This window comes from Bradyrhizobium sp. URHC0002, assembly GCF_054059515.1.
The window spans coordinates 4034659-4486848 of record NZ_JBSSCF010000001.1 but is presented as its reverse complement, the minus strand read 5'-3'; the positions used below and the strand labels follow the sequence as shown (position 1 = coordinate 4486848).

General features: G+C 62.4%; 435 protein-coding genes, 5 pseudogenes and 2 riboswitches (2 of these 442 cut by a window edge). Of the genes and pseudogenes, 197 read left to right on the top strand and 243 right to left on the bottom strand.

What is annotated here, in order from left to right:
• The 5 genes and pseudogenes from ACVWVY_RS21750 to ACVWVY_RS21730 all read right to left on the bottom strand — a co-directional run.
• Positions 1–287: the start of an AAA family ATPase gene (locus ACVWVY_RS21750; protein ID WP_456628310.1), read on the bottom strand. It extends 907 nt beyond the left edge of the window; only the first 287 of its 1194 coding nucleotides appear in the window; the start codon lies at positions 285–287; its stop codon lies beyond the left edge, outside the window.
• Positions 287–1243 (bottom strand): Flp pilus assembly protein CpaB, encoded by a 957-nt coding sequence (gene cpaB / locus ACVWVY_RS21745; protein ID WP_456628309.1) that lies wholly within the window; start codon positions 1241–1243, stop codon positions 287–289. Before cpaB ends, ACVWVY_RS21750 begins: the two co-directional genes overlap by 1 nt.
• Before the next feature lies 1 nt (position 1244).
• On the bottom strand, positions 1245–1751 hold the full coding sequence (locus tag ACVWVY_RS21740) for an A24 family peptidase (RefSeq protein WP_456628308.1): 507 nt from the start codon (positions 1749–1751) through the stop codon (positions 1245–1247).
• Between the two features lie 104 nt (positions 1752–1855).
• Positions 1856–2065, bottom strand: coding sequence for a Flp family type IVb pilin (locus tag ACVWVY_RS21735; RefSeq protein ID WP_456628307.1), 210 nt, complete (start codon positions 2063–2065; stop codon positions 1856–1858).
• A gap of 835 nt (positions 2066–2900) precedes the next feature.
• Positions 2901–3605 (bottom strand): annotated as a pseudogene (locus tag ACVWVY_RS21730) (glycosyltransferase family 4 protein); the annotation flags it as partial.
• A gap of 86 nt (positions 3606–3691) precedes the next feature.
• Between ACVWVY_RS21730 and ACVWVY_RS21725 the strand changes: the two are divergent.
• The 4 genes from ACVWVY_RS21725 to ACVWVY_RS21710 all read left to right on the top strand — a co-directional run bounded on the left by ACVWVY_RS21725 (position 3692) and on the right by ACVWVY_RS21710 (position 6638).
• Positions 3692–4048: a hypothetical protein gene (locus ACVWVY_RS21725; protein ID WP_456628306.1), complete on the top strand. Its 357-nt coding sequence runs from the start codon at positions 3692–3694 to the stop codon at positions 4046–4048.
• A 422-nt stretch (positions 4049–4470) separates the two neighbouring features.
• Positions 4471–5265, top strand: coding sequence for an enoyl-CoA hydratase/isomerase family protein (locus tag ACVWVY_RS21720; RefSeq protein ID WP_456628305.1), 795 nt, complete (start codon positions 4471–4473; stop codon positions 5263–5265).
• 603 nt (positions 5266–5868) lie between these two features.
• On the top strand, positions 5869–6009 hold the full coding sequence (locus tag ACVWVY_RS21715) for a hypothetical protein (RefSeq protein WP_456628304.1): 141 nt from the start codon (positions 5869–5871) through the stop codon (positions 6007–6009).
• Positions 6010–6089: 80 nt separating this feature from the next.
• On the top strand, positions 6090–6638 hold the full coding sequence (locus ACVWVY_RS21710; RefSeq protein ID WP_456628303.1) for a recombinase family protein: 549 nt from the start codon (positions 6090–6092) through the stop codon (positions 6636–6638).
• A 228-nt stretch (positions 6639–6866) separates the two neighbouring features.
• Here ACVWVY_RS21710 and ACVWVY_RS21705 read toward each other — a convergent pair whose 3' ends face one another.
• The 4 genes from ACVWVY_RS21705 to ACVWVY_RS21690 form a co-directional block, all read right to left on the bottom strand.
• A complete protein-coding gene (locus tag ACVWVY_RS21705; protein WP_456628302.1) occupies positions 6867–8288 on the bottom strand; it encodes an FGGY family carbohydrate kinase in 1422 nt (473 codons plus the stop codon).
• A complete protein-coding gene (locus ACVWVY_RS21700) occupies positions 8285–9484 on the bottom strand; it encodes an NAD(P)/FAD-dependent oxidoreductase (RefSeq protein ID WP_456628301.1) in 1200 nt (399 codons plus the stop codon). The genes ACVWVY_RS21705 and ACVWVY_RS21700 overlap by 4 nt, the downstream gene beginning before the upstream one ends.
• Positions 9481–10872, bottom strand: a complete 1392-nt coding sequence (locus tag ACVWVY_RS21695; RefSeq protein ID WP_456628300.1) for an FAD-dependent oxidoreductase — start codon at positions 10870–10872, stop codon at positions 9481–9483. The genes ACVWVY_RS21700 and ACVWVY_RS21695 overlap by 4 nt, the downstream gene beginning before the upstream one ends.
• 308 nt (positions 10873–11180) lie before the next feature.
• Positions 11181–11474 carry a hypothetical protein gene (locus ACVWVY_RS21690; RefSeq protein WP_456628299.1) on the bottom strand — a complete coding sequence of 98 codons (294 nt, stop codon included), beginning with the start codon at positions 11472–11474 and terminating at the stop codon, positions 11181–11183.
• A 562-nt stretch (positions 11475–12036) separates the two neighbouring features.
• Here ACVWVY_RS21690 and ACVWVY_RS21685 point away from each other — a divergent pair.
• Together ACVWVY_RS21685 and ACVWVY_RS21680 are read left to right on the top strand one after the other, a co-directional pair.
• Positions 12037–12672 (top strand): cupin domain-containing protein, encoded by a 636-nt coding sequence (locus ACVWVY_RS21685; RefSeq protein WP_456628298.1) that lies wholly within the window; start codon positions 12037–12039, stop codon positions 12670–12672.
• 98 nt (positions 12673–12770) lie between these two features.
• Positions 12771–13199 (top strand): hypothetical protein, encoded by a 429-nt coding sequence (locus ACVWVY_RS21680; protein ID WP_456628297.1) that lies wholly within the window; start codon positions 12771–12773, stop codon positions 13197–13199.
• 93 nt (positions 13200–13292) lie between these two features.
• Here the strand turns inward: ACVWVY_RS21680 and ACVWVY_RS21675 are convergent, their stop codons facing one another.
• A complete protein-coding gene (locus ACVWVY_RS21675) occupies positions 13293–14381 on the bottom strand; it encodes a TRAP transporter substrate-binding protein (RefSeq protein WP_456628296.1) in 1089 nt (362 codons plus the stop codon).
• A gap of 279 nt (positions 14382–14660) precedes the next feature.
• On the opposite strand from ACVWVY_RS21675, the gene ACVWVY_RS21670 reads away from it, so the two are divergent.
• The gene (locus ACVWVY_RS21670) at positions 14661–15614 is read left to right on the top strand and encodes a cyclase family protein (protein ID WP_456628295.1); all 954 of its coding nucleotides are present in this window, start codon (positions 14661–14663) and stop codon (positions 15612–15614) included.
• 118 nt (positions 15615–15732) lie between these two features.
• Here the strand turns inward: ACVWVY_RS21670 and ACVWVY_RS21665 are convergent, their stop codons facing one another.
• Entirely contained in the window at positions 15733–15996 is a 264-nt protein-coding gene (locus tag ACVWVY_RS21665) for a hypothetical protein (RefSeq protein ID WP_456628294.1), read from the bottom strand.
• An 819-nt stretch (positions 15997–16815) separates the two neighbouring features.
• Here ACVWVY_RS21665 and ACVWVY_RS21660 point away from each other — a divergent pair.
• Together ACVWVY_RS21660 and ACVWVY_RS21655 are read left to right on the top strand one after the other, a co-directional pair.
• Positions 16816–17484 carry a hypothetical protein gene (locus tag ACVWVY_RS21660; protein ID WP_456628293.1) on the top strand — a complete coding sequence of 223 codons (669 nt, stop codon included), beginning with the start codon at positions 16816–16818 and terminating at the stop codon, positions 17482–17484.
• Between the two features lie 234 nt (positions 17485–17718).
• Positions 17719–17946 carry a dodecin gene (locus tag ACVWVY_RS21655; RefSeq protein WP_456628292.1) on the top strand — a complete coding sequence of 76 codons (228 nt, stop codon included), beginning with the start codon at positions 17719–17721 and terminating at the stop codon, positions 17944–17946.
• Positions 17947–18044: 98 nt separating this feature from the next.
• Here ACVWVY_RS21655 and ACVWVY_RS21650 read toward each other — a convergent pair whose 3' ends face one another.
• The 4 genes from ACVWVY_RS21650 to ACVWVY_RS21635 all read right to left on the bottom strand — a co-directional run bounded on the left by ACVWVY_RS21650 (position 18045) and on the right by ACVWVY_RS21635 (position 20514).
• The gene (locus ACVWVY_RS21650; protein WP_456628291.1) at positions 18045–18266 is read right to left on the bottom strand and encodes a hypothetical protein; all 222 of its coding nucleotides are present in this window, start codon (positions 18264–18266) and stop codon (positions 18045–18047) included.
• Positions 18267–18341: 75 nt separating this feature from the next.
• A complete protein-coding gene (locus tag ACVWVY_RS21645; protein ID WP_456628290.1) occupies positions 18342–18689 on the bottom strand; it encodes a hypothetical protein in 348 nt (115 codons plus the stop codon).
• Positions 18689–19990 (bottom strand): sulfite oxidase, encoded by a 1302-nt coding sequence (locus ACVWVY_RS21640; RefSeq protein WP_456628289.1) that lies wholly within the window; start codon positions 19988–19990, stop codon positions 18689–18691. The genes ACVWVY_RS21645 and ACVWVY_RS21640 overlap by 1 nt, the downstream gene beginning before the upstream one ends.
• Positions 19991–20268: 278 nt before the next feature.
• Positions 20269–20514, bottom strand: coding sequence for a hypothetical protein (locus ACVWVY_RS21635; protein ID WP_456628288.1), 246 nt, complete (start codon positions 20512–20514; stop codon positions 20269–20271).
• 161 nt (positions 20515–20675) lie between these two features.
• Between ACVWVY_RS21635 and ACVWVY_RS21630 the strand changes: the two genes are divergently transcribed.
• The gene (locus tag ACVWVY_RS21630) at positions 20676–21587 is read left to right on the top strand and encodes an MBL fold metallo-hydrolase (RefSeq protein WP_456628287.1); all 912 of its coding nucleotides are present in this window, start codon (positions 20676–20678) and stop codon (positions 21585–21587) included.
• A gap of 27 nt (positions 21588–21614) precedes the next feature.
• On the opposite strand, the gene ACVWVY_RS21625 is transcribed toward ACVWVY_RS21630, so the two are convergent.
• The 3 genes from ACVWVY_RS21625 to ACVWVY_RS21615 form a co-directional block, all read right to left on the bottom strand.
• A complete protein-coding gene (locus ACVWVY_RS21625) occupies positions 21615–22586 on the bottom strand; it encodes an MBL fold metallo-hydrolase (protein ID WP_456628286.1) in 972 nt (323 codons plus the stop codon).
• A 23-nt stretch (positions 22587–22609) separates the two neighbouring features.
• Entirely contained in the window at positions 22610–23275 is a 666-nt protein-coding gene (locus tag ACVWVY_RS21620; protein WP_456628285.1) for a phytochelatin synthase family protein, read from the bottom strand.
• Between the two features lie 193 nt (positions 23276–23468).
• A complete protein-coding gene (locus tag ACVWVY_RS21615; RefSeq protein WP_456628284.1) occupies positions 23469–23879 on the bottom strand; it encodes a DUF2000 family protein in 411 nt (136 codons plus the stop codon).
• 243 nt (positions 23880–24122) lie between these two features.
• On the opposite strand from ACVWVY_RS21615, the gene ACVWVY_RS21610 reads away from it, so the two are divergent.
• The gene (locus ACVWVY_RS21610) at positions 24123–26318 is read left to right on the top strand and encodes a peroxidase family protein (protein WP_456628283.1); all 2196 of its coding nucleotides are present in this window, start codon (positions 24123–24125) and stop codon (positions 26316–26318) included.
• 140 nt (positions 26319–26458) lie between these two features.
• Here ACVWVY_RS21610 and ACVWVY_RS21605 read toward each other — a convergent pair whose 3' ends face one another.
• The 9 genes from ACVWVY_RS21605 to ACVWVY_RS21565 all read right to left on the bottom strand — a co-directional run bounded on the left by ACVWVY_RS21605 (position 26459) and on the right by ACVWVY_RS21565 (position 33793).
• Positions 26459–26848, bottom strand: coding sequence for a DUF4189 domain-containing protein (locus tag ACVWVY_RS21605; protein ID WP_456632272.1), 390 nt, complete (start codon positions 26846–26848; stop codon positions 26459–26461).
• Between the two features lie 162 nt (positions 26849–27010).
• On the bottom strand, positions 27011–28615 hold the full coding sequence (locus ACVWVY_RS21600) for an NTP transferase domain-containing protein (protein WP_456628282.1): 1605 nt from the start codon (positions 28613–28615) through the stop codon (positions 27011–27013).
• Entirely contained in the window at positions 28612–29316 is a 705-nt protein-coding gene (locus tag ACVWVY_RS21595) for an XdhC family protein (protein ID WP_456628281.1), read from the bottom strand. The genes ACVWVY_RS21600 and ACVWVY_RS21595 overlap by 4 nt, the downstream gene beginning before the upstream one ends.
• Positions 29313–29642 carry an XdhC family protein gene (locus ACVWVY_RS21590; protein ID WP_025589337.1) on the bottom strand — a complete coding sequence of 110 codons (330 nt, stop codon included), beginning with the start codon at positions 29640–29642 and terminating at the stop codon, positions 29313–29315. The genes ACVWVY_RS21595 and ACVWVY_RS21590 overlap by 4 nt, the downstream gene beginning before the upstream one ends.
• 11 nt (positions 29643–29653) lie before the next feature.
• Positions 29654–30859, bottom strand: a complete 1206-nt coding sequence (locus ACVWVY_RS21585; protein ID WP_456628280.1) for a vWA domain-containing protein — start codon at positions 30857–30859, stop codon at positions 29654–29656.
• Between the two features lie 37 nt (positions 30860–30896).
• Positions 30897–31805 carry an AAA family ATPase gene (locus tag ACVWVY_RS21580; RefSeq protein WP_456628279.1) on the bottom strand — a complete coding sequence of 303 codons (909 nt, stop codon included), beginning with the start codon at positions 31803–31805 and terminating at the stop codon, positions 30897–30899.
• Between the two features lie 37 nt (positions 31806–31842).
• Positions 31843–32646: an FAD binding domain-containing protein gene (locus ACVWVY_RS21575; protein WP_456628278.1), complete on the bottom strand. Its 804-nt coding sequence runs from the start codon at positions 32644–32646 to the stop codon at positions 31843–31845.
• 35 nt (positions 32647–32681) lie between these two features.
• Complete coding sequence (locus tag ACVWVY_RS21570; RefSeq protein WP_456628277.1) at positions 32682–33167, bottom strand: (2Fe-2S)-binding protein; 486 nt, start codon at positions 33165–33167, stop codon at positions 32682–32684.
• A 179-nt stretch (positions 33168–33346) separates the two neighbouring features.
• Positions 33347–33793, bottom strand: coding sequence for an SRPBCC family protein (locus ACVWVY_RS21565; RefSeq protein ID WP_456628276.1), 447 nt, complete (start codon positions 33791–33793; stop codon positions 33347–33349).
• A gap of 168 nt (positions 33794–33961) precedes the next feature.
• Here ACVWVY_RS21565 and ACVWVY_RS21560 point away from each other — a divergent pair, with 168 nt between their 5' ends.
• The 4 genes from ACVWVY_RS21560 to ACVWVY_RS21545 all read left to right on the top strand — a co-directional run bounded on the left by ACVWVY_RS21560 (position 33962) and on the right by ACVWVY_RS21545 (position 38584).
• Entirely contained in the window at positions 33962–35317 is a 1356-nt protein-coding gene (locus ACVWVY_RS21560; RefSeq protein ID WP_456628275.1) for a 3-carboxy-cis,cis-muconate cycloisomerase, read from the top strand.
• 345 nt (positions 35318–35662) lie between these two features.
• Complete coding sequence (locus ACVWVY_RS21555) at positions 35663–37018, top strand: DUF2235 domain-containing protein (protein WP_456628274.1); 1356 nt, start codon at positions 35663–35665, stop codon at positions 37016–37018.
• A gap of 277 nt (positions 37019–37295) precedes the next feature.
• On the top strand, positions 37296–38078 hold the full coding sequence (gene pcaD, locus ACVWVY_RS21550) for a 3-oxoadipate enol-lactonase (protein WP_456628273.1): 783 nt from the start codon (positions 37296–37298) through the stop codon (positions 38076–38078).
• 113 nt (positions 38079–38191) lie between these two features.
• A complete protein-coding gene (locus ACVWVY_RS21545) occupies positions 38192–38584 on the top strand; it encodes a carboxymuconolactone decarboxylase family protein (RefSeq protein ID WP_456628272.1) in 393 nt (130 codons plus the stop codon).
• On the opposite strand, the gene ACVWVY_RS21540 is transcribed toward ACVWVY_RS21545, so the two are convergent.
• On the bottom strand, positions 38564–39421 hold the full coding sequence (locus tag ACVWVY_RS21540) for a helix-turn-helix transcriptional regulator (RefSeq protein WP_456628271.1): 858 nt from the start codon (positions 39419–39421) through the stop codon (positions 38564–38566). The two genes, ACVWVY_RS21545 and ACVWVY_RS21540, sit on opposite strands and share 21 nt — an antisense overlap.
• 97 nt (positions 39422–39518) lie before the next feature.
• Between ACVWVY_RS21540 and ACVWVY_RS21535 the strand changes: the two genes are divergently transcribed.
• Entirely contained in the window at positions 39519–40400 is an 882-nt protein-coding gene (locus tag ACVWVY_RS21535; RefSeq protein ID WP_456628270.1) for an SDR family oxidoreductase, read from the top strand.
• A gap of 111 nt (positions 40401–40511) precedes the next feature.
• Positions 40512–41768 carry an MFS transporter gene (locus tag ACVWVY_RS21530; protein WP_456628269.1) on the top strand — a complete coding sequence of 419 codons (1257 nt, stop codon included), beginning with the start codon at positions 40512–40514 and terminating at the stop codon, positions 41766–41768.
• Here ACVWVY_RS21530 and ACVWVY_RS21525 read toward each other — a convergent pair.
• A complete protein-coding gene (locus ACVWVY_RS21525) occupies positions 41748–42251 on the bottom strand; it encodes a hypothetical protein (protein WP_456628268.1) in 504 nt (167 codons plus the stop codon). The two genes, ACVWVY_RS21530 and ACVWVY_RS21525, sit on opposite strands and share 21 nt — an antisense overlap.
• 183 nt (positions 42252–42434) lie before the next feature.
• Positions 42435–42599: a hypothetical protein gene (locus tag ACVWVY_RS21520; RefSeq protein ID WP_456628267.1), complete on the bottom strand. Its 165-nt coding sequence runs from the start codon at positions 42597–42599 to the stop codon at positions 42435–42437.
• A gap of 276 nt (positions 42600–42875) precedes the next feature.
• Between ACVWVY_RS21520 and ACVWVY_RS21515 the strand changes: the two genes are divergently transcribed.
• From ACVWVY_RS21515 to ACVWVY_RS21475, 9 genes are all read left to right on the top strand, one after another.
• Positions 42876–43793: an ABC transporter permease subunit gene (locus tag ACVWVY_RS21515; protein WP_456628266.1), complete on the top strand. Its 918-nt coding sequence runs from the start codon at positions 42876–42878 to the stop codon at positions 43791–43793.
• Between the two features lie 11 nt (positions 43794–43804).
• The gene (livM, locus tag ACVWVY_RS21510) at positions 43805–45124 is read left to right on the top strand and encodes a high-affinity branched-chain amino acid ABC transporter permease LivM (RefSeq protein WP_456628265.1); all 1320 of its coding nucleotides are present in this window, start codon (positions 43805–43807) and stop codon (positions 45122–45124) included.
• Positions 45121–45954, top strand: coding sequence for an ABC transporter ATP-binding protein (locus ACVWVY_RS21505; protein ID WP_456628264.1), 834 nt, complete (start codon positions 45121–45123; stop codon positions 45952–45954). Before livM ends, ACVWVY_RS21505 begins: the two co-directional genes overlap by 4 nt.
• Entirely contained in the window at positions 45951–46697 is a 747-nt protein-coding gene (locus ACVWVY_RS21500; protein ID WP_456628263.1) for an ABC transporter ATP-binding protein, read from the top strand. Before ACVWVY_RS21505 ends, ACVWVY_RS21500 begins: the two co-directional genes overlap by 4 nt.
• Before the next feature lie 193 nt (positions 46698–46890).
• Positions 46891–48009 carry a branched-chain amino acid ABC transporter substrate-binding protein gene (locus ACVWVY_RS21495; protein ID WP_456628262.1) on the top strand — a complete coding sequence of 373 codons (1119 nt, stop codon included), beginning with the start codon at positions 46891–46893 and terminating at the stop codon, positions 48007–48009.
• A 245-nt stretch (positions 48010–48254) separates the two neighbouring features.
• Complete coding sequence (locus tag ACVWVY_RS21490) at positions 48255–54545, top strand: HAMP domain-containing protein (RefSeq protein WP_456628261.1); 6291 nt, start codon at positions 48255–48257, stop codon at positions 54543–54545.
• A 14-nt stretch (positions 54546–54559) separates the two neighbouring features.
• The gene (locus ACVWVY_RS21485) at positions 54560–56053 is read left to right on the top strand and encodes an HWE histidine kinase domain-containing protein (RefSeq protein WP_456632271.1); all 1494 of its coding nucleotides are present in this window, start codon (positions 54560–54562) and stop codon (positions 56051–56053) included.
• A gap of 234 nt (positions 56054–56287) precedes the next feature.
• On the top strand, positions 56288–59062 hold the full coding sequence (locus ACVWVY_RS21480) for a PAS domain S-box protein (RefSeq protein WP_456628260.1): 2775 nt from the start codon (positions 56288–56290) through the stop codon (positions 59060–59062).
• Between the two features lie 70 nt (positions 59063–59132).
• Positions 59133–60128, top strand: a complete 996-nt coding sequence (locus ACVWVY_RS21475; RefSeq protein WP_456628259.1) for a P1 family peptidase — start codon at positions 59133–59135, stop codon at positions 60126–60128.
• Between the two features lie 35 nt (positions 60129–60163).
• On the opposite strand, the gene ACVWVY_RS21470 is transcribed toward ACVWVY_RS21475, so the two are convergent.
• Positions 60164–60907, bottom strand: a complete 744-nt coding sequence (locus tag ACVWVY_RS21470; RefSeq protein ID WP_456628258.1) for an EF-hand domain-containing protein — start codon at positions 60905–60907, stop codon at positions 60164–60166.
• A 256-nt stretch (positions 60908–61163) separates the two neighbouring features.
• On the opposite strand from ACVWVY_RS21470, the gene rpe reads away from it, so the two are divergent.
• The 4 genes from rpe (at position 61164) to ACVWVY_RS21450 (ending at position 63837) form a co-directional block, all read left to right on the top strand.
• On the top strand, positions 61164–61865 hold the full coding sequence (gene rpe / locus ACVWVY_RS21465; RefSeq protein ID WP_456628257.1) for a ribulose-phosphate 3-epimerase: 702 nt from the start codon (positions 61164–61166) through the stop codon (positions 61863–61865).
• A 39-nt stretch (positions 61866–61904) separates the two neighbouring features.
• Positions 61905–62384, top strand: coding sequence for a GNAT family N-acetyltransferase (locus ACVWVY_RS21460; RefSeq protein WP_456628256.1), 480 nt, complete (start codon positions 61905–61907; stop codon positions 62382–62384).
• 305 nt (positions 62385–62689) lie between these two features.
• The gene (locus tag ACVWVY_RS21455; protein ID WP_456628255.1) at positions 62690–63148 is read left to right on the top strand and encodes a hypothetical protein; all 459 of its coding nucleotides are present in this window, start codon (positions 62690–62692) and stop codon (positions 63146–63148) included.
• Positions 63149–63378: 230 nt separating this feature from the next.
• The gene (locus ACVWVY_RS21450) at positions 63379–63837 is read left to right on the top strand and encodes a MaoC/PaaZ C-terminal domain-containing protein (RefSeq protein ID WP_456628254.1); all 459 of its coding nucleotides are present in this window, start codon (positions 63379–63381) and stop codon (positions 63835–63837) included.
• Positions 63838–63961: 124 nt separating this feature from the next.
• Here ACVWVY_RS21450 and ACVWVY_RS21445 read toward each other — a convergent pair whose 3' ends face one another.
• The 3 genes from ACVWVY_RS21445 to ACVWVY_RS21435 form a co-directional block, all read right to left on the bottom strand.
• Positions 63962–65389 carry a protein kinase domain-containing protein gene (locus tag ACVWVY_RS21445; RefSeq protein ID WP_456628253.1) on the bottom strand — a complete coding sequence of 476 codons (1428 nt, stop codon included), beginning with the start codon at positions 65387–65389 and terminating at the stop codon, positions 63962–63964.
• A gap of 3 nt (positions 65390–65392) precedes the next feature.
• A complete protein-coding gene (locus ACVWVY_RS21440; RefSeq protein WP_456628252.1) occupies positions 65393–66133 on the bottom strand; it encodes a metallophosphoesterase family protein in 741 nt (246 codons plus the stop codon).
• 292 nt (positions 66134–66425) lie between these two features.
• Positions 66426–67160 (bottom strand): SDR family NAD(P)-dependent oxidoreductase, encoded by a 735-nt coding sequence (locus ACVWVY_RS21435; protein WP_456628251.1) that lies wholly within the window; start codon positions 67158–67160, stop codon positions 66426–66428.
• Between the two features lie 122 nt (positions 67161–67282).
• Between ACVWVY_RS21435 and ACVWVY_RS21430 the strand changes: the two genes are divergently transcribed.
• A complete protein-coding gene (locus ACVWVY_RS21430; protein ID WP_456628250.1) occupies positions 67283–68182 on the top strand; it encodes a LysR family transcriptional regulator in 900 nt (299 codons plus the stop codon).
• Between the two features lie 185 nt (positions 68183–68367).
• Here the strand turns inward: ACVWVY_RS21430 and ACVWVY_RS21425 are convergent, their stop codons facing one another.
• The 4 genes from ACVWVY_RS21425 to ACVWVY_RS21410 all read right to left on the bottom strand — a co-directional run bounded on the left by ACVWVY_RS21425 (position 68368) and on the right by ACVWVY_RS21410 (position 71400).
• On the bottom strand, positions 68368–68964 hold the full coding sequence (locus tag ACVWVY_RS21425) for a TetR family transcriptional regulator (RefSeq protein ID WP_456628249.1): 597 nt from the start codon (positions 68962–68964) through the stop codon (positions 68368–68370).
• A 412-nt stretch (positions 68965–69376) separates the two neighbouring features.
• A complete protein-coding gene (locus ACVWVY_RS21420) occupies positions 69377–69985 on the bottom strand; it encodes a hypothetical protein (protein WP_456628248.1) in 609 nt (202 codons plus the stop codon).
• Complete coding sequence (locus ACVWVY_RS21415; RefSeq protein ID WP_456628247.1) at positions 69978–70652, bottom strand: hypothetical protein; 675 nt, start codon at positions 70650–70652, stop codon at positions 69978–69980. Before ACVWVY_RS21415 ends, ACVWVY_RS21420 begins: the two co-directional genes overlap by 8 nt.
• Positions 70642–71400, bottom strand: coding sequence for a MotA/TolQ/ExbB proton channel family protein (locus ACVWVY_RS21410; RefSeq protein WP_456628246.1), 759 nt, complete (start codon positions 71398–71400; stop codon positions 70642–70644). The genes ACVWVY_RS21415 and ACVWVY_RS21410 overlap by 11 nt, the downstream gene beginning before the upstream one ends.
• A 209-nt stretch (positions 71401–71609) precedes the next feature.
• Here ACVWVY_RS21410 and ACVWVY_RS21405 point away from each other — a divergent pair, with 209 nt between their 5' ends.
• The 3 genes from ACVWVY_RS21405 to purB all read left to right on the top strand — a co-directional run bounded on the left by ACVWVY_RS21405 (position 71610) and on the right by purB (position 75116).
• Complete coding sequence (locus ACVWVY_RS21405; protein WP_456628245.1) at positions 71610–73016, top strand: ATP-binding protein; 1407 nt, start codon at positions 71610–71612, stop codon at positions 73014–73016.
• Positions 73017–73023: 7 nt separating this feature from the next.
• Positions 73024–73677 carry a response regulator gene (locus ACVWVY_RS21400; RefSeq protein WP_456628244.1) on the top strand — a complete coding sequence of 218 codons (654 nt, stop codon included), beginning with the start codon at positions 73024–73026 and terminating at the stop codon, positions 73675–73677.
• A 131-nt stretch (positions 73678–73808) separates the two neighbouring features.
• The gene (gene purB, locus ACVWVY_RS21395; RefSeq protein ID WP_456628243.1) at positions 73809–75116 is read left to right on the top strand and encodes an adenylosuccinate lyase; all 1308 of its coding nucleotides are present in this window, start codon (positions 73809–73811) and stop codon (positions 75114–75116) included.
• Here purB and ACVWVY_RS21390 read toward each other — a convergent pair whose 3' ends face one another.
• The 3 genes from ACVWVY_RS21390 to ACVWVY_RS21380 all read right to left on the bottom strand — a co-directional run bounded on the left by ACVWVY_RS21390 (position 75117) and on the right by ACVWVY_RS21380 (position 76921).
• Entirely contained in the window at positions 75117–75947 is an 831-nt protein-coding gene (locus ACVWVY_RS21390) for an FTR1 family iron permease (RefSeq protein ID WP_456628242.1), read from the bottom strand.
• A 9-nt stretch (positions 75948–75956) separates the two neighbouring features.
• A complete protein-coding gene (locus ACVWVY_RS21385) occupies positions 75957–76310 on the bottom strand; it encodes a cupredoxin domain-containing protein (RefSeq protein ID WP_456628241.1) in 354 nt (117 codons plus the stop codon).
• A gap of 104 nt (positions 76311–76414) precedes the next feature.
• The gene (locus tag ACVWVY_RS21380; protein ID WP_456632270.1) at positions 76415–76921 is read right to left on the bottom strand and encodes a cytochrome b; all 507 of its coding nucleotides are present in this window, start codon (positions 76919–76921) and stop codon (positions 76415–76417) included.
• 262 nt (positions 76922–77183) lie between these two features.
• Between ACVWVY_RS21380 and murI the strand changes: the two genes are divergently transcribed.
• The gene (murI, locus tag ACVWVY_RS21375) at positions 77184–77972 is read left to right on the top strand and encodes a glutamate racemase (RefSeq protein ID WP_456628240.1); all 789 of its coding nucleotides are present in this window, start codon (positions 77184–77186) and stop codon (positions 77970–77972) included.
• A gap of 44 nt (positions 77973–78016) precedes the next feature.
• On the opposite strand, the gene ACVWVY_RS21370 is transcribed toward murI, so the two are convergent.
• Together ACVWVY_RS21370 and bla are read right to left on the bottom strand one after the other, a co-directional pair.
• A complete protein-coding gene (locus ACVWVY_RS21370) occupies positions 78017–79264 on the bottom strand; it encodes a serine hydrolase domain-containing protein (protein WP_456628239.1) in 1248 nt (415 codons plus the stop codon).
• A 170-nt stretch (positions 79265–79434) separates the two neighbouring features.
• Positions 79435–80293, bottom strand: a pseudogene (bla, locus tag ACVWVY_RS21365) (class A beta-lactamase).
• A gap of 196 nt (positions 80294–80489) precedes the next feature.
• Between bla and ACVWVY_RS21360 the strand changes: the two are divergent.
• The 6 genes from ACVWVY_RS21360 to ACVWVY_RS21335 all read left to right on the top strand — a co-directional run bounded on the left by ACVWVY_RS21360 (position 80490) and on the right by ACVWVY_RS21335 (position 85870).
• The gene (locus ACVWVY_RS21360) at positions 80490–81269 is read left to right on the top strand and encodes an HpcH/HpaI aldolase family protein (protein ID WP_456628238.1); all 780 of its coding nucleotides are present in this window, start codon (positions 80490–80492) and stop codon (positions 81267–81269) included.
• A 71-nt stretch (positions 81270–81340) separates the two neighbouring features.
• A complete protein-coding gene (locus ACVWVY_RS21355) occupies positions 81341–81727 on the top strand; it encodes a cupin domain-containing protein (RefSeq protein WP_456628237.1) in 387 nt (128 codons plus the stop codon).
• 112 nt (positions 81728–81839) lie between these two features.
• Positions 81840–82619, top strand: coding sequence for an acyltransferase (locus ACVWVY_RS21350; RefSeq protein WP_456628236.1), 780 nt, complete (start codon positions 81840–81842; stop codon positions 82617–82619).
• A gap of 217 nt (positions 82620–82836) precedes the next feature.
• Positions 82837–83454, top strand: a complete 618-nt coding sequence (rpsD, locus tag ACVWVY_RS21345; RefSeq protein WP_108516453.1) for a 30S ribosomal protein S4 — start codon at positions 82837–82839, stop codon at positions 83452–83454.
• A gap of 160 nt (positions 83455–83614) precedes the next feature.
• Positions 83615–84760 (top strand): alpha-hydroxy acid oxidase, encoded by a 1146-nt coding sequence (locus ACVWVY_RS21340; RefSeq protein WP_456628235.1) that lies wholly within the window; start codon positions 83615–83617, stop codon positions 84758–84760.
• A gap of 42 nt (positions 84761–84802) precedes the next feature.
• Positions 84803–85870, top strand: a complete 1068-nt coding sequence (locus tag ACVWVY_RS21335) for a threonine aldolase family protein (protein ID WP_456628234.1) — start codon at positions 84803–84805, stop codon at positions 85868–85870.
• Between the two features lie 6 nt (positions 85871–85876).
• Here ACVWVY_RS21335 and ACVWVY_RS21330 read toward each other — a convergent pair whose 3' ends face one another.
• Entirely contained in the window at positions 85877–87505 is a 1629-nt protein-coding gene (locus ACVWVY_RS21330) for a glycoside hydrolase family 17 protein (RefSeq protein ID WP_456628233.1), read from the bottom strand.
• A 177-nt stretch (positions 87506–87682) separates the two neighbouring features.
• Between ACVWVY_RS21330 and ACVWVY_RS21325 the strand changes: the two genes are divergently transcribed.
• Complete coding sequence (locus ACVWVY_RS21325) at positions 87683–89161, top strand: GH1 family beta-glucosidase (protein ID WP_456628232.1); 1479 nt, start codon at positions 87683–87685, stop codon at positions 89159–89161.
• An 11-nt stretch (positions 89162–89172) separates the two neighbouring features.
• Here the strand turns inward: ACVWVY_RS21325 and ACVWVY_RS21320 are convergent, their stop codons facing one another.
• Genes ACVWVY_RS21320 through grxD form a run of 4 tightly spaced genes read right to left on the bottom strand, consistent with a single transcriptional unit; the run spans position 89173 to position 92676 of the window.
• Positions 89173–90480 (bottom strand): serine hydrolase domain-containing protein, encoded by a 1308-nt coding sequence (locus ACVWVY_RS21320; RefSeq protein ID WP_456628231.1) that lies wholly within the window; start codon positions 90478–90480, stop codon positions 89173–89175.
• A complete protein-coding gene (locus tag ACVWVY_RS21315) occupies positions 90461–91744 on the bottom strand; it encodes a serine hydrolase domain-containing protein (RefSeq protein ID WP_456628230.1) in 1284 nt (427 codons plus the stop codon). Before ACVWVY_RS21315 ends, ACVWVY_RS21320 begins: the two co-directional genes overlap by 20 nt.
• A 42-nt stretch (positions 91745–91786) precedes the next feature.
• Positions 91787–92341 carry an O-acetyl-ADP-ribose deacetylase gene (locus ACVWVY_RS21310; protein ID WP_456632269.1) on the bottom strand — a complete coding sequence of 185 codons (555 nt, stop codon included), beginning with the start codon at positions 92339–92341 and terminating at the stop codon, positions 91787–91789.
• Complete coding sequence (grxD, locus tag ACVWVY_RS21305; RefSeq protein WP_456628229.1) at positions 92338–92676, bottom strand: Grx4 family monothiol glutaredoxin; 339 nt, start codon at positions 92674–92676, stop codon at positions 92338–92340. Before grxD ends, ACVWVY_RS21310 begins: the two co-directional genes overlap by 4 nt.
• Positions 92677–93060: 384 nt before the next feature.
• Between grxD and egtB the strand changes: the two genes are divergently transcribed.
• Together egtB and egtD are read left to right on the top strand one after the other, a co-directional pair.
• A complete protein-coding gene (gene egtB, locus ACVWVY_RS21300; RefSeq protein WP_456632268.1) occupies positions 93061–94230 on the top strand; it encodes an ergothioneine biosynthesis protein EgtB in 1170 nt (389 codons plus the stop codon).
• Positions 94231–94278: 48 nt separating this feature from the next.
• A complete protein-coding gene (gene egtD / locus ACVWVY_RS21295) occupies positions 94279–95250 on the top strand; it encodes an L-histidine N(alpha)-methyltransferase (protein WP_456628228.1) in 972 nt (323 codons plus the stop codon).
• Positions 95251–95282: 32 nt separating this feature from the next.
• On the opposite strand, the gene ACVWVY_RS21290 is transcribed toward egtD, so the two are convergent.
• From ACVWVY_RS21290 to ACVWVY_RS21280, 3 genes are all read right to left on the bottom strand, one after another.
• Positions 95283–95579 carry a hypothetical protein gene (locus ACVWVY_RS21290; RefSeq protein WP_456628227.1) on the bottom strand — a complete coding sequence of 99 codons (297 nt, stop codon included), beginning with the start codon at positions 95577–95579 and terminating at the stop codon, positions 95283–95285.
• A 620-nt stretch (positions 95580–96199) separates the two neighbouring features.
• Positions 96200–97378: a low temperature requirement protein A gene (locus ACVWVY_RS21285; RefSeq protein ID WP_456628226.1), complete on the bottom strand. Its 1179-nt coding sequence runs from the start codon at positions 97376–97378 to the stop codon at positions 96200–96202.
• A gap of 33 nt (positions 97379–97411) precedes the next feature.
• Positions 97412–97648 carry a BolA family protein gene (locus ACVWVY_RS21280; protein WP_057848608.1) on the bottom strand — a complete coding sequence of 79 codons (237 nt, stop codon included), beginning with the start codon at positions 97646–97648 and terminating at the stop codon, positions 97412–97414.
• A gap of 183 nt (positions 97649–97831) precedes the next feature.
• Here ACVWVY_RS21280 and ACVWVY_RS21275 point away from each other — a divergent pair, with 183 nt between their 5' ends.
• Together ACVWVY_RS21275 and ACVWVY_RS21270 are read left to right on the top strand one after the other, a co-directional pair.
• Positions 97832–98191 (top strand): DUF427 domain-containing protein, encoded by a 360-nt coding sequence (locus tag ACVWVY_RS21275; protein ID WP_456628225.1) that lies wholly within the window; start codon positions 97832–97834, stop codon positions 98189–98191.
• A 173-nt stretch (positions 98192–98364) separates the two neighbouring features.
• Positions 98365–99549 carry an acyltransferase family protein gene (locus ACVWVY_RS21270; protein WP_456628224.1) on the top strand — a complete coding sequence of 395 codons (1185 nt, stop codon included), beginning with the start codon at positions 98365–98367 and terminating at the stop codon, positions 99547–99549.
• Positions 99550–99685: 136 nt separating this feature from the next.
• On the opposite strand, the gene purL is transcribed toward ACVWVY_RS21270, so the two are convergent.
• Positions 99686–101893 carry a phosphoribosylformylglycinamidine synthase subunit PurL gene (gene purL / locus ACVWVY_RS21265; RefSeq protein WP_456628223.1) on the bottom strand — a complete coding sequence of 736 codons (2208 nt, stop codon included), beginning with the start codon at positions 101891–101893 and terminating at the stop codon, positions 99686–99688.
• 163 nt (positions 101894–102056) lie between these two features.
• On the opposite strand from purL, the gene ACVWVY_RS21260 reads away from it, so the two are divergent.
• Positions 102057–102545: a PaaI family thioesterase gene (locus ACVWVY_RS21260; protein WP_456628222.1), complete on the top strand. Its 489-nt coding sequence runs from the start codon at positions 102057–102059 to the stop codon at positions 102543–102545.
• Positions 102535–103464 carry a DMT family transporter gene (locus ACVWVY_RS21255; protein WP_456628221.1) on the top strand — a complete coding sequence of 310 codons (930 nt, stop codon included), beginning with the start codon at positions 102535–102537 and terminating at the stop codon, positions 103462–103464. The genes ACVWVY_RS21260 and ACVWVY_RS21255 overlap by 11 nt, the downstream gene beginning before the upstream one ends.
• Positions 103465–103494: 30 nt before the next feature.
• On the opposite strand, the gene ACVWVY_RS21250 is transcribed toward ACVWVY_RS21255, so the two are convergent.
• A complete protein-coding gene (locus ACVWVY_RS21250) occupies positions 103495–104232 on the bottom strand; it encodes a tetratricopeptide repeat protein (protein ID WP_456628220.1) in 738 nt (245 codons plus the stop codon).
• Positions 104233–104454: 222 nt separating this feature from the next.
• Here ACVWVY_RS21250 and ACVWVY_RS21245 point away from each other — a divergent pair, with 222 nt between their 5' ends.
• Complete coding sequence (locus tag ACVWVY_RS21245; protein WP_456628219.1) at positions 104455–105189, top strand: nitroreductase family protein; 735 nt, start codon at positions 104455–104457, stop codon at positions 105187–105189.
• A 493-nt stretch (positions 105190–105682) separates the two neighbouring features.
• Here ACVWVY_RS21245 and ACVWVY_RS21240 read toward each other — a convergent pair whose 3' ends face one another.
• Genes ACVWVY_RS21240 through purC form a run of 4 tightly spaced genes read right to left on the bottom strand, consistent with a single transcriptional unit; the run spans position 105683 to position 108397 of the window.
• Positions 105683–106636 carry a tripartite tricarboxylate transporter substrate-binding protein gene (locus ACVWVY_RS21240; RefSeq protein ID WP_456632267.1) on the bottom strand — a complete coding sequence of 318 codons (954 nt, stop codon included), beginning with the start codon at positions 106634–106636 and terminating at the stop codon, positions 105683–105685.
• Positions 106637–106644: 8 nt separating this feature from the next.
• On the bottom strand, positions 106645–107346 hold the full coding sequence (purQ, locus tag ACVWVY_RS21235; protein WP_456628218.1) for a phosphoribosylformylglycinamidine synthase subunit PurQ: 702 nt from the start codon (positions 107344–107346) through the stop codon (positions 106645–106647).
• A gap of 11 nt (positions 107347–107357) precedes the next feature.
• Positions 107358–107597 carry a phosphoribosylformylglycinamidine synthase subunit PurS gene (gene purS, locus ACVWVY_RS21230; RefSeq protein ID WP_057838858.1) on the bottom strand — a complete coding sequence of 80 codons (240 nt, stop codon included), beginning with the start codon at positions 107595–107597 and terminating at the stop codon, positions 107358–107360.
• Positions 107598–107629: 32 nt separating this feature from the next.
• Positions 107630–108397 (bottom strand): phosphoribosylaminoimidazolesuccinocarboxamide synthase, encoded by a 768-nt coding sequence (gene purC / locus ACVWVY_RS21225; protein ID WP_171708996.1) that lies wholly within the window; start codon positions 108395–108397, stop codon positions 107630–107632.
• Between the two features lie 317 nt (positions 108398–108714).
• Between purC and ACVWVY_RS21220 the strand changes: the two genes are divergently transcribed.
• A complete protein-coding gene (locus tag ACVWVY_RS21220; RefSeq protein WP_456628217.1) occupies positions 108715–109038 on the top strand; it encodes a DUF1476 domain-containing protein in 324 nt (107 codons plus the stop codon).
• 26 nt (positions 109039–109064) lie between these two features.
• Here ACVWVY_RS21220 and ACVWVY_RS21215 read toward each other — a convergent pair whose 3' ends face one another.
• Positions 109065–109451, bottom strand: a complete 387-nt coding sequence (locus tag ACVWVY_RS21215; protein ID WP_456628216.1) for a hypothetical protein — start codon at positions 109449–109451, stop codon at positions 109065–109067.
• Positions 109452–109578: 127 nt separating this feature from the next.
• Positions 109579–110481, bottom strand: coding sequence for a LysR family transcriptional regulator (locus ACVWVY_RS21210; protein ID WP_456628215.1), 903 nt, complete (start codon positions 110479–110481; stop codon positions 109579–109581).
• A gap of 118 nt (positions 110482–110599) precedes the next feature.
• Here ACVWVY_RS21210 and ACVWVY_RS21205 point away from each other — a divergent pair, with 118 nt between their 5' ends.
• Positions 110600–111412 (top strand): isocitrate lyase/PEP mutase family protein, encoded by an 813-nt coding sequence (locus tag ACVWVY_RS21205; protein WP_456628214.1) that lies wholly within the window; start codon positions 110600–110602, stop codon positions 111410–111412.
• Between the two features lie 142 nt (positions 111413–111554).
• Here ACVWVY_RS21205 and cynS read toward each other — a convergent pair whose 3' ends face one another.
• The 4 genes from cynS to ACVWVY_RS21185 all read right to left on the bottom strand — a co-directional run bounded on the left by cynS (position 111555) and on the right by ACVWVY_RS21185 (position 115462).
• Positions 111555–112043, bottom strand: a complete 489-nt coding sequence (gene cynS / locus ACVWVY_RS21200) for a cyanase (RefSeq protein ID WP_213246005.1) — start codon at positions 112041–112043, stop codon at positions 111555–111557.
• Between the two features lie 99 nt (positions 112044–112142).
• Positions 112143–113069 (bottom strand): ABC transporter ATP-binding protein, encoded by a 927-nt coding sequence (locus tag ACVWVY_RS21195; RefSeq protein WP_456628213.1) that lies wholly within the window; start codon positions 113067–113069, stop codon positions 112143–112145.
• A 4-nt stretch (positions 113070–113073) separates the two neighbouring features.
• On the bottom strand, positions 113074–113913 hold the full coding sequence (gene ntrB / locus ACVWVY_RS21190; RefSeq protein ID WP_456628212.1) for a nitrate ABC transporter permease: 840 nt from the start codon (positions 113911–113913) through the stop codon (positions 113074–113076).
• 166 nt (positions 113914–114079) lie between these two features.
• Positions 114080–115462, bottom strand: a complete 1383-nt coding sequence (locus ACVWVY_RS21185; protein ID WP_456628211.1) for a CmpA/NrtA family ABC transporter substrate-binding protein — start codon at positions 115460–115462, stop codon at positions 114080–114082.
• Positions 115463–115631: 169 nt separating this feature from the next.
• Between ACVWVY_RS21185 and ACVWVY_RS21180 the strand changes: the two genes are divergently transcribed.
• Positions 115632–117554, top strand: a complete 1923-nt coding sequence (locus ACVWVY_RS21180) for a sigma 54-interacting transcriptional regulator (protein WP_456628210.1) — start codon at positions 115632–115634, stop codon at positions 117552–117554.
• A 557-nt stretch (positions 117555–118111) separates the two neighbouring features.
• Here the strand turns inward: ACVWVY_RS21180 and ACVWVY_RS21175 are convergent.
• The 3 genes from ACVWVY_RS21175 to ACVWVY_RS21165 all read right to left on the bottom strand — a co-directional run bounded on the left by ACVWVY_RS21175 (position 118112) and on the right by ACVWVY_RS21165 (position 121267).
• Positions 118112–119941, bottom strand: coding sequence for a tetratricopeptide repeat protein (locus ACVWVY_RS21175; RefSeq protein WP_456628209.1), 1830 nt, complete (start codon positions 119939–119941; stop codon positions 118112–118114).
• A gap of 183 nt (positions 119942–120124) precedes the next feature.
• On the bottom strand, positions 120125–120523 hold the full coding sequence (locus tag ACVWVY_RS21170) for a RidA family protein (protein ID WP_456628208.1): 399 nt from the start codon (positions 120521–120523) through the stop codon (positions 120125–120127).
• Positions 120524–120766: 243 nt separating this feature from the next.
• The gene (locus ACVWVY_RS21165; RefSeq protein ID WP_456628207.1) at positions 120767–121267 is read right to left on the bottom strand and encodes a hypothetical protein; all 501 of its coding nucleotides are present in this window, start codon (positions 121265–121267) and stop codon (positions 120767–120769) included.
• A gap of 294 nt (positions 121268–121561) precedes the next feature.
• Here ACVWVY_RS21165 and ACVWVY_RS21160 point away from each other — a divergent pair, with 294 nt between their 5' ends.
• Positions 121562–121975: a GFA family protein gene (locus tag ACVWVY_RS21160; protein WP_456632266.1), complete on the top strand. Its 414-nt coding sequence runs from the start codon at positions 121562–121564 to the stop codon at positions 121973–121975.
• A 108-nt stretch (positions 121976–122083) separates the two neighbouring features.
• Here the strand turns inward: ACVWVY_RS21160 and ACVWVY_RS21155 are convergent, their stop codons facing one another.
• Genes ACVWVY_RS21155 through ACVWVY_RS21145 form a run of 3 tightly spaced genes read right to left on the bottom strand, consistent with a single transcriptional unit; the run spans position 122084 to position 124760 of the window.
• Entirely contained in the window at positions 122084–122959 is an 876-nt protein-coding gene (locus ACVWVY_RS21155) for a sulfurtransferase (RefSeq protein WP_456628206.1), read from the bottom strand.
• A gap of 52 nt (positions 122960–123011) precedes the next feature.
• A complete protein-coding gene (locus ACVWVY_RS21150) occupies positions 123012–124178 on the bottom strand; it encodes an acyl-CoA dehydrogenase family protein (protein ID WP_456628205.1) in 1167 nt (388 codons plus the stop codon).
• 39 nt (positions 124179–124217) lie between these two features.
• Entirely contained in the window at positions 124218–124760 is a 543-nt protein-coding gene (locus ACVWVY_RS21145; protein ID WP_456628204.1) for an OsmC family protein, read from the bottom strand.
• A gap of 229 nt (positions 124761–124989) precedes the next feature.
• Between ACVWVY_RS21145 and ACVWVY_RS21140 the strand changes: the two genes are divergently transcribed.
• Positions 124990–125649, top strand: a complete 660-nt coding sequence (locus tag ACVWVY_RS21140; protein WP_456628203.1) for a TetR/AcrR family transcriptional regulator — start codon at positions 124990–124992, stop codon at positions 125647–125649.
• Positions 125650–125655: 6 nt separating this feature from the next.
• Here ACVWVY_RS21140 and ACVWVY_RS21135 read toward each other — a convergent pair whose 3' ends face one another.
• Entirely contained in the window at positions 125656–126459 is an 804-nt protein-coding gene (locus tag ACVWVY_RS21135) for a DUF2182 domain-containing protein (RefSeq protein ID WP_456628202.1), read from the bottom strand.
• A 253-nt stretch (positions 126460–126712) separates the two neighbouring features.
• On the bottom strand, positions 126713–127918 hold the full coding sequence (locus tag ACVWVY_RS21130; RefSeq protein ID WP_456628201.1) for a TrmJ/YjtD family RNA methyltransferase: 1206 nt from the start codon (positions 127916–127918) through the stop codon (positions 126713–126715).
• Between the two features lie 311 nt (positions 127919–128229).
• On the opposite strand from ACVWVY_RS21130, the gene ACVWVY_RS21125 reads away from it, so the two are divergent.
• The 4 genes from ACVWVY_RS21125 to ACVWVY_RS21110 all read left to right on the top strand — a co-directional run bounded on the left by ACVWVY_RS21125 (position 128230) and on the right by ACVWVY_RS21110 (position 132621).
• Positions 128230–129957 (top strand): alpha/beta hydrolase family protein, encoded by a 1728-nt coding sequence (locus ACVWVY_RS21125; RefSeq protein WP_456628200.1) that lies wholly within the window; start codon positions 128230–128232, stop codon positions 129955–129957.
• A 143-nt stretch (positions 129958–130100) separates the two neighbouring features.
• Positions 130101–131318, top strand: a complete 1218-nt coding sequence (locus ACVWVY_RS21120) for an NADP-dependent isocitrate dehydrogenase (protein WP_456628199.1) — start codon at positions 130101–130103, stop codon at positions 131316–131318.
• A 186-nt stretch (positions 131319–131504) separates the two neighbouring features.
• The gene (locus ACVWVY_RS21115; RefSeq protein ID WP_456628198.1) at positions 131505–132011 is read left to right on the top strand and encodes a DUF3455 domain-containing protein; all 507 of its coding nucleotides are present in this window, start codon (positions 131505–131507) and stop codon (positions 132009–132011) included.
• Between the two features lie 103 nt (positions 132012–132114).
• Positions 132115–132621, top strand: a complete 507-nt coding sequence (locus tag ACVWVY_RS21110) for a DUF3455 domain-containing protein (protein WP_456628197.1) — start codon at positions 132115–132117, stop codon at positions 132619–132621.
• Positions 132622–132693: 72 nt separating this feature from the next.
• Here the strand turns inward: ACVWVY_RS21110 and ACVWVY_RS21105 are convergent, their stop codons facing one another.
• Positions 132694–133017, bottom strand: coding sequence for a septal ring lytic transglycosylase RlpA family protein (locus tag ACVWVY_RS21105; RefSeq protein ID WP_456628196.1), 324 nt, complete (start codon positions 133015–133017; stop codon positions 132694–132696).
• 1068 nt (positions 133018–134085) lie between these two features.
• Between ACVWVY_RS21105 and ACVWVY_RS21100 the strand changes: the two genes are divergently transcribed.
• Both ACVWVY_RS21100 and ACVWVY_RS21095 read left to right on the top strand, forming a co-directional pair.
• Entirely contained in the window at positions 134086–134922 is an 837-nt protein-coding gene (locus ACVWVY_RS21100; RefSeq protein ID WP_456628195.1) for a hypothetical protein, read from the top strand.
• A gap of 59 nt (positions 134923–134981) precedes the next feature.
• Positions 134982–136094, top strand: a pseudogene (locus tag ACVWVY_RS21095) (TAXI family TRAP transporter solute-binding subunit); the annotation flags it as partial.
• A gap of 539 nt (positions 136095–136633) precedes the next feature.
• Here ACVWVY_RS21095 and ACVWVY_RS21090 read toward each other — a convergent pair.
• The 3 genes from ACVWVY_RS21090 to alaS all read right to left on the bottom strand — a co-directional run bounded on the left by ACVWVY_RS21090 (position 136634) and on the right by alaS (position 140367).
• Positions 136634–136768: a hypothetical protein gene (locus ACVWVY_RS21090; RefSeq protein WP_456628194.1), complete on the bottom strand. Its 135-nt coding sequence runs from the start codon at positions 136766–136768 to the stop codon at positions 136634–136636.
• A 73-nt stretch (positions 136769–136841) separates the two neighbouring features.
• Positions 136842–137525 carry a cysteine hydrolase family protein gene (locus ACVWVY_RS21085; protein ID WP_456628193.1) on the bottom strand — a complete coding sequence of 228 codons (684 nt, stop codon included), beginning with the start codon at positions 137523–137525 and terminating at the stop codon, positions 136842–136844.
• A 166-nt stretch (positions 137526–137691) separates the two neighbouring features.
• The gene (alaS, locus tag ACVWVY_RS21080) at positions 137692–140367 is read right to left on the bottom strand and encodes an alanine--tRNA ligase (RefSeq protein ID WP_456628192.1); all 2676 of its coding nucleotides are present in this window, start codon (positions 140365–140367) and stop codon (positions 137692–137694) included.
• Positions 140368–140582: 215 nt separating this feature from the next.
• A riboswitch (glycine riboswitch) is annotated at positions 140583–140673 on the top strand.
• Positions 140674–140676: 3 nt separating this feature from the next.
• A riboswitch (glycine riboswitch) is annotated at positions 140677–140755 on the top strand.
• A gap of 55 nt (positions 140756–140810) precedes the next feature.
• Here alaS and gcvT point away from each other — a divergent pair.
• The 3 genes from gcvT (at position 140811) to gcvP (ending at position 145372) form a co-directional block, all read left to right on the top strand.
• Positions 140811–141956 (top strand): glycine cleavage system aminomethyltransferase GcvT, encoded by a 1146-nt coding sequence (gcvT, locus tag ACVWVY_RS21075; RefSeq protein WP_456628191.1) that lies wholly within the window; start codon positions 140811–140813, stop codon positions 141954–141956.
• A gap of 18 nt (positions 141957–141974) precedes the next feature.
• Complete coding sequence (gene gcvH, locus ACVWVY_RS21070) at positions 141975–142340, top strand: glycine cleavage system protein GcvH (protein ID WP_456628190.1); 366 nt, start codon at positions 141975–141977, stop codon at positions 142338–142340.
• 164 nt (positions 142341–142504) lie between these two features.
• On the top strand, positions 142505–145372 hold the full coding sequence (gene gcvP / locus ACVWVY_RS21065; RefSeq protein ID WP_456628189.1) for an aminomethyl-transferring glycine dehydrogenase: 2868 nt from the start codon (positions 142505–142507) through the stop codon (positions 145370–145372).
• 110 nt (positions 145373–145482) lie between these two features.
• Here the strand turns inward: gcvP and ACVWVY_RS21060 are convergent, their stop codons facing one another.
• The 3 genes from ACVWVY_RS21060 to ACVWVY_RS21050 form a co-directional block, all read right to left on the bottom strand.
• Positions 145483–146466: a hypothetical protein gene (locus tag ACVWVY_RS21060; protein ID WP_456628188.1), complete on the bottom strand. Its 984-nt coding sequence runs from the start codon at positions 146464–146466 to the stop codon at positions 145483–145485.
• Positions 146467–146584: 118 nt separating this feature from the next.
• Complete coding sequence (gene recA / locus ACVWVY_RS21055; RefSeq protein WP_456628187.1) at positions 146585–147673, bottom strand: recombinase RecA; 1089 nt, start codon at positions 147671–147673, stop codon at positions 146585–146587.
• A gap of 190 nt (positions 147674–147863) precedes the next feature.
• Positions 147864–148049 carry a hypothetical protein gene (locus ACVWVY_RS21050; RefSeq protein ID WP_456628186.1) on the bottom strand — a complete coding sequence of 62 codons (186 nt, stop codon included), beginning with the start codon at positions 148047–148049 and terminating at the stop codon, positions 147864–147866.
• A gap of 335 nt (positions 148050–148384) precedes the next feature.
• On the opposite strand from ACVWVY_RS21050, the gene ACVWVY_RS21045 reads away from it, so the two are divergent.
• The 3 genes from ACVWVY_RS21045 to ACVWVY_RS21035 all read left to right on the top strand — a co-directional run bounded on the left by ACVWVY_RS21045 (position 148385) and on the right by ACVWVY_RS21035 (position 150331).
• Complete coding sequence (locus ACVWVY_RS21045; protein ID WP_456628185.1) at positions 148385–148564, top strand: hypothetical protein; 180 nt, start codon at positions 148385–148387, stop codon at positions 148562–148564.
• A 1125-nt stretch (positions 148565–149689) separates the two neighbouring features.
• Positions 149690–149869, top strand: a complete 180-nt coding sequence (locus ACVWVY_RS21040; RefSeq protein WP_456628184.1) for a hypothetical protein — start codon at positions 149690–149692, stop codon at positions 149867–149869.
• Positions 149870–150079: 210 nt separating this feature from the next.
• Positions 150080–150331 carry a DUF6894 family protein gene (locus ACVWVY_RS21035; RefSeq protein WP_456628183.1) on the top strand — a complete coding sequence of 84 codons (252 nt, stop codon included), beginning with the start codon at positions 150080–150082 and terminating at the stop codon, positions 150329–150331.
• Positions 150332–150430: 99 nt separating this feature from the next.
• On the opposite strand, the gene ACVWVY_RS21030 is transcribed toward ACVWVY_RS21035, so the two are convergent.
• From ACVWVY_RS21030 to ACVWVY_RS21020, 3 genes are all read right to left on the bottom strand, one after another.
• Entirely contained in the window at positions 150431–150766 is a 336-nt protein-coding gene (locus tag ACVWVY_RS21030) for a PilZ domain-containing protein (protein WP_456628182.1), read from the bottom strand.
• A gap of 107 nt (positions 150767–150873) precedes the next feature.
• On the bottom strand, positions 150874–151104 hold the full coding sequence (locus ACVWVY_RS21025; RefSeq protein ID WP_456628181.1) for a hypothetical protein: 231 nt from the start codon (positions 151102–151104) through the stop codon (positions 150874–150876).
• A gap of 202 nt (positions 151105–151306) precedes the next feature.
• A complete protein-coding gene (locus ACVWVY_RS21020; protein WP_456628180.1) occupies positions 151307–151594 on the bottom strand; it encodes a hypothetical protein in 288 nt (95 codons plus the stop codon).
• Between the two features lie 234 nt (positions 151595–151828).
• On the opposite strand from ACVWVY_RS21020, the gene ACVWVY_RS21015 reads away from it, so the two are divergent.
• Both ACVWVY_RS21015 and ACVWVY_RS21010 read left to right on the top strand, forming a co-directional pair.
• Complete coding sequence (locus tag ACVWVY_RS21015) at positions 151829–152290, top strand: PaaI family thioesterase (protein WP_456628179.1); 462 nt, start codon at positions 151829–151831, stop codon at positions 152288–152290.
• A gap of 194 nt (positions 152291–152484) precedes the next feature.
• Complete coding sequence (locus ACVWVY_RS21010; RefSeq protein ID WP_456628178.1) at positions 152485–152616, top strand: hypothetical protein; 132 nt, start codon at positions 152485–152487, stop codon at positions 152614–152616.
• Positions 152617–152941: 325 nt separating this feature from the next.
• Here the strand turns inward: ACVWVY_RS21010 and ACVWVY_RS21005 are convergent, their stop codons facing one another.
• The 5 genes from ACVWVY_RS21005 to ACVWVY_RS20985 form a co-directional block, all read right to left on the bottom strand.
• Positions 152942–153103, bottom strand: a complete 162-nt coding sequence (locus ACVWVY_RS21005; protein ID WP_456628177.1) for a DUF2934 domain-containing protein — start codon at positions 153101–153103, stop codon at positions 152942–152944.
• Positions 153104–153459: 356 nt separating this feature from the next.
• Complete coding sequence (locus ACVWVY_RS21000; RefSeq protein ID WP_456628176.1) at positions 153460–153753, bottom strand: HdeA/HdeB family chaperone; 294 nt, start codon at positions 153751–153753, stop codon at positions 153460–153462.
• Between the two features lie 340 nt (positions 153754–154093).
• A complete protein-coding gene (locus ACVWVY_RS20995) occupies positions 154094–154501 on the bottom strand; it encodes a hypothetical protein (protein ID WP_456628175.1) in 408 nt (135 codons plus the stop codon).
• 803 nt (positions 154502–155304) lie between these two features.
• A complete protein-coding gene (locus ACVWVY_RS20990; RefSeq protein WP_456628174.1) occupies positions 155305–157341 on the bottom strand; it encodes a pyrroloquinoline quinone-dependent dehydrogenase in 2037 nt (678 codons plus the stop codon).
• A 55-nt stretch (positions 157342–157396) separates the two neighbouring features.
• The gene (locus tag ACVWVY_RS20985; RefSeq protein ID WP_456628173.1) at positions 157397–158845 is read right to left on the bottom strand and encodes a caspase family protein; all 1449 of its coding nucleotides are present in this window, start codon (positions 158843–158845) and stop codon (positions 157397–157399) included.
• 218 nt (positions 158846–159063) lie between these two features.
• Between ACVWVY_RS20985 and ACVWVY_RS20980 the strand changes: the two genes are divergently transcribed.
• Positions 159064–159471 carry a hypothetical protein gene (locus tag ACVWVY_RS20980; protein ID WP_456628172.1) on the top strand — a complete coding sequence of 136 codons (408 nt, stop codon included), beginning with the start codon at positions 159064–159066 and terminating at the stop codon, positions 159469–159471.
• Here ACVWVY_RS20980 and ACVWVY_RS20975 read toward each other — a convergent pair whose 3' ends face one another.
• Entirely contained in the window at positions 159472–161265 is a 1794-nt protein-coding gene (locus ACVWVY_RS20975; protein WP_456628171.1) for a ShlB/FhaC/HecB family hemolysin secretion/activation protein, read from the bottom strand.
• Positions 161266–161395: 130 nt separating this feature from the next.
• On the opposite strand from ACVWVY_RS20975, the gene ACVWVY_RS20970 reads away from it, so the two are divergent.
• The 4 genes from ACVWVY_RS20970 (at position 161396) to ACVWVY_RS20955 (ending at position 167625) form a co-directional block, all read left to right on the top strand.
• Positions 161396–162505 (top strand): FecR domain-containing protein, encoded by a 1110-nt coding sequence (locus ACVWVY_RS20970; protein ID WP_456628170.1) that lies wholly within the window; start codon positions 161396–161398, stop codon positions 162503–162505.
• A gap of 76 nt (positions 162506–162581) precedes the next feature.
• Entirely contained in the window at positions 162582–165308 is a 2727-nt protein-coding gene (locus ACVWVY_RS20965; RefSeq protein WP_456628169.1) for an EAL domain-containing protein, read from the top strand.
• Between the two features lie 175 nt (positions 165309–165483).
• Positions 165484–166680 (top strand): GNAT family N-acetyltransferase, encoded by a 1197-nt coding sequence (locus ACVWVY_RS20960; protein ID WP_456628168.1) that lies wholly within the window; start codon positions 165484–165486, stop codon positions 166678–166680.
• Positions 166681–167625, top strand: a complete 945-nt coding sequence (locus tag ACVWVY_RS20955) for a cupin-like domain-containing protein (RefSeq protein WP_456628167.1) — start codon at positions 166681–166683, stop codon at positions 167623–167625. It abuts the gene before it with no gap.
• Between the two features lie 93 nt (positions 167626–167718).
• On the opposite strand, the gene ACVWVY_RS20950 is transcribed toward ACVWVY_RS20955, so the two are convergent.
• Entirely contained in the window at positions 167719–168357 is a 639-nt protein-coding gene (locus ACVWVY_RS20950; protein WP_456628166.1) for an NIPSNAP family protein, read from the bottom strand.
• A gap of 111 nt (positions 168358–168468) precedes the next feature.
• Positions 168469–169134, bottom strand: a complete 666-nt coding sequence (locus ACVWVY_RS20945) for a DsbA family oxidoreductase (protein WP_456628165.1) — start codon at positions 169132–169134, stop codon at positions 168469–168471.
• A 174-nt stretch (positions 169135–169308) separates the two neighbouring features.
• Here ACVWVY_RS20945 and ACVWVY_RS20940 point away from each other — a divergent pair, with 174 nt between their 5' ends.
• Together ACVWVY_RS20940 and ACVWVY_RS20935 are read left to right on the top strand one after the other, a co-directional pair.
• Positions 169309–170106, top strand: a complete 798-nt coding sequence (locus ACVWVY_RS20940) for a thioesterase family protein (RefSeq protein WP_456628164.1) — start codon at positions 169309–169311, stop codon at positions 170104–170106.
• A 232-nt stretch (positions 170107–170338) separates the two neighbouring features.
• Positions 170339–170905: a hypothetical protein gene (locus ACVWVY_RS20935; protein WP_456628163.1), complete on the top strand. Its 567-nt coding sequence runs from the start codon at positions 170339–170341 to the stop codon at positions 170903–170905.
• 40 nt (positions 170906–170945) lie between these two features.
• Here the strand turns inward: ACVWVY_RS20935 and ACVWVY_RS20930 are convergent, their stop codons facing one another.
• The 4 genes from ACVWVY_RS20930 to ACVWVY_RS20915 all read right to left on the bottom strand — a co-directional run bounded on the left by ACVWVY_RS20930 (position 170946) and on the right by ACVWVY_RS20915 (position 174672).
• Positions 170946–171758, bottom strand: coding sequence for a helix-turn-helix domain-containing protein (locus tag ACVWVY_RS20930; protein ID WP_456628162.1), 813 nt, complete (start codon positions 171756–171758; stop codon positions 170946–170948).
• A gap of 49 nt (positions 171759–171807) precedes the next feature.
• Positions 171808–172593, bottom strand: a complete 786-nt coding sequence (locus ACVWVY_RS20925) for a hypothetical protein (protein ID WP_456628161.1) — start codon at positions 172591–172593, stop codon at positions 171808–171810.
• A gap of 145 nt (positions 172594–172738) precedes the next feature.
• Positions 172739–173629 (bottom strand): NAD-dependent epimerase/dehydratase family protein, encoded by an 891-nt coding sequence (locus ACVWVY_RS20920; RefSeq protein ID WP_456628160.1) that lies wholly within the window; start codon positions 173627–173629, stop codon positions 172739–172741.
• A 221-nt stretch (positions 173630–173850) separates the two neighbouring features.
• Positions 173851–174672, bottom strand: coding sequence for a helix-turn-helix domain-containing protein (locus tag ACVWVY_RS20915; protein ID WP_456628159.1), 822 nt, complete (start codon positions 174670–174672; stop codon positions 173851–173853).
• A 261-nt stretch (positions 174673–174933) separates the two neighbouring features.
• Between ACVWVY_RS20915 and ACVWVY_RS20910 the strand changes: the two genes are divergently transcribed.
• The 3 genes from ACVWVY_RS20910 to ACVWVY_RS20900 all read left to right on the top strand — a co-directional run bounded on the left by ACVWVY_RS20910 (position 174934) and on the right by ACVWVY_RS20900 (position 175838).
• On the top strand, positions 174934–175179 hold the full coding sequence (locus ACVWVY_RS20910) for a hypothetical protein (protein ID WP_456628158.1): 246 nt from the start codon (positions 174934–174936) through the stop codon (positions 175177–175179).
• A gap of 80 nt (positions 175180–175259) precedes the next feature.
• Positions 175260–175511, top strand: a complete 252-nt coding sequence (locus ACVWVY_RS20905) for a hypothetical protein (protein WP_456628157.1) — start codon at positions 175260–175262, stop codon at positions 175509–175511.
• Between the two features lie 138 nt (positions 175512–175649).
• On the top strand, positions 175650–175838 hold the full coding sequence (locus tag ACVWVY_RS20900) for a hypothetical protein (protein ID WP_456628156.1): 189 nt from the start codon (positions 175650–175652) through the stop codon (positions 175836–175838).
• Positions 175839–176289: 451 nt separating this feature from the next.
• Here the strand turns inward: ACVWVY_RS20900 and ACVWVY_RS20895 are convergent, their stop codons facing one another.
• The 5 genes from ACVWVY_RS20895 to ACVWVY_RS20875 all read right to left on the bottom strand — a co-directional run bounded on the left by ACVWVY_RS20895 (position 176290) and on the right by ACVWVY_RS20875 (position 178302).
• Positions 176290–176517, bottom strand: a complete 228-nt coding sequence (locus ACVWVY_RS20895) for an ATP dependent DNA ligase (RefSeq protein WP_456628155.1) — start codon at positions 176515–176517, stop codon at positions 176290–176292.
• A complete protein-coding gene (locus ACVWVY_RS20890; RefSeq protein WP_456628154.1) occupies positions 176435–177058 on the bottom strand; it encodes an ATP-dependent DNA ligase in 624 nt (207 codons plus the stop codon). Before ACVWVY_RS20890 ends, ACVWVY_RS20895 begins: the two co-directional genes overlap by 83 nt.
• A gap of 162 nt (positions 177059–177220) precedes the next feature.
• The gene (locus tag ACVWVY_RS20885) at positions 177221–177586 is read right to left on the bottom strand and encodes a response regulator (RefSeq protein ID WP_456628153.1); all 366 of its coding nucleotides are present in this window, start codon (positions 177584–177586) and stop codon (positions 177221–177223) included.
• Between the two features lie 291 nt (positions 177587–177877).
• Entirely contained in the window at positions 177878–178075 is a 198-nt protein-coding gene (locus tag ACVWVY_RS20880; RefSeq protein ID WP_456628152.1) for a hypothetical protein, read from the bottom strand.
• Positions 178069–178302, bottom strand: a complete 234-nt coding sequence (locus tag ACVWVY_RS20875) for a hypothetical protein (protein WP_456628151.1) — start codon at positions 178300–178302, stop codon at positions 178069–178071. Before ACVWVY_RS20875 ends, ACVWVY_RS20880 begins: the two co-directional genes overlap by 7 nt.
• A 450-nt stretch (positions 178303–178752) precedes the next feature.
• Between ACVWVY_RS20875 and ACVWVY_RS20870 the strand changes: the two genes are divergently transcribed.
• The 6 genes from ACVWVY_RS20870 (at position 178753) to ACVWVY_RS20845 (ending at position 184020) form a co-directional block, all read left to right on the top strand.
• Positions 178753–179649 (top strand): DNA-methyltransferase, encoded by an 897-nt coding sequence (locus ACVWVY_RS20870; protein WP_456628150.1) that lies wholly within the window; start codon positions 178753–178755, stop codon positions 179647–179649.
• 4 nt (positions 179650–179653) lie between these two features.
• Positions 179654–181378: a DGQHR domain-containing protein gene (locus ACVWVY_RS20865; protein ID WP_456628149.1), complete on the top strand. Its 1725-nt coding sequence runs from the start codon at positions 179654–179656 to the stop codon at positions 181376–181378.
• Between the two features lie 43 nt (positions 181379–181421).
• On the top strand, positions 181422–181865 hold the full coding sequence (locus tag ACVWVY_RS20860; protein WP_456628148.1) for a hypothetical protein: 444 nt from the start codon (positions 181422–181424) through the stop codon (positions 181863–181865).
• A 77-nt stretch (positions 181866–181942) separates the two neighbouring features.
• Positions 181943–182644 carry a hypothetical protein gene (locus ACVWVY_RS20855; protein WP_456628147.1) on the top strand — a complete coding sequence of 234 codons (702 nt, stop codon included), beginning with the start codon at positions 181943–181945 and terminating at the stop codon, positions 182642–182644.
• Between the two features lie 360 nt (positions 182645–183004).
• Positions 183005–183409, top strand: a complete 405-nt coding sequence (locus ACVWVY_RS20850; protein ID WP_456628146.1) for a DUF4062 domain-containing protein — start codon at positions 183005–183007, stop codon at positions 183407–183409.
• The gene (locus tag ACVWVY_RS20845; protein WP_456628145.1) at positions 183364–184020 is read left to right on the top strand and encodes a hypothetical protein; all 657 of its coding nucleotides are present in this window, start codon (positions 183364–183366) and stop codon (positions 184018–184020) included. Before ACVWVY_RS20850 ends, ACVWVY_RS20845 begins: the two co-directional genes overlap by 46 nt.
• A 17-nt stretch (positions 184021–184037) precedes the next feature.
• Here ACVWVY_RS20845 and ACVWVY_RS20840 read toward each other — a convergent pair whose 3' ends face one another.
• The 12 genes from ACVWVY_RS20840 to ACVWVY_RS20785 form a co-directional block, all read right to left on the bottom strand.
• A complete protein-coding gene (locus ACVWVY_RS20840) occupies positions 184038–184379 on the bottom strand; it encodes a hypothetical protein (RefSeq protein WP_456628144.1) in 342 nt (113 codons plus the stop codon).
• Position 184380: 1 nt separating this feature from the next.
• Complete coding sequence (locus tag ACVWVY_RS20835) at positions 184381–184806, bottom strand: hypothetical protein (RefSeq protein ID WP_456628143.1); 426 nt, start codon at positions 184804–184806, stop codon at positions 184381–184383.
• A 293-nt stretch (positions 184807–185099) separates the two neighbouring features.
• Entirely contained in the window at positions 185100–185342 is a 243-nt protein-coding gene (locus ACVWVY_RS20830; protein ID WP_456628142.1) for a hypothetical protein, read from the bottom strand.
• Positions 185342–186001 (bottom strand): hypothetical protein, encoded by a 660-nt coding sequence (locus ACVWVY_RS20825; RefSeq protein WP_456628141.1) that lies wholly within the window; start codon positions 185999–186001, stop codon positions 185342–185344. The genes ACVWVY_RS20830 and ACVWVY_RS20825 overlap by 1 nt, the downstream gene beginning before the upstream one ends.
• Positions 186002–186006: 5 nt before the next feature.
• Positions 186007–186615, bottom strand: coding sequence for a hypothetical protein (locus ACVWVY_RS20820; protein ID WP_456628140.1), 609 nt, complete (start codon positions 186613–186615; stop codon positions 186007–186009).
• 11 nt (positions 186616–186626) lie between these two features.
• Positions 186627–187079, bottom strand: coding sequence for a hypothetical protein (locus ACVWVY_RS20815; protein WP_456628139.1), 453 nt, complete (start codon positions 187077–187079; stop codon positions 186627–186629).
• A gap of 87 nt (positions 187080–187166) precedes the next feature.
• On the bottom strand, positions 187167–187586 hold the full coding sequence (locus ACVWVY_RS20810) for a hypothetical protein (protein WP_456628138.1): 420 nt from the start codon (positions 187584–187586) through the stop codon (positions 187167–187169).
• A gap of 381 nt (positions 187587–187967) precedes the next feature.
• Complete coding sequence (locus ACVWVY_RS20805; RefSeq protein ID WP_456628137.1) at positions 187968–189092, bottom strand: AAA family ATPase; 1125 nt, start codon at positions 189090–189092, stop codon at positions 187968–187970.
• Positions 189089–190036 (bottom strand): DNA-primase RepB domain-containing protein, encoded by a 948-nt coding sequence (locus tag ACVWVY_RS20800; RefSeq protein WP_456628136.1) that lies wholly within the window; start codon positions 190034–190036, stop codon positions 189089–189091. Before ACVWVY_RS20800 ends, ACVWVY_RS20805 begins: the two co-directional genes overlap by 4 nt.
• Complete coding sequence (locus tag ACVWVY_RS20795; RefSeq protein WP_456628135.1) at positions 190026–190166, bottom strand: hypothetical protein; 141 nt, start codon at positions 190164–190166, stop codon at positions 190026–190028. Before ACVWVY_RS20795 ends, ACVWVY_RS20800 begins: the two co-directional genes overlap by 11 nt.
• A 42-nt stretch (positions 190167–190208) precedes the next feature.
• Entirely contained in the window at positions 190209–190523 is a 315-nt protein-coding gene (locus ACVWVY_RS20790) for a helix-turn-helix transcriptional regulator (protein WP_456628134.1), read from the bottom strand.
• Between the two features lie 254 nt (positions 190524–190777).
• Positions 190778–192037, bottom strand: coding sequence for a tyrosine-type recombinase/integrase (locus tag ACVWVY_RS20785; RefSeq protein WP_456628133.1), 1260 nt, complete (start codon positions 192035–192037; stop codon positions 190778–190780).
• A gap of 303 nt (positions 192038–192340) precedes the next feature.
• Between ACVWVY_RS20785 and ACVWVY_RS20780 the strand changes: the two genes are divergently transcribed.
• Entirely contained in the window at positions 192341–192562 is a 222-nt protein-coding gene (locus ACVWVY_RS20780) for a hypothetical protein (RefSeq protein ID WP_456628132.1), read from the top strand.
• 38 nt (positions 192563–192600) lie between these two features.
• Complete coding sequence (locus tag ACVWVY_RS20775) at positions 192601–192999, top strand: hypothetical protein (protein WP_456628131.1); 399 nt, start codon at positions 192601–192603, stop codon at positions 192997–192999.
• A 144-nt stretch (positions 193000–193143) separates the two neighbouring features.
• On the opposite strand, the gene ACVWVY_RS20770 is transcribed toward ACVWVY_RS20775, so the two are convergent.
• On the bottom strand, positions 193144–193278 hold the full coding sequence (locus tag ACVWVY_RS20770) for a hypothetical protein (RefSeq protein WP_456628130.1): 135 nt from the start codon (positions 193276–193278) through the stop codon (positions 193144–193146).
• Complete coding sequence (locus ACVWVY_RS20765; protein WP_456628129.1) at positions 193278–193748, bottom strand: group III truncated hemoglobin; 471 nt, start codon at positions 193746–193748, stop codon at positions 193278–193280. The genes ACVWVY_RS20770 and ACVWVY_RS20765 overlap by 1 nt, the downstream gene beginning before the upstream one ends.
• Positions 193749–193836: 88 nt before the next feature.
• Between ACVWVY_RS20765 and ACVWVY_RS20760 the strand changes: the two genes are divergently transcribed.
• A complete protein-coding gene (locus tag ACVWVY_RS20760; RefSeq protein WP_456628128.1) occupies positions 193837–194265 on the top strand; it encodes an RrF2 family transcriptional regulator in 429 nt (142 codons plus the stop codon).
• A 29-nt stretch (positions 194266–194294) separates the two neighbouring features.
• Entirely contained in the window at positions 194295–194585 is a 291-nt protein-coding gene (locus ACVWVY_RS20755) for a DUF6522 family protein (RefSeq protein ID WP_456628127.1), read from the top strand.
• 3 nt (positions 194586–194588) lie between these two features.
• Here ACVWVY_RS20755 and ACVWVY_RS20750 read toward each other — a convergent pair whose 3' ends face one another.
• Complete coding sequence (locus ACVWVY_RS20750; protein ID WP_456628126.1) at positions 194589–195317, bottom strand: SET domain-containing protein; 729 nt, start codon at positions 195315–195317, stop codon at positions 194589–194591.
• A gap of 154 nt (positions 195318–195471) precedes the next feature.
• Between ACVWVY_RS20750 and ACVWVY_RS20745 the strand changes: the two genes are divergently transcribed.
• Together ACVWVY_RS20745 and ACVWVY_RS20740 are read left to right on the top strand one after the other, a co-directional pair.
• Positions 195472–196089, top strand: coding sequence for a hypothetical protein (locus ACVWVY_RS20745; protein ID WP_456628125.1), 618 nt, complete (start codon positions 195472–195474; stop codon positions 196087–196089).
• Positions 196090–196197: 108 nt separating this feature from the next.
• On the top strand, positions 196198–196542 hold the full coding sequence (locus ACVWVY_RS20740) for a hypothetical protein (protein ID WP_456628124.1): 345 nt from the start codon (positions 196198–196200) through the stop codon (positions 196540–196542).
• Between the two features lie 73 nt (positions 196543–196615).
• Here the strand turns inward: ACVWVY_RS20740 and ACVWVY_RS20735 are convergent, their stop codons facing one another.
• Positions 196616–197350, bottom strand: coding sequence for a TetR/AcrR family transcriptional regulator (locus ACVWVY_RS20735; protein WP_456628123.1), 735 nt, complete (start codon positions 197348–197350; stop codon positions 196616–196618).
• Between the two features lie 113 nt (positions 197351–197463).
• On the opposite strand from ACVWVY_RS20735, the gene ACVWVY_RS20730 reads away from it, so the two are divergent.
• Together ACVWVY_RS20730 and ACVWVY_RS20725 are read left to right on the top strand one after the other, a co-directional pair.
• The gene (locus ACVWVY_RS20730; RefSeq protein WP_456628122.1) at positions 197464–198867 is read left to right on the top strand and encodes a carotenoid oxygenase family protein; all 1404 of its coding nucleotides are present in this window, start codon (positions 197464–197466) and stop codon (positions 198865–198867) included.
• A 157-nt stretch (positions 198868–199024) separates the two neighbouring features.
• A complete protein-coding gene (locus ACVWVY_RS20725) occupies positions 199025–199435 on the top strand; it encodes an MAPEG family protein (protein WP_456628121.1) in 411 nt (136 codons plus the stop codon).
• Here ACVWVY_RS20725 and ACVWVY_RS20720 read toward each other — a convergent pair.
• The 4 genes from ACVWVY_RS20720 to ACVWVY_RS20705 all read right to left on the bottom strand — a co-directional run bounded on the left by ACVWVY_RS20720 (position 199379) and on the right by ACVWVY_RS20705 (position 202807).
• The gene (locus ACVWVY_RS20720) at positions 199379–200014 is read right to left on the bottom strand and encodes a DedA family protein (RefSeq protein ID WP_456628120.1); all 636 of its coding nucleotides are present in this window, start codon (positions 200012–200014) and stop codon (positions 199379–199381) included. The genes ACVWVY_RS20725 and ACVWVY_RS20720 overlap by 57 nt on opposite strands.
• Before the next feature lies 1 nt (position 200015).
• Complete coding sequence (locus tag ACVWVY_RS20715) at positions 200016–200621, bottom strand: class I SAM-dependent methyltransferase (RefSeq protein WP_456628119.1); 606 nt, start codon at positions 200619–200621, stop codon at positions 200016–200018.
• 144 nt (positions 200622–200765) lie between these two features.
• Positions 200766–202136: a sensor histidine kinase gene (locus tag ACVWVY_RS20710; RefSeq protein ID WP_456628118.1), complete on the bottom strand. Its 1371-nt coding sequence runs from the start codon at positions 202134–202136 to the stop codon at positions 200766–200768.
• The gene (locus ACVWVY_RS20705) at positions 202133–202807 is read right to left on the bottom strand and encodes a response regulator transcription factor (protein ID WP_456628117.1); all 675 of its coding nucleotides are present in this window, start codon (positions 202805–202807) and stop codon (positions 202133–202135) included. The genes ACVWVY_RS20710 and ACVWVY_RS20705 overlap by 4 nt, the downstream gene beginning before the upstream one ends.
• Positions 202808–203061: 254 nt before the next feature.
• Here ACVWVY_RS20705 and ACVWVY_RS20700 point away from each other — a divergent pair, with 254 nt between their 5' ends.
• The 3 genes from ACVWVY_RS20700 (at position 203062) to ACVWVY_RS20690 (ending at position 204667) form a co-directional block, all read left to right on the top strand.
• Positions 203062–203640 (top strand): hypothetical protein, encoded by a 579-nt coding sequence (locus tag ACVWVY_RS20700; RefSeq protein ID WP_456628116.1) that lies wholly within the window; start codon positions 203062–203064, stop codon positions 203638–203640.
• A 44-nt stretch (positions 203641–203684) separates the two neighbouring features.
• Entirely contained in the window at positions 203685–204242 is a 558-nt protein-coding gene (locus tag ACVWVY_RS20695; RefSeq protein WP_456628115.1) for an inner membrane-spanning protein YciB, read from the top strand.
• 128 nt (positions 204243–204370) lie between these two features.
• The gene (locus ACVWVY_RS20690; RefSeq protein ID WP_456628114.1) at positions 204371–204667 is read left to right on the top strand and encodes a hypothetical protein; all 297 of its coding nucleotides are present in this window, start codon (positions 204371–204373) and stop codon (positions 204665–204667) included.
• 49 nt (positions 204668–204716) lie between these two features.
• Here the strand turns inward: ACVWVY_RS20690 and ACVWVY_RS20685 are convergent, their stop codons facing one another.
• The 4 genes from ACVWVY_RS20685 to ACVWVY_RS20670 form a co-directional block, all read right to left on the bottom strand.
• The gene (locus ACVWVY_RS20685) at positions 204717–205394 is read right to left on the bottom strand and encodes a DUF429 domain-containing protein (RefSeq protein ID WP_456628113.1); all 678 of its coding nucleotides are present in this window, start codon (positions 205392–205394) and stop codon (positions 204717–204719) included.
• On the bottom strand, positions 205391–205834 hold the full coding sequence (locus tag ACVWVY_RS20680) for a MaoC family dehydratase (protein ID WP_456628112.1): 444 nt from the start codon (positions 205832–205834) through the stop codon (positions 205391–205393). Before ACVWVY_RS20680 ends, ACVWVY_RS20685 begins: the two co-directional genes overlap by 4 nt.
• 1 nt (position 205835) lies before the next feature.
• Positions 205836–207488 (bottom strand): fumarate hydratase, encoded by a 1653-nt coding sequence (locus ACVWVY_RS20675; RefSeq protein WP_456628111.1) that lies wholly within the window; start codon positions 207486–207488, stop codon positions 205836–205838.
• 196 nt (positions 207489–207684) lie between these two features.
• The gene (locus ACVWVY_RS20670; protein ID WP_456628110.1) at positions 207685–209406 is read right to left on the bottom strand and encodes a hypothetical protein; all 1722 of its coding nucleotides are present in this window, start codon (positions 209404–209406) and stop codon (positions 207685–207687) included.
• Positions 209407–209740: 334 nt separating this feature from the next.
• Between ACVWVY_RS20670 and ACVWVY_RS20665 the strand changes: the two genes are divergently transcribed.
• The 4 genes from ACVWVY_RS20665 to ACVWVY_RS20650 all read left to right on the top strand — a co-directional run bounded on the left by ACVWVY_RS20665 (position 209741) and on the right by ACVWVY_RS20650 (position 211703).
• Positions 209741–210217: a hypothetical protein gene (locus ACVWVY_RS20665; RefSeq protein ID WP_456628109.1), complete on the top strand. Its 477-nt coding sequence runs from the start codon at positions 209741–209743 to the stop codon at positions 210215–210217.
• 155 nt (positions 210218–210372) lie between these two features.
• Positions 210373–210558, top strand: coding sequence for a hypothetical protein (locus tag ACVWVY_RS20660; protein ID WP_456628108.1), 186 nt, complete (start codon positions 210373–210375; stop codon positions 210556–210558).
• A gap of 92 nt (positions 210559–210650) precedes the next feature.
• Positions 210651–211325 carry a methyltransferase family protein gene (locus ACVWVY_RS20655; protein ID WP_456628107.1) on the top strand — a complete coding sequence of 225 codons (675 nt, stop codon included), beginning with the start codon at positions 210651–210653 and terminating at the stop codon, positions 211323–211325.
• 18 nt (positions 211326–211343) lie between these two features.
• Positions 211344–211703 carry a GFA family protein gene (locus ACVWVY_RS20650; protein ID WP_456628106.1) on the top strand — a complete coding sequence of 120 codons (360 nt, stop codon included), beginning with the start codon at positions 211344–211346 and terminating at the stop codon, positions 211701–211703.
• Between the two features lie 149 nt (positions 211704–211852).
• On the opposite strand, the gene ACVWVY_RS20645 is transcribed toward ACVWVY_RS20650, so the two are convergent.
• Positions 211853–212560: a glutathione S-transferase gene (locus ACVWVY_RS20645; RefSeq protein WP_456632265.1), complete on the bottom strand. Its 708-nt coding sequence runs from the start codon at positions 212558–212560 to the stop codon at positions 211853–211855.
• Between the two features lie 208 nt (positions 212561–212768).
• On the opposite strand from ACVWVY_RS20645, the gene ACVWVY_RS20640 reads away from it, so the two are divergent.
• Entirely contained in the window at positions 212769–213197 is a 429-nt protein-coding gene (locus ACVWVY_RS20640; protein WP_456628105.1) for a DUF3606 domain-containing protein, read from the top strand.
• Positions 213198–213333: 136 nt separating this feature from the next.
• On the opposite strand, the gene ACVWVY_RS20635 is transcribed toward ACVWVY_RS20640, so the two are convergent.
• The 9 genes from ACVWVY_RS20635 to flgB form a co-directional block, all read right to left on the bottom strand.
• Complete coding sequence (locus ACVWVY_RS20635) at positions 213334–214017, bottom strand: lectin (RefSeq protein ID WP_456628104.1); 684 nt, start codon at positions 214015–214017, stop codon at positions 213334–213336.
• A gap of 145 nt (positions 214018–214162) precedes the next feature.
• Positions 214163–215149, bottom strand: coding sequence for a Tim44 domain-containing protein (locus ACVWVY_RS20630; RefSeq protein ID WP_456628103.1), 987 nt, complete (start codon positions 215147–215149; stop codon positions 214163–214165).
• A 223-nt stretch (positions 215150–215372) separates the two neighbouring features.
• Entirely contained in the window at positions 215373–217934 is a 2562-nt protein-coding gene (gene cckA / locus ACVWVY_RS20625) for a cell cycle histidine kinase CckA (RefSeq protein WP_456628102.1), read from the bottom strand.
• Between the two features lie 183 nt (positions 217935–218117).
• Complete coding sequence (gene flhB / locus ACVWVY_RS20620; RefSeq protein WP_456628101.1) at positions 218118–219191, bottom strand: flagellar biosynthesis protein FlhB; 1074 nt, start codon at positions 219189–219191, stop codon at positions 218118–218120.
• Between the two features lie 98 nt (positions 219192–219289).
• Complete coding sequence (gene fliR, locus ACVWVY_RS20615; RefSeq protein WP_456628100.1) at positions 219290–220060, bottom strand: flagellar biosynthetic protein FliR; 771 nt, start codon at positions 220058–220060, stop codon at positions 219290–219292.
• A 14-nt stretch (positions 220061–220074) separates the two neighbouring features.
• On the bottom strand, positions 220075–220338 hold the full coding sequence (gene fliQ / locus ACVWVY_RS20610; protein WP_025588824.1) for a flagellar biosynthesis protein FliQ: 264 nt from the start codon (positions 220336–220338) through the stop codon (positions 220075–220077).
• 178 nt (positions 220339–220516) lie between these two features.
• Entirely contained in the window at positions 220517–220828 is a 312-nt protein-coding gene (gene fliE / locus ACVWVY_RS20605) for a flagellar hook-basal body complex protein FliE (RefSeq protein ID WP_247516301.1), read from the bottom strand.
• A 15-nt stretch (positions 220829–220843) separates the two neighbouring features.
• On the bottom strand, positions 220844–221269 hold the full coding sequence (flgC, locus tag ACVWVY_RS20600) for a flagellar basal body rod protein FlgC (protein WP_456628099.1): 426 nt from the start codon (positions 221267–221269) through the stop codon (positions 220844–220846).
• A gap of 19 nt (positions 221270–221288) precedes the next feature.
• Positions 221289–221699, bottom strand: a complete 411-nt coding sequence (gene flgB / locus ACVWVY_RS20595) for a flagellar basal body rod protein FlgB (protein ID WP_456628098.1) — start codon at positions 221697–221699, stop codon at positions 221289–221291.
• A 436-nt stretch (positions 221700–222135) separates the two neighbouring features.
• Here flgB and ACVWVY_RS20590 point away from each other — a divergent pair, with 436 nt between their 5' ends.
• The 4 genes from ACVWVY_RS20590 to ACVWVY_RS20575 all read left to right on the top strand — a co-directional run bounded on the left by ACVWVY_RS20590 (position 222136) and on the right by ACVWVY_RS20575 (position 225606).
• A complete protein-coding gene (locus ACVWVY_RS20590; protein WP_456628097.1) occupies positions 222136–223161 on the top strand; it encodes a flagellar biosynthetic protein FliO in 1026 nt (341 codons plus the stop codon).
• The gene (gene fliP / locus ACVWVY_RS20585) at positions 223158–223913 is read left to right on the top strand and encodes a flagellar type III secretion system pore protein FliP (protein ID WP_456628096.1); all 756 of its coding nucleotides are present in this window, start codon (positions 223158–223160) and stop codon (positions 223911–223913) included. Before ACVWVY_RS20590 ends, fliP begins: the two co-directional genes overlap by 4 nt.
• 230 nt (positions 223914–224143) lie before the next feature.
• On the top strand, positions 224144–225127 hold the full coding sequence (locus tag ACVWVY_RS20580) for a GGDEF domain-containing protein (RefSeq protein WP_456632264.1): 984 nt from the start codon (positions 224144–224146) through the stop codon (positions 225125–225127).
• A 155-nt stretch (positions 225128–225282) separates the two neighbouring features.
• Positions 225283–225606, top strand: a complete 324-nt coding sequence (locus ACVWVY_RS20575) for a copper-binding protein (protein WP_456628095.1) — start codon at positions 225283–225285, stop codon at positions 225604–225606.
• A gap of 251 nt (positions 225607–225857) precedes the next feature.
• Here ACVWVY_RS20575 and ACVWVY_RS20570 read toward each other — a convergent pair whose 3' ends face one another.
• A complete protein-coding gene (locus tag ACVWVY_RS20570) occupies positions 225858–226088 on the bottom strand; it encodes a hypothetical protein (RefSeq protein WP_456628094.1) in 231 nt (76 codons plus the stop codon).
• A gap of 270 nt (positions 226089–226358) precedes the next feature.
• Here ACVWVY_RS20570 and ACVWVY_RS20565 point away from each other — a divergent pair, with 270 nt between their 5' ends.
• Both ACVWVY_RS20565 and ACVWVY_RS20560 read left to right on the top strand, forming a co-directional pair.
• Positions 226359–226619, top strand: coding sequence for a hypothetical protein (locus ACVWVY_RS20565; protein ID WP_456628093.1), 261 nt, complete (start codon positions 226359–226361; stop codon positions 226617–226619).
• A 149-nt stretch (positions 226620–226768) separates the two neighbouring features.
• Complete coding sequence (locus tag ACVWVY_RS20560; protein ID WP_456628092.1) at positions 226769–228163, top strand: FAD-binding oxidoreductase; 1395 nt, start codon at positions 226769–226771, stop codon at positions 228161–228163.
• Between the two features lie 44 nt (positions 228164–228207).
• Here ACVWVY_RS20560 and ACVWVY_RS20555 read toward each other — a convergent pair whose 3' ends face one another.
• Entirely contained in the window at positions 228208–228444 is a 237-nt protein-coding gene (locus ACVWVY_RS20555) for a hypothetical protein (RefSeq protein ID WP_456628091.1), read from the bottom strand.
• Positions 228445–228747: 303 nt separating this feature from the next.
• Between ACVWVY_RS20555 and ACVWVY_RS20550 the strand changes: the two genes are divergently transcribed.
• Entirely contained in the window at positions 228748–229620 is an 873-nt protein-coding gene (locus ACVWVY_RS20550; RefSeq protein ID WP_456628090.1) for a glyoxalase superfamily protein, read from the top strand.
• Positions 229621–229672: 52 nt separating this feature from the next.
• Here the strand turns inward: ACVWVY_RS20550 and ACVWVY_RS20545 are convergent, their stop codons facing one another.
• Both ACVWVY_RS20545 and ACVWVY_RS20540 read right to left on the bottom strand, forming a co-directional pair.
• Positions 229673–230056 (bottom strand): DUF1488 family protein, encoded by a 384-nt coding sequence (locus ACVWVY_RS20545; protein ID WP_456628089.1) that lies wholly within the window; start codon positions 230054–230056, stop codon positions 229673–229675.
• Positions 230057–230160: 104 nt separating this feature from the next.
• Positions 230161–233986, bottom strand: a pseudogene (locus ACVWVY_RS20540) (tetratricopeptide repeat protein).
• Between the two features lie 397 nt (positions 233987–234383).
• Between ACVWVY_RS20540 and ACVWVY_RS20535 the strand changes: the two are divergent.
• Positions 234384–234605: a hypothetical protein gene (locus ACVWVY_RS20535; RefSeq protein WP_025588851.1), complete on the top strand. Its 222-nt coding sequence runs from the start codon at positions 234384–234386 to the stop codon at positions 234603–234605.
• 5 nt (positions 234606–234610) lie between these two features.
• Entirely contained in the window at positions 234611–235054 is a 444-nt protein-coding gene (locus ACVWVY_RS20530; protein WP_456628088.1) for a hypothetical protein, read from the top strand.
• Positions 235055–235119: 65 nt separating this feature from the next.
• On the opposite strand, the gene ACVWVY_RS20525 is transcribed toward ACVWVY_RS20530, so the two are convergent.
• Genes ACVWVY_RS20525 through fliL form a run of 4 tightly spaced genes read right to left on the bottom strand, consistent with a single transcriptional unit; the run spans position 235120 to position 238039 of the window.
• On the bottom strand, positions 235120–235890 hold the full coding sequence (locus ACVWVY_RS20525; RefSeq protein WP_456628087.1) for a MotE family protein: 771 nt from the start codon (positions 235888–235890) through the stop codon (positions 235120–235122).
• Positions 235887–236333, bottom strand: a complete 447-nt coding sequence (locus ACVWVY_RS20520; RefSeq protein ID WP_456628086.1) for a DUF6468 domain-containing protein — start codon at positions 236331–236333, stop codon at positions 235887–235889. The genes ACVWVY_RS20525 and ACVWVY_RS20520 overlap by 4 nt, the downstream gene beginning before the upstream one ends.
• Entirely contained in the window at positions 236330–237529 is a 1200-nt protein-coding gene (fliM, locus tag ACVWVY_RS20515) for a flagellar motor switch protein FliM (protein ID WP_456628085.1), read from the bottom strand. The genes ACVWVY_RS20520 and fliM overlap by 4 nt, the downstream gene beginning before the upstream one ends.
• An 18-nt stretch (positions 237530–237547) precedes the next feature.
• Positions 237548–238039: a flagellar basal body-associated protein FliL gene (fliL, locus tag ACVWVY_RS20510; RefSeq protein WP_456628084.1), complete on the bottom strand. Its 492-nt coding sequence runs from the start codon at positions 238037–238039 to the stop codon at positions 237548–237550.
• A 388-nt stretch (positions 238040–238427) separates the two neighbouring features.
• Between fliL and flgF the strand changes: the two genes are divergently transcribed.
• The 6 genes from flgF to ACVWVY_RS20480 all read left to right on the top strand — a co-directional run bounded on the left by flgF (position 238428) and on the right by ACVWVY_RS20480 (position 242837).
• Positions 238428–239192, top strand: coding sequence for a flagellar basal-body rod protein FlgF (gene flgF / locus ACVWVY_RS20505; protein WP_456628083.1), 765 nt, complete (start codon positions 238428–238430; stop codon positions 239190–239192).
• Positions 239193–239209: 17 nt separating this feature from the next.
• Complete coding sequence (gene flgG / locus ACVWVY_RS20500) at positions 239210–239998, top strand: flagellar basal-body rod protein FlgG (RefSeq protein WP_456628082.1); 789 nt, start codon at positions 239210–239212, stop codon at positions 239996–239998.
• Positions 239999–240007: 9 nt separating this feature from the next.
• Entirely contained in the window at positions 240008–241090 is a 1083-nt protein-coding gene (gene flgA, locus ACVWVY_RS20495) for a flagellar basal body P-ring formation chaperone FlgA (protein ID WP_456628081.1), read from the top strand.
• Positions 241091–241095: 5 nt separating this feature from the next.
• Positions 241096–241848 carry a flagellar basal body L-ring protein FlgH gene (gene flgH, locus ACVWVY_RS20490; protein WP_456628080.1) on the top strand — a complete coding sequence of 251 codons (753 nt, stop codon included), beginning with the start codon at positions 241096–241098 and terminating at the stop codon, positions 241846–241848.
• Positions 241849–242073: 225 nt separating this feature from the next.
• Complete coding sequence (locus tag ACVWVY_RS20485) at positions 242074–242529, top strand: YidB family protein (protein WP_456628079.1); 456 nt, start codon at positions 242074–242076, stop codon at positions 242527–242529.
• A gap of 44 nt (positions 242530–242573) precedes the next feature.
• A complete protein-coding gene (locus ACVWVY_RS20480; protein WP_456628078.1) occupies positions 242574–242837 on the top strand; it encodes a GlsB/YeaQ/YmgE family stress response membrane protein in 264 nt (87 codons plus the stop codon).
• A gap of 237 nt (positions 242838–243074) precedes the next feature.
• Here the strand turns inward: ACVWVY_RS20480 and ACVWVY_RS20475 are convergent, their stop codons facing one another.
• The gene (locus tag ACVWVY_RS20475; RefSeq protein WP_456628077.1) at positions 243075–243335 is read right to left on the bottom strand and encodes a DUF3551 domain-containing protein; all 261 of its coding nucleotides are present in this window, start codon (positions 243333–243335) and stop codon (positions 243075–243077) included.
• Positions 243336–243705: 370 nt separating this feature from the next.
• Between ACVWVY_RS20475 and ACVWVY_RS20470 the strand changes: the two genes are divergently transcribed.
• Together ACVWVY_RS20470 and ACVWVY_RS20465 are read left to right on the top strand one after the other, a co-directional pair.
• Complete coding sequence (locus ACVWVY_RS20470; protein WP_456628076.1) at positions 243706–244065, top strand: PRC-barrel domain-containing protein; 360 nt, start codon at positions 243706–243708, stop codon at positions 244063–244065.
• 1044 nt (positions 244066–245109) lie between these two features.
• On the top strand, positions 245110–245631 hold the full coding sequence (locus ACVWVY_RS20465; protein ID WP_456628075.1) for a ClpXP protease specificity-enhancing factor SspB: 522 nt from the start codon (positions 245110–245112) through the stop codon (positions 245629–245631).
• A gap of 4 nt (positions 245632–245635) precedes the next feature.
• On the opposite strand, the gene ACVWVY_RS20460 is transcribed toward ACVWVY_RS20465, so the two are convergent.
• The 4 genes from ACVWVY_RS20460 to ACVWVY_RS20445 all read right to left on the bottom strand — a co-directional run bounded on the left by ACVWVY_RS20460 (position 245636) and on the right by ACVWVY_RS20445 (position 248593).
• Positions 245636–246448: a hypothetical protein gene (locus tag ACVWVY_RS20460; protein WP_456628074.1), complete on the bottom strand. Its 813-nt coding sequence runs from the start codon at positions 246446–246448 to the stop codon at positions 245636–245638.
• Between the two features lie 114 nt (positions 246449–246562).
• Positions 246563–247348, bottom strand: coding sequence for a 2-keto-4-pentenoate hydratase (locus tag ACVWVY_RS20455; RefSeq protein WP_456628073.1), 786 nt, complete (start codon positions 247346–247348; stop codon positions 246563–246565).
• A 68-nt stretch (positions 247349–247416) separates the two neighbouring features.
• Positions 247417–247782, bottom strand: a complete 366-nt coding sequence (dksA, locus tag ACVWVY_RS20450; protein WP_092509290.1) for an RNA polymerase-binding protein DksA — start codon at positions 247780–247782, stop codon at positions 247417–247419.
• A 199-nt stretch (positions 247783–247981) separates the two neighbouring features.
• Entirely contained in the window at positions 247982–248593 is a 612-nt protein-coding gene (locus tag ACVWVY_RS20445; protein WP_456628072.1) for an NAD(P)-dependent oxidoreductase, read from the bottom strand.
• A gap of 114 nt (positions 248594–248707) precedes the next feature.
• Here ACVWVY_RS20445 and ACVWVY_RS20440 point away from each other — a divergent pair, with 114 nt between their 5' ends.
• The gene (locus ACVWVY_RS20440; protein ID WP_456628071.1) at positions 248708–249097 is read left to right on the top strand and encodes a winged helix-turn-helix transcriptional regulator; all 390 of its coding nucleotides are present in this window, start codon (positions 248708–248710) and stop codon (positions 249095–249097) included.
• A 124-nt stretch (positions 249098–249221) separates the two neighbouring features.
• Here the strand turns inward: ACVWVY_RS20440 and ACVWVY_RS20435 are convergent, their stop codons facing one another.
• The gene (locus ACVWVY_RS20435) at positions 249222–249635 is read right to left on the bottom strand and encodes a flagellar assembly protein FliX (protein ID WP_456628070.1); all 414 of its coding nucleotides are present in this window, start codon (positions 249633–249635) and stop codon (positions 249222–249224) included.
• Positions 249636–249900: 265 nt separating this feature from the next.
• On the opposite strand from ACVWVY_RS20435, the gene ACVWVY_RS20430 reads away from it, so the two are divergent.
• From ACVWVY_RS20430 to ACVWVY_RS20415, 4 genes are all read left to right on the top strand, one after another.
• Positions 249901–251019 (top strand): flagellar basal body P-ring protein FlgI, encoded by a 1119-nt coding sequence (locus ACVWVY_RS20430; RefSeq protein ID WP_456628069.1) that lies wholly within the window; start codon positions 249901–249903, stop codon positions 251017–251019.
• Positions 251019–251375 (top strand): flagellar assembly peptidoglycan hydrolase FlgJ, encoded by a 357-nt coding sequence (flgJ, locus tag ACVWVY_RS20425; RefSeq protein WP_456628068.1) that lies wholly within the window; start codon positions 251019–251021, stop codon positions 251373–251375. The genes ACVWVY_RS20430 and flgJ overlap by 1 nt, the downstream gene beginning before the upstream one ends.
• Before the next feature lie 17 nt (positions 251376–251392).
• Positions 251393–251896, top strand: coding sequence for a hypothetical protein (locus ACVWVY_RS20420; RefSeq protein WP_456628067.1), 504 nt, complete (start codon positions 251393–251395; stop codon positions 251894–251896).
• Positions 251897–252053: 157 nt separating this feature from the next.
• The gene (locus ACVWVY_RS20415) at positions 252054–252434 is read left to right on the top strand and encodes a hypothetical protein (RefSeq protein ID WP_456628066.1); all 381 of its coding nucleotides are present in this window, start codon (positions 252054–252056) and stop codon (positions 252432–252434) included.
• A gap of 18 nt (positions 252435–252452) precedes the next feature.
• Here ACVWVY_RS20415 and ACVWVY_RS20410 read toward each other — a convergent pair whose 3' ends face one another.
• The 3 genes from ACVWVY_RS20410 to ACVWVY_RS20400 all read right to left on the bottom strand — a co-directional run bounded on the left by ACVWVY_RS20410 (position 252453) and on the right by ACVWVY_RS20400 (position 255788).
• Complete coding sequence (locus tag ACVWVY_RS20410; RefSeq protein WP_456628065.1) at positions 252453–252818, bottom strand: hypothetical protein; 366 nt, start codon at positions 252816–252818, stop codon at positions 252453–252455.
• Positions 252819–252841: 23 nt separating this feature from the next.
• Complete coding sequence (gene flaF, locus ACVWVY_RS20405; protein WP_456628064.1) at positions 252842–253207, bottom strand: flagellar biosynthesis regulator FlaF; 366 nt, start codon at positions 253205–253207, stop codon at positions 252842–252844.
• A 316-nt stretch (positions 253208–253523) separates the two neighbouring features.
• Positions 253524–255788, bottom strand: a complete 2265-nt coding sequence (locus ACVWVY_RS20400; protein WP_456628063.1) for a DUF1522 domain-containing protein — start codon at positions 255786–255788, stop codon at positions 253524–253526.
• Between the two features lie 311 nt (positions 255789–256099).
• On the opposite strand from ACVWVY_RS20400, the gene flbT reads away from it, so the two are divergent.
• Positions 256100–256528: a flagellar biosynthesis repressor FlbT gene (gene flbT / locus ACVWVY_RS20395; RefSeq protein ID WP_456632263.1), complete on the top strand. Its 429-nt coding sequence runs from the start codon at positions 256100–256102 to the stop codon at positions 256526–256528.
• A 70-nt stretch (positions 256529–256598) separates the two neighbouring features.
• On the opposite strand, the gene ACVWVY_RS20390 is transcribed toward flbT, so the two are convergent.
• From ACVWVY_RS20390 to ACVWVY_RS20370, 5 genes are all read right to left on the bottom strand, one after another.
• The gene (locus ACVWVY_RS20390) at positions 256599–258476 is read right to left on the bottom strand and encodes a flagellar protein (protein ID WP_456628062.1); all 1878 of its coding nucleotides are present in this window, start codon (positions 258474–258476) and stop codon (positions 256599–256601) included.
• A 7-nt stretch (positions 258477–258483) separates the two neighbouring features.
• Positions 258484–260367, bottom strand: coding sequence for a flagellar hook-associated protein FlgK (flgK, locus tag ACVWVY_RS20385; protein WP_456628061.1), 1884 nt, complete (start codon positions 260365–260367; stop codon positions 258484–258486).
• A gap of 44 nt (positions 260368–260411) precedes the next feature.
• Complete coding sequence (locus tag ACVWVY_RS20380; RefSeq protein ID WP_456628060.1) at positions 260412–262226, bottom strand: flagellar hook protein FlgE; 1815 nt, start codon at positions 262224–262226, stop codon at positions 260412–260414.
• 187 nt (positions 262227–262413) lie between these two features.
• On the bottom strand, positions 262414–262914 hold the full coding sequence (msrB, locus tag ACVWVY_RS20375) for a peptide-methionine (R)-S-oxide reductase MsrB (RefSeq protein WP_456628059.1): 501 nt from the start codon (positions 262912–262914) through the stop codon (positions 262414–262416).
• A gap of 63 nt (positions 262915–262977) precedes the next feature.
• Positions 262978–264462 carry an NAD(P)/FAD-dependent oxidoreductase gene (locus ACVWVY_RS20370; protein ID WP_456628058.1) on the bottom strand — a complete coding sequence of 495 codons (1485 nt, stop codon included), beginning with the start codon at positions 264460–264462 and terminating at the stop codon, positions 262978–262980.
• A gap of 94 nt (positions 264463–264556) precedes the next feature.
• Here ACVWVY_RS20370 and ACVWVY_RS20365 point away from each other — a divergent pair, with 94 nt between their 5' ends.
• Both ACVWVY_RS20365 and ACVWVY_RS20360 read left to right on the top strand, forming a co-directional pair.
• Positions 264557–265111 carry a SixA phosphatase family protein gene (locus tag ACVWVY_RS20365; protein ID WP_456628057.1) on the top strand — a complete coding sequence of 185 codons (555 nt, stop codon included), beginning with the start codon at positions 264557–264559 and terminating at the stop codon, positions 265109–265111.
• A gap of 159 nt (positions 265112–265270) precedes the next feature.
• The gene (locus ACVWVY_RS20360; protein WP_456628056.1) at positions 265271–265696 is read left to right on the top strand and encodes a universal stress protein; all 426 of its coding nucleotides are present in this window, start codon (positions 265271–265273) and stop codon (positions 265694–265696) included.
• A 291-nt stretch (positions 265697–265987) separates the two neighbouring features.
• Here the strand turns inward: ACVWVY_RS20360 and ACVWVY_RS20355 are convergent, their stop codons facing one another.
• Entirely contained in the window at positions 265988–266224 is a 237-nt protein-coding gene (locus ACVWVY_RS20355) for a DUF1127 domain-containing protein (protein WP_456628055.1), read from the bottom strand.
• Between the two features lie 176 nt (positions 266225–266400).
• Here ACVWVY_RS20355 and ACVWVY_RS20350 point away from each other — a divergent pair, with 176 nt between their 5' ends.
• Complete coding sequence (locus ACVWVY_RS20350; RefSeq protein WP_456628054.1) at positions 266401–267741, top strand: aminotransferase-like domain-containing protein; 1341 nt, start codon at positions 266401–266403, stop codon at positions 267739–267741.
• Here the strand turns inward: ACVWVY_RS20350 and ACVWVY_RS20345 are convergent.
• Together ACVWVY_RS20345 and ACVWVY_RS20340 are read right to left on the bottom strand one after the other, a co-directional pair.
• Positions 267731–268336: a YdcF family protein gene (locus tag ACVWVY_RS20345; protein WP_456628053.1), complete on the bottom strand. Its 606-nt coding sequence runs from the start codon at positions 268334–268336 to the stop codon at positions 267731–267733. The genes ACVWVY_RS20350 and ACVWVY_RS20345 overlap by 11 nt on opposite strands.
• A 105-nt stretch (positions 268337–268441) precedes the next feature.
• On the bottom strand, positions 268442–269047 hold the full coding sequence (locus ACVWVY_RS20340; RefSeq protein WP_456628052.1) for a hypothetical protein: 606 nt from the start codon (positions 269045–269047) through the stop codon (positions 268442–268444).
• 69 nt (positions 269048–269116) lie between these two features.
• On the opposite strand from ACVWVY_RS20340, the gene ACVWVY_RS20335 reads away from it, so the two are divergent.
• A complete protein-coding gene (locus ACVWVY_RS20335; RefSeq protein WP_456632262.1) occupies positions 269117–269551 on the top strand; it encodes a hypothetical protein in 435 nt (144 codons plus the stop codon).
• Positions 269552–269578: 27 nt separating this feature from the next.
• On the opposite strand, the gene ACVWVY_RS20330 is transcribed toward ACVWVY_RS20335, so the two are convergent.
• The 3 genes and pseudogenes from ACVWVY_RS20330 to ACVWVY_RS20320 all read right to left on the bottom strand — a co-directional run bounded on the left by ACVWVY_RS20330 (position 269579) and on the right by ACVWVY_RS20320 (position 274249).
• Positions 269579–271981 carry an EAL domain-containing protein gene (locus ACVWVY_RS20330; RefSeq protein WP_456628051.1) on the bottom strand — a complete coding sequence of 801 codons (2403 nt, stop codon included), beginning with the start codon at positions 271979–271981 and terminating at the stop codon, positions 269579–269581.
• A gap of 162 nt (positions 271982–272143) precedes the next feature.
• Positions 272144–273583: pseudogene (locus ACVWVY_RS20325) on the bottom strand (MFS transporter).
• 159 nt (positions 273584–273742) lie between these two features.
• A complete protein-coding gene (locus tag ACVWVY_RS20320) occupies positions 273743–274249 on the bottom strand; it encodes a YciE/YciF ferroxidase family protein (protein ID WP_456628050.1) in 507 nt (168 codons plus the stop codon).
• 381 nt (positions 274250–274630) lie between these two features.
• Here ACVWVY_RS20320 and ACVWVY_RS20315 point away from each other — a divergent pair, with 381 nt between their 5' ends.
• Together ACVWVY_RS20315 and ACVWVY_RS20310 are read left to right on the top strand one after the other, a co-directional pair.
• Positions 274631–275686, top strand: coding sequence for a lysylphosphatidylglycerol synthase transmembrane domain-containing protein (locus ACVWVY_RS20315; protein ID WP_456628049.1), 1056 nt, complete (start codon positions 274631–274633; stop codon positions 275684–275686).
• Positions 275687–275783: 97 nt separating this feature from the next.
• Positions 275784–277772 carry a hypothetical protein gene (locus tag ACVWVY_RS20310; protein ID WP_456628048.1) on the top strand — a complete coding sequence of 663 codons (1989 nt, stop codon included), beginning with the start codon at positions 275784–275786 and terminating at the stop codon, positions 277770–277772.
• A gap of 58 nt (positions 277773–277830) precedes the next feature.
• On the opposite strand, the gene ACVWVY_RS20305 is transcribed toward ACVWVY_RS20310, so the two are convergent.
• The gene (locus ACVWVY_RS20305; protein ID WP_456628047.1) at positions 277831–278445 is read right to left on the bottom strand and encodes a DUF2147 domain-containing protein; all 615 of its coding nucleotides are present in this window, start codon (positions 278443–278445) and stop codon (positions 277831–277833) included.
• Between the two features lie 125 nt (positions 278446–278570).
• Positions 278571–279599: an NAD(P)/FAD-dependent oxidoreductase gene (locus ACVWVY_RS20300; protein ID WP_456628046.1), complete on the bottom strand. Its 1029-nt coding sequence runs from the start codon at positions 279597–279599 to the stop codon at positions 278571–278573.
• A gap of 159 nt (positions 279600–279758) precedes the next feature.
• On the opposite strand from ACVWVY_RS20300, the gene ACVWVY_RS20295 reads away from it, so the two are divergent.
• Together ACVWVY_RS20295 and ACVWVY_RS20290 are read left to right on the top strand one after the other, a co-directional pair.
• Complete coding sequence (locus ACVWVY_RS20295; RefSeq protein WP_456628045.1) at positions 279759–280214, top strand: acyl-CoA thioesterase; 456 nt, start codon at positions 279759–279761, stop codon at positions 280212–280214.
• Positions 280211–281320, top strand: a complete 1110-nt coding sequence (locus tag ACVWVY_RS20290; protein WP_456628044.1) for an alpha/beta hydrolase family protein — start codon at positions 280211–280213, stop codon at positions 281318–281320. Before ACVWVY_RS20295 ends, ACVWVY_RS20290 begins: the two co-directional genes overlap by 4 nt.
• 14 nt (positions 281321–281334) lie before the next feature.
• Here the strand turns inward: ACVWVY_RS20290 and ACVWVY_RS20285 are convergent, their stop codons facing one another.
• A complete protein-coding gene (locus ACVWVY_RS20285; protein ID WP_247516240.1) occupies positions 281335–281655 on the bottom strand; it encodes a 2Fe-2S iron-sulfur cluster-binding protein in 321 nt (106 codons plus the stop codon).
• A gap of 136 nt (positions 281656–281791) precedes the next feature.
• Positions 281792–282169, bottom strand: a complete 378-nt coding sequence (locus ACVWVY_RS20280) for an Hpt domain-containing protein (RefSeq protein ID WP_456628043.1) — start codon at positions 282167–282169, stop codon at positions 281792–281794.
• Positions 282170–282557: 388 nt separating this feature from the next.
• Here ACVWVY_RS20280 and ACVWVY_RS20275 point away from each other — a divergent pair, with 388 nt between their 5' ends.
• Positions 282558–287786, top strand: coding sequence for an apolipoprotein A-IV repeat region-like domain-containing protein (locus ACVWVY_RS20275; RefSeq protein WP_456628042.1), 5229 nt, complete (start codon positions 282558–282560; stop codon positions 287784–287786).
• A 599-nt stretch (positions 287787–288385) separates the two neighbouring features.
• On the opposite strand, the gene ACVWVY_RS20270 is transcribed toward ACVWVY_RS20275, so the two are convergent.
• The 3 genes from ACVWVY_RS20270 to ACVWVY_RS20260 form a co-directional block, all read right to left on the bottom strand.
• Positions 288386–289291: an MlaD family protein gene (locus ACVWVY_RS20270; protein ID WP_456628041.1), complete on the bottom strand. Its 906-nt coding sequence runs from the start codon at positions 289289–289291 to the stop codon at positions 288386–288388.
• A 110-nt stretch (positions 289292–289401) separates the two neighbouring features.
• The gene (locus tag ACVWVY_RS20265; RefSeq protein WP_456628040.1) at positions 289402–290172 is read right to left on the bottom strand and encodes an ABC transporter ATP-binding protein; all 771 of its coding nucleotides are present in this window, start codon (positions 290170–290172) and stop codon (positions 289402–289404) included.
• A 2-nt stretch (positions 290173–290174) separates the two neighbouring features.
• Positions 290175–291308 carry an MlaE family ABC transporter permease gene (locus ACVWVY_RS20260; protein ID WP_456628039.1) on the bottom strand — a complete coding sequence of 378 codons (1134 nt, stop codon included), beginning with the start codon at positions 291306–291308 and terminating at the stop codon, positions 290175–290177.
• Positions 291309–291444: 136 nt separating this feature from the next.
• Here ACVWVY_RS20260 and dgcA point away from each other — a divergent pair, with 136 nt between their 5' ends.
• A complete protein-coding gene (dgcA, locus tag ACVWVY_RS20255) occupies positions 291445–292440 on the top strand; it encodes an N-acetyl-D-Glu racemase DgcA (protein ID WP_456628038.1) in 996 nt (331 codons plus the stop codon).
• Here the strand turns inward: dgcA and ACVWVY_RS20250 are convergent.
• Positions 292410–293609 carry an MFS transporter gene (locus ACVWVY_RS20250; RefSeq protein ID WP_456628037.1) on the bottom strand — a complete coding sequence of 400 codons (1200 nt, stop codon included), beginning with the start codon at positions 293607–293609 and terminating at the stop codon, positions 292410–292412. The genes dgcA and ACVWVY_RS20250 overlap by 31 nt on opposite strands.
• A gap of 76 nt (positions 293610–293685) precedes the next feature.
• On the opposite strand from ACVWVY_RS20250, the gene ACVWVY_RS20245 reads away from it, so the two are divergent.
• The 5 genes from ACVWVY_RS20245 to ACVWVY_RS20225 all read left to right on the top strand — a co-directional run bounded on the left by ACVWVY_RS20245 (position 293686) and on the right by ACVWVY_RS20225 (position 299777).
• Positions 293686–294957, top strand: coding sequence for a hypothetical protein (locus tag ACVWVY_RS20245; protein WP_456628036.1), 1272 nt, complete (start codon positions 293686–293688; stop codon positions 294955–294957).
• Between the two features lie 146 nt (positions 294958–295103).
• Positions 295104–296039, top strand: a complete 936-nt coding sequence (locus ACVWVY_RS20240; protein WP_456628035.1) for a diacylglycerol/lipid kinase family protein — start codon at positions 295104–295106, stop codon at positions 296037–296039.
• 409 nt (positions 296040–296448) lie between these two features.
• Positions 296449–296970 (top strand): DUF1269 domain-containing protein, encoded by a 522-nt coding sequence (locus ACVWVY_RS20235; protein ID WP_456628034.1) that lies wholly within the window; start codon positions 296449–296451, stop codon positions 296968–296970.
• A 36-nt stretch (positions 296971–297006) separates the two neighbouring features.
• Complete coding sequence (locus ACVWVY_RS20230; RefSeq protein ID WP_456628033.1) at positions 297007–298752, top strand: metallophosphoesterase family protein; 1746 nt, start codon at positions 297007–297009, stop codon at positions 298750–298752.
• Positions 298753–298916: 164 nt separating this feature from the next.
• A complete protein-coding gene (locus ACVWVY_RS20225) occupies positions 298917–299777 on the top strand; it encodes an adenylate/guanylate cyclase domain-containing protein (RefSeq protein WP_456632261.1) in 861 nt (286 codons plus the stop codon).
• A 183-nt stretch (positions 299778–299960) separates the two neighbouring features.
• On the opposite strand, the gene ACVWVY_RS20220 is transcribed toward ACVWVY_RS20225, so the two are convergent.
• Both ACVWVY_RS20220 and ACVWVY_RS20215 read right to left on the bottom strand, forming a co-directional pair.
• The gene (locus ACVWVY_RS20220) at positions 299961–301217 is read right to left on the bottom strand and encodes a tetratricopeptide repeat protein (RefSeq protein ID WP_456628032.1); all 1257 of its coding nucleotides are present in this window, start codon (positions 301215–301217) and stop codon (positions 299961–299963) included.
• Positions 301218–301308: 91 nt separating this feature from the next.
• Positions 301309–302364 carry an AI-2E family transporter gene (locus ACVWVY_RS20215; protein ID WP_456632260.1) on the bottom strand — a complete coding sequence of 352 codons (1056 nt, stop codon included), beginning with the start codon at positions 302362–302364 and terminating at the stop codon, positions 301309–301311.
• A 143-nt stretch (positions 302365–302507) separates the two neighbouring features.
• Here ACVWVY_RS20215 and ACVWVY_RS20210 point away from each other — a divergent pair, with 143 nt between their 5' ends.
• The gene (locus ACVWVY_RS20210; protein ID WP_456628031.1) at positions 302508–304052 is read left to right on the top strand and encodes a caspase family protein; all 1545 of its coding nucleotides are present in this window, start codon (positions 302508–302510) and stop codon (positions 304050–304052) included.
• Positions 304053–304123: 71 nt separating this feature from the next.
• Here ACVWVY_RS20210 and ACVWVY_RS20205 read toward each other — a convergent pair whose 3' ends face one another.
• The 4 genes from ACVWVY_RS20205 to thiD form a co-directional block, all read right to left on the bottom strand.
• A complete protein-coding gene (locus tag ACVWVY_RS20205; protein WP_456628030.1) occupies positions 304124–305113 on the bottom strand; it encodes a threonine ammonia-lyase in 990 nt (329 codons plus the stop codon).
• Between the two features lie 182 nt (positions 305114–305295).
• On the bottom strand, positions 305296–306354 hold the full coding sequence (locus ACVWVY_RS20200) for a glycosyltransferase family 4 protein (RefSeq protein WP_456628029.1): 1059 nt from the start codon (positions 306352–306354) through the stop codon (positions 305296–305298).
• On the bottom strand, positions 306351–307163 hold the full coding sequence (locus ACVWVY_RS20195) for a UDP-2,3-diacylglucosamine diphosphatase (protein ID WP_456628028.1): 813 nt from the start codon (positions 307161–307163) through the stop codon (positions 306351–306353). The genes ACVWVY_RS20200 and ACVWVY_RS20195 overlap by 4 nt, the downstream gene beginning before the upstream one ends.
• Positions 307164–307427: 264 nt before the next feature.
• Positions 307428–308228: a bifunctional hydroxymethylpyrimidine kinase/phosphomethylpyrimidine kinase gene (gene thiD, locus ACVWVY_RS20190; RefSeq protein WP_456628027.1), complete on the bottom strand. Its 801-nt coding sequence runs from the start codon at positions 308226–308228 to the stop codon at positions 307428–307430.
• 131 nt (positions 308229–308359) lie between these two features.
• On the opposite strand from thiD, the gene ACVWVY_RS20185 reads away from it, so the two are divergent.
• Both ACVWVY_RS20185 and ACVWVY_RS20180 read left to right on the top strand, forming a co-directional pair.
• A complete protein-coding gene (locus tag ACVWVY_RS20185; RefSeq protein ID WP_029583462.1) occupies positions 308360–308605 on the top strand; it encodes an Lrp/AsnC ligand binding domain-containing protein in 246 nt (81 codons plus the stop codon).
• A 56-nt stretch (positions 308606–308661) separates the two neighbouring features.
• A complete protein-coding gene (locus ACVWVY_RS20180; RefSeq protein WP_456632259.1) occupies positions 308662–309753 on the top strand; it encodes an Ldh family oxidoreductase in 1092 nt (363 codons plus the stop codon).
• Between the two features lie 55 nt (positions 309754–309808).
• Here ACVWVY_RS20180 and ACVWVY_RS20175 read toward each other — a convergent pair whose 3' ends face one another.
• Positions 309809–310168: a DUF6665 family protein gene (locus ACVWVY_RS20175; protein ID WP_456628026.1), complete on the bottom strand. Its 360-nt coding sequence runs from the start codon at positions 310166–310168 to the stop codon at positions 309809–309811.
• 382 nt (positions 310169–310550) lie between these two features.
• Positions 310551–312935: a putative bifunctional diguanylate cyclase/phosphodiesterase gene (locus ACVWVY_RS20170; protein ID WP_456632258.1), complete on the bottom strand. Its 2385-nt coding sequence runs from the start codon at positions 312933–312935 to the stop codon at positions 310551–310553.
• A gap of 340 nt (positions 312936–313275) precedes the next feature.
• Between ACVWVY_RS20170 and ACVWVY_RS20165 the strand changes: the two genes are divergently transcribed.
• Complete coding sequence (locus ACVWVY_RS20165; protein WP_456628025.1) at positions 313276–314439, top strand: ABC transporter substrate-binding protein; 1164 nt, start codon at positions 313276–313278, stop codon at positions 314437–314439.
• Positions 314440–314646: 207 nt separating this feature from the next.
• Positions 314647–315468 (top strand): J domain-containing protein, encoded by an 822-nt coding sequence (locus ACVWVY_RS20160; protein WP_456628024.1) that lies wholly within the window; start codon positions 314647–314649, stop codon positions 315466–315468.
• 21 nt (positions 315469–315489) lie between these two features.
• Here the strand turns inward: ACVWVY_RS20160 and ACVWVY_RS20155 are convergent, their stop codons facing one another.
• Positions 315490–316425 (bottom strand): c-type cytochrome, encoded by a 936-nt coding sequence (locus ACVWVY_RS20155; RefSeq protein ID WP_456628023.1) that lies wholly within the window; start codon positions 316423–316425, stop codon positions 315490–315492.
• Between the two features lie 267 nt (positions 316426–316692).
• Here ACVWVY_RS20155 and ACVWVY_RS20150 point away from each other — a divergent pair, with 267 nt between their 5' ends.
• Positions 316693–317115 (top strand): CHRD domain-containing protein, encoded by a 423-nt coding sequence (locus ACVWVY_RS20150; protein ID WP_456628022.1) that lies wholly within the window; start codon positions 316693–316695, stop codon positions 317113–317115.
• A 70-nt stretch (positions 317116–317185) separates the two neighbouring features.
• Here the strand turns inward: ACVWVY_RS20150 and ACVWVY_RS20145 are convergent, their stop codons facing one another.
• From ACVWVY_RS20145 to ACVWVY_RS20110, 8 genes are all read right to left on the bottom strand, one after another.
• Positions 317186–317632: a c-type cytochrome gene (locus ACVWVY_RS20145; protein ID WP_456628021.1), complete on the bottom strand. Its 447-nt coding sequence runs from the start codon at positions 317630–317632 to the stop codon at positions 317186–317188.
• Positions 317633–317735: 103 nt separating this feature from the next.
• Positions 317736–320045 (bottom strand): xanthine dehydrogenase family protein molybdopterin-binding subunit, encoded by a 2310-nt coding sequence (locus ACVWVY_RS20140; RefSeq protein WP_456628020.1) that lies wholly within the window; start codon positions 320043–320045, stop codon positions 317736–317738.
• A 297-nt stretch (positions 320046–320342) separates the two neighbouring features.
• Complete coding sequence (locus ACVWVY_RS20135; RefSeq protein ID WP_456628019.1) at positions 320343–321176, bottom strand: outer membrane protein; 834 nt, start codon at positions 321174–321176, stop codon at positions 320343–320345.
• A 168-nt stretch (positions 321177–321344) separates the two neighbouring features.
• Entirely contained in the window at positions 321345–322889 is a 1545-nt protein-coding gene (gene murJ / locus ACVWVY_RS20130; RefSeq protein ID WP_456628018.1) for a murein biosynthesis integral membrane protein MurJ, read from the bottom strand.
• 117 nt (positions 322890–323006) lie between these two features.
• Positions 323007–324158, bottom strand: coding sequence for a DegT/DnrJ/EryC1/StrS family aminotransferase (locus tag ACVWVY_RS20125; RefSeq protein ID WP_456628017.1), 1152 nt, complete (start codon positions 324156–324158; stop codon positions 323007–323009).
• 31 nt (positions 324159–324189) lie between these two features.
• Positions 324190–325206 carry a Gfo/Idh/MocA family protein gene (locus tag ACVWVY_RS20120; RefSeq protein ID WP_456628016.1) on the bottom strand — a complete coding sequence of 339 codons (1017 nt, stop codon included), beginning with the start codon at positions 325204–325206 and terminating at the stop codon, positions 324190–324192.
• Positions 325207–325375: 169 nt separating this feature from the next.
• Positions 325376–326788, bottom strand: a complete 1413-nt coding sequence (locus ACVWVY_RS20115) for a mannose-1-phosphate guanylyltransferase/mannose-6-phosphate isomerase (RefSeq protein WP_456628015.1) — start codon at positions 326786–326788, stop codon at positions 325376–325378.
• A gap of 7 nt (positions 326789–326795) precedes the next feature.
• Positions 326796–327785 (bottom strand): NAD-dependent epimerase, encoded by a 990-nt coding sequence (locus tag ACVWVY_RS20110; protein ID WP_456628014.1) that lies wholly within the window; start codon positions 327783–327785, stop codon positions 326796–326798.
• A 175-nt stretch (positions 327786–327960) separates the two neighbouring features.
• Here ACVWVY_RS20110 and ACVWVY_RS20105 point away from each other — a divergent pair, with 175 nt between their 5' ends.
• Together ACVWVY_RS20105 and ACVWVY_RS20100 are read left to right on the top strand one after the other, a co-directional pair.
• Entirely contained in the window at positions 327961–328920 is a 960-nt protein-coding gene (locus tag ACVWVY_RS20105; RefSeq protein ID WP_456628013.1) for a lysylphosphatidylglycerol synthase transmembrane domain-containing protein, read from the top strand.
• A gap of 29 nt (positions 328921–328949) precedes the next feature.
• The gene (locus ACVWVY_RS20100) at positions 328950–329972 is read left to right on the top strand and encodes an MraY family glycosyltransferase (RefSeq protein ID WP_456628012.1); all 1023 of its coding nucleotides are present in this window, start codon (positions 328950–328952) and stop codon (positions 329970–329972) included.
• Here ACVWVY_RS20100 and ACVWVY_RS20095 read toward each other — a convergent pair.
• From ACVWVY_RS20095 to rfaD, 6 genes are all read right to left on the bottom strand, one after another.
• Positions 329969–331171 (bottom strand): glycosyltransferase family 4 protein, encoded by a 1203-nt coding sequence (locus ACVWVY_RS20095; RefSeq protein WP_456628011.1) that lies wholly within the window; start codon positions 331169–331171, stop codon positions 329969–329971. The two genes, ACVWVY_RS20100 and ACVWVY_RS20095, sit on opposite strands and share 4 nt — an antisense overlap.
• A 46-nt stretch (positions 331172–331217) precedes the next feature.
• The gene (locus ACVWVY_RS20090; RefSeq protein ID WP_456628010.1) at positions 331218–333134 is read right to left on the bottom strand and encodes an SDR family NAD(P)-dependent oxidoreductase; all 1917 of its coding nucleotides are present in this window, start codon (positions 333132–333134) and stop codon (positions 331218–331220) included.
• A gap of 88 nt (positions 333135–333222) precedes the next feature.
• Positions 333223–334479, bottom strand: coding sequence for an O-antigen ligase family protein (locus tag ACVWVY_RS20085; protein WP_456632257.1), 1257 nt, complete (start codon positions 334477–334479; stop codon positions 333223–333225).
• 56 nt (positions 334480–334535) lie between these two features.
• A complete protein-coding gene (locus ACVWVY_RS20080) occupies positions 334536–335825 on the bottom strand; it encodes an O-antigen ligase family protein (RefSeq protein ID WP_456628009.1) in 1290 nt (429 codons plus the stop codon).
• Positions 335822–337294 carry a D-glycero-beta-D-manno-heptose-7-phosphate kinase gene (gene rfaE1, locus ACVWVY_RS20075; protein WP_456628008.1) on the bottom strand — a complete coding sequence of 491 codons (1473 nt, stop codon included), beginning with the start codon at positions 337292–337294 and terminating at the stop codon, positions 335822–335824. Before rfaE1 ends, ACVWVY_RS20080 begins: the two co-directional genes overlap by 4 nt.
• Before the next feature lie 18 nt (positions 337295–337312).
• Positions 337313–338290 (bottom strand): ADP-glyceromanno-heptose 6-epimerase, encoded by a 978-nt coding sequence (rfaD, locus tag ACVWVY_RS20070; RefSeq protein WP_456628007.1) that lies wholly within the window; start codon positions 338288–338290, stop codon positions 337313–337315.
• Between the two features lie 162 nt (positions 338291–338452).
• Here rfaD and waaF point away from each other — a divergent pair, with 162 nt between their 5' ends.
• Together waaF and ACVWVY_RS20060 are read left to right on the top strand one after the other, a co-directional pair.
• Positions 338453–339526, top strand: a complete 1074-nt coding sequence (waaF, locus tag ACVWVY_RS20065) for a lipopolysaccharide heptosyltransferase II (protein WP_456628006.1) — start codon at positions 338453–338455, stop codon at positions 339524–339526.
• 71 nt (positions 339527–339597) lie between these two features.
• On the top strand, positions 339598–340197 hold the full coding sequence (locus ACVWVY_RS20060; RefSeq protein WP_456628005.1) for a D-sedoheptulose 7-phosphate isomerase: 600 nt from the start codon (positions 339598–339600) through the stop codon (positions 340195–340197).
• Between the two features lie 11 nt (positions 340198–340208).
• Here the strand turns inward: ACVWVY_RS20060 and ACVWVY_RS20055 are convergent, their stop codons facing one another.
• Positions 340209–341255 (bottom strand): glycosyltransferase family 4 protein, encoded by a 1047-nt coding sequence (locus ACVWVY_RS20055; RefSeq protein ID WP_456628004.1) that lies wholly within the window; start codon positions 341253–341255, stop codon positions 340209–340211.
• Between the two features lie 182 nt (positions 341256–341437).
• On the opposite strand from ACVWVY_RS20055, the gene galE reads away from it, so the two are divergent.
• From galE to ACVWVY_RS20040, 3 genes are all read left to right on the top strand, one after another.
• On the top strand, positions 341438–342451 hold the full coding sequence (gene galE / locus ACVWVY_RS20050) for a UDP-glucose 4-epimerase GalE (RefSeq protein ID WP_456628003.1): 1014 nt from the start codon (positions 341438–341440) through the stop codon (positions 342449–342451).
• A 104-nt stretch (positions 342452–342555) separates the two neighbouring features.
• A complete protein-coding gene (locus ACVWVY_RS20045; RefSeq protein ID WP_456628002.1) occupies positions 342556–344376 on the top strand; it encodes an ABC transporter ATP-binding protein in 1821 nt (606 codons plus the stop codon).
• A gap of 45 nt (positions 344377–344421) precedes the next feature.
• On the top strand, positions 344422–345123 hold the full coding sequence (locus ACVWVY_RS20040) for a fumarylacetoacetate hydrolase family protein (RefSeq protein ID WP_456628001.1): 702 nt from the start codon (positions 344422–344424) through the stop codon (positions 345121–345123).
• 141 nt (positions 345124–345264) lie between these two features.
• Here ACVWVY_RS20040 and ACVWVY_RS20035 read toward each other — a convergent pair whose 3' ends face one another.
• Positions 345265–346185, bottom strand: a complete 921-nt coding sequence (locus ACVWVY_RS20035; protein WP_456628000.1) for a LysR family transcriptional regulator — start codon at positions 346183–346185, stop codon at positions 345265–345267.
• A gap of 197 nt (positions 346186–346382) precedes the next feature.
• On the opposite strand from ACVWVY_RS20035, the gene ACVWVY_RS20030 reads away from it, so the two are divergent.
• The 3 genes from ACVWVY_RS20030 to ACVWVY_RS20020 all read left to right on the top strand — a co-directional run bounded on the left by ACVWVY_RS20030 (position 346383) and on the right by ACVWVY_RS20020 (position 348147).
• Positions 346383–347093 carry an SDR family NAD(P)-dependent oxidoreductase gene (locus ACVWVY_RS20030; protein WP_456627999.1) on the top strand — a complete coding sequence of 237 codons (711 nt, stop codon included), beginning with the start codon at positions 346383–346385 and terminating at the stop codon, positions 347091–347093.
• 130 nt (positions 347094–347223) lie between these two features.
• Positions 347224–347538, top strand: coding sequence for an EthD family reductase (locus ACVWVY_RS20025; protein WP_456627998.1), 315 nt, complete (start codon positions 347224–347226; stop codon positions 347536–347538).
• 207 nt (positions 347539–347745) lie between these two features.
• Positions 347746–348147, top strand: coding sequence for an ACT domain-containing protein (locus tag ACVWVY_RS20020; RefSeq protein WP_456627997.1), 402 nt, complete (start codon positions 347746–347748; stop codon positions 348145–348147).
• A gap of 165 nt (positions 348148–348312) precedes the next feature.
• On the opposite strand, the gene ACVWVY_RS20015 is transcribed toward ACVWVY_RS20020, so the two are convergent.
• The 5 genes from ACVWVY_RS20015 to ACVWVY_RS19995 form a co-directional block, all read right to left on the bottom strand.
• Positions 348313–348465, bottom strand: a complete 153-nt coding sequence (locus ACVWVY_RS20015; RefSeq protein WP_212421236.1) for a hypothetical protein — start codon at positions 348463–348465, stop codon at positions 348313–348315.
• 160 nt (positions 348466–348625) lie between these two features.
• The gene (locus ACVWVY_RS20010) at positions 348626–350092 is read right to left on the bottom strand and encodes a flavin-containing monooxygenase (protein WP_456627996.1); all 1467 of its coding nucleotides are present in this window, start codon (positions 350090–350092) and stop codon (positions 348626–348628) included.
• Positions 350093–350296: 204 nt separating this feature from the next.
• The gene (gene ahcY, locus ACVWVY_RS20005) at positions 350297–351727 is read right to left on the bottom strand and encodes an adenosylhomocysteinase (protein ID WP_456627995.1); all 1431 of its coding nucleotides are present in this window, start codon (positions 351725–351727) and stop codon (positions 350297–350299) included.
• Between the two features lie 75 nt (positions 351728–351802).
• Positions 351803–352999: a methionine adenosyltransferase gene (gene metK, locus ACVWVY_RS20000; protein ID WP_456627994.1), complete on the bottom strand. Its 1197-nt coding sequence runs from the start codon at positions 352997–352999 to the stop codon at positions 351803–351805.
• 57 nt (positions 353000–353056) lie between these two features.
• The gene (locus ACVWVY_RS19995) at positions 353057–354409 is read right to left on the bottom strand and encodes a hypothetical protein (RefSeq protein ID WP_456627993.1); all 1353 of its coding nucleotides are present in this window, start codon (positions 354407–354409) and stop codon (positions 353057–353059) included.
• 188 nt (positions 354410–354597) lie between these two features.
• On the opposite strand from ACVWVY_RS19995, the gene ACVWVY_RS19990 reads away from it, so the two are divergent.
• Positions 354598–356349 carry a caspase family protein gene (locus tag ACVWVY_RS19990; protein ID WP_456627992.1) on the top strand — a complete coding sequence of 584 codons (1752 nt, stop codon included), beginning with the start codon at positions 354598–354600 and terminating at the stop codon, positions 356347–356349.
• Here ACVWVY_RS19990 and ACVWVY_RS19985 read toward each other — a convergent pair whose 3' ends face one another.
• The 7 genes from ACVWVY_RS19985 to ACVWVY_RS19955 all read right to left on the bottom strand — a co-directional run bounded on the left by ACVWVY_RS19985 (position 356350) and on the right by ACVWVY_RS19955 (position 363335).
• Positions 356350–357486 carry a flavin-containing monooxygenase gene (locus tag ACVWVY_RS19985; RefSeq protein WP_456627991.1) on the bottom strand — a complete coding sequence of 379 codons (1137 nt, stop codon included), beginning with the start codon at positions 357484–357486 and terminating at the stop codon, positions 356350–356352. It lies immediately after the preceding gene.
• Between the two features lie 38 nt (positions 357487–357524).
• Entirely contained in the window at positions 357525–358643 is a 1119-nt protein-coding gene (locus ACVWVY_RS19980) for a cobalamin-independent methionine synthase II family protein (protein ID WP_456627990.1), read from the bottom strand.
• A 20-nt stretch (positions 358644–358663) separates the two neighbouring features.
• Positions 358664–359380 carry an ABC transporter ATP-binding protein gene (locus tag ACVWVY_RS19975; protein WP_456627989.1) on the bottom strand — a complete coding sequence of 239 codons (717 nt, stop codon included), beginning with the start codon at positions 359378–359380 and terminating at the stop codon, positions 358664–358666.
• Complete coding sequence (locus ACVWVY_RS19970; RefSeq protein ID WP_456627988.1) at positions 359373–360125, bottom strand: ABC transporter ATP-binding protein; 753 nt, start codon at positions 360123–360125, stop codon at positions 359373–359375. Before ACVWVY_RS19970 ends, ACVWVY_RS19975 begins: the two co-directional genes overlap by 8 nt.
• Entirely contained in the window at positions 360122–361153 is a 1032-nt protein-coding gene (locus tag ACVWVY_RS19965) for a branched-chain amino acid ABC transporter permease (RefSeq protein WP_456627987.1), read from the bottom strand. The genes ACVWVY_RS19970 and ACVWVY_RS19965 overlap by 4 nt, the downstream gene beginning before the upstream one ends.
• Before the next feature lie 7 nt (positions 361154–361160).
• A complete protein-coding gene (locus ACVWVY_RS19960; RefSeq protein WP_456627986.1) occupies positions 361161–362030 on the bottom strand; it encodes a branched-chain amino acid ABC transporter permease in 870 nt (289 codons plus the stop codon).
• A 180-nt stretch (positions 362031–362210) separates the two neighbouring features.
• Positions 362211–363335, bottom strand: a complete 1125-nt coding sequence (locus ACVWVY_RS19955) for an ABC transporter substrate-binding protein (protein WP_456632256.1) — start codon at positions 363333–363335, stop codon at positions 362211–362213.
• Between the two features lie 413 nt (positions 363336–363748).
• Here ACVWVY_RS19955 and ACVWVY_RS19950 point away from each other — a divergent pair, with 413 nt between their 5' ends.
• Positions 363749–364027, top strand: coding sequence for a hypothetical protein (locus ACVWVY_RS19950; protein ID WP_456627985.1), 279 nt, complete (start codon positions 363749–363751; stop codon positions 364025–364027).
• On the opposite strand, the gene purU is transcribed toward ACVWVY_RS19950, so the two are convergent.
• On the bottom strand, positions 364024–364887 hold the full coding sequence (gene purU / locus ACVWVY_RS19945; protein ID WP_456627984.1) for a formyltetrahydrofolate deformylase: 864 nt from the start codon (positions 364885–364887) through the stop codon (positions 364024–364026). The two genes, ACVWVY_RS19950 and purU, sit on opposite strands and share 4 nt — an antisense overlap.
• Before the next feature lie 140 nt (positions 364888–365027).
• On the opposite strand from purU, the gene ACVWVY_RS19940 reads away from it, so the two are divergent.
• Positions 365028–365873 carry a uroporphyrinogen-III synthase gene (locus ACVWVY_RS19940; RefSeq protein WP_456627983.1) on the top strand — a complete coding sequence of 282 codons (846 nt, stop codon included), beginning with the start codon at positions 365028–365030 and terminating at the stop codon, positions 365871–365873.
• Between the two features lie 237 nt (positions 365874–366110).
• Positions 366111–367463: an MFS transporter gene (locus tag ACVWVY_RS19935; RefSeq protein WP_456627982.1), complete on the top strand. Its 1353-nt coding sequence runs from the start codon at positions 366111–366113 to the stop codon at positions 367461–367463.
• 5 nt (positions 367464–367468) lie between these two features.
• On the opposite strand, the gene ACVWVY_RS19930 is transcribed toward ACVWVY_RS19935, so the two are convergent.
• From ACVWVY_RS19930 to ACVWVY_RS19910, 5 genes are all read right to left on the bottom strand, one after another.
• A complete protein-coding gene (locus tag ACVWVY_RS19930; protein ID WP_456627981.1) occupies positions 367469–368446 on the bottom strand; it encodes a Bug family tripartite tricarboxylate transporter substrate binding protein in 978 nt (325 codons plus the stop codon).
• Between the two features lie 109 nt (positions 368447–368555).
• Positions 368556–369500: a GDP-L-fucose synthase gene (fcl, locus tag ACVWVY_RS19925; protein WP_456627980.1), complete on the bottom strand. Its 945-nt coding sequence runs from the start codon at positions 369498–369500 to the stop codon at positions 368556–368558.
• The gene (gmd, locus tag ACVWVY_RS19920; RefSeq protein WP_456627979.1) at positions 369481–370563 is read right to left on the bottom strand and encodes a GDP-mannose 4,6-dehydratase; all 1083 of its coding nucleotides are present in this window, start codon (positions 370561–370563) and stop codon (positions 369481–369483) included. Before gmd ends, fcl begins: the two co-directional genes overlap by 20 nt.
• A gap of 149 nt (positions 370564–370712) precedes the next feature.
• A complete protein-coding gene (locus ACVWVY_RS19915) occupies positions 370713–371867 on the bottom strand; it encodes an aromatic ring-hydroxylating oxygenase subunit alpha (protein WP_456627978.1) in 1155 nt (384 codons plus the stop codon).
• 181 nt (positions 371868–372048) lie between these two features.
• Entirely contained in the window at positions 372049–372723 is a 675-nt protein-coding gene (locus tag ACVWVY_RS19910; RefSeq protein WP_456627977.1) for a Crp/Fnr family transcriptional regulator, read from the bottom strand.
• Between the two features lie 319 nt (positions 372724–373042).
• Between ACVWVY_RS19910 and ACVWVY_RS19905 the strand changes: the two genes are divergently transcribed.
• From ACVWVY_RS19905 to ACVWVY_RS19880, 6 genes are all read left to right on the top strand, one after another.
• On the top strand, positions 373043–373864 hold the full coding sequence (locus tag ACVWVY_RS19905; protein WP_456627976.1) for an ABC transporter ATP-binding protein: 822 nt from the start codon (positions 373043–373045) through the stop codon (positions 373862–373864).
• Positions 373861–375792, top strand: a complete 1932-nt coding sequence (locus ACVWVY_RS19900) for an AMP-binding protein (RefSeq protein WP_456627975.1) — start codon at positions 373861–373863, stop codon at positions 375790–375792. Before ACVWVY_RS19905 ends, ACVWVY_RS19900 begins: the two co-directional genes overlap by 4 nt.
• Positions 375793–375940: 148 nt before the next feature.
• The gene (locus tag ACVWVY_RS19895) at positions 375941–376834 is read left to right on the top strand and encodes a branched-chain amino acid ABC transporter permease (RefSeq protein WP_456627974.1); all 894 of its coding nucleotides are present in this window, start codon (positions 375941–375943) and stop codon (positions 376832–376834) included.
• A gap of 6 nt (positions 376835–376840) precedes the next feature.
• The gene (locus tag ACVWVY_RS19890; protein ID WP_456627973.1) at positions 376841–377914 is read left to right on the top strand and encodes a branched-chain amino acid ABC transporter permease; all 1074 of its coding nucleotides are present in this window, start codon (positions 376841–376843) and stop codon (positions 377912–377914) included.
• Between the two features lie 58 nt (positions 377915–377972).
• Positions 377973–379265 (top strand): ABC transporter substrate-binding protein, encoded by a 1293-nt coding sequence (locus ACVWVY_RS19885; protein ID WP_456627972.1) that lies wholly within the window; start codon positions 377973–377975, stop codon positions 379263–379265.
• Positions 379266–379398: 133 nt separating this feature from the next.
• The gene (locus ACVWVY_RS19880; protein ID WP_456627971.1) at positions 379399–380238 is read left to right on the top strand and encodes an ABC transporter ATP-binding protein; all 840 of its coding nucleotides are present in this window, start codon (positions 379399–379401) and stop codon (positions 380236–380238) included.
• 73 nt (positions 380239–380311) lie between these two features.
• Here ACVWVY_RS19880 and ACVWVY_RS19875 read toward each other — a convergent pair whose 3' ends face one another.
• On the bottom strand, positions 380312–381472 hold the full coding sequence (locus ACVWVY_RS19875; RefSeq protein WP_456627970.1) for an AGE family epimerase/isomerase: 1161 nt from the start codon (positions 381470–381472) through the stop codon (positions 380312–380314).
• 89 nt (positions 381473–381561) lie between these two features.
• Here ACVWVY_RS19875 and ACVWVY_RS19870 point away from each other — a divergent pair, with 89 nt between their 5' ends.
• A complete protein-coding gene (locus ACVWVY_RS19870; protein WP_456627969.1) occupies positions 381562–382785 on the top strand; it encodes a phenylacetate--CoA ligase family protein in 1224 nt (407 codons plus the stop codon).
• A 9-nt stretch (positions 382786–382794) separates the two neighbouring features.
• Here the strand turns inward: ACVWVY_RS19870 and ACVWVY_RS19865 are convergent, their stop codons facing one another.
• From ACVWVY_RS19865 to ACVWVY_RS19855, 3 genes are read right to left on the bottom strand one after another with little or no spacing between them, the layout of a single operon-like run.
• A complete protein-coding gene (locus tag ACVWVY_RS19865; RefSeq protein WP_456627968.1) occupies positions 382795–383892 on the bottom strand; it encodes a DegT/DnrJ/EryC1/StrS family aminotransferase in 1098 nt (365 codons plus the stop codon).
• Positions 383893–383905: 13 nt separating this feature from the next.
• Positions 383906–384373, bottom strand: coding sequence for an acyltransferase (locus ACVWVY_RS19860; protein WP_456627967.1), 468 nt, complete (start codon positions 384371–384373; stop codon positions 383906–383908).
• The gene (locus tag ACVWVY_RS19855; protein ID WP_456627966.1) at positions 384370–385431 is read right to left on the bottom strand and encodes a Gfo/Idh/MocA family protein; all 1062 of its coding nucleotides are present in this window, start codon (positions 385429–385431) and stop codon (positions 384370–384372) included. Before ACVWVY_RS19855 ends, ACVWVY_RS19860 begins: the two co-directional genes overlap by 4 nt.
• Before the next feature lie 431 nt (positions 385432–385862).
• Here ACVWVY_RS19855 and ACVWVY_RS19850 point away from each other — a divergent pair, with 431 nt between their 5' ends.
• Positions 385863–386819 (top strand): NAD-dependent epimerase/dehydratase family protein, encoded by a 957-nt coding sequence (locus tag ACVWVY_RS19850; protein WP_456627965.1) that lies wholly within the window; start codon positions 385863–385865, stop codon positions 386817–386819.
• A 39-nt stretch (positions 386820–386858) separates the two neighbouring features.
• Here ACVWVY_RS19850 and ACVWVY_RS19845 read toward each other — a convergent pair whose 3' ends face one another.
• On the bottom strand, positions 386859–388778 hold the full coding sequence (locus ACVWVY_RS19845; RefSeq protein WP_456627964.1) for a hypothetical protein: 1920 nt from the start codon (positions 388776–388778) through the stop codon (positions 386859–386861).
• 393 nt (positions 388779–389171) lie between these two features.
• Between ACVWVY_RS19845 and ACVWVY_RS19840 the strand changes: the two genes are divergently transcribed.
• From ACVWVY_RS19840 to pseF, 10 genes are read left to right on the top strand one after another with little or no spacing between them, the layout of a single operon-like run.
• Positions 389172–390563, top strand: coding sequence for a GHMP family kinase ATP-binding protein (locus tag ACVWVY_RS19840; protein ID WP_456627963.1), 1392 nt, complete (start codon positions 389172–389174; stop codon positions 390561–390563).
• 21 nt (positions 390564–390584) lie between these two features.
• Entirely contained in the window at positions 390585–392504 is a 1920-nt protein-coding gene (locus tag ACVWVY_RS19835) for an N-acetylneuraminate synthase family protein (RefSeq protein ID WP_456627962.1), read from the top strand.
• Positions 392501–393202: an acylneuraminate cytidylyltransferase family protein gene (locus ACVWVY_RS19830; RefSeq protein WP_456627961.1), complete on the top strand. Its 702-nt coding sequence runs from the start codon at positions 392501–392503 to the stop codon at positions 393200–393202. The genes ACVWVY_RS19835 and ACVWVY_RS19830 overlap by 4 nt, the downstream gene beginning before the upstream one ends.
• On the top strand, positions 393195–393959 hold the full coding sequence (locus ACVWVY_RS19825; RefSeq protein WP_456627960.1) for an SDR family oxidoreductase: 765 nt from the start codon (positions 393195–393197) through the stop codon (positions 393957–393959). The genes ACVWVY_RS19830 and ACVWVY_RS19825 overlap by 8 nt, the downstream gene beginning before the upstream one ends.
• Positions 393956–394801 (top strand): sugar phosphate isomerase/epimerase family protein, encoded by an 846-nt coding sequence (locus tag ACVWVY_RS19820; RefSeq protein WP_456627959.1) that lies wholly within the window; start codon positions 393956–393958, stop codon positions 394799–394801. The genes ACVWVY_RS19825 and ACVWVY_RS19820 overlap by 4 nt, the downstream gene beginning before the upstream one ends.
• Positions 394798–395559, top strand: coding sequence for an SDR family NAD(P)-dependent oxidoreductase (locus ACVWVY_RS19815; RefSeq protein WP_456627958.1), 762 nt, complete (start codon positions 394798–394800; stop codon positions 395557–395559). The genes ACVWVY_RS19820 and ACVWVY_RS19815 overlap by 4 nt, the downstream gene beginning before the upstream one ends.
• 13 nt (positions 395560–395572) lie before the next feature.
• Positions 395573–396412 (top strand): SDR family oxidoreductase, encoded by an 840-nt coding sequence (locus ACVWVY_RS19810; protein WP_456627957.1) that lies wholly within the window; start codon positions 395573–395575, stop codon positions 396410–396412.
• A gap of 53 nt (positions 396413–396465) precedes the next feature.
• Positions 396466–397467: a UDP-N-acetylglucosamine 4,6-dehydratase (inverting) gene (gene pseB / locus ACVWVY_RS19805; RefSeq protein ID WP_456627956.1), complete on the top strand. Its 1002-nt coding sequence runs from the start codon at positions 396466–396468 to the stop codon at positions 397465–397467.
• Entirely contained in the window at positions 397464–398663 is a 1200-nt protein-coding gene (pseC, locus tag ACVWVY_RS19800; protein WP_456627955.1) for a UDP-4-amino-4,6-dideoxy-N-acetyl-beta-L-altrosamine transaminase, read from the top strand. Before pseB ends, pseC begins: the two co-directional genes overlap by 4 nt.
• Positions 398660–399349 carry a pseudaminic acid cytidylyltransferase gene (gene pseF / locus ACVWVY_RS19795; protein ID WP_456627954.1) on the top strand — a complete coding sequence of 230 codons (690 nt, stop codon included), beginning with the start codon at positions 398660–398662 and terminating at the stop codon, positions 399347–399349. The genes pseC and pseF overlap by 4 nt, the downstream gene beginning before the upstream one ends.
• A 7-nt stretch (positions 399350–399356) precedes the next feature.
• Here pseF and ACVWVY_RS19790 read toward each other — a convergent pair whose 3' ends face one another.
• Positions 399357–400559, bottom strand: a complete 1203-nt coding sequence (locus ACVWVY_RS19790) for an HAD-IIIA family hydrolase (protein ID WP_456627953.1) — start codon at positions 400557–400559, stop codon at positions 399357–399359.
• A gap of 270 nt (positions 400560–400829) precedes the next feature.
• On the opposite strand from ACVWVY_RS19790, the gene ACVWVY_RS19785 reads away from it, so the two are divergent.
• Entirely contained in the window at positions 400830–401603 is a 774-nt protein-coding gene (locus ACVWVY_RS19785; RefSeq protein ID WP_456627952.1) for a class I SAM-dependent methyltransferase, read from the top strand.
• Between the two features lie 192 nt (positions 401604–401795).
• Here the strand turns inward: ACVWVY_RS19785 and ACVWVY_RS19780 are convergent, their stop codons facing one another.
• From ACVWVY_RS19780 to pseG, 9 genes are all read right to left on the bottom strand, one after another.
• Positions 401796–402650: a hypothetical protein gene (locus ACVWVY_RS19780; protein WP_456627951.1), complete on the bottom strand. Its 855-nt coding sequence runs from the start codon at positions 402648–402650 to the stop codon at positions 401796–401798.
• The gene (locus tag ACVWVY_RS19775; protein ID WP_456627950.1) at positions 402647–404068 is read right to left on the bottom strand and encodes a DUF6418 domain-containing protein; all 1422 of its coding nucleotides are present in this window, start codon (positions 404066–404068) and stop codon (positions 402647–402649) included. Before ACVWVY_RS19775 ends, ACVWVY_RS19780 begins: the two co-directional genes overlap by 4 nt.
• Before the next feature lie 90 nt (positions 404069–404158).
• Positions 404159–405073 (bottom strand): class I SAM-dependent methyltransferase, encoded by a 915-nt coding sequence (locus ACVWVY_RS19770; RefSeq protein ID WP_456627949.1) that lies wholly within the window; start codon positions 405071–405073, stop codon positions 404159–404161.
• Positions 405074–405097: 24 nt separating this feature from the next.
• Positions 405098–405982 (bottom strand): hypothetical protein, encoded by an 885-nt coding sequence (locus tag ACVWVY_RS19765; RefSeq protein ID WP_456627948.1) that lies wholly within the window; start codon positions 405980–405982, stop codon positions 405098–405100.
• Between the two features lie 167 nt (positions 405983–406149).
• Positions 406150–407661, bottom strand: a complete 1512-nt coding sequence (locus tag ACVWVY_RS19760; RefSeq protein WP_456632255.1) for a lipopolysaccharide biosynthesis protein — start codon at positions 407659–407661, stop codon at positions 406150–406152.
• 2 nt (positions 407662–407663) lie between these two features.
• Entirely contained in the window at positions 407664–409067 is a 1404-nt protein-coding gene (locus ACVWVY_RS19755; protein WP_456627947.1) for a surface carbohydrate biosynthesis protein, read from the bottom strand.
• Complete coding sequence (gene pseI / locus ACVWVY_RS19750) at positions 409060–410169, bottom strand: pseudaminic acid synthase (RefSeq protein ID WP_456627946.1); 1110 nt, start codon at positions 410167–410169, stop codon at positions 409060–409062. Before pseI ends, ACVWVY_RS19755 begins: the two co-directional genes overlap by 8 nt.
• Entirely contained in the window at positions 410162–410812 is a 651-nt protein-coding gene (locus tag ACVWVY_RS19745) for a formyltransferase family protein (protein WP_456627945.1), read from the bottom strand. Before ACVWVY_RS19745 ends, pseI begins: the two co-directional genes overlap by 8 nt.
• Before the next feature lie 188 nt (positions 410813–411000).
• Positions 411001–412113: a UDP-2,4-diacetamido-2,4,6-trideoxy-beta-L-altropyranose hydrolase gene (gene pseG / locus ACVWVY_RS19740; RefSeq protein WP_456627944.1), complete on the bottom strand. Its 1113-nt coding sequence runs from the start codon at positions 412111–412113 to the stop codon at positions 411001–411003.
• Positions 412114–412297: 184 nt separating this feature from the next.
• Here pseG and ACVWVY_RS19735 point away from each other — a divergent pair, with 184 nt between their 5' ends.
• The 7 genes from ACVWVY_RS19735 to ACVWVY_RS19705 all read left to right on the top strand — a co-directional run bounded on the left by ACVWVY_RS19735 (position 412298) and on the right by ACVWVY_RS19705 (position 420246).
• Positions 412298–413704: a capsular polysaccharide export protein, LipB/KpsS family gene (locus tag ACVWVY_RS19735; RefSeq protein WP_456627943.1), complete on the top strand. Its 1407-nt coding sequence runs from the start codon at positions 412298–412300 to the stop codon at positions 413702–413704.
• An 11-nt stretch (positions 413705–413715) separates the two neighbouring features.
• The gene (locus tag ACVWVY_RS19730) at positions 413716–414465 is read left to right on the top strand and encodes a glycosyltransferase family 2 protein (RefSeq protein ID WP_456627942.1); all 750 of its coding nucleotides are present in this window, start codon (positions 413716–413718) and stop codon (positions 414463–414465) included.
• A gap of 320 nt (positions 414466–414785) precedes the next feature.
• Positions 414786–415751: a UDP-glucuronic acid decarboxylase family protein gene (locus ACVWVY_RS19725; RefSeq protein WP_456627941.1), complete on the top strand. Its 966-nt coding sequence runs from the start codon at positions 414786–414788 to the stop codon at positions 415749–415751.
• 205 nt (positions 415752–415956) lie between these two features.
• A complete protein-coding gene (locus ACVWVY_RS19720; protein ID WP_456627940.1) occupies positions 415957–417132 on the top strand; it encodes a hypothetical protein in 1176 nt (391 codons plus the stop codon).
• 13 nt (positions 417133–417145) lie between these two features.
• The gene (rfbB, locus tag ACVWVY_RS19715) at positions 417146–418258 is read left to right on the top strand and encodes a dTDP-glucose 4,6-dehydratase (RefSeq protein ID WP_456627939.1); all 1113 of its coding nucleotides are present in this window, start codon (positions 417146–417148) and stop codon (positions 418256–418258) included.
• 6 nt (positions 418259–418264) lie between these two features.
• Entirely contained in the window at positions 418265–419458 is a 1194-nt protein-coding gene (locus tag ACVWVY_RS19710; RefSeq protein WP_456627938.1) for a CgeB family protein, read from the top strand.
• Positions 419455–420246: a class I SAM-dependent methyltransferase gene (locus ACVWVY_RS19705; RefSeq protein WP_456627937.1), complete on the top strand. Its 792-nt coding sequence runs from the start codon at positions 419455–419457 to the stop codon at positions 420244–420246. Before ACVWVY_RS19710 ends, ACVWVY_RS19705 begins: the two co-directional genes overlap by 4 nt.
• Positions 420247–420270: 24 nt before the next feature.
• Here ACVWVY_RS19705 and ACVWVY_RS19700 read toward each other — a convergent pair whose 3' ends face one another.
• The 4 genes from ACVWVY_RS19700 to ACVWVY_RS19685 are packed head-to-tail and all read right to left on the bottom strand — an operon-like array spanning position 420271 to position 424089.
• Complete coding sequence (locus tag ACVWVY_RS19700; protein ID WP_456627936.1) at positions 420271–420969, bottom strand: NDP-hexose 2,3-dehydratase family protein; 699 nt, start codon at positions 420967–420969, stop codon at positions 420271–420273.
• Positions 420969–422069: a DegT/DnrJ/EryC1/StrS family aminotransferase gene (locus ACVWVY_RS19695; protein ID WP_456627935.1), complete on the bottom strand. Its 1101-nt coding sequence runs from the start codon at positions 422067–422069 to the stop codon at positions 420969–420971. Before ACVWVY_RS19695 ends, ACVWVY_RS19700 begins: the two co-directional genes overlap by 1 nt.
• A 6-nt stretch (positions 422070–422075) precedes the next feature.
• Positions 422076–423047 (bottom strand): Gfo/Idh/MocA family protein, encoded by a 972-nt coding sequence (locus tag ACVWVY_RS19690; protein ID WP_456627934.1) that lies wholly within the window; start codon positions 423045–423047, stop codon positions 422076–422078.
• Positions 423048–423078: 31 nt separating this feature from the next.
• Positions 423079–424089, bottom strand: coding sequence for a hypothetical protein (locus tag ACVWVY_RS19685; RefSeq protein WP_456627933.1), 1011 nt, complete (start codon positions 424087–424089; stop codon positions 423079–423081).
• 227 nt (positions 424090–424316) lie between these two features.
• Here ACVWVY_RS19685 and rfbA point away from each other — a divergent pair, with 227 nt between their 5' ends.
• The gene (rfbA, locus tag ACVWVY_RS19680; RefSeq protein ID WP_456627932.1) at positions 424317–425195 is read left to right on the top strand and encodes a glucose-1-phosphate thymidylyltransferase RfbA; all 879 of its coding nucleotides are present in this window, start codon (positions 424317–424319) and stop codon (positions 425193–425195) included.
• 94 nt (positions 425196–425289) lie between these two features.
• Here the strand turns inward: rfbA and ACVWVY_RS19675 are convergent, their stop codons facing one another.
• Positions 425290–426810 carry a hypothetical protein gene (locus ACVWVY_RS19675; RefSeq protein WP_456627931.1) on the bottom strand — a complete coding sequence of 507 codons (1521 nt, stop codon included), beginning with the start codon at positions 426808–426810 and terminating at the stop codon, positions 425290–425292.
• A 56-nt stretch (positions 426811–426866) separates the two neighbouring features.
• Positions 426867–427574 (bottom strand): class I SAM-dependent methyltransferase, encoded by a 708-nt coding sequence (locus ACVWVY_RS19670; protein WP_456627930.1) that lies wholly within the window; start codon positions 427572–427574, stop codon positions 426867–426869.
• Between the two features lie 277 nt (positions 427575–427851).
• Between ACVWVY_RS19670 and rffA the strand changes: the two genes are divergently transcribed.
• The 5 genes from rffA (at position 427852) to ACVWVY_RS19645 (ending at position 433603) form a co-directional block, all read left to right on the top strand.
• On the top strand, positions 427852–428994 hold the full coding sequence (gene rffA / locus ACVWVY_RS19665) for a dTDP-4-amino-4,6-dideoxygalactose transaminase (RefSeq protein WP_456627929.1): 1143 nt from the start codon (positions 427852–427854) through the stop codon (positions 428992–428994).
• Between the two features lie 460 nt (positions 428995–429454).
• The gene (locus ACVWVY_RS19660) at positions 429455–430144 is read left to right on the top strand and encodes a WbqC family protein (RefSeq protein WP_456632254.1); all 690 of its coding nucleotides are present in this window, start codon (positions 429455–429457) and stop codon (positions 430142–430144) included.
• Positions 430145–430288: 144 nt separating this feature from the next.
• Entirely contained in the window at positions 430289–431956 is a 1668-nt protein-coding gene (locus tag ACVWVY_RS19655) for a hypothetical protein (RefSeq protein ID WP_456627928.1), read from the top strand.
• Positions 431957–432003: 47 nt separating this feature from the next.
• Entirely contained in the window at positions 432004–432666 is a 663-nt protein-coding gene (locus ACVWVY_RS19650; RefSeq protein ID WP_456627927.1) for an acetyltransferase, read from the top strand.
• A gap of 10 nt (positions 432667–432676) precedes the next feature.
• A complete protein-coding gene (locus ACVWVY_RS19645) occupies positions 432677–433603 on the top strand; it encodes a hypothetical protein (RefSeq protein WP_456627926.1) in 927 nt (308 codons plus the stop codon).
• A gap of 8 nt (positions 433604–433611) precedes the next feature.
• Here ACVWVY_RS19645 and ACVWVY_RS19640 read toward each other — a convergent pair whose 3' ends face one another.
• The 5 genes from ACVWVY_RS19640 to ACVWVY_RS19620 all read right to left on the bottom strand — a co-directional run bounded on the left by ACVWVY_RS19640 (position 433612) and on the right by ACVWVY_RS19620 (position 440212).
• Complete coding sequence (locus tag ACVWVY_RS19640) at positions 433612–434241, bottom strand: class I SAM-dependent methyltransferase (RefSeq protein ID WP_456627925.1); 630 nt, start codon at positions 434239–434241, stop codon at positions 433612–433614.
• Positions 434242–434264: 23 nt separating this feature from the next.
• Entirely contained in the window at positions 434265–434972 is a 708-nt protein-coding gene (locus tag ACVWVY_RS19635; protein WP_456627924.1) for an FkbM family methyltransferase, read from the bottom strand.
• The gene (locus ACVWVY_RS19630) at positions 434969–435739 is read right to left on the bottom strand and encodes a hypothetical protein (protein ID WP_456627923.1); all 771 of its coding nucleotides are present in this window, start codon (positions 435737–435739) and stop codon (positions 434969–434971) included. Before ACVWVY_RS19630 ends, ACVWVY_RS19635 begins: the two co-directional genes overlap by 4 nt.
• A 46-nt stretch (positions 435740–435785) precedes the next feature.
• Positions 435786–436787, bottom strand: coding sequence for a glycosyltransferase family 2 protein (locus tag ACVWVY_RS19625; protein ID WP_456627922.1), 1002 nt, complete (start codon positions 436785–436787; stop codon positions 435786–435788).
• 245 nt (positions 436788–437032) lie between these two features.
• Complete coding sequence (locus ACVWVY_RS19620) at positions 437033–440212, bottom strand: M10 family metallopeptidase C-terminal domain-containing protein (protein ID WP_456627921.1); 3180 nt, start codon at positions 440210–440212, stop codon at positions 437033–437035.
• A 342-nt stretch (positions 440213–440554) separates the two neighbouring features.
• On the opposite strand from ACVWVY_RS19620, the gene ACVWVY_RS19615 reads away from it, so the two are divergent.
• Positions 440555–441748 carry a CaiB/BaiF CoA transferase family protein gene (locus ACVWVY_RS19615; RefSeq protein ID WP_456627920.1) on the top strand — a complete coding sequence of 398 codons (1194 nt, stop codon included), beginning with the start codon at positions 440555–440557 and terminating at the stop codon, positions 441746–441748.
• Positions 441749–441880: 132 nt separating this feature from the next.
• Here ACVWVY_RS19615 and ACVWVY_RS19610 read toward each other — a convergent pair whose 3' ends face one another.
• Positions 441881–442555, bottom strand: a complete 675-nt coding sequence (locus ACVWVY_RS19610; protein ID WP_456627919.1) for a GntR family transcriptional regulator — start codon at positions 442553–442555, stop codon at positions 441881–441883.
• A gap of 190 nt (positions 442556–442745) precedes the next feature.
• On the opposite strand from ACVWVY_RS19610, the gene ACVWVY_RS19605 reads away from it, so the two are divergent.
• Genes ACVWVY_RS19605 through ACVWVY_RS19585 form a run of 5 tightly spaced genes read left to right on the top strand, consistent with a single transcriptional unit; the run spans position 442746 to position 446789 of the window.
• The gene (locus tag ACVWVY_RS19605) at positions 442746–443753 is read left to right on the top strand and encodes a TRAP transporter substrate-binding protein (RefSeq protein ID WP_456627918.1); all 1008 of its coding nucleotides are present in this window, start codon (positions 442746–442748) and stop codon (positions 443751–443753) included.
• 6 nt (positions 443754–443759) lie between these two features.
• Positions 443760–444284, top strand: a complete 525-nt coding sequence (locus tag ACVWVY_RS19600; RefSeq protein WP_456627917.1) for a TRAP transporter small permease — start codon at positions 443760–443762, stop codon at positions 444282–444284.
• Positions 444285–444302: 18 nt separating this feature from the next.
• Positions 444303–445583 (top strand): TRAP transporter large permease subunit, encoded by a 1281-nt coding sequence (locus ACVWVY_RS19595; RefSeq protein ID WP_456627916.1) that lies wholly within the window; start codon positions 444303–444305, stop codon positions 445581–445583.
• A 54-nt stretch (positions 445584–445637) separates the two neighbouring features.
• Complete coding sequence (locus ACVWVY_RS19590; protein WP_456627915.1) at positions 445638–446114, top strand: type II 3-dehydroquinate dehydratase; 477 nt, start codon at positions 445638–445640, stop codon at positions 446112–446114.
• 15 nt (positions 446115–446129) lie between these two features.
• Positions 446130–446789 carry a hypothetical protein gene (locus tag ACVWVY_RS19585; protein WP_456627914.1) on the top strand — a complete coding sequence of 220 codons (660 nt, stop codon included), beginning with the start codon at positions 446130–446132 and terminating at the stop codon, positions 446787–446789.
• A gap of 137 nt (positions 446790–446926) precedes the next feature.
• Here ACVWVY_RS19585 and ACVWVY_RS19580 read toward each other — a convergent pair whose 3' ends face one another.
• The 4 genes from ACVWVY_RS19580 to ACVWVY_RS19565 form a co-directional block, all read right to left on the bottom strand.
• Positions 446927–448438, bottom strand: coding sequence for a tripartite tricarboxylate transporter permease (locus ACVWVY_RS19580; RefSeq protein WP_456627913.1), 1512 nt, complete (start codon positions 448436–448438; stop codon positions 446927–446929).
• Between the two features lie 21 nt (positions 448439–448459).
• Positions 448460–449002, bottom strand: a complete 543-nt coding sequence (locus ACVWVY_RS19575; RefSeq protein WP_456627912.1) for a tripartite tricarboxylate transporter TctB family protein — start codon at positions 449000–449002, stop codon at positions 448460–448462.
• Between the two features lie 62 nt (positions 449003–449064).
• Positions 449065–450168, bottom strand: coding sequence for an S-methyl-5-thioribose-1-phosphate isomerase (gene mtnA, locus ACVWVY_RS19570; protein WP_456627911.1), 1104 nt, complete (start codon positions 450166–450168; stop codon positions 449065–449067).
• Entirely contained in the window at positions 450165–451040 is an 876-nt protein-coding gene (locus ACVWVY_RS19565; protein ID WP_456627910.1) for an S-methyl-5'-thioadenosine phosphorylase, read from the bottom strand. The genes mtnA and ACVWVY_RS19565 overlap by 4 nt, the downstream gene beginning before the upstream one ends.
• A 92-nt stretch (positions 451041–451132) precedes the next feature.
• Between ACVWVY_RS19565 and ACVWVY_RS19560 the strand changes: the two genes are divergently transcribed.
• The gene (locus ACVWVY_RS19560; RefSeq protein WP_456627909.1) at positions 451133–451783 is read left to right on the top strand and encodes a class II aldolase/adducin family protein; all 651 of its coding nucleotides are present in this window, start codon (positions 451133–451135) and stop codon (positions 451781–451783) included.
• Positions 451784–451791: 8 nt separating this feature from the next.
• Here ACVWVY_RS19560 and ACVWVY_RS19555 read toward each other — a convergent pair whose 3' ends face one another.
• On the bottom strand, positions 451792–452190 hold the final stretch of the coding sequence (locus tag ACVWVY_RS19555) for a tripartite tricarboxylate transporter substrate binding protein (protein WP_456632253.1). Its footprint extends 579 nt past the window's final position; only the last 399 of its 978 coding nucleotides appear in the window; its start codon lies beyond the right edge, outside the window; it ends in the stop codon at positions 451792–451794.

The following is a 452190-nucleotide window of genomic DNA, read 5'->3' as shown; positions in this document are numbered from 1 at the left end:
CCGATCAGAGCCACCCGGACATCGGGTGGGCAGACGCCGGCCAACCTCTCCAGTTCGGCAAATGGATCATCGATTCCGCTGATGTCCGCAACCAACGCCAATAATTCGGTGTCGGTTTCGAGCATCCGTATGGCATTACGGATCGTGCCACGCCTGATCGATATGTTGCTACCTTCCAAGCCCTTGCGAAGGGCTGCAGCACTAAGATCGTCATTTACGAAGCAGACGATTCGATTGCGCGCGACAACGGATGTCGTTTCGGGCGGACTGACTACGGCTATATTCATCAGCGTTTCTCCGGCAACTTGCCAGCGTAATCCATCGCCGTCGTGCTCCGGCGGGTCACTTCCGGCGTTCCATCGCAGCCGACAGTCGTGACGCTGTCGCCCGATTCCTGCTTCCTGACGGAGTACTGCTTGACTCCACCTCCAACATGAATCACGACCGCGGCACTCTGACCGGCAATTGCATTTTGGCGGGCAACTTCCGGAGACACATCGCAGCTCGACATGGCGCCCGTGTCCGCTATGTCCCACTGCTCGACTGCCGCCCGCACCACTACGGAGAGCGTTCCGAGCTGCCTGGCAACTGTGACCTTTTTTACCTGCTCTGGCGCAACCTCCAGTGACACAGTTTGCGTCTTACCTACGATCGTGCTGATAGCTCGCCCGCCTTGAACAATCTCCTGGTCAATCGCAATGGCTCGAACATTGCGCAGAATGGTTTCGCTCACGGCGCGACGCGCCGGATCTGCCTTGTCGAACACCTGAGTCAACACGACGTCCACATAATCTCCTGGCCTGATCAGCCCGGAGACGCCAGACTCCTCGTCCACCTTGATGCTGATGGCACGGCTGTCCGGTGCCAAGACGGTGGCAAGGAAACCCCGATCTCGCGGCCGCAAAACGTCCTGCAATGTGATCGGACTGCCGGCATCGACGAACTTGCGAACCAGAGATCCGGGAAGTCCGATCTTCGAGTCGGGCGTTTCAAGGATCGCCCCCGGCGGGACACGTTCCGGCAGCACCGAGCGTACCGTGAAGTCTTCATCGCGAGCCAACGTCCCTTTCGGGAGCGGACGTGCCGCGACAAAATATCCGACTGTCGAAGGCGGCACCGGCCCCTTCTCCGTGACCTCGACGGACATCTGCTTCGGCAGGTTCATGTTGTATGCGATCAGCCCGAACGCAGTGGTTGCGAGCAACAGCACCAGGATGATCGAGAGGCGCAAAGCGGATGACATGTCAAAATCCTTTGCTGAAAACGGCCCAAATGCCACCGCACGCGATGGCAACCCCGTAAGGGAGCGGTGCGTGTCGCAAATGGCGCCGACGCTCGATCGCGTAGACGCGGCGCACGAGCGACGATCCGGCGGGCGCCGGGTTGGGATATGGCAGGGCGCGCATCATCAGATGCACCAGGGCAAGAACGCCGCCGGCCAGCGAGGTTACGGTCAACAACTGAATCACGCCCGTCAGCGGCAAACCAATCGACAAAGCAACCAGCAATTTGACGTCGCCGCCGCCAATCGATCCTCGCTGGTAAATCATGAACAGCAGCAAGAACAGGATAGTCGCGGCGATCAGCGATTCGACAAGTTGCATCGGGCTTGCAAATTGACCGGCGATTCCGAGAAGCGCCAGCGCCAGACAGATGTCATTTCGGATTAAGCGAGTCGCGATATCGATCGTTGCGACATACAGCAACAGCAGGATTTCCAGACTCGAGGCTATGTAAGAAATCCAGCTCATGAAAATGCATGCTTCAAAGAATGGAAGGCACACCAAAAATAGGGAGGAGCACATTCAAGAGGGGGACACATTCCAATGCCCCCCTCTGGCGTCTGTTGGCCGTATCAAACTGCCGCAGTGAAAGCGTTGGTGATAGCGGTGATCCCGCCCCCCAGCGCCGTCCCGATCTGACCAGCAGCTCCACCACCGAACACAGCCGACACTGCGCCAATGATACAAACCGCGACAATGATGTACTCGAACGACACCACACCGTCCTGGTCCGTGCGAAGACGCTTCAGGGCTTCCGTGGTCTTTACGTAGTATTTCAACATTGGAGAAATCCCTTCCTTCGATCAATTTGGAGAACCACCACATATTTTCACAAGCATTGGCAGAAAAAATCCGTTGCCAACTTTTCCCACCATAGTGTCTGGCGAAAATGCTGTCATTGTTAACGGCAGGGATTGTCCGTAATTGTACGGTGCGATGCGCCGGAAATTCGGAGTTACCTCCGGAAGTCCGAGCGACCGGCGCAATCATGTTCGGCAATCGAAATTGAATCGAGTTCGTTTGTAACGGTTTGGTAGCCGTGGCGCCGGCGCTGGGCCTACTTTCCCGTATGCGGGCATGATCACCTGAGGAAATGCGCGGCTAATCGCTCCAGCTGATCATGATACGGCCGGCACCGACTTGTCGCCCGGCCGTATCGAGCTTTCTCCCTTTGCCAAAGTTCGAAACCGGATGGATGAATTGCCGTTTTTTCCCGCCGCAAGGAACAAATTATTCGCGCCCGTCGTTATCTCCACGACTGAGGAAGTGAGAAAATGGGTCAACGCCACCAATTAGTAAGCGCCGGCCTGGCGATTATTTTCTCGGCCGTGATGTTTGTTACGTCACACCTCTTCATAGAAGCCCCATCGGCGAAGCATCTCGTCACCGGCTCTGCCGCGCCAATAGCGCTTGAGATGAGCCGTCAAAGATTCTGACTCTGGATTGCCTTCCCGAACGATAACGTTAGCGGGCCAGAGAGACCGACGGCGCCGCGGCGCTCGGCTTGAAGTCTGTCCAAAATGCCAACGCCGTTGCCGGCCGCGTTCGCGTCGGATCGCAGGAGCCGCGCTCTCTTCACCCGCAGACTACCCTTGTCTTTTTCGGCGGGCCCGCCGTTCACACCGATTGGTAATGCGAGACGTAGTCTGCGGCCATCCGCCGTGCAGTGAAGCGCTTTTCGAACCCCTCGCGCACGCGCCCGCGATCAAGTTCGCCCAGCCGTTTCACGGCTTGCACCGCCTGCTCTTCGTCATCGACCACAAAACCGGTGACGCCTTCCTCGACCACTTCGGGGACCGAGCCGGAGCGAAACGCGATGACGGGTGTGCCACATGCCATCGCTTCGATCATGACCAGGCCAAACGGTTCGGGCCAATTGATGGGAAAGAGCAGTGCAGCAGCTCCCGCCAAAAATGGCTGCTTCGCCTCGTCATTCACTTCGCCGATGAGCCTGATCTGCGTGCCATCGATTTGTGGTTCGAGCCGCTCCTTGAAATAACGCCTTTCGCCGCGAGGCAGCTTGGCTGCGATGCGAAGCTGCATCCCGGCGGCGCGCGCGATGCGGATTGCGCTTTCCGGTCCTTTCTCGGCGGTAAGGCGCCCCAGGAAGGCAAGATAGGACCCTTCTCGGTAAGAAGGGCGGCACAGGTCGGCGGGAAGACCATGATAGACGGTAGCGCGCCAATTCGCGCTGGCCAGAGGCAGGCGTTGATTGTCGGATATCGAGACGAAATGGGCGTCGGAAAACTGACGGACCACATCCGCCAGCCCCGGCAGATCGAGCCGCCCGTGCATCGTGGTGAGGAAGGGCACGACGGCTCTTATCTCGATGGCGCATGTTTTCAAGTCAGCGATGGACAATTGTTTGGCAGTAGTCGTTCAAAGAAATTAGACGACGAGCCTGCGCTGTGGCCACTCTGGAGCAAACAACGTTAGGTCAGCAGAACTGCATTTTCCGAATCAGCGAAGTGCTGTTTCCTCCTGATGGGGGCTCGTGTGGGATTGTCATGCAATTCAACCGCGTCAGCGGTCCCGTCGAGGACCTGCATTTGTGGAGTGCGACAAGCAACGGCTTCTCCTTCGTGATCAGCTTTGAAACTCGCAGCGGTCCCGGCCTCCGCGGACGCTATGGTTATTTGGCATCTTGGCGCCCGATCCACCAAAGTCGATGCGCCATAAAGGTCGGCGGCTCCCCCTTTCCGACGCTTGTCGAGGCCGAGATCGCGTGCACCGCCATGCTCGCACACCTGATCCGCCCAGGCTGATCAAAAGCTCTATCGCTATTCAACGCATCATATCGCGCGTTCGCGGGTGACGTGGTAGCGCTTCGGCTCTGCATGGACCGCATCTATCCGCCGCGCAAAAATCGACCTAACCCCGTCGTTGCTCTGACGAGCGATCCGGCCTGCCACGGCACGACTGGGAGGATTGGTTCGACATCAAAGGTGGTCCGCTCGCAAGGGCGTATCCCCTGCTGGAAGAAATCTATCTCGGCCCTTCGCGCGACACAGGGCGCAGCAGCGCGTGCCTTATCGCGCCCCTGGCTTCGTCGGTTTGCGGCAGATCTCAGACTGCAATGACACGACCAGCAAGGGTGCAGAGGTATTGCCAAGCATTCAGGCTTGTACAAAGCTGAACACGATCAACTCATGCTTGTACGGCGGATAGCTGCTCAAAGGAGAGTGCCATGTCCCTTCTCAAAACTGCAGATCGCGGCGCGATTCGGGTGATCACCTATGCCAACCCCCCGTTCGGCACCATGACAGCCGCCGGCTCGACCGAAATGTTCAATGCAATCGTCGCCGCAGGCGAAGACCAGTCCGTACGGGTCGTGATTATCACTGGTGGCCTGCCGGGCATATTCATCCGCCATTACGACGTTGGAGAGCTCTCGGATAGGGCAGACACGGTTCACAGCGAAGCACCGGGCGACCCCTCACAGTCGGGTCCTCGACCGCCAGGTTTTCACGCGCTTACGGATATGATCGCAACAATCGAAAAGCCGGTCATCGCTGCGATCAATGGGTTATGCATGGGAGGAGGCTTCGAGCTTTCGCTGGCGTGCGACCTGCGCATCATCGGAAATGCCGTTACGGCAATCGGCTTGCCAGAGACCCGCATCGGCATCTTTCCTGGTGGTGGCGGCACCCAGCGCTTGCCCAGAATTATCGGTGAGGCCAAGGCGCTTGAGATGATCCTGCGGGGATTGACCGTAACGGGACCGCGCGCCCACGAAATCGGGATCGTGCATGAGGTCGTCGCGGACCCGCTTACTCGCGCGCTTGAGATTGGAGCCGAATTGTCGGGCCAAGGGGCCGAGGGCCTTGCGTTCGCCAAACGTCTTACTCGGACTGCCCTCGATCGTCCTCTGACCGATGGCTTGGCCGACGAACGTAAGAGCTTTGGGGCTGTCATGAGAACAGCATCGGCCCGGGAGCGTTTGCGGGCCGCCCGCCCGCCGGTCGAGATCCAGAAGGTTTAACGCGTTACAAAGCTGTGCCTCTGATCGCCCTGGGCCCTATCTCACGGTGCGATCACTTGCCACGAAGTCTCCAACATTGACATGGCTAGGTTGACACTTCGCCATCGCCGGCCCCCGCCGACGTCGCTTTCATCACGGAGAACGCGGCTAGGCCCGATTGAGAGGGGCGATCTGTAAAAAACGCAGGACGCGCATCTTTCGTCAGATTGGTCGAGTGACTGTCATGGCGCTCCGCCTTGTGGTGCCGCTCCGTTCCTCTGATCTGAGATCTTCTGCCACTGATGACCGCACCTCGCCGCCGCCCGGCGGGGCGACGCGATGGGCGTTTCGAATCGGGAGTTTTCCGAATAGCCGAAAATGGAATCGAAGATTCCCTTTTTTCGTAGGTCTATCTGCTGTTGCACGCATCAAGCCACACGGCTGGCAGAACCCGGCGAGATAGGTACGAGCGAAAAAACAAGTCTCAGTAACCGGTACCGGTACCTGACGCGATCCAATCCCGCATCACCGCCCCCGGGTCTCCGCCCCCACGCCCAGCCACAGGCACGCGTTGGATTGCGTCAGGTGCCCTGTGGTGTGTCATCGGCATTCTGCTGGCGTAACTTGCAACAGAACGAAATTAACGCACAGCTCGCGCTGAGTCAGCCGGACGGTTTTGATGAAAGCGGTGAGGCCATCGCAGAAACCGACGGCGTCACAGGCTACGAGCTTTGGTCTTCTCTCGCCAACTTTCAAAAAGTGTAGTTTGTGGAGGATTTCGATTGCCCTTGCAGCAATGCAGCTTTTAGATTCCGAAACTCACGCTTTCAAAAATGGGGCACTTCATGAAATTCGGTTACGCCAGAGTCAGTTCGAACACTCAGGACCACGCAGCTCAGGTCGAAGCGCTACAAGCCGCCGGCGGCGAACGGATCTTCAGTGAAAAGGCCTCAGGCAAGTCGACCAATGGGCGGCCCGAGTTCGCCAAGCTGATGAAGGCCCTCAAGCACGGTGACGTAGTAACCGTCGTCAAGTTAGACCGGCTCGCACGATCGAGCCGCGACTTGCAGAATATCCTGCACGAACTGCAGGAGCTGGGCTGCGGCTTTGTTTCGCTCGGTGAGAACTGGTGCGATACTACGACCGATGTTGGGCGGCTCGTCATGACGATCATGGGCGGCATTGCCGAGTTCGAGCGCAGCCGGATCCGCAAGCGCTGCGAAGACGGAATCCTGCGGGCAAAGTGGAAAGGCACCAAGTTCGGTCGGCCAACCGCGCTGGATCCCAGCCAGCGCAGGCGTATCGCCGAGCGCTACACCGCCGGCGAGACAATGGCGGAGCTGCCGCGCGAGTACGGGTGCGGGGAAGCGACGATTTGGCGGGCGCTGCAATAGCACCCGAGGCAATGTTGACTTTGCTTACGACCCCGTCGGCGAGTCCAAATCTTGGCTCTCGTCGGTTGTCCCCTCATCGTCGCAAAAATGCCAGATCACGACATCTGCATCCCGATCTTCGGGATGAGCCGCGAAGTGGCGATCTCGCGCTACATCTGGATCCTCTTTATAACCGCGAACGGCTGACAATCCGTAGCATAGATGTCCTGCCCGCGTGTACTGGCATCGTTATCGATCCGGGCGGCCAAAGCCCCGGACAAGAGAAACGGCGTTGGAGAAGCGCCTATGGTGCTCGGTTTGCAGAGGCGCCCCGGGGACGACGAGAGAGTGCCTTAGAAGCCTCTCCGGGGATGAGACGCTCAGAGCATCAATGCAAAATCGAAGCACACCGATTGCCGTGACTTCAGCGGTATCCGCGACGTCCAGAGGCCGACCGAATGCGTTGGCAAGAAACTGAACGAAGTACGGATTTTTTGTTAGGCCTCCATCCACGGCGATTCGGTTAACGCCGTCCAGCGCGACCGACATCGCGTCCACAATTTGAGAGGCTCGAAGGGCGATGCCTTCCAGCACGGCCTGATAGAGATCGGATCGTTGGGTTGCGAGATCCAAGCCGAACCACGCCCCGCGGGCGGACCTATCCCAAATCGGGCTTCCGAGCCCCGCCAGAGCAGGGACGAAGACGAGCCCCCTCTCAATCGCCGGGACGCTCGAACATTCAAATCCTTCGCCCGGGTTGGATAGCCCCACCTGGCCGAGCCATTCAACCGCCGCGCCCGCGGAGAGTACGCCGCCGTCCAGTGCGTAACGAGCCCTTTCGCCCTTTTTGGCCCAGGCGCAAGTTGGCAAGAGACCTTGAGAGGTTGCCTGGAGGACGGGCACTTCTGTTAAACCCAAAACGAAGGCGCCAGTCCCGAACGTCAGTTTAATGTCGCCGGGAGAATGGCAATCGTGCCCAAACAACGACGCTTGCTGGTCAACGACGCTGCAGACAACCGGCACCTCCTGATCGAGAACACCGAAATCCCCCGTGGTTGGCTGAATCTCGGGAAGACATTCGCGCGGCACTCCAAAGGCGTCGCACAACACCTCGTCCCACTCGAGCGATTGAATGTTCATGAGACTCGTGCGCGACGCCGTCGACGGGTCAGTGGCAAACACGCCGGTCAGTCGGTCGAGGAAGAATGCATCGGACGTTCCGAGCCTCAATCGGCCACTGCGCAGGAGATCGCGAGCCCCGTCTGCGTTGTCGAGCAGCCAGCGCAGTTTGGTTGCCGAAAAATACGCATCGAGAGGAAGGCCGGCGCGCTGGAGCGTCAATTCTTCGACGCCTGACCGCCGCAGCTCTTCTATCTGATTGGATGTCCTCTCGTCCTGCCAAACGAGCGCGTTGTAGAGGGGCCGCTTGGACAGCGCATCCCATGCGATGACGGTTTCCCCCTGGTTGGCCAGGCCTACGCCCTGGAGATTGTCTTCAGCGTCGATGAGCGCCCGAATGTTTTGCACGAGCTCTTCGGGATCATGTTCAACCCATCCTTGTTTCGGCCTGATCTGACGGTGATGCAGCCGGCGCCCTTCGCGCAGCCCCTCGCCGGTCCAGGCGAAGGACTTTGTCGAGGTCGTCCCTTGGTCAATGGCGACAATGGTCAAACTTCGATGCTCACATGCAGGTCTTCCGACGAATGGCGGACGGACGCGGGAAGATTCAGGGTCAGGCGGCGTTCGGGCAGCATGTTGATGTCCTGCCGCAGATAAACGTTGGCCCCCGATTTGACGACTAGTCGCCCTCGGCAGTTTTGGGAGACGCGACCGAAAAGAGTGACCGGACCGCCTTCGGGGGTGAGCCGTTGCGGATAGATATAGCGAAGGCCGTTCCCGGCCTTGACCGCGATCTCAGGTGCCGAGAGCTTCGCCCCGTCCAGCCCCTTCAGGATCGAGCGGGCGGCAAGAGCACCCTCTCCCGCTGCCTTGCCTGAATGTTCGACGGGACGGAGCACGTTTCCAGCGGCGTAGTAAGCTGGATCGGAGCATCGCCAATCCGAATTGACGCTTGGCCCTCCCGTCCCGGAATCGATTTCGATGTGCGACGCGCGCAGCATTCCCGTCTCCGGAACGAACATCCCACTGATAATCACACCATCGCACACGATGGATTCTTGCCGCCCGGCACGGTTTATGACCACGCCGGTGACGCGTTCTCTTCCTTCGATGCTCACGATTGAGGTACGGGTGAGAACGGGAACCCCGAGGACCAGCCGCGCGATCCAGTCGCCCGGACGGCGCGCAACGATACGTTCGCCGGCCTCTATCATGGCGGCGGGCCGGATCTTAGCGTGTCTCGCCGTGAGCAAGGCGGAAAAGGAAACCAGCTCCGTTCCAACCACGAGCGGACGTCGGAACGGCCTCATTCCTCCCTTATAGACCATCTCCTGGAACGCACCGGTCGTGACGACTCCCCACGGTCGTGGTCCGGATATCAGCCGTGCCGCGCGCGACGTCTCCCGAATGCCTGTCGCGATCAGGACCGCGCGACTTTCGATCGTTTCCGTTCCGCGCGGCCCGTTGACCTGAACGACCCCGCCCGGTTGAAGTCCGACGACCGAGTGATTGGTCAGGATCTCGGCATCCCCTGCGGCCTGCACCAGCTTGCGCGCATAAGTCGGCCCATCCCAAAGGCGATGAAAATCCAGGACGCCCCATCCGCTATGTCCACAAAAGCGAGGCAAGCCTCCCGGCTCTTCGTTGCGCTCAACGACCAGCACATCATTGACGCCCGCACCGCGCAGCACACGAGCTGCCGTTAAACCTGCAGGACCGGCCCCAATGATTGTGACCGTCCGCTTCACGTTCTGTCCTCCAACGGCTCGACCAGTCCGGGAATAGCCGATCCTATCAATTCGAGCGTTCGGCGCGTGCAATAGAAGCCCTGGCATCGTCCCATCATGACCCGCGTGCGCCGCTTGAGACCGCCGAGACTCCTGGCCGGGAATTCACCGTTCAGCGCCGCCTCGATCTCTGCCCTTGTGACCATCTCGCAATGGCAAATGATTTCGGATCGGCCGGGGCACATCCAGGAACGCTCGCGCCCTTCAGTCAGGTTCGGCATCGAAATCCATTGCGGTTCCGCTATTTTCTTGAGAGGCCCGAAATGCTGCGCGTAGAGCCCGGCGACGTACGCGCCGATGCCCAACGCGCTGGTCAAACCCGTCGATCGGATGCCGGCGACCGTGATCCAGCATTCCGTCGGCAATGCCTCGATCTGATAGTCTTTGAATTGCGTCGCCGGGCGTAATCCGGCGTAGGAGGCCGTGATCGGTTCGGACGCGAGGGCGGGGATCATCCGGCGACCTTGATGCAGCAGGTCGGCGATGATGCGTCCATCCGTGGTTGGGAAATCACGCTCGCGTTGTTCTTCCGCTGTTGGCCCGACCAGCAGATTGCCGAAGGCCGTCCGCGTCACGACAACGCCCTTGGTCCGTTCGTTCGGCACCGGGAGAAGGATCGAATTCAGCAGCCGGCTGGCGGATTTGTCGAGGACAACAAACTGCCCTTTGCGTGGACGCATCTCGAACGGCGATGGACGAGCGATCGCCTCGATCAGATCACCGAAATTGCCCGCACAGTTGACCACGATGCGCGCGCGTATTGGCTCGGCGTTCGTTTGCAGGGTCCAGACATCGTTCTCGAGCCTGCCGCCCAGGACGGTTGTCGATCGCCGCACCTGGCCCCCGTTCCGCAGCCCCTGGAGGGCGTAGGATAACGGTGCGGACCACGCATCAATGACGGATTCGCCCGGCACGATCACGCCCGCGACGAGATCTTTCGCGAGATGCGGTTCACGACGGAGTATCTCATCGCGCGACGCCAGCCGCACTTCCATGACGCCGTTGGCGTGCGCGCGATCGACAATGCCTGGCAACGCGGCGGCTTCGGTTTCGGACCAGGCGACCAGGGTTGCCTCCGTCTCGAGGAGCGGAAGCCCGAGTTGTTCACGAACGGTCCGGTAGTATGCGTATCCGCCCCGAATAAGTTTGGCTTCGAGACTTCCGGGCGAGGCATCAAAGCCGGTGTGCAGAAGCGCGCTGTTGGCCTTGCTCGCTCCGTTGATAACGTCCGCGTCCTTCTCAATCAGAACCGTTCGAAGACCGCTCAGAACGAGTTCGCGAAAGACAGCGCAACCGACAACCCCGGCGCCAATAATGGCCACATCGAAAGGCTCATTAGCTTCCGGCATGACTGTCGCCCGCCGGCTTCAAGTGCTGCAGGGACGAGCGTCCTTCAATGCCGGGCCAGTCGTAAAGCATGGGCGCCTTGGCTCGCGATCTTCAGGGTTTCACACACATCGGCCCAGCCGACGGGCCACCTTGGCGCTCGTCAGTTGTTTCCGTATCATCGTGAAAGTGCCAGATCAGGACATCCGCACCTCGATCTTCGGGATGGGCCGCGAAGTGGCGTTCTCGCGCTACATCTGGAGCCTCCTTATAACCGCGACGAACATGCACGACCTTCCACGAGCGTGGCTGGCTCTGGCTCTCGATCCGGTCAACTGCTTGGGACAGTCGGTTGATGAAGGATGCGGTGACCATTGTGGTTGTCCATGTTACGCGACAGCACGACAAGTCGCTGTTGAACGTCGGTCAGGATCTCCGCCTCGAGGCAGGCGCGGATTTCCTTCAATGCGTAGATAAACCGGGTCATTTCGTCGGACGCGATCCGCCCATTCAAGGCAAGCCGATACAGCCTCGCCATCTCGCCCCTGACCCCGACAAGCGTATCCAGCGCCATTTTGTTGCGGGGTGATAGCACCTCGGCTTTTGGTTTCTGGGTCAATGACATCCGATCGGCTCATTTGGGTGTGAAAGCAGTATAACTCAGTTCGCCCCATCGACGAACGCTAATGCTGCGTCACTTCTCGCCCATCTTCTGTTGGTGCAACGACCCGAACGCAAGCGACGGACGTAGTGCTCACGCCTCAGGCACTTCGGTCTCCCGGGGCGCGGCCCCCCTTTGCTCAACGACACCGTCCCCGGACAACGGACACCCCTATAGGGGTACGTCCGTGTCATGTGCCTTATCAGAGCCTGCCCGAACGGGCTGATTGAAGAAGAGGCAATGCCTCGTCGCGCCCATGACTTCCGGGTTCGACCTAGCCGGAAGTAGAGTGGCCATTGTTCCTGCCCTTGCTACAGTTGTGGGAAGCGCGCCGTTCATTTCTTGATTGAAGAAGTGCGCGCACTGCACGTTACGATGGAGGACGCAGATGGGCAGGCTCTCTCGGCGGTTTTCGCGGCAATTCTCTCGGCCGTTCTCTTGGCGCAGGTGGTCACGGGGCAAGAACAAATCCGCTGATGACGCAGAGCTTTCATCTGAACGATTTCAAGGCGGGGATCGGCGCCATTTGCTGCAGGCGCTCTCCGCCATGGTCGGCGGCAGCGCCCTCGCCGCGATGTCACACCCCGCCGAAGCCAAGGATGCCAGCGAGCTGCCACCGCCCAGGCGCGCGCTGACCGGCCGCGATGAAGCCGGCAAGTCGGTGTTCAAGTCCTTTGACGTCACGCCCATGGTAGCGGAGATCGATTCCAATCCGGGACTGACTTTCTATGAACTCTACATGACCGAGGGCGTGCCGCGGCTCACCGGCCTGGAGCCGGACCCGATGCTCAAGGGGACGAAAGACTTTCCCGGCCCGGGCGGCACGATGTTTCGCCTGATCTCGTATCCGCCCAAGCGCCCCGAAGGCTACAAGCCGCCGCCGGGCGTCACCTTCGAGAGCGCACTGAAAGAACTGTCGGACAAGGTCCCCGGCATGGGCGACCATTTCGACCGCAGCGCGCCGGGCATGCACACAACAGACACCATCGACTACGGGATCGTGGTTCGTGGCGAGATGACGCTGGAATTGGACGACGGAAAGCTGATCCATTTGCGCCAGGGCGATTGCATCGTGCAAAACGGCACACGACATCGCTGGCGCAATCCGTTGCCGGAGCCATGTCTGATGGCCTACGTCTCCGTTGGCGGGAAGCGCGGCTGATCCAACCAAAGCCCAATGGCGTGGAATACAGTCCGCGGTATTATCATAAGCTGCCGCCGCAAGGCCCTCGCCCGATGGGGAAAAGAAGGGGTTATCGCATGACGCCAGACGGAATAGCCTTAGCCGCCATTGTCATTCTGCTTTTTCCGATGGGTTATTTTTTTCTGGCCGCGCCCGCCTTTCTGCTGGTGAAGCTCGACATCCCACAAGTCACCCAGCTATTGCGCGGCATGTTCGCTGCCCATTTTCTCATGACGAGCATTGCCGGTGTGATCGGGACGGTGGTCTTTGCCGTGACTGGCCGGCCGGTTTTCGCCATTGGCATCGCCTTGATCGCGGCTTTCGCGATCTGGGAGCGCGGCTGGTTTCTGCGCCAGTGGGATGTCCAGCTCAGCGCCAGAGATGCCGGCGACGCCGAGGCGGTGCGCCGGCTACGCCGGCTGCATTGGGGCGGCATGCTGTTCAATGCGGTCCAGCTTGCCGCCATCGTGGGCAGCATTCCTTACGTCGCAGCCTCTCAGGCCTGATCAGAACGTCGCCCGCATGAGCGGAGCGATATGCGGGACTTGAACCCGGATGTCGCTGCGCTCATCCGGGCTACGCTTCGTGGTGACTTGCGCTCACCCCTTGCGCATTTTGCTGAGCAAATAGTTGTCGTAATAATTCTCCGCGATCTGCGTGTAGAACAGCACTTCCTTCATGTACGCGTCGTGGCTCTCTTTTGTCTTCTTGAAGAGCGGGCTCTTCTCGGCAATCTCGTTCAGATGGTCCTGGGTTGCCTTGTAACAGGCCTCCATGACCGGCTGCGGGAACGCGCGCAGCTCGGCGCCACCCGCGACAAGCCGCTTGAGGGCGGCGGGATTGACGCTGTCATATTTTTCGATCATCCACGCGCCCGCTGCCGCGCCGGCCTGGTTGAGGACCGCCTGATATTGTTTGGGAAGCGCATTCCACTTCTCTTCATTGACGATCATGTGCAGCATGGCGCCGCCTTCCCACCAGCCGGGGAAGTAGTAGTATTTTGCGACTTTGTAGAAGCCGAGCTTCTCGTCGTCATAGGGGCCGACGAACTCCGCGGCATCGATCGAGCCCTTCTCCAGCGCTGAATAGACCTCGCCGCCTGCGATCTGCTGCGGCACGATGCCGAGCTTGGCGAGCACATGGCCGCCCATGCCGGCGATGCGGAATTTGAGGCCGTTGAGATCATCCGGTGTCTTGATCTCCTTGCGGAACCAGCCGCCCATTTGCGTGCCGGAATTGCCGCACAAAATCGCATGCGCCTTGAAGGGCTTCAGCGCCTCGTTGCAGAGTTCGGCGCCGCCGCCGAATGTCCACCAGGAATGCTGATGGCGGTGGTTCATGCCGAACGGCGCGCCGGTCGCATAGGCCAGCGCCGGCTCCTTGCCGATGTAGAAATAGAGCGGCGTCTGCGCCATCTCGACGGTCGCGGAGCTCACGGCATCGAGCGCCTGCAGGCCGGGCACGATCTCGCCCGCCGCAAACGTCTGGATCTGAAACTTGTTGTCGGTGGCGTCAGCGACGTATTTCGCAAAGGTCTGCGCCGTACCGAAAATGGTGTCGAGCGATTTCGGAAAGCTCGAGGTCAGGCGCCACTTGATCTCGGGCGCACCTTGCGCGATCGCAGGCGCCGCAATCAGCGTCGTCGCGCCGGCCACGGCGCCGCCCTTGAGGAACGTACGGCGTTTCATGATGTGCTCACTCCCTTATGATGCAGGTCCACCGACACGGGGGCAAAGCGCCTTCCGGGACCATTTGGCCTCAGCATAACGAACTTCGGGGCCTGCGTGGAAGGCGAAACTGACCAATTGAGTGCGGTGTCACCTTGCACCAAAGCCATTGCCGCGGTGCCGCAACTCCCGGTGGCACATCGTCTCAGGCAAGCTGTCGGACTTGAAACCGGCCCGATGGTGTCAGCATTATTTGTCGCAGGGGTGCCGTCTCCAGAGCGCCCTTTTGGGAGGATACAGATGAAAGCATTCACATTGGGTGCGGCGATCACGCTGGTGTTTTCCGTCACAGCCTACGCGCAAGCACCGACCTGGACCGTTCCGGAGGAAAGCCAGCGCTGTCCGTCGAAATGGGGCGCGGCCGACGAGCGCGGCTCAGGCAATCATCAGAAGCCCGCGGCCGTGATGAACGCCGCGAAGCTGATCAAGACCGGCGAGGTGATCGAACTCGCGCATGTGCTCGGCCCCAACATGGCGTTCTTCGGAACGCGGCGCTTCGACGTGCACACCAAGCGCACGTTCATGAACCAGTTCTCCAACATGCGCGGCTCGAACGAAGAGGTCGTCATTACCGAGCTCGGCCAGGTCGGTACGCAGTTCGACGGCTTTGCGCACCAGACCCATCTCAATAGCTGGTACAATTGCCAGAAGGTCGACGAGAACACCGAGCGCAACGGCTTCAAGAAGTTCGGTATCCATAATGTCGGCGCGCTGTTCACGCGCGGCGTCCTGATCGACGTCGCGGCCTTCAAGGGCGTCGAGATGCTGGGTGACAATTACGAAATCACGGTGGACGATCTCGAGGGTGCCCTGAAGAAGCAGAACCTGACGCTGCAGCCCGGCGACGCCGTCATCATCCACACCGGCTGGGGCAAGCTCTACGGCAAGGACAATCCGCGCTACGTGAAATCCTGCCCGGGCATCGGCGTTGCGGCCGCGCTCTGGCTTGCCACCAAGGACCCGATGCTGCTCGGCGCCGACAATTGGCCCGTCGAGGTCGCGCCCAACCCCGACAAGCAATTGTCGCTCCCGGTGCACCAGATCGCGCTGGTGGTGAACGGCATCCATCTGCTGGAGAACCTCAAGCTCGATGAACTCGCGCAAAAGGGCGTCAGCGAATTCGCCTTCGTGATGCAGCCGCTCAAGATCCAGGGCGGCTCGGGCTCGACGGTGTCGCCGATCGCGGTGCGGTAGCGGCGGCGCTTCGATTAGACGTCCGCTCTGGGACTCCTGAGCAGTACGTCTTTCATTTCCGTTTTGTGCAGATCCGGTGCTTGCCGGCGGCCTCATCGAGGTGGTGTGGTCGCCGGCTTCATTTCGGAAGGCATTCCACATTGTAGGCAATAATGACCTGCGCTGGGTCAGCCTTACCTAAGCTCTTCAAGTCTTCCAATCCACTTCTTAACTTGGCTCCCGCCTCCTTCAAGCTGCCTTCCAGCGCCGCTTTGGCCGCCCTGCATCTCTCTTCATTCGAGAATTCCTGAAACACCACGGTCGGAAGAACCCTCCATTCCGCCCTGTCGTTCGTAGCGGCCGGACTGACTGAGTAGGAGAAGACGTACATCAGTATCCACATCGGTATGCTCGATTGTGATGCGACGGCGAATTGATGCTCGTGCGGAGCGTCGCGGATTTTCGAATGACCCCGGCCTCTTCCTGATTGGTGGGGATCGAGTGCCCGGGGTCGCTGGGGGCTGCGGTGCGCCAAGGGCCTGGTGACGGCGCGCCGCGCGTTAGTTGGCATTCGGCAGCCGCGGATAACGTTGATCTACGTCAACGTCACCTCGCCCTCGGCGTTCACGCTGCTCACGTAAACCCGATGCCTATTCTACCTTTCGGCGTGAGCTACTATTCCGCCGACTTGAGCGCAGACGAACACGCGGTCGACAATTCGGCCATTTTGTTCTTGAGGCAATTCACCATTCGCTGACCGCCAGGACGCACTCCCTTGCACAAGAGCTCCACCTCGGTTTTGCACTCCCGAGCTACCTTTATGGGGTCTGTGAGACGGTTCTTGGCGATGGCATTCTGGCCACACAGCATCACTGCCATACCCAATAGAAGACGAAGACCAAGTCGGTTCATTTCTAACCCTGCTCGAAAAGATCGATGACTACGTGCCCCGCCAAGAGGGGGTGACCTTTGACCTGGATCAAGCGGTTCGCGGGGCGGCGATAGCAACTACCGCGGGTTATCCCGGATCTCGCGGGCCACCCTCGGCTGGTTCCGCCGCGCCTACTGCACCCGATCAGTTTTCTGGCCGAGGTGGGCCGCGACGGGACCCAGATCGGCGACTTCTTCGCAGGCATTCCGGAAAAGCACCAGGCTGAAAACACCCAGCAAACCCGGCTGATCCTCAAGCCCTACGATGCTGACGCAACAAGGACCAATGGCGATGGCAGAGAACGGCGCTCTCACGCATGCGGGGCTAAAAACCCCGAAAGCCGCTGCAATCGCGGGAATTGTCTTTTCTCTCTTGCTGTTCGCGATCTTCTGGCTGCTGCGGCGCTCCATTCCCGCCGATCCGCTGGAGCCCGGCGCGTGGCTTGCTACCGACACGGGAGCGATTGCCGTTGCGTTGAATCTGGTCCCGTTCGCCGGCGTCGCCTTTCTCTGGTTCATCGGTGTGCTGCGCGACCGGCTCGGCCAGCTGGAGGACCGCTTTTTCGCCACCGTATTCTTCGGCAGCGCGTTGTTGTTCCTGGCGATGCTGTTCATCGCCGCCGCGTTAATCGGCTCGGTCATGCTGGTGGCTTCTGTTTCCGAGCCCAGTGAGCTGACCAGCACCGCCACCTTTCGCTTTGCGCGCGCCGCAGCCTTCATCATCGCGAATGTGTACGCGGCCAAGATGGCCGCCGTATTCATGTTTTCAACTTCAACCGTTGTAATCTATACCCGCATCGCTCCGCGCTGGATCGCCTACACAGGATTCCTGCTGGCACTAACTGTTCTGATCGGCGGCCACTATATCGGTTGGAGCCTCGCCGTATTGCCCATTTGGGTGCTTTTGATCAGCATCTACATCCTGATGGACAACCTCGCCAGCGTCAGGAGACCAACGTGAGAACGCTCGACATTATTTTCGGGTGTGAGTGCTGCCGGTCTTGGGGCTGCGGGTACGTGTCCGGATGTCCGCCACGGGACCCGAACCGGAATCAAACTGCCTGCGCCATTCCTGCCACCTGCCCCATCAGGCTCGCTGGAACTCGGATGAGAGCATGGCGTTGGCTCACGTCGGATCAAGACTCCGCCGAGATAAACCTGGATTGCCCCACGCACATCACAACGGAGGTTCGCCGTGCCCGCTCCCGCCGAAACGCATGACCATGTTTACAAGATCCTGGAACTCGTCGGGTCTTCCGAAAAGAGCATCGAGGATGCCGTTCAGAATGCGATCACCCGCGCATCAAAGACCATTCGCGGCATGAAATGGTTCGAAGTGGTGCAAACGCGAGGCCACATCGAGGATGGGTCGGTGCGCCACTACCAGGTCGCTTTGAGGGTTGGATTTACCCTGGAAGGGTAATTCCCGGCGAGCGAGGCTGCAGGACGAGCAAAGTGCATCAAGAAGCCGACGTGTCTGACGCGTACGGGCTTGCGACCGGCTGATCAGATGGTCGTCCTCTATTGCGCGGTCAGCGACCGATCGGGGCCCGCCGCGCCAACGCGCTCTCTCAATTGATCGAACTCGCCGGGCTGATAGGTGGCCCCATCGGGCGTTACGATCTCGACGTTCCAGCAGCCGTCCGATATCAATTCTCCGGCTTTCTTCAACGCAGCTGGAACTGACCCCCGGTTGAGGGTCACGTTTCCCGCCGTATCCTGCGCAGTAATCAGAAACCTCATAGGACCGCCTCCCGCCGCAAGCCGCCGGCCATTTTGGCCGGGAGCGCGGCTGCGTCAAGGCTGGAATCCAGGCACTCACTTCGCAAACGGGTTCACCCAGCCTCCCCGGCCCGCCGGCGCCCGCGGCGGATAGGCCGTCTCGAGGTAGTTCAGCACCCTTTCGCGGTCCTTGTCGTCGAGCGCCGGCATGTTGTGGCGGCGAATCATCAGGTTGATCGAATCCTCCCACTGCGCGCGCGTCATGCCCTGCTGTGCGACCAGTTTGAAACCGTGGCAGGCGGTGCAGGCGTAGAAGGTTTCGTCGCGGCCGGCGCCCGCGGCAAACTCCTCCGGGCTTTCGTCGCGCGGTGTGAAACCCGTTTGCGCCACGGCCGGCGCTATCACGAGCACGCCGGCCAAAGCGAGCCACGCAAGACGCTGCATCATCCCACCAGCACGGCGATGCGGTGCATGGCGTTGCCGCCATAGCCCTGCGGATTCCAGAAGCCGGCCTGATGCGGCTGCATCGCGCCCTTGGAATCGGTGGCGCGCGCCCAGATTTCGAAATAGCCGTCGGTGAGCAGTTTGACTGTCGCGGTCCAGCGCTGCCAATCATATTTGTTCTTCGGCTTTTCCAGCGTGGTGCGCTGCCAGCTCGCGCCGAAATCGGTCGAGATATCGACATCCTTGACGGTGAGATCGCCGGCCCAGGAGGCGCCGCGTAGTTTCAATTCCTTGGTGCCGGCGGCGAACTTGGCGCCGTTGGCGGGATTGGTGATGATGGAGCGCACCGGCATCGACTCCAGGATGCGGAAGTTGGCCGGATCGGCCTTGCCCCCGGGCACCATCGGCTTGATCGCCGTGCGATAGGAAAATTCCGTCATGCCGGGACCGTCATGCTCCCTGTCGCGGATGGTGATGCGCGTCAGCCATTTCTGCGACGCCGAGCCCGCCCAGCCCGGCACGATCAGGCGCACCGGCCCGCCATGGATGTTCGGCAGCGGTTTGCCGTTCATCGCCCACACGATCATCGTGTTCGGGTCCATTGCCTTTTCGATGCGCACGCCGCGCGAAATGCTCGGCTTGCCGGCGTCGCCCGACAGATGCAGATCGGCCGCGTAATGCGCGGTGTATTTCGCTGATGGCTTCAGGCCGGCCTTCTTGAGCAGGTCGGCCAGCGGCACGCCGGTCCATTCGGCGCAGCCCGCGCCACCATTGGTCCACTGGTTGCCGCGCGCCGGCGGCGAGAACGCCGCCCGGCCGTTGCCGCCGCACTCCAGCACCATGCGCCGCGTCACCGCCTTGTATTTCGATTTCAGCTCGCCGAGCGTGACCTCGATCTTGTTGTTCACTTCGCCGTCGATGGTGATCTTCCAGGCGTCGGGATTCTTCGCCTCCTCGGGGATCTGCCCGTTGTTGCGGATGTAGAACTTCTCGATCGGCGTGGTGTCGTCATCGAGCAGGCTTTCCGGTGTCTCGGCGACCAGCGGCTTTTCGCCGAGCACGACGAGGCCTTCGTTCTTGCCGGGGAATTTCAGGTATTGCGGTCCCTTGGCGGGCGCGGGCTGAGCTGCCGGAGCGGCTTGCGCATGGGCTGAGGGAATGCCGGCGCCATCGCGCGAGAGCGGCAGAACACCGCCGATGACGGCGCCGATCGCCGCCAGACCTGAACTGCCCAAAAATCTGCGTCGGCTGGTTTCGAAGCTGTTGCCGTCAGCCGTACTGCCCCCGGTTTCCCGCGCCATGACGTCTCTCCCTTGTTGCCCGCTCCCGGGCTTTCTTGGCCGGGCTTCCCACCGGAAGCCCAACTTAAGGGAGTATTTGCGTTTTGCGGCCGTACCGCAAGATGGCCCGAGGGCCGCCGACGAAGGCAAGCCGCAATCGGTTCCGCCTAGCCCGCGCCGTCGCAGATCAGTCAACGGGCTGCCGAAGGTTCGTTCTCATCCCATAGTTTTCAGTCTGGTTTTCCGATACCCAGATCGCCAGATCGGGCTCGACGCATCTCGCTCTTCAGACATCCTGATCACGCCTGCTCACATCCCTGCACGAGGCCTTCAAAGCGGACGTCGGCCGGCCGCTTTGAATTGATCGGCCCCACGCGCCCGCTGTGAAACTTGAGCCCCTCGACGATCCTGCCAATCACCTTGCGCTCGGCGCGGTCGGCAAAAGCCCTGGACGGCCGCGATGCTGAGCGAACGCACTTGGTAGACACCTTCGGAAACAGGGCGTAGTTTTTCAATGCGCTGATCAGCGGTAAAGGCGCGGGCATGGGGGTCTCGATGAGGAGGAACTTTCATGTACCTTCGCACAAATTTGTTTGTTGCGGCCGCACTTGCCGCTGCCGCCCTGGTTGCCCCGACGCCTATCGCGGCGGCTGAGCCCACAGGCCAGATCACGATCATCTACGACGCTTTCGGCACCGATACGGCGATGAAGAAGGATTGGGGCTACTCAGCGCTCGTGGAAATCTCGGGCAAACGAATCCTGTTCGACACCGGCAACGACCCGGACATCTTCGCAGCGAACATCAAGGCGAAGAACATTGACCTCACCAGCATCGACTTCGTGGTTCTGTCGCACCGCCACTCCGATCATATGGCGGGCCTGAACCATGTCCTGAGCGTGAATCCGACGGTGAAGATCTATGCACCCAGGGAAGGATTCGGAATCTATGGCTCGTCGCTGCCGTCGAGCTTCTACCGAAAGGACGAATCCTTGCCTTCAGAGATGCGCTACTACGATGGCAAGCCGCCGGAAGTCATGAAATTCGGCACCGCCTGGCAGCGCGCCAACATCGAGCCGATCGACAAGACAACGGAAATCGCCCCAGGCATCACATTGATAGCGCTTGTGTCCGACGCCCCCGGCACAAAGGAGCTCAAGGAGCTGTCGCTGGCTGTCAACACCGCTGATGGCGTCGTGCTTGTGGTCGGCTGCGCGCACCCGGGGATCGAAAAGATCGTCGAGGCCGCGACCGCCATCAATCCAAAAATTCGCCTGATCGCCGGCGGCTTCCACCTCGTCGTCGCACCGGACGAGGTCATTGCCAAAGCCGTGTCGACGCTCAAGGACACGTTCAAGGTAGAGAACATCGCTCCGGGCCACTGCACCGGTGAGCCGACCTTCGCAGCGTTGAAGCGGGCTTACGGCGATCGATACCTTTATGCGGGTGTTGGCACCTCGCTGCCATTGGGACCGGGCATAGGCTCTGTCGGGCGGCGTGGCGAGGGACCGGCAGTCCAGGAAGATGATCTGGCCACCTATCGGAAGCTGGCCCAGCGGGAAGACCCGTTCGGCATTCTTCGGGCGCAGCAACAACGAGCACGGCTTTCGCACCTGTGACGGCATTAGTCGCGTGAAAGAGCGGTCTCAATAAACATCGAGGTCACGCGCGACGACGACCTTGCCATCGTAGCGCGACCGTACTTCAGCGAGCAGCTCTTCGGGCGAGGAGTTCGCGGCGTCGGGTTGAAAATTCGCATTCACTCGCGGCCGCAACGAAATCGAGGCGTGATACAGAACCAGGAGTTTGGGTTTGGCCTGAGCGGCGAGTTCGGCAAGCTGGACCGTCGAGGTATGATACATCCCGGCAAAGGCCTGGAACATCGCTGGACGGGCGGCGAGCGCGGAGAGCGTATTGACCTCGTGGATGAGGACATCGCATCCGTTGCACGCGTCGATCGTTGCCTGGGTTGGCGCGGTGTCGCCGGTGATGACGATGCTGCGGTCGGACGTATCGAACCGATAGCCGTAGCTCTCCATCGCGTGTCTGGTGGTGAAGGCGGTTACGGCGACGTTTGCATCCTTGTAGACAGCGCCGGCTGCGATCTCATGCGCGTTGACCCACGCGCCTTCCGGAAACTCACGCTGGTTTCCATGTGGATTGGTGCGGGTCTTGATGTCCTCCCCGTAAGCAAGAAGGATGTGCTCGGTCATCGCCTTGATCCCCTTGGGGCCATGGACTTCCAGCGGAATTTTGCGTCCGATGACCCAAGGCGTCAGAATGAGATCGGGGTAACCCACCGTGTGATCCGAATGCAGGTGCGTCACGAAGACCACGCGCAGGCTGATCGGTTCAAGGGCGCGAATACCCTTGTCGAGAACCGCCGCCTTTGCTCGCCGCACGACGCCCGCGCCGACATCAACCAGGTAGGCCGTGCCGTTGACCACGACTGCGGTGGCCGGTCCGAAGCGATCCGGGTCGGGACCCGGCGTGCCGGTTCCAAGCATGACGACTTGTGTGGTGGACTGGGACTGAGCTTTGGCAGATTGGCCAGGCTGAAGAATGCCGATCAGTGCAGCGGCGCCAATCGCTGACAGCGAACGAACACGGTTTCGCATGATTGCACGCCTCCCTGAGGGGCTCATTCGATTAATAACAGACCGCGTTTCTTTTTCCCGTCCCAAGTGTCCATCGCTGCAAACAAGCGGGCGCGTTCGATAAGCCAGGGCTGATAATCGCGGTTCACGTCCAGGACGAAGACCAGGTCCTCAGCCTCCAGATATCCTCCGATCGGAGAGTGATGGCCCGTCCCGGCTCCGAAGATTTCCTTACGGCTGAAATTGATGATGTAGCGGCGGCCAGGCTCATTGGCCTGCCGCAGGTGCTGTTGGAATTGTTCAGGAGAGAGATCCCGCAGCACGCTGACGGTGCGATTTGTCTTCAAGCGTGTGACGTCGCCAAGTTCGTCAAGGGTCAACCCCATGAAACAAAAGCCGGTCCAGCAACGCCCTGTCCCCGCCAGAACCGCAGTCTCGGAGTTTGCCGTTTCGCCGAGGGACCTCAGCGCGTTCGCGATACTGGCGGGCCCGCACAACGAGGGATTTGACTGCCACGTCAGTTCCCTCTTGAAGGTTGATGCCGCCGGCAAGGCCCACGCTTTCGCAAACCCGGCTTCTGATCGCGTGACGGACGAACGAATGGCATCGGGGGGTACTTTGGTCTGGCTGACGATAAGGCTGGCACCGCCAGCCAAGGTGATCAGCGCCAACACGCCAGCAAACAGCGCAATCCTTGCCGCTCGGCTCATAAGTTTGAGGTCTCGCTAGGACAATCGCGCACCGATGGTTGGACCGGAAACCGTGTTGCCTTGGACGGATTAGAGAACTTCTTTTGCCAGCTGAGAAAGGATATTTTGGCCTACGCGTTGGCTCTATGAACGGTTTCACATTCGCAAGCGAAGGCAACGTCCGCCGGCAGTTCAGAATCTATCAGTCCCCGCCCTAGCTGTGAAACTTCAGCCCGTCGACGATCTTGTCGATCACCTTGCGTTCGGCGCGCATCGCAAGCCCAACCAGATTGAGCTCGGCGCGGATCACGGCGCGCACCACCTCGCGGTTGGCGGCGTCATGCGTGGTCTTGAACATGTCCTCGGTGTAGACCGCGGGCGTGACGTTGCGCGTAAGCGCCCGCTCCAGCGCGCGGGAAAGTGCGGCCCCGTCGGCGCCGTAGATCAGGATCGGCTGGCCGATCAGCGACAGATACTTCGTTCCCGATGCGTCGCCATAGGGCTCGCCGATGCATTCGGGAAACGCAGCGGCAATCCCGCCGGCGAGGAATGACGCGACGTTCAGCTTCTGCCACGGCTCGAGATCGGTCCGGATCACGACCGCGATCTTGGTGTCGAATTGCATTGAATTGCCCCAAAGGTGCCATTCGGCTTGCGTCGCCAGCAACGGATATGTCGAGCGCGGATATGTCGAGCGATGAAAGCTGACCGACTCGTCTCCCGCGACGTCTCCGAAAAGCCCGCATGCCGTCTCGCAACAGTCACGCAACAATCACATTGAATCATGAAAGCGCCATTTCAAGGGCCGCCAAGGGGCGGTCAATGCACGCAGGAGCTGGGGCCATACACTCTACAGGGAGGGTGAGCCATGGCACTGCATTTCCGTACCCTCGATTTCCGTACCATCGACGGCTCCAACAACAACCTTGCCGATCCCACCGTGAATCAGGCCGGCACCGACTTTGCTCGGGTCGGTCCGGCGAATTTCGCCGATGGGTTCAATGAAATGACAACGGGGCCAAACCCCCGCAAGATCAGCAACATCGTTGTGGCACAGGAGGACGCCGGCGAAGACGGCCCGCATTTGACGGATGACAACGGCGTCGCGCTATCAGGCATGATGTATGCGTGGGGCCAGTTCATCGATCACGATCTGGACCTGCAAAAGTCAGATACAACCAAGGACATCTCGATCCCGGTCCCGGAGGATGACCCGTTGCTGTCCGGCAAAATCCCCTTGATGCGGGTAGCGATCGATCCTGCGACCGGTGTTCCCGGGAAGCCCGCGACTGCCATCAATACGGTCACGGGTTGGCTGGATGGATCGCAGATATACGGATCCGACGCAGCCACCGCAGCGAGCCTGCGGACCGCCGACGGTCATATGAAAATGTCTGAAGGCGACAATCTGCCGATTGTCGATACCCCTCAAGGCAAGGCCTTTGCTGCCGGCGACGTGCGGGCGCAGGAGAACCCCGACCTGACCGCCTTGCAGGTGTTGTTCGTGCGCGAGCACAATTATCAGGTCGATCGACTGCATGAGGAACATCCGAACTGGAGCGGCGACAAATTGTACGAGACCGCCAAGGCCATCACTACGGCCGAGATGGTCAACATCACCTATAACGAGTGGCTGCCGCATTTGTTGGGCGAGGACGCGATCAAGCCGTATCACGGCTATGACCCCACGGTGGACCCGCGGATCACCGAAGAGTTTGCCGGCGCCGCCTTTCGGTTCGGTCACTCGATCGTCTCCGACGAGATCAGCGCAATCAGCAATCTGGGCGCCTTCACGTCGGAGCAGACGCTGGCGGAATCGTTCTTCGAAAAGCCGGAGACGTTCAACGCTACGGGCGCAGATGGCCTGCTTCGGCATCTGGCGGGAGACCTGGCCAACCTGCTGGACGCCCACATTGTCGACGGCTTGCGTAACTTCCTGTCCGATCCCCCTGACGGCATGGATCTGGCGGCGATCAACATCCAGCGCGGCCATGATATGGGATTGGGCACGCTGAACCAGACGCGGGAGGCGCTGGGGCTTGCGCCCTACACCAGCTTCGATCAGCTCAGCTCTGATCCGGAGACGGCAGCGGCGTTCGAGAAAGCCTATGGCGATATCGATGCCGTCGATTTGTGGGCCGGTGGACTGGCGGAGGATCATACCGAAGGCGCCGTCATCGGACCTACCTTCGGCAAGATCATCGGAGATCAGTTCGCTGCCCTGCGCGACGGCGATCGGTACTATTTCGAGAACCAGAACTTCGACAAGGCAACCCTGAAGGAGATCAAGAGCACCACCCTGTCGGACCTGATCCTGCGTGATACCGACACCACGGCAATGCAGAGTGATGCCTTCGTCGCCACCGAGCGGCACAGCGGTACCCTCGGACGCGTAGACCCGACCGGAGAAGACGCCGCCGAAGGCATGGCGCAACTCGTGGTCGGATCGGCCGGCAAGGATACCCTGACCGGCGGGGATCTCGCTGACACGTTGGTGGCGGCGCGCGGCCACATGACCATGACCGGCGGTGATGGGGCCGACACCTTCGTGATCAACCTTGACGACATCAAGGGGAGACACAACACCGTAACCATCACTGACTTCGACCCGAGTGAGGACAAGCTGCAACTCGGGAGCGATGCCTATGTCCGGAAATCATCTGACCATCACGGGGGAACATTGTTGCAGGTCGGCAACGAGACCATCGACTTGGTCGGCGTGAGGCCGAATGAGTTGCACCATTACGACTGGATTGCCAGCGGTGGGACGACCACGCCGCGGGAGGGTCAGGGCTTTGGATGGTGGGGCCAGCTTCGCGACTCCCTCACCAGCGATCAGACGCCTGCGACCGGCACGACCACCGGGGGGCCGGCAGGTCAGGGTTCTGCTACCCCGCATGCGAACGGCTCGACCGCGTCGTCCCTGGCAAACCAGAGCTTTGCGCTGCTGAACCAGTATCTGGCCGGCAGCTCTGGCCGGGGCGATCCCGGTCAGATCGTGGCGGCCGTGTCGGATGGCGCCATCCGGGGTCAGGATTCCTTCCTGACCAGACCGCAGCATTGATTTGCTCCCGCACCCGAGCGCCCGTCGCCCGGGTGCGGGCGCCATCAGTTTTGGCAATGGATGAGAAGGAACATTGAACGCGGACGGGTAGCCGCGAGAGGTTGGGCCAACTCTACGCGCTGACGCGCCCCCCGGAATGATCACCCCTTGGCGTCGCAGGCCCAGGCGCGGATCACGCATTGCTTGCCGCCGAATTCGTAACACTTCCTGGTCGCGGCGTTGAGCGAGCTCGAAATCTTCGGCTTCACGGCATAGCCGTGGGGACCGCAGGGGTTGGTCATGTCAACGGCGAACGCCGCGCAGGCGCGCTTCATGGTAACGGCAGTGCAGTTGCCCTTGCACTGCTTCAACGCCGCCGCGCGCGCGACGGCCTCGGCGGGATAGTCATAGGCCTGGCCATAGGCGCCGCACTTGCCGACCGCGAATGCGCCGGCCGCCCATGCCTTGCTGATGTAGCCCGAGACACCCAGTATCAAAGTCAGCGCAACGACAAAGAGTGCGCGGCGCTGCGCCGCCACGGTCGAAATAATCAAAATCCCCTCCCCCGAGGTAACCGAGAGATTCTAGCGGGAGCGGGTTTCCAGTTGGTGAATAGAGGATCGGTAGGGTGGGCAAAGCGAAGCGTGCCCACCATCTATCGTCGAGCATTGCCTTGAATGGTGGGCACGCTTCGCTTTGCCCAACGTACGAAGCTACGATCCTCGCGCCGCCTCGAGCGCCTGCGGGGTGTCGATGTCGAGGAAGGCGCTCTGGCCATCGACCGGGACTTCGGCGACCGCCTCGGCATGCTTGGCGATCAGGTGCCGCGCGCCGACATCGCCGTCGAGCGTCATCAGCTCCTTGAAGAAGCGCCGCGACCACAGCACGGGATTGCCGCGGCGGCCGTCGCTGACGGGGACGGCGATCAGATGGCCGCGGTCCGGCGCAAAGGTTTCGATCAACTGGTCGATCAGTTTGGCAGAGATCAGCGGCATGTCGCCGAGGCAGACGACGGCGCCGTCGGCATTGTCGGGCACCGCTGATATGCCGGCCTTGACCGAGGATGCGAGGCCGCCGGCGAAATCCGGGTTGCGGACGAATTTTACGTTCAGCCCCGCCAGCGCCTGTTCGACGAGATCGGCCTGATGGCCGGTGACGACGATGACGCCTGTCGCCCTGGAGGCCAGCGCCTGCTCCGCGGCGATCCGTACCAGCTTCTTGCCGTCGATTTCGGCCAAGAGCTTGTTGGGGCCGCCCATCCGCGTCGAGCGTCCGGCGGCGAGCACGATTGCCGCAACGTTGCGGTTGGCTTCGAGGTCGGCAACGGTGCGCGGCTGTGGCCGTGTGACGATTTCCATCAGGAGGCCGCCGACGCCCATGCCGGTCAGCTCGGCACGCGTGACCTTCAGGCCGGCGAGAAGGCGCATCAGCACCCAGTCAAAACCGTTTTCAACCGGCGAGCGTGCACAGCCCGGCGCGCCCAAGACCGGCACGCCACCGGCACTGCCGATCAGCAGCAAATTGCCGGGATCGACCGGCATGCCGAAATGCTCGATCCGGCCGCCGATTTCGGTGATCGCGGCCGGGATGACGTCGCGGCGGTCAGCGATCGCGGACGCACCGAACACGATCACCAGTTCGGCGCCGAGGCCGAGCAATTCCTTGATAGACGACGCCAGCGCCGCCTCGTCATGCGCCACGCGGCGTTCGGCGATGATGCTGGCCCCCGCTGGCGCCAGCCGTTCCGCCGTGACGCGCAGGGTCTTGTCGATTACCTTTGGCGCAAGCCCGGGCAGCAGCGTTGAGACCACGCCGACCTTCGTGATGGTGTAGGGCGCAATCCGCAGCGTGTCCTTGCCGGCGACCGCCACGGCCGCATCGCGCAGCCTCGCTTCGACGCCGAACGGAATAAGCTTTACTGTTGCGATCATCTCGCCTTCGACCACCGGCTTGAAGGCCGAGAGCGTCGCGAAGGTAATGGCTTCGTCGACGCCGTTGATGCGATCGACCGCGGCACGATCCACCACCAGCACGCCGGCCTGGGCCGCGAACAGATTGGAGCGGCCGGTAAAGGCGCGCTCGACATTGACGCCCTCACCTGCAACCGCCTGCGCGATGCTGGCGGCGGCGGCGTCTTCGGAGACGTCGCCTTTCTCCAGCCGGACCACGACGACTTCTTTCACGCCCGCCTTTTTGAGCGCCTCAACCTCGGCCGGGCCGACCGTGGTGCCTTTCTTGAGCACCAGCGAACCCTGCCGCAGCGTGTGCACGGTGACGCCGCCAATCGCGTCGGCCGGACTGGCGGGACCGAACTTCATGCCGCCTGCACCTTCACGGTTTCTTTCGGCAATCGAAGTTCGGCGGTGATCTCGGCCATGATCGAGACCGCGATCTCCGACGGCGACACCGCACCGATCGAAAGCCCGATCGGCGCATGAATGCGCGCGATGTCGGCGTCCGACGCGCCCTGCGCTTTCAGCCGCTCGGCGCGTTTGGCGTGGGTTTTTCGCGAGCCGAGTGCGCCGATATAGAAGCAGTCGCGCGCAAAGGCGTGCAGCAGCGCAGGATCGTCGATTTTCGGATCATGCGTGACGGCGACGAACGCGGTGTAGTGATCGACATTGAGCGGCGGCAACGCGACGTCTGGCCATTCCGCGACCAGCGGCACGTCGGGAAAGCGTTCGGGGCTTGCAAAGGCCGTGCGCGGGTCCACCACCGTCACGTCGTAATCGAGCGAACGCGCCAGCGGCGCCAGCGCCTGGCTGATATGGACCGCGCCGACGATCACGAGCCGCGCGGTCGGCGCGTAGACATTGAGGAACAGCTTTTTGCCACCGCTCTCGATCGTGCCGCTCTTGCCCATGCGGAGCTGCTTTGAAAGCTCAGTGCTCAATGGATCGGTCGCGATATCCTTCGCCTTCACCAGCCGCTGTTCGCCATTGGCGGTATCGGTGATCACGATCACCGGCCGGCGCGCGGCGCGCTCGACGTTGACCTGCGTCAGGGTTTCGAGTTTCACGACTGACCCACTTTCTCGACGAAGACGCGGATGGTGCCGCCGCAGGACAGGCCGACATTCCAGGCGGTCTCGTCGGCGACGCCGAATTCGAGCATCTTTGGCTTGCCGCTGGCGATCACGTCCAGCGCCTCGGTGACGACCGCGCCCTCGACGCAGCCGCCGGAGACGCTCCCCAAGAACGTCCCGTCATCGTTGATGACGAGGCTTGAGCCGGCCGGCCTCGGGGCCGAGCCCCAGGTTTCGACCACGGTCGCGAGCGCGACGCCGTGGCCGGCCTTCTGCCAGTTCTCGGCGGCCTGCAGAATGTCTTCGTCGCGGTTGAGCATGTGGGGCCCTTTCAAGCTGCGGAGCGGATGCGGCTCATGTGGTGCGGCGGGGGCGGCGCGGAAAGCGCCTCGATCAGCCCTTCCATCGATGTCAAGTTATGCACCGGGCGGAATTCGTCAACGTGCGGCAGCATCATTTTGATACCCTGCGCCTTGGCCTCGAAGGCGCTGTAGCGCAGCAGCGGGTTGAGCCAGATCAGGCGGCGGCAGGAGCGGTGCAGCCGGTCCATCTCGAAGGCGAGCTTGGCGTCGGCCTCGCGCTCCAGCCCGTCGGATATCAGCAGCACGATGGCGCCCTGTCCGAGCACGCGGCGGCCCCACAATTTGTTGAAAGAGTGCAGCGAGGTGGCGATGCGGGTGCCGCCGGCCCAGTCCTCCACCGAGGACGAACAGCTCGCCAGCGCTTCATCCGGATCGCGTGCCCGCAGCGCCCGCGTCACATTGGTGAGCCTTGTGCCGAACAGGAACACGGACACCCGCTTGCGGGCGTCGGTGATGGCATGCAGGAAATGCAGGAACAGGCGGGTATATTCGCTCATCGATCCCGAGATATCCAAGAGCGCCACGATCGGCGCCGGCTTGTCGATCCGGCCGAGCTTTCGGATGTCGATGATCTCACCACCGGTGCGCAGGGAACTGCGCAGGGTGCGGCGCATGTCGAGCCGCAGGCCCTTGGCGTCGGGCTGATAGCGGCGCGTGCGCAGCTCCGCCTGCGGCAGCTTCATATTGGCGATGGCGCGGGTGACCTCGGCGATCTCGGCCGCGCTCATTTGCGCAAAGTCCTTTTTCTGCAGGATCTCCTTGTCGGAGACCGACAGCCGCAGTTCCTGCTCCTGCACCTGCGGCGCCTCATCGCGCATCGACGGCTGCGCCAGCGCCTCCTGCACGCGGCGCGAGGCCGGCGGCGGCTTCTTTTTGGCATGGTCCGGCAGCGGCACCGAATCCAGCATGTGCTTCCAGTCTTCGGCGGCGCGGAAGAACAGGTCGAAGGCCTGGGCAAAGATCAGCATGTGCTCGTGGCGCTTGACGAAGATCGCCTCCAGCGTGGTGTAGACGTCGGCGCGCTTGCCGATCTCGATCGCCTGCAGGGCGTTGAGCGCGTCGATGACCGCGCCGGGACCGACGGGAATCCCGGCTGCGCGCAGCGCACGCGCAAAGCCGACGACATTGTCGGCCATATGCCCGGTGGGGGGATTGAGATGATCGATGTCAGTCATGGTGCAACCCGTCACTCCGGGGCGCGCGACGCGCGGCTCAATTTTCGCTCGTCGCTTCCTTCAAAACCTTCTGCAGCGTGTCGCCCTGCATCCGCGCGATGTCGTCCTGGTATTTCAACAGCGCTCCCAGCGTATCGCCGACCATTTGCGGCGTCAGCGAACGGGCGTCGAGTTCGGTCAGCGCGGTCGCCCAGTCGATGGTTTCGGCTACCCCCGGCGACTTGTAGAAATCCTGGTCGCGCAGCGCCTGCACGAAGCGCACGACCTGCTGCGACAGCTTTGCGGAAATATCAGGCACGCGCGACTTGACGATCGCGAGCTCACGCTCGGCGTTCGGATAGTCGACCCAGTGATAGAGACAGCGCCGCTTCAGCGCGTCGTGGATCTCGCGGGTGCGGTTCGAGGTGATGATGACGATCGGCGGCTGCGGCGCCTTGATGGTACCGAATTCGGGGATCGTGACCTGGAAGTCGCTGAGGATTTCCAGAAGATACGCTTCGAACGCCTCGTCGGCGCGGTCGAGTTCGTCGATCAAGAGCACCGGCGCGCCCGCGACATCCGGCTCCAGCGCCTGCAGCAGCGGGCGCTTGATCAGAAAGCGCTCGGCAAAAATATCCGACGACAATTGCTCGCGGTCGGTATCGCCGGCGGCTTCCGCCAGCCGGATCGCGATCATCTGCGCCGCGCTGCTCCACTCGTAGACGGCAGAGGCAACGTCGAGGCCTTCGTAGCATTGCAGGCGGATCAGCTTGCGCCCGAGCGCCGCCGAAAGAACCTTTGCAATTTCGGTCTTGCCGACGCCGGCCTCGCCTTCGAGGAACAGCGGCCGGCCCATGCGCAGCGACAGATAGGTCACCGTCGCCAGCGACCGCTCGGCCAGATAGCCGCGCGAGGTCAGGAGCTCCAACATCGCATCGACGGATTTGGGCAGCGCCGATGCACTCATGGAAAAGCCAATCTTGATAAGCCAGAAACCGGCAAACTTACTTCGCCGTCGCGGCTTCGACGGCGCGGCGCGTCAGGACGCCGATCAGATGCGCGCGGTATTCGGCGCTGCCGTGCAGATCGCTGTTCAGCCCGTCGGCCGATGCCGAGATGCCGTCGAGCACCTTGTGCGAAAAACGCTTCTTCAGCGCTTCCTCGAATGCGGTGGCGCGGAACACGCCGTCCGAGCCTGCGCCGGTGACCGCCACGCGCACGTCCGACGGACGCCTGGCAACGAACACGCCGACCAGCGCGTAACGCGAGGCCTGGTTGCGGAACTTGATGTAGGCGGCCTTCTTCGGCAGCGGGAACATCACCTTGGTGATGATCTCGTCGCTCTCCAGCGCAGTCGTGAACAGGCCCTGGAAGAATTCTTCCGCCTTGAGGCGGCGCTTGTTGGTGACGATGGTGGCGCCGAGCGCGAGCACGGCTGCCGGATAATCCGCGGTCGGGTCGTTGTTGGCGAGCGAGCCGCCGATGGTGCCCTTGTGGCGCACCGCGGGATCGCCGATTCCGCCGGCGAGTTCGGCGAGCGCCGGTATAGCTTCGCCGACGATCGGCGACGTCGCGACGTCGGCATGCCTGGCGGTCGCGCCGATCACCAGCGAACGGCCCTTCATCTCGATGGCGTCGAGCCCTTCGATATGGGAGAGGTCAACCAGATGCGGCGGGCTGGCAAGGCGCTGCTTCATGACCGGCACCAGCGTGTGGCCGCCGGCGATCACCTTGGCGTCTTCGTTCTTCACCAGGAGATTGGCGGCCTGCCGCACGGTCGCCGGACGATGATATTTGAATTCGTACATTGAGAATTTCCTGATCGCGGTCGCGATGAAATCAATTAAGCGAGGTCGGATTTGGCCATCGCCTTGGCGCCAGCGGCGATCGACTGGACGATGTTCTGATAACCGGTGCAGCGGCACAGATTGCCTTCGAGCTCCTCGCGGATGACCTGGTCCGAGAGGTCATGGCCCTTGCGATGGACCAGATCGACCGCGGTCATGATCATGCCGGGGGTGCAGAAGCCGCACTGCAGGCCGTGGTGTTCGCGAAAAGCTTCCTGCATCGGATGCAGCGGCGCGCCGTCGGCGGCCAGCCCCTCGATGGTGCGAACCTCATGGCCGTCGGCCATGACCGCGAGCGTGGTGCAGGATTTCACCGCCTTGCCGTCGAGATGCACGACGCAGGCGCCGCATTGCGAGGTGTCGCAGCCGACATGGGTGCCCGTCAGTCGCAGATTTTCCCGCAGCAACTGGACCAGCAGGGTACGGGAATCGACATTGGCGTTTACGGGGTTACCGTTCACGATCAGGGAAATCTTGGCCATCAGCACTCTCTTGAGCTGCACCGCCGCATATCGGCCGCACAGGCGTTTAAAGTCATTCCAAATGCCATAATATGGGCCAACCCGGTAATGAGCAACCTCAGGAGCCCCTCGCCTGGGGCATGGCCTGAGTGACTTGACGGGCCTGTTCGACCGGGCTGGGCCGCGCAGAATCAGCCCTATCAGCCTTGCACGGCCTTGGCGAAATTGGTGAAGAACTCGTCGGCCAGTTTCTTGGCCGCGCCGTTGATCAGGCGCTGGCCGAGCTGGGCGAGCTTGCCGCCGATCTGGGCCTCGACATTATAGCTCAGCAGGGTACCGCCATCCTTTTCGGCGAGCGCCACGGTGGCGCCACCCTTGGCAAAGCCGGCGACACCGCCCTCGCCTTCGCCCGAGATCCTGTAGCCGTTGGGCGGATCGAGATCGCTCAAATTGACCTTGCCCTTGAAGCGGGCGGAGACCGGCCCGACCTTCATTTTGGCGGTGGCGCGGAAGCCGTTGTCCTCGGTCTTTTCCAGTTCCTCGCAGCCGGGAATGCAGGCCTTCAGCACCTCCGGATCGTTCAGCTTGGCCCACACGGCCTCGCGCGACGCCGCAAGCTGGACTTCGCCGTTCATCGTCATGGCCATGGGGGTGCCTCCTGGATCGCACTTCAACCTGATATCCCCAAGTAAAGCACGGCCGGGCCAAAAGGAAGGCCGCCTGACGCGAGGAGCGGTGCATATTCGCAAGTGCAACAAGTGCAACGCGACAAGGGCATTGGCATGGACAGGCCGGGATGGTTAGGTCGCACGCAGATGAGCACATCCCTTTCCCCCCTGCTGGCTCCAATGCTGTCGAGCGCGGCGATGCGCGCGGTCTGCGACGATGTCGCGACCCTGCAAAACATGCTGGATTTCGAGGCGGCGCTGGCGCGCGCCGAGGCGACGCTCGGGGTGATTCCGGCAAGCGCGGCTGAGCCGATCACGAATGCGTGCCGGGCCGAATCATTCGACATCGCAGGCCTGGCCGACGCCGCGACCAGGTCCGGCAACCTCGCCATCCCGCTCGTCAAGGCGCTGACGGCCAACGTCGCCAAGGTGGATGCGGAAGCCGCGCGTTACGTCCATTGGGGCGCGACCAGCCAGGACGCGATCGATACCGGCGCCATGCTCGGGCTTCGCGCCGGCATCGATGCGCTGCTCGCCGACATCAACCGCGCGATCGCGGGCTTTGCCGGACTGGCGCGTCAGCACCGCAATACCCCTGTCGTCGCCCGCACCTGGCTGCAGCACGCGCTGCCGATGCCGTTCGGGCTGAAGCTCGCCGAATATGCCGCGGCGCTGCACCGCTCGAAACTGCGGCTGCAGCGCCTGCGCACCGAGACGCTGGCGCTGCAATTCGGCGGCGCGGCCGGCACGCTCGCCGCCCTCGGCGACAAGGGCTTGCTGGTCGCGGAAAAGCTGGCTGGCGAACTTAACCTGCCGCTATCAGATGCGCCCTGGCACACCCACCGCGACCGCATCGCGGAAGCAGCCTCCGTGCTCGCCATCATCGCCGGCACCTGCGGCAAGATCGCGCGCGATGTTTCGCTGATGATGCAGACTGACGTCGGCGAAGCTTTCGAGCCCTCCGGCGAAGGCCGCGGCGGCTCCTCCACCATGCCGCACAAGCGCAATCCCGTCGCGGCGGCCAGCGCGCTGGCGGCGGCCACCATGGCCCCCAATCTCGCGGCAACGATCCTTGCGGCGCAGGTGCAGGACCATGAGCGCAGCGCCGGCCCCTGGCACGCGGAATGGCCGACGCTGCCGACGCTGCTGCTGGTCACCTCGGGCGCGCTGGCGGCGATCGTCGATATCGCCGAGGGGCTGGAGATCGATACGGCGCGCATGCGCAGCAATCTCGATTCGACGCATGGGCTGATCATGGCGGAAGCCGTCACCTTTGCGCTCGCCGAGAAGATCGGCAAGAGCGACGCGCATCATCTGATCGAGGCGGCGAGCAAGAAGGCCGTCACCGACAAGAAACATTTGCGCGACGTGTTGGCCGCCGACCCAAAGGTCACCGCGCATCTCGGTGCGGAGCAACTGGCAAAACTTTTCGAGCCGATGGCCTATCAGGGCGCCTCGCAAGCCCTGATCGACCGCCTGCTCGCTTCACTCGATCAAGACTAGGTCCGGACGCATAAACAGTCGCTGGAGATCTGGCGCACCCCGGCAGCGACGACATCGAGGAGATTTGTCCCGATGCCCGAAAATATCCAAATGTAACCGAACTCACAGTCGGCGGCTCTCAAACCTGCTAGCCTGTTTCTTTACGTCAGATGCCGTCCATTCGATTGGGCAGCAGATGCCGGCTTACTCGTTGCGACACCTCGATTCCATCGCATGCGGTAGGACCTTGTCCTGATCTTCGAACAGCATTTGCGACGCTCCTCCACTGGAATCAGTGGCGGCGGCGACCGAATGACGACGCATCGAAATCTGGAGGATATCCATCGGCCAGCGCAGGAGCGTGCCATGGGCAAGAACATCGCGATCTTTGCTGACGGGACCGGCAACACGGTCGGAAATCACGATACCAATGTGCTCCGGCTCTGCAGGATGGCCGACATCCGGAATCCACACCGGCAGCGGGTCATTTACGATCCTGGAGTCGGCACGCTTAAGACGCAGGCCGAGCTGGAGGGCGCATTTCGGAGTCCGCGCGGCACCTGTAAGGGTAACGGTCCCTTTCCCATCAAGGATTCGCCCAGGGGACTCGCGGTATTGTTGCTCGGATCAGGCTTCGGGTATGGCACCAAGTGGAATATCAAGCGGCTCTACAGCGAGCTCGCAGAGCACTACGACCCAGGGGACCACGTATATCTCTTCGGTTTCAGCCGTGGGGCGTTCACCGCACGCGCCCTCGCCGGACTGATTTACAGGTGCGGCCTGGTCAAGCGGTGCCACCTGGACAAAGACAAAATCGAGGAGGCCTACCGGCTATATCGCAGACACTTTGAACAGGCAAAGAGCTCTGAGGAGCTCCGTTGGAACAAAGAAAAAGTTCAGGAATTTCGAGAAAAGTACTCGCATCCCTGCAGCATCAGATTTCTGGGGATTTTCGATACCGTGAAGTCGGTGGGGTACTTTTCTCCAAGGAATCTTCCCCACACCCGCCATAACCCAATCGTCAAAACGGTGCGTCATGCACTTTCACTGCATGAGCGGCGGTCGTTTTATGCTCCAACCACATGGGGCGGACTCGATGCCGATACGCGACCAGCGGCATACGTGCCGGCCTGTTGGGGTACAGGCGAGTGCAGCCGCCAAGAAATTCAATGGCAGGACGTGAAGGAGGTCTGGTTTGCCGGGTGTCATTCAGATGTGGGTGGCGGCTATCCGCGAGAGGCTTCCTCGCCGGCGGATGTATCGCTGCGCTGGATGCTCGAGGAAGCCCGAGGGCATGGTCTAAATATCTCCCATGAGGCGGAGACGAAGGTGAATGAACTTGCCACGACAATCACCAAATGGCACCTGCACGATGAACTGGCTCGGCGCGAAGCATGGAAAGACTGGGCGAGGTGGATTTTTTGGAAAGACTGCGCACGGTGGATTTTTTGGAAGGCTGTTGACATATGCCCGCGTCGAGACCTCGAAAATGAGCCCCCGCCGCCTCGAAAAATATGGCGATGTGGGCCGGCCGGGCCGCGAAATATCGGTGCCTCACTTCGGGGAGGCAGGATTGCCGTTCACTCCACCGCGCTGAGCTGCTATGAGCCAGAAGACTACCCTTGGAATGGCTTGAAAGAACACCGCATTCATACGAAAAAATGCGAAAACCCGGTAGCGGCCGAGTGCGGCTGTCGCGCGGTTTGGGCACCTGACATCTAAAGACCCGACGCACGACATCCGTTGTGACCGCAATGCACCCAACGTGGAGTAAGCCTCGGGTCACATGCAGACGTGTCGCGACCCGGTACGACAAACTCGCAGCCAACTATCTGGCATTCGTCAAACTCGCATCGTGAGGACGCGGCCTGGTCCAGATGTCGTTACCGGGCTTGACCCGGCAATCCATCTACTGGAATAGATTCTTCTGGATGGCTGCGCGGGCTCGCGTGCGAAGCCGTGCTTCGCGCGTCTGCCCGCACATGATGAGGAACACAAGATGCCGATGATCGACGCCGACGGGTGCCTGCTCAACGTATCCGTCGAAGGCCGCGACGGCGGACCGACGCTGATGCTGTCGAATTCGCTGGGCTCGACCATGCAGATGTGGGAGCCGCAGATGAAGGCGCTGACCCAGCTGTTCCGCGTCGTCCGCTACGACCGGCGCGGTCATGGCAAGTCGAACGTGCCGCCCGGCCCCTATTCGCTGGAGCGTTTCGGCCGCGACGTGCTGGCGATCCTCGACGACCTCAACATCGCAAAAGCCCATTGGTGCGGCCTGTCGATGGGCGGCATGGTCGGGCAATGGCTGGGCGCCAACGCGTCAGACAGATTCGGCAAGATCGTGCTTGCCAACACCACCTGCCATTACCCGGATCCGACACGCTGGAACGACCGCATCAAGGCGGTGAGAGAAGGCGGCATCGCCGCAGTCGCCGACGCCGTGATGGCGGGCTGGCTGACGGCGGATTTTCGCGAGCGCGAGCCGCAGATTGCAGCCAACATGAAGGCGATGATGCTGACCACGCCGGTCGAGGGCTACATCGCCTGCTGCGAGGCGCTGTCGACGCTCGACCAGCGCGAATTGCTGCCCAGGATCAAGAGCCCGACGCTCGTCATCGCCGGCCGCCACGACATGTCGACGACGGTCGCGGACGCCGAATTCATGCGCAGCCGGATTCCCGGCGCCAGCATGACCATCCTCGATGCGGCGCATATTTCGAACGTCGAGCAGCCGCACGCCTTCACCGACGCGCTGGTCGGCTTTTTGACGCAACGCTAGTTACCGCAACCAAGGACGTCATTGCGAGCGAAGCGAAGCAATCCATTTCACCGCTTGTGGAGGCATGGATTGCTTCGTCGCTTCGCTCCTCGCAATGACGGGGAGAATGTACAATGGACGACAACCAACGCCGCGACGACGGCATGGCCCAGCGCCGAAAAGTGCTCGGCAATGAATGGGTCGACAAGTCGATCAAGAACCGCAACGCTTTCAACACCGATTTCCAGGACCTCATCACCCGCTATGCCTGGGGCGATATCTGGACCCGGCCGCATTTCGACCATCGCACCCGCCGCGTGCTCGTGATCGGCACCATGGTGGCGCTGGGACAGTGGGATGAATTCCGCCTGCATGTGCGCGCAGCACTTTCCGAAGGCGGCTTCACGCCCGACGACATCAAGGAAATCCTGCTGCAGCAGGCGATCTATTGCGGCGTGCCGGCGGCCAACCACGCGGTGAAGGAAGCTGGCGCGATCATCGCGGAATTAGGTTTGCTGAAGGGTTAGCTGCGTCTGCACCGGCTGCGATGTCACAAGCGATCTGATGCGATCGGCATCTGAACGCGTGGCGGGATTGTAAACGATCATGCCGAGGTCGGGTCGGCCATCCACGCCGAACGCGGAATACTCCATCATGATCGGGCCGAGGATCGGATGCCGAAGGCGCTTGACCCCCTCGCCGTGAACATGAACGTTGTTGTCGCGCCATAGCGCTTCAAACTCCGGACTGCGCTTGCAAAGCTCGTCCACGAGTTCGCCGACTTCGGACACAGCGCCGGCGCGCGCCGCATCCGCCCTGAACGCGCCGACTACGAAGCGGGCCACGCTTTCCCAATCATATTGCGCGGCCCGCACGCGGGGGTCGCAGAAGATGAGGCGAAGGATGTTGCGCTGGCTAGGTGGAAGCGCGCCATAGTCGGTCAACACCGCCGCGGCAGCGCGATTCCATGCGACGACGTCCCAGGTGGCGGTCTTGATCAGCGCCGGACTGACCTCAAGCGCATCGAGCAGCCGTTGCAAACGGGGCGTGACGCCCTCAGCGGCCTTGTAGCGGACCTCGGGTGGACGGCCGAGCCCGAGCAGGAAGACATGTTCGCGCTCGATGTCGGTCAGCATCAGCGCCGCGGCGATCCGGTTCAACACGTCCGCCGAAGGGGCGCCGCCTCGCCCCTGCTCCAGCCATGTGTACCAGGTCGGGCTGATGTTGGCGCGCTGGGCGACTTCTTCCCGGCGCAGCCCCGGCGTGCGCCTGCGTCCCACCGCGAAACCGAAGGCGGCCGGATCAAGCCGGGCGCGGCGACCCTTCAGGTAGCTTCCGAGCAGATTGTTGGTTTCGGCCGTCACCTTGATCCTGTTAGCGATTATACCACGATAATATCACTACTTTAACATGATGATAGCGCGAGCGATATGGACTCCGAACACTGTTGGAGACCTTCGCATGCGCATCTTCGTGACCGGCGCGACCGGCTTTGTCGGCTCCGCCATCGTCGGCGACCTCATCACGTCAGGTCATCAGGTGCTCGGTCTCGCCCGCTCCGATGCCGGAGCTTTGTCGCTCGCAACCATGGGCGCCGCGGCCCATCGCGGCTCGCTTGAAGATCTGGAAAGCCTTCGCGACGGCACGCGCAAGGCAGACGCCGTCATCCACACGGCCTTCAATCATGACTTCTCGAAATTCCTGGAGAACTGCGCAGAAGACCGGCGTGCGATCGAAGCGATGGGCGCGGTGCTGGAGGGATCCGCGCGGCCGATGCTGGTGACCTCAGGATTTGGGTCGCTGGCGCCGGGCCGGATCGCGACCGAGGCCGACAGGCCCTCTCCCGATTCCCCACGCGCCTCCGAGGCGGCGGCCGCCGCCGTCGCTGCACGGGGCGTGCGCGTATCAGCGGTGCGGCTGGCGCCATCGACCCATGGCGACGGCGATCACGGTTTCGTCCCGCGCCTGATCGATATCGCGCGCGAGAAAGGCGTCGCGGCCTATGTCGGCGATGGAGCGAACCGCTGGCCCGGCGTGAACAGGCGCGATGCCGCCCGCCTCTACCGGCTTGCGCTCGAACAGGGCGTCGAGAGCGGCCCCTATCACGCGGTCGCCGACGAGGGCGTGCCGTTCAAGGCGATCGCCGAGGTGATCGGCCGCAGGCTCGGCGTGCCCGTCGTTTCCAAGACGCGTGAGGCGGCGGCTGAACACTTCGGCTGGATCGCGAGATTCGCCGCGATGGACATGCCGGCCTCGAGCGCCCGAACCCAATCGGCGCTGGGATGGCAGCCGGAGCAGCCGGGGCTCCTCGCCGATCTCGATCAGGGCGGCTATTTCGCCTGAGCACATGTAAGTGTCTTGAGCGCCGAACCGCGAGCGTGTATCGGCGCGAGCAAAGTGCCGGCTCGGCAGCATTGCAGCGCCGCGCCGGTGAAGTTCCTGCCAGGTGATATCTTGACCTCCCAACCATCGACGACACCCGCGGCGGCTTCCGGCTCGTTCGCGGCCATGAAGTCCGCGCCCTATCGGGCCCAGTTCGCGGCCTATGTGCTGGCTATGATGGCCGACAATATCGAGCACGTGATCAGCTATTGGGTGGTCTTTCAGAAATTCCATTCGCCCGCGCTGGCCGGCTTTGCGGTGCTGTCGCACTGGCTTCCGTTCCTGCTGTTTTCGGTCGCCGTAGGCTCGCTGGCCGACCGGTTCGATCCGCGCCGCATCATCCAGTGCGGGATGCTGCTCTTCATCGTGGCATCGGCGGGATGGGGCATCTTCTTCATCACCGACACGCTCCAGATGTGGCACGCGATGCTGCTGCTCGTCATCCATGGCTGCGCGGGCGTGCTCTGGCAGACGCCGAACCAGCTGCTGCTCTACGACATCGTCGGCCCGGCCAATCTGCCGAGCGCGGTGCGGCTGAACGCGACGGCGCGTTATCTGGGCATCCTGGTCGGTCCGGCCGTCGGCGGCGTCATCATGCTGGCGCTCGGCCCCTCCCACGGCATCATTTTCAACACGCTGTTCTATCTGCCGATGCTGCTCTGGCTGTTCTGGGCACCCACCCGCGCCAAGGACGCCGCGCCCCGGCGGATTCCGGTCCGCGGCCTTGCCGACATCGTGCAGACCGTCCGCGACATCGGCACGCAGCGAGTCCTGACCTCGATGACGCTGCTCGCCGGACTGACTTCTTTCATGATCGGCAACGCCTACCACGCCCAGATGCCGGGTTTTGCTGGCGATCTCGGGCACGGCGACCCCGGCGTGTCCTACAGCGTGCTGCTGGCCGCCGACGCCGCCGGCGCGCTGCTTGCGGGTATCGCGCTGGAAGCGTGGGGACGGCTCAAGCCCAATCCCCGGACAGCCATCGTGCTTGCTATTCTATGGAGCCTGTCCCTGCTCGCGTTCGCGTCCGTGGGAATCTACACGCTGGCGATCGCGTGGCTGTTTGCCGCAGGATTCTTCGAGCTGTCGTTCAACACAATGGCGCAGGCCCTGGTCCAGATAAATGCGCCCGCCGAGATCCGCGGCCGCGTTGTCGGCCTGTTCAACATGGCAGGCCTCGGCATGCGGGCCTTCAGCGGCATCACCGTGGGCCTCGCCGGTGCGGCGATCGGCATTCACTGGTCGCTCGGCCTGTCGGCCGCCGTGCTGTTGGCTTTTCTGTTCGTCCTCTATCGCCGCGCGACAAAATCAGGTTTGCCGAAGGGTTAACCCGGCAGGCGCCGCGCCGGTTATCGGCTGCGCGGGCTGCTCGATCAGCATGACAATAACCGTGCCGAGCATCATCAAGAGCTCGGCCGCATGCAGCCGGAGCGCGGCCGTCTCCCCCGCCTGCGAGGCCATCACCACGCCGGCAAAACTCATCACGCTGCCGATCGCGAGCGCTACGGCGAGCGCCTCGTTCGAGCCGCCGGCCTTTCGGATCGACGCGCGGGTGATGAAGACCAGAAACACCGCCAGGAATGCCACCACGGTCATGCGGCCGAGCGCCAGCAGCCAGGCGACGCGGACGGTGGCCAATCCGCTGAGCTGCAGGTGATCGCTGACGAACAGCGCCAGCGAAATGTTCGGCCGCTCATAGAGACCCTGGATTGGCGAAACGACGATCCTGAAGGCTGCGATGGTCCAGGCCGGAATGAAATAGGCCGCCAGCAGCGCGCCGTTGAATGTGCTGATCCGCCGGTTTCCGGACATGTCGCTTCCCGCCTGGTCAACGGCCCGGTCAGAGGCCGCGCTTTTGAGGGGTTGACGTAACTCCCCGCAGTTGCGACCGGCAATTTAAACCATTTGTTTACCTTAACGGGACCGGGGAGCGGCCGGCCGCGCCATAAAGAAAGCCCCGCCTTTCGGCGGGGCCTTATTCACGCACCAATCCAGCTAGCGGTCCTTATCAGGAATCTGCTGTCCCTGGCGGTTCGGGTTCGGCTTCTCTCGGCCGGGATCCTGCTGCTGCTGGCCCGGCTTCTGGCCGCCACCCTGCTGCTGACCGGGCTTCTGACCCGGGTTCTGGTTCTGCTGGCCCGGATTGTTCTGATTGGTCATTGAGTGTTCTCCGTTGCTTAGACGTAGACGGAATCAACGGTGGGCGGGCGCGTTCGTTGCTGGGGAACGCCGGTTCCGCTGCGATCATTCCGCGGCAGTGCCGTGTTCGGACTGTGGCGCCCGGAACCCCTGCCGCAAAACTAGCTCTGTACAAGCCAATTAAGCCGCAGCCGGCGCTGTTGCCGCCCCCGGTTCCCACTGTTAGAAAATGCCACGACGCGTCGTCCTGGGCTGCCGGAGCTCTCGCCGCGTCGCTAGCTCTAGACACGGCAGCGCATGGATTATTTCGCCCAGCAACTGATCAACGGCCTCGTGCTCGGCTCGATCTATGGCCTGATCGCGATCGGCTACACGATGGTCTACGGCATCGTCGGCATGATCAATTTCGCCCATGGCGATATTTTCATGATCGGCGGCTTCATCGCGCTGATCACCTTCCTGATCCTGGTCTCGTTCGGCCTGACCGCCATCCCCCTGATCCTGCTGATCGTGCTTCTGGTATCGATGGCGATCACGGCGCTCTATGGCTGGACGGTGGAGCGCATCGCCTACCGACCGCTGCGGCACTCGTTCCGCCTGGCGCCGATGCTCTCGGCGATCGGCATGTCATTCGTGCTGACGAATTTTTCGCAGGTAGCCCAAGGCGCGCGCGTCAAACCGGTGCCGCCGATCATCACCGGCGGCCACACCTTGCATGAGGGCGCGGGCGGCTTCGCGGTGCAGCTTTCCAACATCCAGATCATCGTCGTCATCACCACGATCGTGCTGCTGGCGTTGTTCACCTGGCTGGTATCGCGCACGCGGCTGGGGCGCGACATGCGCGCCTGCGAGCAGGACCAGACCATGGCCTCGCTGCTCGGCGTCGACGTCGACCGCACCATCTCGATGACCTTCGTAATCGGCGCGGCGCTCGCCGCGGTCGCCGGCATGATGTACCTGCTCTATTATGGGCTGGTTGATTTCTTCATGGGCTTTGTCGCCGGCATCAAGGCGTTCACCGCGGCGGTGCTCGGCGGCATCGGTTCGCTGCCCGGCGCGATGCTGGGCGGGCTTCTGATCGGCCTGATCGAGACGCTGTGGTCGGCCTACTTCTCGGTCGAGTACAAGGATGTCGCCGCGTTCTCGATCCTGATCGTGGTCCTGATCTTCCTTCCGACCGGCCTGCTCGGCCGGCCCGAAGTCGAAAAAGTCTGACGGGCCGCCGCGTGAACGCATCCCCCGCCGCCCAAACCTCGCGCGCTCCGGGCGTAGCCTTCATCCTCAAGAAAGCGCTGATCAGTGCGCTCGTGGCACTGGTGCTGTTCTCGCTGATGATCGGCGTGCGCACCGAAGCTGGATCGGACGGACAACTGACCTACTGGACGCGGTTCGGCGACCTCGCCGCGATGGTCGCGGCCGTGTTCGGCGGCAGCATCCTCATCGAGTTGCTGCGGCAATGGTGGGGACCGGTCGAAACCGTCAGGGTGGTCCCCGCTTCGGTACAGAGCACACTTTCCTTCGCCGGACGCCTGGTCGCACCGGTGCTGCTGGTGTTCACGTTTCTGGTGCCGGTCCTGTTCTACGACGAGCGCTACATCCTCGACCTCGGAATCCTCGTGCTCACCTATGTGATGCTCGGATGGGGGCTGAACGTGGTGGTCGGCCTCGCCGGCCTGCTCGACCTCGGCTATGTCGCGTTCTACGCCGTCGGCGCCTATTCCTACGCGCTGCTGGCGACCAATTTCGGATTGTCGTTCTGGGTCTGCCTGCCGCTCGCCGGCATCCTCGCCGCCTTCTGGGGCGTGCTGCTCGGTTTTCCCGTGCTGCGGCTGCGCGGCGATTATCTCGCCATCGTCACGCTGGCCTTCGGCGAGATCATCCGCCTCGTCATCATCAACTGGCAGAGCCTGACCGGCGGGCCGAACGGCGTCACCGGCATTCCCCGTCCGACCCTGTTCGGCATTCCGCTCACACCGGGCGATGACGGGCTTGCGGCGATGCTCGGCATCGAATTCTCGCCGACGCACCGCATCGTGTTTCTGTTCTATCTGATCCTGGCGCTGGCGCTGCTCACCAACTGGGTCACGATCCGGCTGCGGCGACTGCCGATCGGCCGCGCCTGGGAAGCGCTGCGCGAGGACGAGGTCGCCTGCCGCGCGCTCGGCATCAACACCACCACGACCAAGCTGACCGCGTTTGCGACCGGTGCGATGTTCGGCGGTTTTGCCGGCGCGTTCTTCGCGACCCGACAAGGCTTCATCAGCCCGGAATCCTTCACCTTCCATGAATCGGCGCTGGTGCTGGCGATCGTGGTGCTGGGCGGCATGGGCTCGCAACTCGGCGTGGCGCTCGCCGCACTCGCCATGATCGGCGGCTTCGAGCTGTTCCGTGGGCTCGAGCAGTACCGCATGCTGGTGTTCGGCATGGCGATGGTGCTGTTGATGATCTGGCGGCCGCGCGGCCTGATCGGCCACCGGGCGCCGACCGTATTCCTGAAACACAGTCAGGCGATCTCATCCGACCTCGTCAAGGAGGGACACGGATGAGCGGCGATCCCATCCTGTCGGTCGATCGGCTGTCGATGCGCTTCGGTGGCATCGTCGCCGTCAACGACCTCTCCTTCAACGCCGAGCGGCGCAAGATCACCGCGCTGATCGGGCCGAACGGCGCCGGCAAGACCACGGTGTTCAACTGCATCACCGGCTTTTACAAGCCCACTTCAGGCGCGATGCGGCTCACGCACGATGACGGCCGCACGATCCAACTCGAACGGCTGAACGATTTCCGGATCTCCAAGCTGGCCAAGGTCGCGCGCACATTTCAGAACATCCGATTGTTTCCCGGCATGACGGCGCTGGAGAACCTGATGGTGGCGCAGCACAACGCGCTGATGCGCGCCTCCGGGCTGACGTTCCTGGGCCTGATCGGCGCACCGTCCTGGCGCACGGCCGAGCAGGCCGCGATCGATCTGGCGCAGACCTGGCTCGACCGCATCGGGCTGCTGGACCGCGCCGACGATGCCGCCGGCAATTTGCCCTATGGCGACCAGCGGCGTCTGGAGATCGCGCGCGCGATGTGCACCCAGCCCGCGCTGCTTTGCCTCGACGAGCCGGCGGCTGGCCTCAACGCGCGTGAAAGCGCCGCTTTAAGCGAACTGCTGCTCTCGATCCGCGCGGATCAGGGCACCTCGATCCTCCTGATCGAGCACGACATGAGCGTGGTGATGGAAATCTCCGACCACGTCGTGGTGATGGATCACGGGGTGAAGATCGCCGAAGGCACGCCGCAACAGATCCGCGACGATCCCAAGGTGATCGCCGCCTATCTCGGCACCGACGAGGAAGAAGCCATCGCCGTGATGGAGAGCGGCACGTGAGCGCGTCACCCGCAACGCCCCTGCTCGCGATCCGCTCGCTGCGCGCGGCCTACGGCAAGATCGAGGCGCTGAAGGGCGTCGATATCGACATCAACGCCGGCGAAATCGTCGCCCTGATCGGCGCCAACGGCGCCGGCAAGTCGACCCTGATGATGACGATCTTCGGCCGGCCCCGCGCCCGCGCGGGCCGCATCGAATTCGACGGCCACGACATCACCGGCGTGCCGACGCATGAGATCGCGCGACTGCGCATCGCGCAGTCGCCCGAGGGTCGCCGCATCTTCCCGCGCATGAGCGTGGCGGAAAATTTGCAGATGGGGGCTGATGCGACCGATAGCAGCGAGGCCGATCGGGCGAGCGGCCTGGAGCGCGTCTTCGCGCTGTTCCCGCGGCTCAAGGAACGCATGACCCAGCGCGGCGGCACGCTATCCGGCGGCGAGCAGCAGATGCTGGCGATTGGCCGGGCCCTGATGAGCCGGCCGCGCCTGTTGATGCTGGACGAGCCGTCGCTCGGGCTGGCCCCCCTGATCGCGCGGCAGATTTTCGATGCGATCCGGACCCTGAACCGGCAGGACGGCCTGACCGTTCTGATCGTCGAACAGAACGCCAACCACGCGTTGAAACTGGCGCATCGTGGCTATGTCATGGTCAATGGCCTGATCACCCTGTCCGGAACCGGCAGCGAGTTGCTGCAGCGCCCGGAAATCCGCGCCGCCTATCTGGAAGGCGGCCGGCGGGAATAGCGCTCCCGCCTGCCTGCCACCTTGCCTTGGTACGAAATCCTGGCGCGTGCTGCGGCAAGATGCTGCGAACGGACCGTGGATTTGCCCGAAAATTGCCGATGACTTCGCCGTAAAATCAGCCGACAATAGGCGTGATTTTCGTGCCCGGCGTGCCGGGTGCTTCCTGAAATCGACTGACCTGCGAGGATACCTCATGAAATCACTGAAACTCATCGGCCTGGCTTTGGGCGCATCGTTGGCGCTTTCGACAACGGCGCTGGCGCAGGACATCTCCATCGCCGTGGCGGGCCCGATGACGGGCGGCGAATCCGCGTTCGGCCGGCAGATGAAGAACGGCGCCGAACAGGCGGTGGCCGACATCAATGCCGCCGGCGGCGTGCTCGGCAAGAAGCTGGCGCTGCAGGTCGGCGACGATGCCTGCGATCCCAAGCAGGCGCGTTCGGTGGCGGAAAAGTTCGCCAGCGCGAAGATCCCGTTCGTTGCCGGTCACTTCTGCTCCTCGTCGTCGATCCCGGCGTCGGAAGCCTACGCCGACGGCAACGTGCTGCAGATTACGCCGGCCTCGACCAACCCGCTGTTCACCGAGCGCAAGCTGTGGAACGTGGCCCGCGTCTGCGGCCGCGACGACCAGCAGGGCCTGGTTGCCGCCGAATACATCGCCAAGAACTACAAGGGCAAGAACGTCGCCATCCTCAACGACAAGTCCACCTACGGCAAAGGCCTCGCGGAGGAAACCAAGAAGGCGCTCAACAAGGCCGGCTTCACCGAGAAGATGTTCGAATCCTACAACAAGGGCGACAAGGACTTTAACGCGATCGTGTCGCGGCTGAAGCGCGACAATATCGATCTGGTCTTTGTCGGCGGCTACCATCAGGAAGCCGGCCTGATCCTGCGCCAGATGCGCGACCAGGGCCTCAAGACGGTGTTGATGGCGGGTGACGCCATGAACGACAAGGAATTCGCCTCGATCACCGGTCCGGCCGCCGAAGGCACGCTGTTCACCTTCGGTCCCGACCCGCGCAACAAGGCGACCGCGAAAGCGATCGTCGAGAAGTTCAAGGCCAAGAACATCGATCCCGAAGGCTACACCCTCTACACCTACGCCGCGATGCAGGTCTGGACCCAGGCGGTAACGAAGGCGAAGACCACCGATCCGAAGAAGGTGATGGAGACCATCAAGGCCGGCGAATGGGACACCGTGCTCGGCAAGCTTTCCTTCGACGCCAAGGGCGACATCAAGGTCATCGACTACGTCGTCTACAAGTGGGACGCCAAGGGCAACTACACCGAAATCAACCCGAAGGGCTCCTGACCCTTCGTGGATTGAACATCAAACGCCCCGGCTTGCCGGGGCGTTTTCATTTTGGGTTCCAGATAATTTTGGGGCCATTGGAACTATTGGGTTCCCGCCGAATTGAGCAAACGGGCTGAGTTCCATGTCATTGATTTCTCGACATTAACCGTTAGTCCGGCTTGATCTGCCGGTGGGGCAGCGGTTCTATCTGTGAAATCGCATTTCAGCCGAGATGATTTGCGCGAACTGGCCGAGGAAACACTATGAGTGACCTTTCCCCTGGAGCATCACCCTCGGCTCGCCGGGTCACCAAACCGACACCACCCACCGCCAACGGCACGTCCGATCCGATGCAGGATCTGCTGCACGCATTGCAGGCGATGCGGGCGGGCGATTTCTCGGTACGGATGACCGGCGATCACATCGGCATCGAGGGCAAGATCGCCGACACCTTCAACGAAATCGTCGCCGCCAACCAGCGAATGGCGCAGCAACTGGAGCACGTCGGCCAGGTCGTCGGCCGCGAAGGCAAGACGCGGCAGCGCGTCAAGTTCGACTTGTCGAGCGGATCGTGGGCGGACATGGAGGGTTCCGTCAATACGCTGATCGACGACCTGCTATGGCCGACCCGCGAAGTCACGCGCGCGGTCGCCGCCGTGGCCCAAGGTAATCTGCTGCAGACCGTGCAGCTCGATGTCGACGGCCGCCCACTTGGCGGCGAATTCTTGCAGTCGGCCACCATCGTCAACACGATGATCAAGCAGCTTTCCGTGTTCACCTCGGAAGTGACGCGCGTGGCGCGCGAGGTCGGCACCGAGGGCAAGCTCGGCGGCCAGGCCCAGGTGCCGGAAGTGACAGGCGTCTGGAAGGATTTGACCGAGAGCGTCAACTCGATGGCCAACAACCTGACCGGCCAGGTCCGCAACATCGCCGAGGTCACCATTGCGGTCGCCAACGGCGACCTGTCGAAGAAGATCACGGTCGACGTCCGCGGCGAGATCCTACAGCTCAAGGAAGCCATCAACACGATGGTGGACCAGCTCCGATCCTTCGCTTCCGAAGTGACGCGTGTGGCCCGCGAGGTCGGCACCGACGGCAAGCTCGGCGGCCAGGCCATCGTCCCCGGCGTCGCCGGCACCTGGAAGGATCTGACCGACTCCGTCAACGCGATGTGCGGCAACCTCACCGCCCAGGTCCGCAACATCGCCAACGTCACCACGGCGGTCGCCCGCGGCGATCTTTCGCGCAAGATCACGGTGGACGTCCGCGGCGAAATCCTGGAGCTGAAGGACACCATCAACACGATGGTCGACCAGCTCAACTCGTTCGCTTCAGAAGTGACCCGCGTCGCCCGCGAAGTCGGCACCGAAGGCAAGCTCGGCGGTCAGGCCCAGGTCCCCGGCGTCGCCGGCACCTGGAAGGATCTCACCGACAACGTCAACTTCATGGCCTCCAACCTGACGGCGCAGGTCCGCAACATCGCCGACGTCGCGACCGCGATTGCCGGCGGCGACCTCTCCAAGAAGATCACGGTGAACGTCTCGGGCGAAATCCTTCAGCTGAAGGAAACGCTCAACACGATGGTCGACCAGCTCAACGCCTTCGCCGGCGAAGTGACGCGCGTGGCGCGCGAAGTCGGCACCGAGGGACGGCTCGGCGGCCAGGCCAACGTGCTCGGTGTCGCCGGCACCTGGAAGGATCTCACCGAGAGCGTCAACTCGATGGCGAGCAATTTGACGGCGCAGGTCCGCAACATCGCCGAGGTGACGACCGCGGTCGCCAACGGCGACCTGTCGAAGAAGATCACGGTGGACGTGCGCGGCGAAATTCTCGAACTGAAAGACACCATTAATACGATGGTGGACCAGCTCAACGCCTTTGCCGGTGAAGTGACGCGCGTGGCGCGCGAGGTCGGTACCGAAGGCAAGCTCGGTGGCCAGGCCAACGTGCGCGGCGTCGCCGGCACCTGGAAGGACCTCACCGACAACGTCAATTCGATGGCCGGCAACCTCACCGGTCAGGTCCGCAACATCGCCGAGGTCGCGACCGCGGTGGCGAAGGGCGACCTGTCGAAGAAGATCACGGTCAACGTGTCCGGTGAAATCCTTCAATTAAAGGAAACGCTGAACACGATGGTCGACCAGCTCAACGCCTTCGCCGGCGAAGTGACGCGCGTGGCGCGCGAGGTCGGCACCGACGGCAAGCTCGGCGGCCAGGCCCAGGTGACCGGGGTCGCCGGCACCTGGAAGGATCTCACCGACAGCGTGAACTCGATGGCCGGCAATCTGACGGCGCAGGTCCGCAACATCGCCGAGGTCGCGACCGCAATCGCCGGCGGCGACCTGTCGCGCAAGATCACGGTCGACGTGCGCGGCGAAATCCTGCAGCTCAAGGAAACGCTCAACACGATGGTCGACCAGCTCAACCGCTTCGCCGGTGAAGTGACCCGCGTGGCGCGCGAGGTCGGCACCGAGGGGCGGCTCGGCGGCCAGGCCAACGTGCCCGGTGTCGCCGGCACCTGGAAAGACCTCACCGATAACGTCAACTCGATGGCCGGCAATTTGACCGGCCAGGTCCGCAACATCGCCGAAGTGACGACGGCGGTGGCGAAGGGCGACCTGTCGAAGAAGATCACCGTCGACGTCAAGGGCGAGATTCTGGAACTGAAGAATACCGTCAACACGATGGTGGACCAGCTCAACGCCTTCGCCTCGGAAGTCACCCGCGTCGCGCGCGAAGTCGGCACCGAAGGCAAGCTCGGCGGCCAGGCCCAGGTGCCTGAGGTGGCCGGCACCTGGAAGGACCTCACCGACAACGTCAACTTCATGGCCTCCAACCTGACCGCGCAGGTCCGCAACATCGCCGAAGTCGCCACCGCCATCGCCGGCGGTGACCTGTCGAAGAAGATCACGGTCGACGTCCGCGGCGAAATCCTGCTGCTCAAAGACACCCTCAATACGATGGTCGAGCAGCTTCGCTCGTTCGCCGCCGAAGTGACGCGCGTGGCGCGCGAGGTCGGCACCGAGGGACGATTGGGCGGCCAGGCCGTGGTGCCCGGCGTCGGCGGCACCTGGAAGGATTTGACAGATAACGTCAACCTTCTGGCGGCCAACCTCACCACGCAGGTCCGCAACATCGCCGAAGTCACCACCGCCGTGGCCCGCGGCGACCTGTCGCGCAAGATCACGGTCGACGTGAAGGGCGAAATCCTCGAACTGAAGAACACCATCAACACGATGGTCGACCAGCTCAACGCCTTTGCCGGCGAAGTGACGCGCGTGGCGCGCGAAGTGGGCACCGAGGGCAAGCTCGGCGGTCAGGCGCAGGTGCCCGGCGTCGCCGGTACCTGGAAGGACCTCACCGACACCGTGAACTTCATGGCCGCCAACCTGACCGAGCAGGTGCGCGGCATCGTCAAGGTCGTGACCGCGGTCGCCGACGGCGACCTGAAGCAGAACCTGACCGTGAAATCGAAGGGCGAAGTCGCAGCCCTTGCCGACACCATCAACAACATGACCGAGACGCTCGCTACCTTCGCCGACCAGGTCACCAGCGTGGCGCGCGAAGTCGGCGTCGAGGGACGGCTCGGCGGCCAGGCCAACGTGCCCGGCGCCGCCGGCACCTGGAAGGACCTCACCGGCAACGTCAACCTGCTTGCCGCCAACCTGACCTCGCAGGTGCGCGCGATCGCCGAAGTCGCGACCGCCGTGACCAAGGGCGACCTGACCCGCTCGATCCAGGTCGACGCCCGCGGCGAAGTGGCTGAACTCAAGGACAACATCAACACGATGATCGGCAACCTTCGTCTGACGACGCAGGTGAATACCGAACAGGACTGGCTGAAGACCAACCTCGCCAAATTCACGAACATGCTGCAGGGCCAGCGCGACCTCACGACCGTTGGACGGCTGCTGCTGACCGAACTGGCGCCGCTGATCAACGCCCATATGGGCGTGATCTACCAGGCCGAGAATGCCGATAGCCCGCAGTTGCGCCTGCTCTCGGCCTATGCCGGCGACGGGGCCAATCCGCATCCGCAAGTCGTGCAATTTGGCGAGGGGCTGATCGGCCAATGCGGGATCGACAAGCGTCAGCGGCTGGTGTCGGACATTCCGACCGACACGGCGCCGATCAATTCGGCGTTGCTGCGCGTCGTTCCGAAAAATCTCGTCGTGCTTCCGGTGTTGTTCGAAAACCAGGTCAAGGCGGTGATCGAGCTGTCTTCGATCTCTTCGTTCACGACCTCGCAGATGACCTTCCTCGAACAGCTCACCGACTCTATCGGCATCGTGCTCAACTCGATCGAGGCCACGATGCAGACCGAGGGCCTGCTCAAGCAATCCCAGCAGCTCGCCGGCGAATTGCAGACCCAGCAGAAGGAACTGCAGCAGACCAACGAACAGCTCGAACAGAAGGCCCAGCAGCTTGCCGAGCGCAACGTCGAGGTGGAAAGAAAGAACCAGGAAATCGAGCAGGCGCGGCGCGCGCTCGAAGAAAAGGCGACCGAGCTTTCGCTGACCTCGAAGTACAAGTCCGAATTCCTCGCCAACATGTCGCATGAGCTGCGCACGCCGCTCAATAGCATCCTGATCCTCGGCCAGCAGCTCACCGAAAATCCGGAGGGCAATCTGTCGGCAAAACAGGTCGAGTTCGCCCGCACCATCCACGGCGCCGGCACCGACCTGCTCAACCTGATCAGCGACATCCTCGACCTGTCGAAGATCGAATCCGGTACCGTGACCGTCGATGCCGAGGAGATCCTGACATCGAGCCTGCTGGAGACCGTCGGCCGGCCGTTCAGGCACGAAGCCGACAACCGCCAGCTCTCGTTCACCGTGGACGTCGACGCGAATCTCGCCCGCAGCATGGTGACCGACTCCAAGCGCCTGCAGCAGGTTCTGAAGAACCTGCTGTCGAACGCATTCAAGTTCACCGCGGAGGGCGGCGTGAGGCTGAACGTATCGGCCGCCGTCGGCGGCTGGAGCGTCGAGCACCCGATCCTCAATCACGCGCCCGCCGTCATCGCCTTCGAGGTGACCGACACCGGAATCGGCATTCCGCTGGAGAAACAGAAACTGATCTTCGAGGCATTCCAGCAGGCCGACGCCGGCACCAGCCGGAAATACGGCGGCACCGGTCTCGGCCTCGCCATCAGCCGCGAGCTCGCGGGCCTGCTCGGCGGTGAAATTCACCTGCGCAGCGCGCCCGGCAAGGGCTCTACCTTCGTGCTCTATCTGCCGCTGAAATATTCCGGTCCGACGGTTTCGCCACGGGTCCCTGGCCCGTCGCCGTTCGCGTCGACGCCGGCGCTGCAGGCCGCAGCGACGCAGGAGCGGGTCATCGAGCAATTGCCGGACGATCGCCTCAACCTCGAGCCGGGAGATACCATCCTCCTGATCGTCGAGGACGATCCGCATTATGCCCGGGTACTGATCGATCTGGCGCGCGACAAGGGCTTCAAGGTGCTTGTCGCCAGCCGTGGCGCCGAGGCGCTCGAACTCGCCAAGCAATTCCAGCCGGCCGCGGTCTCGCTCGACGTGTTCCTGCCGGACATGCTGGGCTGGACCGTGCTGAGCCAGCTCAAGCACAATCCGCTGACGCGGCACATTCCGGTGCAGATCATCACGCTCGACGAAGACCGCCAGCATGCGCTGGCGCGCGGCGCCTTCTCCTTCGTCAACAAGCCGACGACGACCGAGGGCGTCAGCGCGGCGCTGTCGCAGATCAAGGAATACGCAAAACCCCGACGCAAGCGCCTTCTGATCGTCGAGGACAATGCCGCCGAGCAGATGAGCATCACCGAATTGCTCGGCCACGACGACATCGAGATCCTCACTGCCGACACCGGCGCCGATGCGTTGTCGATGCTGCGCGACCAGCCATGGGACTGCGTCGTGCTGGATCTGCGGCTGCCAGATATGAGCGGCTTCGAGGTGCTCGACCGGCTTCGCAAAGACGAAACGCTATCGAACGTACCCGTCGTGGTGTTCACGGGACGGGAACTTTCGGCCGAGGAGGATGCGGAACTTCACACCATGGCGAGGAGCATCGTGGTGAAAGGCGTCGAGTCGCCGGAACGCCTGCTCGACGAAACGTCGCTGTTTTTGCACCGTGTGATCACGGAATTGCCGGTCGTGAAGCAGAGGATGCTCGAAAAGCTCAATAGTTCCGATGAGGATCTCGTTGGCAAAACCGCGCTCCTGGTGGACGATGACGCCCGGAACATCTTTGCGCTGTCGAGCGTATTAGAACGGCGCGGAATGAAGGTGCTGACCGCGACGACCGGCCATGAGGCCATCGCGCTGGTCGAGTCCAACCCCAATATCGCAATCGTGCTGATGGATATCATGATGCCGCAGATGGACGGATATCAGACCATCGGCGTCATCAGGCAAAACCCGTCCTTCGGCCGCCTTCCGATCATCGCGCTGACCGCCAAGGCGATGAAGGGCGACCGCGAGAAATGTCTCGAAGCCGGCGCTTCGGACTATCTCGCCAAACCCGTCAATACCGAGCAGTTGCTGCTCGCCATTCGAATGTGGCTCCACCGCTGATCGGCGTAAGCATGATGGATTACGACAAGGTAAACATCCTTCTGGTTGACGATCAGCCGGCGAAGCTGCTCGCCTATGAAGTCATCCTGAAGGAACTCGGCGAGAATTTGGTCAAGGCTTCGTCCGGGCGCGAAGCGCTTGAGTTCCTGCTCAAGAACGATGTCGCCATCATCCTGGTCGATGTCTGCATGCCGGAACTGGACGGGTTCGAACTCGCCGCCATGATCCGCGAACATCCCCGCTTCCAGAAGACGGCGATGATATTCATCTCCGCCATACAGGTCAGCGACATCGACCGGCTGCGCGGCTATGAGATGGGCGCGGTCGATTATGTTCCGGTGCCGGTCGTGCCGGAAGTGTTGCGCGCCAAGATCAAGGTGTTTGCCGAGCTCTATCGCAAGACGCGCCAACTCGAGCGCCTCAACGTCGAGCTCGAGGATCGCGTTCGCGCCCGCACCGCCGAACTGGAGGAATCGCACGCAAGACTGCTGGAAAGCGAACAGCGCCGCAGCCTCGCGATCGCCGCCGGCAAAATGGGATCCTGGGACTGGGACTGGGTCAACGGCGACTGGATGTGGGACGACGGCCAGTACCAGATCCTCGGCATCGATCCCGGCAAGTTCGACCTGACGCCGGCCAATATCCAGGCGCTGTTTCACCCCGACGACGTACGGGGATTGCACGAGGCGTGGGCGAGCTTTGCCCGAGGCGAGAAATCATACGAAGCGGAATTCCGCATCGTCCGGCCGACCGGCGAGGTGCGGTGGTGCGCGGGCACGGCGGCGGCGAGCACCGACAAGGGCGGCCGTGTCATCCGCGTCAGTGGCGTCACCGTCGATATCACCGAGCGCAAACAGGCCGAGGAGCGCCAGAACCTGCTGGCGCGAGAGGTCGATCACCGTGCCAAGAACGCGCTGGCGCTGGCGCAATCCATCGTTCGGCTGACGCGCGGCGAAAATGTGAAGACCTACGTCCGTTCGGTCGAAGGACGGATCAACGCGCTGGCGCGGGTGCATACCGTGCTTTCGCTGTCGGGCTGGCAGGGCGCGGAAATAAGAAAACTGATCGACGAGGAGCTGGCGCCCTATTCCACCGGCGACCAGATCGCGTTGCGTGGTCCGGAGATCCAACTCGAGCCGGCGACGGCCCAGACTGTCGCGCTGGCGCTGCACGAACTCGTCACCAACTCGGCGAAGTATGGCGCCCTGACGACGCAGTCGGGCCGGCTGTCGGTGCACTGGGAAGACCAGGCGGGCCTTCTCAAGATCATATGGATGGAGACCGGCGGTCCGCCGGTCGAGAAGCCGGTATCGCGAGGGTTCGGAACCAGAAGCGTGATCGCCAGCATCGAGTCGCAGCTCGGCGGCCAGGCGGAATTCGATTGGCGCCCGGAAGGCCTCGTTTGCTGCCTCTCGGTCCCCTTGTCGCAACGGCAGCTTGCCGCCGATCCGGTTGCGCTCCGCGAGACCGCCGTCGACGGCAACGGCTTGCGACGCGCCGAGCGGTAGCCCGGCGCTTGACCCTATCGTCGAGTTTTCCTCCCGGCATCGTCCGGTAATATGTACCCTTGAGCTGATTCCTGTCGAAGCGTCGTTAGCGTAACCTCGGAGGAGCGATTCCAGCGGCGTCGATACCAGTGGCGCCAGGTATCGGCTGGATGTCCGACCGCGCCGGATGGATTGTTTTCGCGCGTTTGACGCTTTTGACATGGCGCGTTCGCTGCCAGTTTGCCGGAGACGACAATGGGTGACGAGCGCAACATCTTTCTTTCGAACATGCCGGCGACCCGCCGCGATCGCATGCCCGCGCTCGCCGTCGTCATCGTCTTGGCCATGCTGTTCGTCGCCGCCGTGCCGTTTGCCGGCGTGCCGCTTGATCCGATCCCGGCATTCATTGCGAGCTATCAGTCCGCACTGGCCATCAACGACCTGATCACCGCCGTCCTGTTGTTTTCGCAGTTCGCGGTTTCCCGCTCGCGGGCGCTGCTGCTGCTCGCCAGCGGGTATTTGTTCACGGCGATGGCGGCTATCGTCCACGCCCTCACCTTTCCCGGCCTGTTCGCGCCCGGAGGGCTGCTCGGCGCGGGAACGCAGACCACCGTCTGGCTCTACATGATCTGGCACGGCGTATTTCCGCTGCTCGTCCTCGGCTATGCCTTGCTGAAGGCAAGGCACAACGAGCCGAAGGTACAGGGCGCGACCGGTGCGGCAATCATTACCAGCATCGTTGTGGTTGTTGTCGCGATGGCCGCGTTCACCTGGATCGTCACCGCGCAACACGACCGGCTGCCGATCCTGCTGAGCGACGGCCATTACACGCCCGTCATGCTCACCGTGGTCACGACCGTATGGTGCCTCAGCCTCGCTGCATTGGCGGTGCTGTGGCTGCGCAGGCCGCACTTCGTCCTCGACGTCTGGCTGATGGTGGTGATGTGCGCATGGCTGTTCGACATCGCCCTGTCGGCGATGCTGAACGTGGCACGTTTCGACGTCGGCTTCTATCTTGGCCGCATCTACGGCCTTTCCGCCGCGAGCTTCGTGCTCGCCGTCCTGCTCGTCGACAATGTCGGCCTGCAGGCCAAGCTGGCTCGCCTGCTGGGCGTGGTCCGCCGGGAAGCCGCCTCCGAGCGACGTCTGCGCACCGAACGCGAAAGCCTGTTCAGCGCAGTCGTGGAATCGTCCAACGACGCCATCATCACCAAGTTGCTGGACGGCACCATTACCGGCTGGAACGGAGCCGCCGAACGCCTGTTCGGCTTCACGGCAGCGGAGGCGATCGGCAAGAGCATCAACATCATCGTGCCGCCGGGCCGCCAGAGCGATGTACGCAGTATCATCGAACGGACCAGCCGGGGCGAACCGGTCGAACCTTTCGAAACGTCGCGCGTGCACAGGGATGGCCGCCCCCTCGACGTTTCGCTGAGCATCTCCCCGATCCGCTCGGCCACCGGCAAGCTCATCGGCATCTCCAAGACCGCGCGCGACGTCACCGAAAGCAAGCGGACGGAGGATGCGCTCAACCAGGAAATCGAGGAGCGACGGCGCATCTTCGATTCCTCGAACGACCTCATCCTCGTGACCGACACCGCGGGGAATTTCATCCAGGTCAGCCCGAGCGTCACCACGATACTCGGCTATCAGCCGTCCGACATGATCGGGCATAGCGCGGTGGAGTTCATCCACCCCGACGATCTCGAACACACCCGCAGGGAGATGCGGGCGGCGCGACGGGGACAAAGCAAGCGCAATTTCGAGACGCGCTATATCAACAAGGCGGGCAAGGCCGTCGCGCTGAACTGGACCGGGACGTGGTCGGAGCCGGTCCGCCGCCACTTCTTCATCGGCCGGGACCTGACCGAAAAGCAGGCTGCGGAAGCCCAATTGCGGCATGCGCAGAAAATGGATGCGGTCGGCCAGCTCACCGGTGGCGTCGCGCACGACTTCAACAATATCTTGACCGTGATTACCGGAACGATCGGCATTCTGGAAGAAGCCGTCGCCGGCGATCCTCAACTCGCCGCCGTCGCCAAGCTGATTGACGAAGCCGCCGAACGCGGCGCCAACCTGACCAGGCATCTCCTCGCCTTTGCCCGCAAGCAGCCGCTGCAGCCGATCGAGGTCGACGTCAATGCACTGGTGCTGGAGGCGGCGAAGCTGCTGCATCCGACCCTCGGCGAACACATCGAAATCACGCCGCTTCTGGCCGAGGATGCTTGGACGGCGCTGGCCGATCCGAACCAGCTCGCCACGGCCGTGCTCAATCTGGCAATCAACGCGCGCGACGCCATGCCCAATGGCGGCAAGCTCGCGCTCGAGACCAGCAACGTCTATCTCGACGAGAACTATGCCGACACGCAAAGCGAGGTCGCACCCGGCAACTACGTCATGATCGCCGTCAGCGATACCGGCACCGGCATTCCCGCCGCGCTGCTGGAACGGGTATTCGAACCCTTTTTTACCACCAAGGAGGTCGGCCGAGGCACCGGCCTTGGCCTCAGCATGGTGTTCGGCTTCGTCAAGCAGTCAGGCGGACATGTCAAGATCTACAGCGAGGAAGGCCACGGCACCTCCGTCAAGATCTACCTGCCGCGGGCCACGGGACTGCATCAGACCGCGGCGGAAGCGAAGGTCGCGGCTGACATCGAGGGCGGCAACGAAACAATCCTCGTCGTCGAGGACGATTCACTGGTGCGCCGCTACGTGATGACCCAGATCGAGAGCCTGGGCTACACCACGCTCGAGGCGGCCAACGCGTCCGACGCCCTGCAGATCGTCGACAATGTCGCCAACATCGATCTGCTTTTCACCGACGTGATCATGCCCGGCAACATGAACGGCCGCCAACTGGTCGACGAAGCCCTCAAGCGCCGGCCGGGCCTCAAGACGCTCTATACGTCCGGATATACGGAGAACGCCATCGTCCATCACGGCCGGCTGGATTCCGGCGTGCTGCTGCTGGCGAAACCCTACCGCAAATCAGAGCTCGCCAGGATGATCCGGCTGGCGCTTGCCAGTTGAAGCATTCTCGACGGCTGATATATCCGTGGAGCACACCCAGATCGATACAGCTCCCCAACGGACCGGCGCCTTGAAAAACCTCCTCACCGATATTGCCGGCGTTCGCGTCGGCCACGCCCACGACGCAACTGTAGCCTCCGGCGTTACCGCGATCCTTTTCGATACTCCCGCGGTCGCCTCGATCGACGTGCGCGGCGGCGGCCCCGGCACCCGTGAGGACGGGTTGCTCAAACCCGAGAGTACGGTCGAGGCGATTGACGGTATCGCGCTTTCCGGCGGCTCGGCGCTCGGACTGGATGCTGCGGGCGGCGTTCAGGCCTGGCTTGCCGAACAAGGCCGGGGTTTAAGAATCCGTGAGGCGGTCATTCCGATCGTTCCGGGCGCGATCTGCTTCGATCTGCTCAACGGCGGCAACAAGGCATGGGGACGCTTCCCGCCCTATCGCGATCTCGGCTACGCCGCGGCTTGCGCGGCAAGCGATGATTTCGCGCTCGGCAGCGTCGGCGCCGGCCTCGGCGCGACGACCGCCAATTTCAAGGGCGGGCTCGGTTCGGCGTCTGCGCAGACCGGCGACGGCGTATCCGTCGGGGCGCTCGCCGTCGTCAACGCCGTCGGCAGCGTGACCGTCGGCGACGGGCCATGGTTTTGGGCGGCGCCGTTCGAACTGAGCAACGAATTTGGCGGGCGCGGATTGCCCCCTGCGTTCACGCCCGACATGCTCAGCGCACGCCTCAAGGGCGGCCCGGCTGCGGCGTCTTCGGAAAATACCACGCTGGTGGTCGTGGTCACGGACGCCGTGCTGACCAAAGCGCAGGCCAAACGGCTGGCGATGATCGCGCACACCGGAATGGCGCGCGCGATCTATCCCGTCCATGCCACGACGGATGGCGACGTGGTGTATGCCGCCGCGACCGGCAAGAAGCCGATCGATCCCCGGTCCGGCCTCACCGAACTCGGCATGGTCGCCGCCAACACGGTCTCCCGCGCGATCGCGCGCGGCGTTCACAGTGCGGTCGCGCTGCCCTTTCTGGGCGCGCTACCGGCGTGGGGCGATCGCTTCGGCTAGGTCGCACTCCGAAACGATCTCGCCGGGTCTCGTGGTCAGACGCTCACCGAGAGCGATGAAGTGGTGCCTGATGAAATTGCCAGGGCCTGACGCTGGATCATCTGCTCAATGAAATTGTAGGACGATGTCGCTGATGCGGATGAGCTTTTGCCCGCCGCCGACGTCATCGATACCTTCGAGCCATCCGCATAGGTCAGCGAGGTCGTCACCGAACCGTCGCTGTTGGTGACCGATGTGCTGGAAGCGCCCTGCAGCGCCTGCGAGAATGGATCGGAGCCGGATCCGTCGCCATCGCCGACTTTATCACGATCGTGGTGATGCCCCTTGGGTTTCAGCGCCGATGCCAGCTCCTTGAGGCTGACCGAGCCGTCGCCGTCCTTGTCGAGCTTGCCGAACACGCTGTCGGCCTGCGTGAGGTTGGTGCCCCCTGCGCCGAGCGCCGTTTCGAATTCTTTCTTGCTGATCTTGCCGTTACCGTCGCCATCGATCTGCCCGAACAGGTCCTTCAAAGCGGCCGAGCGGCTCTTGGATGCCGTCGCCGACCCTGCTGAGATCTGGCTCTGTGCGTCGAGCAGCGCGCTCATGGTTTCCGTTGATATCGGCGTACCGCCGCCCGATCCGGATCCCGGTCCGATCGAAGCCGGCGCACTCGCGGACGACAGACCGAACGTGGTTGCAGCGTCCTGGCTGGCGCCGGTGGTTTGCGCAGACGACTTCGACGACGTCAGCGCCTTGAGGGCATTGAATGCCGATGACGCAGCGCCCAGAGCAAAGAACATGGCAGAACTCCCACAAGACCGCGCGGGGCGGCCGACAGCTCGTACGAGTTCCTTCTCAGCAAGCGCCGTGCCATTCGGAAAAACCCAATAAAACCGGGCTTTCCCGCATCCGATTCCGTCCGGCGAACCCGGCAATAGCTGCCCGCTCCGGCAGATTTTTCCGCCCACAGGAGACGTCGGCGGCCGCATTGCCCCCGGCCCGCCCCCATGTTACGCGGGGCCATTCCGCCCCTCGAAGAGATTTGGGAAAGCGCACATGTCCCAGCAGTTTGCGTCGCGTCCCCTCGTCATCGCGCCGTCGATCCTGGCGGCGGATTTCGCCAAACTGGGCGAGGAAGTCCGCGCCGTCGATGCGGCGGGCGCCGACTGGATCCATCTCGATGTGATGGACGGGCATTTCGTGCCGAACATTTCCTACGGACCTGATGTCATCAAGGCGATGCGCCCGCACACCAAGAAGATTTTTGACGCGCATCTGATGATCGCGCCCTGCGATTCCTATCTCGAGGCGTTCGCAAAAGCGGGCTGCGATCATATCACCGTCCATGCCGAGGCCGGCCCGCATCTGCATCGCTCGCTGCAGGCGATCCGTGCGCTCGGCAAGAAGGCCGGCGTCTCGCTCAACCCGGGTACCCCGGCGAGCGCGATCGAATATGTCATCGACCTGATCGATCTCGTGCTGGTCATGTCGGTCAATCCCGGTTTTGGCGGCCAGGCCTTCATCAAGTCGGCGCTCGGCAAGATCAGCGACATCAGGGCGATGACGGCGGGACGCCCGATCGACATCGAGGTCGACGGCGGCGTTGCGCCAGATGTTGCCGGACAGTTGGCCGCCGCCGGCGCCAACGCGCTGGTCGCGGGCTCGGCCGTGTTCAAGGGCGGCACGATGGAGGCCTACAAGGCCAATATTTCCGCGATCCGCAACGCGGCGGCGCTGTCGCGCGGCGAAGCGATCTGACGGATTTCCGGTCCCGCCCGCGCGCAGCGGAGGAGTTCTGTGCTCGCAATCAGAACGTTCAGATCTGCCGACCTTGAAGCGCTCTATGCGATCTCGCTTGCAACCGGCCACGAAGGTGGGGACGCTTCTCACCTGTACAAGGATCGTGAGCTGATCGGTCACATCTATTCCGCGCCTTATGCTCTTCTCGAGCCGCGGCTGGCGCTTGTCGTCGAAGACGACGAGGGCGTCGCCGGGTTCGCCGTCGGTACGCCGGACACCGCGAAATGGCAGGAGAGGCTTGAGGCTGAATGGTGGCCAAAACTTCGCCGACAATACGCCGATCCGGCTGCGAGGCCGGCGACCGAATGGTCTGCGGACCAGCGCCGCGCTAACACTGTCTATCGCCCGCAACCTACCCCTCAACAAATTGTCGAGCTCTATCCAGCGCATCTGCATCTGAACCTGTTGGAGAGAACTCAGGGACGTGGCGCTGGAACGATGCTGTTCTTGGAGTGGATGGCCCGCGCCTCGCAGTAGGGAGTCGGGGCCACGCATGTCGGCGTCAACAGCGCGAATGCACGAGCCCTCCGGTTCTGGTCCAGGCGAGGCTTCGATCGCCTGAAGCTCGAGGATGGTGGCCCGGGCAGAACCATCTGGATGGGGCGCTCGTGAGCTCTGGCATGCACGAACTCCGATCCACGATATTTTCCTTTAGCTTACGCCGGCTATTGACCGAAGCACTTCAACCCGGCGAGAGCGTGCTGTGACAGGACCAGCCCGACGCGAGTAGCGAGCAGGAAAGCCACAGCAGGCGTGCAGCGGGCCACGGAACCTGAAAGTCCATGCTGTGGCCACAAATCATCACGCATCTCGCCATAAAGGCAGACCAGCATCCCGTCTTCCACAGATGGGACAGAAATATGATCAAGGCCTACAGCATCGCCGCATTGCTCCTGGTACTCGTGCCCTCCTCCGTGCTCGCGCAGCGCGCAGGCGACGCCGCACTGGGCGCGGTAGCCGGCGCTGTCGTGCTTGGCCCGGTCGGGGCCGTCGCCGGAGCCTTCGTCGGCTATACGGCCGGGCCTTCGATCTCGCGGTCGTGGGGACTGGAAGGCTCGCGGTCGTCGCGGCACCGCAGGCAATCTTCAAGGGAGAGCGTACGCGGCGCTCGGGCGGAAGCCGTCGCCCCCGCAGCCAATTCCGCCGGTCAGGCCGAACGGGGCGGCCGCGCCGCCAGCTATCCTGCGCCGAACCCGCCGCGCTCCGGCAGCAAGCTACCGCCCGTCCAGACTCTCGACTGAGCGCATTCGAGCCTGATCTGTTGCCGGCCGTCAGCGCGCCAGCGTGGGCGCGTACTCATCAATCGAGATTGATTGGCGCTGCTTGACCGATGTCCGCTTTGCCCCGGTAGCACCAAACTCCGCACTGCGCCGAAAACGCTAGGTGCCAGAAGCCGACCTGCTGACATTCAGCGGCGCGAAGGCTACAGTTTCGTCACAGCCAGCCAGCTTAATTTGCTTGGGGGCGTTTGATGACCAGTCTTTATTTCGAAGAGGTTGAAGTTGGCAAATTGCGCGTGGCTGGTCCTTACCTCGTCTCGAGGGACGAGATCATTGAATTCGCTAAAAAGTTCGATCCGCAGCCCTTCCACACTAATGAAGAAGCTGCCGCGCGCTCAGTTTTTGCAGGACTAACAGCATCGGCTGCCCACACGTTCGCGATAGTAATTTCGCTGCTGAGCAGGACAGAGCCTTTTTCGCTTCGTATCCTTGCCGGGCTCGGCTGGGATGAACTCAGGCTGCCGATTCCGGTGCGTCCAGGCGACGAACTTGGTCTTGAAGTGGCCGTTTTAGAGAAGCGCGAGTCGAAGTCTAGTTCTGATAGGGGCATTATCCGCAACCAGATGCACCTCCACAATCAAAAACGCGAAATGGTGTTGCAATGCATCAACACCGTCCTCGTCGCGCGCCGACCAGTTGCGAAATCCTGAGACGTTTGAAAGGTGTGCGTTGGGCGCCCTTACGCTTGCTCTGGTTCAGACACCAGACGGGTTGTCCAATGTCTGTTGTGGGTCGTTCGCTCGCTGGTGGATCGACGATGAAAGTTCGCGCCGATTATTTGATTTCATCCCCCAGAGGCACCACCGCCAGCCGCGGCGGCCGGACCACCGTTACGCTGCATGCGGCCTCGGCCGCGACCTTGGCCGAGACGCTGCCCAGAAACGTACGCAGCATCGAATTCTGCCGCGCGCCGATCACGATGTGATCGACATGATTGATCCGGGTGAATTCCAGGATCGCGGCGGCGGGATCGACCGCCTCCAGCACATGCACCGTGAGCCGGCTTTCATCCAGCTCCAGCGGCTGCGCCCAGTGCCGCAGCGCGACCATGCGGTCGATATGCTTGTTGTTGCCCTGCTCGTCCAGCGTCCGGTCGATGGTGATGAGCCCGAGCTTGAGCACGTTCAGACAGGCGAGCCGCGCCGACGGCAATGTCGAGAGGAGCTGCGCGGCGGTCCGGCGCAGGCATTCGTTGAGCGCTCCCGAGCCTTCCTCGGTATCGATCGCAACGACCACGATCGGACCCGAGGCCAGTTGGGCCGCGACATCGGATTTCGGTTTCGGCTGGGTCAGCTCGCGATTGAAGCGGCGGCGCCACACCGTAGAGAGCGGATCGCGCTGCAACCGTTCTGAGCGCGCCGTCAGCTTGATCTGCTCAGGGTGCGCCAGTTCGAACGCCAGTTGGGAAGCCGTCGGATGGCGCCACACCGGCTCGATCTCGAGGCAGCGCAGCACGATTTCCTGCAGCCAGGGCGGATAGTCGGGCCGCAGCTTGCGCGGTGGATAAGGATCGCGCCACAGCCTTCGCCGCATGCCGCGCAGCGTTTCGCTCTCGCCGAACGGCCGCTCGCCGGTGGTGAAGAAATACAACAGCACGCCCAGCGAAAACAGGTCGCTGCGCGGATCGTCGCGGACGCCGAGCAGGCGCTCCGGCGCCATGTAGGGCGCGGTGCCGTAGGGCAGACGGAATTCTTCCTGCAGCAGATCCGGCAACTGGTTGTGATGCGACAGGCCGAAATCGATCAGCACGCATTCGCCGGAGGGGCGGAACATGATGCTGCTCGGCTTGATGTCGTGGTGAATGACGTTCTGCCGGTGCAGGTCCGCCAGCGCGGTGGCGATTTGTCCCCCGATTACCCTCGCCTCTTCGTAAGGAAGCGGCAATTGGCCGATCCGGCTGTACAGCGTCTTGCCGGGGATGCGCTCCATGACGACGTAAGGCTGCCGGTCGAAATCGCCGGTGCCGTAACAGCCCGGCACGTGCGCACCCGCCAGCCGCGGCACGATCATCTGCTCCATCTCGAAACTGACGATAGCCGCCGGGTCCTCGCCCTCGGCAACCCGCGGGACCTTCATCAACAGCGGCACGGTGATGCCGGGATGCGTCACCGTCCACAGCGCCGCCATGCCGCCCTGGTGGACGCGTTCCCCGATAGTGAAGCCATCAAGTTCCGTGCCCGGCTCGATCAAAGGTTTCACCATTGCTCATTTCCCCACGAGCAAACGATCGGCCAGCCAGTGCGGCAGGCCGTTGGCGCGGATCCGGTCCGCCGCCGCCTCGATATCGTAAGGCACGCGGCAATAGGTGAGCTCGCGCGATGTCGTATCGAGCATTGCGAACGAAGCCGCCGGGTCGCCGTCGCGCGGCTGCCCCACCGAGCCGAGCACGGCGAGCCAGCGGCGGCCGCCGAGCAATTGCACCGGCGCGTCTGACGTCGGAACGAAGCTCGTCATCTTCGCCGCCGATGACATCGAATAGAGCGCCGGCCGATGGATGTGTCCGCAGAAGGTGACATGGGCATCGGTGGCCGCGATGCTGCGCGCGGCGTCCGGCGTATCGCGCACATAGTGCCATCGCGCCGGGTGCGATGCTTCGGAGTGCACATAGAGGCGGTCGTCCTCCCGCCGCGTCAGCGGCAACTCCGCCAGAAAACGCCGCTGCGGCCGGCTTAGCCTGCCGCGCGTCCACTCGATCGCTGCCTGGGCCACGGCATTCATGCTTTCCGACGGGGTGCCGATGGCGTGATCGTGGTTACCCATGACGGCCATGGCGCCGTCATCGACCAGGCCCATCACCGTATCGACCGCCCATTCCGGATCGGCGCCGTAGCCGACGATGTCGCCGAGGCAGACGATCCGCTCCGCACCATGGGCGCGCGCGAAATCGAGACACGCGCTGAACGCCTGCCGGTTGGCATGGATATCGGCAAATATCGCCAGACGCACATTTCCTCCCCGTCGATCATCGCAGCCGTGCCTGCGCGTGTCTTGAGGGATATCAAACAACAGGCTCCTTGTGACGTGCAATCAAGGCTGAGGGGCGCCTGCAGGCTCGTCAGGCTGATCAGATCTGGCGCGATATAGGGAGATGCCCCCCTCGCTATCCCGAGCCGTGGTCTGGCCGCCGAGACATTATTACCCGGTTTATCCAAATAACGGATAACCGGGGATCACGGCAGACGTCACGGAAGTGCCGCCGGAAGCTGACGTCGTGTCCGAAAGAGAGGACGAACGAGACCTATACGGCGGTTCTACCGCCATCGACCGGCAGAATCGCACCATGAACGAAACTGGCGCTGTCAGTCGACAGGAACACTATGACCTCGGCAATCTCCTCGGGCGCGGCCGGGCGCCCGGCAGGCGCTTGCGCCGCGAGCTGTTGCAGAGCCTCGCCCATCGCAGCCGTGCCTTCGGTGCGAGTCGGTCCGGGACTGACTGCATTTATGCGGACGCCCTTGGGTCCATATTCGGCCGCCCATGCTTTGGTCAAAAGATTGATGGCGGATTTGCTCGATCCATAGAGACTCATCCCCGCTACGCCGTAGTCGGCCACCATCGTTGAAACGTTGACGATTGCTCCTTTGCCTCGCTGCGCCATCAACGGCGCCAGCTCGGCGACGAGAAAAAAGGGGGCCTTGACATTGAGCGCAAAGACAGCGTCGAACGTCTCCTCGCCCGTTTCGTGCGTCGGGCCGAATGGAAACACGCCAGCGTTATTGATCAGCACGTCGATATGACCGCTTCCCAGCTCGACGGCCTGTTTCGCGACCGCTCGGGCGCTCGCGGCATCGCGAAGGTCGGACGAGATGAAATCGGCTTTCCCGCCCGCCGCCCGGATTTCGGCAACCGTTCTTTCACCACGTTCCACATTGCGGCCCACGACCATGACATGAACGCCCACCTGCGCCAGTTTGTTGGCCACCGCGCGACCGATGCCGCTCGTCGCTCCGGTGATAAGGGCTGTCGTTGTCATTAGCGCCTCCTTGTCTCGTTCTCTTTGGCAGCCCGACCTACGGACCGGTTGCGCAAAATGATGACAGCGAACGGGGGTACCGAGTAGACGACCACTGCGCATCTGACTTATACGCTAGCCGTATGAGTGACCGGCTCCGGGAATTGACCGCCTTCGTCCGCGCCGGCGAGACCGGCAGCTTCTCTCGCGTCGCGCGCGAACTCGGGGTGTCGCAGCCTACGATATCGCGGATGGTGGCGGACCTCGAGGCGCGGCTGGGAGTGAAGCTTCTCTTGCGCTCCACCCGGCACGTCACGCCGACCGACGCCGGCCGGGTATTTCTCGAACGGGCGCGGCAAATCCTCGGTGATCTCGATGACGCCGAAAATGCGGCACGCGGCGCGGACAGCTTGCGCGGCACGTTGCGTGTGGCGTTGTCGGGGGCATTCGGAACTCGCGAAGTGATCCCCCGCCTGCCTGGCTTCTCAGCGCGGCATCCGAAACTAGGCATCGAGCTGCTGATGTCCGACCGGACCGAAGATCTGATCGCCGAAGGAGCCGATATGGCCTTGCGGTTAGGTCCTTTGCCCGATTCCGGATTCGGCGCGCGGTTACTGGGTAAGGCTCCACGCCTCGTTGTTGCCTCGCCTGATTACCTATCGTGCAGGGGAACGCCGCAAAAACCGGCCGATCTCGCCAGTCACGACTGCATTCTCGGCCCGGGTCTCTCGGGCCGGACGGGCTGGAATTTCGCGCGATCCGGAAAAGCAGCTTCCGTAACCGTCAAGGGATTGATCAAGGTCACCTCAGCCGACGGCGTCATTGCCTGCGCCAAGGCAGGTCTCGGAATAGCCGTCGCCTCGCGATGGATGTGCCGTGCCGAACTCGAGGCTGGCGAGGTCGTCACGATCCTTTCCGACTATCAACTTGATTGGGTCCAACTCCACGCTGTTTACCCCGGTGGCCGTCGACCGTCTCTCAAGGCGCGAACCTTTTCCAATTATCTTGCGGCTCAGCTCATGCACAAAAATGAAAACGGCTGAGGCGTCTACTAGCAGCCGAACGCTGTTTTGCCTTCCAACGTTGGTGGCACGGATGATGCCACCCCACTACGGGTCGACGTGAGATCTCGGGCGCTCGATCTTTTGCGTTGCCGCTCCGTCTCGAGACCGGACATCGCGGCCCCGGAGAAAGGGGCTTTGCCCCAGTTCGGATTACAGCAGGACCGTCACCGCTTGCGCGGCGCTTCCAGCCCCTTGAGCAGCAGCGCCAGCAGCGCGTCAATCCGCGCCGGGGCGCCCGGCTCGTTCCATTCTTCCGCATGCGCGGGATGATGGAAGCGGCTGGTAGCATCGAACATGGCGCGCGCCGTCACCTTGACGTCGGCGACCTCGAACGCGCCCTGCTTCACGCCGTCGGACAGGATCAGGGCAATCTGATCGACCAGGCAGTCCTTGTGGCAGCTCACCGACTTGCAGGCCTCACGGGCCAGCGCCAGGTAGGTCGCAAACATTTCGGGATCGTCGCCGAGCCGCTTGTGCTTGATCGAAAACATCGTGCGCAGCCACTTCTCCAGCCGGGCGGGTGCCGGGCCGGAAGCTTCTGCGATCTTCAACAGCGGCGCGCTGAGACGGTCGAGCCAGCGCTTGGCCACCGCCTCGCGCAACGAGGCCTTGCTGGGGAAATGGCGGTAGACGCTGCCGTGGCTGACATCGAGCGCACGGGCAACATCCACCACGGTTGCCTTGGCCAGCCCGTAGCGCCGCAAAACGTCCTCGGTAACCTCCAGAATCCGTTCGGGGGTCAGAACCACGACTTCGTTCATATGCGCACCTTTGATGCGATGGGACGGGTGGTCATCTTATCCCCCTTAGGCAATCACCTTGGCGGGTTAATGTTTCGTCGCCGGTTCCAGCCGCTCGGCCTGGGCGGCCAGGTGACGGGCAACGCTCTGGTTGAGCCAGCGCTGAATTTGGGCGGTCAGATGAATGAGATGGGTCGTCATAACGTAGTCCTTTGCAAGTACCCGAGCTCAAACCATCGAGCCGGGTGACGCCCAATACCGGCGTCGGCAACGGATATAGCATGTCTCGCTGACAGATTTCAATATCTGTCAGTCAATAATCCGTGAGATAGGAGCTTTTTCCGGGGCAGATTCCGGCGGCGTTATGGCCGGGCGACAGGCCCCTTCGCCGCCCCGGCCGGGGTCGTGAGGCCGTCCTGCCCCCGATTTCGGCCTATTCCACGTACTTGGGCGGCATTCGCGGCGGCAGCAGTGGCGTAAACGACACTTCGTCGCCGGGACGCGGTGCCGCCATCACGCCCCCGCCCGTCGAGGGATCGCCGCCCGAAGTCTCCATGATGGTGTTCGGCGTGATGTACTCCCGGATAGCCTCTATCAGACCGCCTTCGCCGCTGCCGAGGTCGGCGGCGCGGCCGCCCTGGGGGCGTCCGGCGGCGATTTCGCTGATCGCCCTGTCGGTCTTTTCAGCCAGCGCGTCCCGGTAAGGAATCCGGTAGGCCCTGGGAATGCCGCTTGGCCGGTTGCCGTCGTCGAGGGTCTCGACCCACAGATAGATCGAGCCCGGATCGCCCTCCAGCGAATGCGGCTCGACGATCCGGGCCTGCAGCAATTTGAAGGCGACAGGGAGCCTGTCGACGGTGGCCCAACCCAATAATCCGCGCACCCCGACAAAGCTCGCGATGTAGAACGCGCTGGTGACGATTACGGCGACCGCCTTGGCCGACCAGTGCAGCCGCGCATAGACCAGCACGATCAGCAGCAGCGCGCCGATCAGCGCGTAGCTGAGCGCGAGCGTGAGGATGACGGATTGAAGATTACTCACGGCTCGGCATCCTGACGCCGGTCTTGGAGTCGATATCCGCGCCGTTCCGCCACGCGTTGCGGAACGTCTCCATCAGCGACTTCTGCCGTTCCTGTACATCGATCACCTTGCCCGCGGCATCGAGCCAGAAGCGCACCGCGGTCTTCTCATGGCCGGTGTGATCGAGCGTCAGCTTGTTGTCGAAGATCACCTGCGCCGCCGGATTGAGTTTTTGCACTTTCACGCTGACCTGAACCGGCTGCCCGGTGGTGGCCTGGAAGTGCGAGACGTTGACGGTGTACTCGCCGGGGACGATGCCGCGCACCGTGACGATTTCCTCGCGGACCGGCGACAGGATCTTCTTGCCGTTGACGATGATGAAATCGTTGGCGCCGCCGCGATCGTCGCGGTCGAGGGTGAGGAAACCGGCCTCGCGCCGACGGTACCAGGCGATATTGCCGGCAGGGTCCTGCACGAACAGGTCGAAATCATCAGGGTGATTGTCCGGCCAGTCCATCGTGATGAGGAATTCGGCCTTGGAATCGATCTTGCCGTCCTTGGCGTCCGGCGAGATCGCGAGCAGCGCAAGGAAGAACAGGAACGCGATCACCTGCAGCGCCTTGAACAGCATCACGCCGAGCGGGTCGAACGGCTCCTCGCGCGGATAGAGACCGAAGTCATCCATCATGGTGGCGTTCCAATACCGGGGTGACGTGCGTCTCGGTCAGCATGACGGCATCGGAAAACACCCGCTGGGTCGCAGCGTCGAGCATGTAGTATTGAATGCGGACCAGGATGGAGCCGATCAGGCCGGCCAGCGTCGTGTACATGGCCACCGCCATGCCGTCGCTCATCAGGCCCATCGATGTCTTCATGGCGGCCTTGTCGGCCGCGTCCAGGGTGGCGATCGGCGCCAGCATGATGATGAAGCCGACGATCGTGCCGAGCAGCCCGAGCTTCATCAGCGTGTCGGACACGAATGCGCCAAAGCCGTTGGAACCGCGCAGCCGGTCGGCCAGCGTCCGTAGTAGCAGCGTCTGGTCGATGCGGCCGGTGGCTTGCGCCCTGGCCTTGGTCACCAGGCTGCGGATGTGATCGGTGACCAGCCCGCCCGGCAGACCGCGCACATCGGCGTCGAGCGCCCTCGCGCCATCAGGCGCCGACAGCACGGCGCGGCAGCCTCTGGCGACCTCGCCTTCCCGCGCGATCGCACGCGTCCGCCAGAAGCAGTGGCCGCAGGTGACGAGGTAGAGAACGGTGATCAGGCTCGAAATATAGGTGCGATCGGAGGCGACCATGAGATGGATGAGCCCGTACCGCCACAGCAGGAAGACGGCAAAGATCGAAAGCCCGGTAAAGATCATCCAGAGCAGCAGGACGCCGCGTTCCGGCGGGGCCGTGCCTGATAATGGGTTCTCGGCGCCAATGGCACTCATGCTGCGTTAGCTCCCTCAAGGGCCGCTGCGCCGAAGCCCGCCCGCCAAAAGGCCCCGCCCCTCGTTAGATCAGAGGCTCCAGGCGTGGTCCAAAGACATATGCCCGCGGTTCGCTGGGAAAATTTCCCAACCTGCACGTCCCCGCCGGCTTGCAATTGGAACGAAATAGCGGTGCTGTTAGCGTCATCGACAAGCCGTGGAGTGATCGCATGCGCCTCGTGCTTCAACTCGTCGCCCGCCTGCTCGTCGTCGTCGCCCTGTGTCTGGGAGCAGCGACCATCTGGGCAACCATCGACGCCTATCGCAGCGTCGATCGGGCCACGGCCGCATCCGCAGAACGGGTCTCCCAGGCGCTGGAAGCGCTCTACTGGCGCGAGTTGCTGTTGCGCGGCAACCGAACGCGCGAACATCTCGTGCCGGTGTCCGATTGGCGCACCATCGAAACGATGAAGCTCATTTCGCCGGGAATTTGCGTTCGCTTCGAGCCGGTGGGCGCGTTCGAGAAGCCGCTCTGCGGCCAGAGCAAGGGGATCGGCAAGCCGCCGCCACTCTGGTTCGCCGCGGCGGTGCAGACGTTGTTTGGCACCCATCCCGCGGTTGCCCAGTCGATCAGCACGCGTAGCGACACCGCAGGAACCGTCTCGGCCATCGCCGATCCGGACGCCGCGATATCGCTGGCCTGGCAGCACATCGTGGATAACATCCACGTCGCGCTGCTGATGGCGCTGGCGATCGCCTTCTTCGCATCGCTCGCGATCGCGCACACGCTCGCGCCGGCGCAGTTGATCGTGACCGCCCTGCAGCGCATGGCGCACGGCCAATACCGGACATCGCTGCCGCGCTTCCGATCGATGGAGCTTGCTATGATCGGGCAAGCCGTCGGCGATCTCGGAGAACGCCTCTCGCAAGCGACGGAAGAGCGGGCCGTCCTGACCCGGCGCCTGCTTGAAATCCGCAACGACGAGCGGCGCGCGCTTGCCCGCGAATTGCACGATGAGTTCGGGCAGAACCTTTCGGCCATTCTCGCCTTTGCCAGCATCATCGAAGCGACCGGCGGTCAGGAACAGGCCAAGAGCCATGTCGAGGGCCAGGTCAAGAGCCAGGTCAAGAACGATGTCGCGCAGGATGCGCGGATGATCTCGCAATCCACCCACCGCATCATGGCATGCTTGCGTGATACCCTGACCCGCTTGCGCCACCCGCCCGCCGAGGAACTCGGGCTGGAAGCCTGCCTCATCAGCCTGGTCGACAGCTGGCGATCGCAGAATGCGACGCAACCGATGATCCAGCTCGACCTGCAGGGCGATCTCGCCGATGTGCGCGGCATCGTTGCCGCGACAGCCTACCGCGTCGCGCAGGAATGCCTGACCAACTCGTTGCGCCACAGCGCCGCGCGCGAGATCGTGCTCCGGATCGAGCGGCGGACGGGAACGGAAAATGCGCTGCTGATCCGCGTGGAGGACGACGGCGGCGGGGATGCGGCCAAGTTAGAACAGTCCGCCGGCTTCGGCCTGACCGGGATCCGTGAGCGCGTGGCAGCACTTGGCGGCTCGCTTTCGATCGCCCGCGCAACGGGTGGCGTCAGCGTGGCGGCCACGATTCCGCTCGCCGCGTGATATCAGGATGACCAATTCCCAGACCAAGGGCATTTCGATCCTGCTGGTCGACGACCATCCCGTCGTGCGGCAGGGTTACCGGCGCGTCCTGGAAAACCAGGACGACTTCCGCGTGGTCGCCGAGGCCGACAACGCCGTCAGCGCGTACCGCGCGTTCAAGACGCATGCCCCCGACATCGTGGTCATGGACATATCGATGCCCGGAGCCAGCGGCCTCGAGGCCATCCGGAACATCAGGATGAGGCACTCCGGCTCACGCATCCTGGTCTTCAGCATGCACAGCGAAGCAGCACTGGTGAAGGCCGCCTTCAGCGCCGGGGCAAGCGGCTATGTGACCAAGAGCAGCGAGCCGGCCGCGCTCATCAAGGCGATCCGCGCCGTAGCGCGCGGCGAACATGCGATGAGCGACGACATTGCGCACGTCCTGGCGATGGAAAGCCTTTCCCCGCAGGGATCGGTGCTCGACCAGTTGGGGGAAAGGGAGATCGAGATCCTCAGGCAATTGGCGGCCGGCGCGACGGCGGAGCAGATCGCCTCCAACCTCAATCTGAGCATCAAGACCGTGCAGAACTACCATTATCTGATCAAGACCAAGACCGGCATGCGAACGGACGCGCAGCTTGTCCGCCTGGCCGTCGAGTGCGGGCTGGCCAGTCTTTAGGGGCGGCCCCAAGCGGCTTTTGGTCCGGCCAAGGCCCCTGTTTTCCCCCTCTCTGCGTCCCCGTATGGGTGGCCTCACCCAGTACGATTTGCTAAAGCACGGCGTAAAAAACAATTCGCCTGGAGTCCTCGATGATCCCCCGCTACACCCGCCCGGAAATGGCCTCCATCTGGGAGCCCCAGACCCGCTTCAAGATCTGGTTCGAGATCGAGGCACATGCGGCGGACGCGCAGGCGGAACTCGGCATCATCCCCAAGGAAGCCGCCAAGACGGTCTGGGCCAAGGCACGTAACGTCACCTTCGACGTGGCCCGGATCGACGAGATCGAGCGCGAGACCAAGCACGACGTCATCGCCTTCCTGACCCATCTGGCCGAAATCGTCGGTCCCGAAGCCCGCTTCGTCCACCAGGGCATGACCTCTTCCGACGTCCTCGACACCTGCCTCAATGTGCAGCTCACCCGCGCCGCGGACCTCCTGATATCAGACGTCGACAAGGTGCTGGCAGCGCTGAAGAAGCGCGCCTTCGAGCACAAGATGACCCCGACCATCGGCCGCTCCCACGGCATCCACGCCGAGCCGGTGACGTTCGGGCTCAAGCTCGCCTACGCCTATGCGGAATTTTCCCGCGCCCGCGAGCGCCTCGTTGCCGCCCGCAAGGAGGTCGCGACCTGCGCGATTTCGGGCGCCGTCGGCACTTTTGCGCAGATTGATCCGCGCGTCGAAGAGCACGTTGCCAGGGCGATGGGGCTCGTCCCCGAGCCGATCTCGACGCAGGTCATCCCGCGCGACCGTCACGCGATGTATTTTGCGACGCTTGGCGTGATCGCCTCTTCCGTCGAGCGGCTGTCGATCGAAATCCGCCATCTGCAGCGCACCGAGGTGCTGGAAGCCGAGGAATTCTTTTCCGAGGGCCAGAAGGGCTCGTCGGCGATGCCGCACAAGCGCAACCCGGTGCTGTCGGAAAATCTCACCGGGCTGTCGCGCATGGTGCGCGCCTATGCGATGCCGGCCATGGAAAACGTCGCCCTCTGGCATGAGCGCGACATCTCGCACTCCTCGGCCGAACGCATGATCGGGCCGGACGCCACCGTGACGCTCGATTTTGCGCTGATGCGCCTTGCCGGCCTGATCGAGAAATTGCTGGTCTATCCCGCCAACATGCAGAAGAACCTCGACCGCCTCGGGGGCCTCGTGCACTCGCAGCGGATTCTGATCGCGCTGACGCAGAAGGGCGCGAGCCGCGAGGACGCCTACAAATACGTCCAGCGCAACGCCATGCCGGTATGGCGCGGCGAAGGCGACTTCCTGACGCTGCTCAAGAAAGACCCCGACGTGAAGAAGCATCTGAGCGATGCCGAGATCGAAGAGCAGTTCGACCTCGGCTATCACTTCAAGCACGTCGACACGATCTTCAAGCGCGTGTTCGGCGAGAGCTGATTATTCCGCCGGCGCGGGCGTAGCCTTCGCCGGCGCCCCGTAAAGCCGCATCAGCACGAAGGTCACCGCCAGGATCGCCAGATAGACCATAAGCTGCATCGCGGTCGGCTGGTCGGTGTAGCCGATCAGCGTGTGCAGCGCCTTGCCGAGGATGCTGGAATCGGAAAGCAGCCAGCCGGAGTCCCAGACCACGTTATCCAGCGCGGTCAGCCAATTGGCCTTTTCCAGGAACGCCGCCGCCTGCGCCGCCATGCCGGCGGCCAACAGCGCGATCAGGATCGTGGTGGTCGTGAACAACGCGCGCGTCGGGATCTTCACCAGGCCGAAATAGGTCAGCATGCAGACCAGCGCGCCGAGCACGAGGCCGGCAAGGCCGCCGAGCGCCACACTCAATCCGCTGTCGTTGCCGCCGGCCAGGACGCCGTAGAGAAACAGCACAACCTCGCTGCCCTCGCGCAGCACGGCGACGCCGACCACGATTGCGAGCGCCAGCAGCGATTTGGAGCCTTCCACTACCGCCTTCCCGGCCGCCCACAATTCGCCGGCAAGCTCCCTGCCATGGCGCGCCATCCAGACATTGTGCCAGGTCAGCATCACGACGGCGACGATCAGGATCGCGGCGTTGAACAACTCCTGTCCCATGCCGGCGAACAGGTTCGACAAGGCGCCGGCAAAGGCCGCAACCACGCAGGCGGCAAGAACGCCCGCGAGCACGCCTCCGGCGATCCACCGGTTGCGGTGCGGCACCGTACGCGTGACCGCAAGCACGATGCCGACGATCAGGCCGGCCTCGAACACTTCACGGAATACGATGATCAGTGCGGCGATCACGATATCTTCTTATTTTACGACGAGCGCGCCACGCGCGACCTTCTCGTTATATTCGTCGAAGAACTCGTAACGGCCCGGCTTCTGGGCGCGGACATTGATGGTGGCGTCGCTGGTGCCGGCGACCACCTTCTCAACCTTCAGGGTCTTGCTTTCGAATTCCATCGCCTTGGCATCGAGGTTCTTCAGCTTGATCACGATCGGCGTGTTGGCGGGCGCGTTGATTTCGGCCGGGTCGAACTTCTTGTCCTTGTAGCTGAGCTGAATCTCGGTCGCGCTTTGCGCGCGGGCTGGCACGGCGGCGGTGATGGCGACGAGCACGACGGCGGCCAAAGTGGCCTTCGAAAGAATGCAAGGCAGGGACATGTGGTTGGGTTCTTTCAATGATGGCTGGCGATATCGAGCGATGGCATACGCCGCCGGAACCCATGCCGTGAAGTGGCAAAGGCCCGTTTCGATTTGGAGGAGTTCTAAATCGTACGTTCCGATCCGCCGTCGATCATGCGGGTGGCTACACGGTCACGCCGGACAAAGTGATGCCACAGCGCAGCCCCCAGGTGGATGGCGATCAGCGCCAGCAGCACATAGGCGAACAGAATGTGGCGGTCCTCCCAGGCCCGGGCCGCTTCCCTGTCGGGCGAGGTAAACTGCGGAACGTGGAACAGCCCGAACCAATCCGAATAGTTCGGCGTGTGGGCGCCCGAATGCGCCCAGCCAAGCACCGCCACCAAAATGGTCACGGCGTAGAGCGACCAATGGCTGAGGTTCGCCGCCATCCGTTGCCAGCGCGGCGTGTCCCCCGGCAAGGCCGGGGTCGGGTTGAGGCCGCGCCAGATCAGCCGCAACACCATCAGCAGCAGCACGAGATAGCCGATATCGGCATGAATCGAGCGATAGAAAAAACGGTCCGGACGCGCCGGGATGTGGTTCACCCACCAGCCGAAGGCGATCATACCGATGATCGCGGCGCCGAGAATCCAGTGTAACTAGCGCGCCAGGCTGCCCCAGGTGGACAGGGTATTTCGTATCATAATGGTTGCGCCTTCCGCCGCTCCTATCCACCGGGCCGACACGGGGGCTTGCGCGTCGGTTACGGGCCGGAAGTCGTAGCTTTCCGGTCTTGCCAAGGCGATTTGAATCATTCCAAACTACCGCTCCCGCTGGTGGTTGCCCGAAAGCCGGGGCGTCGGCGCCGTCAAATCAACTGAACGATAACCGCAGATCGGCTAAGGTCGCAGCGTGTCAGCCCCGCCCACAATTCTCGTCTTCGACTCCGGCCTTGGCGGCCTCACGGTCTTGCGCGAAATCGTCGGCGCCCGGCCCGATGCGCACTACGTCTATGTTGCCGACGATGCGTTCTTCCCCTATGGCCACCACAGCGAGGAAGAGATCATCGCCCGCGTGGTGCCGCTGGTCGGCGAGTTGATCGCGCGCCACGCCCCCGCCTTGGTCGTGATTGCCTGCAACACCGCTTCCACGCTGGTCATGTCGCACCTGCGCAACGCCTATAGCGTGCCGTTCGTCGGCACCGTGCCTGCGATCAAGCCGGCCTGCGCCAGTTCGAAGACCAAACGCGTGTCGGTGCTCGGCACCAAGGGCACCGTCAAGCGCGAATACACCAGGCGCCTGATCGATGATTTCGCGCAAGGCTGCGAAGTGACGCTGGTGGGATCGGCGGAACTCGCCTCGCTTGCCGAATCCGCCCTCAGCGGCAACGACGTGAGCGACCATGATATCGCAGCCGAGCTTGCCCCCTGCTTCGTCGGAGATGGCAAGGATCGCACCGATACCATCGTGCTGGCCTGCACCCACTATCCGCTGCTGCTCGATCGCCTGACCAGGCTCGCGCCGTGGCCGGTCGACTGGATCGATCCGGCGCCCGCCATCGCCCGGCGCGTGTCCGACCTGCTGGGATCTCCGGTGCGGGAAAGCGACAAGGCCGGGGCCGAGATGATATTCACCTCGCAGCGGCCGCACACGCTGAGCCGGTCGCTGATGCCGTTTTTCGGCGGACGCGTCCCGGCGTAGGGAAGCCGTGGCCGGCATGAAGCCGACCCGGCATTGCAAGTTTTCTATCGTTCGGCGTTGACGAGTTGATAGGCGCCGCGCTCGAACGCGTCGTAGACGGCCAGCGCCTTGGCGTCCGCGAATGGCAAATACTGCATCATGATCACGCCGGCGATGCCGCGCGCCGGATCGATCCAGAAGAACGTATTGTTGATGCCGCCCCAGCTCAGGCTGCCGGCAGAACGCTTGCCGGGCAGCTGATCGGCGGTGATGAGGAAGCCGAGCCCCCACTTGTCGCGGCCGTCAGCGATGAAGGTGAAATCGGCGCTCCGCGGCAGCGCGGTCTTGAGTGCGGGGACCGAGACCGCACCGATATGGTTCTGGCCCATCAGCGCCACCGTCTCGGCCTTGAGCACACGCGCTCCGTCCAGCGCGCCGCCGTTGAGCAGCATGCGCACGAAGCGCCCGTAGTCATCGGCAGTCGAGGCAAGGCCGCCGCCGCCGATCGGCGCCGCGATGGTGAGCCCGAGCTGCGGCTTTTGCAGTTCGACGGCACCGTCCATGCGCGCGCCGCCGCGCTGCTGCTGGGCGACGAGGCGCGGCCCCTTTGCCTCCGGCACGTTGTAGGAGGTGTCATCCATCTTGAGCGGGGCAAAGATGTGCTGGCGGAAATAATCCTCGAGCTTCTGGCCGGACACCACCTCGACCAGCTTGCCGACGACATCGGTGCTGGTGCTGTAGTGCCAGCGCTCGCCCGGATCGAACAGCAGCGGTCCGCCGAACGGATAGGTTTCGCCGGCGCGCGGCTTGAGATCGCGCCAGATCTCGCTGGTGAACGGATAGGCCAATCCGGAAGTGTGCGTCAGGAAGTGCTTGACGGTCGGCGGCCGCGATGCCGGACGAACCTGGTAGGCGCCGGTCGCCTTATCGAACGATTCAATGACCTTCAGTCCCACCAGTTCCGGCAGGTATTTTTCGGCCGGATCATCGAGACCAAGACGGCCCTGCTCGATCAGTTGCATCAACGCCACAGACGTGATCGCCTTGGTCATCGAGGCAATACGAAACAGCGCGTCTGTCGTCAGCGGGCGCCCGGTCGAGACATCGGCGACGCCGAATGCGCCCTGATAAAGCACGCGATCCCGATCGGTGATCAGCGCGACCACGCCCGGGACATCCTTGCGCTCGACCGCGCCGCGCAGGCTTGTGTCGAGGGCTGCACTCGCTGGTGAATTTTGCGCACTCGCGGTGCCTGCCAACGCAGCAATTCCAACGCCTATCATGAAAACAATTCCCGCAGCCTTTCGATTCATGGAAGCCTCCCTGTTGCGTCGAGCCCGGGTATCTCCCGCGCTCTTCTGCCGAGGCTATTCTTTGTTATGACGGCGATGGGCACGCCGCTGCCTCGACCTGTCGCACCGTGACCTTAGCACTCTCGATTACGGGTTGCGCAACAGCAGATTGCTCGCCCTGCCTGTGGGCACTAGCCCAATTGCCGGCCCACCATCCGTCCGATTTCCGCAAAGATGGCTTCGAACCGCGGCGGCGTGGGCGAGCCTCCCTGCGTATAGGCGCAAATCAGCACCGGTCCGCCCACCTTTGGCCAGGCGATCGCGACGTCGCCGGAGGCGTCCTTGCCGTTGTTGCCGGTCTTGTCGCCGATCTTCCAGTCCTTCGGCAGGCACACCGCGCAGGCGGTTGTTGCCGGTCTTGCAGCCCACCATCCATTCCGTGAGATGTTCGCGTGAGCCCTGCGACAGCGCATCGCCGAGCAGGAAGCGGCGCAGATTTCCGGCCATCGCGGCGGGCGTGGTGGTGTCGTTGGGATCCCCGGGCGGCGAGCGGTTCAGCTCCGGCTCGTTATGGTCGAGACGCGAGACCGTATCTCCGTTCGCACGCCAGAACGCCGTCAGCGCGGCCGGGCCGCCGATCCGCGCCAGCAGCAGGTTGGCGCAGGCGTTGTCGCTGAGCTCGACGATAGCCTTGCACATCTCGGACACCGGCATCGCGCCCGCGGCAAGGTTTTGCTTGGCGACCGGCGCGTAGTCGAGCAGATCCGCCGCGCCATACGCGATCATGGCATCGAGACGGTCCTCGCCGCGGTCGACGCGCGCCAGCACGCAGGCCGCGAGCGAGGCCTTGAACGTGCTGCACATGACGAAGCGCTCCTCGGCGCGCCAGACCAGCTTCGTGCCGCTTGCGAGATTCTCGGCATAAAGGCCGATCCGTCCACCGGTTTCGCGCTCATACGCCGCCAGCGCCGGCGGCGCCTCCTCCGCGAACGCGGGCGAGAGCACGAGGCTAGATGCCGCTGCCAGGAACGTACGTCGATTGATCGTCATGAAAGCATCCTTCGCGCTGAATTCTTAGGCGTTGCGTTGCTTGCCGCTTGCGCCGGAATCATGGCGAGCCAGGCGCGAAGCGTTAAAAACCAGGTGCGATTCGTTAAAAACAATGTGGCTCGATGGGCCACGGATTTATCCATATGATACTGATCACGCATTTTTTAATCGGCCGTTTGATTAGGGAGTTTCCGCCTTGACCTCCGCACAACCTGCGCCGCTCAACCGTCTGCGCCAGCTATGGCGGGAGGGACGCCCGACCTTCGGCGCGATCGCGACCATTCCCTCGATCCAGACCGTGCAAATCATGGCGCGTTCGGGGATGGACTGGATCATCGTCGATCTCGAGCATGGGCCGATCGATCTCGGCTCGGCGCACGCGATGATCACCGCAACGGCCGGTACACCCTGCGTGCCGATGGTGCGAATTGCCGCCAATGAGCCGTGGCTGGCGAAAGCCCCGATGGACATCGGCGCGCTCGGCATCAACTTTCCGATGATCTGCAGCCGAGCGGACGCCGAAAAGGCCGTGAGCAGCGTGGGCTATCCGCCAAAGGGCGACCGGCTGTGGGGCCCGTTCCACGCGCCGTTCCGCTGGGGCGTCTCGATGCCGGAATATATGACGACCGCCGACGATGACATGATCTGCATGATCACCATCGAACATGTCGAAGCGGTCGAACGCATCGACGAGATCATGGCGACACCAGGCATCGACCTCGCGGTGATCGGCCCCGGCGACCTCGCGACCTCCATCAACAAGCGCGGCCTGCCTGACGACCCGGAAGTCGTGACGCTGATGGCGCGCGCGGAAGAAGGGATCCTCAGGAGCGGCGTGCCGATCGGCGGCGTCGCCCGCACCGCCGAACAGGCCAACCGGATGATCGCGCGCGGCTATGTGGCGCTGGCGCTCGGCTTCGACTGGTCGCTGTTCCAGCGCGGCATCGCCGCGAGCCTTGACGGGATCAAGCGATAGGTGCCGAGACGACGCGGCCGCTTCCAGCACCGCACAACCGCTGCTAAACTTTCTCAACAGGGAGAAAACGCATGATCAAAAAGCTTCTGCTCGGACTGGCCGTCGTGGCTGTCGCGGGCGCCAGTGTCGCCATCGCCCAGCAAACCGGGATCAAACGCACGCCGCTGCAAAAGCTCGATTTCCCGGCCGGCTACAACACCGTCACCGCGATTGCGGAAGTTCCCGCCGGCGGGGCCGCGGGCCGCCATACCCATCCGGGGGCCGAAACCGGCTACGTGCTCGAAGGCGAACTCGAGCTTATCATCGACGGCCAGCCCCCGATGAAAATCAAGGCAGGGGAATCCTATCAAATCCCCGAAGGCGCAATTCACGACGCAAAAGCTGGCGACAAGCCCTTCAAAGTGCTCGGGGTTTACGTGGTAAAGGCTGGTGAGCCGCTGGCCAAGCCGGCGCCGTAAAGCGATCTCGCTGGCGTCAAATTGCCAGGTTCGTGCTAGATGAGATACTGGCAGGCCGCCGGAGCGGCGGGCCTTTTGTGATTTGCTTGTTGCGGAAACCCTGAGTGGAGCGATGCGCGGAACGGTTCGAAAAATCACACTACCGCGCCGCCTGGTCGCCGACCTCATGCACGCGTCGCTCCGCGTGCCCTTTGTTTCGCTCGCGCGCCCGCTTCATATCCGCGCCCTGCAGGAGGCCCGTGGACAGGCGGCCGAGCGACCGGGCTGGGCTGCGATCTTCGTCAAGGCGTTCGCGCTGGTGGCGAAGGAAGAGCCGGTGCTGCGCACCCTTTATGTCAAATGGCCGATCCCTGCCTTTTACGAACTGCCCCGCAGCGTCGCTATGGTGGCGATCGCCAGGGTCGAGGACGGCCAGGATTGCGTGCTGCCGCAAAAGGTCGCCGCACCCGATGAAATGCCGCTTGCCGAGGTCGAAACCCTGATCCGGCATGCCAAGGAGGCGCCGATCGACGAGGTGCCGGCGTTCCGGAAGATTTTGCGAACCACCCGGCTGCCGCTGCCGCTGCGCCGCCTGTTCTGGGCGGTCGGGCTGAATTTCGGCCGCCAGCGGGCCAATTATTTCGGCAGTTTTGGCGTGACCTCGGTGGCCGCCTATGGTGCCGGCCAGCTCCACGCCATCAGCCCCGGACCGTTTGTCCTGAGCTATGGGGTGGAAAAGCCCGACCAGACCATCGACGTCGTGCTGCGCTGGGATCACCGGATTACCGACGCCGCCCCGATGGCCAGGGCGCTGAACCGGCTGGAACAGGTGCTGAACGGTGAAATTGCCGCCGAATTGCGGGCAAATCGGCAGCAAAGCGAGCCCAAACCGGTCCGGGCGGTCGCGACCTGACGGCGGCGGATCCGGCCTCGAAAACCGGGCGTTTTCGTTGACAGAACGGCGTTTTCTCCCTAAGAACCCGCTTGCTCGCGGGCCGGTTTCGGCCCGCGTTGCGTTTCGCGACCCGTGGTCTTCCCCGAGCTTTCGAGGCGGACCTGTCGGCCCCGGCAAGTGCCGGTGCACAGGAGGGCGCGTTTCCTCAAAACTCAAACCTAATGCAGAGGACGCGATGACTAAGCGCAGTGAGGCGAAATACAAGATCGATCGCCGTATGGGCCAGAACATCTGGGGCCGCCCGAAGAGCCCCGTGAACCGCCGTGAATACGGCCCCGGCCAGCACGGCCAGCGCCGCAAGGGCAAGCTGTCCGACTTCGGCGTCCAGCTCCGCGCCAAGCAAAAGCTCAAGGGCTACTACGCCAACATTTCCGAGCGCCAGTTCCACGGCATCTATGTCGAAGCCGGCCGGATGAAGGGCGACACCGGTGAAAACCTGATCGGCCTGCTCGAGCGCCGCCTCGATACGGTGGTCTATCGCGCCAAGTTCGTCGCCACGATGTTCGCCGCGCGCCAGTTCATCAACCACGGCCACATCAAGGTGAACGGCCGCCGCGTCAACATTTCGAGCTACAAACTCAAGCCCGGCGACCTCGTCGAGATCAAGGAATCCTCCAAGCAGCTCACCCCGGTGCTGGAAGCAAGCCAGCTCGGCGAGCGCGACGTGCCCGACTTCATCGAAGCCGATCACGGCAAGATGACCGCGAAGTTCACCCGCATCCCCGCTTTGTCGGACGTGCCGTTCGCGGTGCAGATGGAGCCGCATCTGATCGTCGAATTCTATTCGCGCTGATCGGTCCTCGGTTCAGAGATATCAAAGGCCCCGGTTTTGCCGGGGCCTTTTTTCTACCCGCAGTTTGGAATGCGCATGGTTCAAGCGCCGACTTGCAAGTAGGATTCAGCCGAGGGTTCAGCCAAGGATGGTCATCGGTTGAACCGGTGCCGGGGACAACATGCGTTTGAGCGACTGCTACAACTTCCATGATTTCCGCAAGCTGGCTCAACGACGGTTGCCCGGCCCGATCTTCAACTACATCGACGGCGCCGCCGATGACGAGGCAACGTTTCGCCAGAATACCGCGAGCTTCGAGCGTTGCGATCTGGTGCCCAACGTCCTGCGCGGGGTCGAAGCCATCGACATGTCGGTGACCGTCATGGGCCAGAAACTGGCGATGCCGATCTATTGCTCCCCGACCGCACTGCAGCGACTGTTCCACCATGCCGGCGAACGGGCGGTGGCCGCCGCGGCCGCGAAGTATGGCACGATGTTCGGCGTATCCTCGCTCGGCACCGTAAGCCTCGAGGAATTGCGCAAGGCGCACGACACGCCGCAGGTCTATCAGTTCTATTTTCACCGGGATCGCGGGCTCAACCGCGCCATGATGCAGCGGGCGAAGGAAGCCGGCGTCAACGTCATGATGCTGACCGTGGACAGCATCACCGGCGGCAACCGCGAACGCGACCTGCGTACCGGATTCTCAATTCCCTTCAGGCTGACGCTTGCCGGCATGGCCCAGTTTGCGGTCAAGCCGATGTGGGGCATCAACTACCTCACCCATGAGGGTTTCAAACTGCCTCAGCTCGACGAGCACGTCGATATGAGCGGCGGCGCGATGTCGATCGGCCGCTACTTCACCGAAATGCTCGACCCCGCCATGACCTGGGACGACGTCGCTGAAATGGTGCAGCTATGGGGCGGGCAATTCTGCCTGAAGGGCATCATGTCGGTGGCCGACGCCAAACGCGCCGTTGAAATCGGCTGCACCGGTATCGTGCTTTCCAACCATGGCGGCCGGCAGCTCGACGGCTCGCGGGCGGCGTTCGATCAATTGGCTGAAATCGTGGATGCCGTCGGGGACCGGATCGACGTGATCATGGACGGCGGGGTCCAGCGCGGAACCCACGTCCTGAAAGCGCTGTCGCTGGGGGCCAAGGCTGTTGGCGTTGGACGCTTCTATCTTTATCCTCTCGCCGCGGCCGGTCAGGCCGGCGTTGAGCGCGCCCTCGGCCTGATGCGGGCCGAGATCGAGCGAGGAATGAAGTTGATGGGGTGCAGATCGATCGACCAGCTGTCACGCGAAAATCTGCGCTTCAGATAATTCCTTCTCCCCTCATCACGTTGCAAATATCGAGAACCCTCCATGCACTACACCCCTGCCCCGCGCGACCCCAAGGCCGACCCCATCCGCATCAACCTGCTGTCGGACACGCAGACGCGCCCCACACCAGCGATGCGCGAGGCGATGGCGCGCGCCGAGGTCGGCGACGAACAGATCGGTGACGATCCGACGGTGAATTTGCTGTGCGAACGCGTCGCCGACCTGCTCGGCAAGGAAGCCGCGGTGTTCATGCCATCGGGCACCATGTGCAACGTCGCGGCGACGCTGGCCCATTGCCGGCCGGGCGATGAAATTCTGGCCCATGTCAGCGCGCATATCATTGCCCGCGAAGGCGGCGCGCATGCTGCGTTAGGCGGATTCCAGATCACGCCGCTCCCGGGCGACGACGGGCAATTCGCACCCGAAACATTCCGCGCCGCGCTGCATCCGCGCTCGCGTTACCAGCCGCCGCAGACCGTCGTCAGCGTCGAGCAGACCGCCAACATCGGTGGCGGCACGATCTGGAAGAAAACGGCGCTGGATGAAGTGGTAGCGATCGCCAAGGCGAACGGGCTCATCACCCATATGGATGGCGCGCGGCTGTTGAACGCCTGCGTCGCGACAAAAATATCGGCGCGCGACATGGCCGCCGGCTGGGATTCGGCCTGGATCGATTTCTCAAAAGGCCTCGGCGCGCCGATCGGTGGCGTGATTGCGGGTTCGCGCGCCTTCATCGACGACGTCTGGCGCTGGAAGCAGCGGCTCGGCGGATCGATGCGGCAAGCCGGCATTGCTGCGGCTGCCTGCGTCTACGCGCTCGACCATCACGTCGATCGCCTCGCCGACGATCACGCCAATGCGCGGGCGCTGGCGCGCGGGCTGTCGCAGATCAACGGCATCGAGGTGCAGCAGCCCGAGACCAATCTGGTGTTCTTCAAGCCTGACGGCGCGGGCATAGCCGGCGACAAAATGGTCGTGGCCTTGCGCAAGCGCGGCGTCCTGCTCGCGATGATGGACGGCCGCATTCGCGCCTGCACCCATCTCGACGTCAGCGCTGACATGATCGAGGAGACGGTCGGCATCGTGCGCGAGATCGTACGCGGGGCGTGAGCGAACTCAGTCAACAGCAGCAGTGCGCGCCCGCCACAGCGCACTGCCGAGCAGGACATACGCCGCCCCGGTCCACATCGCCTGCCAGTTCTCGAACCCTTCGTTGAAGACGACATAGACCGCGGCAAGCGCGAACAGCCCGGCGAACACGGCTTCCGCGAGCGGTCGCTCGCCGGATTTCGAACCGTTGAGGAACGCCAATGTCCAGAACGGCACCGCGGCCATGGTCAAGGCGGCGAACGGGAAATCGCGCCAGCGCGCGTCGAAGATCAGGCTGAGCGCGGTTTGCGTTGATATGAGCGTCGTTACGATCAGCGTGATGCCCAGCATGTTGGCCATGAAAAACGGGGTCAGGCCCTTGGCCGGTCCCAACACTTCAAGAAACGACGGAAGCCCGCGCCCCGACATCAAGGCGTAGGTAGACAGCAGCGGCGCTGTCACTGCCGCCGCCAGCAAAAAACCCTGAACCAGCCAGCCACCGGCCCCATAGCTTTCGTGGAGCATCTTGTCGGCGCTCACGCCCAGTAGGATCCCGCTGACGGTCGCGGACATGGCGACCGCCAGCCACGATGCCAATGGCGTCGGCGACGGACGGCGCTTCAGCGTGATCAAGGCTGTTGCGAATATTCCGATGCAAAGAAACATCCCGCAGCCCATCTGCAGCTTCCAGAACGGATAGTTGCTGATGGCTACCCCTGCCGGATATTTCAGCTTGCGTTCGGTCCCGTCGAACAGCCCCCAGTAGCCACCCACGGTCCCTTCCCAGCGGCGCTTCCACGGTTCGTCATAGGCTTCAAAAAAATTGACGCGAAATTTGTCCTGTCTCGCCCGCTCGAGAATCTCGGAAATGAAACGCGCCTGGTTGACACGGGAAGCCAGCGCACCGTCGCGCATCCGCCCGTGGCTAGGCCAGCCGGTTTCGCCGATCAGGATCTCCTTGCCGGGAAAGGCTGCCACCACCTGCTTGCGAATCTCATCCACATGCGCGGCCGCCTCCTTGGCGCGCGGCGGAACGTCCTCCCAGTAGGGCAGGAAATGGGCGGTGATGAAATCGACGTCCTCACCTACTTCGCGGTAACGCAACCAGAATTCCCAAACATCTGCGTAGGTCACCGGCACATTCACGCGCGGCTTGACCGAGCGGATGATCTGCCGCAGGTCGGCGACGGTCATCTCTCCCCGCAGCAGCACTTCGCTGCCGACGATCACGGCCGTGACCGTGCCGGGATGATCCTTCACCAGAGAAACCGCGATGTCGGCGAGTTGGGCGTTCTTGGCGCGATCGCGTCCGATCCAGATGCCGAGCAGAACCTTCAATCCGACCTTCGACGCAAGATCGGGCACCTTGTCGAGCCCGTTGTCGATGGAATAGGTGCGGATGCATTTGGAGACCTTGGCCAGCTCAGCCAGATCCTCGGCGATCTGCTCCGGACGGACGATCAGCGTCGGATCATGCGGCGTCTGATCGTTGCGGAACGGCGCGTAGGAAATGCACTCCAGCTTCGACGCATCATCGATCGGCGCGCGCGTCAGCGCCACCGGCGTGGCCAGCCACCACCACACCGCGGCAACGATGCCCAGCGATACGAAGAAAAGCGCCAGCGGCGTGCGAAAGCCGATCGTCCTGCTCCCCAAATCGGTGAATATGTCCGCTTATTTAGCGGCGAGCGGCAGCCCTGTCGACCCGCGATGCAGCCTGTTGCACAATTGCACCGAGACACGGAAGCGGTGATATTAGGCCTGCTTCAAACACGAAGCATCAAGAGTGAGCCCGTTTTGCTCAAAATTGATCCCGGCGCGGCGAGAGAGAAGATGCCATTCAAGAGATTTTCAAGGCGCCAATTTGGCAGGATTGCAGGCTGGTCGGCACTTGGCATGTCGGCGCTGTCGGCCGGATCCGGACGGGCCCAATCGGACGCCGATACCACAACAAGACGAGCCACCTCTTCCGGCTTTCCGAACGGTTTTCTGTGGGGTACCGCGACCTCGGCCTATCAGATTGAGGGAGCCGTAAACGAAGACGGCCGTGGTCCTTCGATCTGGGACCGCTTCACCCACACGCCCGGGACCATCTCCGATAACAGCAACGGCGATACCGCGACCGACCACTATCGTCTTTACAAGGAAGACATCCAGTTGATGAAGGCGCTGGGTGCAAAGGCCTATCGGTTCTCGATTGCCTGGCCGCGCGTCTTCCCGGAAGGCGCCGGCGCGCCAAATCCAAAGGGTCTCGATTTCTACAACCGCCTTGTCGACGAATTGTTGGCGAACGGCATCGAGCCGTTCGCGACGCTGTATCATTGGGACCTGCCGCAGGCACTGCAGGACCGCTTCGGCGGCTGGACCTCGCGCGATACGTCAAAGGCATTTGCGGATTACGCAGCCCATGTCACGGGGCGCCTAAGCGACCGGGTGAAGCACTTCTTCACCATCAACGAATGCTCCAGGCTCGTTCATCTCGGCCATGAGTTTGGCGCTGATGCGCCGGGGCTCAAACTATCCCCACCTGATGTGAAGCAGGTCCGGCACAACGTCGCGCTGGGGCACGGTCTCGCGGTTCAGGCGATCCGGGCCAGTGGTCAGGCGGGAATCAGGATCGGTCCGGCGGAAAATGCCGTGAGCTGCATTCCGGCCATCGAAACGCCTGCCAACATCCGCGCAGCCGAGCTCGCGACGCGCGAGCTCAATGCCGGCTATCTGACCGTGATGCTCGAGGGAAAATACACCGATGCATATCTCGCGCAGGCCGGCAAAGATGCTCCGAAATACACCGCCGAAGATCTGCGCATCATCTCCTCCCCGATCGATTTTGTCGGGCTGAATGTCTACATGCCTGATCATTACGTCGTTGCTGCCGACAACGAGCGCGGCTTCACGCTGGCGCCATTTCCCAAATCGTTCCCGCACATGAAGGCGACCTGGCTCAGGCCTGCCCCCGAGGCGATGTACTGGGTGCCGCGCCACGTTGCAAAACTGTGGAACGTGAAGTCGATCTACATCACCGAGAACGGAACGTCGGGGAGCGACCAGCCGGCCGCGGACGGCACTATCTACGACGTCGATCGCATCATGTACTTACGCAACTATCTGACGCAGTTGCAGCGCGCGACATCAGAGGGCGTCCCCGTGCTCGGATATTTCCTGTGGAGCCTGATGGACAATTTCGAATGGTCGGATGGATATGAAGAGCGCTTCGGCCTCTATCACGTCGACTTCGAAACCAAGCGCCGGACGCCCAAGTTGAGCGCGGCTTTCTTCCGCGAGACGATCGCGCGCAACGCCGTGGCGTAATCCGGCGATTATCAATCCGTGGTGCGCAGGCCTTTGCCCAGCGCCTCGAACATCATCGTCTTCAGCGCCAGCTGGATCCGCCCGCCTTGCGTCGGGGCCTGCACCATGCAGACAACGAGCAGGTCGTCCTGCGGATCGACAAAATAGAAACTGCCGCCCGCACCGTCCCAGCGGTATTCGCCGAGCGGCCATGTCGTATTCGGCGGCGGTGACGTGCGCACGGCAAAGCCAAGACCAAAGCCGCTGCTCGGGCCCGGGAAATAGAAGGGATCGTGAAGGATCCCGGTCTCCGGCCCGATCTGATCCGACGTCATCAGCGCGACCGTCTCGGGCTTGAGGTACCGCTTGCCGTCCAGCTTGCCTCCGTTCAGCAGCATTTGCAGGAAGCGGGCGTAGTCCCCGATCGTCGATACCAGACCCGCTCCGCCGGATTCCCAGCGCCGCGGCAATGCCGGGTCCCTCATTCCGGCCACCCGAAATCGATCGACGGGAAATGCCTGGGCAATGCGCGACCACTTCGATTCATCTGCGACATAGTATGCGGTCTCGGACATGCCGAGAGGATCGAACAATCGTTGCTTCTCGAACTGAAACAGCGTCTGCCCCGAGGCCACCTCGACGACACGGCCCAGCACGTCGGTTGAATGGCTGTAATTCCAACGCACTGCGGGCTGATCGGCGAGCGGCAGTGTCGCGATCCGATCGGCGAATTCGGCGTTATCGAAATCGCCGGCGTACAGTTTGGAATTGGCGTAGAGTTTCTGCACTGCGGTTTCGCCGAAGAAGCCGTAAGTGATCCCCGACGTGTGCCGCAGCAGATCCCTGACCGTGATCGGGCGCTTCAACGGCTCGAGCTTGAGCGGATACTGTCCTGCTTCATCGGAAAGATCGACGCCGACTTTTGCATCCGCAAAGGCAGGAATGTATTTCGACACGGGATCGTCGAGGCCCAGCTTGCCGTCGTCGACCAACATCATCGCGGCGACCGAGGTAACGGCTTTCGACATCGAATAGATCTGGAAAATCGTGTCCGGCGTCATCGGCTGGCCGGTTGCCGCGTCCCGCACGCCGAAACTCTCGGAATAGACCGGCTTGCCGTGCTGCTGGATCAGCAGGATGGCGCCGGGAATCTTACCGGTGGTGACTTCGTTGCGGAGCTCATCCCCAATCCGGTCAAGGGCCGCGCGCGAGAAAGTTGGCGCGTCCGGCGCTTTCGGCTCGGCTCGCACCGCGTGCAGCCATCCGGCGCCGACGAGAATGGCCAGCGCCGCTACACCAAGGCAGCGCCCTGCGGCGCCGTCAGTTCTCCAAGGCTTCATAGACCATCTGCTTCAGCGTCCGCTGGATGCGCTGGCGTTCCGTCGGCGTCTGCTCCAGCACCACGAAGAACATGTCCTGCTTGCGGTCGATCACCATGTAACAGCCGGCGGCGCCGTCCCATTTGAGTTCACCCAATGATCCCGGCGGCGGCGGCTTGGCATTACCAGGATCGGTGCGCACGGCAAGCCCAAGGCCCATACCGAAACCGTCACCGGGGAAATAGTAATGATCCCGCGCAACGCCAGAGTCCTTGCCGGCGTGGTCCGATGCCATCAGTTCGAACGTCTTCGGGCTGAGATAGGTCTTGCCCTCGAACGTTCCGCCATTGGCCAGCATCTGCGCAAATTTCAAAAAATCCGACATGGTTGAAACCATGCCGCCGCTGGCGGATTCCCACTTCTGGCGAACCTCGGTCCTGTACAGGCGGCCGACCCGGAAATCACTGTCGTTCGGCACCGGCTGGGCGAGCCGCTGCAGCCGCTCCGGTTCGGTGACGAAGAAGCCGGTGTCGGTCATGCCGAGCGGATCGAGCAGCTTTTCCTTTTCGATCTCGAGCAATGATTTTCCGGACACGATCTCCATGATCCGCGCCAGGATGTCGGTGGAATGGCCGTATTGCCAGAGCGCACCCGGCTGGTTGTGCAGCGGCAGCTTGGCGATCCGCTCTGCGAATTCGGCGAGGTCGAATTCGCCCGCGTAGATATTGGCCTCCTTGTAGGCCTTGCGCACCAGGCTGTCGCCGTAGAAGCCATAGGTGATGCCGGAGGTATGACGCATCAGGTCGAGAATGGTGATGGGTTTGGTCATCGGCACCAGTTCGAGCGTCTTGGTACCGTCGTCGGCCTTTTTCTCCTCACCGACCTTCATGTTTGCGAAGGAAGGAATGTACTTCGAGACGGGATCGTCGAGCTTGATCTTGCCGTCCTGAACCAACTGCATCGCCACCACGGAGGTGATCGCCTTGGTCAGCGAAGACAGGCGGAAGATGGTCTTGTCATTGATCGGCGCCGTGGACGCCACGTCCTGCACGCCGAAGGTCTCGTGATAGACCGGCTTGCCGTGCTGCTGGATCAGAACGTTCGCGCCGGCGATCTTGCCGGTCGACACTTCGTTCTTGAAGAACTCGGTGATCTTCGCAAGCTTGTCCTTGTTGAAATGCGCGCCCGCTGGAATGTCGAACGTGCCTTCGGCGCGGGCGGACGACAGCGTGGCAAGCATCAGCGCGCCGAAGCCCAGCGCGCGCAAAAACGTTAATGAACTCATGGAACCCCTCCCGGAACTCGCGGGGAGTGTAGCGGCGGCCTGTCAGTCGGCACAAGGGCTGCCAAACGCTTCCAGAGCCTCCTGATGCAACTGCGCGCTGGCGTCGGAGAAGCAGCAGAAGATCACCTGCGCCAGTGTGGGGGCGGCCGGGAGCGTATCGACGACGGTCAGGAGCGCGATGCCGGCCGCGCGTTCAGCGGGGAAGCGATAGATGCCGGTGGAAATCGCCGGAAAGGCCACTGAGGCAAGCCCGTGCTTCTCGCACAGTTCGATCGAGCGGCGATAGCAGGAGGCGAGCAGATCGTCCTCGCCGAGGGTACCGCCGTTCCACACCGGCCCAACTGTGTGAATCACGTGTTTGGCCTTGAGCCGATAGCCCTTGGTGACCTTGGCGTTCCCGGTTTCGCAGCCGTGGAGCGTCCGGCATTCAGCCAAGAGTTCCGGCCCCGCAGCCCGATGGATCGCGCCATCGACGCCGCCCCCGCCAAGGAGCGACGAATTCGCGGCGTTGACGATGGCGTCAACGCGCAGCGTGGTGATGTCGGCAACAATGACTTCCAGCCGCGCCGTGCCGATCTGGCGCGCGAGACCGCTCAGGCCGAGGCCGCCGCGCTGACGGTGACGCCCTTGTCGGCGAACAGCTGCTGCAATTCACCAGCCTGGAACATCTCGCGAATAATGTCGCAGCCGCCGACGAACTCGCCCTTGACGTAGAGCTGCGGGATGGTCGGCCAGTTCGAATATTCCTTGATGCCGTTGCGAAGCTCGGCGGATTCCAGGACGTTCAGGCCCTTGTAGCCGACGCCGACGTGATCGAGGATCTGCACCACCTGGCCGGAGAAACCGCACTGCGGAAACTGCGGCGTGCCCTTCATGAACAGCACGACGTCGTTCGACTTCACTTCGTTGTCGATGAATTGTTCGATGCTCATATTCGCTTCCTTTTGGGGCACACAGCCCCCCCTGCGGCTTCGCCTGACGGGCCTGATCCATCTAACCCGGTCACTTGCCATATATGTAGCCCAAACCGTTGTGCATCCAAAGTAAAATGGCGAGGAGCTGGCATGCATAGGCCGGTTTGGGCCCCAGGAGAGACCGTGGCCCCATAGTCTGACGGCATCAATATCATACCGGGCGAAGGCTTTTTTCCCGGACAGGAACCCCTATCTAGGACGGACTGTCCGGCAGGAACCAGTTTGCCAGACTAACGTTCTCTCCCTCGACCGGAGACACCCGTGACGAAATCAGTAGCCGCCGCCGAGTTTGCGACATCAGCCCCGTCACTTTTCTCCGATTCCGGCACCCTCGCCCAGAATTTGACAGAAGCCTATCTGGCCGTCCGGGATGAGACCGAACGCCGGGCCGCTCCCTTGAGTCCCGAGGACCAGCTCATCCAGTCGATGCCGGACGCCAGCCCGGCCAAATGGCATCGCGCCCATACCACCTGGTTCTTCGAGCAATTCCTGCTCGGCGAGCACTGCGAGGGTTACCAGCCCTTCCACCCCGATTACGCGTTTCTGTTCAATTCCTATTACGTCACGGCGGGTCCCCGGCACGCCCGCCACCAGCGCGGCCACCTCACCCGCCCTAGCTCGGACGAGGTCACCGCCTATCGCCGGCATGTCGATGCCGCCGTGGTCAAGTTCTTCCAGACCGCCGGCGAGGAGGCCCTCGCCAAGCTCGGGCCGCTGGTCGAGGTCGGCCTCAACCACGAGCAGCAGCATCAGGAATTGATGCTGACCGACATCCTGCACGCCTTTGCGCAGAACCCGATCCCGCCGGCCTACGATCCGTCATGGCGCTTGCCGCCGTCGCATCGCGAGGGCGAGGAATGGGTCACCCTCAACGAGGGCATCCACACGGTCGGGCACAGCGACGACAGCTTCCATTTCGACAATGAAAAGCCGGCGCACCGCGCCCTGGTCGGCCCGGTCAGGCTCGCCCGCAACCTCGTCACCAATGCCGATTGGCTGGCCTTCATGAAGGACGGCGGCTACGGCACGGCCACGCTGTGGCTGATGGACGGCTTTGCCGCCGCAACCAACGAGGGTTGGCAGGCCCCCGGCCACTGGCGCCAGGTCGACGGCGAATGGCGGATCATGACGCTCGGCGGATTGCAGCCGGTCGACCCTTCAGCCCCGGTCAGCCATGTCAGCTACTACGAGGCGGACGCGTTCGCGCGCTGGGCCGGCCGCCATCTGCCGACCGAAATGGAATGGGAGGTCGCTGCCCGCGCCGGCCAGCTCAACGACGCTTTCGGCATCGTCTGGCAGTGGACCCGCAGCTCCTACTCCCCCTACCCCGGCTACCGCGCGATCGAGGGTGCGCTGGGCGAATATAACGGCAAGTTCATGGTCAACCAGCTGGTGCTGCGCGGCTCCTCGCTTGCAACTCCTCCCCTCCACAGCCGTATCACCTACCGCAACTTCTTCTATCCGCACCACCGCTGGCAATTCACGGGGTTACGCCTCGCCGATTACGCCTGACTTATCCCTTGATGAAGGCGCGCCGGTAAGCGCGTTCAGGAGAGTATCATGAATGTGCATGCCGCCGCTTTGGCCCAAACGCACCAGTTCGACGAGCAGACTTCGACCTTCGCCGGCGACGTGATCGGCGATCTCTCGCAATTTCCCAAGCGTCTGTCGCCGAAATATTTCTACGACGCCGCGGGTTCCGAGCTGTTCGAGCAGATCACGATTCTACCGGAATATTATCCGACCCGCACCGAACTCGGCATTCTGCGCAGCCGCGGCGACGAGATCGTTTCCGTCATTCCCAAGGGCGCCGCGCTGGTGGAATTTGGCGCCGGCGCGACCACCAAGGTCCGCCTGCTTTTGGAATGCTGCGATTTCGGCGCTTACGTCCCGGTCGACATTTCCGGCGACTTCCTTAACGCACAGGCGAGCGCCTTGCGGCAGGATTTTCCGGAGCTCGGCATCTATCCGGTTGCCGCCGATTTCACCGCGCCGTTTGCCCTGCCGGCCGAGATCGAAGGGATGCCCAAGGTCGGGTTCTTTCCGGGATCGACGCTCGGCAATTTCGAGCCGCACGAAGCACGCGCCTTCCTGCGCAGTGCGCGCGACATTCTGGGCGAAGGCGCGCAGATGATCATCGGCGTCGATCTCGAAAAGAACGAGCGGGTGCTTTATGACGCCTATAACGACGCCGCCGGCGTCACCGCGCGGTTCAATCTCAACGTCCTGGTCCGCATCAACCGCGAGCTCGGCGGCAATTTCGACGTTTCCGCCTTCATGCACCGCTCGGTCTATAATCGCGAGCGCCATCGCATCGAGATGCACCTGATCGCCAAGAAGGCGCAGACCGTACGCATCCTCGGGCGGAATTTCTCATTCCGCCCGGGTGAGAGCATCCACACCGAGTCGAGTTACAAATACAGCCTCGACCGCTTCACCGCACTGGCGCGCGACTCCGGCTGGTCGGTACGGGAATCCTGGACCGACCGCGATCGGATGTTTTCCGTTCACGCGCTGGCGGCAGCAGATTGAAGGGTGGTCCCGAGCTGGCAGCTCGGGGCCGTTTAAGTCTTGACCAATCTCCTGCGATCCGGCCGCATCCGTCGTGACGGGGCGATCCGGGGCGCGGCGGATATCCAGTCGTCGAACAACCGGTCTGCCCCCAGCAGCCACGCGTGGATGATCCGCCACTTGTCCTGCCCGCGAGACTGGAAATCCAATAGCTGCGATCCGGTGTCCTGCAGCTCATGGAAGAACTTCAAGGAGTCTTTTCCAGTGGGCCTGTCCTGCTCGATCGCCTTCGTTACGATCCAGCGATCCCACTCCTGAATGATGCGTACTCTTGCTTCACTTTGTTTCATAGGCGCGTATTCCCGCCCACGGCACGTCCGTGGGTACTGAGTGACTCGCGCTGGTCAAGGTCTGATGGAAAGATGCTACGCCGCCGCGCGTCCCCGCACCTTTGCCACGCTCACTATAGACAAACTTCTTAACAAATCTTCATCTTTATGGGCCCGCCCGCAAAACGCCGCATCAGCGCTGTCGTTTGCCCTTCGAACCGTCCGACTTTTGACGCGGACTCAGTCGAGTTTCTGCGGCAGGCTCGGCTAGGGGTGAGTTCGTGCCAGGGGATGTCAGTCATGGGAAATGCGTATCCAACGTCCGGCCACCGGAGGGGATTTTCCAGCTCGTCGTCCGTTCATGCGGACGAAGCTTGGGATCAAGAGGTGGACACCGAACGGACCTCCCTCATCGAGGAGAACGCCAGGCTGCGGGCGCTCGTCGTGCAATTGTCAACTCTCGTTCTTCGAAACGTCGTCGATCAGAACAGCACGTCGCCCCTGCTACCGGTCAGGCGCTCGCTGCCTGACTAGAGCGTTTTCAAGCGAAGTGGATACCGGTTCGCGTAAAGAAAACGCGTCAAAACAAAAGACTCGAGCCCGGTTCTGATTCCATCAGAACCGACAAGGCTCGAGAGGCGCTATTCCTCGGGGCCAGTTCGCAGCGAGATAGATTCCCATACCGCGACCACGATCATGATCGCGGTGGTCAGGATGGACAGCATCAGCGGCGACAGCTCGCTTGCGAACCAGGCGAGCACGCCGAGTGCGGCGATACCGGCCCCGTGGGAGAGCTGAAGGAAGCCGCGAAAGCTGTGCTTGAACAGGATGGTCCCGAACAGAAACAGCAAGGGACCGCCGATCGCGCTTATCACCGTCTTGAGATCGGAATGCCCGCCCGGATGCTTCAGCACGAGCTCGTCGGCCACCGCCGAGACGATGATCCCGGCCACGATCGGCATGTGTAGATAGGTATAGGCCAGACGCGCCAGCCTTCCCGGCTCGCTCGATTTTGAGATCTGCTCGGAGCCCGCTTCGGCGCCCTTATGGAAATAGATCCACCACATCGCGAGGCACCCGACGAAGGCTGATACGAACGCCAGGACGTTTTCGGTCGTCCACGTCAGTTCGGCGAAGGTCGCGCCGGTCACGACGATGGATTCGCCGAGTGCGATGATGATGAAGCCGGCACAGCGCTCGGCCATGTGGCCGCCTTCGACGACCCAATCGGCAACGGCAGACGCGCCGTAGCGGGGAATCCAGAACCGCACCGCCGGTGAAATATACTCGATCGCGAGCGCAATGGCCCAAAGCACCAGCCGCGACTGGCCTTCCGCCAACCCGCCCGCGATCCAGAAAATCGCCGATACCGACAGCCAGGTCGTGATACGGATCGCGTTCATGCGCGCCAGCGACCGGGATGGCGGCGTCGAGATCCACAGAAACACCGTCTTGCCGACCTGCATCGCGGCGTAAGCCGTCGCAAACCACAATCCGCGTCCGTCAAACGCCGCCGGGATCGATGTCGAGAGCACGAGGCCGCCGAGCGTCAGCGCAAACAGCAGCAGCCGGACCGGGGTCTTTTCGGGATTGAGCCAGTTGGTGATCCAGGAGGTGTAGACCCATACCCACCACACCGCGAGAAACAGCAGCGTAACCTGCAGCGCGCCTGGAGGCGTGAAATGCGCCAGCAGCGTGTGCGAGATCTGCGTGACCGCAAAGACGAAAACGAGATCGAAGAACAGCTCGGCGTAGGTCACGCGGCTGTGCTGGTTCGGCACGATCGGGCGATACATCGCGCCGCGTGGATTCTCCGCCATCGCTTCCCCGCCCCGCTGCCGCTCGTCGGGGCCTTAGCCCTCCGGCACTCCGGTCTGCAGCGCCAGCGCATGCAGCAAGCCGCCCATCTGCCCCTTGAGCGACTGGTAGACGATCTGGTGCTGCTGCACCCGCGACTTGCCGCGGAAGGATTCCGAGATCACGGTCGCGGCGTAATGGTCGCCGTCGCCTGCGAGATCGCGGATCGTCACCTCGGCATCGGGGATAGCTGCCTTGATCATCGATTCGATATCGTGGGCGTCCATCGGCATCCAGCATGTCTCCGTCAGGTGTTTCGAATCACGGCCGGCTCGCGCGACCGTGACGGCCGAACCTAGCGCGTACGCTCTTCTAGGTCACGCCTGGCGGCACTATATTCCCGACCGAAGCGTTTGACACCGCGAGATGAAGTCGCGCCCGATCCCGTCGGGCTGACGGAAAAAGAGGCCAAAACCATGAAATTGCCCGGTCCCGACCATCCGATCACGATTACGGCAAACCCCAGGCGCATCCGCGTCTCGGCGGGCGGCGTCGTCATTGCCGACACCACCCATGCGCTGACCCTGAAGGAGGCCAGCTACCCGGCGGTGCAATATGTGCCCCGCGGGGATGCCAATATGGCGCTCCTGGCCCGCACCGACCGGACCACGCACTGCCCCTACAAGGGGGATGCGAACTACTTCAGCATCAATGCCAACGGCAAGAGCATCGAAAATTCGATCTGGACGTATGAGACCCCCTTCCCGGCCATGGCCGAGATCGCCGGCCATCTGGCGTTCTACCCGGACAAGGTGACGATCGAGGAAGTGGCGTAGGCCGTCGCCCCAACTGTCATGGCCGGGCAAAGGAGTCTGCGCTGCGCAGAACACGTAAACTTGTCTGCACTCCTGTGCGTCTTCCGTCTCAAAGGGCAGCGAACATTGGGCCTTGCTGAATCGGGTTCCCGGCTGCAACATTTGGCACGAACAGCCTGGACGGGGAGGCGCGCATGACATCGATTTCCACCGTGGGGCATGCCGACGCGAGCGCAGTGCCCAAGGCCAAATCGCGAAACCTTTCGCTTGATCGCGCCCGCACTTTCCTGACGCTGGTGGTGCTGCTGCACCACGCCGTCATCCCCTATACCTATTTCGGTCATACCGATCCGAAGTACTTCTTCGGCTTCGACATGATCGTGCTCGCCACTGACAGTTTCTTCATGGCGATGTTCTTCTTCCTGTCGGGACTGTTCGCCTGGTCCGGTATCGCCCGGAAGGGCGCGGCGAACTATTTGCAGGATCGCCTGCTCCGGCTTGGCCTACCGTTCGTGATCTGCGCGTTCACGGTCATTCCGATCGCCTATTACGCGATCTCCCTGCGGCACCATCCCGAAATCGGTTTTTCGGAATACTGGTGGAACATGATCACGAAGGGGCCGTGGCCGAGCGGGCCGCTCTGGTTTCTCTGGGTCTTGTTCGCCTTCGACCTGGTTGCCTGCCTGCTGCACCGGCTGTCGCCCAATCTGCTCGATCCAATCAATCGCCTCTCGCTGTACGGCCGCCGCCGGCCCGCCGTGTTCTTCGCAGTCATGCTTGCCGTCACCGCCGCGTTCTATGTTCCCGGGCTGATGATTTACGGACCAGCCAGCTGGTTCGAGTTCGGACCGTTCTCGGTCCAGCACGGGCGCGTGATGCTCTATGCGAGCTACTTCTTTTTCGGGGCCGGCATCGGCGTCGCGCAAATGGATCGCGGATTGCTCGCGGCAGACGGCCGGATGGCGAAGGTCAGCTGGGACTGGATGGTGCTGACGATCGTTCCGTATTGCCTGTTGTGGGTGCTGATCTTCATCAAGCGCGAAATACTGGGAAATCCGTCGCCGTTGCCGAACTGGTATGAGGGGCTCTATGCCGTCTGCTTCGCGGTCTTCAGCGTGGCCATCATGTTTCTGATCCTGGCCTTTTTCCAGAGGTTCAGGCAATCAGGCTCAGCCAAGCTACTCGATCCGATGCAGCAGGACGCCTACGGCATGTTCCTGGTGCACTACCCGATCGCGCTTTGGCTGCAATACTGGCTGTTCGACTATGACCTGCCGGCGATCGTCAAGGCCACGGTCGTCTTCGTGCTGACCGTCGCGTTCAGCTGGGCGCTGACGCGGGCGTTGCGGCAGATTCCGGGCGCGACGAAGGTGCTTTGACCGCTCTCGCCGTCATTGCGGGCGCAGCGAAGCAATCCATTTCTCGGCTGGCGGCGAAGATGGATTGCTTCGTCGCTTCGCTCCCTTGCGCAAACGCTTCGCGTTTGTCGCAGGCAATGACGTGGAGAGAGCGTGCCTATGACGCCTTGCCGCTCATATATGCCGGCAGCCAGCGCTCGAATGCCGATTTGAGCGCCTCCACCGACACCGCCGTTTCACCGGCGACGGCAATCGCATCGCCGCCCGTGGTGCCGATCCGCGCGCAGGGCACGCCCGCGCCCTTCATTTTCGCAAGTACCAGGCCGGCATCCGCCGCAGGCACGGTCACGATGTAGCGCGCCTGATCCTCGCCGAACCAGTAGGCGTGCGGCACGATCGAGCTCGATGCAGCCAACAGCTGTGCGCCGATGCCGCTGGCGATCGCCATCTCGGCGAGCGCGACCAGCAAGCCGCCGTCGGAGACGTCGTGCACTGCGGTTGCGGTGCCGGCGTGGATCATGCCGCGAACGACGTCGCCATTGCGCTTTTCCGCTGCCAGATCGACCGGCGGCGGCGCGCCCTCTTCGCGGCCGCAGATATCGCGCAGGTACACCGACTGCCCGAGCCAGCCCTGGACGTCGCCGATCAACAGGATCGCTTCACCGGGAGCCTTGAATGCCAGCGTGGCGGATTTCGTGAAATCGTCGAGCAGGCCGACGCCGCCGATCGAGGGCGTCGGCAAAATGCCGCGCCCGTTGGTTTCGTTGTAGAGCGAGACGTTGCCCGACACGACCGGGAAGTCGAGCGCGGTGCAGGCCTCGGAAATGCCCTTCAGGCAGCCGACGAACTGGCCCATGATTTCGGGCCGTTCCGGATTGCCGAAATTCAGATTGTCGGTGATCGCGAGCGGACGGCCGCCGACTGCGGTGATGTTGCGCCAGGCCTCCGCCACCGCCTGCTTGCCGCCTTCAAACGGATCGGCCTCGCAATAGCGCGGCGTCACGTCGACGGTGAGCGCGAGCCCCTTCGGTCCGTCCTCGACGCGCACCACCGCGGCATCGCCGCCGGGACGCTGCACGGTATTGCCGAGAATGACGTGGTCGTATTGCTCCCAAACCCAGCGCTTCGAGCACAGCTCGGGGGTTGCGATCAGCTTTTCCAGCGCCCCCGAAATACCAAGCGGCGGCTCCACTTCACGCGCGTGCACCACCGGCAACGCCGCGGATGCGACATGCGGCCGGTCGTACAGCGGCGCTTCGTCGCCCAGTTCCTTGATCGGCAGATCGGCCATGACGTCGCCGCCATGCTTGACCACGAAGCGCTTGCTCGGCGTGGTGTAGCCGACCACGGCAAAATCGAGCCCCCACTTCCTGAAGATCGCCTCGGCCTCTTGCTCCTTCTCGGGCTTGAGCACCATGAGCATGCGCTCCTGGCTTTCCGAGAGCATCATCTCATAGGCGCTCATGCCGGTTTCGCGCGTCGGCACCGCGTCGAGATTGAGATCGACACCGAGGTCGCCCTTGGCGCCCATCTCGACCGCCGAGCACGTCAGGCCCGCCGCGCCCATGTCCTGGATCGCGATCACGCAATCGGCTTCCATGATTTCGAGGCAGGCTTCCAGCAAGAGCTTTTCAGCAAAGGGATCGCCGACCTGCACCGTCGGCCGCTTCTCGGCGGAATCGTCGTCGAACTCGGCCGACGCCATCGAGGCGCCGTGAATGCCGTCACGCCCGGTCTTGGAGCCGAGATAGACGATCGGCATGTTTACGCCTGACGCCGCGGCGTAGAAGATCTTGTCGGTGTCGGCCAGCCCAACCGCCATCGCGTTGACCAGGATGTTGCCGTCATAGCGGGTGTGGAAACGCACCTGCCCGCCAACCGTCGGCACGCCGAACGAATTGCCATAGCCGCCCACGCCGGCCACCACGCCCGACACCAGGTGCCGCGTCTTGGCGTGCTCCGGCGCGCCAAACGAGAGCGCATTGAGACAGGCAATCGGCCGCGCACCCATCGTGAACACGTCGCGCAAAATGCCGCCGACGCCTGTTGTCGCGCCCTGATAGGGCTCGATATAGCTCGGGTGGTTGTGGCTCTCCATCTTGAAGACGACCGCCTGGCCGTCGCCGATGTCGATGACGCCGGCGTTCTCGCCCGGGCCCTGGATCACCCACGGCGCCTTGGTCGGCAAGCCCCGCAGATGGATGCGCGAGGATTTGTACGAGCAGTGCTCGTTCCACATCGCCGAGAAAATCCCCAGTTCGGTGAAACTCGGCACCCGCCCGATCAGCTTGAGGATGCGCTCATACTCGTCGGGCTTCAGGCCATGGCTGGCGACGAGTTCGGGTGTGATCTGGGGCTCGTTCATGGGTGCCTTAATAGAAAGATCGAGGGGGTGCGAAAAGGCCTTTTATGGCGCATTTCCGCCCTGTCCAGAGCTTTACGGGGGGAGGCTTGCAGGATCGGCGTTTGCACATCGTTCCCGGATCGGATTTAAGGGCGGAAACACTTGAATTGAAGGGCCATTTTTAGTGAACGAACTCCCCAAAAATGCATTCGACCGGCGCCCCGACCTGCATGTCGAAACCGAGGGCGAATTTGCGGGCTGGCGGACCTGGACCCGCGACAGTTTTGAGACCCATAACGGCCCGTTCTGGCACCGGATGGACGAAAACGGCCGCGTGCAGTGCGCCTTCCGGGTCGAGAAGAAGCACCTCAACGGCCAGCGCAACGTCCATGGCGGCTGCTTCATGTCGTTCGCCGATTACTGCCTGTTTGCGATCGCCTCCTCCGTGCTGGAGGGACCGGGCGTCACGGTTTCGTTCGCCTGCGAGTTCCTCGATGCCGCGCGCGAGGGCGAACTGGTCGAATGCGAGGGTGAAATCACCCGCGCCGGCGGCTCGCTGATCTTCCTGCGCGGCGTGCTGAAATCCGGCGAGCGCTCGCTGTTCACCTTCTCAGGCACCATCAAGCGGGTGAAGTGGAAGAAGCCGGCAGGCACCGGCGCCGTTGCCACCTGACGCGCCACAGGCCCGTCGCGGCTGGCGCGACTATGCATTGCTGCTCGCGCTGGCGTGCTGCTGGAGTTCGACCTATCCGCTGACCAAGATCGGGCTCGGCTCGTTCCCGCCGATCACCTTCATCTCGGTGCGCTCGCTGATTGCGGCCGCCTTCCTGCTCGTGGTCCTGCGCATCCGCGGGATTCCGATGCCTGCGGAAGCCAGGGCCTGGAAGCTGTTCGCCCAGCAGCAGACCATCAATTCGACGTTTCCGTTCCTGCTGATCACCTGGGCGCAGCAATATGTGCCGGCGGCAAATACGGTGGTGCTGGCCTCGACGACGCCGATCTTCGCCTTTCTCATCACCTGGGCCATTACGCGGCACGAGCCGGCCACGCTGCTCAAGCTTGCCGGCGCCATTCTGGGGCTTGCCGGAACGGCCGTGATCATCGGCCTCGACGCGCTCGCGACGCTGGATGCCAATATCCTTGCCGAGATCGTCATCCTGATCGCCACCATCTCGTTCGCCTGCGCCACGATCTTCGGCCTGCGGCTGACCGACTACGATCCGATGGTGGTGGCCGCGGGCTCGCTGTTGTTCGGCGGGCTCATCCTGCTGCCGGTGTCGCTGATCGTCGATCATCCCTGGACGCTGCGGCCGACGGCCGAGGCGTTGGTTGCCACGGCCGCGATGAGCATATTCTCCAGCGCATTCGGCCTCATGCTGTTCTACATGTGCCTGACGCGGCTCGGCACGCTGACCACCAATGCGCAGGGTTATCTGCGCATCCCGATCGGCGTCGGCCTGTCGGTGGTCCTGCTCGGCGAATCCGTGCCAGCCAATCTCGCGCTCGGCCTCGTCCTTGTCACGGCCGGTGTCGCCGCCATGACGATCCCGAAAGACGCCTACCGGCGGTGGCTCAAGCGACCCAAACCATAGTCATTCGTCGACTGCGGAGCTTCCGCAAACTTAGGCCAGCAATTGCTTTTCGGCGATCGACAGCCATTCCGCCTGCGCCTCGCGCAGATATTTGGGCGCGCGTTTCATCTGCAGCAGCAGCTCGTTGAACACCACTCTGGCCTCGGCGTCGCGGCCAACGATGCGCAGCAGCATGCCGTAGCGAACCCGTGCCTCCGCACCGGGGGCATACGGCACCAGCGCGTAGTATTCTTCGAGCGCCTCGTCGATCCGCCCGACCTCCGCCAACGCACGCGCGTAGAGCAAATGCGCCTCGGCCGATTCAAAGTCCGGCCAGCGCTTTTGCAGGTCGTCCAACGTCGCGAGTGCCTCGGCCGGACGGCCACGACCGAATTCGGCCTGTGCCCTGCCCAGCGCATAGGCCGGCTCGCCACCGAGCGGCAGCATCAGGATGTGATCGTAGTGACGCACCGCTTCGTCGAATCTCGCGAGCCTGAGGCACTCCGCTGCCAGCGCGGCGCGATTGGCAACGGTGTCTGTGTTGGCGAGCCGATCGGTTAGCTCGCGATAAAACTTTTCCGGATCGAGCTTGCCGGCAATGCGCTTGCGTGCCTGTTGGGCGCCGGGACTGCCAAACCACTCGGGCACCAGTTCGACGACGATGTAGGCGAGCGCTCCGACCAGCGGGATCATCAGGATGATGAAGGCCCAGGGCTGCAGGCGTCCGGTCTTCGATGCGTGATAGATCAGCGTGATATCGAGCAGCAAAACAACGAGAGCAACAGGCATGGCGCATTCCAGGCGAACGGGATGGACGGTCCTTAGTGGCCTTGATAGCGCGGCAAGTTCAATCGAACAATCTTCAGTTGTGCCGAGACGTGTAATATCCGCTGGTGTTGCTTTTTTCTTCTCTTCCTTGCGGTGTTCGAGCGCGGCCGCCACCAGACCGCCGTCGCAGACACACGAAATGGCCTATATTGCTCGCAGATCAACAGGCGGCGGAGCTCGGCGATGGACGTTATCGCAGCAATCCACGGACGCCGGTCCGTGCGATCCTATGACACCAAGCCGGTCGCCCGCGACCTGATCGAAAGCATCATCCTGGACGCGGCGCAGGCGCCCCCGCCGTTTCGCGATCAAAATCCGCTGGCGTTCAATGTCGTGCAGGGCGTCGCGCGCATCGCCGCCTATGGCAAACGCGTCATGGATTACACGCGCGAACATCGTCCGGACGGGCCGGGTTGGGACTGGCTCGACAGGCCCGGCTTCAAGATCTTCTGGGATGCACCCGTGGTCGTCATCATTTCCGGACCGGTCGGAGACTGCAACCGCGCCGGACAGAATCTGATGCTGTCGGCACATGCACACGGATTGGGAACGTGTTGGGTTGGTTCGCCGATGCTTTGGCTCAGCGCGCCCGAAGTGCGCACGGAGTTGCGCATCCCGTCTGCTCTGATGCCGGTGGCCGTGCTGTGCCTCGGCTATCCCGCCGCCATCCCGGAAACGGTAGTCCGCGAACGGCCCCTCATCACCTGGGCTACGGAAACGGAAGTGCGGTCTAGATCTGAAAGCACAGCGACGCGAGGTCGCACTTCCCCAAGTCACGTTTTGATGCCGTACTCTGCCTCGGCCAAGCCTCAGCACGGCCCCACGGCTCTGGAGGCAAATCATGTCGGAAGCGCTCGAAGTCGAGATATCTGCCTTCTTCAACAAGTACATGGAAACGTTCGCCACCTGGGATGGTGATCAAATCGCCAAACTCTACTGCGCTCCCTGCATCACCATGCGGGGTGACGGGTCGATACATTGTTTTCAGTCACGTGACGAGATTGCGCGGTTTTTCCAAGGAGTGGCCGATACCTACCGACGCGAAGGGGCCGCAAGTGGCACTCTGCACGATGTAGTGGCCGTTCCTATAGGCGAACGCAGCGCTCTCGGAACTGTAACGTGGAAAAACCTCCGACCGGATGGAATCGTCACAAGGCAGTGGCGGCAGTCGTACAACCTTGTTCGCTTCCCCGACGGCTGGCGCATCCTTGCTACGACATTTCACCTAAGCGGAGTGCCGGGCTAGCGATTTCCGCTTTGGGCCAGAAGAGTCAGTTTGGCGGTTGCCAGCAACCGGCAAAGCGGACATCAAGCGTTTAGGAGTACACGTTCGCCGCTCGTCACAACGACAGCGAGCGAGGTCGTATTTGTTGCATAGCCTGACAGATCGAGACCAAACCCGATCACCGCGCTATTTCTTCTCTTCCAGCAACTTTTTGTATTTCGCGACATCGCGCGTCACCAACTGCCCGAGCACTTCCGGCGCGAGTTCGCTGGCGTCGGGCGCGACGGTGGAGAGATCTTGAAAACGCTTCTTCACCGCCTCGCTCTCGACGGCGGCCTTGGCCGCGGCGTTGAGTTTCGCGATGATCGCAGGCGGCGTGCCCTTTGGCGCGAACAGGCCGTTCCAGCCCTGCGCTTCGAAATCGGGAAGACCTGCTTCCGACGACATCGGCAAATCGGGCAAGGTCGCAAGCCGCACCGTCGAACCGACGACGAGGCCCCGCACCAGCTTGTCGTCGATGGCCTGCGATACCGAGGCGGCCGAGTCGCAGACGCCGTCGATCTGCCCGCCGATCGCGTCCGTCAACGCAGGGGCCGCGCCGCGATAACCGACCAGCGTGACCTCGATGCCGGCCGCGTGTTCAAAGCTCTTGCAGATCAGGAAATTCGATGAGCCGACGCCGGCATGGCCGAGATTGACCTTGCCGGGATTTTTCTTCGCATAGGCGATGAATTCCTGCAGGTTCTTCGCCGGAAAATCCTTGCGCAGCGCGACGATGCCGAAGGTTTTCGCAACGACCGCGATCGGCACAAACGATTCCGGCGTGAACGGCAGTTTCGGATAGATCGTATAGGCCGCGGCACTGGTGCCGGCATTGCCGATCGCGATGGTGTAGCCGTCGGCTTCCGCGCGCGCCGCGCGCGTCAGCGCGGTCGAACCGCCGGCGCCCGCGACATTCTCGATCACGATCGGCTGCCCGAGCGACTTGGCCATCTCCTCGGCGACCACGCGCGCGATCACGTCGGAGGTGCCGCCGGCCGCGAACGGCACGATCATGCTGATGGGACGCTTGGGATAGTCCTGGGCGTGGGCGACGGCAGCCAGCGAGAAGGCCGCCGCGGCAACGGCCAGGCGCACCATGAAATACTTCACGCCGCTTTTTCCAGGTGCGCGGCAAGGCCCGCGAACAGCCCGCGGCCGTCGGTGCAGCCCATGATGTCTTCGACGTGATTTTCCGGGTGCGGCATCATGCCGAGCACATTGCCGCGCTCATTGACGATGCCGGCGATCGATTGCGCGGCGCCGTTGATGTTGGACTCCTCGTCGACGACGCCCTCCGCCGAGCAATAGCGATAGAGCACCCGCCCCTCGCCTTCGAGCCGCTTCACCGTCTCTTCATCGGCTTCGTAATTGCCCTCGCCATGCGCGACCGGCACGCGAATGACTTGGCCGGCATTGTAGCCGCGCGTGAACGGCGTATCCGAGCGTTCGACCCGCAGATGCACGTCCTTGCAGATGAATTTCAGCCGCGCATTGCGCATCAGGACGCCGGGCAGCAGGCCCGCTTCGCACAGGATCTGAAACCCGTTGCAGACGCCGAGCACGAGCCCGCCATCGGATGCGAACTTGCGCACCGCATCCATGACCGGCGCGCGCGCGGCAATCGCGCCGCAGCGCAGGTAATCGCCGTAGGAAAACCCGCCGGGCACGACCACGAGATCGGTGCCTTTGGGCAGCGCGGTGTCGGCGTGCCAGACCATCGCCGCCTCCTGGCCGGAGGCGAGCTTGAGCGCGCGCGCCATGTCGCGCTCGCGATTGATTCCGGGAAAGACGAGAACGGCTGATTTCATGGAAGGCACGCCTAGAGCAGTTCGACCCGATAATTCTCGATCACGGTGTTCGCCAGGAGCTTGTCGGCGGCATCCTTCAATGCCGCTTCGGCCTTGGCCTTGTCGGCGCCCGACAGTTCGATGTCGAACACCTTGCCCTGACGCACGCTGGCGACGCCATCGACGCCGAGCGATTTCAGCGCGCCTTCGATGGCCTTGCCCTGTGGATCGAGAATGCCTGACTTCAACGTAACGGTAACACGTGCCTTCACGAGACTTGCCCCAAGCTAGTATTAATCTGCCTTTAGCTCTTCACCAGCACCGGACCGGTACCGGCCGGACGCTCGTTCTCCATCAGGATGCCCAGACGCTTGGCCACTTCGGTATAGGCTTCCAGCAGCCCACCGAGGTCGCGGCGGAAGCGGTCCTTGTCGAGCTTCTCGTTCGACTTGATGTCCCACAGCCGGCACGAGTCGGGCGAGATCTCGTCGGCGACGATGATCCGCATCATCTCGTTCTCGAACAGCCGGCCGCATTCCATCTTGAAATCGACCAGACGGATGCCGATGCCGAGAAACAGCCCGGTGAGGAAGTCGTTGACGCGGATGGCGAGCGCCATGATGTCGTCGATTTCCTGCGGCGTCGCCCAGCCGAACGCGGTGATGTGCTCTTCGGAGACCATGGGGTCGTTGAGCTGGTCGTTCTTGTAATAGAACTCGATGATCGAGCGCGGCAGCTGGGTGCCCTCCTCGATGCCGAGGCGCTGCGACAGCGATCCGGCCGCGACGTTCCGCACCACCACCTCCAGCGGCACGATCTCGACCTCGCGAATCAGCTGCTCGCGCATGTTGAGGCGGCGGATGAAATGGGTCGGCACCCCGATGTCGTTGAGGTGCTGAAACAGGTACTCCGAAATCCGGTTGTTGAGGACGCCCTTGCCCTCGATCACCTGGTGTTTCTTGGCATTGAACGCGGTCGCGTCATCCTTGAAGTGCTGGATCAGGGTTCCCGGCTCCGGGCCTTCATACAGGACCTTGGCCTTGCCTTCATAAATGCGGCGTCGACGGCTCATTGGGATGTACCGTGTTTTGTTGAAATCCATGAAATTGGTTGCTCCGGATGACAAGGGTTTGCGACCACGACGGAGCTGCCGTGAAGGCCAGGTCCAGTACAGAAACGACCGGAAACAGAACAAGAACCTCGCCTGATGGCAACCTATCCGATTGGCCCATCCAGCACAATCGACCCGGCCCAATTGGGCCCAACTTATAACGATTGCCTGCGGCCTAACGGCCCGTTGTTTTACCGATTCGCCCCCTCTATCTAGGTAGTCGATCGGGCCGCGACAACGCGACCCCGTTTACCACTTCCGGGGATTGGAACCGCAGAATGACCACTTTCGACAAGCGCGAGGAAGGTTTTGAGAAGAAATTCGCCCTCGACTCGGAGCAGAAGTTCAAGGCTGAGGCGCGCCGCAACAAGTTGCTCGGTCTTTGGGCAGCCGAAAAGCTCGGCCTGTCGGGCGATGCCGCCTCGGCCTATTCCAAGGAAGTCGTCGCGGCCGATTTCGAGGAAGCCGGAGACCAGGACGTCCAGAACAAGGTCGTAAAGGATTTTGCCGCCAAGGGCGTCGCCGTCACCTCTGCCGAAGTGCGCGTCAAGATGGATGAGCTGATGGCGGCAGCAGTGGCCCAGGTGAAGGCAGGGACCTGACGCTTCGACCTTGCTTTCAGATCACGCTATTTCAGCGTGATCTGAAAGCTCATCGATCCGGTGATGTTGAAGCCTTCCTGCTGTTGGTTGCCATATTGCCGGTTGATGTTGTTCGACACCGATTCCATCCGGCATTCCTTGGCAATGACGTCGCGGAGCAGATCGCATTCGCGCGATGCCATTTCATAGACGGCGCGGCGCGCGCGGTCGCGCAGCTTCTGCGCCTCTTCGGTTTCTCCCGTCGGTCCCGCCACGAAAAAGTTGATCGTACTTTGAATGCGTACCCAGCCATCCTGCCGCGACGCTCCCGTCTGCTCCATGATGATCCGCTGACCCGGCGATTGCGCAAGCGCAGGAGCGACCAGGAACAGCATGCCGAGGCCTGCGGGAATACAGCGTGTGCGCAACGTCATGACGGACCTTTTGGGTTGAAGTGACAAAGCAGTCCATAGCTACCTGAGATTGCGATTTGGAAAACGGTTGCCGGCAAAAGCCCGGTCGTTGTTTCATCAGGCGTTAACCGGAACGCCGGCCCCGCGATCACGTCTGTCGATATTCCCCACGCACGATCTCCAGCAACCGCCGCGCCGCCGCGCTCAGAAATCCGCCGCGCCGCGTTACCGTGACGACGTCGTGGCTGACCTTGAGGTCGCGCACGGCGATGGTCGAGAGCGCAGAGGATCCAAGTTCCTCGGCAGCATTGATTTGCGAAAGCAACGCGATGCCGAAGCCGGCCTCGACCAGACGTTTCTGCGCGGTCAGGCTGTCGACAGGAGTCCACGCGATTTCGCCCAATCCACGGGTCTGGAACAGCGCGAGGATATGCGACGCCGCGATCTCGCGCCGTCCTGGCACTTCAGGAAATCCGATCCATCGCTCGCGGCGCAGGTCGGCAAGCCTCGCGACCCGACCGCCGGCTAGCGGGTGGTCCGGCCCGCAAACGACCTGAAGCCGCTCGGCAAACAGCAATTCGCAGTCGAGATCGCGCGAGCCGTCGCGGTCAAAGCGCAGCCCGATCGTCGCCTCGCCACGGCGGATCAGGCCGCTGACCTCGGCGCTGGTCGCAGTCCGCAGGGACAAATCGACGCCGGGGTGCTCCGCCGCGAAGCGTTTCAAGATCGCGGACAGCCGCCCGCCGGCCAGCGTGCCGACCACCGCCAGCGCAATCGGCCCTGAATTCGGCCGCGCCAGCGCGCGAACCGCATTCTCCGCATCCTGCGCGGCGGCAACCGCGCGCTCGGCATACGGCACCATCACCCGCCCGGCATCGCTCAGCATCGTGCGCCCCGCGATCCGCTCGAACAGCGGCACACCGAGTTCCTGCTCCAGGAGCGCAATGCGCCGCGAGATCGCCGGCTGCGAGCGGTGCAGCGCCTTTGCCGCGCTCGAAATGCCGCCGCGGCGGTGAACGGTCAGGAAGGTGAGAAGCGCATCGCTGTCCATGTTTCGTCCATGCAAAAAACTGATGATGCATAGAGGAATAACAAATTTGGCTGATGGGAGATAGCCCGCTAGTTTCGCGGCCAACCGAACCGGCCAACCAACGAAGCGGAGATCGACGATGCGAACCCAGATGGAAAAAGCCGAAGCGTTCCGCGCGCTGCATGCGCGCCCCGGCGCCTTCATCATTCCCAATCCCTGGGACGCGGGCACGGCAAAACTGCTCGCCGCGATGGGCTTTGAGGCGCTTGCGACCACGAGCCTCGGCCTTGCCAATACGCTCGGCAGCTTAACCGTCAGCCTTGACGCCATCATCGAGAACTGCCGGATGATCGCGGAAGCAACTGATCTCCCCGTCAACGCCGATCTGGAGAATTGCGGGGCGGACGACCCGAAGGCGGCGGCGAAAGCGATCGCGCGCGCGGCCGAGGCGGGCTGCGTCGGCGGCTCGATCGAGGATTCGACCGGCAACCCGCAGAACCCGATCTACGACTTTTCGCTCGCGGTCGAGCGCGTGCAGGCGGCCGTCGAAGCGGCGCGCGCACTCCCCTTCCCGTTCACACTGACGGCGCGGGCGGAGAATTTCCTACACGGCCGCAAAGATCTCGAAGACACCATCAAGCGGCTGCAGGCGTTCGCGGCCGTTGGCGCGGACGTATTGTATTCCCCCGGCCTGTATGACATCGACACGATCCGCACCGTGGTGTCATCGGTAGGCAAGCCGTTCAACCTGGTGATGGGCTTTGCCGACCCGACGCTACGGGTCGATGAGCTCTCGAAAGCCGGCGTCAAGCGCATCAGCGTCGGCGGCGCGATGGAGCGCTATGCGCTTGCCGCGTTCCTGAAATGCGCCCGCGAGATGAAGGACCGCGGCGCGTTCACCTTTGTGCGCGAGATGGCGCCGATCGGCGAAATCAGGGCTGCGTTCAGGTGATCCCTACCCGCGAGCGAAGCGAAGCAATCCATGCCTCCGCACGGGATAGATGGATTGCTTCGTCGCTTCGCTCCCTTGCGCAAACGCTCCGCGTTTGTCGCAGGCAATGACGGCGGAGGAGCAATGACGGCGGAGGGATTGGTCACCCCTCCTTGAACCCATACTCCGGCACGTTGCCGCTGGCGCCGTAATATTTGTACGGCAGGAATTTTCCGGACATCGTGATCTTGACCCGGTCGCCCTTGGGATTGGCGACACGCTCCAATGCCATGTCGAAGTCGATTGCCGACATGATGCCGTCGCCGAATTCTTCTTCGATCAGCGCCTTCCACGCCGGCCCGTTCACCATCACCATCTCGTAGAAGCGATAGATCAAGGGGTCGGTCGGCGGCATCGGCGTGCCGGTGCCGCGCATCGGCACTTCGTTGAGCATGGCGGTTTCGGACTTCGAAAGCCCGAACAGCTCGCCGGCATTGGCGGCCTGCGGTTTGGTCAATTTCATCTGGCCCATGATGGCGCCGACGATCAGCACTTCCGAATAGCCGCCGATCTTTTCGCAGATGTGCTTCCAGCTCCAGCCCTTCTCGCGCTTGATGTCGAGCAGCTTTTCGGTGAGGTCTTCGCGTTTCATGTTGCGTCTCTCCTTTGGTTCAATCTCATCGGGCCTGGCCAAAAGCGCGAAGCGCGTCTTCACTCAATGTGCCGGGCATCCACGTCTTTGCTGGTCCGCCTAGGAAGACGTGGATGGCCGGGACAAGCCCGGCCATGACGCCTGTTCCGAATCGTCCGGCCCCGGAGCAACCACTAATTCCGGCTTCCCGATCCGCACCGTCGGCACGTTGCGAGGATCGTGGTCGGTCACATCGGACGCAAATGTCTTGCTGCGGCTGACCAGGAAATCGACGATGTGATTGCGCAGCGCGTAGTAATAGGGATGGCGGTGCAGATCGATGCGGCCGCGATCCTTCGGCAGCGGATTTTCCACGATCTCTGCCAGCACGGCGCCCGGGCCGTTGGTCATCAGGAAAATCTTGTCGGCGAGATAGATCGCTTCATCCACATCGTGGGTGATCATAAAGACGGTCTGTCCGGTCTCCAGACAGATGCGGCGCACCTCGTCCTGCAGCGTGCCGCGCGTCAGCGCATCCAGCGCCGAGAACGGCTCGTCCATCAGCATGATCTTTGGCGTGATCGAAAGCGCCCGCGCGATGCCGACGCGCTGCTTCATGCCGCCGGACAGTTCCGACGGACGTTTGTGCTCGGAGCCGGTCAGGCCGACGAGGTCGATGAACTTTTGCGCATGGGCCTTCACCTTGGCGCGGTCCCAGTTGCGCCATTTCGAGGTCACGGCATAGGCGACGTTGCCAAGCACGGTGCGCCACGGCAGCAGCGCGTGGCTCTGGAAGATCACGGCGCGGTCGAGGCTGGTGCCCTCGATCGCCTGCCCGTCGACGATGACGGCGCCCTCGCTCGGCTGATCGAGCCCGGCCAGGATGTTCAAGACAGTGGTCTTGCCGCAGCCGGAATGGCCGATCACGCAGCCGAATTCGCCGCGACCCATCGAGAGCCACAGGTTCTCGAACACCGCGACCTCGCCGCCGCTTGCGCCCGGATAGCGCTTGGCAATCGCTTCGATGGAAATGAATTTATCGGTCATGGCGCTATTCCGGGAACGTGACCATGCGCGTGAAGCGCGCAAGAATCTGGTCGAGCAGCATGCCGACGATCCCGATCAGCAGGATCGCAATGATGACGTTGGTGATCGAGAGGTTGTTCCACTCGTTCCAGACGAAGTAGCCGATGCCGGTGCCGCCAACGAGCATCTCGGCCGCGACGATCACGAGCCAGGCGATGCCGATCGAAATCCGCATGCCGGTCAGAATCGTCGGCGCCGCGGCCGGCAGGATCACCGTGAAGGCGCGCCTGACGGTGCCGACTTCCAGCGTGCGCGCGACGTTGATCCATTCCTTGCGCACCGCGGCGACCCCGAACGCCGTGTTGAGCAGCATCGGCCAGACCGAGCAGATGAAAATCACGAAGATCGCCGAGATGCTCGAGTCCTTGATGGTGTAGAGCGCCAGCGGCATCCAGGCGAGCGGCGAGATCGGCTTCAGCACCTGGATGAATGGATCAAGCGCCTTGCTGATCAACGGCGACATGCCGATCAGGAATCCGAGCGGTATGGCGACGATGACCGCGAGGAAATAGCCGAGGCCGACGCGCGCGATGGAATAGCCGAGCTGGATGCCGAGGCCCTTGTCGTTCGGGCCGTTATCGTAGAACGGCTGCCTGAGGTGCTCCCACAATTTCGCGCCGACATCGAGCGGGCCCGGCATCGCCGACTTGCCGGCGGTCGCGGTCAGTCCCATCAGCTTGGCGTATTCCGGCGTCATGTTTGCGACGGCGCCCGTTCCGCGCGTCGCGAGATGCCAAATGCCGAGGAAGGCCGCAAACAGCACGATCGAAACGACGGCGGCACGGAAGCGAAGGGAGAAGTTCATTGGGGATGCTCTCTCAACACGTCGTCCCCGCGAAAGCGGGGACCCATACGCCGCGGCGTTAGTAATGAAGGAAGGCCTCTAACATCGTGCCTAAAAGAACCGACACGGCGTATGGGTCCCCGCGTTCGCGGGGACAACAGCGGTAGACGTAGTTGCGTCCCCGCCCTCACGACGCCTTCCTGATCTTGAAGCTGTTCAGATATTCCTCGGGCTTCGCCGGATCGAAGGTCTTGCCCATCACCGAAAAACTCTTGGTCGTGGTGGTCGGCGGCGTCAGCCCGGCTTCCTGCATCAGCCGCGTGGCGTCGGTGGCGAGATAGACCTGCGAGGCAATCCCCGCATAGTCGATATCGCCCTTGATCTGCCCCCAGCGCTTCATCTGGGTCATGATCCAGATCGCAAAGGATTGCCACGGGAACGGATCGAAATCGACGCGGTTCGGCTGCGTGACGATATTGCCGAGACCGTCGGCGAAAGTGCCGGTCAAGATCTGCTCCAGCACGATCTGCGGTTGGTTGAGATAATTCGCGGGCGCGATCGCTTCGGCGATCTGCTTGCGGTTCTCCGCCTTGTGCGCGAACGCGGTGGCTTCGATGATCGATTTGAGCAGCGCGCCATAGGTGTTCGGCATCGCCGTGATGAACTCCTTGGAGGCCGCGAAGGCGCAGCACGGATGGCCTTCCCAGATATCCTTGGTCAGGATGTGGATGAAGCCGGCGCCGTCGAACACCGCGCGCTGGTTCATCGGATCGGGCCCGAGGAAGCCGTCGATGTTGTCGGCGCGCAGGTTGGCGACCATCTCTGGCGGCGGCACCGCGCGGATCTGCACGTCGGTATCGGGGTCGATGCCGTGCTCGGCGAGATAGTAGCGCAGCAGGTAATTGTGCATCGAGTAGTCGAACGGCACCGCGAACTTGAAACCCTTCCAGCTCTTCGGGTCGCGCTTGTCCTTGTGCTTGACCGAAAGCGTGATCGCCTGGCCGTTGATGTTCTCGACCGCCGGCATGGTGTAGGGAATAGGGTTCGAGCCCGCGCCCATCGTGATGGCGAGCGGCATCGGCGACAGCATGTGCGCCGCGTCGTATTCCTTGTTGATGGTCTTGTCGCGAATGACGGCCCAGCCGGCGGTCTTGATCACTTCGACGTTCAGGCCGTTCTTGGCATAGAACCCCATCGGCGCCGCCATGATGATCGGCGTGGCGCAGGTGATCGGGATGAAGCCGACCTTGAGGTCTTTCTTCTCGAGCGGCCCGCCTTGCGCGAACACTTCGGTCGCGGTCTTGAGCGGGAAGAACTGCGACACGGCAGCCACCGCCGTCGCAGCACCCACCGATTTCAGAAACGCGCGCCGCGCGACGTCCCTTGGGAATACCGCGCGCATCACGGCGGAAGCGACCACGCCTTCGTAACGCTTTTGCTCGCTCTCGATGGCGGACTGGATCTGCAGTTGGGCGGCCTGATGCTCGGCTTCACTGAGATGCCGGCCACAAGAACAGCCACCGGCATGAAGACGGCGGTTGGGATCGAACGGGTTGTCGAAGGTAGACATCAGCCCTCCTGCACAGGCGTTTGCACCCTAATTAAGCAAGGCACATGCCAGCCCGGTGTTTGGGCGATGGCGCTGATTTCGCAGGGATTCGGGGCGGATTGGCGACTACGAAAATTCGTGGTACACGAAAATTCGTAGTTCGATTACGATTTTTCGGAGTATCGATCGGATGGATCTTGCCCTCGGTTCAACCGCCCCGCCGCAGGATGTCGAGCTTCGCGCCGCCGCGTTCGAGTTCGGAATCGAGCCGGCGCTGCTGCTCGATCCCCATGCCGACCTGATCCTCGACGCCAATCCCGCCGCCTGCACCCTGCTCGGCTATGACCGCGCACTGCTGCGGCAGACCAAGGTCAGCACGCTGCATGCCGGCCAACTCCCCGCGCTGATCGTGTTCACGCAGGCCGTGCTCGACAAGGGCGCCTTCTGGACCAATGCATTGACGCCGCGTCACGCCACCGGGCAAACGCTCAGGCTCGAATATGCCGGCGCCCTCGTGCCGGGTGATGGCCGCGCGCTGGTGCTGCTCACCATGAGCGACCTCGATGCACGCCGCCGCCGTTATGTCGATGCGGCGGCCGAAGACCATATGCGCGGCGGGATCGCGACCTGGCAGCGGGTCGAGCGGGTGTTCCAGGATATCGAGCGCGAAAACCAGTTGATCCTGCGCGCCGCCGGCGAAGGCATTTACGGCGTCAACGCCGACGGCAAGACCACCTTCGTCAACCCGGCGGCCGAGCGCTTGCTGGGCTGGGCGGCGGAAGAACTGGTCGGCAAGGAGATCCATCCGATCGTTCATCACACCCATCATGACGGGCGGCACTATCCCGATCATGATTGCCCGATCTACGCGGCGTTTCGCGACGGCGCCGTGCACCAGGTCGAGGGCGAGGTGTTCTGGCGCAAGGACGGCACGCCGGTCTGGGTCGAATATACCTCGACGCCGATCCGCGACCGCGGCGTCGTCGTTGGCGCTGTCATCGTGTTCCGCGACGTCGGCCAGCGGCGCGAGGCCGACGAGAAGCTGCATGTGGCGCTCGCCGAGGTCGATCGCCTGCGCGAGCGGCTGGAGCTGGAAAACGCCTATTTGCAGGAAGAAATCCGCATCGAGACCAATCCTCGCGGCATCATCGGCCGGAGCGAGGCGATTCAGAAGACGCTGCGCCAGGTCAAGCTGGTGGCCCCGACGTCGGCAGCCGTCATGATCACGGGCGAATCCGGCACCGGCAAGGAACTGATCGCGCGCGCCATCCACGAGGCGAGCAGCCGCCGCGACCGGCCGCTGATCCGCGTCAACTGCGCGGCGATCCCGCGCGAACTGTTCGAGAGCGAGTTCTTCGGCCACGTCCGCGGCGCCTTCACCGGCGCGATGCGCGACCGCATCGGCCGCTTCGAACTCGCCGACGGCGGCACGCTGTTTCTCGACGAGGTCGGAGAAATTCCACTGGAGCTGCAAGGCAAGCTGTTGCGGGTGCTGCAGGAGGGCAATTTCGAACGCGTCGGCGAAGAGCGCACCCGCGCCGTCGACGTGCGCCTGATCGCCGCCACCAACCGCGATCTGAAGCAGGAGGTGCAGCGCGGCCGGTTTCGCGAGGATCTTTATTTCCGCCTCAACGTGTTTCCGGTGGAGTCGGTACCGCTGCGCGAGCGGCGCGAGGACATTCCGCTGCTGGCGCAGCATTTTCTGACGCGCGAGAGCGACGCGCTGAAATCCGAGCTGCGATTGTCGGAAGGCGATGCGCGCCGGCTTTCGCGCTACGACTGGCCCGGCAACGTCCGCGAACTGCAGAACGTGATCGAGCGCGCGGCGATCCTCGCGCAGAACGGCCGGCTGCGCATCGATCTGCCCGATGTATCAGGCGTTCAGCCCTCCCCCGGCTCGGCGCGGGTGAAGGCCGATGCCCGTCCCGCAGTCATGACATCAGCCGAAATGCGCGACCATGAGCGCGCCAATATTCTCGCCGCGCTTGCGGCCTGCTCCGGAAAGGTGTTCGGCCCCGGCGGCGCCGCCGAGATGCTCGACATCAAGCCGACCACGCTGGCCTCACGCATCAAGGCGCTGGGGATTTCCAATGCGCGTGGCCTGGCTGGCTAATGAGGGCGCGTACTCATAAACGTCGGCTTCCCAGAGGGATAAGCAGAAATTTTCTGCTCAATCGGTGCATTACCGGCGACCCCTACACGGCCAATCTCGACCATGCACACGCCCAAGACCCAAATCGTTCGCCAGCCACAACGGAACCGTTACCTCTTGAGGCCCATAGCGTATTACCGGCACTACGGGCCCGCCGCATGGATCGACCCGGTCGTCCTCAGGGCGATAACGATATCGTGGAACAATATTGTAATCCCAGTAAGGAGTTGGCGTTACGACGGGCACCCTGATGATGGGCCTTTGCCGTGGTTCACGAACGCCTCCGGCCGTCTGCGCCTGCGCTGCGGCACTAAACGTGCCCACGTTACACAGGACCAGGGCTGTTCCCAGAGCTACGATTACTATCCTCATGCCTTGGCCTCCTTGCCACACACAGCTAGGCCCAACTCGGACATCCGGCGACGTTCGACTTCGCGCCGCTGTTGAGGGCATATCGGACATCAAAGACACCTGATCCGCAACGTCTCATTTTATGAAGACTGGCGCACCGGCTGAAATCAGGGCTTTCCGGCTAGATATACTTCGCCAAGCAGCGACGAGTTCGACCAGGGCACCTGCTTGCCGTGGGTCGCCGAGACCACTTCGGCGCGCACGCGGGTCAACATCTGTTGAACCTCGAGGCCGGGTGTTCCAAGGTGGCGGGCGAGCCCAAGCGAAAACGGCGAGTTTGTGCCATCTCCATCAAGAGCGACCTGGCCCGGGGCCGTAGCGAAGGCGAGCAGAGTGCCCGCCCCCGTGGTTGCGCCTTTGCCCAGACTTGATGGCGAGGCAAGGCCGGTAGGCACGCTGACCGCGCGGCTCGCGTCTGTCGACCGAACGACCTTCTGGGCAATCGGATTGTCGCGGCAGGCATCGAGAAAGAGGATGTTGGCGCGGATGCCGTCGTCGAGGCCGGCGAGAATGGCGCTGACATTCGTCATTTCGCTCGTGAGATCGCCGACGCCATTGAACTTGACGTCGATCGGTAGCAGAAAGTTCTCACCGTCGATCTGGACGCCATGTCCGGCGTAGAACAGGACGGCGGTGTTCGCCGTTGCGGCTGCACGCAAGAAATCGGCGATCAGGCCCGTCATCGCCGCGCGATCGAGATCGATACCATCAGACACTTCGAAGCCCATGTCGCGAAGATTTCTTGCGATCACGCGGGCATCATTCGGCGGATTGAGCAACTGAGGGGTATGGGCGTAGGCACCGTTGCCGATCACGAGAGCAATGCGGCGGCCGAGCGTCGACGATGGAGGAGCAACGGTCGCACCCGGCGCAACCTTCGGATCAAGCGGCCCCGACGACACCGCCGCGGAATCGCCCAGTGCCGCAAGGCGCGTCCGCGCAGTGGACTGTTCGCGCCGAAACGACTCGGTAACCGGACCGTTAGCGCCGATCACGCTGATCGAGGCGGGCAACGCCACAGCCTGCTTGTAGGCGTTGCGGGCGCGGTCGACCTGGCCCTGCGCTTCGAACACCAGCCCCTCGGAAACGAATGAACGCGCGGCACGCGGACTGATCCGGATCGCCTGCTGGAAATCGGCAAGCGCCCGTTCGAGCTCGCCCTTCTTGCGCCAGACGTCACCGCGGCCGGTGAAGCCAGCCCAATAGGACGGATCGATCCGGATCGCCTTGTTGAAATCGCCGAGCGCGCTATCCAGCTCACCTTTTTGAAACCAGACGATCCCCCGATTGCTGTAAGCGACCGCAAAATTGGCGTCCAGTTCGAGCGCCCGGTTGCAATCAGCCAATGCGTTGTCCGCCTCGCCCTTGGCGGTCCAGACCCAGCAGCGATTGTTGTAGGGGACGGCCTGCGTGGGATCGAGCTTTATCGCCGTGTCGAGATCGGTGATGGCGCGGTCGGTTTCGCCGTTGGCGTTCCAGACCGTGGAGCGGCTGATGTAGAGCCACTGCTGCTTGGGATCCAGCGCGATACTCTTGTTCAACGCGGCGATGGCCTGATCGAACTGCCCCTTCTGACCGAGCGCGTTGCCACGCGCGGCGTGCCCAAGGACGTAGTTTGGATCGAGCCGTATCGCCTGGTCGGCGCTTTGCAACGCGCGATCCGGGTCGCCAATCTGGTTATAGACGACGGCCCGCTCAGCGTGGGCGATCGCAAAGTTGGGATTGCGCTTCAGTGACGCATCATAGTCCTGCAGTGCTCGATCGAATTGCTGAAGTCGAACGTAACCCTGCGCACGCTGCAAGTAGAGGATAGCTTGCGATTTGGCCGGCAAGTTTTTGCGGGCGAGGAGCCTCGTGCAACCAGCGACCCTGGCATCCAGATCCTTGACGTTGTCGCAAGCCGCAATATCAGGGTCCGGGTTCGCCCCGTTTGCCACCGGCGCGCCGACGAGAAGACACAAAGCAGCTAGCCAAATACGGTATGCGGCCTTTCTAATCATGGACATTGCCCTCGGCTAGGACAACAGGACACAGAATATCACTTCTCGATTGTGGCGGCACTCACTGCGGGCAAATGCTGCGCGGGCGCAAGACGGCTATCGGTCCCCCGAAGCGGATCTTTAACTCTTACCTAGATAGGCGACGGCTTCTATCTCGACCAACACTTCCGGCTTTGCAAGGGACCGCACTTCTACAAGCGTGGAAGCTGGAAAATCTCCGGTAAAGAACTCGCGGCGCGCTCGCCAGACCTCGGTGTTTTTCTTGATGTCGACCACGTAGATCGTCATCTTTACCAAATTATCCATCGTTCCGCCGGCCGCTTTGATGATCCGATCAATGCGCGAAAATATCTGCTTTGTCTGTTCGTACTCATTTTTGCCGACCATCCCTGTGCCGCCTTCAAATGGACGTGCTACCTGGCCTGATATGAACAGCGTGTCGCCTGCGCGTATGGCGTTTGACCACAGATCGGGGCCGGCCTCGGCTACATCGGGGACGGACACCTTTGTCCTGGGCATGGCATTCTCCTCATGAAGTTATCTCGGATGCGCTTCGCCATTGGTTTATCACAGATATCGGTAAGCCCGTCGCGCCGGCTTGACGCTACGCTGGGATCTGTCGAGACCGTGTCGCAAGGGCTGATGAAGCCATCGAATAGACGTCGAACGCCGCCGTTGGCCCAAAGGCGACATACATCAATGTTGGCGTGATAATCGCCTTTAGACAGTGAAGCCGAGCTGACTTAACTATGAGTACCTGCCCTAGTAGCGGCGGCCGCCCACCGAGAACGACGAAGCGCCGGGCAGCGAATTGATCTCGCTGTCGATCCGGCCCGTCTGCTGGACGACGCCGACGCCGAGCGACAGGCTGAGATTGGACGTTGGCTGGAATTCGACGCCGGCATACGCGCTGCTGACGGGCAGCGTGCCGGATTTGGAGTCGAACGGCGCGAATGCGTTGCTGCCGATGCCCGAATTGTATTTCAGCGTGTCGAAACCGGCAAAGAACGTGATCGGTGGCCCGCCGGCGTTCTTCAGGCTGTAGCCGAACTGCGTGCCTTCGCTGTAGATCGATCCGAAGCCGCCGAAGGCGCTCTGGCTGAGACCGCTGAAGCCCATGGTGTTGCGCTGGCTGCCGACAAAAAAGCCGTTCGAGAAATTGTAGCGCGCATAGGAAGAGCCATTTCCGACGTCGCGGAAATCGAAGCTCGGAAAGTTGCCGTAGGCGTTCGCGCCTTCGCCCGCCGCGCCGCTGAAACCCATCGGCCAGCCCGGAATCCAGTAATTTACGGGCGAGGCCTGAGCATGGGCCGTCCGTCCGCCTAAACAGATCATCGCCAACGCGAATGCGAGCCCTAGGCTGCTTGCAAAACGAGACATCTGAGCCACCACCAATTGCACCGGAATTATACCCTTCCGGCTCCGGGAACGCCAGAGCGGCGCTATTGGCGGTTGCAACTCGTCGCCGGTCTTGTCGCAGCTACGCTCCTGCCGCATAAAACGGTGGAACCACCGATCATCCCGACATTCAAACACGCGATTTCAGGGGCAACTCGCATGGCGAAGAAATACACGGCTCAATGTGCTTGCGGCGCGGTAAAATTCGAGTTCGACACCGACCCGGACTTCATCGCCAATTGCCATTGCCTGGACTGCAAGCGAGCGTCGGGCGGCGAGATGGCCACATTCTTCGGCGTGCCGCAGGATGATTTCACCGTGGTCAGCGGCCAAGCGAAGGCGCATCACTATGTCGCCGAGTCCGGCAAGGGACTGGATCGCAACTTCTGCCCCGATTGCGGCTCCCGATTGTTCAGTACCAATCTGGATAGTTTCCCCGGTCTCGTCTTCGTCATGCTCGGCAGCCTGGACCGGCCCGAATTGATTGCGCCGAAGCTCGAAATGTTCACCAAGCGCCGCCTGAAGTGGAACAAACCGCTCGACCTCCCGCAATTCGAAAGCATGCCCGGTTGAATCGCCGATGAGGCGGTCGTCGCCGACGACCGCCTCATCCCGTTCGTGGCCTGACACCATGATTCCCGTCCGATCCGGACGGATCGGACGGCAACCGCTGACGCGTCGTTACGCCGCCTTAGTGAGCGTGGCCTCCGTCGGCAGCCCTTCCTCGATCGGCAGAGACGGATCGCGCGACCATTCGTTCCAGGAACCGAAATACATCCGCACATCCTTCACGCCGGCGTTTTTCAACGCCAGGAACGTGTTCGAGGCACGCGCGCCCTTGAAGCAGTAGAGATAGACCGGCGTGCTTTGCGTGATGCCGACGGTCGCGCATTCCGCCAGGATTTCGTTCTTCGACTTGAAGCGCGGCCCCTCCGCGGTCGGCTTCATCATGCGATACCATTCCAGCCACACCGCCCCGGGGATGCGTCCCTTGCGCGGGCAGAAATCCTTCCCGTAGGGCGAAGAGCTTTCGCCGATCCACTCGTCGATGTCGCGGACGTCGAGCAGCGCGATGCCGGGCTTGCCGACGGCGGCGAGCATGGTCTTGGCGTCGATCAGGATGTCGCCGGCTTCAGGCAGAACCGCGAACGACGCCTTCGCCGGCGACGGCACATCCTTGGTCACCGGCAAGCCGGCAGCCGCCCAGGCGTCGTAGCCGCCATGCAGCACCTTGATCTTGGGATAGCCGAGCATGGTGAGGAGGTAATAGCCGCGGCAGGACTGGCCGAAGCCGGAATTCATCGACTGTTCGTAGATGACGGCGGTCTCTTTGCCCGAAAGCCCGGCAGCGCCGAACGCGTCGGCGAATTTTGTCTTCAGCTCGTGGATGCCTTCCGGCGTCGATGTCGCGAGATAGGTGAAGATTTCATGGACATTGACGGCGCCGGCGAGATGCCCCGCGCCGTAGGCCTCGGGATTGCGGGTGTCGATGACGACACACGGCTCTTTCGTGAGGAATTCCGCGAGTTCGCCGGCAGTAATCAGAACGTCCGTCATGGCAGGCCTCTCCTGTTTTATGGTTGCTGGTTGGGGTCGGTCGGAAATCCCTTTAGTGCTCGTCGCCGGCCAGCATCTTGCGAAGCTGCTTGGTGGCGGGGGTGACGATGGCGACGAAATAGGCTTCGCGGAGCCGGCGCTGGGCGCGATGGCTCTTCAGGTAGCCGCGCGCGCCGCAGTGGAGCATCGCCGCATGCGCGGCCGCGACGCTGGCGTCGCCGAGGCGCAGGCGAAGTGCCACGACGCGCCGCCAATAGCTGTCGTCGGAATTATAGGGATCGCACGCCAGCGCCATCGCCTCCTTCTCGAACTCGGCATGGAGCTCGCGGAACTGCGTCGGCTGCTGCGGCAGATAACGGTTGACGTGGCCGAGTGGCGGCCCGACCTCATCCATGATGCCGATGCAATCCTTGATGAGGCCCAGCCCCATGCCGGTCTGCAGCAGGATGAAGCCGGCTCGAATTTTCTTCACGAACTGCCCCGCTTGTTCGGCCAGGATCAATTCATCCGGCACAAACATGTCGCGGAACTGCACGCCATAGGTGCCGGTGCCATCCATCGCCAGGAACGGCTTGCACGGCTGCAGCGTGATCGCGGGATCGGAGCAATCGGCAAGGAACATGACGATGCCCGGCCCGCTTTTTGCGGTGCCGCCCGGCCCGCCCTTTGCGGTGCCGCCGCCCTCGTCCTCGCGCTCGAAGATGGTGCCGAAATAGTGGTCGGGCCCGAGGTTGGAGACCCAGGGCAGCGCCCCCTTGACGATGTAGCCACCCTCGACCCTGCGTCCCCTGAGTTTCAGCCGCTCAATGCCGAAGAAACTCTTCATCGGATTGGAAAGGCCGGTGCCACCGAGCACCCGTCCACTCGAAAAACTGTCACCGAAGCGCCTTGCAAGCTTCAGGTTGGTCGAATTCGCGGCGTACCAGACCAGCGTGTTCTGGCACCAGGCCATGAAAGCCGTGGCGCCGCAGGTCTCTCCGATCACGGCGATCGACTGGATGGCGCAGCGCAGATCCGCAGGTCCCTCCTGCGGGACATGGCTGCTCCACGCGCCGACTTTGCCAAGACTGCGCAGCAACTCACCCGGATAAACCGAGCCTGCATCGATTGCACCTGCAAGCGGTCCAAGCTCCTGACGCGCGATCCTGGCAACTTCGTCAGCAATCGTAGGTGCGGGCCGATCTGGAGCTTCGACCCGCGATAAGGCTAGTGAACTCATGACCGTCTCCCGCACCCGTTTTGCGCTCGTCGCGTTCCGTTAGATGCTGACTTCGAGATTGACGGGCCGCGTAAACGTGTTGGCGACCGGCGACCATTTCTTGACGTGGGTCACCAGCGCGTCGATCTCGCTCTTCGGAACGCCCTCGCATTCCATGTCGACCTTGACGCGCACATCGGTGAAGCCGACCGGCTTCTCGCTGACGTCGCCGGTGCCCCACACTGCCGTGATGTTGAGGTCGCCCTCGAGTTCGAGCTCGAGCTTGTTGACGATCCAGCCGCGGTGAACGGCGTTGGCGTGCAGGCCGACGGCCAGGCACGAGCCGAGCGCGGCGAGCGATGCCTCCGACGGGTTGGGCGCGGTGTCGTCGCCGAGCAGGCCCGGCGGCTCGTCGACGATGTAGGGCGCGAGATTGCGGATGTAGTTGGCGTGGCGAAACTTGCCTTCCGCCACCGTCTTGCACTTCAAGGTCTTGATGACCTTCGGATTGGCCTTGCCGTTGGCGATGAGCTGTTCCAGCCCGCCTCTGTCGATCGGGGCCAGGCAGCCGGTGAGCACCGTTTTTTGAGCGACCGCGGTCATCTTTTCTCTCCCTAGGGGTAGGATACCGAACGTTCTGTTTCTTGCATTAAGCGTGCCAGATCAGGCCAAAACCAAAAGACCAAGCTCTCTCGTCGCTTAGCGATAGCTGCCCGGAAATTGATCAGCGCCGCGCTGCACAGGCGCGAAGCAGTTGCCGCGTGGGTTGCGATTATTTTCAGCGCAAAGATGCGACTTGATGATTGCCCGGCGGTTCGATTAACTGCGGCGCATGGGCAAATCGGTTTCCAAGAGGAAAGCTGTCGCGGCACGCGCTGCAGGCGACGAAGAATCGGCGCGCGGCCGTCTGCTCAGCGCCGCGACGCATCTGTTCTGCAGATACGGCATCAACGCCACCGGCATCGACGCCATCATCGACGAGGCCGGCACGGCGAAGACCACGCTCTACAAATTGTTCGGATCGAAGACCAACCTCGTCAACGCCGTGCTGGAGAGCGAAGGCAGAGCGTGGCGCGAATGGTTCATCGGCGCGATGGAAGATGGCGGCGGTGACGCGCAGGCGAAACTGACGCGGATCTTTCCGGCGCTGAAGCGCTGGTTCGCCGAGGAGCGGTTCTACGGCTGTCCCTTCATCAACGCCGTCGCCGAGCACGACAAGGACGCCAAGCAGTTCCGCAACATCGCGCTACGCCACAAGAAGGTGGTGCTGGCGCATATCGAAAAGCTCGCCGGTGAAATGGGCGCAGCCGAGCCGCAAGTGCTGGCGCATCAACTCGCGCTGTTGATCGACGGCGCCATCGTCGCCGCGATGGTTTCGCGTGATCCCGGCGTCGCCGATACCGCAGGCCTTGCCGCGGGCAATCTGTTCGGACCGTCGAAGGTGAAGAAGCCGAAGCGGACCGGCAGCCCTGCGGAGCTTGTCGCCGTCTGAGGCGAGCTACAGTGACGGGGGCGCCGTGACGGTCAGGCCGTACGCGAGGACAACTGCGCCGGCCACGATCAGGCCCACGCCCGCGATGCGGCTGAGCCACGGGCTGCGCGGCAGCAGCCTCTCGAAGGCGACATAGATCGCGACCGCCGCGACCCAGGCGAGGTTCATGACGCCGGCAACGAAAAGCAGCGCCATCAGGAACCAGCAACAGCCGACGCAGTAGCCGCCGTGCCGAAAACCCATGCGCAGCGCGCCCATGGCGTCCGGTTGCCAATACGTTGAGAGGAATAGCACCGGGTTCTGACAATATCGAAGACAGGCGCGCTTGATCGAGGTGAGTTGGTAGAGCCCGGCGGCAAGCAGGATGATCCCGGCAAGCAAACTGCTGGTGCTCGCCATCATGCCGGACAGGAGCCCGGCGTGTTCAAGTCCCCACTGCACCGAGACCGCGACAAGACTAAAGCCTGCCCAGATCACGAGATAGCCGGCGAGAAAAAGCCAGCTTGAGATGACGGGGCTGTCTGTCGTCGCCTGCCTGCGCCTGAACGTCGCGAACAGCAGGATCGTGGGCGCGGCGCTCGGCACCATCATCGCGATCATCATCACCCACCACATCGCGAACATCAGCAATGCCTGGGCCGGTGACCACGGCTCAGGGTCCATCGGCATGTCGGCCATGCTCATGTCGATCCCGGCGCCGGCGCCGGCAAGCAGATAGCCCCAGGAGAACGCAACAACTGCGGCTATTCCGATGGCCACGATCAGGCGATCGTGCCGCAGGGTCTGTTCAAGCGCTGTGGTCCTCATCATGAACCCACCCGCTACTGGGCGCGCAGAGATTAGGACGCAGCGCTAGGCCGCAACGCCCTCCGGCGTCCCGGCGTCAAATGTGCTATCGATGCGAGCGGGTCGCGGTCAAAGCGTCGGCCCATGCCACGACAATTGGCACTCCCTGCGACTTGTCCGAGCAGGGCAAGCTTACCGCTTTTGGGAGCGTAAAGACAGAGACGCCGACTGTTCCGCGTCAGTAGCAACGCGACACCGGCCGGCCAAAAGTGTCACGTTAGCCGCGTTCGAGCAGGCTCGCCTCCAGCCGCCCCAGTTCCGTCGCCAGATCCCGCTCAACATCGCCGACCCGCATCTCGATCACGCGATAATCCCGCGCTTCCAGCCAGGTCTTGCGGCGTTCGCGGTCGGCGACGATCGCCTCCGACTCGTTGGCATTGACCAGTTCGATCGCCAGCCGGTGCACGAAGGAAACGAAATCCGGAATGTGCCGCCCCACCGGGGTCTGGCGCTTGAACTGGCCGGCGAACCGGCGGTCGCGGGTCAGCGCCTGCCACAGGATCCGTTCGGCGTCGGTCGGGTTCCGCCGCAGCAACCGGGCGAGCCCGCGCACGGTAGAGCTGTCGCCCGGCACCGCCGGCCCCTGCCCGTGTTCGGCCAATAGCGCCCGCAGCCTTGTGGCCTGTTCACCATCCAGCACGCCGCCCTTGGCCGGTCCCTTGCGGCCTTCGGCGATCGCCATCACCACCCCGTGCAGCGTATGCATGTCCTGCTTGGTCGGATCCATCCGGGTGAAGATGTTGCGCAGGTTCACCAGCATGGTCTCGCGCTTCTCCCGCGGGCGCAGGAATTCGACCTTGTCGAGCTCCCGGACCAGATTGTCGAAGAAGGCCTGCATCTGGTGCTGCGACGCTGGCTCGGAACGTTCGGGCATCGCGAACGGGAGGTCACCACCGGTCGACAGCTTGAACCACTCATAGCCGATCAGGAGCACCGCCTGCGCCAGGTTCAGCGAGGCAAAACCCGGATTGACAGGGAAGGTGATGATCCGGTTGGCGAGCGCCACCTCCTCGTTCTGGAGACCGTAGCGCTCGCGGCCGAACAGGATGCCGACCCCGCCGCCGGTTCCGACGTGGGCCACGATCTCGCTTGCGGCTTCCACCGGAGCGACCACCGGCTTGGCCTGGTCATGGGCGCGGGCGGTGGTGGCGAATAGCAGCGTCAGGTCGGCGACCGCCTGCTCGACGGTGTCGAACAACTGCGCCTGTTCCAGAATCTGGTCAGCGCCGGCCGCCGCCCGCTGCGCCGCGATGTTCGGCCAGCCGTCGCGCGGATTGACGATCCGCAAACGCGACAACGCAAAATTACCCATCGCGCGCGCCGCCATGCCGATATTCTCGCCGAGCTGCGGCTCGACGAGGATCACAACGGGTCCAGCTAAGTCCCAACCAGATTTGGTTTTATCGGTGCCCGAACCGGACATTCCTGGCTTCACTTTCTGATTCAACTTCTGAAGTTGATTCGGCCTCTGAAGATTTTGAACGGGTCGCGAAGCGCGCGGCTGTTCAAGATCGCAAGCATCGCGCGTTTTCGGATGGCGGGTGGAATTCACAAGCCTGCTGCGCGGCTTAGTAACCTCTCCGAACGCTCGCTTAAAGTCTCAAAGAGAGCGATCCCGCCCCGCCGCTTGCGCGCATTCGACTTTCGGATAGGCTAACAATCACAAACAAAGCGAAGCTGCAAACCAGCCCGAAAGCCGGTTCAACGGCGAGGGAATCTGAGAGGGAGGCGTCCATGCGCGGCAGGTGGTCGTTGGCGATTTTGGGCGTGGTCCTGATACTGGCGGGCGGCCTGCTCGCCCATTTCACCCAGACCGCAGGCGGCATCCGCATCCAGGACGTCCGCTTCACGGGCGCCAAGGGCAACACCATGAGCGGGTTGCTCTACATCCCTGCGAATGCCACGCCGCAGATCCCTGCCCCAGGCATCCTCGCGGTCCACGGCTACATCAATTCGCGCGAAACCCAGGACGGCTTTGCCATCGAGTTCGCCCGCCGCGGCTATGTGGTCCTTGCCCTCGACCAGACCGGCCATGGCTATAGCGACCCGCCCGCCTTCGCGAACGGGTTCGGCGGCCCGGACGGCCTCGCCTATCTGCGCAGCCTCGAATTCGTCGACAAGAACAATATCGGCCTCGAGGGCCATTCGATGGGCGGCTGGACCGTGTTGGCGGCCGCGACCGCTGCGCCCAACGACTACAAATCGATGGTGCTGGAGGGCTCGTCGACCGGCAAGCCGTTCGCGGCCGACGGCACCCCGACTTGGCCGCGAAACGTTGCGCTGGTGTTTGCCCAATATGAAGAGTTCTCGACCCTGATGTGGGGCGTTGACCTCGCCCGCGACGTCATCCAGAGCCCGAAACTGTGGGCCTTCTTCGGCACACAAGGCCCGGTGGAACCTGGCAAGGTTTATGGCGACATCGCGCAGGGAACGGCGCGCGTGCTCCATACCCCCGCCATCACCCATCCGGCCGAACACATCTCTCACGAGGCGATAGGCTATAGCCTCGACTGGTTCGCCAAAACCCTGCAGGGCGGCACGCCCCGCCCGGTCGATGACCAGATCTGGTTCCGCAAGGAGATCGGCACATTGATTGCGCTGATCGGTTTCGTGGCGCTGTTGATCGGGGCCTTCGATGGGCTGCTGGAGGCGCCGATGTATTCCCGCCTCCGGCTGCCCGAAATCGTCGACGGCACGATGCCGGAGCACACCGCTGCGAGCGGCCGGCGCTGGACCACGGCCTTCATCCTGTCGGCGTTCATTCCTGCGCTGACCTATTACCCGGCGTTTGCACTGGGCGGCACCTTCGTAACACCCTCCGCCTTCCTGCCGCAGGGCATCACCAACCAGATCCTGGTTTGGGCGATTATCAACGGCCTGATCACGCTCGCTTTGATGCGGTTCGCCCCCAAACGCGCCAGCCGGTCCGGCATCGTCGTGCAGTCGGTCGTGATCGCCGTCGCGTCGGTCGCGATCGGCTACGCCGCGTTATGGCTTGCCGACCTCGCCTTCAAGATCGACTTCCGGTTCTGGATCGTCGCCTTGAAGCTGATGAGCGCGAAGCAGTTTTTGATCTTCCTGATCTACCTCGTGCCGTTCACGGCGTTTTTCGTGATCGCGCTGCATGTCCTGCACCGCAATTTCTCGACCATGGCCGCGCCCCGGGCAGCGCTTTATTTGACCAATATCCTGGCCCTGACACTGGGCTTCATCGTGCTGGTGGGCGGGCAATACGCCATCCTCTGGCTCACCGGAAAGCTGTTCAACCCGCTGCCCGACCCCGGCTTCGTGCCGCTCTCGACCATCGTCGCCATCCAGTTCGTGCCGCTTCTGGCGATCTGCGCCGTGATTGCGACGTTTACCTGGCGGCGGACCGGCTCCAGCCTGCCTGGCGCGCTGATCTGCGGCCTGTTCGTGACCTGGTATGTGGTGGCGGGGACGGCGACCCAGGCGGCGTTCTGACCTTAAGGCGTTCTTACCTAAAAGATGGGCTGAAACTGCATAACGGCTTGGCTTCCGCCGGCCGGCCTGCAGTGCTATAGGCCGCGTATAATCACTCCACGCCGCCCAAACGTGCGGTTTTCCGAGAAAAGGCCCCCTCCGTCATGGCAAAAATCAAGGTGACCAACCCCGTCGTCGAACTCGATGGCGACGAGATGACCCGGATCATCTGGCAGTACATCAAGGACAAGCTGATCAACCCGTTCCTCGATATCAACCTGATGTATTTCGACCTCGGGATGGAATACCGCGACCAGACCAACGACCAGGTCACGATCGACGCCGCCAACGCCATCAAGAAGGTCGGCGTCGGCGTCAAATGCGCCACCATCACCCCCGACGAAGCGCGGGTGAAGGAGTTCGGGCTGAAGGAAATGTGGAAGTCGCCGAACGGCACCATCCGCAACATCCTCGGCGGCGTGATCTTCCGCGAGCCGATCATCTGCAAGAACGTGCCGCGGCTGGTGCCGGGCTGGACCAAGCCGATCATCATCGGCCGCCATGCCTATGGCGACCAGTATCGCGCCACCGACATCAAATTCCCCGGCAAGGGCACGCTGACGATGAAATTCGTCGGCGAGGACGGCACCGTGATCGAGCGCGAAGTGTTCAAGTCGCCCGGCTCAGGCGTCGCCATGAGCATGTACAATCTCGACGACTCGATCCGCGATTTCGCGCGGGCCTCGCTGACCTACGGACTGAGCCGCGGCTACCCGGTGTATCTGTCGACCAAGAACACCATCATGAAAGTCTATGACGGTCGCTTCAAGGACATCTTCGAGGAAGTCTACGAGAAGGACTTCAAGAAGGATTTCGAGGCCAAGCGACTGACCTACGAACATCGCCTGATCGACGACATGGTGGCCTCGGCCCTGAAGTGGTCCGGCGGTTACGTCTGGGCCTGCAAGAACTACGACGGCGACGTGCAGTCCGACACCGTGGCGCAGGGCTACGGTTCGCTCGGCCTGATGACCTCGGTGCTGCTGACGCCCGATGGCCAGGTGGTGGAAGCGGAAGCCGCCCACGGCACGGTGACGCGGCATTACCGCGAGCACCAGAAGGGCAAGGAAACCTCGACCAACTCGATCGCCTCGATCTTCGCCTGGACGCAAGGGCTCGCCCATCGCGCCAAGCTGGACAATAACGAGGAACTGGCGAAGTTTGCCAAGACGCTGGAGAAGGTCTGCGTCGATACCGTCGAGGCCGGCTTCATGACCAAGGACCTCGCGCTCCTGGTCGGCGCCGACCAGCGCTGGCTCTCCACCACCGGCTTCCTCGACAAGGTCGCGGAAAACCTGACCAAGGCGATGGCGCCGGCGTAAGCCGCCCCAACTCCTCAACATCATTGCCTGCGACAAACGCGAAGCGTTTGCGCAAGGGGGCAGAGCGACGAACAATCCATGTCTCAGCTTGGGGCACGATGGATTGTTCGGAGCCTGTCGTCGGGCGCGCATTCGCGCAACCCGTTGGGTCGCAGCGACAAAAAAAACCAACGACGGAGCATAACCGTGTCGTTCCCTAAGAACGCCGTACTCACTGCCATCATTCTCACCGGGTCGCTCGCCAGCGCGACTGCCCAGAAAGCACTTCCCGAGGCCATCGCAGCTCCGGGTGAAACCGCAATATTCACGCTGCATGCCGAAGGCGCGCAGGTCTACGAATGCAAGACCAGCGCCGACGGCGCACTCGCCTGGGCGTTTCGCGAGCCGATCGCAACGCTTTTTTCGGACGGCAAGACGGTTGGCCGGCATTATGCCGGACCGACCTGGGAGTACACCGACGGCAGCGCGGTGGTCGGCCAGGTCGCCGGTACGGCCCCAGGGCAGGTCGCAATGGACATTCCCTGGCTGAAGCTCACCGTAGCTTCCCGGCGCGGCAGCGGTGTTCTCGGTCCGGCGACGACAGTGCAACGGATCAACACGATGGGTGGAAAGCTCAATGGCGCTTGCTACAAGCCAGGCACCTATGAAAGCGTCCCCTACTCGGCCGATTACGTGTTCCTGCGCAAGGGCTGACACGACGCTGCCATCCCTGGGTTTCGGACAACCTCGTCAAGGCGATGGCATAATTGGCTGATAATGGTGTTGGTCTCTCGGGGCCAACACCATGGATTTTATGATGCCGATTGTCCGGAATGCCGCACTCGCTCTGCTTTTGTCGTCGGCGTCAGTTTTGAGCGCCTCCGCCCAGACGCCGCTTCCCGACGCCATCGCAGCGCCCGGCGAGACGATAGTGCTCACGCTGCACGCCGAAGGCGCACAAATTTACGAATGCAAGGCCGGCGCTGACGGCAAGCTGGCCTGGGCATTCCGCGAGCCGAGCGCGGCCTTGCTGCTCGATAGCAAGACCGTCGGCCGGCACTACACCGGACCGAACTGGGAACACATCGACTCCAGCGCGGTGGTCGGCAAGGCGGTCGGCAACGCGCCCGGCGCGACAGCAAACGATATTCCCTGGCTGAAGCTGACCGTGACGTCGGGGCGCGGCACCGGCATCCTCTCCGGCGTCACCACGGTGCAGCGGATCAACACGGCGGGTGGCAAACTCGAGGGCGACTGCGACAAGGCGGGCACCTATCGCAACGCGCCGTACTCCGCAGACTACGTGTTCCTGCGCAAGGGTTGAACGCTTTCTCCGTCACGGCCGGATGCCTGGCGCGAAGACACGCTTCGCGCCTTTGCGCGGGCATGTCGAGGTTCAGCGGAGGGAGACCGTTGTAATCCCGCCCATGCCAAGCACACGGGCGGCGCCAGTGGATAGGTCGATGCACCGTCCCTTCACGAACGGACCACGATCATTTATCCGCACGGTGACGCTTCGCCCCGTCGAATGCGAAGTGACTGTGACGTGAGAGCCGAATGGTCTGGCGCGATGTGCCGCGGTCATCGCGTTTGGATTCATCCGCTCGCCCGATGCGGTCCGGCCGCCACCATAGCCATAGTGAGAAGCGATACAGGTTTCGGCGAATGCCGGCGCAGACAAGCAGCTGATCGCCAACGCAACACAAATCGGGCGGATCATCGTCACCCTTTCAGGATCGAGGCCCCACTGCCAACTTTTCCTGTGCCGCTAAGTTCCTGCAAAAGAGTCAGAATAACGAAAGCGGCGCTGCATACCGCGCAACGGAATCATCTGAGCGCAGGAGAACAGTTCGTCTGACCGGGCGTGAGACCATCGTTCGATCGACCTCGAGAGAGCTCTGTCGGAAACCCGACAGCTCGCGGCGCTTCACGTTCTTCATTGAAAAATCAGGAAATTCGGTGGGCGGAGGTCGCGCTGAATAGTCCCCAGACGAAGCCGTGAGATATTTCCGACGCACCCGACCAGATGAGACGCCCGGACAATCGGCGTCCCTACCTCTTGGCCCCAAGATACGTCGTCCATACGGCGCTGGCTAAGGTCTGCGATGCTTTCCGAGCGCATGCCTTTTCCACTTCGGTCACGATCGACGACATACTGATTCTCGGCTGTGTTTGGCCACTCGCCGCGGCAACGTAATTAAGCCCCGTCCAGAAACCGTGAGTCCAGACAGTCCCCTCCAGGTGATGTTCTTCCGTAGACCGCCAGTGAGCGCAACTCATGCTCCCTATTCCGATCATCTCGACTGAAACCTTGGCGTCCTCCGCCGAAACCAGGCAGACCGAAGCGCCAAAGACGATCGACGCAAATAGAGATCGCTTCATCATCCAACGGGTCATCCTGTCACCTCTCGCCTGAATGCCAAAAGTCGGCTGTCGTGTAAGTCCAGCGATCGGGTTGTCTACGGGAATGCCGCTACCAGATGATGCGCAAGGTCCGCGGCACCATCGAGCGTTCGATCAGCGTGGATTTTCAATAGCATCACCACGAATTAGGCCGCAGCGTGACGAGTGAAAGTTGCGTCAGCCCATTCTGCTCCCACTTTCAGGCACGATGTGGAGCTTCGAAGGCACATGCCCGCGAGCGCGCCGCCGTCAGGCCGTTTGCTTAGGGAACGATGAACAGTCTGGAAGGTTATGTCCACGTGCCAGGTTTTCTGGCACCTCCGTGTGAAATGGACCGGCGCTTTAGCGCCGGGGGGCTCCCCTGCGTTGCGTGAGTGAGGGAAGCATGAGCGCCATGGAGCAGGCGACATATCAGCCGTCGCGGCGTTCGAATGCCCTGGCGTTCGACGAACCGCGAGGGGATTTGCAGCACGCGCCCTCCACGTCCGGGCCGTCAACGGATCCCCCTTCAGATGATCCCATTCCATTGTTTCTATCCGAACTCCGGCATGAGCATGCCCCGCAGGAACCTGCGCTGTTTGTGGCACGCCAACGGACAAGTATCCTGACGCGGGTTGTGGCTGGTGGACTGGCGGTTTTGGCGTTGGCGATCCTGGGCGCGGTACTTAATTCCGATGTCACGCGCGCCCTTTTCTATAACTCCGATGTCACGCGCTTCCTTATCGACAAAACAAAAACACCCATGGGTGGCGCGTCCAAGAATCAATCAGCGGATCAATCCGCGGATCGATCAGCGGATCAGCCAGCGACGCAGGCCGCCTCGAAAGAGCCGGCTGTGCGCCAGGTACTGCTGGAAGATCCGGCTCGCGCATCAGACCCAGTGCTGAAGCGTGAGGTCCCGGCCGCACGCGCAGGGAATGAAGCCGCCGCGCCGCCGAAGACGCTCGATGCCGAGACATTGGCAGCGCTGATGACACGCGCCAGGAGCATGCTGACGCGCGGCGACATCGCCGCGGCGCGACTGCTGCTCGAGCGCGCCGCCAGCGCACAGGACGCGACTGCGGCTTTCCTGCTGGCACAGACCTATGATCCGGCCGTGCTCGGCGTGCGCGATACGCGAAGCATCACACCCGACCCTGTGATGGCGCGCGACTGGTACCGCAAGGCCGCCAGCTTTGGCTCGGCACCCGCGCAACAGCGTCTCACTCAATTTCAGAACTGATCTCCACAAATTTGGAGGCTGCCGTGCGTCAGTACTTTGGAATATTTACAGCGATTTTCATGATGGCTAGCGGTGTTGCGGCCCATGCTGAACCGATCGACTATAACCCGGCCAAAGTCAGCGACAGCCTGAAGGCGATCTTCAAATTCGGCTCGGCCTCGACCAAGAAGGCGCTGAACGCCAACACGGTCACGCTGCTTACCGGTACGATCGGCGGCACCTATGTGCAGTTCGGTGCCGACCTTGCTTCCGTGCTCGACGACGACGGTAAGTTGCGCGTCCTGCCGATCGTCGGTCGAGGTTCGGTGCAGAGCGTCGCAGACATCCTTTTCCTGAAGGGCGTCGATCTCGGCATCGTGCGCGCCGACACGCTCGACTACCTCGAGAAGCAGGGCTTCGCCAACGGCATCAAGAAGCAGTTCACCTATGTGACCAAGCTCTACAATGAGGAGATGCAGGTCGTCGCACCAAAGACCATCAAGAGTCTGAACGATCTCGAAGGCAAGACGGTGAGCGTCGACCTGCCCAATGGCGGCACGTTTGTGACTGCGCTGACGGTTTTCGAGCGGCTCGGCATCAAGGCGAACTTCGTCTATATCGAGCAGCGGATCGCAATGGAAAAATTGAAGAAGGGCGACCTCGACGCCGTCATCGTGGTTGGCGGTAAGCCGTACCTGTCTGTCACCACCTTCAACAATGACGGACGCTTTCATCTCGCTGCGGTGGACTATTCGAAGGCCCTGCAAAGCGATTATTTGCCGGCGACGCTGACGTCAAAGGACTATCCGAACCTGATTCCCGAGGGGGAGACGGTGGACACGATCGCAGTGCCGTCGGTGCTTGCGGCGTTCAATTGGGCACCCAACACTGAACGCAGCCGCAAGCTTGCTCTATTTGTCGATGCCTTCTTCACGAAATTCGCCACTTTGCAGAACCCGCCCTTCCATCCCAAGTGGAAGGAGGTTTCCCTGGCGGCACCCCTCGCCGGCTGGGATCGCCTGCCGCTGGCGCAGCAATGGCTCGATAAAAATGGTGTCGAACCGGTAAAGCGACGCTTTGAGGTATTCCTGCAAGAGAACCCGGCCGCTGCCAACATCCAGTCAGAGGCCGACAAGGAAGCACTGTTCAAGCAATTTCATGCTTGGGAGGCAGCAAGGAACGCACAGGCAAAGGTTGACCCGCAGGCAGGATCCAGGAAGGTTCGAGACCGGGAAGAAGCCTCCGCAACGCAAGCTACCCCTCGTCGCCAGCCGCCTCGCCGATCGCAGTCTGCAAGGCGGACAATGGATACTTTGGCCAAGCAAGGCGCAGCGACCGAATGCGAGCACGGTGGCTACCGCGGCGACCCGGACGCCTGCAATCGAGCAAGCGAGGAAGGCTGGGGGAATTGGTTCTCCGGCCCTACTCCGTCCCCCGGCGTCACTCAAGGCATCTCAACTACCGATCGTCCGTCCAGCGGCTTTTCTGGGAGACAGTTTGACTTCAGATAATGGAAGCGCTCCGATCGCGAGCTGATGTCCGTCAGCGGGCGCCATGCGCAGGGCGGCCAAGTCCTTGGGGCGGCCGCCCAACTAGCATAATCAAAACGTCGTACGATGCGGCATTGCCCTCTGGGGCGACGCTCCCACTCATCAACCCATGGCGAAATCTGCCGCCGGGAAATCGCAACTCGCTACGCGCCTATGAATGCACGCGCCGGCCTGTCTGCCGTTCACGCGCCGCCCATCGCCTGCTCGATCGCCGACAGCGCCGCGTTGGCCTTGGCGCCGCCGGGCCCGCCCGCCTGCGCCATGTCGGACCGCCCGCCGCCGCCCTTGCCGCCGAGCGCTTCCGAGCCCTTGCGCACCAGTCCGCTATTGCTCCAACAGCGACCAAATTCCGCAACGCGCCGAAGCGACGCGATGTGCCGATAGCGGAAGTCAGGCTGCCGCGATCAGGTCCAGCACTGACTGCGTATCCCGCACGTCACAAAAAGTGTGCGCCATCGCGGACAGTGTCCCGGCATGTTCGGCATCGGTTAGGGCCGCACAGGCATCGGTGATGAAGAATACTTTGTAGTTCATCATCATCGCATCCCTGGCCGTGGAGTCGCAGCAGACCTGCGTCACGGTGCCGGAAATGATCAGCGTGTCGATGCCCCGTTCCTGCAGGCGTGCGTGCAAATCCGACGAGCCCGGCACGAAGGCACCGAAGCGACGCTTGTTGACGACCAAATCCTGCTTGCCCACATCCAGTTCCGGCCAGAGCGCGTGTCCGGGGTTGCCGGGCGTGAACGCCTCGATGAAGCGAGCACGACGTTCCGGCGTGAGGAAATGCTCAAAGTAAACCGACCATGTGCGGAGCGCCTCAGCATCTGCCGTGTGCCGCAAAAAGACTACAAGCCCACCTGCGGCCCGCAAGGCGGCACTAATCCGATTGACATTAGATACGATTGCACGGGCCACCGGCACTTCGGCCACTTGGCCGGCTGCCATGAAGCCGTTCTGCAGATCGACGACGATATGCGCCGTGCGGCGCGGGCTCAGACGGTCAAACACCGCGACTCCGCCACGGCGGAGGATAAGGCGCTCTTGCACTTCGTCCAGGATGCCCAACTGGTGCATGGTTCACCCCTCTGCTGATAATAGGGTCCGCTGCCCGAAGACTCTGGACAGAGCTTGTCAGGAGTCAACTTCCGCTTCGAGTCATTCGCGACCGACTCGAGCCAGCCGCTATTTCTGGCCATGTCCGCTATCCCCGAAAGCGGAAGTGACTTCAGGCTAGCGTTGCCTAAGCGCCGGCCATCGCCTGTTCGATCGCCGACAGCGCCGCGCTTGCCTTGGCACCATCGGGCCCGCCGGCCTGCGCCATGTCGGGCCGGCCGCCGCCGCCCTTGCCGCCGAGCGCTTCGGAGCCCTTGCGCACCAGTTCGACCGCGTTGAAGCGCGAGGTGAGATCGCTCGTTACGCCGACGACGATGCCGGCCTTGCCGTCCTCGGTAACGCCGACGATCGCGACGACCCCGGAGCCGATCTGTTTCTTGCCGTCGTCGACGAGACTCTTGAGATCCTTGGTCTCGACGCCCTCGACCGCCCGCGCCAGCAGCTTGACGCCGCCGGCTTCGCGGACGCCACCGGCCGCAGCCCCACCGTTGGTCGCGCCGCCGCCCATTGCGAGCTTCTTGCGCGCATCCGACAGATCGCGTTCGAGCTTCTTGTGCCCTTCCATCAGCGCTGCGATGCGCGCCGGCACGTCCTCGATCGACGTGCGCAACTCGGCTGCAGCCGTCCTGGCCAGCGCCATCGTATCATTGGCGTGCTTGCGCGCGTGACGGCCGGTCAGCGCCTCGATGCGCCGCACGCCGGAGGCCACCGCGCTTTCGCCGGTCACCGAAATCAGCCCGATATCGCCGGTGCGGCGCACGTGGGTACCGCCGCACAGTTCGACCGACCAGCCGAGGGCGTTGGTCCCTTGCGCGCGAGCCTGTTTGCCCATCGAGACCACGCGGACCTCGTCGCCGTATTTTTCGCCAAACAGCGCGCGCGCGCCGGCTTCGCGGGCGTCGTCGACCGCCATCAGCCGCGTCGTCACCTCGTCGTTTTCGAGCACCACTTCGTTGGCGATTTCCTCGACACGGGCGAGCTCTTCCGCCGTGATCGGCTTTGGGTGCACGAAGTCGAAGCGCAGCCGATCCGGCGCCACCAGCGAACCACGCTGGGCGATGTGGTCGCCGAGCACCTGGCGTAGCGCCTCATGCAACAGATGCGTCGCCGAGTGATGGGAGCGGATCGATGACCGGCGCGTGTGATCGACCTCGAGCTGCAGCGCGGTGCCGACTTTCAGCGTGCCCTGCTCCACCGTGCCAAGATGCACAAAGAGATCGCCCACCTTCTTCTGCGTGTCCGTGACGCGGAACTTGACGCCCTCGCCCGTCAGCAGGCCGGTGTCCCCGACCTGACCGCCGGACTCCGCATAGAACGGCGTCTGGTTCAGCACGATCGCACCGCTCTCACCGGTCTTCAGGCTATCGGCGTCCTTGCCGTCCTTCACCAGCGCGGTGACCACGCCTTCGGCGCTCTCGGTGTCGTAGCCAAGAAATTCGGTGGCGCCGAGCTTTTCGCGCAAGGGGAACCAGACGTTCTCGCCGGCCGTATCGCCGCTGCCCGACCACGACGCGCGCGCCTTGGCTTTCTGCTTTTCCATCGCATCGGTAAACGACGCCTGGTCGACGCTGATGCCGCGTGATTTGAGCGCGTCCTGCGTCAGATCGAGCGGGAAGCCATAGGTGTCGTACAACGTGAAGGCCGTGTCGCCGTCGAACATGTCGCCTTTTTTCAGGCCAGCGCTTTTTTCGTCGAGGATGGCAAGGCCGCGCGACAGTGTTTTCCGGAAGCGGGTTTCTTCCAGCCGCAGCGTTTCCTCGATCAGCTTCTCGGCGCGCACCAGATCCGGATAGGCCTGGCCCATCTCGCGCACCAGTGCCCAGACCAGGCGATGCATCAACGGCTCGCCGGCGCCGAGCAATTGCGCGTGACGCATCGCGCGGCGCATGATCCGGCGCAGCACATAGCCACGGCCTTCGTTCGACGGCAGCACGCCGTCAGCGACGAGGAAGGCCGAGGAACGCAGATGGTCCGCGATGACGCGGAACGATGCCACGGTCTGCTCCTGCGGTCCGTGCCCGAGCGCGGAAGCGGTGGCGTCGATCAGGTTACGGAAAAGATCGGTTTCGAATACGCTCTCAACGCCCTGCAGGATGCAGGCCATGCGCTCCAGCCCCAGGCCGGTGTCGATCGAGGGGCGCGGCAGCGGCTGGCGCTGCTCCTTCGTCACCTGCTCGAACTGCATGAAGACGAGGTTCCAGAATTCGAGGAAGCGATCGCCGTCCTCTTCCGGGCTGCCTGGAGGCCCACCCCAGATGTGCTCGCCGCGGTCGATGAAGATCTCCGAGCACGGGCCGCAGGGGCCTGTATCCCCCATCGCCCAGAAATTGTCCGAGGTCGCGATGCGGATGATGCGGTCGTCCGAAAAGCCGGCGATCTTCTTCCAGTGGCCCGCCGCCTCGTCGTCGTCGTGGTAGACGGTGACGAGCAGCTTGTCCTTCTTGAGCCCGAACTCCTTTGTGATCAGCTTCCAGGCAAGCTCGATCGCGCGCTCCTTGAAGTAATCGCCGAACGAGAAGTTGCCGAGCATCTCGAAGAAGGTGAGATGCCGCGCGGTGTAGCCGACATTGTCGAGGTCGTTATGCTTGCCGCCGGCGCGCACGCATTTCTGCGAGGTGGTGGCGCGCTGATAGGGCCGCTTTTCGACGCCGGTGAAGACGTTCTTGAACTGCACCATGCCGGCATTAGTAAACATCAGCGTCGGATCGTTGCGCGGCACGAGCGGCGACGACGGCACGATCTCGTGGCCGTTCTCCGCGAAGAAATCCAAGAATTTCGACCTGATCTCGTTGACGCCGCTCATGTTCATCCAATCGGAAGTGGGACCGGGTCAGGCTGCAGCCAGCCTTAATCTTCCGGCGGAACGCTTTTAGACAAGGCCGCCTGCGGTGTCCAGAAACTGTGCAGGCAGATCATAGGCTTGCCGCAGCACACAAGATGGGCGGCGCGCACATCCCGTTGATAATGCTGCGGCTGCGTTGACAGGCTTGGCAGGGCTGTGTTTCCCTCTTATCTGTAAGACGTCACGTCGGGAGAGATCGGCTTAAGCGCCGGCGCCGAAGGAGCAACCGCCCCGGAAACTCTCAGGCAAACGAACCGCGTGACGAAATAGCATCTGGAAAGTGACGCCGGGCAGCTTTGGCCCAGGGCGTCCGCCGACGGGATAATACTCTCAGGCACAGCGACAGATGGGGCTTTCTTTCGGGTTTTCGGGGGCTGGTCCCCGGAACCCCTGAGGGTCCCTGGATGCTGGCACGCGACGAATCTCCCTTAAAACGCACTCCGTTGCACGCGGTCCATGCGGCGCGCGGCGGCAAGATGGTTCCCTTCGCGGGCTATGAGATGCCGGTGCAATACCCGGCCGGCGTGCTCAAGGAACACCTGCACACACGAAGCGCCGCCGGCCTGTTCGACGTCTCCCACATGGGCCAGCTCGCGCTGCGTCCCAAATCCGGCCAGGTCGAGGATGCGGCGCTGGCGCTGGAGCGGCTGGTGCCGCAGGACATCGTGGCGGTTGCACCGGGACGGCAGCGCTACGCCCAGTTCACCAACGAAGACGGCGGCCTTCTCGACGATCTGATGGTGGCGAATTTCGGCGACCACTTGTTTCTGGTCGTCAACGCCGCCTGCAAGGCCGAGGACGAAGCGCATTTGCGCGCCCACCTCTCCGAGGCCTGCGTCATCGATTCGCTGGCCGACCGCGGCCTGATCGCGTTGCAGGGACCAAAAGCGGAAGCGGTGCTGGCGAAACTTTGTGCAGGCGCATCATCGATGCGGTTCATGGACACCGGGCCGCGCAAAGTGGCCGGCTTCGACTGCTTCGTCTCGCGCTCCGGTTATACCGGCGAGGACGGGTTTGAGATTTCGGTTCCGGCCGCACAGGCCGAGGCGTTGGTGACGGCGCTGCTGGATAATCCCGACGTGCTGCCGATCGGGTTGGGCGCACGCGACAGCCTGCGGCTGGAAGCCGGGCTCTGTCTCTATGGCCACGACATCGACACCGCGACGACGCCGGTCGAGGGTGCGCTGGAATGGTCGGTGCAGAAGAGCCGCCGCACCGGCGGCGCCCGCGCGGGCGGTTTCCCCGGCGCGGAGAAAATTCTCTCGCAGTTCGAGAAAGGCGTAGCGCGCCGCCGCGTTGGCTTGCGGCCCGAGGGCCGCGCGCCGGTCCGCGAAGGCGCGCTGCTGTTCGCAGACGCCACCTCAAGCGAGCCGATCGGCAAGGTCACCTCAGGCGGCTTCGGCCCGAGCCTCAATGCGCCGGTTGCGATGGGCTATTTGCCGACATCGCTGTCCGCCAACGGCACGCAGGTCTTTGCGGAAGTGCGCGGCCAGCGCTTAGCCGTGCAGGTCGCTGCCATGCCCTTCGTTCCCAACACCTATAAACGCTAAATCACCAGAGGACGTTTCATGACGACGCTGTTCACATCAGACCACGAATGGCTCCACATCGAAGGCGATGTCGCCACCATCGGGGTCACCGACTATGCGCAGTCGCAGCTCGGCGACGTCGTGTTCGTCGAACTGCCCAAGGTCGGCCGCGCCCTGAAAAAGGCCGAAGCCGCCGCCGTGGTCGAATCGGTCAAGGCCGCCTCCGACGTCTACGCGCCGATCTCCGGCGAGGTGGTCGAGGTCAACGAGGCGCTCGCCGCCGAGCCGGCGCTGGTGAATTCCGACGCCGGCGGCAAGGCCTGGTTCTTCAAGCTCAGAATCGCGGACAAAAGCGAACTCGGCGGCCTGATGGATGAGGCCGCCTACAAGGCACATACGGCGTGAGGCGATGAAGCGCTCTTTCACAACCCACTCCCTGTCATCGCCCGGCTTGACCGGGCGACCCAGTACGCCGCGGCCTGTCGGCTCTATCGCCGGCTTCCCGGCTTACTGGATCGTCCGCCTGCGCGGACGATGACACCGATTTTGCAAATTCTAGCGAGGCACCCATGAACGCGCCGCTGAAAACCGCCGCCGAAGCCGCCACCGATTTCGTGCGCCGGCATATCGGCCCCTCGCCCCGCGACATCCGTGCGATGCTGGAGCGCGTCGGCGCGAACAGCCTCGGCGAGTTGATGAGCCAGACGCTGCCGTCCTCGATCCGGCAAAAGACACCGCTCGATCTCGGCCGCGCGTTCAGCGAGACCGAGGCGCTGGCGCACATGCGCGAGCTCGCCGCGCAAAACGAAGTGTTCACCTCGCTGATCGGCCAAGGCTATTCCGGCACGATCCTGCCCGCGGTGATCCAGCGCAACATCCTGGAGAACCCGGCCTGGTACACGGCCTATACGCCGTATCAGCCGGAAATCAGCCAGGGCCGGCTGGAGGCGCTGTTCAATTTCCAGACCATGATCTGCGACCTCACCGGGCTCGACGTCGCCAACGCCTCGCTGCTCGATGAGGCGACGGCTGCCGCCGAGGCCATGGCGCTCGCCGAGCGCGCCGCGCAGGCGAAATCAAAATCATTCTTCGTCGACGCGGAAGTGCATCCGCAGACGCTCGCGGTGCTGCGCACCCGCGCCGAGCCGTTGGGTTGGCGCCTCGTCGTTGGCGATCCCCTCACCGATCTCGACAAGACCGAGGTGTTCGGCGGCCTCCTGCAATACCCGGGGACGTCAGGCGCCGTGCGCGATCTGCGGCCGGCAATCGCGGCGCTGCACGCCAAGGGGGCGCTGGCCGTCGTCGCCGCCGATCTCTTGGCGCTGACGCTGATCGCCTCGCCCGGCGAACTCGGCGCCGATATCGCCACCGGTTCGGCGCAGCGCTTTGGCGTGCCGATGGGCTATGGCGGTCCGCACGCGGCCTACATGTCGGTGCGCGATGCGCTGAAGCGCTCGCTGCCCGGCCGCATCGTCGGCCTGTCGGTGGATTCGCGAGGGCAGCCCGCCTATCGGCTGGCGCTGCAAACCCGCGAGCAGCACATCCGCCGCGAAAAGGCCACCTCCAACATCTGCACCGCGCAGGTGCTGCTGGCGGTGATCGCCTCGATGTACGCGGTCTATCACGGCCCGGAGGGGCTGACGCATATCGCGCGCTCGGTGCACCGGCGCGCCGTGGTGCTGGCGGCGGGGCTTGCAAAGCTCGGCTTTGCGCCGACGTCGCAGGCCTTCTTCGATACGATCACGGTTCAGGCCGGCGCGAAACAGAACGAAATCGTTGCCCGCGCGCTGGCCGAAAGGATCAATCTGCGGATCGATAACGGCACGTTGGGCATCGCCGTGGACGAGACCACGACGCCTGCCGTCGTCGAGGCGGTGTGGCGCGCGTTCGGCGGCAAGCTGTCCTATGCGGATGTCGAGGTCAGCGCGCGCGAAACGCTTCCCCTCGAACTAAAGCGCGACAGCGCCTTCCTCACCCATCCCGTCTTCCACGCGCACCGGTCCGAGACCGAGCTGTTGCGCTATATGCGCAAGCTTAGTGATCGCGATCTCGCGCTCGACCGCGCGATGATCCCGCTCGGCTCCTGCACCATGAAGCTGAACGCGACCACGGAAATGATCCCGCTGACCTGGCCCGAGTTCGGCAGCCTGCATCCGTTCGCCCCGCCCGAGCAGGTGCGCGGCTATCACGCGATGTTCAAGCGGCTGGAACAATGGCTGTGCGACATGACCGGCTATGACGCGGTCTCGCTGCAGCCGAATTCCGGCGCGCAGGGCGAATATGCCGGGCTGCTGGCGATCCGCGCCTATCATGCGGCGCGCGGCGAGCCGCATCGCAAGGTGTGCCTGATCCCCTCCTCCGCGCACGGCACCAACCCGGCCTCCGCACATATGGTCGGCATGGAGGTGGTGGTGACCGCCTGCGACATCAGGGGCGACGTCGACGTCGACGATCTCCGCGCCAAGGCCGAGAAGCATTCCAAAAACCTCGCCGCCGTGATGATCACCTATCCCTCGACGCATGGCGTGTTCGAGGAACACATCCGCGATATCTGCGACATCGTTCACAGCCATGGCGGACAGGTCTATCTCGACGGCGCCAACATGAACGCGCAGGTCGGCCTCTCGCGGCCCGGCGATTACGGCGCCGACGTCTCCCACCTCAACCTGCACAAGACGTTCTGCATCCCGCATGGCGGCGGCGGTCCCGGCATGGGCCCGATCGGCGTCAAGGCGCATCTCGAACCGTACTTGCCGGGCCATCCGGCAAGGGATGGCAGCGTGCCGGTCGGGCCGGTATCGGCGGCGCCGTTCGGCTCGGCCTCGATCCTGACCATCTCGTACATCTACATTTTGATGATGGGCGGCGAAGGGCTGACGCGCGCCACCGAAATCGCGATTCTGAACGCGAACTACATTGCGAACCGGCTCGATCCGCATTTCCCGGTGCTCTACCGAAATGCAAAAGGCCGCGTCGCCCATGAATGCATAGTCGATCCCCGTGCTTTAAAGGCGACCAGCGGCGTCACCGTCGACGATATTGCCAAGCGTCTGATCGACTACGGCTTCCATGCGCCGACCATGAGCTTCCCGGTGCCGGGCACGCTGATGATCGAGCCGACCGAATCCGAATCGAAGGCGGAACTCGATCGGTTTTGCGACGCCATGATCGCGATCCGCAACGAGATCGCCGAGATCGAGAAGGGCCGCTGGAAGGTTGAGGCCTCGCCGCTGCGCCATGCCCCGCACACCGTGCACGATATCGCCGACGATGCGTGGGCCCGCGCCTATAGCCGAGCCGAGGGTTGTTTCCCCGACGGCGTCTCGCGATCAGACAAATACTGGAGCCCGGTCGGCCGCGTCGACAACGTCTATGGCGACCGCAACTTGGTGTGCTCGTGCCCGCCGGTTACGGATTACGCGCAAGCGGCGGAGTGATGCTCTCGTAGGATGGTGGAGCGAAAGCGAAAGCGAAATCCATCGCAGTCGCCACCGCGGGCGCGGCACAATGATGGGTTTCGCTGCGCTCTACCCATCCTACGGTCGCGCTACGGCTTGACCAACGCCGGACTCCAGCGCCACAGATTATCGTTGGTCAGGTGCGTGCCACCCCACCAGCGGTCGATCGGGTTGTGCCGGCTGAAGTCTTCTTTGTGGGCGACAATGGCCTTGCCGAATTCGGTGAGCGACAGCCGGCTGCGCAGGTAGGCTGGGTGCCGGTCTCGCAAATTTTTGCGGTCGAGCGTACGCAGTTCCTCGTCGAGGCCCGCCACGGCCGGTTTGGGCCCGAACGCCAGCCCATCGAGCAGATAGCCATGTTGCCACTCGCCGAAGATGCGCGTTTGGCGCAGTTCGTAGAGATGGAAGAGCGCGCTTGTGGACGAATATCCCCGCGCGATCAGTTCCAGCATCCGCATTTCCGTGGCCCCAAGCCCTGTCGAAACTGACGGCAGTTCGTTGAGCAAAGCGATCAGCACGGGTTTCAGAAGCGGAAGGGCGCTCATGTCCCTGCCGAGCAGATCGAAGCAGGCCTCCGGCGTCGGCGCCCGATACGCCTGCCAGGCCGCGCTGGCCGTCTCAAATTCCTTTTCGGTGACATCGACGGCCGGCGGACGCCACCTGCCAAAGTTCTCAAGCGCGCTCATCTCCAGATCGACAAGACGCAACTTCAATTTCCCAGTAGTCTCAGGATAAGAGCGGAAATAATCGAGCAGCCAGATCAGTTTCAGCTGCGCGTCCGGCCGCACGTCGAACCATAGTTCGACGGTTTCGTATTGCTGGCAGAATTCGGCCAGGCTTCGATTGCGATGCTTTCTGCGTTTGCGTCGGTGGGGCTCCCAGTCCGACCAGTGTGAGGCTCCCCGCTCCCGCTTGTCATGGTCGGTGCGAGGGCCCAGGTGGTCTGCGAGTTGATCTGACGAAGGCTGCGGTCCCCACACAAATTCGAAAAGGGCCAAGTCTAGCACGAGGTCGGCGAGGCCATGCTCTATAAACTCCGGCGTCCACCGTCCAGTCAGGACCAGAGGCTTCACTGCACTCTCCGACGGTACCTACCCACAACAAAACGGGCGCTGAAGACGTCGGCAACTCAACGTCTACAACACCCGTCCGTCACGTTTCAGGCCTTAACCCCTGAAGCGTTTCTGAAACTTATTCCTCTGCCGGCTCCTCGCCGTCGGCGTCGCGCTCAGGGGAGCCTGCCAGAATCTGCTCGGCAATCAGGCCGGAGTTCTGGCGGATCGCCGTCTCGATCTTGGCGACCATGTCCGGATTGGCCTTGAGGAAGGCCTTTGAGTTCTCGCGTCCCTGTCCGAGCCGCTGGCTGTCATAGGAGAACCAGGCGCCGGATTTTTCGACGATGCCGGCCTTGACGCCGAGATCGAGAATTTCGCCCATCTTGGAGACGCCTTCGCCATACATGATGTCGAATTCGACCTGCTTGAACGGCGGCGCCAGCTTGTTCTTCACCACCTTGACGCGGGTCTGGTTGCCGACCACTTCGTCGCGTTCCTTGATCGCGCCGATGCGGCGGATGTCGAGGCGGACGGAGGCGTAAAATTTCAGCGCGTTGCCGCCGGTGGTGGTTTCCGGCGAGCCATACATCACCCCGATCTTCATGCGGATCTGGTTGATGAAGATCACCATGGTGTTGGACTTGTTGATCGAGGCGGTGAGCTTGCGCAGCGCCTGGCTCATCAGCCGCGCCTGCAGGCCGGGCAGCGCATCGCCCATCTCGCCCTCGAGTTCGGCCTTCGGCACCAACGCTGCAACGGAGTCGACCACCAGCACGTCGACCGCACCGGAGCGTACCAGCGTATCGCAGATTTCCAGCGCCTGCTCGCCGGTGTCGGGCTGCGAGATCAGGAGTTCATCGATATTGACGCCGAGCTTGCGCGCATAGACCGGATCGAGCGCGTGTTCGGCGTCGATGAAGGCGCAGATGCCGCCCTTCTTCTGTCCCTCCGCCACCGTGTGCAGCGCCAGCGTGGTTTTCCCTGAGGATTCCGGTCCATAGATTTCGACCACGCGTCCCTTCGGCAGGCCGCCGACGCCCAGCGCAATGTCGAGCCCGAGCGAGCCCGAAGAGATCGTCTCGACGTCCATCGAGCGGTCGTTCTTGCCCAGCTTCATCACGGAGCCCTTGCCGAACTGGCGCTCGATCTGGGAGAGCGCGGCGGACAGGGCCTTGGTCTTATCCATGGAGGATCCTTCGACGATACGCAGGGCAGTGGCGGACATAGTACGTGCTCCTTATGGCGGGGATTCGCGAGCGGGACAAACGGGCGGTGGCAGGTTCGAGATTCGACGGCGCATAGGAATTTCGTACCACGTTTGTTCTATGTTCGCAATATGTTCTTTTTCTGTGAGCGGCGCTGGCCTCTTTCAACCCCTGGTGGCCCGGTTTGATTTGGCGGTGGCCTGGTTTGCCCTAGCGATGTTCAAGTTGATCGCCATTGAAGATGTGCAACATGCCGGAGAAGGCAGGGTGGTCTGCCTCCACGACATACCGAACGGCCCCGGCCCCGTTTGAAAAAACCGACACGATGAAGCCCGGATATTCGTAACCTGAGCGCTTCTTTACCCGGTCGCCTACTTTGAACGGTACGTCTGTCATTTTATCCCCTGCAGGCCGCCTCAGTTGGCGGCCTCCGGCATATCCTTTTCAAATGCCCACGGCTGGCACGAAGGTACAGCGTTGTCTCCCGGAGATCCCACCAGAGGATGAGGCCGATTCTTATGTGTCCGTCGTCCCCGGCTTCATTTCATCCACAGGGAAACCGGAAAACGCCTCGGCGAGGACTGACACCGCAACCGGCAGGTGCCTGCCCGGACGCAGGGCAGCACTTTAAGTTCACTTTTGTACTTTTCCCCCGGAACGGATTGCGCCGCAGTGCGTAATCGCATCGGGCGCGGCGGGTAGTAACGGGTAGAGTAGCGGGGAACCAAATTGTGCCGGGCAAGAAATATCTATCGGAACAAGCAGCAACCTTTCTGAAGTTTGCAATGGCCACCGCCGATCCGGACGTCGCCGCGGGCTTTCTCGAAAAGGCCGCCGACCTTTCGGCCAGGAGTGCAGAGGCGCCGGATGCCAGCCCCCGGCCGCCTGATGTGGAGCAGCTGGAAAGCTAGCTCTCGCGATGAGGCCGCCGACCGGCGGCCTCATCGTTTCTCGGTCCACCGCAGATCGACACCGGGTGACATCGCCTACAATTTTAGGCGTGCTTGCTGTTTCGCCTGAACCGTCCGTCAAGACGCGCGCGCTATGCATTACGACATGCACACACAGGTTGCCTTCACTTCCGAACCGATCCTGCCGATGCTTCAGCAGCATGGCGCCGATCTCCTCACATGGCTGTTGAGTCTCAGCCGCGCGCCGGAGCCCTCGCGGGTGCCGCAGCCGGTCCGGCCCGATGCGCCGTCGAGGCCCCATATGCCGCCGCGGCAGCCTTATCCAACGCGCCAGGAATAGGCGGCGGCAATCGACCGGCTGCCTTTTCGGGCCATGGCGGCAATCGCAACCCGCTGCAACCGGCTGCGCGAGCCAAACGACCCCGCCGCATGGGGCTATGCAGCGAGGTCGCCGATGACGGGGAAAATCTGGAGGACCACCCCGCCCTCGCGACCAGATACGTCTGCCGCAAGTCCCCGTTTCAGCGTGCAAATTGCCCAAATTGGTCTCGGGCGGCGTTGAACCTTTTTCGTTCGGGCCAGACAAAATCTTGCCTGGGACATTGCATCACTCGGGGAATAGGCCTGCGCCGCCAAGCGACCATACTCCGCTTGCGCGGCGCAGTGCATTTCAGCATGGACGGAAGCGAGGCCGGCGCGGGAATTCGGCCGCGCCCGCGGGGTTGAAACACTCAGCACTCCCGTGCGTATGCGCGGCGAAGGTGTTTGTCAGGATGAATCATGGAACTTTGCGGTTCCACTCCCGTTCTTGCGGAGGAATGCGGGAGATTCCATGAAATCACAAAGGCGTAGAATATACGCTGACGAGGTCGGAAACCCCGGGATTCTGGCTGTCAGATCGGGAAAGTTCGAGGCACGACTTGCCCCGTTGGCCATGCGCAGCGCGCCAGCTGACGTCCTGATTGGGGTCCGCCTGATTGGGGTCCGCGCAGGTACTCCGGCCTCGCTCCCTCGCAGGCGTCCAGACGCTGATCAAATCTTATAGTAGTTGCATTTATTATTTGTTACAATTTTAGGTGTCAGGCCTGGATTTGAGGCGGTCGGGGCCGTGGCGGGATTTTTTATATGACCTACAAGGGCGTTGAATTCACCGTGACGGCGGTCGCTCCGGGCATTTGGAAATGGCAATTCCACATGGGCGACAGGGTCGTCGCGGGCAAGACCGAAGCCAAGCTCAATCTGCTTGCCATCCGGCGGGTCCAGCTTCGGATCGATCGGGAGCTAAAAAAAGCTGAACGGGAATAACGCGCTCGCCGGCCCCTCTTGCCGATCGCCCGCCAAATAAAATGTCACGCAATTACAACTAGTTAAGTCAGAATGATAATCTGAATCATATGACCGTCAACGTGCTTAGGCCCGTAAAAATACGGGGTTGATCTTTCCGCGCGCCAGGAATCCACTCCACCCGCTCTTGCGCCATAGGCCAACGGCGGCCCTTCCATTTGGTCAGTTGCCATGCCGATCTTCTTCTTCAGCGTTCGACATGGCGAGGACGCATGCGTCAACAACGACGGCGCGGAGTTTGCCGATCACAACGCCGCCTGGAAGGAAATGACCGGCGTCTGCGGGGACATGATCGCAGACATTTCCCGAAGACTTTCCGAAAACGCCGAGTGGCGGATGGAATTGCTGGATGAATCCAGGAAGCCGGTATTCCGGATTCGCCTGGTTGCGGAAACGCTGCAGGACACCGATCATGAGCGTTAGAGCACACTCTCCGCGCAAACGCGTCCGCGTTTGGGCAGAGATTATGCTCGAACAACAAGATGACCGCCGAGCGTGATTCAACTCAGTTGAAGGATGCTCCTAGGCGTGCGCCTTTTTGGAATCGGCATCGGGTGCACCGGCCGGGGCAGCGCCCTTCCGCAACTCCCGGGCGGAGATGAATCGGACGCCGACCATCTCACCCCTGCGCCAGATCAACGTGCATACCCGAAGCACCTCGCCACCCGCCGTCAGCGAAAGGCCGAACATTTTGGGAACAGCGAGGTCGCCCACGTCGAGGCAGGCGCCGTTCTCGGAAATGTCGAGGATGTAGCACTGAATCCACGGCGCATCCGGCGCCGGAATCAGGAATCCCGGCTTGCGCAAGTCGACCCGAACGAATTTGCGGGCACCTAGGTCTTTGCGGTCTCTCGCCATGATTTCTCCTGCGCGGGGAAACCCTAGGTGGAATACCTGAATACCCGGTTATCGGAATTCGGCAAAAATCGAGGTGTTGATACAATTCTGATGTTCAGGGATGTTGCCTAATCCGCGCTGGCAAGCCGGCGCATCGTGAATTCGATGTCGCCATCGGGAAGCTCGCGCCAGCTTTCGACCGAGCTCATATAGGCCGCCTTGGGATAGCGGTTGAGAAAGTCGCGCGCCCTCGCCCTGGCCTTGTCGCGCGACAGCGTGAAGGTCTCGCGCAGATAACCATCGTCCGGCTTGCGCCGGCCGGCCATCCGGCTCGCGAGATCACGCGGACGAAAGACCATGTCGTAACTCCAGACAGTATGACGACAGGTCAAATATAGGGGTGGCGGTGAACGAATCCTACCCGCGGCTTTCGCCAGAGCGTTCTCCAGCGAAAGCTGGCCCCGGACTTGATCCCCGTGAGGACCGGTTCGCGTCCCGAAAAACGCGTCAAATCAAAAATCGAGAGTTCCGTTCCGATTCCATCGGAACGGGGCTCTCGGATTACTGGCTGCTGCTGCCGGTCTTGCTCTTCTTGGCAGGCGCCGCTGCGGCCTTCGCTGAGTTCTTGGGCGCATCGGTGCTGCGCACGGTGCCCCAGGGATCGGAAGAGGTCTTGGCGTCGGGAATCTTCCTCAAGGAATCCTTATAGGCTCTATCCTTGATCGCATCCTGCTCCTTCTCCTCCGGCGATTTGGTCGGGAGCTCCGGCATCAGGTTGACGTTGGGGCTCTGCGCGTAGGCCGGCGCCATCAACAACAACACCACTGCGGCCGCACTCAGCATTCTCATAACGCTCTCCTTTGGGACGCCGACTTTGCGTTTCCGGGAAGGATACCACCGCCTCGACCGCCCCGCCAAGCATGCGGGCTGTAGCCTTTGGTCGGCGCGCCGGACGCGTCCGCAAAGCGCGGCCCGACTCGCGGGATTTCGTGCCCTATTTGTGGCCCACCGCTGCTGTTCCCTTCGCCGCAATGACCCTTACAATACGACCGGCAACACAATCAGGCGGAGAAATGGGCGTTCATGCAACAACAGCCACCAGAAACAGAATTCGGCATCGCGGAAGCCAGGCGCGTGCTTGGCGAGGTATTTGCGCCGTGGGTGATCGATCTCAATCTCTCGATCGAGCGCTTTGACGTTGCCCCATCAGGCGATGCCGCCGACTGGCAACCCGGCGCGATCCTGCGCCTGCCGTTTTCGGAGCGGTTGTGCCGCAAAGGCGGCACGGTCTCGGGCCAGGCGCTGCTGGCCTTTGCCGACACCGCGATGGTGATCGCCAACTTTGCCGCCAACCGCGGCTATCGCGCCATGACGACGGTCGACCAGACCATGCATTTCATGCGCGCGGTTTCGGCTTCCGACGTGCTGGCCGATGCCCGCGTGGTCCGCCTCGGACGCACCATGAGTTTCGGCCGCGTCACCCTTCTTTCCGCCACCGACAACAAGCCGGTGGCGATGGTCTCGAGCGCGTTCGCGATGTTGTAGTGGGATTGTAGGGTCGGCAAAGCAGCGTTAGCGACGTGCCCACCATCTATCACCGAACGCGCTTCGAAATGGTGGGCACGCTTCGCTTTGCCACCCTACAACCCGCGGCCAATAGCCCGCCCCCGTAGTTCTCTGGTCTTGCGGGAACATGATTCCTCTGGCGTCCTGACGTTGAAATCTGTCGGGAGCGAACCATGGTCCAAACTGTTCTCGTGATGGCGACCATCGCCGTCATCGCTTGCGCCGCGGTGATCGCGATCCACGAACTCCTCGTCCGTGCGCGCCACCCGCAGGCCGGTCGCCCGCCGCGACGTAGGGCGTTTTGAGAAGCGAGCGTACTTTGGGCTGGTGATTATCGCTGTTTCGGATCGCCCGGCGGATCACCGCCCCGATCTTTTCGGCTGACGTGTTGAGCCCGCGCCTTGTCCGCTGGCTGTTCCTGTCCCCTCTCGTCGCGAACGATGCCCTGCTGCGTTGAGCTTTGGTCCTCTGGCTTCGGCATGCCGGCCTGACCGCCATGCTTGCCCCCCATGTCCCGTTGACCTTCCAAATCGTTTGCTCTTGCCATTTGAGAACTCCGGTTGGCCGCAGATCTTGGAGTTGGTGAACGTCCGGCAATGTGCAGGGATCGCCGTTGATCGTTCGACTGCGCTACAGCGTATCAGGGGTGCGTGTCGGCGAGCCTTTGTCCTCGTAGCGCAGCTCCTGTTCAGCCAGATGCCAAAACTTGGCTTCTTGATCTGCGGGCCGACCCGCCTGCTCCCAAAGCTGATACGCTCGCGCGTCGATTTCCTGTTTGCTGGGTTCAGCCACCACGTTTTCTCCGAGTTGGAGCACGGCCCACCTTCGGGTGTGTTGGGGCTTACCCGGCGCGACGTGCCAGACCAGGTTGGAGACCGGCCTTTCGGATTCAAGTCCACATCAAGCCGTTGGTTCCTCGCCGAGACCCCACAAGACAACTGCCCGGCAAGACAAAGGCCAGGCGGGCGTTACACCGCATGGCCTTTGCCGGGACTGTCCCGCTCCTCGCTAGGATTCCGTCTCCGGTAACAGAACCGCGAACCGGCCGAAATGTTCCGGCCGACGCGGGAGCCGCACGGCGGGTTACGCGGGGTTTATCATCGGGCGCGCATATGTGCGACCCGTTGGCTAACCCGCCCTACCGAGCCTCACTTGCCGAGAACGGACTCCGCGGCGTTGACGATGCTCATGGTCGGATTCTTCCCGCAGTAGGTGCCGAACTTCTTGGCGTTTTCCACGAACACGTCGGTGTCGATGATCGCCTCGTCGGAATCGCCCTTGTACCAGCCGTCCATCCAGGTCAGCACCATCTTGATCGTGTCGTCGCCGCCCTCGACGAACTGCTTGCACGTCATGGTCGAGAGATCGAGAACGACGGCGTGCGCCGGCGCGGATGACAGTGCAAGCGTTGCGGCAAACAGGATCGAGGCGGTCGTCTTCATGATGAGCTCCATTGGCGTCTGAGGCAGACGGGCTTGCGTGTGATGCATGTGATTTTCCGAAAAACCGCGCCAGCATGTTTTCCGCCGGTCTGGCGCAAACGAAATCCGAACGGCCTGTGCAGCCACAGGCTGTATCGAAATAGCTGACCGCAGTTTCACCGCGCTATGAACGGCATCACATATGAGGTTGTCAAACCGTGCGCGGATTGAGAATCCGAGAGCGCCTGATGAGTTCGGAATCCGCGGGGTGGACAAAGGAGCGTTAGCGACGTGCCCACCATCTATCACCGAACGCGCTTCGAAATGGTGGGCACGCTATCGCTTTGTCCACCCTACGACGCTATGGAGTCGGCCACTTAACCCGACTCCATAGCAAGATGACGACGCAGACATCAATCAAAAGGTGAATAACCAGGGATATCCAGGGTGGGTTTGCCGTAGCAACTAGCCTTTCAATGGACGTCCTAAACGCATTGTCGCTCGCAGCGCGTGTCATAAATTCAGAGATATCTTTTTGTAGTTGCCGATTGATCCTAAGCCCTTGTCTCAACAGCTTCCAATTTCCGAATGCAAATGCCAGGAAGCCAACCGTCATTGCGGCAGCAATGACGGGCCGTAAGGGCGAGGCGGTAAATCCATATCCAGCCGCGGCAAATGTCGCTGCAACATAGACCGTCCAGAGGCTGTTGATGGTCGTCGTCTGTTGCGTAAACAGAGTAACGGCGTGGTTCAGCTCAAACTTGTCCATTTGTCTGCTCCGCTCATCCGATGAGGGATTTCGTTCGGAAGAAAGACTCGAATCGAACTCAACACGGGATTCCAGATATGCCCGCCCAACGGGTCTGCGGACTGATTTGCCTTGCCGGCAAGCGTAATTTCGATGCACGGCTGCGACAAATCAACACGACGGGCAAATCAGTCAAAAGCTGTCGAGCCCTTCGCGCAAAAATATTCTGCTTTCGTTCTCACGCAAATCACCCGCATAACTCCGCCCGTCTCACAGCGGATGAGGGGCGTTGGCCATCGTCACGAACGCGCGGTGAGATGCGATGGACGTGCGAGCTGCGACTGACGTGTGCGGCTCAAGCGTACGGCGAAGTCGTGTGGTTCGGACGCCGCGGTGCTGGCGTTAAGTTGGCGGTTGCGCATCGATCCAATCGGATCGAGCGCGGTGTCCCGCTGACGACGGAGGCAAAAGAGCCGTTCTCCGGGGAGAGCACGAAGTAAGCCGTAAAGCCATTGCGCAGGGAAGGCCGGAATGCTCCCGCTGCCCTGTATGCTCGTGTGCAGTTTTGTTTTCGCAAATCGCACGCGAGACCGCGGGTGCAGCAAGCACCCGGTCTTCCCTGCGCCCTCAGTTTTCGAAGAGGGCAAACGGAGATGCAAACCTCGGGCGATCAGCGCCGCGAGAACGTCGCTTCACATACAACTGTCATCGTCCGCGAAGGCGGACGATCCAGTATTCCAGAGACGTCAATGATTGACCCAAGAAGCCGCAGCGTACTGGATCGTCCGGTCAAGCCCGACGATGACAGCGGAGGGTGCGCCCGTTCACGCCCCCACCCTGCCCCGCCGCCACCGCCACACCAGCATCGCCATCAGCACGACCACAAACCCGACCGCGATCGCTCCGCTCATAAACCGCCCACCCGGCCGGTCGATGGTGCGCGACCGCAGCGAAGGCGCTTCACCGGGCCGCGCCAGGCGGAATGCGACCACGCTGTCGCCAATGGTCGTGCCCGACTCGGAATGACCGCCAGCGCCGATCGCGACATATTGCTCGCCCTTCCACAGATAGGTCATGGGATTGGCAACACCCGGCACCGGCAGCCTGCCCTGCCACAGTTCCTGCCCCGATTTGGCGTCGAAGGCGCGCAGGTAAGCATCCAGCGCGCCGGTGAAGGCGAGACCGCCGGCGGTGATCGCGACGCCGTTGACGAGCGGCGTACCGAAGTTAAAGGCGATGCCGAGCGGCGCGCGATCCTCGGTGGTGCCGACGCGCGAGCGCCAGAGAATCTTGCCCGCCTTCAGATCGACCGCGACCATCTCGCCCCAGGGCGGCTTGTTGCACAGCAATCCCAACGGCGACATCGCGACCGCGCGCGTCATCGCGAACGGCGCACCCTGCTGCCGTCCGAAATCGTGCCCGGGCGGCGGGCTGAACCCGTCGGCCACAGCGGCACGCGGAAGCAATTTGACGATGTGGATCGCACGCGAAATGTTGGCGTAAAGGATCTGGTTGACGGGATCGAAGGCGGCGCCGCCCCAGTTCACGCCGCCGCCGGTCATCGGAAACACTATCGTGCCTTGCGTCGATGGCGGCGTATAAAGGCCCTCGTTGCGCGCGGAGGCGACCTGCGCGCGGCAGGCCCGGCTTTCCCAGAACGGAATCAGGCCGAATACATCGTCGACCGAAATCTGCTGCGACAGCAGCGGCGGCACGTGGGTTGGAAACGGCTGTGTCGGCGACAACTGCTCGCCTTCGGCACCGCCTTGCGGCACGGCGCGTTCCTCGATCGGCCATACCGGCTTGCCGGTATCGCGGTCGAGCACGAACACAAATCCCTGCTTGGTCGGCTGGATCACGACGTCGCGCATGCCCTCCCCGGTGTTAATACGCGCCAGCGTCGGCTGCGCCGGCAAATCGTAATCCCAGACATCGTGATGCACGGTTTGATACGACCAGATGCGCTCGCCGGTCTCGGCGCGCAGCGCCACGACCGAATTGGCGTAGTCGTTGTTGCCGGGCCGCTTGCCGCCCCAGAAGTCCGGGCTCGGCGAAGACGTCGGCAGGAACACCAGGCCACGTTCGTCGTCCACCGACATCGGCGCCCAGACATTGGCGTGGCCGGTACTGACGCCATCGTGCACCAGCGGGTCGAAACTCCAGCGCGGACGCCCGGTTCGCGCATCGAAGGCGCGTACCGTGCCGGGTGGCGCCTCGACGCGGCGGTTGTCCGCGATCGCAGAGCCGACGATGACGGTGTCGCGGATAATCACGGGAGCCGATGTGATCTGGAATTCGCCGGGCCATTCCAGCGGCATGCCGGTATCGAGCTTGATCTCGCCATTGGCGCCGAAATCGGCGCAGGGAGCACCAGACCTCGCGTCGAGCGCGATCACGCGCGCGTCGTTGGTACCCACCAGGATTCGCGCGCGGCAGGCGGCCGTTTCGACCGCCTTGTCGTCGACCCAAAAGGCGACGCCGCGGCAATTGTAGCGGTTGGCCGGGCGCTGCGCGGTCGAGATCTTCGGGTCATACCGCCATTTCTGCGCGCCGCTGCCGGGATCGAGCGCGATGACTTCATTGAACGGCGAGCAGAAGATCAGGCTGTCTTCGACCAAGAGCGGCGTGGCCTGAAACTTGGTCCGCTTCATCACGTCGGGCGCGCGGGTGTCGAGATCGCCGGTACGAAACTCCCAGGCGCGGACGAGATTGCCGACATTATCAGGCGTGATCTGGGTGAGCGGCGAAAACCGCGATCCGCCGCGATCGCCGCCCCAATGCTCCCAGGCGGAAGCCGGAAGCTCGATACCAGTGCAGAAGATGGCAACGATGAAAGTAAACAGACGAACCGGATTTCGCATCCTGCCCCCGCAAGCGCAACACAACGCTTGCGGGATCGATTACCCTATTGCCACGTCAGTATCTACCCCGGCCGCCATGGTCGCCATAGTTGCCACCGCGACCGCCGCCAAACCCGCCGAGACCGATGCCGATGCCGATGCTGACCGGTGGTCCCGACGGCTCGTACACTTCGGGCGGGGGCGGACGGCGGCGAACGACCACGACGTCGTCATCCGGCTCGCGCTGGCGCGGCGGCTTGCGATCGACCCGCTTCTTCGGCGGATCCGGCTCGACGCGCCTGACCGGGGCATTGACCTTCAGTGGTTGCGGCTGCTGCGGCGGCTGCGCGTTGCAAGGACAGGTCGGCCCGGCCAGCGCAACGTTTTGCGGCAAGGCGGCGTTGGCGGCGGCAACCGCCGGCGTGAACTCGGGACGGTTGCGCAGCCGCAATTCCAGCTTGCGCGCGGTTGCGCTGAGATCGCTGTCGGGGAATTGCGCCAGGAAGGAGCGATATCCGGACGCGGTGTTGATGAGCACGGCGTCGTTCCACGCCACCATGCGCCGGTGCCGAACCAGCCAGTCGCGCGCCAGCCGCCCGAGCGCCGTCTGCGGGAAGAGGCCGGCAAAGGCCTCGTACGATTCGTCGGTGCCGTCGGCCACAATCAGCTCGTTCGCCGCCTCGACCGGCTTGCCCTTCAGATCGCGGGTCCACTCGGCGACCGTCTTCTTCGGAGCTGCCGCAGGCTTCGGCCCGGCGACCGCCGCGCCCGAAAAACGGAAGTCCTCGGTCAGCGAGGAGCTGTCCCACGGGGTCTGCCGCCCTTCGGTCACCTTGTTCACCGCAAGCCGCACCCGCTTGAAGGTCTCCTCGATCGGAATGTTCTGCTCCTTGCCGGCCGCCAGCAGCGCGTTGGTATACGGGCTGTTGGAGCCGGAGCCGTCCTCCGCGACCGCGCCCGGCGAGGTCGAGAAAGACAGGAACGTGCCGGGAGCGCCGACCTTCGCATCGACGATGGCAAGCCCGCTGCCGGCAGTCTTGAGGTCCGGGAACGGATTGTTGCGGCAGGCGTCGAGCATCAGGATGCGCATCTTGCTCGGCACCGATGTCAGCGTGTTCAGGATGTCGTTGAGGCGCACCGCCTGGAGCGGAATGTCGGCTTCCCGCTTCACATCGATGTCGACCGGAACCAGATAGTTCTCGCCGTCGATCTGCAGCCCGTGGCCGGCATAAAACACCAGCGCGATCGTGTCGGCGCCCTTGGCCTCCACCTTGCCGGCGAATGCGCTGACCGCCTCGCGGATCTGATTTTGCGAAAGATCGGAAGCGGTCGAAACCTCGAAGCCGGAATCGGTCAACAATTGCGTGACCGCCCTGGCGTCATTGGCCGGATTGGGCAGTGCCGGCACCGAGCGATAGGCGGATTGGCCGATCACCAGCGCGAGGCGACTTTCGGCAGACGCCGAATGTGCTCCCAGAAGAACCGCAGCGGGAATCATCAATGTGAACAGCGTGTGACGGAACATGGTGCGATCTCCCGGCAATGCAGGCTACGGATTGGTCACAGCCCGAAGCCAAAGGGTTCAAGCCGGCAGCGCCATGTGAGGCGCGACGATGGCTCGATTCGACGGCGATCTTGTCGCAGGCCCAAGCTCCGCGACGTGATGCAAATCACAGTATCGGGATTGTTATTTGAGCCTAATGCTCTGTCCCGAGTGGCATCTCCGGGATAGAACAACCTCCAATGCGGCGGATCGGATTTCACATAGCGCTGATGGCGGGCGGAGCGCTGATGCTTGCGGGTTGCGGCTTTGCCGACGTCCGCGCGCCGCTGCCCGAATTCTTGCGCGCCAAGGCGCCCGAGCCGCCCTCGCTCGAGCCGGCGCCCGACGTCAAGCGCATACTGAAGGAAAAGCTGGACTCGGTGTTCACGGCGGCCTCGCAACCGAGCCAGGTTCGCGTTTCCGAGCCGCGCCCCAACCTCCGCGGACCGGGCTGGACCGCCTGCGTCAAGGCCGAAGTGGTTTCGGTGACCGGCAAGCCGCTCGGCACACAGACCTATCGTGTCGAGATTTCCGGCGGCGTTATCGCCGATCGGCAAAAGGTCGAGCCCGAGGACACCTGCAGCACCGAGAGCTACGAGCCGATCTAGCTACAGACAGCGGGTCGTCGCCCGCATTGGACAAAGTTTCAGCGCGCTGGTCAGCGAGAACAACACCCGCGCGCCGCGGGTAGGATTATCGGGCGCGCGATAGGTGAGTGGGGCGGCAGCGCCGATGTCGGCCTGCAGGCCGTCGACGAGGAAGAAGCGAACGCCGACGCCGGCCGAGGTGAGCGAAAGGCCATCGCTCAAGCGGTAGCCGTCATTCCAGGCCACGCCGCTGTCGACGAAGCCGTAGAGCTGGTAGCCGCTCAGATATCGAAGGCTCGTCTTCTGGTCGAAGCGCAGTTCGGCCGAGCCCGCCAGACCGTTATCGCCGCTGATCTCGGCGCTGCCATAGCCGCGCCCGAACGCGATGCCGCCGAGATAGAATTGCTGCGAGGTGAACAGCGGGCCGGACGCCGTCTGGCCGGCCGCGGCCAATTTCAGCGACCATGCATCCGTCAGCGTCTGGTAGCGCGTGAACCAGAAATTCAGCGCGGAGAATTTGCCGGACGCGCCGTCGCGCGACAGATAGTCGTCGTCGCGTTGCGAAGCGCCAAAAATGTCGAGGCCCTGGCGAAAATTCACCGTCAGATAATTGGTGCCGCCGAAATTGTCCTGCAGCCGGTAGTCCGAGGTGAGACTGGCGGTGCGGATGCGATCGGCGTAGATCGGGCCGAACACATCGTTTTCGGAAGCATTGGTGAATCCGGCCGCCGCGGTCAGCGTCAGGCTCGATTTCTGCGATTGCAGCGGAACGATGCTGCCGCGAATTTCGAACGACTCGGTCTTGATGTTGTCGCTGTAGAGACGACGATAGTCGCCGGGCCGAACCTCGCTGTAGTAGCCCGATGCGCCGATGCGGACGCCGTCGGTGCCGACGGGCACGTCGTAGGACAGGCGGCCGAACGCGAGTTGCCGCGGATCGCCGGGCGTGGTCGACAGGTTCAACACCAGTGAATCGCCGGGCGCGAGATAGGAGTTGAACGCCGCCGTCCCGTAGCTTTGCCACGGTCCGACCGACCACGATCCCAGATTGTCGACGCCGAACGACGTGAAGACGTGCCAGGTCTTCAGCGAAAGGATCAGGCGAAAATCGCCGCTCGCGGTGCCGATCTCCTCGATCGCGGTATCCTCGATCTGTACGCCGGGCCGCCCGTTGATCAGCAGCAACTGCCGTTCCAGCGTCGCAAGCCGCGAGGGCCGCTCGGTCAGCACAGCCCCGAGCATCGGCCGGACGCCGAACTGTTCGGCGCCGTCTCCCTTCAGCATCAGCTCCGTGATGCTGCCTTCGATGACTTGAATGCGAAGCTGACCGCGCTGGATGTCCTGCGGCGGAACGATCGCCCGGCTGAGGTGAAAGCCGGCGGCGCGATAGACGTCGCTGACCGCAGCGGCGACAGCCGCGAGATCGGCCTGCGATACTTTTTTGCCGACATAGGATTGATATGTCGCAACCAGCCGCTCCTGCGGTATCGCAACGGCGCCGGAAATCGAGACGTGCCGGAGCACGAACAGCGGCTTTGAATCCCCCTGCTCTTCCGGACGCGCGAATTGCGGCATCGGCAACCGCGGCCGCGCGGTTGACCCCTGACGCGATTGCTGGTCTTCGAAACGCTTTTCGGTCTGCCGCGGATCATAACCGGGCTGGTTCGCCTGCTGAGCCTGCGCCGGAAAACAGCCGATGATGATCCAGAGGCCGAGTCCAACCGTCGGGAAGCGGTGCCAGGCTACAGCTGCACAAACGCGCTTCAGTAGATTTACGCATACGCGCCGCCGATCGTTGGTGGGACCATTAGCCATATGATTTTTAATAGATTTTTATGGTCAATGAACTCTTAACGCGGCCCTCGCAGAGCGCCGTTTCCGGTCACTCAATGTTGAAACATTTCCGATAGCGTCCGGGACAAATCGGCAATCGGAAAGAGTTTGCATGCGTGCGACCCCCCACATCTCAAGAGCACTCGCGACCATGTTCATGCTGGCAACGGCGTCCGGCGCATTCGCCGCCGACGGCGAAGACTGGACGGTCCACAAGTTCTCGGGCGACGTATGGCTCGCCGGCAGCGGCGTGCAGCAGGCATCGCTGAAGCAGGAAGACGTGTTGAAGCCGGGCGATACCGTTCGCACCGGCCGCACCGGACGCGTCCTCCTGAAACGCGGCGACGAAATGATCCTGGTTTCGCCGAATTCCGTGATCGGCGTCCCCGCCCAGAAGAAGGAAGGACTCTCGACGACGATCAAGCAGCAGGCCGGCTCGATCCTGCTCGACGTTGAAAAGCGCAACGTCAAGCATTTCGAGGTCGAGACTCCCTACCTCGCGGCCGTGGTGAAGGGCACGCAATTCCGCGTCACCGTCAACGCAGGGAAGACCACCGTTGACGTGGTCCGCGGTCAGGTTGAGGTCGCCGATTTCAAGTCGGGTCAGATCGCCCAGGTGATGGCGGGTCAACACGCGACGGCGTTCGCCAGCGGCAAGAGCGGTCTCTCGCTGGGTGGCACCGGCGCCCTCGCCCCGATCGAGCAAGGCAAACCTCGCGCGCCGTCGGTCGAGCGCGTTCCGGTGCCGCGCGGCGGCTTCACCGCGATCCGTCACGCCACGAATGGACAGGGCGTCCAGCCCGCCAAGCATGGCGTTACCCGCATCTCGTCATCGATCGGTGAAGTCCGGTTGAACGTCCACCGCGCGACGCACGGGCTCGCCCGCGACAAATCGGCGGTACATGGCGGTACGCGCAACACCGCCAACAAGGACACGATCTGGGCTTCATCCAGTTCCGGAGGCGATACGGCCCTGGCCAACAACAATCAGGGCAACGCGGCGACCAGTGCCGCCACCGCATCGGGCGTGAGCAGCACGGTTGCAGCCGTCAGCGGCTCAAGCGGCGGCAATGGAAACGGCAACGGCAATAATGGCAACGGCAACGGTAATGGCAACGGAAACGGAAACGGAAACGGGGCTAACGGCAATGGCCGCGGCAATGGAAACGGCAACGGCAACGGCAATGGAAATGGAAATGGAAACGGAAACGGCAAGAAGTAGCCGGGACGAATTGCTCAAGGCTGTTGGCTGGCGAACCTGACGACGACCAAACTCGAAACACCAGAATGGTGACAACGTGAAACGATATCGGTCGCATATTTTCGTGATGATTGCGCTCGCAATCGTCCTGGCGGGCGGCTGGCACAATTCGCTTCGTCACGCATTGGCCGACCTGCGGTTCGCGTGGCAGTCGCGAGAGGTCTCTGGCGACATTGTGGTGATCGCGATCGACGCATCGTCGATCGACAGGATCGGTGTCTGGCCGTGGCCGCGCCTGCTCCACGCCGAGTTGATCCGGCAACTTCAGAAAGCCGACGTCCAGGACATCGCGCTCGATGTTGACTTCTCCACGCCCTCCGACGCGTCGTCGGACCGAAATTTTGCCGAAGCCCTCCAGAGCGCCGGCGGATCGGTCGTGCTGCCCTCCTTCCAGCAGCCCCGCACCGACAGGATGACGCTTCACGTCAATCGCCCGTTGCAGCAGTTCGCCGAACATTCCTGGCCGGCGCTCGTCAATGTCGAGGTCGGATCCGACGGCCTCGTCCGCCGCTATCCGTTCGGTGAGAAACTGGATGGCAAATTCGTGCCCGCTATGGCGGCTGTCCTCGCCGGCCAGTACGACGAAAAGCGCACGCCCTTTCTGATCGACTTCAGCATCCGGACGGCGGGGATCCCCAAAGTGTCCTTTGCCGACGTGCTGCGCGGCGACCCGGAGGCACTGCAAAAATTGCAGGGCAAGAAGGTCATCATCGGCGGCACGGCGCTCGAACTCGGTGACCGCTTCAGCGTCCCGAACGGCGTCATCCTGTCCGGACCCGTGCTGCAGACACTGGCCGCGGAATCGCTACTGCAGAACCGCGCGCTGCAATGGACCTCGCACGTCGTCACGCTGACCGGCCTCGCTTTGCTCGCCCTGGTCATGCTGCTCTCATGGCGCCGCCTTTCCGCCGGCAAGCGCGTGACGCTGCTCGCCGCCACGGCTTTGGCCCTCGAAGCGGGCGCGTTTGCCCTGCAGGCCGCATTCCCGCTCATTCTCGACACGTCGCTGTTTCAGATCGCCATCATCGTCTACGTCGCAGCCATCGCGCTCGACGAAATCGACATCCGCGATCTGCTCGGCAGGGTCGCAGAGAGCCGCTTTCAGCGCGTGGCGATGTCGCTCGGCGACGGCCTGATCTGCACCGATTCCAGTTACCTGATCACGGACTGGAATCCCGGTGCGACTGCGATCTTCGGCTATCTGCCAGAGGAGATGATCGGCCGCTCGTTCGACGAGATTTGCGCCCGTGACGGAACCGTGGCGACATCCCCATTCTCCATCAGGGAGGCCGCACGTCTCGCTGCCGGATCGGTGGTCGAGTTCGACGGACGCCGCAGCAATGGCGAGGTATTTCCGGTCGAGGCCAGTTTCTCCGGCTGGCAGGGCACCGACGGCTTTCAATACGGCGCAATCCTGCGCGACATTTCGGTGCGCAAGCGCGAAGCCGAGAGAATTCGATACCTCGCCGAACATGACACACTCACGGGCCTCATCAACCGCAACACGCTTCATGCCCAACTCGAGGCGAAAATTTCCGCGGCCGGGGTAAGCGGCCGCAACGTGGCACTGCTCGTGATCGGCATCGACGGCTTCCAGCAGATCAACGACATGCTCGGCAACACCTGCGGCGATCTCGTGCTTCGCGCCATTTCGCAGCGATTGACGGCGGCCGTTCCGTCGGCCGGTCTGGTCGCTCGCTTGAGCGGGGACGAATTCGCGATCGCAGTTCCGACGAGCGACATCGGCGAAAACGCCAGCCGCTTCGCCGAACAGATCGGCGACGGCTTCGACGCGCCTCTGCTGGCCGGAAACCGCCACCTCCGCGTCAAGGTGAGCATTGGAGCCGCCATTTGCCCGGGCGATGGACGAACGGCGGACGAACTTCTCAGCAACGCCCATATGGCGCTGAGCCGCGCCAAGGCGACCAACCGCGGCGGCCACGTGCTGTTCGAAGATTCGATCCGCCGCGAACTGGAGACGCGCCTGACGCTGGAAGCGGAGCTGGCGCTGGCGGCGGAACGCGATGAGTTCGAACTGTTCTACCAACCACAATTTCATCTGGCTGACGGCCGATTGATCGGCGCCGAAGCCCTGATCCGCTGGCGTCATCCCGTGCGCGGTCTGGTTTCGCCGGCGGGATTCATGCCGGTCGTCAACACCTCTCCGATTTCCGATCGGATCGCCGAATGGGTTCTTCAGACCGCTTGTACCAAGGGAGCCGCCTGGGAACGCGCGGGACACAAGCTCCGCATCGGCGTCAATCTTTCGCCGTCCCAGTTCGAGTCCGGCGACCTCGCAATCTCGGTCGCGCAGGTGCTCGCCACCACCGGTTTTAGTCCGACCAGCCTCGAACTCGAAGTCACCGAAGACATCCTGCTCCACGACGAGCAGGGCGCGCTGAATACGTTCCTTGAGATTCAGGAGCTTGGCGTTCGCCTCGTCTTCGATGATTTCGGCACCGGATTTGCCAGCTTGAGCTATCTGAAGAAATTTCCGCTCGACGGGCTGAAGATCGACCGCTCTTTCGTATTGGGCTTGCTCACCGACGCCGACGACGCGGCGATCGTCAGTTCGACCATCGGGCTTAGCAAGCAACTGGGCCTGTCCGTCATCGCCGAAGGCATTGAGGACCGGGCCACGGCCGACTTCCTGGTCGGGATGGGCTGCGAAGAGGGACAGGGCTATTTCTTCGGGCGGCCGATGCCGGCAAGCGAGTTCGAAGCCAGGTTCCTCGCCGCCCCCGCCACTGCCGAGGTGGCGTGACGGCTGCGCCGCCTGATCAGGCTGAACGATCCGTTAACGCGACCGCTCAAATCCGAGCTTCGCGACAACGCTATTTTCCACCTCTTTCCGATAGCGTCGCCCTGTGAACGCGATGGCCAGGCGGCGACCTCAAGGCGTCGCCGGCCACATGAATCGCGAATGGGGATTCGGGGAAGTGGCTGACATTGCCGACACATCGACGGTCCGTCGTGCATCGAGCAAGGACGCGAACGCACGTGCGCCAGGCACCGGGGGGGCGCTGACGCCGCTCGTCGGCGTTTCCGCGACCCAATGGCGCGCGCTGTCGATGCGCTCCGCCGAGCCGAACGGCTATTACCTGCCCGAATGGGAATTGGCGGTGAACGCTTCGGCGCAGGGCCGCGGCGACACCGACGCGCTCGGCGCGTGGCGCGATGCTTCCAGCTTGATCGGCCTGGTGCCTGTGATCTCGATGTGGCGGGCCTACAAAATCCCGCTGCCCGCTTTGGTCGCCGCCGATCCCTATGGCACGCTCTGCACGCCGCTGATCGACCGCGACATGGCAGAGGAAGCCGTCACTGGCATTCTGCAGAAGGCCCGGCAGGCCGGCGCGCACGCGCTGATCTTCCGCGCCACTTCGCTTGATGGCCCGGCCATGAAGGCGTTTGCCGACGTCCTGCATCGCAGCCGCATGCAGCCCGTGGTGGTGCAATCGCATGTCCGTGCCTGCCTCGACGCCACGTGCGACGCCGACGAAATGCTTCGCGATGCGCTGGGTGCCAAGAAACTGAAAGAATTGCGCCGTCAGCGCAATCGCCTCGCCGAGCACGGCGCCGTCCATTTCGACGTAGCGCGGACGCCTGCCGACGTCGCTGCCGCCATTGAACCATTCCTGATGCTGGAGGCCAGCGGCTGGAAGGGCCAGCGCGGCACCGCGCTCAGCCAGGACGACGGCGATGCGGCCTTCGTCCGCCGCGCCACGTCAGCACTGGCGGAGACAGGCCAGTGCGAGATCGTGACCCTGCGGGCCGGCGAAACGCCGGTGGCCGCGGCAATCGTGCTGCGCCATCAGGACCGCGCCTTCTACTTCAAGCTCGGCGTTGACGAACGCTTTGCGAAGTTTTCGCCGGGCGTGCAGCTGACGCTGGAATTGACCCGCTATCTCTGTGCGGATCCGGCCATTCGCCTGGTCGATTCCACCGCCGCCCCTGACCATCCCATGATCAACCCGATCTGGCCTGGACGCCTTGCGATCGGCGACGTCCTGATCCCGCTGCGGCGTGGCGATCCTGTCGTCTCGCTGATCCGAGCCGCGGTCGGCTTGCACGGCGCGATCCGCGAGCGGGTACGCCGCATCGTTCATTTCGTCAGAGCACGGCAAGAGAAATCCTAGATGAATACGCTCACCGCCATCGCGCCCGTGATTACGGCCGATCGCGACGCGCTTCGCCGCGGCTTCCCGCTCAAGCCTTTCGCGATCCATCACAAGCTCGCCGGCCATCCGCTGCTGACGCTGCCGCGCATCGCGCAGTTGGCCGCCGAATTGCCGCGCGACCTGATCGAGTACAATTCCGGCAGGGTCTCGATCAGCCAGGATCCGGATGCGATTCCCACCGTCGACCTCGATCCGGTCGAAGTGGTGGAGAGCATCGAAACCGCCGGCGCCTGGATGGTGCTCAAGCGCGTGGAGAATTCGCCCGAGTATCGTCGCCTGCTGGAGGACACCCTGCTGTCGGTCGCCCGCGCGCGTGGCTGCAACAGCCTGCTGGACGCCGGTTTCGAGCAGGTTGAGGGTTTCCTGTTCGTATCCTCGCCGAACTCGACCACGCCGTTCCATCTCGACAGCGAGGACAATTTCTTCGTCCACATCCACGGCGAAAAATTCTTCACGATCTTCGACAATACCGACCGCACGATCGTCAGTGACGACGAGATCGAGCGCTCGATGACCAAGCATCGCAACCTGAAATACGACGAGAGCTTTGCGCCGCGGGCTACGGAATTCCATTTGTTCGCGGGCGACGGCTGCTACGTGCCGTATCAGTGGCCACACTGGGTGCGCACATCAGGCTCGTTTTCGATCTCGATGGCGATCACCTGGAAGACGCGCGAAGTGCGGCGGCTGAACGACCTGCACTTCTTCAATTCGATGCTGCGCGGCATCGGCCTGCCGCAGCCGCCGCCCGGAAAACGGCCGGCGCTCGATGCGCTGAAACTGGCGTTCTATCGCACGGTGACGACGGCCATCAAGCCGCTGCGCGCCTCGATGGCGATGCGCCGTGTGCTGCGGCGGATCGCGCTTGGCAAGCGGGCGAATTATTATCTGAAGGGGGCGTAAGTCTCTCTTCGTAGCCCGGATGAGCGCCAGCGACATCCGGGGCCACTCCTGCACCACCCCGGATCATGCGGGCTACATTTCTACATCGACAACTCACTGCAGCGGCGAATGCGGCGCTGGCAGCATGATGGTCGAGTGCATCTCCTCGAGGAAGCCGGGGCCCTTGCCGAGAAATTCCTGCCAGGCCGGATCCTTCATCGCGTTGCCACGGGCTTCGGCGCGGGCGTTCAGGCTGGGATAGGCCCAGATGTGGCAGGCTTCGTTCGGTTGCCCTGCTTCAGTCGTCCAGAGGCCTACGATCTTTGAATATTTCTCGCGCTCCGGCAGCACCGCGGTGAACGCATCGAGCCACTGCTTCAGGCCACCGGCAGGCTTGCCGCGATAGTTACGGAGTTCGTAGACATTGCCCGTCGATGCCGGCGCAACCGGCGGCCTCACCGCGTTCATCAGGCGGACGTCCTGACGCACCAGCAGGGGGCGGATCAGCGGCACGTACTCGCCGGTCCAGCGCGGGTTCTTCGCCAGCTCGGCCCGCATCTTCGCGCGCTCGTCGAAACTGTTATAGCTCCACATGTGCAGGACCTGATTGAGCGGCCCGATCTCGGTCGACCAATAGCCTTCGAGTTTGCCGTAATCGTCCTTTCGGATGTCGCGCGACACCGTGCTCGCGGCCTTGATCATGTCGCCAAGCGTGCCGGGTTTTACGGTGTAGGTTCGCAGTTCGTAGATCATGACGTCCCCCAAGGTTTCTTGTTGCCGATGATTTGTCCGATCGTCATGGCCGGGCTTGACTCGGCCATCCACGTCTTTTTTGCCGCACCGTGGTCACGAACCGGCCGCACCCTACTCCGCCGCCTGCGCGTTGATTTCGCCGGACACCTGGCGGATGGCGCGGGCGAGTTGCTCGGCAGGCTGCGCGCCGGAGACGGCGTATTTTTGCGCGAACACGAAAGTCGGCACGCCGGAGATGCCCTTCTCGGACGCCTCCTGCGCCTGGCCGGAGATCAGCGCCACATCCTCGTCGGTTGCAAGACGCTTGCGGACGTCGTCGGCATCGAGGCCGACATCGGCCGCGGCCTGCACCAGCACGTTGACATCGGTCAGGTCGCCGCCGTCGCGGAAATACAATTCCATCAGGCGTTGCTTCATCTCGGCTGATTTGCCCTGCGCATCCGCCCAGTGGATCAAGCGGTGGCAATCGATGGTGTTGGGCTGGCGCTTCACCAGTTCGGGCCGATAGGTCAGCCCCTCCTCGCCCGCAGCCGCCACGACGCGGCCGGCGATGCCCTTATAGGCTTCGACCGAGCCGAACTTGGCGGTGAGATATTCGTCGCGGCTGATGCCTTCGCGCGGCACCCAGGAATTGAGGAAGAACGGGCGCCAGCGCACTTCGACGGGAACATCAGGCACCAGCGCCAGCGCGTTCTCGATCCGGCGTTTTCCGATGTAGCACCACGGGCAGACCACGTCGGAGACGATGTCGATTTTCAGCGGTTTCAAGGTGCCCATCGGCGTCTCCTCGGCTCATCAGGGGCGAAAAATGCTGCCCGCAAAGTAAGCCGAATGGGCCGTCACACAAGACCGCCAACCGCATGTCTCTCATCACATAACCTCCGCGGTTATTGTGGCGGTGGTCAGGGCAGCCTAGAAATCCCGGATCGATTTATGCCGCGGAGCCCAGCAATGACCGCCATTTTCAGGCCGGAAGGCCCCCTGTTTCGCGCCACGGAGCATGCCGGCGGGCCCTGGTCGCCGGAGATGCTGCAGGGTAGCGCGACCACGGCGCTGATGACGCGCGAGGTCGAGCGGCTCGCCAATGGCACCGGCTTTGCAGTGCGCCGGCTCACCTTCGATCTGTGGCGGCCGGCCGGCTTGCGCGCTTTCAACCTCGCAACCGACATGCTGCGCGATGGCCGCAAAGCCAAGACCCTGCAGGTGCGCCTGCTGGACGGCGACGTCGAGATCGGCCGCTGCACGGCGCTGCTGACCGCGCAAGGCGACGAGTCGCCCGCTGATCCCTTTTCGAAGCAAGCAGGCGATGAAGCCGCACCGGAGACAGGTTCACCACCGCCGGCCTTCGCACAAAAGTGGAGCCGCTATTTCCAGAACGTGTCCGTACGATTGATCGAGGGCGCATTGGAAAAACCCGGCCCCGCGGCGGCGTGGATGCGGCTCGATGTCCCGATGGTCGAGGGCGAGGCCAACACGCCGCTGTTGCAGGCCGTGCAGGCGGCGGATTTTTCGAGCGGCGTCGGCCAGATCGTCGACATGCGCGAATGGACTTTCATCAATCCCGAGATCAGCCTGTATTTCTTCCGTCCGCCCGAAGGCGACTGGATCCTGATCCGCTCACGCACCCGTGCCGGCGCCAACGGCGCGGGGCTGACCATGGCGAGCCTGAGCGATCGCAAAGGCGCATTTGCCGAGGTGTTGCAGGCCATGACGTTCGAGCGGCGCGCCGCGCAGGCTCAGGCGTCCTGAGCCACCGAACTCGCAAATACAGCGCAGTCGGCCGACGTCCTCCTGATGCGCATTCCGGAATCAAGTCGGCCTCGCTATCGGGGGTATGGTAAACCCGCCTCCGAACACTCGATTACCGCTAACTCGTGCGCGCCCTGCGCATGTCCGCGATCGCAGCAGCTCCTGCCGGTTCCAGAATTAACCCGCAGCGCGGACGTAAAGCTTAACTAGCAAGCTTACCAAAGGGATTCAGTTGCTCGATTCCCCAGAGCAACTAACGGTTTTGGCTGTATTTCCGAACCTTATACCCACCTGCTCGCAAGGAGCATTTGCCATGGCGCAGTCAACAAAACCGCCGATCTTTAATGTGATCGATATCGAGCGCGAGATCGAGGAAGAATTCCGAAAACTTCCGACGACTCACGAATCCCACTCGGCTGATTTCGCGCCGCCTTCCGTAAGCGCGCCTGATTTGTCGATGCCCGACTATGTCGAGCATCGCGCCGGAGCCACCGAGATCGGCAAGCTGTCGGCCGAAGCGGTTGTCCGCGAATATGAAGCTGCCGCGAAGGATATCGAGGACCTGGGCGTTGAGCTGGTCGGGCACGTCAAACAATGTGAGGCCATGAGCCGCGATGCGCTCAACGTGATCGAGGAGCTGAAGGAAACCGCAGCGCGATACCGCGAGGAGGCCAAGCGCGTCTTCCTTCATATCGAGAACTGCTCGTTGGTGACCGCGCAGGTGCGCAGAACCTGCGCCGAAATGAAGGAAAAGATTGTAGTGTCGGCCAGACTTGAAACGAAAGCCAAAGAGAAGTGAACTCGCGGGTACCGCGCGCAACACGCAGCGCGCCAGTGAGTCAACGCGCTAGTTTCGCAAGTAATGCCTCCGATCCTTCGTCCGCCGGCATGAACATCTCGACGCGCAATTCCTGCAGCGTGACGTCCTGCGGCGTTCCCAGCGTCAGCACCGCGCCGATCAGGCCGATGCTGATATCGCCCTTCCTCAGACGCACCTCGCAGAGCGGCCCCGGCGCGTCGGTTTCGTTGAGTTGCGGCGTCGGGATATCAGGCAGCTTCAAAAGTTCGCGCCAGGTCGATTGCAGCGCCAGGTCGAGCGGCGGCGCCATCGCCTCGTGGCGGGCACGCGCCAAGAGCGCTGCGGCAACATCCGGCCAGTCCACCACGAATGGACGCAGCTCGTCTGGGGCCAGGAACATCCGCATGTGATTGAGCGGCCGCGTCATCCGCTCCTCGCCCAGCAGCATCGTCATCAGCCGCACGGCTGCGCGATTGGCCTGCATTACGTTCCAGCGGCGGTCGGTGACGATGGCGGGAAACGGCTCGTGCCGCCGCAACAACAGATCGATGGCGCGCTTGGCGTCGGCGACTTCGGGCGCGGAGAGCTCCCGCTCGCCATATTGCCGGGCAAAACCGCCCGCCTCCAGCAGCGCGTTGCGGTCGCGCAAGGAGAGAGCGAGCGCGGACGCCAATTGCAGCAGGATGTCGCGGCTGCCCGCGGCCTTGCCGGTTTCGACATAGCTCAGATGCTTGATCGAGATGCCGGCCTCGAACGCCAAATCGGCCTGGCTCATGGCGCGGCGGTTGCGCCAGCCGCGCAGGAGGTCGCCGACGGGATTGGCGGGTAGCGGCGCATGTTGGCGAGAGTCCATGCGCCGATTATGCGAACGGAGCGCCCGGCTGTAAACCGATGTTCGGCACCTATCGTTCCGGTAAAACCGGACGAACTTTCTTCAAGTAGGCTTCGATCTCGGCAAGACCCTCGATCGCGGGAAAAGCGCTAGCGGCCTCATCAGGCGAGCACCAGGGATACGGCAGGCTGGTCAGCCAATTCATGGTCGCAGCCAAGTCAGAGGCGGGGAAAATCTTCATCACGTCGATGGCGATGACGAGCTTTTCGACACGACACTCCGTGTCGGGCCCAAAATACCAATCGTAACGTCCGCAGCCAATTCGTATCTGGCCGCCGTTCCTGGCAGACATCCCGACCAGCCAGTGACAAGGAAAATGCCGGCGATTGACCTCGGAAGGCTGCGAGAGGCAGAACGTATAAATGTTTTCGTAATCGATGCCGAAGCGGCGCACCAGAACGTCTTCGATAGTGCTCAGACCCTTTGCAGAACTCGGAAATGAGATGGCATCAGTCTTCACCACCATTTCCAATGCGGCATCTTCCGCGAATGCATGCCGCATCAGGAACGGCCGATTGCCGTCCTTGGCGAGGATGTATCGGCGGACGGCATCGGAAGGTGTCGACATGCCGCGAAGTGTAGTCGATGCGCGGGGGCGTGCAAATACCTCGCGATGCCGCCCCTCGGGCGCGTACTCACAAATCTTCGTCGATGTCCGGTTCGCCCCGACACCGACCGCCTTTGTGCAACCGCAGCAAATGTAGCGATGGGCCATGAAGCGACTCATGCGCCGGTCGTCGGCAACGGGGAGCAGCCCGAGCGGCATCTCGATGCCGAGCGTGCGCGCCGTTTTCATGCTGACGACGAACTCGAAATTTTGTCGACCGCAGCGCTGGCGGGTCCGCGGGCTTGCTTTGCCGTCACTTCGTTGAGGAAAGAGTTACTGCCGGACGCATTTACCGCCGGGGAGCGTGCAACGTTAGCAGAAGCTGCAAACCCGATTATTCATCCGTCGCGAGCGCGGCAATTTCTCCCTCAGGATCGAGATGCACCGGCGTCCAGCCCAGTTCACGCCGGGCTTTCTCGCCGCTCAGTTGTTGGTCCATCGCGCGGCCACGAGCCCAGTCACCGAGTTCGGCAGCAATGGCATCGGCGGAAACAATTTGCGGTGCGTGATCGCGCAACCCAAATCGCTGCGCGATCGCCCGCGCGATGCGGCCGACCGGAAAACCCGGAATCGCCGCACCAATGTAGCTCGTTCGCGAAGTTCCCCGTTCGAGCGCGAGCACGTAGAGATCGGCAATATCCTCGCGATGGACCAGCGGCCAGCGCACGTGCTCGCCACCGACCACGCGGATCGCCCGCCGGTTGCGAGCCTCGGCGACGAACTGAGCGAACACGCCGGCTGCCGGCTCGTACACCATGGCTGGATGAATGACGATCGGCGCAACGCCTTCAGTTTCAAGGACGCGCTGCAGATGCGAGACCATCCAGGCGAACGCCGGCAGCGGACGAAACGGCGCCTGTTCGCTCGCGACATCGTCGCCGGTGGCGCCGAACAACCAGCAGCCGCCGGTGTAAATGAATGTCGCCTGGTTCGGCTGCGCGGCAAGATGAGGCAACAGACCGTCAAGCAGGCGACGGTCGACGTCGGCCATGGTGCCATCGAAGTCGCACGCCAGATGGATCACCGCATCCAGCGGCGGCAACGCCTGTCGCCATCGTTCCGGTGTGGCAATATCGCCCGCAACAGGATGGGCGCCGAGACCCACGGCTCTTGCCGCCGAACGGTCGGAGCGCGCCAGAGCGACGACATCGTGGCCGCGGCCAACCAGCGCGCGCACCACAGGCGCGCCAATCGAGCCGGTGCCGCCGAGAACGAGAACCCGCATCTGCTTCCTTCTCGCGCACGTTGACTGGGCTCACGTCGATGCCGACCGGCGGCGCCCTCGATTGGATGATGGCGAACTGGCCGATCCCGGAGGTTAGCATCTCGAAGGACCGCTGCCCGCGCCACGCCTGGGGCTGCCAAACCTTGGAGAGCGCATCTTAGCGCCTGAAACGAGCACTACGATAGGGCTTAGCCCGCCTTCGGACAAACGTCCGTCGCATCCTAGTCTAAGTTCGCCGCTATCTGCCGCATCCGCTCGGCGGTAAGATCATCGGCGGGGAAGAAGGTTTCCAGCGCCAGCTCCTGCAACGTGATGTCGACCGGCGTGCCGAACACCATGGTGGTCGAGATGAAGCTCAGCACGTCGTCATTGCGGCGCAGCTTGAAGGGGATCGCGACATTGTCGGCCGAGACCGGGCCCGAACGCGCCGGCATTCGATAGGCTTTCAGTTCCTGATACAGCTTGAGCAGTTCGGGGTCGGCCGTCGCCTCGCACTGCCGGTGCAGCCGCTCCAGGAGATGCGCGCTCCATTCGGCGAGATTGACCGTGCGCGGCGCCAGCCCCTCGGGATGAAAGGCCAGCCTTAGAATGTTCAAGGGCTGGCCGAGCAAATGCGCCGGCAGGCCTTCGAGCAGCGGCGCCACCATGCGGTTGGCCGTCACCAGATTCCAGTGCCGGTCATAGGCCAGCGCCGGATTCGGCTCATGGGCCTTCAAGACGAGGTCGATCGCGTGCCGCGCCGATTTGAGCGCGGGATCGTCGAGCGAGCGCTGCGGAAAGGCAGGCGCAAATCCCGCCGCGACCAAGAGCACGTTGCGTTCACGCAAGGGAACCTCCAATCGTTCGGCGAGCCTCAGCACCATTTCGCGCGACGGCGCGGCGCGGCCCGTCTCCACAAAGCTGAGGTGGCGCGCGGATATTTCGGCATCCCCGGCCAGATCGAGCTGGCTTAAGTGGCGGCGCTGCCGCCATTCGCGCAGGTGATCGCCGATATGGACGGGCTGGGGTCGTTCGGCTCGCGCCGCGGAAGCATGTGCGTTCATGGTGGAAAACCTACCATGCGAATTTCATCCATTCCATTACGTCCGAGGTAATGCTGTCCATGATCGGATGTCCGGCCATCTCAAGTAACGCGTTGATTTTATTAGAGAACAACTAGGAACAAATGCACGATCCAAATAAGGATTTGGCCAAATAAGGAATATCCGGGGGGGCGCTTTTTCGAGCGCCCCACCCGCTACCGGGGGTTATCATCTTGGATCGCAGCAATTACCGATTGCTGCCGATCACAGGAGGGTATCTCGATGACGGCCAAGAAAACCACAGCGAAGAAGGCCAAGAAGAAGACCACCCCCAAGACAAAAAGCAACGGCAACGGCGAGGGCTACAAAGGTCACCGCCCCGGCTCCATCAAGGAGCAGCTGCACCAGCTTTTTGACAGGCATGGAGCAGAGAAGGCGCGGCCGTTGGCGCTCAAACTGGGTGCCGCCGCCGGGACCATCAACACCAGCTTCTCGCAATTCCGATCAGGATCGCGCGCCAAGGCCTGACCACTTCGCCTATACTGCTCCGACGTTGATCCCCCATCGCGTCGGAGGTTTTTTCAACCCACAGAACAGGAGCAACTCAAATGCCCGCATCTCTGGAAACCGTACGCGCCATGATGAAAGTCGATCCTACTCGGGATGATAAAGGCCTGATCCTTACGCTCACTGTCACCGCCTATGATAGCGGCATGATGATGGTCGATGGTCGCCCGATCAACGAAGCGCAAGACCCCACTCTCGGCTGGGTCGGCGCTAACGAGGTCATCGGCACCGCGATGACTGAATTTTATCGGCAGACCCAAGCAAGGAAAAAGTCGAAGGTGCGTAGCGCCTGAAGGCGTAGCGAACAAACGTCACATCTACCCTTACCTACTGGTCCCTTCACGGGGGTCATTTTTTGCGGTCGCGGTTATCCCATCCGTCATCGCAATCTCCGCAGTGCGACAACAAGCACGATGATAACCGCGGCGACGATGGCGCAGACCCCGTCGGCGCTGATGATCAAGCCAAAGAAATTGATGAGTAGTTTGTCCGACATGCGCAGCTCTCCATTGAAAGAACACGAGAGCTTTCGGCGGACGATTGATCTGCGCGCCGATTTCGTTGACCGTCAAGATGGGTTGGAAGCGCGCGCTCTCGTGGAAAGAGTGCGCAGCACTTGAAAACATTGAGGTCAGTCAGTCATTCGTCATTCAAAAATCTTCTGAGCTATCCACAAGCTTCGTGGTTCTGTTTTCAAAATCTAGATGCCGCCACCACTACGATGACGATTAGCAGCGCTGCTGCAATCCCCACGATGCCCTCGGCAGTGAGATGCATTCCCCATAAGCTGACCTGCAGTCGATTGCGCATGACACGGCTCTCCATTGAAAAAAACATGAAGAGCTTTCGGGGGACGATTTATCTGCGCGCCGATTTGGTAGGTCGTCAATAAGGAATGCTGCCACTAGTTTCCTTGGTAGGGAACATGACGCTGGCGCAAGGGATTGATGTCACGCAGCAACTCCGGTTCCGGCTGAGCCACTGTGTCAATGGTGTGCCAAATCCACCTTTCTTACCTTGCCAGTTCTCCACAGCGGATCAGCGGTCTGATCGACAAGGTCGTCGCCACTCCTATTTCCGAGACAACCCCTTAAACGAACTCGCCCGCAAAAGACCTTCCGACGTGATGTCGCGGTATTCGACGTCGGCGACGAAGGTAGGCTCAACCCATGTAGCCTTCGGCTTCCTGATCGGCTTGGTTAGCTTTGACTTGGGACTAACCACGGTGTCGAGCTGCCTCCTGATCTGGCTGGAGACGGTGCGGGACCATCCGGTGCCGACCTTGCCCAGGTAGACCAAGTCCTTGCCTTCCTTTTTTCCGAGGTAGAGCGCGGCAACGCCGGTGGGGTCTTTGACGAAGCCAATGACCGGAAATTTGCCCTTCTGGACGGTTTTGATTTTTAGCCAAGCTTCGTTGCGGTCGGAGCGGTAGGAGGTCGAGCAACGCTTGCTTCCGCTCGATCTGCGGGAGTTTGCGCATGTCGCCGTTACGCCAGAGCAGGTCGAAGGCGTAGTAGACCAATCTGTCCTGCCGGCCGGCGGCTAACTCCGCCTGTAGTTCGGAGAAGTTGGTGCGGCCTTCATGCACGACCACTACTTCGCCGTCGATGATGGCTTCGCCTGAAATGTCGAGCGCGGCAGCAATGCTGGAGAAGCGTTTGGTCCAGTCCAATCCGTTACGGGTGAAGACTTTCTTCCTTCCCCGGTTCAGATGCACTTGAATCCGGTAGCCGTCATATTTGATTTCGTGAAGCCATTGCTCGCCCTTCGGTGCTTTGGACTTCAACGTCGCAAGCTGGGGCTTAATGAAGCCCGGCATGGCTGAAATACGATTGGACACAACGCTATACTCAAAAAAGAAAATGCCCGCCGCGCTTGGAGGGCCACGGCGAGCATTCTTACCGACTTCGCAGGAAACTCGAACAATCTAGGGGACTTGATCCCTCCCGTCACCACCAATGATCAATGAAATCGAGCCACGATTTCTTACATTTGATGACGATCAAGCGGCGGGAGCTAGGCCAATCGCGCGGTTGATGGCACTTACTAACGTATCTTGCGAGAAGGGTTTTTCGACAAGCACCCGGCCTCTTAGCTCGGCCGGCATAGTTTGGTTGGTGTATCCACTGACGAAAATAATCGGGACGTTTCGTCTATCGAGGATATGGACTACCGGGGTTATGGGAGAGCCCGCGAGGTTAATGTCGAGCAGGGCTAGATCGAAACAACCCGTCTCAGCGAGTAACATGGCCTTCTCGATGTTTGCGGCTTCCGAAAGGACCAAGTGTCCGAGGTCTTCCACAATTTCAGCCAACATCATCCTGATCAGAGTTTCGTCCTCGACCAGCAGCGTGGAGATTGTGCGCATGGATGGATCCAGACTAGTCGCCGACCGAGTTAGTCTTCTGTCTTCACATCAGGCGGCTTGATGCTGACCGGCGACGGAACCTCGCCAACCTGGTCCTTTAAATCGGCGGCCTTCTCCACCAACCGAGCGGCTAACGCGGGATCAGAGGTTGCCTTCGCCATTTTTAGCAGTGCTACGGCTGCTTGGCGGGCGTGGAAGCGACTTTGAGACATAGTTCCCCACATAGCTGTGCAGCATCACGGAACTCCCGATTGGGGTTTTCGTTCCACGGCAGGGACGTGATCCTTCCTCCTACCACCGATTGCTGTAGGGCTTGTTGAGAAAGTAATCGCGGTTGCCGAACGCTTTCGCGGCGTACTGATCGATGGCAACGGCGATGGCCTGGATGTGCTGGTAGCAGTATCCCTCGCGCGTCGCTAATTGGCGAACTTCGGCCAGCGCCTTGATGAAGGGCGGCGGGTTGGAATCGTCCTGAAAATGCTTCACCACTTCCGACCTCCCAACACCTTCCCTTTGTTCGGAGCGGGCTGTTCCTTTTTCATCCGGTCGCGCTCCGCACAAAGCGTGTCGATGTTGTGCTGCATCCGATCCAGCAACGCTTCGGCAGACGCCGTGGGAATGCCGGCTCTCTGCAGTTGCCTGATCTCTCCGCGCTGGCGGTGGACCTGAATGCGCATACGCTCGATCTCGGCCCGAATGTATTCGATGTCCGGCATGGGTTGATTGAGCCTTGTGGAAATAGGTCCTATAAGAACGAAACGAGAACAAAATTGCAAGCCGCTAGGTTTAGCGGGTAGGAACGGCCAGCGGTTCCTTCTTTTGTGTCGGGACGCGTCCTTGGCTGGATCGACGTGACATCGGGAGACGGGGCCCATCCAACGATCTGTGCACTCAACGAAAGTATGCCGCGACTGCAAGTTGCAACGGTGCGCGCGGTATGGTCTTGTCGGCTTTCGAGACTTCAATGGGGGAAAGTGGGTGACTTTAATCGCTCCGCTCCGTTGAGGCGGGGGCGGCGTCAGATTTCGTGCGGGGCACAGCGCGTTATTCGCAAGCGGTCCGTAGAAATTGCAATACTCCCCGGAGGCAAATGATTCGGGGCAGGCAAATTGCTACAAGTTACATCACCAAAAATCATCCCGACTGCAACGTTTCTGAAGGGAGACGTGTTGGCAGTTTTGGCAAAGCTGCCGAAGGCAAAGTACGACCTGATCGTAACGTCACCACCGTACAATATTGGAAAGATCTATGAGCGTTCAACTAAGCTAACATTCGAGCAGTACGTCGAATGGTTAGATAAGGTCATTGGGAAATTAGTCGACGCGGTTCAGGAACGCGGAAGCATCTGCTGGCAAGTGGGATCGTTCATCAAGAACGGCGAAATTTTCCCAATCGACATTCACACTTACGATAGTTTCAAACGGCGAGGCATGAAGCTTCGCAATAGGATTATCTGGCGCTTCAATTTCGGGCTCCATTCGACGAAGCGATTGTCCGGACGATACGAGACAATCCTCTGGTTTACGAAATCCGATGACCATCGCTTTAATCTCGACGCGGTCCGCGTGCCGCAACTGTATCCGGGCAAGCGACATTCCAAAAAGCGGGCAAAAGATTTCGGAAAGCCGAGCGGAAATCCGCTTGGCAAAAATCCGTCGGACTATTGGGAATTTTCGGCCGAGAAGCATTTCCAGCGTGATCCAGTCTGGGACATTCCGAACGTAAAGGCCAGTCATCCGGAGAAAACGATCCATCCCTGTCAGTTTCCTGTTGAGCTTGTCGAACGGTGCGTCCTTGCGCTCACCGATCCTGGTGACACGGTTTTGGATCCGTTTATGGGGACGGGCACCACGGCCATCGCCGCAATGAAGCACAATCGTAATGCTGTCGGCATTGATAAGGATGGCACCTTTCTCAAAATTGCGCGCAAGCGTGTAAAGCAGCTCTCCAATGGCACGCTAAAAATCCGTCTTAGTGGAAAAGCGACGTATCAGCCGAAGCTGAGCGAAAAAGTCGCGAGAGTTCCGGAAGAGTGGAAATCTGTCCAAAAGCGCGGGCTTTGACGTCATGGCCAAGATCGGGAAGAAAAAGAAAAAGAAGGCGAAAGTAAAACTTTCGGCGGTTGAGCGGGAGCAACGACGGCTCAAGCAAACCCATTTTCGTGAAGTCCGTTCGATATTCACAACGTGTGAGTTTAAGCGGGTGCCTTCCGCTTCTGATAAGGAGGTCGACTATCAAGGCACCAAAAGCGACTTCGACGACGTATTCATCCGTGAAAATATTATTGTTATTAGCGAGTGCACTGTTCTAACGAGTGATATCTCGGGTCACCTAAAAAAGAAGAAAGTCCTTTACGATAAGATCAACAACGACGTCCCTGCATTCTTGGCCTATATGGATGAAACATTCCCGGAATTTAAGGCGGCGAAAGATTCAAAGTATCAGCCTCATCATTTTCAGTTGGTGATCGTTTATTGCTCGCGTTATCCGATAACGAGCGACTTAAAAGAAGAGGTTCCCGGCGTAACGTACCTCGATTATCACATAGTCCAATATTTCAAATCGATCACGGATCGGGTGAAGAAATCTGCAAGATACGAGTTGTTCAAATTTCTAGGTCTTTCGCAGAACGAAATTGGAACGAATGCCATCTCGCCCGTTACGGCCACAGTATCCCTTAAAGGCTCGGTCCTACCGGAGGGCCAATCACATTTTCCTCCGGGATATAAAGTTGTGTCCTTCTATGTTGCGCCCGCTGTGCTCTTGGAGCGATGCTATGTTTTGAGAAAAGATGGATGGGGCGACGAGGACGGGCTGTATCAACGGATGATCAGCAGGGCGAAGGTCGAAGCCATTCGAAAATATTTGCTGAGTGAACAACGCGTTTTCATCAACAATATTATCGTAACTTTACCTAGCAATACGCAACTGACCAACGACGACGGTCACACTATTGATCCTTCGAAAATCCATCAGACGCGGCCCGGAACCATCCAGCTTCCATCAGAGTACAATTCCATTGGGCTGATTGATGGCCAGCATCGCGTCTTTTCATACTATGAGGGAGGCAAGGATGAGGCCGCAATTAGCAACCTCAGAATTCAGCAAAATCTGCTGGTGACTGGCGTCATATATCCGCAGGGAATCTCAAGAACAGATCGCGCAAAATTTGAAGCTACATTGTTTTTGGAGATCAATGCGACGCAAACCAATGCACGATCTGAACTGAAGCAGGCGATTGGAGTGTTGCTGCGACCATTCTCGCAAGACTCTATCGCGAGACAGATTGTAAATTTGCTGAATGACAAAAATGCATTGGGCGGACATTTCGAAAGATACTTCTTCGATAAGGGGAAGATAAAAACGACGACCATTGTTAGTTACGGCGTGAGACCTCTTATCAAGCTAAGCGGCGAGGATACTCTCTTTAAGGTTTGGAAAGAGCCCAATAAGCAGGGGCTGATTGACGCGCCAACGGAGAAGTTGGCTCAAGCCTATATTCAATTCTGTTCGAGCGAGATCAATATTTTCGTATCCGCGATAAAAGCGAACGTTGCGGCAGATCGTTGGACTGCCGATCAGAAGGTCAAAGGCCGGATGTTGACGACAACGATCATAAACGGGTTCATCGTTTGTCTTCGCCTGTTGGTCGAACACCAAAAGCTACATGCGTTTGAATGGTACAAAGCTAAGTTCGGTGCTTCTGACCTGAACAAGTTTCCATTTTCAAAATACAAATCGAGCCAGTACGGAAGTCTCGGTCAGGATATGTACAAAGCTTATTTTGAATGAGTGTTAAGGCGGCGGACACTGAGCGCCTTACGATTGGGTAGCCATGTTGTTTGAGAGATTGCAGCTCAACTGGAAGATACGCCGGCTACAGCGGCTAAGGGACCACAACTTCCGCGCGACATTCGAGGCTATGTATGAGGTCGCCCAGGAGACCGGCGAGATCCCGGACGGGGAAGCTGTGAAGGAGGAGATACTTAACACCGTCGAATCGGACCGCCTGATAGCCGAGCAAATTGCCATCCTTGAGAGCAACTACTGGCTCGACCAGGCGCAGCGTTACCTGCTCCCCATGCCGAACGACGAAGCGTATATCCCTGCAAAGCAGGACCGTCGTTTCCACTATATCGATCAAGAAACATTGACTTCCCTGCGCTCAGCAGTTCGCAAGGAACAGAAGGAACGTTCGGAGAATTTCCGCACATGGGCAACGCTCGTTCTTGGTATTATAGGCGCCCTCATTGGCTTGGTCGCCATGCTAAAGAAATAGGATGTAGGCTTTGCGAATTAGATTTGCTTGACCCCACACCCTTTCTCATCGGCGGTGTTAGTTAGGAGGGCCGTGCAATGGATGTGAATTGGTTTCTGAAAAAGCGAACGAAGTTCATCCGCCAGTACTATGTGGTGGCAATCGCGCCGTTTGAGACCATCAAGTCTCAGATCGAGAATGGCGAGGAGCCGTATGAGCCGCCGTACAGCGAAGACGGCGAGCCTCCGTTTCAGGTGGAGTGGTCGGATGCCGACACGTCTGTACAAGTCGTTGGCCGCATGTGCGTCGTCATGTTGTCAGAGTCGGTGAAGCTATACTTCCAAACCTGGGAAGAACTGCTCGGCGTGAAGTGTCAGCTCGCGCTCACGCAGCTATTTAAGAAGAAGGGCTTCTTGGCCGGGTACAAGGAGTGCTTCCGGCAAGTGGCGGATTTGGACTGGGACGAGTGTCCCGCCGACCTGTCCATCATCGAGGAAATCGTGTTCGCTCGTAATGTTGCTGCGCACCACAACGGGCACCTAGGCAGCATGTCGGCACGCTATTCGAAGGAGGTGCGGGTAAAGCTTGAAAGCCCACTATTCCTTCACGACTATGAAAAGCGCGCGCTGAACGAAGATCAGAAGTCGGTGTTCACATTCCTCCGCTCTGAGCTCGTTATTACGGGAGAAACGCTAGACGAGGCTGTGCGGCATGTTGAACTCTTGGTGGATTGGATGGAGCCGCAGCTCCAGGAAGTCCGGTGGCGGCCACGGACGCGCGACCAAGCGGATGGTGTTTAACCGACGTCCGGTTTGCTGCGCATGACGGACTCAACTCGGACGGCGAATTGGCAGCGTCGCTTAAGTCGATGCACCGCCACGTAGCAGGTGCCGGTAACCATGATCCGTCATCCATTTGGCGCGCGATAAATGGTCTGTGAAACGTCCTTCGAGCGCGATCAGATTGGATATTCCGGATCAAGATGCAGCACCACTTCGTGCGACTTCCCGCCATTCAGCACCTTCCGCTTCCGATTTTAGGGGTTGTTCGATTTTCGGCTTTTGCAAAAATATTCTGCCAATAGCGGATATGCCAAGGAGGCTTATCCACGCTACAATCGCTTATATTTTACGGGTCTCACAATACCGGGGGGGGGGCCGATGTCCGAGAAGCGCTACCAGATCTTTTTGAGCTCCACCTATACCGACTTAATCAAAGAGCGGGATCGGGTTCTACGAGAATTGGCAAGACACAATTACATCGCGAGTGGCATGGAATATTTCCCAGCGATGGATGAGGAGCAGTTCGAATTCATCAAAACCGTCATAGATGAGGCCGACTTTTACGTGGCGATAGTCGCCGGAAGGTACGGCTCTCTGGCCCCGGACGGCATTGGATATTCCGAGAAGGAGTTCAATTATGCGGTCGAGCGTTCAATCCCGGTCATCGGGTTACTTCACTCAGATTGCTCCTCGCTGCCACCAGAAAAGAGAGAGAAACGAGCGAAAGCAAGATTCAGATGCTTGAGCGCTATCGGGCGAAGCTGCAAACGGGAAGGCTCGTGAATTATTGGAGCGATGAAAGCCAGTTGTGCCTAGCGCTCTTGGGATCGCTCAATGCCATGTCAAAGCGAACCCCCCGGCCGGGATGGATACGCGGAGGCGGCAAGAGCCCGGCGGAACTACAGCAGGCCATCACGGAGCTGGAATACGCGAACAAAGAGCTAACGACCCTCGTCGAGGGATCAATAGTGGAGCTCGTAAGGTGGCGACTTAGAAACGGCTTCTGCGTGCGTTATTCATGCGACGTTGAAGGCGTTCCCAAGGAAGCCGCCCTGGAGATTTCATGGAAACACCTAGCCAACTACGTTCTGCCTCGAACGAAGTGGGCAACAGAGCCCGACACGTTAGACGGCATCATTCGTGCATTTATCGAAGGTGAAGCCAAACAGTCGGGATTGATGCTGGCAAAAGAGGAACTGGACAAAATCAAGAATGCACTGCTCGCGAACGGACTTCTCAGTGCCATCATGGATCTCAGCGGCCATCGAAGGTACCAGACGGCATCGGTTGGGTGGGCGTTCGTCGGAGATGCTCTCGAAAGCTATGAAGCAATGACTCGGGGCTTTTGGGCAGATATCCGACGCACCATAACGCGCCATCTTGACAAGCCGTGAAACCGAAATCGCGAACGTCACGGACTTTCGCCTTCGCGCCGGTAGCCACTATAGATTTGCTCCAACCGTCTGCGGATCGCTGCAGCAGATTGATAGTCCAACATCATTGCCGTCCCGCCGCGAACCACGAAAGCCGGCATCTGATCATCGGCGGTGTCGAAGATATTGAATTGCTCCGGTTGGCGTCGCAGCAGCAGATGCAATTCCAGAGAGGCAACCCGGATCGCTTCCTGTCGCGACAATCGGTTGGTCGGATCGGCCGGGATCGGACTGGCCATCAGTCGCCGGGCCTCTTTGTAGGTGGCGAGTACCTCTATCGTGATGATCTTACGGCCATCAGTATCACGGTTGATGTTCATGTCACTCCTCACGATCCCACGGATTGCCAATCATTGCCCCGCCTTTCGGATGCCGCATCTTTCGATCCATTACGCTTTGCTGGGTCAGCCGGAGTGAACGAGACAACCGCATGATGGAAAGACTTTCAGCGGCTTGTTGCTTGAGAAGTTCAGCATATTCCCGGTAGTTGAAATTTTTTTGTTTGCGATAGGCGTGGATCATCTGGGCAATCCGGCGTGCCGCCACGATATGCCGGCAGAGTTGAGTTAGGATCGGATAATTGCCACGCATGAAATGATCCGGCGGCATGGTGTTGACGATCGCTCGCCACTCTTCGGCTTCCTCATCGGCGAGATCGTAAGGGGCATCAGGACGCTGCGGCATCGCCGCTAGTCCGCCCTGTAAAACCGCCAGCGCCTCTATGGATTTCCGACCTCGCTGCGCCATTTAGAAGAGACCTTTCCTTCAATCTGTTACACACGTACCCCGCAAAAAAAGGATGCTTAGCGAAAGTCGAGCAAGGGCGCTCGGATGACCACTGCCCGTACATTTTTCACCACGCCCCCCGCGGCCCCTTTTTATTTGCTGAGCAGCCCGACCCAGTATGGATGGGAAGATGCATCACAAACCGAACTCGGGCTGCTCACTGAAGCCTGTGCTGGGGCAATCAACCAGCGCAGTCTCCAAACTCTTCGACAATGAGCGGCAGCAACCCGAAGCACCGAGTTGCTGCCAAGTCGTCATGCCACCGTCCCCTTGCGCAAATGTTCTAATTCGTCTGCCCAATCCCTCATCGTCTCAGCGATCCGATACCGATCGTGCGTGTTGAGCTGTTTCGCCAAGTCAGTTGCGAACTTGATAATATTCCGAACCGCAAGAGCGGGGTCGTTCTTCTTGTCTTTGAGAATGCTAATAGACAACATTGCGCATCGCTCGCTGTGGGGCATCGACCACATTGCCGCTCTGAGATCATCTTGCGTCATCACTGACCCTTCTTCAGAAATACCGGCGACGTCGCGGCGGTGCTTCCGCTGCGATTTGCCACAAGATCCTTGCGAAGCTTCGCGTTTTCTCGGCGCAGCTTTGTAATCTCGGCGGTGAACTCCTTGCGCACATCAGCGAATGTTTGGCGCATTTCGCGGGTGATCTCAGCATCAAGCTTGCCAATCTCTTCCCCCAGGGCTTCGCCTATCTCGTCAGCAAACAAACTCCAGAACATTGCTCGAAACCTCTCGCTGCCATCTTCAGCGACGATGTTTCTACATCGCGCGTCACACCAGCCATCCCACAACTTTTGAGTGGCTGGGTCCATCGTTGGTCGCTGCTGCTCGTACATCTGCCTGACCTGTTGTTGCCCAGCATTCATCACTGGCGCACTCGTCGTTTTTGTTTCTGGTTCGCCAAACAACTCGCGACGTTCGCGAATTGCGGCCAATTCAGCTTGCATGCGCGGTTCGTCATCTTTCAATCGTTGCAACAAGGCTCGCGCCTTGGCGGTGGATGCTTTGGAACGCTCGGCTTTTTCTTCGCGACTACGTTGTGCCTGAGCTTCGCGGTGGCGTTGTAAGGCTTCGCTCCACTCTTTTGCGTCCATGGCTGAGCCATGTGCCTCTTTGACCGTGTGCTCATCTGCATCATCCATCGCATTCACCACGTAATACCCGTAACCCAGCTAACTCCGCTGCTCGAACGCATGGCCCAGTCGCAGTCAAATGTAACTTTGATGGCTACCGCGTCGGTTTGCCAGATCGAACGAACTGGCGCCGATACAACCGGAGGAGTTCCCGGAATTGAAATTTGCGCAGGACTGGTGTCCTCCATGTGCACCGCAGTCGCCTTGCTGACGGAAAATCGCGGTGCGGGATCGCATGCGACGACAAAGGCGTTTACTGCCAAGGCCATTACCGTGCCGGCTGCGAGACCGCTGGTGGCAAAGAGTTCATATGGAAAACGATCATCGGTGCGCAGGCTGATCTTCACCGCCGCGTCTGGTGAAGCGATGAAAGCAATGTTCGATAGTGAACCGGCAACAGTCGCGACGTTACCCGCGAGTGCTGCAAGGTCCTTGTCCATGGCATCATTCTGGGTGATATTCGCGCCAATGGCAGTTGGAGTAAGCGTGACGGCGTAACTTCTCAATCCAGCAGGACGCAAAGCGTCTGCTGCCGTCGTATCGAATAGAATTGCATCGACACCCTGCGAAAGATTCTCAGCGGCGGCAGCTCGTGTGAACGCTTCGCCATTTGAGCCTTCCATTAGCTCTCTCGTCATGACCCAACCAGCACCGGCTTTTTTGGTGGTGAGGTCGGAGCACTGAAACTCATCTGCCGAATTGGGATTGGCGCGCCTTGAGCAACGAAGGCAAAGCCGGTCGGTGACGTGGTAACGGTCGGCACCGTGATCGAAGTCACCCCTTCGAAGGTGGCTCCAACTGCCCGACTGAACACAGCGCCACTGCAACTCGTCGGACCCAGAAGGCTGACAAGATCAAGCACGCCCGTATTGGTAAGACCCGTGGTGGTGGTGCTTGTCGGAACAACAGCGCCGCGCTCAATGGTCTCGATAGTCTCGCGATCTTTCCATCCACGCGCTTTTGCAAACCCAATAGCGCTAGAAGGATGATGATCGGGATCGGAGCCCATAGCGGTGATGGCCCGGACCAACGGCCTTGTACGCCTTTGCGACTCGAACCTGTCTAGCCAGTCATTTTCGCTGTCCATCGCATCACGTCCTCTGCAATTAGAGGCGGAGGATGGATCAATTCAAGAATGACAACACGGGGCCTTGGGTAGGTAGATACGAACTTGTTAGGCGCGAACTACCACAGGCCGAATTTCATAGACCTTGGCGTTTCCGTATTTGTGGTCGGTGTACTTGACGTCATAGCTCTTGCCGTCAATATCAAACCGCCGACCGGCAGCATCCAAATCCCTAAGCATATTACCGACCCGCAACGGCAAACTGTGAAACGGGTTCAAGTCCATCATGTCGCTCAACGCCAGCCATAATGGTCCTCCCTCTTGCTTCAGCGCGGTTTTCACCATTTGACTGGCTGTGAAAACATGACCAGCGCCAAAATCAGGATCGTTGATAAGCGCGTCGACTAACGATCGTCCGGCTGGGTCAGGCTCGATGGTCACGATCGGCGCGTAGGTCTTGAATTCGATCCACTTGACCGGCATCACCATCACGAATGGAAAGTCGTAGATAGTCTTCGAAGTGAACATCGCACGGATTCTCCTTCTGTTGTGCTCGCCTGAGATCAGGCGCTCTGATCCCGTTTGATGAGCGATTGTCGCCCCCTGACATCGCCGTCCAGCGATCCGTTGTCGTTGGCCCGGAGATCGCCCCCGGACGTCGACAGCGCCCTGACGAGCCGCGCCCTTTAATCCTGTTGCTCCCGTTGCCTATCATCCTCCTAAACTTTCTATTGGCGCTACCTGCGCTGCCTGCAAATAAAATCAACGACTTAAGTTGCTGCCTGAGGCAGGTAGCGCTGCCTGCCTCAGGCAGCGCTTTAACCCATTGATTTAGAAAGCAGAAGGGCAGATAGCGCTCAGGATTTAAGGAGGGGCTCAAGGCCCCGCTGCCTGCCACTTTTACCTTGGCTAAAATGAGATGATTTGCCATTGCCAAGCTCCCGCTGTTTGGATCGAAATCGCTTTCAATTTGCGTTTCGCCCGGTCGAGCTGATCCTTCGAAAATCCCAGCTTTGCACCCGCCGCTCTAATCTCGTTTACAAAGATCGGTTGGCCGTCCTTGAGCAGGTCACGCAGGAAGTCCCGCACGGCATCTTGTTGCTGGCTTTGCTGTCTATCGTTTGCAGCATCAGCACCAGCCGCTGCTCGCACCGCTTCATCGGCGGTGATGTCCACACTATCCTTCGCCCAGACCACGTGCGGCGCCGGAATGTGGATCGGAAATGTATCCACATTGACCACCACAGTGGTTTCTTCAATTTGATAGGCCAGTGTCGGCATCCGGACGCTGGGGTTGTGCTTTGCATGCGTAAAGAGAATCCGCCCGGTCTTGCCGCCATCGTCGGCGATCTCTTCGACGCAGACATGGCCGATTCGACCCGCGGCAATGAAGGCCTGCGATCCGATAAAATGATTGATCGCCTTCGGACTTGAACTTTTCGGTGGATGGGTAATGGCCGAAATCGCCACGTTGGCGCGCTCCGAGAAATCCTTAAGCGGTCCCAGCTGTGATCGAACTTCAGTAGTTTTATGGCTGTCAATGGTGCCGCCCATGTACGCGGTAATGGGATCGATAGTGATCAGAGCAACGTTACCGATTTCAATGATCTTTCTTTCCAAGGCCTCGAGGTCTTCAGCGAGCAGGAATTGTCGGTCCTTGTTGTCGGACTTGATGCATTTCAGAATGTGCACCCGGTTAAGATCGGCACCAGCGGCCTTCAGCCGAGGTATTACTTCCTGGTCAATCGTATCTTCGGCAGTCAGCATGATGACGTTCGCCGGGTCCATTCCATCGGCACCGTCAGGCCATGGCAACCCGCTGGTGATGCACGCTACCAAAGCGATCTGCACCTGAGATTTACCCAGACCCGGTAACCCCGACAGCAGCTCCAACGCTCCCCGCAGCAAGTGGCCTCTCCAGAGCCATTCTTTCTGCTTGACAATGACGTCGCTGGCCTTGATCAGCTCGACATTGCGTGGTTGCGACTTTTGTTTTGATTTTTTTAAGAGGTCTTCGAAGGTGCCGTTGCTCATGACACCCCCCAAAGTTCAACTAGCTTTTCGCGCCATTCAGGATCGGCTACATCAGCCAGGAATATGAGGGTGCCGAGTCCGAGCTTGACCGGCTTCGATTTGCAATAGCGTTTCCACTGTCTTCTAGCGGCGCGCTCATTGAACCTGCCGGATCGTTCTAACCAACGACACCACGCTTCAAGACCCTCATCATGGCCATCGGTCGCGCGCCATGTGGCCATTCCAATGTAATTTCGATTTTTCCATTCCATGGCTGGGGGCAGAACTTCGAGGGCAGCAGTGGCCAGAATGATCTCGCGGGTGGTAACTTCTTCCTTGTCGCCGGAGCGGTGCGGCTCAGCCGGCGGGCGTTCGAAGTACGAGGCAGGATATGGCGGCGTCTCGATGCTGCTGTAGATGCGCACCCGGAATGGTTCGCGCTTGCGATGGTAAAAGCCGGGCAACCGCATGACCCGAGGCAGATCGCACACGGAGCTATCACCCTGGTAGCGGTTAGCAATCGCCTGTTGCACGCCTTGGAAATCGTCGAGCGGCAAATCCTTGACGCGCCAATACGCATGAAACTTTCCGGCGGAGGTTTCGACGACGATGTGCGGTTGAACCTGGTTCTCCAGCACCGGCTGCAATGGTGATCCATCAAGATCAAGAAACACCGCGCGAATCTGGACGACGTTTTCGGCCTTGCGGCCTTTCAGGTCGGTTTCATTGACGGTGACAAAAACGCCGGCGCCTTTGTTATTTAACCGCGTCAAGATCGCGACGTGCTGATCAAGGTTCCCGTGAAGCACGCGCCGTAACTGCGGCCTATTACGATCACGATCGTCATCAACGGTCTGAAATGTGAAACTCGTGGCGTCGGGATCGAGCAGCTTCAGGAATCGGGCCGCCGCTGTTATGTCGACCGTTGGGACGTGATCTCGGGCGGAATGTGGACTATCCTGCATCCGAGCCTCCGATTATTTTTTGGAGGACCGGTAGCTTTGACAGCAGCAGCATTTCGAAGAACATCATCACCCCGACTTGGGCTGCCACCCGGTCGGGGTTTCCTTTGAGTAGTGGTGAAATAGTCAACATGGAAAACTCCTTCGATGAATGAAGCCGCTACCTCCACAGAAACTAGGTCGTCTTGTTCGACCGACTTTCGCGGTACTGTGAAGTCCGGGCGTACTCGCGTTGCTTCAACCACGTCAGCACGGTATCGCGCTTGTAGCGGATCAACTGTGGGGCCAGTCGCTGGAATGGCGGCCCGGTATCGCGATCACGCTGAATTTCCATCCACTGCGTAGAAACGCCCAACCAATTCGCCACCTGCTGTGTTGTCAGCAAATCGTCTGCACCGCCTTCACTGGTAACGGCGGCTGCGATTAGACTGCTCGCGCGTCGGTCGAGGTGCAGTCGTCCGGTAGTTCGGGATTTGTTTTGACTGGTCATAGCCTGATCACCCTTTGCTTGGTTGCATTGGGCGGCACATGACAAAGCGCCGCCCGTCACCGTGCTCCGGACTTCCGGAGTGGTGGACGAAGCGGCCCCTGAAAGGGTTTGCTAATCTGGCAGGGCCAGATGGAAGGGGGCCTGATAATAAGGGCGATGATTCAGCGCCCTAGGGCGCTCCGGATTGATTGGGGCGCCGTCCAAAGAATATAGGCCTCCCGCCCAAAAAATAAAGGGCAAGGATCAGGGACATATTATGTTGTCTTTATAGAGGTTCCCGTCCGACGGGTTGAAGCCTTCAACTTCTTGACGTTCCCGCTCTCGACATCATCGATCCGGCACAACAGCTTCATTCGATCGGCGACCTTTTGGACCTGTGCGCGCATTCGCTCCAGCATCACCTGCGGATATACCGCAGTCACGTCACCCTTGACCGAATGATTTAGTAGCGCCTTCATCACTAGCCAGCTGACATCGGCTCCTTCGGCTACGGTGGCAAAGGTCCTTCGTAGATCATGAGCCGATACCGATACGCCGGTCGCTTTGGCTATCGCTCGCAGCGGCATGGTGGTGCCGATGATATGCTGACCTTCGCTCCGGCCCGGAAAGACGAAACCGGAATTGCCCAGTGCTCGACGCGCCACCAGCAAGTCATGAACGATATCGGACATCGGCAAACTGAACCCTCGTCCAGGTTTGGTGTAGGCGGCCGGCATGTTGATGATGCGTTTGGCCAGATCGATATCGATCCACTTTAACCTTGCCGCCTCGGTCCGCCGATATCCGGTGAATAGCAGGAAGGTCAGATAGTCACGCTGCACCGGATGGGGCAAAGCACGGAGCGCCGCATAAAACGCTGGCATGTTTTCTTCGGGCACAATCCGCTTGCTAGATGGTTCGTCGAACCAGTCGCCCTTCTTCAATCGCTTTACCGGATTGGCTGGCAAATCAGCGGTTCGGTCCAACGCGAAATTGTACAAATTGCGAAAGGTCTTCATCGCGCCATTGGCAGTGACATGTCCTTGATTGCCACCTCCCTTCTTGCTTATCGCAGTGGCGATAGCACGGTGACGATCCTCCACCATGCCGCCGGTGATCTCGCGCAACGGACGATCCAGCCATGAGGCAAGGGTCCGCTCGACCTGTCGATAAACGTGAATGCTGGCCGGTCGCAGGTTCTTCTTGGCCAGCAGATAGGCCTCCAAAGTTGATCTCAAGGTCGGATTATCGATCTTCTTTTTGGGGTCGTTACCATGCCGCATCGCGTGCAGCATATCGGCGGCTTTGTCCTTGGCCTTATCAAGCGACAGCTCATTGACTGCCCCGACCGTCACTCGTCGATTGCGGCCATCAGGCAGGGTTCGTTGCACAATATAGGTCTTGGCGTTGGTGACGCCGGAGCAGAGCACGGCGAAGCCCTTTAGTTCGTCATCCCAATACAGGACTTGCTTTCCGGATGGATCGGGAGCCGCCAATCGTTCGATGGCGCGCACGGTCATATTTATCGTCGGCATGTTGTCCTCCCTTTCTTCCCCATCCGGGGAAGATTTGTTGGGCCTGACATGGCCATGGGATCGATCAAATCGGACGCCCGGGCGGTTGCCTCAAATAAGGAAAAACGCCGCGTCTGGGCCGCCCTAGGGGCTTTGGATATTAGGGCAGGATAATCGCTTGGGACACCAAAAACCCTATGAAATAAGGCACTTGGACCCTATGTCACCTTATTTATAAAACGAGAGAAAGCACGTCCTCGTTACGTCCGAGGTAATCGAAACGGGTCACGGGCTGGGTCATCTTGAAGGCACAGGAGATGACCGATGCTGATGCTTACCCTCTTCCGCTTCGTCGCCGCGGCGATCCCGTGGACGCTCAATCTGGCCACCTGGTTGCTGGCGCGCTCCCTGAACATGCCGCAGCCGTTGGTGCACGACACCGGCGTCTTCGTGTTCGTGCGGGTACAGACGATCGAAAACAGGGTCGGCAAGGCGCTCTGCCCGATGCGGCTGATGCGTCAGCTCCGGTCGCTGCTGCCGCGCTGATCCCTGCCCCCAAGTCCCCCAAGCCAAGGAGAACTGCCATGATCCATCCATCCACATTCCTGAGCCGCGCCCTGCTCGCCGACGCCGTCTTCAGCGGCGTATCAGCCGTCGGGCTTACGCTCGGCGCCGGCATTCTGGCCCCCTTCCTCAACCTGCCGGAAGCGCTGCTGCGGGAGACCGGGCTGTTCCTGATCGCCTATACCGCGCTGGTCGGCTGGCTCGCTTCGCGGTCATCCGTGCCGAAGGGGCTGGTTCTGCTTGTTATCGTAGGCAACGCGGCCTGGACGCTCGGCAGCATCGCGCTGCTGTTCTCGGGCGCAGTTTCGCCGAACCTGCTCGGACAGCTCGTTACTGTCGCACAGGCGATTGCCACCGGCGTGTTTGCGGAGCTGCAGTTTATTGGCCTGCGCAAGAGCGGTGGCGTGGTGACGGCGTAAGCCACAGCCGTCCAAGCCACACCCGTCACTGTCTGCGACAAGCGCGAAGCGTTTGTGCAAGGGAGCAAAGCGACGAAGCAATCCATGCCTCAACAAGCGCAGACGTGGATTGCTTCGCTTCGGTTGCAATGACGGGGAATATCCTCAGCTCAAAACCAACGCAGCAATCATTCCCGCAAAGGTCAGCACCAACCCGATGACGAGCATCGGCACCAGGCTGCTGCCGGAATACGGATCGGCCTGCTCCTTGTTGGTGACGACATGTGCACGATTGGCCATTACTTTGCTCCTGCCTGGTTGCGTCGAAATCGTTCCCCGTTGCCGAGCATGACGCCGTGGGTGCCGGCGATGCCGAGTTCGAGGCTCGCCGCGATCCGGCGCGCCCGCTCCACGAAATGCGCCTGCGCCTCGGGCGGACAGATCTCGCGGGCGGTTTGCTCGAACAGTTCGAGCCAGCGGTCGAAATGCCCGGCGTCGACCGGCAGCGGCAGATGCTTGGCCATCGGGGTGCCGTGGTAGCGGCCTGTCATCAGCGCGACCGACGACCAGAACGCGCACATCTGCGCCAGATGCGGCTCCCAATCCCTGATGCGGGCCTCGAAGATCGGCCCCAGCACGGCATCTTCGCGCACCTTGGCGTAAAAGCCGCGCACCAGGCGCTGGATCATCGCCTCGTCGATGCCGGTCCGCTCCATGATTTCAGCCGAGATGCGCTCACGCCGCTCCGGCCCTGCCACTATCGCTTCCATTTCTCGCGCCTGCCCTTAAATAGGTATTTCAAATGCGTATTTAGACAGCTATAGATGATTTGCAAGCAGATAATTTGAAAGGGCTCCCATGCGCCTGACATCGTTTACCGATTTTGCCTTGCGCGCCCTGATGCGGCTGGCGGGCGATCCCGGCCGTTCGTTCGCGACGAACGAGATCGCGGCCGAGTTCGGCATTTCCCGCAACCATCTGGCCAAGGTGGTGCGCGACCTCGCCGATAGCGGTTTCATCTCGACCCAGCGCGGCATCGGCGGCGGCTTCACGCTGGCCCGCCCCGCCCAGTCGATCACCATCGGTGAAGTGGTGCGCGCCCTGGAAGGGCCGCCGCTGGTCGAATGTTTTCGCGAGGATGGCGGCAATTGCGTGCTGAAGCCGCGCTGCCGGCTGAAAGCAAAACTCGCCGCCGCCCGCGAAGCCTTCATGCGCGAGCTCGACGCCACGACACTGGCGGAATGCGCCTATCCCGCAACGGCCAGACCGAGCCCGGCGCACGCGTGACCGCCGCAACGAAGCATCAGGTGCAACCCATGAAACCGATCGAGTTCGAAAATGACGCCGTGCAGATCGACGCCGCCATCGTCGCCGAAGGCCTCGGGCTGACGCCCTCCCTGCTGCAGGAAGAGATGCGCGCGGGCAGGATCACAAGCCTTGCCGAGCGCGGGGTCGACGCCGATTCCGGCCGGCATCGCCTGACCTTCTTCTCCGAACACCGGCGGTTTCGCGTCGTGGTCGATGAAACCGGTGCGATTGTTCAACGCTCGGCGCTTGATTTCGGCGATTCGCTGCTGCCGAAATCGGTGCGCAAGGCTGGTGGATAAGGCCTAGGCCTGAAGGGCGGAAGCTGGCGCGGATACCGGCTGTTTTCGGCCGGCCGGTTTCCTGCCGGCAACCCTGGCGCGGCCGATGCCGTTCAGATGCTTGCCGTTCAATGACGTACCGTTCAGTGACGTGCCGTTCAGCGAATGGCCATTACGCTTCTTTTTCGATTTCCGCGCGGCCTTCGCCTTCAGTTTTTCCTTAAGCTTTTCCTCGGCCTTCCGCTGTTCCTTGGCCAGCTTCTCCGCCTTCCTCAGCGCCTTGCGCTCGGCCTTGGCCTTCAGGCGGGCTTTCTCCGCCCGCGCTTCCGCGCGCTGCTTCTTGCGCTTCTTTTCGCAGGCCGTGCATTTGCAGCCGATCGGCTTCAGGTAGGCTTTGAAATAGTCGGTGCCATAGTCGTAATTGATTTCATCGCCCGGCTCGATGTTCTTGATGGCGCGGATGAACACCTTGCGCTTGCGTGGGCGAACGTCGGATTCCGCGTTCGGCTTGCAGGCGTGGTTGATGTAGCGGGCAACGTTCTTGCGCACCGAGCCGTCGATGGTCCAGCGGTCGTTCAGCTCGAACAGGTACTTGTTCTCGATCGCGTCGTCTTTTTTCTTCTTGCAATCCAGCAGCGGTCCAAAATAGCGGATGATTTTGGTGCCCTTCTTGATCGGCTTGGTGGCGAAGAGGCCAAGGCCCGTGGGGGAGCGACCGACGCGATAGGGCTTGTTCGAGGGAATAGAGGGCATGACGATTGGATGGCTACAGGCTCGGGAAACGGAGGAATTGCGAGCCGCTCTTCTAGGACGATTCCGCGGCAATGTCAGGTGTTTCGCACCTTTGCCATGAACCTTCCCCAGATTGCACACGTCTGATCCCGGAGGTTCCATGCGAGAAGTGCAGATGAAACGCGTTTCCTATCGGCAACTCATCGTGCCGGCCGCCGCGGCCCTGTTCGCGACTGCATTCGGCCTGATTTCACCGGCTAATGCCCAAACATTCAGCAGCAGCTATACATCATCGGCTGAGAAGGACTGCCGCACCATCGGCAAGCCCAAGGACGTCAGCACGAAGCAGGTGTGCCCCGGCAAATCGGGGCTGGTGGTGCTGATCAGCGAGGACGATCTGCGCCAAACCGTCTCGGTCGGGCCCGACCATGTGGCCGCCGCCAAGGAGCCGGCTGCGGAGACCTCGTTTGCCCCCTTCAATTCAACCGGCCAGACCGTCGAATGGCGGGAAGTGGATGGCAAGCCGTTCGCGATCATTCAACGCTGGCTGATCGCCGACGACAACGACACGGGCAAGGCCGGAACCCCGATTTCGAAACCGATGCTCGCCGTGACGCGGTTGCCGCCGGGCCCGGTCTGTCATGTCGCCTATATCGACGGCCAGGCCAACCGCAATGCCAACGAACTCGCGCGCCAGGCGGCGGACGAATTTGCTCGTGATTTCAAGTGCGGCAAGGACGAAGTGAAGGTAATCGGTGAAAAGGGCGCCGCCGTCGGCCTTGCAAAGCCCTGACAGCCCGAGGCTGGCGTGTTTTCGCCGCATTAACGTCAAAGCTACAGCCTTGAGTGCTTGATATATTCTCACATCACGGGTTTTAACGGCGGCCACACCGGAGCAACGATGCTAACGAGAATCATGGTTCTGCTGGTTGCCGGCTCCGCCCTCACCGGCTGCTGCGCCTCCGGCACCGGCTGCTCGACGACACAGACCGCAGGCGCGCCGATCGCCTGGGATGGGTTGGGAGAACCACCGACGGCAAATGACGTGCCGGGCGAGGAAAAACGGCCGGCAAAACGAAAAACAGCCCGCAATCGCGAGATCATTCTCGGCCCGCTGAATGGCGCCCCGCCCAAGGAAACCTCGGACACCAAAGCGCGCTACGACGAATGGACGCGACAGCCCAACGAAGACGTCGAAGCCGACGCAAGGCTGGCGCGGCAAACCAAGATTTGCAAGGGTTGCTGAGCGGCACGCCATCGGCATCGTCGCCACGCAGCGACATCCCGGAGCCAGCCATGTCGCCCTTGAAGCCGCCGCCCTACGCCGCCGGCGGCCGCGCGACGGTCGAGAGCAGCATCGCATGTAGAAGTTGGTCGACCCCGGTGCCTTCCGGCAGCCGGTGCAAAATATCCTTCAGCCGCCCGTCGAGCAGCAGCGTAGTGAAGCCGTGCACCAGCGACCATGCGCGGGCGATCGCGGCAGCCTGATCGAGCGACAGCGCCTCCAGCGCCTCGCCGGTGAGTTTTTCATTACGCCCGGCACCGACCGCGTTCGCCAAGCCCGCGAAGGAGGCCGTCGCCGCCTCGTGCAGCGACGGCCGCGTCATGTCGAGCCGCTCGGTGCGGAACATCAGCCCGTACATGCCGGGACGCGCCTGGGCGTAGGCGACATAGGCCTTGGCGTTGGCCATCCCCTTCATCATTGGGTGGGTTTCACTATTGCGAGCCGCGACCATGGCCTCGTTGAAGCGGCGGAAGCCGATGGCGGCGAGTTCGCTGAGGAGCCCGGTGAGATCGCCGAAATGATGGGTCGGCGCGGCATGCGACACGCCGGCCTCGCGCGCCACCGCCCGCAAGGTCAGGCCCGGCAAGCCGTCGCGTTCCAACACCCGCTCAGCGGCTGCGAGCAAGGCGTCGTGCAGATCGCCATGATGATAAGGGGTTTCGCCGGATGGACGGCGACGCCGGCTGGCCGGCCTTTCCGCTACGGGTTTCGCCGGCCGGCGCCCTGCGGCGGGACGGATCGTTCTGGTCTCTCGCGATGTTCTTGCCATGTGATTCCTTATAGCTGCAATTTTTACACTGTAAAGATTTTGCTTGACGATCGGCCACAACAGCCTTACTGATATCTTTACGATGTAAAGATTTAAACCAGAGGAAACGTGAGATGCTCGACCAGGTGAAGACCGAGGCGGCCCGAACCAATCTGGCGCCGATCCCGATGGAATGCGACGCGCCGCATCTCAAGGTGACCGGCGAATTGCCGCGCGAACTCAACGGCACGCTTTACCGCAACGGCCCCAACCCGCAATTCGATGCCCCCGGCGCGCACTGGTTCGTCGGCGACGGCATGCTGCACGCCTTCCATCTGGAGAACGGCCGCGCCAGCTACCGCAACCGCTGGGTCCGCACTCCGAAATGGCTGGCCGAGCACGACGCCGGCCGCGCGCTGTTCGGCGGCTTCGGCCGCAAGCTGCCGGGCGCTCCCGCCGGTATCACCGACGATGGCGGCGTCGCCAACACCAACATCATCTTCCATGGCGGCAAGCTTTTGGCGCTCGAGGAAGGCCATCTGCCGACCGAGATCGAGCCCGACACCCTTAATCGCGTCGGCTATTGCGACTACAAGGGCGCCATCAAGGGCCCCTTCACCGCGCATCCCAAGATCGATCCCGTGACCGGCGAGATGGTGTTCTTCGGCTACAACGCCGCGGGCCCCCTCACCCCCGCCCTCTCCTTCGGATCGGTGAACGCGGCAGGCGTGGTGACGCGGTGCGATCGTTTCGAATCCCCCTATGCCAGCATGGTGCACGACTTCATCGTTACCGAAAATCACCTGCTGTTTCCGATCCTGCCGATTACCGGCAGCATGGAGCGCGCGATGCGCGGCAAGCCGCCCTACGCCTGGGAGCCCGAGAAAGGCGGCTATGTCGGTGTGATGAAGCGCAACGGCTCGGCAAAGGACATCGTCTGGTTCCGTGCCGAAAGCTGCTACGTCTTCCACGTCATGAATGCGTGGGAGGAAGGCAACCGCATCATTGCCGACGTGATGCAGTTCGAGGAGGCGCCGCTGTTCACCCATCCCGACGGTTCGAAGACCGATCCGGCGAAGTCACGCGCGCGGTACTGCCGCTGGACCTTCGATCTCGCCGGCAATACCGACCGCTTCACGCAAACCTATCTCGACGATCTCACCGGCGAATTCCCGCGCATCGACGACCGCCGCGCGGGCTACGCAAACAGCCATGGCTGGTACGCCTGCGCCAATCCCGATCTGCCGATGTTCGGCGCGCTGTCGGGCATCGTGCATGTCGACGGCAAGGGCAAGCGGCTCGGCCATTATCTGCTGCCCGCCGGCGACACGATTTCGGAGCCGGTATTTGTCGAACGCGGCGCAGACGCCGCCGAGGGCGATGGCTGGCTGCTATCAGCGGTCTGGCGCGCGCAGGAGAACCGCAGCGATCTCGCGGTGTTCAACGCCCAGGATGTCGAATCAGGCCCCGTGGCGCTGGTGCATCTCGGCCATCGCGTACCCGATGGCTTTCACGGCAATTGGGTCGGCGCGGCGTAAGGCATTCAATCCTGTCATCTCCGATGTGCAATTGCACATCGGAGGCATCGCGCAGTGATGAACCCGGAATCCAGATGTCACCAAATCTCGAAATTCCGGGTTCGATGCTGCGCATTGCCCCGGAATGACGTCGTTGACAGTCCGCGAGGAGACACCCATGCACCTGCCCTCGATCACATCAACCTATCTCGCCGTCCTCGCCCTGCTCTACACCGTGCTCGCCGTTCAGGTCGGCAGGCTGCGCCAGCGCGACCGCGCCGCGTTCGGCGACAATGGAAGCCTGCAACTGCGCAGCGCGATACGCGCGCATGCCAACTTCATCGAATATGTCCCGATCATCACGCTGATGGTGGCGATGCTGGAAATGTCCGGCCTGCCGGCGACATGGGTGCATCTGTTGATGGGCGCGCTGCTGATCTCGCGGCTCTTGCACCCGCTCGGCATGTACGCCGCACCCAATACGTTGCAATTCCGCATCGGCCGGGTCGGCGGCATCACGATCACGTTCATCTTACTGATCGCCTGCGCCCTCATGATTCTGTCGCGGTCGCTTAGCATGACGGGTTAGCTGCCAGGCGAGCAGTACAAGAAATTCAAACCCGACCAGCGCTGTGACGACCAGCAGGCCTGAAAAGGCGGCGTCGGCGCTTCTCTCACGCAGGACATATCCAAGCGTAAGAAGAGGCCCGCTCCATATGATGCTTCCGATCAGCGTGGCGCCGACGAAGTTCAGGATCGCAAGATTGAGCACCCCGGCCGGGATGGAGAGATAAACCCGCACCGCCGGAATGGTCTGTCCTACAACGGTGACCCAGAAGTGATTGCGCCTGTAGGCCCCTGCCATCCGATGATAAAGGGCAGGCTTCAGGAATATGAACCGCCCGAACCGTTCAATCAGCGCTTCAATTCGCCTCGCCCCCAGGGCGAGGCCGAGCCCGTACCACGCAAGTGCACCTATCGTGGAGCCTGTCGCGGTGGCCGCGACGGTGACGACCAGTTTGCTCTCGCCTGATGCGGCCATTATGCCAAGCAGCACGAACACGACATAGGAAGGCACCATCGGAAAGAATTTCTCGGCAGCCGCGACGGCTCCGATTCCGAGCGGTCCGGATCCGGCGAGCACGGTGATGAAGTCAGGAATGTCCATGCTAGACGGCATCGGGTTCGACCTGGTCTGCGAGCCTGACGGGCTTGATGCGCGTGATGCGGTACACCGATGCGGGCGGGACGTTGAGCAACACGCGGCCCATGCAATTCGCCTTCAGCCCCAGTTCGTCGAGTTGCGCCTTCGAGACCGGGCACTGCATTCCATAGGTGAACTGATAGAACGAGCCACCGTCGCGCAGCTTGCTGAACGCCGCGGTGAGAATCGCGGTGACTTTCTTCGGCGCAAAATTGAGCAGCGGCAGCCCACTGACCACGGCACCCAACGGGTGCTCGAACAGATCGTGGGAAGCCATCCAGGCCGCATCCATCCAAAGCACGCGCGCCCTGGGAAATCGCGCCTGCAGCAGCCGCATGAAGTCCGAGCCGTATTCGATCAGCGTGAGGTCACTCTCGCGCACCCCGCGCTCCAGCAGCGCTTCGGTGAAGACTCCGGTACCGGGACCCAATTCGAGCACCGGGCCCGAGGCAGCCGTGATCTCGCTGGTAATCAGACTGGCAAGATTCGCCCCTGATGGCGCGATGGCGCCGACGCTGCGAGGATTGCAGGCGAGCGCGCGAAAGAACAACAAGAGATTTTGTGCAGCCATGAGAGCAAGTCACCCATTCCATCAAGCCGCATCACCCGTTGATGTCGGCGTTGATGCGATATGGAGGGTCGATGTTGCGCGAACATTGCGCACCATCGAAGCCTGTGGAAAATGTCGGGGCAGCTGTAAATGCAGGACGCGATTCTACGACGTGCCGTGCGCCGGCTTGAATGCCATCCGGACGCGTGTGCCGCCGGTGGGTCCTTCCGATATCGCGACCGCGCCATCATGCCGCCGGACAATCTCCTGAACGAGATGGAGACCCAATCCTGCGCCGCGGCCGTGGCCTTGCGACCGGTAAAACGGTTCAAATACGCGCACGCGATCGCAAGCCTCAATGCCCGGACCGTCATCGGTCACCGATATCGTGGCGGGCGGCTCCGCCCGCACCGCAATGCCGCCTTTGCGGCCGCCATGCTGGATCGCATTCTGAATCAAATTGGTCAGTGCCCGCTCCAGAGCTCCGGCATCGCCTCGCACCAGGATGTGCTCTACGTCGCTCTCGAAAGATATTTCGTAGCCAGCGGCGATCGCAAGCGGCGCAAGTTCGGCGGCTGTTTTCCGGCCGAGGGCGACGATATCGACGGAAGAAAACCAGTCGGCCTGCTGGTTGATGCGTTGCAGGTCCAGAAGCTGATCGGCCAGCGTCGATAGCCGCGCAACGTCTTCGAGCACGCGTCCCGCGCCGGGGCCGAGTGACAGCGATTCCAGCCGCGTCTGAAGGATAGCGATCGGCGTACGGAGCTCGTGCGCCGCGTCGACAAGAAATCGCTTGTGTCGCTCGTAGCCCTCATCAAGGCGGCTCAGCGCATCATTGACCGCCGATACCAGCGGAACGATTTCGGAAGGCACGTCCTGCAGCGGCAGCCGCGCGCCGCGTCCGTCGATATCGATTTTCTCGGCTTGCGCCGCAGCGCGATCAAGGCCGGCAAGGGTTCGGCGAACCACCACGGGTGTCGCAACAAACGTGGTCAGCGTCATCAGCGCGACGATGGGCAGGAGAAGACTCAGGAACAGCGTCAGGGCGGCATGACCGATCCGCTGCCAGGATACCGCTCCGCCCTGCCCCGTCAGAATCTGGATGTTGCCGGCAGGGGTGTCGATCCACTTCATGCGGGCCGTGGGTCGCATCCCGTCAAGGATGTTCCAGCCGAGCCGCGCCTGGCCGATTCCATCGAGCGCATCGCCGATGCCAGCATATTCCAGCGGCACCCTGCCTTGTGAAACCGAATGTCCTTCGCGGTCCCTGATCTGAAACCAGAAATTGGGAGCCTGCGCCCGCCGCTTCGCGAGCACGGGCGTGTCGCGCACGGCGATGTCTCCATTGCTGTCGCGGACAACGGCGTCATGCAGCGCATCGATCGTGTCGTCTTCGGACTCCAGTGCAATCATGTGCCCGGCGCCCCAAAGCGCTGCGATGACGACCAGAACCAGCAGTGCCAGCATCGCCGCCTGCAAGCCGACCAGCCGGCACACCAGCCGCCATCGCAGGGAATGCGGTTGAAGCTTTGTCATGGCGAATGCTTCAGCAGATAGCCGACGCCGCGAATGCCGTGGATTTCAACTTCCGCTTCAGCCTCGGACAATTTCCGGCGCAGCCGCGAAACATGGGTATCCAGCGCGTTCGACTGGATCTCGTCATCGATGCTGTAGACCGCTTCCTCCAGCGACGAACGCGTGACCGTACGGCCCATCCGGCGCAGCAGGGCTTCCAGCACCAGAAGTTCGCGGCGCGGCAGATCGAGCGGCTGGCCGGCGACGCTGGCTTCGCGGTTGCCGAGGTCGAACGACAGCCGGCCAAGCCGCATGGTTTCCGGCGGCAGGTCCGCCGGCCGGCGCAGTACCGCGCGCAGCCGCGCCAGCAACTCTTCGACGGCAAACGGCTTGCCGAGATAATCGTCGGCGCCGGTGTCCAATCCTGTGATGCGATCGGCCAGTTCGCCCCGTGCCGTGAGCACGATGACGGCAGCGCCGACGCCTTTTGCCCGCAGCTTTGGAATAAGCGCTAGTCCGTCGCCGTCGGGTAACTGGCGATCGAGCAGGATCGCTGCATAGTTATTGACGAGAACTGCTTCCTCGGCATCAGCCAGCGTCGAGATATGGTCAACGACCATATCGTAGTTTTTCAGAGCGACGGTGAGCGCCGCTGCCATCTCCGGCTCGTCCTCCACCAGCAGCACGCGCAATAGGCCAACCTCAGCGTTACGTCATTCGGGCACACCCTATTGTTGGAACATTGCGGCAAGGTTGCGGGGCATGGCTTGAACGGCACGAATTCGCGGCACCATGAGAGTCCACCCCACCAGATCTAAATAGCTGAAATGGCTTCTAAATAATCCCCCTGCAGCTTATTTTGACACTGTAAAGATTTTACTTGACGACCCCGGCGCTTGCCCCTAGGGTATCTTTACGCTGTAAAGATTAGCCCCGAGAAGCCGCCATGACCATCTTCCTGATCCTTGCCCCCTTCGGTTCGTTCGCCCTGCTGATGCTGGTGACATCGGCCCAGGTCTCATTGTTCGCGTCGGCTGCGATCTGTGTTGCCGTCATCGGCATTGACGTCTATCGCGGCCGTTCGATCAAGGTGCTCGGCACGGGCTGCGTCCTCCTGTTCACCGGACTGGGCGCCTATGTCACGCTGGTCGATCCGAACCTCAGCCATTCGGCCGTCAAGCTGACGGTCGATGTCGGCGTGCTCGCGATCTCGCTGGTGTCGCTCATCATCGGCAAGCCGTTCATCCTGCAATATGCGCTCGAGGAGGTCGATGCCGAGACGGCGAAGCTGCCCGGCTTCAAGAAGGCGGTCTATCTCATCACCTGGGCCTGGAATGCCGCCTTCGTCCTGATGATCATCGGCAACGTGCTGACGATCTATGTCCCGGGCCTGCCGCTCTGGTCCAGCCTCGTCATCGCCTTCGCCGCCCGCAATAGCGCCGCCTTCTTCACGACATGGTATCCACAATATCGCAAGGCGAAGTATGGTGCGCCGCCAGCGAACGCCCTGCCCGGCACCAACTGAAATTATCTTTCGACCGCAACAGCCATCCAACAGAGAGCAAGCCGATGAAGGACGTATTCGCCAGACTGGGCGCCGATTTCTTCTCCACCATCCTGTTCATCGCGATCTATCTCGCCACCGACAACGTGTTGCTGGCGACGGGTGTTGCCATCGCCGGCGCGATCGCCCAGGTGATCTACTCGCGCGTCAAGGGCAAGGAGCTTGGCTACATGACGTGGGCTAGCCTGGCGCTCGTCATCGTACTCGGCAGCGCGACGCTCCTGACCCACGACCCGCGCTTCGTGCTGGCGAAGCCCGCGATCGGGCATTTCGCGATCGGTTTCATCATGCTCAAGCGCGGCTGGATGTTGCGCTATATGCCGCCGATCGTGACACAGACTATTCCGGAATATGTCACCTTCGCGGGCTACGCCTGGGCCGCGCTGTGTTTCGTGCTCGGCGCCGGCACCATTGCCGTCGCGATGACCGGCGACATGAAGCTGTGGACGTTCTATGTGACCGTCGTGCTGGTCGGCGCCAAGATTGCCGCCTTCGCAATTCAATACGTCGCGTTTCGTGTATTGGTCGGCAGCCGGATTCGCGCTGCCGCCCAGCGCGCCTGAAGAAATACGCATCAAAAGGACGCTTGAGACGGTTGGGCTTGTATGGCGAGATAGGCTATACCGCCGATCGAGTTTAGCGGATCTCGCAAGCCATTCCGGTTTGCCGGGGAAATGTCGGGGAGACAAAAATGGCCGTGGACGGAAACTGGAACCTCACCATGAGCACGCCGATGGGCGAGCGTAAGGCTACGCTGACCCTGTTGGCCTCCGGCGGTACGCTGACGGGCACGCAGGGCGCCGATGGCAATTCCACCGAAATCTTCGACGGCGCCATCAGCGGCGACGCCGTCAACTGGAAGGTATCGATCACCAACCCGATGCCGTTGACCCTCGAGTTCATCGGCAAGGTCTCCGGCGACAGCATGAGCGGCGAGATGGGCATCGGCCCGATGGGCAGCTTTCCCTTCACCGGCACGCGGGTCTGACCGCAATGGCGAGGAGGTTGCAACCCCTCCTCGCCCCCTCACCGCGACGCTAGAACCATATCTGCATCGCCAAGCCGCAAGCATCGCGCGGCGGCGCGCCTTCCGGTACGCAGCCAGCGATGTCGCGCGCTGCAATCGCCACCGCGCAGGCATCGAGCACGTCGTCGCGCTTAGCGCCGGTACCGATGCGCTCACCGTCCAGCCATTTGTCGATATCGAGGATGCCGTGCCGCTTGAGCAGCTTGCGACGGCGCTCGAGTCCAGCTTCGGATTTCTTCGACGGCAGCGGCATGCCTGCGTTGAGGCGCAGGAAAACCAGCTCGGGATGCGCCTCGCGAATATCGCGCGAGCCATTGGACTGGACGAACGCATCGACTTCCATGATCTTCGGCCCGAGATGCCAGAGCTGGCGCGATACCTTCTTCTGGCCGCGGCGCGACGCATCGCGATTGGCGACGTCAGGATCGGCGAATTCCTCCCACAGCCAGCGTCGCGCCCCGGTGAACACGCGTGACGAATGCGGTCGCAGCCGCTCACGCGCGAGCAGGTCGCAGGCGCGCTCGCCGTCATCGGTCATGCCGATGGGGATGTCGATCGCGGCGCGATCGAAGCCGGTGCACAGCGCAGCGGCAATGTCGCGGCAGAACCTGATCTCGTGAGCTTCGCCGTCGAGCAGCACAGCGACCCAGCCCCTGCTGAACCCGTCGAGGCCGAGCGCCCTGCTCACTTCGGACGCGTCGGCACGATCGCGATCGGGATGAAGGTGTAGACCGCCTCGCCCTTCTGGTCATAGAGGGTCCATCGGACACGGGCGACGCCTTGCGGCCTGGACCGTGAAGGCGCCAGTTCGATGACCTCGCCTTCGAGGTGCAGCGTGTCGCCGGGCCGCACCGGTTTCAGCCAGCGCAGATCGTCAACGCCGGCGCCGAGCAGCGGATGCGGTCCGAACGGCCGACACTCGGTGGCAAGCCGCATGGCGATCGCCGCCGTGTGCCAGCCGGACGCCGCAAGCCCCTTGAAGACCGTCTTCTTGGCCGCCTCGTCGTCGAGGTGAAACGGCTGCGGATCATATTCCCTGGCGAAGCGGATGATGTCGTCTTTCGACAGCGTCACCGCCGCGCTCTTGAAGCGCATGCCGACCTTCAGGTCATCGAACCACTCGACCATGTTACCCCAAATTCAATTCCTTGAAGAAGTCGTTGCCCTTGTCGTCGACGATGATGAAGGCCGGGAAATCCTCGACCTCGATGCGCCAGATCGCTTCCATGCCGAGCTCGGGATATTCCACCACCTCGACCTTCTTGATGCAGTGCTCGGCGAGGTTTGCCGCAGCACCGCCGATCGAGCCGAGATAGAAGCCGCCATGCTTCTTGCAGGCCTCGCGCACCGCGACCGCGCGGTTGCCTTTGGCCACCATCACCATCGACCCGCCCGCCGCCTGGAACTGGTCGACGAAGGAATCCATCCGGCCTGCCGTGGTCGGGCCGAAGGCGCCGGAGGCGTAGCCATCGGGCGTCTTGGCGGGACCGGCGTAATAAACCGGATGGTTCTTGAAGTAGTCTGGCAGCGGCTCGCCCTTCTCCAGCCGCTCGCGCAACTTGGCGTGGGCGGAATCGCGGGCCACGATCATGGTGCCGGTCATCGATACCCGCGTCTTGATCGGATATTGCGACAACGTCGCCAAAATCTCCTTCATCGGCTTGTTGAGATCGATCTTGACGACCTCGCCGCCGAGCGACTGTTCCACGGCCGGCAGATACTGCGCCGGGTTGTGCTCGAGCTCCTCGAGATAGACGCCGTCTTTTGTAATTTTGCCGAGCACCTGCCGGTCCGCGGAGCAGGACACCCCGAGCCCGATCGGCAGCGAGGCGCCATGGCGCGGCATCCGGATCACGCGCACGTCGTGGCAGAAATACTTGCCGCCGAACTGCGCGCCGACGCCGAGCGACTGCGTCATCTTGAGAATTTCCTGCTCCATCTCCAGATCGCGGAACGCATTGCCGTCCGCCGAGCCCTGGGTGGGCAGCGCATCGAGATAACGCGCCGAAGCAAGTTTTACGGTCTTCATGCAGAGTTCAGCGGACGTGCCGCCGATCACGATTGCCAGATGATAGGGCGGGCACGCCGCGGTGCCCAGCGTGAGCACTTTCTCCTTCAGGAACGCCAGCAGGCGATCTTTCGTCAGTACCGACGGCGTCGCCTGGAACAGAAAGCTTTTGTTGGCCGAACCGCCACCCTTGGCCATGAACATGAACTTGTAGGCGTCGTCACCCTCGGCGTAGATCTCGCACTGCGCCGGCATATTGTTGGCGGTGTTCTTTTCCTCGTACATCGACAAGGGCGCGACCTGCGAATAGCGTAGGTTGCGGCGCAGATAAGCATCGCGTGCGCCCTCGCTTAGCGCGGCCTCATCGTCGCCGTCGGTGATGACGTTGCAGCCCTTCTTGCCCATGATGATCGCGGTGCCGGTATCCTGGCACATCGGCAGCACGCCGCCGGCCGCGATGTTGGCGTTCTTCAGGAAGTCGAAGGCCACGAACTTGTCGTTGTCGCTGGCTTCCTTGTCATCCAGGATCGAGCGCAACTGCTTCAGATGCCCGGGCCGCAGGTAATGGTTGATGTCGCCGAAGGCAGCCTCCGAGAGCGCCCGCAGCGCCTCGCGCGACACCACCAGCATGTCCTTGCCGAGCACCTTCTCGACCCGCACGCCCTCGGCCGTGATCTTCTTGTAGGGCGTGGTGTCCGGCCCCAGCGGGAACAGCGGCGTATGCTTGTAGGGCGGAACTGGCTTCTGGTCGGGAAAAGCGGTTGGCGCGTTCATATCGGTATCTCGGGTTGGAGCCGGCGGCAGCCAGAAACGGCACCGCAGCGATAGACCCGTTCTAAGCATTTTCTGGATAAAAGGAAGGTTCTGGGGCTCCGGACGTCCTGCTGCCTTCCCGACGGGCGCAGCCCGCATGTTCTTAAACGGTTTCGGCCCTCGGGGAAGAATGCATGGCCTCCGCCAAACCTCGGCTTCAGCGCAAGGAGAAGCTGATTGGTCCAGTGGTGAGGCCGACGGTAAGGGTGTGGCCGGTGAAGTTCAGCCACTGCGGGGCGGCCTGCAGAGGCACCAAAGTACAAATATTCGACAATGGCTGCCAGATCCGGAGGTTGGCGTCGGCCACGGAGGCCGTGACGACGAAACCGGCGGACGCGGCGATGGCGAAGACTTCGCGGTGCCGCGGGTCGGGTGGCAGCGGGTCGCCCAGGCGCACGCCGAACGTCTCCCACATCGAGACCGTGCCGTTGCGGTCGGCGAGCAGGATCGGCTTGCGGTAGCCGAGCTCCGCGGCGCGACAGACAGCCACGATGTGCCGGTGGCCGTTGGCGTGCAATTTTCCCGGCTTAGGTGCCATGCTCGAGCGTTCACCGCTGACCGCGATCGGGCTCCACACATCGACGTCGAGGTTGCCGTAGACCACGACCAGGTCCTCGCCGAAGGTCATGCCCGCAACCGGCTGTCCTTCGCGGCGCCACAGCTCGCCAAGAGATCTGCGGGACGACGGATCGCGCAGATGGACGGCGCCGTCGGCATGGCCGGTCGCGAGCAGGGAACGGCCATCGAACAGTTTGGCCAGCCAGGGCACGCGCGCTTCGCCGCGCATGCGCACGTCGTCGGGGCCGCCGGGCATCGTCACCAGCGCCTCGCAGCGCACGGGGATCTTCAGGTCGCCGGGCGCCGGGACGGGGCGCAGAGTGATTTGGCCTGCGATGACCGAACCGCCGGGCGCCGGTTTGAAGCCGGCTGCGTCGGCGATGGTCGCCGGATCGCGATCGGCCATGTCGGGCGAGGCCATGGCCGGGAGCCCGGAGGAGCCGGGCTGCGAGGAGGAGCCCAACGATTCCGCGGTCGCGTACTGGAACATGTCGGCGATCGGCCGGACGGAATCGCATTCGCCGCAACGGAAATGGCCGGTCAGGCGGAGTAGCGTCCGCGCCCACGGCAGTGCGCCCTTCGCCGCCACCATCGCGGCCACCAGACACCACACCGCAGCGGCCGATGTCTGCCCCGGCAGGCCGGCGTTGGCGACCGCGCGGGCGACTGCGCTGAATCCCTCGAAGCCGGGCGGAAGGTCAGCCGGCACGCGCGCCCAGTCGGGGCAGGCCCGCGGCACCAGTGCCGGCACGGGTGGCGGCACGCACGGCGGCCGCACCGGGTCGCCGAAGCCGTCAACCTCGTACTCGGCCTCGCACTCCGGGCATCTCAGTCGGATGTAGCCATCGCCAGGGACGAGGAACTCCCACATCGCGTCGCCGACGGCGTGGCCGGACAGGGCCACGCAGGCCAGAGCATAGTAGCTCACCATGCCTTCATCGAGGCAAGGCGAGGCCAGGAACGCTTTCAACGCAAGGGGTTCGGCGTCGCGCAGGGACTGGGTCAGAGTTTCCTGCATGCCGGGGACGGGCTCCTTGCCGTCGAAGCTGTCCGCCCCCGCGGTGACCATGAAGGCGACGTCGATCCACAGGTCGCGCTGCTCGTCCGGGGTCAGCGACGGTGCCAGCCGAATCAGGTGCGGCAGCGCCGCTGAAGTCACGCCGTAGATGGTGCCCTGGTGGATGATCTCCTCTTGGAGCTCCTGCCACGCCTCCCCGAGCCGCCCCGTCGACACGACCTGCCGCAGCAGCTCAATCGCCCGCGGTGCGGACCAGCACGCGCTCAGGTCATGCCAATGTGGACTATCGAGCGGTAGGAGCATCTAGAATTCCAACTTCAAGGCAAGCTTGACGGCACCGGGAGACCGACACCGATGGACATCATCGAAGGCACCGCTCTCACGCTGGCGCGCCTATCTGATGCAGGGCTGTGCGACTGAACCTCCGCCGAATGAGTGGACACCTGTAGTAGGCGCCCAAAGGTGTCAAATGGAAGGACGGCAACGTTAGCATTCCCACCCTGTTCGACGTGCTGGCGGTGATCGCCTTTGGCATCAGCGTCTCCCTCCACGGTTTCCGACAAGCAAGTTGACTTCCGCGCGCGGCCCTTGCAGGAAATCCGCGCGCGGGGTTCAATGGCGCAAAGGGGCATTCACAATGGCTTTGGGACCACAATTTCGCCGACCGACCTTGCTTGCCGCCACGCTGGCATTGCTCGCCACGTTCAGCATTTCGCCGGCACACGCCGACCGCTGCGAGGATACCGCCAAGGAATTGAAGAACCAGATCGACGGCCTCAAGATCAGCGTCAATACCGGCAACATGATCTACCTTGCGCATCCGGCGGCGAAGGAGCTGTCGCTCGGCTGCCGCGGCCGCAACTATTCGGTCGAGCTCTACGCCAAGGCCGACCGCAAGCCGAAGCCGCAATTCTTCGATCTGATCGCCTCGGCCGGCGCCATCATTTTCACGATTCCGAAACCCGATGCGTTGACCGGCACCTCGCGCTGCATCAAGCGCATGGGCTTACTCCGAGGCGACAAGGTTTCCATGCGCTTCCGCCGCCTCAACATGGAATGCACGCGTACCAAGACCGAGGCCTCGATCGTGGTGACCCGCGGCAAGGACGAGTAGATCTCTCCCGATCCGTCGCATTCTAACGATTCCGCGAGCCGTCCGTTCACCATTGGCCGGGATTGCCGGCCTCGGCGCGGGGATTGCCGCGCCGAATTCACCAATCGTTCGCTTCACCCCGGCCAGTGTCGGAGGCAACCAAAAGGATGCTTCCGATGAATGTCTCTGCTGTCCCCGCAACGGTGGTGGTCAAGGCGCCTGAAGTCCCCGTGTTCAGGGCCCCTGACAAGACCCCCGAGGTCCAGAACGGCGCCGCCGCCGACGGCACGCGCACGCCGAAGCCGACGCAAGTAGCTCCCTTGCCGCCGGGACAGGGAACGCGGATCGATCAGCTGGCCTGACGGCTCGCAGCTCTGCCCTGCGGCAGGGCCGACGCCGCAAGTTTGCCGAAAAACCGCGCGATCATGCTGCCACGGGGGGCTGGAACCCGGGCATGATCGCAAAGCTTCTGCTGCAAAATATCATCTTCGTCGTCGCGCTCGGCGCCTTGCTGTTCGCATCCGCAGGGACGCTGCACTGGCCGGCGGCGTGGGTGTTCTTGGTCACCAGCGCGATCCTCGGCCCTGCCTGCGGATTGTGGCTCGCGAAGACCGATCCGGCGCTGCTTGCCGAGCGCCTGCAGCCGACGTTCCAGGCCGACCAGCCCGCCGCCGACAAGAAATTCATGCTGACGTTCGTCGTCGTGGCGCTGATCTGGCTGGTCGCGATCGGCTTGGACCGGCGCGCGCAGGCATCCGGCGTTCCGCTCGTCCTGCAGGCGCTCGGGCTTGCGATGTATCTGCTCTCGACCGCCTTCATCATGTGGGTGTTCCGCGAAAATTCCTTTGCGGCGCCAGTCGTGAAAGTGCAGGCCGCGCGCCACCATCGCGTCATCTCGAGCGGCCCCTATGCCTTCGTCCGTCATCCCATGTACAGCGGCGTCATGCTGTTCTTCGTCGGCGTCCCGCTGCTGCTGGGATCATGGTGGGGCGTGGCGATCGCGCCGGTGTTCGCCATTCTCTTCGCCATTCGCGCCCGCATCGAGGAGCGCGCGCTGGTCGAGGGACTGCCTGATTATGCTGACTACGCCGCGCGCGTGCGCTATCGTCTGGTGCCCGGACTTTGGTGACAGACAAGGCGGATCGAAATGCCCGATAGCAAGACCTACACCGGCGGCTGCCATTGCGGCCAGGTGCGCTTCGAATGCACCAGCGATCTTTCGATGGTCACCGCCTGCAACTGTTCGATCTGCACCAAGAAGGGGCTGCATTTCACCTTCCTCGATCCCAAGAGTTTTCAGCTCCGCGCAGGCGACGAGAATTTGAAGGAATATCTCTTCAACAAGCACGCGATCCACCACCAGCTCTGCGTCGATTGCGGCGTCGACGTCTTCGCGCGGGGCAAGAAGCCCGACGGCAGCGAAGTGGTGGCGGTGAATGTGAGCTGCATCGACGGCATCGAACTGTCGAAGCTGAAGATGACGCCGATGGATGGGCGGAGCATGTGAGACTACCACTACTCGTCATGCCCGGGCTTGACCCGGGCATCCGCGACTTACTTATCCGTACGGGGCCAAAGACGTGGATGGCCGGGCAAGCGACGCCGTCCTTCGGACGGCTAAGCCCGGCCATGACGGCGAGAGAGCTGGCTCGCGCTTCACCCGTCCAGCCCCTTGTATCTCCGGAAGATCCCCTCCTCGTTGAACGCAATCCTTCGATCGCTCGCCAGATACGCCTTGATGTTCGTCCGCGCCGCCACGCGGTCGCGTAGATCGACCAGCCCGGGAATCTCCTGCTCGAACGCCTTCATGCGTTGCGGAAAGGCGTATCGAAGCCCTTCCACGATCTGGAACAGCGAGAGGTCGACATAGGTCAGGCGGCGGCCGGTAACGTAAGTCCCGCCATTGGCCGCCAGCAGGTCCTCGAAATAGCCGAGATATTTCGGCACACGCGCCTTCCAGAACTCATCGGTGCGCTTTTTCGCCGGCGCTTTCTGGTCCTCGTAGTAGAGCGAAGGCCCGAGCGGGTGATGGGTGTCATGAACTTCCAGCACCAGATCTGATATCGTGAGCTGCAACTGATGCACCCAGAGTTTGCCGGCTTCGGCCTTCGGCGCCAGGCCGTGGCGCGATCCCAAATAGAGCAGGATGTTGGCGGTCTGCCCGATCACGAGCTTCCCGGCCTTCAGGAATGGCGGCGCGAAGGGCGGTGTTCCCTTCCCCGCTTCCATCATGCGCGTCATTGCCGACATGCCGTTGCCGCGGCGCGCTACGTCGGCATAGCCGGCGCCAGCCTCTTCCAGCGCGAGGCGGACATATTCGCCGCGGCCTTGAATCATTGGCCAGTAATAGAGCTCGTAGCACATCGATGACACCTCCGCTGCCGGTTTGATCGACATAACAAATCATCCCGCGGTTCGTTCGTCACGCCCAACGCGGCGTCCGCGCCGCCATCGCAGCATGAACGCGGCGCGTAGATCTCCACAGGGGGTTGAATCTGTCCGAATACGAGCGGGCGTGTTAGGTTGTTCCCGTTTGAAGCGTCGATTTTCTCAACACGACAGGAGAACAGGGATGGCGGACAACAAAAAGAAACGCGGCGGGGCCGATCGCGGGCTGATCGCGTTGAGCGAGCCTTACGAGGTCGCTTACTGGTCGAAGAAATTCAAGATCACGCCGGCCAAGCTGAAAGCCGCCGTCAAGAAAGCGGGGCACTCCGCCAAGAAGGTCGAGGCCTATATCAATCTGCAGAAGCACAAGGCTGCCGACCGCGCACGGATCGCGATGAGCCAGCCCTACGAAGTCAGCTATTGGTCGAAGAAGTTCAGGGTCACGCCGGCCAAACTCAAAGCCGCGGTGGCCGCCGTCGGGCATTCGTCGAAGAACGTCGGCGCCTATCTCACCAGTAGCAAGAAGAAGAGCGCCAAGAAAACGCCGAAGAAGGCTTCGAAGAAAACTGTCAAGAAGACCGCCAAGAAGCGCACAAAGAAAAAGGCCGCATAGCCGGGATACGTAGCCCGGGTGGAGCGAAGCGCAACCCGGGATCTATTGCTAGCAGACCCTGGATTACGCGGAGCCTGTCATCGGGCGCGCGTTGGCGCGACCCGTTGGCTCCCTCCGGGCTACGTTCATCCGCCCATCAGTTCGCTGCGAAGCAATACATCAGCCCGTCGCCGCCGGTGCTCTTCAGGTCGGCTTGCGAGCAGCCTCCATCCGGGCCGCGCGAGGGATGCGACGTGTTCCAGGACTTTGACGGCTCGTCGTCACGCAGACCCTTGCGGTCAAAATGGCCGACCATCGCGGCGCCTTGCGTGCTGCTCGTCCAGTTCTTGCAGGTGCGGTCTTCGCCAGCCGCGAACGCAGTACCATCCGCCTGTGATCCCGTCAGCACATCGTGGCGGTTCGGCGAGTCACCGGCGCCGTTGATGACCTCGCCCTTCTCGGAGAGTGCGGTCTGTTTGGTGAGGTTGTTGCTGGCACTGTGGAGATCGGCGACGTCCTTGGCGACCACGGCGCCCTTTGAATTCTTCCACGGTCCCTTGCCGATGCGATCGCGCGCATTGACGGCAGGCTGACCGTCGGCGGCCTGCGTCGAGAGGTAGGCACGCCAGGTCTTGCCGCCCGCTCCGGCCCCTTGCGCCAATGTCTGGCAGTGATTGTCGGCGCCGGCGAGCCCGCCGAGATTGCCGCCATTGCCGATGCCGTTGCTGGTCAGGAAGAAACCGGTATCGGCCGATTGCGCCTGCGCGGGCGCGCTGGCGAGCGCCGATATGGCGGCAAGCGCAAAGCATGCTGGCGAAACGATCTTGGCGAAGTTCTTCATCTGGTTTCTCCCTGTGGTTTTTTGGCTCGTTGTCATCAACACATCATCGCGACCATTATTCCAGCGCGAAATGAAGCGGCCATTCTGGCAAAGAAAAAGGCGCCGCGGAACGAACCGCAGCGCCTTGCTCGTCACGTTGTGGCGATCAGCTGGTCTGCTGGATCGCCGAGAGTTCCCAATCGGCGCCGCGCCGGCGGGCGAAGGTCCACACTTCGGTGACTTCGACCGGAGTGTCACTGCCCGCGACGAGACGGCCGGTGGTGCGCTCCGTGGTCTTGTCGACCAGCGAGAACCGCATCGCCACGCTGGCGTAATCGGTTTCGCCTTCGCGCCAGGCCTCGGCAAGGTCGCCCTGCAGCAGCTTGACGTCGGTCACCTTGTTGGCGTCGTTGCGAGCCTTGTTCTCCTCGAGATCCTTGGAGAAGTAGGACACCATCTCGGGCGTCGCGAGCGTATGCAGTTTGGCGACGTCCTCGTTCGACCATGCGGCCTGGACCTCACCGAGCAGACGCTCGAAGGCTTCATAGTCAGCCGGCTGGATTTCCAGCGCAGGCTGGTTCGATCCCAACCCAAAGCCACTCAGGCCAGAGCGGAAGCTGGTCTGGGCGCCGGGGCCTTCAGCGGCAGGAGCAGGTCCCGCAGCGTAGGCAGAGGCCGGCGTATGGCGGCGCTGCCACCACGACATCGCCAGCCGCACCACGATGATGATCAGGCCGATCTGCAGCAGCAGGCCGATGATCGACGACAGGCCGCCGAGGCCGGAGAACAGACTGCCGCCGGTCAGCATGCCGAACAGGCCGGCGCCAAGGAAGCCCATGGCGAGACCGCCGAGCATGCCCCCCATCATTCCGGGCCGGTTGAAGAAGCCGCCCTTGTTGGCTGCGCCGGCAGCCGGATTGCCCGCTGCAGGTGCTCCCGGCTGGGTAAAGGTACGGTTCATGGGCTGCGCCGCGCCAGGCGCCGTGGTGGTGCTCGGGGGCGCCGAATAGGTTCGCGATCCCCGCGATCCAGAACTGCCGCCACCGCCGACGCGGGCGTCAGCCTCCGAGATCGAGATCGCCAACGGGAGCGCCACGGACAGGACAACGGCCAGTGCCCGAATAATTCCGCGCGTGCCTTGCGAGAAATTCATGTGTTTTTCCTCAGTCCCCAGGATGGGGAAGCGCCCCTAAGATGGGCACAGATGCCTAAAAGTGAAGCCATTATCGGGAACCGCGGCTGCGGCCCTCAGTCGCGGGGATGTGACGATTTGGCAGGGGCTTAGCAACAATTTTGGGGGGTGGCGGGGGCCCTCGTCCGTTGCCCCCGGCAGCACATCTGCCGGTCCATGGGCGCCGGAAATTCGGTTCCACCGCTCACGTCGACGTCATGGTTTCCTTGACCTTCTCCACCAGCGCGCTGAGCGCGAACGGTTTTGGCAGGAAGGCGAACTGCTCGTTCTCCGGCAGGCTCTTGTCGAAGGCCTCTTCGGCATAACCGGAGACGAAGATGATCTTCAGGTTCGGATTGCGCTTGCGCATTTCGCGCAACAGCGTCGGGCCGTCCATCTCCGGCATCACGACGTCGGAGACGACGAGATCGACGGCGCCGTCCTTCTCGTCCAGCGCTTCCATCGCCTCGATGCCGTTGGCGGCCTCGATCACGCTGTAACCGCGCGAGCGGAGGCCGCGCGCATTCAGTGACCGCAAGCCGTCCTCGTCCTCCACGAGCAGGATGGTGCCCTGCCCGGTCAGATCGGGCCGCGGCTTCGGCGGCTCGGCCGCTGCGTCCTTCGCGCCATTCGCCCCCTGCGCTTCGGGCTGGGCATCCAGTTCGGGACGATGCCGCGGCAGGAAGATGCGGAACGAGGTGCCCTCGCCGGGCACGGAGTCCACATAGACGAAGCCGCCGGTCTGCTTGACGATGCCGTAGACCGTCGAGAGGCCGAGTCCGGTGCCCTTGCCGACCTCCTTGGTCGAGAAGAACGGTTCGAAAATCTTGTCGACGATGTCGGCCGGGATTCCGGTGCCGGTATCGGAAATGTCGATCCGAACGTAGTCGGCGGCCGGCATGCCCTTGTGGGTGAGCTGGGCGGCTTCATCCACCGTCACATTGGCGGTGCGCACCGTCAGCTTGCCGCCGTCGGGCATGGCGTCGCGCGCGTTGACCGCGAGATTGACGACCACCTGTTCGAACTGCGAGACGTCGACCTTGACCGGCCAGAGGTCGCGGCCATGCACGAGGTCGAGCTTGACCTTCTCCCCGATCAGGCGCCGCAGCAGCATGGTGAGGTCGGACAACGCGTCGCCGAGGTCGAGCACCTGCGGCCGCAGCGTCTGGCGGCGCGAGAACGCGAGCAATTGCCGCACCAGCGTCGCCGCGCGGGTCGCGTTCTGCTTGATCTGCATGATGTCCTGGAACGACGGATCGGTCGGCTTGTGCGCGTTCAGCAGGAAGTCGTTGGCCATCATGATCGCCGACAGCACGTTGTTGAAGTCGTGCGCGATGCCGCCGGCGAGCTGGCCGACCATGTCCATCTTCTGCGACTGGTTGATCTGGTTTTCCAGCGTCCGCCGCTCGGTGGTCTCCAGCAAATAGACGATGGCGGCTTCGGTTTCGCGCTCGTCCTCCTCGACCGCGGTGACGAAGAACTGCCCCCAGCGTTCCTTGGCGCCGTCGAGCATGGCCTCGACCGGAGCGATGTCGCCCTGCCCTTCCGCCGCCTGGTTGATCGCCGCGATCAGAAGGCTGCGATCGCGCGCGTTCACGGTGCGGAAGATCGACTTGTTCGCCGCGCCGTCCGGGCTGAGGCTCTGCGCGAGCTTGGCGAAGCGGGCGTTGGCGCGGACGACGGCGCCGTCGCGGTCCACCGTCGCAATCGCCATCGGCGTATGGTCGAAGAAGCGCATGAAGCGGACTTCGGCGGCGCGTTCGGGGTCGGAATGCTCGTCGCGCGTGCGGCTGATCACGAGCGTGCGCGACGAACCCGGCGAGCCGTCGGCGCCGAAGGCGAGCTTGTGATAGAGCCGCGCCGGCATGGTCTTGCCGCCGCGCATGCGCAGGTCGATATCGAACACTTCGGTTTTGACCTCGCCGGGCACCGCCACGATCGAGGTCAACAGTGCTGCGCCATCGCCGGAGACGATATCGGTGAGCTTCAGCCCACCCGAACCGATCTCGGCAAGATCGTAATCGAGCCAGTTCGCCAGCGTGGCGTTGACATAGATGACGTCGCCGGCCGGACTGACCGAGAAGAAGCCACATGGCGCGTGGTCGAGATATTCGATCGCGTGCTGCAGTTCCCGGAACACATCTTCCTGGCGCTCGCGGTCCCGCGTGATGTCGGCGATCGACCACACCGCGTATTTTGCTTCGCGCTTGCTCTGGCCGAGCGGACGAACCCGCATCCGCAACCAGCGTCCCTGGGCACCGTCAGAGCCGGCGATGCGGACCTCCTCCTGCTGCCGCTTGCCTTCGCGGGCAGCCTTGAGCAGGCGGAACACGGCTTCGGAGACGTCGGGGTTGCCGATGAAGACGCGTTCGACGGGACGCACGTCCTGCCGGCTCGCGGCGCCCGTCAGCACCAGATAGGCGGCGTTCGAATAGACGACATGGCCCTTCGGGTCGGTCACGGCCAACCCGTCATGGGCCTGATCGGCGATGCGGCCCATCACGGGGTCGTCGGCGCCGCGGTCGGTGAAGCGGATGATGCCGGCGGCAAAGGCGAACAGATTGAACAGGCCGACCATGGCGAGCAGCGCCAGCACGCCGAGGATATAGGGCTGGGCCTGGGCGCGACCGATGGTCATCAGCCCCACCGCCACCGCCACGATGCCGGCGGCCACCAGCAGCACCAGCACGATGCTACCGCCCCGCCGCGCCGGTTCGTTGGCCGCAAATGGCTCGGTCGGCGGATGGCTGTCAGTTTCGACGGTCATATGAAGCGGCGTTGCCCTTCGGCGAGGAAATCACGCGCCGGTCAGAATCGGCCGGCCGCGGGTAACCCCGCGTTCGGCTGGCGCACCCCTCCTGAGTGCCTGAATCGGCCCCGCAAGCGCAAGCCCATCGGGCGGCTATTTGACAGATTGAAGGCATTTCAAGGCGATTTCCAGCGGTTCCTCTCACATTCTCCGGGCGGCAAGCCCGTTCTTCAGGCCCATGACGTAGCCGATGATCTCGGCGACCGCCTGGTAGTGCTCGACCGGAATCTCCTCGTCGATATCGACGGTGGCATAAAGCGCGCGCGCCAGCGGCACGTTCTCCACGATCGGAATGTCGTGCTTCCGGGCGATTTCCCGGATCTTGAGCGCGATGTTGTCGGCACCCTTGGCGACACAGATCGGCGCCGACATGCCGCGATCGTAGGACAGCGCCACCGAATAGTGGGTCGGGTTGGTGATGATCACGCTGGCCTTGGGAACGGCGGTCATCATGCGCTTCTTCATGCGCTGCTGCCGCAACTGCCGGATCCGGCCCTTGATGTGGGGGTCGCCTTCGGACTGCTTGAACTCGTCCTTGATCTCCTGCAGCGACATCTTCTGCCGCTGGTACCATTGCCGGTACTGGAAGAAGTAATCGGCGATCGCGACCGCGGCCAACATCGCCACCACCGCGCCCATCAGATGCAGCGTCAGATTGGTAGTCACGCCGAGGATCGCCGAAGGATCGAACATCAGGAACGATTCCAGGCGATGCCGCTCGGGCCACAGCACCGCCATCATGACGGCGCCGAGCGCGATCAGCTTGAACACGCCCTTGGCGAAATTCGCCACCGCCTGCTTGCCGAAGATGCGTTTCAGTCCGGCGCCGGGCGACACCTTGCTGAATTTCGGTGTCAGCGATTCCGACGACCATACCAGCCGGTGCTGGATCATGTTGCCGGCGATCGCGGCGAGCATGAGCATCAACAGCGGTACGCCGATCGCGCCGAGCACGGCATAGCCCAACGTGTTGCCGAGCGCGAGCAGCGCCGCACCGTCAGCGCGAAGCTGGCCCGCACTGGCGATCAGGTTGCGCAGCGGCGTCAGGATGCCACCGCCGATCGATCCCGAGAAGGTCGACAATATCAGCGTGGCGCCCGCGATGATGAACCAGGTGTTGACCTCCTGGCTCTTGACGACGTCCCCCTTGGCAAGCGCGTCGTCAAGACGCTTTTGCGTAGGGTCTTCTGTTTTGTCGTCGGTATCGTCGGCCATCGCGGCGTCCTAGCATTTTGTTTGAGCATGATCTCCGCGCAAACGCGTTCCGTGTTTGTCGCGAGGGAAAACCGGTACCGGCTTCTCCGGATCGTGCTCTATTTCAGCGGCGTCAGCTCGTGCATCACGCCGATGAAGTAGTTGAGATAGGTCGCCATCATTCCGGTGAGGACGAAGGCGAAGATCAGAAAGCCCACCATGATCGACAGCGGCACGCCGACGAAATACACCTGCATCGCCGGCATCAGCCGCGCCAGTACGCCAAGGCCGATATTGAAGACGAGGCCGAACACCAGAAACGGCGCCGAAAGCTGCATGCCGATCTTGAACGCCGCGGCAAACGCACGCGTTGCGAGCGCCGCAACGTCGCCGCTCGGCAGCACCTCGCCGGGCGAAAAAATGCGATAGCTCTCGTTCAGGGCCGATATAACCAGGTGATGGCTGTCGGTGGCAAACAGCAGCGTCATGCCCAGGATGGTGAGGAAGTTGCCGATCAGCAGGCCCTGTTGCCCCTGGGTCGGATCGACGGCGGTAACGAAGCCGAGGCCGAGCTGCTGGGCGATCACCGAACCCGCGACCGCCAGCGCCGACAGCGTGACGCGCGCGGTGGCGCCGAGCACGATGCCGATGACGATCTCGTGCACCATCAGCACGCCCAGCGAGCTCATCGAGGTCAGGTCGACCTGATAGGCGGCGCGGTGCAGCGGCAGGATGATCAGCGTCAGCAGAAGCGCGATCCCAAGCTTGATCCGCACCGGGATGTTGCTCTCGCCAAATCCCGGCAACAGCATCACCATCGCTCCCACGCGGGCGAACACCAGCATGAAGGTGGCGGCAAGGGCCGGCAGCAGGGATATGTCGACGCGCATTCATTCACAATGCATCAACCGCCTATGATTCGCGACGATATCCGCATCATGTGACTGTGCAGCGAATCCGCCATGAACGGTAACGCCAGCAATAACGTGACGAAAATCGCGAGAATCTTCGGGACGAAGATCAGCGTCTGTTCCTGGATCTGGGTCAGCGCCTGGAACAGCGAGACCACGACGCCGACCACCAGGCCGATCACCATCAGGGGCGACGACACCACCACGATGGTCCAGATCGCATCGCGCGCCACGTCAAGGGTTTCAGCACCGGTCATTTCAATTTCCTTTTCAAGCCCACACACTCTCCACCGTCATTGCCTGCGACAAACGCGAAGCGTTTGCGCAAGGGAGCGTCAGCGACGAAGCAATCCATTCTTGTTGCGGGACGATGGATTGCTTCGCTTCGCTCGCAATGACGAAACTATCTGGCCCGGGATGACGTCCCAAGGGACGTCAGATCGGCATCTTCATGATGTCTTCGTAGGACTGGATCACCCGGTCGCGCACCGATACCAGCGTCGAGACCGCGACGTCGGTCTCCGCGACTGCCGTCACCACGTCCATGACATTGGCCTTGCCCGAACTCATCGCCATGGTCTGGGCGTCGGATTTCTTGCCGGCATCCAGCACGCTGCCCACCGCGTCCTTGAGCAACGCGGAGAAGGACGGGCCGCCGGCGGATTGGCCGCTTTTCTCGGCGCCGCCGGATTCCATGATGCGCGAAAGCGCGGCGTAGGCATTTGCAGCAACGGTCGGTGAAGCCATTTTCTATGGTCCTGTTCAGGCCTTGAGGATGTCGAGCGTGCGTTGGATCATTCTGCGCGTGGCGCTGATGATGTTGAGGTTGGCTTCATAAGACCGCTGCGCCTCGCGCATGTCGGTCATTTCGACCAGCGGATTGACGTTCGGATATTTGACGTTGCCGGCGGCGTCCGCCGCCGGATTGCTCGGCTCGTTCTTGACGCGAAACGCCGACTGGTCGGTCCGGACCTTGCCGAGCGTCACCACCCTGGCGTCCAGCGTGCGGTCGAGCGCGGATGAGAATGTCGGCACCTTGCGGCGATACGGGTTGCCGCCCGCGGTCGGCGCGGTGGAGTCCGCATTGGCGATGTTTTCCGAGATCACCCGCATGCGCCCTGCCTGCGCGCGCAGGCCTGACGTCGCGATGCTCATCGAGCGGGCGAAATCGCTTCCATCATCTGCCATGATCCGGCTCCCTTACGCGTCAGCGTTTTCCGATGGCGGTTTTGAGAAGTCCGAGGCTGCGGCTGTAGAGCGAAGTCGCCGCGGCGTAATCCATCTGGTTGGCCGAAACCTTCAGCATCTGGTCTTCCAGATTGACCGCATTGCCGGCCGGTTTGGTCAAAAAGCCGTTCTTGCCGCCGTCTCCCCTGAAGCTCGGTGCGCCGCCGGAAACGCCGAAATGGGTCGATGCGGTGCGCATCATGCCAAGCGAGCCCATCGCGCCGCCGACATTCGAGCCGTTGTTGTCGAACTTCGGCTCGACCAGGTCGCTCGGCCTGAAATTCGGGGTATTGGCGTTGGACACGTTTTCGGCGAGCACGCGCTGGCGTTCCTGGTGCCACTGCATCTTGGTACGCAGCGCCGACAGGATCGGAAGGTCGTTGATGGCCATCGCGAGTGGCTCCCCGTTAACCTCTGGCAGACGCCGCGAGGTAGGCAGAATTTGCCCGGTGTATGGTTAACGGCTGGTTAAAATTGCGTTTGAGCGCCGCCGACATCAGCCAATGTCCGCTGACAGCGACAAACGAGCGCATTTTCGCCACGAAAACTGCGTTAACCGCGCCAGCCGAAGCGACATGGGGCGCTCAGAAGTCGTTTTGGCTCAAGCGATTCTTGGTCTATTAATTAACCGGACAGCGGCACTCGCCGCGGGGAATTAAGGAATAAGGCTGATCTCGGGCGTGATTCGCCGGCTGCGGATCGCTTCGGAGCATGGTCAGGATGGCGGGAACCGTGTTCCCGGGGAACATGCTCGGACAGCAAGACCTAAGACCGCACTCGTCGAAGCCAGCAATCCAAGAGAACGGCCCGTGGCCGGGGACTAAAGAATGCAGACACTGACATTCCTCTTCGCATTCATCGCCGTTCTGGCGCTGATCGGCGTCGCCGCATGGGTGGTTCGCCGCTATGCCAACAACCGCCTCGGCGCCAACACCCAGCGCGGACGGATGCCGCGGCTCGCCGTGATCGACGCCGCCGCCGTGGACGGCCGCCGGCGCCTCGTGCTGGTACGGCGCGACAATGTCGAGCATCTCCTGATGATCGGCGGCCCGAGCGACATCGTGGTCGAACCCAACATCGTGCGCGCGATGCCCAACCGCGATCAGATGGCGCCGCGCCCGGCGGTCGGCGAGCAGCCGCCGCGTATTGCGCCGCTGCCCGATACCGCCTGGAGCGAGGAGGCGGCAAGATCCGATGCGCGGTCGACCGACGCATCCGATCATCATGCCGAACCCCATATGCCGGAGCCGCCGCCGCGCCCCGCACGGCCCTCCTTCGCCGACGAAGTCCGCCGCCCTGCACCGCCGCCGATGCCGGAACGTCGCGGCGATCCATTGACGGGCTTTGCGCCGGAATCGATCAGCGGTCGCCCCGAACCGGGCCCGCCGCGGCTGCCCCGCAGCGAGCCGCTGATGCCACGGCCGCAGCGCGATTTGCCCAAGCCGCCGGCCCGTGAGGCGCCGCCAGTGCGCGAGGCGCTGTCTGCCCGTGAGGCATCGCCAGCCCGCGAGGCACCGCCAATCCGTGATGTGCTACCTGTCCGTGACGCTCCGGCAGTTCGTGAGACGCCGGCCCGAGCGCCTGAACGCGCCGCGGCGCCGCCGCCTCCCACCCCTCCGGCACCAGCACCATCGAGCGCCGACCAGAATCTCGCCGAAATGGCGCAGCGGCTGGAAGCCGCCCTGCGCCGGCCGGCCGAACCGGTAGCGCCGCCGGTGGCGCCGGAAACGCCGCCCGCCCGTACCGCCCGCAGCGAGCCACCCGTCCCCGCACCCGCTCCGCAGAAGAGCGGCTTCGAAAATCTCGAAGACGAGATGGCGTCCTTGCTGGGCCGTCCGAAGAACCCTTCGTGAGGCCGGCGACTTCTCCGCGTAGAGTTTTATTTTTCTTAATCCTGACCGCCGCCGGATCGCTCGCCGACCCGGCGCTGGCGCAGGATATCAGCATCAATCTCGGCCAGGGCGGCGGCGGGGTCACCGAGCGCGCGATCCAGTTGATTGCGCTGTTGACCGTGCTGTCGATCGCGCCGTCGATCCTGATCATGATGACGTCGTTCACGCGCATCGTCGTCGTGCTGTCGCTGCTGCGCACCGCATTGGGCACCGCGACCGCCCCGCCCAACTCGGTGATCATTGCGCTCGCGATGTTCCTGACCGCGTTCGTGATGGGCCCCGTCTTGCAGAAGTCCTATGACGACGGCATCAAGCCCCTGGTCGCCAACCAGATCGGGGTCGAGGAAGCGTTGCAAAAGGCTTCGGTGCCGCTGCGCGGCTTCATGCAGAAGAACGTTCGCGAAAAAGACCTGAAGCTGTTCGTCGATCTCTCGGGCGAAGCGCCGCCGGCAACGCCGGAGGACCTGTCGCTGCGAATCCTGGTCCCGGCCTTCATGATCTCCGAACTGAAACGCGCCTTCGAGATCGGCTTCCTGCTGTTTCTCCCCTTCCTGATCATCGATCTCGTGGTCGCCTCGGTCCTGATGTCGATGGGTATGATGATGCTGCCCCCGGTCGTGGTGTCGCTGCCCTTCAAGTTGATCTTTTTCGTGCTTGTCGACGGCTGGTCGCTGGTGGCGGGGAGCCTGGTGCAAAGCTACGGCGGCAGTTAGCGGCCGATTCCCGCAGCCTCCGCGGCCAGATAGGTCAATATTAGTTACCTATTTGCCGCGGAGTTTCCGAGCGAATTTAAGGTCAGATTAGTTCCTTCCCGTGCACAGTGGATGCCAGGGAACCAACTTTTCGTAGCATCGCATCACCGGGTTAAACGATGGCAGGCCAGCCGATCGGCGATATGGACGCCGAATACGCCACTACGATTGCCGACCGGGCTATGCGGTTGATGGCGCAGCAATCGGTGCCAGCCACCCCAACCAATTTTGCGGTCTGGTTCGAGTATTCGCTGGGCAATTCGCTGGCGCTGCGAAAGACCATCGACATCCTGATCGCCGGCAAGCGAAAATTCGACCCGGCAATCAACCACGAGCTCTACATTACCTATGTGACGCCGCACTCCGGAAGCGACCCGCTCGGCGACCTTCCCGATCAATTGAGCGGCCTGATCGCCACCGCCCAGCAATTCCTGAACACCGCCGTCACCGACAACCAGACCCACCTCAAGGCGCTCGGCGAAGTGTCGTCCGAAGCCGCCGGAACCAGCGATCCCCGGACGATCATTGCAAAACTGGTTGACGAATTGTCAAAGGCGACGTCGCGAGCCTCAACGCTGGAGGCAAATTTCGCCGCCACCTCGGAGGAACTGGACAGCATCCGCGACTCCTTGAAGGCGGCCGAGCAACGCTCCAACACCGATGCGCTGACCGGGCTCGCCAACCGGCACTCGATGGATGAATTCCTCCGCCTCTCCCAGATCGCGGCGATGGAAAAGGACGAGGCGCTCAGCGTCTTCCTGATCGACATCGACCATTTCAAGAAATTCAACGACGATTACGGCCATCAGGTCGGCGACCAGGTGCTTCGGCTGGTCGCAAAGGTCCTGCAGGAAGGTGTTCGCGAGGTCGATCTGGCAGCCCGCTACGGCGGCGAGGAATTGATCGCGGTGCTTCCAGGAGCGGATCTTCAGGCCTGCACGACCGTCGCCGAGCGCATTCGCAGCCGCATCGCCGAAGCACGTCTGACGCGTCGTGCGACGGGCAAGGAAATCGGCAGCATCACGGTTTCGATCGGGGTGGCCCAATTCCGTCTCGCCGAATCGGCGGACGCCATGATCGAGCGCTGCGACCGCGGGCTTTATCAAGCCAAGCGGCTCGGCCGCAACCGCACGGTAACAGAAACGGAGCTCGAACCCGAGGCAAGCGTGGCCTAGCGGGATCGTTCCAACGTCAACGCGTCTCCATTGAATCCGGCCCGATTCCCCTCCAGGCCTGCCCTGTTTGGAAGAAATTGCCGCACCCCGCACCGGCGCGGAACTATTGCCGCAATCCGGGCTTATCGCAGACGCCCTACAGCCGGGAGTATTCCATGAAAATCGCAGGGATGATTATGGCGGCCACCGCGGCCCTCAGCATCGCCGGCACGTCGGCGCTTGCCCAGCAAATGCGGACAGGGACGGTGACCAGAATAGATCGGATCAGCGGCACCATCTCGATCAAGGATATGCCCGATGGCACCACCGGGGCGAACGACGGCGCCGCGACCGAAGAATTCAAGATCCAGGACGGCGCGCGGCTGAACGTCCTGCACGCCGGCGACAGGGTCACCTTCGCAGTGAGCGAAGCGGCGGGGACCAAGACCATCACGAAGATCGACAAGGCGGACGCGGTCACCAAGATCGACAAGAAGTGAGACATTGCCGAGACGACATCCAATCTCGTATGTGCCGCTTCGCCAAGAGAAGGGCGAAACCCGGAGTGCCCTGAGCAAGATGACGTTTCTTCGAAGCGTCACCCTGCTTCGGGCGTCCGCGCCTCGCAACCGGAATGGCTCTTCCAGATTGAGCCGCTCGGTACGGAATGCACGGCAGGGTAATCCCACCGGCTTACGTTGATCTGCCGCAAATTTCATTCCCGGAAAATCCGGCACCGGTTTCTGGCGGGCTAGCGCGGCGGCGCCTGCTCCAGCGAAGCGCGAATTTCAGCAACGGTCTCGTCGCAATACTCGTTCAGTTTCTGGAAGCGTTGCTGCAGCGCCCTGAGTCTTACGGCGCGTTTCACCGGCCCCTCCCGGTCAATATTGAATCTGTTGGCGGGCGATGGACGGGACACCGCAGCCTCCACGAGCGCCAGCGCCGCTTGCATCGATGAGTCGTGGCCGTTGTTGGAAGACATATCTGCACGCCTTACAAAATTAGAGTTCGGCCGGGATTCGATCCGGTGGAATTCCGTGTGATCACGCGCTGGCGTTGTGAATTTGCACCGTACAGTAAGTTGCTTGGATGCCCGGGCAAGGTCGATTTAGTGGCAAAAAATGGATGCTTGCGGCGAATGAGCGGCACCACCTCGTAGTCTTACGGACTTTCTGTCCACGATTACGATGCAATCGGCAGCCACCATTGTCGAATTGAGTCGTTTCGTTTGTTGCTTGAGCGATAGTTTCATATGCCTGTCCAGCCTCCAGAAACCGGTCTGCCGCCACGCTGCGAGATCTGCGGCCTAGGTACGGCCCGGATCGGAAAACTGCCGCGGATCGGGCTGCGTCCCCTCGTCTACGTTTACAAGTGCGACGCCTGCAACCAGATTACTTCGATCGAGCCCGAGCGGCAGGACAGCCCCACCATCAGCCCCACCGCCACTGCGCCGATGCCGAAGTCGCGCATCAAGAAGACCCCGCACAATATCTCCCGGCGACAGCCGCACTGATCGCCCGCACAGCACCGGCCGAGGGATGGCTGCTTTGGAGCTCGCCTTTCCAGTTCGGAAAACGCCGCGACAGCGGCCGGCCCGGGTTTCTTCCTGGCCATGCCGCATGTAAGACTTCGGCCGAATTTCTCATAAGAAGAGGCAGGGGCATGTCCGAGGGTTTCATTGACGAACTGCGCAACGCGCTCGACAAGGGCACGGTGCTATCAGGCGGCGACATCGACGCGCGCTATCATCACGATCCCGCCGGCAATCCGGCGCCGAAACCGCGCGCGGTCGTCCGCCCGAGAACGACGGAGGATGTCTCCGTATTGCTGCGGCTCTGTCATCGCGAAGGTGTCCCCGTTACGACGCAGGGTGGCATGACCGGGCTGGTGCGCGCCGCGTTGCCGAATGCGAACGAAATCGTGCTGTCGATGGAGCGCATGAACAGCGTTGAAGAGGTCGATGTCTCCGGGGGCGTCGCCATCGTGCAGGCCGGCACACCGCTGCAAAAGCTCCAGGAGCGGGTCGAGCAGGATGGCCTGATGTTTCCGCTCGACCTCGGCTCGCGCGGCAGCTGCACCATCGGCGGCAACATCTCGACCAATGCCGGCGGCAACCGCGTCATCCGCTACGGCATGACGCGTGACCTGATCCTCGGCCTCGAAGTCGTCACGGCCGACGGCACCGTGCTCAAGGGCTTGCGCAAATACATCAAGAACAACACCGGCATCGACCTGAAGCAGCTTTTCATCGGCAGCGAAGGCATCCTCGGCGTCGTGACACGTGCGGCGGTTCGCGTCTTTCCAGCACCTGCGGAACGGCAGGTGGCGCTGTGCGCCCTGCCCTCGTTCGGACAGGTCATGACCTTCCTGAAGCTGGCGCGACAATCGCTCGGCGGCGATCTGACCGCGTTCGAAGCGATGTGGAATGCCTACTACCGCCAGACCGTCGAGCGTGTGAAGGGGGTGGTTGGCCCTCTGCCGACCCATCACCCCTTCTACGTGCTGCTCGAGGCCTCCGGAAGCGACGCTGAACGCCTTCGGGGCGACCTCGAGAAAATGCTGGAGACGGCGATGGGCGATAATTTGATCCTCGACGCCACGCTTTCGACCTCGATGGCCTCCGCGGCTGCAATCTGGCGGATCCGCGATTCCAGCGTCGAACTCGGTCGCAGCTTTCCATTCGCGGCAAGGATGGGCTTCGATGTCAGTGTGGCCATCGACAGGATGGAGGAATATGCGGATACGCTCGATGCCCGCGTCCAAGCGATCGATCCGCAAGCCTTCACTATCGTGATGGGACACGTCGGCGACGGCAATTTGCATCCCAGCGTGTATCACGAACATACACCTGACAAGCACGACGAGTTCGAGAAGCTGGTCTACGACCTCACGGGCGAATTCGGCGGCTCGATCTCGGCCGAACACGGTATCGGCATCTCGAGGCGGCCCTACCTGAAAATGAGCCGGACAGCGGAGGAAATCGAAACCATGCGCACGCTCAAGCGCGCACTCGACCCGAAGAACATTTTGAACCCGGGACGAATTTTCACGGTGTGAAGACGTTTTGGGCGGTCAAGCCGAGCCGCACGCGCACTCGCCCCTCACACCTTTAAATCATACTGCTTGCAGAGATGGTCGCCGATCTGGACCAGCATCGCGACGCATTCGGGATAACCCGGTTTCGCGACCGTGGCGTCGTCGGCCTTGGCGCGGAATTCCCAGCTATCGCCGTCAGGGATCACCGAGATGACGATGCCGTCGGGGCAATCGACGTGGACCTTCAACTCGGCTCGCGCCATCTCGACGAGTTCGGCTTCGGTTTTGGCGGGCTTGCTCATCGTGACGGTGTCCTCCGGCAGGTCGTTTGCGTGCAGGTTGCCGCTTTGACACGCATCTGTCGAGGGGGTGACGGAACGACGCGCCATCTCGCGCGATGGCCCCATTCCCCCGCCATCGCGATTGACAAGTCCAGGATTGCGGGCGCAAATATTCGACGGGTGGATACGACCCGCTGCTTGCGCCCCTCCCGGGGTATGGCGAATGTATCAAGCCGCGCTTCAAGGCTTTCCTCGTGCCCGAGCGAACGGGTCAGCAACGCAAGCCCCTGACGTATCTCCGTTCGTCGATGCAGAGGATCGACCATGCGCGATTTCCGCGACGCAAAAGCTATGGCGCAAACGCTACGTGAAGCGCTGAACGCCAAGTCCGTTTCCCTCACCCACAGCGAGTCCCTGGAACTGATCGCCAAAATTCTGGGCTGTCGGGACTGGAATGCGTTGGCCGCCAGAATTGCATCCAGCAGCGAACTTCCTGCCGTCAAGCCCGGTACATCGGCGCAGGAGGCGGGATCGCCGTCGCCCGGCCACGATCCATCCGGCCAGCCCGCGCGTCAGAAGATCGTGGTGCCAGCCGCGATCCTCGACGACTACGTCGGATTCTATCAGTTTGGCGACAGCGCCGTTTACACGGTCACGCGAGCGGCCGATCATTTGCTCACGTGTCTGACGGGACAACGCGACGTCCCATTCCATGCGCAGAGTTCAACCGAATTCTTCAGCGACGTTGTCCACGCGCAGATCACATTCGTCCGTGGTGAACGAGGGCCGGCGACATCCGTGATCCTGCACCAGGGTGGCGCGAGCTACCCAATGCAACGCATTGACGCGGCAACCGCGCAGCAGATTGCAAGCCGGATCGAAGAAAAGGTGAAAAGCCAGTCCGCAAGCCCGGGTACCGAGGCAGCTCTCCGCCGCCTCATTGAGGGAATCAGCAGCGGCAAGCCGAATTACGGTGAAATGAGCGCGGCGCTGGCCGAAGCTACCCGTCAACAATTGCCGAACCTGCAACCCGACCTTGCCGAACTGCGCGCGGTGCAGTCAGTCGCATTTCTGGGCGTGGGCGCCCAGGGCGAGGACGTCTACAGCGTCAGGCACGAAAACGGCGCATCGCATTGGCGGATCGCGCTGGACTCGAAAGGAACAATTTCAACCGCCTGGGTCACTCCGGGCCCGTGATACGGAGGCGGCTGCCTGGCTTTGCGGCTCGGACGACGGCAAGCGCGGCGCGTTATTGCGCCGCGCTTGCCGGTCTCGTTTCGGCAATGACCCGCAGCGAAACGGTGTTATCCGTGTCCAGCTCCGAGCCGGTCGCGATCGGGCCGGCCAGCGATGACGGTGGCTTCTGAATATGCTTGTTGAATATCCTGATGATGCGGCCTTTGACGACAGGCACCCGGTCGAACATATCGGATGCAATGCCTTCGACGACATCCCGCAACGCCAGGAATTGCGCCTGCCTGGCCATGCTTTCCGTTCCCCTGGTGCCGCCCAGCTCATCCATCGCGGCATCGCTGATCTGGCATTCGACCGTCTCGCCGTGGTTCAGCATGGTGAACCTGAACGCGAGGCGCTCGTTGTCGTGTCCTAAAATTCGGTCCCGGGTCAGCGGCATCGGACGGTTAGCTAGAGACGATTGCAAAGAGCGCCAGTGAAACGCTGACGTCCGTCCTAATGCGTCAACTGGTCAAAAATTGGCCGAACCTGCGGCCAAATCCGCTACTTCGCCGGCTTCTTCATTTCGATCCGCCTGATGCCTGATACCGCGGGCAAGGCGCCGGTATGAACCGGCTCGGCGCCGGAAGTTTCCGGCGACAGCGGCGCGCGGGCGGTGGCATCCGGGAAGCGGATTTTCATTTCGCGGATGAAGCCGTCGAGCGTATCGACGCTGGCAGCCATCTTGGCGATCAGGGCGAATTCGGTGCTGTTGGAGGCGGCCGGCTTGCTCGCGATTTCGAACGCGGACCGGTCGGCCTCGCCGGTCATCAGGGGCGCGTATTTCTCGCGGAAACGGGCCAGGCCGATCGCGTCCCCGGCCAGCGCATAGCCGACCACGGCGCGGATCACGTCGCTCTTCTCGGCGGCGTTCAGAGGTTTGAAATCCCGCCAGCGTTCCGCGTAGTACAGTTCGATCTGTTCGGAAGCCTCCCGCCACTGCCGCGACGCCCAATAGATGTCGGAACGCAGCCGGATCGATTCGCGGCCGGTGATGTTGGAGATGATATCGAGCGCGAGATCATGGCGACCGATGTCGCTCTGGGCCCGTGCCTCGAGCAGCAGCCGCTGCTGCCGCAGTTCGCCGGAGAGATCGGCGATCCGGGTCAAACGCAGCGCCGCGATCGCCCGGTCCGGCTTGCGGTTGGTCAGGTAGACCATGGCAAGGCGCGCCGCCACCTGCGCGCGCGCGGCTCCCTCCAGCCGCTTGTCGACCTGGTACTGCAGCAGTTCGGCGGCCTGGTCGAGCAGGTCCACCGTAGCCAGCCGGTCTGCGAGGCGGCGGATCATTTCGTCGCCTCGCCGGCCGATCGGCGTCAATTCGCGAAACTCGTAGAACATGGCGAGTGCGTCGACCGGCTTCATGTCGTCGGCCTTCGAGCCGAGATAGAGATCCGCGAACAATGCGGACGCCGCATCCTGGCCCTGCCGCGACAGTTCGGAATTGGGCTGCATCCTCGTCGCGGTCTTGGCCGCGGCGAGCGAATCGGAATAGCGCCCGGTTTCGGCGTAGAGCTGGGCCAGCTTGTTCAACGTCCTCAACTCGATCGCGTCACCGCGCCAGGTGACCGACAGCGTCTCCAGCTCGCGCAGCAACTCGGCCTGGCCGAGTTCGCCGCGCCTGTGCCGCAGCAAGCCCTCCAGCAGCCTCGCCTCCGCCGACGCCTGCCGGTCGCTGGACTGCGCCGCGTATTTGTAGGCGTCGAGCGCGTCCTTGTCGTGCCCCAGCGCCTCAGCGAGCCGCCCGCGCAGCACCGCGATCTCGGGCTTCATCTCGTTGGGAATGCCGATGACCTCGAGTTCGCTGCGCCGCCGCGAGGCCCCGGCATAATCCTTCACCTCGAGCGAAGCCCGCATCGCATCCGCGGTTACGATGCGTTGCAATTCCAGCGGCAGCGCGGCGATCGAGAATTCGGCGTTCTTGAACTTTTCGCGCGCGTCCGCCCATTTTTCCTGACGGGCGAGCGCGAACCCTTTCCACAATTGGGAATCGTAGCCGTTGCCGATCGCGGGGCTGGCGAGGACCTTGAGCGCGCGCTCGGGATGGTCAATCAGGATGCTGGCGACCGCATTCACCATCAGCACGGCGGGATCCTCGTTGCCCTGATTGGTGTCGGAGATGATGAGGTTGGTCACCCCCCTCGCTTCCTGATACATCCCGCGCGACATGTAGAAATTGGGCAAGCTCGAGGCGGGCTTGCGCCTTTTGCTCAGGCCCCGCGGCGGCCGCGGCCTTGGTCAACGCATCCAGCTTGGCGAAAAATTTCTCTTCCCGGTTCTTGCGCCATTCGTTGGCGTCGAACAGCGGCCGCACTGCCGCGGTGGCGCGTTCGGCCGCGACGTCGGCGGACGACAGCGTCAATCCGCCGGGCCGTCCAAGCATCACCTTGTCGGCGCCGACTTCGGCCTTGATGTCGTCGGAGTTCGGATGCGCGACCACGCCGTGCACGGATTCCAGCAGCGACAGTTCGACGAAATCCTGCCGCTTGATGAGGCCACGGGTCGGCGGCGGCGCGGTGACGACCAGCAGCGTATCGCCGGCGTCGGGATCGACCAGCCGGTGCATCGCACCGGGGTTGGCGAGCGGCACGGTGACATTGGCGAGTGCGGGATCGGTAATATTCCGCAGCACCATCAGCGGCAGCGGCGGCGTCTGGCCGCGGTCCGCGAAGGTCAGCGTCCACTCGGCGCCGCTGGCGCGGCCTTCGCTTTCGAGCGAAGGAATCTGCGGCCGGTTGAGGCGGATGCGGATGGCCTGCCCCTTTTCCAGCGGCAGCAGGCTGACATCGCCGATGACGGCGCCGCCCTTGGCCCGGATCGGTTCGATATCGATCGGGTTGGCATGGTCGAACACCAGCCACACCGTATCGGCGCGTCGGAACAGCGCGGCCGGGGTCGGCGTGGCAAAGGCGAACGTCACGCGCAGGCCGTCGCTGTCACGCCTCGCCTCGACGGTGGCGGCCTTGTCCTTGTCCTTGGCGCCGCTTTCCGGCGGCGGACTGGATGCCGCCGGCGCAGTCCCCTTCGGCCGCTCCGCGGGAGGGGCCTGCTTGGGCGCTACGGCCTTGAACGCTTCCTTGGGCGCTTCCTTGGGCGCTTCCGCAGCGGCAGCCTGGACCTGTTCGGCAGGCTGCACTGCTTTCGCGGCTTCCGCGGGCGGCGATATTTTTTCCGCAGCGGCTGTCATCTTCTCGGCCGCGGGAGCCTCGTTGTCCTTGGCCGGCGTTGCTTTTTCGACGGCAGGCCTTGCGACCTCGGCCACGGCTGGCGCTTCGACCACCTGGGCGGGCTTGATCTCGATCCTGGCCTGTTCGGCAATCATTTCCGAGGTAACAGGTGGGATCTCCGCCGGCTGCTGCGGCGGTGATTCCTTCGGGGCCTTGTCGCGCGAAAGCCGCGAGCCAGGCCCCGGCTTGGCCGATACGGCCGGCTTGGTCGCCGCTTGCAGCTCGGCCAAAGCGGGCTTTTCCGCCTGCTGGAAGGCGACATCGATCACATAGTTCTTTTCCTCGCGGAAGGAATGCACGTCGACCTCGCCGATCAGCACGATGTCGACTGCGGAAGAATCGACGTCGGCCCGCTGGTTGATCGAGGCGATGTTCGGCGGCGCCGCCACCTTCGCATCCGCCAGGTCGAAATTGAGCACGCTGTTGAACTGCAGGGTCAGCTTCTGATCGTTCAGCACCGACGACACGTTGACGCCGTCGGGCATCTCGAACACGAAGCGGACGAAGGTCGGCTGCACCGAGGCGCGGACCCGCACCGGCGGTTTCTTCTTCGCGGCGTTGACCGCCATCTGCGCGCGAAGCGCGCGCTCGGCGACCCGCGCCCGCTCCGCCAGTTCGCGCACGACCGCCGCAGGAAGCGCGGGCGGCGGACCAGTCCAGCTATCGGGCAGGAAGTCGACGAAGATCCGCTCTCCCGCCGTCATGGTGTTGACGGTTGCCCGCCGCGACAGCGACAGCCGGATCGCCGTACCGTCGGGGTCGCGACGCGCCGAGCCGACATAATCGGGAACGGCGTCCGACAATTTGTCGACGGGAATATCCACCGGGCGCTTGAAGTGGATGATGATGATCGAACCGGCGGTCGAAACCTCGGATTCGACGTCCTCGGCCAGTTTCAGCACCAGGCGCGCGAAGCCGCCGCTAGACGTGAAGGTCGCCTCACCCCGGACCGGATCGTCGGCGCGGCATGCTTGCGAAAACGTCAGACTGGCAAATAGCAGAGCAAGTGCAAGGGGCTGGCCGAGGTTGTGAAGGCAACGCCTCGCCGCCCGCGCCAATGCGCGGCCCGGCGACCCAATTCCAGCGGCAGCCCTTCGCCCCATCCAGAAGATCTCGTGCCTCAATGAATTCAGCGGCGAAGCGCTCTCGCCTGCACGTTGAATCTTGGATTGGCCGGCTTAAGGCTTTGTTAACGTCAACTTATTGATTTCGTTGAAGGGGCAGATAGGTGCCCAGGCGAAACATTGCACGTCGCAGGGTGGCTCAGAATCCGACCCCTTTTTCGTGATCATCCGGCATGCGCAGGCTCGCGGGCCGCGGCTATTGCCACAGCGCCGCCCCGCGCCTTGATCTAGATCATTAATCTCACGACGGATGGAACCAAGATCGGCCATCCCGTCTTAAGGGAAACAATGGACCCGGGATGCAGGGCCGGCAGTCAATCAACCAACGCGCCCGGGTCGACAAACCTGCCTCAGGCAGCCAATCGGAGTGCGTGAAATGGCAACCCAGATCGTAATGGATCGTACTGGCGACACCCGGCATACATTCGACATCCAGGATCGCGCTGAGGTCGAAAAGGCCGAGCGGCGTTTCAGGGAATTGACCGGCGCAGGCTTTACCGCAGCGGTCCGGTCCGGGCCCGGCGAGCAACGGGTTATCCGCTCCTTCGATCCGACGGCGGAGGAAACGCTGTTTTATCCGCGACTTGTTGGTGGCTGACGGCGGTGACCCAGCAGATCGTCCTGGCGATATGCTCGTTCGCCCTGGCTTTGCTTGGCACGCTGCTGCTTTCGGCGCTTTCGCTAGTCGTGGCGCGATCTGGTTCCTGCGGCAGATCGTTCCGCTTCGAAACCGAGGCGCGAGCGCTGACCCTGTTGAAGGGTTGGCTCTCGCCGAAGCAGCGCGCCAGCTACGAGCGATTCCGATATTTCGACGTCACCGGCAGCGATACCGGGACGCGCTATCGGATACACCACGGCACGCAGACGAACATCGAGGAACTCAGCAGTACGGGCCACCACGTCTGCAAATGGTGCTTCGTCCCGGATGGCGACCTCGTTGCGGGGGATGTCATGCTGGCGCAGAAGATCGCGCTTGAAACCAACGAGCGCGGCGCGCTCACGGTTGCCCATCGCTCGTTCGTTTCGTCGGGGTCGCGCAGGTACTGATCGGTGGTCAGGTAGTGACCGGGTGGCGCCAACGCCCTCTATCCGGGGGCGCCCGCCATCCCGCGTCAATTGGGCCTTTGCTGCAGGATCTTGCCTTCGATTTTCGGCAGCTCGGCCGTGGACGTCGATTTATCGGTGCCGGCGCGCCGGGCCAGCTCGACCGTCAGCCGTTCGGCCGCTTCCGGCTGCATCAAGCCCAGAATGTCCGACATCTTGCGCGGCGCGATCTGGGAGGCGATGTCGTAGAGCACGGACATTTCCAGCCGATCGAATACCTTGGCGGCGTCCTTCGGCTTCATGCCCTCGTACATCGTGATGATACCTTTGAAGCGGGCGGAGTCCTGCTCCGCCTTTTGGCCGGTCGCGGTCGAGATCTTTGCCTCGGTCGCCTTCATTTCCTCGACGCGGCCCTCGATGCGCTTCTCGGTGGACTTCAAAAGACTTTCGCGAATTTCGATTTCACGCGCGCGCTGCTCCAGTTCCTGGCGCCGCGCCTGCAGCCGCTCCAGGATGGCGCGCTCCGACGGCGACACCGATTGCGGATTCTGGTCGGGAAACACCACGACGCCGTCGGGCTTCGGCGCTTCGGTGGCGGGAGCGGCCGGCTTCGGCGGCTCTTCCTTCTTGACCGAACCGGTGATCTCGACGGGATCGGCTTTGGCGCTGTTCGGATAACCCAGATTGTCCTGCGCCCACGAACGCTTGGCCGGCTGGCTGACCTGATAGTCGAACACGTATCCGCCATCGATCACGAGGCCCGCAATCTTCAGCACTGCAAGGCCGAAGATCGCGACCAGCACGACCGGAATGACACGGATGTCGCGAAACGACTTCATGCTGCGAGGCCACTGGCCCTTCTGCGTTCGGAGAATGCTTCAGCCGCCGCGGCGACCGCCTTGGCGGTGGAGACTTTTGGCGCTGCCGGTGCTGCGGGTTCGGCCTCCTGCGAGGGCCGCGCCGCGATCGCGATCTTGGACAGCCGGCGAATGACGCCGTCGCCTTCGGCGAGCATGTTCTTCAGATGCCCCGCCATCTGCGTTGCCGCCGTCAACTGGCTGCCGAGATTCTCGTTGACGTCGCGGACGGTGTGCTTGAGCCCGCCGATCGCGCGTTCAGCGATTTCGGTCGCGGTGATCAGCTCGGCGATCGTGGCTTTCAGCGAATGCTCGTCCGCCTTCAGCCGCTTCAGCCGCTTGTTGAGCAGCATGCAGTAGCCGATCGTGAGCATCAGCAGCACCGCCACCAGACTCTCGATTACAACGCCAAGGGAATGACTCATTGTGCCTCCATCAACTTGGTTTGTTCGTCGGCCTTCTCGAACATCGCGAAGGTGGTATTGGGTTTGCGCAACTGCTTGGTGACGCGAATCGCGACCCGGTCGCCGACCCGGCCCATGCGCCCTTCGGTCAAAAGAACGTTGCCGCAGCGGACCTGCACCAGCGCTTCAGGGCGCATTTCCAGCGGCAGGGTATCGCCGACCTTCAGCTTCATCAGTTGCTTGAGCGGAATGTCGGCTTCGTACAGCACCGCATCGACCGATATCTCGGCCTGCGCCACTTCGGTCGCGAAATGTCCTTCCCAGATCGGATCGCGGCCGAACTTTTCGCCCATGAACATCTGGAGCAGAACCGGGCGGATCGGCTCGATGGTGGCGTAAGGCAGCAGCAGTTCGACAATCCCGCCGCGGTCCTCCATGTCAATGCGCAGGCGCACCAGGATCGCAGCGTTGGCGGGACGGCTGATCGCAGCAAAGCGCGGATTGGTTTCCAGCCGGTCGATCGAGAAGGTCACGGGCGACAGCGGGCGGAAAGCCTGTTCGGCATCTGCGAGAATGACTTCAACCAGCCGCTTGACCAGGTTGGTTTCGATCGTGGTGTAGGGCCGGCCCTCGATGCGCAGCGACGTCTGGCCGCGGCGGCCGCCGAGCAGCACGTCGATGATCGAATAGATCAGGCTGGAATCGACCGTCGCAAGGCCGAAGTTTTCCCACTCCTCGGCCTTGAACACGCTGAGCACGGCCGGCAGCGGAATTGAGTTCATGTAGTCGCCGAAGCGGACCGAGGTGATGCGGTCGAGCGAGACTTCGACGTTATCCGAGGTGAAGTTGCGCAAGCTCGTGGTCATCAGCCGCACCAGGCGGTCGAACACGATTTCGAGCATCGGTAGACGCTCGTAGGACACCATCGCGGAATCGATGATGGCGCGAATGCCGGAATTGTCGTCGAGATTGACGTCGCCGACGGCGAAGCCGAGCAGATTGTCGATTTCTTCCTGCGACAGAACCCGTTCGCCGGAATTCTTGTTGCCGAATTCGCGGCCGCCGTCCTCGACCATGGCCGCCCATTGCAGCGCCATGCTTTCGGAGAGTTCATTGGCGGCAGCTTCTTCCGCCGCCGCGGTGGGATCCTCGGAATCGAGCGACGCCTCCCATTGGGCGGCAATCGCGTCCTGGTCCATGTCGTTGTTGCCGGCCATGATGCTAGATCCGTCCCATCACTGCACGACGATTTCTTTGAACAGCACGGCGCTCACCTGCTGCGGCGCCACCGCGTTGTTGACCCGCTTGGTCAGCTCTTCCTTGAGGCGAAACAGCCCCGCCGAACCGTTGATGTCGGAGGGACGCAATTCGCGCAAATAGGTCTGGAACAGGTCGGTGACGCGCGGCAGGTTCGGCTTGATCGCCTCGACCTGCTTCTCATCCTTGATCTCGAGCACGACCTTGACGCGGAGATATTGCACCCGCTCGCCGGGGGCCCCGACCAGGTTGACCATCATATCGGGCACTTCGACAAAGGACGGCGGCTTCGGCGGCGGCGCTTCGGCGTGCTTCTCCTCGCCATGGCCGCGCATCAGGAAGAACCAGCCGGCGCCGGCGCCGAGGATTGCGACGAACCCGGCGGCCGCAATGATCAGTTTGAGCTTGCCCTTTTTCGACGACGCGGCTTCTGCGCCGTCTGCGCCTTCCGCCTGCTCGTTGTCAGCCATTGCCCCGCCCGCTTCGATTCCGAAAACGAACGCGGTTGCCACCAGCCTGGGTAACGATGCCCCCACAACGCGAAACAAAAGCCGCCAGCGCACACGCGCTCTCTATGGCTGCAACGCTAGGGTAATAATGGTTAACGGAACCTTTCCATTAGCGCCCAAGTAGGAAAAATCTGCCGGGCAAACATGGTCAACAAGACCTTTCTGCCGCCCCCGCCGCGTCCCGAAAAATGCCTAACCCCTTAGAAAGCCGCCATTTCCCGACTTGGCACGGCTTTCGCTGAGTAACTGGCGTGACCTGCCGGCTTGGGAGAGCCCAAAGGTTTACGACGGATCCGGACCACCGGCTTGGGAGAGCTTGTTTTCGGATCGATCAAGGGGAGAACCACCGATGGAGAATATGCTTCTCGTCGGACTTTCGCGGCAGATGACGCTGGAACGGCAGATGGATGTCGTCGCCAACAACGTCGCCAACATCAACACGACCGGCTTCAAGGCCGACCGGTCGCTGTTCGAGGAATTTCTGCGCTCGCCGGCGCATGAAGACAATTTCGTGCGCGCCGACCGCCGCGTCTCTTTCGTGCACGACCGCGCCACCTTCCACGATTTCGCAGCCGGCCCCTCCGAGCAGACCAAGAACCCGCTCGACGTCGCTATCGACGGCAAAGCCTTCCTGGTGGTGCAGACCGCCGCCGGCGAACGTTACACCCGCGACGGCGGCCTGCAGATCAACAATCAGGGCCAGCTCGTGACCGCGAGCGGCGATCCGGTGCTGGGTACCTCCGGCCCGATCGTGTTCCAGCCCACCGACAAGGCGATCAACATCGCAGCCGACGGCAATGTCACGGTCGTCGAGGGCACCGGCCGCACCGACGCAGTCCGCGGCAAGCTGCGGCTGGTCTCGTTCGCCGACGCGCAGAAGCTCGTCAAGGAAGGCGGCAACCTCTACTCGGCGGGCCAGGGCGTCGCCGCCCAGCCCGACACCACCTCCCAGGTCCGCCAGGGCTTCATCGAGAAGTCGAACGTCAATTCCGTCCACGAAATGAGCCGCATGATCGAGATCACGCGCACCTACACGCAGATCTCGGCGATGCTGCAGCAGCAGCACGACCTGCACCGAACCGCAGTCGAAAAACTCGCCGACGTTCCGGCATAACCGTAAGGCATTGATCGATGCGCGCCCTCTACACAGCAGCGACCGGCATGGCGGCACAGGAACTGAACGTTCAGGTGATCTCCAACAACATCGCCAACATGCGCACCACCGGCTACAAGAAGCAGCGGGCGGCGTTTCAGGATTTGATTTATGACCATGTGCGCCGCGTCGGCGCGCAGGCTTCCGACCAGGGCACCATCCTGCCGGTCGGCGTCGACATCGGCGGCGGCGTCAAGACCGTCGGTACGCCGCGCCTGATGAGCCAGGGCACGCTCTCGCCGACCGGCAACGACCTCGACGTCGCGATCCGCGGCGAAGGCTTCTTCAAGATCCAGGTGCCCGACGGCACCTATGCCTATACCCGCGACGGCTCGTTCATGATGGACGCGCAGGGCCGCGTCGTCACCGCGCAGGGCAATCCGGTGCAGCCGACGATCACGATCCCGCAGAATTCCTCGCAGATCACCATCAACGCGCAGGGCCAGGTCACCGTGATTGTGCCCGGCTCGACCACGCCAACCCAGGTCGGCCAGATCGGCCTGACGCGTTTCATCAACAAGGCCGGCCTCAACCCGATCGGCGACAATCTGTTCACGGACACGCCGGCCTCCGGCACGCCGCAGGACGGCGTGGCCAACACCGACGGTTTTGGAGACATGCAGCAGGGCAATCTCGAACAGGCCAATGTCGAGGTGGTGACCGAAATCTCCGACCTGATCGCCGCCCAGCGCGCCTACGAGATGAACGCCAAGGTCGTGAGCGCGGCCGACCAGATGCTGCAATCCACCTCCAACATGTTCCGCTGAGGACTGGTCATGATCGCCCGCGCCCTCCTCCTGGCCACAGCACTGATCGCTGCATCGAGCGCGACCGCGGTTGCGCAGATCCAGGAAACCTTCGCGAACCGCAACTTGATCGCAGCCCCCGTACTGCGCGCCAACGTGCAGGTGTCGAGCGATCTGGTGCGGATCGGCGACGTGATCGACAATGCCGGCAGCGCCGGGCAGATCGCGATCTACCGCGCGCCGGATCTGGGCACCACGGGCTCGCTGCCGGTCGCGCAGGTGCTCAACACCCTTCGCGCCCATCAAGTGATCGGCGTCGATACAAACGGCCTGAAGGAAATTTCGGTGACGCGTCTGGCCCGCGCGCTGGAGGGCAAGGATATCGAGCTGCAGATCGCCCGCGCGCTGGAGCGCCGCAACGGTCTCGGCGACGCCGCCAATCTGTCGCTGACCTTCGACCGCGACCCCAGCGACGTCAAGCTGGACGCCGGCTTCACCGGCGCCATGCAGGCAGCCATCGTCCGCTACGACAACCGCAACGGCCGCTTCGACATTACCTTCGAAATCGGCAACGAGAACGGCGCCGCCGCGGCCAAGCTGCGTTTCACCGGCACGGCGATCGAGACGGTCGAAGCCGCAGTGCTGGCCCGCAATGTCGAGCGCAATGAGGTCTTGAAATCATCCGACGTGGTGGTCGAGCGCCGCCCGAAAGCGGAAGCCGGCGCGGATGCCGCCACGCGCGACCGCGCGGTGGGCATGCAGGCCCGCCGCCAGCTCCGCGCCGGCCAGGCGATCCGCACCGCCGATCTCGCCAAGCCCGATCTGGTGCAGCGCGACCAGAACGTCATACTGGTCTACGAGGCGCCCGGAATCTACCTCACCATGCGCGGCAAGGCGCTGGAGGGCGGCACCGAAGGCGACGTCGTCAACGTCATGAACCTGCAGTCGAAGCGCACGCTGTCCGGCACGGTGACAGGGCGCGGCCAGGTTTCGATTACCCCGGTGGCGCCTCGCCCGCCGCAGACCAGCGACGCTACCTCCTCGCTCAGCGCACAACCCGCGCCGGTTGCGGTCGCTACCGTCAGTTCGTCAGTCGCTCCAAAAACCGAGTAATGTAAATGTCAGTCATCCGTCGCAACCGCATCATTCTCACGGGCGCCATGCTGTCGCTGGCCGCCTTGGCCAGCGGTTGTTCCTCGATCGACCGTCTCTCCCAGATCGGCGAAAAGCCGAGGCTGACGGAGATCGAAAACCCGACCACGCAGCCCGGCTACAAGCCGGTGCAGATGCCGATGCCGAAGCCGGAACAGGCTTCCTACAATGCCAACTCGCTGTGGCGGAACGGCTCTCGCGCCTTCTTCAAGGATCAGCGCGCGGCGCGGATCGGCGATCTCCTCACTGTGACCGTCAATATCACCGACAAGGCCAACATCGCCAACGAGACCCAGCGCAGCCGCACGAGCAAGGAAGACTCGGGGATCACCGATTTCATCGGTGCGCAGACTATTACACAACCGCACAAGATCCTGCCCGGCCGCCTCCTGACCACAGACTCGACATCGTCGAGCGACGGCAAGGGTTCGGTCAACCGCCAGGAAGCCTTGCAGACCAACGTCGCGGCCGTGGTCACGCAGGTGCTGCCGAACGGCAATCTCGTGGTCGAGGGCAAGCAGGAAATTCGCGTCAACTTCGAAATCCGCGAACTGATCGTCGCCGGCATCGTCCGGCCTGAGGACATCCAGAGCGACAACACCATCGATTCCTCGAAGATCGCGCAGGCCCGCATCGCCTATGGCGGCCGCGGCCAGATCACCGACGTGCAGCAACCCCGCTACGGCCAGCAGGTAATGGACGTGCTGCTGCCATTCTGAGTTTCATCCGAGCTCCCACATCTCGTTGCGAACCTAGGCGCGACGGAGATGTTCTACACGGCCTCCGTCAGCTCCCCTGACGGAGGCCGTGGTCGTTTGCGCGGGGATCATCGTCCTGGGCTTGCGGCGGCAGCGGCGGGTGTTGGCTTCGTTGCGGCCGCTCACGCAATGGAACCGAAGCTTCCGCTCCGCGTTCCTGACAGCACCGAACAAAGGGAGCCGACCATGACCCGCGGAATGCCATCGATGACTGCCCTTCTCGGGCTACTCGCCATTGCCGGATACCAGAACCGCGACAAATTGGCAGAACTTCTCAAGGGCGCCGGCGGCGGCCAGCCGGATGCAGGCGCCGGTCAGCAGCCCTTGGGCGGCTTGCTGGGCAACCTCGGCGGGATGTTGGGCGGCGCCGGGGCTGGCGGCCTCCTCAGCGGCGGGCTCGGCGAACTGCTCGATAGGTTCCAGCAAAATGGCCAGGGCGACAAGGCTGAATCCTGGATCAATCAGGGTCCGAACAAGGATGTCTCTCCGCCCGAATTGAAGCAGGCGATCGGCTCCGACGTTCTGGCACAACTCGAACAGCAGACCGGACTGTCGCAGGAGGAAATCCTCGCGAGATTGTCGCGCGAGCTTCCGGCAGCCGTCGACAAATACACGCCGGACGGCCGTTTGCCCGCAGCATGAATTGATGGACGTGACATCGGAGCGATCAAGAACGGAGCATCGAGATGGGTGTACTTTGGACGATCATCATTGGTTTTATTGCGGGCGTGTTTGCTAAATTCATCATGCCTGGAGATAACGAGCCCTCAGGCTTCATTCTCACCACCATACTGGGCATCGTCGGCGCCTTCGTAGCGACTTATCTCGGCCAGGCGCTCGGATGGTACAGGCCCGGCGAAGGCGCGGGCCTGATCGGTGCGGTCGTCGGCGCCATCATTGTGCTTTTTGTCTACGGTCTCTTCGCCGGCCGGCAACGGCGATCGATCTAGAGAGCTGATGGCTAGCGTCGGGCCTGGATCGGTGGCGGTGCGATCCTTCGTGCCCTTGCCAATCCGGACGTGACGCGATGTTCGACCGCCTCAGCCAATTTACCCGGCGGAGGCCGCAGCTCATTGCCGCGCCAGTCCGACAATATCACGGCCTCCGTCAGCTCCCCTGGCGGAGGCCGTGGTCGTTTTTGACCGATGTGTCCCAACGCGCATTAATGCCCGTCGCACCGCCCGCCTTCAGTGCGGGCGCCGACGCGAGTGGTTCCTGTCGATGAACAGGGCGTTGGCGCTGAAGTTGTGATTGTCTATACAAGAAGCCGTCCGGCCCGAAGCCGCAGCCTGGCACTGCGCGTGGGTCGAGTAGATACACTCGCCCGACCCGCCGGCGAAGTCATCGCCCTGGAGGCAATAAGGGTAATCTTTCGCCGATGCCGCGTTAAGGCCGGTGTAGACAATTGCCGATGTCACTAACGCAAGAAATGCAATACGTACACGCATGTTTTCCTCCTACGCTAAATGACCTTTCGTAGGTCCGGACTCAGTGCGGGCGCGTGAGATATTTCACATTGCCAAAGTCACTGTTAGGTGATGCTGCCAGCACTCGTGGCGGAGATCTGGTCGGCTTGACAATTATTGATCCGATATGGCTGCTTCGATTGGGCAACCTGCCTCACGAAAAGTTGGCACGTCGCCGAGGACGTGTGAACGCGCAGCGCCTGTTAGCGGGCGTCGAGTTGCAACCAATTTAAATCCAGCAGGTGCGCGCTACTCAGGTATCGGGGGCGTGCGTCGATGCGTACCCTTTCACTCAGGAACGTTTCCTCACGCCCTTCGTTTTCTGTTCTTCAATCCCCAACTGGAGGAAAGCATGTCTTTGGAAGCAAGCGAAGCCGGTAACCTGATCGGCAGCGACAAGGTCGAGGGAACGGCGGTCTACGGGGCCGACCGCAACAAGATCGGCTCGATCGAACGCGTCATGATCGACAAGCCGAGCGGCAAGGTGTCTTACGCCGTGCTCAGTTTTGGCGGCTTTCTCGGCATCGGCGACGAGCACTATCCGCTGCCCTGGCAATCGCTGAAATACGATACCTCGCTCGGCGGCTACGTCACCGGCGTGACGGAAGCGCAGCTCAAGGGCGCACCGCATTACCGCAACGACAACACCTGGAACTGGAGCGACCCGACCAGGACCCGCGCCGTCAACGATTATTACGGCGTCGCGATCTGATCGAGGTCACACCTGATTTTCGAAGGGCCCGCCTCGATGGCGGGCCCTTCTGCGAACGCGGGTGAGCTCGCCGGTCAGCAAAGAACTATTCCGGCTGCTTTGCGTTGGGGTCTGCGAGAGGCAGAGCAATGGGAAAATTCTTCTTGATCCTTATCGCCATAAGCGTCGCCATTTTGCTGGCGATGAGCGCGTATGTCATCAGCCTGTGACGGCGATGCGATTGCCAACCGCGCGGCCCAAAAGCGCCGGCTGAGGAACCGGGCCACCGGCACGCTTGTCGTTTCCCCGTATCGCACGTTCAATCGCGTCGCCCCGAATCATCGGTCTCAAAACCTCCCTTTGACGAAGAGCGCGCAGCGCGCGAGTATCGAAGGAAGCAGCCACCATGGCCGCCGCGAGCGAAGCGAAACGCCGCGGTCGCGTCTCCTCTCCAAGCCCGTTAAAAAGGCAGGCTCCAGCGCCCTCTGGGGGGAAGATTGCGCCGAAGCCTGACAAGGTTGCCGCGTGTCTAGCGACACGAGTGCATAATTTTCCGGGCCGAGAATCGTTCCTTCCCGAACGTCACTCCGCCCAAGAAGGACATGATGCGAATCGTCACGGGCGGTGCGGTGTCGCGGCAGTATCGTATGTGCAAGTTTGTCGCAGCCGATATTCCCCGAGTACGAAACGGCACAAACGAACGGCGCTCAAACCCCTCCGGCAAGGATTCGGTCGGCAGCCATGGCCTGATGCGATAGTTAATGAAGCTACGTTGCACGATCGAATGGCCCTGGCATCCATTATTGGCGCCACCCAGGCCAACTACTTCGAACCCCGACCAGGTTTTCGATTAACCATTAATTTTGCGGTGACGGTTGGCAAGACGAACGCTCTGCGGCGGAGAGCACGGCTTAAACCTTTAAAACTGCTGCACAGGGAGCGTAGGGCGATCCCGAGCGCCCGGTGGCAACTGACCTGTGCCTGCTACCCGTGGACCTGGGCTGCGGGTGCCCGGCGGCCCGGCATTTCCTGCGCCCTCTTTCTTTTTTGAGGGAACTGGTTAGCATGACCTTGGGTGAAGCGAGCCGCGGCAACGCGAAACACAGCCAGTTGTCATTCGTGCTCGCAGGCAGGCGATCGAGTATTCCAGAGACAGTAGTGATGGACACGACAGGTCGCGGCGTACTGGATACCCCGCAAGTGCGGGGTATGGCCATCTCCTATGCGGCAATGCTTCTCCTCCTCGCGATCGTCATCCCGGCCTCGTCCGCGTTCGCCGAGTCGTGCAGCAAGCCGACAGCGCGCTCCAGAATCGCCGAGACGCTCAAGCTCGCCTCCGAGCAGCGGCCGGTCAATGTCACGTTCCGCACCCACGCCGACGGTGTGAAACTGTCGATCGGCCTCAAGTCGAAATATCCCGACGATATGACCATCATCCTGCAGAATGACTTCGAGCAGTTGAACATCAAGGACGACCGCTTCGAGGTCTTGCTGCGCCTCATGGGGAATCGGGAACGCCTCTCCGTGCCCTTCAATGCCATCAAAGCTTTCTGGGACAAATCCGATCTGAAGTGCTCCGACGGCTGATGCCTCACTCCGGCGTCGCGCGCCGGATCAGGGCGCAGAGCCCCGTCATGCGTGTGATAGGATGTTCGACGAACAGTCGGCAGGAAGCGAGCACCCCCTTCAGCGTATCCGGCGGCGTGGCAGGTTTCAGTTGCCGCGCAAGAACAGCGCCATGGGCATACCCAAGCGCGCGAGTCGAAAGCGTCAGTGCATTCAGCCGCCCTTCCCGCTGCAGCGGCGCCAGCATGGTTCGCACCAGCGCCAGATAGGCCGGCCAATACGCCAGATGCCGGTACATGCTTGCGATCAACTGCGGCTCGGTGTCTTCGCCGAAGGAATTCAATTCTGCAACCAGAGCTGTCACTTCCGGGTCCAATGCATCCATCGGTGGCAGTTCTGGAATTTTTGCGCCGGACGGCTTTGGCGCGGTGCCGGCAGGCTTCACCGCATCCGCTGGCCGCGGGTCGTAATGCGCGAGGAGCGCGGACAACACGACGAGCGCGAGCGCGTTGGTATATTGATAGCTGCCGAGCACGTCACGAATGAGCGCGCGTTCGGTCTCGTCCAGGCCGGCGGAAGCTAACGTGTCGGTGGAGAAGCCGGGGCAGTCCGGCAGCGCGATCGTTTGCCTGACGGCTTCGGCATGCAATGGGCCGTCGGCGAGATAGAGCGGACGGACGGTGGACCACGTCCATTCCAGCGCATCCGGCATGGTCGCGAGGTTGCGCCAGATCAGGTTGACCACGCTGGTGCCGAGAACTTTTCGAATGTCGGCATAGATGTCGGCGATTTCACCTCGCGCGTCGGATTCGAGAACCGACGGAACGCTTTCTGCCATCACGCAATCACCGATCGTAGGGTGGGCAAAGGCGCGGCTTCGCGCCGTGCCCACCATCTATCAAAATCATTGTGCTGAATGGTGGCACGCTACGCTTTGCCCACCCTACGGAATCTACGCAAACTTCGCTTCCACGGTCCCCAAGCCATCCAGTTCCATCTTCACGCGGTCGCCAGCGTTGAGCCACACGGTCTTCACAAGACTTCCCGTTAGCACAATCTGGCCCGCATGCAGTCCCTTGCCCTCGTCGGCGAGATGGTTGGCGAGCCAGGCCAGCGCGTTGTTGGGATGACCGAGCACATCGGCGCCGGTGCCGCGCCCGGCTTCCTCGCCGTTGACGATGGCGCGGCCCTTGACCGTGAGCAGGTCCGGCGCCTTGGTGCGCGCCACCGCCTTGCCGAGCACGCAGCCGGCGGCGAAGAAATCATCAGCAACCAGCGTCGGTGCGCCCATCGTCTCCCATTTGACGTAGCGGTCGTCGACGATCTCGATCGCGGGGTGGTAGGCCTCGATCGCCTCCATCATCCACTCCGCGGTGAACGGGGCTTCCGATGGCGCGAGATTGCGCGCGAGCCGCACCGCGATCTCGCATTCGACGCCGACACGGACATAGTCGCCGTGGCGCAGCTTGGCGCCGCTGTCGTGAACCCCCTTGGCAAACACGCCGCCGGCGCAGGGATGGGGGATGTCGAGATATTGCTGCATCACCGCGCTGGTGCAGCCGATCTTGTAACCGACCAGGCTACCGGTTTGCGGCAGCAGCAGGTCGTGGACCGCGCGTTGAATGCGATAGCCTTCCGCCTCATCGCCGGGCACAAGCTCAGGAGCAAGCGAGGCCAGCGGCGTGCGATTGCGGCGAGCCGTAACGATGGTCTGTGCGGCCGCAAGAATGTTGTCCATCAGCGGCGGCTTTCTTGTTGCAAGGCGGAGCGCTGACCGCGCACTGCGGTCAGTCGCCCGTCAATGCCCTACTCGTCCCGATAAACCTTCTCGCGCTTCTCGTGACGCTCCTGCGCTTCCACCGACAGCGTTGCAATCGGGCGGGCCTCCAGCCGCTTGAGCGAGATCGGCTCGCCGGTCTCCTCGCAATAGCCGTAGGTGTTGTCCTCGATGCGTTGCAGCGCGGCGTCGATCTTGGAGATCAATTTGCGCTGGCGGTCGCGGGCGCGCAGTTCGATGGCGCGATCGGTTTCGGAAGAGGCGCGATCAGCCAAATCGGGATGATTGACGTTCTCTTCCTGGAGGGTCTGCAGGGTAATCTTTGATTCCCTCAGGATCTCATCCTTCCACGCCAGCAGCTTGGCGCGAAAATAATCGCGCTGGCGGTCGTTCATGAAAGGCTCTTTTTCGGAGGGTCGATAATTCTTCAACTTTTCCAAGGCCAGCCCATCTTCACGTGCAAGGCGGGGCGGAAAATTGTCCGTCCGCGCGGGCCTTATATAGCGGCGGGTTGTGACAGACAATATAGGCCGTCCCCCTGGGGGCATCTCCCCCAAGGCCTTGCACAGGCAAAGTTATCGGGCGGCCCGTTCTTTAGTAGCCGACCGTGAAGCGCTGGCGGATATGGGCCGGGCGCTCGATCTCGTCGGCGAGTGCAACTGCGAAATCCTCGAAGGAAATCGAGCTTTTGCCGTCGGCAGAGGTCAAAAGCTGGTCGTTCCCGAGGCGGAACTTGCCGGTTCGTTCGCCGGCGGTGAACAGGGCCGAGGGCGACAGGAAGGTCCAGTTGAGTTCCGTCTCGCCCCGGAGCAGGTCGAGGAACGCGGCGCCCTTTTCGGCTTCCGCCTTGTATGCCACGGGAAAACCCGGGGTGGTGACCAGACGGACGCCCGGGGCCACTTCGAGGCTGCCGGCGCCGCCGACGACGAGGTAGCGGCCAACCTTCGATTCCTTGGCGGCGCCGATCAGCTTGGCCGGATCGCTGGCAAGAAAATGAACCGAGCTGATTGCGGCGTCGTGGCCGGCCAGAAGCCGGGCAAGCCCGGCCTGGTCCATCACGTCGCCCCGGGTTGGCGTGACGTTGGCCTGGGCAGCGATCTTTTCGGGATGGCGGGCGATGGCGGTCACGCTGTGGCCGCGGCGGGCGAGTTCGGCTGATATGCGCGAACCGGCGTTGCCGGACGCGCCAATGACGGCGATTTTCATGGAAGTCTCCCTTGCGATACGCGAATGTGGTATCCAATGGTGACTAGATAGCGAAAAGGATGTAAGTGTGAAGAGAGCACTTTTGGGTCACCTGATTACGCCGGAGTAACCGCTGTGAAAGCCGCCAATTCGAAAACCCCGAACGCCTATTCGGCCAATTGCCCGACGCGCCAGATTCTCGATCGCGTCGGCGATAAATGGGCGGTGTTAATCCTGCTTCTCGTGCGCGACGAGCCGATGCGTTTCAATGCGTTACGCCGCACCATTGAAGGCATCTCGCAGAAGATGCTCAGCCAGGTTCTCAAATCGCTCGAACGCGACGGACTGATCCGGCGACGCGCGATCGCGACCGTGCCTGTCACGGTGGAGTATTCGATCACGCCGCTCGGCGCGACACTCGCCGGCGCGGTCGATCCGTTGCGGGAGTGGGCGGAGACGAACTTGAAGGAGGTGTTGAACGCGCAGCGCCGCTACGACGCGGCGCGCAATTCGATAGCGGCGTGAGGCTATCCACCGCTGTCATGCCACGCTTCAAGCGGGGCATCCAGTACGCTGCGGCCTCTCCGTCAGAAGCAGGCGTCTCTGGAATACTGGGTTGCCCGGTCAAGCCGGGCAATGACATTCGAAACTAGAACCGGCCGGCCTTTGCCAGCTCGACTTCAACCCGCAGCTCAATCTCGGACAATACCGCGTCGAGGCCGGGATCGCCGGAGGAGGATTTCAGATTGGCCGCGGCATCGCGCAGCCGGTTCATCGTGGAAGCATCGAGATTGCCGGAAAGCAGTCCGATCTTGAGCTCGTCGAGCACGTCGAGCGCGCCCCTGCCCCGCGCTACCGAACGCTTACGGCGCTCGGTCGGATCCTCGACGCCCTGCAGCGCCAGCAGCGCATCGATGTTGCCGGCGGCCCTGGGTGCTGCAGCCGAGCGCGGCTCCTCGGGTGTCGACGGCGCTTCCGGCAACGAGAAGCCGGTCGAACTTGTTCGCCGCGTACTACTCGCAGGCGATCCAAGCGTGGTGCCGTTCGGTCCGTAGATGCGCATCGCGGTGGTCTCGCCGTGAGAGTAGAGGAACCTTCGCCTCTTTATGGTTAATGATGCGTAAATAGCCCGGCAAAATCTGCCGGCGTACGGCAGTTTCGCCCATCTTGGTGAAGCCGCCGCAGCATCATGGCTCCGGCGAACATTCAGCAATATCAAGGTATTGCTTCAGAAACGCGACATGGCATGACCCTCGCATAGTTAATGTTGGATCGCCGTCATGGGAGTGGCGCAGCGCTCCGGTTGAAGACCTCGAGGGGAGCACAGGATGCCCGGCATCCGTTCGGCAAGACTGATTTGGGTGGCCTGCGCCGCGTTGCTGGCGCTATCGCCCTCGTCCGCGGGCGCGACCTCGCGGATCAAGGATCTCGCCAACATCGAAGGCGTGCGGCAGAACCAGTTGATCGGCTACGGCCTCGTGGTCGGCCTCAACGGCACCGGCGACACGCTGAACAACATTCCCTTCACCAAGCAATCGCTGCAGGCGATGCTCGAGCGCATGGGCGTCAACATCCGCGGCGCCACCATCCGCACCGGCAACGTCGCCGCCGTCATGGTGACCGGCAATCTGCCGGCGTTCGGGACTCAAGGCACGCGGATGGATGTCACGGTGTCCGCGCTCGGCGATGCCAAGAACCTGACCGGCGGCACCCTGCTGGTCACCCCCCTGCTCGGCGCCGACGGCAATGTCTATGCGGTGGCGCAGGGCTCGCTGGCGATCTCGGGCTTTGCAGCCGAAGGCGCTGCCGCCAGCATCACCCGCGGCGTGCCCACTGTAGGCCGGATCGCCAACGGCGCCATCATCGAGCGCGAAATCGAATTCGCGCTCAATCGCCTGCCCAATGTCCGCCTGGCGCTGCGCAACGCCGACTTCACCACCGCCAAGCGCATCGCCGCGGCCGTCAACGATTTCCTCGGGGTCAAGACCGCCGAGCCGATCGATCCCTCCACGGTGCAGATGTCGATCCCCGCCGAATTCAAGGGCAACGTCGTCGCCTTCCTGACCGAGATCGAGCAATTGCAGGTCGAGCCGGATCTCGCCGCCAAAATCGTGATCGACGAACGCTCCGGCATCATCGTGATGGGCCGCGACGTTCGCGTCGCCACCGTCGCGGTGGCGCAGGGCAATCTCACCGTCACGATTTCCGAAAGCCCGCAAGTCAGCCAGCCCAACCCGCTGTCGCGCGGCCGCACCGTGGTGACGCCGCGGACGGGGGTCAGCGTCAGCGAAGACGGCAAGAAATTCGCGGTCGTGAAAGACGGCGTCTCGCTGCAGCAGCTCGTCGACGGCCTCAACGGGCTTGGCATCGGCCCGCGCGACCTGATCGGCATCCTGCAGGCGATCAAGGCCGCCGGCGCGATCCAGGCCGACATCGAGGTGATGTGATGGACACGAGCCTTATCCACGGCATCGGCGCATATTCGAACAAAAAGACTTCGCTGATCAACGGCCGCAACGATCCGCAGCTTGCCGACGCGCTGAAAAAGATTTCGCCCGAGGCGCAGAAAAAGACGCGCGCCAAGGCGCAGGAATTCGAGGCGATGTTCCTCAACTCGATGTTTTCGCAGATGACCACCAACGTCAAAGGCGAAGGGCCGTTCGGCGACACCACCGGAACCGGCGTCTGGCGCTCGATGCTGACGGATGAATATTCGAAATCCTTCACCAAGTCCGGCGGCATCGGCATTTCCAACGACGTCTTCCGCTCCTTGATCCTGCAGCAAGCCAACCGCGCCGGCTGATCCAAAAGGAACCCGACATGAATCAGCGTCCTCAGGCCAGCCCCGCGCCCTTACCGGCATCTGCACCCGCAAGAGCGATCTCCACGCCGGCGGAAGCGCGCAAGCTCGCGGAAGATTTGATGGAAGTGATGAGCGCCCTGCTCGGCATCATCGAGCGCGAAACCGAACTGGTTCGCGCCGGCAATGTGCGCGAGGCGATGCGGCTGGAAGATCAGAAGGGCGAACTGTCGCGCCGCTACATGGTCACGGTCGAGAATTTGAAGAATGCGCAAAAATATCTGGCGCAGGTATCGCCGGAATTGCTGACCACGCTGCGCCGCCACCACGACACCTTCCGCGCGATGCTGCAGATCAATCTCACCGTCCTTGCAACCGCGCATGCGGTGTCCGAAGGCATCGTGCGCGGCGTCAACACCGAGATCCAGCGCAAGAACATTCCGAACACCTATACGGCTTCGGGGCAACGCGCCGTGCCGGGACCGCGCAACATCACCCCGCTCTCGGTCAGCCGCTCGCTGTAAGCGATCGCGGTTTTCGGATCTCTACAATTTTAACTAAATTTGCACGCCCGCGTCAGCGCGGAATTGAGCGTGTTCCCTAACACCGCGTTGAGAGGTGTAGAGCTATATTGTTTCGACGAGGGGTTGGGATTTGACTCGCGCAAGCCTGGAGGCTGCCATGAGTACAGATTTCAACATCAAACCGGTGGGGGCACCGGTTGCCGCGCCGATCGTTCAGCACGTGAGCGAGGCGGCACAACATGCGGTCGCGACCGAACTGCCGGCGAGCCAGAGCGTCGCGGCGGTCGACTCCGCGCGCGCCAGCGCCGATTCCGCCCCGGTCCGCGTCTCCATTTCGAATGCTTCTTCGATGTCGAACCAGGTGGTGATCGATCGCGACGCCCGCGCCGTCGTCTATCAAGTCATCGATACCAGGACGAGCCAGGTGGTGAAGCAGTTTCCCGAGGAAGCAGTGCTGCGCCGTCGCGCTTATTTCCACACGCTGGACCTGACCAAGGACGCCCCGACGCGGCTTCGCGCAACCGACCGCAAGGCTTAGGACGCGTAACGGCTGACGTTAGCTCGCGCGTGATGCGTAGGCCTGGTCGAGATAGGTCTGGCCGCTCGACGGATCGCTGACGACGTTCTTGATCTGCGCTTTGCCATTGGCCGTCAGCGTGAACTTGGTGTCACCGATCCGGAACGAATTGTCCTTGATCAGCACTTCCTGGAATTTGTTGGTGCCGCCACTCTGGTACTGCACCTTGGCGCGAAAGCCCGTGACGTCCGAGATCGTGATCTTGAACGTCTTGTTGTCGGGGTATTTCCCGGTCCAGCTACCTTCGTACAGCGTGGGTTCGACCGGCACATAGGGAGTCTTGGACGGAACAGTCAACCCCACCGTCTTGTAGTTGGCTGATATGATGCTCCAGAGGTCAGCCATGTCGGCACACCCGCCCGAACCCGTTAGCCGCGACCGGAAAGGCCGGCGGCGAGATTGCAATTGATATCGATCAGCGGTTTCAGCTTGGCCGGATCCGGATTCAATTGCATGTCGACGGTCTGCTTCATCACGAAGACGCCGATGTTAGCGATGTTCTGCCGCACTTCCATCGGTTGAGGATTCTCGTTCGCCTCGACGGCGCTCATGAAGATCGACCAGAGCCGACGGTTGAAAAGCAACGCGTTGTGCATGGCCGAATCAGGGCCATTCCAGTTGGACTGGACGTCCTGGAGTTGCCGTGCGGCCTTCAGCAGTGCCTGCGCTTCAATTTCACGGGGAGACGTCGTCGTTTGAGATGTACGCGCGTAGGCCTGAGCTGCATTAGACATTCACGAACCTCGATGGGAGCGATTTGCAAGACCGCGGGAATTCCGAAAAACTGCCCAACTTTCATACCGGTTGCGCCTTTAAATATGGTTAGCAAGAGTTACCGATTGTGTCGGCAGTCCGGCAAAAAATCCATATTTGCGCCAGCATGCGGGCCATCAAGTTCTGATGGAATTAACATCGAAGCCCAAATTATTTGCTTCGACGCTTTTCTTCATGCTGCGCGTTTTTTCTTCTCGAGCCGGAAGAAGTTCTCACCCGAAAAGAAAGGCGGCGGAGTTTCCCCCGCCGCCTTGATCGTTGAGTTCGCCGTCCCGCTTAGCGGAGTAGCTGCAGCACGCTCTGCTGCGACTGGTTGGCCAGCGCCAGCGCGGACACCGCGATCGACTGGCGGGTCGACAGCGCCTGGCTGTTCGCCGCTTCCTCGTTGGTGTCGGCCAGCGTCAGGTTCGACGAGCCGGTCTGCAGCACGTTGATCAGGTTCTTCGAGAAGTCCTGACGGATCTGCACGATCGAAAGGTTCGAACCCAAGGCGGAAGCCTGCGTGCGCAGCTGCGTCGAAGCATTGGCGAGGTTGGTGATAACCTTGTTCGTGGCGGAGTTGTCGATGAAGTCGGTGCCCTGAACCAGGTTGGCGAGGCCGAGACCCGCCGCGTTGAAGTTGACGCCCGTGATGTTCAGCGTCGACTTGCCGGTTTCGTTGAACGTCAGCTTGAGCTGATCGCCGCCCAGCAGGTTGATGCCGTTGAACGATGCGTCCTGCGCGGTCGTCGTGATCTGCGACAGGATGCCGTTGAACTGGGTCACCAGGTTGCTGCGAACGTTCTGCGCCGTGATGTCGACCACCGGAGCCGTCGCGATCGTGAACGTGACCGCGCTGGTCAGCGTGCCGCCGATCGCACCGCCTGAAAGCACCGACCCGAGGGTCGACGAAGCATAGTCGTTGGTGGTGGTGATCGTCAGCTTGCCGGTGGAATCCACCGTCGCCGCCAGATTGTTGGCCAGCAACGCGTTATTGAGCTGGTCGAGGGTCTTGACCGTGCCGTTGGAACCGTCGCCGAAGGTGACGTTGACCGGCGTACCGCCGTTGAAGGAGGTGAAGGTCAAAGTCTTCCCGGAGAGGCTGCCGGGCGCCGCGCTGCGACCCGCGTTGAAGCTGGTGCCGGTGCCGGTGTTGCCGGTCAGGCCGAGCGCCGAAAGCGCATTGCCGGTGCCGGAGATCGCCAGGTCGGCGGTCGTACCGGTCGAGAGCTGCAGCGCGCCCGCAACGATCGACGATGCGACCTGGCCTGGGGCGGTGGCGATCGCTGCCGAACCGCCGGTGTTCGTCGCGGTCTGGACACCGGTCGCGATGTCGATCGCCTTCAGCGTGTCGGCGAGCGTGCCGCCCTGCAGGTAGACCGTCGAGTTGCCGTTACCGTCGGTGACGAGGTTGCCGTTGACGCCCGAGCCGACCGGAACGTTTGCCGGCAGCGGAGCCGCGGCGTTCTTGAACGTAATGATCTTGCCGTTGACGTTCAGCGTCGAGCCGTCCTGGATCAGCGTGCCGGTCGAGGCAGACGTGATCTGGCGCTGACGGGTGACCGTGGCGTCGCCGGAGCCGACCGACGTGGTCAGACCGAGCGCGCTCAGCAGGTCGGCGCGGCCGGTGATGCTGAGGTCGGAGCCGGTGCCCGTGTGTAGCGTCAGGGCGCCAGTCGTGATGGAGGCGTTGGTGCCCGAAGAGTTGGAGAACGCCGCCACGCCGGTCGTGGTGTTGATCACGGCCTTCTGGACGCCGCTGGCGAGGTCGATGGCGTTCGCAAGGTCCTGCACCGTACCTGTCGGGGCACCGGTCGTGCCGATATAGACGGTGGAGTTACCGTTACCGTCGGTGACGACGTTTTGGAAGACGCCGGAGCCGGCGGGAACAGCGCTACCTGCCGGAGCCGAGCCCGACTTGAAGGTGATGGTCTTGCCGTTGACGGTCAGGGTCTCGCCGTCCGTCGGCGCGCCGTTGGCCGCAATCGTCGTGGCGCTGGGCGCGCCCGCCAGAGTCAAACCGAAGGCAAGGCTGTTCGCGGTACCCGCACCGTTCGGGGCGCCGGTGCCGACCAGCGGAGCGGAGGTGCCGCCGAGCGTCGTGCCCGAAGCGGCCGGCGTGGTGCCGCCGGCCGCGCCGGAGAACAGTACGTTGGAGGTCGCGGTGGCGCTGGTGTAGGTCGTGGTGCCGCGCAGGTCGTTCGAGGTCGCGCCGGTGATCGTGGCGGAGACGTTCGACTTGGTGGAGTAGCCGACCGCGCTCTGCAGCGCCTGGTTGGCCAGCGACTTCGCGGTATCGACCAGCTTCTGCAGCGAGGTGATGCCGGTGTTGGCGGCCTGCAGCACCTGCACGCCGTTGCCGATACCGTCGAGGAGATTGTTGATGTCACCGGCGCGCGCATCGAGCGACTGCGCGGTGAAGTAGTTGGTGGGGTTATCGAGGGCCGTGTTGACCTTCTTGCCGGTGGCAAGGCGGTTCTGCGTGGTCGCGAGCAGGTCAGCGGTTGACTGCAGCGAAAGGAGGTTCTGGCGAACCGAAGCCGAAAGAACAATACCGGACATCTTTCATACCTTTCTGGTGTGAAATTAAGACAAGCCACTACCCGACCTCGCGATCAGGCGACCGCCTCACTCTGAAACCAACTCTCTAAGAAAAAATGAATTTGGTCGGCCGCGACGCCCCTAAAGACGGTGAATTTGAAATTAATTGGCCGTTTCCGAATCTGCTCCGTATTCCTACGGGTCGCGACGCGAAAAGCCCCGTCAAATGGGCACAAATCGCATGTTCACCATTGGTTAACCATCATGGGAAAGGATGCGAATCTGCCGGCGGGCAATCGACAACGCGCGAAAAGCGCCAACGGAGAACAGGCATGGCCTTGAAAGTCGAGCTCAAACCGCACGAGCGAATCATCATCGGCGCCTGCGTGGTAACCAATACCGATCAGCGCGCCAGACTACTGATCGACGGCGACAGGATCCCGATCCTGCGCGAGAAGGACATCCTCACACCCGAGATTGCCGACACGCCGGCCAAGCTGGTCTATCTCGCCGTGCAGCTGATGTACCTGTCGCCGGATCCGATGGCGCACCATCCGACCTACTTCAGCCTCGTCCGCGATATCCTGACCGCGATGCCGAGCGCCTGGCCCTTCATCGAAGGAATCAACAACTACATTCTGAACGGCGATCTCTATCATGCGCTGAAGGAATCCAAAAAACTGATCGGCCATGAAGAGCAGATCCTGGAGAGCGCCCGGAAAATGCAGGCGCTCGGCGAGCCCGATCGCAAATCTGCATAGCGATCGCATCGCTTCAAATGAAAAGGCCTCCTTGCGGAGGCCTTTTCATTTTTGAGCCGGCAAATTTTCGTCAGACCGGCAGGAACTTGGTCAGCGTGGTCTGGTAGAGCATCGACGTGGTCTGATACGAGGCCTGCAGGCTGGTCTGCAGCGCCAGGATCTTGGTCGCGACCTCGTCCTGGTTGATGCCCTCGATCTGGTCGAGCATGGTCTGCGCCATTCCCTTGAGCTGGGTCTGGCGGTCGGTCGAGGCCTTGATGGCGTTCTGTGCGCCGGCGAACTCCGCCTGCATGTCCTGAATCGATTGCTGGCCGGTCTGCGGCGCCAAGTTTGCCGAAATCCGCTGCTGCAGCGCGTTCACCTGCGCCTTCGAGTTCGGATTGGCGGCATTGGTCGTAACCGCGGAATACACCGCGATGTTCTGCAACTGATAGCGCAACGCCTGCTCGTTGGCGCGCGCGCCATACTGCACCGTGATCGACTGGTCGATGCGCGCGATCGCGGTGCCGCGCGCCGGATCGGTACCGACTTCGCCCGTGTACCACGAAACGGTGTTAGCGGATGTGCCGCCGACCAGATTGGTGGCGGTGGCAAACGGGGGACCGTTGACACGCAACGGCGCCGGATTTGCGCTCGCCGGGGCGCTGAAGCCCAGCGCCGTGAACGCGGCCGTGTTCGAACTGGAAACTGCCAGGCTCGCACCGTCACCACCATGCAGCGCTACCACGCCGCCGGTGACGGTCGACGGCGTACCCGTACCGGTGATCGAATCGATCTTTGCCAGCAACGTCTGCACACTGTCGGTGACGTTGAGCTGGTTGCCCGTCGCGCCGGATGCGACGAAGGTGATCGGCGTGCCGTTGACCGTAATGGTATCGCCCGCCGCAAAGCTCGCGGCCAGCGAATCCGTTCCCGCAGTGCCCGCGAGCAGCGTGGCGCCGGTGATCGGCGCCGGCACCGCGGCCTGGTTGTTGACCGCAGTCCCCGTGACGGTCGCGGACGGATTGAAGAAATTGTCGGATGCCGCGATCGCGGACGCCGCCACCAGCGACGTATCGCCCAACGTCTGGATCGATGACGTCAATGCGGCCTGCAGGTTCGCGGTGGTCGCTGCCGTATCGACGCCGATCAGAAACGAGCCTGCCGGCGGCGGATTCTTGGTCGTTGCGGTCAGCGCGATCTGCTCGGTGGTGCCGTCGGGCAGGTTGAAGTTGAACGTGATCTTGTCGCCATCGTTCGGATTGACGGTGCCGAGATCGACGGTTGCGGCCGGCGGCGCACCGGCCGGCTGCGTCACGGTCGCGCCGGTCAACGATGAACTGATCGAACCAAGCTTCATGCCGAACGACGAACCATCCTCAGCCAGGCGGGTCACGGTGGTCGTCAGCGGTGGCGACGAGACCGTCAGGTGCGCCATGTTGCTGACGCCCTGATCGGCCTGGCGGCGTTCGTTGATCAGTTGCTTCAACCCGGCCTGCGTTCCCAGGCCGTCGAGCATGACGTCGGCCGGCACCGTCGCTGATGTGTCGGTGGTGCGTCCGGAAAACAGAAAGCGGTCGCCGGTCTGGCTGTTGAGCAGCGACACCGCATTCGAGAACGCCGCCTGCGCCGTGATCTGGCCGGAGGTTTGACCATTGTTGTTGAGCACGATGGTCGACGTACTGGCCGCGCTCTTCACCGAAGTACCGATGTCGGTCAAGCCCTGCAGCGCAAGGTTGACGACGTTGAGCCTGATATTGACGTTCTTGGCGGTGTCCGCATAGGAATCGAGGCCGCTGACCTGGGCGCGCAAGCTAAGCGCGAAGCCGCGATTGGCGCCCTGCCCCGCATAGGTCGTCGAGACCCGGCCGCTAGCGAGCTGCTGCGTCAGATTGTCGAGTTGCGCACGGATATTGAGGATCGAGGTCCCGATATAGGATGTTCGGCCATTAACGCCATCGATCGACATGAAACCCTCACATGGCCTGGATCAGCGTGTCGTACATCTGCTTGATGGACGACATGACGCGTGCGTTGGCGGAATAGGCGTTCTGCAGCGCGAGCAGATGCGCCATCTCGTCGTCGATATTGACGCCCGAGGCATCCGTCACCTTCTTCTGCAGCGTGTTCAGCACCACGGACTGACCGTCGGCGAGTTGCTTGGCGGCGGTCGCGGCCTCGCCCTGCTGGCTGATGAACTGCTTGGCGAAGTTGGTCAGCGTGCCGGTGAACGGAGCGCCGGTGGTTCCGATGCCGGTCTGCGGCGAATAGCGATAGTTCCCCGACTGCAGCTGCGTGAGAATGAAGTCGGAACGCGTGGTGTCGCCCGCCGCCGTCAACGGGCTGGTGGAAAACACGATGGTGCGCGAGGGATCGCCGAGCAGCCCGAGATTGACGCTGATGCGGCCCGCGAGACCGGTCTGCTGCGAACCGCTGGCGGTGAGCGCACCGGTAAAGAGCCCGCCATTGTCGGTGAACAACGGAAGCTGCGGGTTGCCGCTGGTGAGCGAGGACATCGTCGTGGTCACCGACGCCGCCAGCACGTCCGAGCGATTGGACGCGCCGTCATCCAGCACGCGCAGCGTCGAACCGGACGGATTCGAAAAATGCAGATTGGCACTCGACCCGAGCGCGGCGTTGAGCTGGCTAACCACCGAAGCCATGCCGCCGGCAAAATTGATGCCGAGAACCTCATCGTTCGGATCGAGGGTCGCGGTATTGCTCAGCGGCAGCACGCTTGGATCGTCGACGCGCACGATCGAGAGATTGTGCGTGATGCCGGTGGTGTTGTCCTTGTAGGTAACGTGCATGACGTTGCCCGACTGCAATCCCGTGAGATCGAGATCATAGCCGGCCTGCGGCAACACGGACGCCGGAGCGGCGGTGCCGGCCGTCGTCTTGTCCGACAGCGCACTCGCCATCGACGCTGCGAACTGGTCGATCTGCGCCTGCGCCTTCACCAGCGTGTTGTCGCGCAGTTCGAGATAGGCCGCGATCTTGCCCGAACGAATGGAGTTGGTCGACACCAGATCGTAGCTGCCGCCGTGCGGGAAATTGATCGCGATGGTGCCGACGTTGCTCTTGGTCGGATCGGAGTTGTACAGCGTGTTGGGCGTCATCGTGCCCTGCGGATTGAAGCTTAGCTGCGCAGCCTCGGTACCAACCAGTTGCACGCCGGAGTTCGTGAACACCGTCACCTGATTGAGGTCGTTAACGACCGTTCTGATGTCCATCAGACTCGACAATTGCGTGATGTACTGATCACGCTGGTCGAGCAGCGACGCCGTCGCCGCATCGGTCTTGCCGTTGTTCTGAAGCTGGTTGTTGATGAACGCGATCTGCGCCATCGCATTGTTTGCCGTAACGATGGAATCGTTGATGCCCATTTCGGCGTTGGCGCGCAGGCTCTGAATCCCCTGCGTCGCCGCATTGAGCGTCTGCGCCATCGTCTGCGCGGCGGCGACGGCGCTGATCCGCGCCGACTGCGAGTCCGGGCTGGTCGACAGGCCCTGAAAGGCGGTCAACAGCTTGTTGAACGAGTCCTCGATGGTGCCGGTCTCGGCCGGATTTCCGTAGACGTTCTGCAAATTTTGCAGGAAGGTCGAGCGGATATCGGCATAGGCCGCGCCGGAGGTTTCCGTCCGCAGTTGTGTCTGCAAATACTGGTCGAGCTGCCGGTCGACGCCGTTGAGCAGAACGCTCGAGCCATAGTCGCCGTTGGTGCCGGCGACCTGAATGACCGTCTTCCTGACGTAACCCGGCGTTTCCGCGTTGGCGACGTTCGATCCGACCAGCGAGATCGCGGCTTGCGTCGCGCGCAGGCCGGACATTGCGGTGGAGAGAGCTTGACTCAAACCCATGACTAATTGCCCATCTCAAATCGCATCGCGAACCTCGCGACTAACTACCGCAGCACGTTCAGCAGATCCTGCACCATCGTGTTGGAAGTGGTGATGACCTTGGTGTTGGCCGAGTAAGCCTGCTGGGTGACGATCAGCTTGGTAAACTCGTCCGCGATGTCGGTGTTGGATCCTTCAAGCGAGGAGCCGACGATGGTTCCGGCCTTGCCGAACAGCGCCTGTCCGGACGCGTCGGTGACCTCGAACGCGCCGCCGTTGACGCGCTTGAGGAAGTTGGTGCCGTTGAAGGTCGCGACCGAGATTTCGGCGAGGTCGAGGTTGCGGCCATTGGAATAGTTGCCGACGATGCGGCCATTGCTGCCGACGCCGACCGACTGCAACTGGCCGGCCGGGAAACCGTCCTGCTGGATCTGGTTGACCTGCACGTTGCCATTGGCGTCCGCGAATTGGGTGACACCGCCGGTGCCGAAGTTGATGACGGGACTGCCCAGCGAGACGCCGTTCACGACGGCATTGTTAAGCGTGATGTTCGGAACTGCTGGCGTCATCTGGCCAGAGGCAGAGAAGGTGAAATTGGTGTTGACGTTTTGCCACGAGACCGCGGTGCCGGTTGCGTTGGGATTGACCTGGTAGAACAGATTCCAGGTGTCGGTATGGCCGGCGCCGAGCGAGGCAGTGTCGGTCTTGGCCCAGCGGAACTGCAGGTTCACGGGCGCGCCCGACACGTCGTAAGTCGTGACCGCACCACCCGCGATCGACTCGGCGAGGAACGTCGAGTTGTCGTTACCGACGACCTGGCCGGTGCCAACGCCGCCGCCGCCGCCGCGCGTCGCCGTCACGGTGCCGGTAAAGCCGAGCGCGGCGAAGGCCGTGCTGTTCGAGCTCGTGACCGAGAGATTGTTGGCGAGGCCGGAATGCAGCGTGATCGAGCCCGAGGCGATCGTGGACGTGTTCGGGGCTGACGTTCCCTGGAGCGCGTCGATCTTGCCCAGCAAGGTTCCGATGTTGTCTGTGATGTTGATCTGGTTGTTGCCGGCGGCGCCTGACGCCATGAAGGTGAGGGTTTGGCCGTTGACCGTAATGGTGTCGCCCGCGATGAAATTGGAAGAGATCGAGTCGGTACCGGCGGCGCCGTTGAGCAGGGTCGCGGCCGTGTTCGCAACCGACGGCGTCGCTTTGTTGCTCTGAGTGGTGCCACTCCTGGTGGCGTCGGTAAAGGGCGCCGCGGGCGTGCCGAGCGCCAGCGGATTGTGTCCGGCGCTATATGACCCGGGCGCGATCAATTCCGATCCGGGGACCGAAACGTCGTGCTTGGTCGTGAACGGATAGCTGGCCAGGTTGGCGCGATAGTCGATCCTGGTGGTTTGCTGCGCCGGCAAAAAGTCGTTCTGGAATCTGAGAACCTGCGGCGAACTGCCGGAAGGGTTGCCGGTGGTCGGATCGATCGGCACGCCCTGCAGATAATAGCCGGCGCCGTTGACGAGATAACCGCTCTTGTCGAGCTGGAAGTCGCCGCGGCGGGTATAGCGGTCGACGCCGTCGAACACCGGCGTGCCGTCGGTGATGTTGCCGGGCTTTTGAACCGCGAAGAAGCCGTTGCCGTTGATCGCCATGAAGGTCGCAACCGAGGCCGTCTGCACGTCGCCCTGCACCGAGTTGGTGGAGCGGGATTGCGTGGTCACGCCGCCGGCAAGCTGCGCGGTGGCGGCGGTCTGCGGAATGAGATCGAGGAAAGAAGTATCAACGCGCTTGAACGCCGTCGTCTGCGAGTTGGCGATGTTGCCCGAGACGTTTTCCAGCGCGTAGGAGTTGGCGCGAAGGCCGCCGACCGCGGTGGTGAGAGCGCCGAAGATACCCATGACATGTTCTCCAAATTCGATCCGGGCGGCTCGCCGTTTTGGGGAAACCGAGGCCGCGTCGGGAGAAGATGTCGCAAGCGTTGTGCCAAACTATAAAATACAGAAACATCAATGACTTAAAGAAAAAGCCCCGGTCATACGACCGGGGCACATTTGCCGGGCGGGCAACAATTGCCGGGCAGCGCCCCTACGAAGCCGTGGGACCTGCCGGGTGAAACACCAGCCCGAACCCGTCGATGCAATAGCGCAGACCGGTCGGTTTCGGCCCGTCGTCAAAGACGTGACCCATGTGGCCACCGCAGCGGCGGCAGTGGACTTCCGTCCGCGTCATGCCGAACGTTGTGTCCTTGGTTTCGCCAATGGCATTGTCGAGCGGTTTCCAGAAGCTCGGCCAGCCGGTGCCGCTCTCATATTTGGTGTCCGAGGAGAACAGCGGCAGGTCGCAACCGGCGCAGGCAAAGATGCCCTTGCGCTTTTCCTTCAGGAGCGGGCTCGAACCCGGCCGCTCGGTGCCGTGCTTGCGCAGGATTTCATACTGCTGCGGCGTGAGTTGTGCGCGCCATTCGGCGTCGGTCTTTTCCACCTCGAACTTCTCGGCGGCCTGCGCCGGCGTGGTGCGCAGCCAGCGGAAAGCGGCAAGGCCAAACAGGCCGGCGACAGATGCGAGCAGGATACGGCGTTCGATCATGGAAATCTCCGTGCGAGGCGGGCGTAACGGTTCGCCATCAAGTACGGCCCACGGCCGCCGACGTTACACGGAACCGTCCCGGATTTTCTCACTTTCCTGCGAGGGAGCGGCTGATATCCCGCCGTCCTGCGCCGCTACCGGCCGCGGAGGCTGTGGACGCACCGGGCGCGGCCCAGCCGGCGGGCGCGCCGGCCTGGTTCCGGCCTGCCGGTTGGCCTCCGCCAATCGCGCCTCGCGCACGCGTTCCCGGACACGGGCGCCTTCGCGGTAACGGGCCAGTGCGCCCGCCGCGGCGGAATGGCCCCGCCCCCACAGGCCGATCAGATGGCCGGCGGCTCGGCCGGTGGCGCCGCCCGCCCAGACCAGTTCGAACGGCGAGAACAGTTTCCAGCGTTCCTCGCCCCACAGGATGCTGCGCGCGATGACCTGCCCCGCCATCGCCGAGGTGTTCAGCCCCTGGCGGCCGAAGCCGCTGGCGACCCATAGTCCTTTGCGCAACTGGCCGATCTGCGGCATGCCGTGCACGGTCACCCCGACCGCGCCGCCGAACACGTCTGATATCGCGACCTTGCCGAGCTGGGGGAAGATGGTGGCAATGCGGCGCTGAATGGCGGGTCCAAAGCGGCGTGGCCGCGCCTCCCAGGTGGTTTCCGGGCTGGCCCACATCAGCCGGTCGCCGTCGACGATCCGGAAATGATCGATGCCGTCGCTGTCGGCCACCGATCCCTTGAAGGCGATCACCTCGCCCAGCCGCTCGCCGAGCGGCTCCGTGATCGCGGCATAGCGCCAGACCGGCAGCAGCGTCTCCGACAGGCGGCGCAACGGGGCGCCGAGATGAACGTTGCCGGCCAGCACGATGTGCGAGGCGCGCAGCCGCGCCGACGGCGTCACGATGCGCTTGCGAATCCCTGACGGGTCGATGCTGACGACAGGCGTATCCTCGAAGATGCGTGCGCCCGCCCGCCGCGCCTGCGCGGCAAGACCGTGGATGTATTTGCGGCCGTCGATCTGGAACGCGCGCGGATAATAGATGCCGTGGAAATAGCGTGCAGTCCCCAGCTGATCGCGAACGCGATCGACCTGCCATCCGTCGACCTCGGTCTCGAAATCCTCGCTCAGCGTCTGCAGCCGGGTGATCAGCGTTTCGCCGGCGTCAACGGTGGAGACCTCCAGCGCGCCCTCGGTCAGTGTAATTCCCGGCATCGCCTCTTCGGTGGCGGCGGCGCGAACGTAATCGGCGCCCTGCTTCGACAGCGCCCACAGCTCGCGCGCGTCCTCGAGGCCGACGCGCTCGATCAGGTCGCCGATCGGAAGACTGTAGCCCGGCATGACCGTGCCGAGCTGATGGCCGGAAGCGTTCCAGCCGACATATCGGCCTTCCAGCACGGCCACGCTGGCGCCGAGTCGCGCGGCCTCCAGCGCCACCGTGAGGCCGGCAAGTCCGGCCCCCACCACGCAAATGTCAACATCCAGGTCGAATGACAGACGCGAGCGAAAAGGCGCGTCGTCGTCGGGGCTGTTGGTCGCACTTGTGAAAGTCTCGGGCATGGCGTTTCTTACGGACCGCTGCAGCGCTTGTCACCCTGTCCGGGACATGAGCTTGTAGATTAGTCCAGACTAAGACCGAATCGAGATTGCGCCCATGCGCCGTTTGATGCTGCTGCGTCACGCCAAGACCGAACACGACGCGCCTTCGGGCCATGACCAGGACCGTCGTCTCGACGAGCGCGGCCGGCTGGATGCCGCCGCCCTCGGAACCTGGATCGCCCGGCATCCGCCCTTGCCCGATACCGTTCTGGTTTCGACCGCGGTGCGGGCGCAGCAGACCTGGGAGATCGCACGCGATGCGATGAAGGATGCCGTGCAGGGACGACCTCCGCAGCCACAGGTCGAATTGCTCGACGAACTCTACGGCGCCGAGCCGGCGCAGCTGCTGCGGATCATCCGGTTGGCCGAGGTCACCGATCCCGCGCGTTTGATGGTGATCGGCCACAATCCCGGCATGCATGAACTGGCCTTGATGCTCGCCGGCAGCGGCGACGCAGCAGCGAAGAAGTCACTCGAGCACAATCTGCCAACCGCTGGCTTGGCCATCCTGGATTTTGCCGTCGACGACTGGAACGACGTGGCGTTCCGCCGCGGCAAACTCGTGCGCTTCACCAGCCCGAAATTGCTGAAGCAGGCGCTCGACGATTGAGGCAGGCGGACATCCCTGCCCCGCCATGCTAAGCTCCTCGCGACACGGTTTTCGAGCAAATTGAGAACAAGTTCGCGTAAAAGAAAATACGTCAAAACAAAAGGCTAGGGCCCGATCCTGATAAGTCAGGAGCGAACGGGCGCCGGGCAGGAGGCGCAGATGTTCAAGTCGATTCTCGTGCCGATCGACCTGGCCGATACCGATCTGGCCAAGCCGGCGATCGCGACCGCAGCAACACTGTCGCAGACCTGGAAAGGCTCGGTGTGCCTGCTCAATGTGCAGCCGATGACGCCAGCGATGCTGGCGGAATATGTGCCGGCCGATTTCGACGTGCTGCAACGCGCGGCGTCGGAGGAAGCGCTCGCGATTGTGGCGAGGGAATCCGGCATCGAGGCGGCGCGCATTTCCACCGCTGTGCGGCAGGGCGGCATCTATCACGAGATCCTCGAAGAGGCGGCGGCCATCAAGGCCGACCTGATCGTGATGACCTCGCACCGGCCGGCGATGCGGACCTATTTCCTCGGCTCCAACGCCGGCCACGTTGTGCGCTACGCCAGATGTTCGGTGCTGGTGGTGCGGCACTAGCGCCGAGTCCGGAACCTAATTCCCGATTGTCGACACCGTGGCCAGACTCGAGCAGACGTCCCGCATTGCGCCTTCGAGCTCGTTCAGGAGAAACCAAAGAGCCAATGCGAAGCCGGCAATCAGGGCTGCGATGAGCATGCCGCGCAGCCCCATCCGACCGACATCCATGGCTATTGGATCCGGTCCCGCGACCGGAAAGTCATAGCCTCGAAATTCGATCGCGACCGGACAAAAAAATCGGCCCGATCTTTCGACCGGGCCGATGACGTTACAGCATTCAGTCCGGGCACCTCACATGATGCGCCCGAAGTCCGGATCGATGACGCCACGCACGGCCGATTCAATGCGGCTGCGCTCGATGCCGATGTCGCGGAGCGCACGATCGTCCAGTTCGCTCAGGGTTTGGATGGCTTGGCGACGCGCAAGATGGGTGACGACGCCGTTCACCCAGCCACTGAGCAGGCGGAAAAATCCGGCCACTGCTTTGCGGGACGCAGGCCGACCTGCCGTCTGGGATATCGTCGTCATCGTTCTTCTCCTTCTTTTGCGCGGCAAACCGCTGCCGCCGACGCAAACGCGGGATGCGCGTGCGCCCTATTGGTCCGATTGGGTTGCACCCCTCTCAGTGCAATCTCAGGCTTGATGGGTTCAAAATGATCCGATACACTCCTCGGTGCAAGGAAAACATTGCTCTCGGTGCAATAATGTCAAAATTCGAGTATCTGAAGCTTGCCGATACCGTCGCCGCGGAGATCGCCAATGGCGGTCTCAAGCCCGGCGACCGCCTGCCGCCGCAGCGCAGCTTCGCCTATGCGCGCAAGATCGCGGTCTCGACCGCGAGCCGCGTCTACACCGAGCTGTTGCGCCGCGGCCTCGTAGTCGGCGAAGTCGGGCGCGGCACGTTCGTCTCGGGCGAGACGCGTCGCGGCGTCGCCATGCCGACTGAGCCGCGCGGCGCACGCATCGATCTGGAAGTGAACTATCCGATCCTGCCGACGCAATCGGTGATGATCGCAAGAAGCCTTGCGGGGCTGGAACGCCCCGAAGTGCTCGATCTCGCGTTGCGGCACTCCACCACGTCGGGCACACAGGCGGCACGGACCATTTCCGCCGAGTTTCTCTCCCGCGAGGACTGGTCTCCGGCCCCCGATCAACTCGTGTTCACCGCGAACGGCAGGCAATGCATCGCCGCAGCCCTTGCGGCGCTGGTGCCGAGCGGCGGCCGCTGCGGCGTCGAGGCGCTGACCTATCCCTTCATCAAGGACATCGCCGCGAGGCTCGGCGTCACGCTTGTGCCGCTCGCGATGGACGAAAACGGCGTTCGCCCGGACGCGGTGCAGAAGGCGCACCGCGAAGCGCATTTGTCGGCGCTGTACGTTCAGCCGACGATACAAAATCCGCTCGGCATGACCATGCCGCCAGCGCGCCGGGCCGACCTGCTTCGCGTCGTCGAGAAGCTCGGCCTCACCGTCATCGAGGACACGGTCTATGGCTTTCTCGACGAAGAAACGCCGATGGCCGCGCTCGCGCCGGATAGCTGCATCACGCTCGACAGCCTGTCGAAGAAGGTGGCGCCCGGCCTTGCGCTCGGCTTCATCGTTTCGCCGCCGCGCCTGCGCGAGCGCATCATGGCCGCGGTTCGATCCGGCGGATGGACGGCTTCCGGATTTGCCTTTGCCGCCGGACAACGGCTGATGGCTGACGGTACGGTGGCAGAACTGTCACGCCTGAAACGGATCGACGCGGCGCGGCGCCAGCAGATGGCGGCGAGATATCTCGCCGGCTTCGAAGTCCAGGCGAACGTCAAATCCTACCATCTATGGCTCACTTTGCCCCAGCATTGGCGCTCGCAGACATTCGTCGCGGCCGCAGCCCGGCGCGACATTGCGCTCACCCCTTCGACCACCTTCGCCGTGAGCCCCGGCCATGCCCCCAACGCCGTTCGCCTGGCGCTCGGCGCCCCCTCTACCGAACAGCTCGATCTGGCGCTGCGAACGCTCTCGGGAATGCTGACGGCGAAAGAAGACGTCGACACTACCGAATAGATCTATCGGTCGCACTTTCACTCTCCGGCCACTCCGCGATGAAGCCCCTCGCCTTGTACGGCTCGATCTTGTCCCATTCATTGAGCATGCGGCGCGAGAATTCAGGGTCGGTGTGCCAAAGCGCCCGCGGCGTCCCAAAACTGTCGACCATGACCAGCATCTTCTCCACTTCCGGCCAGTGCCGATGCAGCGTCATCGGGTAGCGGCGCGCCGTCCAGGTGTTGCCGAGACAGATCACGCTGCGGATGCCGGCGAGCCCGAGCGCTCGGTCGATGACCGGCAGCGAGAAGATCACGTTCTCGCCGGTGTTCATCGCACGATCCTCTCTCAGGATGATGTCGGCAGGAACACCGCGCGCGACCATGGCATCGGCAATGATCGCGCATTCCGACAGATCGGATCCCGGCGTCACGCCGCCGCTCACGATCGCCCAGCGAAAATACCCCCTTCGCCACAGCCGGCAGGCTTCATCGACGCGCTCGTCGACGTCCTCGCGCGTGCCAAACACGAACAGCAGGTCCGCCGGCCGTAGCGGCGTCTCGATCAAATGCCGCGCGTTGATCGCGGCAATCTCGGCCTCGGTGGGCAATCGCATTGCTTCGATCCGTCGCGACGATTCGTCAGGGAAATTCGGCCGCAACGATGCCGACAGTCGCTGGCTTCGCGAAGTCACATTTCATTTCGCTTGATTGCGAAGCGACTATGGCAGCAGCGCGTCGGGAAGCTGGTCGAAAGAGTAGCTGCGCGGCCGATTGCGTTTGATGAAGCCGCCTATCGTCCAGACGAACCAGGCGGCCATGCCGACGAGAAACAACGCGCCGGTGAATTCGAACGTCATAAGCGCCCGTACCAGAAGTCCGATCATCGCGATCGCCAACAAGGCCACCATCGTAACCGCTGTGGCATAGGTGACCGTCCCGATCCCGCCGGTCAGGGAAGCCTTGCTGCCTGCCGCCCTCATCCTTCGGTGCAGCTCGGTGATGAAGGCGCGGTAGCCCTGGTCCTGCGGCGTCATCAGCGAGACGGTCTGCCAGGTCGTCGAAAGGATGGCGATCCGCCCCTCCCCGGCCCTTTCGATATCGGCGCGAAAGCGGCGCGCTTGCATCGACATCGGTCGATACGACAGACGGATCGAAGCGATATCGGCATACGGCCACACGCCGGACCTGCGGCCGATCCGCCACGACAATCCGGCATCCGTCAGTTCGAATTGATACGCCGACGAGATCAGTGACGCCTTGTAGACGTAGCTGATCGTGCGCGCCCCCTCGCCTTCGCTGGCCTGGTTCGGTAGTGATGTCGGCAATTCAAAATATCCGTGTCGTTTGAAACCGCCGGCTTGCGCGGCGAGCCGGCTTTACCTTACAAGCGGGCCATGGCCGAGACGACTTATTTTCCGCGCCGCCTGATTCTGGCCGGCGCGATAGTTTCCGGAGTGCTGCTGGCGCTGGCCGTGCACATGCTGGGCGCGCGTTACGGGCTCGATCTCGGCGGCCTGTGGCGGTCCGATACCAGCGCGTTCATGCCCGCGGGCGCAGCGATCGCGTGGTGGCTGATCGCGACCGTGGGCTTTTCCGGCGGCTATTTCACCGCCAACCTGATGCACAGCGCGGCCTCGGGCCAAATTCCGCAGCGTATGCGCCAGTTCCTGATCGCGGTCGGCGTGCTGATCCTCGCCGGCGCGGGACAGGCCGCCTCGGCGCCTAGCCCGGTTCCGACCATTTCGGGCGTGCTCGCGGGCCTTGCCGCCTTGTGCCTCGGTGCGGCAATGGCGTTCTGCGGCGCACATTTCGCGCTACGCAAAGCCTAAGCGACCCGCGTTTTCGAAAAGACCTGCCTAGGCGGTCAGGCGCTGCCGCGGCTGTACCAGCATGTTCTCCACCTCGGCGGCGGGACGCGGGCGGCTGAACAGATAGCCTTGCGCCTGCGTGCAACCCTCCTGGCGCAAGAGATCGAATTGCGCATCGGTCTCGACACCTTCGGCCGTGGTGACGATGCCGAGGCTCTTGCCGAGGCCGGTCACCGCACGGACGATCGCCATCGAATCGTCACGCGTCGCCAGTTCACTCACGAACGAACGGTCGATCTTGATCTTGTCGAACGGGAAGCTGCGCAGGTAGCTCAGCGACGAATATCCCGTTCCGAAGTCGTCGAGCGAGATCCTGACGCCAAAGCCACGCAGCTCGTGCAGAACCGACAGCGTCGCCTCGCTGTTCTGCAGCAGCACCGATTCCGTTATCTCCAGTTCGAGCCGATGCGCCGGAAGGCCGGAGGCCCTCAACGCTTCCTTGACGGTCGATACCAGGCTGGGATTCTTGAACTGCACCGGCGACAGGTTGACGGCAACGCAGACATCCTGCGACCAGCCGGCCGCGTCCAGGCAGGCCTGGCGCAATACCCAATCACCGAGCGGAACGATCAGGCCGGTTTCTTCCGCCAGCGGAATGAAATTGACCGGCGAGATCATGCCGCGCAACGCGTGATTCCAGCGTACCAGGGCTTCGAAGGCGACCACCACGTCTTTGGCAACGTCGCGGATCGGCTGGTAATAGACTTGGAACTCTCCGCGCTTCAGCGCCGCGCGCAAATCCAGTTCCAAAAGGCGCCGCGCCTGCGCGCGCGCGTCCATTCCGGTCTCGAAGAAGCGGTAAGTGCCGCGGCCGTCCTCCTTGGCGCGGTAGAGCGCAAGATCGGCCTTCTTCAGCAGTTCGTCGGGATTCTTGCCGTCCTCGGGCGCCAGCGAAATGCCGATACTGACGCCGATGACGAGCTGGTGACCGGCGATCTCGTAGGGCGCAGAAACTTTCTCGACCACATGGCTGGCGAGCATGGCGACGGCGGACGGCTCGCAATCGCTGCAAAACTGCACGATCGCGAATTCGTCGCCGCCGAGCCGCGCCACCGTGTCGTGCTCCGTCACGCATTCGCCGAGGCGCCGTGCGACCTCTTTCAGCAGCGCGTCGCCGACCGGATGGCCAAGCGAATCGTTGATGTCCTTGAAGTGATCGAGATCGAGACACAGCACGGCAAGCTGATCGCTGCGCCTGACGAGCCGCAAGGCCTTTTCGAGCTGTTCGCGAAACAGCGTCCGGTTCGGCAGATTGGTCAGCGCGTCATGGCGCGCCATATGGGAAATCTGTTCCTGGGCCGCCTGCCATTCGGTGATGTCTTCGAACGTAGCGACCCATCCGCCGCCCTTCATGGGCTGATCGACCACGCGGAGCGAACGTCCGCCGCGACCCATCGTCTTGGTCACGGTCCTGCCGGCTTTGGCGTCCGCCACCACCGCATGAAAGAACTCATCGGGATCGCCGTCCCATTCGCCGACCGCTTTCACTTCCCGCAGGACGTCAATCAGCAGGCGGCCCTGCAGCGGCATGCCAGACCGGTCCATGAGTTCGACGTAGCGCTGGTTGAACAGCAGGATGCGGCCCTCCGCATCGAACATGCAAAGTCCCTGCGACATGTTGGTGATGGCCGAATCGAGCAGGATCTTTTGTCCATGGAGTTCGCCCTTTGCGGCGCGATCGAACATCGCCGCCAGCAGCGATATGCCGAGAATGGCAAAGGCCCCGATAGAGGTCAGAAACGAGAGCGCCGCCGGCGAAACCGTTAACGCATCGGAGCCGAGCGTCGGATCGGGGACGAGCGTGACGGCGCCCATGGCCGTGAAATGATGTGAAACGATTGCGACCGTCAGCAGGCTGGCGGCCGCCAGGGTATGGACCGTATCGTCGCGACGCACGGCGACCAGCATTGCAATCGCCGCGAATACGCTTCCGAAAACGATCGAGGCCAAAACGGTACCGGGTGCCCAGACAATGTAGGCCGGGAGCTCGAGTGCCGCCATGCCGGTATAGTGCATCGCCGCGACACCGGTGCCGATGATCGCACCACCGGTCGCGACGACCGACCGGCGCGCACTGAACAGTGCAACGCAGAGGCCGATCGCGACAATGCATATCGCGAAGAGCAGGGACAAAAGTGTGACGGGTATGCTGTATCCGGCGCCCGCGCCCGGATCGTAAGCCAGCATCGCGACGAAATGGGTAGCCCAGATTCCGCAGCCGCCGACAGCCGCGTCGAGGCAGATCCAGATCGCGCGCGTTCGGCCATGCGAGGCCCTGGCACGATGAAACAGGCTGATGGCGACCGCGCTGGCGAACGTGCAAATGGCGCCAGCCAGCACAACCAGTCGCCAGTCATGCTCGGTGACGAGGCAATTCAGGACTTGGTACATTACAGACCCCTCAGTGGCCTGTAATTGCAGTTCCATTGGTATATTTTGGGGTAACCGCCGCGGCTCGTTTGCGAGGATGGTGAACAAAACCCTTTTGGAGGCGCGCTGTCCGGAAATGCCGGGAACCGGTTCGCCGCGACGTCTGCACAAATTACAACCGGGTCAGTCGATCGACGACTCCCACCAGATTGCCGCGGCGGCGGCGAGCAGCACGCCTGCCGAAATGATCAGCGATGCATGCAGCCCCGACATGAAAGCACGGGACTGGCCCACCAACGCACCGAACAAGGCGACGCCCAGCACGCTGCCGGTCTGCCGGGTCGCGTTGAGTACGCCTGCAGCGATGCCCGAGCGCGATTTCTCCACGCTGCCGAGCAGCGTCGACGTCAATGGCGGCACCAGCAATCCGAGACCCGTGCTCATCGCAATCAGCTGCAGGCAGATCGCCCAATAGCTCGTATCGGCCTCGATACCGAGCATCGCAAGGCATCCGGCCGCGGAGAGCACCGCGCCGGCAGCAATGGTGGCGGGCGCACCGATATATTCGGTGACGCGGGGGGCGACCAGGTTCACGGGCAACACCGCGGCCATCATCGGCACGAAAGCCAGTCCGGTTTCAAATGCCGACAACCCATTGATCTGCTGGAAATAGAGGCTGAGCACAAAGATCAAGCCATAGATCGCGACATTGACGAGCAGGCCGATCAGCGACGTCAGTGCGAACATCCGGTTCCTGAACAGCCGCAGCGGCAGCATGGGTTGTGGCGCACGCGCTTCCCGCCAGACAAACAACACCGCAAAGATCGCAGATGCTGTGAAGCCCGCGATGACGACCGGACTGCTCCATCCGAGCGAGGCCCCCCTCAATAATTGCGCCGGCGAGAAAGCCGAGTGCCGCGATCGCGGTGACCTGACCCGGCAAGTCTATCCCGCGCTGCGGAGAGCGCGTCGTCTCGCTCGCAAAGCGCCACGTCAGCCACAGCCCCGCAAGGCCGATCGGCAGATTGACCAGGAAGATCGAGCGCCACCCGACCAGCGTGATCAGGGCGCCGCCGACAAAGGGACCAGCCGTCAGCGCAACGCTTGCGCCGGCGGCCCAGATACCGACCGCACGTCCGCGAGCTTTTTCGTCGATATAGGCGTGACTGAGCAACGCCAATGACTGAGCAACGCCAATGAGTTCGGCACCAGAATGGCGGCCGCCAGGCCCTGGACGCAACGCGCGGAAATCAGCGTCGCTGCATTGGGCGCCAGCGCGCAGGCAACGGAGGCCGCCGTAAAAAGGGCAAAGCCCGCGATGAATATCCGCTTGGAACCGATCCGGTCGCCCAGCGCGCCCGCCGTCAGGATGAAGGCCGCGAACGCGATGGTGTAGGCGCCGACCACGCACTGCAATTCGGCGACGCCGCCGCCAAGCGAGGTTCCGATGGCATTGAGTGCGGTGTTGACGATAGTGACGTCGAGCTGGACCACGCCATAACCGAGGCTCATCGCCGCGAGCGTCAGCGACGTTGTCAACTTTGACGGTGCCGCTCCGGCTTCCAAATCGAACGAATTATCGGTGCCCGAAACCGGCTTGAATTTGACGGAAGTGTTTCGCATGGATCACCCAATTTGGGGATCCAACGCCATTCAATGACGTCCGTTTCCATACAATGTTTCGATGAAGATCGAAGTATAGGCGTATCCGGCCGTCTCCTTGCGATAAAACGCCGCGCGAGGTGTCCCCGCGCGGCGTTTTGCCTCATTCAGGAGTCGAAATCAGCTTGCGGCCCGCAGGTTGACCTTGCCTTCCGCCAGCGAGGTCAGCTTGGCGTCAGTCTTCTTTTCCTCATCGAGCGTCTGCTGGAGGATGCTGGCGCAGTCATTGCGTCCCAGCTGCCGCGCCCACGCGATCAAGCTGCCGTAGCGGGTGATCTCATAGTGCTCGGCGGCCTGCGCGGCGTTGATCAAAGCTGCGTCCAGCACGGCCTTGTCAGCGATCTCGCCCGCGACCTCGTCGGCTTCTTCGATGATGCCGTCGATCGCCGGGCAATCGACCGCCTTCACCTCGGCGCCGTGCATGCGGAATACCTCCTCGAGGCGCTGCACATGCGTCCTGGTTTCGTCGAGATGGGTCAAAAAGCCTTGTTTCAGCTGCTTATCGGTCGCTTTTTCGGCCATCTTTGGCAGGGCCTTCACGAGTTGTTTCTCAGCGTAATAAACGTCCTGCAATTGATGGATGAACAGGTCGTTCATGGTCTTGATGTCTTTGGTGAAGAGTCCCATTGCCGTCCTCTTTCGTTCGGGAACATGCAGGCGCAGGCCTTTTCCCGGCCTGACACGCGCGTCATGTTCGATTGCTGATGGGAAGCTAACCGGCTCCAGAAAAGGATGTTCCTAAGCACCTCGAAAACGCCGCGATGGAACGGACGGAACGGCAAAAAGAGCACGCGGAACGGACCTCGATGCGACTCAAAATCGTTAACGCGGCGACATATGTAGGGCGTATGACAAGGGCGGCCAACGAAGCCAAAAGGCATGCTTGTCAAGGGCTGCACAAGGGCCCGGTTTTGGCTTATGGATTTCGCGAACGGTGCCACTGACCGTCGACTGTCACCTGTCATGACAGGCCTAAATATTTACGTTGCCGCCCCGCCGGGAGGATGAATGCATCGGCTGCTGACCGCGCTCGGGCGTGGCTTCAAGAAGAAGATCGGCTGGAAACGGCTAGGAATCGCTGCGAGTCTTCTCATCATCGGTCTTGCGATTACCCACCTGGTTCACACCCTCAAGGGGGTCGACACCGGGGTTATCCTGACTGCGCTCACCGACATCGCGCCACATCGGATCGCGTTGGCCGCGCTGTGCGTGGTGGGGGCGTTTTGCACGCTGACCTTTTATGATTTCTTCGCATTGCGAACCATTGGCAAGACCCACGTCCCCTATCGCATCGCCGCGATGTCGAGCTTCACCAGCTACACCATCGGCCACAATATCGGCGCCACCGTCTTTACCGGCGGCGCGATCCGGTTCCGGATCTATTCCGACTACGGCCTGACCGCGATCGACGTCGCAAAAATCTGCTTTCTCTCCGGCCTCACCTTCTGGCTCGGCAATCTGTTCGTGCTCGGCTGCGGCATGGCCTGGCATCCCGAGGCGGCATCGGCGATGGACCTGCTGCCGCCGGCGATGAACCGGCTGATCGCGCTCGGCTGCCTTGCCGGCATTGCCGCCTATTTCGTCTGGCTGCTGATGGGCGAGGGTCGCCGCGAGCTCGGTCAGAACGGCTGGAAGGTCGTGTTGCCCTCCGCCCGGCTGACGCTGCTGCAGGTCCTGATCGGCGTCGTCGATCTCGGCTTTTGCGCGCTGGCGATGTACCTGTTGATGCCGACCGAGCCGCATATCGATTTCGTTTCGCTGGCGGTGGTGTTCATCCTGGCGACGCTGCTCGGCTTTGCCAGCCATGCACCCGGCAGCATTGGCGTGTTCGACGCCGCGATGCTGGTGGCGCTGCCGCAGTTCGGCAAGGAACAATTGCTGGCGACGCTGGTGGTGTTCCGGATCCTGTACTTCCTGATCCCCTTCGGCATCTCGATTTGGATCATGGGTACACGCGAACTCTGGCTCAGCGTGCTGCAACCCTGGCTAGAACGGCGCCGCCTCGGCGAGGCCTGCACGGCCAAGGCCCGGGTGCGACCACCGATCAAGGGCCGGCAATCCTGAGGCTGGTAACGGCGTCGTTATCTGCGCCGTCTGGTCTTTTGACGCAGAGCGGCCTCATTCTCTTATTTCTGCCTTACCGCTAACGTCAAACGACGCCATGCTTGGAATTCTCCTACGTTCGATGCTGTCGGTCGCGCTGGTTGCCGGCGCGCTGGCCGGCATATCCACATCCGCTGCGCAAGCCCAGAGCGCCGCCGGTTATGGGCCGCTGCAGATTTCCTGGGAGGTGCGCAACCGCTTCCGCCTGTTCCGCGAGGAACGGGATTTCCTGCTGCACGCCGAAAGCGGCCGCGGTCGCAGCGTGCTGGCTTCGGAGCAACTGCTGGCGATCCAGAGCGACGGCCGCGGCTGGGCGCGCAACACCGTGAACCGGCTCTGTATCGATCTCGCCGGCCGCGTCAGCGAGCCGTGCAGCCGCGACAACGTCAAGGAAAGCTATCTGACGCCGATCGATCATCCGATCGTCGCCCGGCTGACCGGCCCGGTTCCGGTCGGCGCCACCTGCGCCTGGACGTTCGACGATGGCGATGGCCCGCAGACGTCGACCTTCGACTGTGCCGAGCCGGTCAACATCAGGGTCCGCGACGGCCGCACCACGGTTGCCACCGTCGATATGTCCAGCTCGGAAGGCAGTCAGCGCGTGTTCACCGAGATCGCGGTGCGCGATATCTTCATCGCCGGCCTCGGCGACAGCGTCGCTTCCGGCGAAGGAAATCCGGACCGGCCGATTGCGCTGTCCGACGAAGGCTTTTGCTTCCGCTCCTATCTCGGAACGGCAGCCGCGCAATATTACCGTCCGAGCCGCGCAGGCTATAAAGGCGGACGCGCATGCGAGGCGCCGGACTCGCTGACGGTCTGGCAGCGCCAGAGCGCGCTCTGGTTCAATCCTGCCTGCCACCGTTCGCTCTACAGCTATCAGACGCGGACCGCACTGGCGCTCGCCGTACGATATCCGCACGTCGCGGTGACCTATCTGCCGCTGGCCTGCACCGGCGCCACCATTGCCGACGGGCTGTTCGGCTCGCAGCGCGCCCGCGACTGCCTGCCGTCGAAATCGGGCGGTGCGTGCCAGGGCACCATCAACGGGCAACTGGCCGAACTGCGCGAAGCCCTCACCGCCGCGAAACGCCGCCAGCCGGATCGCAAGCTCGACCTGGTGCTGCTTTCGGTCGGGGCCAACGACATCTATTTCTCCGGCCTCGTCGCCGACGTGATCGTGGACACGGCGACCGAACGTGCCCTGTTTCGGCGCAGCGGCGTGATGGCCTCGGTGGACGACGCACGCAGTGCGATGACGCGGGACCTGCCGCAGGGCTTTGCAAAACTTCGCGAAGCGCTGAAGCCGCTGGTCGGCGACCTGTCGCGGGTGGTCTACACCTCCTACGCCAATCCGACGGTGGCGAATGGCGGCGCGCCCTGCCCCGGCGGACGCGCCGGCTTCGACATTCATCCCTCCTTCAACGCCCAGCCGCAGCGGCTGGCCGCCGTGTCGAACTTCGTCGAAAGCGAATTCCTGCCGCAGTTGAGAGGGCTGGCGCTGTGCGAGGGCGGCATCCTGTGCCGCAATCCGCGTACCGACCGCATGACCTTCGTCGATGGCCATCAGACCAGCTTTGCCAACCACGGCTTTTGCGCGCGCGCCGAAAGCGATCCCGAATTCGACCGGCAGTGCTTCTCGGCGACCGGCGACAGCTTCGATCCCGATATCGTCTCGGCCGCCAGCCAGCCGATGCTGTGCGGCCGCAGCGCCAGCGAGTATCGCGCTTATCTGCCGCGCGCGCGCTGGATCCGCGATGCCAATGACAGCTACTTCTCAGCAATGACCTACCCCCAAGGGCTGCCGACGTCGCAGCAGCCGGCCGACATCCATGACGCAACCTGGGGCGTGCTGTCGGCAGTCTATGGCGGCGCGGTGCATCCGAGCGCCGAGGGCCACGCTGCGATGGCCGATGCCGCCGTGCCGGCCGCCGCCGCCGCGCTGCAGCTCGATGCGGGCGTGCCTGATGTCACCTCGCAGCCGGTGCCGCCGATACCAGTTGCTCCGGACGCGCCGCGGCCACCGGGCAGAGCCGGCGGACTTTACTAGAGCGTTTTCCAGCGAAGTAGAGACCGGTTCGCGTCAGGAAAACGCGTCAAATCAAAATCTAGCGCGCAGGTGCAGGTGGGTGTGCGGGAGCCGGCGCCGTAGCCTTCTTGGGCGCCGCCGGGGCCTTTGCCGGAGCGGCTGGTGGCTTCATCGCCGCGGCCTGCGCCGGCAGATATTTTGCGATGATCGCGGGATCGACCTGCGCCAACTCCGTGTCCGGCAGACGGGTCCAGACCTCATCCTTGCCCAGCAGCGAGATGCCGAGATAGCCGCGCATCGTCAGCGTCTGCCCATCCGCGCTCAGCGTCATCTTGGCCTTGTAGATCTTGCCGTCGCGTGGATCGAGCACGTTGCCGTTCTCGTATTTCAATCCGTCGCGCTTCATGTCGCGAATGAAGGAGAGTCCGAGCCACGGCGCGTCCTTCCGATCGTCGGTGCACTTCGAGCAGACCGGATTGGGCGGATCGCCGGGCTCGAGAAAGAGCTTGGCGAACGCGCCTTCAAAGGCGCCGTTGCGATCGACCACCAGAAACCAGCCGACTGGCTTGCCCTTCTCGACCTTCTGCCACAGGCCGGAAGCAGACGGTTCCGCCGTCTGGGCAGCGAGCTCACCGGCAAACGTGAGCCCGATCACGATCGGGAGTATCAGTTGAAGTCCGGTCAGCTTGCGCATCGTCATCACCTGATCAATCGCCTAAATGAATGGGCGCAGACTAAGGCCATTTCGCGGAAGGTTCCAGTGAGGATCGCCGAGCACCCCGGTAAAGCACCGCGAGCCCAACTGTCGCTTTTTGGGAATCAGTTGACCCCGAGCTTCTTCTGCAGGCTCGACGACGAGGTGGTGTACTGGAACACCAGCCGCTTGTCCGGATAGACGTAGCGGTGCGCCTTCTGCGCCATCAGCGCACCTTCGTGGAATCCGGACAGGATCAACTTGAGCTTGCCGGGATAGGTGTTGATGTCGCCGATCGCGAAGATGCCGGGAATATTGGTCTCGAACGCCGCGGTGTCGACCGGCACCAGATTGTTCTCGAGCGCGACGCCCCAGTTCGCCACCGGACCGAGCTTCATGGTCAGCCCGAAGAACGGCAGCATCGTATCGCACTCGACCTTCGAGATCGCGTTGTCGTTGCCTTTCATCACGGCCCCGGAAAGCTTGCCACCCTCGCCTTCCAGCGAGGTGACCTGACCGATCTTCAAATCCATTTTTCCGCCAGCCACCAGCGCGCGCATCTGCTCGACGCTGTGGGGCGCGGCGCGGAAATCGTCGCGCCGGTGCAGCAGCGTCACGCGTTTCGCAATCGGATGCAGGTTGAGTGTCCAGTCGAGCGCGGAATCGCCGCCGCCAACGATCAGGATGTTCTTGTCGCGGAACTGCTCCATCTTGCGCACGGCGTAGAACACCGAGCTGCCTTCATAGGCCTCGATGCCCGGCACCGGGGGACGCTTCGGCTGGAACGAACCGCCACCCGCTGATATCGCCACCACCTTGCACTCGAACACCTGGCCGGCATCGGTCGTGACGCGAAAGCCGGGATCGCCGATCTTCTCGATCGTCTCCACCATCTCGTTGAGATGGAAGGTCGGATGGAACGGCTTGATCTGTTCGAGCAGCGCGTCCGTCAGGCCCTGGCCGGTGACAAAGGGAATGCCGGGAATGTCGTAGATGGGTTTTTCCGGATAGAGCTCGGCACACTGGCCGCCGATCTTGTCGAGGATGTCGACCACATGCGCCTTCATGTCCAAGAGACCCAGTTCGAAGACGGCAAACAGGCCGCACGGACCCGCGCCAATAATCAGCACATCGGTTTTGATCGCTTCGCTCATGTCAGCTTCTTTTCGGTTGAACCTGGCGGGAAGGCTGCATCTGTCTAGCCAACCCGGCGGCATCAGGAAAGCCATAATATGGCGTTCATGACGGCGGCAACCCCTTGCCGTCATTCGACAAGTGGGCTGTAAGGGAACGAGATTTTCGGAGATGGCCCCGTGAACGCCCCCTTGCGTCCCGACGCGACCCCGCGCCTGGAGGATTTTCCCTATCGCCTGTCGGACAATGTGAGATTTGCCGACCTCGATCCCAACCAGCACGTCAACAACGCGGTTTACGCCACCTATTTCGAAACCGGCCGCGTCACGCTGATGAAGGACCGCAGCTACGGGCTGATGCCGGACGGCGTCACCTGGATCATGGTCAGGCTCGACATGCATTTCCGCGCCGAATTGCGCTGGCCCGGTACCATCGAAATGGGACTTGGCGTCGTGAAGTTCGGCCGGACTTCCGTCACGTTCGATCAGGTGGTGTTCTCCGAGGGCAAATGCGTAGCTTCAGCGCGATCGGTGTCCGTGCTGCTCGACGAAGCGACGCGCAAGCCGATGCCACTCACGCCGGATATCCTGGCGAATTTTCAGCGCTGGATTCGCCGCGGAGCAAAGCCGGCATGACGCGCGCGGCGATGCTGGCGGCACTGATCGTCGGCATCGCGATGCAGCCCGCCGCGGCGGTGGACTATCACCGGGAAGACCTGCGTATTCCGATGGAGGCCGCGGGCCCGCGCGGGCTTGAAGCGATGCTGTTGCGGCCGTCGGGCACGCGCCGCTACCCACTCGCCTTGATCAGCCACGGCACCCCACGCGAGGGGTCGGCGCGGGCGCCGACGTCGCCGTATGGATCCTATCGGCAAGCCCTCGAATTCGCCCGTCGCGGCTTTGCGGCGCTGGTCTTCATGCGCCGAGGCTACGGCGATTCCGGCGGCCAATATGCCGAGAGCAGCGGCCCGTGCGACAGGCGCGAATATCTGCGTGCGGCATCGCAGTCGGCCAGCGATCTGCGCGTGGCGATCGAGGCCATGCGCAGCCGGAGCGACGTTTCGACCAATGGCATGATCGCGGTCGGCGTCTCCGCCGGCGGCTTCGCGTCGTTGGCGCTGACCGCCGATGCGCCGCCGGGGCTCGCCGCCGCGATCAACTTTGCCGGTGGCCGCGGTTCGCGCGCCGACAATGACGTCTGCGACGAGGATGCGCTGGTTCGCGCCTTCGCCACGCTCGGCAAGACGTCGCGGATTCCGACGCTGTGGATCTACGCGCAGAACGACAAGTTCTTCGGGCCCGAACTGGTGCGCCGAATGTACACCGCCTTCACCGGCGCCGGCGGGCGGGCCCAATTCATCGATGTCCCGCCATTCGGCGATGACGGCCATTCGCTGTTTTCGCGCGGAATATCGCTCTGGACGCCGATGGTCGACAGCTTCCTGCGCGACCAAAATCTGGGAACGCGCGATATCGCCGCGATGCCGGCGCGATCGCCGATGCCGCCACCGCCGCAATTGCGCGACAAGGGGCGCGCGGGATTTGCGGATTATCTCTCGACGAGCCCGCACCGGGCCTTTGCCGTCTCGCCCAAGGGAGCGTTCGCTTTCCGCGGCGGGCGCCGCTCGACGCGCGAAGCTGCGGAAGCTGCCCTCACCGCCTGCGCGGAGTACGCAGCCGATTGCGCGCTATATGCGGTCGACGACCATCTCGCCGAGACCGCCAACACCGGATCGCGCTGAATAATTTTTAGGACTCAGGCCTGCCGTTCCGGTGTCGACACCACGAGACCGTCGAGGTCGTCGCTCACCTTGATCTGGCACGACAGGCGCGAGTTCGGCCGCACGTCGAAACCGAAATCCAGCATGTCTTCTTCCATCGGCGTCGGAGCGCCGACCTTTTCGCGCCACGGCTCCTCGACATAGACGTGGCAGGTCGCGCAGGCGCAGGCGCCGCCGCATTCGGCTTCGATGCCGGGAATGGCGTTGCGAATCGCGGCTTCCATCACGGTCGCGCCGTTCTCGACTTCAATGGTTCGTTTTTCGCCGGTATGGTCGACAAAGTGGATTTTGGCCATGATCGCTCGTGCTGCCGGAATAGGTAAAGGTCCCGGCAGTCCTATAACGGGTCGACCCGCACAGCGCCAGCGGTCGGGACGAAAACCTTAAGGCGGCACTTTGCCGGGATTTTGGCCGATACGGACCGCTTTCCGCTCAGGAACTGCGCAGAACCGCCTCGATCGCCGCCCGCGCTTCTGCAACCGCCTCGCCGAGCTCGGCGAGCGCAGCGGACGCATCGAAGCCTCGGGCGATGGCCGCCTCCAGCCGGGCTGCGGCATCGGCGACGGTAAAAGCGCCGATCGCGCGGGCCGAGCCCTTGAGCGTATGCGCCAGCGCGCTGGCATCCGCAGGCATGACAGCGAGCGTGTGCACGAGTCTTGCCGATTGGGCCGCGAATATCGTCAACACCTCCTGCTCGATCGCGGCATCGCCGAGCGTCATGCGCTGGAGATGCTCGAAATCGATCGGCCCGTCGTCGGGAGCCAGCGGTGGCGACGGCATCCATTCTACCCGTTCGAGGTGAAGCGACATGACTTGAGGTCCGGATCGCCCGACACAGTGATTCTACGGAAGGGCATTTTCCGCCAGCCAACCACGGCAACAGTTAACGGAACGTTCTCAGAATTGGCCGCAATTTCGCCCGACTTTAGCCGGCAACCAGCCTTGATCTGCGATTCGGTTCCAGAAATCTGTGCATCTCTAAGAACTTATGGAACAGAGCTGTTAACGATGATTAAGAATGTCTTAATCGCGGCCATTTCATTCGTATCGCTCAACCAATAGGATGTTTTAAGGATGTGTGCGGACAAGCGGCCGGCGGGTGCGCTTGCGTCCGCGGGGGGTTATGGATCCAGCTTCGAGCTTGCGGGTTTTTGCGAGAACGGCTGGGTGCGTACAAAGTTAAGAGGGCTCGGCTGACATGGCGAACAATCCCAAGAAGGTCAAAGATCCCACTGAAGTCGCGCTGTCTGCCATTCAGGAAGCGCTCAACATCAGCGATACGAGCGTCGACACCAATCGAAATTCGCTTGGCAACGAACTCGCCCCTCAGACCGGTCCGTCGGCCCCGCCGCCCTATTCCGATATGTCTTTTGACACGCGCGGAAGCGCCGAGCGGCCGGTTTTCGATTCGATCGAAGAGCCGCGCAGCCCCCGTCGCGCTGCCAATGACGATCGCGAAACCATCGGACAGATTCTGCAGGCGATCCAGAAGGGCAGCCCTGCCCGCAGCGTCTACACGCTTGCCTCCGTGTTTGGCGGCGTCTGGGTAATCGGTTGCGGCCTGCTGACCGTCAGCTTCCTGCCCGCGTTGCAGGCGGCGATCGGACAGAGCGGCGGCGTGCTGGTGCTGGCCGGCCTTGCCGCGTTGTTCTTTGCGCCGGTGCTGCTGTTCTATTTCCTCGCGAGCCTCGCCTGGCGCGGCCAGGAAATGCGGATGATCGCGCAGTCGATGGCGCAGGTCGCGATCCGCTTCTCCGAGCCCGAGGGCGCCGCCGCCGATTCGATGGTGACCGTAGGGCAAGCGATTCGCCGCGAAGTCGCAGCGATGGGCGACGGCGTCGAGCGCGCGATCGCGCGCGCCGGCGAACTGGAAACGCTGGTCGCCAATGAAGTCGCAGCCCTCGAGCGCGCCTATTCCGACAACGAGGTGCGAATTCGCGCGCTGCTGCAGGATATTGCCCATCAGCGCGACAATCTGGTCGGCCAGGCCGAGCAGGTTCGCAGCGCCATTTCCGGCGTCCAGATCGACCTGCGCCACGACATCGCGCTGATCTCGGACGCGATCGCCTCGCGTGTCGACGAGGTCGCGAAAAGCATCACCGGTGCGCTCGAAGAGCGCGGCCAGCATATCACGAGCGCCCTCAGCCATGCCGGCGACAACATGATCCTCGCGCTCGGCGAGCGCGGCGGCGACCTGCTCGACCGCCTGGAAGAAGCCAGCGCCGAGACCACGCGCGCCGTGCTCGACGCCTCCGAGCGGCTGACCACCAGCCTCAACTTCAAGACCGGCCACGTCCACGACGAGTTCGTCGATCTCGCCGATCGCGTCCACGAGATGCTGAACGAACGCATCGACCGCATCACCGGCGAATTCGAGCAGCGCTCCTCGACCATCGTCGACGGCATCTCCGACCGCACCGAGCAGGTCCACGACTCCCTGAAGAATTCCTCCGACTCGCTCTTGCTCGAACTCGAACTGCGCTCGGGCGATCTCGTCGGCAAGATCGACGATGCCGGCAACCGCCTCGCAAGCCGCATCCTCACTTCCGGCGACAAGGCCAGCGACGCGCTCGACGTGACCGTGAACACGCTGGTCGCCAAGGTGATCAGCCAGACCGAAAACGCACATGACAGCCTCGCGCTGCAGATGAGCGCCTACGACGAACTGGTGAAGAACCAGGGCGGCGAGCTTGCGGAAAAGTTCGCCCGCGACAGCGGCACGCTCGGCGCGCTGATCACGCGTCATATCTCCGAGTTCGATCGCACCGTCAAAACCTTCGGCGGCGATATCGTCGAGCGCATGGGCGCGCGGACCCAGGAGATATCCGACAGCCTGAAGAATTACGTCGACACTTTCGACACCCGGCTGGTCGCGAACAGCGGCGAGATCACCGCTTCACTCGATCAGCGCCTGCTGCAATTCGAAACCACGCTCGGCACCCGCGTCAACAGCCTCGACACCTCGCTCGACAGCAGGATCAGGTCGTTCGACGAGACCATCGACGGCCGTCTGAAATCGCTGGAAACGACCTTCGATTCCCGCGCCAAATCGGTCACCGAAACCATCGATGGCCGCCTCGGCACGCTGGCGGGCACGCTGACCGACGGTGCGGCGCAGGCGATCCAATCGATCGACCAGCGGCTGACCCTCCTCACCTCCTCGCTGACCGAGGGCACCGCGCAGGCGATTGCGGCGGTTGACCATCGCATTACCAACGTCACGGAAACCATCGACGGCCGCAGCGCCCATCTGACCGACACCATCCAGGCGCGGTTCCAGGAAATTCACCAGGGCATCGAGACCCGGGTCGGCGCCGTCGCCAGCGACATCGACACCCGCGTGGCGCAATTCGAGGATCTGCTCGGCTCGCGCATCGAGGCGGTGGCAGGCCGGATCGAAAGCAGCGGCCGCCAGGCCAGCGAAGACCTGATGTCGCGCGCCGAGATGCTGTCCTCCGGCATCAAATCGCATGTCGAGGACGCCGAGCGTTCGCTGACCAATCTCGTCGTCAACACTGCAGAGACCATCCAGACCGGCGCGCGCACCGCGCAGCAAGCGCTGCTGACGGTTTCCTCCGATGTCGGCGCACAACTCAAACTGACCTCGGCCGAGGTCGAAGCCGCCCTCACCGCCGTCGGCACCGGCGCCGCCGCTTCGATCCTCACCAGCGCCCAGGGTGCCCAGACCACGCTGGTGTCGGCCTCCTCCGAGGCTGCCTCGCAGATCAAGTCTCTCGCCGCCGACGTCGAGCGCACCCTCTCGGCGGCCGGCGACGCCACGGCCGCGTCGGTTCTCGCCGGCGCGCGTGAGGCGCAGACCACGCTGGTGACCGCATCCGCGGACGCGGCAAACCACGTCAAGTCGCTCGCAGCCGACGTCGAGCGTTCGCTGTCGATCGCAGGAACCGCAACCGCCGAGGCCGTCAGCGCAGGCGCCCGCGAAGCACAGAGCACGCTGGTCGCCGCCTCCACCGAGGCCGCCACGCAGGTCAAGTCGCTCGCAGCTGACGTTCAGCGTTCGCTCTCGATCGCCGGAACGGCGACCGCCGAGTCGATCACGGCAGGCGCCCGTGAGGCCCAGAGCACCCTCATGAGCGCGTCCGCCGAAGCATCGAGCCAGGTCAAGTCGCTCGCCGCCGACGTGGAACGCTCGCTCTCGATGGCTGGCAATGCCACCGCCGAGTCGATCACGACGGGTGCCCGCGAAGCGCAGAACACCCTGATCACGGCGTCGACCGAAGCCGCCAGCCACGTCAAGTCGCTGGCGATCGATGTCGAACGCACGCTGACCGCGGTCGGCGCGGCCACCGCCACCTCCATCCTCGGCACCGCGCGCGAAGCCCAGAGTTCGCTTTCCGCGACCTCCGCCGACGCCGCGAACCAGATCAAGACAATCGCCGCCGACATGGAGCGTTCGCTTGGCGTCGTCACCGCCAGCACGACCGATACCATCCAGACCACCGCGCAGAACGCGCAGAGCGCCCTGATCGCCGCCACCAACGAGGTCAGCACCAAGGTCAAATCGACCTCGGCCGATATCGAACGCTCGGTGCTCGCCGCGAGCAGCAATTTCGGCTCGACGATGACCGGCAAAACCGACGAAATCGTCACCTACGTTCAGCAGCAGACCGACCGTCTGGCGCAGATCGTCGACAGCCGCCGCGGTTCGCTGGTCGAGGCGCTCGGCACCAGAGGCACGCAACTGACGACCGACATCGACCGCGTCACCGCCGACGCCTTGAAATCGATCGAGACCCGCGGCCAGGCCTTCTCGCAATCGATGTCGACCCACGGCTCGGAAGTCGCGCGCACGATCACGACCGCGGGCGACCTCGCCACCGGCGCGGTAGCCAAGTCGCTGAAGGACCTCGAACAGGCGTCGCGTTCGGCCATCGACCAGTCGCGTCAGGTCTCGATCGCCGCCGTCACCGAAATGCAGGAGACCAGCAAGATCCTGCGCACCGATACGGTGGCGCTGTTCGAACGGCTGCGTGAAGGCAACATCCTGCTGCAGGAAGTGCTGACCGGCGCCCACGACAATCTCAACTCGCTGGAACGCGCGCTGGTAACCCGTGTGGCCGACTTCGTGTCCGCCATGAACGACGTCACCGCCCGCAACGGCATCGCCACGCAGACCCTGGAAGACCAGCTCACCGTCTTCAACGGCAAGACCTCGAAGGCGCTGGAGGACCTTGGCGCACTGTCGAGCGAGTTCGAGAAGCACGGCAAGGAGCTGGTCGATGCAGCCGGCATCGTCGAACAGGCCAACCGTTCCACGACGACCTCGGTCGCCGACCGCAAGACGCAGCTTGAATCGCTGGTGACCACCATCGACCTGCGCACCACCGACCTGGACCAGCGCCTGTCGCGCTTCACCGGCCTGCTCGACGAATCGCTCGCCGCGGCCGAAGAGCGCGCCCGCGATATCGCGCGCGTGGTCGCGGAAACCGCGGGCGCCGGATCGGCAGCGATCAGCCGCCAGTTCGAAGCAGTGCGCACTGCCGCCGAAAACGAGCGGCAGCAGACCCTCCATGCGATGAACGACCTGTACCAGCAGAGCAGCCATGAGACGGATGCGATGTTCAAGCAGTCGACCGAGAAGTTCGGTTCGATGGTGCAAGCCATGAAGCAGATGGCCACCGAAATGCATAACGAACTCGAGGCGACCCGCAACGAGCTGCGCCGCGGCGTGCTCGAGATGCCGCAGGAGGCCGCCGACAACACCGCGCAGATGCGCAAGGTGATCGTCGACCAGATCGAGGCGCTCGCCGAGCTCAACAGGATCGTCGCCCATCATGGCCGCGGCCTCGACGTCGTGACCTCCGGTCGCGCCAGCGTGCAGCGCCAGGAAGAACCCTTGATGGCAGCCGCCAACGGCGGCCGCAACGAGGTGCGCATGCGCGACGCCGGCAGCGCATCGACGCTGCCGCCGCCGGATCTCGGCGGGCCGGCCGCGCGCCGCGCCGAGGCCCCGCCGGTCTCGCCGGCAAGCCAGGACGCTGGACGCGACGGATGGCTGTCCGACCTGCTCCACCGCACCGACGCCGGTGCAGGACAACCTCCCCGTGGCCGTACGCCGCAGACCGCCACCAATCCACTGGAGTCGCTGTCGCTCGACATCGGCCGGCTGATGGACCGCAACCTCGCCGCCGAAATGTGGGACCGATATCAGCGCGGCGAGAGCAAGGCGTTCACCAAACGGCTCTACACGCCGGCCGGCCAGAAGGCGTTCGACGAAGTCGCGCGCAAATACCGCGCCGACCGCGGCTTCAAGCAGACGGTCGACCGCTATGTCGCCGAGTTCGAGCGGCTCCTGGACGAAGTCGCGCGCGAGGATCGCGGGCCGCAGGCGCTGCGCGGCCACCTCACCTCGGAGACGGGGCTCGTCTACACGCTGCTCGCGCACGCGGCAGGGCGGCTGAGCTGAGCGGCGAATAGCGAACTGTGAATAGCGAATGGAAAACGGAGGCCTGGTAGCCTCCGTTTTTGTTTTTTGGCGGTTCGTCGAAATCTAAGATGGGACCAGAGAAGAAAAGAATGCGATTGATCGACGTCATTCGGAAACTCGACGAGACAGACGGACAAGATCATTTGCGCGCGACGTCCGTGGAGAGCAGATTCAGATGTCTGTCTCGTTTCAGACGTTCTGTCTAAGGTCCCGGAGCAGGTTATCCGTGACGACTATGAGTACTTCCTTGAAGGCGCAATTCTTCGAGAAGTACTCGACACGCCAGAAGCTGAACGGTGTTCGGAGCAAGAAAAGGTGAACCTGATCATCTTCTATGCTGAAAATGACGCTTATCCACCTTGGATCTATCCAAAATAGCGTCGTTAGCCCGCTCAATTGCGGCTTCTTGGAAAACTCGGTTGGCAGTCGTCGGGTGGATTAGCGAAGCGAAATCAGCCGCCAACCACCCTCGCTGGGGTCTGATCTTTTGGTATACCGTTGGCGGGGCTACGACTTCGCTGCGCTCGCAATTTTCTGTCATCGCAGATCGCATGCCGATGCAGTGACAAAAAACTGGCCTACTGCCGCTTCTGCCCGCTTGGCGCTCTCGGTGGAGCCGCCGCGGGCGGTGCCGCCCTCGGCGGCGCTGCAGCGGTTGCCTCCGCCGGCGCGGGGTTGTTGCTTCCGCCGAATATCACCCGGCTCGGGTTGCGGTCAAAGTTGTTCACGGCGCGGCTGATGTCGGAAAGGGTGCGGCGACCGTCGGTGATCAGTGCGCCCGACCGCTTGTCGAAATCCTCGGCGAGTTCGCGGATCGACTTCACCATTAAATTCAATTCGCCGCCGGCGGCGCCGCCCGCGATCGTGTTCAGCCCGAGCATGAGGCTGTCGGCCTTGCCCATCACGCCATCGACCCTGAGCATGACATTGTCGATCTTCTCGGAATTGCGCGCGAGCGCGGCCGTGAAGGTCTCGAGATTTCGCAGCGAGTTCTTCACCGACTCCTGGTTGTCGGCGACGATCCGGTTGACGTTCTGCAGCGTGGCGCGGATGGACTCCGTGACGTCCTGCAGCGCGCTGGGATCGGCGGTCAGCATCGGCACGCCATCCTCGTCGAGCGGGACGGCAGCGGCGTTTTCCTCGCCGCCCTTCAGCGAGATCGCCGCGACGCCGGTCAGTCCCTGGAATTCGAGGCCGACGAGCGTGTCCTTGCGGATCGGGGCGTTGTTCTCGACCATCGCCAATGCGACCACGCGCCGCGGGTTGTCGAGCTTGACCGATACAACCTCACCTATCCTGATACCGTTAAAATTGACGCTGCCGCCATTGCGCAGGCCGGACGCCGGGCCTTCGAACACGATGCGGATCGGGCTGCGCTGCTTGGCGGTGTGCAGGCTCTGAAACCACAGCACAAAGCCGAACGCGGCGGCGATTACCGCCAGCGTGAAGGCCCCAATCAGGACGTAATTCGCCCGCGTTTCCATAAGTCAAGGTACTCCGAAACCTGGGTCTGCTCAGCTTCGCCGATCAGACCCGTTTTATCGCTTGTTCGAGCAAGATCTCATCAAGACCGATGCCCGCCTCGTGACCGCGCTCAACCCATGACCGCGCGGGCGCGCTTGCCATGAAAATATTGCCTGAGCCAGGGATGCTGCGAGGCCTGCATGTCGGCAATGGAACCTGCAGCAATGATCTTACCGTTCCCTAAAACCGCGATGCGGTCGCAGGCCGTGTAAAGGCTGTCGAGATCGTGGGTTACCATGAAAACGGTCAGGCCCAAAGTGCGCTGCAGGGTGCGCACCAGCTCGTCGAAATCCCCGGCGCCGATCGGGTCGAGCCCCGAGGTCGGCTCGTCCAGGAACACCAGTTCGGGATCGAGCGCGAGCGCGCGGGCCAGCGCCACGCGCTTGATCATGCCGCCGGAGAGTTCGGAGGGAAAACGGTCGGCGACTTCAGGCCGCAAGCCGACCATGCCGAGCTTGGCCACCATGATCTCGTCGAGCAGCCGCTGCGAGACCTTGAGATATTCGCGCACCGGAAACTGGATGTTCTGGCGCACCGTGAGCGAGGAGAACAGCGCCCCCTGCTGGAAAAGGATGCCCCATCGGCGCTCGACGGCGCGGCGCTCCGCGCGACTTGCAGCATCGAGATCGACGCCGAACACCTCGATGCGTCCGGCGATCTTCGGCACCAAGCCGATGATAGTCCGCGTCAGCACCGATTTTCCGGCGCCCGACGGACCGACAAATCCCAAAATCTCGCCGCGCTTGACGTCGAGGTTGAGCCCGTCGAGCACCCGCGTCTTGCCGAATTGCACGGTAATGTCGCGAACCCGGATGATGGCGTCGGAAATCTCGCCCGCCATGGTCACATTCCGATCGATGCGAAGAAGATGGCGAACACGCCGTCCATCACGATCACGAAGAATATCCCCTTCACGACCGAGGACGTCGTGTGCTGGCCGAGCGATTCAGCGCTGCCCTGCACGGCCAGCCCCTCGACGCAGGCGACGATGCCGATCACGGCAGCCATGACAGGCGCCTTGATGATGCCGACGATGAAGTGGTCGATCGAGATAGCGTCGCGCAGCCGCAGCAGGAAGGCTTCGGGATCGACGCCGCCATAGAGCCAGGCCACCAGCCCGCCACCGTAAAGCGCCGCCATCGCACCCAGAAAGGCGAGGATCGGCAGCGCCAGCACCAGCGCGAGCATCCGCGGCAGGATCAGAACCTCAATCGGGTCGAAGCCCATGGTGCGCAGCGCGTCGATCTCCTCGCGCATCTTCATCGAGCCGAGTTCGGCGGTGTAGGCCGAGCCCGAGCGGCCCGCCACCATGATCGCCACCAGGAGCACGCCGATCTCGCGCAACACCAGCACGCCCAGCATGTCGACCACGAAGATATCGGCGCCGAATTTGCGGAAATGGAAGATGCCCTGCTGCGAGATGATGCAGCCGATCAGGAACGTGATCAGCACCACGATCGGCACCGCGCGCCAGCACACCTGCTCCAGATGATGGATGGTCGAGGTCAGGCGGAAGCCGCGGGGGCGAATGAGGACATGGCCGGCCGCTGATAGCACCGCGCCCAGCATCTCGATCAATCCGATCAACGTTCCGCCGACGCCGGCCACCGCGCGGCCGATCTGCTCCAGCATGCCCGTGATCGTCACCCGGTCAGTTTCGACGATCGGCTCGGCCTTTACCCGGCGCACCTCGTCGACCAGGCTCGAATAATTGGCCGAGAGCCCGGCGATCTCGCCCTCGACGCCGCCCTGGGTCAGGCTTCGCCGCAGCCGCTCGATCAGCCAGGCGCCGAACGTGTCGAGCTTCGATACCTGGGAGGCATCGATGAAGACGTTGGGCCGGGTGCCGCCGAGCTTCTCGGCGTCGGCGACCATTCGTTCCAGCACCGGCGCAAAGCGGGCCGTCCAGGCGCCGGTCGCGCACAGCGCCAGCGCGTTGCCCCTGGCTATCCGCTCCAATGTCGGGTTGCCGCTCATGCCCATCCCTTAGGCCAATGCGCGCCCTGAAAAACGTCAGGTTCCGCACGCCGCCTGCCTTGTAGAATCTGTCCCTAACCAGCCATAGTTGGTTGCAGCGAGCAAGCTTGCGGTTCAGAAAATTGCAGATTTTAAAATGACTTCCAGCCTATCTCGAAAGCTTGCCGTCAGCATCGAACGCTGGCCGATTGCAGGCGCTTTCACCATCAGCCGGGGCGCCAAGACCGAGGCCATCACGGTTGTCGCCACCGTGAGCCATGACGGCGCGAGCGGCCGCGGCGAATGCGTGCCCTACCCGCGTTATGGCGAGACACCTGAAGCGACGCTGGAAGCGCTTAATGCAATGCAGGAACCGCTTGCGAGGGGACTGAACCGGCAGGCGCTGCAGGCGGCGATGCCCGCAGGTGCCGCCCGGAACGCGCTGGACTGCGCGCTATTGGACCTTGAAGCCAAGAGCTCGGGTCAACGGGTCTGGAGCCTGCTCGGCCGGCCGGCACCGCGCCCCTGCACCACCGCTTTCACGATCTCGCTCGGCACGCCGGAAGCCATGGCGGCAGCCACCGCCAAGGCCGCGCACCGGCCGCTGCTGAAGATCAAGCTCGGCGGGGACGGCGATGACGCGCGGATATCAGCGGTACGCAAGGCGGCCCCGGAATCCGAACTGATCGTGGATGCCAACGAAGCCTGGACGCCGGACAATCTCGAATACTATTTGGCCGCTTGCGCCAACGCTGGCGTCACGCTGGTCGAGCAGCCGCTGCCTGCCGGGCGCGACGAGGCGCTGGCGCGCATCAAGCGCCCGATCGCGATCTGCGCCGACGAAAGCGTGCATGACCGCGCCTCGCTCGAAGGCCTTTGCGTGCGCTACGACGCCGTCAACATCAAGCTCGACAAGACCGGCGGGCTGACGGAGGCGCTTGCCATGGCGGACGCCGCGCACGCGCTCGGCTTTGAAATCATGATCGGCTGCATGGTCGCGACCTCGCTGGCGATGGCGCCGGCCATGCTGCTGGCGCAACAGGCCAGATTCGTCGATCTCGATGGTCCCCTGCTGCTGGCGCACGACCGCGATGGCGGGCTGCGGTACGACGGCAGTCTGGTTTATCCGCCGGAAGCGGCCTTGTGGGGCTGACGCGAGAGCCGGTCCCGCGCCAGCCAGACCACCAGCCCGCCCAGGGCGGCCATTGCGGCCATCACGTAATAGATGCCCTGGCCCAAGCTCCCGTAGATCGTACCCGACGCGACTGACGCGAGGCCGGCGACGATGCCGCCGCAAGCGGTCAGATAACCCTGCGCGCGCGCCATCACATGGCCGGGCACGTGCTGCAGCATCAATCCCATGATGCCGACCTGCGTCAGCCCGAAGCTCAGCGCATGCGAGAGCTGGACGATCGCGAGAACAGCAAGCGGCGGGTCCTGCGCCGTTATCGCCCAGCGCGCGGCGGCACTCAGTGCCGCGATCACCACCAGCATCGACGGCTGCAGGGTGAATCGCGGCGACAGCGCGAACAGCACGATCTCGGCAATCACGCCCAGGACCCACAGCGTTGCAATCGTCAGCCCGTCATATCCCGCCTGCTGCCAGGCGATCGACGCGAAAATGTAATAGGCGGCGTGGCTGCCCTGGATCAGCGCTGACGCCACGATAACAGCGATAAAGCCGCCGTCGCGCAGCAACGCGCTCGCGCTGCCGGTGCCCGGGCGGGCCGCCCGGGTGTCGTCCAGCGGCTGCAGCGCGAGGCTCGCCAGCGCCCCGATCGCGGCTGAGCCCGCGATGATCCAGATCAGGTTCCGGGCGGCGATGAGGTCGAGCAGCACCCCGCAAACCAGCGCGCCGAGGACAAAGGCGGCCGAGCCCCACAGCCGCAACGGTCCGTAGTTGAGGCCGTAGCGCTTCACCCCCCGCAACGCATAGGCGTCCGTCAGCGGCACCATCGGCGTCCACAGGCAGCAGGTCAGGGCGTAGATCAGGAACACCAGCACCGGCAAATGCTGGGTGCCCAGGATGGAAAAGCCCAAAGCAGTGGCAAAGGCGGTCACGATGATGGCGCCGCGCAAGGCCTGACGCCGTTCCGCAAGGCCCGTCACCAGCGGCAGCACCGTAAACCGGGTCACCGGGGGCACGGCCGTGATCAGCCCTATCCAGAACGGATCGATCCCGACCGCTTTCAACCAGACCGTGAAAAACGGCAGGTGGGTGCCGGTCATGCCGAACAGCGTGCCGTAGAACAGCGCCACGCGCGTCGCGAATCGCTTCGATGCTTCTTGAGAAGCTATGGGGATTTGTGATTCGCTCGGCATCAATTCATTTGCGATTCGGGCAATATCGTGTTGTTTCGTTATCGCAATGCGCGCTGATTTGCGCGAAGAGTTTGACATGGCCGACGAAGCATTTGCCCTTTCGCCGATCTCAGCACGCGCCACGCTGCCGCGCGAGGAAGACTATGCCGCGATCGCAGAAGCCTTCATGGAGACTTCGCGGGGCCGCTGGTTCCTGACCGAATACGCCAAACGCAACCGCAATGCCGACACCCGCATGGTGCTGGACGCGGTAGCGCGGATCGAGCAAAACCTCGACGCCCAGCGGGAAGAGACCCTTGAGCGGGAGGCAAGCCTCCAGCGCGAGGAAGGCCTTTCGGCGCAGCAGGCCGCGGAGGCCGTCGCTGCGGCGGCAGCGGCGCAGGAGCGCCTGACCGAGGCACTCGCCGCCATCCGCAGTTCGGTCGAAGCGGCCGAGGAATCGGCGGTGGAGGCGCTCGACAGCCTCGCGCTGGAACAGCGACTGGCGCCGGTCCGCAAGGGTGCGCGGGTGCTGCGGGAAATCGCCTGGCGGTTGCGGGAAATTGGCAATGACGGGCGGATCTGCGACCTGATCGATTCGCAGGTCACCGTCATCGAAAAGGGCACCGACCAGTTCTCCTCCGAAGAGGCGAGAGCCGGGCTGCGTGCGGCCTTTGCCGCCCTCCAGGGCCGGCTTGTGGAATTCGGCGACGACGACCACGCGTTAGGCCCGGCTCCCGAGACCGAAGCGGCTGCGCCCTCCCCGGCCACGCCCGAAATGGCCGCGGCCGCGGAGATGGTCGAAACATTTTTGGCACAGAAAGCTGCCGAGGCAATGTCCGCTTCGCCGGCCAAGTCCGCCGAAGCCGTGCTGACGCAACCGGAAACGCCGCCGGCCGCCGAGATCCCCGCGGCCGAGGAAGCCGCTGTCCAGGAAGCTGCTGTCCAGAACGCCGGCCCCCAAGACATTGCCTCCCAAGACGTTGCCCCCCAAGACGCCGACGCCCAGGACGAGGCGGTCCTCGACATGATCGCGATGGAGATGGGCGCGCCGGATCCGATCAGCGACGACGAGATCGCCGAAGCGGTAGCCGAACAAATCCGCCTTGCGGAGCCTGCGCCGATCGCCCCCGTGATCGTCGCCAAAGCGCCCGAACCGGTCGCCGTGCCGGCGCCGCCGCCGGTCCAACAGGTGGTTCAACCCCTGCCGCCCGCCGCCGCACCGGCGCCCGCGCCAGCGGTGGAAATGTCGCTCGGCTCGAGCCTCATCGCCAGCGGCATGCTGCGAAAGCCGGTCACGGCGGCCAACGATCCACTGGCGCCGATCCGGCGCATGAGCCAGGCCGAGAAGATCGCGTTCTTTTCGTAAGCGGCCTCCATCGCCGCTCGAAGCTCTCCCAGCTTCCACAACGCGTCTGCAGCATTTGTTGCATCTGCGAATAGTTCGCTTTCCGGTTGCTTCATACCTCCGCCGAGGTCAAGCTGACGCGATTGTCTTCGCAAGCGGGGATCGCCGTGAAAACCAGGATCATCGTCAATCCGATGGCGAACAAGGGCGGTTGCGGCAAGCGCTGGCCGCAGATCAGGGCCGAACTCGAAAAGCATCTCGGCCCGATCGATGACGACGATATTGCGATGACCCGCGCGCGCAATCACGCGACGAAGCTGGCGCAGGAAGCGGTCGATGCCGGTTACCGGCGTCTGGTCTCCGTCGGCGGCGACGGCACCTTCAGCGAGATGATGAATGGCGTGATCGCGGACGATCGGCCGATCGCGCCCGACCTCGTGCTGGCGCAACTGCCGGGCGGCACGTCGAACGAACTATCCCGCTCCTTCGGCCAACTCTCGCTCGGCGAGGCCAGCAAGGCCATCGCCATGGGCCACACCCGCGACATCGATGTATTCCGCGCCGACGCGAAGGGTTATGCGGGCGATCAAGTGACGCGCTACGGCTTCGTGCTCGCGATCGTCGGCGCTGCCGCCACGATTTCCTGGCGCGCGCAGCGCGTGCCGCTCCTGAAGCGGCTCGGCCCGATCAGTTACGTCCTGATGACGGCGTTCACGTCGCTGACCTATAGTCCGCGCGACTACCGCATCAGGATCGACGACGAAGCCGAGCAGAACATGCCGATGTGGTCGCTGATGCTGTGCAGCTTCGATGGCGCGGGCGAAGGCCTGATGCTCGCGCCGGGCGCCGACCCCGGCGACCGCAAGCTCGACCTGATCCTGGTCGGCGACATGGGTCGCTGGGAAAGCCTGACCAAGATCGTCCCCAACCTCGCCGACGGCAGCTATCTCGCGCATCCAAAAGTCTCGCGGCGCCTCGCGACCCGGATCACCATCGACAGCGACCGCATGGTCCGCGCCGACGTCGACGGCGAAAGCATCGGACAATTGCCGATGTCGGTCACGGTGCTGCCGTTTCATCTCAAGGTGGCAGTCCACCGATAGCGGCCCGCCGCTCGAGCGTGTATCAAGCAAACTCCACAACCTTAAAGTCGGTTTGCGGCAGGTGTGTTCCACCCCAACACTTTGTGACAAATCGCACGACGCTGAAGATGCATCGACAAAGCTCGGCGAATTAGAACCAGTTTGACCGGGCACCGTATAATGAGCCCGATCAGCGAAGCGTGATCCGTTGATTCGCAGGTTGTGATACGGTGGGTTCGAGCCGCGCGGCCACTGAGGGACCCGGTCGCTTGCCACTGACAGATCGACAGCTCCTTGCCGGGTCGTTCACCGCCAACGGACTTGCCGGCAGCGACGTAGCGCGCTGCGCGGCCGAAGTTGTTTGACCCGTCAAGAACGTGCCCTACCGGCCTTACATCATGTCCATCATATCGAGTTGGAGGATACGGAGATGTCAGATCTAGTCGCGATCATCTATCCATCCGAGGCAAAGGCTGAAGAAGTGCGGCAGCGTCTGTTCAAGCTGCAAAAGGAATATCTGATCACGATCAGCGATGCCGTGATTGCGGTTAAGACCGAAGCCGGTCCCGTCAAGCTGAACCAGCTCGTCAATACGACGGCGGTGGGCGCCATGTCGGGTAGCTTCTGGGGACTTTTGATCGGCGTGATCTTCCTCAATCCCATCCTGGGCGTTGCGCTCGGCGCGGCATCCGGAGCGCTCGGCGGCGCCCTCACGGACTACGGTCTCGATGACGCCTTCATGAAGGACCTCTCGGGCAAACTGCAGCCCGGCAACGCGGCGCTGTTCGTCCTGATCAAGAATATGACCGCGGACAAGGTGCTGCGGGAGATTCAGGACGCAGGCGGCACCGTGCTCAAGACATCGCTTGACGATACCAAGGAGCAGCAACTTCGCGACGCGCTGGCGAAAGCCAGCACCGAGCCGGCCGCGCCCAAAACAAACGCTGCCTGAGCGGAGCAACCGAAGTCCGCCGGCACCCGGGACAGCATGCTGATCGATCCGCGCCAAGGCGATATCGAGGACGATGCCGCCAGTCCCGGGCAGCGGTCCCTGCTCGCCATCGCCGGCAGCCTGCTGGCCGAAATCAGTCTGCCCAAGCTGCTGTTTGCCTGGGCGGTGTTGCTGCTGTTGCCGGCAGTGCTGCTGGGCCTGGCGCCGTTGCTGGCGTCCGCCTGGTTTTCGAAAGTGTCGCAACGGCTTGCCGCACTGGCCGAGGTCGGCACGGTGATCGCTTTGATCGCGATCGTCGCGCTGGGATGGATCGGATGGCGGCCGCTGTTTCGGACTGCCGAGACCAGTTTCTGGTCGCTCAACGCGCTCGCCGTGCAGCCCGGCTACGCGTTCGGACGCGAGGCGTTGCGTCATTTGACGGAACGGATGTGGGGCAAGAACCTGACCCTCGCCGGCCGGGCGCAATTGCGCAGCGCCAATTCGATCGGAGCAGCCATCGTGCTGTCGACATGCGCGGTGCTGGTCGCGATCGCGGCCTGGCCTGCCTCGCGCTGGACAGGAGGCTGGAACGACCTGGTCTTGCTGCATCGCCTCGCCGTGCCGACGCTCGCCAATGCCATCGTGCTGCTGTCGGCATATCTGGCGGTCGCATCGCTGGTGTGGGGATTTGCGGATGCCAGCATGCCGCAACCCGTCGATCTCGCCGCGTTCGATGCCGCGCCATCTGGAGGGCGTAGCTGGCGCGTTGCGCATCTGTCGGACCTGCACGTGATTGCCGAACAATACGGCTTCCGCATCGAGAGCGGCCGGGCGGGCCCGCGCGGCAATGGCCGGCTCGATCGGGTCCTGGCGCAACTCGCCGCCATTCATGCGAGCGATCCACTCGATCACATCCTCATCAGCGGTGACATGACCGACGCCGGCCGCGCCAGTGAATGGGCCACATTCCTCGACGCCATGGCGCATCATCCGGAACTTGCCGCGCGCACGGTGATGTTGCCGGGCAATCACGACGTCAACATCGTCGACCGCGCCAACCCGGCCCGGCTCGACCTGCCGTTCAGCCCGGGCAAGCGGTTACGGCAAATCCGCACTTTGTCGGCAATGGCGGCTGTGCAAGGCGATCGCGTGCGCGTGGTCGATGGCTTGGGAAAATCGACCGTAACGCTGAACGAGGCGCTGGCGCCGCACCGCGATGCGATCGTGGCGCTTGCGGAGCATGGCGGCCTGCGCCGTGTAGCGGCGCTGCGTGGCCTGTTCGACGACCAGTTTCCGATGATCCTGCCGCCGGAGGCGGAAGACGGCCTCGGAATAGCCATCCTGAACTCCAATGCGGAGACCCACTTTTCCTTCACCAACGCGCTCGGGCTGGTATGCGTCGAACAGATGCATCGCTGCGAGGCGGCGATCCGCCACTATCCGGCAGCACGCTGGATCGTCGCATTGCACCACCATGTGGTGGAGTATCCGATGCCGGTGAAGGCATTCTCGGAACGCATCGGTACGGCACTGATCAACGGCAGCTGGTTCGTGCGCAGGCTGGAAACGCTGGCCGGTCGCGCCGTGGTGATGCACGGCCACCGCCATATCGACTGGATCGGCGCATGCGGTCCGTTGAAGATCATCTCCGCGCCCTCGCCGGTGATGAACGCGACCGATGATGCGGTCACGCATTTCTATATTCACACGCTGACGGCTGGGCCGGAGGGACAGCTTGGTCTGCGGCCGCCGCAGCGCGTGGAGATTGCCGGCGAGAAAAAATCCCAGGGCGTACACTCATAAATTCGGGGATGACGTGCCCGACCCCTGGTGTGGGCTTTGCCCCCCATCAACGGACGTCAGCTTGGCGGGGCACTTCTGAAAAGTGCCAAGACCGGCCATTGAACGGCTGTGGTACGAGCCGAAGCCTGATGCATTTAGCAGTCGGCGAGGCTAACATGCGGTCGATGACCGACGACAAGGTGAAACGCCGCCTGACCACCGTGCTGTGCGCCGATGTGCACGGCTATTCTCGCCTTATGGGAGCAGACGAAGCGGGAACGTTGGGCGCGCTGCGCCGCCACCGCAACGCCATTGCAGGATTGGTGGAGCGCCACGACGGGCGGATCGTGAACACTTGGGGCGACGCCGTAATCGCCGAGTTCGCCAGCGTTGTCGAGGCCGTGCAGTGTGCGGTCGAGATTCAACAGGAAATTTCTAATCAGGAGTCGGACCCACCTCACGCAAACCAGATGCGGTTTCGCATCGGCATCAATCTAGGAGATGTGATGGTGGACGGTTCCGACATCTTTGGCGACGGGGTCAACATCGCGGCGCGGCTGCAAGAACTCGCCGAGCCGGGTGGCGTCGTAGTCTCCGCTTCCGTCTACGATCAAGTGCACAACAAACTATCCGTTGGCTTTGACTGCCTCGGCAAGCAAGAGATGAAGAACGTTGTTCCCGTAATCAGCTATCAAGTTACGATGGGCGGCGTCGGGCGACATCGCTTCCCCGTTGACAAAAGCGCTACTCCTCAAGCTGGAGCGGTTGCAGCCTCGGAAACTGGCGCTCAACGGACTCGCGCCCGATACGAGCGATCCGCGTGGATGAGCTCAATCACGGATCAGTTAGCGAACCTGCCTCGTCCCATTGCCGCGACCCTTACAGTTTCGGGCTTTCTGATTCTAATCAATGTCTTCACCGGTCTGCACCGAATCTGGTTTCATTGGCCGGTCGCAGCGTTGCTGTTCATTGGCATCCTGCGCACCGTGCTCCGGCGCGGATCTGCTTCGGATCGAAATGAGGATCGCGGAAAGCGTCGGGAGTGAGCGGCTCGGTTGCTGCAAACGCTTTCTTTCGTGCTGAACTGAATATTTCGGAAGGCTGGTGAAGGGCGTTTTGGGTCACCAACTGACCTCGGCACCCGTTTAGCTTTGGTCCGCTCATCACCCCGAAAGCAGACGAGTCAGATCGCGGGTCCGCGCTTTGAACAGAATTTGAACGGCACGCGGTCAGAAACCGAGCACGCGGAGCTGTTGCTTGCTGACCCGGTCGGCCGGGTCGATCGATTGTGCCTTGCGGAAATCGGCGATCGCCTCGGCGCGGCGGCCCAGCACTTCCTGGGAGAGTCCGCGGTTGTTGTAGGCTTCGATATAGGACGGATCGAACTGGATCGCTTGCGTGAAATCTGTAATCGCGCGGTTGCTGTCACCCTTTGCGACCCAGGCTTTGCCGCGCGAGTTGAAAGCGTTGAAGTCCTTGGGGTTTATCGCGATCGCCTGGTTATAGTCCCGGATCGCGTCATCGATCTTGCGCAGCGCCGTATTGGCATTGCCGCGATTCCAATATGCCACGCCGTTCCTTGGATTGATGCTGATCGACTGATCATAGGCAGCGATCGCGCGGCGATAGTCCCTCAAGCCTTCGTAAGCGACGCCCAGGCAATTGTACCCGCCGGAATTTTTGGGTTCGCGCTTGATGACCTCGCTGCAATCGGGAACGGCGAGGTCGTATTGGCGATTGTTGCTGTAGGCAACGCCACGCGAGCTGTACAGCCAAAACAGATTTGGATCGAGCTTGATTGCCTCGCTGTAGTCTGCGATCGCGGGCTCCCATCCACCTTTTTTCGTGATCAACCTCTTCCTGAAGAGTGCCTGCCCCCTTTGGCCGAAACCAAAGGCGTATTTCGGATCGATTGTGACCGCCTCGGTGAGATCGGCGACCGCCTGGTCGAATTCACCCTTTTCCGTCCTCGCCATGCCGCGGCGGGCATAGGCCCACGCATCCCTGGAATCGATCCTGATCGCCTCGGCGTGGTCGGCCAGCGCGGCGTCGTATTCATGCCGACCGTAGTAGGCGACGCCACGGTTGTTGTAGGCCCAGCCATATTTCGGATCGATCTTGATCGCCTCGGTGCAATCGGCAATGGCGGCGACGTGGTCCTCTTTGCTTTCGTAGGCCTCACACCGGTGCGCAAAGGCCGAGGCGTCCTTCGGGCTGAGCTTGATCGCCTCGCCGTAGTCGGCAATCGCGCGGTCGTAATCCTTGCCGTTGAAGGCGCCGCGGCCCCGATTCTTGAAGGCCTTGATGCGTTCTGCCGCCTGCGCGCTAACATCGTCGATGATGCGGCTACAGGCGGCGCCCGCGACGTCGGGCTTGTCGGCGCTGGCGTCGCACTCGTTCCGGTCGGCCGGCGCGGCGGCCTGCGCCGGCATCGCAAGCAGGAGAGCCACGCAAAGCAGCAGTCCACCTGATCCGCGCGCCGCCATGCTGTTCCTCCTCCGCCTTGCGCTCCGACGCGACACCTGTGGGCGTGACGACTTTAGCCCCAACGGCAGGCATTCTGCCATCGTAGGCGTATTAGAGCTTGCCCGGTTTCATCTGATCCGGTCCGCCGAACAGATCGGCGACCCAGCGGCTTGACGGGTGGGCGGCGCAGAAGGTCAGGATTGCAAGCCCGATCGGCACGCCGATGAAAGTTCCGAACAGGCCCCACAGGAACGTCCAGAAGAAGATCGAGAACAGCACCATGACGGGCGAGATCGACAACATCGTGCCGGCCACCCGCGGCTCGATGTAGCTGCCGACCACGAACTGAATGACGTTCAGGCAGGCGAAGAGGCCCAGCACGGCAGGCCAGCTCTCGAACTGCGTCATCGCCAGCAAGGTGGGAAACAGCGTGGCGACGAAAGGGCCGATGAACGGGATATAATTGAGCACGAAGGCGATCACGCCCCACTCGAATGCAAATGGCAGCCCGGTAATCGCGGCGAAAATGCCGACCAACAGACCGGTCACCGCGCTCATCTTCGTCCGCACCAGCAGGTATCTTCGAAATTTCGCCGCGGTCGCGGCGCTACCTTCGAGCAGTACGCCTGCTGCGGTACGGTTATCCAGCTGCTCGATCTTCTGCCTGACGTTCTCGACTTCGAGAAGTCCGAGCATGACGTAAATCAGGGCAATCACCCAGAAGCTGAGCGTGGTATTGACGCGCCCGGTGACATACTGCGTCGCGCGCAGCAGCCAGCCTACGTTGAAATGTTCGGCCCACAGTCCGGCGACCGAGATGCCGTGGCCATCCAGCCAGGTCACCATCTCCGCATAGAAAGCCTGGTAGCGCGGCAACTCCGCGACCAGCGATCGTCCGACGCGACCAAAGCCCCAGGCCGCGAGGGAGGCAAAGCCGAGACAGATCGCCACGGTGACGACGACGGTGATCGCCAGCGCGACCAGCTTCGGCATCCACGATTGCAACTGCTTCTGGACCGGCCACACGATGGCGATGATGAATATGGCCGCCGCAAGCGGCGCGAATACCCTGCTCGCCTGCGCCAACGCCGCGACGACCAGCACCGCCGCGATGATTCCTGTCGTGACCTTTAGCCCGAAGCTTACCCCATTTTGGGCTCCTTCGATCTTCAGCAATCGGAGATTGTCAGTTACGCCGAACGGCGGCAAGGGCGGCGAGGCCTCCCGCCACAACGTGATCGGAGTCACGTACAATGACCCCCGCCTGAACATAGCGTGCTTCCAAATCTCCAAGGAGAAGGAGCACCGCCATGTCCCGTTTCAAGTCACTGCTGCTATCTGCCAGCCTGCTGGCAGGCCTGCTGGGCTTCACCGGCGCGGCCTTCGCCGAGGCTCCCAATGCCGACATCCGCAACGGCATGCAGACGCCGCCGCCGACGGACCAACGCATCGCGCTTGTGATCGGTAATTCGAATTACCAGACCGCGCCAAGGCTCGCCAACCCCGGCAACGACGCGCAATCGATGTCTCAGCTTTTGAACCAAGCCGGCTTCGAAGTCACCCAGGCGACCGACCTGACACGCAAAGACATGGTCAGGGTCGTGCAGGACTTTACCGCCAAGGTCGCCGAGCGCGGCCCCGGCACCGTCGCCATGGTCTACTATGCCGGTCACGGCGTGCAGGTCGAGGGCGAGAACTATCTGCTTCCGGTCGATGCAAAAATCTCGTCGCAGTACGATCTCGACGGCAATTCGCTGCGACTGGTCGACCTGATGGGCACGCTGGACTCCATTTCAAGCCGGATGCGCATCGTCGTGCTCGACGCCTGCCGCAACAATCCGTTCCCGGAGGTCAAAGACACCGGACGGGGCCTGGCCATCGTCGATGCGCCGAACGGCTCGATCGTCGGCTATTCGACCGCACCGGGCATGGAAGCGCAGGATGGCGACGGCAACCACAGCCCGTATACGTCAGCGTTCCTGGATAACGCGCGCAAACCGAACCTGCCGATCGAGCAATTGTTCAAGCAGGTCCGGCTCGACGTGAACAACGCGACCAGAGGCCGTCAGACGCCCTGGGAAAGCTCGTCGCTGACCTCCGACTTCTATTTCTTCGGCGATACGGCGGTTGCCGCAGGCCGCGCACCGGATCGCCGCCCGATCATGCAGATGGCGGCGAACCTGCCCTCGCGTTCGGTACGGCAGGCCTACGACTACGTGGTGTCCGAAGGCTCGCCCGAATATTATGAGGAGTTCATCCGGCTCTATCCGAACGACCCGCTGTGCGACGAGATCCGCGTGCTGTACTATAATCTGAAGGTCGCAAAGGCGTGGCACAAGGCCGTGCTCGCGAACTCGCCGTTCGCCTACAAGACGTTCCACGAGAATTATTCCAACAGCCTCTACGCGCCCGCCGCGCTGAAGCTGTACGGTGCGCCGAAGGCCGTGCCGCTGATGCAATTCACGCATCTGGCGAAGCAGTCGCCGTCGTACAAACACGGCAACTTTGGACCCTCGTTCGCTCATAACAAGAGCGGAGGCGCGACGGGCCTGATCCAGCATATGCCCGCCCACGCCGGATCGAAGCCGTTCGGCAACGGCAACATGGGCAAGATGGGCCCGTTGTCCGGCAAGAACAGGCACAGCCCCTTCAATGCCGGCAACCACGGCGGCAACAACGGCAAGTTCTCGAGAATGCCGAGCAGGTTCAACAACGGCCCGCGTCATTTCGGCGGCGGAATGGGCGGCGGACACTTCAGCCAGCGTTTTTCCTCAGGTCCGTCGCGCATGTCGTTCGCCCGCGGCTCGTTCGGCGGCGGCCGCTCATTCGGCGGCGGCTTCGGACGGCGTCACTGAGCTGAGAGCCAGGCGTCACGCAAAACCGGGTAGAGCAAGCGCTCTGCCCGGTTTCGTTTCAGAGGAGATGATCAGGCGACCAGCTTGGCGAACAGGTCCGCGTCGACATTGCCGCCGGAGAGCACGATGACGACGTTCTTGCCCCTGGCGTCGATGCGGCCGGCCAGCAAGGCGGCAAGACCGACGGCGCCGCCGGGCTCGACCACCAGCTTCAATTCCCGATAGGCATAGGCGACCGCCGCGCCGACTTCCTCGTCGGACGCGATCACGCCATTCGCCAGCAGCTTGCTGTTGATCGAGAAGGTGAGTTCGCCCGGCATCGCCGCCATCAGCGCGTCGCAGATGGTGCGGCCGGCGGCGTGATGGGCCTCGCGGTGGCCTGCACGCAGCGACAGGCCGTGGTCGTCATAGTCCTTGGGCTCGGCGACGATGATCTGCGCTTGCGGAAACTTTGCCTTCACCGCCGTCGCAACGCCGGCGATCAGCCCGCCGCCCGATGCCGGCGCCACCACGATATCAGGGGCGAGCCCGAGCGCCGCCATGTCCTCGGCGATCTCGCGGCCTGCGGTGCCCTGGCCGGCGATCACGAAGGGATCGTCATAGGGGCGCACCAGCGTCGCGCCGCGCTTCGCAGCAATGCCGTTGGCGATGGCTTCGCGATCTTCCTTGTCGCGGTCGTAGAGCACCACCTCGGCGCCGTAGCCCTTGGTGCGCTCGCGTTTGGTGACGGGAGAGTCCTTGGGCATCACGATGGTGGCCTGCATGCTGAGAAGCTGCGCCGCCGCAGCCACGCCCTGGGCGTGGTTGCCGGAAGAAAACGCGACCACCCCGCCGCTGCGCTTGTCCTGCGGGATCGAGGCGAGCTTGTTGAAGGCGCCGCGGAACTTGAACGATCCGGTCCGCTGCAGCATTTCGGGCTTTAGAAAGACCTTGGTCCCGACGCGTTCATTGAGAACGGGAAACGACAACAGTGGTGTCCGCACCGCGAACGGCGCGACCACCTTGGCGGCGGCCTCGATATCGGCCGCGCCAATGGGTGGATTTTGGATGGATTCTGGCATCCGCAATTTGTATCGCGCTCGCCGACGGGCGGGCAAGACGATTCAGCGTGATCCTGCTAGCGTTTTCGAGCGAAGCATGCCCTCGGACTTGATCCGGGGGTGGCCACCGGTTCGCGTCAAGAAAACGCGTCAAAACAAAGAATCTTAGAGCCCGGTTCTGATTCAATCGGAACTGAAGGGCTCTAAGCGACGAAATGCGGCTTATCAGCCACAAATTCCGCCACGTCGCCTTCCGGCTCGACCGGGCGAAGATTCAGGGCATGCTCGACAAAAACCCGCGCGGAGGCCTGCCAGCTGTAGCCGGCGGCGAATTCGACGCAATCCTGCCGCGAAACCTGCAGCGCCTCCAGGCAGGCCGCGCGCAGATCCTCGTCCAGAACGCCGACCGGCGCCGAGCCGATCACGTCGCGTGGACCGGTGACCGGAAAGGCCGCAACCGGCAGGCCGCTGGCCAGCGCCTCCAGCAGCACCAGGCCAAACGTATCGGTCCTGCTGGGAAATACGAAAATGTCGGAGGCCGCGTAGATTTCAGCCAGTTCCTCGCCATGCCTTGCGCCCAGGAACACGGCATCAGGATATTTCCGCTCCAGCGCCATGCTGGCCGGCCCATCGCCGACGACGAGCTTGGTGCCGGGCAGATCGAGGTCGAGGAAGGCTTCGAGATTCTTTTCGACCGCGACGCGCCCGACGCTGAGGAACACCGGCATCGGCAGGCAGAGATCGGCGCTGCGCGGATGGAACAGCGAGGTATCGACGCCGCGCGACCACAGCACCACGTTGCGAAAGCCGCGCATGCGCAACTCGGCCGCCAGCGCCGGCGTTGCCGCCATCACCGCCTGGCTCGGCCGGTGGAACCAGCGCATCGCGCGCCACACCCAGGATTCCGGGATCGGCGAACGCGCCGAAACATATTCGGGAAAACGGGTGTGAAAGCTCGTGGTGAACGGCAGGCCGCGCTTGCGGCAATAACGCCGCACCAATAGCCCGATCGGGCCTTCGGTCGCGATATGAATGCTGTCGGGCTTTGCCGCCTTGATCAGTTTTGCGATTTTTGCCGGGTACGGCAGCGCCAGCCGCAGATCGGGATAGCTCGGCATCGCAAAAGTGCGAAACGATTGCGGCGTCAGGAAACTCACCTCGACGCCAAAACCCCTGGCCGCATCCGCCATCGCGGTCAGCGTCCGCACCACCCCGTTGACCTGGGGGTGCCACGCATCGGTTGCGACCAGGATATGCGTCATGCAGCGCGCGCCGTCACGCGGGGAACGGGTGCCGCCGTGCGCAGCGGATCGGTCCAGGTGATGATTTCAAACCGGCCGTCTTCATGCTCGGCGAGCGCGGTACAGCTTTCCACCCAGTCGCCGCAATTCATGTAGCGGATACCATGCTCGTCGCGAATGGTGGCGTAATGGATGTGGCCGCAGATCACGCCGTCGGCGCCGTGACGCCGCGCTTCGCCGGCCAGGGTCTTTTCGAACGCACCGATATAGTTCACGGCGTTCTTGACCTTCAGCTTCGCCCATTGCGACAGCGACCAATAGGGCACGCCGAACATGCGCCGGAAGAAATTGACCAGCCGGTTCATCTGGATCGCGAAGTCATAGGCCTTGTCGCCGAGATGGGCGAGCCAGCGCGCGTTCTGCACCACGAGATCGAAGATGTCGCCGTGGATGACGAGATAGCGCTTGCCGTCGACGCCCTCATGAATGGTGTTTTCCACCACGTCGATGCCGCCGAAATGCGTGCCGTAATAGTTGCGCAGGAACTCGTCGTGATTGCCCGGCACATAGATGACCTTGGCGCCCTTGCGCGCCTTGCGCAGCATCTTCTGCACGAAGTCGTTGTGCGATTGCGGCCAGTACCAGCCTGACTTCAGCGCCCAGCCATCGACGATATCGCCGACAAGGTAGATGGTGTCGGCGTCATGGCTCTTGAGGAAGTCCAGCAAACGGTCGGCTTGCGAGCCGCGGGCTCCGAGATGGACGTCGGAGATAAACAAGGTACGAAAGCGCCGTTCGGGGCTCTCTTCACTCAAGGAGTCACTGCCCATACCTGCTCACCTGACAGATTTTTGTGACAGGGCGATGACTGTTCACGCCGCGATAACCCCACGAGAATCAATGCAGCGCCCCACAGCTTGCGGATACCAGCGCGATGCGACAGGCAGGCGACATTGGAGAGGCAACATCTCGACGTTGTCCCTGCCCGATGCACATTGCGCAGGAACCCATTACCGACGGGATCAATCCGTGGTGAACGTTAACTATTTCCGCTATTCTACGGATGAGCCGTGGCGCGCTCGCAAAGACGACCGCTAGTAAAATTTATGAAAATGGTGGATCGGGCCGTGGCCATGGCCAACGCTGAAGCGGTCTGCAGCGGCAATCGCGGCGCTGACGAAGGCCTTGGCCTTGCGCACGGCGGTTTCCATGCCCTCGCCCTTCGCCAGCCCAGCGGCAATCGCCGAGGAGAGCGAGCAGCCGGTGCCGTGGGTATTTTTTGTGGCGATGCGCGGCGCGGCGAGTGCGGTGACACCAGAGGAGTCGATCAGATAGTCGATGCTCTCCGCGCCCTCCCCGTGACCGCCCTTGATCAGCACAGCCCGGCAACCCAGGGCCAGCAATCGTCTGCCTTGTTTCTCGACGGCGGCTTCGTCCGCCGCCACGCCTTCGTCGAGCAGCGCTGCGGCTTCCGGCAAATTGGGCGTGATCACCGACGCCAGCGGAATGAGTTTTGTGCGCAGCGCGTCGACGGCTTCGGTCGCGAGCAGCCGGTCGCCCGAGGTTGCAACCATGACCGGATCGAGCACGACATGCTTCGGCGACCAGCGCCTAAGCCCCGCGACGATGGCGTCGATAACCGGCGGCTGCGCCACCATGCCGATCTTGACCGCACCGACCGCGAGATCGGAAAACACCGCGTCGATCTGCGCGGTCACGAAATCGGCCGGCACCTGGTGGATGCCGCTGACGCCCTGGGTATTCTGCGCGGTCAGCGCCGTGATCACGGAGGCGCCGTAGACGCCGAACGCGGCAAACGTCTTGAGGTCGGCCTGGATGCCCGCTCCCCCTGAGGAGTCCGAGCCGGCGATGGTCAGCGCGATCGGCGTCGTCATTAAGAGCCTCGTGAAACTGCTGGATTCAGGGCCATGGCTTGTCCTAACGCGGCAGGGCACAGGCGGCAAGCTGGCTTGCCATGGGGCGAGGTTTTTGGCCTATTGGGCCAACATTTTTGGAGACGACAGCGATGGTTCCCTTCTTCGTCCAGTTCAAATGCAAGCTCGGCCAGTCCTATGCCGTCGCCAATGCGCTCGCGGAGGCCGAGATCGCCTCGGAGATCTATTCCACCGCCGGCGATTACGATCTGCTGGTCAAATTCTATGTCGATAACGACACCGACATCGGCCATTTCGTCAACGAGAAGGTGCAGGTGATTCCGGGCATCCAGGACACTCACACCATCATCACCTTCAAGGCGTTCGGCACGGGCTAGTAGCGGCAGCCCCGCCTGTCTGCCATCGCCGTCGACTTCGCCCGCCGCGGCCACGCCTGCGGCCTCAGGGAGCGCCCGTCCTGTCCGAGACATCTGTCACTTTTGGCCGGCTGAAGGCCTTCATTCAGCAGGCGCTCACCGTGGTGGGCTTGCCGGACGCCGATGCTGCGACAGTCGCGGCCCTGATGGCGGCAGCCGACCTGCAGGGGTCGGATGGGCACGGCGTCAGCCGGTTGCCGCAATATGTCAGGCGGATCAAGGCCGGCGGCTTCAACGTCCGGCCGAACATCCATGTCGTGCACGAGCACGCCAGCACGGCCGTCCTGAACGGCGACAACGGCATGGGCCACCTCGTCATGAAACGGGCGGCCGAGATGGCGGTCGAAAAGGCGCGCGCCACCGGAATTGGCTGGGTCAACTCGCAGTTCAGCAACCATGCCGGCCCCGCCTCGCTCTACGCCACGATGCCGCTCGCCCATGACATGATCGGGCTCTACTTCGCGGTCGGCAACGCCAATCACCTTCCGCCCTGGGGCGGCCTCGACATGCTGCTGTCGACCAATCCGATCGCGGCGGCGATTCCGGCCGGCGACGAAAACCCGATCGTGCTCGACATGGCGACGACGGTCGCCGCCTACGGAAAGGTGAAAACCAAGGCGCTCCGCGGCGAGACCATGCCGGAGGGCTGGATGATCGACCGCGAAGGCAAGCCGCTGACCGACCCGAAACGCGCCGACGAAGGCATGCTGCTGCCGCTCGGCGGCATGGAGGCCGGCTACAAGGGCTACGGACTTGCGATGATCATCGGCCTGCTCGCAGGCACGCTCGGCGGCGCCGCGATGGGCCGCGACGTGATCGACTTCAATCACGACGACGACAGCGTCACCAACACCGGACAGGCGATCGCCGCGATCAACATCTCAGCCTTCGGCGACATTGCCACCTTCAAGCGAAGCGTCGATGCGCTGGTGCGCGATTTCCGCAACAGCCAGCGCATGCCGGGTGTAGACCGCATCTGGGTGCCCGGCGAACGCAGCCATGAAACGCGCCTCAGGCGGACCAGCCTTGGCATTCCCGTAGCCCCTGCGCTGCTGCGCGGACTGGACCAGATCGCCAACGAGCTCGGAATATCGAAGCTGGTGAACTAGAGCGCGGACTCACGCGCGCGCAGCCAAATTCGGATGGAAGCGCGAAAGGCGAGTTTCAGAACATTGGCGGCAGCGCGACCTCAACCCCCATGGCCTTGGTTGGATGCACGCTCGGCCTGGCCAACGGCCCCATCCTGGCAACCACCTCGTTCGGCACCCCGTAGACCTGTATCACGTGGTCGATTTTTCTGAGACCGCAGGCCTCGCGCTGCACGACAAAGAGCCAGAGCGCATATCCCGCTTGCTCGACGAGACCATCGCGGATTTTTCGATCGTTAGCCGTCCGCGGGCATGCGGCAAGTGCCGTCAGCGCGGCTTCAAGCCGCCGTCCCAGCCGCCCGAGCGCTGACGCCCTCTCCTCGGCGATCTCGTATTGGAGAGTTGCGTATCCGGTATGAAGTAGATCCACCGCCATATCGGCGAACTCCGCAGCGTGGCCTGCCAATTATCTCCAATTTATTGGTCGGCAGCGGGCTGTTCAAGACAAAACGCAGCAGTGCGCGAAGTCATTCGAAATGAGAATTGTGTCGCCGTGTTCGGTTCAGAACACGTCGATCGTCGGGAAACGAGGCTCGCCTGTGATGCAGTCCCAAAGGTAAATCGCAAGACCGACGTCGCCAGTCCAGGCGTCAGGTGTAAGCGCGCGATGACGACCGAGGGCAATCATGCCTGAGAGCTTCCTGAGCGCGATCCATCTTGTTCTTCAGCAGGGATCGCACGATTAAGCGCAACGTATCCAAATGCGCTGCGCGCGGCAACCAACGGCACCATTCGGCACAGATCTATAGGATCACCGCCTAGGCCGCATCCTGGCGCGGGCGATAGACCTGCGGCTGACGCTCGAGTTCGTCGATCGGCACCGGCCGGCCCATCAGATAGCCTTGCGCGAAGTTGACGCCGAGCGACTTCAGCCGCTCGAACTGTTCGCGCGTTTCCACGCCCTCGACCGTGACCGACATGTCGAGACCGCTCGCCAGCGTCACGATGGTGCAGACGATCGCGGTGCTCTTGTAGTTGCGCGTCAGGTCGGCAATGAACGACTTGTCGATCTTGATCTTGTTGAACGGGAAAGCGGTGAGGCTGCCGAGCGACGAATAGCCGGTGCCGAAATCGTCGAGCGCCAGCGATATGCCGAGGCTCTTGAGCCGCTCGATGAAGGCGTGGTTTTCGAGCGCCCGCTCCAGCAGCACGGATTCGGTGATCTCGATCTCCAGCCGCTCCGGCCGCAGGCCGGAATTCTTCAGCGCCGACCGGATGATTTCGAACAGCTCGGCCTGCTTGAACTGGACCGGCGACAGGTTCACCGCGACCTTGATGTCGTCGGGCCACCGCATCGCGTCGTCGCAGGCGCGACGGATCACCCACTCGCCAAGCGGAATGATCAGCCCGGTTTCCTCGGCGAGCGGAATGAACTGATCGGGCGGGATCAACCCGCGGGTCGGATGTTGCCAGCGCGCCAGCGCTTCCACGCCGCACCGCCGCCCGGTCTGGACGTCGAAGAATGGCTGGTAATGCACCTCGAACTGGCATCGCGCGATGGCATCGCGCAAATCGCCTTCGAGCGTGTTGCGGGCTTCGAGCTCGGCCGACATCGCTTCGTCGTAGACCGTGTAGCAATCCCGGCCCGCCGATTTCGACCGATAGAGCGCAAGATCCGCCTTCTTCAGCAGCTCTTCCTGCGCGCTGCCGTGCTCGGGCGCCAATGCTATCCCGATACTGGCGCCGATTTCGACGCGGTGGCCCGGCAGCTGAAACGGTTCGGCAATCAGTTTCGAAATGCGAGCCGCGAGGTCGAGCGAACCGCGGCGCTGATCGTCGCACGCGGCCTGGATGACGGCGAATTCGTCGCCGCCGAGCCGCGCCAGCACGTCGGTGGAGCGCAGCGTCGATCTCAGACGACGGGCGACCTGCCGGAGCAATTCATCGCCGGCGGCATGACCGAGCGAATCGTTGACGTTCTTGAAACGGTCGAGGTCGAGCATCAGGATCGAAAACGCTCCCTTGTCCCGCCGCTCGTACGAATTGACGTCATGGAGTTGTTCGAGAAAGAACGCCCGGTTCGGTAGCCCGGTCAGGATGTCGGTCTGCGCCAATTCCAGAACGCGCCGGTTCACCCGGGCGAGCTGGTGCGCATTGCGGCTTGCGAGCCATAGATAGGCGGCCAGGAATGCGGTGATGACGATTCCCGCGGCGAGCACCGCCAACGCGCGATAATAGTGCGCGATCAGCGTACCGCCGGCGGTGGGAGTCGCCCGCACCTGCCAGGTGGCGTCGCCGACCTTGAGAGCTCCCGACCAGTGCGGCACCGTCACGAGAGCAGGCGTCGAACCCGGCTGCCGCTGCTCGGACGAGAAATCCGCAACGCCTGCCGCCTGCCCGGCGCGGCCCGCATTTGGCGGATAGACGTCGACGCGGACGGCCGGACTTGCGGCCGTCGTGGTTCGGATCGAGTGCAGCACAGGCTGGAGATTGAATACGGCGACGATGAATCCGGCCAGGTTGCGCCGCCGGTCAGCGACCGTGGTTCGCGAAGTGCCCTTGGCGTAGACCGGAACGGTGACGAGCACGCCGATGGGCCGAACGCCGCTCTTCGGTTCATACAGCCGATCGCGCAGCGTTGCGATCATGTCGTTATCGCGCGCGCGTTCGAGCGTCGCCCGCCGCTCGGGGGCCGTCGCATAGTCCAGGCCATAGACCATCGAGGTCTTCGGCTCGGTGGAAAAGAAGACAGGATAGTACTCGTCATTCTGTGGCGCAGTCGCAATGCTGCCATCCGCGTTGAGCGATTTGATCCGGTAGCCGGAAATTCCGTCGGTGATCGCCGCTGCCTCGTATTCCGCGCGCTCCTTCCGGTTGACGCGCGGGAGCCAGGCAACACGGAGGATGCCAGGGTGGCGCTCGAACAGCCTTCCGGCGAAAGCCTCGAATTCGCTGCGCGTGACCTCCTCGTTGGCCGACTCGAACAAGGTGCGCAGCGCAACCAGGCGGCTGATATATTCGTTCATGCCGTTCTGCATGATGATCGACTGGGTCTCGGCGACACCTTCGAACTCGACCCTGGTAACCCGCTCCTCCCACTGGCTGACGGCGTATGCTCCCGCCAGCGACAGTACGAGACCGATTCCCATGGCCACCGACGCCGGGCTGCACATGACCAGCCACACAGGCCGCCGACGATGCATCGTCGTGCCTTCATGACGGGCAATGTCCGGATCCCGGTCGCTCATGTCAGACTGCTTCGCTCGCCCCACGCGCCCCGCCGAAACACCTGTTCCGGCGTCAGCGGAATTATCGGACATGGACTTGCGTTAAGAACTCGACAATCCACCGAGAAGCATTGTCCGCTTTGGGAGGCTTAGTTAATGATCTGCGGGTCGCTGCGCGCCGACACGCAGATTTCTCCGGAATACTACGGAGCCGAACGGACCGTCGGAGTTAGCGCCGTCTTCATGACGTGAAAATATCCTTGCCGCGCGAGAATGCGCTTCTCATTTTCGGAAAGTCGCAGCCCAAGTCGCAGCAATGGATCGATCGCGCTCAAGAATCTTCGCAGGCCTCGTCACCCTGTTCGCTGTCGCAAGCCCGTTGCATGCGCGCGCCGAAACGGGCGTGACATCAGATGCGATCCTGTTCGGTCAGGCGGCGGCGCTCGAGGGGCCGTCTTCCGCGCTCGGGCAAGGCATGCGGCAAGGCATCCTCGCGGCGTTTGCGGAGATCAACGCCAAGGGCGGGGTGTACGGCCGCAAGCTGCACCTTGTCAGCCGCGATGACGGTTACGATCCCGATCGCTCGGTGGTCCAGACCACGAAGCTGATCGAGGAGGAGAATGTCTTTGCGCTGATCGGCGCCGTCGGCACGCCAACCGCGATTGCGACGGTTCCGATTTCGAGCGCGAGAAACGTGCCGTTCATCGGCCCATTTACCGGCGCCGAATTCTTGCGCGCCCCCGAGCTTCACAGCGTCGTCAATATCCGCGCCAGCTACAGCGCCGAGGCCGAGGCCTGGGTCAAGCATCTGACCGAGGATCTTCACTTCACGAATATCGCGATCCTCTACCAGGATGATTCCTTCGGCCGCGACGGCCTGGCGGGCGTCAGGCGCGCGCTGGAGAAGCGCGGCATGGAATTGAGCGCCGAAGGCACGTTCGAGCGCAACACCAAATTCGTCTCTTCGGCACTGCGGATCATCAAGCGCGCGGAGCCGCAAGCCGTGGTCATGATCGGGACCTATGGGCCGTGCGCCGAGTTCATCAAGCTCGCGCGCAAGGCCGGCTTTCATCCGACCTTCGTCAACGTCTCCTTCGTCGGCGCCGACGCGCTGGCCAGGGAGCTCGGCGCCGCCGGCGAGGGCGTCGTCGTTTCCCAGGTGGTGCCGTTTCCGTGGGACACCTCGCTCAAGGTCATCGCCGACTACCAGGCTGCCCAAAAGGCCCTCGATCCCACCCTGTCACCTGGCTTCGTTTCGCTGGAGGGATATCTGTCGGGCCGCCTCACGGTCGCCGCTCTCGAACTGGCAGGGCCGCACCCAACCCGCGCCGGCCTGTTGCGGACCATCAACGAGGTCGGCCGGTTCGATATCAGCGGAAGCGTCATCACCGTCGGACCGAAGATGCAGGACGCGCCCCCCAAGGTCTTCCTCACCGTCATTCAGAAGGACGGCTCGTTCAAGGCCGTGGACCGGCAGTGATGGAGACGGGGCCTGGCGGGCTCCGCATCCTGCTACCGCCACAGGCGGCCTCATGGCGGATGCCGGTTAACCATCCCAAGCGATTGGCATGCTTTTGCCATAAGAGGATCATTCTACCGCCCAGATATTTTTGATTAGCTAGGGCGTCGTCAATCGGGGCTCCGCGGCGGGGGACGTTCCGAGGGGGAATTAGTCGCGAGTACCACCATGAGGACGTTATACGATTTGCTCGGAGCGCTTCCGAGTGATGACGCGGAGGGGTTGCGGACCGCGTTCCGCAAGGCCGCGAAGGCTACCCATCCCGATATCAATCCCGACGATCCCGATGCTGCGCTGCGGTTCAGGGAGCTGGTGCGCGCCTACGACATCCTGACCGATTCCGAGCAACGCCAGACCTACGATGAACTGCTCGCCATTGCACTTCAGCCGTCGTCGGCCACGAAGGCCGTGCATAACTATGAGGTTATCGGCAAGGTTGCGTCCAACACGATGGCGGCAACGGTCATTTCGGCGGTGCTGGTCGGCGGCTACGTCCTGTTCGGAATGTTTTCAAAACCACCTGGCGCGGCGGAAATCGCGCCCGACGGGATCGTCCGCGAAGCGCAGGTCGTCGCAGCGCTGCATCCTGACATCACAGCTTCGAACGAACCGCGCGTCCAGCGCGAGGGCGACGCATCGGCCATCGATGTCGCCGTGACGTCGGCGGTTGCGCCCGCAGCGAAGGAGGCAAACGCTTCCATCGGCCGTTTCGAACCGGTGCCAGGATTCGTCTCATACAATCTGGCGATTCAATATTACCCGCGCTTCGCAACCGCCAGTTTGGGCGGCGGCATCGTTCTGTATCGCGTCGGCGATTTCGACCGCCCGTTCGCCGCTCTCCCTCCACCCAAGCCTGCCGCGGACTCGCGGCGGGCCAAGATCGCCACGCCGGCGCCTGCTCTGCGCAAGCCGCTGGCGATCGTGCCTCCGGCGCCCCCTGCGCCGCCAGAGAGGCGAATGCCGGTCGCTGCAGCCGTGATGCTGCCCTGATAGCGGGCGGCAACGCGCCGGTCATGACTTCTCGGCGTCCTTTGCCTTCGTGGGCCGCGGCGGGCCCTCGACCGGCGGCAGCGACTTCAGATATTCCGCTATCGCCTCGCGATCTTCCGGCGGCAATTGCGAGGTGTTCCTGATCACGCGCACCATCGATCCGCCCGCGGTATCACCGTCAGGCGTTTGCCCGGTTTCGAGGAAGTAGGCGATGTCCTTCGCGCTCCACTCGGCCAGTCTCTTCTGGGTGATGTTGGGCACCCAGCCCTCGCCCTCCGGATTGGGCCCGCCTGCGAAACGTTGCGCCTCGACGATACCGCCGAGGAAGTTGCGCGGGCTGTGGCACTCGGCGCAATGGCCCAAACCGTTGACGAGATAAGCGCCGCGATTCCATGACGCCGAATGTGAAGCGTCCGCCGTGTAAGGCCTCCTGTTCATGAACAGCCATTTCCAGATGCCTACATTGCGGCGGATATTGAATGGAAACGGCACGTCGTGGTCGCGCGGCTTGCCGGCCACCGGCGCAAGCGTCTTCAGGTAGACAAAGAGGTCGCGGATGTCATCGACCGTCGCGTGCTGGTAGGACGCATATGGAAAGGCCGGGAAATAATGCGTGCCGTTCGGCGACGTCCCCTTGAGCACCGCCGTTACGAAATCCGCTTCGCTCCACCGGCCAATTCCGTAAGTGGGATCGGACGAGATGTTGGGAACGTAAAACGTTCCGAACGGCGACGGCATTGCAAGCCCGCCCCCCAGCTTCAGCCGATCGGGCTGGTTGGGAACGGCATGGCAGGAGGAACAGCCGCCCGCATTGAACGTTGTGACGCCGTTGGCGAGGTTCGCCGTACGGGGAGCAAGCGAAGCCGGGGCAACGACCGCCGGGATCGTCAGCCACCAGAAGATGCCGGCGCCGGCGGCGCCCGCCAGGATCAAGACAAGGAGAATTAGTCGCAGCATTCACCGATCCGTCACGAGAGCGTTTTTCAAGCGAATTGGGTACCGGTTCGCATGAAGAAAACGCGTCAAAACAATAATCCAGAGATTTGGTCCTGATTGAATCAGGACCAAATCTCTGGGGGTCTAAATTCATTGGCCAGTATGAACGCACATTGCGCCACAGGCTTCCACGAAATTTCGCGGCGCTCCTCGACGTTTCGGGAATAAATCCGGAAAGTCGTTGTTTTGAGGCTGACATCGCGTTTGACGTCAACAGGGAGAAACACCATGTCGAACAAGACCATGCTTGTCACGTTTGCGCTGGGGGCAACGATTGCTTTTGCGGGGCCCGCTTTTGCCGACAAGATGAAGGCGACGCTCGACGGCAAGGCCCAGGTGCCGCCCAACACCAGCGCGGCCACCGGCACCGCCGACATCGACTACGATCCCGCCAGCAAGAAGCTGAGCTGGAAGCTGAGCTATTCCGGCCTGTCCGGTCCTGCCACCGCCGCGCATTTCCACGGCCCCGCCGAAGCCGGCAAGAATGCCGGCGTCGCGGTCGCGATTCCGAATGCGACGTCGAGCCCGGTCGACGGCAGCGCGACGTTGACCGATGCGCAGGCCGCGGACCTCGTGGCCGGCAAGTACTACATCAACGTTCACACCGCAGCCAATCCGGGCGGCGAAATCCGCGGTCAGGTAACCAAGTAGATTCGCCGACTGAAGGCCGACAAAAACAGGGCGGACGCTTCGTGCGCCCGCCCTCTTTTTCTGATTCGAATTAGATCTTGAGGCGGAACGTCTCGTGACAGCCGCCGCACGCCTTGCCTATCACCGGCACGGTTGCCTTCAACGAATCGAGATCCTTGATCTTCGCCTTGGCTTCGGTCACGACCTTGGCGAAGCTGTCGATCTTCTCAGCGAAGCCGGCCTTGTCTTCCCAGATCTTCGGCGATGCACTGTAATCGCCTTCGACCTTCAGGCCCTTGATGCTCTCGGGAAACATCGTCGGCAGCTTCTTTGCCGTGTCTTCCAGTTGCGCGAGCGCCGTATCGACGGCGGCCTGATCATAGGGCTTCTCGCCCTTGACCATCGGAGTCAAGACCGCGCCCAGCGCCCTTCCGGTTGCCTTCATGGTCGACTGGGTCTGATTGGCGACATCCTGCTGGGCAATGCCTGCACCGACGCTCAGGAGCAATGCTCCCGCGACCACCAACATTCGCTTCATTCGTCTGCCCCTTCTTCGTTCAAAATGCGGGCCCGCGACCGCCGCGAGCCCACCTGTTCTGCCAACACCGCATGCGGCTTATCATTCCGCATGCGACAAAATATCAAAGATTATGCTGCTTCTGTGCCTCGCGGATCGCGATCCAGACCCGCTCGGCCGTGGCCGGCATGTCGATGTGATCGATCTTGTACTCACGCCACAGGCCCTCGATGATCGCATTGACCACCGCGGGGCATGAGCCGATCGCGCCGGCCTCGCCCGCGCCCTTGACGCCCAGCGGGTTGGTCGTGCACGGCACGTTGTGCGTCTCGAAGTGGAATGACGGGCCGTCGGACGCCCGTGGCACGGCATAATCCATGAAGGTGCCGGTGACGAGCTGGCCGTCGGTTGCGCTATAGACCGCCTGCTCCATCAAGGCCTGGCCGATCCCCTGCATCGCCCCGCCGTGCACCTGGCCGGCGAGCAGCAGCGGATTGAGCGTCACGCCGAAATCGTCGACGATGACATAGTTGTCGATCCTGATGATGCCGGTGGCGGGATCGATCTCGACTTCGGCCAGATGCGTGCCGTTCGGGTAGGTGCCGTCGGCCTGCGCGAAGGTCGCGCTCGCGTTCAGCTTCGACGGATCGACGCCCGGGCGTTTTGCGAGGTCGGCGAAACTGATCGAGCGGTCGGTGCCGGCGATGCGCACGACGCCATTGCTGATTTCGAGGTCGCCGGCGCTGGTCTCCAGCGCCTCGGCCGCGATCTCCTTCAGCTTGGCCCCGAGATCGCGGGTCGCGCGTTCGACGCTGACGCCGCCGGTCGGGATGGACGCCGAGCCGCCGGTGCCAAGACCGGTGGCGATCTTGTCGGTGTCGCCCTGCAGGACGTGGACGCGTTCGGGCGGCACCCCGAACTGCTCGGCGACCAGTTGCGCGTAAGCGGTCTGGTGGCCCTGCCCGCTCGACTGGGTGCCGATCAGGATAGAGATGTCGCCATTGGGATCGAGCGCGACATTGGCGGTCTCCTCGCCCATGGTGCCGCACACCTCGACATAGCTGGCGAGGCCAATGCCGCGCACCAGGCCTGCCTTCTTCGCCGCCTTGGCGCGCTTGGGAAATTCCTTCCAGTTGGCGACTTCCATCGCGCGCTTCATGTGCGCGGTGAAGTCACCGGAATCGTAGACCTTTCCAGTCGCAGTCTTGTAGGGCATCGCCTTCGGCGGAATGAAATTCTTGCGCCGGATCGCATCTGGCGTCATGCCGAGCTTGCGTGCCGCCGCATCGACCAGGCGCTCGATCACATACGCCGCTTCAGGGCGGCCCGCGCCGCGATAGGCGTCGACCGGCACGGTGTTGGTGAACACGGTGCGGACGCGGCAGTGGAAGGCCTGAATATCGTAGAGCCCGGGCAGCATGCCGGCGCCGCCATGCGGGATGTAGGGCCCGAAGGTCGAGAGATAGGCGCCCATGTCGCCCATCAGGTCGACATCCATGCCGAGGAATTTGCCGTCCTCGGCCAGCGCCATCTTGGCGGTCGTGACGTTGTCGCGGCCCTGCGCGTCGCCCATGAAGTGATCGGAGCGGTCGGCGGTCCATTTGATGGTCTTGCGCAGTTTGCGCGCCGCCACCGCGATCAACGCGTATTCGCGGTAGGGAAACAGCTTGGTGCCGAAACCGCCGCCGACGTCGGGGCAGATCACCCGCATCTTTTCCATCGGCATCTTCAGCACCATGCCGCACAGAATTTCGCGCAGGCGATGGCTGCCCTGGCTGCCGATCGTCAGCGTCAGGTGATCGCGCTTGGCATCGTATTCGGCGACCGCTGCGCGGGTTTCCATGAAGTTGGTGATGACGCGCGGGTTGACGATCGTTACTTCGGCGACCGCGTGCGCCTTGGCAAAGGCGGCTTCGGTTGCTTTCTTGTCGCCGACCGGCACGTCGAACAGCACGTTGCCGGGCTTGTCGGGCCAGACCTGCGGCGCCCCCTGCTTGACGGCGTTGACGAGGCCGACCACCGCGGGCAGCGGCGTCCATTTGACGTCGATCGCCTCGATCGCGTCACGGGCCTGGTCGATGGTATCGGCGACCACGAAGGCCACGGCATCGCCGACATGGCGCACCTCGTCCTTGGCGAGGATCGGGTATGGCGGGCCGGTGAACGGATCGGTTTCCAGGTTGAACAGGCACGGCAGGTCGCCGAGATCGCCGACCTCGGCCGCGGTCAGAATCAACGAAACGCCCGGCATCCCGCGGGCCTTGGTGACGTTGAGGGTGAATTTCGCGTGCGCGTGCGGCGAGCGCAGCATCAGCGCGTGCATCGCAGACTGTGGCGAATGGTCGTCGGTATAGCGGCCCTTGCCGCGAATGAGCGCGTCGTCTTCCTTACGGAGAACGCTTTGACCGACGCCGAATTTGATGGGAGCTGCCATCGTATCTCCAATTGTCTGGGAGCACGATGACGCCTCTTCGAACCGGCATCCGCCCCGTCTTTTTTGTTTGAGCATGGCCGTTTCGGAAAACCGGTACCCACTTTTCCGGGTCATGCTCTAGAACCGTTCCATATTGCAGTGGTTCGCGCGTCAGCGCAAACCGCTTTCGCCCGACGGGCCATAGCATGGGCGCAACCAAATCGCCGCGTGCCGCAATCCTTTTCGCGCTTGCACAACAAAAAAAAGCCCCGGACGAGGCCGGGGCTTTGATTCTACGGGAGGAGGATAGCGCCGAAATCAATACTTCGCGATCACCGGGCCGCCGAATTTGTAGTTCACACCTAGGCGCACGATGTTGTCAGTGATGCGCGAGCTGTAGTTGCTGCTAAGCACGCCGCCCCCAAGCGCGGGGAGCGCGGTCAAGAAAGAGCCCGACGTCCTGCCGAGATCGACCCAGAGGTATTCCAGCTTGGCCGTCCAGTTGCCGCCGATGACGCCTTCGACACCTGCGCCGACAGTGTAGCCGACCCTGGTATCCGAATTTGAGAAAGCGACCGGCACCAACCCGATCGTCGCAGTGTTTTTCACTTCTCCGTAAGCGAGACCGCCGGTGGCATAGAACAGCACCTGCGGAGTTGCGAGCACGCCCACGCGTCCGCGGACCGTGCCGAACCATTCAAGTTTCTGATCGAGGCTGACCGGCACCGCCGGTCCCGGGAAAACGGCGATTACACCGAAGGGTGGCGTGCAGACGCTGGTGGCGCAGAGGTAACCCCGGCTGCCCTTCTGGCCGGAGCCTTGGAAGTCGGCCTCAAGACCCCAGACCCAATTCTGCACCTGCCAGTTATAACCGATTTGACCGCCGCCAATCACGCCATCCATGTTGGCACGGTCGGCGCTGGTGAAGAGCACGGTGCCGGCGCCGTTGGTCAGCGTCGAGGTGTCACTTGACCTTCCCCAGCTGTAACCGACGTTGCCGCCGATATAGAAGCCCGTCCAGTTATAGATCGGCTCCAGCAAAGGCGCCTTCGTGTAGGGACGCGCGGCAAGGTCGGCTGCGGACGCGGCGGAAGTCGCAACCATGGCTGCGAGAGCGGAAGCCGCAATTGCCTTGAAAATGGAAGAACGCATAGAAGCCCCTCGAAAAATGGAATGACTGAGTCTGCATGGAACTCTAGCGTTATATGGAACCCTAATCATGCCCAGATCTGCTGGGGATGACGCTTTTCGGGAATTTGTTGCAAAAATGCCGGATTACGGCCACAACAAACACAATTGAATATTACTATTTGTTTACAGTCACTTATGGACCGGACGGCGGTCGCGAACCAAGGTGAATAGCCACCCCCTGCCAAACAGCAGCAGGATCAAGACCCCGTACGCGAAGGCGCCTGCCACGATAAGCAATAGCAATGCGGTCTCGTCCCGGAAGGCGTGCATCTGCGCGAAATAGAAGCTGGCGAATCGCGCGGTAGCCCAAAGTGCGGCGGCGAGCAGGACCCCGGCCACCGCGAACTTGGCGAGCGAAATCATCCAGGCGCGGTCGAGCTCGAGGAAACCTGCCCGTACCGCGAAGAACAGTACCAGCAACAGATTGACCCAGGCCCCGACGGCGGTGGCGAGCGCCAGGCCGATTTGCGCCAGCGCCCCCATCAACGCGACCTTCAGGGCCACGTTGACGGCAACCCCGGTCAGCGCCGCCTTTACCGGCGTCGCGGTGTCGTGACGGGCATAGAAGGTCGCCACCGCGCTGCGGATGGTCACGAACGGAATGAGGCCGATCGCGTAAGCGGCCAGCGTGGCGCCCGCGGCTGCGGCATCCGCCTTCGAGAACGCGCCGCGCGCAAACATCGCGCGCATGATGACGTCAGGCACGGTCAGGAAGGCGGCGACGAACGGCACCGAAAACAACAGCGAGAATTCGAACGCCCGCCGCTGCGCGGCTGATGCTCCGGCGACATCGTTCGCGGCGATGCGCCGCGACATTTCCGGCAACAGCACGGTGCCGATCGCGATCCCGATCACGCCGATCGGCAACTGGTTGAGACGATCGGCGTAATACAGCGCCGAAAGCGCGCCCGCCGGCAAAAAGGTCGCGATGATGGTGTCGGCGAACAACGCGATCTGCGTTCCCATCGAGCCGATGGTCGCGGGGCCGAGCGCCCGAAAGAACGCACGCACGTCTTCATCGAACTTGAGCGGCGCGAATTTCGGCAGGATGCCGCTTCTTGCCGCGTCACCGGCCAGCAGCAGGAATTCAAGGACGCCGGCAAGCAGGACGCCCCATGCGGCGGCGTAACCCGCACCCGGAAAGAACGCGGCGAGCGCCAGCGTCGCCATCATCGACAGGTTGAGAAAGATCGGCGCGGCGGCAGCACTTGCGAAGCGATGCATCACGTTGAGCATGCCGCCGTACAGCGTCACCAGCGTGATCAGCAGCAGATACGGAAACGTGATCCGCGTCAGCGAAATCGCCAGTTCGCCGCGGGCCGGATCGTCCTTGAACCCCGGCGCGAGGACGGCGATCACCTCCGGCATGAACCACCAGGCCACGACGAGAAGAACCACCTGGGCGGCAAACAACAGCGTAAAGATGCGGTCGGCGAACAGCCGCGCCGACGCTTCGCTCTTGCCGTGCAGATGCGCATAGGCCGGCACGAAGGCGGCGTTGAAGGCGCCCTCGGCAAAGATCGCGCGAAAATGGTTGGGCAGCCGCAGCGCGACGAAAAACGCATCCGCGACCGGACCGGCGCCGAGAATGGCGGCGAGCATGATGTCGCGCGCGAATCCGGTCAGCCGCGAGAGCAGCGTGTAACCGCCGACGGTGAAGATGCGTCCAAGCATGCGCCGCTTCTAGCGCATATTCGCCAGACGGGGAAATCAGGCAGTTAGCTGTTCAGGCATGATCCTGTCCGAAAACCGGAAGGCCACTTTGCGCTCACGCGGCCCATCGGGTCGGGATCAGGCAGAAAGCGCGCCGCGCACCGCCTCGATCACGCGATCCTGCGCCGCCTCGTCGAGATAGGCGTGGATCGGCAGGCTGATGACGTCGTCGGAGAGCTTTTCGCTGACCGGCAGGCCGCCATCGGCGACCGGATAATTCCGGTACGCGGTCTGCTGATGCATCGATTTGGTATAATAGACCATCGTCGGAATGCCCTGCGCCTTCAGCGCGGCCGCAAAGCCGTCGCGGTCGATCCCCTTCGGCAGGCGGATGGTGTACTGCGCCCAGATCGAAGTGCATCCGGAAGCCAACCGCGGCACCGTCACGACGTTGCCGAGACCGCGCGCATAGCGCTCCGCAACGCGGTTGCGGGCTGCGATCTCGTCCTCGAAAATCTTCAACTTCTCGATCAGGACCGCCGCCTGCATTGTATCGAGGCGTCCGGTCAGGCCGAGGCGCACATTGTCGTACTTGTCGGAACCCTGGCCGTGAACGCGGATGCTGCGCAGCGTCTCGGCAAGTGCGTCATCATCGGTAAAGATGGCGCCACCATCGCCGAAGCAGCCGAGCGGCTTTGTGGGGAAGAAGCTGGTCGCGGTCGCAAGTCCCAAAGAGCCGATCCGGCGGCCCTTGTAGCTCGCGCCAAAACCCTGGGCTGCGTCATCGAGCACGAACAGGCCCTCGGCCTGCGCGACCTCGGCGATCGCACCGTGGTCGGCGCTTTGGCCGAACAGGTCGACGGGGATCACGGCCCGGGGCTTCAGGCCGCGCTGCTTAGCCGTCGCGATGCCAAGCCGGAGCGAGGCGGCATCCATATTGAAGGTTGCTTCGTCGACATCGACGAACACCGGCGTCGCGCCGGTCAGCGCCACGGCTTCGCCGGTCGCGCAGAACGTGAACGACGGACACAGGACGGCGTCCCCCGGGCCGACTTCCCTAGCCATCAGCACCATCAGAAGCGCGTCGGTGCCGCTCGCGCAGCTCACGACATGCTTGGCGCCGCAGAAATCCGCCAGCGCCTTCTCCAGCACGGCCACTTCCGGACCATTGATGAACAGGCAATGGCTGGTCACACGCGCGATCGCCTCATCAATCGATGTGCCGAGCCGCCGGCGCTGCGACGCGAGGTCATAGAAGGGAACGGGTTCTGGACGCATGTGCTGGTTCATGGAGCCTTGCTTGGATCAGAATGAGAGGTTCTCAGCCGGCGATGCGGCGCGGTCCCTTGCGCGCGGCGGAGGCCGCGGGCTTGGCGGGCTGCTCGAGGCAGCGGATCGCGATTTCGAGACTGGCGACGCCCTCGTCGCCGGAAACCGCCGGCACATTGCCGGTGCGGACGGCATCGAGGAATGCGATCAGCTCGGCGCGCAACGGTTCGTCATGGCCTACCGGCAGATGCCGCATCGAATAGCTGCCGTCGGGCTTGAAGCCGAAGCATTCGGTCACCTGGCGCGTCAAGAGATCGCCCATCACATATTTGCCGCGGGTCGCAACCGTGACGCTGCGCGCCTTGAACGGCGTCAGCCAGTTGGTGTTGATGTGGGCGAGCACGCCTGAGGCGGTGCGGAACTGCAAGAGCGCGATATCCTCGCGCTCGGCGACCGCGCTGGAAAGCTGCGGCTGCACTTCGGTGATGTCTGACTCGGTGAACCAGCGGATCAGGTCGATATCGTGCACGGCCAGATCGATCACGACGCCGACATTGGACATCCGCGGCGGAAACGGCCCGACGCGGGTGATGCCGATCGAAAGAATATCCTCGCCCGAGATCGCCTGCTTGATCGCGGCGACCGCCGGATTGAAGCGCTCGACATGGCCGATCATCAGCGTCACGCCGGCACTGCGCGCCGCATTAACGATATCCTGCCCCTCCTCCACCGTCGAGGCGACCGGCTTCTCGACCAGGATGTGGATGTTGCGCGTGATGCAGGCCAGTGCAATCTCGTGATGGAGATGGGTCGGCGCCGCGATGGTGATGGCATCGACGCCCTCGTCGAATAGCTCCTCGAGCTCGGTGAACGCGCGGCATCCGACGAGCGCGGTGGCGCGCGCGCGGTGTTCCGGCAACGGATCGACGATGCCGACCAGCGTCACCCCCGGCAGACCGGCCAGCACACGGGCATGGTTGCTGCCCATCACGCCAGCGCCGACCACGCCGACACGCAAGCCGCGTGTTGCGTCGGCCTTCGCCTCAGATGCGGACCCTTTGGAACTCATGATTTGTCGACCCCAAAACGGATTTTGAGCAGATTCTGCTCCGGTACTATTACTATCCCCGGCGGTTCTCTAGCACGCCGTCACAGATGTGGCGAACGCGATCGACCGTTTCTGGACACGTTTTGATTCAAACAATTACAGCCGCCGGGGCCGGTAAAACTACTGTCGCTCAGCTGCGCTTGTAGTCGTCCTCGATGCGGATGATGTCGTCCTCGCCGAAATAGCTGCCGGTCTGGACTTCGATCAGTTCGAGCTGAATCTTGCCGGGATTCTCCAACCGATGCACCGCGCCGATCGGGATGTAGATCGATTCGTTCTCGTGCACGGTCTTGACCAGTTCGTTGACCGTGACCTGCGCCGTTCCGCGCACGACGATCCAATGCTCGGCGCGATGGTGGTGCTTCTGCAGCGAGAGCCGCCCGCCCGGCTTGACGATGATGCGTTTGACCTGATGACGGTCGCCATTGTCGACCGACTGATAGGATCCCCAGGGCCTGTGCACCCTGATGTGATCCTCGGTCACCTGGGGCGCCACCGTCTTCAGCTTCGCGACCAGCCGCTTCAGCCCGTTGGCGTCCTGTTGCCTGCTGACCAGCACGGCGTCCTGGGTCGCGACCACCACGAGGTCGTCGACGCCTTCGAGCGCGACCAGCGCGCGGTCGGTCGATACGTTGCAATTGCGGGAATCCTCGAACACCGCAGCGCCGCGCGCCGCGTTGCCCTCGCCGTCCTTGCCGGACAATTCCCACACCGCATGCCAGGAGCCGACATCGGACCAGCCGCACGCGACCGGCACGACCGCGGTGCGCGCGGTCTTTTCCATGACAGCATAATCGATCGAGATCGACTTCGCCGATCCGAACGCGGCCTCGTCGAGCTTGACGAATCCGAGATCGGTGCCCGCCTTCGCCACCGCGTTGATCACGGCCTGAACGCTTTCCGCGTCGACCTTGCGATATTCATCCGTCAGTACGGCGGCGCGGAACATGAAGTTGCCGCTATTCCAGAGATAGCCGGCCTTGACATAGTCAGCAGCCGTTGCCGGGTCCGGCTTCTCGACGAACTTCGCGACCGCGCGGACCTTGCCGGAAATAACCTCGCCGGGATTGATGTAGCCATATTCGGTAGCGGCACGTTCGGGCTGCACGCCGAATGTCACGATGTGCCCGGCTTCCGCGGCAGCCAGTCCCTCACGGCAGGCGGCGAGGAAAGCCGGCGTGTCGCTCACCACGTGATCGGCAGCCAGCGCCAGCACGATCGCATCCTTGTCGCGCGCCTCTGCGAAGGCGGCGCCGGCCGCGATCGCAGGCCCGGAATCGCGCCGCATCGGCTCGAGCAGTACGTCGGCCTCCAGCCCTATCTCCGCCAGTTGCTCGAGCACCATGAAGCGATAGGCGTTGTTGGTGATGATGACGGGCCGCTCGAAAAGATCAGCATCGGAAACCCGCAACAACGTGTCCTGGAACGTCGAGCGCGCTCCGAACAGGGACAGGAACTGCTTGGGATGAACCTCGCGCGAGGCCGGCCACAGCCGCGTTCCCGCGCCGCCGCACATGATGAGGGGAATAATTCGTCGGTTCATCGGTGTCTCAAATCCTGTAAAAGTCGCGATACCAGGCGACAAAATTGGCAAGCCCGTCCTCGATCGAGGTGTGCGGCTTGAAGCCGGTGTCGCGCATCAATTCGGCGACATCGGCGAAGGTCTCGGTCACGTCGCCAGGCTGCATCGGCAGCATCTCCCTGACCGCCGCGCGGCCCAATTCTCGCTCCAGAACCTCTACCACGTGGAGCAGTTCTTCCGGGTGATTGTTGCCGACATTGTAAATGCGTGCCGGCGCACCGCCGTTCGGGCCGCCGTCGCGCGGGGCCTGGTCGACCAGTTGCAATACGGCGCGCGCCGCATCGTCGATATAGGTAAAGTCACGCCGCATCCGGCCATGGTTAAAGAGCTTGATCGGAGTGCCTTCCACGATCGCTTTGGTAAACAGGAAAACCGCCATATCGGGCCGTCCCCACGGCCCGTAGATGGTAAAGAACCGCAGGCCCGTCAGCGGAAGCCGGTAGAGATGACTGTAGGAATGCGCGATCAGCTCATTGGCCTTCTTCGTGGCGGCGTAGAGGCTGACCGGATGATCGGCTTTGTCGTCCACCGAAAACGGTAGTTTCGTATTGGCGCCGTAGACCGACGACGAAGATGCATAGACCAGATGGCCGCATCCATGATGCCGGCACCCCTCCAGCACATTGACGAAGCCCTCGAGATTGGCCTCGACATAGGCATGCGGATGGTCGATCGAATAACGCACGCCGGCCTGCGCCGCGAGATGCACCACCCTGGCAAAGCGGTGTTTGGCGAACAGGCGTTCCATTGAACCGCGATCGGCAAGATCGATCTGCTCGAACGCAAAGCCCTGCTCCCCGCGCAGGATGTCCAGCCGCGCTGCTTTGAGCGCCGGATCGTAATAATCGTTGAGATTGTCGAGCCCGACCACGGCGCGGCCTTCGGCGAGCAGCCGGCGCGCGACGTGGAAGCCGATGAAACCCGCAGCTCCGGTGACCAATATGGGTTGATCCGTCATCATATTCCTCAACGTGACACCGGTTCACCCCTTCCGGTTCACCTCTTTACCCGCGTTGTCGAGGGGGCCGCAACACCCAGCAGCCCCGCTATTGCCAGACCGGCCTGAAAACCATACCAAGACGCCGAATTGCATCGCTTTTTGCACCCCTCTTCTCAAACCCGGCATGGGCGAAATGCGCCGTATCCTGCTTTCGACATTGAAGATTGTGGTCTCGGCGGCGCTCCTGTATTTCTCGCTGCGCAAAGTCGACCTTGCCGAACTCGCCGCCCGCATCGACGTTTCCAGCCTGGGCTGGATCGGCGTGGCGATTGCCGTGACGTTCCTGCAGATATTCATCGGCGTCCTGCGATGGCGCGAGATCAGCGCGGAGTGCGGCGCGCCGTTGGCGACCAGGCAGGCGATGCGCTTCAATGTGATCGGAACCTTCTTCAACCAGACGCTGCCCTCCTCGATCGGCGGCGACGCGGTCAGGCTATGGCTGGTGGCCCGCAGCGGCCACGGCTGGCGGGCTGCGACCTATTCCATCTTCGTCGACCGCGCCATTGGCCTGATCGCGCTCGCAGTGGTCATCGTCGCGAGCCTGCCCTGGAGCTACCGCCTGATCACCGATCCGCACGGCAGGTCGGCGCTGCTGTTTGTCGATTTCGCAGCGCTTGCCGGCGGCCTCGGATTTCTTCTGCTCGGCCGGCTGCCATGGCCGTGGCTGAAGCACTGGTGGGGCACCCATCACATCCACGCCTGTTCGGTGATCGCCAATCGCGTGCTGTTCAGCCGCGTTCACGGCCCGAAAGTCGCGGTGCTGTCGGTGCTGGTGCACGTGCTCGCCGTCGTCATCGCCTGGTGCGTGGTGCAATCGATCGACGCCCCCGTGCTGTTCGGCCAGATCTTCCAGCTCGTTCCGCCCGTCATGCTGATCACCATGCTGCCGATCTCGATTGCCGGCTGGGGCGTCCGCGAGGCCACCATGGGGCTTGCGTTCGGCTATGCCGGCCTGATGGCCAACGAGGGCGTCAATATCTCGCTGCTCTATGGCGCGGTATCCTTCATCGTCGGCGCGATCGGCGGGCTGGTCTGGATCCTGAGCGCCGAGAAAGCCGCGCAGGGCACGGCGTCCATCGAAGTTCCCAAATAATCTTCCGAGCAACTTTCCACGCGGATAGAATGGCCAGTTCGCAACTCCTGCTGTCGTTGGCCGCCGCAGTGTCGGCGGCGCTGTTGTCGGGCGTCCTGACATGGGCGATCCGGCCGCTGCTCGTGCGAATAGCGCTGGCAAGGCCGAATGCGCGCTCTTCCCATCGGATTCCGACGCCGCAGGGTGGGGGCATCGCGGTGATCGCGGCCACGCTGGTCGCCGCCGTCACGGTCATCGCATTTGCCGGTACGGCGGAGATGAAAATTCCCGTCGCGGTATTCGGCGCGACGCTGTTCATCGCGGCGGTGGGCTTTGCCGATGACGTCCATTCCATCCCGGTGGTGCCGCGATTGCTGCTGCAGGGGCTCGCCGTCGCCACGGTGATCCTGGCCACGCCCGAAAGCTTGCGGATCGTTCCTGCCTGCCCGCTCTGGCTCGAGCGCGGCTTGCTGTTGCTCGCCGGCCTGTGGTTCGTGAATCTCGTCAACTTCATGGACGGACTGGACCTGATGACAGTCGCCGAGATCGTGCCCATCACCGGCGCGCTCGTTCTGCTCGGCTGGCTCGCCGAACTTCCGGCGCCTGTGACGGTCGCTGCCGCGGCGCTGTTCGGGGCAATGCTCGGATTTGCGCCTTTCAACCGGCCGGTGGCGAAAATCTTTCTCGGCGACGTCGGCAGCCTGCCGATCGGCCTGTTGGCCGGCTGGTTTCTGCTGCAGCTCGCCTGGCATCAGCAGATTGCGGCCGCGCTCCTGTTGCCGCTTTATTATCTCGCCGATGCGACCGTCACGCTGTTTCGGCGGATGGCAAGGCGCGAGCCGTTCTGGGCAGCGCATCGCACCCATTTCTATCAGCGTGCCACCGACAACGGATTTTCCGTATCGCGTGTGGTGAGCGAAGTATTTGCGCTCAACATCCTGCTTGCCGCTTTGGCGATCGGCTCGGTCATGACCTCGTCGCCCGCCATCGCCATCCTGTTTTTCGTCATCGGCAGCATCGCCACGGCGCTTCTCATGCACCGCTTCTCCCGCCGGCAACCGTCGTCAGGCTAATCCGGCTTCTTTTGCGAAAGCTCGCGGACCAGGCCGCAATAGTCGGCCATGGCGCTCTCAAAATCGAATCGCCCTGCGATTTCGGCCGCGCGCTCGGCCCGCTGCGGGTCCTTGGCGGCGGCGGCGCGACTGACCGTTTTCGCGAGCTCGTCGGCTCGGCCGGGTTCGACGATCCAGCCGACATCATGCTCGGTCACCGTCAACGCCGCCTCGGCATCCGCTTCGGAAACCAGAATCACCGGGCGGCCGATCGCCAGCAGATTGTAGAACCGGCTGGGCACCGATACACCGGCGACGTTCCGGCGGTAGGGAATGATCCAGACGTCCGCGGCCGAAAGAAATGCCTCCAGTTGGTCATCTTCGACGCGATCGACCAGGGTGATGTTCGGAAGCTTTGCCTCGGCTTGCATGGCCTTCAACTGGTCGAAGCCCATCCCCCAGCCTGACAGCAGGAAGTGGATATTCCCGTCGTCCCGCAGCAGGCGCGCGGCCTCGAATACGATGACGGGATCGTGGGTAAAGCCGAGATTGCCTGACAGACCGACGACGAAGCGGGCGGAAAGCGAACGGCGATACGGATTATCAGGATCGACCGCGCGAACGCCGCGTGCAAGCGTCGCCCAGTTCGGAATGAACCGGATCTTGTCGCTCGTCATTCCGCCATAGCGCAGCAGCAGCTTTTCGGTGTCGCGGCCGATGATGACGACGGCGTCGAGCGCGCGAAACATCAACGCGTTCAGGCCGCGCATGGCCTTCGCCGGCAACGAATGCGGCTTCAGGAGGCCTGCCATGATGAGGACGTCGGGATAGAGATCGTGCATGATCAGCACCGACCTCGCGCCTTTCAATTTCGCGGCGGCGGCAAAAGCGTAAGGCAGCATGAAGGGTGCGGGCACGGTGAGCGCGACATCGCCGCGGCGCAATTTCACCAGCAGCGCTGCGAATATCCGGATCGTGAACAGCAGTTCGGCCAAAGCGCGCTTGAGCAATGCGGCCTTGCCGGGCATCCAGTTCCCAACCTCGATGACCGCAGGCTTGCCGGCCGACGCTTTGGCGGCGGAGCCTGCCGTTCCCGACAGCACCAGGACTTCGGCTTCCTGCGCCACGCGGTGCGAAATCGCCGCCATGATCGCCGCCGTCGTGCTCGGATCCGGCGGATAATGCTGGCTGACGACGACGACTTTTCCGTAACTCTGCATCATGGCTTTCGAGGCGGCCCGCACGGCCGGCGGACACCGGAAACGGTCAGGCGGCGTTCGATCCAAACTCGGGCACGGCATCCTTGAGCACCGCGCGGATGGTGGAACGGTCATCCCGCGCAATGGCATCCTCCAGCGCCGCAAGCCATTTGCGCAACGTCTGCATCGGCGGCTCGTTCGGCTTGGCCGCCATGATGCCGGCGACGCCGATCTCCACCGAAGGCTCCTCGCTGGCGAACAGGATCTCGTTCAGCCGCTCGCCCGGCCGCATGCCGGTGAACACCACCTCGATATCGATGCCGGGTTCGAGGCCGGACAGGCGGATCATCCGCTCGGCAAGTTCCACGATCTTGACCGGCTGTCCCATGTTGAGGACGTAGACCGAAACATCGGGCCGCGCCGGCGTCAGCGCGTGGGTGGCCGCGGTCAGCACGAGATCGCAGGCTTCGCGGATGGTCATGAAGTACCGGACCATATCCGGATGCGTCACCGTGACCGGGCCGCCGGCCTCGATCTGCGCCTTGAATTTCGGCACCACCGATCCGTTGGAGGCCAGCACGTTGCCGAACCGCACCGAGATCAACCGCATGTGCGGCTTGCCTTCCGATTGCGTCATCAGGTCATGGTCGAGCGCCTGGCAATACATTTCGGCAAAGCGCTTGGTCAGGCCCAGCATCGAGACCGGCTCGATCGCCTTGTCGGTCGAGATCATCACCATTGCGGTTGCGCCCGCCGCCCGCGCGGCGTCGGCGACGTTGACGGAACCGAAGATGTTGGTCTTGACGCCCTCGCTCCAGTCGCGCTCGAGGATCGGCACGTGCTTCAGGGCTGCGGCATGGAACACGATATCGGGCTTGAATTCCCGCATCAGGTTCATGATCCGGTCGCGATCGCGGATATCGGCGATTCGGCCGTCGATCACGGCATGGGTTCCGTGCGCGGTGAGCGCTTCCGTCACCGCGTAAAGCGCCGGTTCCGAATGCTCGATCACCAATAGCCGCGCGGCGCCGAAGGTCGCGACGCGGTCGCAGATCTCCGAACCGATCGACCCGCCGCCGCCGGTGACGATTACCGCGTTGCCCTTCACCAGCGCTTCGAGCCGCGCGTAATCGATCTTCTCACTCGGCCGCAGCAGCAGGTCTTCGACGGCGACATTGGTCAGCCTCGGCACGTCGCCGCTTTCGAGCGACGGCAGGCGGCTGACGAACAGGCCGAGCCGCTTGGCCCGCATCAGGACCGCCTCGGGATGCGCCTCGGGTTCGAACGCCGACGGGGTCATGACGACCCGCGTAATCGGCTTTCCGCGTCCGGCATAGTCGCGCACCACGTCCTCGACATCATCGATGCCGCCAAGCACCGGTACGTTGCGGATCGACTGGCCGCGGTCCGCGGCCGACGGCGACAGCACGCCGACCGGCCAGAGCTGCTTGACCGCACCGCTCTCGATCGCACGCAACAGCACTTCGGCGTCGGCGGCGCGGCCGATCAACAGGGTCGACGACGCCCCTTCGGTCCGCGCATGGCGGCGGACGCGCGAATAGCGGAAATAGCGATAGCCGAAACGGAGCGCGCTCAGCGCGAAAACCTGGAGAAACCAGTAGAGCACGATGGTGATACGGCCAAACAGCACCGGCGCCTTGCCGCTCGATGCTCCGAAAATGAAGGCATAGTCCAGCACGATCAGCGCTACCGTCAGAACGGACGCCACGCGCATGATGTTCAGCGCATCCGGGAGCGAAATGAAACGCCATTTTGTCGTTGTCAGGTTGAAGACGTAGCAGATCACGACGCTGAAGACGATGAAGAGGGGCAGAATGCGCAGCAATAGCGGCAGGCGGGCATAGAAGGCCTCGCCGCCTTCGAAGCGCAGATAGAAGCTTGCGAGCAGCGCAAACGCGGTCGCCAGCGCATCATGCGCTGCGATCAGGAAATTGCGATGGGTCAGTTGCGAAACGGGCGTCATTCCTATGGCCGGCTGCGGAAAACGACAGGGATTCGCGTGGCGCACCCCATGTCCGCTGATATCTTATCTGCGGCGCGCATGCCAGCGATCATGGCCGGGCCGTTCCGGAACATTCCACAGCCTCTGACCGGGCGCGCAGCACCATGCCTCCGGCGATACCGACGCCCAGCACGTACATCCAGCCTTCATGAAAATCGAATAGATGCGAGTTGAACAGCGAACTGAACATGTTCTGCAGCACCACCATCAGCCCGATCCAGGCCGCCAGCCCCTCGCCGCGAAACAGCGAGAAATGCGAAAACCACATGGCGTACAGAATCACGACCCCGATCGTGCCCCACTGGACCGCGACGTTGAGGGTCTGGTTGTGCGGGTTCCCGATCACCTGCGCCTGCGCCAGCACCGCAGGCCCGGTCGCCGCTGCCTCGAAAAGCCTTCGCGTCGATCCGGTGCCGTGACCGATGACGGGCGCTTCGGCAAAGAACCGCAGCGACTTCTCCCAGAATTCGAGCCGCAGCCCCAACGATGTCGGCTGGTTGAGTTCCTTGTAGACCCGGTAGTCTCGCGTGAACTTGTCCGTCGTCGCCTGCAGTTGAGGCGACACCGTCCAGGCCAGCGCACCGAATATGACGGCGGCAAAAAACAGCAGCACGTTGGTGCGCCACTTCAGGTGCGCCATCGCGAATACGGCAAGCATCACCGGCAGCGTCACCAGTGCCGTGCGCGACACGACGACGAACACCATGTTGACGACAAAGTTCGCCGCGACCAACGTCAGCAACAGCGCATGCCGGATTTTCCCTTCTCGCAGCAGCGTGATGATGGGGAAAGCAAGCACGACCGCGCATAACAGGAATTCCTGGCTCTGGTCGATATAGTTCTTGACGAAGATACCGTGATCCATCGGCTCGCCGGGGACCTTCCGCGTAAGGCTCGGATCAATCGCGACGATCCAGGACGCGACCGTCAGCAGCGTGCAGGACGCCAGGAACGCGATGAATACCCACATGCCGCGCGTCGAGCGCTCGAAATGATAGAACAGGAACGGTAATACGAGCAGCTTCGTCGCGGGGCTCAGCGCATAGAGGCGCGCGCCCCAGGATGCGTCCGACCACAGGGTTCCCAGCGCCGCAAGCGCAACGAGCGCGATCGGCAGCGCGCAGATCGGCCGCTGCAACGATCGCAGGAACGGGCGCAGTTCGAGCGTCGCGGCCAGAGCGGCAAGCCAGACCAGCATGCCGATGCCCACGCCGCTGGTCGACCACGGCAACAACGCCGCCACCAGAACCGCGATGAGGTCGACGTTCAGCATGCGCGCGAACGGGTCGTGCCGGGCCGAGGCCATGACCGACAACAGCGAGCCGATCGAATTTATCTCCCGGCGCTGGTGATCCGCCGCCATCACGACGACCCTGCCGGTTGCGCGCGCGCGTTGTGCTGCCTGGCCGCCAGCGTCATGCCGCCGGCAACTCCGACACCGAGCACATACATCCAACCCTCATGAAAATCGAAGATGTGCGAGTTGAACAGCGAGGTGAAGATATTTTGCACGACGACAAGCAATCCGATCCAGGGGACGAGACCCTCGCCACGAAACAGCAGCAGATGCACGAGCCACATCGCGTACAGCAAGATGACCCCGACTATACCCCACTGCACCCCGATGTTCAACGTCTGGTTGTGTGGATTGCTGATAATACCGCCATGGGAATCCTCGGAATAACCGTTCGCTGCCCGCTCGAAGAGCCCGCGCAGAGAGCCCGTCCCGTGGCCGATGACCGGCGCCTCCGAAATGAACCGCAGGGATTTTTGCCAGAACTCGAGCCGAAGCCCGATCGACGTCACGTAATTTTCCGTCTTGTAGAGCTGATAATCTCTGACAATTCTCTTGGGGCCCCAGCGCAGGTCGGTCGTGGTGAACCAAAGTACGCCTACCAGAGCGATCATCATGCCAATAATGATCAAGCTGGTGCGTCGCCTCAGGTGCAGCAGCGCAAACACCACCAGCATGATCGGCATCGTAACGATGGCGGTCCGGGAGACGACGATGAACACCATGTTCGCGATGAACCAGAGCGAGACAGCACCCAGCACCAATGCCTGCCGTATCTTGTTCGCCCGCAGCAGACTGATGATTGGATAGATCAGCGCGATCGCGCAGAGCGCAAACTCCTGACTCTGATCGATGTAATTTTTGACAAAGATGCCGCGATACGCATCGTCGCCCGGTTTGGGCGAGAGGCTGGGATCAATCGCGACCAGCCAGGACACGAGATTCAGCAGCGCGCAAGACACCAGGAATGCGACGAAGACCCACATCCCGCGCGAAGACCGTTGGAAATGATAGAACAGGCCCGGCAGCACCAGGAGCTTGAGGGTGGGACCGATGCCGTGAAGCCGCGCCGCCCACGCCGCATCCGACCATAGCGTGCCGACAAGAGCCAGGCCGACCAGCGCGAACGGCAAATAGCAGATCGGCTGTTTCAGCAAGCTGCCGTAAGCCCGCCAATCCATCACCCATGCCACGGCGCCGAGCCAGCACAGCACGAAGATCGCCACCAGTGACGTCGACCAGGGCAGCGCGAGCGCGGCCAGAATGGCAAAGATATCGGCAATCGTCGTCCACAGCACCCGGTCTCGCCAATACCGCCGCACCAGGGACATCGAGGGAGCCGCAGCGCTCAGGCTCACGCCTTGCCTCCCCGCGCGCGGTCGACCAGCGACGTCGTGCTGTGGCCCGGCAGAATGTCGACGAGTACGACCTCGCCGCCGGCAGCCTCGACGATCTCGTGGCCGACGACCTGTTCGCGGGTGTAATCGCCGCCCTTGACCAGCACGCTCGGCCTCACTTTCGCGATCAGATCGATCGGCGTGTCTTCCTCGAAGACCGCGACGAGATCGACCGCCTCCAGCGCCGCCAGCACTTCGGCGCGCGCGCTTTCGTCCTGAACCGGGCGTCCCTCGCCCTTCAACCGCTTCACCGAGGCATCGCTGTTGAGGCCGACGATCAGCCGGTCGCAGGCGCGGCGCGCGGCCGTCAGCACCTTGACGTGGCCGGGATGCAGGAAGTCGAAACAGCCATTGGTGAAGCCGATGCGCAGCCCCTGCCGGCGCCAGTCGGAGAGATGCGCATCGAGATCGCCGCCAACAGGCACGATCTTCTCTTCGGCCGCCAGCGACGCATGCGGCAGGATCTTCCGCCGCAGCTCTGCCGGCGTCACGGTCGCGGTGCCCTTCTTGCCGACCGCGACGGCCGCTGCGGCATTCGCCATCCGCAGCGCCGTCTCCCAGTCGGCCCCGGCCGCCAGCGTAAGCGCCAGCACGGCGGCGACCGTGTCGCCCGCGCCAGAGACGTCGCGCACCTTGACCGGCAGCGCCGGCACGTGGATCGCCTCGCCGCCGCGAACCACCAGCGTCATGCCGTGTTCGCTCTGCGTCACCAGCATGGCCTCGCAATCGGCGAGAACCATCGCGTCCTGCGCCGCGGCTGCAATGTTGAGGTCGGTGTCGGCGCGGCTGCGGGTGGCTTCGGCAAATTCCTTGCGGTTGGGCGTCAGCAGCGTGGCGCCGCGATAGATCGCGAAATTGGCGCTCTTGGGATCGACGATCACGCGCTTGCCGAGTTTCCTGGCGGCATCGATGATGTTGCGGATGACGCGCGCCGTCAGCACGCCCTTGGCGTAGTCGGACAGCAGCACGATATCGGCGCGTGCGAGCTGCGGCAGGATCGCGTCGATCAGCCTTTGCTCGACATCCGCCGAGGCCGGCACGGCCTGCTCCCAATCGGCGCGCAGCATGTGGGTGGAAAAATGCTCGGAGACGAAGCGCACCTTGCGCGTGGTCGGGCGGCAGGAATCCGTGACCAGCACAGCCTCGATCAGATTCTCCCGCGCCAGATCGGCCTTCAGCTTCGCGCCCGCCTCGTCCTCGCCGACTAAACCCGCAAAGATGCAGCGCGCGCCGAGGCAAGCGATGTTGCGGGCGACATTGCCGGCGCCGCCGACATTGGTTTCGCTGCGCTGGACCGCGATGACGGGCGCCGGCGCTTCCGGCGAAACGCGCGACACTTCGCCATAGACGAACTCGTCGAGCATGAGGTCGCCGACACAGAGCACGGTCTGATTTGGGATCGCCTGGCTCAGGGCTTCAAAATCGATCATCTGTCTACCTGGTGCCCATCAGCGAAAGCGATCGGTGCGATCGAGAAAACCCTTCACGTAACGCTCGACCGCGTCTTCCAGCGCGGTGAAGCCGCCATTATATCCGGCGCGCAGCAGCCGATCGACTTCGCTCTGGGTGAAGTATTGATAACTGCCGCGGATTTGCTCGGGCATGTCGATATACTGGATGTTCGGCGTGGCGCCGAGCGCCGCATAGGCCGACAGCATCAGGTCGCGAAAGCTGCGCGCGGTGCCGGTGCCGACGTTGAAGATGCCGCTGACTGATGACGTCGAAAGCAGCCACATCGTCACGCGCACGACGTCGTCGACATAGATAAAGTCGCGCCGCTGGTCGCCGTCGGCGATGCCTTCGCGGTGCGACTTGAACAATTGCACGGGGTGCCCGGCCCTGACGTCATCGAAGCGCCGCGCCAGCACGCTCATCATCGTGCCCTTGTGATATTCGTTGGGGCCGAACACGTTGAAGAACTTCAATCCCGCCCATTGCGGCGGCAGCCGTTCGCCGCGCGCGGCGCGTTCGGCCACCGCCATGTCGAACAGATGCTTGCTCCAGCCGTAGAGGTTCATCGGCCGCAGCTTCTTCAAGGCGTCCATGGATTGGTCGTCGCCAAAGCCTTCGCTGCCGTCGCCATAGGTCGCCGCCGAAGACGCGTAGATCAGCGGCGTGGCGTTCGCCGTGCACCAGTCCAGCAGACGCATCGACAGCCGGAAATTGGTCTCGATCACCAGATCGCCGTCGGTCGCCGTGGTCTCGGAGATGGCGCCGAGATGAACGACGGCCTCCAGCCGGCGGCCCTTCAGCCAGTCCATCAGTTCCGAGGGCGGCACGAAATCGGCGAGTCGGCGCTTGGCCAGATTGCGCCATTTGCCGTCCTGGCCGAGCACGTCGCACACGGCCACGTCCCGGCCGGCGTCATTCAACGCAGCCACGACATTCGACCCGATAAAACCGGCGCCCCCGGTCACCAGTAACATGCCATCCCCTGCCAAGATTGTTCGGCAAAGCTTTGCCCCACTCCCGCGCGGCAGGCAACTTGGCATCGACGGCAAAACACAGGCCAATCGACCGGCTTTACCTGCCGGTCCGGAGCGGTTACCGACGGGACTGCAACCGGTTATCGGCGCCACAATTAAGATATGAATTCAAGTTCATCAAATAGAGTTGAAATGGAGGACGCCGCCGATACGAGGCCGATCCTGATCGTGCCTTATATGTGGATCGGCGACTTCGTCCGCGGCCATACCGTGGTTCGGGTGTTGAAGCAGCGCTGGCCTAACCGCCCGGTCGACCTGCTGGTGACCTCCCTTTGCGCCCCGCTGGTGGACTACATGCCCGGTGTCCGGGCGGGCATCGTCTGGGATTTGCCCCGCAGCCGGCTTGCCCTGGCCAAGCAGCGGGGCTTGGCCGCCGAACTGCGGGCTCGGGGCTATGGAACCTCCCTCGTCCTGCCCCGCACCTGGAAAGCCGCGATCGCGCCGACCCTGGCCGGCATCCCCGAGCGCGTTGGCTTTTTCGGCGAGGCCCGGTTCGGCCTGATCAACCGGATGCGCTGGGGCGAGAAGGCCCTGCCCCGCTTCATCGACAAGAATGCCGCCCTGGCGCTACCGGCGGGCGCGGCGCTGCCGCCGGAATGGCCGGTGCCCCAGCTCGTCGTGCCGCCGGAGGAGATCGTGCGCTGGCGGCAGACCAACGGACTGGGCTCAGGCCCGGCGGTGGCGCTGGCTCCCGGGTCGGTCGGCGCCTCGAAACGATGGACCTATTATCCACAGGCTGCGCGACTATTGATCGAGCGCGGGCTCGACGTCTGGGTGGTCGGCGGCCCCGGCGAAAAAGCGCTGGCGCAGGAGATCGTCGCCGTTGGCGGCAGCAAGGTCCGCGACCTCACCGGCACCGACCTGCGCAATGGCGTTTTGGCGATGGCGGCGGCTGGCGTCGCCATCTCGAACGATTCCGGCCTGATGCATATCGCAGCGGCGATCGGCACGCCGACCATGGGCATTTTCGGCCCCACCAGCCCCTATCTGTGGGCGCCGCTGAACGGCCTTGCCGCGACGGTCCTTCAGACCAAGGCCGTGCTGCCCTGCCAGCCCTGCCAACGCACCGTCTGCACCATGAACGACCATCGCTGCATGCGCGACATTCCCGCCGCTGATGTCGCCGACATCGCGCAACGCGTGATGCGCGAGGCGGGAATTCGTGCCTCAACCTGACGAACGTGCGCTTGCTAAGCCGCAGCCGCGTCATTACCAAGGCCCGCAAAACCAAAACCTCACGGTGTCTCTTGGGCGACCAATCCAAAGGTCCGATCAGCATCCATCTCGACCAATCGCTGGCAGCGCTCGAGCGCGCGGCGAAAGATCCCGCGCTGCTCGCGGTTGCCGATCAGATCACAGGTGCGATGTTGTCGGCCCTTCGCGCCGACAACAAGATACTGGTCATCGGCAATGGCGGCAGCGCTGGCGACGCCCAGCACATCGCCGCCGAGCTTGTCGGGCGTTACAAGAAGGAGCGCATGGCATTTCCGGCGATTGCGCTCACCACGGACACTTCGGCGCTGACGGCGATCGGCAATGACTACAGCTTCGACCACGTTTTCGTTCGCCAGGTCGAAGCACTCGGCCGGCGGGGCGACCTGCTGCTCGCGCTCTCGACATCCGGGCGTTCGCCGAACATTCTGGCGGCGCTGAAGATCGCGCGCGAGCGTGGGCTCGTGACAGTCGGCTTCACCGGCGCCAGGGGCGAACCGATGCGGGCGGCTTGCGATCATTTGTTGATGGTGCCGAGCGACGACACGCCGATCATCCAGCAGATCTATTTCACCTATGCGCACGCCATCTGCGACGAGGTCGAGCAGGTCATGGCCCGCGAAGCGTCGCGTTGATCGGCTCGCGCTCAGCGCAGCGCGCGATAGACTTCCCCGATACGGGCCGCTTCTGCATCAAGGCTGAATTTTTCAAGCACACGCGCACGCGCCCGCTGGCCCATCGCTATGGCCGAGGCCGGGTCGCGCATGAGCGGCTCCAGTGCGGCGACCAGCGCCTCAGCGTCTCCCGGCGGCGTCAGCACGCCGGTCACACCGTCCTCGACCACGAATTCGGCGGCGCCCGCGCGCGACGCCACCAGCGCTGCCCCTGACGACATCGCCTCGATCAACGTCAGGCCAAAGCCTTCATTGCGCGAGGTGAAGGCATAGATCGTCAGTCGCTGATACCAGCGCTGCACGTCCTCGATCGCGAGTTCGCCCGTGATGACGATGCGCGATTGCAGGCCGGCGGCCTCGATCTGCTGCTTCAAGCCGTTGGCAAAGCCCTGCTGCTCGGGCACGACCGCGCCGACGACGATGGCGGTGAAATCGGGATAGCGCGGCAGCAGCCGGCACATCGCCTCGACGAAGACGTCCGTGCCCTTTTGCGCTCGCACCCGGCCGAAGCAGCCGATCGCGTAACGCCCCGGCAGTTTGGCTTCCGCAAACGCCGTCGCGCGGTCGGCCGGCGGCGCATAAGCATCGGTATCGACGCCATGCATCACCACCGTTGCCTCGCGCTTGAGAAACGACGCCGAGAGTTCGGAAGTGGCGATCACCGCATCCATCTGCCGGATCAGCCAGCGCGTCAGCCGCCTGTGATGCCGCTGTGCGGCCGAGGTAAAGACGAGTTTCAGCGGCCAGCCGAGCGCGCGCAGCAACAGCCCCGCGATCATCTCGTCATTGCGCCGCGCGTGCCAGATCAGCGGCGTGCCGTGGCGCCACAGTTTCAAAAGATCCGCAAAACCCAGCCGCGCGATGCCGTCGGGCGCTTGCGGCCCGAGCCATGCCGCGCGATACATCCGGGCGAGCTTCGGCGCCACCATCCGGTTGGTCGCCGTGACGCCCGAATAGCGCCTGTGTAGATTCGGCACGATCAGCTGCAGATCACTGGCCAAATTGTTCTCGATCGGCACGTCCGGCTCCGTTTCGGCCAGTTCCTATACGCAACATTAAGCATAGTGGCCAGTTCGGCGGCGCCGAAACCCACTCTTCACCGCAGCCCCGCTAGCATCGCCTTCAATAGAGCGCGACCAGCATAAGTGGAAACCGGCTTTGCGTCCGGGCGCGCGCCAAATTCAAGAGCGAGAGGTGGCCCATGACCGTGCTCGTCACCGGTGGCGCCGGATATATCGGAAGTCATATGGTTCACGCGCTGGTGGAAGCCGGCGAAAGCGTCGTCGTGATCGACAATCTGTCCACCGGATTCTCCGCCTTCCTGCCCGAAGGCGTGCCGCTGTTCATCGGCGATGCCGGCGATGAAAACCTCGTCGCAGGCGTGATCGCCCAGCACAAGGTCGAGAGCATCATCCATTTCGCCGGCTCCATCGTGGTGCCGGATTCGGTGCGCGATCCGCTCGGCTATTACCGCAACAACACCATGACGACCCGCAGCCTCTTGAATGCCGCGGTCAAGGGCGGCGTCAACCGATTCATCTTTTCATCGACCGCTGCTGTGTACGGCAATCCGGACCAGGTACCGGTGCCCGAACATGCGCCGACGCGGCCGGCCTCGCCCTACGGCTCTTCGAAGCTGATGACCGAAATCATGCTGCACGATGTCGCCACCGCGCATGGCCTGAACTATGTCGTGCTGCGCTACTTCAACGTCGCCGGCGCCGATCCGAAAGGCCGCTGCGGCATCGCCACCGTCGGGGCTACGCATCTCCTGAAGATCGCAGTCGAAGCCGCCACCGGGCAGCGCGCCAAGGTCGACGTGTTCGGCACCGATTACCCGACGCCGGACGGAAGCTGCATCCGCGACTTCATCCATGTCAGCGATCTCGCGCAGGCCCATCGCGCCGCGCTGTCCTATTTGCGCGGTGGCAGCAGCTCGATCACGCTGAACTGCGGTTACGGCCGCGGCTATTCGGTGCTCGAGACCATCGAGGCCGTCCGCCGGGTCTCGATGCGCAATTTCGCGGTTTCATATGCGCCGCGCCGCCCCGGCGACATCATGGCCATGGTCGCCGATACAAGCCGCATCCGTGCGACGCTGAACTGGACGCCGCAATACGACAATCTCGAGACCATCGCCACCCATGCGCTGGCCTGGGAAGAGAAGCTGTTCCGCGACCGCGGCGGCCTTCCGAAGCATGCGGAATCGGCCTGAAATCAAGCGCTTATTTGGCTTGAAAAAGCCCCGACAAGCAGGCAAGGACTAACCCGCTAAAGCCCTGACGCGCCCGGCTACCAGGCGCCGTCAATGGAACGCGGATGACCGAACTTCCAAGCAAACCGACCAGAAAAATCACCGACGATCCCTACGGCGCGGCGATCCTGATTCGCCGCCTCGTCATGGAACAGGGTTTTGTCTATTGGCGGCGCTATGTGACCGCATTCGCGCTGATGGGCGTGTCCGCCGGCGCCACCGCGGGCTCCGCCTATATCCTGGGCCAGGTGATCAACCAGGCCTATATCGACAAGAACGTCACCGGCATCGCCATTCTCTCCGGCGTCACCGTGGTGCTGCTGTTCATCAAGGGTCTGGCGACCTACGGCCACACCGTGATCCTGTCCAAGATCAGCAACGCCATTCTCGCCAACAACCAGCGGCGGCTGTTTGCCAAGCTGATGAGCGAAAGCATCGGATTCTATTCCGCGCGGCATTCCTCCGAATTCCTGGCGCGACTGACATCGGGCGCAAAATCCATCACCGACGTCCTGACGCTGTTGATCAATGCGGTCGGACGCGACGTGCTGCTGCTGGTCAGCCTGATCTTCGTGATGGTGACGCAGGATCCCGTACTGTCGTTCATCGGCCTCGTGGTGGTGCCGCCGGCGATGCTGATCCTGCGCAAGCTGATTAAGCGCATCAAGGGCCTCGCCCACAACCAGTTCACCGGCAGCGCCGACATCATGGAGACCATGCAGGAATCGCTGCAGGGCATCCGCACGGTGAAGGCCTTCACGCTGGAAGCGACCATGCAGCGGCGCATCGACGAGAACATCGCGGTCGTCGAGCGCAACGCCAACAAGATGGCGCGGGTCTCCAATCGCTCCAACCCGCTGATGGAAATGCTTGGCGGCTTTGCGGTCGCCGGCTGCCTGCTTTACGGCGGCTACAGCGTGGTGGCGCTCGGCGCCACGCCCGGACAGTTTTTCTCCTTCATGACCGCGTTCCTGCTGGCGACCGAGCCGGCCAAGCGGCTGGCGCGGCTCAACATTGACCTCAACAGCCAGCTGGTCGGCGCGCGCATGCTGCTCGAAATCGTCGACAGCCCGGCGAGCGAGCCTGTCGACAACGACAAGCCGGCGCTAAAACTCTCGAACGCGCGGGTCGAGTTCCGCGATGTCAATTTCTCCTACCGGCCGGACGAACCGGTGCTCAAGGCCATGAACTTCATCGCCGAGCCCGGCAAGACCACCGCTTTGGTCGGCCCCTCCGGCGGTGGCAAATCCACGGTGCTGGCGCTGTTGCTGCGGCTCTACGAAGTGAACGACGGCGAAATCCTGATCGACGGCCAGAAAATATCCGGCGTGTCGCGCCAATCGCTGCGCCAGCAGACCGGCTATGTCGGGCAGGACGTCTATCTGTTCCGCGACTCCATCGGCGCCAACATCGCCTTCGGCAAGGAAGGCGCCACGCAGGACGAGATCGTGGCGGCCGCGAAAGCCGCCTGCGCGCACGATTTCATCATGGGCTTTCCGCTCGGCTACGACACGCCCGTCGGCGAACACGGCACGCAGCTATCCGGCGGCCAGCGCCAGCGCATCGCAGTCGCCCGGGCGCTGATCAAGAACGCACCGATCATCCTGCTCGATGAAGCAACCGCGGCGCTGGATTCGGAATCCGAAAAGGCCGTGCAGGAAGCGATCGACCATCTCTGCCAGAACCGCACCACCATCGTGATCGCCCACCGCCTGCACACCATCATGCACGCCGACGCCATTCTGGTGGTCGAGGGCGGCGAGATCGTCGAGCGCGGCCAGCATGACGATTTGCTGCGGCGCGGCGGCCGCTATGCCTCGTTCTTCCGCCTGCAGCAGCGCGATGCCGGCCATCCCAGTCTGGCGCCGGTCAGCGCAACCGCGTAAAGGCTATTCCCGAATTTCCAACCGTAACCCGTTGAGATCCTTTTCATGAACGCAGCCTCCTACGTCATATCAGCAGCCCCGCAGCCCACGCTCCCCGTCGTCGGCGAGACAGGCACCTATCCGGTCCGCCGCATCTGGTGCGTCGGGCGCAACTATCTCGAGCACATCCGCGAGATGGGCAATGACGAGCGAGCCCCGCCGTTCTTCTTCGGCAAGCACGCCGACATGCTGGTGCCTGATGGGGCCACGATCCCCTACCCGCCGCTGACCAAGGATCTGCATCACGAGGTCGAGCTGATCGTCGCGATGAAGAGCGGCGGCCTCAACATATCAGCCGACAAGGCGCTCGATCACGTCTACGGCTATGCCGTCGGGATCGACCTGACCCGCCGCGACCTGCAGATCGCCTCGCGCAAGAAGGAGCGGCCGTGGGAAGTCGGCAAGTCCTTCGATTATTCCGCGCCCTGCTCCGCGGTGCAGCCGGCCTCGAAGATCGGCCATCCCTCAAAGGGCAAGATCTGGCTCACGGTCAATGGCACCGAAACCCAGAAGGGCGACCTCACCGAACTGATCTGGAACGTGCCGGAAATCATCTGGCAGCTCTCGCAGCAGGTAAAACTCGCCGCCGGCGACATCATCATGACGGGCACGCCTGCCGGCGTCTCCCAGCTCAAGCCCGGTGACAAGATCGAGTGCGGCGTCGACGGCGTCGGCACGCTGAAGGTTTCGATCGGCAATCCGGAATAGGCTGAAGGCCATCGCGAAATGCAAAGCCCCGGATCATATCCGGGGCTTTTTTTTCATGCGGATCGTAGGGCGGATGAGCGAAGCGTAATCCGCCGATCCAGCGTGACCTCGACGATGCGGATTACGCTTCGCTCATCCGCGCTACGACGAACTATCCTTTTCCAGCCGCGCAAAATGGCTGCGCAGCCTCGGCACCGCAAAATCCATGAAGGCGCGCACCTTCGGCACCGTGAGCCGGCCTTGCGGCACGATCACATGCACCGGCAGCGCTGCGGGCTCGTGGCCCGCGAGCACGACTTCGAGCTCGCCGTTCCGCACCGCTTCCGCCACTTGATAGGAGAAGAACAGCGCGACGCCGCGTCCGCCGACGGCCGACGCCACCGCGCTGCGGATACTGTTGGTGACGAGCCGCGGCGTCACCTGAACGTTTCGCGGAACGGATGATCCCGCGACCGCCGGAAAGGTCCAGGAATTGGGAAGATGCGCCATCGTGATGATCTGGTGTTTGGCCAGATCGCCCGGCTCCTCGATGCGCGGATTTTGCTTGAGGTAACGCGGCGCGGCCACCACCACCCGGCGTACATCGCCGATCCGGCTCGCCATCATGGAAGAATCGGCGAGATTGCCGATGCGAAGCGCGATGTCAAAACCCTCATCGATCAGGTTCACCGCCCGGTCAAGCAGCAGCAGCCGCGCCGACACAGTCGGGTAAGCATCCAGGAAGGCGTCCAGAACCGGCCGCAACACCATTTCGCCGGAGATAACCGGCGCCGTCAGCGCGAGCGTGCCGCGCGGCGCGGCCCGTTCGCCGCCGGCCAGGATGTCGGCCTCCTCGAGTTCGGTGAGCACCCGCCGGCAGGCCGCCGCATAGCGCTCGCCGACCTCGCTCAGCTTGATCGATCGCGTCGTGCGGTGCAGCAGCTCGGCGCCAACATGGGCTTCGAGGAAGGCGATGGCGCGGCTGACGGCGGCGGGCGAGCGGCCGAGCTTGCGGCCCGCGGCGGCCAGACTCCCCTCGTCGAGCGCAGCGACGAAGACCTTCATCGCGTCGATACGGTCCATCATTCCTTCTCCGGCCGATGGCCGGCGGGCGGCCAGTGATGCCGGCGATTATTCCGCATTCTTCCGCTTGGCGAAAGAGTGTCTGTCGAACGACGGGCATTCGCTCGCGTCCCGAACGAGCGTAGTTGCTCCGCATCGGTTGAGCGCGGCCCAAAGGCCCCCGCATCACCATCCCCTCGAACGGACAGGAGCTTGCAATGGGTACCGAACAGAAAGTTGCAGTGATTACAGGCGCATCGCAGGGCATCGGCGCCGCTTTGATCAAGGCGTATCGCGACCGCAATTACCGGGTGGTTGCCACCGCCCGCTCGATCAAGCCGTCGAACGACGACGACGTCCTGACGGTGGCCGGCGACATCGCCGATCCCAAGACCGCCGAGCGTGTGATCGCAGAAGCCATGGCCCGGTTCGGCCGCATCGATACGCTGGTCAACAACGCCGGCATCTTCAACGCAAAGCCTTTCACCCAATACACCCAGGCCGATTTCGCCGGCGCGCTCGGCGTCAACCTCGCCGGCTTCTTCCGCATCACCCAGTTGGCGATTGCGGAAATGGAGAAGCAGGGCAGCGGCCACGTCGTGCAGGTCACCACCAGCCTGGTCGATCACGCCATCGATGGCGTTCCTTCCGTGCTGGCGTCGCTGACCAAGGGTGGCCTGAACGCCGCCACCAAGTCGCTCGCGATCGAATACGCCAAGCGCGGCATCCGCGTGAACGCGGTTTCGCCCGGCGTCATCAAGACGCCGATGCATCCCCCCGAAACGCACGCGGCGCTCGACGCCCTGCACCCCGTCGGCCGCATGGGCGAGATCAAGGACATCGTCGATGCGATCCTTTATCTCGAAGGTGCCGCCTTCGTGACCGGCGAGATCCTGCACGTCGACGGCGGCCAGAGCGCCGGCCATTGAGCCGTCTGTCCCGGAGCGCGGGCGCCCTGCCCTCGCTCCGACGCGTGCTGGTTGCAAGATCCGCAAAACTGACACAGATTTCAACTATTGCCGGAGAATAACGGCGAACGTCAGAGCGGAGGAGACACCGATGATCAAGGTAAGCGTAATGTATCCCAATACGCCGGGGGCGCGCTTCGACCACGATTACTACCGCGACAAGCATATGCCGCTCCTAAAAGCGCGCATGGGTGATGCTTGCAAGTCCTACACCGTCGACAAGGGCATGGCCGGCGGCGCACCCGGCGCTCCCGCAACTTATGTCGGAATGTGTCACATCTTCTGCGACTCGGTCGAGGCGTTCCAGGCCGGCTTTGGGCCTCATGCCAAGGAGATCATGGCCGACATCCCGAACTATACCGACCAGTCCCCGGTCATCCAGATCAGCGAAGTCGTCGTAGGCTGACAACGTAGCCTCCCCGACTCGATACGTAGGCGGGTTTCGCGCAGCGTAACCCGCCTGTTTTTTCAGGCGTGCGCCTATTGCACCGTCAGCTGTAGCCCGGATGAGCGAAGCGATATCCGGGGCTCTATCTTGCGCGTGAGCCCGCATATCGCTGCGCTCATACGGGCTACGATTGCTCGCCTGGAGGCTTCTTTTGAGAGTACGGCCATGCCGGGCGAACGCAATCTGAAGACGCTGCTGCAAAACATGAAGCCCGAGATGCACGAAGGCGTCTTCGTTTTTTGCAGCATGCCGGAAGACAAGGAAATTCCAGCGGCAGTCAGGCCGCTGCACATCTTCCGCGAACGCGAAGGAACGGCTTTCATCATACGGCGCGAGGAAGCCGAAGCAGCACGGCTGCCTTATCAATTTGCGTCGCGACTGATCACGCTGACCGTTCATTCCTCGCTTGAAGCGGTAGGCTTTCTAGCTGCAATCACCGCTCGCCTAGCGGAGGCCGGCATAAGCGTGAATGCAGTATCGGCCTTCTATCACGATCATTTGTTTGTGCCGGAGCACAGAGCCGATGAAGCGCTGCATCATCTGCAAGATATGTCGAAGGAACCGTAGCCCGGATGAGCGAAGCGACATCGGGGAAAATGTCTCTCGCTTATCGCGGAGCCTGTCAGGGCGCGCATTCGCGCGACCCGGTGGCTCGCAATGACGCGGAGAAGCCGCAGCGTACTGGATATCCCGCATGACGGCCTTGGTAGCCGAAATTGAGAGGCTGAAGCCTCAGCTCCGCAGCGCCTGCAGGCCCTTGAAGGTCAGCCGCTTCGGGTCGCGGACGCCGGCCAGATAGAACTTGCGGATGAAGGCGGCGGCCGCCTCGCGGTCGCAATCGGTCAGCGCCACGATGGCATCGACGGCAATTCGCTGGGCGTCCATGGGCTTCCTCGTGCTGTCAGGGGCCGCAAGCCACGCAGCGTGGGGCACGCCGGTTAATCCGGCGTTAACCGTGAGGACACCTTGAACGATTCGCGCTCACCTACGTATACGCGAAATGACGCATGGGGCGTCGGAAAGCATCGCACGCGGGGGGAACCGCTCACGAATACTGCATCACCCCGTCGTCGACCTTGCCGTAGCGGAGCGTGACGATGTCGAGCGCGTAATTCTGATACAGCCGCCACGGCCGCTTGGAGCCCTGCTTGGGCAGTTTGGCGATCGAGCGCTGCACGTAACCGGACGAGAAATCCAGCGACGGCAGTTCGGTGACGTCAGGATCGACATTATGCGGCATGCACTGCTTGTAGCCGTTGCGGTCCATATAGTTGATCAGCCGGCAGACATATTCGCAGGTCAGATCGCATTTCAGCGTCCACGACGCGTTGGTGTAGCCGAACGCCGAGGCCATGTTCGGAATGTCCGAATACATCATGCCCTTGTAGTTCAGCGTTCGCGCGAAATCGACCGTACGGCCGTCGACGCTGACCTCGAGCCCGCCGAGCACCTGCAGGTTCAGCCCCGTCGCCGTGACAATGATGTCGGCTTCGATCTCGCTGCCGTCCCTGAGCTTGATGCCGCTCTTGGTGAAGGCGTCGATCTCGTTGGTGACCACGGAAGCACGCTTGTCGCGGATCGACTTGAACAGGTCGCCGTCGGGCACGAGGCAGAGCCGCTGCTCCCACGGGTTATAGCGCGGCGTAAAGTGCTTGCCGACGTCGTATTCCGGCCCCAGCGCCATCTTGACGCCGCCGAGGATCAGTTGCTTGGCGCGGTCGGGCTTGCGGCGGCAGAGCTGGAAGAAATACATGCCGAACAGCACGTTGCGCCAGCGGATCATGTGATAGGCGAGCTTCGCCGAGAGTTTCTGCCGCAGCTTGTTGGCAAGCGCATCTTCCGCAGGCCGCGCCACCACGTAAGTCGGCGAGCGCTGCAGCATGGTGACATGCGACGCGGTCTTGGCCATCTCCGGCACCAGCGTCACCGCCGTGGCACCCGACCCGATCACCACCACCCGCTTGCCGGCGTAGTCCAAATCCTCGGGCCATTTTTGCGGATGCACGATCTGGCCTGCAAAGTCCGCCACGCCCGAAAATTCCGGCGTGTAGCCTTCCTCGTATTTGTAATAGCCCGAGCACATGAACAGGAAACCGCAGGTGAAGCGCACGACCTCGGTTGCGCCCTCGCCCACCGTGCGTTCAGCCTCCACCGTCCAGCGCGCCTCCGGCGACGACCACGACGCGCGTTTGACGCGATGGTGGAAGCGGATCTTCTTGTCGATGCCATTGTCGACTGCGGTCTCGCAGACGTAATTCAATATCCGCGGCCCGTCGGCGATCGCCTTCGGTTCGGTCCACGGTTTGAACGAATAGCCGAGCGTATACATGTCGGAGTCGGAGCGGATGCCGGGATAGCGAAACAGATCCCAGGTGCCGCCGATGCAGTCGCGCCCCTCGAGGATCACGTAGCTCTTGCCCGGGCATTTCTCTTGCAGGTGATAGCCCGCGCCGATGCCGGACAGGCCCGCGCCGACAATGAGGACGTCGAAATGTTCTGCCTTATCGGTCATGGCGATCTCCCTGCATTCAGATGTAATGGGCAGCAGGGAGAAATTGCAACTCGCAATGTCGGGTTGCCGCGACGATACAGGTTGTATCGAAATCATCGCGGGTTGTGCGACCGGCCAACAAAAAGCCCCGGATTGCTCCGGGGCTTTCTGAGGCTCTGGTGTGTACCTCAGGACGACGCCTGCAACGGCGCATCCTGCCTGAGATCAATACCGGTAATGATCCGCCTTGAACGGGCCTTCCGGCTTGACGCCGATATAGTCGGCCTGGTCCTTGCGCAGCTCGGTCAGCTTGACGCCGATCTTGGCGAGATGCAGCCGCGCCACCTTCTCGTCCAGCGACTTCGGCAGCACGTAGACCTTCTTCTCGTACTTGCCGTCCTTGTTGTTGGCCCACAGTTCGATCTGCGCCAGCGTCTGGTTGGTGAACGACGCCGACATCACGAACGACGGATGGCCCATGGCGTTGCCGAGATTCACCAGACGGCCTTCCGACAACAGGATGATGCGGTGCTTGTCGGGGAATTCGATCTCGTCGACCTGCGGCTTGACGTTGGTCCACTTCAGGTTACGCAGACCTGCGATCTGGATCTCGTTGTCGAAGTGGCCGATGTTGCAGACGATGGCGCGATCCTTCATCGCGCGCATGTGCTCGATGGTGATGATGTCCTTGTTGCCGGTCGCGGTGACGAAGATGTCGGCGCGCGGGGCGGCGTCTTCCATGGTGACGACTTCATAGCCTTCCATCGCCGCCTGCAGGGCGCAGATCGGATCGACTTCGGAGACCATGACGCGGCAGCCGGCCTGGCGCAGCGAGGCGGCCGAGCCCTTGCCGACGTCGCCAAAGCCGGCGACCATCGCGACCTTGCCCGACATCATCACGTCGGTGCCGCGGCGGATGCCGTCGACCAGCGACTCGCGGCAACCGTAGAGATTGTCGAACTTCGACTTGGTGACGCTGTCGTTGACGTTGATCGCCGGCCACAGCAGCGTACCGGCCTTCTGCATGTCGTAGAGACGATGCACGCCCGTGGTGGTCTCTTCCGAAACGCCCTTGATGCTCTTGGCGATCTCGGCGAAGTAGCCTTTCGGCTTTTCCTTGAGTTGCTTCTTGAGCAGCGCGAAGAAAACTTCCTCTTCTTCCGAAGCCGGCTTGTCCAGGAATTTAGTGTCGCCGTTCTCGGCGCGCAGACCGAGATGGACATACATGGTGGCGTCGCCGCCGTCGTCGAGGATCATGTTGGGGTGACCGCCGCCGTGCCAGTCGAACAGCTTGGCCGTGTAATCCCAGTATTCGGTGAGGCTCTCGCCCTTCACCGCGAACACCGGAATGCCGGCAGCGGCGATCGCGGCCGCCGCGTGGTCCTGGGTCGAATAGATGTTGCAGGAAACCCAGCGAATATCGGCACCGAGTGCGGCCAGCGTCTCGATCAGCACGCCGGTCTGAATCGTCATATGCAGCGAGCCGGCGATGCGGGCGCCCTTCAGCGGCTGCTTGGGGCCGTATTCCTCACGCGTCGCCATCAGGCCCGGCATTTCAGTCTCGGCCAGCGAGAGTTCCTTGCGGCCGAAATCGGCGAGCGAGATGTCCTTGACGATGTAGTCGTTGAAGGCGGGCTTCTTGGCGGCAGCGGTCATGCGGTTGATCCCTTAAAAAGCATATTCCGAAAAGCGGAAGGCTTTCCGGAATATGCGAGACAATTACGGAGAACGTCAGATCGCGCTCTTGAGCGCGTCGACCAGATCGGCTTTTTCCCAGCTGAAGCCGCCGTCCTTGTCCGGCGTGCGGCCGAAATGACCGTAGGACGCGGTTCGCGCGTAGATCGGCTTGTTGAGATCGAGATGCTTGCGGATGCCGCGCGGCGTCAGATCCATCGCCTCACGCACGGCCTCTTCCAGCTTGTCCTCCGGCACCTTCCCGGTGCCGTGGGTGTCGATATAGATCGACAGCGGCCGCGCCACGCCGATCGCATAAGCAAGCTGCAGCGTGCAGCGGTCGGCGAAACCGGCGGCAACGATGTTCTTGGCGACGTAGCGCGCGGCGTACGCCGCCGAACGATCCACCTTGGTCGGGTCCTTGCCGGAGAACGCGCCGCCGCCGTGCGGGGCCGCGCCACCATAGGTGTCGACGATGATCTTGCGGCCGGTCAGGCCGGCGTCGCCATCGGGACCGCCGATATAGAATTTGCCGGTCGGGTTGATGTGCCAGACGGTCTTGCCGTTGATCCAGCCTTCCGGCAGCGCCTGGCGCACATACGGCTCGACGCGCTCGCGTACCTGGTTCGAAGTCATGTCCTCAACGAGGTGCTGATGCGAGACCACGATCTCGCGCACGCCGACCGGCTTCCCGTTCTCATATTGCACGGTGACCTGGCTCTTGGAGTCCGGACCCAGCACCTTCTCCTTGCCGGAGTGACGCGCTTCCGAGATCAGCCGCAGGATCTTGTGGGCGTAGAAGATCGGCGCCGGCATCAGGTCCGGCGTCTCGTTGGTGGCGTAGCCGAACATGATGCCCTGGTCGCCCGCGCCCTCTTCCTTGTTGGTGCCCGGCTGCAGCGCATCGACGCCCTGCGCGATATCGGCAGATTGCGGATGCAGCAGGATTTCGATGTCGGCCTTCTCCCAGTGGAAGCCGTCCTGCTCGTAACCGATGTCCTTGATCGCAGCGCGAACGACGCTTTCGATCTGGTCGTTGGTGACGGATGCGGGTCCGCGGGTTTCACCGGCGATCACCACCTTGTTGGTGGTGGCAAGCGTTTCGCAGGCCGCACGGATCGCCCAGGGGTCGATGCCGGCCTTGGGGCCTTCACGGAAAAACAAATCGACGATCTCGTCGGAAATCCGGTCGCAAACCTTGTCCGGGTGACCCTCGGAAACCGACTCGCTGGTGAACAAATAAGACGCGCGCATCAACAACCCCTTGTTTCCGCCGGATGCCGGCGGCTGTCTGTGATCAATCCCGGAATGTCAGTCGCGACGCCGCGATATGACGTAGGATTCGTCGTAAAACCAAAGCCCATTATGCTTGCGCAGAACCTCTCTGGTGGCATCGAGGGTCCGGCTGTTTTCAGTCATTTCCGTCAACCGGTCGTCTTCGATCTGGGCGACATACACCGCCGCATTCCACGCTGCAAAAGCCGTCGAGGTTCCGATCTGGCCGGTGACCTCGTTGGGCAGCGCTTCCATATCATAACGAAAGATGGAACGGTTATCGGCGTACGCATTAAAGTTAAGGTCGCGGCCAGCCGATCCAAGCTCATATTTCACCGCGCGCAATAGCTCATGACGGCTTACCCCGAAAGGATTTTCTCCGGGCCAGACCGCCTGGATGATTTCCAGGCCCGGATCCTGCCCGTGGGAGTGAATTCCAATCAACCGGCCCCCTGCTCGCAAGCTCCGGGCCAGCGGCGCGATAATCCGCTTGGCGCGGAAATTCACAGAGGATTTGGCCCGATAGGGCTGGGAAGCGATCACAAGGTCAAAATTGGCCTCGGTTCGGCCGGCCCGTGGGATGATCGAATCAAGCAGGAAGCGGTGGTCCTCGCGGTACAGCACCAGCGCTACCGGGCGTTCATAGATCGGCATGCCCGATTTGGGGCTGATATTGGCCCGCCAGTTTTGCTCCAGAAATGGCCCCAATTCGGCGATCTGCAGCTCGAATTCGCCCGAGGAGGCCCCCCGCAAGGCAACTTCGTGCCAGATCATGCCCGCCGCCGCGGCCGGCGAGGCCGGGGTCAGCCAGGGCGCCTCGGCGTAGTGCATGTTGGTCAGGACGACCACGGTCGCCGGGTGCTCGAACAGCCGGTCCGGCACCTTGTCGAGCGTCAGCCGGACATCCTCGACGCTCAGCTCCTTGCCGGCGATATAGAACGGCATGTGGGGAAAGCGGCCGTGCATCGAGCGCATCACCCGCGCCAGCACCGTGCCGTCGCCGACGCCGGCGTCGAATACCCGGAGCGCCGGCGGACGAGGATGCAGGCTGGACAGCTCCAGCGCCACCCGCTCGGCAATCACCCGCTTCTCGCTGCAGGTGTGGACGAACAGCAGGTATTTCTGGCGGTTCTCGAAAAACCGAAAATTGCCCCGCGGATCGCGCTTTTCGGGCGGCACTTCGAGACCGCGCGGCGGCGGAAGGGTACCCGTGGACGTCGCAATATAGGCCTGGATGCGATCCAGCGTATCGATGGTGATGCGTTTGCCCTCGCGCAGCCGATGCACCAGTTTGCCGTCGTTGACCGACCGGCGGCCAAACGTCGTCTCCGCCATGTCGGAGTGGCGGCAGAAGTCGGTGATCTGGCTGAGAATTTGGTCGTTCTTCATCGGGCGGGAGCATTGGGAAGCAGCGGTGGGCAACACCAGGTGACGGCGGCGTCCTACCACGGACTGCCCACCAAGGAAACCCCCAACCGCTGGCGGCCGGCATGTGGCGCGGCCGGCCTTGAACCCCCGCTCCGCGGGAGGCAACAAAGCGGTATCCGCTACTCGCGATCGCCATTCACGGGGACCTGATGCGCCGCGCAATCCTGATACTTACCCTGCTCGCCGCCGCGCTGTGGTCGGCGCCTTCCCTCGCCCAATCGCGCGCGCAACTCGGGCCGCTCTGCACCACCGACACCACGCCGGCCGATCAGCAGATCGACGCCTGCAACAAGATCATCGCGCTGAAGGTGTTTTCCGGCGAGAAGCTCGCGACCATCTATTTCTGGCGCGCGGTCGGCTGGAACAAGAAGGGCAATTACAACCAGGTCATCGCGGACGCCGGCGAAGCGATCCGCCTGCAGCCCAACGTCGCCCTCTACAATCTTCGCGGCTCGGCCTATTACGACAAGGGCGAGTACGACATCGCCATTGCCGATTTCAACGACGCGCTGCGGATCGGGCCGCCCAGCGGCATCATCTTTCACAACCGCGGCAACGCCTGGCGCTCCAAGGGCGAATACGCCAAGGCGATCGCCGACTACGATCAATCGATCAAGGCCGGACCGCCGTCGGCGTTTTCCTGGCAGAACCGCGGCATTTCGAAACGAGCACTCGGCGATCTCGACGGCGCGCTGGCCGACATCAACGAAGCGATCCGGCTCGACCCGACATTGCCGCAACCGCTGACCAGCCGCGCGTTGATCTGGCGCGCCAGGGGCGATCTCGATCGCGCCATCGCCGACACGACCGAGGCGATCCGGCTCGCAAAGGCAAAAGCGCCGGTCAACATCATGACGCCGCCCGGCAGCGTGCTGATCTCGGCCTACACCCATCGCGGGCTTGCTTATGAGGCCAAGGGCGATTTCGAGCGCGCCAAGCTGGATTATGCCGCCACGCTGCAGGGTCAGGCTTCCGACGCCGGCAGCAAGGCCAACCAGGCCACCGCGAAGGTTCGCCTGTCGCTGTTGTCAGAGACGCTGCCGCCCTCGCCGCGAACTGCAACCGCAGCGCCACCGCCGCCGGCCAGCAAAGCCGCGCCAGCTTCGCCGGCGGGCGCAGCGAGCCCGTCCGCGCCTCCCGCAGCGGAACAGCGCAAACGCGCAGGGACCGGCAAAGAAACCGGCAGGCGCGTCGCGCTGGTGATCGGCAACGGCGCCTATGCGCGTGTGAGGCCGCTGCCCAATCCGTCCAACGATGCGCGCGCGATGGCCAAAAGCCTGCGCGACATCGGCTTCGTGGTGACCGAAGGCATCGATCTCGACCGCACGGCGATGCAGGCGACGATCCGCGACTTCCTGCGCGATGCCGCGCGGTCGCAGGTGGCAGTGGTCTACTACGCCGGTCACGGCGTCCAGATCGACGGCCGCAATTACCTGGTGCCGGTCGACCTCGAGTTTCGGGCGGGCAGCGGCATGACCGATGCGATGATGGACATGGATACGATCATGGCCGGCCTCGACGATCAGGTCCGAACCAACATCCTGATCCTCGATGCCTGCCGCAACAACCCGATGGCGCCGAAGCTGGCTTCCGCAGGTCCTGCCCGTGACATCGAAGCCGGCTCGGGGCTGGCCGCGCCCGCCACGCTCGGCGCCGGCTCGACCTTGGGTGCGGGGACGCTGATCGCATTTGCAACGGCGCCCGGACAGGTCGCGCTGGACGGCGAAGGCGCCAACAGCCCGTTCTCGGCGGCACTGACGCGCCACATCGGCACGCCCGGGCTGGAGGTGCAGCAGATGCTGACGCGGGTCCGCGCCGAAGTGGTCGCGGCCACCAAGGGCAAGCAGGTGCCGTGGTCGAACTCGTCGCTGCTGGGCGAGGTCTATCTGGCGGAGAAATAATCAGGCTGCGCGCGCCACGAAGGCCTTCGCGGCCTTCGCAATCCGCTGTGCCTCGATGCCGATTTCGCGCAACTGCCCGGTCGGCACCGTGATCTGGCCGCAGAAGTAGAGCCCCGGCACATTGGTCGCCGCCCCCGTGACCAGCGGCATGCCGTGGTCATCGAACACACCCTCGAAACCAGGGACCAGCCGGCGCAGGTCGGGGCGGAAGCCGGTTGCGAGAATGACGGCGTCGAATTTTTCGCTTCGCGCATCGGCAAATACGACACCGTCGGCGGTGAAGCGATCGACACCGCCGCGCACCTTGATCGCGCCGTCCCTGATTTTCGCCAGCGTGCCAATATCGATCAGCGGCACGCGTCCATCCTCTTCAACCATCTGGCGCGGCCCCTTTGCGGCACGCCTGAGACCGAGCTTCTCGAAATCGCCCATCGCCAGCCGCAGCACCGGCGCATTGATGAAATCGACGAGGCGCGCGGGCAGCCGCCGGTACAGGATCGCCCACGATAGAATCGGAAAGCCGAGCAGATCGCGCGGGATGATCTGGACCGGACTGCGGACGGCCAAGGTGACATCGACGCCGCTATTGGCGAGATCGAGTGCGATCTCGCCGCCGGAATTGCCGAAGCCGATGACGAGCACGCGCCTGCCGGAAAACGTCTCGGGATTTTGATAGTTGCTGCTGTGAACGACTACGCCCGAATAGATATCCATTCCCGGCCAGGACGGACGGTAGGGCGCATCCGCAATGCCCGTCGCCACCACCACGACCGGCGCCGATATCGCATCAAGCGACGTATCGGCAAGCCATCGCGCACTATCGCGCCGGAGGCGCGAGACCTTGGTGTTGAACACCGGCTTGATCTGAAAGCGGGCCGCGTAGCTTTCGAGGTAGGCGACCATCTGCGCCCGCGACGGATAGGCCGGATAGTCCGGTGGCATCGGCATCCCGGGCAGGCCGGAATGGTTGCGGTCGGTGTGCAGATGAAGCCGGTCGTAATGCCGCCGCCATACCGCGCCGACCCTGCCGGCCTTCTCCAGCACCATGACGTCAAGCCCGGCCGCGCGCATCGTCACGGCGCATGCGAGCCCCGCGGGGCCCGCACCGATAATGATGGCGTCACGGGTTGGCGTCACGAAATCCCTCCCGCCGTCGTGCAACGATGGAGAAGCGGTTACTTCCCCCAGACCTCGTTGGCGACTTCGACCGCGAGGCTGAGCTTGGCCCACTGCTCTTCCTCGGACAGGATGTTGCCTTCCTCGGTGGAGGCAAAACCGCATTGCGGCGACACCGCGAGTTGGTCGAGCGGCGCGAACTTGGCGGCCTCTTCGAGGCGGCGCTTGATGTCGTCCTTCTTCTCGAGCTCGCCGAATTTCGACGTAATGACACCGACCACCACGACCTTGTTGCCCTTCGGCAGGTATCGCAGCGGCTCGAAGCCGCCGGCCCGGTCGGAATCATATTCGAGGAAGTAGCCGTCGTAATTGGTGCCGGCCAGCATTGTCTCGGCCACCGGCTCGTAGCCGCCGGACGAGATCCAGGTCGAGCGGAAATTGCCGCGGCAGACATGGGTGGTGACGATCATATCCGCCGGACGCTCGGCCAGCGCGTAGTTGATGACGCGCGCGTAGATTTCCTGCAATCCATCGGGATTGTCGCCACGCTCGCGCGCCTTCTGCAACTCTTCCTGCGAGCAGAGATAGGCCCACACGGTGTCGTCGAACTGCAGGTAGCGGCAGCCGGCGTCGTAGAACGCCTTCACCGCCTTGCGATAGGTCTTGCCGAGATCCGCGTAGAACTCTTCGAGATCAGGATAGACGTCCTTCGAAATCGCCTTGCGGCCGCCACGGAAATGCAGCACGGCGGGCGACGGGATCGTCATCTTCGCCGTGACGTGCGCCGCGTCGGCATGCTTCTTCAGGAAGCGGAAGTGATCCAGCATCGGATGGCTGTCGGGGAAATCGAGCTTGCCGATCACGCGGACGGCGTCATGGCGGGTCTCGACGCCGGCGAACTGAATACCGGTCTCGGGGTGGAACAGCTCGCAGCCGCCGAGCTTGGCCAGAAAATCGAAATGCCACCAGGAGCGGCGGAATTCGCCGTCGGTCGCCAGCTTCAGGCCGATCGAGGCCTGCTTGTGCACGACCTTTTCGATCTCGAGGTCTTCGGCCTTGCGCAAGTCTTCCGCCGTGATCTCGCCCTTCTCCAGCTTCGCGCGCGCTTCCTTGATGCGCTGTGGCCGCAACAGGCTGCCGACCTCGTCGGCGCGGAACGGGGCTTTGGTTCTCTGCATCGTCTCAACTCCCATCAAATTTAATGCGCGGCGGCGCCGGCGACGCCGAGATAGCGTTCGAGCACCGCGGGATCGGCCTTCAACGCGTGGCTTGCCGCATCATGCACGATCGCGCCGCGTTCCAATATCACAACCCGATCGGCCAGCCCCAGAATCTTTTGCGCATTCTGCTCGACGATGATCGAGCAGATGCCGCCGGCCCGGGTGATAGTGCCCAGCGCCCTTAACAATTCCTCAACGATGATCGGCGCCAGACCCTCGGTCGGCTCGTCGAGCAGCAGCACTTTGGGATTAAGGGTCAGCGCGCGGCCGATCGCCAGCATCTGCTGCTCGCCCCCGGAGAGCTGGTTGCCGAAATTGCTGCGGCGCTCCTTCAGCCGCGGAAACATCTCGTAGACCTTTTCCACGGTCCATGGCCCGGGCTGCGCCACGGCGGTCATGTTTTCTTCCACCGTCAGCGAGCGGAAGATATTGCGCTCCTGCGGCACCCAGCCGATCCCGGCCCGCGCCCGCTGGTCTGGCCGCATCGCCGTGATGTCCACCCCACCGAGCGCAAGGCTGCCGCCAAAGCGGCGGGTGATGCCGACGATCGAATTGATCAGCGTGGTCTTGCCGGTGCCGTTACGCCCGAGCAGCGCCAGCACCTGGCCTTCGCCCAGCGTCAGCGACATCGAGGGCAACACCACCGCTTCGCCGTAGCCGGCGCGCAAGGCATCGATGACGAGAAGCTCAGGCATCGGCCGCCTCACCGAGATAGACCGCCTTGACCTGGGGATCCCGCGCCACTTCGTCGGGCGGGCCTTCCACCAGCATGGCGCCATTCACCAGCACCGAGATGCGGTCGGCAAACGAGAACACCAGATCCATATCGTGCTCGATCAACAGCACCGTGACGTCGCGCGGCAGTGCCGCAACCGCCGCCAGGATGTCGTGACGCTCACTCTCGGGCACGCCGGCGGCAGGCTCGTCGAGCAGCAGCACGCGGGGCCTAGTCGCAATCGCGACCGCGATCTCGAGCAGGCGCTGCTTGCCATAGGGAAGCGTCGCGGTCAGTTCGTTCATGACATCAAGCAAATGAAAGCGCGCCAGTGTTTCCGCGATCTCCTCGTTGACATCGGCGCGCGTGCCCATCCGCCGCCACCAATCGCCGCCGCGGCCGAGCCGTTCGGAGACCGCGAGCCCCACGGTTTCGAGCGGGGTCAAATCGGCATAGAGCTGGTTGATCTGGAAGGTGCGCGAGAGCCCGCGCAGCACCCGGGTGTGAACCGGCAAATCCGTAATGTCGTTGCCTTCGAGCAGGATCTGTCCCGCATTGGGCTTGAGCACGCCGGTCAGAAGATTGATGACGGTGGTCTTGCCGGCGCCGTTCGGTCCGATCAGGGCATGGCGGGCGCCCTGCTTCACCTGCAGCGACAGATCGCGCGTGACCCTCAAGCCGCCGAAGGATTTCTCCAGTCCCCTGGTTTCCAGCGCGATCGTCATGGCGCATCGCTTTCGGGAACGGCCACGACGGCCTTGCGGCCGGCGATCTGCCGGATCACGAGATTCGGGAGCCACAACGCCCAGCGATGCATGCGGTCGCGGCCGACCAGCACGATCACGACCAGCACGAGCCCGATCCAGAACAGCCAGTATTGCGGCGTGATCGTCTGGAACACCTCCTGCAGCATCTTGAACACGACTGCCCCGATCAGCCCGCCATAGAGATAACCGGTGCCGCCGATCACCAGCACCAGCATCAGATCGGCGGATTTTTCGAACGCAAATACGTCGAGCGAGGCCAATGCCGTGGTCTGGGTGAACAGCGCGCCGGCGATGCCGGCGTAAAACGCCGCCACCGTGTAGATCGCGATCAGGCGGCGGTTGACGGGCACGCCGATCGCCGATGCCCGCAATGGATTGTTCTTGATGGCGCGCAGCGACAGGCCAAACGGCGAGTTCACGATCCGCCGTGCCAGCAGAAACAGCAGAAACAGCACGATCAGCGAGTAGAAAAAGCCGGTCTTGCCAAACATGTCGAATGCGAACAGGCCGAGGATCGGCGCCATCTCGATGCCCTGCAGCCCGTCGGTGCCGCCGGTGATGTTGGAGAAACGTTCCCCCAGCGCTTCCAGCAGCAGCGCAACGCCTAGCGTCACCATCAGCCGAGTCAGATCGACGCCTCGGATGACGAGGAAACTCGTCAGGAAGCCGAGCACCATGGCGACGAGACCAGCCACGATCAGCGCGATGACGGGCTCGGTGATGATGCCGTGCAGTGCCAATAGCCCCGCCGAATACGCACCGACGCCGAAGAAGGCGGCGTGCCCCAGCGAGACGATGCCGGCATAGCCGAGGATCAGATCGAGCGACAGCGTGAACAACGCCAGCCGAATGATGTCGGTCATGATCAGGTAGCGGGACGGAAACAGGAACGCGCAGGATGCCGCGAGAATCCAGAACGCGATTTCGGCCGGACGCCAGCGGGCGCGGGCGATGGCATGGGATGAAACATCGGAGACTGCGGTCATCGCGGGCTCAACGCGTGGCGGCGCGGCCGAACAGACCGTTCGGACGCCAGATCAGGATAACGATCATGATGGTATAGATGACGAACGGGCCCATCTTCGGCACATAGTATTTGCCGGCGACGTCGCCGATCCCAAGCAGAAGCGACGCGAGGAACGGCCCGGTGATGCTGGAAGAGCCGCCGACGGTCACCACGATCAAAAAGTAGATCATGAATTTCAGCGGAAAATACGGGTCGAGCCCGAGGATCTCGGCGCTCAGCGCCCCGCCGAGGCCGGCAAGGCCGCAGCCGAAGGCAAAGGTGAACGCGAAAACCTGCGGCACGTTGATGCCAAGGCCGCTGGCGGCGCGCGGATCGTCCACCGCCGCACGCAGGCGGCTGCCGAAGCGGGTTTTCGCCAGGATCAATTGCAGCGCCACCGTGAGCAGGCCGCAGATCACGATGATCATCAGCCGGTAGCGACCGATGCCGACGCCGAAGAAATCGAACTGGCCCTCGAGCGCCGCCGGCAGCTTGATGAAGACCCGCGACGATCCCATGATGTAATCGACCGCCGCCACCGACATGAAAGTCAGACCAATGGTGAACAGCACCTGGTCGAGATGGCTTCGGGTGTAGAGGTGGCGGTAGAGCGTGCGCTCCAGTGCCACGCCGATCGCCGCGGCCGAGACAAAGGCAAGCGGCAGCGCCGCAAAGAACGGCCAGCCGGAATTGTTCACCAGCACGGCACAGACATAGCCGCCGGTCATGGCGAAGGCGCCATGGGCGAGGTTGACGAAATTCATCAGCCCAAGCGTCACTGCCAGCCCGCAAGCGAGCACAAACAGCAGCATGCCGTAGGCGACACCGTCGAACAGGATGGTGAACAGCGTGGTCATGTAAAGAGCTCAGCCAGGGTCTGAAGCAAAACTGAAACTACGGCGTCATGGCCGGGGCTGTCCCGGCCATCCACGTCTTTCTTTGCAACCTGCCGCGAAAGAAAGTCGTGGATGCCCGGGTCATCTACGCGAAGACGCGCTTCGCGCTTTTGCCCCGGGCATGACTTGGTGACAGCGAAGTCACTTCTTCGTCTTGCCGGAATCCTTTACCGCCTCAAAAGTCGCAAATTCGACGTTGTAGAGTTCGCCGTCGACCTTCTCGACCTTGCGGATGTAGATGTTCTGCACGATGTCCCGGGTTTCCGGATCGATCGAGATCGGGCCACGGGGGCTTTCCCACTTCATGCCCTTCATCGCCTCGATCAGCGCATCGCCCTCAGTCTTGCCGCCGGTCTTTTTCAGCGCCTCGTAGACCAGGCGGATGCCGTCATAGCCGCCGACCGCCATGAAGCCCGGGCGCGAGCCGAAGGCCTTCTTGTAGGCGGCGACGAATTCCTTATTTGCCGCAGAGGGATGCGCGGCGGAATAGAGATGTGCGGTGACCGTGCCGAGCGCAGCATCCCCCATGCCGTTGAGCAGGTCGTCGTCCATCACGTCGCCGGGGCCAATCACCTTGATGCCCGCCTTGTCGAGCCCGCGTTCGGAATACTGCTTCATGAAATTGCCGCCCTGTCCTGCCGGCACGAACACGAACACGGCGTCGGGCTTGGAGTCCTTCATGCGCTGCAGGAATGGTGCAAAATCAGGGTTTTGCAGCGGCACCTTCACCTCTTCGACGATCTCGCCGCCGCCGGCGGTGAAGTTCTGCTTGAAGAAGTTCAGCGCGTCGTTGCCGGGCGCGTAGTCGGAGGTCAGCGTCGCGACCTTCTTGATGCCGTTCTTGGCGGCCCAGTCACCGATGATGGTCGACGACTGCGCCAGCGTGAACGAGGTGCGGACGATATAGGGCGAACGCTCGGTGATGATCGAGGTGCCCGCCGCCATCACGATTTCCGGAACCTTGGCCTGCGTCGCCAGCGGCGCCGCCGCGAGTGCAGCGGGCGTCACGCCGAAGCCCGCGATGAAACTGACCTTGTCGTTGACGATCAGTTCCTGCGCCAGGCGCTTGGTGTTGTCGGGAACCGCCCCGTCGTCCTTCAGGATGACTTCGATCTTCTTGCCGGCGACGGTATCGCCGTTCTGCTGCATGTAGAGCTTGACCGCGTTGTCGATCTGCTTGCCGGTCGACGCCTGGCCGCCGGTCATCGGCAAGATCAGGCCGATCTTGACGGTCTCCTGGGCGTGAGCCGGCGCGACCGCCAGCATCCCGGCGAAGGCGCCTGCGGCCAGCAACATGTGACTGCGAATAGACATGAACATCTCTCCCCCTGACCGGCCTTGTGTCCTCGAACCGAGTCCCCGGCCCTTGATCTCTCACCATAACCCAGATTTTTCGGCCGGGTAGCGCGGCAACATGGCGTCCTTGGCCGCCCTTTTGTCAATCGGACCATTGGCGTGCCGTGGCGAAGAGGCCAGACCAGCCGGAACTGTCGTAAAATCGGCGGCGGTACTATAATATGATGCGATATCGCCGACCGACGTCGCCCGTGCGTGGGCCCTTGTTTGTACGATTGTACAAATCAAATGGTCCTGTCAACAAAGAAGCGCCCTCGCCGGTTTCCGGAAGGCAGCGCCCTAAATCCATCATCCTTAAAGGGTCAGGTTGTAACCTGCTGCCAATGCCGACCAGCGCGCGCCATATTGTCACGCTCCTCACCGTTACCCTCGCGGGCTGCGGCCTGACCGGTTGCGGCACGATCAACGAGAAAATCGCGGCCGGTGTCAGCGACGCCATCCCGGCGGCGATCGGCGGAGTGCCCGCGGACGCGCCGCCGCGTCCCGGGACCGCGAAATATGATGAGTACATGCGGGAGCGCGAGCGAAAGCGCCTGCTGCCGGCATCCGAACGGGGCGAGGAAGCCAAGCCCGCCCCCGCACCGCAGGACGCGGCTCGCTAGTCCATGAACACGACCGTCTTGCGGCCATTGAGGATCACGCGGTCCTCGAGGTGATGACGCATGGCGCGCGCGAGCACGCGGCGCTCGATGTCGCGGCCCTTGCGCGACAGATCTTCCGGCGTGTCGCGGTGGCTGATGCGCTCGACGTCCTGATCGATGATCGGGCCCTCGTCGAGGTCGCGCGTGACGTAATGGGCGGTGGCGCCGATCAGCTTGACGCCGCGCTCATGCGCCTGGTGGTAGGGCCGCGCGCCCTTGAAGCCTGGCAGGAACGAGTGGTGGATGTTGATGCAGCGCCCCGACAGTTTTGCCGACATCTCGTCCGACAGGATCTGCATGTAACGCGCCAGCACCACGAGATCGGTCCTGGTATCCTGCACGAGTTTCCAGACCGCCTCCTCCTGCTCGCGCTTGGTTTCCTTTGTCACCGGCATGTAGTGAAACGGGATCTCGCCGAAATCGAGATTGCCGTAGCTCTCGCGCGGATGGTTGGAAACAACGGCGGTCGGGATCATGTCGAGTTCGCCGGTGCGCCAGCGATAGAGGATATCGACCAGACAATGATCCGACTTCGAGACGAGCAGCATCACCCGGCGGCGGTTGGCGCGGTCGCGCATCTGCCAATCCATGCCGAAGCGGTCGGCGATCGCGGTGAAGCCGGTCTGCAGGGCCTGCAATTCGACCGCGAGATCGGCCGCGGTGAACACCACTCGCATGAAGAATTTCCCGGTCTCGATGTCGTCGAACTGCTGGGCGTCCAGAATGTTCTGCCCGTTATGGGCGAGAAAGGTCGACACCGCGGAAACGATGCCGGGGCGATCCGGGCAGGACAGGGTCAGGACGAACTGGTGATCGGGCATGGGAAAGCTGGCTACAATTCAGGCAAAAGGTTGAAGCGGCGATTTGCGGCCCTGCTCTATCACCGCGCCTACGCTTGCGCCAATCCCGAAACCGGGGTCAGGATGAACAAAGCGCGAAGCAAAAGCGTTGGAGCGAGATCATGGCTGACAGATTGACCGGTTACCGCATCCTGATCCTGGAAACGCGCGAGGAAGCGCAGTTTTCCCGCCTGCTCACCGAGCAGGGCGCCGACGTGCTGCAATGTCCGATGTTCACCATCCGCGATGTATCGGACCCGGCGCCGGTCGAAGCCTGGATCGTGCGGGCCATTGAAAAGCCGCTGGATGACATGGTGCTGCTGACCGGCGAAGGCCTGCGCCGGCTGATGAAGGTAGTACGGCTCATCGGCGTCGAAGAAGCTTTCGTCGCCGCGCTCGGCAAGGCGCGCAAATTCGCGCGTGGGCCCAAACCGGGCAAGGCGCTGCGCGAAATCGGGCTGGAACCACAGATGATGACGGAAAAGCCGACCTCAGAAGGCATAGCCGAGATGCTGTCGCGCCTCGACCTTGGCGGCCATCGCCTCGGCCTGCAGCTTTACCCGGACAAGGATCACAGCGTCCTGATCGGCGCCATCGAGGCGCAAGGCGCCGAGGTCGATACCGTGCTGCCCTATGCCTATGACGCGCAGGCCGCCGACGCCAACATCATCACCGCGATCGACGAGATGGCGGCAGGCCGTATCGACGCAGTCGCGCTGACCAATCTCGGCCAGATCCGTCGCCTGATCGAGGTTGCGCGGGCGCGAGGCTGCGAGGACCGGTTACGCCAGGGGTTCGACTGCACGCCGATCGCTTCCGTCGGACCCGCGGTGTCCGACGAACTGAAATCCCACGGCCTGCGCGCCGACATCTACCCGGCGGAGGACGCATTCTTCATGCGGCCGCTGATCTCGGCGATGGCGGTGGCGCTCGCAAAAAATCCGCCGCGCGCGGCTTCCAGGCCCTGATCAGGGAGCGGCGCACAATCGCCGCACCACCTGCGTTCCGACGGAGCCTGAGCGCAAGAACGAGTTGACACGCGGAACCCATCGTCCATTGTCGAGAGATCGCTGAGCGCGATGGGCAACAGGTCAAGGCCTCTGTCCCAGCGGCTGAAGTTGCCGGCCTGCTTGACGTCAAGACACCCAAAGAGGTGTCGTTAATCCGCATCTTGAGGATACGCGACACCAACGACGGGGGGCTTCATGAGCACGACCGCAGCAACCGCCGAACGATCACAACCACTGCCGCCCAATGTTGGGGCCGTCGAATCTATCTATTCGAAGGTCAATTGGCGGCTCCTTCCGTTGCTGCTGATCGCCTACATGATCGCCTACCTCGACCGCATCAACATCGGCTACGCGCAACTGCAGATGAAGCAGACGCTGCCCTTTGGCGATGCCGTCTACGGGCTCGGCGCAGGCATCTTCTTCGTGGGCTACTTTCTGTTCGAAGTTCCGAGCAACCTGTTGCTGGAGAGGATCGGAGCGCGCAAGACGCTGCTGCGTATCATGGTGTTATGGGGGCTGACCGCGGCGGCGATGATGTTCGTGACGACGCCGACGCAATTCTATATTGCGCGCTTCCTGCTCGGCGTATTCGAGGCGGGTTTCTTTCCCGGCATCATCCTCTATTTCACTTACTGGTATCCCTCTATCCGCCGCGGGCAGGTCATTGCGATCTTCATGTCCGCCACCACCATCGTCAGCGTGATCGCCGGACCGCTCTGCGGCGCCATCCTCAAATATTTCGACGGAATGAATGGCTGGCACGGGTGGCAATGGCTGTTCCTGGTGCAGGGTCTGCCGGCCGCGATACTCGGCGTCATCATCTTCTTCTATCTGCAGGACAAGCCGGCGGATGCACACTGGTTGTCGCCGGCCGAGAAAAACCTGCTCCGGCACAATCTGGAGCACGACGAAAAGGACATCGAAGGCGAAACCGAAAGCACGGTCGGCCAGATGATCCGCGATCCCAAGGTGTATCTGCTCGCCCTGGTCTATTTCCTGCTGCTCGGCGCGACCTATACGATGGTGTTCTGGCTGCCGACATTGATCCAGAGCTGGGGCGTCAAGGACCTGTTGCTGATCGGCATCTACGCCGCGATCCCGAACGCGATAGGCATCGTCGGAATGATCCTGATCGGCCGCAGTTCCGACAGGCATCATGAACGACGCTGGCATTTCGCCGCGTGTGTGGCCGTCGCAGCGGTCGGCTTGTGGATCACGACCCTGCTGCAGGGAAATCTGGTCGGATCGATAGCTGCACTTTCATTCGCGGTCATCGGAATTGCGGCTGCAACGCCGCTGTTCTTCACCCTCATCACCGAATATCTGTCGGTCGCGGCAGCCGCCGCCGGCATTGCACTGATCAGCAGCCTGGGCAACCTCGGCCCCGCGGTCAGTCCGTCGATCAACGGATTTATCACGCAATACACCGGCAACAATACCTACAGCATGTACCTGGTGATGGCGCTTTATGTCCTGGCGGGCGTCATCTTGCTGGTCACAGTCAAGGGCGCGAGACGTGCAGTCGCAACGCCCGCGCCTTCGAGCTAAACCAGTTAGTCCACCTTGGCGCCGGCGAACTTGACCACCTTGCCCCATTTTTCGGTCTCGTCCGCGACCAGCCTGCCGAAGTCGGCGGCGGAGCCCGGCAACAGAATGGCGCCGATTTCCGTAAAGCGCGCCTTAGCCTTGGGATCGGCCAGGATTTCATTGACCGCCTTGTTCAGCCGGTCGACGATTTCCGGGGGCGTGCCCTTCGGCGCAGCGAGGCCATACCAGGCACTCGCCTCGTAGCCGGGCAGGAAGTCGGCGACCAGCGGCAGATCCGGCAGCACCTCCGAGCGCGTCGTGCTGGTGACCGCAAGCCCCCGAAGCTTGCCGGATTTGACGTGCTCGGCGCAGGTCGGGATGTTGTCGAACATCACATGCATCTGGCCGGACAGCATGTCGGTGAGCGCCGGCGCGCCGCCACGATACGGCACATGCTGCATGTTGATCCCGGTCAGCATCTTGAACAGTTCGCCCGACATTTGGATCGTGGATCCGTTGCCTGAAGACGCCATGTTGAGCTTGCCGGGATTAGCCTTGGCGTAAGCGATCAATTCAGGGATCGACTTGATCGGCAGCGAGGGATGCACCACGACGACATTGGGAAAGCGAATGATGCCGGCGATCGGCTCCATCTCCTTGATGAAATCGAAGGGCAGCTTGTCATAAAGCGTGGCGTTGATGGCATTCGCCGGTGCGACCAGCAGCAGCGTGTAGCCGTCCGGCGTGGCGCGCAGCGCCTGCTCGGTCGCGATATTGGTGCCGCCGCCCGGCCGGTTTTCGATGACAAAGGATTGGCCGAGTTTTTCCGAGAGCCACTGCCCCATCAGGCGCGCCGTGAGGTCCGCCGAGCCGCCCGGGGTATAGCCGATCACGAGGCGAACCGGCCGCGACGGATAGGCCTGCGCGCTCGCGGTTCCAGATGTGAGCGGAAGCGCAGCCGCACCAGCTGCAAGTTGCAGGAATTGACGACGCTGAAATTTCATTATGCCTCCTCCGACTGGCGGCTCTTGCGGCACGCCTGGGTGCATCCTATCGGGGCAGGGTCGCGAAGCCGACAGATATTCTTAAGGCGGAGGCGGAAGGCTCACCGCGTCACTTCGTCTCGCTGAGGAAAGCCTGATAGGCGAGCCCGATGCCGTCCTCGAGCGAGGTAGAGGCGCGCCAGCCGAGCTTGGCCAGCCGGCTGACGTCGAGCAGCTTGCGCGGGGTGCCGTCGGGCCGCGAGGTGTCAAAGCTGATCTGGCCGGTATAACCGACCGTCGCCGCGACTACGCGGGCGAACTCGGCGATGGTGATGTCCTCGCCGGTGCCGATATTGACCAGCTCATCACCGGAATAGGCCTTCATCAAATGGATGCAGGCATCCGCAAGATCGTCGACATAAAGGAACTCGCGCCGCGGCGTGCCGGTGCCCCAGACAATGACTTCCCTCGCATCGGCGACCTTCGCTTCGTGGAAGCGACGGATCAGCGCGGCCACGACGTGGCTGTATTCGGGATGATAATTGTCGCCGCTGCCGTAGAGATTGGTCGGCATCACATTGATGAAGTCGGCGCCATACTGGCTGCGATAGGCCTCCACCATCTTGATCCCGGCGATTTTTGCAATCGCATAGGGCTCGTTGGTCGGCTCCAGCGGACCCGTCAGCATGCAATCCTCGCGCAACGGCTGCGGCGCCAGCTTCGGGTAGATGCAGGAAGAGCCGAGGAACATCAGCTTCTCGGCGCCATGGACATGCGCCGCATGAATCACGTTCGTCGCAATCGCCAGATTGTCGTAGAGGAATTCGGCGCGCAGCGTGTTGTTGGCGACGATGCCGCCTACCTTCGCCGCCGCCAGAAACACCACCTGCGGGCGCTTTGCGGCGAACCATTTGTTGACCGCGGCCTGATCGCGCAGATCGGCCTCGCTGCGAGTCGCGGTCAGCAGCTCGACGTTTTCCGCCGCGAGCCTGCGCACCAGCGCGGAGCCGACCATCCCGCGATGCCCGGCGACGTAGACGGTCTTGCCCTTCAGCTCAAACGGAAGGCTTGCCATTGGCCACCTCCCGCCTTGCGTCAGCGAGATCGCTTGCGACCATTTCCTTGACCAGTCGGGAGAAGGAGGTCCTGGGCTTCCAGCCGAGCTTCTCGCGCGCCTTGCTGGCATCGCCGACCAGAAGATCGACTTCGGTCGGCCGGAAGTAGACCGGATCGATCCTGACCAGGGTCTTGCCGGATTTCTTGTCGACGCCGGTCTCGTCGACACCCTTGCCGTGCCATTCGATGCTGCGGCCGACTTCGGCGAACGCCAGTTCGACGAACTCGCGAACCGAACGGGTTTCGCCGGTCGCCAGCACGAAATCGTCGGGGGTGTCCGCCTGCAATATCCTGTGCATGCCCTCGACATAATCCCGGGCGTGTCCCCAGTCGCGCTTGGCTTCGAGATTGCCGAGAAACAGCGTTTCTTCCAGGCCGGTCTCGATGCGGGCGACGCTGCGCGTGATCTTGCGCGTCACAAAGGTCTCGCCGCGGATCGGGCTCTCATGGTTGAACAGGATGCCGTTCGAGGCAAACATGCCATAGGCCTCGCGGTAATTGACCGTGATCCAGTAGCCGTACAGCTTTGCGACGCCGTAAGGCGAGCGCGGGTAGAACGGGGTAGTTTCCTTCTGCGGCACTTCCTGGGCGAGACCGTAGAGTTCCGAGGTCGAGGCCTGATAGAACCGCGTCTGCTTTTCCATGCCGAGAATCCGGATTGCTTCCAAGAGCCGCAGCACGCCGATGGCGTCGGCATTGGCGGTATATTCCGGGCTCTCAAAACTGACGCCGACATGGCTCTGGGCGGCGAGGTTGTAGATCTCGGTCGGCCTGATCTGCTGCATCAGCCGGATCAGGTTGGTCGAGTCGGTCATGTCGCCGTAATGCAGCAGGAACGGCATTTTGCGGGAATGCGGGTCCTGGTAGAGGTGATCAATGCGGGCGGTGTTGAATGAGGACGAGCGCCGCTTGATGCCGTGGACCTCATAGCCGAGGCCGAGCAGATATTCGGCAAGATAGGCGCCGTCCTGGCCGGTGACGCCGGTAATCAGCGCCACACGCTTTGGATTTTGAGCCGTCATAGTCTCTCCAAGAGCCAGCCAGCTAGGCCCGGGGACAATTGAGCCTCAAGCCTCTGAGCCCCCAAGTCTCGGCTGCACCGGAAGCCCCCTGCGCGGCGCAGGCCATAGCATCCGCCAGATGCAGAGTCTAATCTGAAAGTCACTCAATTTCAGACCCTTAGACCGAGCGCCGTCCGCATCGCCTGATGGTAGTGGATCATGGCCGGCTCGTTGCGACCGTAGACGGTGTGCGTCTGCGCGCCCGAAGTCAGGCCGATCTGAATGCTGCGCCCGGTCGGGAAATCCTCGCCCGTCACAACATCGAGGACGAGCTGCATGTTCTTGTCCCAATGGATGCGCTCTTCCTCGGTGCTCGGCGCCTTCGGCACGTAAAGCCCAAGGTCCATGACGGAGCGATCCGTGCGTCCCTCGCGGGGAAACACCCGCGCGAGTTCGACGTGGTCGCCCTGCACGAGGAGAACGGTGTTGGGAAACAGCGAATAGACGAGCGTCGTATTCCACATCAAATCCCATTTATCCTCGGGCTCGGCCTTGAGCCGCTCGAGTTTCCTGCGCGGAAACGTCAGGCGGTGGTTGAGACCGAACGCCTCGAAATCGGTCACGTTGCCATGCAGGATGTCGCGCAGGGAATCACGGTGCAGGAAGCCGACGTGGTAGCCCTCGTTGAACGTATCCACGACTATCTTCCAGTTCATGGTTTCCGGAATCACGCGCCGGTCGTGGAACGACCAGGACGCAAATCCAAACGAAGCGAGCTCCTCCGCGAGTCCCCCAAGCCATGGATCGATGTCGAAATCCGTTGAACCGTCCGCGGTCGGGATCACCCATACGAGACCGTGCTTTTCACACAGCGGCAGTTCGACGAGCGAAGCGCGCTCGCTGCGCACGTCAGGAAAGCAGCGCTCGTCGGGAATGCCCATCAGCTCGCCGGCGAGATCGTAGGTCCAGGCATGATAGGGGCACGAGAACAGCCGCGCCTTGCCGCAGCCCTGGGCTACCTTGGCGCCGCGATGGCGACACACGTTCAGGAATGCGCGCAATCTGCTGTCGCGTCCCCGCACGATCAGAACGGGCAAACCGGCATGATCGTCCGTGCTAAAGCTCCCCGGCACCGGCCAGTCCGAAGCGAAGCCCATGACCAGGGGATGCTTGCGAAACAGAACCCGCTGTTCCTCGGCGAGGCGTTCCGCGTCCGTGTAGACCGCCACCTCGTTGCGCCAGGGGCTATCAGCCATCGCCGTGGTCCGGGTCTCCACGTAATGCAACAGCCGCTTCAAAAGATTGATCTGATCCTGCCTGCTCATCGGACACCTCCGGCTGGCCGTGGTCACAAAAGCCGATCACGAGCCTTTGATACGGTGCCGTATCAATACCACTTGCAATTGCGGCTTTCAATACGGTACCGTATCTGACGTGAACACAACAACGCGAGCGATCGGCTATAAATTGCTCTTGGTCAATTTTCAGAGGACGTCGAGACGGGTCCTACTCTCCGTAACGACGCAGCTTTTCGAGATCGACGATAGTTACCCCGCCATATTCCAGTCGAAGCAGGCCCTCCTTCTCCAGCCGCTTCAGGCACTGGTTGGCATTCTGCCGGGACAGGCCTGACAAGGCGCCAATTTCCTCCTGGGTGATCTCCAGATGCCGCGTCAGGTCCGGATACAGAATCGGATTGAACAGCGAGGCGATCGAGCGCGCGACGCGGCTGGTGGCATCGAGTGTGCGGTCATGTTCCAGCGCCCCGATGAACTGGCCGACCCGCTCGTTGAGCTGGCGAACCAGAAAGCGGTTGAACGCGACGCTGTTCTCGAACAGCCAGAAGAAGGTGCTGCGGTCCATCAGCGCCAGCCTTGTATCGCGCAACGCGACCACGTCGTAACGGCGCGGCTCGCTCTTGAGCATGGAGCCCTCCCCGAACCAGGCGCCCGCGGTCATGCCGGCCAAAGTCACAGCCTTGCCGCCGCTCGACACGGTACCCATTCGGGCAAGACCCGTGACAATGCCGGTCCAGTAATCGAAGGGGTCGCCGCGCATGAAGACGTACTCGTTGGCACCATAGGATTTTTCCACGATGCCGGTACGCGCGACCTCGATTTCCCGCTCGTTCAGTTCGCGCGACCAGGCCGCGATGCGCTTGAGGTAATCCGCAGCAATCATGATCGCATCAACCGTCGCTTCTCCAGCGTGCTGCACTGCAGCAGAAGTGCCAGCCGGCAAAATTTCCCGACGAATTGTCAGGCAAAAGACATTTCAAACTATCGCATTGCCCTAAGGAGGGCCACCTCGGCACGCGCAGCATATGGCGCGCTGGCGGGGTGCGACACTACCACGCGTGAGGCGGGGCATCGTCCGGCACCCATAGTCGGATGGCCTGCCCGTCACCGCCGATGTAGGATCGCGCATGCGATCGCAGACGATAGATATTGCAAACAATAGATAAAGAGCGCGGCCCAAGCGCCACTTCTGGAGGGAATGAGTGGCTTACACGTTGGAAGTGCGCGGAGTTTCGCTGCGCTTCGGTGGCGTTCGTGCGCTGACCGAGGTCTCCTTCGGCGTGAACGAGGGCGAATTGTTCTCGATCATCGGCCCGAACGGCGCCGGCAAGACCTCAATCGTCAATTGCATTTCCGGCCGCTACAAGCCGACCGAAGGCCAGTTGTTCTACCACGGCAAGGACATCACCGGCCTCAATCCGAACGCGCGGCCCCGGCTGGGCATCGGCCGCACCTTCCAGAACCTGGCGCTGTTCCATCATATGAGCGTGCTCGACAACATCATGGTCGGGCGGCACCATTTGTTGAAGAACAATTTCCTCACGGGCTCGCTGTACTGGCTGACCGGCGCCCGGCGCGAGGAACTCGAGCACCGCCGCAAGGTGGAGGAGATCATCGACTTCCTCGACCTGCAGTCGGTGCGCAAGGCCACCGCCGGCACCCTGCCCTATGGCCTGCGCAAGCGCGTCGAGCTCGCCCGCGCGATGGCGCTGGAGCCGCAGCTGATCCTGCTCGACGAGCCGATGGCCGGCATGAACTTCGAAGAGAAGGAAGACATGGCGCGCTACATCGTCGATCTCAACGAAGAGTTCGGCATGACCGTGATGATGATCGAGCATGACATGGGCGTGGTGATGGACATCTCTCACCGCGTCATGGTGCTGGATTTCGGCCGCAAGATCGCCGAGGGCGATCCGGCGTCCGTGCTCGCCGACCCCCATGTGAAGCGCGCCTATCTCGGTGAAGAGGATGAAGTTCTCGTCGATCCCGATGACAAGCCCGAGGCTCCGGAGTGCGCGGCATGATGGATTACGCCGGACGCGTTGCCCAGGCAGATACCTTTCCGAAGCTGTTGCGCCTCAATGCCAGGGAGCACGGCGGCGAGATCGCGTTGCGCGAAAAGGATCTCGGGCTGTGGCGTGTCTTCACCTGGACCGACTATCAGGCGCGCGTGCATGATTTCGCGCTCGGCATGCTCGAGCTGGGTCTCGGGCGCGGCGACGTCATAGGCATCATCGGCGACAACCGGCCGGACTGGGTGGCGGCGGAAATAGCAACGCATGCCGTCGGCGCCATGAGCCTCGGCCTCTATCGCGACGTGCTGGACGAGGAAGCGGCCTATCTGCTCAGCTATGGCGACGCAAAACTGGTGTTCGCCGAAGACGAGGAGCAGGTCGACAAGCTGCTGGCACTGGCCGACCGCGCGCCCAATCTCAAGCACATCGTCTATTCCGACCCGCGCGGAATGCGGAAATACGCCGATCCACGCCTGATGGAAGCCGCAAAACTCGCCTCCATGGGCCGCGACCGCGCGTCGCGCGAGCCTGGTATCTACGATCGGCTGGTCGACGCCACCCAGGGCGAGGATGTCGCGATTCTCTGCACCACCTCGGGCACCACGGCGAACCCCAAGCTGGCGATGCTGGCGGCCGGACGCATCCTCAGGCATTGCGCGACCTATCTGGCATTCGATCCGAAGGGACCGGACGACGAATATGCCTCGGTGCTGCCGCTGCCCTGGATCATGGAACAGGTCTACGCGCTCGGCAAAGGCCTGCTGTGCCGGATGAAGGTCAACTTCGTCGAAGAGCCCGAGACCATGATGCACGATTTCCGCGAGATCGCGCCGACCTTCGTGCTGTTCGCGCCGCGGCTCTGGGAATCGATTGCCGCCGATGTGCGCGCCGGCGTGATGGACTCCTCGCCGCTCAAGCAAAAACTCTTCAACGTCGGCATGAAGACGGGGCTTTCGGCCCTTGCCCACGGCAAGCGTTCGATATTTGCCGACCAGTTGTTGTTCCGCGCGCTACGCGACCGCTTGGGCTTCACGCGACTGCGCTCGGCCGCGACCGGCGGCGCCGCGCTCGGCCCGGATACGTTCAAGTTCTTCCGGGCCATGGGCGTACCGCTGCGCACGCTCTACGGCCAAACCGAGATGCTCGGGGCCTACACGCTGCACCCCTTCGGCAAAGTTGACCCGGACACCACCGGCGTACCGATGGCCGACGACATCGAAATCCGCGTCGACAACGCGGACGTCAACGGCGTCGGCGAGATCGTCGTGCGCCATCCCAACATGTTCCTCGGCTACTACAAGAATCCGGAAGCCTCGACCGCCGACATCAAGGACGGCTGGATGCACTCCGGCGACGCCGGCTACTTCAATAACGACAAGCAGCTCGTGATCATCGACCGTATCAAGGATCTCGCCGAGACTTCGCGCGGCGAACGCTTCTCGCCGCAATATCTGGAAAACAAGCTGAAGTTCTCGCCCTACATCGCCGAAGCCGTGGTGCTCGGCGCCGGTCGCGAGACGCTGGCAGCGATGATCTGCATCCGCTACTCGATCATCTCGAAATGGGCGGAGAAGAACCGCATTTCGTTCACCACCTACACCGACCTCTCCTCGCGTCCCGAGGTCTATGCGCTTTTGCGCAAGGAGGTCGAAGGCGTCAACGCCACGCTGCCGCCGGCGCAGCGCATTTCGCGCTTCCTGCTGCTCTACAAGGAACTCGACGCCGACGACGGCGAACTGACCCGCACCCGAAAGGTTCGCCGCAGCGTCATCAACGAGAAATACGCCGACATCATCGACGCGATCTACGGCGGCAAGAGCGACATTCCCGTCGACACCGTGATCCGTTTCCAGGACGGCACCACCCAGCGCATCCGCACCACGCTCCGCGTGGTCGATCTCGGCGGCGCCGCGCCGATGGCGGAGGCCGCGGAATGAAACCGATGTCTACCAGCGGCGCCGCAAAACAGATCGTCATGCGCGGGCTTGACCCGCGCATCCATCCTCTTTGGAAAAAGTGCTTCTTCAGGCGATGGATCGCCGGGTCAAGCCCGGCGATGACAGCTTGCACGTCCGGTGACTTCGCATGAACACCCAGCTTCTCATCCAGCTTCTGGTCAACGGCCTCGTGGTCGGCACGCTCTATGGCGTGGTCGCGATGTCGTTCGTGCTGATCTACAAGGCGACCCAGGTGGTGAATTTCGCGCAGGGCGAATTGCTGCTGGTCGGCGCCTGGGTGTGCTGGTGGCTGCTCACCAAATACCAGGTACCGTTCTATCTGGGCATGCCGATCACGCTCGTGTTCATGTTCCTGTTCGGCATCGCGATCCAGATCGTGATCCTGAGGCCGATGATCGGCGAGCCGATCATTTCCGTGATCATGGTGACGATCGCGCTGTCGACGGTATTTTCCGCGCTGATGAAGTGGATTTTCGGCGTTAACCTGCAGCCGTTCCCGCGTGTCTTCCAGACCCAGAACGTTAACATCCTTGGGCTGCAGGTGCAGACCGTCTATCTGATGAGTCTTGCCGTCTCTGTCGCCATGATGATCGGAATGGCGTGGTTCTTCCGCCTCTCCAAATATGGTCTGGCGATGCGCGCCACCGCGTTCAACCAGCAGGTAGCGCAGTCGCTTGGCATCTCCGTGAAAAGCGTATTCGCGATGGCCTGGGCGATTTCGGCCACCGTCTCTGCCGTCGCGGGCGTGGTGGTCGCCGTCGTCAACGGCGTCTCGGCCGGGCTTTCCGCCTACGGGGTGAAGGTGTTTCCGGCGGCGATCCTCGGCGGTCTCGACAGCGTCGGCGGCGCGGTGCTGGGCGGCATCATCATCGGGCTGTTGGAAAATGTCGCGCATTTTCTCGACAGCGAATATCTGCACTGGGGCAATCTCTATGAGGTTGCGCCGTTCTATGCGCTCATCATCATTCTCATGATCAAGCCATACGGCCTGTTCGGCACCAAAGACATCGAGCGGGTGTAATCAATCATGGCAACCCAGACACTAATTCCCGCCGGCGATTTCCGCACCAGCTATGCGGCTGACACCACCGTGTTTCCAACCACGACCAGCCGCAACGCCATGATCGCGGGCATCGTGCTGATCTGCTTTGCGCCGCACGTCGTCAACGAATACATCCTGAGCCTCCTGATCCAGATCGGTATCTTCGGCATTGCAGCCCTTGGGCTGAACATCGTCGTCGGCTTCACCGGCCAGATCTCGATCGGCCACGCCGCCTTTTTCGGCTTCGGCGCCTTCACGTCGGCCTATCTCTCGAACCGGTTCGGCATTCCCGTCTTCTTCTGCATCCCACTCGCAGGCGTCGTGACGGCCGCCGTCGGCCTGATCTTCGGCCTGCCCGCCGCGCGGCTGAAAGGGCTCTATCTCGCGATCGCGACCCTCGCCGCGCAATACATCCTGCTCGACTTCTTTGCCCGCGCCGAATGGTTCACCGGCGGCAGCGTCCCCGCCAGCGCCGAGCCGTTCTCGATATTCGGCTATTCGCTGCGCGGAGATAAGCAATATTTCTACGTCGTGCTGGCCTATGTCGTCGTGTGCTATCTCCTGGTCACCAACCTGATCCGCTCGCGCGACGGGCGCGCGCTGATCGCGGTGCGCGACCATTATCTGTCCGCCGAGATCATGGGCATCAACCTGACCAAGTACCGGACGCTGTCGTTCGGGCTTGCGGCCTTCTTTGCCGGCGTCGGCGGCGCGCTGTATGCGCATTACAATCAGGTCGTTTCCAACGAAGGTTTCGGCATCGATCGCTCGATCATCTTTCTTGCGATGATCATCATCGGCGGGCTCGGCTCGGTCTCGGGCACCCTGATGGGAACCGCCTTCATGGTGCTGCTGCCGGAATCGATGGAATGGCTCAGCGTCGCCTTGCGCGGCAGCCCGATCGATCAATTCCTGGGATTGAAGAACAACATCGCATTCCTGCGCGAGATGGCTATCGGAATTATCATTATCGTCTTTCTGGTTTTCGAACCGGACGGACTCGCGCATCGCTGGCGACAGATCAAGGCGTACTGGAAACTCTACCCGTTCTCGCATTGAGGTCGGAACGGGACGGACAAAACAAGACCTCGAAAGAAGTAACCGGAGGACTATGTCCATGACGATGAAGACTCTACTGAGCACCGCCTCGCTCGCGATCCTGCTGGCGGGCGCAGCGACGACGTCCCAGGCCCAAGCCCAAGCCCAGGTCTCGCTGGGACATCTCGCGGATTATTCAGGTCCCACCTCGGACGTCGGAACGCCGTTCGGACAGGGTGTCGCGGACACCTATGCGTGGATCAACAAGAACGGCGGCATCAATGGCGCCAAGGTCAATGTCGACACCGTCGACTACGGCTATCAGGTGCCGCGCGCCATCGCCCAGTACAAGAAATGGTCGGGCTCCGACAAGGTCGCCGCCATTCTCGGCTGGGGCACCGCCGACACCGAAGCGCTGACGGGATTCCTGGCTCAGGACAAGATCCCGGATATTTCGGCGTCCTATGCCGCGGCGCTCTCCGATCCGACCGGCGCCGGCGGCAAGGCCAAGCCTGCGCCCTACAACTTCTTCTACGGCCCGAGCTACTCGGACGCGGTTCGCGGCATGCTGACCTGGGCGGCCGAGGACTGGAAGTCCAAGGGCAAGCCAGGCAAGCCGAAATTCGTCCACATGGGTGCCAACCACCCCTATCCGAACGCGCCGAAGGCAGCGGGTGAAGCGATTGCCGCCGAACTCGGCTTCGAACTGCTGCCGCCGATCGTGTTTGCGTTGACGCCCGGCGACTACAGCGCGCAGTGCCTGACCCTGAAGAGCTCCGGCGCCAACTATGCCTATCTGGGCAACACCGCCGGCTCGAACATCTCCGTGCTCAACGCCTGCAAGGCGGCCGGCGTCGAGGTGCAGTTCCTCGGCAACGTCTGGGGCATGGACGAGAACGCCGCCAAGGCCGCAGGTGCCGCCGCCGATGGCGTGGTGTTTCCGCTGCGCACCGCGGTGGCATGGGGCGGCAACGCGCCTGGCATGAAGACCTTCATGGAAATCTCCAAGATGTCGGATGCGGCCGGTACCACCTACCGTCCCGTGCATTACATCGCCGGCGTCTGCACCGCGCTCTACATGAAGGAAGCCGTCGAATGGGCTTCCAAGAACGGCGGCGCCACCGGTGAGAACGTCAAGAAGGGCTTTTACCAGAAGAAGGATTGGGTGCCCGCTGGCGGCGAAGGCATCTGCAATCCCTCAACCTTCACCGAGACCGATCACCGCGGCACGCTCAAGGTTGATCTCTATCGCATGAAGGTCGCCGGCGCGACCGACGCCCCGCTCAACGATCTCGTCAAGAATGGCGGCATCAAGATGGACAAGGTGAAGACGATCGACCTGCCGCGCAAGCCCGAGTGGCTCGGCTGGTAAGGACTGCCAACAAGCAGGCTGTCATCCCCCGCGAAAGCGGGGGATCCAGTACGCCGCGCCTTCTCAGTTCATCGCGGCGGTTCTGGAATACTGGGTCACCCGCTTTCGCGGGTGACGACACCGAGAGGTCGACATGACTGAAGCAACCGTAATCAATCGTCCCTCGACGGCGGCGCCACAAGGCGCCCCGCTGCTCAGCGTCCGCAACATCGAGGTGGTCTACGACAAGGTCATCCTGGTGCTGCGCGGCCTCAGCCTCGAAGTGCCAAAGGGCGCGATCGTGGCGCTGCTCGGCGCCAACGGCGCCGGCAAGTCGACGACACTGAAGGCGATCTCGGGCCTGCTCAAGACCGAGGACGGCGAAGTCATCCGCGGCGAAATCGTCTTCGACGGCCAGCGCATCGACGGCATCGATCCCGACAAGATCGTCCGCCGCGGTATCTTTCAGGTGATGGAAGGCCGCCGCATCATCGCGGACATGACGTCGATCGAAAACCTCAAGCTCGGGGCTTTCACCCGCACCGACAACGAGGTCGGCGACGACATCGACATGGTGTTCAAGTATTTCCCGCGGCTGAAGGAGCGCACCGGGCTCGCCGGCTATCTCTCCGGCGGCGAGCAGCAGATGCTGGCGATCGGCCGCGCGCTGATGGCGCGGCCCAAGATGATCCTGATGGACGAGCCGTCGATGGGCCTGTCGCCGCTCCTGGTCAAGGAAGTGTTCGCGATCATCAAGGAGATCAACCGCGACCTCGGCGTCACCATCCTGCTGGTGGAGCAGAATGCGCGCGCGGCGCTGTCGGTCGCGAGCCACGGCTACATCATGGAACAGGGCAAGGTGGTGCTCGACGGCACCGCCGACGAATTGCGCGACAACGAGGACGTCAAGGAATTCTACCTCGGCGGCGCCGGCGACCAGCGCAAGAGCTTCAAGAACCTGAAAAGCTTCAAGCGGCGAAAGCGGTGGCTGTGAGCACGCATAGCGCTTTCGAGCGAAGTGGAGACCGGTTCGCGTGAGGAAAACGCGTCAAAACAGGAATCATCATTTATCCGATCACCTGCTCTGCTTCCGCGACCGCGCAAAGCACATGGTAGAACGAAGACGCAGGGATGGTGGCGACCAGCGAATTGCCGTCGCGATCGAATTGGTCATACCAGCCGCCCGCCACGGGATGGCTGAGGTAATGCCGTTCGAGCCGCGCCAGTGCCGCGCGCGCTTCGTCCGCGGCCCCCGCCTCGCCCGCTTCCGCCTGCGCGATCCACGCCTTGGCGATTTCGGTCTGCGGCCACAGCCGGCGCGAATGCCGCCTGATATTGCCGCCTGCGTCGCCTTCGTCGACCAGGCAGCCGGTCGCCGCGTCGCGATAACGCAGCGCCGACGCCAGCAATTCACCGCGATAGCGGCCGGTCGGGCAGCCGGTGATGCGTTCAAACCCCTTCAACAGCCAGCACCATTCCGCCTGATGCCCGGGCTCGACGCTGACGGGCTCGATCTTCGAAAAATCCTCCTCAAAGTACTCGCCAAGCACCTGCCGCTGCTTGTCGTAGAGGTTGGCCAGAAACAGGCTGAAGAAATTCCCGGCCCTGTTCTGGAACACGATGTCGTGCGTCGCGTCGAACGCCGCGATCATCGCTTCGAACAGATGCATGTGAGGGTTCTGCCGTCGCGGCAGCGACACCGGCAATCCTTCGTGCACCCCGCCATGCGGCGAGCGCAGCTGCGTATCGACGAAATGGCACAGCGCGTCGGTCTCGGTGCGGATCTGCGCGTCGCGATCGAGCCCGTAGACGGTGGCCAGCGCCAGCAGCACGAAGGCGTGGTCGTAGGAATCGCGCAGCGGATCCAGCACCGTGCCGTCGGGCTTCAATGTGTGAACGAAGCCGGGTTTGCCGTCGGGGGCTTTCGCCTTGCTCAAAAGGTGCTCCAGCCCCTTCAGCGCGATCGCGCGGCCGTCGGGATACCAGCCCATCTGGGCCGCCTTGGCGTAGCAATAGATCTGGCGCGCCTGCACGAAAACCCGACGCGGCGCCGAGGCATCGGCGCGGCCGTCGGAATCGAGCCGATCGATAAAGCCGCCCGTTTTTTTGTCCCAGCCTTCGATCGACCACAGCGGCAAGCAGTGCTCGATCATGCGAAGCTTCAGCCTCGCGACGATATCGGCCGAATCCAGCATATCTGCCGCCGCAGCGGTATCTCTTTCAGCCATTGCGTTCCCTGGAACATCAACATCGGTAGAAGCTGTCTGATAGCACGTCAGAGGCGGCACGCAATCGACCCGAAATTGGGGAATTCGTCATGACGGATCATTACGACGCCCTCGAAACGCGCGAGCCGGCCAAACGCGAGACCGAGCTGTTTTCCCGGCTTCCGGACGTCCTGCGCAAGGCGCTGGCCGCGCCGGCCTATGCCGACCGCCTGAAGGGCATCGATCCGGCTTCTGTGACAAGCCGCGCCGCGCTGGCGCGGCTGCCGGTGCTGCGCAAGTCGGAACTCCCTGCCCTGCACAGGGCTGCGCCGCCCTTCGGCGGGTTCGTGGCCGGGCCTTTGGGTTCGTTCGGGCGGCTGTTCACCTCGCCGGGGCCGATTTTCGAGCCCGAGCCCGTTCATGCCGACCCCTGGCGCGGCGCTCGCGCGCTGTTTGCGGCCGGCTTCCGGCCCGGCGACGTGGTGCTCAATACCTTCAGCTACCATCTGACGCCCGGCGGCTTCATCTTCGACGCCTCGGCGCGGGCGCTGGGCTGCGCGGTGATTCCGGCAGGCCCCGGCAATACCGAGCAGCAGTTCGAACTGATCGAGGCCTATCGCCCCGTCGGCTATAGCGGCACGCCTGATTTCCTCAAGATACTGCTCGACGCCGCCGCAGGCGCCGGGCGCGACGTCTCCTCGATCAAGCGCGCGCTGGTATCGGGCGCGGCGTTTCCGAAATCGCTGCAGGACGAAGTGAAATCGCGCGGCATCGATGCCTATCAGGCGTTCGGCACCGCCGACCTCGGCCTCGTCGCGTTCGAAACGCCGGCGCGCGATGGCATGGTCGTGAACGAGGACCTGATCCTGGAGATCGTGCGGCCCGGCACCGGCGATCCCGTCGCGGCCGGTGACGTCGGCGAAATCGTCGTTACTTCGCTCGACCTGCAGCATCCCTGGATCCGCCTCGCGCTTGGCGACCTCACGGCGGCGCTGCCGGGCGCAAGCCCGTGCGGACGCACCAACATGCGCATCAAGGGCTGGATGGGCCGCGCCGACCAGACCACCAAGGTCAAGGGCATGTTCGTCCGCCCCGAGCAGATCGCCGAGATCGGCAAGCGCCACCCCGAACTCGGACGCTTACGCCTCGTCGTCACGCGCGCCGGCGAGAGCGATCTGATGACGCTGAAGGCGGAGACGGCTTCGTCCGGCGAGCCGCTTCAGAGCGAACTCGCCGCGAGCCTGCGCGCGGTGACGAAACTCGGCGGCAATGTCGAACTGGTCGGCGCCGGCGCGCTGCCGAATGACGGCAAGGTCATAGCCGACGAGCGATAAGCCGCTCCGTTAGAACTTGCGGATGAGATCGATGACTTCGCCCTGCTGATTGCCAGTGATCTCGGCAAACATCGGCAGTGACAGGATGCGCCCCTGATCGGCAAACGCATTCGGAAACTGCTCGGCACGGTGCTCAAAGCGCGCATAGGCGGCGAGGAACGGCAGCGCGGTGGGATAATTGATCGCGGTCTGCACGCCGTTGCCGTTCAGGTGCGCCGCCAGCGCATCGCGGCGCGGATGCATGATCGTGTAGAGATGATAGACATGGCTGCGGTCCGGTGCGACCTCCGGCACCACGACGTCCTCGATCTGGTTGAGGCCTGCGTCGTAGATTTTCGCGGCGTTCTGCCGCGCTTCTGTCCACTGGGCCAGGTGCGGCAGTTTGGCCGACAGGATCGCCGCCTGCAGGCCGTCGAGCCGGCTGTTGATGCCCTCGATATGATGCTGGTGCTTCACCAGCCCGCCGTGACGCGCCAGCATGGTCATGTGTTCGGCTAGCCGCACGTCATTGGTCACGACCGCGCCGGCATCGCCCATCGCGCCGAGATTCTTGCCCGGATAGAACGAATAGGTCGCGGCTGCGCCGAAGGTGCCGACCTGCCGGCCTTTATAGCGGGCCAGATGCGCCTGCGCGCAATCCTCGATCACCCAGAGCTTATGCTTGTTCGCGATCGCCATGATCGCGTCCATGTCCGCCGGCTGCCCATACAGATGCACGGGAATGATGCCGACGGTGCGTGGCGTGATCGCGGCCTCGATCGCCGCCGGATCGATCGTGAACGTAGCGCCATCGGTATCGCAGAACACCACGGTGGCGCCGGCGTGCGTGATCATCGCCGAAGTGCTGATCCAGGAATGCGCCGTGGTAATCACCTCGTCACCCGGCTTCACCTTCAGCGCGGCCATCGCCAGATACAGCGCATCGGTGCCGTTGGCGCAGGAGATGCAATGCTTGACGTCTACGGCCGCGGCGAACTCCCGTTCGAAGGCATCGACGTAGGACCCGCGAATGAAAGCGTTGTCGCGGATGACGCAGGCAATCGCGCCGTCGACCTCACTTTTGATGGTCTGATATTGCAGTTGCAGATCCGCAAAGGGCACCGGCATCGGGTCGTCTTTCCTACTTGTCCGCCAGCAGCCGGCGCGCCGGATTGCCGGCATAAGTCCCCGACGTCGTGATGTCCCTGGTTACCACCGCGCCCGCGCCGATCACGACATCGTCGGCGATCCTGACCGGCATGATCGTGGCGTTGGAGCCGATCGAGACACGGTTTCCGATCACGGTCTCGCGCCACAATTCCCTGTTGCCGCGAGCCGGGCCGCCGGTCGAGAACGTATCGTTCACGAACATCACGCCATGACCGATAAAGCAGTCTTCGCCGATGGTGACCAGTTCGCAGATGAAGGCGTGAGACTGCACCCGCGTGCGGGCGCCGACCACGACACCTTTCTGGATTTCGGTGAACGGCCCGACAAAGCAATCGTCGCCGATTCTGCAGCCGTAGAGATTGCACGGCTCGACGATCCTGACGCCCGTGCCGAAATCAACGTCACGCACGCCGGCCTGATGTATCTCAGGCCGATTCACGAGACGACACCGAGCCGGCCCAGCCGCGGCGCGAAACGGAGCGGCACCTCGTCGCCGGTCTCGATCGATTCGTAGAGCGCCGAAATCAGTTCCAGGCTCTTGCGCCCTTCGAGGCCGTCGACGAGCGCCGAACGCTGGTTCACCAGGCAGTCGATCACGTGCTGGTAGTAGGCCTGATGGCCGAAGCCGTAGACATTCGGCGGATTGACGGAAAATTTCTCGATCACCTCCTTGTCGGACGGAAGCTCATCGACAAAGCCCCAATGCCGGATCTGGTTGACCGCGAATCCCGCAATTTCGACCGTTCCCTTCTCTCCGAGAATCGAAAGCGATCCCTCGAGATCGGTCGGCCGGACAGCCGTCGTCGCCTCGATGATTCCGAGCGCGCCATTGCGAAACTTCAGGGTTGCCACCGCCGTGTCCTCGGCTTCGATCTTTGCCAACGCCGTCACGGCACGGGCATGAACGCTGACGACATCGCCAAAGAACCATTCCAGCATGTCGACGTGGTGGCTGGCCTGGTTGGAGAGCACGCCGCCGTCATAGGCCCAAGTGCCACGCCAGGCATCCTGATCGTAGTAGGCCTGGTCGCGGCACCAGCGGACGCGGACCGTGCCGAGAACGAGGCGGCCGAAGCGGCCGGCCTCCAGCGCCTCGCGCGCCTTCACCACGGGAACGTTGAAGCGATTCTGCTTGACGACGAACAGCTTGACGCCGGCTTCGTCGCAGGCGCGGATCATGTCGTCGGCGTCCTGCAGCCGCAGCGCCATCGGCTTCTCGACGATGGCATGCTTGCCGGCCTTGGCACAGGCGATGACATGGGCGGGATGCATGCCGCTGGGGGTCAGCACCGCCACCGCATCGATGTCCTTCCGGGCGAGGAAGTCGTCGATGTCATAGATGGCGGGCACGCCAAACTTCGACGCGATCGCGTCGGCGCGGTTGCGAACGGTGTCACAAACCGCAACGAGCCCGGCTCCGTCGATATGATTGCCGCCCAGAAGTTCCGAGTGGCGCTTTGCGATACGCCCGCATCCGAGCAGGCCGAATCTGATCATGGGGAGCCTTGTTCCATTAGCCGTCAGCATCGACGTTAGCCGTCCGATCCACCGCAGCCAACCCTTGAGGGCGGCGTAGCCCCTGCTACTCTCGCCGGGGCCGCCGGATCTTCATCCATCCCAAGGCATTGACAATAGTCTTGGAAGACTGCAACGCCGCAGCGGCCCCGCCAATTGCAGGATTTCAACCCTCGGCGGATGGGTTAAACGGCTCGACGGGATTCCCGCTCCGAAACGCAGCCCGGTCGGCAGAGTGCCCCCCGCTCACGCGGGAAAGAACTGCATTTCGAGGGTTCCATCAACCTTCGGTTGCCCCTATACGATTCGCTGGCCTATATTGGAGTTTAGCGATGGCCGATTTCAAACGCAAAGCCGGGTTTTCAGGTTAGATGCAACAGGAAATTCAGCGGCGAAGAGGCGTCCCCGGGCCGATGAACTCACGCCCAATACCTGCCAGCGACGGAGCCGGCGCGCAGCCGGGCGCCGTGTCGGACTTGCATGGCAGCCGCGACAGCAAGAGAACCAGGGTGCTCGTAACCGGCGCCGGCGGGTTCGTCGGACGTCACCTGGTTCCGTATCTTGTCGCGCAGGGATACTCCGTGATCGCGGCATCGAGAGCGGCAACCAGTTTCGACAATCCGAACGTGACCGCCGTTCCGCTTTCGGATCTCTCGCGGCTGTTCGACTGGCAACCCCTGCTGGACCAATGCGACGCCATCGTTCATCTTGCAGGGATTGCCCACAAGTACGCCGGCGATGATTTTTATGATCGCGTGAATCACCGCGCGACGTCGGCGCTGGCACGGGCAATATCACGCGGCGCGCCAAAGCATCTGGTGTTCATTTCCTCGATCGCCGCGCAGTCCGGCTCCTATGCGGATCATAACCTCACCGAGGACGATTTTCCGACGCCGAACAATGCGTATGGACGATCCAAATTTGCCGCCGAACAGGCGATACGCGCGGCCGGCATTTCGTTTACAATCCTGCGTCCCGTCGTCATCTACGGCGAAGGCGAGAAGGGAAACTTCGCGACCGTCCACCGGATTTCGCGCCTGCCGATTCCGCTGCCCTTCGGGGCGTTGTCTGCCCAGCGATCCGTGCTGTCGATCCAGAATTTCACCTCGGCCGTCGAGACCGCGCTAAGCAACCCCCGTGCGCGGGGCGAAACCTTCATCGTGTCCGACCCGGCGCCCGTCACGGTCGCAGATCTCATCACCCGGCACCGCGCAAGCCTCGGCAGACCCCCCTGGCTGATGCCGTTGCCTCAAAGCTGGATCAGGCTGACACTGCAGGCCATCCGTCAGCGCGCGATTTGGGAGCGGATCGGCCGACCTCTGGTGGCTCCGCCAGCAAAGCTCCTGTCGATCGGCTGGGAGCCGTCCTGAGCCGATTTACACCAGCCGATCGTTCCGGGCTGCAGTGCCTCAGTTGCAGCGGATTTTTCGGCCGGTAGTGAGCGTCGTGAGTATCAACACTTCATCGAAATTCCAGGATGCAGCCCGGACGCAGAGTTGCTGGTCGCTCAACGGTTCGGAACTTGCATCCTTGTAATTGGTGAAGCCATAATGCGGCTCGCTGGGGCATTTGAGCGCCGTCGGACTTAGTCCTTTCAACATTGGTACGCCAAGGATCGCTGGAACAACGAAGGGAACAGCGCGGCACTCCATGGTGATGTTCCAGAAAGCCAGATTCTCTGGCGATACAAATACCGCCGCGCGATGCGCCTCCGCGATTCCCAATGCCTGCAATGTCGCGCTGGCCTGCGCTCCCGGCATCCGCTTGATGTCTCTGGCAAGCGCGTAGCGTGCCTGATGTCCCGGCGTCAGAAGCGCGACAAGGCGTTGACCGGTCGTTGTCTCCGGGCCCGCGCTTTCTCCCGTAACCAGCCGGACCCGTGCCTGGAGCTCTGCGAACAACGCGCCCAGCCGGTACGCGCTTTCTCTTTTTTCTCTCGTCGCAAGCGCAACGAGCAAGATCGCCACAACTATTAAGCCCGGAGAAGGATTGGAGAAAAGCCTCTCGAAAAATGCGGTGCCATAGGCGCCCACGAATACGATTGCCGTCCACGCCCCGACGTTGACGAAATAATAATCACCGCCGCCCGGAAGATTCAGCAGGAGAGCGACGGCGATGCCTGCGATTGCCATGACGCCGACCGCTTCGGCACACCTCTTGTCCTGCGCCATACCATGCCGCCACACCTGAAAGGCGACACCAAGCAGCACAACATTTGCCGCGATGTTCCACAAGCCGCTGCGCGGATACTCTCTGATGAAGCCGAGAGGATCGAGCGCCTGCAGCAGCACCTCCATACCCGGAAAGATAACAGCTGTGGTGAGTATCGAAAGAAAGAGGAGTGGAACAGCCAGCTTGATCAGCCCCAGCGGCGTCAGGCCCATTCGCCGCCAGAGTAGAACTCCAACCCCGCTCGCCAGAACTGCGCCCACGGAAATCTTTGAAAACAAGATCAGCAAGCCAGCAACACCGAGCGCTAAGAGCTGCAGGCTGAGGCGGTGGCGCCGTTCGTCGGCCGCGATCTCCGCCAGCAGGGGCAGCGTCAGCAAGAACAGGATCATCGCGAGACAATAGGATTCGGAGACGAGATAAGACGTCCATCCCCACAGGTCGATCGCCAGGAGCAACAGTAGTGAACCCAACGTCATCAGCGCGCCATTGGTCCAACCGTCTCCGGTTCGGCGAAACAAGTGGATCGCAAGCGACAGGCTGAACAACAGCACCGGAATGGCGATGACTTGCATGCCGACAACGTAACCTTCCAGCGTCGGTACCCCGAGCCAAAGACTGACACAGCCCAGCCAGAGGTGAGACAGAGCGTGATATTTGATGGAAACGAATCCATCGAGGCCGGTGCTCAATACCCCATACTTGATGAGCATGTTGGCGATGGAGGCATGAAAAATAGTGTCCAGCTGGTGGATGCCGGCCAGCGCCAATTCGGGCGTGAGGATCGATGCGTAGGCGCGAGAATTGATCAACAGGAAATAGCCGCAACCCGCGAGACAACCGCAGACGACCGCAAAGGCCCACACCCCGACGGGTGAGCCACGCATGGCAGATGCCGTCTGCGTAATCCCCGCGACCAATAGACCGACAAATAGCGGATAGGTGATTGCGTCAGCCAAATGCCCGTTCAACCAGGCAACGCAGGGCAGGAAAATCACTGCGAGCATTGAAACGAGAAGCGCGGCGTAGGCGCCACCGCGTTCCACATAGCGCACAGTGAACAACGTTGCACAGGCGATGACGGCGCCCAATAGCAGGAGCGCCTTGACGAAAACAAACCAGTGCGGGCTTCCCAACGGCCATCGCACGATGGCCAACATGACGGCGGACACCGCCGCCATCGTCCACCCAAATATTGCCGCGAAATAGATCGGGCTGGTTCGATGGGTGGCAGGCGGATGCGTTCGGCCGGACGTCTGTTCGACCATCCGTGGCCGATACAATTGTTCAGAAGCTTGCACGCAATCGAACCTGCTTTTTGGCCCCGGGGATTTGGATAACTTCCACTCGTCGGCTCATCTGGCGATAAGCCCGACAAGTAGGCCGACCCCGCCTGAAGCAGGTCAATCTCCGCGTGCGATAGCATAGCTGGCCTAAATTCACCACTCCAAGAGAGCCTTGCACGATCTGCCCCCCTGCCGTATCTAACGACCCGAAAATAGAGGCATTTCCGGGCCAAGACCGGAACCGGTTGCCGCTTTGGACCCGCCAAATTGCCAGACAAGAGCCACCTTACCATCGCCGAGAGCGACACGATCGAACAGGCATTCCAGCGGCTCAATGCCAACATGCTGGGGATACTGTTTGCCCGTGACGCCGAGGGGCGTGTGATCGGAGCCGTCACCGACGGCGACATCCGCCGGCGGCTGCTGACGGGAATATCGATCCAGGGCGAGGTCGCGAGCTGCATCAACCGCAACTTTGTATGGGCGCGCGCCGGTGCGCCGCGCGAACAGATTCTCAAGCTGCTCGACCAGCGGGTCCATGTCGTTCCGATCCTCGACGCTGACGGCCGGCTGGTGGATGTGTTTAGCCGCGATCTTTTCAATCTCGGCCAGGAAAGCGAAGTATTCGCCCGCGCCCGCTCGCCGGTTCGAATCAGTTTCTCCGGCGGCGGCACCGACCTCACGCATTACTTCGTCGACAATGACGGCGGCGCCGTCATCAACGCGACCATTGCGATGTACGCGCACGCGACGCTGCGCCGGCGCAATGACAACCGGATCAGAATCTACTCGCACGATTTTCGCTGCACGGTCGAAGCGGAAAATCTCGCCAGCCTCGGCAGCGAAGGCGAACTGGCGCTGATCAAGTCGGTAGTACGCCTGATCCAGCCAGCCTACGGATTCGATCTCGACGTTTCAGCCGATTTTCCCGTCGGCTCCGGCCTCGGCGGTTCAGCGGTGGTGTCCTCCGCCATCATCGGCTGCTTCAACGAATTCCGCTCCGATCGATGGGACCGACATGAGATCGCGGAAATGGCCTTTCAGGCCGAACGGCTGATGCTGAACATACCCGGCGGCTGGCAGGACCAGTACGCCACCGTGTTCGGCGGCTTCAATCACATGGAGTTTTCGTCAGAGCAGAACACCATCGTTCCGCTTCGCCTCGAGCCCAATATCGTCGCCGAGCTCGAGGAAAGCCTGGTGCTTTGCTACACCGGCTCCAACCACGATTCCGGTTCGATCCACCGCGACCAGAAGCAGCAGCACGAGACCGGCGACGCCGTCGCGGCCGCGGCCAAGCAAAAGGAAGTGACGCGCGAGATCCGGCATCATCTGCTGCGCGGCCAGCTTCTGGAGTGCGGCCGCCTGATCGACGAGGCATGGCACGCCAAGCGGCGCCTGAGTTCTCTGATCAGTTCTGACGAACTCGATGCGATCTATGATCTCGCGAAAGCCAACGGCGCGGTCGGCGGCAAGCTGCTGGGCGCCGGCGGCGGCGGCTATTTCATCTTCTTCGTCCGCCCGTTTCACCGCTATCCGCTGATCGCGGCGCTGGAGCAGAAAGGCCTGTCCTGCTCACGAATCGCATTCGAGGAAAACGGCCTGCGGACCTGGAAATCGCGCATTCGCGGCGCGCCGGCCAAGGGCGGCGCCGCATAAGACTGGACACCGAGAAGGTTCATGAATTCAACCAACCAGGCGACTACGATCCGGATCGGCTATCGTTCGATCGGCAACGGTCAGCCGTGCTATGTCATTGCGGAAGTCGGCAACAACCATAATGGCAATTTCGATCGCGCTATCGCTCTGGTCGACGCCGCGGTCGCAGCCGGCGCGGATTGCGCGAAATTCCAGATGCGCAAGCTGGACGAGGTCTACCGCGCCTCGAGCCTTTCCGGCAAAGACGACGACCTCGCCGTCGAATACACCCTCGACCTCTTGCGCCGCTTCGAACTGACCACCGAGCAGCAGCGCCGTGTGGCCGCCTACTGCGCCTCGCAGAACATCCAGTACCTGTGCACGCCCTGGGATGCGTCGAGCGTCGCAACACTGGAGACGTTCGGGGTTCAGGCCTACAAGGTCGCCTCCGCCGACCTGACCAACCTCCCCTTGCTGGCGAAACTGGCCGCGACCGGCAAGACGCTGATCGTCTCGACCGGCATGAGCACGTCGGAAGAACTTCAGGCCGCGGCAAAATTCCTCGACGACCGCTCGGCGCCTTACGTGCTGCTGCATTGCCAGAGCACCTATCCTGCCGCACTTCACAATATTCATTTGCGCTTCATGGAGACGCTGCGGGAGATCCATCCCTTCGTCGGCTATTCCGGTCACGAGCGCGGGATCGCGGTTTCGATCGGCGCGGTCGCGATGGGCGCGGTCGTGATCGAACGCCACATCACGCTCGATCGCGAAATGGAAGGCCCGGATCACGCGGCCAGCCTCGAGCCGGAGGAATTCAAGGCGCTGGTGTCAGGCATTCGCGAAGTGGAGACAGCGCGCGGCGAAAAGCTTGCGGAACGTGCGCTGAGCCAGGGCGAGCTGATTAACCGCGAGAACCTCGCCAAGAGCCTGGTGGCCGCCCACGACATTCCCGCCGGCACGGTTGTCGCCGAGACCGACGTCGCCGTCAAAAGCCCGGGCCAGGGCCTGTCGCCGCTCAAAATGCCTGCCTTGATCGGCCGGCGCCTCAACCGCGCGATGGCGAGAGACGACTACTTCTTTCAGAGCGATCTCGCCGATGGCGCCGCCACCGCGCGCCGCTATCGTTTCGACCGGCCATGGGGCGTGCCGGTTCGCTATCACGACACGCAACGGTTTCTGGAAATCTGCCAGCCCGACATCATCGAGTTCCATCTCAGCTACAGCGACATGGAGCGCGATCCGGCCGCCTATCTGTCCGGCACCTACGATCTCGGCTTCGTGGTGCACGCGCCCGAATTGTTTGCGGGCAGCAAGCTGATGGATCTGGCGACGTCGGACGAAGGGCTGCGCCGCTATTCGCTGGAGCAGACCCAGGCCGTCATCGACATCACGCGCGGCTTGAAAAAATTCTTTCCGAAGACCAAGCGTCCGCCGATCGTCGCCAATATCGGCGGCTTCACCATGGACGAGCCGCTGTCGTCGGAGCAGAAGGCGGAGTGCTATCGCATCTTCGCCGCCAGCCTCGCGGAGCTCGATCTCGACGGCGTCGAACTGATTCCCCAGACCATGGCGCCGTTCCCGTGGCATTTCGGCGGACAGCGTCACCAGAACATCTTCATTTTCCCGGAGGAATCCGCCGCATTCTGCGCCAAGCATGATTTGCGGATGTGCGTCGACATTTCCCACACCAAGCTGGCCGCCAATCATTTCGGCTTCGATTTCGGCGAAGGCCTCGCGCAGCTCGGTCCGCATACCGCCCATCTGCATTTCGGCGATGCCAAGGGTCTCGACGGCGAAGGCCTGCAGATCGGCGAAGGCGAGATCGACTTCGACCAGATCGGCGTTCTCCTGCGCAAGTATGCCCCCGGCGCCTCGTTCATCCCCGAAATCTGGCAGGGCCACAAGAATATGGGCGAAGGATTCTGGACGGCGCTCGAGCGCCTCGAGGGCCGCATATGACGAGGGTTACGCCCGGGCGGACGCTGGCCGTGATCGCAGCGCGCGGCGGCTCCAAGGGAATTCCGCACAAGAACCTGATCGATCTGTGCGGCAAGCCGCTGATCGCCTGGACCGTCATGCAGGCCGCCGCCGCCCGCGGCGTCGACGTCGTCGCGGTCTCTTCCGACAGCGAGCAGATCCTTGCCGCTGCGGAGGCCGCCGGCGCGGTCGGTGTCCGACGCCCGGAAGACATCTCCGGCGATCTCGCCTCATCGGAATCGGCGTGGCTGCACGCGCTGGAGCAGCTCGATGGCAAGCTTGGCCCGTTCGGAAGGGTCGTCGCGCTGCAGGCAACGTCGCCGATCCGGGAATCCAGCGACATCGAACAGGCGCTCGCGACCTTCGAGCGGGAGGAGCTCGACAGCCTGCTCTCGGTCTGCGAGGTCGAGGATTATTTCAACTGGCGTATCGGCGCCAACGGGCCCGAGCCGATCAACTATGATTTCCGCAACCGGCGGATGCGGCAGCAGATCGAAAAGCGGTATTTGGAGAACGGCTCGTTCTACGTTCTAATCCCCTCGCTACTGCGCGAGCAGAGTAACCGGCTCGGCGGCAAGATCGGAATGCATCTGATGGAGCGGCACAAAATGTTCCAGATCGATCGCCCGGAAGACATCAAGCTTTGTGCGGCCATCATGCGCAGCTACGGCTATGCATAACCCCGGAGCCTTTTCGCTGGAAGGCAAGACCGCCGTCGTCACCGGGGCATCGCGCGGCATTGGCGCGGCCATTGCGGCCGGCCTGCAGGTGAGTGGCGCAAAAGTGTTCGGCTTCAGCCGGAGCGGCACGGCGCCGTCGCCCGTCACCGCGCTCAAATGCGATCTGGCCGATGATGCCGCCATCGGGTCTGTATTCGATCATCTCGCGAAAACCGGAGAACGGCTCGACGTGCTGGTCAATGCCGCGGGCATCAGCCTTCCCGCCTCCGCGACGATGGGCGAACTCCAGCGATTTCGGGACACGCTGGCGGTCGACCTGAGCGGTGTCTACGCGACGATCCTTGCGGCCTATCCGCTCCTGAAGAAGGCGGGCGGCGGCTCCATCATCAACGTCACCAGCATCAACTCGGTGCGCGGCTTTCCGGGAAATCCCGGCTATGTCGCCGCCAAGGCCGGTCTGGCCGGCCTCACGCGCGCGCTTGCTGCGGACTATGCGCGCGATCGTATTCGCGTCAATGCGCTCGCGCCCGGCTATGTCGCAACCGAGATGACCGCCACAAGTTTTGCCGACCCTGTCATGCACGAGGATCGCCGCCGCCACACCATGCTCGGCCGCTGGGGCAACCCGGACGATCTCGCCGGCGCCGCGGTTTTCCTGGCGTCATCCGCTTCGGCCTATGTGACCGGCCAGGAACTGTTCGTCGATGGCGGTTGGACCACGAAGGGCCTCGCGATCAGCGAGGGTGGCAAGCCGTGACGACATTAGAACGCATCGGCTTCATGCAGGGGCGGCTGTCGGCCATGGTCGACGGCAAGATCCAGGCCTTCCCGTGGAACGAATGGCGCGAGGAATTTCCCCGCGCCAATGCGCTCGGCCTGACCCGGATCGAATGGACGATCGACCAGGATCGCCTGCGCGAAAACCCGCTCAACACCGCCACCGGACATAAGGAAATCCTCGAGCTGTCGCGCCGCCACGCGCTCAGACCCGCAAGCCTGACCGGCGACTGCTTCATGCAAGCGCCATTCTGGAAGGCGGATGGCGAAACGCAGAAGTCGTTGGTGGCCGATCTCGATCTGGTACTCGGCTCTTGCGCTACCCTCGGCATCGAATTCGTCGTGATTCCACTGGTCGACAATGGCAGGATCGAGACCCAGGCGCAGACCGAAAACTTGCTGCGTGTTCTGCTCGATCGGGCCGCCTCACTGTCGAAGCAAGGCGTCAGGATCGTTTTCGAATCCGACCTGCCGCCCGCGCCGCTGGCGCAGTTCATCGACAAATTCCCGGCCGAAATGTTCGGCATCAACTACGACAGCGGCAACAGCGCCGCGCTCGGATACGATTCCGCCGAGGAAATTCCGGCCTACGCGCCGCGCATTCTCAATGTGCATGTGAAGGACCGGCTGCTTGGCGGCACCACCGTGCCGATCGGCACCGGCGCTGCCGATCTCGCCAAAACCATCCGGCTGATCGAGCAGTCCGGCTATCGCGGGCAGTATATTCTGCAAACGGCGCGCGCCACCGACGGCGACCATGCCGGCGCGCTGGCCAGGTATCGCGACATGACCGTGGGCTGGATCGAGGACGCCAGGCGATGAAGCTCGAGATCGAGGGCCGGGTCGCATTGGTGGTCGGCGCCAGCCGCGGCATCGGTTTTGCGATTGCCGACACCCTTGCCGCCGAGAGCGCCAAGGTCGCGATGGCGGCGCGTGGCCTCGACGACCTCAAATCGGCGGCGGACAGGATCGGCCGCGGCGCCTCGTGCCATGCCGTCGACGTCACCGATCCCGCCGCCGCGCTGGCGCTGGTGAACGATGTCGAAAAGCAATGGGGCAGCATCGACATCCTCGTCTGCAACGTCGGCAGCGGAACTTCCGTGCCGCCGGGCAAGGAAACCGCGGCCGAGTGGTCGCGGGTGATGGATATCAACCTGTTCGCCGCCACCAATACGATCGAAGCCGCGCGGCCGCTGATGAGCCGCGGCGGCGGCGATCGCGCAATCGTCTGCGTATCCTCGATCTGCGGGCTCGCCGCGCTCGGCGCGCCGGTGACCTATTCGGCGGCGAAAGCAGCCTTGAATGCGACGGTGCACGGCCTTGCGCGGCCTTTGGCAGAAGAAGGCATCCGCATCAACGCCGTTGCCCCCGGCAACATTCTCAGCGCCGATGGCACCTGGGCCCGCAAGATCGCCGAGAACAAAGCCGCCGTGGACGAGATGCTCGCCCGCGACGTTCCGCTGCGCCGGCTCGGCAAACCCGAAGAGGTTGCCGACATTGTCGCCTTTCTCGCCTCCCCCCGCGCCGCGTTCATCACCGGCACCGTGATCGTGGCCGACGGCGGACAATTGCGTGCTTGAACAGGAGCGTTCCATGACCGCGCCCTCCGCTCGATACGACCTCACGGGACGCACCGCGCTCGTCACCGGCGCCGGAGGCTTGTTGGGACGTCAGCATGTCGCCGCCCTGGTCGATGCCGGCGCGCGCGTGGTGGTCAGCGACATCGGACCGGCGCAGGCTGATGCGACCATTGCTGCCGTGAAGGAACTCGCGCCCGCCGCCGATCTTGTCCCCGCCATCATCGACGTGACGTCGCAGGCATCGGTTGCCGCGGCCGGCGAGGATCTCGCCGGCCGCGGCATCGCCGTCGATATCCTCGTCAACAACGCCGCGATCGATCCCAAGGTCACCTCGACGCCGGGCGTGATGCATTCGTCACGCTTCGAAGCTTTTCCGGTTCCACAATGGCAGACCGAAATCGCGGTGGGACTGACCGGCGCGATGCTGTGCTCGCAGGTCTTTGGCGGCGCCATGGCAAGGCGCGGCCGCGGCGTGATCCTCAACATCGCATCCGATCTCGGCGTGATCGCGCCGGATCAGCGGCTGTACCGGCAGCCCAACATCACGCGGGATGAAGAGCAGCCGGTGAAGCCGGTCACCTACTCCGTCATCAAGCACGGCCTGATCGGTTTGACGAAGTACCTCGCGACCTACTGGGCGGACCAGGGCGTTCGGGTCAACGCGATTTCACCGGGCGGCGTTTTCAACAACCAGGATCCCGCGTTCGTCGAACGCCTGACGCGTCTCATCCCGATGGGACGGATGGCCCGGGTCGACGAATACTGCGCCGCCGTCCAGTTCCTCTGCTCGGACGCATCGAGCTACATGACCGGGCAGAACATGGTCATGGACGGCGGCAGGAGCGTATGGTAACCACCGCGCGTTCCCCTCATTTTCATGCAACTCGAGCCGACGCAGCAGCAACCATGTTCAACGACAAGTCCATTCTGATTACCGGCGGCACTGGTTCGTTTGGGCGCAAATACGTCGGCAATCTCCTGAAGAACTTCAAGCCTCGCCGTCTCGTGATCTACTCGCGCGACGAGTTGAAGCAATACGAGATGCAGCAGGAGTTCGACCAATCGCCGATGCGCTATTTCATCGGAGACGTGCGCGACGGTGAACGCCTGCGCACGGCTATGAAGGGCATCGACTTCGTGATTCACGCAGCGGCTCTGAAGCAGGTGCCCGCGGCCGAATACAATCCGATGGAATGCATCAAGACCAACATCCACGGCGCCGAGAACGTCATTCAAGCGTCGCTGGAGGCCGACGTCGAGAAGGTCATCGCGCTGTCAACCGACAAGGCCGCGCAGCCCATCAACCTGTACGGTGCCACCAAGCTCGCCTCCGACAAGCTGTTCATCGCGGCGAACAACATGGCAGGCGGACATCGCACGGCCTTCGGCGTCGTGCGCTATGGCAACGTGGTCGGCTCCCGTGGCTCGATCGTACCGTTGTTCAACAGGCTGCTGGCTGAAGGCTGTGATCACCTGCCGATCACCGACCCCCGCATGACCCGGTTCTGGATAACGCTGCAGCAGGGCGTTGACTTCGTCAACAAGAGCTTCGAGCGCATGTCGGGCGGAGAAATCTTCGTTCCGATGATCCCGTCTGTGCGTATTCCCGATCTTGCAACAGCCATGGCGCCGAACCTGCCGACCAGGGTGATCGGCATTCGTCCCGGCGAAAAGCTGCATGAGATCATGTGCCCAACTGACGACTCGCACTTAACCCTGCGCTTCCACGATCATTTCGTCATCAAGCCGACCATCAAGTTTTTCCGCAAAGACGTCGACTATGTTACCAACCAGATCGGCGAGCACGGAGAACCGGTGTCGGACGGATTCGAGTATAATTCCGGCCGGAACGACCACTTCCTTGATGTGTCCGAGATCAGGGAATTCAATAGAATTGCGGTCCAATGATCCCCTATGGACGTCAGGACATCTCGGCTGAGGACATCGAGGCAGTCACCGAGGTGCTGCGCTCGGACTGGCTGACCCAGGGCCAGGCCGGCCCCCGTTTCGAGCAGGCGATGGCCGCCTATTGCGGCAGCCGCAGCGCCATCGCGGTAGCTAATGCTACGGCAGCGCTCCACATTGCTTGCCTTGCGCTCGATCTCGGCCCCGGCGACACGCTCTGGACGACGCCGAACACCTTTGTAGCATCGGCCAATTGCGCGCTGTATTGCGGCGCCAGCGTCGACTTCGTCGATATCGATCCGCGAACCTACAATATGAGCGTCGCGGCGCTCGCCGAAAAGCTTGAAGTCGCGGCATTGCGTGGCCGTCTGCCCAAGATCGTGGTACCCGTGCATTTCGCCGGTCAATCCTGCGAGATGCGTGAAATCCGTGCGCTGGCGGACCGCTACGGCTTTCGAATTGTCGAAGACGCCTCGCACGCCGTCGGCGGGGAGTATCTGGGGCGCAAGGTCGGCTCCTGCGGCTACGGCGATACCACAATTTTCAGCTTCCACCCGGTCAAGATCATCACGACCGGCGAGGGCGGCATGGCACTGACCAACGATCCGAAGCTCGCCGAACGCCTCTCCTGTCTGCGCACGCACGGAATCATCCGCCCTGCACAGCGGCTGGAAGAACCGCGGAGCGCGTCGCACATCGAGGAACAGCGGGTCAACGAAGAACGGGATGGCCCGTGGATGTACGAGCAGATCGAGCTTGGCCTGAATTATCGCATGACCGATATTCAGTCGGCGCTCGGCACCAGCCAGCTCGCGCGCCTCGAACCCTTTGTCGCGCGCAGGCGCGCGCTTGCGGCGCGCTACGACAGGCTGCTGGCAAAGCAGCCGCTGACATGTCCGTGGCAGCACCCCGACACGAATTCCGCCTGGCACCTCTACGTCATTCGCCTGCACCGCAACGAGATCAAGCTCAGCCGGCGCCAGGTGTTCGACGCGCTGCGTGCGGCCGGAATCGGCGTCAATGTGCACTACATTCCCGTGCATACGCAGCCTTATTATCGGAAGCTCGGTTTCCAGGCCGGCATGTTCCCCGAGGCCGAGAGCTATTACGAGGACGCAATCACATTGCCGCTGTTTTCGCGCATGACGGATGACGAACAGGACACCGTCGTCGCGGCACTGCGGAAGATCCTCGCGTGAAGATCGCCGTCATCCCGGCGCGAGGCGGCAGCAAGCGGATCCCGCGCAAGAACATCCGCATGTTCTGTGGCAAGCCGATCATTGCCTACTCAATCGCCGCGGCTCAACAGACGGGATTGTTCGATCAGGTCGTCGTCTCGACAGATGACGAGGAGATTGCCTCCGTCGCCCGCGAATTCGGTGCCACGACGCCCTTCACCCGGCCGAAGGAAATTGCCGACGATTTCACCGGCACCAACGCCGTCGTCAAGCATGCGGTGGCCTGGTTCAACTCGCAGTCAAACGACGTCACACATGCGTGCTGTCTCTACGCCACCGCGCCGCTGGTGCAGGCGCGTTTCATCACAGAAGGGTACGAGGCCCTCGCTTGCTCGGACGCCGCCTTCGCGTTTTCCGTCACGAGCTACGCCTTTCCGATCCAACGCGCCGTCCGTATCACGCCGGACGGGCGGGTGGACGCGATCTATCCGGAACATCGCCTGACACGATCGCAGGATCTCGAGCATGCCTATCACGATGCCGGACAGTTCTATTGGGGCACCGCGCGCGCCTTTCTGGAGGATATGCCGGTGTTCGCGCCGCATTCGATCGGCCTGATCCTGCCGCGGCATCTGGTGCAGGATATCGATACGCTCGAAGACTGGGACCAGGCCGAACTGATGTATCGGGCCGTCAACCGCACATAAGCAGCGATCACGCCGCGTCCGCGACGAGCAGCGGCCGGATGAACGACAAGAGGTCGCCACCCTCGAACAGATGCCCTTTTATCCCGGCAGCGGCCGCAGCCTGGAGGTCATGCGGCATATCGCCGACAAGCAGGCTGGATTCCGTTCGTACCGGCCAGCCCTTGAGGCAATCGAGGATCATGCCCGGCGCCGGTTTGCGCCGGTCACTTGCCTGCCGCCACTCCGCGACGACGCCTTCCTCGTGATAGGGGCAGTACTGGAATTCATCGATATGCGCGCCAATCTGCGCGAGATCGGCGCTCATCCAGTCATGCAGCGCATGAACGGCCTCGATCCCGTAGTAGCCGCGCGCGACACCGGCCTGATTGGTCACTACGAATGTGAGGTAGCCACGGTCGTTGCAGAGCTTGATGGCCTCGCGCGCGCCTACGACCCATTCAAAGTCGTCGACCTTGTGCACATAAGCCTTGTCGATGTTGAGGACCCCGTCCCGGTCGAAAAAAACCGCGGGGCGACGTACCCTATCGGGAAGCTCGGTCTGCGCGCGTTCAAAGTCGGCAGGTACGCCGATATCAATGAAGAACCCATCGTATAGCGCCGCCCGCAACTGCCCCTTTTCGGCGAGGCGCGGAAAAACCGCCTGCTCGAGCGAACACGACCCCTCATCGATAAAGGACAGCACATCCCGGTCGACGCAATAGACGCCTGAATTGATCGGCCCGTTCGGCTGCGCGCCCGCCGGCAGGAACGTCTTGATGAAATCCCGATCGAGCAGGACGCGCCCGTAGCGGTCGCCCGCTTGATCCTTCTTCAACGCCACGCGCACGATCGCGGGCGAATGCGCCTGCGCGGTAAGATCGAGAAGGTTGAAATCGAAAAACGAGTCGCCGTTGAGAAGCAGAAACTTCTCGTCCAGCCTGGGTGCGGCGTGCTTCAACGCCCCGCCCGTGCCCATTGGGGCCGGCTCGGACACCACCGAGATCGTCGCGCCACGCGAGCGCTTGCCGTTGTAGCGATCGACCACCTGCCCAGCCTGGTGGCCCGCCAGAAGCACGATGTCCTGAATGGTCGGATAGCGTGATAATTCGTCGAGGATGTAATCGAGGAAAGGCTTACCGGCCACCTCAAGCAACGGCTTCGGGACCAGTCGGGTCATCTCCCCCAGCCGGGTACCCAACCCACCGACCAGAATGACGGCCTGCTTCAGCACGATGCCTCACCTGCGAATGCTGGGCGAAATTAACTGCAAAAATTCTGCCAAATGGCGGATGTCTTGGCGCGTAATGGACCAATACTTGTAACGGCTCGCCAAAGCGCGGTCCTTGGATGGAAATTCGACAATCGGAACAAGACAAGTTCTCCGCCACTGGTTCCTTGGTGAAACCCGACCTAAGCACGACAACAAGGTGCCGGTAAATAGCTCGCGCTTGCCTGTATGCTGCTACACCGATAGGAACAAGGAGTTCTAAGGGAGTTTGTCGTGCCGTCCCCCCGCAGTCCGCGCTCGCACTGTCCTATTTGCAAAGGTACCCGGTTCGACCCGAAGCTTAGCCTGACCCGATCGGGTGAGAGCTTCGAGATCGTGACCTGCAGCGATTGCGGTTTCATCTTTGTAGCCGATCCCGAAGCTGACACCGCCAATCATATCGACATCGACAAAATCGGATGGGCATTCAGGCCCCGGCATCACCAGATACGCCGGCTGTTGCTCTCTCATCTTGCTGCCGGGAGCCGGATCATAGACATCGGCTGCGGGCGTGGTGAAGTCGGCTATCTCATGCGGAACGATCCCGTTGAGTACATCGGCTACGAGCCCGCCAGAGGGCTTTCAGATTTTGGCATTCGCGCCGGCGTACCGATCACCCAGACGACTTTTGAGGGCAACCAGCGCGCCGACGCTCTTGTGATCGACAATGTGCTGGAACATGTAGCCGAGCCCGCCGAAATGTTGGAGGTCGCCGCTGGCGCCTTAAATCCGGGTGGGATACTCATCGTGATCACGCCGAACGTGAACGACATACGCGCGCTTTCCCCGGGCTGGAGAAAGCGTCATTTGTGGGTACCGCCGGACCATATCAATTTCTTCTCGGCGGCAGATATTGCCGCAATGTTCGCGCGCGCCGGAATGTCGCCAAGGCGTTTCAAGTTTGCTCCGCTTTCACTTCAGGATTTCAAGTTCTATGTCCGCGCGGCGGCCGAAACGACCGGCCTCTCGATATTCGGCCATAATGTCTATGCCATCAAAGCGCAATGAGCCTCATTAGCTTGGCAAGCCGCAAATCGGAGAGTGTCAGCAAGGAAGGCGTCGATGAATCGGCGCAACACTACGGCGACACAATCGTCGACGCGAGTGGCGCAGAATTCGATGCGCAGAACGCCCTCGCAAGTCCCTCGCGAGCAATGATTTCTTCAAGTGAGCATCGCGACAGACATCAGTGAAGGTTTTCTAAGCCGAGCGAACAGCCTTGGACCCGCGAAGTACGACGCCGAGAAAAACGATCATGAACATGGCTCCGCCTGCCAGAAGCGCCATCGTAGCCGGCCGAAGCGCGAATCCTGGCAATACAAAAACATTATCCAGAAGTGTGGTTGGGTAGGTTTTCCAGGCTCCGAGCTTCGCGGAAAGCGCGTGCCGCTCGGCCTTCGCGGCAGTCAGCCGCTGCTCATTACGCGAGATGAGATCGGCCAACCACACTCTTCTCATCACGAGCGATGTCGGGTCGATGGACACCCCTTCCGCATTTTCCTTAATCAGGGCGGACAATGAGTCCCTGGTCTCAAGCAGGCCGGTGATCGTCGCATCGATGGTCGCAAGCTGCGCCTTGATGTCCGCTTCGAGCGGTTCTGTAATCTTGCGCTGCTCGTCGTCCAGAAGTCTCACCACCGAGGCCACAGCGGCGCGCGCCTGCTGAGCATCGGTTGCGCGCACAGTCACCGCGAGGGTATCGGCGGTTTCCTGCTTTGCGGCCAGACTTTGAAAAATCAGGTGCGCAGTCCGATCGCTGGCGACAGGGGGCAAGCCCATCGCCTCAATTACGCGGTGCTTGAACGAAGGCGAATTCAATCGGGAAACCACGCCCATAACGCTCACGGTTTCCGTGCCATCCACTCTTCCTATCCGAACGTTACCCTGCGCTGTATAGACGGCCGGAAGCTGCCGGGTAGCCAGATATGCGGACGCCATCGCGACGAGCGGCAGCACTATCGTTAAAAGCAGATGCTCCCGTATGGCCCGGTAAAAGAACATATATAGCCCGACCAGATATTGATCGCCCGGCACCGTGGCTGGCGGACCGCTCATGTCGTCGCCTTTTTCTCGGGACCAGAGATCGAAGGGGACAAAACCAGATTCGACCTCCACTTGTCTTCGATAATATACACTACCAGAGCGACGGAAACTTTAAACAGGAAAGTCACCTGAATGTACGAATTGACCATCCCCGAGACCATGGTGACCGACAGCGCGAATAATATCGGCGTCAGAAAAAAGCACGTCGCAAAGCGCTCCTGAACGATACATCGCATCATCAGGAACAAGAATTCAGAGAATACGATTGCCGATAGCGCGACCAACACAAAGCCGCCGACCGGACCACCCAACTCGAAAAAAACCTCGGGCCAACCGCCAGTGTATGCCGATCCCTGCGCGATGATGAAATGGGCGCGGACGACAGGCAGCGCCTGTTCCATCAGGAACTGCATGGTCGAGTTGCGGGACGGATCAAATGGGTCGACGAACAATTTGTAAGCCGCGAGCGTTCCGTCCCAGTCACCTCGAAGGAACACGCGCTCAAAAGTCACCCACCACATCTCGCCCTGCTGAACCAGGATACGCTGCGAAAGCTTCGCGAGCAGTTCCCCTCCTTCCCCGCGAACGACGGTATAGGAATAGACCACGGCGGCCGCGATCAGGACCGACAGCGGCACCGCGGCGGCCGCGAGCCAACGCAGGATCTTTCTTGACTGCATTTCACCGAGGGACGGCGACTTCGCCTCACGCCCGATCAGGACCGCGCCGAGCGGCATGATAAAGAACGAGGTGTACGCATAAAGGGACGAAAATCGATGGCCAGCCAGGAACAGGTACAGGATCAGCGTTCCGAACAATACGCCGAACCGCCAATCAGACGGCCTGTTGTGTAACAAGGGCACCGAGAAAAATACTCCGAGCTGGAACGCAAGCATTGGCCCCCATTCGAGCAGGCGATGATGCAGAGTGCCGCCATGCAGCCGCGAGTAGTCAAAGCGTTCGATTCCTGCGAACAGCGGGATCGGACCTCTCACCAATAGCTCCAGCCACAGTGCGACGACAAAAAGAGCAACAGCCAGAAACGCAAGGCCAGAGAGCGAAAATCGTCCGGGAGGCAGCTGGCTTGCCAAGCCCGATTCGTCCGGGCCGACCAGTTGCCGCACCCGCTCCCGTCGAAACGAAAACAGCAGCGCGATGACGACGATCCCCTGCGACATCGCAATCGGCAAGACGGAAACACCGGGGCCGATCTCGCGCGCCAACTGATCGGAAAAAATCGGCCCGAACACATCGATGTAGAGAACCGAGGCGAGCCTCCAGGCAAAGGCAAATAGAACAAAGAAGAAGATCATGCCGAGCCCGGGACGCTTGACTGCGACCCACAGACTCACGCTCAGGAAAATGGCGACCGCGGTCACGCTCGCCGATGTGGCAAGCAGAGAATCAGAGACCACCGCTGAAGCTGTCACGCTATCCCCCATCCGATTCGCAAATCCAGCATAAGTCAGAGGCGCCGGATGCCTGTTTCTTATGAGTCCGGACAGCGAAACAAGGAACTGTCAGCGAGGCTCCCAGGCATACAACAGCCCATCGTTGTGCAAGGTAGGTGCAAATCCCATGCGCTCCCGGGCCAGGACGCGGATTCGCCCTTGTGCATCCAGCGTGTCGAGCAATTGGAAGAGACGCGTCTGATAGTCCATCGACCGAATATAAACGCGGCTGGCGAGGTCACGCGGCTGAGACAGGTTGAGCATGTCGACGCCCGGCTCGATATTCACCACGCGGGCCGGCCTTGCCTGCATGATGTTTTCGATCACCGCTTCCACGGCATAAGGAATCTGCTCGATACAGAAATACGTGAAAACGGTGCCGCCCGCCAGCTCGCCGAAATGCGGATCGGCGGCATCGGTGAGATCGATCCGGTCGAAACTCACGCGATTGCCGAGCTGGAAATGGCTCGCGATCTGCCGCCCCGCCTCGACGCCATTTGGCGCAATATCGTAGCCGCGCAGCTTGCTCCAGTGCGGGTCGAGACTCAACGAGAACAGGTTGTAGCCATACCCCGCGCCGAGTTCGATTAGTGATGTCGCGGGGCTGGAATACTGCTTGATGAGCTCCGAGAGCGCACCGATCCGGTAGCGGTAGTAGTCGCGGGTGGCGATCCGAACGATTCGACCATCCACCTTCGCAAGGCGCGGAGCGGAGTTCTGCCCGACGAGAAATTCTTCCAGCGTTCCCGTGCCGAGCCAAGCGCGCTGGTTGAGCACCCGGTCCCACTCGCCGGAATTATACTCGGAATCGACGACATCGTGCGTCCGCCGCACGTTTTTGAATGCGAGCCGGCGAAGACTGCGCGCGAGATCGATGGTATAGGCCCGCGACAAATCCAATCTCGACGCCGGCGTCACGTCTGGCTCGAACTTCACGAAATTCCCCTCGGCAATACCGGATTCAATGAGGCCCGAATCCTGCACGCGGCAACCGACGTCGATAACCGATCAAAGGCCCAAGATCAATTTCTGCAACGCGGATGTGCCCGGTGCAGGCGAGAAGGGCCGGTTCTTTGCACCCGGATACATCCGCGGAAAAGCAAAGAATGTGGCGGTGTATAGCAGTCTTCCATGCCCAGGCGCCATCCGGCTCCCCATGTGGAGGCATTTCGCGGTGTCTACCATGAACGACGCAAGACGCGGCGCCTTCATCACCTTGACGTCCTCCCGCGGAACTTTTTCGAACACCTGGTCGTCGGGGAAATGGCTGCCCAGAAGCGGAAAGCCGAATTTGTCGGTTGATTGTCGCGGCAGGAACGTGAACGGCCCATCGCCGTCTTCCTCGACATCCGTGAGATAGCTGAATAGCTTTATCACCCTGACGTCATCATGGTCGCGGTGCCAGAGTTGCGAAGAGGCAAGCTGCTCGCCGGTATGACGCGAATAGGACAGCAAAACATAGTCGAGCCAGGGAACCTCACCGAGCGCGGTGGCGACTACATTGATTACCGCCGGCTGCAACGCGTATTGAACGAAGACATTGTCGGCACCGAGCTTGCCGTCTTTCATCTCGGTGTCGAGCAACCGAACCCAAAACTTTTTCCAGTTCGAGGTTTGCTTGGCTTCAGCCGTCTCGATGTCGTCAAGTCTCGCCTTGCCGGCATTCGCGAACTGCTGCTGCAGGGCCGGATCCATCAGCTCGGTGACAACGGCATAGCCATTGCGATTCAATTCGTCGGCGCAGATTCTCTCAGCCGCAGTAACATTCAGGAGCTGAGCCTGCCGCCTGCGTTCCCGCTTTTCGCCAAGATGCCATGCACTGACACCGGATTTGACTGCATAACGCAGCGGCGAGCGATTAACATGCCAAAGCGCTCTGGACACCAATCCCATCTGGACGCACCCATTTCCCCTTGAAGATTAGGCACATCATTGGACCTGAAACGGCCTGGAATGTGCGGCCATGTCCTAGCAAAATCAACCAGCAGGAGCAAGCAGCCGGCGCTGTCACACTGAAGCGGGAGCCTTGATTCGGTCGAAAGAAGCGGTGAATTCCGCAATCAGGAACGCGGACCCATCGCGCGGGCAAACCTACCGAACATCGCACGATCGCTCCCCGACAGGATGATCACCCCACTCAATGCCCAGGCGATCATGCAGCTAAGCCCGCCTACGATCGCAAGAGCCACCAGACTGCCCGGATAAAAATACGCCTTGGCGACAGCAACGACGATGGCAAGCATCAATGCGACAAGCACCTGCCTGCCAAGCACACCCCAGAACAACGAGCGGGGAAGTTCCATCCGCAGGAGCATGTGGTGGGCGATGAAGGGCGCAAGAGCGACGTAGGAAACCACCCATCCCAAGATAAACGCCCGCTCCCGGAACCAGACAATGGTAAGCCCCGTTACCAGATATTGCACAATGACCTGCAAATAGAGCAGCCGGTTATTGAAGCGAAGAAAGTCTGATCTCACCATCAAGGCCGTTTGCCCCGGGCCGAGCATCGCAGCTACCGCGGGTATGAACATCGAGAGAGCGAGCCAGGGCCATTGGTCGGAAAACTGCGGTCCCACCCAGACTTTCAGTATCTCCTCCGAAAAGAGCGCCATCACGACCAGCGCCGGAACGATGATAGCCCCTGGCAATACGAGGCCGTTGCGGCCGAGCATCTGAAGCCGCCGAGTGTCGGTGGTCTCATCGATGTGGGTAGAGATCGGGAGAATCGCGGAGTGAAGCGGCGCCATCGTTGCCTTCAAGAAGCGCGCCAGCCGGGTGATCAGATCAAAACTTCCGACCTCCACCGGGCTGTAAAGAGCGCCGATTGCGAGAGGAACCAGGGTCTGCTGAAACGTACCGGCAATCCGGTTATTGAACATGAGCCAGCAGCGATGAAACACGTCCTTGCTGCTCGATGCCGTCCATGACCGGAGCCGGAGCGGCGTTCCGAACGCGGCGCGGCAAACGACGGCCGCAAGCACGAAATATTTGGTCACGATCATCGCGAGATAGGAATAGGCCACCCACTCGAACGGAGCACCATGCCACACGAGCGTGTAGACGGCTGCAACATACAGTACGTTGCTGCCGATCTCGGTTGTACGTAGCCAGCCGTACCGCTCGAATCCCTTGAGCGTGCCTTCCGCGATCAGACCAAGAAAAACAATCGGAAGCGCCAGCGCGGTGACCCTGAGAATTGCAACAAATGCCGCGACCTGGTCGGGCGCGACCTTGAAGACCGCCGTGAGCTGAAACGCCGCGCTCCAGAGTATGACGCTGGAAACGATCCCAACGGCAGCGGCGATCGCGGCAAGCAGCGACACTTTTTCGCCCGCAACGACCCAATCCCCAACTCGTCCCCTGGCGACGGCCTGGGTCGTCGTTTCCGAAACCCCCAAATCAAGCAGTGCCAAAAACCCTGTCGGCAGGAACGCGCGGCTGAGCACGATCAACCCCAGCACCGCCAAGCCATATGACTTCGCAATCAAACCGACCGCGAACAGACCGAGCACGCCCGCCAGCGCATAGGCAACGGCAGAAATTGCTGTGTTCTGCACGAATCGGCGCAACACGATCAATTCGCTTCCGTTAGTTGCAGGCTTGCGCCGCTCAACGACCAGGACATCCGGCGCGAGTTACCGGTAACCCGTTGAGCGACAAAATTTCGGCCATCCCCTGCAGCGGCGCAAACGCGCTGCAGTACTGAATTCACCAACTCGGGCCCGAACGCCTTGCCAAGACGGCGGCGTTCGTTTTCCGGGGCGCTGTAGCCGCGGCGGAGCGCTGAGCTTGCCTTGTAGCCGAGAACGCGCCGGACCGTCTCCGCCGCACCACCGCGGAGTGACGGCCGCTCCAGCTTGGGCGCGCCGCCATTTCCACCGCGTGCCGCAGCGATCGCATCGAGAACCGCCGTCGTAACGCGCGACGAGTTCCCCCCGTCGACCGCGGTAAAGAGGTCGCTGATGATTTGCCGCCGAAATTGCTCGGTTTCCGCGGTAACCGGGGGCAACCGTCCGCCGAGTCCCACCTGAACCAGTTCGATCAGATCAGACTCGGATTCGGCGCCGCGGCTCACCCGGGTCGCGGCATCCAGCCGCAAGGATGGCGTGTTGAACCACTCCATGCTCAAGGGCTCCACTTTCAGCATGGTCGCCTCGATCGCGGTGGAGCAATTCTGATGAATCAACAGTCGCGCCCCGCTGATCCATTCCAGCGACGTGCCGTCCTGGCGTACATGAAAATTCGGCAGTTCAGCGAGCGCGTCGTAGGAGGCAATGTTCTCGAACGGATGTGGGCGCAGGACGAACTCAACACCGGTGAAGTGCTTCGCGAGCCTGGTCGACGTCTCCAGCACCGACCGGTACGCCTTGCCGGCGTCGCTGACGAACTGCCGCGCGAACTCCCGTGAAAAGCCCGCCTGCACCATCGAATCTTCTTCATCCGCTGAACTATCGGAAAAGCGCGGATTGGCGACGGGAAAATTGGTGTTGATGAGCACGTAGCCAGGCTCGATCGACGGTTTTGGAAGCGCAGCGCGCCAGGGCTCCGCGCAGAAATCGTAGCGGGGACATCCGGTCGTATGAAGCAACGCCGCCGGCACCGTGCCCCGGCGCAGGAATGCCGCGTGCTGGGCCTGCCCCCAGACGCAATAGAGATCCACGAGATCGGTGCAGCCGACGCTCTTGACCATCTCGGCAAACTGATCCGGATTCTTGCCGCCGATCCCCTCGGTATCGAGCACGCCGACCAGAATTCCCGCGCGCTTGTAGGACTTGATCAGATCGGCATTGTTGGGCCTTGTATAGTTCACCAGAACCAGATCCGGACACAGCGCCGGCACGTCGAAACCCTGCTCATACATGGGTACCAGGGTGACGGTCGCCCCTTTGGTTGCGAGCTGCCAGCCCAGCAATACCAGTCCCTCGAGATCGCGAAGCGGGTTATCGACGATCAGGCAGACATGCGGCTTGTCAGGCACGAGCGCCTCTCGGCAATTCCTGCGTCGGTACCGCATCGTCATCGGCCGACGTCAGGAGCTCCCAGCTCATCGGCGTGCCACGGCGCACCGCGCGGCCAACGCGCATGCCGATCAGGCTCTCGAAATATTTGGGCGGCAGGCCCAGGCCCGGACGGATGATTCTCAAGTTGCTTTCAGTCAGGGCGTCGCCGGCAGCAAGGTCCTCAGCCACATACAGCGAACGGCGGAAGATTTGCGACTTATGCTCTTTTTCGGTCAATCCGTAATAGACTTGGCCCAGCGCCATCCATGCGCGCTCGGTCTCGACCACCAGCGCCGCCATTTCGTCGGGCTCCATGGAGAACGTCGAATCGACCCCGCCGTCGGCGCGCGACAGCGTAAAATGCTTTTCGATGACACTGGCGCCAAGCGCAACGCTCGCCACCCCCGCCCCAATGCCAAACGTGTGGTCCGACAGCCCCACCTCGCACCCGAACAACGCACGCATATGCGGGATGGTCAGGAGATTGGTATCGGAAGCCGCTGCCGGATAGGTGCTCGTACATTTGAGCAGTACCAGATCCTTGCAGCCGGCCTCCCTCGCGCAGCGAACGGCTTCGTCGATGTCGGCGACGGTCGCCATGCCCGTTGAGATAATCATCGGCTTGCCGGTCGCGGCAACCTTGCGGATGAGGGGCAGATCGGTGTTCTCGAACGATGCGATCTTGTAGCAATCCACGCCGAGCTGCTCGAGAAAATCCACCGCTGACGCATCGAACGGCGTCGAAAACGGAATCATGCCGAGCGACCGCGCACGCTCAAAGATCGGCGCGTGCCACTCCCAGGGAGTATGCGCTTCCTGGTAGAGCTTGTGCAGCGATCTGCCCTTCCACAGACTGTTGGGATCGTCGATGAAGAACTCGTCGCTGCTGAGGTTCAGCGTCATCGTGTCGGCGGTATAGGTCTGCAATTTCAGCGCATGCGCCCCGGACTTGGCGGCGGCATCGACGATTGCCAGCGCACGGTCGAGCGATTGATTATGGTTGCCCGACATTTCCGCGATGATGAACGGCTGGTGCGAGCGACCGATCGCGCGGCCCGCAATCATGATTGTCTCACTCATCGGAAGCTCCAGCTTTTTCAATACGTACGAGATAGCGATGGCCGCGCAGGTCGAAGAATGCCGGAAAGCGCTGCGGGTCCGCTACCCTCAACAGGTCGAATTGCTCGGCGATCGAGCGCGACGGATCCAGCCGGGAATCCTCGGGCGTGCGACGCCGGTAGTAGCTCGGCGGCCGGTCATCCTGAGGCACGGGCTTTCCCGATCCAATGATCTCGAGCGCATGGTCCATCAATTCCAGCTCTATGGCGAACAGTCCCTTGTTGATCTCGTCGCCCAGCTCGTGCCCTTCGAGCACGAGGTGCCGCTGCGCCCAGATGGCGCCGGTATCAACCGGGTCCTGTGCCTCGATCAGGGACACGGCGATGCGATTCTTTCCCTCGAGTATTTGCCAAATATGCGGGGACCAGCCACGCCCTTCCGGAAGATCGCTCGCGTGAATGACAAGGGTCGCTCCGTATTTCTTCCGATCTTCCGGCGAGATAATCTCATGGCAAGAGATGAGGAAGAGGACGTCCCCGCCGGTCAGCTCTGCTCTTTGCCGGACCAGTTCGACCCGGTGATTGACCGCGGCGCCCCTTACCCACTGTTCCAGATGCGGATAGACGGGGTGCGTCGTGCTCGAGCAGAGAACTGAAACCTTCATTATCGACCATCACTGGCGATTCCGCGGAATTGTGGAACCCTGCCGGAGCGCAATTAGCATAGAAAATGCAGTCAAACACCAATTTAAGAGCGCCTGCGGCTCCTCGCTGTAACTGGCCTGTATTGGCCGCTGCCGATCACCCCAAGCCCACATTTCCCGTGTCCGACAGCCCTGGCTGCCGGCCGGTGCTAGACGCTGTCCAGCGATCGCATCGCCTCTCGCACCCGGGAGGTGCCCAGCCCGTCGACGAGCGCCCGCGCGGCCTCTCCCATCGCTCGGGTCCGCGCGGGATCGTCCAGCATCGATTGCAGGGTTCCCGCAATCTGATCCACCGTAACCGAGGAAGCTGAACCGAGATAGGCGACCGCGCCCCAACCGGCGAGTGCGGTCAATGCCCCGGTCTGATTGTCGGCGATATCAACCGCTATGGTTGGCAGTGCGAGACAGCAGCGCTCCCAACTCATCACACCGCCCGCCCCGATCGCGACGTCCGCGCGCATCATCAATTCGGCCATGTTGCCCGCGCCACGATGCAACTCGGCGAGCGGGATTCCCCGGCAAAGACCCGCAATCGAATCGGCGTGCGGATTGCTCAGGCCGATCGCGACGTCGACGGCAAGCCGGGGCAAAGACAGGCTCTTGATGGCGTACAATGCCTTTGCGGCCTCATTGCCGGGATCGGAGCCGCCGTAGCAGACGAGGATGCGGCCCACCTTCCCGTTCCGCTCCGTCAGCGATTCGTGCTGCCTTGCGAATTCCGGACGAAGCAATGCATAGGCCGGACCCAGCAGCGGCTGGCACGTCGGAGGCAAGCGACCGCGGTAACGACGCTCCATGTTGAGAACCAAATTCTGGTCGAGCAGGATGTCGCAGTCATGGTCCCGATCGGCAAGATCGTCGATCGCAAGAATGCGCGGCGCCCGGTTTCGCAGCATTCGCTCCCACCTCGCATCGAGTGCATAGTGGTCGACGATGAGCCAGTCGACCGGCCCGATGCGATCGATCGCCTCCAATGTCTGCTCGGCATCCTTCTGCCAGGTCGTCGGCAGCCAGCGCGCATGGGCGGTTCCGTCCGCCGCCGGAGCGTCCGGACGACGGTCGGGATCGGGCAGCAGCCGCACCGAATGTCCCTCGCCTTCGATCAGGCCTGTCAGGCCGGCGGCATGGCTGCGCAACAGGAAGAATACGTTTGCACCGTCGTCGGCAAGATCGCGGGCCAGGCTGAGGCATCTCATGAGATGCCCCATGCCCATTTCGATGGAAGCATCGACGCGGACTACGACCCGTTGCACCGCGTTCATCAAACTGGCCCTGGATATTTCGATGTCTAGTTACGGAGAAGGTCGACCCGTCACAATGGCCGTGCTATCCGCGGACCCACGAACCAGCCGCCAATGTCGGTCCAGGTCGCGCCGGAGCGCCACTTGAACCATCGCGCCACACTCTATAATCCCGAACACGAACAAAGCAACAATCCGGCAAGGCATGCCCCCGCGCAACGACGACATTATCCTGATCACGACGCTGGCCGAATACCAGACCCGGTTCTGGATTCCCGTGGCACAGCGATTGCGCAGCGCGGGGCGCGAGGTGCACCTGCTCGCGTTCGACGATCGCAGCGCTGAAATGGCGGAGGCGGAAGGCATCCCCGTCGTCAACATGTACCGGACCGGCCTTCAGGGCGGCGCGCCGGTGGAAGACCAGCGCGCCTTCGCTGCAAGGATCGCCGATTACGGTCTGGATGGAACGAACTTCCTGTTCAGCCACGAACGCGTCACGTTTGGCATTCACGACACTGCCGCGCTGCGCCGGCGGTTCATGATCTACACCAACGCGATGGAAGTCGCGCTCGATCGGTTGGCGGCCGCGGGGCAGCAGGCAGTTGCGGTTCAGGAGCTCGGCGGATTTCTCTCCGTGATCGCCTGCTTTTACGCCGCGAAGAAGCGCGGCGTCCGGAACTGGTTCATCGAGCCGTCGTTCTTTCGCGGCAGGCTTTACTACACGCCGGACAGTCTTGCTGCCCCCGATACGATGCGGATGCCTGCGGACGCGGTCTCCACTGAGGTGCGCACCTACCTCGACGAAACGTTGCGGCAGCAATCCATTGTGATTCCACAAAAGGACCGGCACCAATATTCGGCGGCGCTCAGCAAGATCGCCAACGCACGGAACGCGCGCCGCCTGGTCGAGAAGCTCTGGGACCAGTTCGCACTCGGCAAGCATCAGGAGTTCGGACATAATCTCCGCCATGCCCGCGCGCATGCCGCCATGGCCGTTGGCGCGACGCGGTTGCGGAAACTCTATCGCCCGATGCCGGACGGACCGTTCGTCTACTACCCCCTGCACGTGCCGGCCGATATGGCGCTGACGCTTCGCTCACCGGAATATCTCGATCAGGTTGCGGCCATCGATTTCCTGCTGCGCACCATTCCGGATACGCACGTTCTCGTGGTGAAGGAGCATCCGGCCCAGATCGGCGCTATACCCGCCGGCCGCCTGTTCGAACTCGCGCGCCGCTTCGATAATTTCATCCTGCTGCCGCCGCAGACCAACAATTACACGGTGCTTGGCCGCGCCGATGCGATTGTCTCGGTCAACAGCAAATCGGGCGCCGAGGCGGTGCTGCTCGGCAAGCCTGTCGTGGTGATGGGCGATGCGTTCTATCGCTCCTGCCCGCTGGTGTTCGCCGTCGATCGTCTGGCGGACGTTCCGCAGCGGCTTCGCGACGCGCTGGCCGCGCCGCAGTTCGACCCTGCCGATACCGCCCCCTATTTCGAAACCGCCTGGCGGCAATCGTTTCCCGGCGAACTCTATATCAGCGATCCCAGGCAGCTCGACACATTTGCGGCTTCGTTGTTGTCGGCGATCACCGAACCGCGCCGCGCGGGTTGAAAGGCTTCTCCATGGCGCTCGTTTCAATCATCACCCCATCGTGGAACGTGGCGACGCTGATCGGCGAGACCATTGCTTCGGTTCAGGCCCAGACCATGACGGACTGGGAGTTGCTGATCGCCGATGACTGTTCGACGGACCAGACCGCCGCGATCGTGGAAAGCCACGCGGCGCAGGATCCGCGGGTCAGGCTGATCCGCCAGCCCCGCAACGGAGGCCCGGCGCTTGCCCGCCAGGCCGCCATCGAGCGGGCGCAGGGCCGCTTCATCGCATTTCTCGACAGCGACGATCTGTGGCTGCCCGCCAAGCTCGAACGGCAGATCGCCTTCGCGCAGGCGAAACGGGCGGCGCTCAGCTACACGGCGTTCCGCCGCATCAACGAGACGGGATCGGTTACGGGCCGCCTGATCGAGGTGCCGGCCTCATTGAACTATGAGCAGTTGCTCAAGAACACCTCGATCGCCACCCTGACGGCGCTCGTCGATCGCGACATCGCGGGCAACATTGCCATGAAGAACGAACCGTATGACGATTTCTGCCTCTGGCTGAGCATCCTCAAGCCGGGGCATGTGGCCCACGGCCTCAACGAGGACCTTGCCCGCTACCGCGTGCGGGGCTCATCGGTCTCCAGCCGCCCGCTCCGGTCCGCCGGCTGGGTCTGGCATATCTACCGCAAGGTGGAGCAGCTTTCGGCGATCAAATCCGCCTGGTGCTTCGCGCATTGGGGCGCGCGCGCCTGGCTGAAGCGGCGAGAGTTTTGATGAACGTTACCGACCAACCGACCGCTCCCCGGTCCCTTTCGGGCGATCGGCCTGACTATTCGCGCGTCCAGCAGCACTGAAGCAGCCAGCAGCTTGCGGCGCTCGTCAGGGTTGAGCGCGAAGTCGCCCCGATCGGCGATGCCTGCATTGCGCCTTGCTGCAAAGACTATGAGGGTTCCTTCAAGGACTTATGGGGGATATCCGTACTATTATACCTCTACCGCGGACAATGCTATTGGCGAACTTTGCCGTTGCCGATACCACTCCGCCAGCCCGTCACAGGGTGCAGCAGCTGCTCGAAACGGCAACCGGGAATCACGATGGCGTTTGACCGAAACTACAAAGACAGCCGCATCCTCGTCACTGGCGGCGCAGGCTTCATCGGATCCCACCTCAGTGAACGGCTGCTCGCCGCGGGCGCGGAAGTGGTGTGCGCGGACAATTACTTCACCGGCAGCCGCAAAAACATTGCCCACCTGCTGTCCAACCCGATGTTCGAGGCGATCCGGCACGACGTGACGTTTCCGCTCTACATCGAGGTCGATGCGATCTTCAACCTGGCCTGCCCGGCCTCCCCGATCCACTACCAGCGCGATCCGGTGCAGACCACCAAGACCAGCGTGCATGGCGCGATCAACATGCTCGGCCTCGCCAAGCGTTTGCGGGCGCCGATCTTTCAGGCCTCGACCAGCGAGGTCTATGGCGATCCCCTGATCCATCCGCAGACCGAGGATTACTGGGGCAACGTCAACCCGATCGGGATTCGCTCGTGTTACGACGAAGGCAAGCGCTGCGCCGAGACCCTGTTTTTCGATTATTGGCGGCAGCATGCCCTGCCGATCAAGGTTGCCCGCATCTTCAACACCTATGGTCCGCGGATGCAGCCCAACGACGGCCGGGTTGTTTCATCCTTCATCGTCCAGGCGCTGAAGGGCGACCCGATCACCGTGTTCGGCGACGGCGGCCAAACCCGCTCGTTCTGCTATGTCGACGATCTCGTCGAGGCGATTACCCGGTTGATGCTGACCGAAGAGGGATGCACCGGACCGGTCAATCTCGGCAACAATTCCGAATTCACCATTGTGGAACTGGCCGAGAAAGTGATCAGTTACACCAATTCGCGCTCGAAGCTCATTTTCAAACCGCTGCCGCAGGATGATCCGCGGCAACGCCAGCCCGATCTCTCCAAGGCAAAGGCGCTGCTGAACTGGGAGCCGAAGGTCGCGCTCGCTGACGGTCTAAAGGAGACCATCGCTTATTTCAGGCGCTCGCTCGAACTGTCGTAGGTCGGACAGCGCCAATTTCGTTTCAGTTACCCCGCGTGGCGGCGCGATGTACATGGTGCACTCGTCAGAAAGCAAGCGCGCTCCAGAGATTATGGAACGCATTCGACGGGCGTCCGGCTCGCGCTTCAGCCTTTTCGTGCTGGTGTGCCTTCATATCATCGCTTCCTGTACCTCGCTGGTCCAGGCTGCAAATTGGCAGTCGTACATGTTGTACGAAGCCCCGCTGGTCAACTACGCGGCTGCGGCGGTCGCAGCTTTTTCGACCGTTTCGCTGTTTTTCATATTCGGCCGCTTTAGCTTTGGTTACTTTGTCGGCTTCAGCCTGTTCTCGATGATACTCGGGTTCATCTGGCTCAACAACTTCTCGAAATTCAATTACGATCACCGGCTGGCAGGCCTTTCGGCCGCCGTTTCGACGGTGCTGTTTCTGCTTCCCGCCCTACTCGTCAACGCGCCGCTCAAACAGCTGTTCACGCTGTCGCCTCGCGCGCTCGAACACCTTCTGAAATTCATTCTGGTGCTGGCGCTGGGCACGATCGTTGTGGCTTCAGTCTACAATTTCAGACTGGTGTCGATCAGCCAGATCTACGATTTTCGCAACGAACTCAATTTTCCGGCGCCGCTACGTTACCTGACCGGAATTATGTCCACGGTGCTGCTGCCGTTCGCGTGCGCCTGTTATCTGGCGCTCAATCGCCGCTGGTGGGCTGCCGTGCCGCTCCTTCTGATGCTGCTGTTCTATCCGGTCACGCTAAGCAAATTTGCGCTTTTTTCGACGGCGTGGGTGGTTATGTTGCTGGTGCTTTCGAGGGTTTTCGAGCCCAGATCTGCGACCATCCTGTCGATCCTGCTGCCGGTGCTTCTCGGCGTGGTCCTGATGGCAACGTACCTCACCAACAATACGCTGTTTTATTTCGGCCTGGTGAATATCCGAATGATGGCGACCCCATCCAGCGCCATGGACATCTACAACGATTTCTTCTCGAGTCACCCGCTCACCTGGTTCTGCCAGATATCCTTCCTGAAGCCGTTGATGAGCTGTCCCTATCAGGAGCAGCTATCGGTCGTGATGGGAAAGACCTACCAGTTCGGTAACCTCAACGCGTCCCTGTTTGCGACAGAAGGTATCGCCTCGGTCGGACTGTATCTCGCGCCGCTCGTGGCGCTGGCATGCGGGCTTGTCATCGGCCTCGGCAACCGCGTGTCGTCCGGACTACCGCCGGAATTCGTGCTGATCTCGGCTGCGCTGCTTCCCCAAACCTTGCTCAATGTGCCCTTTACCACGGCAGTATTGACACATGGCGCCGGGTTCCTGTTTCTGCTGTGGTACATCATGCCGCGCGCGATGTTCGATCGGAAGATCGAACCGGCGGTTTCGTGACCGGAGGGTTTCGATGCAAAGCGTTCTGATCACCGGCGGCGCGGGCTTTATCGGCCAGAACCTGGTGCATGCGTGGCGGACCGCGCGGCCGGCCGACCGCCTGACCGTGGTCGATGCCATGACCTATGCGGCCAATGTCCGCAGCCTGGAGCCGCTGATTGCCGATCGCAGTATCCAGTTCGTGAAGGGCGACATCGGTGATGCGGCGCTGATGCAGCGCCTGTTCGACGAACACAAATTTTCCCGCGTGGCGCATCTCGCTGCCGAGTCGCATGTCGACCGTTCGATCAGCGATCCGGAAGCCTTCCTGCAGACCAACGTGCTCGGCACATTCACGCTTCTGAAGGCCGCGCTCGATTGCTGGCGCGCGGCGGGGATGCTCGAGACGGCGCGATTTCTTCACGTCTCGACCGACGAAGTCTATGGCTCGCTCGGCGCGGCCGACCCCGCTTTCACGGAATTCTCGCCCTATCGTCCGAATTCGCCTTACGCGGCGAGCAAGGCGTCGAGCGATCACCTGGTCCGCGCCTTTGTCGCGACCTATGGCATGCCGGCGCTGATCACCAACTGCTCCAACAATTACGGCGCCTATCAGCACCCGGAAAAACTCATTCCGCTGATGATCATCCATGCGCTGGAAGGCAAGCCGCTGCCGGTTTACGGGGACGGCTCCAATGTCCGCGACTGGCTGCACGTGTCGGATCATTGCGACGCCTTGATCAACGTGATCGAGCGTGGCCGCACCGGCGAAACCTACAATGTCGGTGGTGGCAACGAGCGCAACAACCGCGACGTGGTGGGCCTGATCTGCGACACGATCGATACCGCCTTCGCAGCCGACGCTCGGCTCGCCGCGCGCTTTCCGTCCTGTCCCGCTGCGGCCGCTGGCCCCTGCCGCACGCTCATTACCTATGTGACGGACCGCGCCGGCCACGATCACCGTTATGCGATCGACGCCAGCAAGCTCACGACCGAACTCGGCAGCCGCTGCAGTGTCGGCTTCGAGAGCGGACTGAAGCAGACCGTGCAGTGGTACCTGGACCATGAGCCATGGTGGCGTGATGTCATCAGCGGCGCCTACAAGGCTTGGATCGACAAAAATTACGGCTTCCGGCGCGCGGTCTAGCCATCCATGCGCATCCTCGTGCTCAATGCGGACTACCCACGCTTCCTCAGCTGGCTGTATCGCCGCCAGCCAGGACTCGGAAGCGCCGGTTATGCGGCCCAGATGGCAGCGCGAAACGCCAGCCTGTTCGGCGTCGCCGATTTCTATTCGCGGAATTTTTCCGCACTCGGCCATTCGGCGGCCGAGATACATGTCAACAATGCCTGGCTACAGACGGCATGGGCGCGCGAGCACGGGATGGCCGTCGAAGCGGCAGGGCCCGCCACTCCGAGCGGAAGCACCTCGCTTCCAGCCTGGCTGCAACGCGCCGTGACGCCGTTAAAACCGATGCTGCGGCCATTGGCTCGCAAGGTGGGCCTCAGCCCCCGGCTCGACGCACAGGCCGAAGCAATCCTGCTGGCCCAGATCGAGGAATTCAAACCCGAACTGGTGCTTAACCAGGACACCTTTCACGTCGACCCCCGCCTGATGCGGCGGATCAAGGCCATCGGCAATCCCATCCTGATCGGACAGATCGGGATCGCGCCGTCCCGCGGTGTGGATTGGTCGGTCTACGATCTGATGATGTCGCAGCTGTCGGCGACGGTGGAGTTCTTTCGCCGCCTCGGCGTGCGCGCGGAAGTCAATCATCTGGCGTTCGAGCCGGCCATTCTCGAAGCGCTGCCGCCGACGCCCGCCATGGACATCGAGGTTTCCTTTGTCGGCACGGTCTCGCCGGATCACCAGCAGCGGACTGCGCTGCTCGAGGCCGTTGCCAGACGTTACGATCTCAAACTGTTCGGTAACCCGCCGCGGACGCTGCCAGCCTCCTCCCCGCTGCATCGCTGCTTTCAGGGCGAAGTCTGGGGCGCCGAGATGTATCAGGCACTGCGGCGATCGAAGATCACGCTCAATTCCCACATCGACATGGCGGGGCGAGAAGCCGGAAACATGCGGCTGTTCGAGGCCACCGGCGTCGGCGCTTTCCTGCTGACCGATTTCAAGGACAATCTGCACAGCTTGTTTGCACCCGACCGCGAGGTTGCCGTCTGGCGTTCGGTCGACGATTGCCTTGAGGCCATCGATCGCGCGCTCGGCAACGCCAAAAGCCGCGCCGCAATTGCCGCGTCGGGCCAGGCGAGAACCATGGCGCAGCATACCTATCGCCATCGCGCCGCGGAGATCCTGGGTTTCGTTGAAACGTTGCGGGCGGCGCGATGAAGCTGCCGCGCCTCGTCAGGCAGATCGGCAAACGCGTCGTCAAGGCGGCGCCGATCCTGCGCCGCCATATCCTGACCTCGACCGACTACAAGGTGCTCGACGGGATCAACGAAGCCCACCGTGCCGCCGCAACGTCCGAGGGCTGGCTTGCGACGCGCACCGTGGCCCGTCAGGAACGTGCCTACCTGGCATTGATCGGCGACATGAAGAATGGCGAACCGCGGCTCGATTTCACCGTCGCTGCCGAGGCCGTCCTGGCGACGGGCATTGCCGCCCCCCACCTGCTCGAAGTCGGCTGCGGCAGCGGCTATTATTCAGAAGTGTTTGCCGATCTCGTCCCCGGCGGCGTCAGCTATACCGGCATCGACTATTCGGAGGCGATGATCGCGCGCGCCCGTTCGCGTTATCCGTCGACCGCGTTCGAGGTCGCCGACGCGACCCGGCTGCCCTACCCGGACGATGCATTCGACATCGTCTTCAACGGCGTGTCGCTGATGCACATTATCGACTATCAGGCGGCGATCCGCGAAGCCGCGCGCGTCGCCGGGTGTTACTGCGTCCTGCACACCGTACCGGTGTTCGACGATTACCAGACCACATATCTGAAAAAGTTCGCCTATGGCGCGCCGGTCGTCGAGATCATCTTCGGCAAGAGCGAATTGATGTCGCTTTGCCGGGACGCCGGGCTCCGGCTGCAGCGCGAATGGCCCTGCATTCCCTATGACGTCTCCGAGGTGACGGGCCATCGCTCGACAACCGAGACCTACCTGTTCTCGAAAGCGCGCTGACCGGGCGCGCGGCCATCCGCCGAATCAGAGCGGCGCGATGATCGTCCTTACGAAAGGGCTGAGCACGTTGTCGATCAAGGCAAGCTCCTTGAGCTGGCCAAGACTCGCCCAGCAAAACATCGCCATGTCGGACTCGATCACGCTCTCATCGTCGACAAATACGATGATGTTCTCGTTCGACTTGCGCCAGAATCGGCCACCCTCTTCATTGTGCTCTGCCCGGTAAATGATACGAACGCCAGACTTGGCCGTGAGCACCTCAAGCATTGGCGACAGCTTTCCACCGTGCGCGCGCCTGATATTGGACCACGTGCTTTGCACGGAGGGCGAGAGCTGGAGCACGCCGACATTGCCCGGCTCGGCCTTGGCGTACAACAGAAACTGGACGCCGCTATCAGGCGTCTCGCGGGCGACCAGTCCGAGGATACCGCCTTCGGGCTGGGTGTAGATCGGCTGATCCCACGAGGCGACCTCGCGCAGGTCGCCGCTCTCGATGCGTACCCCCTCGACCCCGAAAAACTGCCCGGTCTTGTGCCGGACATTGCCCTGCGCGTCCCGCGACCAGCCGCGAACCTCGTCGAGGCCGATCAACTTGGCCTCGAAGCAAATCGCCCGGCAGCGTTCGTCCCGCCACGCCAGGATCGGTGCGGGATCCGTCGGCTCGATCGCGGCGGATGCAGCGAGTCTCCCGCGAAACCAGTCAAGATGCGCGCGCTCGGCCATCAAACCACGTCCCTGAGCACTTCGATCACCGTATCGACTTCCTCGTCCTTGAGGTGCGGATACATCGGCAGCGAGAAAATGCGCTGCGCCTTGCGCTCCGCGACCGGGAACTGCCCCTCACGATAGCCGAGATCGGCGCTGCCCCGCATGGTGTGAATCGGCCAACGATAGGATACATTGCAGTTGATGTCGCGCTTCGCCAGCCGCTCCAGCACCCCGTCGCGATCCGTCGGATGTTCTACCACATAAACATAATAGGAATGGCGGCTATGGGCGTTCTCGCGCGGCAGCACGAGGCCGCTTCCGGCCAGACCCTGCTTGTAGCGCGCGGCGATCTCCCGCCGCCGCTCGATCCAGCCATCGATGCGCGGCAGTTTCAGCGACAGGATCGCGGCCTGCACCTCGTCGAGACGCGAATTATAACCGTGGCGCTCGGAATAATACTGCGTTTCCATGCCATAGAAGCGGAGGCTGCGCGCAAGCCGGATCGCCGCCTCGTCGTTGCTCAACACCATGCCGCCGTCGCCATAGGCGCCCAGCACCTTGGTCGGGTAGAACGAGAACGCCGAGGCATGGCCGGCGCTGCCGGATTGGTAGTTTTTGTAAAGCGCGCCCTGTGACTGCGCGCAGTCTTCCATCACCTTCAGCCCGTGCCGCTCGGCAATCGCCATCAGCAGATCGAGATCGACACACTGGCCATAGAGATGCACCGGAACGATCGCCCTGGTGCGCGGCGTAATCGCCGCCTCGACCTGATCGACATCCATCAGGAAATCATCGTCGCGTATGTCGACGAACACCGGCGTAGCGCCAAGCGTACGGATGGCCGAGACCGTCGGCACCGCCGTATTGGGCACGGTGATCACTTCGTCTCCGGCCTTCACGCCCAAAGACGCAAGTGCAATGTAGATCGCGTCAGTTCCGCTGTTCACGCCGACGCCGCCTGCAACCCCCAGATAGGCAGCCATCTCGCGCTCGAATTTGATGCCTTCCTGTCCAAGCACCAGCCGTCCCGAGCCGAACACGCGATCGACGGTCGCGAGTATCTCGTCGCGCAGTTCGTCGTATTCCCGCAGATAGTCCCACACGTTGATTGGCATTGTCTCTCACACGCGCTGATGCGACGGATTCTGGGATGCGAGCGCCGTCGCGATCATGTCCCGGCACCGGGCATCGCTCAGGAGATCGCAGTGAAAGCCCTCGTGATCGCCGCCGGCAATCGCCGACGTCACCGCCGCGAGGAAACGTGCAAACGTATCGGCCGGCTCGAATGTCACGACATCATCGACATTGCGTACGCGCCGACGCCATTCCATGTGATGATCGGCAGGTGGGGTGAAGACGCGCTCTATTAACACAGACCCCGAAAGGCCCACAACGAGCAAGCGATTCTGATACTCGCCCTCGAAGCTGAAATGACCGGAAAATGCGCCGCCATTGCCGAGCCGGGCCAGGACCGAAAAGCCCATGTCGACACCGGTTTCCTGATGCCGGCCGCCGGCCAGAGCCGTGATTTCCGACGCCACAGCGCCGCCGAGGATTCGCATCGTTGCGGCGGCATAGGGCCCCATGTCCAGGAGGCAGCCCCCGCCCAGTTCGCCGTGATTGCGGAAATTGCCGATCGGCAGCGGCGGAATGATGAATTGAACGGCAACCTGCGTCAGCGGGCCGTGTTTGGCGACGAAGGCCGCCAACGCCTCGAACTGCGGATGATAGCCGAACACCGTCGCCTCCGCGACGGCGCGATTGGCGCGCCGCGCCGCATCCACCGCGCGCTCGCTGCCCGCCAATGTCATCATCGCCGGCTTGTCGACCACGACGTGCTTGCCGGCGGCCAGCGCCGCCATCACCCAGTGCTCATGCATCGCATTCGGCAGCGAAAGATAGACCAGGCCAGAATCGCTGTCGCGCAACGCCGCGGCATAATCGTCGAAAAAGCGGCCCCGCTTCGGCCAGCCTTCGGGCTGTGGCCGGCTCTTGCTTGCGATCGATATCTCCGTGATGGCTTCGACTTTCGCCGCCGCCGGTATCACCCGCCGCTCGACGATCGAGGAATAGCCAAGGATCAGCAGTCGCATAGTGAAGAATCTCTCGAAGGAATTGTTCGGCCTACCGGGCCGCGATAGCCCGGCCGGTCAGGATATCAAGGCCCCGGATGCCCATCACTCTCGCCTTCCTGAACACATTGGTCATGCGATCGCCGAAAGTGGTGACGACGGGCTTTCGGATCGTACCGATCTGCTGGTCTTTCAGATAAGGCGCCACCACCCGTTCCGCTTCCGCGAGCGCCGCTGTGTAAGGCTCGTAGAGTTTGTGCTTCATCAGGCTGGAAAACGGCGCATGATACAGCCGGTGGCTGTTGAAGTAATACCCGCCGCTGCGCTTGACCCCGAAAAAATGAAAGAACAGCAGCTTGTATCGACGCTCGATCTCGACCTCGCCGTCGTTCCACTGCAGATGATAGTCGGCAAAATTCCAGGGCGCGAGATTGGCTCCGAGATGCGATATGACATGGACACCGCCAAACATTTCCGGCAACCGGTCGAGATAGCGCTGGTCGGCGAAACGGTCGCCCTCAACCCGGTCATAGCACCATTCGATGCAGCGCTCGCGCCACCAGCGCAGGGCCTGGATCCCGTTATCGCGCCGGCGAACGCTGACCCAGCCCACATTGTAGAGTCCAAACCGGCGCTGACCTTCCAACCCCCGGGCGAAACGATGCGGAATGATGCCGAACGCCGCGTCCTTCATTTCATCGTAGATCGGATCGGGTGACGCGAAGAAGAAGAGGTCGCTGTCGAGATAGGTGACCCACTCCGCATCCGGCTTACTGTTCAATACGAAAAGTATCCAGGCCGGCGAACACGTGAAATAATATTCGATCAGGCTGCGCGTGGGCCGCGTGGCAGCGACGTCCGGGCTGGCGTCTTCGAAGTCGGCAAGCCGCACCGGCACCAGATTGGGCAGATCGAGCGCCGTCAGGGCCTGGTGGCAGGCCTCGCTCAGGCACAGCACCCAGAGCTGCGCGCCCGGCGCATGCCGCTGCAACGAATGGTAGAGCGCCAGCCCGCGCGGCAGGTAGTTGTGATCGAAGTAGGTACAATAGGCGCGGTAGGCCATGATCCCCGTCGCAGCTCAGGTCGCGAATTGCGCCGGTGCGTCACCGACATTGCGTAATAAAGCGCCGCAATGGGCCATTCCTATCGCACCCATAACGACGGCGCAACGCGTGCATGTCCGCGTAAACCATTGAAATATTTCCGCTATGGGGTCCGGAAAGCATTTTGTGCAGCGGTTGGCGCGTGCTAACGAGACCCCTCACCCCGCTAACCGCGAAGAGTCGGCGCATGAATCGCAAAGGTATCATTCTGGCAGGTGGCCGCGGCACGCGGCTTTATCCGCTGACGCTCGCGACTTCGAAGCAGCTATTGCCGGTCTACGACAAGCCGCTGATCTATTATTCGCTCACCACGCTGATGATGGCGGGCCTGCGCGAACTCCTGATCATCACCACGCCGGAAGAGATCGACCAGTTCAGGCGCCTGCTCGGCGACGGGCAGCAGTGGGGCATCGAGCTTTCCTTTGCCATCCAGGATCATCCCGGTGGCATCGCGGAAGCTTTCCTGATCGGGCGGGATTTTCTCGCCGGCGGATCCTCCGCGCTGATTCTGGGCGACAACATCTTCTATGGCGATAATCTGCGGGCGCTGTTGCGCACCTCCGCGCAGCAAGAGCGCGGCGCGACGGTATTCGCGTGCTGGGTCGACGATCCCGAGCGCTATGGCGTCATCGAATTCGACTCGTCGCATCGCCCCTTGCAGATCGTCGAAAAGCCGAAAGCTCCGAAATCCAACTACGCCGTGACCGGTCTGTATTTCTACGACGAACGCGTCGTCGATATCGTTCAGGAGATGAAGCCGTCGCCGCGCGGCGAACTCGAAATCACCGATGTCAACCAGTGGTATCTGGAGCACGGCGAACTTCATGCCGAGCGTTTCGGCCGCGGCTACGCCTGGCTTGATGCCGGCACACATGAATCGCTGCTCGAAGCCTCCCAGTTCATCCACATCGTGGAGAAACGTCAGGGCCTGAAGATCGCCTGTCCCGAGGAGGTCGCGTTCAGCCAGGGCTTCATCGACGCCGAACAATTGCTGCGCCTTGCCGAGCCGATGAAAAACACCGGCTACGGGAAATATCTCATCCGGCAGGCGGCGATTCCGCGCTAGAGCGTTTTCCGGCGAAGTGGAGACCGGTTCGCATCAAGAAAACGCGTCGAATCAAAAAACTGGGGCCCGTTCCGATTCCATCGGAACGGGTTCTCTAGTGGGGGATCGCCGCAGTCAATCGCGCGCGGACGCTTTCGACCGCGAGCGGACTTGCTGCCACCGCCACCACCGCCAGCCATAGCCCGCATTCCACGAAGAACCGCAACGGCTCTGCCAGCGGGATGGCCAGCCGGATCGCCGTTCCCAACGCCCAGCCGGCGAGCGTCACCGTGACCATCAGCGCGGCCACGAAGAACAAATGCCGCAGCGGATGCTGCAGCGTTTGCCGGATGATGGTCCGTCCCAACACACCGAATTGGATCAGGAGCTCGCTGGCGACGACGGCGATGGCCGCCCCAAGCAGGCCGATCGCGGAAATCAGGATCGCCGACAGAACGAGGAACAGGACGAGCTGCAACGCTTTGGTCCGGAGCAAAAGCTGCCCCCGATCGCTGTAATTCGCGTAGCCCAGTGCCAGGATCGAGGGGGCCGCGGCAGCCGTACCGATCAGCAGGACAAAGGTGAGCGAGCGATCGTAGGGAACGGCGCCGTGTGTCCAAAGCGCAAAGAAATCCGGCCAGAACGGCAACAGGCCGGAGACGACGACGCTCGCCAGCAGCGCCACCAGCACGGAGCCACGCGCGTAGAGACCCTGCAGCCGCTGCCGGTCGCCGACGGCATAATCGTGGCCAAGCTCGGCGGCCAGGGGAAGCGTCGTCTGCACGCAAAGCACCCGTATCAGCCCGGCTACGACACGGGTCAGGCCCCATTGCGCTACTGCGACCCTGTCAGACACGAGCGCGCTGACCAGCAGCACCGCCAGATTGAGCAATGCGAGGTCGGCGGCGCTTGCGACGGCGAACGGGGCCGCTTTGCGAAACTGGCCGGCGATCCAGCCCGCCGATCGCGTTGCGCGGAGCCCGCGCAAAAACGGAAACAGCCGTGGGGCATCGGACATCAGGAGATAGGCCGCAACCAGCACTTGCGCCGCGACATAGACGACGGTGACGTAAAACAGGCTTTGGGTGAGCGTGACGGCCACAAATTGCCCAAGCAGGGCTCCGAGCATCCCGAGATTCATGAGCTTGACCGCCCGCCCGTACAAGCCGCGCGCACGGTAAAGCGCCGCTGCAATGTTGACCGGCAGCGTGAGCAGCGTGCCAACGATCATCGCGCCAAAAGCCAGGTCAAATTGTGCGATCGCCCCAAAGCCGAGCATCGCGGAAGGTGGAAGCACATGAATGAAGATCAGCGTGACGACAGCGAGCGTCCCCGCGAGTCCAAAATAGATCCGCCGCAGTTCGGCATAGAACTGGCCGGTACGACGATCGCTGTCGACGCTGGACTTGAACGCAAGAAAACGGTTGATGGCGCGAAATTGCAGGCCGGCATCAACGATCAGAACGAGATTCCCGGCGGCATAGATCGCCAGCCACGCGGCGAGCACGTCGTTCGACCAGTAGTGCAGGAAGATGGGGACCAGCGCGACTTGCTGTGCGATTCCCAACGCCATTTGCAGGAAATTCGCCGACCAGCCTTCCGAGAGACGGCGCGCGCGGCTTGGGGAACCGGTCATCGACGCCCTCTCCGGAACAGTGCGCTCCAATGGCATGCGGTCAAGACGACAACGGCCTAGCCATACATTTCGACTGGTTTCTGCGACGCTACAAAATACAGATTGTGCCGGGTCGGATAGACGGTGTCCCACACGCGCACGAATTTGAAATGCGGCGTGAAGAAGCGCCGCAGATCTTCCTTGTCCTTGAATTCGTACTCGTGCAGAGCGTTGCTCTTCTTGCCGGTCTTATCTTCGGTCAGCGTGTAACCGCTGAGGATGCCGTCAGCACCGAGGCGCTCGACGATCTCGCCCATGATGGTGTCGATTTCCTTTTCGGTGAAATGCTCGATCGCCGCGTCCCAGACGATGTTGTCGAACGGCCCCTCCGGCAATCCGGCGCGAATGTCCTGCTTGATGAAGGTAATGTTCGGCGCGGAATTGTATCGCCTGGCGTGCGGGATCGCATCCTCGTCGAAATCGAGAGCAATGACCGACCGCGCTCTGGTCGAGTAGAAGTGCCTTGTGTTGAAACCGTCGCCGCAGCAGATCTCGAGCATCCTCGAATTCTCTTTTAGGACGAGCCGGGAGAACACGCCGCGCTCGACCCACAGACTGTTGTTCGTTGCGCCCCATTGCCAGTACTGATCGAGAAAATGATCGAACCATTCGGGCCGCGGCTTGATGCCCCATTGCACGGCAAACTGCGCAAAGTGGGTCCAACCGACCAATAGGCGCATGAACCAGTTGATACCCTTCAGGACGGATACCAGAAGCCGCTTCAACGAACATCTCCCATCTTGATCGAAAAGTCCGGGGATTCCGGGGCCGCCACGGCGCGACGAAGCGCTTTTCCGGCCGTCACTAACGTATGCAACAACAATCAGCAAGCCCGCCGGGCGCGGCAGGTTCGACGCCCATGCGCTTTGGCGACTGCGGCCGCCAGAACATCGGTGTCGCACAACCGGGCGGAGATCGACTGTTGATTCCTGCCGCGAAAACCGCCAATTTGCGCACTCTCGAACCAGGAGCCAGCGCCCTGGCAAGCACCAAAGTGAAACAGTGACAGCAGATTACATTCCGTTCAACCGGCCCTATGCCACCGGCAAGGAAATGGTTTATGCGGCCGAAGCGCAGCGCAATTATCATCTCTCCGGCGACGGAGCGTTCACCAAAAGCTGCCATCAGTGGATCGAAGAGCACACGGGCTGCACCAAGGCGCTGCTGACCCACTCCTGCACCTCCGCGCTGGATATGGCCGCGCTGCTGCTGGACATCAAAAGCGGCGACGAAGTGATCCTGCCTTCCTACACGTTTGTGTCCACTGCGAACGCTTTCGTCCTGCGCGGTGCGGTGCCAGTGTTCGTCGACATAAGGGAGGACACGCTCAATCTGGACGAACGGCTGATTGAAGAAGCGATCACGACGCGGACGCGCGCGATCGTGCCGGTGCATTACGCCGGGGTTTCCTGCGAAATGGATTCCATCGTTGCGATCGCCCGGCGTCACGGTCTTCGGATCGTCGAAGACGCTGCACAGGGAATCATGGCTGGTTACAAGAACCGGGCGCTCGGTGCGATCGGCGATCTCGGCAGCTTCAGCTTTCACGAGACGAAAAATATCATCTCCGGTGAAGGCGGCAGCCTGCTGGTGCGCGATAAAGAGCTGGCGCAGCGCGCTGAGATCATTCGCGAGAAGGGAACCGATCGCGGCCGGTTTTTTCGCGGCGAGGTCGATAAATACACTTGGCAGGATGTCGGTTCGTCGTTCTTACCGAGCGAGATTAACGCCGCCTTCCTGTGGGCGCAACTCGAAGAGGCGCAGCAGATCACCAGCGAACGCCTGGCGATCTGGCACCGCTATCATCAGATGCTCGACCCGCTCGAACGGCAGGGCTTGCTACGCCGCCCGATCGTGCCGACGAATTGTCAGCACAACGGGCACATGTACTACGTTCTGCTGGCACCCGAAATCGATCGCCAGCAGGTACTTGACGGACTGAAACAGAACGGGATCCGCGCAGTATTCCACTATGTCCCGCTGCATTCGTCGCCGGCCGGCCGGCGCTATGGACGTGCGCATGGCGAGTTGGCTTTTACGACCTCGCTATCGCAGCGCCTAGTCAGGCTACCGATGTGGTTTGGCTTGAGCGAAACCCAGCAAGCGCGAGTGTGCGAGGTGCTTACCGCGCTGTTGAAAAAATAGCTCGAAACGAAGGCCATCTCGCCGTTCCTTGGCGTGAGCGCGGAACGAATGGGGCATAGGGCGTCTGGAAACGGCCTAAGGCGGGCCATCGGACGCTGCCGCCGGCGGTTTGGCGTGTCTCGCCGCGGGACCTGGTCGGGCGACCGTTGGAGGCCTTACTGGGCCCGCCGATGCGGCGTAATGGAGGCGAGCGTCTCCTTTCCGCCATATCATCTCCAACGAACTGTCGGGCGCGGGAGCGGCCCTGCCGCTGATGCACGCCGACACGGTCAGCCTGAGGGGGGCGAGATCCCTGGCCCCGTCCCGGCGGGGGGCGGGCCGCGATCATGCGATGCCCCATGGACTCTCCACACGAGAACGGCGACAACCTGAGGGTTCAGCCGGCAGAGGCTCCCTGATTCCATATGGCGCCAGCTCAACCGTCAGGTTCCGGCGAAGTCAAGTTTTGGTTCCGAATACAATGCGCATTTGTATCATCCAGTCCTGCTACATTCCCTGGAAGGGATTCTTCGACCTCATCGGTAGATGCGACGAATATGTGATGTTTGACAGCGCGCAATACGTAAAGCGGCACTGGCATAATCGCAATCGCATCAAGACCGCCAACGGCACGGAATGGCTCACCATTCCGGTCATCGTCAAAGGCAGGTTCGACCAGGCGATTGACCAGGTCGAAATCGAAAAACCGTGGGCGGAAAAGCACTGGCGCGCGATCGAGCTTGCCTATAAGCGCGCCGCGTTCTTCGAGCATTTTGCGCCGGTGGTGAAGAACTGGTATGAAGCCGCAGACAAGCTACGTCGCCTGAGTGATGTCAACGCGGTCTTCCTGCGCGAGATTTCCAAGTTGCTGGGGTTGAAGACCCGGATCGTCAGTGACGCCACTTATCCCTCGCACGGCTTCAAAACCGAACGACTGTTGGGGATCGCCCGCGCAGCCGGGGCCGATTGCTATCTCAGCGGCCCCTCGGCGCGCTCCTATTTCGACGAACAATTGTTCACGTCGGCTGGAATTACGACGGAATGGATGAGCTACGAAGGATACCCCGAATACCCGCAGCTTCATGGAGACTTCGAGCACGCTGTGACCGTGCTTGATTTGCTTTTCCATGCGGGGGCCGAGGCGCCTCAGTATCTCAGCAGAAAGGCCTAAGATACGATGCAGTCGGCGGAGGGAAACTCGACGAGGTTAAAGCTTTGCTTCGGAACCTCTTCCAATGTTAGCTACTTGCGTACAATCGTCACGGCGACCGCACGTGCTGCCGAGTCCGCCTTTTGCGGAAAACGACGTCTCGGGATGATTATGTTTTTTGCCCGCTCTGGTTCCATTTCGGAACTGCAGCGGTGCGCGATTTACGTCGGACTGCCGCTCGTCGCAATATTCGGGGTGCTGGCTTTCGGCAACCCGCTTTTCGACGGAAATGATGATGCCGGCCTCGCCATGTTGGGCTCCGGTTTCGGACTTGCTGTTGAGCCTGAGCCGCATCTCATCTTTTCTCATTTCGGTTATGGCATTCTCCTAGGATTAGTCAGCCAATTCGCGGGACCTTGTGCGCACGGCTGGACCACGCTGGCGGCGCTCGGTCTCAGCATGGGACTGTATGCGCGAGCCCTGTGCGAGCAATCGCGGCCCAACGGGTATCTCGTGGGAGCCGCAGTGATCATCGCCGTCGGTTGCGTGTTTACGCGAGCGCTCTTACTCCAGCAGTTTACCAGCACTGCAGCAGTCCTGTTTGGGGCAGCCATTGGCTGCTGGTTGGCCGTGTTGCGAAGCGGAGCGCGGTCGCCATGGCTGCGTACGGTGATTTACACGGCGATCGTCCTGAGCTTCCTGATCCGACCGTTAGCGGTAACTCTGGGGCTCGTCGTTGTCGTCCCTGCCCTGATTTGGCTCGCATGGTTCGGGCCGGTGAATAGCCGGAGACCAACGTTGCGTCTTATGGCTGTAATCGCAGTGATGGCGGCCGCGATATACGTGACGGACAATGCAGCTTATTCGCTTTCGCCGGGCTGGCGTGACGCCTTGACGTACAATCAGGTAAGGAGCCTGTTCAACGACTATTTCCGCATTCCATGGATTCCCGGAGCTCCCGAATATGCCAAGGTAGGGTGGTCGGAAAATGACCATGCCATGTTCATGAACTGGTATTTCCTTCATCCGATTTTCGATTACGACAACATCAATTATCTCGCGCGAACACTTCTGACGCAGGCACCACTCTTTGCGCCGTCAGGAGTGCGCGACTGGCTATGGACGCTTCTGGATTCTCCGCTTTTGATTGCGATCTGTGTGAGTGAGCTTCTGTTGCTTGCTCTGCTGCCATCATGCCGCGTCATTTTAGTGCTGCTGATGATTGGCACATTTTTCGCGCTAGCGATCTCTGGCTTGACGGGGCGGCCACCGCTTTTCCGTGTTCAGTTTTCCGCCCTCAGCGTCTCGTTTCTTTGCATGCTCCCCTTTCTGCTCACGAAGGAATCAGGTGCATGGCCTCTTCGCAGCCTGGCAGCCGTTCTGCTTCTTGGTATTGCGCTGCACGCGGGATGGACAGCGGTTCGGGCCCACAGTGGGGTATCAACGCAAGCGACGGCCTATCGCGCCAAGCTTCTCGAGGCACATTCTTATTTCACCGGAACGGTGATCTCCTGGGGATCCGCCTTCGTATGGGAATGGTTGATTACGCCAACAAAAGTGTATGCACCGGTCAACCGTGCTATCATTCCCTCCATTGGCGTAGCCACCAGGATGCCGGTCACGCAATCTACCTTGGAGCGACTCGGCATAAGGGACCTCGGAGCAACACTTTGCACCAAGCCGGACATTCGCGTGATCGCGCGCACGGTAGATATCAAACGGCTCCAAACATTTTGCGAAGAGCACTATCAAACGCGCCCAACCTACGATCTGGTGTTCAGTCATCCAATGACCGAAATTCATCTTTCTGGAATCCCCGAGCAGCTACAATGATTTCGGCCCCACCTGCACCAACCTAGATCATCTGACAGAGCGACCAAATGCGAGAAATTGTCATATTTGGCACTGGCGAAATTGCTGAGCTTGCCGACTACTACTTCACCCGCGATTCAGCATTCAAGGTCGTGGGCTTCACGGTTGATGCGGGGTATTTGAAAGAGACAACCTTTAGCGGGCGCCCAATTGTGCCGTTTGAGGAAGTAGCAACCACATTCCCGCAGCAACAATACGGGCTGTTCGTGGCCGTCAGTTACTCCAAGATCAACGATCTTCGGGCGAGTAAAGTCGCGGCAGCCCGCGCCCTTGGCTACGACCTAGTATCCTATGTAAGCAGTCGGGCGACCGTATTCCCCGAACTGCAGATCGGCGAAAACTGCTTCATTCTTGAGGACAATACTATCCAGCCTTTTGCCCGAATCGGCGCCAACGTCACGCTATGGAGCGGCAATCACATAGGACACCACTCGGTGATAGAGGACGATGTTTTCTTGGCGTCTCACGTCGTGGTATCCGGCGGCGTCAGGATCGGCCAAGGCAGCTTTGTAGGCGTCAATGTTACCTTGCGCGACCACGTGACAATTGGAAAAAAATGCATCATAGGCGCCGGTGCGCTGGTGCTTGAGGATCAGCCGGACTTTTCTGTCGTTGCCCCACGTGGCACCGAGCGCTCGCCCGTGCCCAGCACGCGGTTGCGGCGCATCTGAGGGATCGTCCATGCGATGGAAGAAACTTGGACGTATTTTCGTGGCCGACAGCCATTCGGAATGGTTGCACAGCCATGGTACTGTCCCTATCGCGCGGCCGCTCGGAAACTATCGCTACCGCGTCTATTTCAGTGCGCGGGATCGACAATCACGTTCCAACGTGAACTGGCTCGACATCGACATTCGCAATCCCACTAAGGTATTGAACTTGTCGAGGCAGCCGCTGCTTGCACCGGGGCCTCTGGGCTGCTTTGACGACAACGGCGCGATGGCATGCTGGATCATAGAGCGCGACGGTATAGAGCGCCTTTTTTATCAAGGCTGGAATCTTGGTGTGACTGTGAGTTTCTACGTTGCGGTCGGCGTTGCCGAGCGGCCGGCCGGCGATCCGGATCATCCCTTCGAACGCATCAGCGCGGGACCAATCCTTGACCGTTGCATGGCGGAGCCGCTCTTCATCACCAATCCCGCAGTAATGGTCGAGAATAACGAGTGGCGCATGTGGTATCTGTCCGGACGTTCCTGGACCCGGCACGCCGATAAAGTGCTTCCGTCTTATGACGTTCACTATGCCGATTCGTCAGACGGAGTGCATTGGAACCTCACCGGCCAACAAGTCTTGACCTTCGAGCACCCTGGCGAAATCGCGATCGCGCGGTTCTGTCCGCTACGCGAAGCCGATGGAAGCTACAAAGCCTGGTACTCGTACCGCGGCAACGACTGGGGCTACAATATCGGCTTTGCCGTCTCTGCGGACGGTTTAAGCTGGTCCCGCCGCGACGATAAAGCCGGGATCGACAGTGACCCAGACAGTTGGGAAGGTTCGATGATCTGCTATCCATTCGTGTTCGACACCGAGATCGGAAGGATGATGCTGTATAACGGTGGACGATATGGCGACGCCGGTTTCGGGATAGCGGTTCTGGAACAGGAATAACCCAAGCATTATGCGTGCCGAACGATCACTGTAAATTCGTAGAGACCATAGTCCTGTAAAAGTGCCACCGAGCGGCCGTAACGATCCAAGCAGTACGACAGCATCTTGCCTGCATCAGCATAATACAAATTGGTGGCCCGACGCTCCGGGTCGCTCGAGAGGCTAAGTACATTGAAGGCGAAGCCGCGGCGCCCGACACGTGCCAGGATTTCGATGGTTTCGAGCACGTAGCGCTCCCACACTTCGACCGGAGCATCACCTTTGACATTCAAGATGCCGCTTGCGATCGCAAGATCTACCCTCTCCTCTGGCTCAGCTCCAACTCGCCATTGGCGATCTGCTCCCTGTCCATGGAGTCGCAGCGCCTCCGCGATCATATCCGGCGCAATGTCATAGCCAATGTACCGACCGCGGTGCCCTTCCGCGCGAAGGAACCGGAAGAAGTCTCCAAAACCGCAACCGAGATCCAAAAGGGAGGCGTCGGGAATGCCGTCAAGCAAGCGAAGAAACTGCCGATGGCGCAACTCGTGTGAGGCAACGCCATTCCAATCGACCCCTTGCGGGGTCGAACCGTGTGCCGCTAGCTTCGACGCATAGTAAGTCGCGACGCTGTTGCGGATGGAATCCGATTCGCTCATTTATTGTCCTGGTACCACTGCAATCACCGCTTCACAAACAGGCATTCGCCCCATGCCGGAAAAGTTGCGTCCTCGTCATAGAGCGTGTGATAGATAGCATGCTTCCTCTCAAATCCATTTTGTTCAAGCAATGCGACAATATCGCCCTCAAGTGCGCCATTCTCATACATCTCAACAAGATTGACCTCCGAGACGACGGCGTCGGTAGAGGACAGCAACTTTGTGGCGCCCTTAAACGCGAGCAATTCGGCTCCCTGAATGTCGATATTGATAAAATTGTAGTCGGTGTACGCAATTTGATATTTCTCAAAAAGCGCATCAAGGGTGATAGCCGGTACCCGGATCGTTTTCGGAGTATGGAGCGTCTTCACGATCTGCTTAAATCGTTTCATCGGCAGAATGCTTGCCGGCTCGGTACTTCCAGAGCGGCTCGTATGGATATGAAAGTCGATCGCGCCCAACCTGTCGCAAATCGCATAGTTGAAAATTTTGACTCTGGGATCGTCGCCGAATTTCGAAAGTAGAACCTCGCAACATTCGGGATTCGCCTCAATCAGAATGATGTTTTGAAATCCGTAGCTGAAATACTGCGCGACTTCCTGGCCGACGTCGGCGCCTACATGCACGATGCCAGTCCTGGCGAAGCGGCAAAGCTCCTCGTGCTCGAGGATATTCTTTAGATCGTGAAAGTGATCTTGCCCGGCAATGGCCGACGTGGCTGGCGGCTTCACGTTGCAGCCCCGACCTGCACGGGCTTCGTGGCTTTCGCATCGTAATCCGAACTCACAATGATCGGCAGGATCATCCAACGTCCGTCGTTGCTACGCCAATCGTAAGGTAGATCAGGATCGATAGACTCTACCCCATGCTGAATTCCCGGCGACATCACCAGCAAATCGCCCGGCTTCATGTAGGGATCGAGATATCCCTTTTTGGCGCCCGCGTCCGATCGGCCAAAGACGCCACCCTTTGAATAGTCCTTACCAAATTCTGACGCGGCAATGAGCGTCTGGACTTGGGCGTGCTTGCCGACGGGGTCGATATGTTCTGCTTGGTATCCACCGCCCCTAGGGTAGTGGTGAATGTTGATACGCGCAATGAATCCGTCCGACGGCACATTGCCGAGAAATTCCGTTTCAGGAAAACCCGCCAGAAAATTTTTCATCAGGAATATCTCGGAGAAGAAGTCGAACTTGTCCTTATTATGCGGGTACCAGCCATGGTAATAAAACGCATGCAGCTTCTGCTTGACGTACGCCTTCGGGTAATTTTCGTGCAGACGATGATAATCCGGACAATCATCGTGCAGCGGATGCCAGCTCGCCTCAGATGTCAGTCCGATTTGAAACGCGGCGTCTCGAAGTTGAAGAATGTGACGAGCGTCGTAAAACGCCTTTACCACGAACGCTTCCGGCGCGTTGATATGTTCCATGAACTCGTTCGTTCGCGAATAAACGAAATCCATGAAGTCTTGCCGCGAAATCTCATTGACGCGCATAGATCATTCTCCTTCTCATCAGCCACGTTCTTGGCCGGCAACAAAACTAGAATTGTTGATGGGCTTCGGTCTTGCCGCTCAGGGCATGTATCCCATCCAGCTTGTTAACCGTCAGGTCGGGTTTGGTCGGCTCCGCGCGATGGACACGACGGACCACAGTGTAAGGCCGTCGCTTGGTCTCGATCAGAATGTTGGCAATGTAAATCCCGAGAATACCCAAGATGAGCGTAATCAACCCGCCCAGGAACCAGATTGAAACGATCTGCGACGTAAACCCATCGACGCCAATACCTGATGCGAAGTATCGGGCGACGAAATAGACAATTACGATGATCGACAGACCGAAGATTGAAATGCCGGTGTACAAGATCAGATAGAGCAGCTTCGTCGAAGTGGTCGTCAGAAATTTGATTGCCATTTCGATACGCATGCGGAGCGAGTATGTAGTCGGCGAAAGCGCATGCTTGTGGATCGTAACGGGAACCTGCCGGTACCCGGTCAGTTGCATCAAATGAATCATCATGAACTCGTTGTCGAGATGACGAATGAGCGAACGAACATAGTCACGCGTCATCAGGCGAGCTACAACGGTATTTCGCGGGATTTTTTGATCGCTGACCGCATCGACGAAAGAGAAAAATATGGTCCCGGTAACGCGCTCGATCAAACCGCCACGCCGCGCCTCCTGGACGCCGAACACTACGTCGCAATCCTCCTTGACCAGTCGATCATAAAACGGCGTCAGAAGTTCGGGCTCCTCCTCCAGATCGCTGTCGACCAGAAACACTAGGTCGCCGGTAGCATGAGCAAGACCCGTCATTAGCGCCTTGTGGTGGCCAAAGTTGCGCGCAAGATCGACTACCACCACCCTCGGATCCGCCTTGTGTAGCGCAAGCGCGCGAGCCAGACTGTTATCCGGCGAGCCGTCGTTGACCATAATGAGTTCGATATCGTTTGTAATGAGCTCGGCTGCCGCCAGCGCACGGCGGCAAAATTCGTCGATCGTCGCCGCCGACTGATACAGAGTTGTGACGATTGAGAGTCTCACGCAGCGTCCTTGTCAGATATCGCGAGCGGTGGGATATGGTCGGAACTCACGGGCTGCGCGAAGTAACGCCGATTTTCGAGGCGTCCGACCGACGGATTAGGAACAGACGGCCGCACCACAACGGATGCCGATGCATCTGTTCCATAGCTACTTTAGGCGACCTCGGTTGGGTGAATCAAGGGTCCCTCGCGGCAATCAGCATGCCGCGAGCCGCACTACGGCGCGCTCCCATCCTTGCTCCGAGTTCAGTGGAAGATGAAGCCCTTAGCGTGCAAATCGGCTATTTCAACGTCAGTCGGAACTACGCTGGCAAAGCCGCCCGGACTACCAAGTCCATGTCCACCGATCCATTGAAACGCAACGTGCTGGCCTTGCGCCTCTTGCACGAGCGTCGCCAGTTCTCGGACAGTCGCCGGAAGATCATCCGGCGCCGTCACGCCCGCAGCATTTGTGATTGCACTGTGATTTGACGCGAATGCGAATGTATCGTTGCCGGCAGCGAGGCCCGCATTAGCCAGCGCCGCAAGATTTGGACTCAAAGCGATTTGCCCGGCCGCCGGAAGCGGCGTGGAGTTAATGGTCCCGTCACCGTTCAGATCCTGCTGGAAGGTAGTCTCGGCTGATTTCAACACAGCACTGGATCCCGACATCGCCGGAATGAAAGAGACGAAATTGCCGCTATTGTCGGTGGTCCAGAGCGTGTACTGATCGGCTCCGTTCGCCTTCCAGACGACCTGGTAACCGCCCGAGATTTGTTCTCCCGCGATCGGCGCCCAGCCCGGGATCTGCCCCACAACCACGGGCGCGCCGCCGTATTTCAACTGCGGACCTGCGCCGGAATTGTAGAGATAATAATTGCTTCCAACCTGGGTCAGGCTGGTCACTCCGGCCGACTCGATCACGACGCTGGCAATTCCGATGATGCCGTCGCCGTTCAGATCCTGCTGGAAGGTAGTCTCGGCTGATTTCAGCACCGAACTGGATCCCGACATCGCCGGGATGTACGAAACGAAGTTGCCGTTGCTGTCGGTAGTCCACAGCGTATACAGATCAGATCCGTTCGCCTTCCAGACGACCTGGTAACCGCCCGAGATTTGTTCTCCCGCGATCGGCGCCCAGCCCGGGATCTGCCCCACAACCACGGGCGCGCCGCCGTATTTCAACTGCGGACCTGCGCCGGAATTGTAGAGATAATAATTGCTTCCAACCTGGGTCAGGCTGGTCACTCCGGCCGACTCGATCACGACGTTGGAAATTCCGATCACGCCATCGCCGTTCAGATCCTGCTGGAAGGTCGTTTCGGCTGATTTCAGCACCGAACTGGATCCCGACATCGCCGGGATGTACGAAACGAAGTTGCCGTTGCTGTCGGTGGTCCACAGCGTATACAGATCAGACCCGTTCGCCTTCCAGACGACCTGGTAACCGCCCGAGATTTGTTCTCCCGCGATCGGTGCCCAGCCCGGGATCTGCCCCACAACAACAGCCGTGCCGCCATACTTCACCTGCGGACCCGCGCCGGCGTTGTAGAGATAGTAGTTGTTTCCGACCTGGGTCAGGCTGGTGGATCCGGCCGACTCGATCACGACGTTGGGAGTTCCGATCACGCCATCGCCGTTCAGATCCTGCTGGAAGGTCGTTTCGGCTGATTTCAGCACCGAACTGGATCCCGACATCGCCGGGATGTACGAAACGAAGTTGCCGTTGCTGTCGGTGGTCCACAGCGTATACAGATCAGACCCGCTCGCCTTCCAGACGACCTGGTAACCGCCCGAGATTTGTTCTCCGGCGATCGGTGCCCAACCCGGGATCTGCCCCACAGCCACGGGCGCGCCGCCGTATTTCAACTGCGGACCTGCGCCGGAATTGTAGAGATAATAGTTGCTTCCTACCTGCACCAGGCTGGTCGAGCCGAAAGACTCGATCACGATGGGCAGCGAGTAAGCGCCGATCAGATCGGACAGGTTTATTGTAATATTACCCGTCAGATCGATCGCGAAATCGGCGACCCCGTCCCCGTTGGTATCGCCCTGCAGAGTCGTGACGCCGGTGGAGCTGTTATAGAAATAGTTGAGTTGGCCGGCCGCGCCACTGAAGGCCGCGGTGGCGATGAACTTGAACTGATCGTAGCTGCCGGTGCTGCTGATCGCGTCGTACCCGCTGAGGTCGATGTGATCCGATCCAGAAACGAAATCGGTGATGCGGTCGTGCTGGCCGCTCGTGGGCGAGCTGTCGCCGAGCAGAAACACGAACGTGTCGCCGCTGCCGCCGCCGGTCAGATTATCGACGCCGGAGCCGCCGATGAGCTTGTCGCTTCCGGCGCCACCCATCAGACTATCGTTGCCGCCGCCGCCCGACAGCGTGCAGCCCGAGTCGTTCGCAATCAGCGTGTCATTGCCGCTGCCGCCAATGGCTTTCTCGATGACCGCGTTGAGTGCGATCCCGATATTGTTCACGAGGTTGCCGACCGAGGAAAAGGCGCCCGCGTGCAGGTCGATGGTTTGTGCGCCCGAATAGCCTGAGCAATCGAGCGTATCGGTGCCGCCGCTGTCGTAAATCGTCAGCGCCGGCGCCGAGGTGTAGTTGGCGAAATTGAAGACCGCGCCGGCATTGCTGTTGAAGCCATAGACGGTATCGCCGGTCCTGGTTGAGCTCGCCGCGCCGTACATCGAACCCACCGCATAGATGTCCGCCATCTGCGGCGTAACCACGTAGCGGTACGAACTCCCGGAATAATTCGGCTCCGAGAAATACGACATGATGGAATATTGCCAGGTGTCGTTGGCATAGACCGCGTCGGTCGAATACGACGCGCTGCCATTATACGGCCCCTGGTGGCCCAGGCCGAGCGCATGTCCGATTTCGTGGATGTAGGTCTGGTAGCCGTAGCTGTCGATGCCGGTCTTGCCGTCATACGCGCCGCCATCATTGGTGATCCAGTCGGAGCTGATGTTGACGGTCTGGTAAGCGATCGATCCCCCGGGCCAGGAGCCGCTGGTGTAGGCCTGCATCGTGCCGTTGTGGGTGAACGTGATGTTCGCGGAGCCGGAGGTCTGGACGAAGTTGATGTTGGCAACCTCGGACCACGCCTGCATCGCCGTTAGCGCCAGGAACTGCTCCGCCGAATTCAGCCCGGTGATGTTGTAGGTGATGGTGTTGGAAGCCCAGTGATGGGCGGGAGTATTGTTGTATTGCCAAAAGCCGTTGACGAGGTAGTCGGCGAGCGTCGCGATCGACGCGACCGGCTTGCCGGCAGAGACCACGATTTCCGCGCTGGCGGCAGCATCCGCCCGCGGGAAAGAATCGCCGTCACTCAGAAACTGCGTGTCGTGCTTCGCATCAGGCGGAAGCCCGGCCGTGCCCGTCCCGGCCTCAAACGTCTGGAAGGCCCAGGTCTCATCGGAAAGCAGATCGTTCTTCTTCATCGATCAGGCTCGTCAGCAGGTCGTTCGGTTGCAGAGAATCGTAATGCACTCGGAAGGCTAGAATCGCCGCGTTAACGCTTGTTTACCAGCCGGATTTGTCGCGTGCTTGCTTTCTGATGGATTAGGGCCAAAAGCAGAACTTTTGGAACCGGTCCGTAGTTTTGCGGGGCCGGATTTCCCGCGCTGCCTGCGCTTCCGATCCAAAAAGGGCGCCTAGCCCTGCCCCCCATGGCCGCCCCTCGCCGGGCGGCGAACAAGGAGTTGGAAATCGGCGTCAGATTTGTTTAAGTCAGTTCGGGCTGCTTTTCCCACCGCGAAAATCCAAAAAAACAAGGTTTCTCAATGCCTTTCCCACGCGCTTCGCAGGCCCTTTCCCGCTTCACCGTGCTCGATCTCACCCGCGTTCGCTCCGGGCCCACCTGTGTGCGGCAGCTGGCGGATTGGGGCGCCAATGTCATCAAGATCGACGCCCTGCTGGAAGACGGCGGCGGCGAGCAGCCGGGTGGGCCGCGCCAGGGCTCGGATTTCCAGAATTTGCACCGCAACAAGCGGGCTATGACGCTGAACCTGAAGGACCCCAAGGGCCTCGAGGTATTCAAGCGGCTGGCGGAACAGGCCGACGTCGTGGTCGAGAATTTTCGTCCCGACGTGAAGGCAAAACTCGGCATCGACTATGAGAGCCTGCGCAAGCTCAATCCGCGTATCGTCTATGGCAGCATCTCCGGCTTCGGCCAGGACGGCCCCTATCACAAGCGGCCGGGCTTCGATCAGATCGCGCAGGGCATGGGCGGGCTGATGTCGATCACCGGCGCGCCGGGCGAGGGTCCGATGCGGGTGGGCATCCCCGTCGCAGATCTCACTGCCGGGCTGTTCTGCGCCATCGGTATTCTCACCGCGCTGCTGGAGCGCGACGTTTCCGGCGAGGGCCAGTGGGTGCAAACCTCGCTGCTGCAGGCGCAGATCTTCATGCTGGATTTCCAGGCCTCGCGCTGGCTGATGGAAAAGGACGTCGCCAAGCAGGCCGGCAACAACCATCCGACCTCGATCCCGACCGGCGTGTTCAAGACCTCCGACGGCTATATCAACATCGCCACGACCGGCGGACGGATCTGGGAACGCTGCGCGCAGGCGATCGGCGCGCCCGAGCTCGTCACCAATCCCGATTACGCCACCTCGCCGGCGCGTTCGAAGAACCGCGACGCGCTGAACGAAGCGATCGGCAAGCTCACCGTGAAGAAATCCACGGAAACCTGGGTCAAGGAATTGAACGAGGCCGGCGTGCCCTGCGGCCCGATCTATTCGATCGACCAGATGTTCGACGACGCGCAGGTCAAGCACCTCGGCATCGCCCAGCATGTGCCGAACGACGAGAACCGCCACATCCAGCTCGTCGGCCAGCCGGTGACGCTGTCGCGCACGCCGAGCAGCATGGCCGCGCGTCCACCCGAGTTCGGCGAGCAGACCGAAGAGGTGCTGGCGGAATTCGGTTTCGGCAAGGACGAGATCGCGGAGTTGCGCCAGCGCAAGGTGGTGTGATTCCAACCGCCGTCATTGCCTGCGACAAACGCGAAGCGTTTGCGCAAGCTAGCGACGAAGCAATCCATGGCGTCGCAAGCGGATACGTGGATTGCTTCGCTTCGCTCGCAATGACGTTGTAGGAGCTGTGCCCTACTTCAGAGCCGCCGTCGCCAGCGCGTGCTCCACGCAATTGCTCACATGCGCGCGCAGCGTTTCAGCGGCAGTTACAGCGTCGCGCTTCAGCGCGGCCTCGAGCAGCGCCTTGTGCTGGGCGGCGGGCTCGCTGCCGCGGTAGCTGAACGCGACCATCTGGTAGCGGAAATATTTGTCGAACACCAAGGCATGGGTCTCCATCAGCGTGCGCGAACCGCAATTGGAGATCAGGGCCTGATGGAATTCGCCGTCATAGCGCTTCCACTGTTCGAGTTCACCGAGGCCGGTTTCCATCAGCCGCTCGGTTGACGCCAGCTTGTGATGGGCGGAGACGACGCGCCCTTCCCACTCGACATCGGCATTGGCGAACGACACGCCCATCGCGTGCACCTCCAGCAGCAGGCGAAGCTCCGCGAGTTCTTTCAGGTTCTCCACCGAGATCGGCGCCACCTCAAAACCTCGCCTGCCCTCGGCCAGCACAAAACCTTCCGCGGCCAGCCGGTTGAGGATTTCGCGCAGCGTCGAGACGCTGACGCCGTAATCCTCCTTGAGGCCTTCGAGCCTGAGCTTTTGGCCCGGACGCAGCCGGCCGAACACGATGTCGGTACGGATGCGGCGATAGCCGTCATCGCCGACTGCTTCCTGCTCTTCCGTTCGCTCGACCAGTGTCATTGCCAATCCATGCGCAAGGCTTCGATCCGACGTGCCATGTCGGCCGATTCCGCTCAAGCGCCACTATTCATCCTATATAGTATATTTCATATGATAATCCTTAACTTATATTTTGACTTTGCTTTTATCATATGAATACTCCGCCCATCGCGACATCCAGAAGATCGCGAACCAACGGGGAGAAACCGCGATGCGGATCGGATTGCTGTGCGCCGCTGTCAGCCTTTGTGCGCTCGTGGGAACACCGGCTGCCGCCCAGGTGCAGGAACGCACCATCCGCTGGGGCCACCTCAACAACACCGATCATCCGGTCAGCTTTGGCGTGAAAAAATTCGCCGAGGTGCTGGCGGCCAAGAGCGGCGGAAAGCTGAAGATCCGCGAATTTCCGGCTTCGCAACTCGGCAACGAGTTGCAGCAGCAGTCGGCGGTGCGCGGCGGCACGCAGGAAATCCTCTCGGCGTCGTCGACATCGCTCGCTGGCGTCGTCAAGGATCTCGGCCTGTTCGATTTCCCCTTCACCGTCAGCACGTTCGAGCAGGCGGAGGCGCTGGCCCAGGGCGCGTTCGGCAAGGCCATGCTCGAGTTGCTCCCCGACAAGGAGCTGATCGGTCTCGGCTACTGGGGGCTCGGCTTCCGCAACGCCACCAACTCGAGCCGTGCAATCGCGAAGGTCGAGGATTTTTCCGGCCTCAAGCTGCGCGTGATCCCGAACCCGGTCTATCTCGAAACGTTCAAGGCGCTGAAGGCGAACCCGGTGCCGATGGCGTTCGGAGAGCTATACACCGCGCTGGAAAACAAGACCGTCGACGGCCAGGAGAATCCCTACAGCGTCATCCTGTCCAACAAGTTCTACGAAGTGCAGAAATACGTCTCGGCCACCAACCACACCTTCACGCAGAACGTCATCATCGTCAGCAAGAAGTTCTGGGACGGCCTGTCGCCGGAAGAGCAGAAGATGCTGCGCGACAGCTTTGCCGAGACGCGCGAATACCAGCGCGACCAGACCAAGCTCGCCGCGGACAAGGCGCTGGATGAACTGAAAGCCAAGGGCATGCAGTTCAACGAGATCGCGCCTGCCGAATACGCCCGCATGCAGGACGCTACCAAGCCTGTCGTCGAAAAATTCTCGTCCGAATACGACCCGGCGCGCGTAAAACTCTTCACCGGCGAACTGGCGCGCATCCGCGGCGCCAAGTAAGCCGTCATGGCCGCCGTCGAACGGCTGATTGATCTGTACTGCCGGCTGCTCCGGGTCGCGATCGCGGTGTGCCTCGCCGCGATGGTCGTGCTGGTCTTCACCAACGTCGTGATGCGCTATCTCTTCAACTCGGGAATTCCGACCTCGGAAGAGCTGTCGCGCTGGCTGCTGGTCTGGCTGACGTTCCTCGGCGCCATCGTCGCGCTGCGCCAGCACGCCCATCTCGGCGTCGATACGCTCGTCCGTGCGCTGCCTCCGCTCGGAAAGAAGATCTGCTTCGTCGCGAGCTACCTGTTGATGCTGTACGCCGACGGCCTGCTCACGCTGGGCAGCTGGAAACAGGCGGTGCTGACCTTCGGCGACAGCGCGCCCGCCTCCGGCATCTCGGTCGGCCTGTTTTTCTACTCCTCCGGGCTCGTCTTCGGCGTTTCCGCAGCCGCGATCCTGTTGCTGGATCTCGTCCGCGTGCTGAGCGGCAACGCCTCCGAGGAAGACCTGGTCGCGGTGAAGGAAAGCGAAGAGCATGTCTGATCAGCGGGGGGACCGCCCGTGACGCTCGCCGTCTTCACCTTCTCGCTGCTCGGTGCCATGGCGCTGGGCATGCCGATCGCATTTGCGCTGATCGTCTGCGGCGTCGCGCTGATGCATTCGCTGGATGTTTTCGATTCGCAGATCGTCGCCCAGAATATCATCAACGGCGCCGACAGCTTTCCGCTGATGGCAGTCCCGTTCTTCATGCTGGCAGGCGAGCTGATGAATCGCGGCGGCCTCGCCAGGCGCATTGTCAATGTCGCGCTGGCGCTTGTCGGCCACGTCAAGGGCGGATTGGGCTACGTCACGATCCTGGCCGCCTGCGTGCTTTCCTCGCTGTCGGGATCGGCCGCCGCCGACGCTGCCGCGCTGGCCGCCCTGCTGGTGCCCATGATGGTCGCGGCTGGCCATCGCAAGATGTACGCGGCCGGACTCGTCGCCGCCAGCGGCGTCATCGGCCCCGTGATTCCGCCGAGTATCGGCTTCGTGCTGTTCGGCGTTACCGGCGGCGTGTCGATCTCAAAACTGTTCCTGGCCGGAATCTTTCCCGGCCTCATGCTCGGCGTGGGCCTCTGTTTCGCCTGGTGGTGGGTCGCGCGTGGCGAGCTGACTGCGAGCCCACCCCGAAAATCCCTGCGCGAGATCGTCTGGGCCTTCGTCGACGGCTTCTGGGCGTTGATGCTGCCCGCGATCATCGTCGTCGGCCTGCGATTCGGCGTGTTCACGCCGACCGAAGCCGCCGTGGTGGTCGCCGTCTACGCCCTATTCGTCTCCACTTGCGTCTATCGCGAGCTGAAGATCAGCGAACTCTACGACGTCTTCGTTTCGGCCGCGCTTAGCACCAGCGTCGTCATGTTTCTGGTCGCGGCCGCGCTGGTCTCCTCCTGGCTGATCACGGTCTCCGAGATCGCTACGCAAGTCGTCGACCTCGTTCGCCCCTTCATGGGCAACCAGACGCTCTTGATGCTGGCGATCATGGCGCTGGTCGTGGTCGTCGGCACCGCGCTCGATATGACGCCCACCATCCTGATCCTGACGCCGATCCTGATGCCCATCATCAAGCAAGCCGGCATCGACCCCGTCTATTTCGGCGTGCTCTTCATCATCAACAACTCGATCGGCCTGATCACGCCGCCGGTTGGCATTGTCCTCAACGTCGTTTGCGGCGTGTCGCGCATCAGCATGGAAGACATCATCAAAGGCGTCTGGCCGTTCCTGATCGCCCAATTGATCGTGCTGTTCCTGATGATCATGTTTCCAGCGCTCGTCACCGTGCCGGCGAAATGGTTCTCCGGCTGACATGCGGCCGCGATCGGCTACACTGCCCCGTCATTATCCCGTGAAAGGCATTCCATGCGCATCATGATCCTCAATGGCCCGAACCTGAACATGCTCGGCATCCGCGAGCCGCACATCTACGGCTCGACCACGCTCAAGGCCATCAAGGCCTCGTGCGAGGAGTTCGCCACCTTCACCAGCACGCAACTGGCGTTTCACCAGTCGAACCACGAGGGCGAGCTGGTCGACCTGATCCAGTCCGCGCGAAGCTCGGCGGACGCCCTGATCATCAACCCCGCCGCCTACTCTTTCACCTCGATTGCGATTTTCGACGCCATGAAGATCTTCGAGGGCCCGATCTACGAGGTGCACATCTCCAACATCCACGCCCGCGACGAGCTGCACCGACATTCCAAGCTTTCGGCCGCCGTGAAAGGCGTGATCGCGGGCCTCGGCCCCTACGGGTACATTGTCGCCATGCAGGCCGCACTGCACGGCGCCGGCCAGTTACCGACGTCGCTACCGGCGGCTGTGCGCGTCGGCCCGAAATGACGGATGGAGCCTGACATGCAGGGAGCCGGCTATCTCGCCATCTGGAGCGATCTCGCGCCGCAGGACGAAACCGACTGGGCGCACTGGATCACGCGCGAACACGCCGCCGAGCGCGTCGGCATCAGCGGATTTCTGGCGTGCCGCATCTTCCGCGCGCTGGGCGTCTCGGTGAACCGCTACTTCATCCTCTACGAGCTTGAGGACGAGCGCGTGGTCGGCGGTCCGGACTATCTGGCGCGGCTGAACGCGCCGACGCCATGGTCGCAACGGATCATGCCCAAGCTCGGCAATTTCGCACGCGGCGGCGGCCGCATCGCAGCCTCAGCCGGCACCGGCCAGGGCGGCATCGTCGCTCCGCTGCGCCTCGACGCCGCGCCATCCTGGGACGCCGCGACTGTTGTCGCCGAGTTGGCGCGGCTCGACCGCATCATCGCCGCGCGGGTTCTGCACACCGACACCGCGCAGACCTCGATCAAGACTCGCGAGAAGGGCATGCGAGCCAACGACGCCTCGTTCGCCGCTTTGCTGCTGATCGAGGGGCTCGACGAAGCCGCGGTCCGCGACGCCCTCCATCATCTGCGCAAGACGCTTCCCGCCGAAGATCACGAGGCCGTCGACAGCCTGCCGCTCTACAGGCTTGCCTTCAGCCTGCCGAAACGACTCCTGTCGAACTGACGAGTCCGCGTGAAGACCGTAGGGTGGGCAAAAGAGCGTAGCGATGTGCCCACCATTCAGGATCGCGCTCTTCGAGAAAGGGTGGGCACGGCGCAGACGCGCCTTTGCCCACCCTACGAAACCCGCAACATCCGGGATTACGCCTTCGCCGGCCGCAGCATGCGGGTGACGCTGCCGAACGCCCAGTCGATGACAGGCCAGAACAGCAGCACGATCGCCAGCGTGGTGATCGAGCCGACCAGACCGTTCGACCAGAACACCTTCATGTCGCCGCCGGAGCCGATCATCGACAGGCGGAACGCATCCTCGGCGCGGTTGCCGAGCACGAGCGCCAGCGTGAACGGCGCCAGGGGAATGCCGATCTTCTTGAAGACGTAGCCGACCACGCCAAAACCCAGCATCAGCCAGATATCGAACATCGCGTTCTGAATCGCATAGGCGCCGATCGCGCAGGACACCACGATCATCGGCGCAACCGCCGCGAACGGCACCCGCAGGATGGAGGCAAAGATCGGAACCGTCGTCAGCACCAGCACGAGGCCGACGACATTGCCGAGATACATCGACGCGATCAGGCCCCAGACGAAATCCTTGTGCTCGACGAACAGCAACGGACCAGGGTTGAGGCCCCACACCATCAATCCGCCAAGCAGGATTGCTGCGGTGCCGGAACCGGGAATGCCGAGCGCGAGCATCGGCAGCAGCGCCGCGGTGCCGGAAGCATGCGCCGCAGTTTCCGGGGCGAACACGCCCTCGATGCGGCCCTTGCCAAAGCTGTCCTGGTCCTTGGAGAAGCGCTTGGCGAGGTTGTAGCCCATGAAGGAAGCGGCAATCGCACCGCCGGGGGTGATGCCGAGCCAGCAGCCGATGAAGGAGGAGCGCAGCAGCGTCACCCAGTATTTCGGCAAATCCTTCCAGACCGCCAGCACCACGCGCAGGGAGATGCCGGCGGCATGACCACGCAGCGCGAGGCGCTCCTCCATGGTCAGTAGGATTTCGCTGATGCCGAACAGCCCGATCACCGCGACCAGAAAATTGACGCCGCGCAGCAGCTCCGCCGAACCGAAGGTCATGCGCAACTGGCCGGACACGGTGTCCATGCCGATGCCGGCGAGCAGCAAACCGAGCGACATCGAAATGACCGTCTTGTGCTTGGCCTCGCGGCCCAGGCCGACGAACGAGCAGAAGGTCAAAAGATACACCGCGAAGAATTCAGGCGGCCCGAATTTCAGCGCAAACGACGAAATCATCGGCGCCAGGAAGGTGATGAGCATCACCGCGACCAGCGAGCCGATGAACGACGAGGTGAAGGCTGCGGTCAGCGCTTCCGCCGCCCTGCCCTGTTGCGCCATTGGATAGCCGTCGAAGGTGGTCGCGACCGACCAGGCCTCGCCCGGGATGTTGAACAGGATCGAGGTGATGGCGCCGCCGAACAGCGCGCCCCAGTAGATGCAGGACAGCATCACGATCGCCGAGGTCGGGTCCATCGTGAACGTCAGCGGCAGCAGGATCGCCACGCCGTTGGGGCCGCCGAGGCCCGGCAGCACGCCGACAAAGATGCCGAGCACAAGCCCGAGCATCATCAGCAGCAGCGTTTTCCACGTCAGCAGCACGGCAAAGCCGTGCATCAAAAGGCCGAGAGCTTCCATCAGATCAGTCCCATCGGCCCGTCAGCGGCCGAGCGCCGCTTCGAGCGGGCCCTTTGGCATGATGACGTCGAAAGCGATGTCGAAGGTCACGAACATCACGGCGGTGAACACGAAGGCGGTGAGCAACGACTTCCACAGCGCGATCTTGCCGACCATGCGCATGAAACCGGCGATCAGCAGGAAGCTCGCGACATAGAGCCCGAGGAACTGCATGGCGAGGCAGAACAATAGCGTCGGCACGAACACCGCCATCACGCGGCGAAGCTGCGCCCGCGTCACGAAGACCTCGGAAGCTTCTCTGCGCGAAAGGAATGCGGCGACCAGGCCGTAGAGGCTGGCGCCGCCGAGGATGACCGAGAGATAAAACGGAAAATAGCCGGACTGCGGGCCGGTGGATTCCCAGCCGGCTCCCGTCCGCCAGTTGTCGTATCCGAGCGTCAGCGCGAGCGCGAACAGCAGGAGGCTGACGGCGACGTCGGCCGCGCGAACGCTCGTCACCGCAGGCGAATCCGCCTCCGGTGCGGTCGGATCCTCGACGACGATTTCGATGTCGGTATTGGACATGGAGACAGTGAACTCCGGTACGACAGAACCCAAAAGGGGGATACGTGCCGATGTCGCCGGCGTCAATGTCCCGCGCTGCGCTCCGGGAATGCGCTCGCAAGTGCAGCACGCTCGGGGCGAAGCAGTCCGCGTTCGGTGATCAACCCCGTCACCAGCCGCGCCGGCGTGACGTCGAAGGCGTAATTGGCTACAGGCGAGCCATCGGGAACCACGCGCACGGTTTCGACGCGCCCGTCGGCGGTACGGCCGGTCATGGTCGCCACTTCGTCGGCGCTGCGCTGCTCGATCGGGATCTGCTTGATGCCGTCGTCGATACCAAAGTCGATGGTGGGCGACGGCAGTGCAACATAGAACGGCACGCCGTTGTCGTGGGCGGCAAGCGCCTTCAGATAGGTCCCGATCTTGTTGCAGACATCGCCGTTGGCGGCCACCCGGTCGGTGCCGACGATGGCGAGATCGACCATGCGGTGCTGCATCAGATGGCCACCGGTGTTATCAGGGATCACCGTGTGCGGCACGCCGTGGTGGCCGAGTTCCCAGGCGGTGAGCGAGGCGCCCTGATTGCGCGGCCGGGTCTCGTCGACCCAGACATGAACCTTCAGGCCGCGATCATGCGCCAGATAAATCGGCGCTGTCGCGGTGCCCCAATCGACTGTCGCAAGCCAGCCGGCGTTGCAATGGGTCAGGACATTGACCGGCTCGCCGGGCCCCTTCCGCGCCGCGATCTGTTCGATCAGCGCCAGCCCATGCCGGCCGATCCCCTGGTTGATCGAAACATCCTCTTCGGCGATTGCGACCGCGCGCCGGTAGGCCGCCGCTGTTCGTTCAGACGCCGGCAATGGCCGGAGCAATCGTTGCATCTCGTCGAGCGCCCATTTCAGGTTGATCGCGGTCGGCCTGGCCGCCAGCAGCATGGCGTAGGCGCGGTCCAGCGCCGCATCGGAAGCCTCGGTTCGCATGGCAAGCGCCATGCCGTAAGCAGCCGTGGCGCCGATCAGCGGCGCGCCGCGCACCAGCATGGAACGGATGGCCTCGGTCGCGTCCTCGGCGCTTGCGATGCGCGCCACCACGAATTCATGCGGCAGCCGCCGCTGGTCGATCGCGCCGACCGTCCACCCGTCGTCTTCGAGCCAGATGCTGCGAAAATGCCGGCCGTCGACCTTCATGAGCTCAGCACCCTCCCCGCCACCGCATCGAGCTTGGCGAGCAATTTGGGATCGCGTGCTTCCGGTGCCGTGATCAAGGCGGTGTCGAGCGCCTTGTCCGATCCAATTGGACAGGGTTCATGCTCGCGCGGGAAATCCCTGGCGAGGTGTGCGACGAGCGCCTTGGCCTTGCCGGCGTTCGAATTCAACACGCGAATGATGTCCTGCACGGTGACCGCGTCGTGATCGGGATGCCAGCAATCGAAATCAGTGACCATCGCCACGCTGGCGTAGCAGATCTCGGCTTCGCGGGCGAGTTTGGCCTCGGGCATGTTGGTCATGCCGATCACCGAATAGCCCTGCGCCTTGTAGGACAGGCTCTCGGCGAGGCTGGAAAATTGCGGCCCCTCCATGCACACATAAGTGCCGCCCTGCACCGCCGCGATGCCTTCGGCCTTGGCGGCGGCCGCCAGATGCACATGCAGCCGCGGCGAAACCGGGTGGGCCATCGAGACATGGGCGACGCAGCCCTTGCCGAAAAAAGAACTCTCGCGCCGATAGGTGCGGTCGACGAACTGATCGACCAGCACGAAGGTTCCGGGCGGCAGATCCTCCCGGAACGAACCGCAGGCCGAGAGCGAAACCAGGTCGGTAACGCCGGCCCGCTTCAGCACATCGATATTGGCGCGATAGTTGATGTCGGAGGGCGACAGCACATGCCCCTTGCCGTGCCGCGGCAGGAACACGATGGGCAAGCCTCCGATGACGCCGCGCGTCAGGGCTGCGGACGGCTCGCCCCAGGGGCTCTTGATGGTCTCCTCGCAGACGTCCTCCAGCCCCGGCAGGTCGTAGATGCCGGATCCGCCGATGATGCCAAGCACGGCGCGCGTCATGACTGCTCCCAGGTCAGCTATTCACGGGATATGTTCGACTATACTGCGGCGCAATAATCAAGCATTGTCCGCGAGCTGCAAGAGGGCCTGGAATGCCGACCAAAAAAGACCGGGAAAAGCGCCAGTCGATCATCGATGCCTGCCGCAGCATGAATGCGCTCGGCATCAATCAGGGGACGTCGGGAAATATCAGCCTGCGCCATGGCGAAGGCATGCTGATCACGCCGACCAGCACGCCCTACGAGGCTATGCAGCCCGAGCAGATCGTGTTCATGGGAATGGACGGCTCCCACGATCCCGCCCAGCGGCCGTCGAGCGAATGGCGATTTCACCTCGATATCCTCAAGGCCCGGCCCGAAATCAATGCGGTGGTCCATGCCCACCCGACCTATTCGACCATCCTCGCCATCATGAATCTCGAAATTCCGCCGATCCACTACATGATCGCGTGCGCCGGCGGCGACACCATTCGTGTCGCGCCCTACGCGACCTTCGGCACGCAGAAGCTTTCGGAGCACGCCGTGCGCGCGCTGGAGGGCAGGCTGGCGTGCCTTTTGGAACACCATGGCATGATTGCGGTCGGCACATCGCTTTCGAAAGCGATGTGGCTTGCCGTCGAAGTCGAAACGCTTGCCCGGCAATATCACGGCTGCCTGCAGATCGGGACGCCGCGGCTGCTGGCGAAGGCCGAGATCGAAAACGTTCTCGGCAGGATCGCAGGATACGGTCCCGCCGACAAATAGCGATCGGCCTATTTCGCCACGAAGCCCGCTTCGTTCATCAGCAACGAGTTCAGCTTGTCGTCCTCTTCGAGGAACTTCAGCATGTCCTTGCCGGTGAGGAAGATCGGCTTGAGCGCCTGCTTCTCCATATAGTCCTTGTACTCCGCCGTCTGCGTCACCTTCTGGAACAGGTCGACATAGAACGCCTGCTGTTCCGGCGTCACCTTGCCGGGCAGGAACATCGCGCGCAGCATCAGATACTGCACGTCGAGGCCCTCCTCCTTGCAGGTCGGGATGTCGTTCCACGATTGTGTTTCGGTGACCTTGGTCTTGTAGGAGATGCGCTCCTTGTCGAACACGCAGAGCGCGCGTACCTGACCGGCACGCCAGACCTCGAGATTTTCGCTTGGGTTGTTGACGTTGGCTTC

Bases quoted from the DNA above. Each gene is read 5' to 3' on its own strand.
- cpaB (WP_456628309.1), bottom strand. From the start codon at position 1,243: ATGTCATCCGCTTTGCGCCTCTCGATCATCCTGGTGCTGTTGCTCGCA.
- ACVWVY_RS21740 (WP_456628308.1), bottom strand. From the start codon at position 1,751: ATGAGCTGGATTTCTTACATAGCCTCGAGTCTGGAAATCCTGCTGTTG.
- ACVWVY_RS21735 (WP_456628307.1), bottom strand. From the start codon at position 2,065: ATGTTGAAATACTACGTAAAGACCACGGAAGCCCTGAAGCGTCTTCGC.
- ACVWVY_RS21720 (WP_456628305.1), top strand. From the start codon at position 4,471: ATGTCCCTTCTCAAAACTGCAGATCGCGGCGCGATTCGGGTGATCACC.
- ACVWVY_RS21710 (WP_456628303.1), top strand. From the start codon at position 6,090: ATGAAATTCGGTTACGCCAGAGTCAGTTCGAACACTCAGGACCACGCA.
- ACVWVY_RS21695 (WP_456628300.1), bottom strand. From the start codon at position 10,872: ATGCCGGAAGCTAATGAGCCTTTCGATGTGGCCATTATTGGCGCCGGG.
- ACVWVY_RS21690 (WP_456628299.1), bottom strand. From the start codon at position 11,474: ATGTCATTGACCCAGAAACCAAAAGCCGAGGTGCTATCACCCCGCAAC.
- ACVWVY_RS21680 (WP_456628297.1), top strand. From the start codon at position 12,771: ATGACGCCAGACGGAATAGCCTTAGCCGCCATTGTCATTCTGCTTTTT.
- ACVWVY_RS21675 (WP_456628296.1), bottom strand. From the start codon at position 14,381: ATGAAACGCCGTACGTTCCTCAAGGGCGGCGCCGTGGCCGGCGCGACG.
- ACVWVY_RS21670 (WP_456628295.1), top strand. From the start codon at position 14,661: ATGAAAGCATTCACATTGGGTGCGGCGATCACGCTGGTGTTTTCCGTC.
- ACVWVY_RS21665 (WP_456628294.1), bottom strand. From the start codon at position 15,996: ATGTGGATACTGATGTACGTCTTCTCCTACTCAGTCAGTCCGGCCGCT.
- ACVWVY_RS21660 (WP_456628293.1), top strand. From the start codon at position 16,816: ATGGCAGAGAACGGCGCTCTCACGCATGCGGGGCTAAAAACCCCGAAA.
- ACVWVY_RS21650 (WP_456628291.1), bottom strand. From the start codon at position 18,266: ATGAGGTTTCTGATTACTGCGCAGGATACGGCGGGAAACGTGACCCTC.
- ACVWVY_RS21645 (WP_456628290.1), bottom strand. From the start codon at position 18,689: ATGCAGCGTCTTGCGTGGCTCGCTTTGGCCGGCGTGCTCGTGATAGCG.
- ACVWVY_RS21640 (WP_456628289.1), bottom strand. From the start codon at position 19,990: ATGGCGCGGGAAACCGGGGGCAGTACGGCTGACGGCAACAGCTTCGAA.
- ACVWVY_RS21635 (WP_456628288.1), bottom strand. From the start codon at position 20,514: ATGCCCGCGCCTTTACCGCTGATCAGCGCATTGAAAAACTACGCCCTG.
- ACVWVY_RS21630 (WP_456628287.1), top strand. From the start codon at position 20,676: ATGAAGAAGGATTGGGGCTACTCAGCGCTCGTGGAAATCTCGGGCAAA.
- ACVWVY_RS21625 (WP_456628286.1), bottom strand. From the start codon at position 22,586: ATGCGAAACCGTGTTCGTTCGCTGTCAGCGATTGGCGCCGCTGCACTG.
- ACVWVY_RS21620 (WP_456628285.1), bottom strand. From the start codon at position 23,275: ATGAGCCGAGCGGCAAGGATTGCGCTGTTTGCTGGCGTGTTGGCGCTG.
- ACVWVY_RS21615 (WP_456628284.1), bottom strand. From the start codon at position 23,879: ATGCAATTCGACACCAAGATCGCGGTCGTGATCCGGACCGATCTCGAG.
- ACVWVY_RS21610 (WP_456628283.1), top strand. From the start codon at position 24,123: ATGGCACTGCATTTCCGTACCCTCGATTTCCGTACCATCGACGGCTCC.
- ACVWVY_RS21600 (WP_456628282.1), bottom strand. From the start codon at position 28,615: ATGAAGTTCGGTCCCGCCAGTCCGGCCGACGCGATTGGCGGCGTCACC.
- ACVWVY_RS21590 (WP_025589337.1), bottom strand. From the start codon at position 29,642: ATGCTCAACCGCGACGAAGACATTCTGCAGGCCGCCGAGAACTGGCAG.
- ACVWVY_RS21585 (WP_456628280.1), bottom strand. From the start codon at position 30,859: ATGACTGACATCGATCATCTCAATCCCCCCACCGGGCATATGGCCGAC.
- ACVWVY_RS21580 (WP_456628279.1), bottom strand. From the start codon at position 31,805: ATGAGTGCATCGGCGCTGCCCAAATCCGTCGATGCGATGTTGGAGCTC.
- ACVWVY_RS21575 (WP_456628278.1), bottom strand. From the start codon at position 32,646: ATGTACGAATTCAAATATCATCGTCCGGCGACCGTGCGGCAGGCCGCC.
- ACVWVY_RS21570 (WP_456628277.1), bottom strand. From the start codon at position 33,167: ATGGCCAAGATTTCCCTGATCGTGAACGGTAACCCCGTAAACGCCAAT.
- ACVWVY_RS21565 (WP_456628276.1), bottom strand. From the start codon at position 33,793: ATGGCCATGACGATGAACGGCGAAGTCCAGCTTGCGGCGTCGCGCGAG.
- ACVWVY_RS21560 (WP_456628275.1), top strand. From the start codon at position 33,962: ATGAGCACATCCCTTTCCCCCCTGCTGGCTCCAATGCTGTCGAGCGCG.
- ACVWVY_RS21555 (WP_456628274.1), top strand. From the start codon at position 35,663: ATGGGCAAGAACATCGCGATCTTTGCTGACGGGACCGGCAACACGGTC.
- pcaD (WP_456628273.1), top strand. From the start codon at position 37,296: ATGCCGATGATCGACGCCGACGGGTGCCTGCTCAACGTATCCGTCGAA.
- ACVWVY_RS21545 (WP_456628272.1), top strand. From the start codon at position 38,192: ATGGACGACAACCAACGCCGCGACGACGGCATGGCCCAGCGCCGAAAA.
- ACVWVY_RS21535 (WP_456628270.1), top strand. From the start codon at position 39,519: ATGCGCATCTTCGTGACCGGCGCGACCGGCTTTGTCGGCTCCGCCATC.
- ACVWVY_RS21525 (WP_456628268.1), bottom strand. From the start codon at position 42,251: ATGTCCGGAAACCGGCGGATCAGCACATTCAACGGCGCGCTGCTGGCG.
- ACVWVY_RS21520 (WP_456628267.1), bottom strand. From the start codon at position 42,599: ATGACCAATCAGAACAATCCGGGCCAGCAGAACCAGAACCCGGGTCAG.
- ACVWVY_RS21515 (WP_456628266.1), top strand. From the start codon at position 42,876: ATGGATTATTTCGCCCAGCAACTGATCAACGGCCTCGTGCTCGGCTCG.
- ACVWVY_RS21505 (WP_456628264.1), top strand. From the start codon at position 45,121: ATGAGCGGCGATCCCATCCTGTCGGTCGATCGGCTGTCGATGCGCTTC.
- ACVWVY_RS21495 (WP_456628262.1), top strand. From the start codon at position 46,891: ATGAAATCACTGAAACTCATCGGCCTGGCTTTGGGCGCATCGTTGGCG.
- ACVWVY_RS21490 (WP_456628261.1), top strand. From the start codon at position 48,255: ATGAGTGACCTTTCCCCTGGAGCATCACCCTCGGCTCGCCGGGTCACC.
- ACVWVY_RS21485 (WP_456632271.1), top strand. From the start codon at position 54,560: ATGGATTACGACAAGGTAAACATCCTTCTGGTTGACGATCAGCCGGCG.
- ACVWVY_RS21480 (WP_456628260.1), top strand. From the start codon at position 56,288: ATGGGTGACGAGCGCAACATCTTTCTTTCGAACATGCCGGCGACCCGC.
- ACVWVY_RS21470 (WP_456628258.1), bottom strand. From the start codon at position 60,907: ATGTTCTTTGCTCTGGGCGCTGCGTCATCGGCATTCAATGCCCTCAAG.
- rpe (WP_456628257.1), top strand. From the start codon at position 61,164: ATGTCCCAGCAGTTTGCGTCGCGTCCCCTCGTCATCGCGCCGTCGATC.
- ACVWVY_RS21455 (WP_456628255.1), top strand. From the start codon at position 62,690: ATGCTGTGGCCACAAATCATCACGCATCTCGCCATAAAGGCAGACCAG.
- ACVWVY_RS21450 (WP_456628254.1), top strand. From the start codon at position 63,379: ATGACCAGTCTTTATTTCGAAGAGGTTGAAGTTGGCAAATTGCGCGTG.
- ACVWVY_RS21445 (WP_456628253.1), bottom strand. From the start codon at position 65,389: ATGGTGAAACCTTTGATCGAGCCGGGCACGGAACTTGATGGCTTCACT.
- ACVWVY_RS21435 (WP_456628251.1), bottom strand. From the start codon at position 67,160: ATGACAACGACAGCCCTTATCACCGGAGCGACGAGCGGCATCGGTCGC.
- ACVWVY_RS21430 (WP_456628250.1), top strand. From the start codon at position 67,283: ATGAGTGACCGGCTCCGGGAATTGACCGCCTTCGTCCGCGCCGGCGAG.
- ACVWVY_RS21425 (WP_456628249.1), bottom strand. From the start codon at position 68,964: ATGAACGAAGTCGTGGTTCTGACCCCCGAACGGATTCTGGAGGTTACC.
- ACVWVY_RS21415 (WP_456628247.1), bottom strand. From the start codon at position 70,652: ATGATGGATGACTTCGGTCTCTATCCGCGCGAGGAGCCGTTCGACCCG.
- ACVWVY_RS21410 (WP_456628246.1), bottom strand. From the start codon at position 71,400: ATGAGTGCCATTGGCGCCGAGAACCCATTATCAGGCACGGCCCCGCCG.
- ACVWVY_RS21405 (WP_456628245.1), top strand. From the start codon at position 71,610: ATGCGCCTCGTGCTTCAACTCGTCGCCCGCCTGCTCGTCGTCGTCGCC.
- ACVWVY_RS21400 (WP_456628244.1), top strand. From the start codon at position 73,024: ATGACCAATTCCCAGACCAAGGGCATTTCGATCCTGCTGGTCGACGAC.
- purB (WP_456628243.1), top strand. From the start codon at position 73,809: ATGATCCCCCGCTACACCCGCCCGGAAATGGCCTCCATCTGGGAGCCC.
- ACVWVY_RS21385 (WP_456628241.1), bottom strand. From the start codon at position 76,310: ATGTCCCTGCCTTGCATTCTTTCGAAGGCCACTTTGGCCGCCGTCGTG.
- ACVWVY_RS21370 (WP_456628239.1), bottom strand. From the start codon at position 79,264: ATGAATCGAAAGGCTGCGGGAATTGTTTTCATGATAGGCGTTGGAATT.
- ACVWVY_RS21355 (WP_456628237.1), top strand. From the start codon at position 81,341: ATGATCAAAAAGCTTCTGCTCGGACTGGCCGTCGTGGCTGTCGCGGGC.
- ACVWVY_RS21350 (WP_456628236.1), top strand. From the start codon at position 81,840: ATGCGCGGAACGGTTCGAAAAATCACACTACCGCGCCGCCTGGTCGCC.
- rpsD (WP_108516453.1), top strand. From the start codon at position 82,837: ATGACTAAGCGCAGTGAGGCGAAATACAAGATCGATCGCCGTATGGGC.
- ACVWVY_RS21340 (WP_456628235.1), top strand. From the start codon at position 83,615: ATGCGTTTGAGCGACTGCTACAACTTCCATGATTTCCGCAAGCTGGCT.
- ACVWVY_RS21335 (WP_456628234.1), top strand. From the start codon at position 84,803: ATGCACTACACCCCTGCCCCGCGCGACCCCAAGGCCGACCCCATCCGC.
- ACVWVY_RS21325 (WP_456628232.1), top strand. From the start codon at position 87,683: ATGCCATTCAAGAGATTTTCAAGGCGCCAATTTGGCAGGATTGCAGGC.
- ACVWVY_RS21320 (WP_456628231.1), bottom strand. From the start codon at position 90,480: ATGAAGCCTTGGAGAACTGACGGCGCCGCAGGGCGCTGCCTTGGTGTA.
- ACVWVY_RS21315 (WP_456628230.1), bottom strand. From the start codon at position 91,744: ATGAGTTCATTAACGTTTTTGCGCGCGCTGGGCTTCGGCGCGCTGATG.
- grxD (WP_456628229.1), bottom strand. From the start codon at position 92,676: ATGAGCATCGAACAATTCATCGACAACGAAGTGAAGTCGAACGACGTC.
- egtD (WP_456628228.1), top strand. From the start codon at position 94,279: ATGAATGTGCATGCCGCCGCTTTGGCCCAAACGCACCAGTTCGACGAG.
- ACVWVY_RS21290 (WP_456628227.1), bottom strand. From the start codon at position 95,579: ATGAAACAAAGTGAAGCAAGAGTACGCATCATTCAGGAGTGGGATCGC.
- ACVWVY_RS21285 (WP_456628226.1), bottom strand. From the start codon at position 97,378: ATGGCGGAGAATCCACGCGGCGCGATGTATCGCCCGATCGTGCCGAAC.
- ACVWVY_RS21280 (WP_057848608.1), bottom strand. From the start codon at position 97,648: ATGCCGATGGACGCCCACGATATCGAATCGATGATCAAGGCAGCTATC.
- ACVWVY_RS21275 (WP_456628225.1), top strand. From the start codon at position 97,832: ATGAAATTGCCCGGTCCCGACCATCCGATCACGATTACGGCAAACCCC.
- ACVWVY_RS21270 (WP_456628224.1), top strand. From the start codon at position 98,365: ATGACATCGATTTCCACCGTGGGGCATGCCGACGCGAGCGCAGTGCCC.
- purL (WP_456628223.1), bottom strand. From the start codon at position 101,893: ATGAACGAGCCCCAGATCACACCCGAACTCGTCGCCAGCCATGGCCTG.
- ACVWVY_RS21250 (WP_456628220.1), bottom strand. From the start codon at position 104,232: ATGCCTGTTGCTCTCGTTGTTTTGCTGCTCGATATCACGCTGATCTAT.
- ACVWVY_RS21245 (WP_456628219.1), top strand. From the start codon at position 104,455: ATGGACGTTATCGCAGCAATCCACGGACGCCGGTCCGTGCGATCCTAT.
- ACVWVY_RS21240 (WP_456632267.1), bottom strand. From the start codon at position 106,636: ATGGTGCGCCTGGCCGTTGCCGCGGCGGCCTTCTCGCTGGCTGCCGTC.
- purQ (WP_456628218.1), bottom strand. From the start codon at position 107,346: ATGAAATCAGCCGTTCTCGTCTTTCCCGGAATCAATCGCGAGCGCGAC.
- purC (WP_171708996.1), bottom strand. From the start codon at position 108,397: ATGAGCCGTCGACGCCGCATTTATGAAGGCAAGGCCAAGGTCCTGTAT.
- ACVWVY_RS21220 (WP_456628217.1), top strand. From the start codon at position 108,715: ATGACCACTTTCGACAAGCGCGAGGAAGGTTTTGAGAAGAAATTCGCC.
- ACVWVY_RS21215 (WP_456628216.1), bottom strand. From the start codon at position 109,451: ATGACGTTGCGCACACGCTGTATTCCCGCAGGCCTCGGCATGCTGTTC.
- ACVWVY_RS21210 (WP_456628215.1), bottom strand. From the start codon at position 110,481: ATGGACAGCGATGCGCTTCTCACCTTCCTGACCGTTCACCGCCGCGGC.
- ACVWVY_RS21205 (WP_456628214.1), top strand. From the start codon at position 110,600: ATGCGAACCCAGATGGAAAAAGCCGAAGCGTTCCGCGCGCTGCATGCG.
- cynS (WP_213246005.1), bottom strand. From the start codon at position 112,043: ATGAAACGCGAAGACCTCACCGAAAAGCTGCTCGACATCAAGCGCGAG.
- ACVWVY_RS21195 (WP_456628213.1), bottom strand. From the start codon at position 113,069: ATGACCGATAAATTCATTTCCATCGAAGCGATTGCCAAGCGCTATCCG.
- ntrB (WP_456628212.1), bottom strand. From the start codon at position 113,913: ATGAACTTCTCCCTTCGCTTCCGTGCCGCCGTCGTTTCGATCGTGCTG.
- ACVWVY_RS21185 (WP_456628211.1), bottom strand. From the start codon at position 115,462: ATGTCTACCTTCGACAACCCGTTCGATCCCAACCGCCGTCTTCATGCC.
- ACVWVY_RS21180 (WP_456628210.1), top strand. From the start codon at position 115,632: ATGGATCTTGCCCTCGGTTCAACCGCCCCGCCGCAGGATGTCGAGCTT.
- ACVWVY_RS21170 (WP_456628208.1), bottom strand. From the start codon at position 120,523: ATGCCCAGGACAAAGGTGTCCGTCCCCGATGTAGCCGAGGCCGGCCCC.
- ACVWVY_RS21165 (WP_456628207.1), bottom strand. From the start codon at position 121,267: ATGGGTTTCAGCGGCGCGGCGGGCGAAGGCGCGAACGCCTACGGCAAC.
- ACVWVY_RS21160 (WP_456632266.1), top strand. From the start codon at position 121,562: ATGGCGAAGAAATACACGGCTCAATGTGCTTGCGGCGCGGTAAAATTC.
- ACVWVY_RS21155 (WP_456628206.1), bottom strand. From the start codon at position 122,959: ATGACGGACGTTCTGATTACTGCCGGCGAACTCGCGGAATTCCTCACG.
- ACVWVY_RS21150 (WP_456628205.1), bottom strand. From the start codon at position 124,178: ATGAGTTCACTAGCCTTATCGCGGGTCGAAGCTCCAGATCGGCCCGCA.
- ACVWVY_RS21145 (WP_456628204.1), bottom strand. From the start codon at position 124,760: ATGACCGCGGTCGCTCAAAAAACGGTGCTCACCGGCTGCCTGGCCCCG.
- ACVWVY_RS21140 (WP_456628203.1), top strand. From the start codon at position 124,990: ATGGGCAAATCGGTTTCCAAGAGGAAAGCTGTCGCGGCACGCGCTGCA.
- ACVWVY_RS21135 (WP_456628202.1), bottom strand. From the start codon at position 126,459: ATGATGAGGACCACAGCGCTTGAACAGACCCTGCGGCACGATCGCCTG.
- ACVWVY_RS21130 (WP_456628201.1), bottom strand. From the start codon at position 127,918: ATGTCCGGTTCGGGCACCGATAAAACCAAATCTGGTTGGGACTTAGCT.
- ACVWVY_RS21125 (WP_456628200.1), top strand. From the start codon at position 128,230: ATGCGCGGCAGGTGGTCGTTGGCGATTTTGGGCGTGGTCCTGATACTG.
- ACVWVY_RS21120 (WP_456628199.1), top strand. From the start codon at position 130,101: ATGGCAAAAATCAAGGTGACCAACCCCGTCGTCGAACTCGATGGCGAC.
- ACVWVY_RS21110 (WP_456628197.1), top strand. From the start codon at position 132,115: ATGCCGATTGTCCGGAATGCCGCACTCGCTCTGCTTTTGTCGTCGGCG.
- ACVWVY_RS21105 (WP_456628196.1), bottom strand. From the start codon at position 133,017: ATGATCCGCCCGATTTGTGTTGCGTTGGCGATCAGCTGCTTGTCTGCG.
- ACVWVY_RS21100 (WP_456628195.1), top strand. From the start codon at position 134,086: ATGAGCGCCATGGAGCAGGCGACATATCAGCCGTCGCGGCGTTCGAAT.
- ACVWVY_RS21085 (WP_456628193.1), bottom strand. From the start codon at position 137,525: ATGCACCAGTTGGGCATCCTGGACGAAGTGCAAGAGCGCCTTATCCTC.
- alaS (WP_456628192.1), bottom strand. From the start codon at position 140,367: ATGAGCGGCGTCAACGAGATCAGGTCGAAATTCTTGGATTTCTTCGCG.
- gcvT (WP_456628191.1), top strand. From the start codon at position 140,811: ATGCTGGCACGCGACGAATCTCCCTTAAAACGCACTCCGTTGCACGCG.
- gcvH (WP_456628190.1), top strand. From the start codon at position 141,975: ATGACGACGCTGTTCACATCAGACCACGAATGGCTCCACATCGAAGGC.
- gcvP (WP_456628189.1), top strand. From the start codon at position 142,505: ATGAACGCGCCGCTGAAAACCGCCGCCGAAGCCGCCACCGATTTCGTG.
- recA (WP_456628187.1), bottom strand. From the start codon at position 147,673: ATGTCCGCCACTGCCCTGCGTATCGTCGAAGGATCCTCCATGGATAAG.
- ACVWVY_RS21050 (WP_456628186.1), bottom strand. From the start codon at position 148,049: ATGACAGACGTACCGTTCAAAGTAGGCGACCGGGTAAAGAAGCGCTCA.
- ACVWVY_RS21040 (WP_456628184.1), top strand. From the start codon at position 149,690: ATGACCTACAAGGGCGTTGAATTCACCGTGACGGCGGTCGCTCCGGGC.
- ACVWVY_RS21035 (WP_456628183.1), top strand. From the start codon at position 150,080: ATGCCGATCTTCTTCTTCAGCGTTCGACATGGCGAGGACGCATGCGTC.
- ACVWVY_RS21030 (WP_456628182.1), bottom strand. From the start codon at position 150,766: ATGGCGAGAGACCGCAAAGACCTAGGTGCCCGCAAATTCGTTCGGGTC.
- ACVWVY_RS21025 (WP_456628181.1), bottom strand. From the start codon at position 151,104: ATGGTCTTTCGTCCGCGTGATCTCGCGAGCCGGATGGCCGGCCGGCGC.
- ACVWVY_RS21020 (WP_456628180.1), bottom strand. From the start codon at position 151,594: ATGAGAATGCTGAGTGCGGCCGCAGTGGTGTTGTTGTTGATGGCGCCG.
- ACVWVY_RS21015 (WP_456628179.1), top strand. From the start codon at position 151,829: ATGCAACAACAGCCACCAGAAACAGAATTCGGCATCGCGGAAGCCAGG.
- ACVWVY_RS21010 (WP_456628178.1), top strand. From the start codon at position 152,485: ATGGTCCAAACTGTTCTCGTGATGGCGACCATCGCCGTCATCGCTTGC.
- ACVWVY_RS21000 (WP_456628176.1), bottom strand. From the start codon at position 153,753: ATGAAGACGACCGCCTCGATCCTGTTTGCCGCAACGCTTGCACTGTCA.
- ACVWVY_RS20995 (WP_456628175.1), bottom strand. From the start codon at position 154,501: ATGGACAAGTTTGAGCTGAACCACGCCGTTACTCTGTTTACGCAACAG.
- ACVWVY_RS20990 (WP_456628174.1), bottom strand. From the start codon at position 157,341: ATGCGAAATCCGGTTCGTCTGTTTACTTTCATCGTTGCCATCTTCTGC.
- ACVWVY_RS20985 (WP_456628173.1), bottom strand. From the start codon at position 158,845: ATGTTCCGTCACACGCTGTTCACATTGATGATTCCCGCTGCGGTTCTT.
- ACVWVY_RS20980 (WP_456628172.1), top strand. From the start codon at position 159,064: ATGCGGCGGATCGGATTTCACATAGCGCTGATGGCGGGCGGAGCGCTG.
- ACVWVY_RS20975 (WP_456628171.1), bottom strand. From the start codon at position 161,265: ATGGCTAATGGTCCCACCAACGATCGGCGGCGCGTATGCGTAAATCTA.
- ACVWVY_RS20970 (WP_456628170.1), top strand. From the start codon at position 161,396: ATGCGTGCGACCCCCCACATCTCAAGAGCACTCGCGACCATGTTCATG.
- ACVWVY_RS20955 (WP_456628167.1), top strand. From the start codon at position 166,681: ATGAATACGCTCACCGCCATCGCGCCCGTGATTACGGCCGATCGCGAC.
- ACVWVY_RS20950 (WP_456628166.1), bottom strand. From the start codon at position 168,357: ATGATCTACGAACTGCGAACCTACACCGTAAAACCCGGCACGCTTGGC.
- ACVWVY_RS20945 (WP_456628165.1), bottom strand. From the start codon at position 169,134: ATGGGCACCTTGAAACCGCTGAAAATCGACATCGTCTCCGACGTGGTC.
- ACVWVY_RS20940 (WP_456628164.1), top strand. From the start codon at position 169,309: ATGACCGCCATTTTCAGGCCGGAAGGCCCCCTGTTTCGCGCCACGGAG.
- ACVWVY_RS20930 (WP_456628162.1), bottom strand. From the start codon at position 171,758: ATGGACTCTCGCCAACATGCGCCGCTACCCGCCAATCCCGTCGGCGAC.
- ACVWVY_RS20925 (WP_456628161.1), bottom strand. From the start codon at position 172,593: ATGAAAACGGCGCGCACGCTCGGCATCGAGATGCCGCTCGGGCTGCTC.
- ACVWVY_RS20920 (WP_456628160.1), bottom strand. From the start codon at position 173,629: ATGCGGGTTCTCGTTCTCGGCGGCACCGGCTCGATTGGCGCGCCTGTG.
- ACVWVY_RS20915 (WP_456628159.1), bottom strand. From the start codon at position 174,672: ATGAACGCACATGCTTCCGCGGCGCGAGCCGAACGACCCCAGCCCGTC.
- ACVWVY_RS20910 (WP_456628158.1), top strand. From the start codon at position 174,934: ATGACGGCCAAGAAAACCACAGCGAAGAAGGCCAAGAAGAAGACCACC.
- ACVWVY_RS20905 (WP_456628157.1), top strand. From the start codon at position 175,260: ATGCCCGCATCTCTGGAAACCGTACGCGCCATGATGAAAGTCGATCCT.
- ACVWVY_RS20900 (WP_456628156.1), top strand. From the start codon at position 175,650: ATGGCGCAGACCCCGTCGGCGCTGATGATCAAGCCAAAGAAATTGATG.
- ACVWVY_RS20885 (WP_456628153.1), bottom strand. From the start codon at position 177,586: ATGCGCACAATCTCCACGCTGCTGGTCGAGGACGAAACTCTGATCAGG.
- ACVWVY_RS20875 (WP_456628151.1), bottom strand. From the start codon at position 178,302: ATGCCGGACATCGAATACATTCGGGCCGAGATCGAGCGTATGCGCATT.
- ACVWVY_RS20865 (WP_456628149.1), top strand. From the start codon at position 179,654: ATGGCCAAGATCGGGAAGAAAAAGAAAAAGAAGGCGAAAGTAAAACTT.
- ACVWVY_RS20860 (WP_456628148.1), top strand. From the start codon at position 181,422: ATGTTGTTTGAGAGATTGCAGCTCAACTGGAAGATACGCCGGCTACAG.
- ACVWVY_RS20855 (WP_456628147.1), top strand. From the start codon at position 181,943: ATGGATGTGAATTGGTTTCTGAAAAAGCGAACGAAGTTCATCCGCCAG.
- ACVWVY_RS20850 (WP_456628146.1), top strand. From the start codon at position 183,005: ATGTCCGAGAAGCGCTACCAGATCTTTTTGAGCTCCACCTATACCGAC.
- ACVWVY_RS20845 (WP_456628145.1), top strand. From the start codon at position 183,364: ATGCTTGAGCGCTATCGGGCGAAGCTGCAAACGGGAAGGCTCGTGAAT.
- ACVWVY_RS20840 (WP_456628144.1), bottom strand. From the start codon at position 184,379: ATGAACATCAACCGTGATACTGATGGCCGTAAGATCATCACGATAGAG.
- ACVWVY_RS20835 (WP_456628143.1), bottom strand. From the start codon at position 184,806: ATGGCGCAGCGAGGTCGGAAATCCATAGAGGCGCTGGCGGTTTTACAG.
- ACVWVY_RS20830 (WP_456628142.1), bottom strand. From the start codon at position 185,342: ATGACGCAAGATGATCTCAGAGCGGCAATGTGGTCGATGCCCCACAGC.
- ACVWVY_RS20825 (WP_456628141.1), bottom strand. From the start codon at position 186,001: ATGGATGATGCAGATGAGCACACGGTCAAAGAGGCACATGGCTCAGCC.
- ACVWVY_RS20820 (WP_456628140.1), bottom strand. From the start codon at position 186,615: ATGGAAGGCTCAAATGGCGAAGCGTTCACACGAGCTGCCGCCGCTGAG.
- ACVWVY_RS20815 (WP_456628139.1), bottom strand. From the start codon at position 187,079: ATGGACAGCGAAAATGACTGGCTAGACAGGTTCGAGTCGCAAAGGCGT.
- ACVWVY_RS20810 (WP_456628138.1), bottom strand. From the start codon at position 187,586: ATGTTCACTTCGAAGACTATCTACGACTTTCCATTCGTGATGGTGATG.
- ACVWVY_RS20805 (WP_456628137.1), bottom strand. From the start codon at position 189,092: ATGAGCAACGGCACCTTCGAAGACCTCTTAAAAAAATCAAAACAAAAG.
- ACVWVY_RS20800 (WP_456628136.1), bottom strand. From the start codon at position 190,036: ATGCAGGATAGTCCACATTCCGCCCGAGATCACGTCCCAACGGTCGAC.
- ACVWVY_RS20795 (WP_456628135.1), bottom strand. From the start codon at position 190,166: ATGTTGACTATTTCACCACTACTCAAAGGAAACCCCGACCGGGTGGCA.
- ACVWVY_RS20790 (WP_456628134.1), bottom strand. From the start codon at position 190,523: ATGACCAGTCAAAACAAATCCCGAACTACCGGACGACTGCACCTCGAC.
- ACVWVY_RS20785 (WP_456628133.1), bottom strand. From the start codon at position 192,037: ATGCCGACGATAAATATGACCGTGCGCGCCATCGAACGATTGGCGGCT.
- ACVWVY_RS20780 (WP_456628132.1), top strand. From the start codon at position 192,341: ATGCTGATGCTTACCCTCTTCCGCTTCGTCGCCGCGGCGATCCCGTGG.
- ACVWVY_RS20775 (WP_456628131.1), top strand. From the start codon at position 192,601: ATGATCCATCCATCCACATTCCTGAGCCGCGCCCTGCTCGCCGACGCC.
- ACVWVY_RS20770 (WP_456628130.1), bottom strand. From the start codon at position 193,278: ATGGCCAATCGTGCACATGTCGTCACCAACAAGGAGCAGGCCGATCCG.
- ACVWVY_RS20765 (WP_456628129.1), bottom strand. From the start codon at position 193,748: ATGGAAGCGATAGTGGCAGGGCCGGAGCGGCGTGAGCGCATCTCGGCT.
- ACVWVY_RS20760 (WP_456628128.1), top strand. From the start codon at position 193,837: ATGCGCCTGACATCGTTTACCGATTTTGCCTTGCGCGCCCTGATGCGG.
- ACVWVY_RS20755 (WP_456628127.1), top strand. From the start codon at position 194,295: ATGAAACCGATCGAGTTCGAAAATGACGCCGTGCAGATCGACGCCGCC.
- ACVWVY_RS20750 (WP_456628126.1), bottom strand. From the start codon at position 195,317: ATGCCCTCTATTCCCTCGAACAAGCCCTATCGCGTCGGTCGCTCCCCC.
- ACVWVY_RS20745 (WP_456628125.1), top strand. From the start codon at position 195,472: ATGAAACGCGTTTCCTATCGGCAACTCATCGTGCCGGCCGCCGCGGCC.
- ACVWVY_RS20740 (WP_456628124.1), top strand. From the start codon at position 196,198: ATGCTAACGAGAATCATGGTTCTGCTGGTTGCCGGCTCCGCCCTCACC.
- ACVWVY_RS20735 (WP_456628123.1), bottom strand. From the start codon at position 197,350: ATGGCAAGAACATCGCGAGAGACCAGAACGATCCGTCCCGCCGCAGGG.
- ACVWVY_RS20730 (WP_456628122.1), top strand. From the start codon at position 197,464: ATGCTCGACCAGGTGAAGACCGAGGCGGCCCGAACCAATCTGGCGCCG.
- ACVWVY_RS20725 (WP_456628121.1), top strand. From the start codon at position 199,025: ATGCACCTGCCCTCGATCACATCAACCTATCTCGCCGTCCTCGCCCTG.
- ACVWVY_RS20720 (WP_456628120.1), bottom strand. From the start codon at position 200,014: ATGGACATTCCTGACTTCATCACCGTGCTCGCCGGATCCGGACCGCTC.
- ACVWVY_RS20715 (WP_456628119.1), bottom strand. From the start codon at position 200,621: ATGGCTGCACAAAATCTCTTGTTGTTCTTTCGCGCGCTCGCCTGCAAT.
- ACVWVY_RS20710 (WP_456628118.1), bottom strand. From the start codon at position 202,136: ATGACAAAGCTTCAACCGCATTCCCTGCGATGGCGGCTGGTGTGCCGG.
- ACVWVY_RS20700 (WP_456628116.1), top strand. From the start codon at position 203,062: ATGACCATCTTCCTGATCCTTGCCCCCTTCGGTTCGTTCGCCCTGCTG.
- ACVWVY_RS20695 (WP_456628115.1), top strand. From the start codon at position 203,685: ATGAAGGACGTATTCGCCAGACTGGGCGCCGATTTCTTCTCCACCATC.
- ACVWVY_RS20690 (WP_456628114.1), top strand. From the start codon at position 204,371: ATGGCCGTGGACGGAAACTGGAACCTCACCATGAGCACGCCGATGGGC.
- ACVWVY_RS20680 (WP_456628112.1), bottom strand. From the start codon at position 205,834: ATGGTCGAGTGGTTCGATGACCTGAAGGTCGGCATGCGCTTCAAGAGC.
- ACVWVY_RS20675 (WP_456628111.1), bottom strand. From the start codon at position 207,488: ATGAACGCGCCAACCGCTTTTCCCGACCAGAAGCCAGTTCCGCCCTAC.
- ACVWVY_RS20670 (WP_456628110.1), bottom strand. From the start codon at position 209,406: ATGCTCCTACCGCTCGATAGTCCACATTGGCATGACCTGAGCGCGTGC.
- ACVWVY_RS20665 (WP_456628109.1), top strand. From the start codon at position 209,741: ATGGCTTTGGGACCACAATTTCGCCGACCGACCTTGCTTGCCGCCACG.
- ACVWVY_RS20660 (WP_456628108.1), top strand. From the start codon at position 210,373: ATGAATGTCTCTGCTGTCCCCGCAACGGTGGTGGTCAAGGCGCCTGAA.
- ACVWVY_RS20655 (WP_456628107.1), top strand. From the start codon at position 210,651: ATGATCGCAAAGCTTCTGCTGCAAAATATCATCTTCGTCGTCGCGCTC.
- ACVWVY_RS20650 (WP_456628106.1), top strand. From the start codon at position 211,344: ATGCCCGATAGCAAGACCTACACCGGCGGCTGCCATTGCGGCCAGGTG.
- ACVWVY_RS20645 (WP_456632265.1), bottom strand. From the start codon at position 212,560: ATGTGCTACGAGCTCTATTACTGGCCAATGATTCAAGGCCGCGGCGAA.
- ACVWVY_RS20640 (WP_456628105.1), top strand. From the start codon at position 212,769: ATGGCGGACAACAAAAAGAAACGCGGCGGGGCCGATCGCGGGCTGATC.
- ACVWVY_RS20635 (WP_456628104.1), bottom strand. From the start codon at position 214,017: ATGAAGAACTTCGCCAAGATCGTTTCGCCAGCATGCTTTGCGCTTGCC.
- ACVWVY_RS20630 (WP_456628103.1), bottom strand. From the start codon at position 215,149: ATGAATTTCTCGCAAGGCACGCGCGGAATTATTCGGGCACTGGCCGTT.
- cckA (WP_456628102.1), bottom strand. From the start codon at position 217,934: ATGACCGTCGAAACTGACAGCCATCCGCCGACCGAGCCATTTGCGGCC.
- flhB (WP_456628101.1), bottom strand. From the start codon at position 219,191: ATGGCCGACGATACCGACGACAAAACAGAAGACCCTACGCAAAAGCGT.
- fliR (WP_456628100.1), bottom strand. From the start codon at position 220,060: ATGCGCGTCGACATATCCCTGCTGCCGGCCCTTGCCGCCACCTTCATG.
- fliQ (WP_025588824.1), bottom strand. From the start codon at position 220,338: ATGACCGGTGCTGAAACCCTTGACGTGGCGCGCGATGCGATCTGGACC.
- fliE (WP_247516301.1), bottom strand. From the start codon at position 220,828: ATGGCTTCACCGACCGTTGCTGCAAATGCCTACGCCGCGCTTTCGCGC.
- flgC (WP_456628099.1), bottom strand. From the start codon at position 221,269: ATGGCAGATGATGGAAGCGATTTCGCCCGCTCGATGAGCATCGCGACG.
- flgB (WP_456628098.1), bottom strand. From the start codon at position 221,699: ATGGCCATCAACGACCTTCCGATCCTGTCGGCGCTGCGTACCAAGATG.
- ACVWVY_RS20590 (WP_456628097.1), top strand. From the start codon at position 222,136: ATGCAGACACTGACATTCCTCTTCGCATTCATCGCCGTTCTGGCGCTG.
- ACVWVY_RS20580 (WP_456632264.1), top strand. From the start codon at position 224,144: ATGGCGCAGCAATCGGTGCCAGCCACCCCAACCAATTTTGCGGTCTGG.
- ACVWVY_RS20575 (WP_456628095.1), top strand. From the start codon at position 225,283: ATGAAAATCGCAGGGATGATTATGGCGGCCACCGCGGCCCTCAGCATC.
- ACVWVY_RS20570 (WP_456628094.1), bottom strand. From the start codon at position 226,088: ATGTCTTCCAACAACGGCCACGACTCATCGATGCAAGCGGCGCTGGCG.
- ACVWVY_RS20565 (WP_456628093.1), top strand. From the start codon at position 226,359: ATGCCTGTCCAGCCTCCAGAAACCGGTCTGCCGCCACGCTGCGAGATC.
- ACVWVY_RS20560 (WP_456628092.1), top strand. From the start codon at position 226,769: ATGTCCGAGGGTTTCATTGACGAACTGCGCAACGCGCTCGACAAGGGC.
- ACVWVY_RS20555 (WP_456628091.1), bottom strand. From the start codon at position 228,444: ATGAGCAAGCCCGCCAAAACCGAAGCCGAACTCGTCGAGATGGCGCGA.
- ACVWVY_RS20550 (WP_456628090.1), top strand. From the start codon at position 228,748: ATGCGCGATTTCCGCGACGCAAAAGCTATGGCGCAAACGCTACGTGAA.
- ACVWVY_RS20545 (WP_456628089.1), bottom strand. From the start codon at position 230,056: ATGCCGCTGACCCGGGACCGAATTTTAGGACACGACAACGAGCGCCTC.
- ACVWVY_RS20535 (WP_025588851.1), top strand. From the start codon at position 234,384: ATGGCAACCCAGATCGTAATGGATCGTACTGGCGACACCCGGCATACA.
- ACVWVY_RS20525 (WP_456628087.1), bottom strand. From the start codon at position 235,890: ATGAAGTCGTTTCGCGACATCCGTGTCATTCCGGTCGTGCTGGTCGCG.
- ACVWVY_RS20520 (WP_456628086.1), bottom strand. From the start codon at position 236,333: ATGAGTCATTCCCTTGGCGTTGTAATCGAGAGTCTGGTGGCGGTGCTG.
- fliM (WP_456628085.1), bottom strand. From the start codon at position 237,529: ATGGCCGGCAACAACGACATGGACCAGGACGCGATTGCCGCCCAATGG.
- fliL (WP_456628084.1), bottom strand. From the start codon at position 238,039: ATGGCTGACAACGAGCAGGCGGAAGGCGCAGACGGCGCAGAAGCCGCG.
- flgF (WP_456628083.1), top strand. From the start codon at position 238,428: ATGGAGAATATGCTTCTCGTCGGACTTTCGCGGCAGATGACGCTGGAA.
- flgG (WP_456628082.1), top strand. From the start codon at position 239,210: ATGCGCGCCCTCTACACAGCAGCGACCGGCATGGCGGCACAGGAACTG.
- flgA (WP_456628081.1), top strand. From the start codon at position 240,008: ATGATCGCCCGCGCCCTCCTCCTGGCCACAGCACTGATCGCTGCATCG.
- flgH (WP_456628080.1), top strand. From the start codon at position 241,096: ATGTCAGTCATCCGTCGCAACCGCATCATTCTCACGGGCGCCATGCTG.
- ACVWVY_RS20485 (WP_456628079.1), top strand. From the start codon at position 242,074: ATGACCCGCGGAATGCCATCGATGACTGCCCTTCTCGGGCTACTCGCC.
- ACVWVY_RS20480 (WP_456628078.1), top strand. From the start codon at position 242,574: ATGGGTGTACTTTGGACGATCATCATTGGTTTTATTGCGGGCGTGTTT.
- ACVWVY_RS20475 (WP_456628077.1), bottom strand. From the start codon at position 243,335: ATGCGTGTACGTATTGCATTTCTTGCGTTAGTGACATCGGCAATTGTC.
- ACVWVY_RS20470 (WP_456628076.1), top strand. From the start codon at position 243,706: ATGTCTTTGGAAGCAAGCGAAGCCGGTAACCTGATCGGCAGCGACAAG.
- ACVWVY_RS20465 (WP_456628075.1), top strand. From the start codon at position 245,110: ATGACCTTGGGTGAAGCGAGCCGCGGCAACGCGAAACACAGCCAGTTG.
- ACVWVY_RS20460 (WP_456628074.1), bottom strand. From the start codon at position 246,448: ATGGCAGAAAGCGTTCCGTCGGTTCTCGAATCCGACGCGCGAGGTGAA.
- ACVWVY_RS20455 (WP_456628073.1), bottom strand. From the start codon at position 247,348: ATGGACAACATTCTTGCGGCCGCACAGACCATCGTTACGGCTCGCCGC.
- dksA (WP_092509290.1), bottom strand. From the start codon at position 247,782: ATGAACGACCGCCAGCGCGATTATTTTCGCGCCAAGCTGCTGGCGTGG.
- ACVWVY_RS20445 (WP_456628072.1), bottom strand. From the start codon at position 248,593: ATGAAAATCGCCGTCATTGGCGCGTCCGGCAACGCCGGTTCGCGCATA.
- ACVWVY_RS20435 (WP_456628070.1), bottom strand. From the start codon at position 249,635: ATGCGCATCTACGGACCGAACGGCACCACGCTTGGATCGCCTGCGAGT.
- ACVWVY_RS20430 (WP_456628069.1), top strand. From the start codon at position 249,901: ATGCCCGGCATCCGTTCGGCAAGACTGATTTGGGTGGCCTGCGCCGCG.
- flgJ (WP_456628068.1), top strand. From the start codon at position 251,019: ATGGACACGAGCCTTATCCACGGCATCGGCGCATATTCGAACAAAAAG.
- ACVWVY_RS20420 (WP_456628067.1), top strand. From the start codon at position 251,393: ATGAATCAGCGTCCTCAGGCCAGCCCCGCGCCCTTACCGGCATCTGCA.
- ACVWVY_RS20415 (WP_456628066.1), top strand. From the start codon at position 252,054: ATGAGTACAGATTTCAACATCAAACCGGTGGGGGCACCGGTTGCCGCG.
- ACVWVY_RS20410 (WP_456628065.1), bottom strand. From the start codon at position 252,818: ATGGCTGACCTCTGGAGCATCATATCAGCCAACTACAAGACGGTGGGG.
- flaF (WP_456628064.1), bottom strand. From the start codon at position 253,207: ATGTCTAATGCAGCTCAGGCCTACGCGCGTACATCTCAAACGACGACG.
- ACVWVY_RS20400 (WP_456628063.1), bottom strand. From the start codon at position 255,788: ATGTCCGGTATTGTTCTTTCGGCTTCGGTTCGCCAGAACCTCCTTTCG.
- flbT (WP_456632263.1), top strand. From the start codon at position 256,100: ATGGCCTTGAAAGTCGAGCTCAAACCGCACGAGCGAATCATCATCGGC.
- ACVWVY_RS20390 (WP_456628062.1), bottom strand. From the start codon at position 258,476: ATGTCGATCGATGGCGTTAATGGCCGAACATCCTATATCGGGACCTCG.
- flgK (WP_456628061.1), bottom strand. From the start codon at position 260,367: ATGGGTTTGAGTCAAGCTCTCTCCACCGCAATGTCCGGCCTGCGCGCG.
- ACVWVY_RS20380 (WP_456628060.1), bottom strand. From the start codon at position 262,226: ATGGGTATCTTCGGCGCTCTCACCACCGCGGTCGGCGGCCTTCGCGCC.
- msrB (WP_456628059.1), bottom strand. From the start codon at position 262,914: ATGATCGAACGCCGTATCCTGCTCGCATCTGTCGCCGGCCTGTTTGGC.
- ACVWVY_RS20370 (WP_456628058.1), bottom strand. From the start codon at position 264,462: ATGCCCGAGACTTTCACAAGTGCGACCAACAGCCCCGACGACGACGCG.
- ACVWVY_RS20365 (WP_456628057.1), top strand. From the start codon at position 264,557: ATGCGCCGTTTGATGCTGCTGCGTCACGCCAAGACCGAACACGACGCG.
- ACVWVY_RS20360 (WP_456628056.1), top strand. From the start codon at position 265,271: ATGTTCAAGTCGATTCTCGTGCCGATCGACCTGGCCGATACCGATCTG.
- ACVWVY_RS20355 (WP_456628055.1), bottom strand. From the start codon at position 266,224: ATGACGACGATATCCCAGACGGCAGGTCGGCCTGCGTCCCGCAAAGCA.
- ACVWVY_RS20350 (WP_456628054.1), top strand. From the start codon at position 266,401: ATGTCAAAATTCGAGTATCTGAAGCTTGCCGATACCGTCGCCGCGGAG.
- ACVWVY_RS20345 (WP_456628053.1), bottom strand. From the start codon at position 268,336: ATGCGATTGCCCACCGAGGCCGAGATTGCCGCGATCAACGCGCGGCAT.
- ACVWVY_RS20335 (WP_456632262.1), top strand. From the start codon at position 269,117: ATGGCCGAGACGACTTATTTTCCGCGCCGCCTGATTCTGGCCGGCGCG.
- ACVWVY_RS20330 (WP_456628051.1), bottom strand. From the start codon at position 271,981: ATGTACCAAGTCCTGAATTGCCTCGTCACCGAGCATGACTGGCGACTG.
- ACVWVY_RS20320 (WP_456628050.1), bottom strand. From the start codon at position 274,249: ATGGGACTCTTCACCAAAGACATCAAGACCATGAACGACCTGTTCATC.
- ACVWVY_RS20315 (WP_456628049.1), top strand. From the start codon at position 274,631: ATGCATCGGCTGCTGACCGCGCTCGGGCGTGGCTTCAAGAAGAAGATC.
- ACVWVY_RS20310 (WP_456628048.1), top strand. From the start codon at position 275,784: ATGCTTGGAATTCTCCTACGTTCGATGCTGTCGGTCGCGCTGGTTGCC.
- ACVWVY_RS20305 (WP_456628047.1), bottom strand. From the start codon at position 278,445: ATGCGCAAGCTGACCGGACTTCAACTGATACTCCCGATCGTGATCGGG.
- ACVWVY_RS20300 (WP_456628046.1), bottom strand. From the start codon at position 279,599: ATGAGCGAAGCGATCAAAACCGATGTGCTGATTATTGGCGCGGGTCCG.
- ACVWVY_RS20290 (WP_456628044.1), top strand. From the start codon at position 280,211: ATGACGCGCGCGGCGATGCTGGCGGCACTGATCGTCGGCATCGCGATG.
- ACVWVY_RS20285 (WP_247516240.1), bottom strand. From the start codon at position 281,655: ATGGCCAAAATCCACTTTGTCGACCATACCGGCGAAAAACGAACCATT.
- ACVWVY_RS20280 (WP_456628043.1), bottom strand. From the start codon at position 282,169: ATGTCGCTTCACCTCGAACGGGTAGAATGGATGCCGTCGCCACCGCTG.
- ACVWVY_RS20275 (WP_456628042.1), top strand. From the start codon at position 282,558: ATGGCGAACAATCCCAAGAAGGTCAAAGATCCCACTGAAGTCGCGCTG.
- ACVWVY_RS20270 (WP_456628041.1), bottom strand. From the start codon at position 289,291: ATGGAAACGCGGGCGAATTACGTCCTGATTGGGGCCTTCACGCTGGCG.
- ACVWVY_RS20265 (WP_456628040.1), bottom strand. From the start codon at position 290,172: ATGGCGGGCGAGATTTCCGACGCCATCATCCGGGTTCGCGACATTACC.
- ACVWVY_RS20260 (WP_456628039.1), bottom strand. From the start codon at position 291,308: ATGAGCGGCAACCCGACATTGGAGCGGATAGCCAGGGGCAACGCGCTG.
- dgcA (WP_456628038.1), top strand. From the start codon at position 291,445: ATGACTTCCAGCCTATCTCGAAAGCTTGCCGTCAGCATCGAACGCTGG.
- ACVWVY_RS20250 (WP_456628037.1), bottom strand. From the start codon at position 293,609: ATGCCGAGCGAATCACAAATCCCCATAGCTTCTCAAGAAGCATCGAAG.
- ACVWVY_RS20245 (WP_456628036.1), top strand. From the start codon at position 293,686: ATGGCCGACGAAGCATTTGCCCTTTCGCCGATCTCAGCACGCGCCACG.
- ACVWVY_RS20235 (WP_456628034.1), top strand. From the start codon at position 296,449: ATGTCAGATCTAGTCGCGATCATCTATCCATCCGAGGCAAAGGCTGAA.
- ACVWVY_RS20230 (WP_456628033.1), top strand. From the start codon at position 297,007: ATGCTGATCGATCCGCGCCAAGGCGATATCGAGGACGATGCCGCCAGT.
- ACVWVY_RS20225 (WP_456632261.1), top strand. From the start codon at position 298,917: ATGACCGACGACAAGGTGAAACGCCGCCTGACCACCGTGCTGTGCGCC.
- ACVWVY_RS20220 (WP_456628032.1), bottom strand. From the start codon at position 301,217: ATGGCGGCGCGCGGATCAGGTGGACTGCTGCTTTGCGTGGCTCTCCTG.
- ACVWVY_RS20210 (WP_456628031.1), top strand. From the start codon at position 302,508: ATGTCCCGTTTCAAGTCACTGCTGCTATCTGCCAGCCTGCTGGCAGGC.
- ACVWVY_RS20205 (WP_456628030.1), bottom strand. From the start codon at position 305,113: ATGCCAGAATCCATCCAAAATCCACCCATTGGCGCGGCCGATATCGAG.
- ACVWVY_RS20200 (WP_456628029.1), bottom strand. From the start codon at position 306,354: ATGACGCATATCCTGGTCGCAACCGATGCGTGGCACCCCCAGGTCAAC.
- ACVWVY_RS20195 (WP_456628028.1), bottom strand. From the start codon at position 307,163: ATGGGCAGTGACTCCTTGAGTGAAGAGAGCCCCGAACGGCGCTTTCGT.
- thiD (WP_456628027.1), bottom strand. From the start codon at position 308,228: ATGACGACGCCGATCGCGCTGACCATCGCCGGCTCGGACTCCTCAGGG.
- ACVWVY_RS20185 (WP_029583462.1), top strand. From the start codon at position 308,360: ATGGTTCCCTTCTTCGTCCAGTTCAAATGCAAGCTCGGCCAGTCCTAT.
- ACVWVY_RS20175 (WP_456628026.1), bottom strand. From the start codon at position 310,168: ATGGCGGTGGATCTACTTCATACCGGATACGCAACTCTCCAATACGAG.
- ACVWVY_RS20170 (WP_456632258.1), bottom strand. From the start codon at position 312,935: ATGCATCGTCGGCGGCCTGTGTGGCTGGTCATGTGCAGCCCGGCGTCG.
- ACVWVY_RS20165 (WP_456628025.1), top strand. From the start codon at position 313,276: ATGGATCGATCGCGCTCAAGAATCTTCGCAGGCCTCGTCACCCTGTTC.
- ACVWVY_RS20160 (WP_456628024.1), top strand. From the start codon at position 314,647: ATGAGGACGTTATACGATTTGCTCGGAGCGCTTCCGAGTGATGACGCG.
- ACVWVY_RS20155 (WP_456628023.1), bottom strand. From the start codon at position 316,425: ATGCTGCGACTAATTCTCCTTGTCTTGATCCTGGCGGGCGCCGCCGGC.
- ACVWVY_RS20150 (WP_456628022.1), top strand. From the start codon at position 316,693: ATGTCGAACAAGACCATGCTTGTCACGTTTGCGCTGGGGGCAACGATT.
- ACVWVY_RS20145 (WP_456628021.1), bottom strand. From the start codon at position 317,632: ATGAAGCGAATGTTGGTGGTCGCGGGAGCATTGCTCCTGAGCGTCGGT.
- ACVWVY_RS20140 (WP_456628020.1), bottom strand. From the start codon at position 320,045: ATGGCAGCTCCCATCAAATTCGGCGTCGGTCAAAGCGTTCTCCGTAAG.
- ACVWVY_RS20135 (WP_456628019.1), bottom strand. From the start codon at position 321,176: ATGCGTTCTTCCATTTTCAAGGCAATTGCGGCTTCCGCTCTCGCAGCC.
- murJ (WP_456628018.1), bottom strand. From the start codon at position 322,889: ATGCTTGGACGCATCTTCACCGTCGGCGGTTACACGCTGCTCTCGCGG.
- ACVWVY_RS20125 (WP_456628017.1), bottom strand. From the start codon at position 324,158: ATGAACCAGCACATGCGTCCAGAACCCGTTCCCTTCTATGACCTCGCG.
- ACVWVY_RS20120 (WP_456628016.1), bottom strand. From the start codon at position 325,206: ATGAGTTCCAAAGGGTCCGCATCTGAGGCGAAGGCCGACGCAACACGC.
- ACVWVY_RS20115 (WP_456628015.1), bottom strand. From the start codon at position 326,788: ATGAACCGACGAATTATTCCCCTCATCATGTGCGGCGGCGCGGGAACG.
- ACVWVY_RS20110 (WP_456628014.1), bottom strand. From the start codon at position 327,785: ATGACGGATCAACCCATATTGGTCACCGGAGCTGCGGGTTTCATCGGC.
- ACVWVY_RS20105 (WP_456628013.1), top strand. From the start codon at position 327,961: ATGCGCCGTATCCTGCTTTCGACATTGAAGATTGTGGTCTCGGCGGCG.
- ACVWVY_RS20100 (WP_456628012.1), top strand. From the start codon at position 328,950: ATGGCCAGTTCGCAACTCCTGCTGTCGTTGGCCGCCGCAGTGTCGGCG.
- ACVWVY_RS20095 (WP_456628011.1), bottom strand. From the start codon at position 331,171: ATGCAGAGTTACGGAAAAGTCGTCGTCGTCAGCCAGCATTATCCGCCG.
- ACVWVY_RS20090 (WP_456628010.1), bottom strand. From the start codon at position 333,134: ATGACGCCCGTTTCGCAACTGACCCATCGCAATTTCCTGATCGCAGCG.
- ACVWVY_RS20085 (WP_456632257.1), bottom strand. From the start codon at position 334,479: ATGGCCTCGGCCCGGCACGACCCGTTCGCGCGCATGCTGAACGTCGAC.
- rfaE1 (WP_456628008.1), bottom strand. From the start codon at position 337,294: ATGATCGATTTTGAAGCCCTGAGCCAGGCGATCCCAAATCAGACCGTG.
- rfaD (WP_456628007.1), bottom strand. From the start codon at position 338,290: ATGTTACTGGTGACCGGGGGCGCCGGTTTTATCGGGTCGAATGTCGTG.
- waaF (WP_456628006.1), top strand. From the start codon at position 338,453: ATGAATTCAAGTTCATCAAATAGAGTTGAAATGGAGGACGCCGCCGAT.
- galE (WP_456628003.1), top strand. From the start codon at position 341,438: ATGACCGTGCTCGTCACCGGTGGCGCCGGATATATCGGAAGTCATATG.
- ACVWVY_RS20045 (WP_456628002.1), top strand. From the start codon at position 342,556: ATGACCGAACTTCCAAGCAAACCGACCAGAAAAATCACCGACGATCCC.
- ACVWVY_RS20040 (WP_456628001.1), top strand. From the start codon at position 344,422: ATGAACGCAGCCTCCTACGTCATATCAGCAGCCCCGCAGCCCACGCTC.
- ACVWVY_RS20035 (WP_456628000.1), bottom strand. From the start codon at position 346,185: ATGGACCGTATCGACGCGATGAAGGTCTTCGTCGCTGCGCTCGACGAG.
- ACVWVY_RS20030 (WP_456627999.1), top strand. From the start codon at position 346,383: ATGGGTACCGAACAGAAAGTTGCAGTGATTACAGGCGCATCGCAGGGC.
- ACVWVY_RS20025 (WP_456627998.1), top strand. From the start codon at position 347,224: ATGATCAAGGTAAGCGTAATGTATCCCAATACGCCGGGGGCGCGCTTC.
- ACVWVY_RS20020 (WP_456627997.1), top strand. From the start codon at position 347,746: ATGCCGGGCGAACGCAATCTGAAGACGCTGCTGCAAAACATGAAGCCC.
- ACVWVY_RS20015 (WP_212421236.1), bottom strand. From the start codon at position 348,465: ATGGACGCCCAGCGAATTGCCGTCGATGCCATCGTGGCGCTGACCGAT.
- ACVWVY_RS20010 (WP_456627996.1), bottom strand. From the start codon at position 350,092: ATGACCGATAAGGCAGAACATTTCGACGTCCTCATTGTCGGCGCGGGC.
- ahcY (WP_456627995.1), bottom strand. From the start codon at position 351,727: ATGACCGCTGCCGCCAAGAAGCCCGCCTTCAACGACTACATCGTCAAG.
- metK (WP_456627994.1), bottom strand. From the start codon at position 352,999: ATGCGCGCGTCTTATTTGTTCACCAGCGAGTCGGTTTCCGAGGGTCAC.
- ACVWVY_RS19995 (WP_456627993.1), bottom strand. From the start codon at position 354,409: ATGAAGAACGACCAAATTCTCAGCCAGATCACCGACTTCTGCCGCCAC.
- ACVWVY_RS19990 (WP_456627992.1), top strand. From the start codon at position 354,598: ATGCGCCGCGCAATCCTGATACTTACCCTGCTCGCCGCCGCGCTGTGG.
- ACVWVY_RS19980 (WP_456627990.1), bottom strand. From the start codon at position 358,643: ATGCAGAGAACCAAAGCCCCGTTCCGCGCCGACGAGGTCGGCAGCCTG.
- ACVWVY_RS19975 (WP_456627989.1), bottom strand. From the start codon at position 359,380: ATGCCTGAGCTTCTCGTCATCGATGCCTTGCGCGCCGGCTACGGCGAA.
- ACVWVY_RS19970 (WP_456627988.1), bottom strand. From the start codon at position 360,125: ATGACGATCGCGCTGGAAACCAGGGGACTGGAGAAATCCTTCGGCGGC.
- ACVWVY_RS19965 (WP_456627987.1), bottom strand. From the start codon at position 361,153: ATGACCGCAGTCTCCGATGTTTCATCCCATGCCATCGCCCGCGCCCGC.
- ACVWVY_RS19960 (WP_456627986.1), bottom strand. From the start codon at position 362,030: ATGACCACGCTGTTCACCATCCTGTTCGACGGTGTCGCCTACGGCATG.
- ACVWVY_RS19955 (WP_456632256.1), bottom strand. From the start codon at position 363,335: ATGCTGGCGGTCGCGCCGGCTCACGCCCAGGAGACCGTCAAGATCGGC.
- ACVWVY_RS19950 (WP_456627985.1), top strand. From the start codon at position 363,749: ATGCCGACCAGCGCGCGCCATATTGTCACGCTCCTCACCGTTACCCTC.
- purU (WP_456627984.1), bottom strand. From the start codon at position 364,887: ATGCCCGATCACCAGTTCGTCCTGACCCTGTCCTGCCCGGATCGCCCC.
- ACVWVY_RS19940 (WP_456627983.1), top strand. From the start codon at position 365,028: ATGGCTGACAGATTGACCGGTTACCGCATCCTGATCCTGGAAACGCGC.
- ACVWVY_RS19935 (WP_456627982.1), top strand. From the start codon at position 366,111: ATGAGCACGACCGCAGCAACCGCCGAACGATCACAACCACTGCCGCCC.
- ACVWVY_RS19930 (WP_456627981.1), bottom strand. From the start codon at position 368,446: ATGAAATTTCAGCGTCGTCAATTCCTGCAACTTGCAGCTGGTGCGGCT.
- fcl (WP_456627980.1), bottom strand. From the start codon at position 369,500: ATGGCAAGCCTTCCGTTTGAGCTGAAGGGCAAGACCGTCTACGTCGCC.
- gmd (WP_456627979.1), bottom strand. From the start codon at position 370,563: ATGACGGCTCAAAATCCAAAGCGTGTGGCGCTGATTACCGGCGTCACC.
- ACVWVY_RS19915 (WP_456627978.1), bottom strand. From the start codon at position 371,867: ATGAGCAGGCAGGATCAGATCAATCTTTTGAAGCGGCTGTTGCATTAC.
- ACVWVY_RS19910 (WP_456627977.1), bottom strand. From the start codon at position 372,723: ATGATTGCTGCGGATTACCTCAAGCGCATCGCGGCCTGGTCGCGCGAA.
- ACVWVY_RS19900 (WP_456627975.1), top strand. From the start codon at position 373,861: ATGATGGATTACGCCGGACGCGTTGCCCAGGCAGATACCTTTCCGAAG.
- ACVWVY_RS19895 (WP_456627974.1), top strand. From the start codon at position 375,941: ATGAACACCCAGCTTCTCATCCAGCTTCTGGTCAACGGCCTCGTGGTC.
- ACVWVY_RS19890 (WP_456627973.1), top strand. From the start codon at position 376,841: ATGGCAACCCAGACACTAATTCCCGCCGGCGATTTCCGCACCAGCTAT.
- ACVWVY_RS19885 (WP_456627972.1), top strand. From the start codon at position 377,973: ATGACGATGAAGACTCTACTGAGCACCGCCTCGCTCGCGATCCTGCTG.
- ACVWVY_RS19880 (WP_456627971.1), top strand. From the start codon at position 379,399: ATGACTGAAGCAACCGTAATCAATCGTCCCTCGACGGCGGCGCCACAA.
- ACVWVY_RS19875 (WP_456627970.1), bottom strand. From the start codon at position 381,472: ATGGCTGAAAGAGATACCGCTGCGGCGGCAGATATGCTGGATTCGGCC.
- ACVWVY_RS19870 (WP_456627969.1), top strand. From the start codon at position 381,562: ATGACGGATCATTACGACGCCCTCGAAACGCGCGAGCCGGCCAAACGC.
- ACVWVY_RS19865 (WP_456627968.1), bottom strand. From the start codon at position 383,892: ATGCCGGTGCCCTTTGCGGATCTGCAACTGCAATATCAGACCATCAAA.
- ACVWVY_RS19855 (WP_456627966.1), bottom strand. From the start codon at position 385,431: ATGATCAGATTCGGCCTGCTCGGATGCGGGCGTATCGCAAAGCGCCAC.
- ACVWVY_RS19850 (WP_456627965.1), top strand. From the start codon at position 385,863: ATGAACTCACGCCCAATACCTGCCAGCGACGGAGCCGGCGCGCAGCCG.
- ACVWVY_RS19845 (WP_456627964.1), bottom strand. From the start codon at position 388,778: ATGTTGGCCATCGTGCGATGGCCGTTGGGAAGCCCGCACTGGTTTGTT.
- ACVWVY_RS19835 (WP_456627962.1), top strand. From the start codon at position 390,585: ATGAATTCAACCAACCAGGCGACTACGATCCGGATCGGCTATCGTTCG.
- ACVWVY_RS19830 (WP_456627961.1), top strand. From the start codon at position 392,501: ATGACGAGGGTTACGCCCGGGCGGACGCTGGCCGTGATCGCAGCGCGC.
- ACVWVY_RS19825 (WP_456627960.1), top strand. From the start codon at position 393,195: ATGCATAACCCCGGAGCCTTTTCGCTGGAAGGCAAGACCGCCGTCGTC.
- ACVWVY_RS19815 (WP_456627958.1), top strand. From the start codon at position 394,798: ATGAAGCTCGAGATCGAGGGCCGGGTCGCATTGGTGGTCGGCGCCAGC.
- ACVWVY_RS19810 (WP_456627957.1), top strand. From the start codon at position 395,573: ATGACCGCGCCCTCCGCTCGATACGACCTCACGGGACGCACCGCGCTC.
- pseB (WP_456627956.1), top strand. From the start codon at position 396,466: ATGTTCAACGACAAGTCCATTCTGATTACCGGCGGCACTGGTTCGTTT.
- pseC (WP_456627955.1), top strand. From the start codon at position 397,464: ATGATCCCCTATGGACGTCAGGACATCTCGGCTGAGGACATCGAGGCA.
- ACVWVY_RS19780 (WP_456627951.1), bottom strand. From the start codon at position 402,650: ATGAGCGGTCCGCCAGCCACGGTGCCGGGCGATCAATATCTGGTCGGG.
- ACVWVY_RS19765 (WP_456627948.1), bottom strand. From the start codon at position 405,982: ATGGGATTGGTGTCCAGAGCGCTTTGGCATGTTAATCGCTCGCCGCTG.
- pseI (WP_456627946.1), bottom strand. From the start codon at position 410,169: ATGAGTGAGACAATCATGATTGCGGGCCGCGCGATCGGTCGCTCGCAC.
- ACVWVY_RS19745 (WP_456627945.1), bottom strand. From the start codon at position 410,812: ATGAAGGTTTCAGTTCTCTGCTCGAGCACGACGCACCCCGTCTATCCG.
- pseG (WP_456627944.1), bottom strand. From the start codon at position 412,113: ATGAACGCGGTGCAACGGGTCGTAGTCCGCGTCGATGCTTCCATCGAA.
- ACVWVY_RS19735 (WP_456627943.1), top strand. From the start codon at position 412,298: ATGCCCCCGCGCAACGACGACATTATCCTGATCACGACGCTGGCCGAA.
- ACVWVY_RS19730 (WP_456627942.1), top strand. From the start codon at position 413,716: ATGGCGCTCGTTTCAATCATCACCCCATCGTGGAACGTGGCGACGCTG.
- ACVWVY_RS19725 (WP_456627941.1), top strand. From the start codon at position 414,786: ATGGCGTTTGACCGAAACTACAAAGACAGCCGCATCCTCGTCACTGGC.
- ACVWVY_RS19720 (WP_456627940.1), top strand. From the start codon at position 415,957: ATGTTGTACGAAGCCCCGCTGGTCAACTACGCGGCTGCGGCGGTCGCA.
- rfbB (WP_456627939.1), top strand. From the start codon at position 417,146: ATGCAAAGCGTTCTGATCACCGGCGGCGCGGGCTTTATCGGCCAGAAC.
- ACVWVY_RS19710 (WP_456627938.1), top strand. From the start codon at position 418,265: ATGCGCATCCTCGTGCTCAATGCGGACTACCCACGCTTCCTCAGCTGG.
- ACVWVY_RS19705 (WP_456627937.1), top strand. From the start codon at position 419,455: ATGAAGCTGCCGCGCCTCGTCAGGCAGATCGGCAAACGCGTCGTCAAG.
- ACVWVY_RS19700 (WP_456627936.1), bottom strand. From the start codon at position 420,969: ATGGCCGAGCGCGCGCATCTTGACTGGTTTCGCGGGAGACTCGCTGCA.
- ACVWVY_RS19695 (WP_456627935.1), bottom strand. From the start codon at position 422,069: ATGCCAATCAACGTGTGGGACTATCTGCGGGAATACGACGAACTGCGC.
- ACVWVY_RS19690 (WP_456627934.1), bottom strand. From the start codon at position 423,047: ATGCGACTGCTGATCCTTGGCTATTCCTCGATCGTCGAGCGGCGGGTG.
- ACVWVY_RS19685 (WP_456627933.1), bottom strand. From the start codon at position 424,089: ATGGCCTACCGCGCCTATTGTACCTACTTCGATCACAACTACCTGCCG.
- rfbA (WP_456627932.1), top strand. From the start codon at position 424,317: ATGAATCGCAAAGGTATCATTCTGGCAGGTGGCCGCGGCACGCGGCTT.
- ACVWVY_RS19675 (WP_456627931.1), bottom strand. From the start codon at position 426,810: ATGACCGGTTCCCCAAGCCGCGCGCGCCGTCTCTCGGAAGGCTGGTCG.
- ACVWVY_RS19660 (WP_456632254.1), top strand. From the start codon at position 429,455: ATGCGCATTTGTATCATCCAGTCCTGCTACATTCCCTGGAAGGGATTC.
- ACVWVY_RS19655 (WP_456627928.1), top strand. From the start codon at position 430,289: ATGATTATGTTTTTTGCCCGCTCTGGTTCCATTTCGGAACTGCAGCGG.
- ACVWVY_RS19650 (WP_456627927.1), top strand. From the start codon at position 432,004: ATGCGAGAAATTGTCATATTTGGCACTGGCGAAATTGCTGAGCTTGCC.
- ACVWVY_RS19645 (WP_456627926.1), top strand. From the start codon at position 432,677: ATGCGATGGAAGAAACTTGGACGTATTTTCGTGGCCGACAGCCATTCG.
- ACVWVY_RS19640 (WP_456627925.1), bottom strand. From the start codon at position 434,241: ATGAGCGAATCGGATTCCATCCGCAACAGCGTCGCGACTTACTATGCG.
- ACVWVY_RS19630 (WP_456627923.1), bottom strand. From the start codon at position 435,739: ATGCGCGTCAATGAGATTTCGCGGCAAGACTTCATGGATTTCGTTTAT.
- ACVWVY_RS19620 (WP_456627921.1), bottom strand. From the start codon at position 440,212: ATGAAGAAGAACGATCTGCTTTCCGATGAGACCTGGGCCTTCCAGACG.
- ACVWVY_RS19615 (WP_456627920.1), top strand. From the start codon at position 440,555: ATGCCTTTCCCACGCGCTTCGCAGGCCCTTTCCCGCTTCACCGTGCTC.
- ACVWVY_RS19610 (WP_456627919.1), bottom strand. From the start codon at position 442,555: ATGACACTGGTCGAGCGAACGGAAGAGCAGGAAGCAGTCGGCGATGAC.
- ACVWVY_RS19605 (WP_456627918.1), top strand. From the start codon at position 442,746: ATGCGGATCGGATTGCTGTGCGCCGCTGTCAGCCTTTGTGCGCTCGTG.
- ACVWVY_RS19600 (WP_456627917.1), top strand. From the start codon at position 443,760: ATGGCCGCCGTCGAACGGCTGATTGATCTGTACTGCCGGCTGCTCCGG.
- ACVWVY_RS19590 (WP_456627915.1), top strand. From the start codon at position 445,638: ATGCGCATCATGATCCTCAATGGCCCGAACCTGAACATGCTCGGCATC.
- ACVWVY_RS19585 (WP_456627914.1), top strand. From the start codon at position 446,130: ATGCAGGGAGCCGGCTATCTCGCCATCTGGAGCGATCTCGCGCCGCAG.
- ACVWVY_RS19580 (WP_456627913.1), bottom strand. From the start codon at position 448,438: ATGGAAGCTCTCGGCCTTTTGATGCACGGCTTTGCCGTGCTGCTGACG.
- ACVWVY_RS19575 (WP_456627912.1), bottom strand. From the start codon at position 449,002: ATGTCCAATACCGACATCGAAATCGTCGTCGAGGATCCGACCGCACCG.
- mtnA (WP_456627911.1), bottom strand. From the start codon at position 450,168: ATGAAGGTCGACGGCCGGCATTTTCGCAGCATCTGGCTCGAAGACGAC.
- ACVWVY_RS19565 (WP_456627910.1), bottom strand. From the start codon at position 451,040: ATGACGCGCGCCGTGCTTGGCATCATCGGCGGATCCGGCATCTACGAC.
- ACVWVY_RS19560 (WP_456627909.1), top strand. From the start codon at position 451,133: ATGCCGACCAAAAAAGACCGGGAAAAGCGCCAGTCGATCATCGATGCC.